Annotated in this window: 395 protein-coding genes, 4 tRNA genes and 4 pseudogenes (1 of these 403 cut by a window edge); 199 read left to right on the top strand and 204 right to left on the bottom strand. The window is 58.3% G+C overall.

Going from position 1 to position 461,373, the window contains the following annotated elements:
* A protein-coding gene (locus M017_RS0110335; protein ID WP_162179882.1) for an ACT domain-containing protein crosses the window boundary here: on the bottom strand, window positions 1-1,018 show its start. The gene continues 1,298 nt to the left of window position 1, outside the view; 1,018 of the gene's 2,316 nt are visible here — the first part of the coding sequence; its start codon is at window positions 1,016-1,018; its stop codon lies beyond the left edge, outside the window.
* Between the two features lie 45 nt (window positions 1,019-1,063).
* Here M017_RS0110335 and M017_RS0110330 point away from each other — a divergent pair, with 45 nt between their 5' ends.
* From M017_RS0110330 to wecB, 3 genes are read left to right on the top strand one after another with little or no spacing between them, the layout of a single operon-like run.
* On the top strand, window positions 1,064-2,254 hold the full coding sequence (locus M017_RS0110330; RefSeq protein WP_080508003.1) for a PQQ-dependent sugar dehydrogenase: 1,191 nt from the start codon (window positions 1,064-1,066) through the stop codon (window positions 2,252-2,254).
* The gene (locus M017_RS0110325) at window positions 2,230-2,805 is read left to right on the top strand and encodes a hypothetical protein (protein ID WP_031497776.1); all 576 of its coding nucleotides are present in this window, start codon (window positions 2,230-2,232) and stop codon (window positions 2,803-2,805) included. Before M017_RS0110330 ends, M017_RS0110325 begins: the two co-directional genes overlap by 25 nt.
* Before the next feature lie 4 nt (window positions 2,806-2,809).
* A complete protein-coding gene (gene wecB, locus M017_RS0110320) occupies window positions 2,810-3,916 on the top strand; it encodes a non-hydrolyzing UDP-N-acetylglucosamine 2-epimerase (protein WP_031497775.1) in 1,107 nt (368 codons plus the stop codon).
* Here wecB and M017_RS0110315 read toward each other — a convergent pair.
* Window positions 3,898-5,037 carry a DegT/DnrJ/EryC1/StrS family aminotransferase gene (locus M017_RS0110315; protein WP_031497774.1) on the bottom strand — a complete coding sequence of 380 codons (1,140 nt, stop codon included), beginning with the start codon at window positions 5,035-5,037 and terminating at the stop codon, window positions 3,898-3,900. The two genes, wecB and M017_RS0110315, sit on opposite strands and share 19 nt — an antisense overlap.
* A 27-nt stretch (window positions 5,038-5,064) precedes the next feature.
* Here M017_RS0110315 and xseA point away from each other — a divergent pair, with 27 nt between their 5' ends.
* Window positions 5,065-6,456, top strand: a complete 1,392-nt coding sequence (gene xseA / locus M017_RS0110310; protein WP_031497773.1) for an exodeoxyribonuclease VII large subunit — start codon at window positions 5,065-5,067, stop codon at window positions 6,454-6,456.
* 3 nt (window positions 6,457-6,459) lie between these two features.
* Here xseA and guaB read toward each other — a convergent pair whose 3' ends face one another.
* The gene (gene guaB / locus M017_RS0110305; protein WP_031497772.1) at window positions 6,460-7,914 is read right to left on the bottom strand and encodes an IMP dehydrogenase; all 1,455 of its coding nucleotides are present in this window, start codon (window positions 7,912-7,914) and stop codon (window positions 6,460-6,462) included.
* Window positions 7,915-7,997: 83 nt separating this feature from the next.
* Here guaB and efp point away from each other — a divergent pair, with 83 nt between their 5' ends.
* A complete protein-coding gene (gene efp / locus M017_RS0110300) occupies window positions 7,998-8,555 on the top strand; it encodes an elongation factor P (RefSeq protein WP_031497771.1) in 558 nt (185 codons plus the stop codon).
* Between the two features lie 72 nt (window positions 8,556-8,627).
* Here efp and M017_RS0110295 read toward each other — a convergent pair whose 3' ends face one another.
* From M017_RS0110295 to wsfD, 3 genes are read right to left on the bottom strand one after another with little or no spacing between them, the layout of a single operon-like run.
* A complete protein-coding gene (locus tag M017_RS0110295; RefSeq protein WP_031497770.1) occupies window positions 8,628-9,482 on the bottom strand; it encodes a PIG-L deacetylase family protein in 855 nt (284 codons plus the stop codon).
* A gap of 6 nt (window positions 9,483-9,488) precedes the next feature.
* Window positions 9,489-10,487 (bottom strand): lysylphosphatidylglycerol synthase transmembrane domain-containing protein, encoded by a 999-nt coding sequence (locus tag M017_RS0110290; protein ID WP_031497769.1) that lies wholly within the window; start codon window positions 10,485-10,487, stop codon window positions 9,489-9,491.
* Window positions 10,488-10,493: 6 nt separating this feature from the next.
* Window positions 10,494-11,777: a glycan biosynthesis hexose transferase WsfD gene (wsfD, locus tag M017_RS0110285; protein WP_051669819.1), complete on the bottom strand. Its 1,284-nt coding sequence runs from the start codon at window positions 11,775-11,777 to the stop codon at window positions 10,494-10,496.
* Between the two features lie 19 nt (window positions 11,778-11,796).
* Between wsfD and M017_RS26530 the strand changes: the two genes are divergently transcribed.
* Window positions 11,797-12,243, top strand: a complete 447-nt coding sequence (locus M017_RS26530) for an AAA family ATPase (RefSeq protein ID WP_080507628.1) — start codon at window positions 11,797-11,799, stop codon at window positions 12,241-12,243.
* On the opposite strand, the gene M017_RS0110275 is transcribed toward M017_RS26530, so the two are convergent.
* Together M017_RS0110275 and trpS are read right to left on the bottom strand one after the other, a co-directional pair.
* Window positions 12,215-13,492, bottom strand: coding sequence for an MFS transporter (locus M017_RS0110275; protein WP_031497767.1), 1,278 nt, complete (start codon window positions 13,490-13,492; stop codon window positions 12,215-12,217). The genes M017_RS26530 and M017_RS0110275 overlap by 29 nt on opposite strands.
* The gene (gene trpS, locus M017_RS0110270; protein ID WP_031497766.1) at window positions 13,492-14,478 is read right to left on the bottom strand and encodes a tryptophan--tRNA ligase; all 987 of its coding nucleotides are present in this window, start codon (window positions 14,476-14,478) and stop codon (window positions 13,492-13,494) included. Before trpS ends, M017_RS0110275 begins: the two co-directional genes overlap by 1 nt.
* Between trpS and M017_RS0110265 the strand changes: the two genes are divergently transcribed.
* Window positions 14,477-15,703, top strand: coding sequence for a class I SAM-dependent RNA methyltransferase (locus M017_RS0110265; protein ID WP_051669816.1), 1,227 nt, complete (start codon window positions 14,477-14,479; stop codon window positions 15,701-15,703). The genes trpS and M017_RS0110265 overlap by 2 nt on opposite strands.
* Here M017_RS0110265 and M017_RS29255 read toward each other — a convergent pair.
* The 5 genes from M017_RS29255 to M017_RS0110240 form a co-directional block, all read right to left on the bottom strand.
* A complete protein-coding gene (locus M017_RS29255; protein WP_155121344.1) occupies window positions 15,681-19,919 on the bottom strand; it encodes a VWA domain-containing protein in 4,239 nt (1,412 codons plus the stop codon). The two genes, M017_RS0110265 and M017_RS29255, sit on opposite strands and share 23 nt — an antisense overlap.
* Window positions 19,920-20,801 carry a DUF58 domain-containing protein gene (locus M017_RS0110255; protein WP_238325856.1) on the bottom strand — a complete coding sequence of 294 codons (882 nt, stop codon included), beginning with the start codon at window positions 20,799-20,801 and terminating at the stop codon, window positions 19,920-19,922.
* Between the two features lie 23 nt (window positions 20,802-20,824).
* The gene (locus M017_RS0110250) at window positions 20,825-21,814 is read right to left on the bottom strand and encodes an AAA family ATPase (protein ID WP_031497762.1); all 990 of its coding nucleotides are present in this window, start codon (window positions 21,812-21,814) and stop codon (window positions 20,825-20,827) included.
* Between the two features lie 91 nt (window positions 21,815-21,905).
* Window positions 21,906-22,352 (bottom strand): hypothetical protein, encoded by a 447-nt coding sequence (locus tag M017_RS0110245; RefSeq protein ID WP_031497761.1) that lies wholly within the window; start codon window positions 22,350-22,352, stop codon window positions 21,906-21,908.
* A 98-nt stretch (window positions 22,353-22,450) separates the two neighbouring features.
* Entirely contained in the window at window positions 22,451-23,029 is a 579-nt protein-coding gene (locus M017_RS0110240) for a class IV adenylate cyclase (RefSeq protein ID WP_035957763.1), read from the bottom strand.
* Between the two features lie 18 nt (window positions 23,030-23,047).
* Between M017_RS0110240 and M017_RS0110235 the strand changes: the two genes are divergently transcribed.
* A complete protein-coding gene (locus tag M017_RS0110235) occupies window positions 23,048-23,500 on the top strand; it encodes a DUF2071 domain-containing protein (RefSeq protein ID WP_051669814.1) in 453 nt (150 codons plus the stop codon).
* Here M017_RS0110235 and M017_RS0110230 read toward each other — a convergent pair.
* The 3 genes from M017_RS0110230 to lepA are packed head-to-tail and all read right to left on the bottom strand — an operon-like array spanning window position 23,497 to window position 27,178.
* Complete coding sequence (locus M017_RS0110230; protein ID WP_035957762.1) at window positions 23,497-24,282, bottom strand: M48 family metallopeptidase; 786 nt, start codon at window positions 24,280-24,282, stop codon at window positions 23,497-23,499. The two genes, M017_RS0110235 and M017_RS0110230, sit on opposite strands and share 4 nt — an antisense overlap.
* A gap of 4 nt (window positions 24,283-24,286) precedes the next feature.
* Window positions 24,287-25,348, bottom strand: coding sequence for a YjgN family protein (locus tag M017_RS0110225; protein ID WP_080507625.1), 1,062 nt, complete (start codon window positions 25,346-25,348; stop codon window positions 24,287-24,289).
* A gap of 15 nt (window positions 25,349-25,363) precedes the next feature.
* On the bottom strand, window positions 25,364-27,178 hold the full coding sequence (gene lepA, locus M017_RS0110220) for a translation elongation factor 4 (protein WP_031497756.1): 1,815 nt from the start codon (window positions 27,176-27,178) through the stop codon (window positions 25,364-25,366).
* A 34-nt stretch (window positions 27,179-27,212) separates the two neighbouring features.
* Here lepA and ribH point away from each other — a divergent pair, with 34 nt between their 5' ends.
* Window positions 27,213-27,716 (top strand): 6,7-dimethyl-8-ribityllumazine synthase, encoded by a 504-nt coding sequence (ribH, locus tag M017_RS0110215; protein ID WP_051669812.1) that lies wholly within the window; start codon window positions 27,213-27,215, stop codon window positions 27,714-27,716.
* 5 nt (window positions 27,717-27,721) lie between these two features.
* A complete protein-coding gene (nusB, locus tag M017_RS0110210; RefSeq protein ID WP_031497754.1) occupies window positions 27,722-28,180 on the top strand; it encodes a transcription antitermination factor NusB in 459 nt (152 codons plus the stop codon).
* Here nusB and mnmE read toward each other — a convergent pair.
* From mnmE to rpmH, 6 genes are all read right to left on the bottom strand, one after another.
* The gene (mnmE, locus tag M017_RS0110205; protein ID WP_031497753.1) at window positions 28,157-29,488 is read right to left on the bottom strand and encodes a tRNA uridine-5-carboxymethylaminomethyl(34) synthesis GTPase MnmE; all 1,332 of its coding nucleotides are present in this window, start codon (window positions 29,486-29,488) and stop codon (window positions 28,157-28,159) included. The genes nusB and mnmE overlap by 24 nt on opposite strands.
* A 12-nt stretch (window positions 29,489-29,500) precedes the next feature.
* Complete coding sequence (locus tag M017_RS27590; protein WP_051669809.1) at window positions 29,501-30,340, bottom strand: R3H domain-containing nucleic acid-binding protein; 840 nt, start codon at window positions 30,338-30,340, stop codon at window positions 29,501-29,503.
* Between the two features lie 30 nt (window positions 30,341-30,370).
* The gene (gene yidC / locus M017_RS27585; RefSeq protein ID WP_162179881.1) at window positions 30,371-32,035 is read right to left on the bottom strand and encodes a membrane protein insertase YidC; all 1,665 of its coding nucleotides are present in this window, start codon (window positions 32,033-32,035) and stop codon (window positions 30,371-30,373) included.
* Between the two features lie 77 nt (window positions 32,036-32,112).
* Window positions 32,113-32,322 carry a membrane protein insertion efficiency factor YidD gene (gene yidD / locus M017_RS28640; RefSeq protein ID WP_080507624.1) on the bottom strand — a complete coding sequence of 70 codons (210 nt, stop codon included), beginning with the start codon at window positions 32,320-32,322 and terminating at the stop codon, window positions 32,113-32,115.
* The gene (gene rnpA, locus M017_RS30675; RefSeq protein ID WP_080507623.1) at window positions 32,295-32,663 is read right to left on the bottom strand and encodes a ribonuclease P protein component; all 369 of its coding nucleotides are present in this window, start codon (window positions 32,661-32,663) and stop codon (window positions 32,295-32,297) included. The genes yidD and rnpA overlap by 28 nt, the downstream gene beginning before the upstream one ends.
* A gap of 78 nt (window positions 32,664-32,741) precedes the next feature.
* Complete coding sequence (gene rpmH, locus M017_RS28630; protein ID WP_080507622.1) at window positions 32,742-32,915, bottom strand: 50S ribosomal protein L34; 174 nt, start codon at window positions 32,913-32,915, stop codon at window positions 32,742-32,744.
* Between the two features lie 103 nt (window positions 32,916-33,018).
* Here rpmH and M017_RS0110180 point away from each other — a divergent pair, with 103 nt between their 5' ends.
* The 3 genes from M017_RS0110180 to M017_RS0110170 all read left to right on the top strand — a co-directional run bounded on the left by M017_RS0110180 (window position 33,019) and on the right by M017_RS0110170 (window position 35,200).
* Entirely contained in the window at window positions 33,019-34,080 is a 1,062-nt protein-coding gene (locus tag M017_RS0110180) for a sugar phosphate isomerase/epimerase family protein (RefSeq protein WP_031497749.1), read from the top strand.
* A 15-nt stretch (window positions 34,081-34,095) separates the two neighbouring features.
* Window positions 34,096-35,064 carry a tetratricopeptide repeat protein gene (locus M017_RS0110175; protein WP_155121342.1) on the top strand — a complete coding sequence of 323 codons (969 nt, stop codon included), beginning with the start codon at window positions 34,096-34,098 and terminating at the stop codon, window positions 35,062-35,064.
* A 59-nt stretch (window positions 35,065-35,123) separates the two neighbouring features.
* A tRNA-Arg gene (locus M017_RS0110170) sits at window positions 35,124-35,200 on the top strand.
* Between the two features lie 130 nt (window positions 35,201-35,330).
* On the opposite strand, the gene M017_RS0110165 is transcribed toward M017_RS0110170, so the two are convergent.
* Window positions 35,331-37,469, bottom strand: coding sequence for a putative bifunctional diguanylate cyclase/phosphodiesterase (locus tag M017_RS0110165; RefSeq protein ID WP_051669805.1), 2,139 nt, complete (start codon window positions 37,467-37,469; stop codon window positions 35,331-35,333).
* Between the two features lie 94 nt (window positions 37,470-37,563).
* Here M017_RS0110165 and M017_RS0110160 point away from each other — a divergent pair, with 94 nt between their 5' ends.
* The 3 genes from M017_RS0110160 to M017_RS27580 are packed head-to-tail and all read left to right on the top strand — an operon-like array spanning window position 37,564 to window position 41,261.
* Window positions 37,564-38,487: a VWA domain-containing protein gene (locus M017_RS0110160; protein WP_031497746.1), complete on the top strand. Its 924-nt coding sequence runs from the start codon at window positions 37,564-37,566 to the stop codon at window positions 38,485-38,487.
* The gene (locus tag M017_RS0110155; RefSeq protein WP_031497745.1) at window positions 38,487-40,037 is read left to right on the top strand and encodes an acyl-CoA carboxylase subunit beta; all 1,551 of its coding nucleotides are present in this window, start codon (window positions 38,487-38,489) and stop codon (window positions 40,035-40,037) included. The genes M017_RS0110160 and M017_RS0110155 overlap by 1 nt, the downstream gene beginning before the upstream one ends.
* A 36-nt stretch (window positions 40,038-40,073) precedes the next feature.
* Complete coding sequence (locus M017_RS27580) at window positions 40,074-41,261, top strand: tetratricopeptide repeat protein (RefSeq protein WP_080507621.1); 1,188 nt, start codon at window positions 40,074-40,076, stop codon at window positions 41,259-41,261.
* Window positions 41,262-41,312: 51 nt separating this feature from the next.
* On the opposite strand, the gene M017_RS0110145 is transcribed toward M017_RS27580, so the two are convergent.
* Genes M017_RS0110145 through M017_RS0110125 form a run of 5 tightly spaced genes read right to left on the bottom strand, consistent with a single transcriptional unit; the run spans window position 41,313 to window position 47,939 of the window.
* Window positions 41,313-42,218 (bottom strand): hypothetical protein, encoded by a 906-nt coding sequence (locus M017_RS0110145; protein ID WP_031497743.1) that lies wholly within the window; start codon window positions 42,216-42,218, stop codon window positions 41,313-41,315.
* An 11-nt stretch (window positions 42,219-42,229) separates the two neighbouring features.
* Window positions 42,230-43,033 (bottom strand): thiamine-phosphate kinase, encoded by an 804-nt coding sequence (locus tag M017_RS26515; RefSeq protein ID WP_035957761.1) that lies wholly within the window; start codon window positions 43,031-43,033, stop codon window positions 42,230-42,232.
* Window positions 43,030-45,648, bottom strand: a complete 2,619-nt coding sequence (locus M017_RS0110135; RefSeq protein ID WP_031497741.1) for a hsp70 family protein — start codon at window positions 45,646-45,648, stop codon at window positions 43,030-43,032. The genes M017_RS26515 and M017_RS0110135 overlap by 4 nt, the downstream gene beginning before the upstream one ends.
* Entirely contained in the window at window positions 45,645-47,390 is a 1,746-nt protein-coding gene (locus tag M017_RS0110130; RefSeq protein ID WP_031497740.1) for an Hsp70 family protein, read from the bottom strand. The genes M017_RS0110135 and M017_RS0110130 overlap by 4 nt, the downstream gene beginning before the upstream one ends.
* A gap of 6 nt (window positions 47,391-47,396) precedes the next feature.
* A complete protein-coding gene (locus tag M017_RS0110125) occupies window positions 47,397-47,939 on the bottom strand; it encodes a DUF2760 domain-containing protein (protein WP_051669800.1) in 543 nt (180 codons plus the stop codon).
* A gap of 92 nt (window positions 47,940-48,031) precedes the next feature.
* On the opposite strand from M017_RS0110125, the gene M017_RS0110120 reads away from it, so the two are divergent.
* Together M017_RS0110120 and M017_RS27575 are read left to right on the top strand one after the other, a co-directional pair.
* Window positions 48,032-48,358 carry a MerR family transcriptional regulator gene (locus tag M017_RS0110120; protein WP_051669798.1) on the top strand — a complete coding sequence of 109 codons (327 nt, stop codon included), beginning with the start codon at window positions 48,032-48,034 and terminating at the stop codon, window positions 48,356-48,358.
* 132 nt (window positions 48,359-48,490) lie between these two features.
* On the top strand, window positions 48,491-51,172 hold the full coding sequence (locus tag M017_RS27575; protein ID WP_051669796.1) for a serine/threonine protein kinase: 2,682 nt from the start codon (window positions 48,491-48,493) through the stop codon (window positions 51,170-51,172).
* Here M017_RS27575 and M017_RS0110110 read toward each other — a convergent pair.
* The 6 genes from M017_RS0110110 to dnaE form a co-directional block, all read right to left on the bottom strand.
* Window positions 51,153-51,962, bottom strand: coding sequence for a hypothetical protein (locus tag M017_RS0110110; RefSeq protein WP_031497736.1), 810 nt, complete (start codon window positions 51,960-51,962; stop codon window positions 51,153-51,155). The genes M017_RS27575 and M017_RS0110110 overlap by 20 nt on opposite strands.
* Window positions 51,946-52,686, bottom strand: a complete 741-nt coding sequence (locus M017_RS0110105) for an ABC transporter ATP-binding protein (protein ID WP_031497735.1) — start codon at window positions 52,684-52,686, stop codon at window positions 51,946-51,948. Before M017_RS0110105 ends, M017_RS0110110 begins: the two co-directional genes overlap by 17 nt.
* 3 nt (window positions 52,687-52,689) lie before the next feature.
* Window positions 52,690-54,111, bottom strand: a complete 1,422-nt coding sequence (locus M017_RS0110100) for an efflux RND transporter periplasmic adaptor subunit (protein WP_031497734.1) — start codon at window positions 54,109-54,111, stop codon at window positions 52,690-52,692.
* 110 nt (window positions 54,112-54,221) lie between these two features.
* Window positions 54,222-54,500 carry a hypothetical protein gene (locus M017_RS0110095; protein ID WP_031497733.1) on the bottom strand — a complete coding sequence of 93 codons (279 nt, stop codon included), beginning with the start codon at window positions 54,498-54,500 and terminating at the stop codon, window positions 54,222-54,224.
* 9 nt (window positions 54,501-54,509) lie between these two features.
* Window positions 54,510-55,385 (bottom strand): acetyl-CoA carboxylase carboxyltransferase subunit alpha, encoded by an 876-nt coding sequence (locus M017_RS0110090; RefSeq protein ID WP_031497732.1) that lies wholly within the window; start codon window positions 55,383-55,385, stop codon window positions 54,510-54,512.
* A 7-nt stretch (window positions 55,386-55,392) separates the two neighbouring features.
* Window positions 55,393-58,863 (bottom strand): DNA polymerase III subunit alpha, encoded by a 3,471-nt coding sequence (gene dnaE / locus M017_RS0110085; RefSeq protein ID WP_035957760.1) that lies wholly within the window; start codon window positions 58,861-58,863, stop codon window positions 55,393-55,395.
* A 45-nt stretch (window positions 58,864-58,908) separates the two neighbouring features.
* On the opposite strand from dnaE, the gene M017_RS0110080 reads away from it, so the two are divergent.
* Window positions 58,909-59,670, top strand: coding sequence for a hypothetical protein (locus M017_RS0110080; RefSeq protein WP_035957759.1), 762 nt, complete (start codon window positions 58,909-58,911; stop codon window positions 59,668-59,670).
* Between the two features lie 5 nt (window positions 59,671-59,675).
* The gene (locus M017_RS0110075) at window positions 59,676-60,599 is read left to right on the top strand and encodes a vWA domain-containing protein (RefSeq protein WP_031497729.1); all 924 of its coding nucleotides are present in this window, start codon (window positions 59,676-59,678) and stop codon (window positions 60,597-60,599) included.
* Here M017_RS0110075 and M017_RS0110070 read toward each other — a convergent pair.
* Window positions 60,596-61,381 (bottom strand): hypothetical protein, encoded by a 786-nt coding sequence (locus tag M017_RS0110070; protein ID WP_155121341.1) that lies wholly within the window; start codon window positions 61,379-61,381, stop codon window positions 60,596-60,598. The two genes, M017_RS0110075 and M017_RS0110070, sit on opposite strands and share 4 nt — an antisense overlap.
* 17 nt (window positions 61,382-61,398) lie before the next feature.
* Here M017_RS0110070 and M017_RS0110065 point away from each other — a divergent pair, with 17 nt between their 5' ends.
* Both M017_RS0110065 and yaeI read left to right on the top strand, forming a co-directional pair.
* The gene (locus M017_RS0110065) at window positions 61,399-61,668 is read left to right on the top strand and encodes a helix-hairpin-helix domain-containing protein (RefSeq protein WP_031497727.1); all 270 of its coding nucleotides are present in this window, start codon (window positions 61,399-61,401) and stop codon (window positions 61,666-61,668) included.
* Window positions 61,623-62,516 (top strand): phosphodiesterase YaeI, encoded by an 894-nt coding sequence (gene yaeI, locus M017_RS0110060; protein WP_080507620.1) that lies wholly within the window; start codon window positions 61,623-61,625, stop codon window positions 62,514-62,516. Before M017_RS0110065 ends, yaeI begins: the two co-directional genes overlap by 46 nt.
* Here the strand turns inward: yaeI and M017_RS26510 are convergent.
* The 7 genes from M017_RS26510 to M017_RS0110025 are packed head-to-tail and all read right to left on the bottom strand — an operon-like array spanning window position 62,513 to window position 68,265.
* Window positions 62,513-63,373 carry a hypothetical protein gene (locus M017_RS26510; protein ID WP_051669794.1) on the bottom strand — a complete coding sequence of 287 codons (861 nt, stop codon included), beginning with the start codon at window positions 63,371-63,373 and terminating at the stop codon, window positions 62,513-62,515. The two genes, yaeI and M017_RS26510, sit on opposite strands and share 4 nt — an antisense overlap.
* A 7-nt stretch (window positions 63,374-63,380) precedes the next feature.
* On the bottom strand, window positions 63,381-64,280 hold the full coding sequence (locus M017_RS0110050; protein ID WP_031497725.1) for a tetratricopeptide repeat protein: 900 nt from the start codon (window positions 64,278-64,280) through the stop codon (window positions 63,381-63,383).
* A gap of 20 nt (window positions 64,281-64,300) precedes the next feature.
* Complete coding sequence (locus M017_RS0110045) at window positions 64,301-65,077, bottom strand: OmpA family protein (protein ID WP_031497724.1); 777 nt, start codon at window positions 65,075-65,077, stop codon at window positions 64,301-64,303.
* A 44-nt stretch (window positions 65,078-65,121) separates the two neighbouring features.
* Entirely contained in the window at window positions 65,122-66,459 is a 1,338-nt protein-coding gene (locus M017_RS0110040; RefSeq protein WP_031497723.1) for a PD40 domain-containing protein, read from the bottom strand.
* Window positions 66,456-67,232 carry a TonB family protein gene (locus tag M017_RS0110035; protein ID WP_080507619.1) on the bottom strand — a complete coding sequence of 259 codons (777 nt, stop codon included), beginning with the start codon at window positions 67,230-67,232 and terminating at the stop codon, window positions 66,456-66,458. The genes M017_RS0110040 and M017_RS0110035 overlap by 4 nt, the downstream gene beginning before the upstream one ends.
* Window positions 67,207-67,656, bottom strand: coding sequence for an ExbD/TolR family protein (locus M017_RS0110030; RefSeq protein ID WP_031497721.1), 450 nt, complete (start codon window positions 67,654-67,656; stop codon window positions 67,207-67,209). Before M017_RS0110030 ends, M017_RS0110035 begins: the two co-directional genes overlap by 26 nt.
* A gap of 6 nt (window positions 67,657-67,662) precedes the next feature.
* A complete protein-coding gene (locus tag M017_RS0110025) occupies window positions 67,663-68,265 on the bottom strand; it encodes a MotA/TolQ/ExbB proton channel family protein (RefSeq protein ID WP_238325855.1) in 603 nt (200 codons plus the stop codon).
* Between the two features lie 124 nt (window positions 68,266-68,389).
* Between M017_RS0110025 and recN the strand changes: the two genes are divergently transcribed.
* The 3 genes from recN (at window position 68,390) to M017_RS0110010 (ending at window position 71,112) form a co-directional block, all read left to right on the top strand.
* Window positions 68,390-70,054 (top strand): DNA repair protein RecN, encoded by a 1,665-nt coding sequence (recN, locus tag M017_RS0110020; RefSeq protein WP_031497719.1) that lies wholly within the window; start codon window positions 68,390-68,392, stop codon window positions 70,052-70,054.
* Window positions 70,055-70,212: 158 nt separating this feature from the next.
* Window positions 70,213-70,998, top strand: coding sequence for a ferritin-like domain-containing protein (locus M017_RS0110015; protein ID WP_162179879.1), 786 nt, complete (start codon window positions 70,213-70,215; stop codon window positions 70,996-70,998).
* Between the two features lie 24 nt (window positions 70,999-71,022).
* Window positions 71,023-71,112: transfer RNA gene (locus tag M017_RS0110010), tRNA-Ser, on the top strand.
* A gap of 74 nt (window positions 71,113-71,186) precedes the next feature.
* Here M017_RS0110010 and M017_RS0110005 read toward each other — a convergent pair.
* Both M017_RS0110005 and M017_RS0109990 read right to left on the bottom strand, forming a co-directional pair.
* Window positions 71,187-74,606, bottom strand: a complete 3,420-nt coding sequence (locus M017_RS0110005; protein ID WP_031497717.1) for a TonB-dependent receptor — start codon at window positions 74,604-74,606, stop codon at window positions 71,187-71,189.
* 1,503 nt (window positions 74,607-76,109) lie between these two features.
* Entirely contained in the window at window positions 76,110-77,231 is a 1,122-nt protein-coding gene (locus M017_RS0109990; protein ID WP_051669437.1) for an IS630 family transposase, read from the bottom strand.
* 108 nt (window positions 77,232-77,339) lie between these two features.
* On the opposite strand from M017_RS0109990, the gene M017_RS28625 reads away from it, so the two are divergent.
* The 3 genes from M017_RS28625 (at window position 77,340) to M017_RS0109965 (ending at window position 81,172) form a co-directional block, all read left to right on the top strand.
* Window positions 77,340-78,118 (top strand): IS5 family transposase gene (locus M017_RS28625; protein ID WP_202901636.1). Its coding sequence is split into 2 segments (ribosomal slippage): window positions 77,340-77,691 and window positions 77,691-78,118, totalling 780 coding nucleotides; the frame shifts between segments, so codons are not numbered across the junction.
* A 407-nt stretch (window positions 78,119-78,525) separates the two neighbouring features.
* Entirely contained in the window at window positions 78,526-78,825 is a 300-nt protein-coding gene (locus M017_RS30670; RefSeq protein WP_080507618.1) for a hypothetical protein, read from the top strand.
* Window positions 78,826-79,327: 502 nt separating this feature from the next.
* Window positions 79,328-81,172: a hypothetical protein gene (locus M017_RS0109965; RefSeq protein ID WP_031497712.1), complete on the top strand. Its 1,845-nt coding sequence runs from the start codon at window positions 79,328-79,330 to the stop codon at window positions 81,170-81,172.
* Window positions 81,173-81,661: 489 nt separating this feature from the next.
* Here the strand turns inward: M017_RS0109965 and M017_RS0109960 are convergent, their stop codons facing one another.
* Entirely contained in the window at window positions 81,662-81,892 is a 231-nt protein-coding gene (locus M017_RS0109960; RefSeq protein ID WP_035957757.1) for a hypothetical protein, read from the bottom strand.
* Between the two features lie 384 nt (window positions 81,893-82,276).
* Here M017_RS0109960 and M017_RS0109955 point away from each other — a divergent pair, with 384 nt between their 5' ends.
* The 3 genes and pseudogenes from M017_RS0109955 (at window position 82,277) to M017_RS0109950 (ending at window position 85,445) form a co-directional block, all read left to right on the top strand.
* On the top strand, window positions 82,277-84,718 hold the full coding sequence (locus M017_RS0109955; RefSeq protein WP_238325854.1) for an ABC transporter permease: 2,442 nt from the start codon (window positions 82,277-82,279) through the stop codon (window positions 84,716-84,718).
* Window positions 84,719-84,821: 103 nt separating this feature from the next.
* A pseudogene (locus tag M017_RS30665) lies at window positions 84,822-85,001 on the top strand (transposase); the annotation flags it as partial.
* 12 nt (window positions 85,002-85,013) lie between these two features.
* Window positions 85,014-85,445: an IS5 family transposase gene (locus M017_RS0109950; RefSeq protein ID WP_420313858.1), complete on the top strand. Its 432-nt coding sequence runs from the start codon at window positions 85,014-85,016 to the stop codon at window positions 85,443-85,445.
* 524 nt (window positions 85,446-85,969) lie between these two features.
* On the opposite strand, the gene M017_RS0109940 is transcribed toward M017_RS0109950, so the two are convergent.
* Window positions 85,970-86,929 (bottom strand): helix-turn-helix transcriptional regulator, encoded by a 960-nt coding sequence (locus M017_RS0109940; protein ID WP_035957756.1) that lies wholly within the window; start codon window positions 86,927-86,929, stop codon window positions 85,970-85,972.
* Window positions 86,930-87,006: 77 nt separating this feature from the next.
* On the opposite strand from M017_RS0109940, the gene M017_RS0109935 reads away from it, so the two are divergent.
* The 3 genes from M017_RS0109935 to ilvA all read left to right on the top strand — a co-directional run bounded on the left by M017_RS0109935 (window position 87,007) and on the right by ilvA (window position 89,237).
* Window positions 87,007-87,474 carry a DinB family protein gene (locus M017_RS0109935; RefSeq protein ID WP_031497706.1) on the top strand — a complete coding sequence of 156 codons (468 nt, stop codon included), beginning with the start codon at window positions 87,007-87,009 and terminating at the stop codon, window positions 87,472-87,474.
* 239 nt (window positions 87,475-87,713) lie between these two features.
* Window positions 87,714-87,989: a YegP family protein gene (locus M017_RS0109930; RefSeq protein WP_031497705.1), complete on the top strand. Its 276-nt coding sequence runs from the start codon at window positions 87,714-87,716 to the stop codon at window positions 87,987-87,989.
* A gap of 39 nt (window positions 87,990-88,028) precedes the next feature.
* Window positions 88,029-89,237, top strand: coding sequence for a threonine ammonia-lyase (gene ilvA / locus M017_RS0109925; protein ID WP_035957755.1), 1,209 nt, complete (start codon window positions 88,029-88,031; stop codon window positions 89,235-89,237).
* Here ilvA and M017_RS30205 read toward each other — a convergent pair.
* Window positions 89,234-89,395: a hypothetical protein gene (locus M017_RS30205; RefSeq protein WP_155121340.1), complete on the bottom strand. Its 162-nt coding sequence runs from the start codon at window positions 89,393-89,395 to the stop codon at window positions 89,234-89,236. The genes ilvA and M017_RS30205 overlap by 4 nt on opposite strands.
* A 401-nt stretch (window positions 89,396-89,796) precedes the next feature.
* Between M017_RS30205 and M017_RS29245 the strand changes: the two genes are divergently transcribed.
* Window positions 89,797-90,015, top strand: coding sequence for a hypothetical protein (locus M017_RS29245; RefSeq protein WP_155121339.1), 219 nt, complete (start codon window positions 89,797-89,799; stop codon window positions 90,013-90,015).
* Window positions 90,016-90,146: 131 nt separating this feature from the next.
* On the top strand, window positions 90,147-90,419 hold the full coding sequence (locus M017_RS0109910; RefSeq protein ID WP_238325853.1) for a hypothetical protein: 273 nt from the start codon (window positions 90,147-90,149) through the stop codon (window positions 90,417-90,419).
* A gap of 483 nt (window positions 90,420-90,902) precedes the next feature.
* Here M017_RS0109910 and M017_RS0109895 read toward each other — a convergent pair whose 3' ends face one another.
* The 5 genes from M017_RS0109895 to M017_RS0109875 form a co-directional block, all read right to left on the bottom strand.
* The gene (locus tag M017_RS0109895; protein WP_031497700.1) at window positions 90,903-92,303 is read right to left on the bottom strand and encodes a DUF1501 domain-containing protein; all 1,401 of its coding nucleotides are present in this window, start codon (window positions 92,301-92,303) and stop codon (window positions 90,903-90,905) included.
* A gap of 4 nt (window positions 92,304-92,307) precedes the next feature.
* Window positions 92,308-95,403 (bottom strand): PSD1 and planctomycete cytochrome C domain-containing protein, encoded by a 3,096-nt coding sequence (locus M017_RS0109890; RefSeq protein ID WP_031497699.1) that lies wholly within the window; start codon window positions 95,401-95,403, stop codon window positions 92,308-92,310.
* Between the two features lie 71 nt (window positions 95,404-95,474).
* Window positions 95,475-95,550: transfer RNA gene (locus tag M017_RS0109885), tRNA-Ala, on the bottom strand.
* Window positions 95,551-95,589: 39 nt separating this feature from the next.
* Window positions 95,590-96,045 carry a DUF4920 domain-containing protein gene (locus M017_RS0109880; RefSeq protein ID WP_155121337.1) on the bottom strand — a complete coding sequence of 152 codons (456 nt, stop codon included), beginning with the start codon at window positions 96,043-96,045 and terminating at the stop codon, window positions 95,590-95,592.
* A 13-nt stretch (window positions 96,046-96,058) separates the two neighbouring features.
* Entirely contained in the window at window positions 96,059-97,942 is a 1,884-nt protein-coding gene (locus M017_RS0109875; protein WP_238325852.1) for a tetratricopeptide repeat protein, read from the bottom strand.
* Between the two features lie 218 nt (window positions 97,943-98,160).
* Here M017_RS0109875 and miaA point away from each other — a divergent pair, with 218 nt between their 5' ends.
* The 3 genes from miaA to M017_RS0109860 all read left to right on the top strand — a co-directional run bounded on the left by miaA (window position 98,161) and on the right by M017_RS0109860 (window position 100,836).
* The gene (gene miaA / locus M017_RS0109870; RefSeq protein WP_238325851.1) at window positions 98,161-99,138 is read left to right on the top strand and encodes a tRNA (adenosine(37)-N6)-dimethylallyltransferase MiaA; all 978 of its coding nucleotides are present in this window, start codon (window positions 98,161-98,163) and stop codon (window positions 99,136-99,138) included.
* A 102-nt stretch (window positions 99,139-99,240) separates the two neighbouring features.
* Window positions 99,241-99,576 carry a hypothetical protein gene (locus M017_RS0109865; protein ID WP_031497695.1) on the top strand — a complete coding sequence of 112 codons (336 nt, stop codon included), beginning with the start codon at window positions 99,241-99,243 and terminating at the stop codon, window positions 99,574-99,576.
* A 78-nt stretch (window positions 99,577-99,654) separates the two neighbouring features.
* Entirely contained in the window at window positions 99,655-100,836 is a 1,182-nt protein-coding gene (locus M017_RS0109860; RefSeq protein WP_080507615.1) for a tetratricopeptide repeat protein, read from the top strand.
* Between the two features lie 37 nt (window positions 100,837-100,873).
* Here the strand turns inward: M017_RS0109860 and ahcY are convergent, their stop codons facing one another.
* Window positions 100,874-102,301, bottom strand: a complete 1,428-nt coding sequence (ahcY, locus tag M017_RS0109855) for an adenosylhomocysteinase (protein WP_031497693.1) — start codon at window positions 102,299-102,301, stop codon at window positions 100,874-100,876.
* Window positions 102,302-102,363: 62 nt separating this feature from the next.
* Here ahcY and M017_RS0109850 point away from each other — a divergent pair, with 62 nt between their 5' ends.
* Window positions 102,364-103,284 (top strand): metalloregulator ArsR/SmtB family transcription factor, encoded by a 921-nt coding sequence (locus M017_RS0109850; protein ID WP_031497692.1) that lies wholly within the window; start codon window positions 102,364-102,366, stop codon window positions 103,282-103,284.
* Here M017_RS0109850 and M017_RS27570 read toward each other — a convergent pair.
* A complete protein-coding gene (locus M017_RS27570) occupies window positions 103,281-103,751 on the bottom strand; it encodes a ComEA family DNA-binding protein (RefSeq protein WP_162179876.1) in 471 nt (156 codons plus the stop codon). The two genes, M017_RS0109850 and M017_RS27570, sit on opposite strands and share 4 nt — an antisense overlap.
* A 79-nt stretch (window positions 103,752-103,830) precedes the next feature.
* On the opposite strand from M017_RS27570, the gene M017_RS0109840 reads away from it, so the two are divergent.
* From M017_RS0109840 to M017_RS0109825, 4 genes are all read left to right on the top strand, one after another.
* On the top strand, window positions 103,831-104,280 hold the full coding sequence (locus tag M017_RS0109840) for a tetratricopeptide repeat protein (RefSeq protein ID WP_162179875.1): 450 nt from the start codon (window positions 103,831-103,833) through the stop codon (window positions 104,278-104,280).
* A 67-nt stretch (window positions 104,281-104,347) separates the two neighbouring features.
* A complete protein-coding gene (locus M017_RS0109835) occupies window positions 104,348-105,271 on the top strand; it encodes a cytochrome-c peroxidase (RefSeq protein ID WP_202901635.1) in 924 nt (307 codons plus the stop codon).
* Window positions 105,268-106,026 carry a carboxypeptidase regulatory-like domain-containing protein gene (locus M017_RS0109830; protein WP_051669784.1) on the top strand — a complete coding sequence of 253 codons (759 nt, stop codon included), beginning with the start codon at window positions 105,268-105,270 and terminating at the stop codon, window positions 106,024-106,026. The genes M017_RS0109835 and M017_RS0109830 overlap by 4 nt, the downstream gene beginning before the upstream one ends.
* A gap of 1 nt (window position 106,027) precedes the next feature.
* The gene (locus M017_RS0109825; protein ID WP_051669781.1) at window positions 106,028-107,059 is read left to right on the top strand and encodes a YVTN family beta-propeller repeat protein; all 1,032 of its coding nucleotides are present in this window, start codon (window positions 106,028-106,030) and stop codon (window positions 107,057-107,059) included.
* A 52-nt stretch (window positions 107,060-107,111) separates the two neighbouring features.
* On the opposite strand, the gene M017_RS0109820 is transcribed toward M017_RS0109825, so the two are convergent.
* Window positions 107,112-108,554, bottom strand: coding sequence for a PQQ-binding-like beta-propeller repeat protein (locus M017_RS0109820; protein WP_031497686.1), 1,443 nt, complete (start codon window positions 108,552-108,554; stop codon window positions 107,112-107,114).
* Window positions 108,555-108,581: 27 nt separating this feature from the next.
* Window positions 108,582-110,129: an outer membrane protein assembly factor BamB family protein gene (locus M017_RS0109815; protein WP_031497685.1), complete on the bottom strand. Its 1,548-nt coding sequence runs from the start codon at window positions 110,127-110,129 to the stop codon at window positions 108,582-108,584.
* Between the two features lie 66 nt (window positions 110,130-110,195).
* Between M017_RS0109815 and M017_RS0109810 the strand changes: the two genes are divergently transcribed.
* From M017_RS0109810 to M017_RS0109790, 5 genes are all read left to right on the top strand, one after another.
* Window positions 110,196-111,395 carry a beta-ketoacyl-[acyl-carrier-protein] synthase family protein gene (locus M017_RS0109810; RefSeq protein WP_031497684.1) on the top strand — a complete coding sequence of 400 codons (1,200 nt, stop codon included), beginning with the start codon at window positions 110,196-110,198 and terminating at the stop codon, window positions 111,393-111,395.
* Window positions 111,396-111,400: 5 nt separating this feature from the next.
* Complete coding sequence (locus tag M017_RS0109805) at window positions 111,401-113,428, top strand: sigma 54-interacting transcriptional regulator (RefSeq protein ID WP_031497683.1); 2,028 nt, start codon at window positions 111,401-111,403, stop codon at window positions 113,426-113,428.
* 96 nt (window positions 113,429-113,524) lie between these two features.
* Window positions 113,525-115,036 (top strand): TolC family protein, encoded by a 1,512-nt coding sequence (locus M017_RS0109800; RefSeq protein WP_155121336.1) that lies wholly within the window; start codon window positions 113,525-113,527, stop codon window positions 115,034-115,036.
* A gap of 13 nt (window positions 115,037-115,049) precedes the next feature.
* Window positions 115,050-116,246: an HlyD family secretion protein gene (locus M017_RS0109795; RefSeq protein WP_051669779.1), complete on the top strand. Its 1,197-nt coding sequence runs from the start codon at window positions 115,050-115,052 to the stop codon at window positions 116,244-116,246.
* 9 nt (window positions 116,247-116,255) lie between these two features.
* Window positions 116,256-117,812 carry a DHA2 family efflux MFS transporter permease subunit gene (locus M017_RS0109790; protein ID WP_031497680.1) on the top strand — a complete coding sequence of 519 codons (1,557 nt, stop codon included), beginning with the start codon at window positions 116,256-116,258 and terminating at the stop codon, window positions 117,810-117,812.
* 124 nt (window positions 117,813-117,936) lie between these two features.
* On the opposite strand, the gene smc is transcribed toward M017_RS0109790, so the two are convergent.
* Complete coding sequence (gene smc, locus M017_RS0109785; RefSeq protein WP_080507613.1) at window positions 117,937-121,635, bottom strand: chromosome segregation protein SMC; 3,699 nt, start codon at window positions 121,633-121,635, stop codon at window positions 117,937-117,939.
* A 229-nt stretch (window positions 121,636-121,864) separates the two neighbouring features.
* Here smc and M017_RS0109780 point away from each other — a divergent pair, with 229 nt between their 5' ends.
* Window positions 121,865-125,302 (top strand): outer membrane beta-barrel protein, encoded by a 3,438-nt coding sequence (locus tag M017_RS0109780; protein WP_080507612.1) that lies wholly within the window; start codon window positions 121,865-121,867, stop codon window positions 125,300-125,302.
* Window positions 125,303-125,313: 11 nt separating this feature from the next.
* Here the strand turns inward: M017_RS0109780 and M017_RS0109775 are convergent, their stop codons facing one another.
* The gene (locus tag M017_RS0109775; protein ID WP_031497677.1) at window positions 125,314-126,687 is read right to left on the bottom strand and encodes a glycosyltransferase family 39 protein; all 1,374 of its coding nucleotides are present in this window, start codon (window positions 126,685-126,687) and stop codon (window positions 125,314-125,316) included.
* Window positions 126,688-126,801: 114 nt separating this feature from the next.
* Between M017_RS0109775 and M017_RS0109770 the strand changes: the two genes are divergently transcribed.
* From M017_RS0109770 to M017_RS0109760, 3 genes are read left to right on the top strand one after another with little or no spacing between them, the layout of a single operon-like run.
* Window positions 126,802-128,184, top strand: a complete 1,383-nt coding sequence (locus tag M017_RS0109770; RefSeq protein ID WP_051669777.1) for a putative oxidoreductase C-terminal domain-containing protein — start codon at window positions 126,802-126,804, stop codon at window positions 128,182-128,184.
* A gap of 40 nt (window positions 128,185-128,224) precedes the next feature.
* A complete protein-coding gene (locus tag M017_RS0109765) occupies window positions 128,225-129,832 on the top strand; it encodes a carboxypeptidase regulatory-like domain-containing protein (protein ID WP_031497675.1) in 1,608 nt (535 codons plus the stop codon).
* 20 nt (window positions 129,833-129,852) lie between these two features.
* A complete protein-coding gene (locus M017_RS0109760) occupies window positions 129,853-131,535 on the top strand; it encodes an MSCRAMM family protein (RefSeq protein ID WP_031497674.1) in 1,683 nt (560 codons plus the stop codon).
* A 31-nt stretch (window positions 131,536-131,566) separates the two neighbouring features.
* On the opposite strand, the gene M017_RS0109755 is transcribed toward M017_RS0109760, so the two are convergent.
* Window positions 131,567-132,370: a cysteine peptidase family C39 domain-containing protein gene (locus M017_RS0109755; RefSeq protein ID WP_031497673.1), complete on the bottom strand. Its 804-nt coding sequence runs from the start codon at window positions 132,368-132,370 to the stop codon at window positions 131,567-131,569.
* Window positions 132,371-132,396: 26 nt separating this feature from the next.
* Window positions 132,397-133,038, bottom strand: coding sequence for a DUF2959 family protein (locus M017_RS0109750; RefSeq protein WP_162179873.1), 642 nt, complete (start codon window positions 133,036-133,038; stop codon window positions 132,397-132,399).
* Between the two features lie 192 nt (window positions 133,039-133,230).
* Here M017_RS0109750 and M017_RS0109745 point away from each other — a divergent pair, with 192 nt between their 5' ends.
* Window positions 133,231-135,135, top strand: a complete 1,905-nt coding sequence (locus tag M017_RS0109745; protein WP_031497671.1) for a sensor histidine kinase — start codon at window positions 133,231-133,233, stop codon at window positions 135,133-135,135.
* Window positions 135,132-135,542, top strand: a complete 411-nt coding sequence (locus tag M017_RS0109740; RefSeq protein ID WP_031497670.1) for a response regulator — start codon at window positions 135,132-135,134, stop codon at window positions 135,540-135,542. The genes M017_RS0109745 and M017_RS0109740 overlap by 4 nt, the downstream gene beginning before the upstream one ends.
* On the opposite strand, the gene M017_RS0109735 is transcribed toward M017_RS0109740, so the two are convergent.
* Genes M017_RS0109735 through M017_RS0109725 form a run of 3 tightly spaced genes read right to left on the bottom strand, consistent with a single transcriptional unit; the run spans window position 135,539 to window position 139,492 of the window.
* Window positions 135,539-136,831, bottom strand: a complete 1,293-nt coding sequence (locus tag M017_RS0109735) for an amidohydrolase family protein (RefSeq protein WP_051669774.1) — start codon at window positions 136,829-136,831, stop codon at window positions 135,539-135,541. The two genes, M017_RS0109740 and M017_RS0109735, sit on opposite strands and share 4 nt — an antisense overlap.
* Before the next feature lies 1 nt (window position 136,832).
* Window positions 136,833-138,191 carry an amidohydrolase gene (locus M017_RS0109730; RefSeq protein WP_031497668.1) on the bottom strand — a complete coding sequence of 453 codons (1,359 nt, stop codon included), beginning with the start codon at window positions 138,189-138,191 and terminating at the stop codon, window positions 136,833-136,835.
* Window positions 138,188-139,492, bottom strand: coding sequence for an amidohydrolase family protein (locus M017_RS0109725; protein ID WP_162179872.1), 1,305 nt, complete (start codon window positions 139,490-139,492; stop codon window positions 138,188-138,190). The genes M017_RS0109730 and M017_RS0109725 overlap by 4 nt, the downstream gene beginning before the upstream one ends.
* A gap of 73 nt (window positions 139,493-139,565) precedes the next feature.
* Here M017_RS0109725 and purM point away from each other — a divergent pair, with 73 nt between their 5' ends.
* The 3 genes from purM (at window position 139,566) to M017_RS0109710 (ending at window position 142,264) form a co-directional block, all read left to right on the top strand.
* Complete coding sequence (purM, locus tag M017_RS0109720; protein ID WP_035957752.1) at window positions 139,566-140,600, top strand: phosphoribosylformylglycinamidine cyclo-ligase; 1,035 nt, start codon at window positions 139,566-139,568, stop codon at window positions 140,598-140,600.
* Window positions 140,600-141,178, top strand: a complete 579-nt coding sequence (purN, locus tag M017_RS0109715; RefSeq protein WP_031497665.1) for a phosphoribosylglycinamide formyltransferase — start codon at window positions 140,600-140,602, stop codon at window positions 141,176-141,178. Before purM ends, purN begins: the two co-directional genes overlap by 1 nt.
* Window positions 141,179-141,349: 171 nt before the next feature.
* Window positions 141,350-142,264, top strand: coding sequence for an FkbM family methyltransferase (locus M017_RS0109710; protein ID WP_031497664.1), 915 nt, complete (start codon window positions 141,350-141,352; stop codon window positions 142,262-142,264).
* Between the two features lie 320 nt (window positions 142,265-142,584).
* Here M017_RS0109710 and M017_RS0109700 read toward each other — a convergent pair whose 3' ends face one another.
* The 4 genes from M017_RS0109700 to M017_RS0109685 all read right to left on the bottom strand — a co-directional run bounded on the left by M017_RS0109700 (window position 142,585) and on the right by M017_RS0109685 (window position 146,454).
* A complete protein-coding gene (locus M017_RS0109700) occupies window positions 142,585-142,878 on the bottom strand; it encodes a GIY-YIG nuclease family protein (protein ID WP_031497663.1) in 294 nt (97 codons plus the stop codon).
* Between the two features lie 35 nt (window positions 142,879-142,913).
* On the bottom strand, window positions 142,914-143,582 hold the full coding sequence (locus M017_RS0109695; protein ID WP_155121335.1) for a hypothetical protein: 669 nt from the start codon (window positions 143,580-143,582) through the stop codon (window positions 142,914-142,916).
* Between the two features lie 65 nt (window positions 143,583-143,647).
* The gene (locus tag M017_RS0109690) at window positions 143,648-144,745 is read right to left on the bottom strand and encodes an aminotransferase class V-fold PLP-dependent enzyme (protein ID WP_031497661.1); all 1,098 of its coding nucleotides are present in this window, start codon (window positions 144,743-144,745) and stop codon (window positions 143,648-143,650) included.
* The gene (locus M017_RS0109685; RefSeq protein ID WP_031497660.1) at window positions 144,742-146,454 is read right to left on the bottom strand and encodes a proline--tRNA ligase; all 1,713 of its coding nucleotides are present in this window, start codon (window positions 146,452-146,454) and stop codon (window positions 144,742-144,744) included. Before M017_RS0109685 ends, M017_RS0109690 begins: the two co-directional genes overlap by 4 nt.
* 135 nt (window positions 146,455-146,589) lie before the next feature.
* Here M017_RS0109685 and glyA point away from each other — a divergent pair, with 135 nt between their 5' ends.
* The 3 genes from glyA (at window position 146,590) to M017_RS0109670 (ending at window position 149,966) form a co-directional block, all read left to right on the top strand.
* Window positions 146,590-147,876, top strand: coding sequence for a serine hydroxymethyltransferase (gene glyA / locus M017_RS0109680; RefSeq protein WP_031497659.1), 1,287 nt, complete (start codon window positions 146,590-146,592; stop codon window positions 147,874-147,876).
* A gap of 8 nt (window positions 147,877-147,884) precedes the next feature.
* Window positions 147,885-149,072, top strand: coding sequence for a glycosyltransferase family 4 protein (locus M017_RS0109675; protein ID WP_031497658.1), 1,188 nt, complete (start codon window positions 147,885-147,887; stop codon window positions 149,070-149,072).
* A 204-nt stretch (window positions 149,073-149,276) separates the two neighbouring features.
* Window positions 149,277-149,966, top strand: a complete 690-nt coding sequence (locus M017_RS0109670; RefSeq protein ID WP_031497657.1) for a hypothetical protein — start codon at window positions 149,277-149,279, stop codon at window positions 149,964-149,966.
* Here the strand turns inward: M017_RS0109670 and M017_RS0109665 are convergent.
* The gene (locus M017_RS0109665; RefSeq protein ID WP_051669769.1) at window positions 149,963-151,462 is read right to left on the bottom strand and encodes a M28 family peptidase; all 1,500 of its coding nucleotides are present in this window, start codon (window positions 151,460-151,462) and stop codon (window positions 149,963-149,965) included. The two genes, M017_RS0109670 and M017_RS0109665, sit on opposite strands and share 4 nt — an antisense overlap.
* 27 nt (window positions 151,463-151,489) lie before the next feature.
* On the opposite strand from M017_RS0109665, the gene M017_RS0109660 reads away from it, so the two are divergent.
* From M017_RS0109660 to M017_RS0109645, 4 genes are read left to right on the top strand one after another with little or no spacing between them, the layout of a single operon-like run.
* Window positions 151,490-153,523, top strand: a complete 2,034-nt coding sequence (locus tag M017_RS0109660; RefSeq protein WP_035957750.1) for a S9 family peptidase — start codon at window positions 151,490-151,492, stop codon at window positions 153,521-153,523.
* Between the two features lie 10 nt (window positions 153,524-153,533).
* Window positions 153,534-154,043: a gluconate 2-dehydrogenase subunit 3 family protein gene (locus tag M017_RS27565; protein ID WP_155121334.1), complete on the top strand. Its 510-nt coding sequence runs from the start codon at window positions 153,534-153,536 to the stop codon at window positions 154,041-154,043.
* Complete coding sequence (locus M017_RS0109650) at window positions 154,044-155,294, top strand: bifunctional folylpolyglutamate synthase/dihydrofolate synthase (RefSeq protein WP_031497653.1); 1,251 nt, start codon at window positions 154,044-154,046, stop codon at window positions 155,292-155,294.
* Window positions 155,295-155,303: 9 nt separating this feature from the next.
* Window positions 155,304-156,062, top strand: coding sequence for a lysophospholipid acyltransferase family protein (locus M017_RS0109645; protein WP_051669765.1), 759 nt, complete (start codon window positions 155,304-155,306; stop codon window positions 156,060-156,062).
* On the opposite strand, the gene M017_RS0109640 is transcribed toward M017_RS0109645, so the two are convergent.
* Window positions 156,059-156,406, bottom strand: coding sequence for an STAS domain-containing protein (locus M017_RS0109640; RefSeq protein WP_051669763.1), 348 nt, complete (start codon window positions 156,404-156,406; stop codon window positions 156,059-156,061). The two genes, M017_RS0109645 and M017_RS0109640, sit on opposite strands and share 4 nt — an antisense overlap.
* Before the next feature lie 41 nt (window positions 156,407-156,447).
* A complete protein-coding gene (locus M017_RS0109635) occupies window positions 156,448-157,239 on the bottom strand; it encodes a hypothetical protein (protein ID WP_031497650.1) in 792 nt (263 codons plus the stop codon).
* Window positions 157,240-157,283: 44 nt separating this feature from the next.
* Here M017_RS0109635 and M017_RS0109630 point away from each other — a divergent pair, with 44 nt between their 5' ends.
* Window positions 157,284-158,378 carry a YncE family protein gene (locus M017_RS0109630; RefSeq protein WP_155121333.1) on the top strand — a complete coding sequence of 365 codons (1,095 nt, stop codon included), beginning with the start codon at window positions 157,284-157,286 and terminating at the stop codon, window positions 158,376-158,378.
* On the opposite strand, the gene M017_RS0109625 is transcribed toward M017_RS0109630, so the two are convergent.
* Window positions 158,375-159,073, bottom strand: coding sequence for an RsmE family RNA methyltransferase (locus M017_RS0109625; RefSeq protein WP_031497648.1), 699 nt, complete (start codon window positions 159,071-159,073; stop codon window positions 158,375-158,377). The genes M017_RS0109630 and M017_RS0109625 overlap by 4 nt on opposite strands.
* Before the next feature lie 16 nt (window positions 159,074-159,089).
* Between M017_RS0109625 and ruvA the strand changes: the two genes are divergently transcribed.
* A complete protein-coding gene (gene ruvA / locus M017_RS0109620; protein WP_031497647.1) occupies window positions 159,090-159,692 on the top strand; it encodes a Holliday junction branch migration protein RuvA in 603 nt (200 codons plus the stop codon).
* An 11-nt stretch (window positions 159,693-159,703) separates the two neighbouring features.
* Complete coding sequence (ruvB, locus tag M017_RS0109615; RefSeq protein WP_051669761.1) at window positions 159,704-160,735, top strand: Holliday junction branch migration DNA helicase RuvB; 1,032 nt, start codon at window positions 159,704-159,706, stop codon at window positions 160,733-160,735.
* Here the strand turns inward: ruvB and M017_RS0109610 are convergent.
* Window positions 160,732-161,208, bottom strand: a complete 477-nt coding sequence (locus tag M017_RS0109610; RefSeq protein WP_031497645.1) for a Dps family protein — start codon at window positions 161,206-161,208, stop codon at window positions 160,732-160,734. The genes ruvB and M017_RS0109610 overlap by 4 nt on opposite strands.
* A 95-nt stretch (window positions 161,209-161,303) precedes the next feature.
* Here M017_RS0109610 and M017_RS0109600 point away from each other — a divergent pair, with 95 nt between their 5' ends.
* Window positions 161,304-162,518 carry an anaerobic sulfatase maturase gene (locus tag M017_RS0109600; RefSeq protein WP_051669759.1) on the top strand — a complete coding sequence of 405 codons (1,215 nt, stop codon included), beginning with the start codon at window positions 161,304-161,306 and terminating at the stop codon, window positions 162,516-162,518.
* Window positions 162,519-162,522: 4 nt separating this feature from the next.
* Here M017_RS0109600 and M017_RS27560 read toward each other — a convergent pair whose 3' ends face one another.
* Window positions 162,523-163,719 (bottom strand): alpha/beta fold hydrolase, encoded by a 1,197-nt coding sequence (locus M017_RS27560; RefSeq protein WP_080507609.1) that lies wholly within the window; start codon window positions 163,717-163,719, stop codon window positions 162,523-162,525.
* 80 nt (window positions 163,720-163,799) lie between these two features.
* Here M017_RS27560 and M017_RS0109590 point away from each other — a divergent pair, with 80 nt between their 5' ends.
* On the top strand, window positions 163,800-164,504 hold the full coding sequence (locus M017_RS0109590) for a 3-keto-disaccharide hydrolase (protein WP_031497642.1): 705 nt from the start codon (window positions 163,800-163,802) through the stop codon (window positions 164,502-164,504).
* Here the strand turns inward: M017_RS0109590 and M017_RS0109585 are convergent.
* Window positions 164,501-165,850 (bottom strand): hemolysin family protein, encoded by a 1,350-nt coding sequence (locus tag M017_RS0109585; RefSeq protein ID WP_031497641.1) that lies wholly within the window; start codon window positions 165,848-165,850, stop codon window positions 164,501-164,503. The genes M017_RS0109590 and M017_RS0109585 overlap by 4 nt on opposite strands.
* A 14-nt stretch (window positions 165,851-165,864) precedes the next feature.
* On the opposite strand from M017_RS0109585, the gene M017_RS0109580 reads away from it, so the two are divergent.
* Entirely contained in the window at window positions 165,865-168,096 is a 2,232-nt protein-coding gene (locus M017_RS0109580; RefSeq protein ID WP_031497640.1) for a penicillin acylase family protein, read from the top strand.
* 1 nt (window position 168,097) lies between these two features.
* On the opposite strand, the gene M017_RS0109575 is transcribed toward M017_RS0109580, so the two are convergent.
* Window positions 168,098-168,577 (bottom strand): glutathione peroxidase, encoded by a 480-nt coding sequence (locus tag M017_RS0109575; RefSeq protein ID WP_202901634.1) that lies wholly within the window; start codon window positions 168,575-168,577, stop codon window positions 168,098-168,100.
* A gap of 84 nt (window positions 168,578-168,661) precedes the next feature.
* Here M017_RS0109575 and M017_RS0109570 point away from each other — a divergent pair, with 84 nt between their 5' ends.
* The 8 genes from M017_RS0109570 to M017_RS0109535 are packed head-to-tail and all read left to right on the top strand — an operon-like array spanning window position 168,662 to window position 179,169.
* The gene (locus M017_RS0109570) at window positions 168,662-169,990 is read left to right on the top strand and encodes an MFS transporter (protein ID WP_238325850.1); all 1,329 of its coding nucleotides are present in this window, start codon (window positions 168,662-168,664) and stop codon (window positions 169,988-169,990) included.
* A complete protein-coding gene (locus M017_RS0109565) occupies window positions 169,983-170,993 on the top strand; it encodes a glycosyltransferase family 4 protein (protein WP_080507608.1) in 1,011 nt (336 codons plus the stop codon). Before M017_RS0109570 ends, M017_RS0109565 begins: the two co-directional genes overlap by 8 nt.
* Complete coding sequence (locus tag M017_RS0109560) at window positions 170,974-172,164, top strand: glycosyltransferase family 4 protein (RefSeq protein WP_031497636.1); 1,191 nt, start codon at window positions 170,974-170,976, stop codon at window positions 172,162-172,164. Before M017_RS0109565 ends, M017_RS0109560 begins: the two co-directional genes overlap by 20 nt.
* Before the next feature lie 5 nt (window positions 172,165-172,169).
* Window positions 172,170-173,375, top strand: a complete 1,206-nt coding sequence (locus M017_RS0109555; protein WP_155121332.1) for a glycosyltransferase family 4 protein — start codon at window positions 172,170-172,172, stop codon at window positions 173,373-173,375.
* Window positions 173,372-174,043, top strand: a complete 672-nt coding sequence (locus M017_RS0109550; RefSeq protein ID WP_031497634.1) for a DUF3108 domain-containing protein — start codon at window positions 173,372-173,374, stop codon at window positions 174,041-174,043. The genes M017_RS0109555 and M017_RS0109550 overlap by 4 nt, the downstream gene beginning before the upstream one ends.
* On the top strand, window positions 174,044-176,020 hold the full coding sequence (locus tag M017_RS0109545) for a glycosyltransferase (RefSeq protein ID WP_031497633.1): 1,977 nt from the start codon (window positions 174,044-174,046) through the stop codon (window positions 176,018-176,020).
* A complete protein-coding gene (locus M017_RS0109540; protein WP_031497632.1) occupies window positions 176,013-177,185 on the top strand; it encodes an ABC transporter permease in 1,173 nt (390 codons plus the stop codon). The genes M017_RS0109545 and M017_RS0109540 overlap by 8 nt, the downstream gene beginning before the upstream one ends.
* The gene (locus tag M017_RS0109535) at window positions 177,175-179,169 is read left to right on the top strand and encodes a bifunctional acetate--CoA ligase family protein/GNAT family N-acetyltransferase (protein WP_031497631.1); all 1,995 of its coding nucleotides are present in this window, start codon (window positions 177,175-177,177) and stop codon (window positions 179,167-179,169) included. Before M017_RS0109540 ends, M017_RS0109535 begins: the two co-directional genes overlap by 11 nt.
* Here the strand turns inward: M017_RS0109535 and purH are convergent.
* Window positions 179,166-180,698, bottom strand: coding sequence for a bifunctional phosphoribosylaminoimidazolecarboxamide formyltransferase/IMP cyclohydrolase (purH, locus tag M017_RS0109530; RefSeq protein WP_031497630.1), 1,533 nt, complete (start codon window positions 180,696-180,698; stop codon window positions 179,166-179,168). The two genes, M017_RS0109535 and purH, sit on opposite strands and share 4 nt — an antisense overlap.
* A 54-nt stretch (window positions 180,699-180,752) precedes the next feature.
* On the opposite strand from purH, the gene M017_RS0109525 reads away from it, so the two are divergent.
* Window positions 180,753-181,763: an isocitrate dehydrogenase (NAD(+)) gene (locus M017_RS0109525; RefSeq protein ID WP_031497629.1), complete on the top strand. Its 1,011-nt coding sequence runs from the start codon at window positions 180,753-180,755 to the stop codon at window positions 181,761-181,763.
* A 51-nt stretch (window positions 181,764-181,814) separates the two neighbouring features.
* Here M017_RS0109525 and gap read toward each other — a convergent pair whose 3' ends face one another.
* The 5 genes from gap to M017_RS29680 are packed head-to-tail and all read right to left on the bottom strand — an operon-like array spanning window position 181,815 to window position 185,970.
* Complete coding sequence (gene gap, locus M017_RS0109520) at window positions 181,815-182,813, bottom strand: type I glyceraldehyde-3-phosphate dehydrogenase (protein WP_031497628.1); 999 nt, start codon at window positions 182,811-182,813, stop codon at window positions 181,815-181,817.
* Window positions 182,814-182,869: 56 nt separating this feature from the next.
* Window positions 182,870-183,658, bottom strand: a complete 789-nt coding sequence (locus tag M017_RS0109515; RefSeq protein ID WP_238325849.1) for a DUF2845 domain-containing protein — start codon at window positions 183,656-183,658, stop codon at window positions 182,870-182,872.
* A complete protein-coding gene (locus M017_RS27555) occupies window positions 183,658-184,494 on the bottom strand; it encodes a CPBP family intramembrane glutamic endopeptidase (RefSeq protein ID WP_051669753.1) in 837 nt (278 codons plus the stop codon). Before M017_RS27555 ends, M017_RS0109515 begins: the two co-directional genes overlap by 1 nt.
* Complete coding sequence (locus M017_RS0109505; protein ID WP_031497625.1) at window positions 184,487-185,494, bottom strand: GHMP family kinase ATP-binding protein; 1,008 nt, start codon at window positions 185,492-185,494, stop codon at window positions 184,487-184,489. Before M017_RS0109505 ends, M017_RS27555 begins: the two co-directional genes overlap by 8 nt.
* A complete protein-coding gene (locus M017_RS29680; RefSeq protein WP_031497624.1) occupies window positions 185,491-185,970 on the bottom strand; it encodes a hypothetical protein in 480 nt (159 codons plus the stop codon). Before M017_RS29680 ends, M017_RS0109505 begins: the two co-directional genes overlap by 4 nt.
* Before the next feature lie 14 nt (window positions 185,971-185,984).
* Between M017_RS29680 and M017_RS29675 the strand changes: the two genes are divergently transcribed.
* Entirely contained in the window at window positions 185,985-186,509 is a 525-nt protein-coding gene (locus tag M017_RS29675; RefSeq protein WP_031497623.1) for a peptide deformylase, read from the top strand.
* Between the two features lie 82 nt (window positions 186,510-186,591).
* Window positions 186,592-186,969 (top strand): PilZ domain-containing protein, encoded by a 378-nt coding sequence (locus M017_RS0109490; RefSeq protein ID WP_080507604.1) that lies wholly within the window; start codon window positions 186,592-186,594, stop codon window positions 186,967-186,969.
* Here the strand turns inward: M017_RS0109490 and M017_RS27550 are convergent.
* Both M017_RS27550 and M017_RS0109480 read right to left on the bottom strand, forming a co-directional pair.
* The gene (locus tag M017_RS27550; RefSeq protein WP_031497621.1) at window positions 186,945-187,550 is read right to left on the bottom strand and encodes an ADP-ribosylglycohydrolase family protein; all 606 of its coding nucleotides are present in this window, start codon (window positions 187,548-187,550) and stop codon (window positions 186,945-186,947) included. The two genes, M017_RS0109490 and M017_RS27550, sit on opposite strands and share 25 nt — an antisense overlap.
* 1 nt (window position 187,551) lies before the next feature.
* Complete coding sequence (locus tag M017_RS0109480) at window positions 187,552-188,817, bottom strand: Gfo/Idh/MocA family protein (RefSeq protein ID WP_031497620.1); 1,266 nt, start codon at window positions 188,815-188,817, stop codon at window positions 187,552-187,554.
* Between M017_RS0109480 and M017_RS0109475 the strand changes: the two genes are divergently transcribed.
* Window positions 188,816-189,727 carry a dihydrodipicolinate synthase family protein gene (locus M017_RS0109475; protein ID WP_031497619.1) on the top strand — a complete coding sequence of 304 codons (912 nt, stop codon included), beginning with the start codon at window positions 188,816-188,818 and terminating at the stop codon, window positions 189,725-189,727. The genes M017_RS0109480 and M017_RS0109475 overlap by 2 nt on opposite strands.
* Complete coding sequence (locus tag M017_RS0109470; RefSeq protein WP_051669749.1) at window positions 189,724-191,163, top strand: pyridoxal phosphate-dependent decarboxylase family protein; 1,440 nt, start codon at window positions 189,724-189,726, stop codon at window positions 191,161-191,163. Before M017_RS0109475 ends, M017_RS0109470 begins: the two co-directional genes overlap by 4 nt.
* A 360-nt stretch (window positions 191,164-191,523) precedes the next feature.
* On the opposite strand, the pseudogene M017_RS30865 reads toward M017_RS0109470, so the two are convergent.
* Window positions 191,524-191,959 (bottom strand): annotated as a pseudogene (locus M017_RS30865) (transposase family protein); the annotation flags it as partial.
* A 513-nt stretch (window positions 191,960-192,472) separates the two neighbouring features.
* On the bottom strand, window positions 192,473-194,491 hold the full coding sequence (locus M017_RS0109460; protein WP_155121330.1) for an ATP-binding protein: 2,019 nt from the start codon (window positions 194,489-194,491) through the stop codon (window positions 192,473-192,475).
* A gap of 151 nt (window positions 194,492-194,642) precedes the next feature.
* On the opposite strand from M017_RS0109460, the gene M017_RS0109455 reads away from it, so the two are divergent.
* The gene (locus M017_RS0109455; protein ID WP_031497616.1) at window positions 194,643-195,563 is read left to right on the top strand and encodes a dihydroorotate dehydrogenase; all 921 of its coding nucleotides are present in this window, start codon (window positions 194,643-194,645) and stop codon (window positions 195,561-195,563) included.
* 10 nt (window positions 195,564-195,573) lie between these two features.
* Window positions 195,574-195,954: a RidA family protein gene (locus M017_RS0109450; RefSeq protein WP_031497615.1), complete on the top strand. Its 381-nt coding sequence runs from the start codon at window positions 195,574-195,576 to the stop codon at window positions 195,952-195,954.
* A gap of 9 nt (window positions 195,955-195,963) precedes the next feature.
* Here the strand turns inward: M017_RS0109450 and M017_RS0109445 are convergent, their stop codons facing one another.
* The 7 genes from M017_RS0109445 to rlmN all read right to left on the bottom strand — a co-directional run bounded on the left by M017_RS0109445 (window position 195,964) and on the right by rlmN (window position 204,221).
* The gene (locus tag M017_RS0109445; RefSeq protein ID WP_031497614.1) at window positions 195,964-196,689 is read right to left on the bottom strand and encodes a Crp/Fnr family transcriptional regulator; all 726 of its coding nucleotides are present in this window, start codon (window positions 196,687-196,689) and stop codon (window positions 195,964-195,966) included.
* A gap of 321 nt (window positions 196,690-197,010) precedes the next feature.
* A complete protein-coding gene (locus M017_RS0109440; protein ID WP_035957749.1) occupies window positions 197,011-200,211 on the bottom strand; it encodes a TonB-dependent receptor in 3,201 nt (1,066 codons plus the stop codon).
* Entirely contained in the window at window positions 200,208-200,825 is a 618-nt protein-coding gene (locus M017_RS27545) for a class D sortase (protein ID WP_051669743.1), read from the bottom strand. Before M017_RS27545 ends, M017_RS0109440 begins: the two co-directional genes overlap by 4 nt.
* A 10-nt stretch (window positions 200,826-200,835) precedes the next feature.
* Window positions 200,836-201,498 (bottom strand): hypothetical protein, encoded by a 663-nt coding sequence (locus tag M017_RS29930; protein WP_202901632.1) that lies wholly within the window; start codon window positions 201,496-201,498, stop codon window positions 200,836-200,838.
* A gap of 153 nt (window positions 201,499-201,651) precedes the next feature.
* Window positions 201,652-202,248, bottom strand: coding sequence for a hypothetical protein (locus M017_RS0109425; protein WP_155121328.1), 597 nt, complete (start codon window positions 202,246-202,248; stop codon window positions 201,652-201,654).
* 71 nt (window positions 202,249-202,319) lie between these two features.
* A complete protein-coding gene (locus M017_RS27540) occupies window positions 202,320-203,153 on the bottom strand; it encodes a GNAT family N-acetyltransferase (protein ID WP_031497609.1) in 834 nt (277 codons plus the stop codon).
* A gap of 3 nt (window positions 203,154-203,156) precedes the next feature.
* Window positions 203,157-204,221: a dual-specificity RNA methyltransferase RlmN gene (gene rlmN, locus M017_RS0109415; RefSeq protein WP_238325848.1), complete on the bottom strand. Its 1,065-nt coding sequence runs from the start codon at window positions 204,219-204,221 to the stop codon at window positions 203,157-203,159.
* 35 nt (window positions 204,222-204,256) lie between these two features.
* Between rlmN and M017_RS0109410 the strand changes: the two genes are divergently transcribed.
* From M017_RS0109410 to M017_RS0109385, 6 genes are read left to right on the top strand one after another with little or no spacing between them, the layout of a single operon-like run.
* Window positions 204,257-205,534 (top strand): M16 family metallopeptidase, encoded by a 1,278-nt coding sequence (locus M017_RS0109410; protein ID WP_031497607.1) that lies wholly within the window; start codon window positions 204,257-204,259, stop codon window positions 205,532-205,534.
* A gap of 13 nt (window positions 205,535-205,547) precedes the next feature.
* On the top strand, window positions 205,548-206,312 hold the full coding sequence (locus M017_RS0109405) for a TPM domain-containing protein (RefSeq protein WP_031497606.1): 765 nt from the start codon (window positions 205,548-205,550) through the stop codon (window positions 206,310-206,312).
* Window positions 206,303-207,013: a hypothetical protein gene (locus M017_RS0109400; protein ID WP_031497605.1), complete on the top strand. Its 711-nt coding sequence runs from the start codon at window positions 206,303-206,305 to the stop codon at window positions 207,011-207,013. The genes M017_RS0109405 and M017_RS0109400 overlap by 10 nt, the downstream gene beginning before the upstream one ends.
* Window positions 207,014-207,025: 12 nt before the next feature.
* Window positions 207,026-207,598 carry a LemA family protein gene (locus M017_RS0109395; protein ID WP_031497604.1) on the top strand — a complete coding sequence of 191 codons (573 nt, stop codon included), beginning with the start codon at window positions 207,026-207,028 and terminating at the stop codon, window positions 207,596-207,598.
* Window positions 207,599-207,620: 22 nt separating this feature from the next.
* Window positions 207,621-209,063, top strand: a complete 1,443-nt coding sequence (locus M017_RS0109390) for an aldehyde dehydrogenase family protein (protein WP_031497603.1) — start codon at window positions 207,621-207,623, stop codon at window positions 209,061-209,063.
* Between the two features lie 21 nt (window positions 209,064-209,084).
* A complete protein-coding gene (locus M017_RS0109385) occupies window positions 209,085-209,930 on the top strand; it encodes a fumarylacetoacetate hydrolase family protein (RefSeq protein WP_031497602.1) in 846 nt (281 codons plus the stop codon).
* Here the strand turns inward: M017_RS0109385 and M017_RS0109380 are convergent.
* Window positions 209,927-212,425, bottom strand: coding sequence for an ABC transporter permease (locus tag M017_RS0109380; RefSeq protein WP_080508000.1), 2,499 nt, complete (start codon window positions 212,423-212,425; stop codon window positions 209,927-209,929). The two genes, M017_RS0109385 and M017_RS0109380, sit on opposite strands and share 4 nt — an antisense overlap.
* A gap of 52 nt (window positions 212,426-212,477) precedes the next feature.
* Between M017_RS0109380 and M017_RS0109375 the strand changes: the two genes are divergently transcribed.
* Window positions 212,478-212,867, top strand: a complete 390-nt coding sequence (locus M017_RS0109375) for a VOC family protein (protein ID WP_031497600.1) — start codon at window positions 212,478-212,480, stop codon at window positions 212,865-212,867.
* On the opposite strand, the gene M017_RS26460 is transcribed toward M017_RS0109375, so the two are convergent.
* Window positions 212,864-214,357, bottom strand: coding sequence for a RecQ family ATP-dependent DNA helicase (locus M017_RS26460; protein WP_031497599.1), 1,494 nt, complete (start codon window positions 214,355-214,357; stop codon window positions 212,864-212,866). The two genes, M017_RS0109375 and M017_RS26460, sit on opposite strands and share 4 nt — an antisense overlap.
* A gap of 11 nt (window positions 214,358-214,368) precedes the next feature.
* Complete coding sequence (locus tag M017_RS0109365; protein WP_031497598.1) at window positions 214,369-214,659, bottom strand: MliC family protein; 291 nt, start codon at window positions 214,657-214,659, stop codon at window positions 214,369-214,371.
* A gap of 20 nt (window positions 214,660-214,679) precedes the next feature.
* Between M017_RS0109365 and M017_RS0109360 the strand changes: the two genes are divergently transcribed.
* The 4 genes from M017_RS0109360 (at window position 214,680) to M017_RS0109345 (ending at window position 218,196) form a co-directional block, all read left to right on the top strand.
* Entirely contained in the window at window positions 214,680-215,846 is a 1,167-nt protein-coding gene (locus tag M017_RS0109360; protein WP_080507603.1) for a DUF362 domain-containing protein, read from the top strand.
* Window positions 215,847-215,907: 61 nt separating this feature from the next.
* Window positions 215,908-217,161, top strand: a complete 1,254-nt coding sequence (locus M017_RS0109355; RefSeq protein ID WP_051669736.1) for a mandelate racemase/muconate lactonizing enzyme family protein — start codon at window positions 215,908-215,910, stop codon at window positions 217,159-217,161.
* Window positions 217,145-217,900, top strand: a complete 756-nt coding sequence (locus M017_RS27535; RefSeq protein WP_051669734.1) for a polysaccharide deacetylase family protein — start codon at window positions 217,145-217,147, stop codon at window positions 217,898-217,900. The genes M017_RS0109355 and M017_RS27535 overlap by 17 nt, the downstream gene beginning before the upstream one ends.
* Entirely contained in the window at window positions 217,897-218,196 is a 300-nt protein-coding gene (locus M017_RS0109345; RefSeq protein ID WP_051669732.1) for a phosphopantetheine-binding protein, read from the top strand. Before M017_RS27535 ends, M017_RS0109345 begins: the two co-directional genes overlap by 4 nt.
* On the opposite strand, the gene M017_RS0109340 is transcribed toward M017_RS0109345, so the two are convergent.
* A complete protein-coding gene (locus M017_RS0109340; RefSeq protein ID WP_031497593.1) occupies window positions 218,193-219,362 on the bottom strand; it encodes a glycosyltransferase in 1,170 nt (389 codons plus the stop codon). The two genes, M017_RS0109345 and M017_RS0109340, sit on opposite strands and share 4 nt — an antisense overlap.
* Window positions 219,363-220,007: 645 nt before the next feature.
* Here M017_RS0109340 and M017_RS0109335 point away from each other — a divergent pair.
* Together M017_RS0109335 and M017_RS0109330 are read left to right on the top strand one after the other, a co-directional pair.
* Window positions 220,008-220,271 carry a hypothetical protein gene (locus M017_RS0109335; RefSeq protein WP_031497592.1) on the top strand — a complete coding sequence of 88 codons (264 nt, stop codon included), beginning with the start codon at window positions 220,008-220,010 and terminating at the stop codon, window positions 220,269-220,271.
* Between the two features lie 63 nt (window positions 220,272-220,334).
* Window positions 220,335-220,892: a ferritin-like domain-containing protein gene (locus M017_RS0109330; RefSeq protein WP_080507602.1), complete on the top strand. Its 558-nt coding sequence runs from the start codon at window positions 220,335-220,337 to the stop codon at window positions 220,890-220,892.
* 56 nt (window positions 220,893-220,948) lie between these two features.
* On the opposite strand, the gene M017_RS0109325 is transcribed toward M017_RS0109330, so the two are convergent.
* Genes M017_RS0109325 through M017_RS0109310 form a run of 4 tightly spaced genes read right to left on the bottom strand, consistent with a single transcriptional unit; the run spans window position 220,949 to window position 226,365 of the window.
* Window positions 220,949-222,670: an amidohydrolase gene (locus M017_RS0109325; RefSeq protein ID WP_080507601.1), complete on the bottom strand. Its 1,722-nt coding sequence runs from the start codon at window positions 222,668-222,670 to the stop codon at window positions 220,949-220,951.
* A 29-nt stretch (window positions 222,671-222,699) separates the two neighbouring features.
* A complete protein-coding gene (locus tag M017_RS0109320) occupies window positions 222,700-223,767 on the bottom strand; it encodes an NADH:flavin oxidoreductase/NADH oxidase (RefSeq protein WP_031497589.1) in 1,068 nt (355 codons plus the stop codon).
* 43 nt (window positions 223,768-223,810) lie between these two features.
* The gene (locus M017_RS0109315) at window positions 223,811-224,623 is read right to left on the bottom strand and encodes a polyphosphate kinase 2 family protein (protein WP_031497588.1); all 813 of its coding nucleotides are present in this window, start codon (window positions 224,621-224,623) and stop codon (window positions 223,811-223,813) included.
* The gene (locus M017_RS0109310; protein ID WP_031497587.1) at window positions 224,623-226,365 is read right to left on the bottom strand and encodes an AMP-dependent synthetase/ligase; all 1,743 of its coding nucleotides are present in this window, start codon (window positions 226,363-226,365) and stop codon (window positions 224,623-224,625) included. Before M017_RS0109310 ends, M017_RS0109315 begins: the two co-directional genes overlap by 1 nt.
* A gap of 27 nt (window positions 226,366-226,392) precedes the next feature.
* Between M017_RS0109310 and M017_RS0109305 the strand changes: the two genes are divergently transcribed.
* Window positions 226,393-227,157, top strand: a complete 765-nt coding sequence (locus M017_RS0109305; RefSeq protein ID WP_051669728.1) for an inositol monophosphatase family protein — start codon at window positions 226,393-226,395, stop codon at window positions 227,155-227,157.
* A gap of 9 nt (window positions 227,158-227,166) precedes the next feature.
* On the top strand, window positions 227,167-228,879 hold the full coding sequence (locus M017_RS0109300) for a DUF885 domain-containing protein (RefSeq protein ID WP_031497584.1): 1,713 nt from the start codon (window positions 227,167-227,169) through the stop codon (window positions 228,877-228,879).
* Here M017_RS0109300 and M017_RS0109295 read toward each other — a convergent pair.
* Window positions 228,876-229,025 (bottom strand): hypothetical protein, encoded by a 150-nt coding sequence (locus tag M017_RS0109295; protein ID WP_155121327.1) that lies wholly within the window; start codon window positions 229,023-229,025, stop codon window positions 228,876-228,878. The genes M017_RS0109300 and M017_RS0109295 overlap by 4 nt on opposite strands.
* A 328-nt stretch (window positions 229,026-229,353) precedes the next feature.
* Here M017_RS0109295 and M017_RS0109290 point away from each other — a divergent pair, with 328 nt between their 5' ends.
* Complete coding sequence (locus tag M017_RS0109290; RefSeq protein ID WP_031497580.1) at window positions 229,354-229,611, top strand: CopG family ribbon-helix-helix protein; 258 nt, start codon at window positions 229,354-229,356, stop codon at window positions 229,609-229,611.
* Window positions 229,608-229,898 carry a type II toxin-antitoxin system RelE/ParE family toxin gene (locus M017_RS30660; RefSeq protein ID WP_035957746.1) on the top strand — a complete coding sequence of 97 codons (291 nt, stop codon included), beginning with the start codon at window positions 229,608-229,610 and terminating at the stop codon, window positions 229,896-229,898. Before M017_RS0109290 ends, M017_RS30660 begins: the two co-directional genes overlap by 4 nt.
* A gap of 22 nt (window positions 229,899-229,920) precedes the next feature.
* Here M017_RS30660 and M017_RS0109285 read toward each other — a convergent pair whose 3' ends face one another.
* The 4 genes from M017_RS0109285 to M017_RS0109260 form a co-directional block, all read right to left on the bottom strand.
* Window positions 229,921-230,700, bottom strand: coding sequence for an SDR family NAD(P)-dependent oxidoreductase (locus M017_RS0109285; protein WP_031497578.1), 780 nt, complete (start codon window positions 230,698-230,700; stop codon window positions 229,921-229,923).
* A 176-nt stretch (window positions 230,701-230,876) separates the two neighbouring features.
* The gene (locus M017_RS0109280; RefSeq protein ID WP_031497577.1) at window positions 230,877-232,679 is read right to left on the bottom strand and encodes a hypothetical protein; all 1,803 of its coding nucleotides are present in this window, start codon (window positions 232,677-232,679) and stop codon (window positions 230,877-230,879) included.
* A 554-nt stretch (window positions 232,680-233,233) separates the two neighbouring features.
* A complete protein-coding gene (locus tag M017_RS0109270; protein WP_031497574.1) occupies window positions 233,234-233,446 on the bottom strand; it encodes a hypothetical protein in 213 nt (70 codons plus the stop codon).
* Between the two features lie 412 nt (window positions 233,447-233,858).
* On the bottom strand, window positions 233,859-236,006 hold the full coding sequence (locus M017_RS0109260) for a winged helix-turn-helix domain-containing protein (protein WP_031497572.1): 2,148 nt from the start codon (window positions 236,004-236,006) through the stop codon (window positions 233,859-233,861).
* A 138-nt stretch (window positions 236,007-236,144) separates the two neighbouring features.
* On the opposite strand from M017_RS0109260, the gene M017_RS0109255 reads away from it, so the two are divergent.
* The 3 genes from M017_RS0109255 to M017_RS0109245 all read left to right on the top strand — a co-directional run bounded on the left by M017_RS0109255 (window position 236,145) and on the right by M017_RS0109245 (window position 241,133).
* Window positions 236,145-240,080 carry an InlB B-repeat-containing protein gene (locus M017_RS0109255; RefSeq protein ID WP_031497571.1) on the top strand — a complete coding sequence of 1,312 codons (3,936 nt, stop codon included), beginning with the start codon at window positions 236,145-236,147 and terminating at the stop codon, window positions 240,078-240,080.
* A 15-nt stretch (window positions 240,081-240,095) separates the two neighbouring features.
* Window positions 240,096-240,677, top strand: a complete 582-nt coding sequence (locus tag M017_RS0109250) for a PEP-CTERM sorting domain-containing protein (RefSeq protein ID WP_031497569.1) — start codon at window positions 240,096-240,098, stop codon at window positions 240,675-240,677.
* Between the two features lie 99 nt (window positions 240,678-240,776).
* Window positions 240,777-241,133 (top strand): integrase core domain-containing protein, encoded by a 357-nt coding sequence (locus M017_RS0109245; protein ID WP_031497567.1) that lies wholly within the window; start codon window positions 240,777-240,779, stop codon window positions 241,131-241,133.
* A 74-nt stretch (window positions 241,134-241,207) separates the two neighbouring features.
* Here M017_RS0109245 and M017_RS0109240 read toward each other — a convergent pair whose 3' ends face one another.
* The 9 genes from M017_RS0109240 to M017_RS0109195 form a co-directional block, all read right to left on the bottom strand.
* Complete coding sequence (locus tag M017_RS0109240; protein ID WP_155121325.1) at window positions 241,208-242,185, bottom strand: hypothetical protein; 978 nt, start codon at window positions 242,183-242,185, stop codon at window positions 241,208-241,210.
* An 89-nt stretch (window positions 242,186-242,274) separates the two neighbouring features.
* Window positions 242,275-243,078, bottom strand: coding sequence for a hypothetical protein (locus M017_RS0109235; RefSeq protein WP_155121324.1), 804 nt, complete (start codon window positions 243,076-243,078; stop codon window positions 242,275-242,277).
* Window positions 243,079-243,311: 233 nt separating this feature from the next.
* Window positions 243,312-243,836: a hypothetical protein gene (locus M017_RS0109230; protein ID WP_031497563.1), complete on the bottom strand. Its 525-nt coding sequence runs from the start codon at window positions 243,834-243,836 to the stop codon at window positions 243,312-243,314.
* A 220-nt stretch (window positions 243,837-244,056) separates the two neighbouring features.
* Complete coding sequence (locus tag M017_RS0109225) at window positions 244,057-244,419, bottom strand: IS66 family transposase (protein WP_031497561.1); 363 nt, start codon at window positions 244,417-244,419, stop codon at window positions 244,057-244,059.
* A 65-nt stretch (window positions 244,420-244,484) separates the two neighbouring features.
* Window positions 244,485-244,844, bottom strand: a complete 360-nt coding sequence (gene tnpB / locus M017_RS0109220; protein ID WP_031497560.1) for an IS66 family insertion sequence element accessory protein TnpB — start codon at window positions 244,842-244,844, stop codon at window positions 244,485-244,487.
* A gap of 3 nt (window positions 244,845-244,847) precedes the next feature.
* Window positions 244,848-245,150 (bottom strand): IS66 family insertion sequence element accessory protein TnpA, encoded by a 303-nt coding sequence (gene tnpA / locus M017_RS0109215; protein ID WP_031497558.1) that lies wholly within the window; start codon window positions 245,148-245,150, stop codon window positions 244,848-244,850.
* Between the two features lie 200 nt (window positions 245,151-245,350).
* Window positions 245,351-245,770: a hypothetical protein gene (locus tag M017_RS29670; protein ID WP_031497556.1), complete on the bottom strand. Its 420-nt coding sequence runs from the start codon at window positions 245,768-245,770 to the stop codon at window positions 245,351-245,353.
* A 12-nt stretch (window positions 245,771-245,782) separates the two neighbouring features.
* Window positions 245,783-247,849, bottom strand: a complete 2,067-nt coding sequence (locus M017_RS0109205) for an RHS repeat domain-containing protein (RefSeq protein WP_155121323.1) — start codon at window positions 247,847-247,849, stop codon at window positions 245,783-245,785.
* A 1,187-nt stretch (window positions 247,850-249,036) separates the two neighbouring features.
* On the bottom strand, window positions 249,037-249,312 hold the full coding sequence (locus tag M017_RS0109195) for a hypothetical protein (protein WP_031497552.1): 276 nt from the start codon (window positions 249,310-249,312) through the stop codon (window positions 249,037-249,039).
* 104 nt (window positions 249,313-249,416) lie between these two features.
* On the opposite strand from M017_RS0109195, the gene M017_RS0109190 reads away from it, so the two are divergent.
* The gene (locus tag M017_RS0109190; RefSeq protein ID WP_051669437.1) at window positions 249,417-250,538 is read left to right on the top strand and encodes an IS630 family transposase; all 1,122 of its coding nucleotides are present in this window, start codon (window positions 249,417-249,419) and stop codon (window positions 250,536-250,538) included.
* A 21-nt stretch (window positions 250,539-250,559) separates the two neighbouring features.
* Here the strand turns inward: M017_RS0109190 and M017_RS28605 are convergent.
* Window positions 250,560-251,334: pseudogene (locus M017_RS28605) on the bottom strand (IS5 family transposase).
* Between the two features lie 563 nt (window positions 251,335-251,897).
* On the bottom strand, window positions 251,898-252,845 hold the full coding sequence (locus M017_RS0109180; RefSeq protein ID WP_031497549.1) for a Vgb family protein: 948 nt from the start codon (window positions 252,843-252,845) through the stop codon (window positions 251,898-251,900).
* A gap of 58 nt (window positions 252,846-252,903) precedes the next feature.
* Here M017_RS0109180 and M017_RS0109175 point away from each other — a divergent pair, with 58 nt between their 5' ends.
* Window positions 252,904-254,745: a hypothetical protein gene (locus M017_RS0109175; RefSeq protein ID WP_155121322.1), complete on the top strand. Its 1,842-nt coding sequence runs from the start codon at window positions 252,904-252,906 to the stop codon at window positions 254,743-254,745.
* A 62-nt stretch (window positions 254,746-254,807) separates the two neighbouring features.
* Here the strand turns inward: M017_RS0109175 and M017_RS30415 are convergent, their stop codons facing one another.
* Window positions 254,808-254,942: a hypothetical protein gene (locus M017_RS30415; RefSeq protein ID WP_272945386.1), complete on the bottom strand. Its 135-nt coding sequence runs from the start codon at window positions 254,940-254,942 to the stop codon at window positions 254,808-254,810.
* A 128-nt stretch (window positions 254,943-255,070) separates the two neighbouring features.
* Window positions 255,071-256,699, bottom strand: coding sequence for an ABC transporter ATP-binding protein (locus tag M017_RS0109165; protein WP_031497545.1), 1,629 nt, complete (start codon window positions 256,697-256,699; stop codon window positions 255,071-255,073).
* 306 nt (window positions 256,700-257,005) lie between these two features.
* Between M017_RS0109165 and M017_RS0109155 the strand changes: the two genes are divergently transcribed.
* From M017_RS0109155 to M017_RS0109140, 4 genes are read left to right on the top strand one after another with little or no spacing between them, the layout of a single operon-like run.
* Window positions 257,006-258,145, top strand: coding sequence for a mandelate racemase/muconate lactonizing enzyme family protein (locus M017_RS0109155; RefSeq protein WP_202901631.1), 1,140 nt, complete (start codon window positions 257,006-257,008; stop codon window positions 258,143-258,145).
* 2 nt (window positions 258,146-258,147) lie between these two features.
* Window positions 258,148-259,167 (top strand): S66 peptidase family protein, encoded by a 1,020-nt coding sequence (locus M017_RS0109150; protein WP_031497540.1) that lies wholly within the window; start codon window positions 258,148-258,150, stop codon window positions 259,165-259,167.
* Complete coding sequence (locus M017_RS0109145; RefSeq protein WP_031497538.1) at window positions 259,160-259,348, top strand: zf-HC2 domain-containing protein; 189 nt, start codon at window positions 259,160-259,162, stop codon at window positions 259,346-259,348. The genes M017_RS0109150 and M017_RS0109145 overlap by 8 nt, the downstream gene beginning before the upstream one ends.
* Before the next feature lie 19 nt (window positions 259,349-259,367).
* Window positions 259,368-260,411 (top strand): NHL repeat-containing protein, encoded by a 1,044-nt coding sequence (locus M017_RS0109140; RefSeq protein WP_051669726.1) that lies wholly within the window; start codon window positions 259,368-259,370, stop codon window positions 260,409-260,411.
* On the opposite strand, the gene M017_RS0109135 is transcribed toward M017_RS0109140, so the two are convergent.
* The 3 genes from M017_RS0109135 to M017_RS0109125 are packed head-to-tail and all read right to left on the bottom strand — an operon-like array spanning window position 260,386 to window position 262,443.
* On the bottom strand, window positions 260,386-260,958 hold the full coding sequence (locus M017_RS0109135; protein WP_031497534.1) for an HD domain-containing protein: 573 nt from the start codon (window positions 260,956-260,958) through the stop codon (window positions 260,386-260,388). The genes M017_RS0109140 and M017_RS0109135 overlap by 26 nt on opposite strands.
* Window positions 260,955-261,791: a PHP domain-containing protein gene (locus tag M017_RS0109130; RefSeq protein ID WP_031497533.1), complete on the bottom strand. Its 837-nt coding sequence runs from the start codon at window positions 261,789-261,791 to the stop codon at window positions 260,955-260,957. The genes M017_RS0109135 and M017_RS0109130 overlap by 4 nt, the downstream gene beginning before the upstream one ends.
* A gap of 19 nt (window positions 261,792-261,810) precedes the next feature.
* The gene (locus M017_RS0109125) at window positions 261,811-262,443 is read right to left on the bottom strand and encodes a hypothetical protein (protein WP_238325846.1); all 633 of its coding nucleotides are present in this window, start codon (window positions 262,441-262,443) and stop codon (window positions 261,811-261,813) included.
* A gap of 39 nt (window positions 262,444-262,482) precedes the next feature.
* On the opposite strand from M017_RS0109125, the gene pckA reads away from it, so the two are divergent.
* Window positions 262,483-264,045, top strand: coding sequence for a phosphoenolpyruvate carboxykinase (ATP) (gene pckA / locus M017_RS0109120; RefSeq protein WP_031497530.1), 1,563 nt, complete (start codon window positions 262,483-262,485; stop codon window positions 264,043-264,045).
* A gap of 114 nt (window positions 264,046-264,159) precedes the next feature.
* The gene (locus M017_RS0109115) at window positions 264,160-264,615 is read left to right on the top strand and encodes a hypothetical protein (RefSeq protein WP_031497528.1); all 456 of its coding nucleotides are present in this window, start codon (window positions 264,160-264,162) and stop codon (window positions 264,613-264,615) included.
* Here M017_RS0109115 and M017_RS0109110 read toward each other — a convergent pair.
* Genes M017_RS0109110 through M017_RS0109100 form a run of 3 tightly spaced genes read right to left on the bottom strand, consistent with a single transcriptional unit; the run spans window position 264,599 to window position 268,359 of the window.
* The gene (locus M017_RS0109110) at window positions 264,599-265,414 is read right to left on the bottom strand and encodes a hypothetical protein (protein WP_155121321.1); all 816 of its coding nucleotides are present in this window, start codon (window positions 265,412-265,414) and stop codon (window positions 264,599-264,601) included. The two genes, M017_RS0109115 and M017_RS0109110, sit on opposite strands and share 17 nt — an antisense overlap.
* Window positions 265,407-267,893, bottom strand: a complete 2,487-nt coding sequence (locus M017_RS0109105; RefSeq protein ID WP_051669721.1) for a [protein-PII] uridylyltransferase family protein — start codon at window positions 267,891-267,893, stop codon at window positions 265,407-265,409. Before M017_RS0109105 ends, M017_RS0109110 begins: the two co-directional genes overlap by 8 nt.
* Window positions 267,886-268,359 (bottom strand): MOSC domain-containing protein, encoded by a 474-nt coding sequence (locus M017_RS0109100; protein WP_031497524.1) that lies wholly within the window; start codon window positions 268,357-268,359, stop codon window positions 267,886-267,888. The genes M017_RS0109105 and M017_RS0109100 overlap by 8 nt, the downstream gene beginning before the upstream one ends.
* 238 nt (window positions 268,360-268,597) lie before the next feature.
* On the opposite strand from M017_RS0109100, the gene M017_RS0109095 reads away from it, so the two are divergent.
* Complete coding sequence (locus M017_RS0109095; RefSeq protein ID WP_031497522.1) at window positions 268,598-270,028, top strand: glutamine synthetase family protein; 1,431 nt, start codon at window positions 268,598-268,600, stop codon at window positions 270,026-270,028.
* A 223-nt stretch (window positions 270,029-270,251) separates the two neighbouring features.
* On the opposite strand, the gene M017_RS0109090 is transcribed toward M017_RS0109095, so the two are convergent.
* On the bottom strand, window positions 270,252-270,590 hold the full coding sequence (locus M017_RS0109090) for a P-II family nitrogen regulator (RefSeq protein WP_031497520.1): 339 nt from the start codon (window positions 270,588-270,590) through the stop codon (window positions 270,252-270,254).
* A 21-nt stretch (window positions 270,591-270,611) separates the two neighbouring features.
* Window positions 270,612-271,985 (bottom strand): ammonium transporter, encoded by a 1,374-nt coding sequence (locus M017_RS0109085; RefSeq protein WP_035958159.1) that lies wholly within the window; start codon window positions 271,983-271,985, stop codon window positions 270,612-270,614.
* Window positions 271,986-272,222: 237 nt separating this feature from the next.
* Here M017_RS0109085 and M017_RS0109080 point away from each other — a divergent pair, with 237 nt between their 5' ends.
* On the top strand, window positions 272,223-273,347 hold the full coding sequence (locus tag M017_RS0109080) for a porin (protein WP_051669719.1): 1,125 nt from the start codon (window positions 272,223-272,225) through the stop codon (window positions 273,345-273,347).
* On the opposite strand, the gene glnA is transcribed toward M017_RS0109080, so the two are convergent.
* Together glnA and M017_RS0109070 are read right to left on the bottom strand one after the other, a co-directional pair.
* On the bottom strand, window positions 273,344-274,753 hold the full coding sequence (gene glnA, locus M017_RS0109075) for a type I glutamate--ammonia ligase (RefSeq protein WP_031497516.1): 1,410 nt from the start codon (window positions 274,751-274,753) through the stop codon (window positions 273,344-273,346). The two genes, M017_RS0109080 and glnA, sit on opposite strands and share 4 nt — an antisense overlap.
* A gap of 40 nt (window positions 274,754-274,793) precedes the next feature.
* The gene (locus tag M017_RS0109070; RefSeq protein ID WP_031497514.1) at window positions 274,794-275,273 is read right to left on the bottom strand and encodes a single-stranded DNA-binding protein; all 480 of its coding nucleotides are present in this window, start codon (window positions 275,271-275,273) and stop codon (window positions 274,794-274,796) included.
* A 22-nt stretch (window positions 275,274-275,295) separates the two neighbouring features.
* On the opposite strand from M017_RS0109070, the gene M017_RS0109065 reads away from it, so the two are divergent.
* From M017_RS0109065 to hemG, 6 genes are all read left to right on the top strand, one after another.
* Window positions 275,296-275,613 (top strand): EthD family reductase, encoded by a 318-nt coding sequence (locus M017_RS0109065; RefSeq protein ID WP_031497513.1) that lies wholly within the window; start codon window positions 275,296-275,298, stop codon window positions 275,611-275,613.
* A gap of 11 nt (window positions 275,614-275,624) precedes the next feature.
* Window positions 275,625-276,776, top strand: coding sequence for an ankyrin repeat domain-containing protein (locus M017_RS0109060; RefSeq protein WP_051669717.1), 1,152 nt, complete (start codon window positions 275,625-275,627; stop codon window positions 276,774-276,776).
* A gap of 51 nt (window positions 276,777-276,827) precedes the next feature.
* Window positions 276,828-277,184: a 30S ribosome-binding factor RbfA gene (gene rbfA, locus M017_RS0109055; RefSeq protein WP_031497510.1), complete on the top strand. Its 357-nt coding sequence runs from the start codon at window positions 276,828-276,830 to the stop codon at window positions 277,182-277,184.
* A gap of 147 nt (window positions 277,185-277,331) precedes the next feature.
* Complete coding sequence (locus tag M017_RS0109050; protein WP_080507599.1) at window positions 277,332-278,225, top strand: FAD:protein FMN transferase; 894 nt, start codon at window positions 277,332-277,334, stop codon at window positions 278,223-278,225.
* Window positions 278,213-279,244 (top strand): uroporphyrinogen decarboxylase, encoded by a 1,032-nt coding sequence (hemE, locus tag M017_RS0109045; RefSeq protein WP_031497506.1) that lies wholly within the window; start codon window positions 278,213-278,215, stop codon window positions 279,242-279,244. Before M017_RS0109050 ends, hemE begins: the two co-directional genes overlap by 13 nt.
* On the top strand, window positions 279,228-280,583 hold the full coding sequence (hemG, locus tag M017_RS0109040) for a protoporphyrinogen oxidase (RefSeq protein ID WP_162179870.1): 1,356 nt from the start codon (window positions 279,228-279,230) through the stop codon (window positions 280,581-280,583). The genes hemE and hemG overlap by 17 nt, the downstream gene beginning before the upstream one ends.
* On the opposite strand, the gene M017_RS0109035 is transcribed toward hemG, so the two are convergent.
* From M017_RS0109035 to M017_RS0109025, 3 genes are read right to left on the bottom strand one after another with little or no spacing between them, the layout of a single operon-like run.
* A complete protein-coding gene (locus M017_RS0109035; RefSeq protein ID WP_035957745.1) occupies window positions 280,580-282,673 on the bottom strand; it encodes a glycoside hydrolase family 57 protein in 2,094 nt (697 codons plus the stop codon). The genes hemG and M017_RS0109035 overlap by 4 nt on opposite strands.
* A 6-nt stretch (window positions 282,674-282,679) precedes the next feature.
* The gene (locus M017_RS0109030; protein ID WP_051669712.1) at window positions 282,680-284,833 is read right to left on the bottom strand and encodes a bifunctional YncE family protein/alkaline phosphatase family protein; all 2,154 of its coding nucleotides are present in this window, start codon (window positions 284,831-284,833) and stop codon (window positions 282,680-282,682) included.
* 4 nt (window positions 284,834-284,837) lie between these two features.
* Window positions 284,838-286,499 carry an NAD+ synthase gene (locus M017_RS0109025; RefSeq protein ID WP_238325844.1) on the bottom strand — a complete coding sequence of 554 codons (1,662 nt, stop codon included), beginning with the start codon at window positions 286,497-286,499 and terminating at the stop codon, window positions 284,838-284,840.
* A 168-nt stretch (window positions 286,500-286,667) separates the two neighbouring features.
* Here M017_RS0109025 and M017_RS0109020 point away from each other — a divergent pair, with 168 nt between their 5' ends.
* On the top strand, window positions 286,668-287,348 hold the full coding sequence (locus tag M017_RS0109020; protein ID WP_031497497.1) for an adenylate kinase family protein: 681 nt from the start codon (window positions 286,668-286,670) through the stop codon (window positions 287,346-287,348).
* A gap of 415 nt (window positions 287,349-287,763) precedes the next feature.
* On the opposite strand, the gene M017_RS0109015 is transcribed toward M017_RS0109020, so the two are convergent.
* The 3 genes from M017_RS0109015 to M017_RS0109005 are packed head-to-tail and all read right to left on the bottom strand — an operon-like array spanning window position 287,764 to window position 290,539.
* Window positions 287,764-288,828, bottom strand: coding sequence for an aldose epimerase family protein (locus tag M017_RS0109015; protein ID WP_080507596.1), 1,065 nt, complete (start codon window positions 288,826-288,828; stop codon window positions 287,764-287,766).
* 22 nt (window positions 288,829-288,850) lie between these two features.
* Window positions 288,851-289,339 carry a DinB family protein gene (locus tag M017_RS0109010; RefSeq protein WP_031497493.1) on the bottom strand — a complete coding sequence of 163 codons (489 nt, stop codon included), beginning with the start codon at window positions 289,337-289,339 and terminating at the stop codon, window positions 288,851-288,853.
* A gap of 9 nt (window positions 289,340-289,348) precedes the next feature.
* Window positions 289,349-290,539, bottom strand: coding sequence for a Gfo/Idh/MocA family protein (locus M017_RS0109005; protein WP_051669710.1), 1,191 nt, complete (start codon window positions 290,537-290,539; stop codon window positions 289,349-289,351).
* A gap of 65 nt (window positions 290,540-290,604) precedes the next feature.
* Between M017_RS0109005 and trmFO the strand changes: the two genes are divergently transcribed.
* Together trmFO and M017_RS0108995 are read left to right on the top strand one after the other, a co-directional pair.
* Window positions 290,605-291,927, top strand: coding sequence for a methylenetetrahydrofolate--tRNA-(uracil(54)-C(5))-methyltransferase (FADH(2)-oxidizing) TrmFO (gene trmFO / locus M017_RS0109000; RefSeq protein ID WP_031497490.1), 1,323 nt, complete (start codon window positions 290,605-290,607; stop codon window positions 291,925-291,927).
* Window positions 291,902-292,843, top strand: coding sequence for a tyrosine-type recombinase/integrase (locus M017_RS0108995; RefSeq protein ID WP_080507595.1), 942 nt, complete (start codon window positions 291,902-291,904; stop codon window positions 292,841-292,843). Before trmFO ends, M017_RS0108995 begins: the two co-directional genes overlap by 26 nt.
* Here the strand turns inward: M017_RS0108995 and M017_RS0108990 are convergent.
* From M017_RS0108990 to M017_RS0108980, 3 genes are all read right to left on the bottom strand, one after another.
* Complete coding sequence (locus M017_RS0108990) at window positions 292,840-293,856, bottom strand: acyl-CoA thioester hydrolase/BAAT C-terminal domain-containing protein (RefSeq protein WP_031497486.1); 1,017 nt, start codon at window positions 293,854-293,856, stop codon at window positions 292,840-292,842. The genes M017_RS0108995 and M017_RS0108990 overlap by 4 nt on opposite strands.
* Window positions 293,849-294,361 carry a hypothetical protein gene (locus M017_RS0108985; protein ID WP_031497485.1) on the bottom strand — a complete coding sequence of 171 codons (513 nt, stop codon included), beginning with the start codon at window positions 294,359-294,361 and terminating at the stop codon, window positions 293,849-293,851. The genes M017_RS0108990 and M017_RS0108985 overlap by 8 nt, the downstream gene beginning before the upstream one ends.
* A gap of 59 nt (window positions 294,362-294,420) precedes the next feature.
* Window positions 294,421-294,509: transfer RNA gene (locus M017_RS0108980), tRNA-Leu, on the bottom strand.
* 56 nt (window positions 294,510-294,565) lie between these two features.
* On the opposite strand from M017_RS0108980, the gene M017_RS29235 reads away from it, so the two are divergent.
* The gene (locus tag M017_RS29235) at window positions 294,566-294,721 is read left to right on the top strand and encodes a hypothetical protein (protein WP_155121319.1); all 156 of its coding nucleotides are present in this window, start codon (window positions 294,566-294,568) and stop codon (window positions 294,719-294,721) included.
* Here the strand turns inward: M017_RS29235 and dgt are convergent.
* Genes dgt through M017_RS0108960 form a run of 3 tightly spaced genes read right to left on the bottom strand, consistent with a single transcriptional unit; the run spans window position 294,699 to window position 298,303 of the window.
* A complete protein-coding gene (gene dgt, locus M017_RS0108970; RefSeq protein WP_051669708.1) occupies window positions 294,699-295,832 on the bottom strand; it encodes a dGTP triphosphohydrolase in 1,134 nt (377 codons plus the stop codon). The genes M017_RS29235 and dgt overlap by 23 nt on opposite strands.
* A gap of 12 nt (window positions 295,833-295,844) precedes the next feature.
* On the bottom strand, window positions 295,845-296,531 hold the full coding sequence (locus M017_RS0108965) for a tetratricopeptide repeat protein (RefSeq protein WP_031497482.1): 687 nt from the start codon (window positions 296,529-296,531) through the stop codon (window positions 295,845-295,847).
* 56 nt (window positions 296,532-296,587) lie between these two features.
* Window positions 296,588-298,303, bottom strand: coding sequence for a hypothetical protein (locus tag M017_RS0108960; RefSeq protein ID WP_162179869.1), 1,716 nt, complete (start codon window positions 298,301-298,303; stop codon window positions 296,588-296,590).
* 177 nt (window positions 298,304-298,480) lie between these two features.
* Between M017_RS0108960 and M017_RS0108955 the strand changes: the two genes are divergently transcribed.
* The gene (locus M017_RS0108955; RefSeq protein ID WP_031497479.1) at window positions 298,481-299,254 is read left to right on the top strand and encodes a FecR family protein; all 774 of its coding nucleotides are present in this window, start codon (window positions 298,481-298,483) and stop codon (window positions 299,252-299,254) included.
* Window positions 299,254-299,847, top strand: coding sequence for a hypothetical protein (locus tag M017_RS0108950; protein ID WP_031497477.1), 594 nt, complete (start codon window positions 299,254-299,256; stop codon window positions 299,845-299,847). Before M017_RS0108955 ends, M017_RS0108950 begins: the two co-directional genes overlap by 1 nt.
* Before the next feature lie 175 nt (window positions 299,848-300,022).
* Here M017_RS0108950 and M017_RS0108945 read toward each other — a convergent pair whose 3' ends face one another.
* Both M017_RS0108945 and M017_RS0108940 read right to left on the bottom strand, forming a co-directional pair.
* Window positions 300,023-300,919 carry a sugar phosphate isomerase/epimerase family protein gene (locus tag M017_RS0108945; protein ID WP_031497476.1) on the bottom strand — a complete coding sequence of 299 codons (897 nt, stop codon included), beginning with the start codon at window positions 300,917-300,919 and terminating at the stop codon, window positions 300,023-300,025.
* A complete protein-coding gene (locus M017_RS0108940; RefSeq protein ID WP_080507593.1) occupies window positions 300,916-302,256 on the bottom strand; it encodes a Gfo/Idh/MocA family protein in 1,341 nt (446 codons plus the stop codon). The genes M017_RS0108945 and M017_RS0108940 overlap by 4 nt, the downstream gene beginning before the upstream one ends.
* A 54-nt stretch (window positions 302,257-302,310) precedes the next feature.
* Between M017_RS0108940 and M017_RS0108935 the strand changes: the two genes are divergently transcribed.
* Both M017_RS0108935 and M017_RS0108930 read left to right on the top strand, forming a co-directional pair.
* Window positions 302,311-303,162, top strand: coding sequence for a glycerophosphodiester phosphodiesterase (locus M017_RS0108935; RefSeq protein ID WP_031497473.1), 852 nt, complete (start codon window positions 302,311-302,313; stop codon window positions 303,160-303,162).
* An 89-nt stretch (window positions 303,163-303,251) separates the two neighbouring features.
* Entirely contained in the window at window positions 303,252-304,109 is an 858-nt protein-coding gene (locus M017_RS0108930; RefSeq protein WP_051669706.1) for a DUF2306 domain-containing protein, read from the top strand.
* A 3-nt stretch (window positions 304,110-304,112) separates the two neighbouring features.
* Here the strand turns inward: M017_RS0108930 and M017_RS0108925 are convergent, their stop codons facing one another.
* Window positions 304,113-305,120, bottom strand: a complete 1,008-nt coding sequence (locus M017_RS0108925) for a HEAT repeat domain-containing protein (protein WP_031497469.1) — start codon at window positions 305,118-305,120, stop codon at window positions 304,113-304,115.
* A gap of 18 nt (window positions 305,121-305,138) precedes the next feature.
* Window positions 305,139-306,260, bottom strand: coding sequence for an MFS transporter (locus M017_RS0108920; protein WP_031497468.1), 1,122 nt, complete (start codon window positions 306,258-306,260; stop codon window positions 305,139-305,141).
* On the opposite strand from M017_RS0108920, the gene M017_RS0108915 reads away from it, so the two are divergent.
* The 4 genes from M017_RS0108915 to M017_RS0108900 all read left to right on the top strand — a co-directional run bounded on the left by M017_RS0108915 (window position 306,232) and on the right by M017_RS0108900 (window position 309,236).
* Window positions 306,232-306,648: a hypothetical protein gene (locus M017_RS0108915; protein WP_155121316.1), complete on the top strand. Its 417-nt coding sequence runs from the start codon at window positions 306,232-306,234 to the stop codon at window positions 306,646-306,648. The two genes, M017_RS0108920 and M017_RS0108915, sit on opposite strands and share 29 nt — an antisense overlap.
* Window positions 306,649-307,137: 489 nt before the next feature.
* On the top strand, window positions 307,138-307,686 hold the full coding sequence (locus M017_RS0108910) for a PEP-CTERM sorting domain-containing protein (protein ID WP_031497465.1): 549 nt from the start codon (window positions 307,138-307,140) through the stop codon (window positions 307,684-307,686).
* A gap of 321 nt (window positions 307,687-308,007) precedes the next feature.
* Entirely contained in the window at window positions 308,008-308,532 is a 525-nt protein-coding gene (locus M017_RS0108905; RefSeq protein WP_051669705.1) for a PEP-CTERM sorting domain-containing protein, read from the top strand.
* Between the two features lie 164 nt (window positions 308,533-308,696).
* The gene (locus M017_RS0108900; protein WP_080507589.1) at window positions 308,697-309,236 is read left to right on the top strand and encodes a PEP-CTERM sorting domain-containing protein; all 540 of its coding nucleotides are present in this window, start codon (window positions 308,697-308,699) and stop codon (window positions 309,234-309,236) included.
* 71 nt (window positions 309,237-309,307) lie between these two features.
* On the opposite strand, the gene M017_RS0108895 is transcribed toward M017_RS0108900, so the two are convergent.
* The 3 genes from M017_RS0108895 to metK all read right to left on the bottom strand — a co-directional run bounded on the left by M017_RS0108895 (window position 309,308) and on the right by metK (window position 313,201).
* Complete coding sequence (locus M017_RS0108895) at window positions 309,308-310,636, bottom strand: Gfo/Idh/MocA family protein (protein WP_031497461.1); 1,329 nt, start codon at window positions 310,634-310,636, stop codon at window positions 309,308-309,310.
* 12 nt (window positions 310,637-310,648) lie between these two features.
* Window positions 310,649-311,968 (bottom strand): trigger factor, encoded by a 1,320-nt coding sequence (gene tig / locus M017_RS0108890; RefSeq protein WP_080507588.1) that lies wholly within the window; start codon window positions 311,966-311,968, stop codon window positions 310,649-310,651.
* Between the two features lie 96 nt (window positions 311,969-312,064).
* Window positions 312,065-313,201 carry a methionine adenosyltransferase gene (metK, locus tag M017_RS0108885; protein WP_202901677.1) on the bottom strand — a complete coding sequence of 379 codons (1,137 nt, stop codon included), beginning with the start codon at window positions 313,199-313,201 and terminating at the stop codon, window positions 312,065-312,067.
* A gap of 179 nt (window positions 313,202-313,380) precedes the next feature.
* Between metK and M017_RS0108880 the strand changes: the two genes are divergently transcribed.
* On the top strand, window positions 313,381-314,994 hold the full coding sequence (locus M017_RS0108880) for a DUF885 family protein (RefSeq protein ID WP_031497456.1): 1,614 nt from the start codon (window positions 313,381-313,383) through the stop codon (window positions 314,992-314,994).
* A gap of 217 nt (window positions 314,995-315,211) precedes the next feature.
* Entirely contained in the window at window positions 315,212-315,538 is a 327-nt protein-coding gene (locus M017_RS0108875; RefSeq protein ID WP_031497455.1) for a hypothetical protein, read from the top strand.
* 180 nt (window positions 315,539-315,718) lie between these two features.
* On the opposite strand, the gene M017_RS27530 is transcribed toward M017_RS0108875, so the two are convergent.
* A complete protein-coding gene (locus M017_RS27530; protein ID WP_051669701.1) occupies window positions 315,719-318,022 on the bottom strand; it encodes an outer membrane protein assembly factor BamB family protein in 2,304 nt (767 codons plus the stop codon).
* A gap of 288 nt (window positions 318,023-318,310) precedes the next feature.
* Between M017_RS27530 and M017_RS0108865 the strand changes: the two genes are divergently transcribed.
* Genes M017_RS0108865 through M017_RS0108855 form a run of 3 tightly spaced genes read left to right on the top strand, consistent with a single transcriptional unit; the run spans window position 318,311 to window position 320,248 of the window.
* Window positions 318,311-319,273, top strand: a complete 963-nt coding sequence (locus tag M017_RS0108865) for a sigma-70 family RNA polymerase sigma factor (RefSeq protein ID WP_035957744.1) — start codon at window positions 318,311-318,313, stop codon at window positions 319,271-319,273.
* Between the two features lie 60 nt (window positions 319,274-319,333).
* Complete coding sequence (locus tag M017_RS0108860; protein WP_031497451.1) at window positions 319,334-319,753, top strand: VOC family protein; 420 nt, start codon at window positions 319,334-319,336, stop codon at window positions 319,751-319,753.
* A gap of 12 nt (window positions 319,754-319,765) precedes the next feature.
* Complete coding sequence (locus tag M017_RS0108855) at window positions 319,766-320,248, top strand: SRPBCC family protein (RefSeq protein WP_031497450.1); 483 nt, start codon at window positions 319,766-319,768, stop codon at window positions 320,246-320,248.
* A 22-nt stretch (window positions 320,249-320,270) separates the two neighbouring features.
* Here the strand turns inward: M017_RS0108855 and lptB are convergent, their stop codons facing one another.
* Both lptB and M017_RS0108845 read right to left on the bottom strand, forming a co-directional pair.
* On the bottom strand, window positions 320,271-321,017 hold the full coding sequence (gene lptB / locus M017_RS0108850) for an LPS export ABC transporter ATP-binding protein (protein WP_031497448.1): 747 nt from the start codon (window positions 321,015-321,017) through the stop codon (window positions 320,271-320,273).
* A 26-nt stretch (window positions 321,018-321,043) separates the two neighbouring features.
* Window positions 321,044-323,329, bottom strand: coding sequence for an LptA/OstA family protein (locus M017_RS0108845; protein ID WP_031497447.1), 2,286 nt, complete (start codon window positions 323,327-323,329; stop codon window positions 321,044-321,046).
* A 367-nt stretch (window positions 323,330-323,696) separates the two neighbouring features.
* Between M017_RS0108845 and M017_RS0108840 the strand changes: the two genes are divergently transcribed.
* Genes M017_RS0108840 through M017_RS0108830 form a run of 3 tightly spaced genes read left to right on the top strand, consistent with a single transcriptional unit; the run spans window position 323,697 to window position 327,449 of the window.
* The gene (locus tag M017_RS0108840; protein ID WP_031497446.1) at window positions 323,697-326,159 is read left to right on the top strand and encodes a CHAT domain-containing protein; all 2,463 of its coding nucleotides are present in this window, start codon (window positions 323,697-323,699) and stop codon (window positions 326,157-326,159) included.
* Window positions 326,160-326,162: 3 nt separating this feature from the next.
* On the top strand, window positions 326,163-326,867 hold the full coding sequence (locus M017_RS0108835) for an RNA polymerase sigma factor (RefSeq protein WP_051669699.1): 705 nt from the start codon (window positions 326,163-326,165) through the stop codon (window positions 326,865-326,867).
* A gap of 39 nt (window positions 326,868-326,906) precedes the next feature.
* A complete protein-coding gene (locus M017_RS0108830) occupies window positions 326,907-327,449 on the top strand; it encodes an anti-sigma factor (RefSeq protein ID WP_031497443.1) in 543 nt (180 codons plus the stop codon).
* Here the strand turns inward: M017_RS0108830 and M017_RS0108825 are convergent.
* The gene (locus M017_RS0108825) at window positions 327,430-328,506 is read right to left on the bottom strand and encodes a radical SAM/SPASM domain-containing protein (protein WP_031497441.1); all 1,077 of its coding nucleotides are present in this window, start codon (window positions 328,504-328,506) and stop codon (window positions 327,430-327,432) included. The two genes, M017_RS0108830 and M017_RS0108825, sit on opposite strands and share 20 nt — an antisense overlap.
* A 74-nt stretch (window positions 328,507-328,580) precedes the next feature.
* Here M017_RS0108825 and M017_RS0108820 point away from each other — a divergent pair, with 74 nt between their 5' ends.
* The 3 genes from M017_RS0108820 to M017_RS0108810 are packed head-to-tail and all read left to right on the top strand — an operon-like array spanning window position 328,581 to window position 331,081.
* Window positions 328,581-329,966, top strand: a complete 1,386-nt coding sequence (locus tag M017_RS0108820) for a deoxyribodipyrimidine photo-lyase (RefSeq protein WP_051669697.1) — start codon at window positions 328,581-328,583, stop codon at window positions 329,964-329,966.
* Window positions 329,967-329,973: 7 nt separating this feature from the next.
* Window positions 329,974-330,864: a TIGR01777 family oxidoreductase gene (locus M017_RS0108815; RefSeq protein WP_031497438.1), complete on the top strand. Its 891-nt coding sequence runs from the start codon at window positions 329,974-329,976 to the stop codon at window positions 330,862-330,864.
* A 7-nt stretch (window positions 330,865-330,871) separates the two neighbouring features.
* Window positions 330,872-331,081 carry a hypothetical protein gene (locus M017_RS0108810; protein ID WP_031497437.1) on the top strand — a complete coding sequence of 70 codons (210 nt, stop codon included), beginning with the start codon at window positions 330,872-330,874 and terminating at the stop codon, window positions 331,079-331,081.
* A gap of 6 nt (window positions 331,082-331,087) precedes the next feature.
* Here M017_RS0108810 and M017_RS0108805 read toward each other — a convergent pair whose 3' ends face one another.
* The 4 genes from M017_RS0108805 to M017_RS0108790 are packed head-to-tail and all read right to left on the bottom strand — an operon-like array spanning window position 331,088 to window position 334,744.
* Window positions 331,088-332,371, bottom strand: coding sequence for a HEAT repeat domain-containing protein (locus M017_RS0108805; RefSeq protein ID WP_155121315.1), 1,284 nt, complete (start codon window positions 332,369-332,371; stop codon window positions 331,088-331,090).
* Entirely contained in the window at window positions 332,346-333,191 is an 846-nt protein-coding gene (locus M017_RS0108800; RefSeq protein WP_031497434.1) for an MqnA/MqnD/SBP family protein, read from the bottom strand. Before M017_RS0108800 ends, M017_RS0108805 begins: the two co-directional genes overlap by 26 nt.
* A gap of 57 nt (window positions 333,192-333,248) precedes the next feature.
* Window positions 333,249-333,596, bottom strand: a complete 348-nt coding sequence (locus M017_RS26440; protein WP_080507586.1) for an Hpt domain-containing protein — start codon at window positions 333,594-333,596, stop codon at window positions 333,249-333,251.
* A gap of 59 nt (window positions 333,597-333,655) precedes the next feature.
* The gene (locus M017_RS0108790) at window positions 333,656-334,744 is read right to left on the bottom strand and encodes a hybrid sensor histidine kinase/response regulator (RefSeq protein WP_051669695.1); all 1,089 of its coding nucleotides are present in this window, start codon (window positions 334,742-334,744) and stop codon (window positions 333,656-333,658) included.
* A gap of 149 nt (window positions 334,745-334,893) precedes the next feature.
* Here M017_RS0108790 and M017_RS0108780 point away from each other — a divergent pair, with 149 nt between their 5' ends.
* Together M017_RS0108780 and M017_RS0108775 are read left to right on the top strand one after the other, a co-directional pair.
* A complete protein-coding gene (locus M017_RS0108780) occupies window positions 334,894-335,679 on the top strand; it encodes a ComF family protein (RefSeq protein WP_155121314.1) in 786 nt (261 codons plus the stop codon).
* Entirely contained in the window at window positions 335,676-336,239 is a 564-nt protein-coding gene (locus M017_RS0108775) for an HNH endonuclease (RefSeq protein ID WP_051669690.1), read from the top strand. Before M017_RS0108780 ends, M017_RS0108775 begins: the two co-directional genes overlap by 4 nt.
* A 101-nt stretch (window positions 336,240-336,340) precedes the next feature.
* On the opposite strand, the gene M017_RS0108770 is transcribed toward M017_RS0108775, so the two are convergent.
* The gene (locus M017_RS0108770) at window positions 336,341-337,003 is read right to left on the bottom strand and encodes a PEP-CTERM sorting domain-containing protein (protein WP_080507585.1); all 663 of its coding nucleotides are present in this window, start codon (window positions 337,001-337,003) and stop codon (window positions 336,341-336,343) included.
* 237 nt (window positions 337,004-337,240) lie between these two features.
* The gene (gene infC, locus M017_RS0108765; RefSeq protein ID WP_051669689.1) at window positions 337,241-337,849 is read right to left on the bottom strand and encodes a translation initiation factor IF-3; all 609 of its coding nucleotides are present in this window, start codon (window positions 337,847-337,849) and stop codon (window positions 337,241-337,243) included.
* A gap of 403 nt (window positions 337,850-338,252) precedes the next feature.
* Between infC and M017_RS0108760 the strand changes: the two genes are divergently transcribed.
* The 5 genes from M017_RS0108760 to M017_RS0108740 are packed head-to-tail and all read left to right on the top strand — an operon-like array spanning window position 338,253 to window position 346,168.
* Window positions 338,253-342,353 carry a PAS domain S-box protein gene (locus tag M017_RS0108760; RefSeq protein WP_031497420.1) on the top strand — a complete coding sequence of 1,367 codons (4,101 nt, stop codon included), beginning with the start codon at window positions 338,253-338,255 and terminating at the stop codon, window positions 342,351-342,353.
* Window positions 342,354-342,369: 16 nt separating this feature from the next.
* Complete coding sequence (locus tag M017_RS28600; protein WP_080507583.1) at window positions 342,370-342,540, top strand: Trm112 family protein; 171 nt, start codon at window positions 342,370-342,372, stop codon at window positions 342,538-342,540.
* 3 nt (window positions 342,541-342,543) lie between these two features.
* Window positions 342,544-343,455 carry a glycosyltransferase family 9 protein gene (locus M017_RS0108750; protein ID WP_031497418.1) on the top strand — a complete coding sequence of 304 codons (912 nt, stop codon included), beginning with the start codon at window positions 342,544-342,546 and terminating at the stop codon, window positions 343,453-343,455.
* Complete coding sequence (locus tag M017_RS0108745; protein WP_031497415.1) at window positions 343,452-345,269, top strand: ABC transporter ATP-binding protein; 1,818 nt, start codon at window positions 343,452-343,454, stop codon at window positions 345,267-345,269. The genes M017_RS0108750 and M017_RS0108745 overlap by 4 nt, the downstream gene beginning before the upstream one ends.
* A gap of 5 nt (window positions 345,270-345,274) precedes the next feature.
* Window positions 345,275-346,168: a YicC/YloC family endoribonuclease gene (locus M017_RS0108740; RefSeq protein ID WP_051669686.1), complete on the top strand. Its 894-nt coding sequence runs from the start codon at window positions 345,275-345,277 to the stop codon at window positions 346,166-346,168.
* On the opposite strand, the gene M017_RS0108735 is transcribed toward M017_RS0108740, so the two are convergent.
* A complete protein-coding gene (locus M017_RS0108735; protein ID WP_051669684.1) occupies window positions 346,169-348,016 on the bottom strand; it encodes an ABC transporter ATP-binding protein in 1,848 nt (615 codons plus the stop codon).
* A 30-nt stretch (window positions 348,017-348,046) separates the two neighbouring features.
* Window positions 348,047-348,415 (bottom strand): response regulator, encoded by a 369-nt coding sequence (locus M017_RS0108730; RefSeq protein WP_031497409.1) that lies wholly within the window; start codon window positions 348,413-348,415, stop codon window positions 348,047-348,049.
* 90 nt (window positions 348,416-348,505) lie between these two features.
* Here M017_RS0108730 and M017_RS0108725 point away from each other — a divergent pair, with 90 nt between their 5' ends.
* A complete protein-coding gene (locus M017_RS0108725; protein WP_031497407.1) occupies window positions 348,506-348,997 on the top strand; it encodes a pyridoxamine 5'-phosphate oxidase family protein in 492 nt (163 codons plus the stop codon).
* A gap of 15 nt (window positions 348,998-349,012) precedes the next feature.
* Here the strand turns inward: M017_RS0108725 and M017_RS0108720 are convergent, their stop codons facing one another.
* Entirely contained in the window at window positions 349,013-358,150 is a 9,138-nt protein-coding gene (locus M017_RS0108720; protein ID WP_162179865.1) for a GH36-type glycosyl hydrolase domain-containing protein, read from the bottom strand.
* 146 nt (window positions 358,151-358,296) lie between these two features.
* On the opposite strand from M017_RS0108720, the gene rpoZ reads away from it, so the two are divergent.
* Genes rpoZ through M017_RS30200 form a run of 6 tightly spaced genes read left to right on the top strand, consistent with a single transcriptional unit; the run spans window position 358,297 to window position 362,677 of the window.
* Window positions 358,297-358,545, top strand: coding sequence for a DNA-directed RNA polymerase subunit omega (gene rpoZ / locus M017_RS0108715; protein WP_051670591.1), 249 nt, complete (start codon window positions 358,297-358,299; stop codon window positions 358,543-358,545).
* A 6-nt stretch (window positions 358,546-358,551) separates the two neighbouring features.
* The gene (gene coaBC, locus M017_RS0108710) at window positions 358,552-359,793 is read left to right on the top strand and encodes a bifunctional phosphopantothenoylcysteine decarboxylase/phosphopantothenate--cysteine ligase CoaBC (RefSeq protein WP_031497402.1); all 1,242 of its coding nucleotides are present in this window, start codon (window positions 358,552-358,554) and stop codon (window positions 359,791-359,793) included.
* Window positions 359,790-360,623, top strand: a complete 834-nt coding sequence (locus M017_RS0108705) for a uracil-DNA glycosylase (protein WP_051669680.1) — start codon at window positions 359,790-359,792, stop codon at window positions 360,621-360,623. The genes coaBC and M017_RS0108705 overlap by 4 nt, the downstream gene beginning before the upstream one ends.
* 4 nt (window positions 360,624-360,627) lie before the next feature.
* Window positions 360,628-361,254 (top strand): dTMP kinase, encoded by a 627-nt coding sequence (tmk, locus tag M017_RS0108700; protein ID WP_031497399.1) that lies wholly within the window; start codon window positions 360,628-360,630, stop codon window positions 361,252-361,254.
* Entirely contained in the window at window positions 361,247-362,296 is a 1,050-nt protein-coding gene (locus M017_RS0108695; RefSeq protein WP_031497397.1) for an AAA family ATPase, read from the top strand. Before tmk ends, M017_RS0108695 begins: the two co-directional genes overlap by 8 nt.
* A gap of 54 nt (window positions 362,297-362,350) precedes the next feature.
* On the top strand, window positions 362,351-362,677 hold the full coding sequence (locus tag M017_RS30200) for an RNA chaperone Hfq (protein ID WP_031497395.1): 327 nt from the start codon (window positions 362,351-362,353) through the stop codon (window positions 362,675-362,677).
* Here M017_RS30200 and M017_RS0108685 read toward each other — a convergent pair.
* The gene (locus M017_RS0108685) at window positions 362,674-363,198 is read right to left on the bottom strand and encodes an acyl-CoA thioesterase (RefSeq protein ID WP_051669678.1); all 525 of its coding nucleotides are present in this window, start codon (window positions 363,196-363,198) and stop codon (window positions 362,674-362,676) included. The two genes, M017_RS30200 and M017_RS0108685, sit on opposite strands and share 4 nt — an antisense overlap.
* Before the next feature lie 17 nt (window positions 363,199-363,215).
* On the opposite strand from M017_RS0108685, the gene M017_RS0108680 reads away from it, so the two are divergent.
* On the top strand, window positions 363,216-363,536 hold the full coding sequence (locus M017_RS0108680; protein WP_031497391.1) for a tetratricopeptide repeat protein: 321 nt from the start codon (window positions 363,216-363,218) through the stop codon (window positions 363,534-363,536).
* Window positions 363,537-363,629: 93 nt separating this feature from the next.
* On the opposite strand, the pseudogene M017_RS0108675 reads toward M017_RS0108680, so the two are convergent.
* Together M017_RS0108675 and recA are read right to left on the bottom strand one after the other, a co-directional pair.
* Window positions 363,630-363,862: pseudogene (locus tag M017_RS0108675) on the bottom strand (IS5/IS1182 family transposase); the annotation flags it as partial.
* Between the two features lie 236 nt (window positions 363,863-364,098).
* The gene (gene recA, locus M017_RS0108670; protein ID WP_080507581.1) at window positions 364,099-365,178 is read right to left on the bottom strand and encodes a recombinase RecA; all 1,080 of its coding nucleotides are present in this window, start codon (window positions 365,176-365,178) and stop codon (window positions 364,099-364,101) included.
* Between the two features lie 90 nt (window positions 365,179-365,268).
* Here recA and fliD point away from each other — a divergent pair, with 90 nt between their 5' ends.
* A complete protein-coding gene (gene fliD / locus M017_RS0108665; protein ID WP_031497384.1) occupies window positions 365,269-366,624 on the top strand; it encodes a flagellar filament capping protein FliD in 1,356 nt (451 codons plus the stop codon).
* Window positions 366,624-366,956: a hypothetical protein gene (locus M017_RS0108660; RefSeq protein WP_031497382.1), complete on the top strand. Its 333-nt coding sequence runs from the start codon at window positions 366,624-366,626 to the stop codon at window positions 366,954-366,956. Before fliD ends, M017_RS0108660 begins: the two co-directional genes overlap by 1 nt.
* Before the next feature lie 1,073 nt (window positions 366,957-368,029).
* Here the strand turns inward: M017_RS0108660 and M017_RS0108645 are convergent.
* The 6 genes from M017_RS0108645 to prfB form a co-directional block, all read right to left on the bottom strand.
* Complete coding sequence (locus M017_RS0108645; RefSeq protein ID WP_051669676.1) at window positions 368,030-369,748, bottom strand: tetratricopeptide repeat protein; 1,719 nt, start codon at window positions 369,746-369,748, stop codon at window positions 368,030-368,032.
* 111 nt (window positions 369,749-369,859) lie between these two features.
* Window positions 369,860-372,244, bottom strand: a complete 2,385-nt coding sequence (locus tag M017_RS0108640) for a flagellin N-terminal helical domain-containing protein (RefSeq protein WP_031497370.1) — start codon at window positions 372,242-372,244, stop codon at window positions 369,860-369,862.
* A 137-nt stretch (window positions 372,245-372,381) separates the two neighbouring features.
* Window positions 372,382-372,630 (bottom strand): carbon storage regulator, encoded by a 249-nt coding sequence (locus M017_RS0108630; RefSeq protein WP_031497369.1) that lies wholly within the window; start codon window positions 372,628-372,630, stop codon window positions 372,382-372,384.
* On the bottom strand, window positions 372,621-373,079 hold the full coding sequence (gene fliW, locus M017_RS0108625; RefSeq protein ID WP_080507580.1) for a flagellar assembly protein FliW: 459 nt from the start codon (window positions 373,077-373,079) through the stop codon (window positions 372,621-372,623). Before fliW ends, M017_RS0108630 begins: the two co-directional genes overlap by 10 nt.
* A 51-nt stretch (window positions 373,080-373,130) precedes the next feature.
* Complete coding sequence (locus M017_RS0108620; protein ID WP_238325843.1) at window positions 373,131-374,087, bottom strand: L-threonylcarbamoyladenylate synthase; 957 nt, start codon at window positions 374,085-374,087, stop codon at window positions 373,131-373,133.
* Window positions 374,062-375,196, bottom strand: a protein-coding gene (prfB, locus tag M017_RS0108615; protein WP_202901630.1) for a peptide chain release factor 2 whose coding sequence is annotated in 2 segments (ribosomal slippage) — window positions 374,062-375,123 and window positions 375,125-375,196 — 1,134 coding nt in all. Because the reading frame shifts where the segments join, the coding sequence is not laid out codon by codon here. Before prfB ends, M017_RS0108620 begins: the two co-directional genes overlap by 26 nt.
* A gap of 88 nt (window positions 375,197-375,284) precedes the next feature.
* Here prfB and M017_RS0108610 point away from each other — a divergent pair.
* The gene (locus tag M017_RS0108610) at window positions 375,285-375,962 is read left to right on the top strand and encodes a lipid-binding SYLF domain-containing protein (protein WP_035957740.1); all 678 of its coding nucleotides are present in this window, start codon (window positions 375,285-375,287) and stop codon (window positions 375,960-375,962) included.
* A 95-nt stretch (window positions 375,963-376,057) separates the two neighbouring features.
* The gene (locus M017_RS0108605) at window positions 376,058-377,896 is read left to right on the top strand and encodes a M1 family metallopeptidase (protein ID WP_031497360.1); all 1,839 of its coding nucleotides are present in this window, start codon (window positions 376,058-376,060) and stop codon (window positions 377,894-377,896) included.
* Here M017_RS0108605 and M017_RS0108600 read toward each other — a convergent pair.
* Genes M017_RS0108600 through M017_RS0108580 form a run of 5 tightly spaced genes read right to left on the bottom strand, consistent with a single transcriptional unit; the run spans window position 377,882 to window position 382,906 of the window.
* Window positions 377,882-379,444, bottom strand: a complete 1,563-nt coding sequence (locus tag M017_RS0108600) for a carbamoyltransferase C-terminal domain-containing protein (RefSeq protein WP_031497358.1) — start codon at window positions 379,442-379,444, stop codon at window positions 377,882-377,884. The two genes, M017_RS0108605 and M017_RS0108600, sit on opposite strands and share 15 nt — an antisense overlap.
* On the bottom strand, window positions 379,441-380,865 hold the full coding sequence (gltX, locus tag M017_RS0108595) for a glutamate--tRNA ligase (protein ID WP_031497356.1): 1,425 nt from the start codon (window positions 380,863-380,865) through the stop codon (window positions 379,441-379,443). Before gltX ends, M017_RS0108600 begins: the two co-directional genes overlap by 4 nt.
* Before the next feature lie 4 nt (window positions 380,866-380,869).
* Window positions 380,870-381,631: a 16S rRNA (adenine(1518)-N(6)/adenine(1519)-N(6))-dimethyltransferase RsmA gene (gene rsmA / locus M017_RS0108590; protein ID WP_031497355.1), complete on the bottom strand. Its 762-nt coding sequence runs from the start codon at window positions 381,629-381,631 to the stop codon at window positions 380,870-380,872.
* A gap of 1 nt (window position 381,632) precedes the next feature.
* Window positions 381,633-382,220 carry an energy transducer TonB gene (locus M017_RS0108585; RefSeq protein ID WP_031497354.1) on the bottom strand — a complete coding sequence of 196 codons (588 nt, stop codon included), beginning with the start codon at window positions 382,218-382,220 and terminating at the stop codon, window positions 381,633-381,635.
* Window positions 382,221-382,231: 11 nt separating this feature from the next.
* Window positions 382,232-382,906, bottom strand: a complete 675-nt coding sequence (locus M017_RS0108580) for a sigma-70 family RNA polymerase sigma factor (protein WP_051669674.1) — start codon at window positions 382,904-382,906, stop codon at window positions 382,232-382,234.
* Between the two features lie 83 nt (window positions 382,907-382,989).
* Here M017_RS0108580 and M017_RS0108575 point away from each other — a divergent pair, with 83 nt between their 5' ends.
* Together M017_RS0108575 and M017_RS0108570 are read left to right on the top strand one after the other, a co-directional pair.
* Complete coding sequence (locus M017_RS0108575; RefSeq protein ID WP_035957739.1) at window positions 382,990-383,955, top strand: small ribosomal subunit Rsm22 family protein; 966 nt, start codon at window positions 382,990-382,992, stop codon at window positions 383,953-383,955.
* Complete coding sequence (locus M017_RS0108570; RefSeq protein WP_162179864.1) at window positions 383,945-384,805, top strand: glycosyltransferase family 2 protein; 861 nt, start codon at window positions 383,945-383,947, stop codon at window positions 384,803-384,805. The genes M017_RS0108575 and M017_RS0108570 overlap by 11 nt, the downstream gene beginning before the upstream one ends.
* On the opposite strand, the gene M017_RS0108565 is transcribed toward M017_RS0108570, so the two are convergent.
* Window positions 384,772-386,052, bottom strand: a complete 1,281-nt coding sequence (locus M017_RS0108565; protein WP_080507579.1) for a Gfo/Idh/MocA family protein — start codon at window positions 386,050-386,052, stop codon at window positions 384,772-384,774. The genes M017_RS0108570 and M017_RS0108565 overlap by 34 nt on opposite strands.
* Window positions 386,053-386,069: 17 nt before the next feature.
* Here M017_RS0108565 and garD point away from each other — a divergent pair, with 17 nt between their 5' ends.
* Window positions 386,070-387,581: a galactarate dehydratase gene (garD, locus tag M017_RS0108560; RefSeq protein ID WP_031497348.1), complete on the top strand. Its 1,512-nt coding sequence runs from the start codon at window positions 386,070-386,072 to the stop codon at window positions 387,579-387,581.
* Window positions 387,582-387,642: 61 nt separating this feature from the next.
* The gene (locus M017_RS0108555; RefSeq protein ID WP_051669666.1) at window positions 387,643-389,409 is read left to right on the top strand and encodes a di-heme-cytochrome C peroxidase; all 1,767 of its coding nucleotides are present in this window, start codon (window positions 387,643-387,645) and stop codon (window positions 389,407-389,409) included.
* Here M017_RS0108555 and M017_RS0108550 read toward each other — a convergent pair.
* From M017_RS0108550 to M017_RS26430, 8 genes are all read right to left on the bottom strand, one after another.
* Window positions 389,406-390,101 (bottom strand): DUF2520 domain-containing protein, encoded by a 696-nt coding sequence (locus M017_RS0108550; RefSeq protein ID WP_238325842.1) that lies wholly within the window; start codon window positions 390,099-390,101, stop codon window positions 389,406-389,408. The genes M017_RS0108555 and M017_RS0108550 overlap by 4 nt on opposite strands.
* Window positions 390,102-390,186: 85 nt before the next feature.
* Window positions 390,187-392,226 carry an excinuclease ABC subunit UvrB gene (gene uvrB, locus M017_RS0108545; RefSeq protein ID WP_051669664.1) on the bottom strand — a complete coding sequence of 680 codons (2,040 nt, stop codon included), beginning with the start codon at window positions 392,224-392,226 and terminating at the stop codon, window positions 390,187-390,189.
* Window positions 392,227-392,394 carry a hypothetical protein gene (locus tag M017_RS29225; protein ID WP_155121313.1) on the bottom strand — a complete coding sequence of 56 codons (168 nt, stop codon included), beginning with the start codon at window positions 392,392-392,394 and terminating at the stop codon, window positions 392,227-392,229.
* Window positions 392,391-393,251 carry a YihY/virulence factor BrkB family protein gene (locus M017_RS0108535; RefSeq protein WP_031497340.1) on the bottom strand — a complete coding sequence of 287 codons (861 nt, stop codon included), beginning with the start codon at window positions 393,249-393,251 and terminating at the stop codon, window positions 392,391-392,393. The genes M017_RS29225 and M017_RS0108535 overlap by 4 nt, the downstream gene beginning before the upstream one ends.
* Window positions 393,242-394,549 carry a glycerol-3-phosphate dehydrogenase/oxidase gene (locus M017_RS0108530; protein ID WP_051669662.1) on the bottom strand — a complete coding sequence of 436 codons (1,308 nt, stop codon included), beginning with the start codon at window positions 394,547-394,549 and terminating at the stop codon, window positions 393,242-393,244. The genes M017_RS0108535 and M017_RS0108530 overlap by 10 nt, the downstream gene beginning before the upstream one ends.
* A 4-nt stretch (window positions 394,550-394,553) precedes the next feature.
* A complete protein-coding gene (locus tag M017_RS0108525; RefSeq protein ID WP_031497338.1) occupies window positions 394,554-396,533 on the bottom strand; it encodes a glycosyltransferase family protein in 1,980 nt (659 codons plus the stop codon).
* A 3-nt stretch (window positions 396,534-396,536) separates the two neighbouring features.
* On the bottom strand, window positions 396,537-397,286 hold the full coding sequence (locus M017_RS0108520; RefSeq protein WP_051669660.1) for a glycosyltransferase family 2 protein: 750 nt from the start codon (window positions 397,284-397,286) through the stop codon (window positions 396,537-396,539).
* Between the two features lie 2 nt (window positions 397,287-397,288).
* A complete protein-coding gene (locus M017_RS26430) occupies window positions 397,289-397,951 on the bottom strand; it encodes a class I SAM-dependent methyltransferase (protein ID WP_080507993.1) in 663 nt (220 codons plus the stop codon).
* A 16-nt stretch (window positions 397,952-397,967) separates the two neighbouring features.
* On the opposite strand from M017_RS26430, the gene M017_RS0108510 reads away from it, so the two are divergent.
* From M017_RS0108510 to yut, 9 genes are all read left to right on the top strand, one after another.
* Window positions 397,968-398,378 (top strand): BrxA/BrxB family bacilliredoxin, encoded by a 411-nt coding sequence (locus M017_RS0108510; protein ID WP_031497334.1) that lies wholly within the window; start codon window positions 397,968-397,970, stop codon window positions 398,376-398,378.
* Entirely contained in the window at window positions 398,378-399,406 is a 1,029-nt protein-coding gene (locus M017_RS0108505) for a M20/M25/M40 family metallo-hydrolase (RefSeq protein ID WP_031497332.1), read from the top strand. Before M017_RS0108510 ends, M017_RS0108505 begins: the two co-directional genes overlap by 1 nt.
* The gene (gene asd / locus M017_RS0108500) at window positions 399,385-400,431 is read left to right on the top strand and encodes an aspartate-semialdehyde dehydrogenase (protein WP_031497330.1); all 1,047 of its coding nucleotides are present in this window, start codon (window positions 399,385-399,387) and stop codon (window positions 400,429-400,431) included. Before M017_RS0108505 ends, asd begins: the two co-directional genes overlap by 22 nt.
* Window positions 400,432-400,435: 4 nt before the next feature.
* Complete coding sequence (lysC, locus tag M017_RS0108495) at window positions 400,436-401,758, top strand: lysine-sensitive aspartokinase 3 (RefSeq protein WP_031497328.1); 1,323 nt, start codon at window positions 400,436-400,438, stop codon at window positions 401,756-401,758.
* Window positions 401,755-402,447, top strand: a complete 693-nt coding sequence (locus M017_RS0108490) for a 4-hydroxy-tetrahydrodipicolinate reductase (RefSeq protein WP_031497326.1) — start codon at window positions 401,755-401,757, stop codon at window positions 402,445-402,447. Before lysC ends, M017_RS0108490 begins: the two co-directional genes overlap by 4 nt.
* Before the next feature lie 3 nt (window positions 402,448-402,450).
* The gene (dapA, locus tag M017_RS0108485; RefSeq protein ID WP_031497324.1) at window positions 402,451-403,329 is read left to right on the top strand and encodes a 4-hydroxy-tetrahydrodipicolinate synthase; all 879 of its coding nucleotides are present in this window, start codon (window positions 402,451-402,453) and stop codon (window positions 403,327-403,329) included.
* A complete protein-coding gene (locus M017_RS0108480; protein WP_031497321.1) occupies window positions 403,329-404,165 on the top strand; it encodes a 2,3,4,5-tetrahydropyridine-2,6-dicarboxylate N-succinyltransferase in 837 nt (278 codons plus the stop codon). The genes dapA and M017_RS0108480 overlap by 1 nt, the downstream gene beginning before the upstream one ends.
* Window positions 404,166-404,167: 2 nt before the next feature.
* A complete protein-coding gene (locus M017_RS0108475) occupies window positions 404,168-405,202 on the top strand; it encodes a TolB family protein (protein ID WP_031497319.1) in 1,035 nt (344 codons plus the stop codon).
* A 180-nt stretch (window positions 405,203-405,382) separates the two neighbouring features.
* Window positions 405,383-406,321, top strand: a complete 939-nt coding sequence (gene yut, locus M017_RS0108470) for an urea transporter (protein ID WP_202901629.1) — start codon at window positions 405,383-405,385, stop codon at window positions 406,319-406,321.
* On the opposite strand, the gene M017_RS0108465 is transcribed toward yut, so the two are convergent.
* Complete coding sequence (locus tag M017_RS0108465) at window positions 406,318-406,830, bottom strand: hypothetical protein (protein ID WP_031497315.1); 513 nt, start codon at window positions 406,828-406,830, stop codon at window positions 406,318-406,320. The two genes, yut and M017_RS0108465, sit on opposite strands and share 4 nt — an antisense overlap.
* 198 nt (window positions 406,831-407,028) lie before the next feature.
* On the opposite strand from M017_RS0108465, the gene M017_RS0108460 reads away from it, so the two are divergent.
* Window positions 407,029-407,829, top strand: a complete 801-nt coding sequence (locus M017_RS0108460) for a hypothetical protein (protein ID WP_031497312.1) — start codon at window positions 407,029-407,031, stop codon at window positions 407,827-407,829.
* A gap of 50 nt (window positions 407,830-407,879) precedes the next feature.
* Entirely contained in the window at window positions 407,880-408,263 is a 384-nt protein-coding gene (locus M017_RS0108455) for a hypothetical protein (protein WP_031497310.1), read from the top strand.
* A gap of 11 nt (window positions 408,264-408,274) precedes the next feature.
* Here the strand turns inward: M017_RS0108455 and M017_RS0108450 are convergent, their stop codons facing one another.
* The 11 genes from M017_RS0108450 to rpoN form a co-directional block, all read right to left on the bottom strand.
* Window positions 408,275-409,189, bottom strand: coding sequence for a hypothetical protein (locus M017_RS0108450; RefSeq protein ID WP_031497308.1), 915 nt, complete (start codon window positions 409,187-409,189; stop codon window positions 408,275-408,277).
* Between the two features lie 976 nt (window positions 409,190-410,165).
* Complete coding sequence (locus tag M017_RS0108440; RefSeq protein WP_035957734.1) at window positions 410,166-413,456, bottom strand: TonB-dependent receptor; 3,291 nt, start codon at window positions 413,454-413,456, stop codon at window positions 410,166-410,168.
* 160 nt (window positions 413,457-413,616) lie between these two features.
* The gene (locus tag M017_RS30655) at window positions 413,617-413,772 is read right to left on the bottom strand and encodes a PEP-CTERM sorting domain-containing protein (protein WP_162179862.1); all 156 of its coding nucleotides are present in this window, start codon (window positions 413,770-413,772) and stop codon (window positions 413,617-413,619) included.
* A complete protein-coding gene (locus M017_RS29665) occupies window positions 413,738-413,992 on the bottom strand; it encodes a hypothetical protein (RefSeq protein ID WP_031497305.1) in 255 nt (84 codons plus the stop codon). Before M017_RS29665 ends, M017_RS30655 begins: the two co-directional genes overlap by 35 nt.
* Window positions 413,993-414,135: 143 nt before the next feature.
* Window positions 414,136-414,675: a PEP-CTERM sorting domain-containing protein gene (locus tag M017_RS0108430; RefSeq protein WP_031497303.1), complete on the bottom strand. Its 540-nt coding sequence runs from the start codon at window positions 414,673-414,675 to the stop codon at window positions 414,136-414,138.
* 380 nt (window positions 414,676-415,055) lie between these two features.
* Window positions 415,056-415,568: a PEP-CTERM sorting domain-containing protein gene (locus M017_RS0108425; protein WP_080507577.1), complete on the bottom strand. Its 513-nt coding sequence runs from the start codon at window positions 415,566-415,568 to the stop codon at window positions 415,056-415,058.
* A gap of 262 nt (window positions 415,569-415,830) precedes the next feature.
* The gene (locus tag M017_RS0108420; protein WP_031497299.1) at window positions 415,831-416,358 is read right to left on the bottom strand and encodes a PEP-CTERM sorting domain-containing protein; all 528 of its coding nucleotides are present in this window, start codon (window positions 416,356-416,358) and stop codon (window positions 415,831-415,833) included.
* A gap of 217 nt (window positions 416,359-416,575) precedes the next feature.
* The gene (locus M017_RS0108415; protein ID WP_031497297.1) at window positions 416,576-417,931 is read right to left on the bottom strand and encodes an ArnT family glycosyltransferase; all 1,356 of its coding nucleotides are present in this window, start codon (window positions 417,929-417,931) and stop codon (window positions 416,576-416,578) included.
* Complete coding sequence (rapZ, locus tag M017_RS0108410; protein ID WP_238325841.1) at window positions 417,924-418,814, bottom strand: RNase adapter RapZ; 891 nt, start codon at window positions 418,812-418,814, stop codon at window positions 417,924-417,926. Before rapZ ends, M017_RS0108415 begins: the two co-directional genes overlap by 8 nt.
* Window positions 418,815-418,816: 2 nt before the next feature.
* The gene (locus tag M017_RS0108405; RefSeq protein ID WP_031497293.1) at window positions 418,817-419,380 is read right to left on the bottom strand and encodes an HPF/RaiA family ribosome-associated protein; all 564 of its coding nucleotides are present in this window, start codon (window positions 419,378-419,380) and stop codon (window positions 418,817-418,819) included.
* 12 nt (window positions 419,381-419,392) lie between these two features.
* Window positions 419,393-420,937: an RNA polymerase factor sigma-54 gene (rpoN, locus tag M017_RS0108400; RefSeq protein ID WP_031497291.1), complete on the bottom strand. Its 1,545-nt coding sequence runs from the start codon at window positions 420,935-420,937 to the stop codon at window positions 419,393-419,395.
* Between the two features lie 191 nt (window positions 420,938-421,128).
* Here rpoN and M017_RS0108395 point away from each other — a divergent pair, with 191 nt between their 5' ends.
* Genes M017_RS0108395 through M017_RS0108360 form a run of 8 tightly spaced genes read left to right on the top strand, consistent with a single transcriptional unit; the run spans window position 421,129 to window position 434,759 of the window.
* Window positions 421,129-422,295 (top strand): HlyD family secretion protein, encoded by a 1,167-nt coding sequence (locus M017_RS0108395; protein WP_031497289.1) that lies wholly within the window; start codon window positions 421,129-421,131, stop codon window positions 422,293-422,295.
* Window positions 422,292-424,877 carry an ATP-binding cassette domain-containing protein gene (locus M017_RS0108390; protein ID WP_051669654.1) on the top strand — a complete coding sequence of 862 codons (2,586 nt, stop codon included), beginning with the start codon at window positions 422,292-422,294 and terminating at the stop codon, window positions 424,875-424,877. Before M017_RS0108395 ends, M017_RS0108390 begins: the two co-directional genes overlap by 4 nt.
* Entirely contained in the window at window positions 424,862-426,520 is a 1,659-nt protein-coding gene (locus tag M017_RS0108385; protein WP_155121311.1) for an ATP-binding cassette domain-containing protein, read from the top strand. Before M017_RS0108390 ends, M017_RS0108385 begins: the two co-directional genes overlap by 16 nt.
* Entirely contained in the window at window positions 426,517-427,638 is a 1,122-nt protein-coding gene (locus M017_RS0108380) for a tetratricopeptide repeat protein (protein ID WP_031497283.1), read from the top strand. Before M017_RS0108385 ends, M017_RS0108380 begins: the two co-directional genes overlap by 4 nt.
* A gap of 36 nt (window positions 427,639-427,674) precedes the next feature.
* Window positions 427,675-429,054, top strand: a complete 1,380-nt coding sequence (locus tag M017_RS0108375; protein ID WP_031497281.1) for a DUF1501 domain-containing protein — start codon at window positions 427,675-427,677, stop codon at window positions 429,052-429,054.
* A 10-nt stretch (window positions 429,055-429,064) separates the two neighbouring features.
* Window positions 429,065-431,506, top strand: coding sequence for a DUF1549 domain-containing protein (locus M017_RS0108370; RefSeq protein ID WP_051669650.1), 2,442 nt, complete (start codon window positions 429,065-429,067; stop codon window positions 431,504-431,506).
* Entirely contained in the window at window positions 431,503-432,429 is a 927-nt protein-coding gene (locus tag M017_RS0108365; protein WP_031497277.1) for a WD40 repeat domain-containing protein, read from the top strand. The genes M017_RS0108370 and M017_RS0108365 overlap by 4 nt, the downstream gene beginning before the upstream one ends.
* A complete protein-coding gene (locus M017_RS0108360; protein WP_155121310.1) occupies window positions 432,426-434,759 on the top strand; it encodes a hypothetical protein in 2,334 nt (777 codons plus the stop codon). Before M017_RS0108365 ends, M017_RS0108360 begins: the two co-directional genes overlap by 4 nt.
* Window positions 434,760-434,801: 42 nt before the next feature.
* Here M017_RS0108360 and M017_RS0108355 read toward each other — a convergent pair whose 3' ends face one another.
* The 5 genes from M017_RS0108355 to M017_RS27525 form a co-directional block, all read right to left on the bottom strand.
* Window positions 434,802-435,647 carry a molybdopterin-binding domain-containing protein gene (locus M017_RS0108355; RefSeq protein WP_238325839.1) on the bottom strand — a complete coding sequence of 282 codons (846 nt, stop codon included), beginning with the start codon at window positions 435,645-435,647 and terminating at the stop codon, window positions 434,802-434,804.
* Window positions 435,648-435,862: 215 nt separating this feature from the next.
* Entirely contained in the window at window positions 435,863-436,426 is a 564-nt protein-coding gene (locus tag M017_RS0108350; protein WP_051669648.1) for an N-acetyltransferase, read from the bottom strand.
* The gene (argB, locus tag M017_RS0108345; protein WP_031497270.1) at window positions 436,404-437,174 is read right to left on the bottom strand and encodes an acetylglutamate kinase; all 771 of its coding nucleotides are present in this window, start codon (window positions 437,172-437,174) and stop codon (window positions 436,404-436,406) included. Before argB ends, M017_RS0108350 begins: the two co-directional genes overlap by 23 nt.
* A 4-nt stretch (window positions 437,175-437,178) precedes the next feature.
* On the bottom strand, window positions 437,179-438,159 hold the full coding sequence (argC, locus tag M017_RS0108340; RefSeq protein WP_031497269.1) for an N-acetyl-gamma-glutamyl-phosphate reductase: 981 nt from the start codon (window positions 438,157-438,159) through the stop codon (window positions 437,179-437,181).
* A gap of 40 nt (window positions 438,160-438,199) precedes the next feature.
* Window positions 438,200-438,688 (bottom strand): zinc-ribbon domain-containing protein, encoded by a 489-nt coding sequence (locus M017_RS27525; protein ID WP_051669644.1) that lies wholly within the window; start codon window positions 438,686-438,688, stop codon window positions 438,200-438,202.
* A 65-nt stretch (window positions 438,689-438,753) separates the two neighbouring features.
* Here M017_RS27525 and M017_RS0108330 point away from each other — a divergent pair, with 65 nt between their 5' ends.
* The 6 genes from M017_RS0108330 (at window position 438,754) to M017_RS27520 (ending at window position 448,470) form a co-directional block, all read left to right on the top strand.
* Window positions 438,754-439,761 (top strand): ComEC/Rec2 family competence protein, encoded by a 1,008-nt coding sequence (locus M017_RS0108330; protein ID WP_031497265.1) that lies wholly within the window; start codon window positions 438,754-438,756, stop codon window positions 439,759-439,761.
* A complete protein-coding gene (locus M017_RS0108325; protein ID WP_031497264.1) occupies window positions 439,762-441,126 on the top strand; it encodes an MBOAT family O-acyltransferase in 1,365 nt (454 codons plus the stop codon).
* A 35-nt stretch (window positions 441,127-441,161) separates the two neighbouring features.
* A complete protein-coding gene (locus M017_RS0108320; protein WP_238325965.1) occupies window positions 441,162-442,508 on the top strand; it encodes a GDSL-type esterase/lipase family protein in 1,347 nt (448 codons plus the stop codon).
* Between the two features lie 49 nt (window positions 442,509-442,557).
* The gene (locus M017_RS0108315) at window positions 442,558-443,994 is read left to right on the top strand and encodes a VWA domain-containing protein (protein ID WP_031497261.1); all 1,437 of its coding nucleotides are present in this window, start codon (window positions 442,558-442,560) and stop codon (window positions 443,992-443,994) included.
* A gap of 84 nt (window positions 443,995-444,078) precedes the next feature.
* Window positions 444,079-447,849: a multifunctional oxoglutarate decarboxylase/oxoglutarate dehydrogenase thiamine pyrophosphate-binding subunit/dihydrolipoyllysine-residue succinyltransferase subunit gene (locus M017_RS0108310; protein WP_031497260.1), complete on the top strand. Its 3,771-nt coding sequence runs from the start codon at window positions 444,079-444,081 to the stop codon at window positions 447,847-447,849.
* A 24-nt stretch (window positions 447,850-447,873) separates the two neighbouring features.
* Window positions 447,874-448,470: a hypothetical protein gene (locus M017_RS27520; RefSeq protein ID WP_051669640.1), complete on the top strand. Its 597-nt coding sequence runs from the start codon at window positions 447,874-447,876 to the stop codon at window positions 448,468-448,470.
* Here the strand turns inward: M017_RS27520 and M017_RS0108300 are convergent.
* Genes M017_RS0108300 through M017_RS27515 form a run of 3 tightly spaced genes read right to left on the bottom strand, consistent with a single transcriptional unit; the run spans window position 448,467 to window position 452,685 of the window.
* Window positions 448,467-449,069, bottom strand: a complete 603-nt coding sequence (locus tag M017_RS0108300) for a cob(I)yrinic acid a,c-diamide adenosyltransferase (RefSeq protein WP_031497259.1) — start codon at window positions 449,067-449,069, stop codon at window positions 448,467-448,469. The two genes, M017_RS27520 and M017_RS0108300, sit on opposite strands and share 4 nt — an antisense overlap.
* A 14-nt stretch (window positions 449,070-449,083) precedes the next feature.
* Window positions 449,084-451,027, bottom strand: a complete 1,944-nt coding sequence (locus tag M017_RS0108295) for an OmpA family protein (RefSeq protein WP_031497258.1) — start codon at window positions 451,025-451,027, stop codon at window positions 449,084-449,086.
* 23 nt (window positions 451,028-451,050) lie between these two features.
* Window positions 451,051-452,685 (bottom strand): sialidase family protein, encoded by a 1,635-nt coding sequence (locus M017_RS27515; protein ID WP_162179788.1) that lies wholly within the window; start codon window positions 452,683-452,685, stop codon window positions 451,051-451,053.
* 79 nt (window positions 452,686-452,764) lie between these two features.
* On the opposite strand from M017_RS27515, the gene M017_RS0108285 reads away from it, so the two are divergent.
* From M017_RS0108285 to M017_RS0108255, 6 genes are all read left to right on the top strand, one after another.
* Window positions 452,765-453,163, top strand: a complete 399-nt coding sequence (locus M017_RS0108285; protein WP_031497254.1) for a cobalamin B12-binding domain-containing protein — start codon at window positions 452,765-452,767, stop codon at window positions 453,161-453,163.
* 26 nt (window positions 453,164-453,189) lie between these two features.
* Window positions 453,190-454,872 (top strand): PIN domain-containing protein, encoded by a 1,683-nt coding sequence (locus tag M017_RS28590; RefSeq protein ID WP_080507573.1) that lies wholly within the window; start codon window positions 453,190-453,192, stop codon window positions 454,870-454,872.
* A gap of 1 nt (window position 454,873) precedes the next feature.
* On the top strand, window positions 454,874-455,257 hold the full coding sequence (locus tag M017_RS0108270) for a RidA family protein (protein ID WP_031497252.1): 384 nt from the start codon (window positions 454,874-454,876) through the stop codon (window positions 455,255-455,257).
* 169 nt (window positions 455,258-455,426) lie between these two features.
* Window positions 455,427-458,822 (top strand): putative Ig domain-containing protein, encoded by a 3,396-nt coding sequence (locus M017_RS0108265; RefSeq protein WP_031497251.1) that lies wholly within the window; start codon window positions 455,427-455,429, stop codon window positions 458,820-458,822.
* A gap of 123 nt (window positions 458,823-458,945) precedes the next feature.
* Window positions 458,946-460,292: a D-arabinono-1,4-lactone oxidase gene (locus tag M017_RS0108260; RefSeq protein WP_031497250.1), complete on the top strand. Its 1,347-nt coding sequence runs from the start codon at window positions 458,946-458,948 to the stop codon at window positions 460,290-460,292.
* 18 nt (window positions 460,293-460,310) lie between these two features.
* On the top strand, window positions 460,311-460,748 hold the full coding sequence (locus M017_RS0108255) for a hypothetical protein (RefSeq protein WP_031497248.1): 438 nt from the start codon (window positions 460,311-460,313) through the stop codon (window positions 460,746-460,748).
* A 117-nt stretch (window positions 460,749-460,865) separates the two neighbouring features.
* Here M017_RS0108255 and M017_RS0108250 read toward each other — a convergent pair whose 3' ends face one another.
* Window positions 460,866-461,279 (bottom strand): hypothetical protein, encoded by a 414-nt coding sequence (locus M017_RS0108250; RefSeq protein WP_080507572.1) that lies wholly within the window; start codon window positions 461,277-461,279, stop codon window positions 460,866-460,868.
* Between the last annotated feature and the right edge of the window lie 94 nt (window positions 461,280-461,373).

The following is a 461,373-nucleotide window of genomic DNA, read 5'->3' as shown; positions in this document are numbered from 1 at the left end:
CGATGGCAGCGTGCGGAAGCTCCAGCAGCGTGCGCCATTCCTGCCAGGTCCACTGAGGAGTGGCGGTAATGCGCTTCTGCGTATCGCGGGCCAAGCGGAGTCCATGACGAGCCTGAAATACGAAGAGCCGGTGGGTCGCCCCAGGATCAGTCTGAAAGGCCGCGGGATGACGCAGCAGAATCTGCTCACGCGAAACCGTAAATTCACTATTCGAGAGCTTTGAGCGCGACTCAAAGAAAGTTCCCACCAAGCCGGGACGCCGGTCGAGCACACGTTCTTTCAATTCCCGGCAACAAGCGTAGATCCGGCGCGCCTGCCGGAAATAAATACGCATCCAGCTTTCCGGAGTGTCAGAGAGCGCATCCTGTTCCTCAAAGCGAAGAACATTCTGATCCCGGCCAGCATGGACATGCAGCGCCCAGCGAATGGCGAATAGCACTTCGCTCTCGGCCTCGAGATCAGGCGCCGCCTCCACGCCAAGCTTCGCAAACCAACGGATGGTGTTCAGATCGCGCAAGCCCCCGCAAGTGTCCTTCATATCGGGCTCGAGGTGTTGGATCGTATGCTGGAAGCGCTCGTGCCGGCGATCGGTCATCCGCGCCAGTTCGGCGGCCAGATCATTAGGAGGCTTGCGGCAGACATCCTCACAACTCTTGGCCAATGCGGTATTTCCGGTGAGAAAACGGCGATCGAGCAGGCTGATACTGAACTCGACATTCCCCGGACTGATGCGCTTGCAGTCTGCAACCGTGTGGACGCTGTGGCTTGCCCGGAAGCCGCCATCCCACAGTACGCGGAGGAACTCGCTCAGTTCTCCAGCAACAAAAGTGTTCGGCTCCTCGAGAATCAGAAGGTCAATATCGGAGTAAGGAAAAAGCTCCTGGCGGCCATAGCCCCCAACAGCAAAAACACAACTTCTCAAGCGCTGCGCTGGTACAACGGACTGCTCCCAGGCCGCGAGAACAAAACGGTCAACTTCACTCGAACGCGCCAGCATTCTGGCTGCGGTTGGACCCATATCCAAATGTACCCGAGACGCCGTTAGAATTGGAGACGAAAGACTATGACTCAAAAGCTGCTTATAGCAATCGCCGCTGCATCGTTGTGTAGCCTGGGCCTTGTGGCCTGGCAGGCTCAAGTAAAACTGCCGCCCCCCTTCCAAACCCCATCCGCCAATAACCGTCCGCAGGTTGTCGAAAAGCCGACTGGCGCCAAGCTCACGCTGCCTGCCGGTTTTACAGTCGAAGAATTCGCAACCGGATTCCAGAAGCCGCGCTACATGATGCTGGGTCCGTCCAACGAGATTCTGTTGAGCGATTCGATGAACAACGGCTCGGTCTTTGTTCTGCTCGATACCAACAAGGATGGCAAGATCGATGACCGCAAGGAGATCCTGAAAGGTCTCGATCGTCCCTATGGCCTGCTGCTCTGGAAGGACTATCTTTATGTCGGCGAAACCACTTCCCTGAAGCGCTATAAATACAACACCAAGGCCTTCAGCGTCGGCCCCGGAGAAGAAGTTCTCAACATGAAAGACTTTGGCGCCGGCCATTGGACGCGTAGTTTGAGCCTGGATAAAAAGGGCGAGAACATCCTGGTAGGCATCGGCTCACGCAGCAACGTCGACGCGGGGGAACCGGAAATGCGCGCGGCAATCGTCAGGATCAGCCCTGACGGCAAGACCAAGGACATCTACGCTTCCGGAACGCGCAACCCCATCGGGCTGCACCTGCAACCTGGCACCGGTGAAGTCTGGGCCGCCGTCCAGGAACGGGACGGACTCGGCGATGACCTGGTCCCCGATTACTTCACCAGCATCAAGCAGGGCGGCTTTTACGGCTGGCCTTATTCCTACATCGGTCAGAATGAAGACCCCCGCCGAAAAGGGGAGAAGCCGGAACTGGTGGCAAAGACGATCACTCCTGACCTCCCGCTCGGCGCACACGTTGCCGTGCTCGACTTCCTGTTCTACACCGGCAAGCAATTCCCGAAGGACTACCAGGGCGGCGCATTCATTGCCCAGCATGGTTCCTGGAACCGGTCCAAGCGCGTTGGCTACAACGTGATGTTCGTTCCGTTTAAGAATGGCAAGCCAGCCGGTCAGCCCAAAGAGTTTCTGCAGGGCTGGATGCTGGCGCCCGACCAGCGTGAAGTCTGGGGCCGCCCCGTGGGACTTCTGCAATTGCCGGACGGCAGCCTTCTAATCAGCGATGACGGTGGGAACAAAGTTTGGCGCGTCAGCTACAAGGGCTAGTCCTACTCCTTGCGCCGCTGCTTCTGCAGGCGCAGTTTTCTCACAAGGAGGCACTCGACAAGAAAGTCGAGTGCCTCACTTGCCATGCCCCACAGAAGAACTCAACCAGTCTGAGTGACAAGCATCGGGGCAAGATCCTCAAAGACTTCAATCACGCCCGCCATCTCAGTTTTGGCAATCTGGCGCCGATCCTTGCTGGCGCCATCGATCGCAAGGAATATATCGGTTCCCCGAATCACATTGACATTCTCAGGTTGCGGGCGGACTTGGTTACGGACAATGCCTGCAGCGCCTGCCATCGCGGCGTAGCGAATGCCACCGGTCCCTTGACCAAGGCGAACTTCCCGAACATGGAAGATTGTCTGGTCTGCCACAACAAGATCGACGCACCCTTCAGTTGCAGTAAATGCCACGCCGACACGATGAACTTGCGGCCTCCCAACCATACGCCGGACTTTCTCGACCGGCACACCACCGGCAAGATGAATCTCGACAAGACCACCTGCGCCTCCTGCCATGGCAAGCGCTTCACCTGTCAGGGCTGCCACTAAGCCCATGAAGACGCTGCTCTTCATTCTTGGCACCCGGCCTGAGGCGATCAAGCTGAGTCCGGTCATTCTGCACTTTCAGAAACTGCCCGCGGAGTTTCTCGTATGCGTGTGCACCACCGGACAACACCGCGAAATGGCGCGCCAGGCGCTGGCAGTGTTTGGCATTGTTCCGGACATCGATCTCGATTTGATGCTGCCCGGACAAACGCTCTTCCAATCGACATCCCGAATTCTCAGCGCGCTGGAGGGTGTGTTTTTCTCCCTCCAGCCTGACCTGGTATTGGTTCAGGGAGACACCACCACGACGCTCTGCGGCGCGCTGGGGGCCTTCTATGCAGGGGTGCCCGTCGCTCACATTGAGGCTGGCCTGCGCACCTGGGATCTCGCGCGGCCGTTTCCCGAAGAGGCAAATCGCCAACTCGCCTGCAAGCTCGCCAACCTGCATCTGGCGGCCACCCCATGGGCGGCAGAAAATCTGCGCCGCGAAGGAGTACCCGAGAGTACGATCTCCGTCACAGGCAATACGGGAATCGATGCGCTACTGCTCACGATGCAGAGCCTGCCCGCTTTTGATTGGCCTTTTCTCGATGCAAGCAAGCGGCTCATTTTGGTGACCGGGCACCGGCGGGAGAATTTTGGCGACGGCCTAGAACGTCTTTGCCGTGCCCTCGCCCGCTTGGCCGCACGGCCAGATGTGGAACTCGTCTACCCCGTGCATCCCAACCCCAAGGTGCGCGGCCCAGTGGAAGAACTGCTCCGCGGAAAGACGAATGTCCATCTGATTGCGCCCCAGGACTATCTGCCCTTCCTCGACCTGATGCACCGCAGCTTCTTCATCGTGACTGATTCCGGCGGCGTGCAAGAAGAAGGGCCTTCGCTTGGCAAACCGATCCTAGTGACCCGCGAGGTCACCGAGCGGCCGGAAGCAGTCGCGGCCGGAACCGTGCGCCTGGTAGGCACCGACGAAGAGAAAATCGTTCACGAGGCAAGCCTGCTTCTCGACGATCCAGTGGAATATGAGCGCCGCAGCCACATCCACAATCCTTATGGCGATGGACGGGCCTGTCCCCGGATCGAAACGGCCGTTCGCGCTTACTTCGAATCGCGATAGAAGCCGGCCACCGTCTCAACGACATAGGCTTGATCGTCCGGCGTCAGTTCCGGATAGATGGGAAGGCTCAGCGCCTCAGCAGCCAGCAATTCACTCACCGGCAAATCTCCCCGCTGATAGCCCAGGTCGGCATAGCATTCCTGCAGGTGCAGAGGCAGTGGATAGTAGATTTCGCAACCCACGCCGTGCGCCTGCAGATGCGCTTTCAATGCATCGCGGCGCTGGCAGCGGAGGGTGAACTGGTTGAAGACGTGGCGGGTCTGGTAGGGTGCAATCGACGGCAGGACGATGGGGAGATCGAAGGCGGCAAAGAGTTCGACATAGCGGGCAGCATTCTCCTGGCGACGCCGGGTCCAGGCATCGAGATGGCGCATCTTCACATTGAGGACAGCGGCCTGCATCGTATCGATGCGCGAATTGATGCCGACCAGTTCGTGCATGTACTTGTCGCGGCCACCATGTTGGCGCAGCTTCACCAGCGTTTCCGCCAGGGTCGGGTCATTGGTGGTGACGATGCCACTGTCGCCATAGCCGCCCAGATTCTTGCCCGGATAAAAGCTAAAGCAGCCTATAGCGCCGATCGAGCCGCAGCGGCGCCCCTTGTACTCGGCACCAATGGCCTGCGCCGCGTCCTCGACAACCACCGCACCGTACTGGGCGCCCAGTGCAAGCAGCGGGTCCATGTCGGCAGCAGCCCCATAGAGATGCACAGGCTGGATCGCCCAGACTCCCGAAGTCTTCTTCAGCACGTCTTCAACCTGATTCGGATCGAGATTGAAGGTGACCGGGTCGATATCGACAAAAACCGGCTCGATGCCGAGGATAGAAAGCGACCCAGCCGTTGCAAAGAACGAAAAAGGCGTCGTAATCACCTTGTCGCCCGGGCCAAGTTCAAGTGCCATCCAGGCCAGCAGCAGAGCATCGCTGCCGCTTGCGCAGCCAATCGCGTACTTTGACTGCGTGTAGCCGGCAATCTGGTGTTCCAGTTCGGCCACCGCCGGCCCCATGATGAAGCGCTGTGAATCGATGAGTGGAATCAATTCCGCGAGGATCTCTTCACGGATCTGCGCGTGTTGCGCAACGAGGTCGAGGAGCGGAACTTGCCGGGTCAGAGTAGACATGCTGCTACTTCCGATAGTATCGAGTGAGTGGAACAGATTGGGTTGGAGTGGAAGCCCTGGACGCCAGAAAAGTTCAGCGTAAAGCAAATCACCGCGCAGTTGAAGCGCTTATTGCGGGAGAAGTATTCGAACATTTCGGTATCGGGCGAGATTTCAGCGCTTAAGGTTGCCGCAAGCGGTCACCTCTACTTCAATCTCAAGGAAGAGGATACCGTCCTCTCCTGTGCGATGTACAAGCAGAATGCGCGCCTCTTAAAGACGGCGCTGCGCGATGGCATGCAAGTGCAGGCGCGCGGTTCGATCGACATTTATGAACCGCGCGGAGCCTATCAATTTCTGGTGGAACACGTGGAATTGCAGGGCGCCGGAGCCTTACAGCAGGCCTTTGAGGCATTAAAGCGGCGGCTCCAGGAGGAAGGCCTTTTTGAGGCCGCGCGCAAGCGTCCGCTGCCCAAGTACCCACGCCGGATTGGCATCGTCACCTCGCCTACCGGCGCCGTCATCCAGGACATGCTGCACGTCTTTGCGCGCCGCTCCCCTGGCCTCGAGATTCGCATCTATCCGGCGCTCGTCCAGGGCGCGGGCAGTGCGGAGCAACTTTGCGACGGGCTGCGCTACTTTACCGAAAGTGGCTGGCCGGATGTGATTGTCGTCGCCCGCGGCGGCGGCTCGATCGAAGACCTCTGGAGCTTCAACGAAGAAAGCGTCGCCCGCGCCATTGCTGCGAGCGCCATGCCCGTGGTTTCCGCAGTCGGCCACGAAACCGACTTCACCATCGCCGACTTTGTCGCCGACCTTCGCGCCCCCACGCCGTCTGCCGCGGCCGAAATCATCGCCCCCGATGTCACAGCGCTGATCGAGCGCATCGAAGGCCTCGAGCGGAGCATGGCGCGCAGTGTACGGCATAGCATCGCTACGCGGCGCGAGATGTTTTTCCGGCAAGGCGTCGAACGAGCACGTACGCTGCTGGTGCGGCGCTTGAATCGCTTAAGCCAGACCATCGACGAGAAGGATGCCCGTATGAACGGATTGCTCAAGAACCGGCTCTGGAATCTTCAGCTCCGCTACCAGAAGTGGACCTTCGATCTGATGCTGAAGGACCAGCGCATCCGCTTCATGATGCTGCGCGAGCGCCTTTGGAGCATGCAGGCCAAGCTCGATCGCCGCGTGACAGCGATCCTCAGTGAAAAGGCCCTCCGGCAGAAATCGCTGGAAGGCCAATTGTCGAATCTCAACCCCACCCGCATCCTCGATCGCGGCTTCGCGCTGGTTTTCGATGCAGACCGCAAAGTGATTCGCGATGCGAAGGCCGTTAGCGACGGACAAGCACTGCAGGTGCGCGTTGCCAGCGGCGAGTTCGGGGTGGTTGTCGGAACAGGAAAGACGCCGGCACGCCGAAAAACAAAAGCACCGGCCTAACACTTATTCCAAGCGATAGTTCGGTGCTTCCTTGGTGATGATCACGTCGTGCACATGGCTCTCCCGCAGGCCAGCCGGACTGACACGCAGGAACTTTGCCTTGTCTTGCAGTTCCCGAATCGTCCCCGCGCCGCAATAGCCCATCCCGGCGCGCAGGCCGCCCACCAACTGGAACACCAGTTCGCCCAGCGGACCCTTGCTCGCCACACGGCCTTCAATGCCTTCCGGCACCAGCTTGCCAACGCCTTCTTGTCCGTAGCGTTCGCTCGAACCCTGCGACATTGCGCCCTGCGAACCCATCCCGCGATAGCTCTTGAAGGTGCGGCCCTGGAACAGAATCGTCTCGCCCGGGCTCTCGTCGGTGCCGGCAAACAGGCTGCCAATCATGACGCAATCGGCGCCCGCGGCAATCGCCTTCGTCACGTCGCCGGAGAACTTGATGCCGCCATCGCTGATCAACGGAATTCCCGCCGGACGCGTTGCTTTGGCACATTCGGCAATCGCGGTAATCTGCGGCACACCGGCGCCGCTCACCACACGCGTCGTACAGATAGAACCGGGCCCAATGCCCACCTTGATCCCATCCGCGCCCAGATCAATGAGGTCTTTCGCGCCCTCATAGGTGGCAACGTTGCCCACCACCACCTGGACGCCCGAAAGCTTTTCCTTGATCGTCTTCAAGGCATGCAACACTCCTTCAGAATGTCCGTGTGCGCTATCGATCACCAACACATCGGCCTTTGCGGCAACCAGAGCGGTGGCGCGCTCCAGAAAATCTTTGCCCGCCCCAATCGCAGCCGCAACGCGCAGACGGCCTTGCAGATCCTTCGCGCTGTGCGGATACTTGATCTTCTTCTGGATGTCCTTGACGGTGATCAGGCCCTTGAGCGTGTAATCGTCATCCACCACCAGCAGCTTCTCGACGCGATGCTTGTGCAGAATCAGTTCCGCCTCTTCGAGCGTCGTGCCGACCGGGACGGTAATCAAATTCTCTTTCGTCATCAGGTCGCTGATCGGAAGATCGTAGCGAGTCTCAAAACGCAGATCGCGATTGGTGAGAATTCCCACCAATTTGCCGTTCTTGGTCACCGGAACGCCGCTGATCCGGTAGCGGCGCATCAGCGCCAGAGCGTCCTGGATGCGCTGATCGGGGTCGATTGTCACCGGATCGACAATCATCCCGCTTTCACTGCGCTTCACTTTATCGACTTCTTCCGCCTGCCGGTCGATGGAGAGATTTTTGTGGATGACTCCAATGCCTCCCTGCTGTGCGAGGGCGATGGCGAGGCCGCTTTCGGTGACGGTATCCATCGCCGAACTGATCAAAGGGATGTTGACACCAATCGACTTTGTGAAATTGGTTCTGGGGTCGACTTGCGCGGGCAACACGGCACTTCGCGCCGGAACGAGCAGTACGTCATCGAACGTGAGCCCTTCCGCTATGAACTCAGGAATCATTTTGTTCATGGTACGACAATGCGCGGGTGCACCCAAGCCCAATGAATACAGCACAAAATGCTAAAATGTATGGCTGGACAGATATGATTGCAGCAACACAAATTCGCCCGGGCATGGTCATCAAGTTCAATGGCGAACTCTATTCCGTATTTACGATGACTCACCGTACTCCGGGGAACCTGCGTGGCTTCGTTCAAGTCAAGATGCGCAACCTCCGCAGCGGCTCCATGAATGAACACCGCTTCGCCTCCGAAGACAAAGTCGAAAAGGCGCAGATGGATGAACACAAAATGGAGTACATGTACAACGACTCTGAGTTCTACTACTTCATGAACACAGAGACTTACGAACAGGTACAGCTCGCGGGCGAGTTCCTGGGCGATTCTGTCAACTACCTGATCGACAACCTTCCCGTCGTCGTCACCTACTATGACGGCCGTCCCATCAGCGTGGAGCCTCCCCCCACCGTCGACCTGCGCATTGTCGAAACCGAACCCAGCATCAAGGGCGCCAGCGTCTCCAACGTCGGCAAGCAGGCCAAGCTCGAGACCGGCATGATGGTCACTGTTCCGCAGTTCATCGAGCAGGGCGAGAAGATCCGCATCAACACCGCCGAAGGCACCTACATGGAACGCGCATAACTCTCCGCTATTGCAAAAGAAATCGCGCCCCAAGCTCATGCTGGCGGCGCGATTTTCTTTTGGGAGGCGAAGCTATTTGCCGACCATCGGGAACAGCTTGCGCAACAGCGCCTCATCCGGCTGCGTGCCATACTCGGAGACCTCGAACGCCTCCGCATGCTCCACACGGGCTGCACGCTCCTTGCCGTACCACTTCTCCAGAGAGGCCCGGATCGCAGGCGTAATCGTTCTCGTCCGCGACTTCTTTAACCAGGCGCGGCGCTCTGCCGGATTCGTGGGCACCTCACCCGGCATCTGCCCCACCCACGGCAACCATTCATACACCTGGCTCACATGCGCATCAAGAGCATCAATCTTCTTGTCAAAGGTATCGGTGATGTCGATGGCAATATCGGGGTGAAACGGCTCGGGCTTCTGGAAGCGATCCTGATAGTGCAGAAAAACCGGATTCTTCTTGAGCGGCGGAGTGTCGGGCGCCACATTCGGAACCATCACCATGAACGCCGCATCCTGCACCACCAGGCCGGTGTTGCGATGGTCCGGATGATAGTCATTTGAACGCGGCGACAGAACGATGTCGGCATTCCAGTCTCGAATGCGCCGGATCACCTGGAGGCGCACATCGAGCGTCGGGAACAATTCGCCATCGTGATTGTCGAGCACTTCATATTCGATCCCCAACCGCCGGCCGCTCTCCTGCGCCTCCAAGCGCCTGCGCTTGGCGAGCGCGCCACCTCCCGTGGTTTGGTGTCCGGCGTCGCCATTCGTCAAGGCGACAAACTTCACCTTATGCCCCATCGCAGCAAACTTCGCCGCAAGACCGGCAGAACCAATATCGCAATCGTCAGGATGAGCCCCGAACGCGATCACTCGAATCTGAGCGGACATCGCGAGGGTAGAGAGCAGAAGAAAACATAGAAGACGCATGGAACACTATTTTAGGTGTTCATCAGCCTTCACGGCGGTGGCAGTTTTCTGGAGTTCCCGCAGATTGAAGCCGGTGACGGACAAGGCCACAACTCCGGCAATCAGAAGCGGCAACGTGACAATCGCCCAGACGATCAGGCTAAAACGTTTGGCCACATCCGCATCGATGCCAAAAAACATCAGCGCAAACACGATCAACCCCTGATAAACACCCAGATTCCCCGGAGCCCCAGGAACAATCGTTCCAAGCCGGACGATCACGTTGACCACCGCCGCATCCCAGAGCGTAAAGCCAGTCAACCCATAAGCCCGCATCACACAATAGATCGGCACGGCCATCAGAAGCAGGTGCGGCAAGCTGGCCAGCCAGGATAAAAAGAAACTGCGCGAAGCGCCCATCGCCTGCAAGTCATCCACAAAGATGCGCGCCTTGTCGCCCCAACGCCAATGCTTTGCCAGTTCCTTCGCCTTGGTCTGGAAAGCAATGATAAAGGCAAGAGCGGCTGCCAGCAGCCCCACCACCAGAATCAGCACATAGCCGCCATCGCGGATGCGGCGCGGCAGGTCGACAAACTGCACCACAATGCTCAGGTACAGAACGAGCCAAATGCCATCGAAGATCCGCTCGATCGCAATGCTCGAAAGCACAACGCTAAACGGCAGGTGCCCCCAGCGCGACTGGAGATAACTGCGAATAATTTCGCCACTGCGGAAGGGCAGCACCTCGTTTGCGTAGAGGCCGACATAGATCGCGCGCACGCTGCGCATCACAGGAATGCGGGAGACCGGGCGCAACAGAATACTCCAACGCCAACCCTGAATCACGTAAACCAGAATGTCCGTAACCGCGGCAATAGCCACCCAGCCCCATTGCATTTGCTGGATCTCCGGCCATAACTCCGAAAGGTGGACGTCCTGGAGAACCCAGAACAGGATCCCCAACGAGGCAAGATTCGTTAGCACCAGCAGGAGAATGCTCTGCCAGCTTAGCTTGATGCGCTCCAAGTTCCATCATAGCGATGAAGGCCGTTTCGATTGGGTAACAAGCCATGCCGTCAAGGCAAGAAAGAGCAGAAGGTCGTAGGAGACATGAAACAGCAGGAGATGCCGGTAGGTTTCGCAGGCATCGGCCAGAGAGGCGACTGCAAATTCATAACTCCCCACCAGCAGCACTCCGGCGAGCGGCCAGCGCAAAGCCGCCACGCGCCAGACAAGCCAGGCAGCAGTTGGAACCAGTAGAAAAAGATGCCAAGGCGCCGCGGTAAAAAACCAGCTCTTCGCTTCGCTATACCAGCCGAAGCTCTTGGACCTGGAGCCATAAGCTTTGCCCGTAGAAGGCTCGTAGTTCCCCAGATTCTGGGCCCGAATCTGCGGTGCCTCGGTCGCCAGATCGGCATACAGAATCTTCACCGCCGTCCATGGATGCGTCAGATAGTACTTGGCGGCATTGCCATAGCCACCCGCCGGAAAAAAGCTGCGCAACCAGACCTCACTCTGCGCCGGGCTCTCGGGCATAAAGGCATGGGTGCCGATCCATCGCCTGTTGGCGGGGGCAACCTTCAAATCCTCCAGCGAGGACGGATCGACAACGCCAAGCTTGAAGAACGCCAGATTGTAATAGGCGGTCGCCTTGTATTCATCGCGAGTCTGGCTCAGCAGATAGCCACCGCCCACCAGAAGAGCGAGCGCGGCAGGCAGAAAACTCCGGCGCCCCTGCGCAAGCAGAATGAGCCCCAGCAGAACGGCAACAGGCGCGTGCGGCCCTTTCGATAAGGAGAAGCCCACTGCCCCCAAAGCGAGCGCCACCGGTTGCCCGGCAATCCAACTGGCAAAGAACACCAACAGAAAGATCAGGCTCGCCGCATCGAAATAGAAACTCTGGAAGTAAGTGACATAGGCCGCATCCGTGAACGCGACAATCGCAAACAGATTTGGAATGGCGCGCTGGCTCAGAAAGAACCACGCAGCCACGGAAAAGATCGCGGTATGCAACAGCCCCAGCCAACGCATGTCAAACGGCGCCGTACCGCCGATCCAGATCGCAAACCGCGTCAGCCAGACCTCAACACCCCAATAAGGACTCAGCCAGAACGCAGCCGGCGAAACTTCCCAGATGCGATTGAAGTAGTAAAACGTCTGCTGCGGCCCGGGTGCGGTCGGAGCGAGAGAATATCGACCCACCACCTTGGCAAAGTCCCCGTTGTCGGCCAGCCCTGTATAGGGAGGCACCCAAAGCTGCCACACAATGGGGCAGAGGAAGAGAAGAAGCCAAAGAAATTTGCTGCGCTTGCTCAACTTGTTCTAACTTCAAAGAGTGACACAGGCTCGGGTGATTGTGCTCGTTGGATTACCGGGGTCTGGCAAATCCACGTGGGCCCGCACACAGGCCATGCAGACCCTCAGTTCGGATGAGATCCGCAAGCTGCTGAGCGGAGACGAAACCAATCAGAGCATCCATGGCCCGGTCTTTGCGACCATGCGGCATCTGCTGCGGACGCGGCTGCAGACGGATCCCGCGCCCACCATTGTTGACGCCACCAATCTGCGGCGGCGCGACCGTCGCCCCTGGCTCCAGATCGCCAAGCAATTCGGCGTCACAGCCGAGGCAGTTTATTTTGACGTACCGCTCGAGTTGGCCCTAGCCCGCAATGCCAAACGGGACAGAGTCGTGCCCGCCGATGTCATTCAAATGCTGCAAGAGCGCCTGCAGCCACCCACCCAAGAGGAAGGCTTCAGCGCAATTCGGACCATTTCTTCGTAGTCCACAGCCAAAAGACAATCGGAAGCATCATCAGACAACCCACCACAAATGCGACCGATTGCGCAGCATAGCCCCGATCAATCGCCACGCCCGAGGCATAGCTGGAGATCGAGATGGAGGTCATCATCAGCGCGAACTCCGCGCTCGTCACCCGGCCGCGAAATCGATCTTCACTGAGAGTCTGCACCAATGTCGAAGAGAAGACATAGTTCATTGAGGTGCCGCAATGCCCCACCAGCACAGCGAAGGCGGCCACGGGCAGTGAACTGGCCAATCCCAGGCCGAGATAGCCCACACTGGCGATGGAGAAGCCAATCGTGATCGACCAGCGCAGCCGCGAGAGCTGCGTGGAGAGAAAAGGACTCCCCAGCATCGGCCCAATAAAACTGCCTACCCCTCGGGCTCCCATCAGGGCACTCATGCTCAACATACCCGCCTGGCTCTCAGTCAGGCCATAGCCTGCCATGCGAAAAGTCCCTTCGCCCAGCACCGGTAACAACACCCAATTGGCGCCAATCAAGCCCACCCCGCCCTTGATCAGCAGAATCGGCTTTAAGTTCTGATGTTCGCGAATGTAGCGCCACCCTTCGGTCAGCGGTGAAAAATTGAAGAGCTCGCGCCAGCGCAGCGGCCCCTGCCCTTCCAGATGAGGCTCCTCAAAGCTCGTACGTGTAATCATCCAGGCGGACAACAGAAAACTGCACGCGTTCACGACAAACACCACATTGCGTCCAAACAGCGCGGCCACCAGCCCGCCCAAGGCCGAGCCCAGAAAAAAGTTCACCGCCCAGGTGGTAGCGCCCAACCCGTTTGCCACCAGAACCTCCTGCGGATTGCGGCAAAGATTCGGCATCACGCTTGAACGGCCCGGCTCGAAGAAGGCCCACATCATGGTCTCGAAAGTCATCAGCAGATAGACCATCCAGATGCGGTCTGCACTTTGCGCAAACAGCATCGCACCCACGATGAAGAAGCGAGCCAGGTCCGCTGCAATCATCACTTGCTTGCGGCGCAACCGATCGTTGATCACTCCGGCCATCGGCGAAACCAGCACCTGCGGAAACACCATTGCAACGGTGGCCGCCGCCACACTGCGGGCCGAACCCGTCAGTTCTAGGAGCAGGCTATAAATTGCAACCGCATAGAACCAATCCCCCAACTCGCTCACCACCTGAGCAAGCCACATCAGCCGCACATTCCGGTTGCTGCGAATGAGCTGGGAGTAGGAGCGGATGGAAGCCCCGGCCATTAGCTCGTAAAGACGCCCATCCGTTGCTTCGTCAGACGAACGGTCGATTCAGCAATTGGAGCCACACGGTCCCGTCCGGCAGTGAGGATCGAAAGCAGATACGCAGGGTCAGCGGTGATCTCGCGATAGCGCTGCTGGATCGGCTCCAGGTGACTGACAATCATTTCGGTCACGTTCTTCTTGAGGTCGCCATAACGCATGCCGGCAAACTTCGCCTTCATGTCGTCCTCGCTCACACTTCCAAAGGCCTGATAGATGCCCAGTAGATTTTGCACGCCGGGGCCCATCGTATCGAAATCGACATGAGGATTCGAGTCCGTGGTGGCGCGGCTCAGCTTTTTCTTAATCAACTCTGGCGGATCGAGGATTCCAATCGCATGGTTGCTGCCCGGAGCAGACTTGCTCATCTTCTTGTCCGGCTCATCCAAGCCCATGACGCGCGCCCCCACCGTTGGCAGCTTCGTCTCCGGCATGACAAAGGTTTCGCCATATAGCGAATTGAAGCGTTGCGCAATGTCCCGCGTCAGCTCGAGATGCTGGCTCTGATCGTCCCCCACCGGCACAACCCCAGCCTGATACAGCAGAATGTCGGCAGCCATCAACACCGGATATTGCATCAGCCCGGAGCCAATCGTCTCCTGCAGCGCCGACTTCGCTTTGTACTGCGTCATGCGCTCCAGCCAACCCACCGGGGTGACGCAAGTCAACAACCACGACAACTCGGCATGCCCCGCCACGGACGACTGCACCATCACTGTCGAATGGGCCGGATCGATGCCCGCGGCCAGGAACAAGGCGGCAATCTCGAGGATCTTCGCTTTCAGCTCCTCCGGCGACTGGTAGACTGTAATCGCGTGTAGGTCGACGATGCAGAAGATGCTCTCGTAGTCATACTGCACCTTCGTCCAATTTTTTAACGCGCCCAAATAGTTGCCGATGTGCAGATTTCCTGTCGGCTGCACACCGGAGAAGACTCTCTTTTTCATGTCGAATTCCAATTCTCTCACTGATATTTCCACCGAGACCCTGAACGTCGAAAAGCTTGTTTACGGCGGCAATGGTCTTGCCCGTCACGAGGGCCGCGTCTATATGCTGCCCAAGGTTGCCCCTGGCGACACCGTGGAAGCCGTGGCCATGAAGACGAAATCGAACATGGTGCAGGCCGCTGTCACTCGCGTCGTGACGCCCTCGCCCGATCGCGTCCCGGCGCCTTGTCCCCACTTTGAGCGCTGCGGCGGTTGCGACTACCAGCAACTGCCCTATGAGCTGCAACTCCACTGGAAGCGCGAGATCCTGCGCGAACTCTTCCAGCGCGCCAAGCTCGATCTCGATGTCGAAATCCAAACGGTCAGCGCCGAACCCTTCGGCTATCGCAATCGAACCCAATTCCATTTCCACGACGGCATGGTTGGCTTCCGCGAAGAGTCCAGCCACAAGCTGGTGCCGATTACGCAGTGCCCCGTGTCGTCGCCGAAGATCAACGAAATCCTCGGCGTGCTACTGAAGATGGCCAAAGACCATCGCTTCCCCAAGTTCCTGAAATCGCTCGAGATCTTCACCAACGAGACGGACGTGCAGTTCAACGTCACCGAGACCAACGCCCCGATCGCGAAGCATTTCTTCGACTGGCTCGGTCACGAAGTAGAAGGAGTCAAGTCCGGCGCGATCAGCTATCCGGCCGTGGGCTATGACTGGAAGGTCAGCTATCGCAGCTTCTTCCAGGTCAACCGCTTCCTCGTCGATGCGCTCACCAATCTCGCCATCGAAGGCCTGAGCGGCGCACATGTCCTCGATCTCTACGCCGGAGTCGGCCTCTTCAGCATCCCCCTCTCCAAAAGCTTTGAGCGCGTCACTGCGGTCGAAAGCGGCAAGGTGGCGATGTACGATCTCGAGGCGAATTCAAAGACCTACAAGATCGACAACGTCCGCATCGTCCAAGCGAATGTCGATGCCTATTTGACTGACCTGCAGGAAACGCCGGAAGTCATCATTGCAGACCCGCCCCGTTCCGGCTGCGGCAAGATCTCCACCGAACAACTGGCCCGCGTAAAGGCCCCCGAAATCCGCTTGGTTTCCTGCGATCCCTCGACGCTCGTCCGCGACCTCGGCATCTTAATCGCAGCCGGCTACAAGATCGAAGGGCTGACCCTGATCGATCTGTTCCCGCAGACCTTTCACATCGAAACGGTTACGAAGCTTCGGCTGGGCTAAGCTCGCCACGGCGGAAGTATTCTTTCGCACCCTTGCGAAGGAATAGCTCGATCAGATTCAGCAGAATCGCCAATCCCAACAGTAAGGGCCAAAGGGCGAGCGCGGTTTCAATCTGCCGCCCACCACTCCGGAAAACATCGCTCGCCTTGGGGTCCACCCGCCCGTTGCTGAAGCTGGCAATCTGCTGCAGCAACGCTGGGTTGTTGCCATACTCCACCATCTCGGTCTCTTGGCGGTAATAGCCAACCTCCGGGAAGAGCCGGGTAGTTTCCGCAGGGCGCACGCGGAATAAGCCGGTGCGATCGCCAATCCCGATGCGGCCGCGATAGACACCTGCCGCAACCTTCTGCACAACAACCGGAAGCTGGAAGCCATTGGGCCCAAAGATGAACAGCGCCGGTGGCTTCGTTTTTGCATCTTCGCTCGAAGGCAGGCGATAGATCACTTCCAGTTCGCGATTGGTCGGATCAAAGGTCAGCGACGCATCCTCGGTTGCCGAATGCGGCAGTAGGTCGCGAAACACATTGCCCCAGAAGCGGTCGAAACCCGGCCAGGAAACCCAGTTCTCGGCCCAGCGGCTTTTCGCGTCCGAAGTAAACACGGAAACGCGGCCCAGGCCATACTGCCAGCGGGCCAGCAGCGGATCCTTCGTGTTCGCCTTCTCACCCGGCACCATCAGCAGCATATCGGCAGACGGTTTTGGATCGTACTTCACATAGCCCTTCAGCGCGGGCGCCTTCTCAATGCCGGTGCCTTCCAGAATCTCGGCGGCCCGCATCAGAATCGGCTGCGTCGGCTTCTCCACCGCGGTCGATCCGGTGAACTCCATGACGTCGCGCAACAGAATCTGTTCAAGTCCTGCCGGGTCTGTCAGGAAGTAGCTCTTGCCTTTGGAGAACTGCGCCACCTTTTCGAGATAGCCCTTGTTCACATCCTGCCCCAAGCCCACCGTCGAAATCGTCACATGCTGCGCGCCTGCCTCGCGCGCCAGATTGATCGAATCGCCTTCTTCGGAAATCCCGTCCGTCAACAGCACAATGTGCTTGAAGGTCGCCTTCACCGGCACAATCTTCTTGTACGCCTCGTTCAAGGCAGGCGCAATCTGCGTGCCGCCGTCCGGCGTGATTCCCGCCACCAGTCGCTTGATGAGCGTCTTATCTTCGGCCTTGCGAATGGGCACCGCCCACTGGTGCGAGTTGTCGAAAATCAAAACGCCGATTAGATCGATATGCCGCAGGTTATCGATCACGCCGATGGAGGCGATGCGCGCCAATTCCATCTTGCGGCCTTCCATCGAAGAGCTTTTGTCGATAATCAACACAACGCAGGTGCCTTCCGGACTGCGCGGCGGCGCCAGCTTCGCCGGCAGCGTCCGCTCGAGCGCATCCTCCGGCGTACCGGGCTTCTTCTCGACATATTGATTGCGTTCGCCGCCAATGGTCAGCAGCCCGCCGCCCCGCTTCACATAAGTTTCGATTGCGCCCTTCAGCGCAGGCGAATAGCCTTCAAGATCCTGATTATTCAGCACCACCACTTCGTACTTGCTCAGCGCGTCGATCGGCGCCTCGCTCACCTTGGTGACATCGAACTGGTAGGATTCGACGGCCCGCATCAGGTTGCTATCCGTACCGGCCGGATCCTGCGAAACATAGAGCATCCGCGGCTTCTGGATGTAGACGGCCTGATCGAAAGTCGCCTCGCCCAGATCGGCCGTTGAAACGCTTCCCGACAAATGGATCACTCCGGATGTGGTGACCGAAGAAGTCACCGTCAACTCATTGGTCCCCGGCTTCAGCTTCACTTCCCCTGCGCCAATAGTCTTGCCTTCAGCCTTCAATTCCAGCTTCGCGCTCGTGTCGCGCGGCGCCTTGAGGCTGATCTCCACCGGAAACTTTTCCCCGGCAAAGGCCTGGGGCGGCATCTTCACCGATTCGATCGAGAGTTGCGGCTTCTGCCGTCCCTTCAGCGCATAGGTGTCAATAGGAATATGCAACTGCTGCGCCTGCCACAGGCCCTGCATCGCATTGCCTTCGGTCTCCATCCCGTCGCTGATCAATACAAGGTGCGGCACCAGATCGGCAGGCGTCGAGGCAATGGCATCGCGAATCGCCGATTCGATATTGGTCCCCCGCCCCTGGTCCCCCGCGCTCAGCTTCAGCCGGCCCGTTGCCTCGTCTGGCGAGATCGCACGCACACCGCGTGCAAAGGGCAGCACACGCACCAGATGCCGGCCCCGTGCCGATTGGATCTGGCCAATGCGGTCGCCCATCGCTTCCACATCCTGCGGCGTCAGGCTCTGCGAGGTATCGGCCAGAATCGTCACCGCGATCTTGGTCTCAAACAAGGACATCGCCGGTCCAAACAATGCAATGGCGATGGCGGCAAGTGCCGCCACCTTCCACCACAGTCGCTGCCGCTTGGCATACAGCCACCACTCGAGCAACAGAATCAGGCCGCCAGCTACCGCAAGCCAACGCCAAAGATCCTTCGCCTCGGGAGATGATACGCCCTCTGGCGGAATGCCGCTTGCAATCGTCGACGGCGCATCCCAGCTCTTGTCCGGAAGGTCGGGCAGCGTGAGCGAGTACACCACTTCGCGGGAGCCATCGAGCACACGCAGCGTACCCGGATAGGGCATGAAGCTGCGCAGCATGCCATTCTCCACCGAGAAAGGCAGCGCCTTGCCATCGCCGGTCAAAACCTGCAACTTCTTCCCATCCACGTTCCCGACCGGCAATTGGATCGCACCCGGGCTGGCCGCCACACTTTCCCATTGCTTGTAGCTGTCGGGCGCGAGATAGCGCAGGATGTTGGCAATCAAAAGCGGCCCGGTGACTTCCTGGCGCATCGCCGTCTTAGCAGGCTGAAAGCCCAGACGAACGATTCCCTTCCCGGCCACCAGCACCGGCCCGGCGTCAGATTCCAAGACAGAAACCTCACCTGGCTTCGCCGTCAACACGCGCGCCCCGTTCAGACGGAAGTCGCGGCTGCGGATGCCGGCGGAAATCGGATGATCCCCCCGCCAGCTCTTCAGGGTGAGAGTCTTATCGCCAGGCAACAAATAAAGAGCTGCGCTCTTTTCCGGCGCCGGCGGCTCAAAGCCATCGAAAATCAGCAGCGAAGCGTCTTCCTTACCGGCGGCATACTGGTCGGGAGCCGCATAGCTCGCCTCCACCACTGAATTCGCCTGCAGCAAGGGCCGCCAGATCTGCGGCTCTTTGGTGAACACCTTCACTCGTACGCTCGGAAGCTCGGGGAGCTCGAGCGACACATGGTCGTCGAGCGCGATGTCGTCCTTCCCAAGCAGCCGCACATCGAGTAGGCCCGCCGATTTCGTGCGATGGGTGAGCGTAATGGTTTGCTCAGAGCCCGCAGGCAGCATCGCATTCGTACTGCCCACCGGAACGCCGCCATAGGACAGCCCGATCGCGAGCGGCTTCGGCTGTGCCGCATAATTCTTGACCGTCACCAGAACGTCCCAGACACCCAGATCGTCCAGACTCCGCCGCACGCCCGCCCGGCGAATTCCAATATTGTTTAGCGACGCATCGGTCACCAACAAGCGGAGATTCGACGGCACCTTCGCCACTTCAGAATCGCCATTCGCCAGCCGGGCCGGGCCAGCGTAGACAATCTCACCAGCAACACCACCAGCGCGGCGTTGCAGATTCTCTGCAAAATCGAAAGCCTCTCCGATGCGTGTGCCACCGGAAGTCGATTGCAGCACCTGGATGGCGCGGATCGTTTGCGCCCGATTCGTTTCCAGTGAGGTCCGCGGCGTCAACAGAGGCCCAGCCTCAACCACACTTACTTTGTCCTGCGACGGCACCGTCTTGAGCCAGGCGAGCGCCTTGCGCTTCGAGGCGGTCAACACATCGGTTTGCCCATCGGCCCGGGACGGCGCGGCGCTTGCCGCCGAAACGTCGACGACCAGCACGTGATTGCGCGGCGCATACTTCTCACCACCCCAGCGAAGCTGCGAAGCCGCCAGCAACAACAGCGCCAGCGCTAAAAGCTGCAGCAGCAAGCTCCACGGTTGTTGGATCTTGCGGCGGCGCTGCTGGCTGACTGGCGCAAGCGCGGCTTGCCAGAATCGCAGCGTCGCGGCCCGGATCTTCACCCGGGAGCGATCCAGCAAATACAGTGTGGTGACAACCAGTCCCAGCACCGTAAACAGTGCGGAGAACTCAAAAAAACTGAGATTGAGAAATTCCACTTAGCGCAGCCCCTGCGCAGCAATGAGCGAGCCAAAAACCGCATCTTCGACACTGGTGCTCGTCGGCAGGCCGCTATAGCGGCCCTCGTTCCGCAATGCCAGGCGGCGTAGCTCTTCTGAATAGGCATCAAAGCTGGCCGTGTACTGCGCTCTCGCCTTTTCATCGAAGCTGATCTTGACCTGCTTGCCCGATTCGACTTCGGTCACTTCGAGATCCCCCACGGCAGAGGGAGAGCGGTCCTCGTCATCCCAAACCTGAATCAACGTCAGTTCATGCCCAAAGTCGGCCATGAATTGCAACGGACGCAGCCAATCGTCCTCGCCCAGGAAGTCCGAAACGATGATCACCAGGCCGCGCTGCCGGCTGGCAGAAAGAAATTCACGCGACACGCGGGCAAAATCTGTTTTCCCCCCAGGCTTCAGATCGCGCAGATAATCGGCCACCGGCGAAAAGCGATGCCGGCCGCCCCCGCAGGACAGACCTTCTTCCATCTCCTCGCGAAAGGGAATCAGCTGCATAGCATCCAGACGTACGAGACCGACATAGGTAATCGCAGCCACGAGCCGGCGTGCATAATCCCACTTATTGCCCAACCCCATGCTCTCACTCGCATCCAGAAAGATACGGATCGGCACCCGGGGCTCGATCTGGAACATTTTCAGGAACAGCTTCTCGAGACGCATGTAGGCACGCCAATTGACGGCCCGCAGATCATCGCCCGTGGTGAAGTTCCGATGGTCGAGAAACTCCTGCCCGGGCCCCGAAAAACGGCTGCTATTGTGACCACCCACGATTCCGGGAAACGACTTCTGCCAATGAATGGTGAGCCGTTCCAGCCTTTCCAGAAAGGCCTTCTCGATCTTGAATTCGCTTTGCGCCACGTTGGATGACTTAGACGGAAAACTTAACGAGACGCAGTGGCCTGGGCGGCAACACCTTTGAGGATCTCGGGAAGAATCGTTTCCGTAGTATGGCCGTCCGCATGAGCATCAAAATTGAGGATGACACGATGGCGCAGAACGGCAGGCGCGACAGAGACAATATCCTCCACACTCAGATGCGTTCGGCCGCGCATCAGCGCCAGTACACGCCCGCATTCCACCAGGGACTGCGCCCCACGCGGAGAGCTGCCATAGCGGATGTACTTCTTCGCCAGCGGATGGGCATGGCCCTGATCCGGCTGCGTCGCCATCACCAGATCGACGGCAAAATCCTGCACATGCGGCGCGATCAGAACCTCGCGGCACAGCTTGCGCAGCGATAGGATGCCCTCGACATCCAGCTTGGGCTCGAGAATGGGTTCGTCTTTCGTAATCGTGCGCTCGACGATGGTCGCCAAATCAGCGCGATTCGGATAACGCACCAGAATTTTCATCAAAAAGCGATCGAGTTGCGCCTCCGGCAGCGGATAGGTGCCTTCCATTTCGATCGGATTCTGCGTCGCCATCACCAGAAAAGGACTCTCCAATTGATGCGTCGTCGTGCCGCTGGTGACCGTGCGCTCCTGCATCGCCTCGAGCAATGCACTCTGGGTCTTGGGCGTGGCGCGGTTGATTTCGTCGGCCAGAACCAGATTGGAGAAAATCGGTCCAGCCTGGAAGCGAAAGGATTTTGAACCACGATCATCGGTATCCATGATCATGCTGCCGACGATATCAGCGGGCATCAGATCGGGAGTGAACTGGATCCGGCTGTAGCGCAGATGCAGAACGCGGGAAAGCGTGCGCAGCAGTGTCGTTTTGCCGAGGCCAGGAACTCCCTCGAGAAGAACATGGCCACCGCCAAGGAGGCAAATGAGCACACCCTCAACGACTTCATTCTGACCGACAATAATCTTGCCGATCTCGTCCTGTACGGATTTAATGCGCCGTGTGGCGGATGAGAGATCACTCACAATGTCATCTTAAGCAAAATGGAGAGGCCCTTGCCTCTCCATTTTGTCCGGTATGCAACCGATTCGTAAATTTGATAAAAGCAAAGGAGCGTTAGGCGCGGGATGAGACGGCGCTGAACTCTCCAAAGCTGTTGGCAAAATGGTTCACAGTATCGGCCATCTCTTCGAGAGCATTGACCGACGCGCGCAGGCCGAGGCAACGGCTCACGCGAAACCATGCTTGCGTCACGCGGAAATTTGCGCGAAGAAGCTTGTTCTGTAGAATATTGTCTTCAAAAGATCCACCAGGAGCCTGATCAAGCAACTGGGTCACCACACGATAATCGCTCTCCAGTGACCGATACAAAGCGTCAACGTTGAGAGTTGCATTACTTTCCAGTTGATTGCGCACCAAATGGAAGCTGAGGCCGTTGGCACGACCGACTTCCGAGGCGAAGTCTTCTGCCGTCTGGGTTCGCAAGATCAAAATGCAGGTATAGCGAAACCAGTAGGCGAAGAGCGCCAACGAGAGACCGATGAGTAGGAGGCTGAAACTCATTTGTTCTTCAACGAGAGAATATCATCCTGCCTGGCCCGCGCCAACGGAAATAGAGTAGTAGGTGTAGTTTCTCAAAGTACTATGTCCAGTCATTTGTACTAGTCGGCTTTCCCGATGGCAATCGGTCCTTCAAACACCATATTTCCAGGCACCAGCGCCTGCGCCTCGCACCAGCGCAAGTAGAGAGCACCGTAGCTCGCAGTGATATATTCTGTATCGGCAATTTTCAGAATTTTTGCAGTGGCGTCGATCCAATCTTCCGGCCCTTCCAGTTCGGCATACAAGCCAATCGGTGTCTCATCGAGAGTCACGATCCCGCCAGCGCTGTCGATATATTCCGTCCGGTATTTTTCGTATACGAAGCGCGGCAGATAGCCCAGGCGCTGCAATAAGGTGGAGGCCGCTGCGGCATCGGAGACCTCAAACTCAATCTCTTCCCGCGACTTGTGCTTGGCCACCGTCGCCTTTCCTTTATAGGTGACCGTGAACCTGCCCCCCGCCTCGCGCAAGCGCAAGATGCAGCCATTGGGCCGCAGGCTGGCTGGCTCCGTTTCGAGAATTGTATTTCTCTCAAACACCCGCCGCCGTTTCAGACGAAATCCAGCTTCGCGCAACTGCCGCCGGAACGGTCGAAACGCAGGAACAACAATTTTGACTTCGGTTTCTTTTCCCGTCACTAGAGATAGCCTACTATTGTGCCGCTCCGGGATGTTCTCCTCACGATAGACCACCGGCCCTGGGAACTTCCCACTCGCCCCTGGGGAATCACCCAGTGGTGGCGCCACCTGCTCTTTGCCCATTGGCCCATTGAGCCGGAAAAACTCATCCCGCTCCTCCCCGAGCCCGTCACGCTCGATCTTTTCGAGGGGATGGCCTGGGTGGCGGTCGTTCCATTCAGGATGGCTGGGGTCAGGCCCCGCTTCGCACCCGCGCTCCCCTGGATCTCTGACTTTATCGAGCTGAACCTGCGCACCTATGTCCTGCCGAAGCAGGGGCGGCAGCAGCCGGGCGTTCACTTCTGGAGTCTGGAGGCCTCACAGCCGTTCGAGGGCCGCTACCGGCCCACAAAACCAGCCACGCCCTCACCGCTGCTGCACTTCTCAGAAGCACTCGAGGTTGCCATCTGGCCGCTCCAGCGCTTGGTTTAAGGCAAACAGGTGCGCGGCATCGAAACCCCAATCGGCCGCGCTTGTCCCTGCCATTCCATGCTGGCCTGGCGAACGCGCTCGATCCGGTCTGCAAGAGGAGGGTGCGTCGAGAGATAGCTCAGCGCGGAGCCGCTCTCCCCGCCCCCGGACTTCGCCAGATTCTCAAAGGCCTTCTGCATCTCAACCGGTGCAATTCCGGCGCGCATCAATACTTGAATTGCCGCATCGTCGGCACTCTCCTCGTCACTGCGCATGAAGTGAAGCACACCCAGATTGCCAGCCAGGTCCCCCAGAACTCCCGGATCGCCAACAACAATCGTCAGAAAGGTCTGGATGCCCAGCGCCCGCAGGATGCCCTTCACCGAATGCCGCTGCACCACATGCTGCATCTCATGGGCGAGCACGGCAGCAACCTGTTCCGGGTTGTCCATGCGGTCGACCAAGCCACTGAAGACCGCAATGTGGCCCCCTGGAGCGGCCATCGCGTTCACCTGTGGGCTCCGCAGCACCTGGATATCGAATCGGTAGGGCGATGCGTCCATGGCGGCGCTGAGCCGCGTGGCAATCGCCTGCATCATCGCGGTGAGTTCGGGATTCTCACAAGGCCGGTGCTCGCGTACCAGCCCGGCCAGCACCATGCTGCCGAGCTTGTCTTCAAGACTGATCGGAACCAGCCTCGCCACGCCACCCAGCGCGTAGGGAAGAGCGGCATAGGCAGTGCTCAGCACCAGACCAACCAAGAGGAGAGTCCCGACAATCAGGGCGCCAATCTTCCAGCGCATGAAACTAGAGCCCGAAGCCTGCGTCAATTCCGGCATCGGTACCCAGGGCAAGGCCAAGTTCGTCGCCAAACGCAGTGCCTGCGGCGTCATCCCCCGCAGTCAGCGTCACCGCCGGCAGGCGATCGAGGGACAGGTTCGCGGTCAGATATCGCATCTGGCGGCAGATTGCCCACGGGTATCCGATCCCGAAGGTGAAGACCGTAAGGAGGAGGTTCGTGATCTTAACAAGGGTCAACTCGCTCACCGAGATCGTCGAGCGGAAGGGCACGCTAGCGAAGCTGGTCCGAGCCCAGTAATACTCAGTTTGCTTGGCCGCATACCAGAAGCGCGCCAGACTCAGGGTGGGAAGGTAGAGAAGCAGGTGCAGGGCAAAAGGCCAGAACAGGTCTTTGCCTCGTCCGGAGAAGTCGAAGCGTTGCCCGGCAAACCAGATGTTCTCCACGACGTACCCGCGCAGATCAGCCAGAAAGTAGGGTAAGGCCAAACCCAGCGTAACAACCGTCATCAAGGCGCCAATCCAGAAACTGAGCGCAAGCTTCCACAGATTGCCACGATAGGAGAAGCGGCGGCCATTCCAGGAAGTGCGGCTCAGCCGGTAGCGCAATGCGCCATGAATGGCCAGCGGCATCAGCAAAAAGATCGTGCCGTAAAGGATAGCGGCGGCCAGGAGCGAACCCCGCTCGCCCATCGCAATGGCAGCCCAGCCCACTCCCGCATACAGCACAATGAGACCACCGAAAAACTTCAGCCAGCCAAGAAATAGTTCCTTCCCCGTGCCGTGATAGAAAAAAGGCTGTCCGGCAAATTGGACACTCCCCCACAGGTAGCTCCGAATTTCGGTCCGGCCCCAAAAGCTATAGATGCCCAGGGTCGGGATGCTGAACAGGATGAGCTGCACGTACAGCTTAAAAAGCTCCGCCCCATCCCCGGTAAACGCAAAGCGCGCCTCGGGCGACGGCGCTACTGGAGCCGTCTGGGCAGCGGGTCCCGAGCCAAAGAGATACCCGCACTGGCAACGGAGTGGTAGCGATTCATACTGTGTACCGCAATTCGGGCAGAATACCATCGCGCCCAGTCTAGCCTAGTCGTCGTCAGAAGAGGAGGTCACCTTCAACACCGCCAGGAACGCCTCTTGCGGAATCTCCACCCGGCCGACGCGCTTCATGCGCTTCTTGCCTTCCTTCTGCTTGTCGAGCAGTTTCCGTTTGCGGCTGATGTCGCCGCCGTAGCACTTGGCGATCACGTTCTTGCGAATCGCCGAAATGTTTTCGCGGGCAATCACCTTCGCGCCAATGGCCGCCTGTAAGGCAATCTCGAACATTTGCCGCGGAATCAGCTTGCGCAGGCGCTCGATCAGAACCCGTCCGCGCTCATAGGCAAAGTCCTTATGGACGATCATCGACAGCGCATCCACCACTTCGCCTGCCACCATCACATCCAGCTTCACCATCGGTGAGATGCGATGCCCGGACAAATGGTAGTCCAAAGACGCGTAACCGCGCGAACAGCTCTTCAGCCGGTCATAGAAGTCGAGCACTACTTCATTCAGTGGCAACTCATAAACCAGCATCACGCGCTTGTCGCCGATGAACTCAAACTTCTTCTGCTGGCCGCGCTTCTCTTCTACCAGCGCCAGGATCTCGCCGATATAGTCTTCGCGCGTGATGATGGTCGCGTCGATAATCGGCTCTTCGATGTGATCGATCTCGGTGGGGTCCGGGAAGTTCTGCGGATTCTCGACATGAATGACCTTGCCGTTCATCAGCGTGATCAGATAGCGCACACCCGGCGCCGTCGTGATCAGGTCAATATTGAATTCGCGCTCCAGACGCTCCTGCACGATTTCAAGATGCAGCAACCCGAGGAAGCCGCAACGGAATCCGAAGCCCAGCGCCGCCGAGCTTTCAGCCTCATAGGTGAGCGCACTATCGTTCAACCGCAGTTTTTCGAGCGCCTCGCGCAGGAGGTTGTGCTCGCTGCTCTCCACCGGGTAGAGGCCGGCAAACACCATCGGCTTGATTTCCATGAAGCCGGGCAGCGGCTCGACAGCCCGCCGCGCTTCTTCCATGATCGTGTCGCCGATCTGTGCATCAGCCACGGTCTTGATATTTCCAAAGAGAAAACCGACTTCGCCCGCGCTCAATTCCTCACAAGGAATCGGCTTGGGTGATTGGTAGCCGAGGCCATCCACTTCAAACACTTTGCCCGTCGCGTTCAGACGCACCTTCATGCCCTTGCGGACACGGCCATCGATAACACGCATCAGAATGATGACGCCGCGATAGGAGTCAAACCAGCTATCGAAAATCAGGGCGCGGAGCGGATCCTCCGGGTTGCCTTTGGGCGGCGGCACCTTATGGACAATGGCCTCGAGAATATCCTCAATGCCAATGCCGTTCTTGGCGCTAGCCATCACCGCATCGGAGGCGTCGAGCCCGATGACGGTCTCGATCTGTTCTTTGACCCGGTCTGGCTCGGCACTCGGCAGATCGATCTTATTGATCACCGGAATGATTTCGAGGTTCTGGCCCAAAGCCAGATAAGTATTGGCGAGTGTCTGGGCTTCGACACCTTGCGACGCATCGACAATCAGCAAAGCGCCTTCGCACGCTTGTAAGCTACGAGACACCTCGTAACTAAAATCGACGTGCCCGGGCGTGTCAATCAGATTGAGCTGATACTCGTGGCCATCTTTGGCGAGATAGTTCAAGCGCACTGCGTGAGCTTTGATGGTGATTCCACGTTCCCGCTCGAGGTCCATCGAGTCGAGAACTTGGGCCATCATCTCCCGCTGACTCAAGGCGCCTGTCACTTCCAGCAGACGGTCAGCTAGTGTGGATTTGCCATGGTCAATGTGCGCAATGATCGAGAAGTTCCGAATAAATGCTGGATCCATGCGCTAAACTGAGGTTACCCCGTTAGTATCCCATATGTCCTCTTTTCACCCCAATGAAATCAAGGTGCGCGAAGGTCTTGGCACCGCTCGAGGACTTCGTGTCGCAATCGTGGTCAGCCGTTTTAATAGCCTCGTGACCGATCGTCTGCTCGACGGCGCCCTTGGAGCACTCGCCCGCGCCGGAGCGGAAGCCAAAGATGTCGAAGTCATCAAAGTCCCTGGTGCCTGGGAAATGCCCGTTGTCGTGGGGGAACTGGCAAGACTAGGGAAAACGGACGCTGTTGTTTGTCTCGGTTGTGTTGTGCGTGGCGATACGCCGCACTTTGACTATGTCGCTGGCGAAAATGCCAAAGGGATTGGAGCAGTCGCAAAAGAAAGCGGCATGCCGGTGGCCAATGGCGTGCTCACCACCAACACCATGGAACAGGCTCTCGACCGGGCAGGCGGCAAAATGGGGAACAAAGGCGCAGATGCCGCAATGGGTGCCATCGAGATGGCAAACCTGTTGCGCGAAATCAAAAGCGCGAAGGGTGTATAAGATTCATGGCTAGCCGGAGGAAATCGCGCGAACGAGCGCTACAGGTGCTCTATGTGTGCGACTTGCGCAAGCAAGACCCCGACGCCGCAATCGAAGCTTACTATCAAACGCTCCACAGTGAGGACGACGATTTTTCGCGTCTGCTGCGAGACCGTTTCATGGAAGAGCTCGTACGTGGTGCGATTGCAAAGAAAGATATTCTCGACGAGCAGATTGGCAAGGCCAGTGAACACTGGCGGCTCGATCGCATGCCTTCCGTCGACCGGAACATTCTGCGGCTTGCCGCCTTTGAACTCTACGAGGGCAAGCTGCCCTACGCAGTGATCATCGACGAGGCCCTCGAACTGGCCCGCCGCTACAGTGGCGACGAGAGCGTAAAGTTCGTCAACGGCGTGCTCGATTCCATCAAGGCCAGCAGCGAAAAGCCTGCGGCGAAGACTTCACTTACCAATACAAAAAGTTGAGAAGATCCGGTTCAGGATGTCGTCGGCAGTGGTAGCGCCGCTGACGCCATCCATCGAGCGCAGCGCAGCGTAGAGATCGAGCAATAACATCTCATGTGGGATGTGATTTTCAATCGCCACCCGCGCGCGGTCCAGATCGATGAGGCAATCGCTCAGCAGATTCTTCTGGCGCAGGCTGGTCAAAAATCCATCCCCGGCTTCGAGCGTGCCTTCTGGCGAGATCGCCGTGACAATGGCGTGGCGCAACACCTCGAGCCCTTCTCCACTCTGCGCCGAGACACGAATCGCATCTGCCGGAATCTCTTGCGCCGTAAGATCGCATTTGTTCGCCACCAGCAGATGGGTTGTCAGCGGGCGAAGGCGCTGATCTTCTTCAGTCCAGCCCACGCTGGCATCAAACACCAGCACCGTCAGATCCGCATCGGCACTCGCCTGATGGCTGCGCTCAATCCCCAGGCTTTCCACCGGGTCACTCGACTCCCGAATCCCCGCCGTATCGATCAAACGAACCGGAATTCCGGCAATCGCCGCAGATTCGCTCACCGTATCGCGCGTGGTGCCCGGAATATCGGTCACGATCGCGCGGTCCTGCTCTAAGAGGGCATTGAATAAGCTCGACTTGCCGACATTCGGCCGGCCGATGATGGCAAGCGAAAAGCCCTCGTGGACTATGCGTCCAAAGGCGAAGCTTGATTCCAGGCGCGCAATTCCGGCCCGGATCGGCGCCAGGCGCGCCAGGAGTTCCGAATCGGGAGCCACCGAGATATCGTCTTCGGCAAAATCAATTCCGGCTTCGAGCAACGAGATCAGGTCGATAAACTGCTTCTTTAGCGGCGCCATACGACGGCTCAAAGAGCCGCCCAATTGTTGGGCCGCAACCTTGGCTTGGTAGAGCGTGGTCGATTCGATCAGGTCGCGAATCGCTTCGGCCTGTGGCAGATCAATCCGGCCGCGAAGATACGCACGCAGGGTGAATTCGCCCGGCTCGGCCAATCGCGCCCCCAGACGGGTGGCCCGCTCAACACAATGACGCAAGATAACAGGCGAGCCATGGCAGGAAATCTCCACCACATCTTCCGCAGTAAAACTGCGCGGGCGTTGGAACCAGGTGACCACCACCTCATCAATGCGTTCCCCGGCATCATCGAGCAGATAGGTGAGAGAGGCGAAGCGCGGCTCGAAGCTTTCCAAAGGTGCCACTAAGCGGCGCGCCACAGCAACAGCATCGTCGCCCGAGATGCGCACCACGCCAATCCCTCCACGGCCCGGAGGGGTGGAGATGGCAACGATCGTATCTTTGAGGTTCAAGAGAAGCGGATGCTAGCGGTTGCCGTTCGGCTCGCCACCAGAATTGCCACTGCTGGGAGGTCCTTCGCGGCGCGGTCCACGATATCCACCGCCGCTCGGACGAGGTCCACGATCTCCGGCTGGGCGTGGGGGGCGATCGCCAAAGGGACGTCCACCGCCGAATCCACCACCAGAAGGACGCGGTCCACGATCTCCGCCGGGGCGAGGAGGACGGTCGCCGAAAGGACGGCCACCACCACCGGAGCGGCCACCGAAGCCACCACCGCCGGGTCTGCCACCACGGCTATCGCGGCGTCCACGATCTCCACCCGGACCACGACGGTCGCGAGGTGGAGTTGCCGGCGCAGCCGGAGTAGGCATGCCCGCAGGGATAATCACCACTTGCCTGCCCCCGCCGACACCCACCGATTCGCTACGCACTTCGGTTTCAGGACGTAGGGTCATATGGATGATCCGGCGTTCACGGCTGGTCATCGGAGCAAAGAAAAACGGCTGCAGGCTCTGCTTCACACGCTCAGCGGCGGTCTGCGCCGAGAGCCGCAGTTCCTCAATGCGCAGCAGGCGATAATCATTCGCGTCAAAGACGATCAGCGAATGATCCTCATGGGGCAGCCGAAGCATCTCCATGGTCAAATGTTCCAGGGCGAGCAATAACTCCGCCTTGTTCTGGAGCAGAAGCTCAGTCTCGGGCCCACTGAACTTAACAACGATATCCGGGTTTTCGATTTCCGGGTAGGTGGATGCACCTTCCTGGAATTCGTAGTCGATGTCGATGTCGATGCCATCGAGCAGCAGGTCGAGAAAATCGCCGATTTTGTCTTCGTATTGTTCGATTGGGTATTTACGAGTCATGAGTTCCGCACCGCCCGGTTCCTGGCTAGATCACTTCTTCTTCTTTACAGTGACGACCGCTTGCGAGGGCGGCGTTACTGGACCCGGTTTGACTTTGCTAAAGACATATTGCTGAAGCATGGCAAACACGTTGCCAGTGAGCCAGTATAACACCAGTCCAGAGGACGCCCCGTAGAACATAAAGGCGAACATCAGCGGCATGAACAGCATGATTTTCTGCTGCTGCGGGTCCATTCCAGACGATGGCGTCATCTTCTGTAGAAGAAATTGTGTCGCCACCATCAATACCGGAAGGATGCGAATCGGCAGATTTTCCGGCTGCGAAAGATCCGTCACCCAGAACCACTGCGCCTGACGCATTTCAATGGCGACACTCAAAACGGAGTAGAAGCCAATCAGGAAGGGCATCTGCAACATCAGCGGCAAACAACCTCCCGCCGGGTTGATGCCATGCTTCTTATAAAGCTCCATCACCTCTTCGTTCTTCTTGGCCGCCCGGGGGTCGGTCATCGAGATGCCCTTATACTTCTCGTTGATCCGTTGCAGTTCCGGCTGCACCAGTTGCGTCTTCTGCATCGACTTCATGCTCGAGAGCTTCAGTGGCAAGGTCAGCAGATTGATGATGATCGTAACGACAATGATCGACCAGCCATAGTTATGGATGAAATTCGTATTGACGTAATTCAGCGCGTAGAACAAAGGCTTGGCGACAATGCCGAACCAGGTGCCAAAGTCGACCATCTGTTCCAAACGAGGATCGACGGTCTTCAGGATGTCAAGATCCTTCGGCCCGATATAGAACGAGAGCTGGTTCTCGGCCGAACCACCCACCGCCATTCCAATATTCGGTTCTTCCTTCTGATCGGTCGACGAATAAGGAACAAAGGTGTCCGAGGTCGTTTGCAACTCCACCGGACCGCGCCCGCCGCGATTGATCGCCACGGCGGCAAAGAACTGATCCTGAATTCCCGCAAAGACAAAGTTGCCCGTGTCAGTCGACCAGCCGTTAGAAGCATCTTTGACTGTTTTCGTCTCGAGCTTGTTCACCGTCTTATCGAAGCGGACCGTGGTTCCCAGCGAATGCCCATTGAAGGCAAAATGGTCGCCAAAACCACCGCGCCAGGCGAGATCATGCGGCGTCGGAACTCCGTTCAAAATCAAGTCGGACTGTATATCCACCACGTACTTCGAGCGATCGAAGCGGAAGGACTTGTGCGCCCGGGTATTGCCGTTTGAGTAGTTGAAATCGATGCCCAGCCCATCTGCGGCCGGTGAGGCAGCAAACAGATACCAGTTCAGATTCGGGTTCATCTCGCGGCCATTCAATTGAATGGAGAAGGGGTTGCCCGCTTTGGCGCGCGCCGGCCCATGAACGAGTTCGAGCGGTTGGCCCTTGGAATCCTTGTATTTCTTGAGGATCCAGGACGTCACCACGCCACCCTTGTTCGAGAACTCGACCTTGTAGAGATCGGTTTCAATCCGGTAGCTTTCTTCTTTTGTTCCAGCGACAGCGCTTCCGGGCGGTTGGGCGGCGACAGCCGCATTCGCGGGCTGGGGAGCCGGCGCTGCGGGGGGAGCGGCCTGCTGGGTCACCTCCTTTTTCGCCGGGGTGGGCGGAGCCTGTGGCATGAAGTATTGCGTACCGAAGATCACAACACCCATCAGCAGAAAGGCGATGAGCAGATTTTTTTCCATGCCAGGCCCTTGTTCAGGGGAGCCTGGGAGCTTGAGTTCTTGAGCCATTGCGAGTGTTAGAAAATTCCAGAAGAGTATTAAGGGACAGGGTCAAAGCCACCCGCATGAAACGGATGGCACTTTAAAATTCGAGTGGTAGCGAGGAGTAGCCCCCGCCAGGAACCATGACGTTCGATCGCCTCCATGGCATAGACCGAGCAGGTGGGATGAAAACGGCAGGCAGATGGGAGCAAAGGAGAGAGCCAGCGCTTGTAGAGCTTCAAGAGGGCGATGAGGATGGGACGCACTGTTGTTCAAGACGCAGGAGCAGTTTCTCGACGTGTCGCTCAACTTCGGACCAAGGTGCGTCCAGAAGGGCCTTACGGGGGTTGAAAACAAGGTCCATACCCAGCGGGAAACGTTCTCTCTTTAGTCTCACACATTCACGCAAACGCCGTTTGATGCGGTTTCGCACCACCGCCTTGCCCAAGGCGCGCGGGCAGGTGAAACCAAAGCGTGCAGGGGCAGACGTGTCGGTCTTCCGGTAGAAGCAGGCAAAGATGGGGCAGGAATGCTTCACGCCTCCGTCATAAGTTTGTCGAAACTCGGAGGGGCGAAGCAGTCGGACGGATTTGGGATAGTCCGGCATGGGGGCAATGAAAAACCGGAAGTAGCAGTTGTGCTACCTCCGGCAATTTTTGTAAATCCGAAAGTGAATGACCGAGGCTTAAACCGAGTGGGCTTGGCGTACCGGACGCTCGTCCGAAACGGTCAACTTCCAACGGCCACGGGCGCGGCGTCTGGCAAGGACGTCACGGCCGTCCTTTGATTTCATGCGTTTGCGAAAACCGTGCGTCTTAGCGCGCTTCCGGTTGTTCGGCTGAAATGTTCTTTTGGGCATTGAAGACTAAATCCTTCGGCGGGCAGCATTCTGCTTACGCGCAACTTTCCTAATATACCAATCTCGACAGGGCGTTGTCCACAGCATACGATGGTTGTCGAATATGGCACAGACTTTCGAGACACAGATCAAAGGCCCGGGCATCTTCCTTGCCCAATTCATGGGAGACGAAGCTCCTTACAATACGCTCCCGAACATCACCGCCTGGGTGAAGGGACTGGGTTACAAAGGAATCCAGGTTCCGGCCTGGGACCTCCGGCTTCTCGACCTCAAGAAGGCCGCTGAGTCCAAGACCTATTGCGATGAAATCAAAGGCCAGACCAACGGCCTCGAGATTGCCGAACTCGCCTCCCACATCCTCGGCCAATTGGTTGCCTCGCACCCAGCCTATGACGAGCTCTATGACGCCTTCGCCGCGCCCGAAGTGCGCGGCAACCCCAAGGCTCGCAGCGAGTGGGCGATTGAGCAGTTGAAGTATGTCATCCGGGCCACCCAGAACATGGGGCTCACCGTCACCCCATCCTTTACCGGCGCCCTGCTCTGGCCCTACATGTACCCCTGGCCGCAGCGTCCCGCCGGCTTTGTCGAAGAAGGCTTCAAGGAACTCGCCAAGCGCTGGCTGCCGATCCTGAACTTCGCCGACGAGCATGGTGTCGATTTCGCCTATGAACTACACCCCGGCGAAGACGTCTACGATGGCGCCAGCTTTGAGATGTTCCTCGAGGCCACCGGCAATCATCCCCGCGTCAACATCAACTACGACCCGTCGCACTTCATCCTGCAGTGCATGGACTATGTCGGCTTCATCGACGTCTACGCTTCGCGCATCAAGGCTTTCCACGTCAAGGACGCTGAGTTCCGTCCGAGCGCGAAGGCTGGCGTTTACGGCGGCTATCTCGGCTGGACCGAGCGTCCCGGGCGTTTCCGCTCCTTGGGCGACGGACAAGTCGACTTCAAGCAGGTCTTCTCACGCATGACCGCGGCCGGCTACAAGGGCTGGGCCGTTCTCGAATGGGAATGCTGCTTCAAGGACAGTGTCCAGGGCGCAGCAGAAGGCGCTCCGTTCATCGCATCGCACCTGATCAGCACGCCAACCAAAGCCTTCGACGACTTTGCCGGCGCAGCAACAGACGCAGCGCGCAACCGGCGCATTCTGGGGCTTTAAACACAATAAAAGCGCGTGTTAAACTCGCTTGCAGTTGTGGCGGCAAAGCCTCTGAAGAAAATTCAGTCGAAAAACGAGTCCTGGACGAGGGCTCAGGTGATCCGCCAGTTTGAGCTGGAAGCTCGGCAACTGGCCGCCTGGGAGCGCCAGGGACTTCTCGAAGCAAAAGAAGAATACGCGTTTGAGGACCTGCTGGAATTGCGGGTCCTCACCCGTTTGAAAGAACTGGGCGTAGGGCCCCGGAAGCTTCGCGAAGTATTTGAAAGCGTGCGGGCAAAACTCGTCCACGTCAAAAATCCCCTCACAGAACTGCGTGTCTTCGTCGAAGGCAAGCGTGTCAATGTCCAAACTGCAGGCAAGAAGATGGACGCGATGTCCGGACAATTGCTGCTCGACTTCGACCAGGCCGAACTGCGGAGGCTGCTCACCTTCCCCGGCAAACAGAAGGACGATGCGGAAAAAGCGCAGCGGACAATTGCCGACGCCGAGGCGTGGTTCCAGAAGGGCCTTGATCTTGAGCAGCGAGGCGCCGATAAGCGGGAAGCCATTGCCGCCTACGAGAAGGCCATCGCGCTAAATCCACAGTTGGCAGGCGCACTGGTCAACATCGGCACCATTTATTTCAATGCCCGCAAGTGGCGCGAGGCGGAGAAGTATTATCAGGATGCAATCAGTGCCGATGCCAGCTATGCGCTTGGGCACTTCAATCTGGCGAATCTGCACGAGGAGTTGGGGCGTACCTCGCTCGCGATCCAACACTACAAGAAGGCGCTGGAACTCCACGAGGGCTACGCCGACGCGCACTACAATTTGGCTTTGCTCTTTCAAACCCGCGGCCGCGCGATGGAAGCCTTACGGCACTGGAAGCAGTATCTGAAGCTCGATCCAAGCAGCCACTGGGCCTCAATTGCGAAGCGCGAGATGACAAAATTGAAAGAAGTTGCACTCGTTCATGGACGTAAGGGTGCAGAACCCATTGCCTGAGGGCGGATCGATTTGCTATCCTTTCAGAGGAGCGGCGATGTTCGGCCGCTCATTATTGTGCGCCCGTAGCTCAGCTGGATAGAGCGTCTGGCTACGAACCAGAAGGCCGGGTGTTCGAATCACTCCGGGCGCACCATACAAATCCCTCCTTCGCTGATCTTCCCTCAGGCTTTTTCCAACCCCACATCTACTTTTCGCAGCTTGAAAAAAACTGTCGACAGAATGATCCACAACTGGACTTAGCGCAGAACGTCAGCAGCATCCCCTTACGGAGCACGCCGCACCAGACTGGCCTGTACCACCAGCATTCTCCGGGCGGCCTCCTGGGTCAGCGGCGGTGCAAACAGATAACCCTGCGCATAGCCACAGCCCAGATCGCGCAACGCTTCTGCCTGGGCGCGCGTTTCCACCCCTTCAGCAATCACTTGCAAGCCTAGACTTTGCGCCAACGAGATGATCGCCCGGACAATCTCATAGGCCGTATGATCCTGGCCCATCGTACAGATAAAGGATCGATCGATCTTGACCGTATCGAAGGGCAATCGATGCAGATAGCTCAACGACGAGTAGCCCGTGCCAAAGTCGTCAATCTTCAGCCCCACCCCAATGCGGCGCAGCTGTTCGACAATCGCCAGTGCCTGGTCCGGATCATCCACCAACACGCTTTCGGTGACCTCAAACTGCAGCGTCGCCGGGGGAATCTCCGTCTCTGCGAGAATCGTTCGGATCTCATCGATCAGATTCCGGTCCTGGAACTGGCGCACGCTGAGGTTGACGCTCACCTCCAGTTGCGGATCCTGCGGAAACTCCTGCTGCCATCTTCGAATCGTCGCGCAGGCCTCGCGCACCGTGCGCATCCCGATCGGCAAAATCAGCCCCGTCTCCTCGGCCAGCGGAATGAAGCAGGAGGGGGGGACAATGCCCTTGGCGGGATGGCGCCAGCGCAGCAACGCTTCAAAGCCAATGATCTTCTCCCCGTTCAGCGTCACTTTCGGCTGGTAATAGATCTCGAATTCCCAAACTTCGATCGCCCGCTTCAGATCGTTTTCAAACTCCATCCGTTCAATCACATTCGCCCGCATCGTGTGATCGAAGGAAACCACACGGTTGCCCCCGGCGGCTTTCGCCGAATGCATGGCAATCTCCGCATCGCGCCAGACTTCGGCATAGCTGCTGCGATCGCCTCGCAGAACGAAGCCAACGCTGGTCGACATCACCAATTGCTTACCATCGAGCCAGATACCACGGGAAAGACTCTGCCGTAGTTCCTCGGCAAAAGCAATTGCCGCCTGCTCATCGAATCCGCCGGCAATTGCCACCCCGAACTCATCGCCACTCAAGCGGGCCACCAACCCATCTCCATATTGTTCCTTGATCTCATCCAGGCGCTCGCCCGTCAGGCGCAGCAACTGGTCGCTCAACGATTGCCCAAGCGAATCCCGAATCAGTTCATAGCGGTCGATCCCCGCCAGAAACACGCACACCGGCGACTCCGTCGCCAGATGGCCCTGGAGCCAGTCTTCAAAATAGAAGCGATTGGCCATCCCGGTGATCGAATCGGTGGTCTTTGCCTGTGTGATGTCGGTATGGGAACCGATCACGCTCCCCGGCTGTCCGCTCTCGTCCAACTCCAAGCGCCCGCGCATCAGAACCCAACGCCAGCTTCCTGTGCGGTGCCGCAGCCGGAACTCGAAAGTCAGATCTTCCGGCGCCGCAGACCAGTCCGTGTCGCTCAAGGATTCGCTGAGCCGCTGCAAATCGCTCGGATGCACCAGACCGAGCCAATCATCGAGCCCCGTCCCCATCTCGCGCGGATGAAAGCCAATGAGATCGCTGCAGGCAGAACTGAACTCAATGGTCCGCGTCGCAAGGTCGAGCCGCCAAAGATCCTGATTGGCTTTGGCATGCTGGAGTTGCGCCAGTTGCGCTACCGCATGATCCCGTTCGGTTTTCAAAGTCCAGCAGCGCCGCGCCCGGGAGAGCTCCTGGCGAATCTGCAACTCGCTCTGCTCCCAGTCCCAGGGCATCGAGAAAGTGGCGCTCACCCCACACTGCATCGCTTCAAGCAGTTCCTGGCGCTCCCAGGCCACACAGGCGACCACAATTGGAAGTTCCGTGTCGGGATGCCACCTCCGGATTCGTTGTACGGATTGGCAAGCCGCCCCCTCCCAGCCCAAACCCACCAGCACAATGAGCCCAACAGGAGTTCCCAGCTTCTCGCACTCGGAGAGAATCACCTGGGCCTCGCTTGCGTCTTCTGCGGTGAAAAGATAGTCCTGGATTCGTCTGAGCTGCGTCTGCCAAAGGGATCGCTGCTCACGATCAAATCCGATCAGTATCATCGGCGGGTCTGGAATGTCGAAAGGCGTTGCCGTGAGATAAAGCTTATTTAGGTCCGCACACATTCCTCACCCTCTCTTCACTCATCGGAGGGGAATCGCATTTTTTCAGTTTGGTTTCAATCCAGATCAGAATCGCGCCACAGAGATAATGTGAGGAATGCGGCTTTTGGCGATCTTCTGTTGCTTGCTCTTCCTGGCGGAAGCCCAGGACCCTGAACCGGGCGTATTCCGCGGCGGCGTCACACAGGTCCGAGTCGACGTGATGGTCAGCAACGCGAAGGGCGCGCTGACCAACCTCCGGGCGGAAGACTTCGTGATTGAAGACGAAGGTCAAACAATGGCGATCAACTACCTGGGCCGCGAGGATGAGGCACTGAACCTTCTCCTCCTGCTCGACGTCTCCGGCAGCATGCGCGACTACCTGGAGCAAATCGGCAGAAAGGCAAGAAGCCTGCTCCATGCCGTGCGGCCTGCCGACAAGGTTGGGGTGATGGGCTTTGCCAAGGAGTCTGACTACCTGATGGCCTTCACCAATAATATGGACCGGGCCGCCAACGCCATCGACCAGACGCTCCGCCCCGGGCTTCTCCCCGCAGGCACCTCGATCAACGCTGCGCTCATTGATGCCGCACAAGCCTTTCTCGATAACCCCAAGCTCAGCGGCCACCGGGCGATCTTCATCCTCACCGACAACAAGGCACTGAACTACCGCGTCTCTGACGATCAGACCCTCGAAAAACTCTTCGCCGCCGATGCCGTCTTAAATGCAATCGTCACCAAGAATGCGGAAGCGCCCAAGCCCTATAAAGACGCCTCCCAGCGCAATCCCGATTTCTCCTGGGCCGATGTGTTTAAGCTTTCTGCCGAAACCGGAGGCGAAGTCATCCGCACCGACCGGGCCGATGAAGCCTTCGGCAAACTGCTCGCCAATCTGCGCGAGCGTTACCTGCTCACCTACAACGCCCCGGCCGCCCCGGCCCGGCAGTTTCGGCGCATCCGCGTCACGTTGAGCAAAGAAGCGCAGAAGCGCTACGGCAAAGTCAGCATCCGGGCCCGCGCAGGCTACTACACTGGTGCGTGATGTCTGAAAACAATCTCGCGGCAGAGCTCGAACGCCGCCGCGCCAACGCTCGCCTCGGAGGCGGCCAGGATCGCATCGATCGCCAACATCGTGACGGCAAGCTGACGGCCCGCGAGCGCGTCGAATTTCTCCTCGACGAAGGCAGTTTCGAGGAGCTCGATCCCTTTGTCCGCCACCGTTCCACCGACTTCGGCATGGGCAGCCAAGTCTATGACGGCGACGGCTTTGTCACCGGCTGGGGCTACATCCACGGCCGCCTGGTCTATGTTTTCGGGCAGGATTTTACGGTGCTTGGCGGCTCGCTCTCTGAGACCAACGCGCAAAAAATCTGCAAGGTGATGGACCATGCGATGAAGAATGGCGCGCCACTGATCGGGCTGAACGATTCCGGCGGCGCGCGCATCCAGGAAGGCGTCATGTCGCTGGCCGGCTATGCCGACATCTTCCTGCGCAATACGCTCGCCTCGGGTGTGGTGCCGCAGATCTCGGCGATCCTCGGCCCCTGCGCTGGCGGCGCGGTCTACTCGCCCGCGCTCACCGATTTCATCTTCATGGTGGATGGCACCTCGCACATGTTTGTCACCGGCCCGGACGTCATCCGCACCGTCACCCACGAAGAGGTGACCAAGGAAGCACTGGGCGGTGGCCTCACGCACAATGCAACCTCCGGCGTCGCTCATTTTCTGGCCGCCAACGACAAGGAATGCCTGAAGCAGATCCGCCGCCTGCTTAGCTATCTGCCGCAGAACAATCGCGACGGGGTGCCGCGCGCCACAACCGACGACCCCATCGACCGTATGGACCCGCAACTCGACACCGTGATCCCCGCCGCGTCCAACCAGCCCTACGACATCAAGGACATCATCACCCGGGTGGTCGACGATGGCGACTTCTTTGAGGTGCACGAACACTTTGCCCGCAACATCGTCATCGGGTTTGCGCGCATGGACGGGCAATCGGTTGGCATTGTCGCCAATCAGCCCGCCGTGCTGGCCGGCTGTCTCGATATCGATTCAAGCGTCAAGGCCGCCCGCTTCGTCCGCTTCTGCGATGCCTTTGAGATTCCGATCCTCACCTTTGAGGACGTGCCCGGCTTCCTGCCCGGCACCGCCCAGGAGTTTGGCGGCATCATCCGCCATGGCGCGAAGTTACTCTATGCCTATGCCGAGGCAACGGTTCCCAAGATCACGATCATCACCCGCAAGGCTTATGGCGGCGCCTATTGCGTCATGGGGTCGAAACACCTGCGCACGGACGTGAATCTCGCCTATATCACCGCCGAAATCGCGGTGATGGGCGCTGAAGGCGCCGTCAATATCGTGTACCGGAACGAAATCTCAAGCGCGTCCAACCCGCAGGAGCGTCGAGACCAGAAAATCCAGGAGTTCAAAGAGAAATTTGCCAATCCTTTCGTTGCTGCCGAGAGGGGTTTTATTGATGACGTGATCCTGCCCCGGGAGACGCGTCCTCGGGTGATTCGCGCCTTGCGGATGCTCGAAAACAAGGTCGACCAGATGCCGCGCAAGAAGCACGGCAATATCCCTCTGTAGTATTCTCATTGAGGAACCACAATCGGAGCGCAACTCATGAAAAATCTCGTTCGGAACGCTATAAGCTTGAGCGCAACGCTCGCTTTGTTCCTCGGCCTAGCAGCCGCCCCCGCTTTTTCTCAGACTGGATCATTGGAAGGCAAAGTCATCGGTGCTGATGGCAAGCCAGTCGGCAAGGACGCAGCCCTCATCCGCATCGTCCGCACCGACATCAAGGGCAACTACCAAGTAAAGACCAACAAAAAAGGCGAATATTTCCACGCCGGCCTCCCGCTCGGCACCTACGATGTCACCTGCGAAGTCGATGGCAAGCCCGTCGACAGCATGAAGGGCGTTCGGATGCGCCTCGGTGATCCTCTCCCCATCAACTTTGACCTCTCCGTCATCGCCAAAAAGCAGGCCGACGCCCAGAAGGCTGTGGAAACCGGTGAAATCACCAAGGAAATGGCTCGTGACATGTCTCCGGAACAGAAGGCCGCTCTTGAGAAGCGCGCCAAAGAGCAGTCCGAGACGATGAAGAAGAACAAAGAGCTGAATGACGCCTTCAACGGCGGCATGGAAGCCATGAAGGCCAACAACTTCCAGGGTGCGGTCGATTCGCTCGAGAAGGCCGCCACCATGGACCAGAAGCAGCACGTGATCTACGGTCAGCTCGCCGAAGCCTACGCTGGCGTTGCCAAGTCCAAGACCGGCGCGGAAAAGGATGCCGCCAACTTGAAGTCGATTGAGAACTTCCAGAAGGCGATCGAACTGAAGCCCGATGACGCCTCCTACTACAACAACTATGGCCTCGCTCTTGCCCGTGGCGGCAAGTTTGCCGAAGCCCAGGAAGCCCTGAACAAGGCCGCTGCCCTCGACCCCGCCGGCGCCGGCCGTTACTACTACAATCTCGGCGCGCTGATGGTCAACGCCGGACAGAACGAAGCCGCTGGCGAAGTGTTCAAGAAGGCGATTGCAGCCGACCCGAACTACGCCGACGCCCACTACCAGTACGGCATCTACCTGACCGGAAAGGCCATCGTCGACAACAAGACCGGCAAGATGACCTTCCCCGAAGGCACGCGTGAAGCCTTTGAGAAGTACATGGAACTGAAGCCAGACGGGCAGTTCGCCGCCAGCGCCAAGGGCATGATCGAGACCATGGGTGGCACGGTACAGACGAACTACGTCAACCCGGACGCGAAGAAAACCGCGGCTCCTGCCAACAAGAAAAAGAAGAACTAGTTCTTCTCCCACCAACGAAAAGGGCGGCCTCCCGGGGCCGCCCTTTTCTATTTACTGCAACAACGGTAATAACACCGCATCGATCTCTTCATCGCGCCAGTGCTCGATGTGAACATCCCGGTGCAGGCTCCAGTTCTCGATCAATTCGACGCCCTGGCCCGGTTGTAGCTTCGTCATCGGACCAAAGGTTTCAAGCTCGAGGAAATCGGCATTCGTAAAGGCCTGGAAGCTGCAGAAGAACTCCGGATAGGTCTTGTCCGGCTCGGCGCGGTACTGCTTCAGGAACAGCTCATTGCGCAGCAGATACGCACCAAAGGTATGCGGGTTAAACAAGCCCACCTTCTGTGGCGCCGTTGCATTCGAGTCCTGGCGCAGCCCGAGGTATTTCGAGGTGAAGATCCAGCGCGGGTCGGAAAAATCGGTGTAGCCCCACATCACCAGCGGATTGGTGGGAGCGAGCATTTCAGGATGCGTGCCGCGAGGGGGATAGCCGGTGATGCCAATGCCACCCTGCGCCATCACGGTCGGCGCCCAGGGGGCAAACTCAACCGGCAGCAGATTGCGATTGATCACCCGGTGCACCACGCCCACCTTGCTGCCCGTCGGCGCCAGATGGATCTCCATGATCTTCTGCAGCCCGGTTTCTTTCTCGACCGGCTGTGTGGCGCGCACCCCATACTCGGTCACTTCCACCTGCACCGGAGCATTGTCCAGGCCATAGGTGTACTTCGCGTCTTCGGGACCAATCCACAAGCGGTGTCCGCCACGAATCTGCCAGCTGTCTTCGCCCGATTTGCCCATCTGATCGGCAAACTCTTTGAACAGGTTCTGGCTGCCGACAAAGCCGTAACGAATGATTCTCGGACCGATGTCGGAGGTGAGAATCAGCTCCACTTCACCGTTCGTAATCTTGTAGCAATTGGGCCAGCCGCCGTAGGAAACTTTCTCTACACTCATCAAGGCTTAGCTTATCGGAAATGGTCCCATCCTTTGGGAGGAATCGGTGATCCTGGTCGCCCTTTTCGCACAATTCCAATCTCGTGGAAGGGTTTTCCCAGGCGCTTCGGGCTGGCCACCAACAGCTCATAATCTTCGCCATGGTGCCAGGCATCCTCAAGCGTCGCTCCACGCCTCACGGGCGGCGGCGTAGTCAGCTCGCAAGTGACTCGAGAGGCGCGCAGCAGCCGGTCCAGATCCATCGACAGGCCATCGGTGATATCCATGCAGGCGCTCGCATCGCGACGCACACGCTCGGCCAGATCAAGGCGCGGCACCGGCTTCTTCTTCCAGGTGCCCAGCGGCCCGCTCACATACAGGTAGTCCCCGGGCCGGGCGCCGCTGCGCAAGACGGCCTTGCCGGCCGGCAGACTTCCGGCCACTACAATGTCGCAATGCACCCGATCGCTTTTGGACAAATCGCCGCCCGCAATCGTCACCTGGTACTTGCGCGCCAACCCAAACAAGCCCGCATAGAAGGGCTTCACGAAGGCAACTTCAGGAATCGCCAGCGAAACCAGCGCAAAGCGTGGCGTTGCACCCATCGCTGCAATGTCCGATAGCCCTCGGGCCAGCGCCTGATAGCCGGCGTCCTGTGGCGAATAGGCGGGTTGCGTAAAGTGCCGGCCCTCGATCAGAAAGTCGGTGGTAAACACCAGTTCTTCGCCGGCAGTGGGCCGGTACACGGCGCAATCGTCACCGATCCCCACCCGCACGCCGTTTCCGAAATTCGGAGCGCGCTTCTGGATCCAATCGATGACTTCGCGCTCGTTCATTCCTTGGGGGGAGCGATCACCAGCCCGCTCGGCAGCTCTTCTCCAAACACCCGGCCTTGCGCGGCCAAGTCGTCCTGGCCTTCGCCTTCGAGAATCGCCCGCAATTGGCTTTGTTTCGGATGATTCGCCCAGGCGCGCTCGATCAGATCGATCGTCGCCGGGGGGAGATCGCGGGCCGAATCGCCCGTTTTCCGTGCCAGAATCGCGATCGCTTCCGCCGCCTCGGGCAGGCTCAACACCTGATCGATCCAGCGGGCCACGGTGCTGGCGGGCACCACCAGATTGTTCGGTCCATAGAGCAGCTTGCGCGCGCCCAGGCGGCCCAGACACCACATATCGGTAGTCGAATAATCCTTCGCGCGGATGCGCTTCAACAGGTTGTTGCCCAGCTCTGTCTTGGTGCCCACCGGGAGCAGTTCGAGAGAACTCGCACAACGCCACATCTCGCGCTGCAGCGAGGGGTTCAGACGCTTGCCCTTGGCGCCCTTCGGGATCAGCGCGCCCGAGAGCCGCTGGTACAGGTCCTGCTGCTGGTTGCGATTCAAGCCACCGGCAATGCGGCCCGAGAAGATCCACCAATCGATCTCGTTCTGGATCTGGTTGGCAAAGACAAGGCCGCTGGAAAACACGCGCCGGGCCTGCTCAATGCGCAAGTCGTCGCCAGAGGCGCCAAAGCCGGGCCGCAGACACAAGCCCGTCAGATTCAGCCAACGCACCTCATGCGCCGGAGACGCCTTGCGGCCCTCGGCACACTCCAGAAACACGTCGGCCAGCTTGCGGATCGCCTGCAAGGGCCAGGAACTCCGCCCCAGGCTCAACACTTGTTCCAGGCGCTGCGGCAGTTCTTCAGGCAGAATCTCCGTCCCGGCAAAAGTACTGCGCACCAGAGCGCAAGCCTGCACCAGCGCCGCCTCAGGCACCGAGGCCTGCGGCCGGGCCACCATCGTTTGCGCGGTCTGCCGGCGCAGCTCAAACTGCAAGCGCCAGGAATGCTCGCTCAGCTTCGAATCGGCAAAGATCTCAAGCGTGCCCACTTCGGTCAGATGCGCCCGCAAGCGCACGGGGACATTGCGCTCGACATTCGGGTTGCCAAAGCGAATCACCGCATTCAGCGGCGCATGCAGATGGAAGCTCTCATCCACCTCAATGGCCTGCCCCGCCACATCTTCGGTGCGTGTCAGCGAACTGAACAAGCGGAAGCTCACCGGCTTATTGGCGAGCAATTGCAAGCCAGGAACATCGAGCTCGAGCGTCGAACCTTCTTCCGAACCACGAGGCACCAGGCACAGGCTCTGCTTCTCGCCGGTCCCGATGAAATAGGCGCGCGGCAAGCCGCCACGCACCAGCACGCCTTCGCCACCACCGCGTACATGCGAATAGTAAGCCGCGCCTTGGGCCACGGCGAGGTCCAGGTCCTGATTCTCAAAAACCAGCGGCGTATGGCCAAACCATTGCGAGACGACATCGCGCACGCGATCGCGCAGCATGTCGGGGATGAAGAAGCCGCCGTTGAACAGAATCGCGTCCGGCCGCACGCCGCCGCTCTCTTTGAGGAACTGCGCCAGATGCTTCGTAATCGCCGGGTCCGACACATAAGGCAAACCCAGCTCACGGAAGGCGCTCTTCTTATCGAGGTTCGGCGCCTCATCGAGCCCACAGACGGGCAAAAAGCCATCCAGCGCCAACTCGCGTGCCTCGTTGCGTGTGATCTCGGTGCGCAGCGTACCGCCAATCAGAGAACTGCCCGCGCCGAGCACGGTGATCTCCACCGACTCCGGGCCATCATTCGCCAGCAGACGCTCTTTCGCCGCCGCGCACTGGCGCCGCAAGGCGCTGCGCTGGCGCAGCGAAAGCTGCGTGTTCAACTTCGTTTCAACCAGCCAGCTCAAGGTCAGATCGAGGTTGTCGCCGCCCAACAGCAGATGCTTGCCCACGGCGCTACGCGTGAACTGCACATGGTCGCCACTGCGATTCACCTGGATCAGCGTAAAGTCTGAGGTGCCGCCGCCCACGTCGACAATCAGCACATTCATGCCATCGGTGAGATTCTTCTGCGATTGCGACAGATGCCTTGCGATCCAGGAGTAGAAGGCCGCGGCCGGCTCTTCGATCAGCGTCAGCTTGTCGAGCCCGGCAGCCCGCGCCGCCTGAACCGTCAGCTCTCGCGCTTCTTCATCGAAGCTCGCCGGAACAGTAAGCACCACATCCTGGTCGCTGATCGAGGTGCCGGTGGCGTCCTTCCAGGCCTGCGCAATGTGCGCCATGTACTTGGTGGAAGCCTCCACCGGCGAATAGATGCGCCCGGCCTCTTGCGCGTCCCAGGGCAGGATCTTCGCATTGCGATCCACCTCGGCATTGCTCAGCCAAGACTTCGCCGCATAGACGCTCTTGGTGGGCACCAGCGCGCCTTGTTCGCGCGCATAGACGCCGACATACTCTTGCTGGTCGAGATAGAGAAAGCTCGGCAAAGTGCGGCGCTTCTCTTCCCGGCCCTGCGCCACGTATTGCCGAATCTCGAGCACATGGATTGGAGTGAAGTCCGCTTCAGCCGCCTCGGCCGGGTCCACCCAGGCCAGCGCGCAATTCGTCGTTCCTAAGTCGATCCCGATCTTCATGCCTTGCGTTCCCGCACGTTAAACTCCAGCTTCCAGCGGTCGCCATTGGCAGCAACGCAATACAACTCCAACACCCCGGTCTCGGTCACCACCGATTCCAGCGTAACCGGCACCAGACCGCGCGCGGTGGTTGCCGTCGGCTCGAGCGTCAACTCCATCGCCGGAAGCTCGGTGAGCCCCTCGGGCATCGGGTCGAGCAAGAGTCCGGCATTGTCGTTCTGCCGTTCCGTCGAACTGAAGATGCGGAACTCCACAGGTTCGCCGACATAGAGGCCAAACTTGCGATTCGGGAAGCGATGCGCGCTGCCCTCTTCCATCCCAAACGGAACCACGGTGAGCACCTTCATCGGCGCGGGCACCCCGGGCACAGCCGGCATCGCGTCTTCGATTCCGACATAGTAGGTGCGACCCACGCCGCCCCGGATGCGGATCCCCTTGCCTTGCCGCGCCAGGCCATAATAGGCAGCCCCGCGCGCCACAGCCAGCATCAAATCCTCGCCGTCGAGAACCCGCACCGGCTTGGGCAACCAGGAATTCAAAGTCCGCAGGATGCGCTCGCGCACCAGGCCGGCCCGCAGCACGCCGCCGTTGAACAGCACATGCGTGGGCAGGGCTCCTGCCTGATGCAGGAAGTGAGCGAGATGCGCCGTCACGCGGGCATCGCTCGCATAAGGCAAAGCAAGCTCCTGCAAGGCAGCGCGGCGCGCGCGTTGCGGCTCTTCGTTCAAGCTGCAAGGCGGCAGAAAACCATCCACCAGAATCTGCTCAACTTCCGCCCGGGTCAGCATCGTCTTGATCGTGCCACCGATCAGGCTCGACCCACGGCCGAGGATCGTCACCGGGTGTTCGGTTGCCGTCGCGCCCGGCTCGAGCAGCGCTTCTTTCGCCGCGCGGCACTGCTGCCACAGGGCCTGCAATTGCTGCGTGTCGAGCTTGACATTCCTGGCCACCAGACTCGCTTCCACATGCCGGGCCAGCGCCAGATCCATATTGTCGCCGCCGAGCAGAATGTGGTCGCCCACCGCCACGCGCTCAAGGGTGAGATTGCCGCCTTCGTCCTTGACGTCAATGAGCGTGAAGTCTGTGGTACCGCCACCGATATCGATGATCAGAATGCGATCGCCCGGCCCGGTGATCTCGCGCCACTCGGGATGCTTGGCCAGCCAGGCATAGAAGGCCGCCTGCGGTTCTTCAAGCAACACGATGTTCTTGAGACCCGCCTCGCGGGCCGCCTTCTCAGTCAATTGCCGCGCCACCGCATCAAAGCTAGCCGGTACAGTAAGTACGACATCGTACTCGGCAAGCGGCGCATTGCCCGCATGCTTCCAGGCGGCGTTCAAATGCTGGAGATAAGCGCGCGAGGCAGACAGCGGGGAGATCTTCGAGACACCCTCAGGCGCCTGCACCGGCAGGAAGGCATCGGTGCGATCCACTCCCGAATAGCTCAGCCAAGACTTTGCGCTTGAGACCAGGCGTCCGGCATTCTCAGCGCCACGGCGCCGGGCGAGCGCGCCAACGAGCAAGCGCGGAGCAGGGTCCCAGGGCAAGGCGGTTGCGCCTTCGGCAAAGTCTTTTGGGCCGGGCAGATAAGTGAAGCTGGGCAGCAGTTCTTCCGAACGTACTTCTCCCGGCTGCACTACCTGCTCGACGGCAAAGGGATGAACGTCTTCGCCTTCACTGAAGGCAAGGGCACTGTTGGTAGTGCCAAGGTCGATTCCGACAGAGATACGATGTGTCGACAAGGCCTGCTACTCGACTTCTATTTCGGCGGGCGCCAGAATCTTCAGATTCGCTTTTGCGGGAAGGTGCGGCAAATCGATCTTATCCACCTTCCAACCCTTGTGGCGAAGCACGCCAGCTTTCACATTGCCGTCGGCAGGCACATTGCCCAGAAGCTTGATGGCCGAGACATCGTTCTTCAGCGCACCGGCCGCACTCAATTGGGTGGTGGCCCCTTCGACGCCATCGATAATCGGCTGCAGCGACAGATAACGCAGCAGGCTGGCGCGCGAATTCTCATGAATACTGCGGACAGCGGCTCCGATCTGTTCATCCGCATAGGGAGAGATATCTTCCATCAGGAAGTCAAGCAATCGCGCGTCGCGTTGCAAAACGCTCAGCAATTGCAGCGCGCCGTCGCTGGTGGCAACCGTTGCCACAGGCGCAGGCTTTGCCTCGGCGCGACTCGCCGTACGGCGCGACAGGCCAAGGGCGGCGATTACGGAATCAGGCAGTTGTCCGCCAAACAGCAGACCGAAGAAAGACGAAAATGCGAGCGAGATACGGCTCAAGTTCAGCTCGAGCCTCCGTTTCTATTGGGGATTTCGGCCAGATCGGCCACAACTTACATTCTAGCGCCCGTTTCCAGCTAGGATAAGCACAGATGTCAGACCCGGCCCCGAAGCTGAAGCGTGGCGAACTCGCGGAATCGACCGGAGTGAACAGTGAAACCCTGCGTTTTTACGAGAAGGCAGGCCTGCTCCACCCGGAACGCGGCGCCAATGGCTACCGGCTCTACGATCCCGAAGACGCCAAGCGCATCCGTCTGGCCCAACGCGCCGTCGGCGTCGGCTTCAGTTTGAACGAGATCAAGCAATGGCTGGAGAATGACACCCAAGCCCTCGAAAACGCGCTCGGCCAGATTGAAACCAAGATCGGCGAGATGGAAAAACTCCGCAAAAGCCTGAAAAAGCGCTTGAAAAAACTTTGACCCGAAACAAAGCAGCCCGCCGCCTTCTCTATTGACAAGTAAAAAGCAAGCAGGCGGGTGGGTGGCGGCGATCTCCGGGGGGTTATGAGAGTCGCCACCCGCAACTGATTCTGGCATGATGCTAGTCAGTCTATGGAGGAACGCTTCCAACGGATCCAGGCTCTATTCCATGCCGCGCTCGACCTTCCGTCCTCCAGGCGGCAGGCCTTTTTGCTCGAACAAACCGGCGCTGACGATGCGTTGATCGCTGAGATCAACGCATTACTTGCCGCCGACGAGAATCATCCGCCGGAACAAAGCGCCTCCGCCGCATCACCGCTCCAACGCTACGGCATCTACCAGACCATCTCCATCCTCGGACGCGGCGGCATGGGCAGCGTCTATCTTGCCGAGCGATCCGATGGGCAGTACAACCAGAAAGTCGCCGTCAAAGTACTGGCTCATCATCTGGGCGGCGAAGACTTCGAGGCGCGCTTCCGCGTCGAGCGGCAACTGCTTGCCCAGATGAATCACCCGAACATCGTGCGCCTGCTCGATGGCGGCATCACCGCCTCCGGCGAACCCTATCTGGTCACCGAGTTCGTCGCGGGCATCTCGCTCGACCGCTACTGCGACGAGCGCAAGCTCAGCATCACCGATCGGGTGAAGCTCTTTCTCCAGGTCTGCTCTGCCGTCGACCACGCACACCAGAATCTGATCGTGCACCGCGACCTCAAACCCTCGAACATCCTCGTCACCGAAGAGGGCGTCGCAAAGCTGCTCGACTTTGGCACGGCCAAGCTGCTAAAAGGTCCCAATGAGCAGACCGTCACCGAGGTGATGCTGCTCACACCGCGCTACGCAAGCCCCGAGCAACTGCGCAAGGACGCGATCACGACACGCAGCGACGTCTACTCGCTGGGCATGATTCTTTATGAACTGCTCGGCGGCCAGCGCCCCTTCGGCGACACTGGCGAAGTTGTCCAGGAACTCGCCCGCGCCTATCAATATTCAGAAGCCGCCCCGCTCGGCAAAACCACCAACGCCGAGGATGCGGCCAAGCGGGGCAGCAGCCTGGGCGATTTGCGCCGCCAACTGGCCGGAGACCTGCGCGTGGTCACAGCCAAGGCTCTCGAGCACGATCCGCTCCGCCGCTATGCGAGCCCGCGCGAGTTGGGCGACGATCTGCAGGCCTGGCTCGATTCCCGCCCGGTCAAGGCGCAGCCCGCCACCATCTGGTATCGCTCGCGCAAGTTCCTCTACCGCCAGCGCTTCGCCGTCGCGGCCACGCTGCTGATTGTCGCCGCCGGCGCCTCGGGCGTGGTGAGCACGCTGCGGGAGAAAGCGCTCGCCGAGCGCCGCTTCAACGACGTCCGCAAGCTGGCGCACTATCAGCTCTTCGATCTCTACGACGAAACTCTCGATGTAGACGGCACAACCAAGCTACGGGCCGGCATGTCCGACCGCGCCTTGCAATATCTGGATTCGCTCGCCGCCGATGCGGCCTCGGACGAATCGCTCGCAGTCGAAGTAGCGCTCGGCTTTCTGCGTGTTGGCGATGTGACGGGCAACTATGCCATGCAGTCGATGGGGCGCTGGCAGGAAGCGCTCGCGGCCTATCGCCGCGGGCTCCAGCTTGTCGAGAAGTACAACTCCTTTGCCGCCCGGCGCGCCCGTTTGCTGCTGCAAACCAGCATTACGAACACGGAGCTCTCGGTCGACCGGCGTCCGGAACATGCCCAAAAGATCCTCGCGCAGGTCAAAGAGTACGAAGACTTGGCCGCGCAGGAACCGAAGAACATCGAGAATCATCTGCGGCTCGGCAAGGCCTATCAGAACGCCGCCCGCGCCGTGCAACAACCGAGTGGCGTGGGCGGCTTCACAGACCTCAGCGAGGACTGGACCAGAAAAGCGAAGGCCGCCTACGAGAAGGGCCTCGAGATCGATCCCGATTCGCAAGCGCTGCTGCGTGCGCTATACCAGCTCTCGAATGAACGGGCTGGCTGGATCGCACAAACCAAGCCACAGGAGGCCCTGCGCTGGGCCAGCGATGGTGAGTTGTGGCGCATGCGCATGCCCGCCGCCGCACGGCGCTCCCCGGTGGTGCGCCGCGAAGAGGCCGCGGCCCTCTCCTCCCGCGCCACTGCGGCCAGCAGCCTCGGGGAAAGCACACAGGCTCTCGCCGACATGGACGGTGCCATCGCCATTTTCGAGAGCCTGGTACAGGCCGACCCCGACAATCTCGCCGCACAGATGGATCTGATCGTCGTCAGCAACAATCGCGGCCTGCTCTGCTACGATCTGGGCCGCAAGCAGGACTACGCGAAGGCCTATGAGAGGTCGCTCGAGCTGGCAGACCGGCTCTATGCGATCCGCCCCATTCCGCGAGCCGCCGAGTTCCGCATCAAATGCTTTTACAACTTGAGCTACGCCTACTCCGAGTTGAAAGACCCACGCGCCGACGCGATGCTCGAAAAGACCGTCGCCATTCTCAAAAAACGGGCCGCCGAGATGCCGGACGATCTGCTGAGCCGGGTGGAATATGCCGACCTGGTGCTGAATCTGAAGCATCCCGGCTACGACAATCCCGCCGATGCTCTGCCCTATGTGGAACAGATCACCAAGATCGCACCGGGAGAGCTGAATGGCTGGGAGTTGCTGGCCGCCGCCCAGTTCCAGTTGTTGAACTACGAAGGCGCAATCGCCTCCTTAGAGAAATCGCTGACCACCATCGCCGCGCCCAAAGCAGGAGAAGAGCCATCCCGCATCTACAAGGGGCTCCTCGAACGCCTGGAGAAGGTGCGGGCAACCGCCGCTAAGGCCGCGAAAAATTAGCGAGAGCAGCCTTCCAATAGGGCGACAGTTCGCGCTCGGCAAAGGCCGCAAAGCCCATCGTGTTCAGCTCGCGCAGGGTCTGGCCATAGTGTTCGAGCAGAGGGTCGGCCAGCATCCGCCGTCCGCAACGCAAGGTGTTCAGCGCCACCGCCGTCGAGACATCCATCAGAGACTTGCTCTGAGTCTGCGCGGTTTGCTGCAGCAAGCGCCAGTCGGCCTCAACTCGCGCCTTCTCGGGCGGCTTAGTCATGGTTTTCTTCAGCGCCTCCCACTCTGCGGTCAGCGCTTCCCGGTTCAAGGGTGGGGTGTTGAAGGTTTCGGCCAGACGGCCGCTCCCCCGCTCGAGGGCGTCGAGAAGATCGGTCATCGTCCGCACAGACCCGGCCCCCGTCAGCCAGCCTTCCTGTTCGAGAGTGCCGGCGATTTCGGCCATCAGCTTGCCACCAGCGCCCGACAAATCGGCCATCGCGGCCAGCACCCAAACCGGAGAAGCATGAAAGACAGCCAGCGACACCCATTCGATGCCATTGCCCGCCGTGCGGCGCACCATGAAGTCTTCGGGTAGCGATTCGTCCGTGCCGTAGGTGCCTTCGACGCGCCCCACCTTCTCGATCAGAAAACGCAGTGTCTGTTCGACCAGCGATTGGTAGAGCCGGGTACGCCGGAGAGCGGGCGGCAAGGTGATCTCGCTGCCTTCGCGCAGCAAGCCCGCCGCCAAAGCGGTGAGGGCGCGGAGGCTGCGCTCCGGCAAACTGAGCAGATAGCGTCCCGCCTTAGCGGACTTTTTCATCCTTTTCGACTTTTCCGTCGCGAATGTGGATGATGCGATGCGCGTGCATGGCAACGTCCAGTTCGTGGGTGACGAGGATGATCGTATTGCCTTGAGCGTAAAGCCGCTCAAACAAAGCCATGATTTCCACGCTCGTCGTCGAGTCGAGGTTGCCGGTGGGTTCGTCGGCCAGCAGAATCGAGGGGTTGTTCACCAGGGCCCGCGCAATGGCGACACGCTGCCGTTGTCCACCCGAAAGCTCGTTCGGCTTGTGATACATGCGCTTGGCAAGATCCACCTGTTCCAGACAGGTCTTGGCCCGCTCGAGGCGCTGCGCCTGCGTGAAGCCCGCATAGATTAGCGGCAATTCGACATTGTGCAGGGCAGTGGCGCGCGGCAACAGGTTGAAGCTCTGGAAAACGAAGCCAATTTCCTTGTTCCGGATGCGCGCCAGATCGTCGTCCGACATCGAACTGACCAGGCTGCCATTGATGTAGTATTCACCACCGGTCGGGGTATCGAGACAGCCGATCAGGTTCATCAAGGTCGACTTGCCGGAACCCGAAGGTCCCATGATCGCGACATATTCGCCGCGCCGGATCTCAATCTCCGTACCGTTGACGGCATTGATCACCTGATCGCCCATGACATAGGTTTTCTTCAGGTCATAGGTGCGGATGACGATGCCATCGCGTTTGAGTTGCTCGCCACGGAGCTTCGGGTCCGTAGCAACGGCAGTAGACATGGATTAAGATTCCGCCTTCGTTATGGTCTTATTGTCTACTTTAACCTTTGCGTCGTTGCGTAGGGTACGAATCACCTTATAGGAACCTGTAATGATCTCCTGCCCCTCCGTCAAACCGCTGGTCACTTCGATATCCGTTGTGCCGGTGATGCCGGTTTCCACCTTCTGGAAGACGGCCTGGCCATTCTTCACCACAAAGACACCCTGTACTTCTTCCTTGGCTGCCTTCACTTGGGCCGGATTCATCGTCTGATCCTTCTTGTCACCCTCCTTGACAGCAGCGAGATCGCCCTTCTGCCGCACGGTGAGCGCCTGGATCGGGATCGCCAGCGTCTTCGGACGCGTCGCCGTGGTCACCCGCGAGGTACAGGACAGGCCGGGACGGATTTCCTCCGGAGGATTCTCGAGAGCAATCACCACCTTGAAATCTTTTGCTTCCTGCGAGGAGATGGCGCTTTGCGAGGCCGCAAGGCCGGTGGAACGCAGAATCGCCGTGTTTCCGATCTCAATCACCTTGCCGGTGAACTTCTTGCCCGGAATGGCGTCAATCGTAATCTCGGCCCGCTGGTCAAGCGCGACATTGACGATATCGGTTTCGTCCACCTTCACCTCCGCGGTGATGATCGACATGTCGGCAATCGTCATGATCAGGCTGGCGGCGGAATTCTGGATCCCCGGCACCACTGTTTCGCCCACCCGCACCGGCAGGTTGGTCACCACGCCGTCAATCGGGCTGGTGGCCATCGTGCGCTGCAGGACGTCGGCAGCAGAACGGAGATTCGCCTGCGACGCCGTCACCCGGCGCTGGGCAGCGGAGAGCGTGGCGGCCTGCTGGGCCTTCGCGGCACGCAATTGGAGAACACGGGCCTGCGCTTCGCGAACCGCGGCTGCATTGGACTCGTAAGCACTCTTCTTGAGTTCGTAATCCTGACGGGCGATCAGCTTCTCTTTGTACAACTGCTCGGCGCGATCGTAATCGAGCTTTGCCCGGCTGGCATCGGCTTCAGCGCGCTCAATCGAGGCTTGCGCCGATCGAATATTCTCGTCAGCGGCCTTCAAACCGGCTTCGGTCGCGGTCGACTCGGCCTCCGAACTGGCAACATTCGCTCGCTGCGCTGCCAGTTGCGCTTCCGGTTGCACCGATTCGAGCTTAGCGAGCAGCTGCCCTTTCTTGACGCGCTGGCCTTCCACAACCAGAATGTCGGTAATCCGCGACGGCGCATTCGCGTTCGAGCCGATGTTGATGTAATTCCTTGGCTTGATCTCGCCGGATGCAGTGACCAACGAGACGAGATCCTGACGCGTAACCACCGCCGATGTCACGGCAATGATGGCATTCTGCTTCATCTTGTAATTGGCAAATGCGGCGACGCCGCCAATTGCCAACACGCCAATTCCGATGGCGACTTTCCACTTAGTTTTCAACGATCGACTCCCGAATGATTCAGACGACAGATGGCCCAAAAAAGTTCAAAAAACAACACTTTCGAGTTCAGGGACGCTGAAACCGTCTTTTTCTTACAACGTCGCAAAGTTTATTTGCGGTTCAACCATTTCACACTCACCGGTTGGGAGCCGGTGCAAGCCATACTGTCGGTCATCCCGGAAGCGATCATCGCACAGGCATTGTCGGTGGCGGCACGCACGGCCAACTCTTCGCTGGCCCCCAGCGCGGTACGGCAATTCTTGCGGCCCTGATACTCCATGCAGACTTCCACACGATATTGGCTGTAGGACATCGTGTTGTAGATGAGGGCTCCCAGAAATGCAATGGCGCCCACAATGATTCCAACAACGAGTTTGGGATTCTTCATGTCCGTTCCTTAGCCCGTGAAGAAGGGAGCCATCTTGCGGAATTTCTGGTAGCGCTGGTCCACCAGTTGGCCCGGACTCAGCGTGGACAAGTCTGCCAGAGCCCGGCGGATTGCCACGCCCAGCAGTTCGCCCGCCTGATCGAGATTTTCGTGTGCCCCGCCGGCCGGTTCCGGAACAATTTCATCAATGATGCCGCGCTCGAGCAGATCGGGCGCCGTCAGCTTCAGCGCCGCGGCGGCGAGTTCAGCCTTCGCCGAATCGCGCCAGATGATCGCGGCGCAACTCTCGGGCGAGATCACGCTGTAATACGCGTTCTCCAGCATCAGAATCCGGTTGCCGACGCCCATGCCGAGCGCGCCCCCGGAACCGCCTTCTCCAATCACCACAACGATGACCGGCACCCCCAGACGCGACATCTCGCGCAGGTTGTAGGCAATCGCTTCCGCCTGGCCGCGTTCTTCGGCGTCCATTCCTGGGTAGGCGCCCGGCGTATCGATCAGCGTCACAATCGGACGTTGGAACTTGTCAGCCAGCTTCATCAGCCGCATCGCTTTGCGGTAGCCTTCCGGCTTGGGCATGCCGAAGTTGCGGGCCAGCTTCTGCTTAGTGTCACGCCCCTTCTGCTGCCCGATCACCATCACCGGCTTGCCGTCGAGGAAGGCATAGCCTCCCAGAATGGCCTGATCGTCGCCAAAGTGACGATCACCGTGCAACTCAGCGAAATCGGTGAAGATCCGCTGGATGTAATCGGATGCGTGCGGGCGTTTCGGATGACGGGCCAATTGCACCTTCTGGTATGCGGGGTTTGGACCTGCCGGTACTGGCGCGGGCGTACTATCGGGATGAAGCGCGTGGATGCGCGCTGTAATGTCTTTCTCGGACATTCTGTGTCTAGGCTTCGCCTGTTGCCTCAAAGGAGTTCGCTCCGAACAACTTTGCCAACTCGCCTTTGAATTCTCTGTCTGCTCTCACTTTAGAAGCCAGATCTAATGTTAGCGAAAAGTCGCGGCTCTTTTCGAGAACAATGCGAATCCCTGCTGGTCCCGGCTTTCTTTGGATCAGATCATCAAGCGCCTTCGCCCGTTCCGCCTCCTCACCATTCAGCTTGATTTTTAACTGCACCATTGATGGAAGTTTGACACGAGCGTTGTCGAGCGCCACCAGATCCTGGATCGACAAGCGCGGTGGCGCCGCCTCATCCACCAATACTTTTGCCGTAATAATCACCGCCTTGTCTTCTTCGAGGTACTTCGAAAGTCCTTCAAACTTCGAGGCAAACACCATGCAATCCACGGTTCCATGGAGATCTTCCAATTGCATCGCCGCCCACATTTCCTGCTTCTGATTCCGCTTCCGCTGGATCGCGTTTAAAATGCCACAAACCTTCACCTCGACGCCGCGCTCCACACCCACCAGCGTCGCCGTGGTGTGCGTGCCCAGGTCTGTCACCTTGTCGAGGTATTGGTCGAGCGGGTGCCCGGTGACATAAAAGCCGAGCAGTTCTTTCTCTCCAGTCAGCTTCTGCGGGGCCTCCCAATCGGGCACATTCGGTAGCTCTTCTGCGACTTGCTTGTCCGGGCCTCCACCAAACATGTCGCCAAAGAGCCCGGACTGGCCGGAGTTGCGATCCTTCGATGCCCGGATGCCGGTCTCAATCGCCGCATCAAGAATCGCCATCTTCTGCGAACGGGTGCCCTTCAATTCGTCCATCGCGCCGCAACGGATCAGCGATTCGATCACGCGCCGGTTGACCGCCTGCATGTCGACGTTCTCGCAGAACTCATAGAGCGAGTTGAACTTGCCCTTCTCCGCGCGGACCTTGACGATCGCCTCCACCGCATTGGCCCCGACGTTCTTAATCGCACCGAGTCCAAAACGGATCGCATCGCCGCTGGGGGTAAAGTTCAGATCGGAAATGTTGACGCTCGGCGGCAGCACCTGGATCTGCCGTTCGCGGCACTCATTGATGTAGCGCACCACCTTTGCGGTGTTCCCCGTTTCCGAGGTGAGCAGCGCGCTCATGAACTCCACTTTGTAGTTTGCCTTCAGATAGGCGGTGACGTAGGCCAGGTAGGCGTAGGCGGCCGAGTGGCTCTTGTTGAAGCCGTAACCCGCAAACTTCTCCATGTGGTCGAAGACTTTTTCGATCTTCTTCGGATGGAAGCCCTGCTTGAGTGCGCCTTCGAGAAAGCGCTGGCGCTGCGCCACCATCTCCTCGAGCTTCTTCTTCCCCATCGCGCGGCGCAGCAGGTCGGCGTCTCCGAGCGAATAGCCGGCCAGCGTATTCGCCATCTGCATCACCTGCTCCTGGTAGACCATGACGCCGTAGGTCTCCTCCAGGATTGGCTTCATTTCGGCGATTTCGTAGGTCACCGGCTTGCGGCCATGCTTGCGATCGATGAAGTCATCGATCATGTCCATCGGGCCCGGGCGATACAGCGCGTTCAGCGCGATCAGGTCCTCCAGGCGATCGGGCTGGTAGCGAATCAGAATGTCCCGCATGCCGTCGGATTCAAACTGGAAGATGCCCGAGGTTTGCCCGTCGCAGAAAATCTTGTAAGCCGCCTCGTCGGTGAGCGGAATGTCCTCCACCACCAGCGCCTCGTTGCGGTGCTTTTGGATCAGCTTCTGCGTGTCGGCGATGATGGTCAGCGTCGTCAGGCCGAGGAAATCCATCTTCAGCAAGCCGAGCTTTTCGAGACCCACCATGTCGTACTGGGTCACGATTTCGTCCTTGTTCGTGCGGTACAGCGGAACAAGTTCTTTGAGTGGCCGCGGAGAAATGACGACGCCGGCGGCGTGGATGGAGGCGTTGCGGGCCATGCCTTCAAGGCGCACGGCAATGTCGAGCAGTTCTTTCACCTTCGGGTTGGCCCGGGCCATTTCGCCGATATTCGGCTCCATCTCCATGGCCTGCTTCAGCTTGATGTTCAGCGGCTGGGTGGGAATGAGCTTGGTGAGCTTTTCCACGTCGGCATAAGGCATGTCCATGACACGGCCAACGTCCTTGATCGCCGCCCGCGCGCCCAAGGTACCGAAGGTGATGATCTGCGCCACCTGTTCGCGGCCGTACTTCTCGGTGACGTACTTGATCACGTCGCCCCGGCCACGCGTGCAGAAATCGATATCGATATCAGGCATGGAGATGCGTTCGGGGTTGAGGAAGCGCTCAAAGAGCAGGTTGTACTCGAGCGGATCGATATCGGTGATATCCATCGCATAGGCCACCAGCGAACCCGCCGCCGAACCACGGCCCGGCCCGACTGGAATGCCCGTCTCCTTGGCATGGCGAATGAAGTCCCAGACGATCAGGAAGTAGCCGGGGAACTTCATCTGCTGGATGATGCGAATCTCGCGCGTCAGGCGCTCTTCATACACCTCCATCGGGTAGCGCAGCTTACCGGCGCGGAGCAGCATTTCGAGCCGCGCCTTGCGCTTCTCGAAGCCATTGCGGGCCACCCATTCGAAGTAGCTGTCGACCGTCTGGTTCTCCGGCATCTGGAAGACCGGGAAGGGATCGGCAATGGCCGGAAGCTTCAGATGGCAACGCTGGGCGATGTCCCAGGTGGCATCCAGCGCCTTCGGGTAATCGCCAAACAGCTTCTCCATTTCGGCACGCGTTTTGAGATAGAACTCGGGCGTATCGAAACGCATGTGGTTCGGGTCAGACAGCGTGCGGCCGGTCTGGATGCAGAGCATCGCCTCGTGGGCATTGGGGTCGTTGGCCCGCAGGTAGTGGGCGTCGTTAGTGACAACCAGCGGGATGCCGGTCTCGCGGGACAGGCGGCTGACCCCAGGCACGACAATGCGGTCCTGATCGAGACCGTGATCCTGCATCTCCAGATAGAAATTGCCCTTGCCGAACATGTCCTGGTATTCGTTCGCAAAGCGGAGGGCGTCGTCGTACTTGTCCTCGATCAGCATCTCCTGCACGTCGCCGCGCAGGCAGGCCGAAAGACAGATCAGCCCCTTGGTGTGCTGGGCAAGCAAGCCCTTGTCGATGCGCGGCTTCTGGTAGAAGCCATCGATATAGCCGGTGGAAACCAGCGAGATCAGGTTGCGGTAGCCCTCTTCGTTCTCACAGAGCAGCACCAGATGGTGATAGCGATTGCCCGCATTTTTGACCGAAGCCGCCTCGCGGGTGACGTACATCTCGCAACCCAGAATGCCGTTGATGCCTTGGCCTTTTGCCGCGTTGTAGAACTCGAGACCGCCAAAGAGATTGCCATGGTCGGTCATCGCGATCGCCGGGGACTTCTGTTCCGCCACTACCTGCATCATCTGACTGATCTCGCAAGCGCCGTCGAGCAGCGAATAGTCGGTGTGCGTGTGGAGGTGGATAAACGGTGCTTTGTCGCCCATGAGGAACCTCCATTTTACCGGGCGGGTGCCAAAATAAACTCCAGTATGCTCACCGTGATTCTGGTATGCTGGCACGCCGAAGAAGCCGCGCCGCGCATCGCAGGGCTGGAGAAGCTGGGTTGCGAGGTCCGATGGCTGGGCCCGTCGTCCAGCTTTTCGATGAAGAACGCCGGCGCGGACGGGGTGTCGGCGATTGTGATCGACCTCGGCCGCCTGCCCTCCCACGGAGTCTATTGCGCCGAGCACTTTCGCAAGATGAAGCGCTTTCGCAGCACGCCGATTCTCTTTATTTTGGGCGATCCGGCCAAGATGGATGCCATCCGGGCCGCCTATACGCTGGACACCTTCACCACCTGGCCGCGCCTGGCTGGGGCGCTCAAGAAGGCGATCGCCGCCGGAGAAGTGCGTTATGAGCGGCCGCCCAAGGTGGCGCGCCCCGAGCGCAGCCTCGCACAGAAGCTAAACCTGAAGGCCGGCTCACGCGTCTACCTCAAAGATGCCCCGCGCGAGTTCTTTACGGCGCTGCGTGAGCTTCCCGATTCGCTCGAATGGCTCGAAGAACAGGCCGGCTCCAACCAGGCGCTGCTGTTCTTTGACGATCCCGACCAGTTGTATCGCCAGTGGGATCTGCTATCCGAAATCGCGGCCCGCCATAGCTTTTGGCTGGTTTATCGCAAAGGAGTCTTCAAGCTGCCGGAGTTGAACGAGGCGATTCGCGATTCCGGGCTTGCCAGCTTCAAGATTTGCGCCATCAACGCGAATTGGACGGGGATCCAGATCCACCACTCCCGGAAAGAGAGAACATAGAGAGTATGCGAGTCCTGCTGTATTCGGCTCTGGTTTTTGGTTCTACGCTCCAAGCACAGACCCCCACCTGCCCCGACAAGTCCGTTTTGATGCCCGTGACGGTGGAGGTGCGTGAGAGAAATGTTCTCGAGCCGATTCCTGGACTCAACACCAGCCACTTCCTCCTCTCCGGCAAGGGAATTGAGGAGAGAGCCGCCAGTCTCGAGCATCGCTTGCCCGCCGATATCGTTGTGCTGATCGAAGACCGTCCGCGGGGCGGGCTGCTGGCCGGTGCGGCAGCTCTTTTTGTGAAATCGCTGCTGCCCGGCGACCGGGTTGCGGTGATGACCTATGGAGTTTCGACCAAGCGGCAGTTGGCCTTCTCGCAGGATCCGGAAGCGATCCGGCTGGCCATTGAGAAGGGCGCCGACGGCATGCACGTGCAGGTGGCCCGACCGCTCTACGGCGTGGTGGATGCGTTGAAGCTGTTTGGCGACGCGACGCCAGGGCGGCAGCGGGCGATTTTCATGCTGGGCGACGATCTCGACAACGGATCGCAGATCCGCGTCGAACAACTCGCCGCCAACCTGATCGCAGAACGGGTGAGTCTTGATCTGGCGATCGACCCGGCGCCTTCGCGCAAGATTCCCCGCGTCAATCTCCCCACCCCAACCCTCGGCAACGAGGCGCCCGGCCAGAGACCGGCTGTTGTCGGGCAGCAATCCGTTGTCGGCCTGGCAAACAGCAGCGGAGGCGATTCGAACAAGTTCCTCGACGCCCACTATCTCGAGATCATGCGGGAACGCTTGAAGAACCGGGTCACCCTGAACTACTGCGTGCAGAAGAAGCATTCCGGCAAGCTGCCGCGTGTCGAGCTGACGCCCGAGGCCGCGCAGAAATGGCCCGGAGCAGAACTGCGCGCCCCGGGCATTGATCTGAATCGGAACTAAGCTGGGTCGAGCAGCAGTTGCGACTCGCTGGTGAAGCGCCGGAACTCACTGAAGGTCAACGTCGAACGATATTCCTTTGCTTCGATGAGCTGGAAGCGCGGCACCCACAAGCCATCCGCGGTCAAACGCAGCCCGAAGCTGAGCTTCGCCCGTGACGGCAGATTCGCCCGGTTGATCAGACCCACCGAATAGGGCAGCGACAGCCGGCCGTAGAGCAACTGGAACATGGCGTAGCGGGTGTGGCCGTATATCTCGAATTCGGCGCTGAGCCAATGCCCGGTCTCCTGATCAATGGCCAGCTTGCCATGCGCCGTCGCGAGATAGGCCAGGTCGCCCGCATATTCGCCTCCTGGCTTCGTTTCGACCAAAATTGCGTCGCGGCCCTCGATCCGCTTGCGGCCTGTCGTACGAAAACGATGTGCGGCCACCCAGCGGCTAAGCACATCCCGCTCCTCGCGCCATTTCGCCTGCGTCTGACTCGAAGCCGTGCGGAGATGCGCCCGCAGCCGCGTCTGCTCCGCTGCCGCCAGTTCTGCGTTGAGTGGCTGGCCATTCTCGGTGAGCCGCCGCCAATACATGCCGCCCCTGATCAGATTGACCTCATAGCTCTGCGAGATCATGGGTTCATGGATCGACCGGAACACGTCGTTCACCCCAAACACATAGGAGCGCATGCGTTCGAGGTTCGCGTCATCATGCGCAATCGCACGTTGCAGCAACGCCATCGTAGCCGCATCCGCCGCCCAAAGTGGCGCAGTCGCGAGGAAGCCTCTTCGTGTCATGCTGCGTCAAGAATAATATGCCGGAACGTCGATTGAAAGAGCTCCGCGGCATTGGCAAAAGTATGCTGCTCGATTTTGAACTGCTCGGAGTGGCAAACGTAGCCGATCTGGCCCGCCGCGATGGCTTCGTTCTGTACAAAGAGCTGGAAGAGAAGACCGGCAAGCGGCAAGACCCCTGCGTGCTCGACACCTTCCGTTGCGCCATTGCCCAGGCACGCAACCCGCAACTGCCCCGGGAGCAATGCGACTGGTGGTGGTGGAGCCGCGAGCGTCTGGCCGGGCGATGACCAGTCGCCGGAAATTTTTCTTTGCCGCAGCCGGAGCTTCTGCCGTCGCCGCTGCCGATTTTGTCCTGTACGAACCCATTTCGCCGCTGGTAGAAACCAAGCGCGTGCCGGTCTTCGGCGGCCTTGGCAGGCAGCCCGTGCGCCTGGTCCAATTGACCGACCTGCACTTGTCCTGGAGCGTGACACCAGAAATGATCCGTCATGCCTTTGAGCTCGCTCTTGCGGCCCGGCCCGATCTGGTGTGCCTCACCGGCGACTTTGTCACCCGCTTGCGCGGCACCGATGTGAGTTGCTATCCGGAGCTGTTCCGGATGCTCAGCAGCCGCGTGCCAACCTACGCCGTCAAAGGCAATCACGACGGCGGCCGCTGGTACCGGGAGCACATTGGAGAGTCGCAGACGCACCAGCTCGAATCGGCAATCGAGGCGGGCGGCGTGCAGATGCTGCACAACCGCGCGGAACTGCTGCGCATCCATGGCCTCGAGTTCTGGCTGAGCGGTGTTGGAGACCTTTGGAATCAGGAGATCGATGCGGCGCGCACTTGGGCGCCGATCCCGCCACGGGAGATGACAGTGGTCATGGCTCACAACCCCGACTCCAAGGATGTGTTGTCACAGCAGGAATGGAAGCTGATGCTCAGCGGCCACACGCACGGCAGCCAGACTTCGCTGCCCTTTGTGCGGCAGGCCCTTGCGCCCGTCGAGGACAATCGCTTCATTGCCGGGCTGGTGCCCTGGCCGGAGGCGCCGGGCGGCGCGCGCTGGATTCATACGAGCCGAGGCGTCGGCAATCTCTGGGGCGTACGTATCCTCTGCCGGCCAGAGGTTTCTGTCTTGGAGCTGGTCTAGGGGCGCTTCGCGCGCAGCCAGAGCTTGGCAAAATTGTTCAGATTGGTGCGGGTCTTGGGGCCACCGGACAGCCACTCTTCGTGGTGGAAATTACCGAAATTCCCTTCCCCAGCTTCAGGAGTATCAAGATCGCCAAGCGCGATGTTGATACCGACTTCACGGTCGCCGAGACTAGGCGACCAGAAGACGCCGGGCTCCACTTCAACACAAGGGTGCATCGCAATCGACCATTCGATCACATAGCCCTTGCCGCCCCGGCGCACGCGGGTGGCCGCCTGCATCGCACCACTGTCGATCCACTTCGAATAAGTGGCAAAGGCCTTTGGGTCACGGCGCGGTTCACCTTCAAGCAGCCCGCCTTTGCCGACACCGCCCAGACGGCTCTTGGTCAGATTGACCACCATCTGCCAGGAACGCCCACTGCCTTCGACCGACTCATCACCCTTCCATTGGTTCGAGGGGTTCAGCAGAATCTCCATCTCGTCACCAAACCAGGGAAAGGCCGCGCGCGTTGGTTTGCCATCGATGAACTCATGCGCCTGCGGGTTTTCCTTCGGCAGCCAGCGCGGGGTGTCGATGCCGTAGAGAATGTCGTCATCGATATCGAAGGCAAAATACAGGCGTTTGCCATCGTGTTTGACCCAGCCTTGCAGCTTCAGATCCTTCGGGTCTGTGGTGGGGGAAAAGGTGTGGGTCCAATCAAGGACACCGGAAATGGGAGTAGCGTCCGCCCATTCGCCCGGACTGAGGATACCGTCAATTTTGGGAGTTTTGCCAGGAAAGGCGTTGAGGACTTGCGGGGGTTGCCCCACACAGGAGGCTGCGATCAGGAACGAGATTGCGGCAGCAAGTCTCAATTTTTTCCTAACGTTTCTTCTTCGGCGCGGGGGCGGCAGGAGCCGCGTAAGGCATGCCGAGCGCCTTCAGTTCCTGCTTGGCAAGAAAGGCCTGCTCGCTATTCTCTTTCTTCTTGATTAGATTGCGGAACTCGTTCACCGCATCGGTTCTGCGGCCGGCATTCAGAAGAGCTTTTCCCTTCTTCAGTTGCGCATCCGGAGCTTTCGGAAAATCAGGATGCTGCTCAAGAATGGCATCGAAGTATTGGACGGCCTCGTCGAAACGCCCCTGCGTCATGAGCACGTCTCCGAGATTCAATTGTGCGTTCGGGACGTAGGTGGCATCTGGAAAGAACTTCAGATACTGCTGAAACTGCTCAATCGCAAAATCAAGCTGGCCCGCGTTCTTCGCCTGCACCGCATTCGTGTAGAGAGTTTCCGAAGAAATGCCGGGTGGCGGACCGGAAGAACTCGCGGTGGGGGCAGAAGGCGTGGGCGGCGGCGTATTGATGATGCGCACCGCATTGTTCATCTCGACAAGCTGGCCCTGGAGTTTCTTGATCAACTCCGAGAGTTCTGAAACCGACTCTTTGACCAGAGCCAGTTCGGTGGTCATCTGGTCGACCTTCGCGTTCACCCCGGCCACCGGAGCGTTCAACGAAGTCTGCTGCTCGCGCAGCTTGTCGCCTAGCGACTTGTCCAAAATCGCCAAAGAGGTTGTGGACTTGTTTGCCGTATCGAGCGATTGCTGTACGAGCACACTCAAGCCGGCAAATTTTTCGTCCATCGCGCTCTTCATGCTTCGAACGTCGTTCTGCAGGAGAGCCAGGTCGCGTTGGATTTCAAGGATCTTATCCTTTTGAGCCAACACTGGCACGGCCAAAGCCGTCAGAAGAACGGGAAGCGTAAAAAGCGCGATGGAACGCATAGTAAAAACCTCTGGACTGTTTAGTTGGCGCTGAAGTGAGCGCGGCGATTCTTCTGGTAGCAACTTTCGTTGGCTTCCGAGCAGGCCGGCTTTTCATTCCCGTAGCTGATGACCTTCAACTTATCGCCGGGGACGCCCAGATTCACCAGGTAGTCTTTTACCGACGAGGAGCGGCGGTCGCCCAAGCCCAGGTTGTATTCTGCCGAGCCACGCTCGTCGCAGTGACCCTCGATCGTAACGATGCCATCCGGATGCGCCGCGAAGATCTGCCGCAGAGCTTCTGCATTCTTCGTCAACTGGCCACGACCATCTTCACGAACATCGCTCTTATCGTAGTCGAAGTAGATATCGGAGAGAAGACTCCCCACCATCTCCGTCAGGGAGCGGCTGGAACTGGCAGGCGGAGCCGGACGGTCGGCAGGAGGCGCAGAGCTGACATTCAGCGTGACGCTCCGCTCGGTGGTGCCACCAGGGCCAGAAGCGCTAAGACGATAGGTGGTGGTGGACGACGGGCTCACCGAGCGGTTGCCAGAGGCCTGCACCGTACCGACACCAGCAGAGATGCTGACGGAATCGGCATTTTCAACAGCCCAGCGCAACGTCGCGCTCTGTCCAGCAGTGATCGAGGTCGGCTCGACACTAAAGGAACGAATGCTTGGGGCAGGTTTTGCCTCCGGGGGGGGCGCCGGGGTCGTAACGGGCGTTGGCGTAGAAACGGTCGGCTTCGTTTTGCAGCCAACAGCAAAGATCGAAAGGGTGAGCGCTAGGATTCCTACGCTAAATCTGGTTCGCAACATGGTCAGAGAGTCCTCCAAAGTTCAACAGCAGCAATTGAAACTTCTTAATGGGTCCAAACGGGCATTTCGTTGCGACCGGCCGAAGTGAGTTGCCTCACCTGCGTACCATCCGCAAGCATTGTCCAAATTTGTGGGCTGCCGCTTCTGTTTGAACAAAACACAATGTGCACGCCGTCCGGAGCCCACACTGGGTTCGTATTCCGACCTGCACCGTGCGTCAACTGTGTCAGTTCGCGCTTGGCGACATCCATCATGAAGATATTAAAATTTCCGGGCTCGAAGCCACGGTTCCAACTGAAAGCAATAATTTTTCCGAGTGGGTTCCACGACGGGTTCGCCGCTTGGCCCGACCCGTCGGTCAAGCGCTCAATATTCGCGCCATCAATATTCATTCTATAGACTTGTCCCGGCCCGGATCTACCTGAAACGAAAACTACTTCCGAAGAATTTTTCGGATTGATCTTCGGTTCGGTCTCGACAGCCCTCGCCGTCGTGATCCGGTTGAGCCCAGAACCATCCGGATTGGCACTAAAAATGTTCTGATAGCCACCACCGATCTTTGTCGCCAAAAGAATTAATTTTCCATCAGGAGAGAATTCTGGCGACGCCACAATACTCGAGATCGGATTCATAAATGTTAACCTACGCGAGCCCTCCGCGGTCATCATTGTGATCCCGGGATTGCCTTGCAGGTAGCTGGTGAAGGCAAGTTTTGAATTGTCGGCACTCAATGCAGGCGTTGTACAGATGCTGTTATAGCGGGTGACCTGCTTTTGTCCGGTCCCGTCATAGTCCATTGACCAGATCTCTTTAGCGCCGGTTCGATTGGAGACAAAATAAATCTTTGAGCCGGCCAGCGATTTCGCGCCGAACCTGGCCAGGATGTCAGCCGCAAATTCGCGGGCAATCTTCTTGGTCCCGGCCTCGTCGATCGAACCGAAGTACAGCTTCCCGAACATCTGGGCGTTGGTGAGATCGCGCTGGGTGACGTCGTAAAGCCAGCCAAAGAGCACCAGCTGACCGTTCTGGATTGCGGTGTAGCCGATTGCGACATAGTTCGCATTGGTCGGATTTCCCGTCCAGTCGCTGAACCAGGGTCCGGCACTGCGGCCGCCGATGGGCTCTTTCCAATCCTGAGGTTGCTGCGGAACGGCCAGCGGATAGAAGCTGCGGGGGGCAATCTTGAAGATGGCAGCCCCATTGATTTCGTCGAACAGAGTCTGGTTCCACAATTGCATCCAGGGCTCAGCAGCCCCGTTGCCCCGAAAGTTGGGGAGAGCAATCACAGGCTGAGAACTCCCCGTGATCTTCACGAGAATATCTGTCGCCTGGCCACGCAGCGCGGGAGCGAGACAAGTTAGAAGTGCTGTTCGTCTTTTCATCGTTTCAACTCAAACCAAAACTCTATGTTCGCAATGTTGCGTTCAAAACCGGTAGGCAAAGGCGGCAAAGGGTTTGCATCCAAAACAGCCCTTTGTGCCGAGAGATCAACGCCATAAACCCCAGACGTCTGTGCGATCTTGACTGCCGAGACCGTACCATCCCGCGCAATGCTGAAGGTGACAATACAGGGCTTGGAATTCCGGATGCGGGGATCGACATCATCGGTGTGCCATTTCTGCGACACACGTTCCCGGATCAATTTCTCATACCAGCCAAAGCGATTGCCGAAGGGCGAACTGCTGCTCGTCCCCACCCCACCCGAACCCTGCACCCCAATCATCGGGGAAACCGCAGCCTGCCCCAGATTGGAAGGCACCTGGTTGGGCACCACCGGATCTTCCCGATACTTCTGCGTGGAGGCAATCTGCTCCTGTTTTGATTTTTTCTCCTTCAGTTTTTCCTTTTTCTTGATTGGAATCGCGTCAGGCTGTTCTGGTTTCGGCGAAGATTTCGGCTGCGGCTTGACCGGCGTCGGAATCTGGGTGTCCGTATCGTTAGCAACCTTATTGACGCGGCCGTCCCGGCGGGGAATCGGAATCTGCGAGACCGAACTGATGCCGGCGCTCGCGCCGAGCGAATCCTTCTCCCCAAAATGATCCCGCTCCTGATGCATCCACCATTCGTACCCCACGAGTGCGGCAATAACACCGACATGGAGCAGCAGGGAATTCCGAAACCCGTGCGGACTAGCGGCGGTTGGAACGGCTGTCATCAGTCTGCGTCACCATCCGGACGCCGATCTTAGCGTCGGTCAGTTCAGAAACAACTTTGGCGATGGGGTCCCACGGCGTGGCTTTGTCGGCGCGGATATAGACGACATTCTCTTTTACCTTCTTGTTCGCCTTGATGATTTCCGAGAGCTCGTTGAAGTTCACCGGCTTCTCGTTGAAGTAGAGCTCGCCAGTTTTGGTGATATTCACCACATTGAGGTCCTGCGCTGAGGCCCGCTCGGTGCTTACCTTGGGCACTTCGATCTCCAGGCCAAACTGCATCGCCTGTGCCGTCAGCATAAAAATGATCAACAGAACAAGAACCACGTCGACGAGCGGAACGACGTTCATCTCAGAGAGAGTCGAGCCGCCATAGCGGCGCCCTCGCCGTCCCCCGCCCCCCGAATTGTCGATTGAAAAACCCATACTGCCCTAGCCCTCGAAGGTGCGTTCCACCAGATTCAGGAATTCGAGACCGAAGTCTTCCATCCGCGCGCCCATGTCCTTGATGAGACTCCCCAAATAGTTGTAGGCAATCGCAGCAGGAATCGCGGCGGCAAGACCGGCGCCGGTGGCAATCAGCGCATCCGCAATGCCCGGGCCTACAGTACGCAAACTCACAGAAGCGGACATCGACAAGGCCTCAAAGGCATCGATGATGCCCCAGACCGTACCAAAGAGTCCGATGAAGGGGGTGACAGAGGCAATCGTCGCCAGCCAGGTCATGCTCCGCTCCAGTTTCTGGATCTCTTCGCTGATTCCTAATTGCAGATTGCGTTCAATCATGAGCTTGTTCCTGATTTGACCCCGATTCCGGGCCTGCCGTTCCACTTCGGCGTAACCAAAGTCAAAAACGGCAACCAGGGGCGCCTGCGCATTCTGTTCTGCAATCAACGCAATCGCATCGAGTGCATTGGCCTTGCGAAAGGCCCGCAGGAACTTTCGATTGGCGTCCGCCGCCTTGCGCAGCACCCCCCATTTGGCGAAGATGATCGACCAACTGAGAAGGGAGGCTCCGATCAAAATGAGCAGCACCGCAAACGGGATCGGCTTAGATGGGTTGAATAACTCGCTCAGTTTGAGCTGAAGGAGAAAGGCAATCAGTATCAAACTACATTATGAACGCGCAAGGTGCCGCACTGCCAGTAAAATCAAGCTGATGCTCGTCGAATTGCTGGTCGAGAATTTTGCGGTCGCTGATCGTGTGCGGATTCGCTTACACGCTGGCCTGAATGTTCTATCTGGGGAAACAGGCAGTGGAAAGAGCCTGCTCGTCGATTCACTCGGGCTTCTCTTTGGAGGCCGCGCCAGCACCGAGGTGATCCGCAGCGGGGCCGACCGGGCCCGGATTGCCGGCATTTTCGAGGCTCCCAAGAAGAAAGCGCTGTCGGCGCTCCTTGATGAAGCCGGTATTGAACTCGAAGACGGCGAATTACTCATCGAGCGCGAGATCCTCGCCAACGGGAAGAGCCGCGCCTTCATCGGATCAAAGCCTGTCTCCGCCAGCTTTCTGAAGCAGCTCCAGCCCTGGCTGGGTGATATCCATGGCCAGCACGACCAGCAACGGCTCTTCAACATGATCGAGCAGCGGCTGATGCTGGACGAGTATGCCGGTAATGAGACGCTGCTGGAGCGCATTGCCACGCTCTTCACCGCATTGCGCGCCGCCGAAAGCGAACTCGCGCAGATCGATGCCCGCGAACAGGAATTGCTCCGGCAACGCGATATCTGGTCCTTCCAGAAAACCGAGATCGAATCCGCCAATCTCAAGCCAGGCGAAGACACGGGACTGGATCAGGAGTTGCGGATCCTCGCCAATGTCGTCAAGTTGAAGGAACAAGCGGGCGGCGCGTATGAGGCGCTGCAAGAAGGGCCAGAGTCGGCGATGTCGATGCTGATTGTCGCCACCAAGCGGATTGCTGAACTGAAGCGGATTGACGAAAATCTGCACAGTGTCCTCGAGAACCTTCGCACGGCGGAAGCCTCGATCGATGAAGCATCTCGCGAACTAAGCAGCTATGTGGAGAATCTCGAAGCCGACCCGGGCCGGCTTGCTTTTGTCGAGGCGCGCATCGCCGAGATCGACAAGCTGCGGCGCAAGTATGGAAGCAGCGTCGAGGAAATTCTCTCGTTCTATGCAAAGGTCAGTGCGGATCTGGCCCTCATTGAAGGCGCCGATGAACGGCGGGATCATCTCCGCAGCGAGATCAAGAAGTTGCAGATAGCTTATGGCACGGCGGCCGCCGAGTTGACAGTCCGCCGCCGCAAAGCAGCCGAGAAGCTGGAGAAGAAGGTCGAAGGCGAGCTGAAAGATCTGAATATGGAGCGCAGCCGCTTTGTGATCGCGGTGCAGGAAAGCAGTTGGAGCGCGACGGGAGCGGACGAGGTCGCCTTCCTGATCTCCACCAATCTCGGTGAAGAACCGAAGCCACTGGAGAAGGTGGCGAGCGGCGGCGAACTTTCGCGTCTGGCGCTGGCGCTAAAAGTCTCACTGGCCGCAAGCGGGCAGCGCACGATGGTGTTCGACGAGGTGGATGCTGGGATTGGGGGCAGCGCAGCCGAACAAGTGGGCAAGAAATTGAAAGCGCTGGCAGCGTCCAATCAACTGCTTTGCGTCACCCATTTGGCGCAAATTGCGGCTTTTGCAGATCATCACTTTCTGGTGGAGAAGAGAGAAGCCAAAGGCCGGACGCATAGCGTCATCGAAGAACTGGAAGGACCGGCCCGCGTGAAAGAAATCGCCCGCATGATTGGCGGCCAGCGCCTGACCGATGAGGCCGTACGCTATGCCGACCAGCTACTTCAGATGGGCGCAACAGCCTGAAGATTTTGTTTTTTATTCCACATCCAAAAGATTGTACGCCTACGTTCCTTGGGGTGAACTGGCGGTAACGCCCATCCCACACAGGACCTCATAAGCGTATGAACTCGAACCCCCTTCTTGAAAGTGTCATCGAACAGGCGCCGGATCGACGTAGATTCATGACAAAGATTAGCGCGTACACAGCCATGCTGAGCGCCTCTGCGGCGATCTCAACGCAATCGGTCGAAGCACAGACCGCGACCATTACAGACGTCGATATTCTGCAGTTTGCCTTGAACCTGGAATATCTCGAAGCTGAGTTCTATACTTATGCGGCGTCGGGCAGAGGCATTGTTGCCCACGGCATTGGAGTTGATGGCGATGGCACCGAGGGGGTGACCACCGGCGGAGATAGAGTCAATTTCAACAGCAATGTCCTCCCCTTGCAACGGATTGTGGAAGAACTTGCCTTTGACGAACGCGCTCATGTCACCTTGCTTCGCGGCGCCCTGACAGCAGCAGGCGTGAAGCCGGTGGCGAAACCCGCACTGAATCTGGGGGGACTTGGCTTCGGATTTGGTGGCCAGGCGGACTTCTTCACGGTTGCCCGGATTCTCGAAGACATTGGCGTAACGGCTTACGGTGGCGCAGCGCCCCTGATTTCAAACAAGGACTATCTGGGCGTGGCAGCACGCATTCTCGCCGTAGAGGCCTTCCATTCGGGCAACATCCGGCTGGTGATCGCCGAGAATCGCTATAACAGCGTGAAGGTCGACGGTGTCGATATTGTGCCGCCTCCAACGGGAACCCGCTACTTTGCCACCGATGACAATGCGCTATCCGCTGTGCGGACTCCGGCGCAGGTACTGTACCTGGCCTACGGTATGAAGGCGAATGCGACCAGCGGAGGCTTTTATCCAGCGGGATTCAACGGAAAGTTAGCAACTTCAGGCACCGCTGCCTAGCCTCGGTACGTTATAATCGTGGGCGGTGAGGTGCGAGAGTGGTTGAATCGAGCAGTCTCGAAAACTGCCGTACCTTCACGGGTACCGTGGGTTCGAATCCCACCCTCACCGCCAGTTCTTATCCCCGAACACAATTCAGGCGCCCAGTCTCTGGGCGCCTGATCCGTTTTTAGACTTTCAAGAGTTACCTAGAAGGTAATCCGAGCGCTCACCTGTCCTGTCCGGCTTCCACCAAAGTCCGAATCGCGAGCCGCGGTAATCTTGCCGAAGCTGCTGCTGGTGACATTCAGATTCGGATCGGCCAGATTCGTGTGGTTCAGAACGTTCGTAAACGACCCTTCCAGACGGATGTTGATCCGCTCCGTAAGAAAGAATGCCTTACTGAGACCCGTATTCAGGTTGACGGTTCCCGGTCCGCGAATGACGCCCACTCCGGCATTGCCAAAGCGGCCGATCGGCGCCAGGTCAGAAGATGGATTCACGCCAATCGTGCACGGTTTGCCAATCGACCAGACGGCGGTGCCCGGGCAAGCAAAGGCCGTTGGATCGGCCCACATGTCGCGAGTGGGATTGCTGAGATTCCCGTCCTTCACACGATCGGGATGTCCGCCCGTCTTGCCCGTACCCGACGGATCGCCGGTGCTGAAGGTGGGCGACATCATCGCACCACTCTGCAGGAGCAACGACGAACTCAGACGCCAGCCGCCGAACACACCATCGACCAGACGGTTCACGTGACTGCCAAACTGACGTCCCCGGCCAAAGGGCAGCGCATAAGTCCCAGTCGTAATCCAGCGATGCCGGCGCGGGCCGTACATCGGACCGTATTCGGATCGGCGGTTGTAAAGGTCAGCCGAGCGGCTCGTTGTTTCGCCAGCCAGCCCTGTGGGAGACGGCCCGTTGTTATCGGCCATGCTGTTCGCCCAGGTGTAGGTGCTGTCAAACTGCGCGCCAGCCAGGAGACGGCGCGTCACCTGTACCTGTGCCGCGTTGTAGAAGGCGTTGCCTCCGGTTGCCCGCGTATTCACCGTGCCCCAGTTCGGGAACGGACGGCGGCTCAAGGGCTGCGCCCGATAGAACTCCTTCGAATAGTAGGACTGGTTCAGGTTCGGAGACCAGACCAGATCCAAGGTGCGCATCCCGATATAGGACAGACGCAAGCCGGTGGAGAAACCGAGGTCGCGATCAAAGGAGAGATTCCACTGCTGGGAGTAGGGATCCTTGAAGTTGATCGAATTTGCAGTGCCAAAGTAGGCATTGCCGAAACTGTCGGCAACGACGCCGTCACCACCCGCGCTGATATTGGGCCAGGCGAAAGTGGGATTACCTTTCGCATCGGGATTAGTGAAGTTGCGTGCGTCCGATTGCAGGGTGCCGGTGAGCGAATAGAAAACGTTACCGAGAACCGTCACGTTGTAGACGCCGTAGCCGCCGCGGATGACGGTCTTGTCGCCAGCAAAGGGCCGATAGGCAAAACCGAAGCGAGGCAGGAAGCGTAGCTTGGGAACAAAGCGAAGCCCTTCGGGGATTCCAGCCTGTTGCGCGGAGAGCACCGGCGTGCAAGGCGCACCATTGGCCGAAGGCCCTTCCCGGCTCCCCAGCTTGGGGCAGGCATTGAAGGAAAGCAGATAGCCGGGTGCGAGATTGGCCTCGGCCCCAGTGGGATAGATGACCGCGCCGGACTTGGCAACGCTGGGATCAAAGTTGCCGATGTTCCCTCCGCTGTCCTTGTAAGAAGGATGATACTCATAGCGCAAACCCAACTCGAGAGTCAGCTTATTGGTCACTCGCCAACTGTCCTGCGCAAAGAAGGCGTAGTGCGTCGTGTTCCCATCGTTGTCGTTCTTCACCTTCGCATAGGCGCTGGTGACGGGGAGGCCAAGGAGGAAGTCAGCCATGCCCGAGCGAGAGAAGGAACCATCGAAGTTAAAGTTTCCGTAGTTATCGCCAGACAGGAAGCCCAGTGCCGAACCCGCTCTCATCTTGCGGATGTCCAGACCATACTTCATCGTATGGCGGCCCTTGGTCCAGGTCAGATTGTTGTTGACCTGATAGGTATGCGCCTTGCCAAAACCATCGGCGCGATCGACGTCGAGAGACTGGATGTTGTTGATGTCCAGATGGGACAGACCGTTGAAAGGGAAGGTGTTGCCCAGACCTTGCAAGCCCAGGCCGTTGGTGAAAGCCCGTCCATCGAGAGGCATTGCGTTGGAATTGTCAAAGCGAGTGAAACCAAAACGAAACTCGTTCAGCACCGTCGGACTGATCGTGTAGTTGTGCGACACCACAAGCATCTTGCTGTTCTCAGACCGGGTTCCTGAGGGTACCGACAGCGTCTTCGGCGTTTTGGTCAAAGTATCGAGCCAGGTCCAACGTGCAAAGATCGATTGCTTTGCGGTCAGGTAGTGATCCCCACGAGCATCGTATTGGTTGGAGTTGTATCCGCTGTCGCGATTGTCTATGTAGTTTGCATCATGAGAGACGGTGAGATCGCCAGCATTCGGGAGGGGATAGAGCGTCAGAAACTTCTGGGCCACGGAACTGATGCGTGTGGCAGGAACCAGATTCCCGGCAAAGGGCTGCCCGGTGAGCGGATCGCGAACGATAACGCCCTCTTTGCTGAAATCCCCGGCGCGCATCAAAGCAGTGGGCACGCGGTTCTGAATCGTCTGACCTCTGGGGAAGGTGAAGCGCTCAAAGTCGGCAAAGAAGAATGTTTTGTTCCGGCCGTTATACAGTTTGGGGATCATCACCGGACCGCCGATGCTGCCACCCACGTCGTTTGCCACCTTTTGCGGTTTGACCAGCGCGCCGTAGCGTGTCGCATCGAGTGCGCGGTTCTGGTGATACCAGAATCCGGCGCCATGAAACTCGTTGGTGCCGCTTTTCGAGATGGTCGTCACATCGCCCGATTGGCCATACTCGGCCGTGTTCCCCACCGCCTGCACGCGGATTTCAGCAATCGCTTCGACCGAGGTGAAGGATTTCCGCAAAGGCCCATTCCCACCCACGTCGACGGTAGAAATGCCGTCGACCGAATACTGGGTCTGCGACGGGAGACTGCCCTGGATCATGAAGTTGCCGCTATTGTCGGGCTGGACGCCTGGCAATAGAGCAATCAGATTGTAAGGGCTGGTGTCGTTTGCCGCGCGAACGTTGCCGGGCATCGCAAGCAGCTTGTCGGAATTGAAGCTTGAGGAGATGGTCTGCGTGTCGGTTGTGATCACGCCAGCGGAGGATTCCACCGTCACAACGTCGGCGCTCTTGCCAATCTGCATCGCAATATCGACGCGAAGCGACTGGCGGGCGACCAGCAGCAGTCCGGTGGTGCTGAAACTTTGAAAACCGCCCATCGTCGCAGCAACGCTATAGTGGCCCGGCTTGATGTTGACTGCCTGGTAGTTGCCGTTCTCGTCGGTAGTGAGTTCCCGCGTTGTATTTTCGTCGGTGTTTGTGATCCGGACTGCCGCCTTTGGGATCACCGCGTTTGAGCCATCGGTGACCGTTCCCAAAATGGTGCCGAATGTGGATTGCCCCGGCAGTTGCGTGGCAAAGGCCAAGCAACTGGTAAGAGCCACCGTTCTCCAGAGAAGATTTCTGATCGACATTCCGCTTCCTCCAATGAAACTTCTGCCTCTCCATGAGCGAGGCATCTCAACGAGTGTAAGTGAGTTTTTTTAGAACTGTTAGTGGCTGAACCGTTAAGAATTGCCAACCTTTATTAAAGTCAATCACTTCGGCGGCGAGGACGAATCAACTGTAACTGATACGTCACGAATGGTTCACCTTTTTCAAACATCATAAGATTTTGTATGGTTTCATTTGTTTGTAAGATGCAGCTGCTAAGACGGTCCGTTGAAGCGTCGAGATCCAGCGCGAGGAGGATTCATTGCGCTTGCGTCATGTGACAAAAGCACCGTTTCTGCGTCATTTTTTCGCCTTCTAAGCGATTGGAAGCAATGGAGTTGAGTGCTCGGTAGGTTCGTTCCTTCGTTTTTGCTGTTTGTACGCTATTTCTGCTTCGTTGCGCTGGAGGGAGAAGGTGCGCTGCAAGTCATGGGCGAAGCGGGGTTCGGGTCTCGGCTTCGATTTTTTTGAAGGTACGGACATTGAGATCGACGATGGACTGCCCGGCTTGGGGCGACAACCTGTTCGATGGCTTTGTCCATCCGCTGGTTGAGGAGTTCGAATTTGGTGGCGGATCCCGGTGGATGCCGACGATGAGGTAGCTGGCAAAGAAGACCTCGGCATTTTCGGTACCAATGAAGTAGTTGTGGGAGTCAGCTCCGTGGCGGAGGGCATTGAGAGAGGAGCCGAACTGGCCCTCGCTGCTTCTGGGCTTCGGTTGGCATGGCGAAAACCTCTGGAGGAATTGAAAAAGCCCGAGACTTGGAACCTCAGGCTTTCGGGAAGGACACAATTACTCCTTCGGGAATATAGAAACAGGTGGTTTTGGATGGGAAACACGAAAGCTAACCTAAGATATTGATACTTAGGAACAAATAATTTTTGGAAAGCGAGGACTATCTTGACGCGAGACGATCGGATAGTGGGGCCAGTTATGGGAGTGGAGTTCTATACCTTGGCTTGTGAGACGCCGCGAGGCACCTGTATGTTGTCCGCGAGTCTGGCAAAGAGGGCGGAGTTGCCTGCTATTTGGGGCGGAAATGCGAAGTCCTTGATGCGGGCTGTCGCCCTTTCGGTGCCCTTTCCGACGGCGGCAGTCGAGTCTGGCCATGGTTAGACGGCAATCTGGATCACCGCCTAACCATAGACCCCTAACACCGTGGACCTCTTAAGGCCGTGGAGTTACGAACTTCTCAAATTTCAAGGCTTTCGACCTCGACCAGTGGACGGCACCGGCCGCATTGGTGATCATCAGTGTACCCTCAGGCGAAATGATGATCTTCGCTTTCGGATCTTGATTCGGCGTTGATTGCCACGTTACGCCATACCCTATCTGCCACAACTTGCAACATGCCGTTGACGAACCGGACCTGGAAGTGAGAAGAGGCTTGGTATGCGCCGTCGCCACACATCAGTGACGGGCAAGATTCTGTCCTTCTTTCTTCTTCACGCAGAGACCATCTTGAGCGTACTAGTCTCCTGAGTCATTGATTTCTAGCAGAAGTGTTCGGTTGATGGGCGGCAAGGGTGGTTGAAGCAAAGCGGGCGATGGACTCAAGAATTTGAGAGGCAGATTTGGTCCAGAGGAATGGTTTGGGTTGCTCGTTGTGCACGGCAATGAACTTCCGAATAGCGTCCTCTAGTTCCGAGACGCTTCGATGAGAGCCACGCTTGATTTGCCGTTGTGTCAACAACGCAAACCAGCGTTCGACTTGGTTCAACCAAGAGGCATGTGTGGGAGTAAAGTGCAGATGATACCGGGGCCTCTTTTGGAGCCACTGTCGAACCTTGGCGGTCTTGTGCGTTCCGTAGTTATCCAGCACCAGATGGACATCCAGGTCGGCAGGGGCGGCCGCATCGATTTTTTTCAAGAAATCGAGGAACTCTACAGAGCGATGACGGCGATAGCATTTGCCCAATACCCGGCCGGTGGCGATATCCAGAGCCGCAAACAGACTGGTCACTCCATGTCGTTGATAGTCGTGCGTGCGGCGCTCAAGTTGACCGCTTCGTAGCGGCAACACGGGTTGGTTCCGGCTTAGCGCCTGGATCTGACTTTTCTCATCCACGCACAGCACCAACGCATGATGCGGGGGCGACAGATAGAGCCCAATAATGTCCCGCACTTTGTCAACCAGCAACGGATCGTTCGACAACTGGAAGGTTTCGCTTCGATGTGGCTTCAGACCAAAGGCACGCCAGATGCGGCTGATGGTGGATTGACTCAGTCCTGTTCTCGTCGCCAGCATTCGGCTGGACCAATGGGTTGCTCCCTTGGGGGCCTTCTCCAGTGTGAGCCGGACGACCTGCTCAATCTTGTCGTCGCCGATTTCTCGTGGCGCCCCGGGCCGAGGCTCATCTCCCAAAGTTGAGATCCCGCCCACAATGAAACGATTACGCCAGAATCCAACAGTAAACCCAGTTGTCCTCAGCTTCGCCGCAACTGCGGCGTTACTCAATCCGCCGTCGCATTCCAGGATGATTCGTGCCCGAAACGCTGTTGCTCGGGACTTTCTTGGCTGCCGCACCAACCGTTCCAACTCTTCCCGTTGCTGCTCGGTTACCACCAACTCCTGCTTCTTGGGTCGTCCTCGCTTCGCTTCCATGCTTCAACCATAGAACAAGCGGTTATATTATGCCAGCCACTTAGGACTCAGGAGACTAGAAGCCATCTCATAAACCAAGACAGCAATATTCGATAATGTTGTGGAAAGATGAATTCGGCACGCGAACTCAGCGATGCCCAGTGGGCAATCTTAGATCCATTGATACCGGAGCCTCCCCGTCGCAAGGATGGCCTTGGCCGGCCGTGGCGTGCTCGACGGGAAGTACTGGGTGGGATTCTCTATATCTTGCGCACCGGAGCAGCCTGGGCCGATCTGCCCGAGAGGTATCCACCTTACCAGACCTGCCACCGCAGATTCCAGCAATGGGTCAAGTCTGGGGTGATGAGAGGCATACTGGAAGCGTTAGCCGAAGACCTTCGCACTCGAGGTGGATTCGATGTCCGGGAGGCCTTCATCGACGGAAGCTTTGCTTCCGCTAAAAAAGGGGGCCTGGAGTCGAAAAAACCAAGCGGGGCAAGGGGACCAAGATCATGGCAGTGGCAGACAGCAACGGTCTTCCTATCGCCGTTTGCACGGAAAGTGCTACTCCACATGAAGTGATTTTGGTCCAGAAAACTCTGGCCGAAATCTTCGTCGCTGAACCCATACAACGGCTGATTGGTGACAAAGCTTATGACTCTGAAAAACTGGATCACGAGCTTGCCGAAACCGGAGTCGAGATGATTGCGCCACACCGGCGCACTTGCAAGGCTCGTACGCAGGATGGCCGGTCTCTTCGTTGCTATCGACGCCGCTGGAAAGTCGAACGGCTCTTTGCCTGGCTTCAGAACTTCCGCCGCCTCGTCACTCGCTACGAATACTCTCTCGATAACTTCACAGGTATGCTTCACCTTGCCTGCTCTATGATCATTCTTCGCTGTTTATGAGATGAGCTCTACTCTACGCCGTAACCGTCTTGTGCGATGGGCACCATCCAGTGTCGTCAGTGATCGCCAACGTGCCCTCCAGCGAAATAAAGATCTTCGCTTTCGGATCTTAGTTGTGAAACGGCGGCAGCGGCAATTGCCAAATCACTTTGCCCGCACCATCCAGGGCCTGTAATGACCCCTGCGCGTACTCATATAAGTGGACCTTGCTTCATCGCTGACACACCAGCGATGGGTAAGACTCTGACGGTCCTTCCTCTTCAGGCAGAGATTGTAGTCCTGCTGGAAGATGAGGAGGTGACCGTTCATACTCACGGCATATGCATCAAGCGAGCCTGGGAGTGTCTGCTTCAAGTCCATGTTATTGAGAAGAATTGTCCCCTGATAATTTTTAAGATTGTAATAGCGTGGATCATAGTCTTGTGCAACCAGCGAAGATCATCACTCTCGCCGCTGGTAACAGTCCTCCTGTCGCCGTTGCTGTCGACAGCACTTCGCTGGCCGGGTGTCAGCTTGTGGAAGACGTTCTGGCCGGAAGCTTCCTCAACGAAGTGCCCAAGCGACTCATCGGAAACAAAGCCTACAACTCGAACAAGCTCGACGAAACGCTTGCCGAAGAGTACGGCATCGAAATGATCGCGCCGAACCGGGGCAAGACTCAAGATGGGCGCCCACTGCGCCGTTACCGCCGCTGGCGCGCCGAGTAGCCCTTCGCCTGGCTTCATCACTTTCGCCGCCTCGTGACTCGCTGGGAATATCGCGTCGAAAACTTCCTCATCTTCGTTCGTCTCGGCTGCCTACAACTCTTACTTAGATATTGATGAGATCATTTCTAGCCTCATCGAAATTATCACGATCACGCCAGTAGGCTGGCTGGCGCGACGCGTATCGTTGTTCACCGAATTCATGATTTGAACGTTCACCATGGTACTTGTGACATGTACCCGTAGTGCACAGCACGTTATAAGCGATGGAAAATCATTAGCACTTATGTGGGACTAAGGAAGGAAAAATATTTTGGCCGTTTTGAGCACTGCTAAGTGACTTCCATATTATACTATCTTGATGAACTTTAATTTCAGCCTCCTGGGGCGTTGTTTGTCTTTCGGAAGGGTTTCGCTGTTTCTTGCAATCCTAGGTGCGAGCGTCCAGGCTCAGACGGCTGAAGATCCATTCGCTGCTCCCCAATCGCCTGGATTCGTCGCCCTCATGCGCAGCGATAAGAAGTATTTCTCGCCATCCGGCAAGCACTACCTGCGGTTCCAGCCGGATGGCAACTTTTTAGTTGCCACAGCCGGAAACCAATATCTGTGGGGAATCGACCGTCTCACGAGCAATTACGGCCGCTCCTATGATGTGCTCCTGGGCGGCGGGAACATCGTAATCAAAGACAATAGGCGTTTCACAGTCTGGCAGGCGCTGGACCGCGTCGTCGACCCGAGCGCGCGGCCTGTTTTGACGCCGGAGGGCGTACTGCAATTGGTCAGCGCCGCCGGGGCCATTACCTGGGCGAGCGATGGAAAACTCGGCGCCACAACGGCGCCCGCAAATGGCGCCAATCAGAATGGCGCTGCAAGCGTCCCGGCGCAGACGGCTCAAGATCCATTCGTTGTTTCCCAATCGCCGGCAGGCGTCGTCCTCGCGCGCAGCGATAGGAAGTATCTCTCGCCATCCGGCAGGCACTACCTGCGATTCCAGCCGGACGGTAACTTTTTAGTGGCCACAACCGGGAACCAATATCTGTGGGGAATCGACCGTCTCACGAGCAATTACGGCCGCTCCGCTTCGGCGACCCTGGGCGGCGGGAATATTGTGATCCGCGACGCAAGGAATTTGGTCATCTGGCAGGCGCTCGACCGCGTCGCCGACCCGAGCGCGCGGCCCGTTTTGACGCCGGAGGGCGTATTGCAATTGGTCACCCCCACTGGATCTGTTACCTGGGCAAGCGACGGAAAACTCGCCGCAGCAGCCCCAGCAGTTGCTCCCGCGAATGCCGCCAATCCGAACGCCTCTGCGAACGTCCCGGCTGGCACCCTCCCGTTTGCCACCAAGCTACCCATGGCCGCTGGAACGTCGCTCAAGCGGGGTTTCAAGTACTCCTCGCCGTCGGGCCAGCACCAGCTCTTCTTCGCCGACGACGGCAACGTGGTCCTTACCGGAGACAACGGCAGCTATATGTGGGGTTTCGATCAGGTAGCGAAAGATCTCCGCCGCATCGACCGTGTCGAGCTGCGCACCGACGGCTCATTTGCGGCCTATGACGCCAAGGGCGCCGCTGTGTGGACCGCACCCGTGAAGCGCCGTGACCCATCCGCCCAACTGACGGTGAGTTTCGATGGCGCTCTGCGGCTCGTCACCCCTGGCGGCGAAGTGCTGTGGGCCAGCGACAACAACCTTTCCGAAACCATCAACGTTTTCACCAAACCGAACGCTACGACATGTCAGCCCGAACCGGGTTGGGCAACGTGCATCGTGCTCGCAGACCCCAAAATCACGATCCAGGCCGTGGCCCTGGCGAGCCAGTCAGCGATCTTTGCCGTAGCGAACATCTATACGGAGCTGACCAAACGCTTCAAGCCGGAGTATCCACGCAACAAGTTCGACGGGTACAAGATCTATCTGACCAACGGCCAGCCGTGGTCCGCGCTCGCAAAACTGGAGCCAGTTGGCTCCATGTGGCCCAACCAGACCGGCCCGCAGAGCGGCGACGTTCTGCGTGGTGGCGCGTCCACGAACTACCTATGGATCGACGAGCAGATGATCTGCAAGCGCGGTGTCAAGACCCGTACCGACGCTGGCGCGAAAGACGACTCGCTCCGTACATTTGACCAGGTGGTGCATGAGTTCGGCCACGCGATCGACATGAGGTATAACCTGCGCAGCCGTCTCCCCCGAGTCTATTCGAACAATCCGGGCTTTGTAGAAATGTTTCCCCAGAGCATACAGTCCTGGTTTGGAACGCCCCGTAAGGCGGAAACGGGCGCTCCCATCGCGCTGATGAACGAGATCTTCAACTCTCAGGTGTCGTTCTCCTGCGAGGGGTACCGGCCTTAACTTGTAACAACATGAGGGGAGGTGGCCATTTGTACCGCCGCCCCTCGTATTGATCCAGAAACTCTCTGTCCAGACGCCTCGGCGGCACGGTCTGGAGTACGGCCAGAATGCCGCAAGCTGCCAGTTGGGGCAGCGATAGGTCTTCTTGCCAGGGATGTAAATGTCAGCTTCTTTTGCGAGGGAGAATGCGCAGGATCAAGCTGGCCTAGAGCCTCCATCAGTAAAACGTCCGGGACGCCTTAGGCCCAGCGGCGGTGTAATGGCCAGTGCCTCCTCTCTAGCCGAGAGAACAGAGAGCCAAGAGGGACAGCCTCACTCGTCACAATGCATTTTCTCCTGACGCCCTAGCTCGCTCAACCACCAGGTTTCTCCGTTCGTCTCCATCGCCTACCGCCAGAACGTTGCGATCGCAGCTTGGCGCGGGATGTACTTCCAATTGTGTATTGCGAACGATCCAGTCTCTTTCATGCAGACGATCCGCAGAACGGTTTATGAAACAGCGCCGAATGCTCCGGTCGCGAGTTTGATGAGGCAGATGCAGCGCATCGACCACTCGATCGGACAAGAGCGCACATTTACATAACGTTGTTCGCGGTTCTGGCGCTCGCCATTGCCTGTGTGGGCTTGTATGGCCTCCACGGCCACTGTGGCCTTCAGCGCTGGTGGGTGGGTCTTGCGGGTCTTGGGCATCGGGTCTCCTTCATTTTCAATGCCGACCACCACTTAAGAGAAGCTCAATCTGCTGTCCAATTTCGGGGCCCACTACAACAGTCGAGACTGACTGATCTTCCAGATCGCGGTACCCAATGCAATTGCGCTGTCAGATGGCCGTTTCCTCATACATTCCCCAAATGAAGCTCTTCAGGCGCTGTTGGGAAGTAACCGGTTTGGCTCAGCCTCCGAGTAGCGTGTCACCGCTCGGAACCTGGCCTCCCCGTTCTTCTACGGATGCTCTCCGACATTTTTTTCGCTAAGCTGTCGAAAATGCCGATCGCGAAACGACTGTATTGTGATTGAACCGCAGAATGGGAGGCATGGATCATGGCTGGAAGCAGCTCGGAACAAATCGGTGTAGGCGAGTTTATTGGAGTCTTTTGGCGAGATGTGAAGTACGCTCTCCGCTCGCTCGCCGGAGCTAAGGGCGTCACGATCACCGTGGTGCTCACACTCGCGCTCGGCATCGGAGCCAACGCCGCGATTTTCACACTGGTCCGTGGCGTACTGCTGCGGCCGCTGGTAAATCGTGACGAAGACAGGCTGATCTACATCCGCCAGAGCGCCAACGGCCTAGGCACAGAGAATGCTGTGTTTTCGGTTCCTGAGATACAGGATCTGCGGCAGCGGATCCAATCGTTGGATGCGATCGGCGATTTTTCCACAGTCGGCTTCACGATGAACGGACTAGGCGATCCGCGCGAGGTGCGTGCCGGAGTTGTCGGCGGCTCTTACTTCGATGTGATGGGTCTGCGTCCGGTACTCGGACGGCTCATCGACGCGAAGGACGACGGCCCAAACGCGGACGGTGTCATCGTTCTGACCTATCAGTTCTGGACGGCGACTTTGCACAAAGATCCCTCGGTGCTCGGAAAAACGGTAAGGCTGGGGTCTTTCGGATCACGCACAGCGACCATCATAGGCGTGCTGGAACCATGTGTCCCCTATCCATCGGAAACCGAGATCATCGCCAACTTGGTGACCAGTCCGCACCACATGTCGGCCACGATGGTGACGGGCCGCGTCCATCGCATGACCGAGCTGTTTGGACGCTTGGCCCCTGGGGCAACGCTGGAGCAGGCTCACGCCGAGCTCAAGGTGGCGCACCACGCCATCATGAAGGAGCATCCCGAAGCGTATCCAGTAAAGGCGGACTTTCGGATTGACGCAAAGCTTCTGCGCGACGAGATTACGTCCAAAGCGCGTACCGTGCTTTGGGTGCTGCTGGCCGCCTCTGGCTTGGTCTTTGTCATCGCCTGTTCAAACGCCGCCAACCTGATTCTGGCACGTACGAGCAGGCGCGAGGATGAGTTGGTGGTCCGCACCGCCCTTGGTGCAAGCACCGCTGCGCTGCGGCGCGTTCTGCTGGCGGAAAGCCTACTACTCTGCGGCACCGGAGCAGCCATCGGTATGCTGATTGCAAGGCCGCTGGTAGCCATCCTCGCACGCTATGCTTCGCGGTTCTCCGTCCGTGCGATCGATCTGACCGTGGACTCCAGCATGTTGTGGATCGGCGCCGGACTGGCGATCGCCGCCTCCATAGTCCTGGCGTTTGCGCCGCGCTTGCCCTCGGGCGACCGCCCGGGGATGAGTCTGGCTGCGGGAGGCGCTCGCATGACCGGTGGAGCGTCGCGCCGTCTGCGAGTCTTCGCAGTGACACAGATCGCTGCGTCCTTTGTCCTGTTGGCTGGCGCCGCCATGTTAGTCCAAACACTGCTGTCGATTCAGGCGATTGACCCCGGCATCGACACACGTCGAGTGCTCGCGATCAACGTACCTGTGATGTCCCATGGCCGGACAGACGAGCAGGTCGTCAGCTTTTACCAGGAAGCGATGCGTCGCGTACGCGAATTGCCCGGTGTGGACGGCGTCGCGCTAGGTACCCTCACGCCTTGGCGCGAAGGGGGCGCGTTCGGTCCGGGTATGCAGTTCACCGCCGAAGGCTATTCCCGCGGGACTGCGGAGGACGATCCGCGAGGCCAGTTCCGCATCGTGTCGCCCGGGTTCTTCGCCGCGCTCGGCGTGCCGATGATCACCGGTCGTGATTTTAACGAGCTCGACCGCAAGGATAGCGAGCCTGTCGCAATTATCAGCCGTAGCGTTGCACAGCAAATGTTTCCCGACCAGAATGTGCTGAACAGGCACGTCCGCTGGACGGATCCTGTGATCCAATTTATCGGCATGAAGCCGACACCGATGCGGATCATCGGAGTTGCCGCCGATATCGACGACGAGCACCTGGTTCCCGGTCCGATGCTGACCGTGTACACCCCGTTCGGGCAGGGGCCGCTGTTCGGCGGCCGGCTCTTCGTCCACGTCCGATCGGATCCGTACGCCCTGGTCAGCCCGATCTCGCGGACCATCCGCGATCTCTCGGTGGACCAGCCGGTGGAGCGCGCTGCAACGCTCGAAGATATTCGAGCGGAGGTATTAACGCCCGACCGTTTGAATGCAGTGGTCTTTGGCGTTTTCGCCATTGTGGCGCTGGCAATTGCAGTGGTCGGAGTCGCAGGCGTGCTGGCCTTTTCCGTGAGCGCGCGGACGCGTGAGTTTGGCATCCGTCTGGCAATCGGGTCGCAACCGCGGCATCTGCTCGGGCGCGTGATTGCCGAGGGCGCCGTGATTGCCGCTTTGGGGATTGGCGCCGGATTGGCGTGTGGATTCGGGCTGCAACGGCTGGCCAGCAGTTACTTCGAGCAAGTGCAAGCGCCGGGGGCCTGGGTTGTAGTTGGGGCAGCCTGTACCTTGCTCGCAGCAGCGGTGATCGCTTCCGCGTGGCCCGCGATGCGCGCAGCGCGCATTGATGTGATCCAAGCCATACGCGCAGACTAGAGGCAGTCTCATAAACCCATAGAGAGCGGAATATGGGATTCTGGAAGAGCTCTGGTGAATTGCGCGGAAGTGTCTGCGTGGACGATAGGACTTAAGGGACGACCAATGGGAAGTCGTAGAGCCGGTGTTGCGTCCGCAGCGCCGGGCGGATCAGCGTGGCAGGCCGTGGCACGATACTCGATGCGTATGGAACGGGGTGCTGTGGGTTTTAGGGAGTGGGGCGCAGTGGCGTGAACTGCCGGAAAGATATCCCCATACCAGACCTGTCACCGGCGTTTTCAACCGTGGGTGCGAAATTGGCCCCACCCGTCGCGGCAAGGGCACGAAGATCATCGCTCTCGCCGCTGGTAACAGTCTTCCTGTCGCCGTTGCTGTCGACAGCGCTTCGCCGGCCGGGTGTCAGCTTGTGGAAGACGTTCTGGCCGGAAGCTTCCTCGATGCAATGCCCAAGCGACTCATCGGAGACAAAGCTTACGACTCGGACAAGCTCGACGAAAAGCTTGCCGAAGAGTACAGCATCGAGATGATCGCGCCGAACCGGCGCAACCGGAGCAAGACTCAGGATGGACGACCATTGCGCCGTTACCGCCGCCGCTGGCGCGTCGAGCGGCTCTTTGCCTGGCTTCATCACTTTCGACGATTGGTCAATCGTTGGGAAGACCACGTCGAAAACTTCCTCGGATTTGTTCGCCTCGGTTGCTTGCAACTCTTACTCAGACGTCTATGAGACCGCTTCTAAAGGGGTATTCGGTTCGCTGCCAGCGTTGACCTCCAGCCAAGCCACCGACTCCCATAGCGATCATTTATCTATTTTTGAAACACAACGAGATTTGTACCGTTTCATTTACCTGTAAAACACGTTTGCTAGGGTGGATTCTAAAGTCCTGTTGCCACCTACTACCCATCCTGCGATCAACCCGCAAAGCTCTGAATATTGCCATGCTATCGAGGTCGAAGTCCTGGCGATTCTGAAAAGCCCGGCCTTTCGTTCCAGCCGCCGGAGTTGTGAGTTTCTTCTTTATGTAGTCGAGGCCGTACTTCAAGGCCGGAGCGGCTCCCTGAAGGAACGAACGATCGGGACCGAGGTGTTGGGGCGCGAAGCCTCCTACGATACCGGCTCCGATGCGGGCGTGCGGGTGCGCGCCAACGATGTTCGTAAGAGATTGAACACTTACTACCAGCAGGCCCAACCACGCAGCGGCTATCGGATCGAATTGCCTCCTGGCTCCTATGCGCCGCGCTTTGTGGAACTCAGTGCTTGCACTCTGCAGCGGCAAGCCCCGCCCGCCTGGCCAGATTCGCAAAGGCTTCCTTCATCGCCGCAGGTTCGTGCACCACAATCCGGCAACCCAGGCTGAGCAGCATGGCGGCGAAAGGCTCCAACTGGTCCCGGTGACAACGCAACAGAGTGCCACCCTCGGAGACCTCCATTGAAACCCGGTAGAGCGCGAAGTGGGAAGAAGCCGTCTCAATCGGCATCTCGATCCAAATCTGCAAGGCAAAGGCCGTCTGGACGAAGGGCATGGATTGGTGCAGGTAAGTCTTTGTATCGAAGTCCTTCGGCCGCTCAAAAGAAACTTCGCCAGCCTCAAGATTCGTCACCCGATCCAAGCGGAAGGTGCGGAGAGCTTTGCGCAGGAGACAGCGCCCCACCATGTACCAGCGGCCGTCCGCATGCATGACGCCATAGGGTTCGATCTCCCTGCACGAAGACACGCCTTGATAGTTCGCATAGTCGAAGCAAACGGAATGCCGGGAGCGAATCGCATGCGAGACCAGGATGAGATCAATCGCCGAAGTCGAAATCACCCACGGGCCGGGCTCAAGTGCAACAACCTCCTCGACGGTCTGCAGACTGTGGCGTAGCGGGTCCGGCAAGACCCGCCCAAGCTTGGCCGCTGCCCCCTCTGTCGCCGGAGCAAAGGCCGACAAACCGAGATGCCGCAAACCGCGCAAACCCAGCATCAGCGCGAAGGCTTCCTCATCGGTGAACATCAGCGGTGGCAGGCGAAAGCCGGGCTTGAGCCGGTAGTAGCCTCCGACTCCGCGCACCGCTTCCACCGGAATCGTCAGGTCCTGCAAGCGGGCGATGTAGCGTTGCACCGTTCGCAGGTTCACTTCAAGCCTTTCCGCCAACTCGGTACCGCTCACCCGTTCCCTTGCCTGCAGGATCTCCAATACTGTCAGGACACGCATGATCGGGTCGTACATGATTTTTATGCTGCCATGGAATTACGACAGGCTCTGTCGGGAATCGCTTTTAACCTGGATTGCAGAGGAACCTGAACATGACAACCACCGTTCTGACACCCGATCAAGTTCTGGAACATTGGCAAGGCCAACGCCGCCTGACAAGGCGCGTGATCGACGCTTTTCCGGAAGACAAACTCTTTCATTACTCCGTAGGCAGCATGCGTCCATTTGCCCAGATGGTACATGAGTTTCTGAAGATGGCCGTGCCGATTGCCCGCGGCGTGGCAACCGGCAAGTGGGAGGAGAACCCCGTCGCACTGCCCGCCACCAAGAGTGAATTGCTTCGTCTTTGGGATGAGGCAAGCGAGCAACTCACACAGATCTGGCCCACCATTCCGCCTGCCCGTTTTGCAGAAATCGATCGTGCGTTTGGCCAATGGGAGAACCCGGGCTTCAAGACGATTCTCTACGCCATTGACAATGAGACGCACCATCGCGGCCAAGCCTACGTGTATCTTCGCGGGCTAGGCATCGAACCACCTCCTTTCTACGAAAGAAATTAGAGCGCTGGCGTTTCGAGGCACTTGCCGTAGAACAGTCGAAACCGTAGTGCCGTCCTCAAGGCGGCGCTACGGTCCTGAAAACTTGTCGCAGCAGGAGATGCAGGTTGGACTGTCCTGAGCAAACGATGTCGTTTCCTCTTGGGAATACCTTCGCCTGCAAGTGGCAAGTCGTCCCTGGAGAAATTTGCAATGGTTGAGCGGAAATCACTCCAGAACACGCATGTATCAATAACAGTGCTGTGAAATTTCTGATCCATGTAGATGCAACACAAGGCTGGCATTGGATGCTCCGCGCCAGGGACGGCCAGATCCTCGCCGATTCTGAGTCCGGCTTTGCGACGAAAGAACTGTGCCTGAGCTCGATTGCGATGTTCCAGAATCGATACCGGACTTCGGCCATTCTCCAGGCAACCCTGCTAGAGGATGAGAGCGTACAGCGTCTGGAACCACCCGGCGAAGGAGTCGCGATGCTACCACCCAAGCAGCGCTCCAACCTCTTGCACTTCTCTCGTTAGCGCCGCAGCCAGCAGCGGAACTGGCACAATAGATTCCGGATGGTCACACTCCCCGATATCGAGGCAGCGCACCAGCGCATCCGCCCCACAATCCACGTCACGCCCTGCGAGTTTTCAGAAACCTTCACCGCCCTATCGGGTAACCCGGTTTATTTCAAACTCGAAAACTTGCATATGACCGGAAGCTTTAAGGAGCGTGGGGCGCTCAATAAGCTGCTGCTCATGAGTCCCGAGGAGCGAGCGAAGGGCGTGATCTGCGCCTCTGCCGGCAACCATGCCCAGGGCGTCGCCTATCATGCTACTCGCCTGGGCGTGCGGGCGATCATCTACATGCCCGAACATGCCCCCATCACGAAGGTCAACGCGACGGCGCGTTTTGGCGGCGAGGTTGTCCTCTATGGCAAGAGCTTTGATGAGGCACTGGCCGAGGCGAAGCGTCGCGGGATTGCCGACGGCTTGACCTTCATCCACGCCTTTGACGACCCCGCCGTCATCGCCGGCCAGGGCACGATTGGACTTGAAATCCTCGGCCAGAATCCGTTTGTGGAAGCGATCCTGGTGCCGGTGGGCGGAGGCGGCCTCATCGGCGGCGTGGCTTGCGCCATCAAAGAAACGAACCCAAAGATCAAGATCGTTGGCGTGCAGACGAGCCGGATTCCGTCGATGCTCGCGGCCGTGGCCCATCATGCAACGGTCGAACTCCCCGCCGCCACCAGCATCGCCGACGGAATCGCGGTCCGGAGAGCTGGCGAACAGACGCTCCCGCTGGTGGAGAAGTATGTCGACGACTTAGTGACCGTCGAAGAAGAAGAAATCGCGAGCGCCATCCTTTATCTTCTCGAGCGGGAGAAAACAGTAGCGGAAGGCGCAGGCGCCACCGCAGTGGCCGCACTGCTCCACAACAAGACCAACCTCAAGGGAAAGAAGACCGTTGCCTTGGTTTGCGGCGGCAATATCGATCCGTTGTTCCTGAGCCACATCATCGAGCGGGGCATGGTGAAGGATGGCCGGCTGGTCAAGTTGCGGGTGATGGTGCCAGACCGTCCAGGTGCACTCCATTCTCTGACCGGCGTCCTGGCCGACATGCGCGTCAATGTCGTCACCATCCAACATGACCGTGCCTATCATGGTGTCGCGCTGGGCCATACGGCGGTGGAAGCGACCATCGAGACGCGGGGCAGCGATCACCTCGATGCGCTCTTCACGGCCTTAGGCAATCTGAATTATCCGTTTGAGCGCATCCGCTAGAGCAGGGCCAGATTGGACTGTCCTCCGGATAGGTCGATGGAATGATGGACAAGCTGCGACGCATCAGTCGCGTCCACTGTCCGGCGCCCCCACGCACCTGCCCTGCGTTGATAGGCACGCAAGACGAAGTTGTAGGTCGTGGACCCAGGTTCGCTCATAAGCCCTCTGATCCTCCTCGCTGAGTCCGGCTGTCCGCGCCTGCTCGGCACTCACTTTGATATCCTCCAACTCGCTGGTCCTTGCCTTGAGGCACTTCGATTGGAGAAGTATGGGCGGCGCTTCAGCAGGTCCTGCGCTTCGGCGCGGCGCTCGGCGTAGCAGGCTGCGTTGGTCTGTTTGGTGGCTTGTGATGAACAAGCAAGAGCAGCTTTCCAATCAGGTGTCCAGCGACCGGCAGCTCGCGCTGGACTTACTTCGCAGATCACTTAGACGCGTAGCCGACTGATCATCTTATTGACGCTTGCTGAATATAGCGGATGCAGCTACATCGCCGCAGGCCCGGATTTGTTCGCGATGAAGATTCCTGGGCATCCTCTATATTCGGCGGACCTCAATAGATGTGAAGGCTTTGACTCGTGAGAGGGAACACCGGTTCTTCCATGCGGTCGCTTGGCTGCTTGCTGGTTTGGTATTTCTTGGATTCGCTCGCACCTATTACCTGAAATCGTTCTTCGGCGCACCGGCGTTGCCATTGCTGCTGCATGCTCACGGCATCGTGGACGCTGTGGTTTGGCTTGTTCATCGTTCAGATTGCGCTCGTGAACTCGCGGCGCATTGATCTTCATCGGCGGCTCGGGTCCGCCGGACTGCTGCTCGGACTGCAACTGTTCGCTGTGCTCAGCGTCTTCGTCCTCCTCATGGTGCTGGGGGTATCGCTATCGCCGCCGCCCGGACGTTCACAAACGCCTAATGACGATGGGGATACTTTGCGTGCTCGGCCCCGCGCTCACACGCCTTTCGTTTCTGCCGAATCATGGCATCGGCGTGGCGATCACTTTCAACGTCGGCTTGATCCTGGCGGTTGTGCTGGCAGATGCTTTCCTCTACCGCCGTTTGCACCCCGCTTTTGCCGGGGGGGCCGTACTCGTGATCGGGTCGATGTTCGCCGTCGCTCCATTCGCCCAAACCGTTTTTTGGGTCAGATGGGTGCGACGCAATCTCCTCGAATCAGTTCAGATGTAGGTTGCCCGCAAGCGCCAGGCCGGGACCATGCCCGGCTGGGAGATGCCGCCCTCGCAGTCTGATGGTGTCCTTGTACCCAGGGTGTGATTTGCTTTGAGTCAAACCTCTCGACGTTTCAAACAGAGCGGGGCCTAGATTGGAAGGCAACAGGCCCAGACTAGCCTATGGCCTGCGCCAGTTTTCGACCAAGCCTGCAATGCCCAGCAGGCGAAAACGATGGACCCATTTTGCCGTCAATCCGGCATTCTGGTGGTAATCCATCTGATCTCCTCGGCCGTCGATGTATTTGCAAACTCGCTTCCGGCTCTTGATCAGAGGACAACCGATTGAGACATCACATCTGAATATTGAAACCGCTTGGCGTCCGCGGACGATGCGATGGATTGATAGCGGGCGCCAGCAATGGCGAGCAGCAACAGCAGCACTGAGGCGGATGCGAAGATCCTGAGCGACCAAAACTTCGCACGGCGAGGCGTCATTGCTCTAGAGCAGAATCGGCTTCACCACCTCGCCGGAGACACCGGTGAGCCGCACGTCGAGGCCTTGGTACTTCACGGTCATCCGCAAGTGATTCACACCGAGCAAGTGGAGCATCGTCGCGTGGAAATCGTGAACGCTCACCGGGTTCTCCACCGCCGCATAGCCCAGGTCGTCCGTCGCTCCGTAGCTGATGCCGGGCTTCACGCCACCGCCAGCCAGAAAGTACGAAAAGCCCTTGATGTGGTGATCGCGGCCCGTGCCGCTCTGGGACATCGGCGTTCTCCCGAATTCCCCGCCCCAGACGACCAGCGTGTCGTCCAGCATCCCGCGTTGCTTCAGGTCACGAATGAGCGCGGCGCTCGCTTTGTCCACTTCCTGCGCCTTGTTCGCAATGCCGTCCTTGACGCCGCCGTGATGGTCCCAATCGCGATGATAGAGCTGGATGAAGCGGACGCCTTTTTCCGCCAGTCGGCGCGCGAGCAGGCAGTTGGAAGCAAAGCTTCCATCGCCTGGCTTGGCTCCGTACATCTCGAGGACACTGGCCGGTTCCTTCGACATATCCATCAGGTCGGGCACGCTTGCTTGCATCCGGAAGGCCATCTCGTACTGCGCGATGCGCGTCTGGATCTCCGGGTCTTCGACGTTTGTGTAGGCGCGCTGGTTCAGGCGATTGACCGCATCGATCGAATCCTTCTGCATGTCCTTGGAGACCCCGGGAGGATTGCGGACATACAGCACCGGATCGCCCACGGAATTGAACTTCACGCCCTGGAACTTCGAGGGCAACATGCCCGCGCTCCATTGCCGGGCCGCGATCGGCTGATTCTGGCCACCGCGCCCGCTCGACATCATCACGACAAAGCCGGGCAGATCTTCCGATTCTGACCCCAGCCCATAAGTCATCCACGAACCCATACTGGGCCGCCCGGTAATGATCGATCCGGTATTCATGATCGTGTGCGCCGGATCGTGGTTGATCTGCTCGGTCCACATCGAACGGATGATGCAGATTTCGTCAGAGACGCCGCCGATCTCAGGAAACAGTTCGCACATCTCCTGCCCGCTTTTGCCAAACTTCTTGAAGCCGTGTTGCGGCCCGTAGCAAATGAGCGGACGCCCCTGAAGCTGGGCAATCTGCTGGCCCTTGGTAAAGCTCTCAGGCATGCCCTTGCCGTCCATCTCGGCCAGCTTCGGCTTCCAATCGAAGGTCTCCAGGTGAGACGGACCGCCCGCCTGATAGAGGAAGATCACCCGCTTCGCCTTCGCCGCATGGTGCAGCGGATTGACGACGCCTTTGGAGTTCAGCGTGGCTGCCTGCCCAATCAACGAATTCAGTGCGGCCATCCCGAACCCAGCACAAGATCGACCGAGGAATGCCCGCCGTTTCAGATTTACTTCCAGCATGTTCTTAGTTCCTTGTAATCGTCTCGTGTAAGTTCAGGATGGCCCGCGTGACGGTCATCGCGGCAGCCAGTTCTTCTGGCTTCACTTTTACCGCAAGCGGCGCATCGCCCACCGTCAACAATTGCTTGGCGGCCAGGCTGTCGGCTTGGAAGCGCTTGAGATTGGCAGCATAGAGTTCCGTCAGAATCTGCTTTTCTTCCGGAGCAGCCTGACGGCCCAGAGCACGCGCGAAGGCCCAGTCGAGCCGGTCGCCCAAGCTCTTGCCGCCTTCGCTGAGCATTTTCTGTGCAAAGACACGGGCGGCTTCGACATAGATCGGATCATTCAACAAGACCAGCGCCTGGAGCGGCGTGTTTGAGTTCACACGATTGACCGTGCACTCCTCGCGGGAGGGGGCATCGAAGGCCATCAGGCTCGGATGCAGGAAGGTCCGCTGCCATTGCGTGTAGAGACCGCGGGCGTAGAGGTCTTTCCCAATACTGGCCGCGTAGTCCCGCTTGGGGAAGTTCAAGGCGCCCAGATAACCCTCCGGCTGATAGGGCCGCACACTGGGGCCTCCAAAGCGCTCCGTCAGCAGTCCAGAGGCAGAGAGCGCAATATCGTGCACCGCCTCCGCATCAACACGAATCCGATTCTGTCTGGCAAAAAGCCGGTTCTCCGGATCCTTTTCAGCCGCCTCTTTGCTGGGGATCGAGGACTGGCGATAGGTCTCGCTCATCACGATGGTCTTCACCGCACGCTTCACATCCCAATGGCTTTGGAAGTCTGCAGCAAGCCAATCCAGCAAATCGAGATTGGAAGGCAATTCGCCCTGGGAACCAAGATCGTCCAGCACCTTCGTCAGGCCAGCTCCAAAGAATTGACGCCAGAGCCGATTGACGAAGACGCGGGCAGTGAGCGGGTTGTCTTGGGATACGATCCAATTCGCCAGATCGAGGCGCGTGGCGCGGCGTCCCCCGGTCTCGAGTGTGCCGAACTTCACTGGAATCGCGGGCTCCACCACTGGCCCGGTCTCATCGAGAAAATTTCCACGCGGCAGGATGCGCGTCTCCACTGGAGGCACTTGCTCCACCGCCAACACTCTCGGGATGGCCGCATTCAGATAGTAACGGTCATGCTCGAGACGGGCGATCTCTTCCCAGGTGGAAAGCAGTGCAGGGTCCGCCCAGGCCCGATAGCTGAGCAGCGCTTTCTTCTGCGCGTCGCTTCGTTTTGCAGGCTCGGTGCGCAAAGCCTTGAGCACCTCATCGGAAAGGCCACCTTTCGGCAACTCTTTGGCGAGATCGCTCCCCTGCGGCCAGGATTGGGTCCCGGCGCTAAGGGCCAAACGGAAGCGTCCAATCGTCGCCTTCCGGGTGTCCGAGTCGTGCCGGAGAGTCACGGTGATGGTCTCCGATCCGTTGGTGCGCAGCGGCTGCTTCAGGCGCAGAGCCAACATCAGATTCTTGTTTTCCCCATAGGTCACCACACCCCAGCCAGTCTTGGGATCTCCATCGATTGCCGCCAGCGGCGGCTGCTCCCAGCCCGGATCAGAGACGTTTGAGGTGGCTAGCGAGAAGGCGATCGGCTCCTTGGAGGCGCTGCTTTTCGCTTCAATCTCAGAGATCACCAGTCGATCGCTCCCACGGGCAACCGCGTTGCTCAGCAGCGAATCATCCTGCACCACCTCAAGCCCCAGAGCCGTCCAGGAGCCAGCTTTCGGTTGGAAGGTCACGGTGTAAGTTTCCCGGTCCGGATTCGCACCGCTCGCCACTATCAACCCCTTACCGGGCGCGCGGAAGGACTGGATGATGCCACCGATATAGGGCATCATGTCGAGCTCTTCTTCGTTATAGATCTTGAGCGTGGCGCCGTTCTTCGAGCTCGCGGTGAGAGGGCGTTGCACCTGCCAGGCGAGCTTGCCAGCATCGTAGTCCGCCAGCAGCCGCTGTTCCCAGGCCGCATCGGTTGGAGATTGCAACTTCGCGCGCGCCGCCTCGAGTCGAGCCACAATCGCGTCGAGCTTCTGCTTCTGATCCGGCTGCGGCATCGTCATCACCGCGCCCCAGGCAGCCGTGCCGCGATCGGGCACCAGCCCGGTCTCTTTGATGTCAGCAAAGAACGCCTTCATCGCATAGAAGTCTTTGGCGAGCAGCGGATCGAATTTATGATCGTGGCATTCGGCGCATCCAAGCGTCGCGCCCAACCAGACCGCCGAGACGGTGCGCACCCGGTCTGCGCCATACTTCGCCAGATACTCCTTCGGTTGCAGACCACCTTCGGCAGAAACACGATTCAAACGATTGAAGGCGGCAGCCACCTTTTGATCGACCGTCGCATTCGGAATCAGGTCGCCGGCCAGTTGCTCCCGCGTGAAGGCATCGAAAGGCTTATTGTTCAGAAAGGAATTCAGCACATAGTCGCGATAGGGCCAGGCAGGAAACAGGTTGTCGCCGTGGAAGCCTGCGGTGTCGGCATAGCGCACCGCATCGAGCCAGTGCATGGTCATCTTTTCGGCGTAGGCCTTGGAGGCGAGCAGCCGGTCGACGGCCTTTTCATAAGCATTCGCACTCGAGTCGGCGAGGAATTGATTGATCTCTGCCGGAGTAGGCGGCAACCCGGTGAGATCGAGCGTAACGCGGCGCAGCAGGGTTCTGCGATCGGCTTCCGCCGCAGGCTTCAGACCCTCTTCGAGCAGGCGGGCGCGGACAAAACGGTCGATGCTGCCGTTCTCGCTTTTGTGAATTGGTTGATAGGCCCAATGTCCTTCATACACGGCGCCCTCATTGATCCAGCGGCGGATGACGTCCTTCTGCTTGTCTGTCAGTTCCTTATGAATCGACACCGGCGGCATCACTTTGGCAGAACTGGTTGCAAAGATGCGGTCCATGATCAGCGACTTGCTCGCATCACCTGGCACCACAGGCACACGGCCGGCTCGATTCGCCTTGGTCGCCTCTTCGCGCAGGTCCAGACGCAGCCCAGCCATGCGGGAAGACTTGTCGGGGCCATGGCAGCGAAAGCAGGTGTCGGCCATGATGGGGCGGATGTCGCGATTAAAGCTGACTGGCTGTTGAGCCAACGAAAGCGAGCCAAAAGCGAGTACAACCAGGAGCTTCATGCCCCAATTATATAGATGGAAGTGGGAAAGACGGAATATTTACAGAAAGGAAAAGAAGGAAGGAAAAGATTTGGTGGACCTGAAGGGATTCGAACCCTTGACCTCTTCCATGCCATGGAAGCGCGCTCCCAACTGCGCCACAGGCCCACTCGAAACGAACTCTTTCAGTATACAACAGACAGGCGGTTAGTCGAGTACAACTGCACCAATCCCTTTAATTTGATAACGAGTGACTGGCCCTTTCACCGACTTGGGGTCAAAACTACGGCCCATCTCATCTGCTTCATGCTTCGCCTCGGCAATCGCACGCTCTTTGCTCAACTCGATCTTGGTGAGCGTACCTTCCGCAATCGCCTGCTTGCCTGCTCCGTTCTTTGGAAACTCGATTTCGCCATCGTTGACCTTGATGCGAATCATCTTTCCGCTCGCGCTGTCCACCAGATTCATCCAGCAGCCCATCATCTGGCAGACTTCGACAATCTTGCCCTTAACGGCAACGGTTTTCCCCACGTACTTGTCGGGTTCGGCGTAGATTCTCTCCACGGAAACCGGCTCTTTTGTGGTGAGCGGTTTGCCGAGCTTCAATTCCGCTGCGCTCAGACCGGCAGCGCAAAGTGTCATGACAAAGAGGATATGTTTCACGAGTTCCCGTTCCCTACTGCTTTGGCTTGCGGGCGGCGGAAGAGCCTCCCTCTTTCGCTAAGCGGACCTTGGCATTATCAAGCTTCTTCTGGACCTTCGCGATTTCCTTTTCGTCTTTTTCGCTCGGGGCCACAATCGCCCATTCCGACACACTGCGCTCCCAGGCGGCGACCGCTTCTTTGATCTTTCCCTGCTTGAAATAGACATCAGCAAGGTGATCATGCACTGTCGGGTCCTTGCCCGTTTTCTCGACGGCCAGTTGCAGATACTTCAACGCATCATCCAGCTTGTCCAGCCGATAGTAGGCCCAGCCAATGCTATCGAGATAAGCACCATTTTGCGGGTCCTGATCGAGCGCCTTCTGGATCATGGCAAACCCCTCGGCCACCCGGACATTGCGATCCACCAGCATGTAGCCCAGGTAGTTGAGCGCCCCGGCATTGGTGGGGTCCGATTTTAGAATCTTCTGGAACTCCGCCTCTGCCGCATCGTGGTTCTTCTGCTTTTCATACATTGCGCCGCGCAGGAAGTACACTGCTTCTTTTTCTTCCGGTGCAACCGAAAGCTTTTCAGCGCTATCAAGCGCCTTCGCCATCTCTGGGTAATTCTTGCCCTTCTCCCAAACATTGGCGATAGAGAGATAAGTCTCGCGGTCCTGCTTACCATCGAGCAACTTGGTGAGCGATTCGACTCCCTGGTGCGCCTTGCCCATCTCGCCGAGCAAATTGGCACGCAACACGCGCAGGGTGCGGTCGTTCGGATTCTTTTTCAAATACTCTTCCACCGTTGCGTCGGCTTTGGCGTATTCCTTTGCCTGGTGGTAGGTTTCGACAATCTGAGCCTGCATGCGGCTCACCGTTCGCTCATCGCCAATGGCGAAATTCGCCGCTTCTTCAAAGGACTTCACCGCGTCGGGATACTGTTCATAGCTCCGCTGCATGACGCCGAGGCGCTCGAGCAGCGAGAGGCGATTTCCCTTCTCCTGGGGGAGATAGGTTTTGCGCGTCGTCGCGTCGACCATCTGCTTGAGCAGCGCGATGGCCTCGGCCGATTTGCCTTCCGCCTCCAGCAGAATCACTTCGTTATATTGCACATCGAGATTCGTCCCATCGAGGTCGGAGGCCTTCTTTGCATAGAAGCGTGCCTTTTCAAAGTTCCGCTTCTGGCGATAGATCTGCGAGAGGCGCAGGATGCTGCCGATGTCTTTGGGTTCGTCTTCGACCAGTTCCTCATACACCCGAATCGCCTCATCCAACTGGTCACTCAGCAATAAATTGTTCGCAAGCTGGCGCTTGACCTCAGGATTGCCACCACTCGCGTCGAGCGCTTTCTGCCATGCCTTTGCAGCGCTCTTGTAATCCTTCATCTGTTCATAGGTCTCGGCCAGTTGCGAAAGGCCGCGCGGATTGGGGCTCTTGGCGTTGGCCTTCTCGAGCATCGCCGCGGCGCCGGAGACATCGCCCTGCTCAGCAGCGACCATGGCCATGCCGGTGAGTGCATCCTCATTGTCCGGGTCGAGTTCAAGAACCTTCTTATAGGCTTTTTCGCTCTGGGCATTATCGTTGACAACCTTATTCAGGCGGCCCAGCATTACCCAGGAATCGACATCGGTGGGGTCCTGTTCCGTCACCTTACCGTACTGCTCGAGGGCCTTGCGCACCATGTCTTCGCGAATGCGGTTTGCTTGTGGATCGCCGATGAGGCGGGCATAAATGCGGCCGAGAATGCGGCGGGCGCCGAGATCATTCGGATTGGCTTTCAATGCCGCTTCAGACTCGGTCACCGCACGATTGCCAAGTCCGGCCTGCACATAAAGATCGCTGAGCTCTGTACTCATGAAACCGGCCTTAGGGTCAGCTTTGATCGCAGCCTTGTAATATTCAATCGCTGGATTCAAATATTCGGACTTGTTTCCGGACGAAGCTGCTAAATCCGCGAAGATGTGTGCCATCGAATAGTTAAAATAGGCACCAGACTTGTCTGTCTTCGCCGCACTGGCGGGGCTGGCCTGTTGAGCCCACGACGCGTGGGCGAATATTACGGCTAGGCTTGCAGCCCACAAGATTCGCATTGACTTCTGCATGAAATGGTCCTTCGCTGGAGGCGCTCCCCGATTTGACTAACAGTATATCCCCGCTGCTGGCGGTCGTCGGTCCTACGGCCAGCGGCAAGTCTGCGCTAGCCCTGCACCTCGCATGTCAGTTTGACGGCGAAATCGTCAATTGTGATTCATTGCAAATCTACAAAGGGATGGATATTGGCACGGCGAAGCCGGCTTTGGACGAAAGATCGGTTGTCCCTCATCACCTCTTTGATATTCGAACGCCCTCGGAAGTATTTACAGCCGGAGAGTACTCACGCCTGACCCGGCTGGTTCTGCGTGAAATTACAGAGCGCCAACATCTCCCGATTGTGACAGGAGGCGCAGGCTTTTACCTGAAAGCCCTGCTGGAAGGCCTCTTCCCTGGTCCTGAAAGATCGAGTGTCTTACGGGATCGTCTGGCAGCGCTGGAGGCGCGGCGGGCTGGGTCCTTGCATCGAATCCTGCACTGCTGGGATCCCCCCAGCGCGGCGCGGATTCATGCCAATGACACCAATAAATTAATCCGGGCGCTGGAAGTGACGATCCACGAAAACCAGCCCTTGACGCAAGCACACCAACGGCAACGAGGCCAGCTTGAGGGATTTCGTGTCTTAAAACTAGGGCTCTGGCCCGACCGGACCCAACTACGGGCGCAGATTGCGAAACGAAGCCAATTGATGTTTGATCAAGGGCTTTTGAGCGAGGTCGGACAATTGCGCGAGCTCGGCTACGGCCCTGAGGCCAAGGCCATGGAATCGGTTGGTTACAAGCAGGCACAAGCTGTTTTGGATGGGCGGATGGGACTCCAGGCCGCAATTGAAGAGACAACCATCCGGACCTCGCAGTATGCCAAGCGGCAAATGACCTGGTTCCGCCGCGATCCCGAGATCATTTGGCTCTCTGGCTTTGGCAATGAGCCCGCCATCCAGCAACGCGCGGCATCCGCCTTGGCCCATTTCCTTTCGATGGCCATCGAAAAATCTTCTACTCCACGGAACGAATTGAGCTGAGCTTCGTATGGATAGATGTGCGATGAGTGAGCAGCTTCACAAGCCCTCCTCACACATGGCATTGACCTGGGGACAGATCAGAAATAGGAGTATTGCAAGCAAATGACCAAGAAGTTCATTCTGAGTTTCGCCGCTGCCGCATTGATGGTAGTGAGTGCAGCAGAAAAGCACAACATCACGCTTTTCCAGCCCTCAGTGGTAAACGGGACCGAATTGGCTCCCGGCGATTACCGGATGGAAGTGGCAAATGACAAAGTTGTGATTACCAAGGGCAAGCAGAAGGTCGAAGCCAACGTTAAAGTGGAAACAGCCGATTCAAAATTTGGTTCCACCTCCGTGCGTTACAACAGCGCCGATGGCAAGTATCAGGTGCAGGAAATCCGTCTCGGTGGCACCAACCGGAAACTCATTTTCGGCTCCGTTCAAAACGGACTCTAAGTAAACGGCCGGCGAGCCGGAAATAACATCTCTTTCCAATTTCAAGGCCGGTATCCCTGCTTTGCTACGCTGATAGCGATGCATAGGATACCGGCCACTTTCTTTTTGCTGGCCGCGCTTACAACCGCCGCCTACGCGGACACTTGGCTCGTCGTTCCTCTCTCGAATCTGACTGCAAAGCCCAATATGAACTGGATTGGGGAATCCGCAGCCGAATCCATCACGGAAGCACTCACCCGGGAAGGCATTCTGGTTGTCGACCGTGAGGATCGCAAAGAGGGAGAGCGCCGGCTTGCGCTCAAGCCGAATACGCGATGGACCCGTGCGAGCATTCTGAAGCTGGCTGAGTCGCTTGATGCCGATCGAGTGGTATTTGGCTCCTTCGAGATGGCTGCAAGCGAAGGCGCGGGCATGGGGACGCTCAAACTGGCGGCACAGACGATCAACGTGCGCGACCTTCGCAAGGGAGGCACCTTTTCTGAAACCGGACCCCTTGAGGATCTGGCCACCCTGCAATCCCATCTGGCCTGGCAGGTGCTCAAATACTCCGCGCCGCAATCCGCGCCCAGCGAAGAGCAGTTTCGCCTCACCCGCACCAGTATTCGTGTGGACGCGCTCGAGAACTATGTCCGCGGCCTGTTGGCCGAGGACCCCGATGCCCAGGAGCGGTACTTTCAGCAGGCGCTGAAGCTCGATGGACGCTACAGCCAGGCCGCCTATCAGTACGGCCGGCTGCTCTTTCTCCGGAATAATAATCCCAGCGCCGCTCTCCAGCTCGAGAAGGTGAAGAACTGGGACCCGCACTACCGCTCCGCCACCTTCATGCTGGGAATCGCAAAGTTCCGCATGAATGAATTCCGAGCAGCCGAAGCTGCTTTTCTACGGGTAAGCAAAGAAGTTCCGCTCAGCGAGGTGCTGAATAATCTAGGCGTCACGCAGTTCCGGCTGAACCAGCCGGAGGCAGTGGAGAATCTTCGCCGCGCGCTCGAAGGCGACGATAAGGACCCGGTCTATCACTTCAATCTGGGTGTTGCGCTGTTATCGCGCGGGGCCAATGCCGAGGCTGCAGAACAATTCCGCGCCACTCTCGATCGAGATCCCAAGGACCAGGAAGCCACCAAGCTTCTGGGACGAAGTCTGCGCCCTCCTACCACAGGAATCTCCCGCGAGGAACTCGCAGGACTCGAGCGCTTGAAGCTCGACTATGAGGATGCCGCTTACCAGCAATTGAAAGTGCTGATGAGTCCGAAAAAGAAATGAGCCGGTCACGAGGACCGGCTCCAGGGGTTGAATTGATTTAGTAGCGGTAGTGGTCGGCCTTGTAGGGGCCATTCACCGGCACGCCGATGTAGTCGGCCTGCTGCTGGGTGAGAGTGGTGAGCTTGACGCCGATCTTCTCGAGGTGCAGACGGGCCACTTCTTCGTCCAGGTGCTTCGGCAGGGTGTAGACACCGACCGCATACTCGTCCTTCTTCTTCCACAGGTCGAGCTGGGCAAGAGTCTGGTTCGCAAAGCTGTTGGACATCACGAAGCTCGGATGGCCGGTGGCGCAGCCGAGATTCACGAGACGGCCTTCCGCCAGCATGTAGATGCTGTTTCCGGTCGCAAAGGTGTACTTGTCCACCTGGGGCTTGATGTTGAGGCGGGTAACACCCTTCTCGGCATTCAACTTGTCCACCTGGATCTCGTTATCGAAATGGCCGATGTTGCAGACGATGGCCTGATCCTTCATCTGCCGCATGTGGTCGAGAGTGATCACGTCCACGTTGCCGGTGGTGGTGACGTAGATGTCGCCAAGGCCCAGGGTCTCCTCAATCGTGGTGACCTGATAGCCTTCCATCGCAGCCTGCAGCGCGTTAATCGGATCGATCTCGGTGACGATCACACGAGCGCCCATGCCACGCAGAGACTGCGCCGAACCCTTGCCCACGTCGCCGTAACCGCAGATCACGGCGACCTTACCAGCAAGCATCACGTCGGTGGCGCGCTTGATTCCGTCAGCCAGGCTCTCGCGGCAACCGTAAAGGTTATCGAACTTCGACTTGGTCACCGAATCGTTCACATTGATGGCGGGGACCAGCAGCTTGCCGTCCTGCTGCATCTTGTACAGACGATGCACACCGGTGGTGGTCTCTTCGCTGACGCCCTTCCATTCGGCGACGATCGGAGCCCAGAAATTCTTGTTCTCGGCATGAACCTTCTTGAGCAGGTCCTTGATGACCTTCTCTTCGTGTGAGCCGGAAGGCGTGTTCACCCAATCGGAACCGTTCTCGAGCTCATAGCCTTTGTGGATGAGGAGCGTCACATCGCCACCGTCATCGATCACCAACTGCGGCCCCTTGCCCCCCGGATGAGCTACAGCTTTGAGGGTGCAGTCCCAGTATTCTTCGAGAGTTTCGCCCTTCCAGGCGAAGACAGGCACGCCAGCAGCGGCGATGGCGGCCGCAGCGTGGTCCTGCGTGGAGAAAATATTGCAGCTTGCCCAGCGCACGTCAGCGCCGAGATCGACCATCGTTTCGATCAGAACTGCGGTCTGGATCGTCATGTGCAGCGAACCCGTGACGCGGACGCCAGCAAGCGGCTTCTCCTTGGCATACTTGCCACGGATCGACATGAGGCCCGGCATCTCGTGCTCGGCAATGGAAATTTCCTTACGGCCCCAGTCGGCGAGGCCAAGATCGGCGACCTTGTATTCGGACGCAAGTGTGGTTGCGGTAGCTGACATGCCCGAATCATAGCATAGGAAAACACGCTCATCATGATTCATTGATAGACTGAGAGCACGCCATGGCCGATCTGCTCAAATCGCTCAAGCTTCTCGGTGACGAATCGCGTCTCCGCCTGCTGCGGCTGCTGGCCCAGGAAGAACTGAGCGTCGCCGAGCTCCAGGAAGTGCTGGGGATGGGCCAGAGCCGCATCTCCATGTCGCTCTCTCAGCTCAAACAGGCCGAATTGGTGGATTTACGCAAGAGCGGACAGAAGCATCTCTACCGCTTCACCGGCGACCGGACCATTACGAATCTTGTTGAGCAGGCCGGTGCGCAAGTGCCGGAAGCGTCTTCTGACGACATCGGATTGAAGCTGGTGCTGAAGAAACGCAAAGACCGGATGCGCGCCTATTTTGATGGGCTGGCCGGGCGCTTTGGCCGGGACTATGTGCCGGGACGCTCCTGGCAAGCGCTGGCGGAGATGACCTTCAAACTGCTGCCGCCAATGCGGATTGTCGACGTGGGAGCGGGTGAAGGCACCATCTCCTTATTGCTCGCACAACGCGCCGAGCGGGTTGTCGCGATTGACAACTCCGAACAGATGATCGCCTATGGGCAGGAGGCGGCGGCAAAGGCGGGAGTCAAGAATCTGGAGTACCGCCTGGGGGATCTTGAAGAGATTCCACTGGAAGATGGATCGATGGATCTGGCAGTCTTCAGCCAGAGCCTGCACCATGCGATTCACCCGCATGCCGCGCTGAAAGAAGCATATCGGGTACTGCGGCCGGGCGGCAAACTCATGATCCTCGACCTCAACCGTCACGGCTATGAAGAAGCCCGCGAGCTCTATGCCGATGTCTGGCTCGGCTTCTCGCAAGTGGAACTGGCGGAGATGCTGAAGAAGGCTCGTTTCAAGAACCTCGATCTGGCTGTTGTCCATCGCGAAGCCGAAGCCCCGTTCTTTGAAACCATTCTTGTCACTGCGGACAAGCCGAACTAGTAGTCGATCTTTTCCTTCTGTTTTTCGAGCGCGGCAGCATTGATGCCGGGCACTTTCAGGACATCCTCAAGGCTGTTGAACTTGCCGTTGGCCACGCGATACTTCACGATCGCAGTGGCATCCGCTTCCGGAATGCCCAGAGCGCTCACCATCGCTTTTGCGCTGCCCTGGTTGACGTTCACCTTGCCGCCGGGAGTGGACTTCGAGAGAAACTGCGTGAGGTAATCGGACACCTCGCCAAACTCTTCATCCTCGCCCTTCATCCCGCGATGAATCATGTCCTCAATGATGCCGTTCCAGCCTTCGCGGCTCTCCCGGCGATTGACGAAAATTCCAACGCCATGACAAGAGCCACACACTTTCTCCGTTGTCGCCTTTCCCGGGCCCTCGGGGAGCTTCGGCTTATCGTCAGCGAGAACGGGAACCAGCGAAAGGGCGGCAGCGAAAATAGGGCGGAAAAACTTCATCTCTCTCTTCATTCTCTATCAAGTCTCCCGCTCACTGGAGACGCAAGGCGGGTAGATAATGTTTACAGGATTCCAGCCTATGAAAAGCCTCTCTTTGTTGGTGCTAGCCATGTCGTTGCTCCATGCCCAGGAAGGCCCTCCTCCGGGCAGGCCCCCGCTGCGGGAGCGTGCGGCCAAAGGCGACGCCGACGCGCAGTTTACGCTGGGGAAAAACTACGAGGCAGGCCGTAGCGGACTGAAGAAGGACTTTACCGAAGCCAGTCACTGGTATCGTCTCTCGGCTGAACAAGGCGATCCCTTTGCCCAGGCCAGCCTGGGGCTGCTCTACCGCTTTGGGAAGGGGGTGCCACAGGATCTAGTACAGGCTTATTTCTGGCTTTCGCTGGCCACCAACAGAGCCACTGGCGCCGATTCCGAATCGATTGCGGAATACCGGGACGCCGCTGCTACCCACATGACCCCCGCGCAGCTCAAGGAAGCGAAACAGTTGGCACAAACCTGGAAACCGAAGCCCGCATCCCAACAATAGGATGACGAGATTCACGTTACTGGCTACCAGTCTCTTACTGCTATCGTGCGGTGAAAGAAGTGCCCAGGTGCCCGGCCCGCTTGGCCTCCCGCCCGTTGAGGCGCCGGCCAACCCGGCCCTGGTAGAACTGGGGAAGAAAATCTTTTTTGACACGCGTCTGTCGGCAGACAATACGCTCTCCTGTGCGTCCTGCCACAATCCGTCACTTGGCTTTGCCGATGGGCGGCGTTTGTCGCTGGGCGTCAATCAAAAGACCGGCACCCGCAATGCACCCTCCCTTCTCAACTCTGCTTATGGGCGGCTGCATTTTTGGGATGGACGCGCCAACAGCCTGGAAGAACAAGCCGGGGGACCAATGTCCAACACGGTAGAGATGAATCAGAGCCACGATGTGAGTGTCCGGAAGCTCAGCGCCGATCCCGCGCTGGCCAGCGCCTTCGAGCAAGCTTTCGGCAGCAAAGCCATCGATATCGACCGGATACGCCGCGCGCTTGCCGCCTATGAGCGGACCCTCCTGAGCGGCGCTTCGCCCTTCGATCGCTATCGCTATGGGGGTGACAAGTCCGCAATGAGTGCAGCCGCCATCCGGGGGCTCGCGTTGTTTGAAAACCCCAACAAGGGCAATTGCGCAGCCTGCCATTTGATCGGCCCCAAAGATGCGCTGTTTACCGATCATCTCTTCCACAATCTTGGCGTTGGTCTCGATGAGGACGGAGAACCGAAAGATCTGGGCCGCTATGAAGTGACCAAACGCGATGCCGATCGCGGAGCCTTTAAGACACCCTCCCTACGCAACGTCGCGCTCACCGCGCCTTATATGCATGATGGAAGCATCAAGAGCTTGCGTGCCGTAGTCGATTTCTATAACGGCGGCGGCAGTTCCAGTCCGCATCTCGATCCACGAATCAAGCCGCTGGGACTGAGCAGCGCCGAAGTCGATGACCTCGTCCAGTTCCTCGAAGCCCTCAATGGAGACCTACCGAGCAAATGAAGATTCTCGCCACTGCAGCCACGGCTGGTCTGTTGCTATCCTGCAGCCCCGCCCCAACTCCCAAGACCGCAGCGCCATCGAGGCCCAATTACTTCGCCGTGGACAAAGCAACAGCGGCAACCTTGACAGGCAGGATAGAGTTCAGCGGCAAGCGCCCTGCCGCCACTCCCATCCAGATGGATCAGGATCAGGATTGCGCCCGCATGAATGCCGCACATCCCAAGACCAACGAGGTGATCGCCGTCGATAAAAAAGGGGGGCTCTCGAACACCTTCGTCTATCTGAAAACCGGCCTGGAAGGCAAGATCTTTGCACCGCCAGCAACACCGGCAGTGATGGACCAGAAGGGTTGCTGGTTTGGCCCCAGGGTCCTTGGCATCCAGGCCAAACAACCTCTCCGCATCACGAACTCAGACCCCGTCACACACAACATCCATCCAATGGCGCAAGTGAACCGGGAATGGAACCAGAGCCAGGGGCCAGGCGACGAACCCATCGTGCGGCGCTTTGCCAGACAAGAGGTGGTGATCCCGGTGAAGTGCAATATTCATAAGTGGATGCATGCCTCGATCGCGGTGGTGGATCATCCTTACTTTGCCATCAGCAGCAGCGACGGAAACTTCGAGATTCTGAATGTGCCACCGGGAGAATATACAGTGGCGGCCTGGCATGAAAAACTAGGGTGGCAAGAACAGAAGGTAACAGTCGCGCCATCCGTTAAGATGAGCGTGAACTTTAAGTTCAAGGGAGAGTGAAATGAATCGTCGATCCACCATTGCGATGGGATTCGGGTTCCTGCTGGCGAGTTGTAGCAAGGAAGTGAAGGGGCCTGCGGCCTATCGCATCTATGTCACCAATGAAGTCTCGGGCGACTTGAGTGTGATTGACTCCGCGACGATGGCAGTGATCGCGACCGTGCCATTAGGCAAGCGGCCACGCGGCATCCACGCAAGCCCGGACGGCAAGTTCATCTATGTCGCGCTGAGCGGGTCGCCCATCGCAGGACCGGGCGTCGACGAGAGTACGCTGCCCCCTCCTGATAAGAGTGCCGATGGCATTGGCGTCTTCGATGTCGCACAGAACAAGTTGCTGCGGGTGATCCATAGCGGATCAGACCCGGAGAACTTTGACATCAGCCATGACGGCAAGTACCTCTATGTCTCAAATGAGGATGTGGGCGGCGCCTCGATGCTCGACCTGAGCACGGAGAAGGTGCTTGCTACCTTCAAGACCGGAGACGAGCCGGAGGGTGTGCAGATGACGCCTGACGGCAAGTTCGTCTGGGTGACCTCAGAGGATGCCGGCACGGTGGCCGTCATCGACACAGCGGCACGCACCGTCGTGAAGACGATTCCAGTGGGCCGCCGTCCGCGTTCCATTGCGTTTACGCCCGACAGTACACAGGCCTGGGTCAATGCCGAGAACGACGGGACGGTCACGCTTGTCGATGCGGCGAAGGGAGCTATTGTCGAGACGATTGAACTCGGCAAGCCTGGAGTGATCAAGCCGATGGCCGTGCTGCTCTCGCGAGACGCGCAGAAGCTCTATGTCAGCACGGGACGCGGCGGGCAGGTCATCATCCTCGATACGGCGACACGGAAAGTGGACGCAACGATTGAAGTGGGCAAGCGGCCCTGGGGTATCGCGCTTTCGCCGGACGGCAAAACCCTGTTCTCCGCCAACGGTCCGTCGAATGACCTCTCTGTGGTGGATCTTGCCACGAAAACCGTCACCAACAAAATCAAGCTCGCGGGTTCCCCGTGGGGTGTGATTACACTGCAACCCTAAAAACAAAAAGGGGGCTGCAGCGATTGCCGCAGCCCCCTTTTAAGACCGGCGCTTAGATCTCCAGGAAGATTCCGAAGCCGTAGAGAGTATTGTCGGTAGTCGTAAAGAAGACGCGCCCATTGGCGAGAGTCAGTCCCGTCAAACTCCCGGGCGCAGTCACCTGTGCCCCACTCGAGTACAGCTCTTTGCCGGTCGCCCAATCAAAGCCATACAGCACGGCGCGCCCTGCCGTCGACAAAGCAAAGAGGTTGCCGCTGGTGACCACCGGGGCCACAGGCGCCTTGAGATCGCGAGAAACCCAGGCAGGCACGAGTTCCGGCTTGCCACCTTTGTCTTCGATCCGAAAAGCCACGATGGAACCATTGGGAGCGGCGCCATTGCTGGCCGCAGCCTTCAGTTCCGTACTGACCGCCCCATGCACAGGAGCGGCAATCCAACGAACTCCGTCTCCATCCTCCCAAGTGCTCAGCCCGGCACCAATGTTGCCCACCTGCGCTGAAGTTGCAATGGGAGCATCTGGCGCTTCGGAATCGATCAGGTAGATTTTGCCATCCCGCGCGGCAGCGACCAGATCTTTGCCCTTGTATTCGAACACTGTAGGCGCCGTCACCGTGGCAGTGGCTTTTGCGCTGCCGAGCGTCAGGGCGGCCTTCCGCTGCAGATCCTTGCCGCTCAGCGCATAGAGCTGTGTGCTGGTCTGGACAAACACCATACCGTTGTTCCCGACCGCGAACTCAGAAATTGCATCGCCCGCGGGCAGCGGGAAGCTGACAGGCTTTGTTTCCTCCTGGGCCAGATCAATCGCGTAGAGCGCGTTCGGCGTACCACCGCAATTGCCGCTCGATGCAGCAAACACGGTGTTGTCCGTCATCACCAGATTGCTGACCTTGGAGCCTGCGGGCATGAAATCGAGAGAAGGAAAACGGTCGCTGCCATCCGAGGTATTCACCTGCCGCAGCTTGCCGTCCCCGGCAACAAAGTAGATCGGCCGTGGACCACCAAAGCCGCCACCGCCCAGACGAGCCGGCAACTGGGCCGGGCGCACCGCCCCCGCTGCAGGACGGCGTCCACCGAATACGGCAGGAGGCACAAGAGACGGCGCCGAGGCCAAGCCGGCGCAAAGCGCCGAACCGCCCTTGGCCACCGGATAACGCTGGTGCCAGAACTCCTTGTTTGTGTCGACGTCGATCGACCAGAGGTCGCCGGAATTTCCAGCAACGAAGCCAAGCTCCTTGAAGCCTTTATAAGAGATGAGCAAGCCGATGACGACCGGTGGCGTGAGGGCGCGAGCCCCAGCCGTGGGGCCCTCCAGCTTGCGCTTCAGCACCAGTTTGAAGTCTTTTGCATTGTCCTTGGTGATGCGGATGTCGCTCTTCTCCCAACCGCTGCGGCGCGCATCGCCGCCAATCGAGGGCCAGTCTACAGGACGGCCTTGCGGGGTAGCCACGGCGGCACAAGCGAGGGTAATCGAGAGCAGTGAGGCAGTATGTTTCATGTTCGGTCTCCAGGATTATCGAAGCGTCTATTTGCCGGGCAGGCCGAAGCAATAGAGGGTACTGCCAAAGTCGCCAATGTACACACGGCCATTGGCAACAGAAAGGGCGCCGAAGTGGACGAAGTTATCGATTTCCTTCCCACTGTTATAAAGTTCTTTGCCGGTCTCGGCGTCGAGCGCATAGAGCGTGGCGTGCTTGGATGCGGCAATGCGCAGCGGGCTGAAGTCAGCGAGACCTTTGTCCGGATAGGCCTGCCGCGTGTTCTCCCCGCTTGCGTAAGCGTAGACCACACCATTGGCAATCACCGGCGGCTCTGCCTGATCCATGTCGCGCGAGATCCAGGCGGGGTTCAGTTCGTACTTGCCACCCTTTTCGTTCACCTTGAAGGCGACAACGGCGCCGTGTTGCACCGGGCCATGATTGATCGGAGGCTTAAAATCAGGATGCACCGGCCCCCAGAAAGGCGTCAGCGCCCAGCGCGTGCCCTTGCTGTCCTGCCAGCTCGCCATGCTGCCCCAGATCCCCGCCGATTGGAAGTCGACCTCTTCATTGCACATCAGTGGAGTGCGTACGAGCGGGGTGAGATGATCCTTGCCCCCGGCAGATTTCGTATCGAGCAAATAGACCCGGCATTCCTTGCTCCCGGTCACCATTAGTTCTTTGTCTTTAAAGGGGAAGATGGCAGGCGTCACCTGAAAATCCAGGTCGCGCTTTTGCAGCCAGATCCAGTTGGAGGGCTCAAACCAGTCACGCAGCTTCAGTTCGTTGCCTTCGACGCCCGCGCCGATCAGGCCATTGCCGTACACCTTGTTGTCGGGGTCATAGCGGCCATCGCCGGTGGGCGCCCAGGCAGTGCCACTCGAATCGATCGCCGCGCCGCTGCGGCCCCACAGACCACCGCTCTTCGGATTGAAGGTCATGATCTTCTTTGCCGGATCTTTGAGGTTTACGGCCCAGATCTGGTTCGGGTTGCCGGCGCAGCCCTGCGCAGTAGTGGTGAACAGCGTATCCTTCCAGAGATTCAGCGAATAATGCTTGCCGTTCGGGTAGCCAAACGGGAAGGGCGGCGCCACCACTTCTCCATCAGCAACGTTCAGGGAGTGCAGCTTGCCATCGCCCGCGAGCATGTAGACGATGCGATCGCCACTGGTGGTGGGCTCGTTGATCACAGGAGCGGCGGTTGCTCCCGGCGGGCAGAGCGGGTCGCCTTCGCGCCCACGCCGCGCGGGCGTCGGATACTCGAAATGCTTCTTCCAAATCAGCTTGCCGGTCTCGACATCGATCGCATAGAGGTTGTCGGAAATTCCCGACACTACGGCGATCTGTTTCTTGCCAGCCTTGGTGGGCACGTTCTCGACAATCAGCGGCGCAAATAACGAATGCATCTCTTGCGGCACGTTGTCGAGCTTGATCTTCCAAAGAAGCTTCATGCCCTTTACGTTGTCTTTGTTGAGAATTTTCTCGTTCTGTTGCCAGGCGGTGCGTTGCGGATTGCCGCCATCGGTGCGCCATTCCGCGCCCCACATGAGCGTGCAGCCGAGAAGGCCGAAGGTAAGAACATTTCGTATTTGCATAGTGATCGAATCCAACGTCGTCGTTCATGAATTTTATATCAAGCCCCTAGCCGCTACAGTAGGGAAATGCGTCGCGTGGTGGTAACGGGGCTCGGTGCGGTTTCTGCGTTTGGGATCGGCGTCGACCTTCTGTGGAGTAACTTCACTCGAAATGCCTGCGGCATTCTTCCGCTGCAAAGTCTCGATACCAGTCAGTTGAAGATCACCACAGGCGCAGAATTCAGCAGTTTTCAGCCCGAAGCCCACATGAAAAAGGAGCATCTGCTCCTGGCGGACCGCAACGCGCAGTTCGCGCTGCTGGCCGCACAGGAGGCAATCGACCAGGCGCAATTGCCCTTGCCACCGGATGCGGCGATCGTCACCGGTTGCTGTGTGGGCGGCAAGCACATGGAAGATGCCGGCTACTGGGACGTTTATCGCGAAAGCAAATCGCGCGTTCACCCGATGACCATCCCGAAAGTGATGGCGAATGCGGCAGCCAGCCTGATCGCCATGGAGCACGGTGTTCTAGGGCCCGTGTTCACCCTTTCCACCGCCTGCTCGTCCGCAAACCACGCCATCGGACAGGCCATGTGGCTGGTGCGCAATGGAGTGGTGGAGGTTGCACTCACCGGAGGAAGCGAGTCGCCCTTTGTGTTTGGGCTGCTGAAGGCCTGGGAAGCCATGCGGGTGGTGTCGCCTGATGTCTGCCGCCCCTTCTCCAAAGACCGTAGGGGCATGAGTCTTGGCGAGGGCGCAGGCATGCTGCTGCTCGAGAGCGAAGAGCACGCGCGCGCACGAGGAGCTAAAATCCTCGGTGAGGTGGCAGGCTTCGGCATGTCGGCCGACGCACACCACATCACGCAGCCCAAGCCGGAAGGCGCAGCGGCAGCCATGCGCATGGCGCTTCGCGATGCGCAGATGGATGCTGAAACCATTGGCTATGTCAATGCCCACGGCACCGGAACCCAGGCAAACGATCCTGCAGAATGCGCCGCCTTAGGGATGGTTTTTGCCACGCACCTGCATAAACTCCCGGTCTCTTCCACCAAATCGATGCACGGCCATGCGCTCGGCGCGGCAGGCGCACTGGAGGCCGTCGCAACCATTGAGGCCCTGCGGCGCGGCATGCTGCCTCCAACGCTTGGCTTTGAAAGCAAAGATGCGGAGTGTGACATCGACATGATTCCCAACCTGGCCCGGCCTTGTTCCGCCGAGGCCGCACTTTCCAACTCTTTCGCCTTCGGAGGACTCAACGCCGTGCTTGCCTTTCGAGCTCGCGCCTGACCACCATGGACCCGCTCGCACGATACGAGGCATTGACGGAGCTCAGCAGGGCGGTTGCTGAGCGCAGTGAGCTCATTCGCCTGTTCCAAGATCTCCGTCTCATCCTGCGCCGCATGGTCTGGACCGAGTACGTCATGCTGACGATCTATGACGAGGCAAACGACACCGTGCATCTTCGTTTGATCGATACCGAGGAGGCGCATCATGTGCCGATCGGTGAGACCTTTCCCCTTTCGCTCAGCCCGGGCCGGGCGGTGATCGAAACACGCCGGGCCGTCTATTGGCCTTGCCGTTCCGATGTGCCTCCCTCACGCATGCGCGATGTGCTGGAGGCAGACCGGATTGAGTCTACCCTGCTGCTGCCCCTGATTACCGAGCGCGGAGTCATCGGCGCTCTGGGCCTGGGCCAGCGCATCCCCAATGCCTTCAGTGAAGAGGACCGGGAGTTTCTGGAACTCGCCGCTCGTCCCATTGCCGTAGCCGTCGAGAACGCGCTGGCCCATGAGAAGTTGCAGATGGAGCGCAATCGATTGCGGATGGTGCTCGACCTCAATAACGCAATCGCCAGCCAGCTCGAATTGGCCCCGCTCCTCAATGCGATTGCAACGATCATGCGGCCTCATCTCGAGCAAAGCTACTTCTGCCTCACCCTCTGGAACCAAGAGCAACAGGCACTCATTCCAACCGTCATTGATTATCCGGAATCCGCCGGAGAACTGGCACAGGCAACAGGTAGCAGGATTCCGCTGATTGGTTCCGCCGCGGGCGAGGCCTTTACCAGTGGTGAAATGAAGCTCTATACCGGAGAGCAGATCCGCACGCTGACAAGCCCCAGCACCCAAGTGCTCACCCGTGAGGGCTTTGAAACCGTATGCGTGATTCCGCTCACTACCGGTCACGGCAAGATTGGCACGATTAATCTGGGCAGCCGGAAACCCAAAGCATTCCAGGCGGAAGCCTTAGATTTACTCGTGGCGGCCGCCGGGCAAATCGCGATTGCGGTTGAGAACGCGCTCGCCTATGCGCGCATCGCCGAATGGAATGCAAAACTCGAACGGGAGAAGCTTTATCTCGCCGAGGAGATCAAAACAGCGCATCCTTTTGACGAGATTATCGGCCAAAGTCCAGCAATTCGCCATGTTCTGCAGAAAGTGGAGATCGTGGCCCCTACCGATTCCACGGTCCTGATTCTTGGTGAGTCCGGAACCGGGAAGGAACTCATTGCTCGCGCCATCCATGATCGCAGCCAGCGGGCGTCCCGCACCTTCGTCAAGCTCAACTGCGCCGCGATGCCGGCAGGACTCATTGAAAGCGAACTGTTTGGACATGAGCGAGGATCCTTCACCGGCGCGATCCAGACCAAGGTGGGCCGCTTTGAGTTGGCCGATGGTGGCACCATATTCCTCGACGAGATCGGAGAAGTGAGCCTCGAAGTACAACCGAAACTCCTGCGCGTCCTCCAGGAGAAGGAGTACGAACGGCTGGGTTCAGCCAGGACCCTGCGCAGCGATGTCCGTCTGGTGGCGGCAACGAATCGCGATCTCAAAGCCATGGTCGATGCGAAACAATTCCGGCTCGATCTGTTTTACCGCCTGAACATCTTCCCCATTGAGGTTCCGCCCTTACGAGAGCGCGCCGCGGACATTCCGCTGCTGGTTCGTCACTTCGTTCGTGAATATAGCCGCAGACTGTCCAAAGCGATTACGACCATCCCCTCGCACACGATGGAAGCCTTAGAGCGCTACACCTGGCCTGGCAATATCCGGGAACTGCAGAACCTCATCGAGCGCAGTGTACTGCTGAGCCGTGCCGACACACTCCGCGTCAATCTAGACGATCTGCGGGAAGTTACGCTGCTGAATGGCCTGGCAAAGACCTTGGACGATCTGGAGCGGGAAGCAATTCTGGCAGCCCTCGAACGCTGTGGCGGACGGGTGGGCGGCAAGGCCGGGGCGGCCGAAATCCTCGGACTGAAACGCACCACCCTGATCTCGCGGATGGACAAGCTCGGCATCCATCGCACCCGGCAATAGTCGATATTTCGACTTTCGTCGATATTTCGACACTTCATTCTCGACACATTCTCGCTATCGTGCTGATTGCAAACGTTTTTGGGATCGGTGTTTGGATTGCCCATTGTCCTAGTGATGATGAAGATCGAGATCGAACACGGTCCTGACGGGACAAAGTTGGAGTTGATCGGAAAACTCAGCGGACCCTGGGTGGAAGAACTGGAATCCGTCGCCAGCCGGGAATCGCCACCGCTCGAGATTCGCACCGGACAGTTGCAGTACATCGATCTGGCCGGGCGATACCTCTTGGAGCTATTGAAGTCGAGAGGCGCTCGGGTGCTGCTGGCGTTGCTCGCGATCCGAATGACGCTTCCGGCCGAGCCGCTCAAACTCACGCTTGAGGAAGCCGTCCGCATCGCTCTGAAGCAGAACCCAGGCGTACAGGTGGCGAACTTGAATCGCGCTGTTGCCGAACAGGATGCGCGGATTGGCAAGAGCGCGCTACTGCCGCAAGTGAGCATGGATCTCAGCCATCTGGTGCAGCGGGGTAGTGTTGAGGCGAGCATCGGCTTCTCGCTCCCCGGTTTGCCAGGCCACATCGGCCCCTTCCAAGTGATCAATGTCGGACCGCGCTTCGGGATGCCGATTTTCGATCTCACCCTGTTGAATCGCTGGAAAGCGGCAAAGCAGGGTCGCGAAACTTCGGCAATGAATGAGTTGGGAGTCCGTGAGCAAACCACCGCGCTGGTGGTGGGACAGTATCTGTCCGCACTGCGCCAAGCGGCTGCGGTCGATGCCGCTGTCTCGCGCAGAGACCTTGCCGACGCACTGTACAAGCAGGCCCAGAACCTGCAGCAGGCAGGCGTCGGCACCGGACTCGACACCTTGCGCGCCAACCAGAAGCTGCAAGTGGAAAAGCAAAACCTGATCGTGCAACAAACGCAGTTGCGAGTCACCCTCTTTGGCCTGGCAAAGCTGCTAAGCATTGAGGAAGGCAACTCCGTGGAGCTGGCCGACGCGCAGAGCTTCTTCAACTCGCGCCAGGACAAGACGGAAGAAGCCGAGGTGAGCCTCGCCTGGTCGCAACGGCCAGAGTTGAAATCCCTGGCCAGCCGCATCAAGGCCCAACAGTTGGAAGAGACGGCGGCGAAGCGCGAACGGCTGCCGACAGTGCGTTTCGACGGCACCTATGGCCAGCAGGGCACCGCCTACAACCGCATGATTCCGGCATACCAGATTGGCGGCACCGTGAGCGTGCCGATCTACACCGGCGGCAGGATCGGGGCGGAGATTGCGAAAGCCAAAATCGAAACCGAAAAGCTGGAGCGGAACGTGGTGGAGATGAAGAACCAGGTGGCATATGAAGTGAAGACGGCGCGGGAGCAATATCGCGCCGCACAAGACGAGGTGGATGTCGCCAATCTTGGACTCACGCTCGCCCGGCAAGAAGTGGAGCAATCGCGAGACCGGTTTCAGGCTGGGGTCACTAACAACATTGAAGTGGTCACAGCGCAGGATTCGCTCGCCCGTGCGACCGAAAGCCAGATTGAAGCGCTCTACCGCGTAGGCGTCGCGCGCGCTGATATTGCACGAGCGATGGGCCGCATGGAAGCGGCGTTTACCAAATAGGAGCGAATTGAGAATGGAAAAGAAAACTTTGATCGTCTCGGGCGTGTTGCTGGTAGCAGCTGTAACAGCAGGGGCGGTTTATCTGAACGGCCAAGGGAAAGAGAAGACAGACGACGCCCAGATCGACGGGCGCCTGGTGAATATCGCTCCGAAAATCAGTGGCTATCTGACCGATGTCCTGGTACGCGACAACCAGCAGGTCAAGAAAGGCGACGTGATTGCACGTATTGAAAGCAGCGATCAGCGCGTGAAAGTAGAGCAGGCCCGCGCCGCGCTGTTGCAGGCCGAGAGTCAACTGCGGGGTGCGCAAGCGAATGTTCCCCTCACCGCGGAAACCACCGCCAGCCAGTTGGCCAACGCACAGGCCGCACTCGCGAGCAATCAGGCTGATTTTGAACGCGCCAAGGCCGGCCTTGAGCAGGCCAGACAAGCCGAGATCAGCTTTGCCCGGGCCAATGCCGAAACCAAACGCGCCGCCCAGGAGCGGGCGCAGGCGGATCTGCGCCGCATGAAGGAACTCGTCGACAAGGAAGAGATCTCCCGCCTGCAATATGACAGCTATGTCGCCGCCGCCCGGATGGCCGAAAGCGACTTGAAGGCGGCCCTTGATCGCGTCGAAAGCGCACAGAAGGGGGCGGACATCGCCCACAGCCAACTGGCCGCCACGCAGGCCCGCATTGAGCAAGCCAAGGCGCAAGTGCAGCAGGCCAAGGCAGGCGAGCGGCAAGTGGCCGTCCGCATTGCCGATAGCGGAGCCAGCCAAGCCAATGTCGCGGCCGCCCGGGCGAATCTTGCGGCGATGGAGTTGCAGCTCAGCTATGCCGAGATCGTCGCCCCGGCGGACGGCGTGGTCACCAAGAAGAACATCGAAGTCGGAATGTTTGTCAGCCCGGGCCAAACGATGTTGACGCTGATCCCGATGAATGAAATCTGGGTCACGGCGAATTATAAGGAAAGCCAACTGCGCGATATCAAGCCCGGGCAACGCGCCGAGATCGAGCTCGACGTGAACGGCAAGAAGTATGAGGGCAAGGTGGATTCGATCGCGGGAGCCACCGGCGCACGAACCAGCTTGCTGCCTCCTGAGAATGCCACCGGCAACTTTGTCAAAGTAGTGCAGCGCGTCCCGGTCAAGATCCTCATTGATGGGGCGCAGGCGGGCACCTTCCCCGTGGGCACCAACGTCGTCGCAACGGTGTTCACACGTTAAAGAGACCCCATGCACGAAGCCCCGAAAGTCAATCCCTGGTTGATCGCCCTGACGGTCTCGATGGTGACCTTCATGGAAATTCTGGATGGCACCATCGTCAACGTCGCATTGCGGCACATTGCCGGCGACCTCTCCGCCGGTGTCGATGAAAGCACCTGGGTGCTCACCTCCTATCTGGTCTCAAACGCGATCGTCCTGCCGCTCGCCGGATGGTTCTACATGCTGATGGGCCGCAAGAACTTTTACCTGATGGGTGCGGCCATCTTTACCGTCAGTTCCCTGCTCTGCGGCTTTGCGCCCAGCCTCACGGTGCTGATCATCATGAGAATCATTCAAGGCCTCGGCGGTGGCGGCCTGCAGCCCAGCTCACAAGCGATTCTGCAGGATAGCTTCCCGCCCGAAAAACGCAATATGGCAATGGCCTTCTATGGCATGACCGTCGTTTGCGCCCCTGCGCTGGGGCCCTCCCTCGGTGGCATCATCACCGATAACTGGAGCTGGCGCTGGATCTTCTTCATCAATGTGCCGGTCGGTGTTCTTGCCTCCTACATGACCTGGAAACTAGTGGAAGATCCTCCGACCATGGTGCGCAAGAAGTTGAGCGAGATGAAGATCGACGGTTGGGGTTTGGGGTTGCTCGCGGTGGGCATCGGCTTCCTGCAAGTGGTGTTGGATAAGGGACAGAACGAAGGCTGGTTCCAGTCCTCCTTTATTTTCTGGATGAGCTTTGTCAGCGTCGTCGCCATCATCCTGTTCTTTGTCGTCGAATGGTTCCATGTGAACCCGGTGGTGGACATCTCGCTTCTGCGCAATCGATCTTTCTTCATGGCCAATCTCGCGATGTTCGCCCTTGGCTTCGTTCTGTACGGCAGCAGCGTGCTGCTGCCGATGTACACACAGCAACTGATGGGCTACACGGCCACCCTGGCGGGCTATCTGCTTTCGCCGGGCGCGTTGATCGTCATCGTGATCATTCCGATTGTGGGCAAGGTGATGGGAGTGGTGCAGCCGAAGTATCTGGCCATGGTCGGCATGATGGTGAACGCCGCGGCAATGTACAAGATGTCGCAATTGAACCTCGGCGCCGACATGGGCACCCTGGTCAAACTGCGCCTGTTACAAGGCGTGGGCCTCGCCATGCTCTTTGTTCCAATCAATGCGATGGCCTTCGGGCAAGTGGATCGGGACAAGGTGAACTCTGCCACAGGCTTGGTGAATCTCAGCCGCAACCTGGGGGCCAGCTTTGGCATTTCGCTCGTCACCGCGATGCTGTCGAATCGCTCTCAAGTGCACCAGACTCAACTGGTGAGCCACCTCACGCCCTCTGACCCGCAGTACATCAGTTGGTTGGAGCAAGCCAAACAGTTGCTGGTCTTAAAAGGCTACACACCGGCCGATGCCGTGGAGAAGGCGCGAGGCCTCATTGGCAATCTGCTCGGTCAGCAAGCCAGCCTGCTTTCGTTCAGTGAAACCTTCTTTGCACTGGGCGTAATCAGCTTGCTGACAATTCCGATCCTGTTATCGACCAAGAAGATCAAGGGCGCCGTTTCCACCTCCGCGCACTAAACAGCTTCGGCCTTTGAGGGCATCTTTTGCAAGATGCCTTCAAAGGCCGTTTGAAACTGCTTAAGCTGCTCCGAAAGGAGACCAGGGATGTCGTTACTGGGGCAGTGTGTCTCCGCCCGACAAACTACGCCGTAACGGCCATGTCCTGGCTGGGGGGTGGAATCGGGGTGGACGGACGGTCCGCACCACCGTTAAACTTGACGCTCACCAGCTTCGAGACGCCGGGCTCCTGCATGGTCACTCCGTACATGCTGGACGAAGCCTCCATGGTGCGCTTGGCGTGGGTGATGAAGATGAACTGGGTGTTGTTCGACATCTCCTTGACCAGCTTGGTGAGGCGAATGATGTTCGCCTCGTCGAGCGGCGCATCGACTTCGTCGAGGACGCAGAACGGACTGGGCTGGAACTTGAAGATGGCCATCAGCAGGGCCATGGCGGTCATGGCGCGCTCGCCACCGCTCAGCAGCAGCACGTTCTGCAGCCGCTTGCCCGGGGGCGAGGCGATGATGTCGATACCGCTCTCATTGACGTTCGTTGGGTCGGTGAGACGCATCTCACCAGAGCCGCCGCTGAACAGAATCTGGTAGGTGCCACGGAAATACTCGTTGATCTTGTCGAAGGCTTCCTGGAAGCGCTTCTTTGATTCCGTGTCGATTTCCTGGATCGCCTTTTCGGTATCGCGGATCGAATCGAGAAGATCCTGCCGCTGCGCGTTCAAGAAGTCATAGCGCTGCTGGGACTCTTCGAATTCGGCGAGTGCATCCGGGTTGACCGGGCCCAGCGCTTCGATCTTGCGGCGCACTTCGGTGTACTTTTCTTCGGCTTCCGCGAGCTGCGTTTCATCGAGCACCGCTTCGTCACCGGCAGCAAGTTCGGCGACGGCCATGCCCAGTTCCTTCTGGCACATCTCCTCGAGATGCTTCATGTCGCTCTGCTTGCGCACGAGTTCAACTTCGGCCTGCTGCCGCTTGTCGGAAAGAACGGCTGCGTTCTGCCGCAACCCGCGCAAGTCCTCTTCCAAGGCAGCAAGCTGGGCGCGAATCTCTTCTTCTGACTTGGTCAGATTCGTCACTTCGACACCAGCGGTTTCAATGCTGGCGGCAAGAGAAGTCGCCTTCGCATCGAGCTCGATGTTGTCGTTCAACAACTGCGCTCGATTGACGCCGAGGCGCTCCATCTCAGAAGACAGGTACTCGCGGCGGCGGCCCTGTTCGATCAACGAATTATTCAGACGTTGTACGGCGCCGTTCGCGCTGCGCAGACGCTCGTCGACGCTGGCCAGTTGGGCACGGAGCGTCGAGTGCTCTTCGTTCATGCTGTTGAACTGCTGCTGCAATTCCACAAGCGCACCGCGTTCTGCTTCCAGAGCAGCTTCGAGGGCCACCCGTGCGGCATCCTTTTCGGCGCTGCCGGTTTCAAGAGTCTCGCGCAACGCGGCTAGGCGCTTGGCCTCATTGGCCAAGCGGTCCAGTTCGACGCGGGCATTGGACAGGAAGCGGGCTGAGCGTTGCAGATCGGTCGCCAACTGGCGCTGTTCCTGATCGAGAACGAGCGCGCCCTTCTCTTCCTGCTGTTGCTCCTGCCTCAGCTTTTCGAGATCGGCGGCAAGAGCCGTCTGCTCGCCTTCCAACTGCTGCAGGCGCGTGTTGCTCTGCTCGAGCTCCAGTTGCTTCACATGATGCTGGGCGTTGAGCTCCTTCAATTCGCGCTTCAGCGCGAGCGGACCACTGGAGCTCTTCTTACCACCCGTCACCGCATAGCCGTGATAGCAAACGCCATCGGGCAGCAGGAAATAGACATCCGGATATTGCAGCGCCAGGCGCTGTGCGGCCTGATGATCCTGCGCGAGGAAGCAGCGGGTAACGCGGGGCAGCAACTCCGCAGGCGCGTACTTGAAGCCGTTAGTCATCTTGAGCACATCGCTCAGACGGCCGACGATGCCAGTCTCAGGACCGACGGGCGGCTCCTGCACACGGCCGCGGCTGAAGTTCGCTTCGGGAGCGGGATGCACAAGGAAAGTTGCGCGGCCTTCGAGGTCCTGCTTCATCAGCGTGATGCCGCGCTGGGCGTCATTCCACTGCTCGACCACCACGTATTCCAGCTCTTCGACCAGAAACTCTTCGGCCGCCTTTTCATAGGAAGCATCCACTTCGATGAAGTCGGCGAGTACGCCCATCGGCTTCAAGCCAGTGGCCTGTCCCTTACCAATGGCGGTGAAGAGTTTCTTCACCGAATCGGTGGTGTAGCTGCGATGGTTGATGATGTCTTCGAGCGAATCGCGGCGGGCCTTCAGACGGGAAGTCTCGGTGCGCAGAATGTCCTGCTGGCGACGCGTGTCGTTCACTTCCTGCCGGCGCGTGTTCAATTCGGTTTCGATGTACTTGCGCCGGTCGGCCAGCCCTTCGAGGGTCATCTGGCGGGCGTTCAGCTTCTCGCTGAGTTCGGCGCGCACCAGTTCGAGACGTTCCGATTCTGCCTGCGCTTCGGTTTCTTCGCGAGTGGAGCGCTCAGTGTTCTTCGTCACGCCCTGCTGCTGCGTTTCCACCTGCGTCAGCTGGTTCCGCAGACGATTCACTTCGCCCAGAAGGCTGAACACCTGCTGGCGATTGCGTTCCAACTGGCTCGAGCGTTCGCGGAGCTGTTGCGACATCGTGTCGCGCTGGCTGGTCTTTTCCGCAACCTGGGCGCGAAGCTGGACAGCCTGCTGCTCGAGCTCGGCGCTCTCTTTCTGCGCCGCTTCAAACTCGGTTTTCAGCTCCGTCAGGCGGGCTTCGAGCGAAGTCACTTCGCCTTCGTTCTGGGTCAGGCGCTGGTCAATATTGGCGATCTGCTGCGACTGGCTTCCCAACCGCCCACGCGTACGCTCGGCTTCAAGACGCAGTTCGGCAAGCTGCTTACGCGAGGCCGTGAGAGCAGATTCGATCTCATAAAAACGAGCCTGCAACTTCTGCTGGTCCGCATCTTTGGTCGATAGATTGGTTGCCAGTTCGGTGTAGGCGTTGGTCGATTCGTTTAGCTCGAGAGCGACCTTGGTCGCCTCGCGCTCAAGGTAACGGAATCGATTGGAGAGCACGAGCTTGATGTGCGTATCGAGCTCAGTCTTCAACTCGTCATAGCGCTTTGCTTTGGCGGCCTGGCGCTTCAAGCTGTTCACCTGCCGGCCCACTTCTTCGAGAATGTCGAAAACGCGATTCAGATTCTGACGGGCGCTCTCCAAACGGCTCTCGGCCAAACGGCGACGGGTCTTAAATTTCGTAATGCCGGCGGCTTCTTCAATGATCGAACGCCGGTCCATCGGTTTATTCGAGAGAATTTGCCCGATGCGGCCCTGCTCGATGATCGCGTAGCTTTCTGGTCCCAGACCGGAGCCCATGAAGACATCCTGGATGTCGCGCAGGCGGGCCAGCTTGCCATCGATCAAGTATTCGCTGTCGCCCGAACGGTAAAGACGGCGAGTGATGGTGATTTCACGTGAAGTTTTGGGCTTGGGAGGAGCTTCCGGATCGACATTCTCCGGCTTCTCGCTGGGCAGAACTTTCTCGAGATAGGAACCATCGGGGTCCACCATGGTCATGGTGACACTGGCCATGCCGAGCGGTTTGCGGTCCCTGGTGCCCGCGAAGATGACGTCTTCCATGCGGCCACCGCGCAAGCTTTTGGCCGATTGCTCGCCCAATACCCAGCTGATGGCGTCACTCAGATTCGATTTGCCGCAGCCATTTGGACCCACGATCGCAGCTACGCCTTCGCCGGGGAAGCGCATCTCCGTTCGATCGCAGAAGGACTTGAAGCCCTGCAATTCGAGCCGTTTCAGTTTGAGCAATGGAGTAGTCTCCTCGCAAGAATAGGAAGTCAAGGACCGTAATCTTCAGGAAGAAGAGTGCGATCCAAGTCGGGGGAGACAATTGAAGTCTAGAACAAGATGAGCAAGAAGTAAAGGAGGCATCCATATGTCGCGGCATGAAAGCTGACACCCCAATCTGTTGTGGCACAAAAAATGTTTCGCATTTAGCTGGAACTATTTTTGACAAGTTGATATAAGATGCCGACCTATGTTGCGCTTTGTTGCGTTGTCCCTCCTTTTCTGCCTATCGCTAGCGGCCCAGGAGTTCCGCTCTACGTTGTCCGGCCGCGTTACCGATCCCTCCGGCGCTTCCATTCCAGGGGCCAAAGTCGTGGCGATAGAAACCAATACCGGGGCAAAGTCAGAAGCAACGACCAGCCAGGAAGGCGAGTACAGTCTTCCCTTCCTCGCCCCCGGCCCTTACCGGTTAAGTGTGGACGCAGATGGATTCAAGAAGTACAGCCAAAGCGGGATCCAGATCAGCACCAACCAGCGCCTCTCCCAGGATGTAGTGTTGCAGGTGGGGAGCCAGGGCGAATCCGTCACCATCACTGCCGATGTCAGCTTGTTGTCCACGGCAACAGCGAGCGTCGGCCAGGTGATCTCCTCGAATCAGATTGAGACCATGCCAATGAATGGCCGCACCGCGCTCACCTTGGCCCAGCTTGCCTATGGGGTCACGCCCGCAAGCGACCCACGCTTTACGCGCCCTTTTGACAATGGCGGGCCCGCCGGAATCTCAATGGGCGGCGGCCAGGCACAGTCGAATGAGCTCTTGCTCGACGGTGCGCCCGATATGACCCGCAACCGGCGCGTCGCCTACAACCCTCCGGTGGACGCGGTCTCCGAGGTGAAGGTGGAAGCCTTCCAGCCCGACGCCGCTTACGGCAATACGGGAGGCGGTACCGTGAACGTCGTCATGAAAGGCGGCACGAATACCTTCCATGGCACGCTTTACGAGTTCAACCAGGTCTCCGCCCTGAAAGCGACTCCATTCTTTACCAACGCGGCAAACCAGAAGAAGCCGACGACGCGCTTTAACCAGTACGGCGGATCCATCGGCGGCCCCATCTGGATTCCAAAAATCGTGAATGGCCGCAACCGGCTGTTCTTCTTCTTTACCTACGAGGGAATCAAGCAGAGCGAGCCCGAGCCCACTTTTTCCACCGTCGCGACCGATGCGCAGAAGAAGGGCGACTTCAGCGCGCTACTGCCCCAGGGCATCACGATCTACGATCCGAATACCGGCGTTCTCAATGGTTCCGTCATCACCCGGCAGCCCTTCCCAGGCAATCTCATCCCGACAGACCGCATCAGTCCCATTGCAACCAAGATTCTGAGCTACTCCCCCACGCCCAACGCCGCGGGGAGCAATATTGGCGAAAACAACCGCTTTGACAACGCAGTGCGCAGCGATAACTTCACCAGCTACCTGGGCCGCTTCGACTGGAACATCAGCGACCGGCACAAGCTGTTCTTCAACATGAGGAACAATGACCGCATCGAGAACCGCGGCAATCGCTACAACAACATCATCAGTGGCAACTACCTGGCGCGTATCAACTGGGGTGCGCTGCTCGACGATGTCTACACCGCCACACCCACGCTGCTATTCAACACGCGCATGAACTGGAATCGCTTTAATGAAGGCAACAGCAAGCCAAGTGCCGGTTTCGACCCCACCACACTCGGCCTGCCTGCTTACATCAAAGCCAACAGTACGAAGCTCGTCTTCCCGAATATCAGCTTCGCCAACTTCACAAGCTATGGAACGAATGGTGGCGACGTCACGCCCTTTGACACCTATCAGATCTTCGAGAATGTCACCAAGATCCTCAACACACATACGGTCAAGTTCGGCGGCGATATCCGGAAGCAGATCGAGAGTTCCAACAGCTTTGGAAACTCGAGCGGCAACTTTGTATTCAATGCCGATTGGACCAAGCAGGCCTCCAACGCTGCCGCCGCAAAGATCGGTCAGGACATGGCAGCCTTACTGCTCGGCCTCCCCACAGGGGGAAACTATCAAGTCAATGCGAGCCGCACAAACCAGGCCTACTACTATGCTTTCTTCGTCCAGGACGATTGGCGGGCCCGCAAGAACCTGACCTTCAACATCGGTCTTCGTTACGAAGCAGAGACAGGCACAACCGAGCGATTCAATCGCACCATCGCTGGCTTTGATCCGAATGCCAAGAACAGCGTCACGGATGCCGCAGTCGCCAACTACGCAGCCAGTCCGAGTGCACTCTTGCCCCCATCCGCCTTTACCGCACGGGGCGGAGTCTATTTCGCCCAGCCAGGCAAGAACACAATCTACGATCCCTATCGATACGGATTCTCCCCCCGCTTTGGCTTCAGCTGGCAACCGGGCAGCCTGAAAGGGTTGGTTGTGCGCGGAGGAGTTGGCCTCTATATCGGTACCTTCGGCACCTTCGGAATCCAGCAGCCCGGCTTCAGCCGCCAAACCGATCTCGTCTCTGCCTCAGGGGGTGTCTACCTGAATCCCATCGCCACCTTGGCCGATCCCTTCCCCAGCGGCATCCTACAGCCGGTCGGCAATCGCCAAGGCCTTGATACTTTCTTAGGCCAGAGCATCCAGTATGTGGAGAGGAAGCTCGGCAATCCACAAACCTGGCGCTGGAGCTTCAATGTGCAAAAGAGTGTCGGCCAGAACTCGGTCTTTGAAATCGGATACATGGGCAGCTCGGCCATTCGCATCGCGGAAAACCGATTGGCCAGCTCGAATGCGCCCTATCTGAACTTCGTGCCCAACCAGTACCTCAGCACAAGTCCGCTGCGCGATCCGGCGCGAATCACCTTACTCACAACGCCCATCGCAAACCCGTTCCGGAATCTGTTGCCCAATACTTCACTCAACGGCAGCACGATCAATCAGGAAAACATTCTGCGCGCCTATCCCCAATACAGCGGAGATGGCGGCGTTGCTCTCGATGGAAGACTGAGCGGCTACTCCAACTTCCACATGCTGCAAACTCGCTATGAGAAACGCTTCTCGAGCGGCCTACAGTTCCTCGCCAATTACCAATGGTCAAAGTTTATGGAAGCAACTTCACGCCTGAACTTTGGCGACTCGAAGATGGCATATCGCGTTGCCAATGAAGACCGGCCGCATCGCTTCGTCTTCAGCGGCAGTTACGAGCTTCCCTTCGGCAAAGGCAAAACATTTGCCAGTAGTGTAAATGGCTTCGTCGATCGTGTCATCAGCGGTTGGCAGTTCAATACGATCTACAGCATCCAGAGCGGCTCACCAGTTGAATTTGGAAATGTGATTCATTACGGCGGCGACCTGCAGTGGAATGCTCGTGGCCTCAGCAAAGCCTTTGACACGACACGCTTTGAAACAGCCGCAGCAGCGCAGTTGGATCGCAACATCCGCACTTTCCCGCAATCGTTTCCAGCCTACCGTGCCGACAAGGTCAACAACATCGACCTCAGCATGATCAAGAACATCCGCATCGTCGAGCGCTTCACCGTGCAATTGCGAGTGGAGTCCTTCAATGCCTTCAATCACACCATCTTCAATGGTCCAGAGCTTTCCCCCACCAGCGGAAACTTCGGCAAGATTACGAGTGCATCCAATCTGCCCAGAGCCTACCAGCTCGCACTGCGGCTCCGCTGGTAGAGCCGTAGAACTTAGCGGAATACCTGGATCGTACTCATGCCAGTAGTGTGGGTGGAAACAACTCGCTTTCCGCTCAGCATCGGCTGCACATTCTTCTTGTCTGTCTCCGACGCATAAGGTGATGTGGCCAGGACCACATTCCCAGCCGGTACGCGGTCTGGCGTGCAAGCGCGCTCCAACAGGCTCGCCTCAAAGAGAGCATAGACGGGAAGTGTGGTGGCTGGAACCGCCACCGTACAAGCAGCATGCTCCACTTGCGATTGGTGCATGGTTGCGGCGGCGAGCGCCCAATTCTCTCGCGGCTTTCGAAGCCATTGGACATTGGCAATCATAAAGATCAGAAGCAGCAGACCCAACAACGCCAGACCCAACTTACGCCTCGGCGACTGGAGAATTCCGCTCAGGCCTTCTGCTGCCAGCAAGACCAGCGGCGGAAGAATGAAGCTCATCTGCCGGATCGCGAGAAAATAGCTGAACGTCGCATCGACACTCACCACACAGAAGATTGGCAGGATTGAGGATACAAGCAGGAGCCGCCGGAACTCAAGCCGCATCGCGCCTTGCCTGAGGCCATAGCCTGCCAGTCCAATCAGACACAGCGCGCCCAGATAGCCAGCACCGGTCAACTCCCGCAGAATCATCAACGGGATCTTCGCCGACACCGACAGATGAAACCCTTCCGCCTGGATCACTTTCTGCCACATTGGCGAGGCATACAAGTACCAGGGCAGAAAGGAGAGGAGCGCGAGGAGAACAGCGCCACCGATCTGCACCAGCAGCTTCGGATTCCGACACCACAGCAAAAGCCAGGCCACATGGGAGCACGCAGTGAAGATGGTGAAGGGCTGCGAATAGAGGCCGGCGATCAAGACCAGGAGATATGCAAAGTACCAAGAAAGAGATGCCGATCTCAGGATCCGCAAGAAAAGGTAGCTGGCGAGCGCACTAAGAAACAGCGCTTGCAGATACGGGCGGGCCTCGATGGCATAACGGAACTGAAGGGGAAGCAATAAGAGGATCGAGGTGGCGAGGAGTGGGTAGCGTATCCGCAGCTCTCTCGCCGTCAGATACACGGTGAAGCCAAGCGCCACACTAAAAAGCACCGATGGCAGGCGAGCCACCTCCACCGAGTAGCCCAGGATGCGAATCGCCAGCAACTGCGGCATCCAGCCCAGCGGCACGCTGGCCACTCCGGTCCGGGTAATCACATCCACATGCTCAAAGGTACCGGAATGAGTCCCAAGCAACTGCAGCAGTTCATCCAGCCACAAGGTCTGCAAGTCCAGTAAGCAGAACAGCACCGCAAAGTAGGCAAGCAAGCCACCGTAAACTTGCAGGGGAACTTGCGCAATCCAAGACCGCGACTCATCGTTCGTTTCGCTCATGGGCGTAGCTATTGCCCTGCAATGCTATCAAGATTCTTCTGTTCGGCACTATGGCCACGGGGTAAGTTCCAAAAGAACAGGGACGACATCACAAAATAGCGCCACCAATGGGCCATGATCAAATTGATGCATGATGCTCCGCGACTTTCCCGTTTTCTGCTGGTGGCGCTGATGGCTGTACAGAATCTCTCCAGCCAATCGCCTGCGCGTCTGATCGTTCTCGATCCCGGACACTTTCACGCGAGCCTCTTACAGAAGGAGATGTATCCGGAGCTGCATCCGCAGGTCAGCGTCTATGCGCCGCTTGGTCCCGAGTTGCTGGACTATCTCAACCGGATCTCGCTGTTCAACAACAGACCTGTAAACCCAACCACGTGGCAGCTCGACATCCACACAGCGGCCGATTCCTTCGGCGCCATGTTACGCGACAAGGCCGGCGATCTGGTTGTCTTCTCTGGTAAGAATCGAGCGAAAATTGGCCGCGTTCTCGATTCGCTCTCTGCTGGTCTCCATGTGCTGGCCGACAAGCCCTGGATCATCGATGCCAGCCAGATGCCGCAGTTGGAGCAGGCTCTCGACCGCGCCAGCCAGAAGGGTCTCGCCGCCTACGACATCATGACGGAACGCTACGAGGTCACCTCACAACTCCAGCGAGTGCTCGTCAATCTTCCTGCAGTCTTCGGCCGGCAAGTGCCAGGCGACGCCGAAAACCCCGGCGTGAAGGCATTCAGCGTGCATCACATCATGAAAACAGTGGCGGGACTTCCTCTCCGGCGTCCCACCTGGTTCTTTGATGTTGAAGAGTATGGCGAAGGTCTCGCCGATGTCGGCACCCATCCCGTCGACCTCATCCAGTGGACTTTGTTTCCCGATCAGGTTCTCGACTACAAGCAAGACATCAAGATGCTGTCCGGCAAGAGGGAAGCAGTACCCATCACGAAAGCGCAGTTTGAACAGGTCACCGGCGCAAAAGAATTTCCAGCCTCACTTGCAGAACAAACCCAAAACGGCGTCCTCCATTATTACTGCAACAACTACATTGCGTACACGTTACGCGGTGTCCATGTGAAGCTCGACGTCTTGTGGAAGTGGGAAGCAGCACCCGGAACCGGCGATGTCTATGAAGCCATCTTCCGCGGCACGAAGGCGAATGTAGAACTCCGCCAGAGGGCGACAGAGCATTCAATTCCGGAACTCTATGTCGTCCCCGTTGCAGCCCATCGAGCCGAAGTGTTTGCGGCTCTTGACCGCGCAGTTGCCGGCCTCCAATCCCGCTGGCCCGGCCTCCGAGCGTCACACAATGAGAAGGAAGCCCGGATCGAGATTCCGGCTGTATTCCGGGTTGGGCATGAAGACCACTTCGCTCAAGTAGCCCGTCATTTTTTCTCTTACATGAAAGACGCAACTACGATGCCCGCCTGGGAGCGCGGCTATATGTTGGCGAAGTACTTTGTCACGACAAAAGGTGTGGAGCTCGGGCGGCAACACAACCCATAAGCGCCTCGCCTTGAGTAAGTCAAAGCATTATACTGTTGCAATGACATCGGCCCAGATTGCAGGTGTTTTGGTTCTTTTCAGTTGGTCTCAGGTTGCCGCGCAACTGGTGGGCACCGGGGAAATCAGTGGGAAAGTCGTCGATGTACAGAACGGCAATCCCATCCCCAAAGCCGCCCTCACCTTGAACCTCGAAGGACCAAGGCCCGCCACTGCCATCGCGATCACGGACTCCGAGGGAGCATTCCGATTTGAGGCTCTTCCCGCTGGCGTCTATCAACTGCAGGCGGAGAGGCGTGGCTACCAGACTCTCGCCTATGGCACAAGAGTGGCGGGGGCCAAAGGAACTTATCTCAAGCTCGCCGAGGGGTCCAAGCGAGAAGACCTTATCATCCCCCTCCCAATGAGTTCTTTGATTGAAGGAAACATACAGGGCTCGGATGGCTCCCCAAGTCACGATATCCCCATTACCCTCTATCGCATGATCCATCGAGACGGTAAGTTGCAGGCCCTCCAGGAAGGCATGGTGCAATCAGACGCAATCGGCAGTTTCCGGATTCCGGTTTCCCAGCCAGGAAGATTTTGTCTCGTCGCCAATCAGAGTCCGATGCAGAGCTACGGAATGGTTTTTATGAACTCGAAACAGGTGATGCTCAACCTGCCTGCCGTCTATCCGCCGGGTTGTGGCGACGAACAAGGCGAGAGGGTAGAACTGGCTGCAGGCGCCAGACGAAGCAATGTGAACCTCACACTCGTCAGCGCCTTGGCAGGCCAAGTGAAGGGGAAAGTGATCCTGGCCGATCGTCCCGTAGGGACTTCCCAAATTCAAGTGAGATTTCGCTCCCTATCTCCATGGCCCCTCGCCTTTCAGTTCAGCGCGAGAGCCAGTTCGACCGGGGAGCTCATGCCGTTTAACCTCGGTCCTGGTTCCTATCTTGTTTCTGCTCACTATGAGAACGGGGGCGAGAAGCAGATGAGTTTCACGCAGATCGAAGTCGCTCCCGGGGAAAGCAAAGAAATCAACCTGACGCCGCAGCCGATGTTGCAGCTCTCTTGTCAGGTGAAAGTAGAAGGCCCAAAGCCAGAGCGATTCCGGCAGATCGCCATCCGCATCCACGCGGAGTCCCGGCCCGACTTATTCTCGATTCGCGCCACTTGGAGCGAAGGCGGCGCCTGTCTTCTGGCAGAGCTGCCCGGGGGCCTGATGCGCCTCAGCTTCCCCGATCTCCCACCGGAGCTCTATGTAAAGTCAGCTCAGTTGGGGAACCGCAATGTACTCGACACTGCATTTGAGTTACATGGCAATCCCAGCCAAGATCTCCAGATTGTCCTGAGTAGTGCGGGCGCAAGTGTATCGGGTGAAATGGAGAAGCCGGAGAGCGGCGACCAGACCCCGGCCACCGTCGTCGTAGCACGGATCGACCCGCCCGCTCAGACAACTCCCATCAGCACAAAGACCGATGCCGAGGGGAAATTCCGAGTCACAAGCTTGGCGCCCGGCGCCTACCGGGTGTACGCCTTCGACCAACTGGAACCGGAAGCATTCGAGAACGGATTCTCCCTGCAGCAGTACCTCGACTCCTCACAACTGATTCGCGTGAAGGATGGGGACCAGGCAGCACTCAAGCTGAGCTTGATCCGAAGGAACTGAAGATTGGAAAGAGATGCCGAATGCGAAGATTCGTACTTTTCCTGGCTCTGAGTCTAGTTGCCCTGGGGCAACAAGCGAACTCTACCCCTCCGAGCGGGGTCCTCACCGGCAGAGTGGTGAACGCGCTCACTGGTGAGGGAGTGAATCGAGCCAGCGTCACACTCAGCGGCATGATGGGATCGCCCCCCGGAATGCCTCCCAACAGCGCCGTCATCCTTACAGATGCGAGCGGTTACTTTCGAGCCACAGAACTTGCCGACGGACGCTATCAAGTCTCCGCGAGACACCAAGCTTACCCGACGGGGTACAGTCAGATGGACACGAACGAACCCAAAATGATTGTGGTCGGCGGGGCGAATCCAACAAAGGACATCGTGATCTCCTTATCGCCGGGGGCGAGCCTTGCCGGAAGAGTCATGGATGCTGACGGCGAGCCACTCGTGAGTATCGTGGAACTGATTGAAAAGCGCTTCCTCGGAGCAGCGGCCTCGTTCTTAACTGTCAGCGCTAGACGGACGGACGAATCCGGGGAGTTCCAGTTCCATGCGGTTGCGCCCGGGCGATACTACGTACGCGCCCGGCCGAGCTCTGGCTATAAACACCCGCAGCCCCTCATCGGCAAAGAGGATTTGGCAAAGCTCCCCAAGCTGGACTATGTTCCAACCTATTTCGGCGGAGGACAGGGCGTCGAGACGGCCACAAGAGTCCTTCTGAAGGCTGGGGACAAAGTAGGGGGCGTCGAGATTCTGGTAAAGCCCGTACAAACAGTACAAATCAGCGGAAAGCTCAGGCTGACCAGCGGCTCCGATCTTCCGCCCCAAGTTTCCATTCGTCTGATGCAAAAAGGCGAAGGCACACTCATCGCGTCCACAATGGTCCAGCCCAACGGCAAATTCAGCCTGCCTACGCTCGCGGCCGGATCCTACGTCCTCCACGCCATGATGAGCTCGCCTCAGAAGGCGATCTATGGAACGCTGGAGCTTGAGGTCGGAGAGAAACCAATTGATGACCTGGATTTCGTCGCCCATCAGTCCGTCGATATCCCAGTCCATGTCACCGTAGAAACTCCAACCAAACAAGACAACCGTCCTGGCCAATCGACGCCTGCCAATGTGGTGGGTCAAATTTTTCTTCAACCCGTTTCCTTTAGTCCAACCACCATCCCACCACAGATCAAGAAGATTGAGGATGGCAAGTTTGTCATTCAGGGTCTGGTGCCGGGAAGCTATCGATTCCAGACCGGCACCGGCTATGTGAAGTCCATACGCTGGCTCGACAAGGAATCGACGGGCCAGATCTTGAAAGTAGCGAGCGGAGAGAGCGGGCAAATGGAAGTGGTGTTGAGCCAGGACTATGCGCAGCTGGGAGGCACGGTGCAGGATCTTCCCAAAGAGAGCAGAATGCTTGTTGTGTTGCTTCCAGAAGCCGAAGAAATTGCTGACATCGGATCCTTCGTCATGGCCCAGGTCACACCGGAGGGACAGATTCAAGGACGTGGACAACCCGGCTCCTACCGCGCAGCCTGCATCCCCGGAGTAGGCTTGCAATACCTGCAGAACCCCGCAGTGGCGCGATGGATGAAAGACCAGGGAACGAAGGTGAAGCTCGAAGCAGGCAGTACGGTATCGCTCCAATTGAAGGCCATCAGCAAAGAGGCATTCGAGAATTTACTCCGCGAAATGCAAGAAAAGGACGGGAGATGACGAAGCGGAGCGATCACGGTACCTGCTGAGCCTAAGAAGAGGGCAGCAGATGCAGGAAGAATCCCGTAAAGCGATACTTGCGCTTGAGGGCTTCTTTCTCGTAAATGATCTTGCCATGCAGCGGATCGACAATGGTGACATGCGTCGGGGTTTGATCCAGAATGGCGATGAAATGCCCGGAGTTGCCACCGATCTTCACCCCTGCGATCGATGGACTCAGAATGGCCTCATTCGCGGCACTCAGAATCTTCACTTGTGCGGGAACCCCTCGCTTGCGCAAGGCGCGTGCCAGATACCAGTTCTCGGTTCCTGTTGTGGAAGTCAGACTTTCGCGAGCGAGTTCCCGCTCCGAAGCCATCTGGCCGCGATTACGGAGCAAGCTGGCGGCGCTGGCAGGCCCACAACTGGAAGGAGTGCTTTGCAGGCAGACGTCGCCGATGCAGTCATTCTGCATTCCAAGCAGATTCACCGGACTCAGGATCGGCTTCAGATGGGGAAGCAGGAGGAGAGCGAGCAGTGCAAATGGAATCGCCAGCCGCTCGCCCCACGTTTCCGGTTGAAACCACTCATGAATCACTCCCACCAGCACCCCCAACAGTGCAGCAGCCAACTCCGTATAGGCAAGCGCGCGAAAGTTGTAGAACCAAGCCAAGCCATCGAAGAGATGGAGAGAATAAGTGGCATAGAGCAACGCGGGAACGGACAGAAGCAGCGACGCCGCAACAAGCACCAAGCGATGGGCCGTGGAAGCAGTTTTCCGCTGCAGGAACATGCCGAACCCATAGCAAGGAATGGCAAGCAAGAGCGTCGGGATCAGAAGAGGATTCAGAAGCATCACTCCTCCAGTCCGGCGCTCATCGTTTAGGCACCCATTGGCAGCGAGGCAATGAAGTTATCTGCTTCTTTGGTGGCCGCCTCAATATCGCGGATGAGCCCCTGCACCTCTGCGTCCATCTTGGCCACATTGGTCTTGAGAGAACTGATCGCTTCCGCATTGAGAGTGTGTTTAATAAACAAAACCTGATCCTCAAAGGCTTTCATCACCGGCTTCGCCTTCGCCTCGATCGCCTTCATCCGCCGAAGCAAGTCGGAGTAGCGCTGGCGTGTGTCGCGCAACAAAACTCGGCTCTTGCTCCGGAGATCTGCATTCTGCACCATGGAGATTTCTTTCTCCCACTCCTTGAACATATCGCCCGATACCTGTTCAATCGACGCAATCCGTTCACTTACCTTCTTTGTGCGTTCCGCCGCTTCATCATATTCCTTCTTTAACTTCTTATAGACATCCTCGGTCTTACCGCCTTGAAAACCAGTGGCAGCCTGAAAAGCTTCAAGTGTCGTCCGATATTGTTCCTTCGCCTTCTCCTGATCTTCCCGTTCCTTTTTGATGCGACTCACCAGGATGTCGCGTTTTTCATTCCCGAGCTTCTCTTGCGCCTTATAGTACAGCTGTGTACACGACGAGAGGGCAACCATCACTAAAATGAAAAAAAGACGGGGCATCGCCTCAATCATAGCCGAGGCCGCCGCCATCGAACGCGCGATGGACTCACTTATTAAGGAAGAAAGGGAGAGAATCGTTCATACTAAGTGAGAACGGTATCATCCTATGTTGCTCTTGATACACGCCCCCCACCAACTCAGGCAGTCGTCTCGATTGAGAGTACAGATGGCTCTCCAATTTGGGTCTCCAAGATGAGTCACTCCCCCGGTGCGCCAGAGCACCAGCAGCTCCAAGAAGAAAATGCGGCCCTTCGAAAAAGCATCAGGCAACTGCAGCAGCGGCTCCACCATGCGGAGCAACAACTCGAGCTGCATGAGACGGCTCTCGCTTCGAATCAGGAGTTTTCGTTCCTGCTGGACCGGAACAACCGTTTTCTCCATCTCAGCCGAGGGCTGCTGGATCTCCTCCAAACGACTCCGGAAGCGGCCCATGCCCAGGACTTCGCAGACCAGGTCCAGCAACAAGTAGCCCTGGTCTTCGCAACGGGCGAAAGACTTCCGCTCGCCAGCTTCAGCCAGCCAGTGAATGGCATCCTGAGGGACTTTGAGTACAGTCTGGCTCCGGTCTGTGGCCAAGACGGATCCGTGGAGTTTGTCGCGGGAGCGGGCAGAGAAATTGTGGCGCGCAAGAAAACAGCGGCCCAGGAAGAAGAGAACTTCGGTCTGGCAGCTCTCCAAGCGCCCATCGGCATCGTCCTGGTTTCGCAGCATGGGAAGTTCCTCGATGCGAATCAGGCATATCTGAACATGGTGGGATATCGCCGCGAGGAGTTGATTGAACGCGGGTCCGAGCACTTCACCCATCCTGAGGACATTCCGAAAACTCTCGCTTTTACCCATGCTCTGCGGCAAGGTGGCAGAAAGCCGGAGATCCTCGAGAAGCGTTACGTCAGAAAGGATGGTTCCCTGCTGTGGGTCCGGGTATCAGGAATGGTACGGCAATATCAGGACGGCGTACCAACCATGTTCATCGCTGTCGTCGAAGACATCACCCATCGCAAGCGCGTGGAACAAGAACTGCGAGACAGCCAGGCGCGCCTCGAACAGGTGTTCTCACAGGCGCCTGTCGCCATTGTCGTATTGGTGGGCACGGATTTCGTTGTCGAGTTAGCGAATCCATTCGCAGAGGCGCTGATGAATGGCCGGGAAATCAGGAACAAACGCCTGCCGGAAGTGTTGCCAGAGTTGGGTCCCAACGTCTGGCAAGTGCTCGGACAGGTGATGAACACAGGCCAACCCCATCGAGCCTCTGAGTGGCACATTCCGTACGATTACGACAGAGACGGCACCTTAGAAGATCATTGGTTCAATGTGGTCTTCCACCCCGTGCTCGAAATGGATGGGCGCGTTTCAGGGATCGTCGTCGTTTGTAGCGAAGTGACGGTGCAGGTACGTGCCAGGCAGGAAATGGAACGCGTCCATCGGGAACTCGAAGAGTTTTCGTATGTGGCAAGTCACGATCTGCAAGAGCCCTTGCGGATGGTCGGGATCTATACCCAGTTGCTCTTGCGGCGTTTTGTTGGCGACCATCCGGAAGCGGCGCAATACGGCCAGTTTATTCGTCAGGGAGTGGACCGGATGGAGGCGCTCATCCGTGACCTGCTGAACTACTCAAAAACCATCCAAAGAGACGAAGCGCCCGTGGGTCTTGCGGACTTGCCCGTATCACTCGCCGATGCGATCGCAGTGCTCAACAATCACATTGAGGAAGTGGGCGCCATCGTACATTCCACTGCTCTCCCTGTCGTCCGGGGCGATACGCGGCAGTTCAGCCATGTATTTCAGAACTTGATTTCGAACGCGATCAAATACGGCAGAGCCGGCGTCCCGACCGAAATCGAAATTTCCGCAATCCGGCGGGCAGAAGACTGGCTCATCACGGTAGAAGACAATGGCATCGGCTTTGACCCGATCTATGCAGAGCGCATCTTTGGCCTGTTCAAACGTCTCCACAAAGACGAATATCCCGGTACCGGGCTCGGACTGGCAATCTGCCAACGCATCGTCGAAAGGTATGGGGGCAAGATGTGGGCAGATGGAAAACTGGGAGCAGGAGCACAGTTCTATATTTCTCTTCCCCACGTAGGGACACCATGAAAAAGCTCCAGATCCTGTTGGCAGAAGACAATCCAGGCGATGTGGTTCTCATTCAGGAGGCGCTGGATTGCCACCATATTGAGAGTGACCTTCATATCGTCCGCGATGGAGAAGCAGCACTGCAATATGTCAGCACCATGGGCCACCCCAACTGTATTCCGTGCCCGGACGCACTCATCCTCGACATCAATTTAACCAAGGTAGATGGTCTGTCCGTCTTGATCGAGTTCCGTAAACATCCGGAATGCGCGCACACCCCGGTGATCATCGTAACCTCGTCGGACACCATTCGCGACCGCGAGACGATCTCAGCGCTGGGCGTCCTGCACTACTTCCGAAAACCCTCCGACTTCGACGAATATATGAAGCTCGGCGAGTTGGTGAAGGACGCCCTCAAGCAGAACTAGTTGGGCCGTGCCCTGTACTTCTCGTACAAGCGGGTGTGCTTGGATTCAAGACTCTGCGGACGCCCCTGAATAAAGAGCATCTTGATCTCGGTCTTCACCTCCAGCGGATCTCCATTCGTGACCAGCAGATCGGCATACTTGCCTTTCTCAAGCGAGCCATACTTGTCTCCCACGCCAAAGATCTCCGCTGCGTTCAGCGTCAGCGCCTTCAGCGCCTCTGGATAGGGCAGGCCGTAGGCACTCGCACTGGCGGCTTCAAACATGATGTTGCGCGCAAACTGATTCTGGAAGCTGCCGAAAGCAAACTTCACCCCAGCCTTGTGGAGTTGGGCGGGCAGGGCGTAGTTGTAGTCATAGGTCATGTCCGCTTCGGGTGGAAGCTGCGTGACCGGACCGAGAATACAAGGAATCTTCTTCGCGGCGATCAGTTCAACAGCCTTCCCCGGCTCGCGGACATCGGCCAGAATGATCTTGATCTTCTCGGCTTCAGCGAAAGCGATCGCAGCACGAATCTCACGCTCCTTGCCAGCCGCAATCATCACAGGAGCCTTGCCTTCGAGCACCGGAATCATCGCATCGTACTTCAAGTTGACGCGCAACCCGGGAGTTTTTGCATTCTTCGCCAGCATATAGGCACGGGCTTCAGAGAAGAAATGCTTGACCTCCTGCATCTGCGCTTCATAGCGCCGTTTGGCGTCGGCAAAAGACCCATTTGCCTGCTGGAAAGTATCGAAATCGAAGGCCCGCGACTGCATCGACGGAAAGCGCATCTGATACGCTGCGCTTCGATTGATCTCCATCTCCTCGAAGGTGTACCCATCAAGATGAATCAGGGCCGCCTGCCCTTGAATGATGCCGCTCGCTCCACCGCCAGAGCCGCCTGTTCCAGGCAAAGTCAGCACCGTGGTGATGCCGTTGGCGCGCACCACCGGAATGTGTTCTGTCTCTGGATTGATGGCAACAATGGCCCGCAACTGCGGATTGAAATCCCCCAGTTCACCGGTATCATTGGTCTCTCGAATCGAAGAGATCTCAGATAGACCAATATTCGTCGCGGAATTGATCAGTCCGGGATAGGCCTGCAAGCCTTTCCCGTCGATCACACGGACACCCTTCGGAGCAATCTTTGCACCGATTTCGGCGATCTTTCCGTCCACCACCAGCAGCGTCGTATTCTCGACCTTCGGTCCGGAGACAGGAAAAACGGTGATTCCTTTGAGAAAGAAACTATCCTTCTCGCTGGCGAAAACGCTTGCCGCCAGCAGGCAAAGAGGAAGTGCGAATCTCATGCTATTGGGGCCTCCGGGTGACCGCGCCCGCTGGCGGAGCCTGGCGGCGTTGTTCCTGTTTCAATTTCTCTTCCAGCGCCTTCTTGGCTGCTGCTAGCCTGAGGTGGTCGCTCGCATCCTGATCCCGATCGAAGTACTTGACCCCATCGATATAGACCTGCTGCGCCCGCGCATAGCTCGACAACGGATGCTTGTCCCAAATGACAAAGTCCGCGTCTTTCCCTGGTTCGATCGAGCCCACCCACTTGTCGACCTTGATCTGCATCGCCGGGTTGATGGTGATGAGACGAAGCGCCTCTTCTTCCGTCAGGCCGCCATACTTCATTGCCTTGGCCGCTTCGGTATTCAGGCGGCGGATCGTGTCGGCAGAGTCGGAATTGACTCCGGCCAGCACGCCCTTGCGCGTCATGAGAGCCATGTTGTAGGGGATCGCATCGTAAGCCTCAATCTTGTAGGCCCACCAGTCGCTAAAGCCTGCTCCGGCCACCCCATGCTGCACCATTTCCTTGGCCACTTTGTAGCCTTCAAGAATGTGCTGGAAGGTGGTGATCTGGAAGCCCACCCGCTCGGCAACGCGAATCATCATGAGGATTTCATCGGAGCGATAGGCGTGGATATGGACCAGCCGTTTGCCTTCGAGAATTTCCACTAGCGGCTCCAGTTGCAGGTCGCGGCGCGGCGGCATCGCCACTTCACCCTTCGCCTTCTTGGCTTCATAGTCTTTCCAGGTCTGCTGGTATTCCTTGGCCCGGGTGAAGGCTTCGACATAGACATCTTCGATGCCCATCCGCGTGGCGGGATAGCGAAGATTTGCCGTGTTACCGGCGCCTACGCGGCCGCCGGTCGGATTGCCTTGGCGCTTCGGATTCTCACCAAGCGCAAACTTGATGCTGGGCGGAGCCTTGTCGAATGGCATCTCTTCCGCAGGCTTGCCCCAGCGGAGCTTGATCACGCTGCTCTGCCCGCCAATTGCATTGGCGCTGCCATGCAGAATGTTGGCCATCGTCACGCCGCCCGCCAGAGCACGGTAGATCGCAACGTCTTCGGGATTCAGTACATCTTCAATACGCACCATCGACGAGACGGAGATGGAGCCTTCGTTGATGGAGTCAGCCGCAATGTGCGAGTGGCTATCAATGATCCCAGGCAGCACAAACTGGCCGGAGGCATCGACAATCTTCGCATTTGCCGGGATGCTGACCTTCTCACCCACTTCTTTGATCTTGCCGTTTTCCACCACGATCGAACCCTTGATGGTGCCCTTGGTCACAGTGAGGATATTGGCATTCTGCACGACAATCGGCTGGTCTGCCGCAAGCGCCAGGAGCGGTAGGCAGAGGGAAAAGAAAAACGATTTCATCGGGTGGCCTCCAGACGGGCGGGCGCGGCTTCTTCGGGAAGCGGATCGTACTTCACTCCATCAATGACGACAAACTGCACCTTAGAGGCATCCTGGAACAGATCGCCACTGGTGACCGTGAGGTTGCCGATCTTACCTTTCTCGAGAGAGCCAAGTTGCTGGCTCACCCCATAAATCTCGGCGGCGGAAAGCGTCATCGCCCGGAGCGCATCGGCGGGAGCGAGTCCCGCATCAATGGCCCGTTTGATGGCGCGCATGACGTTCGCAGAAGTCTCGACGCCAGCAGAAGAGAAGGTGAACTTCGCCCCAGCCTTGGCCAACACAGCAGGCGTGGACGGAGCCCGGTCGCGCAGCTCAAGCACACGCAGGTCTTCATGATCTTCCGGGTCCTGGTCCCGAGGCGCCACCGGCCAGTTCAGGTTCACAATCGAAGCGACTCCTGACTTAGCCAGTTCGTCCCCCCGCCGAAAGCCTTCATGCAGCCCGTAAATGGCGGCTTTGGTTCCGAACTCTTTGCTGAGCCGGATCACGCGATCAATCTCATGGGCGCGTGTCGCGGGAAATAGCGTAAGCGGCGCCTCGACAATGCCCTCCAGCGCCCGGTCGTAGGTGGGCCGTTGCAGAGTCGGATTCTTTTCATAGAGGGCAAGAGCGCTCTTGTAGTAGTTTGCGTCCAGATAGGTTTGGCGCAAGTATGCGATCGTACCCATCAGGGACGCCGGAAAACCGCCACCACGGTTGCTGGCCATCGTCGTATACATGCCGACCGAAGGGTTCACCACCATGTTGCTGGGCTTGACGCCAGCCAGGTTGATCACCGCCCCTTGGCCCGCAAAAATCCCTGTGGTCGGGAACACAACCGCCGAGGTGAACCCGGCAGCACGCGCGAGCGGCAACCGCCGATCCGTCGGCTTCACCTGATCGGCCGCCTTCACCCAAGGAGTGGTGAGGGGACGATCTTCCGGACCGCGCGACAGGGCCACCGGAGCTGTTCCGGGGGACGGACTCGCAAGGGCCGCCCCGGCCCGGTTCGCTCCCAGAATTGCCGTGGCAAGCGGTACATCAAAACCAAGTGTAGAGAGGCCGTCGATGAGGCCTGGATAAACAGTAAGTCCTTCCCCTTCAATGATCTGTGCGCCACTGGGAGCACTGATGGATTCACCGACCGCGACAATGAGGCCGTCCTGGACGAGGATAGATCCTTTGGGCAAAATGGAGCCACTGACAGGAACGATTTTTGCGTTCCGGATGAACAGTGGCGGAAGGCCTTGCGCCAGTTGCGAGGGTACTGCACTAGCCAAAGCGGCGAATTTCAAAAAGTTTCGGCGCCGGATCATCATATGGGATTGCTAAAGTATAGAAGATTTCAGATTCATGCCAATTACTTACAGTCAGGCCGGCGTCAGCATCGAAGAAGGCGAGAAAACCGTCGATTCCATCAAGGACGCCGCCCGGCGGACTTTCTCAAAGAATGTCTTAACGGGCATTGGTAGTTTTGGCGCTGCCTTCCGCATCAAAGGTTACAAGCAGCCGGTTCTCATCTCGAGCGCCGACGGCATCGGAACCAAGCTCAAGGTGGCCATCCTGGCTGGCAAGCACGACACGGTCGGCGAATGCCTGGTGAACCACTGCGTCAACGACATCATGGTGCAGGGCGCCGATCCGCTCTTCTTTCTCGACTATTTCGCCATGGGTGAGCTCGATTCCGAGATCGCCGGCAGCGTCATCCGTGGCATTGCCCGCGGCTGCGAGCGCAATGGCTGCGCCCTCATTGGCGGCGAAACGGCAGAGATGCCAGGCCTTTACCAGAAGGGCGAGTACGACGTCGCTGGCTTTATCGTCGGCGCTTGCGAAGAGAAAGGCCTCATCACCGGCGCAAAAATCGCTCCTGGCGATGTATTGATCGGTCTCAAGAGCGACGGACTCCACACGAACGGCTATTCCCTGGCCCGCAAGCTGCTCTTTGAAGTCGCCAAGTACGATGTGCATCACGTGGTTCCGGAGCTCGGCGAAAGCGTCGGCGACGCGCTGCTGCACGTCCATCTCAGCTATGCGCCGGCTATGCGCGCGCTACGCAAGGGCAAGCTGCTAAAAGGCGCCGCGCACATCACCGGCGGCGGCATCACCGACAACACCCCACGCATGCTGCCCCCCGGCACCAACGCCAAGATCTCGACCAAGGCCTGGGAAGTGCCTGTGCTGTTTGAACTGATGCGTGAGATCGGCAAGGTGCCCGAAGACGATTGGCGGCGTACTTTCAACCTCGGCATCGGCATGATCGTCTGCGTTCCCGCAGCCGATGCGCCCAAAGCGCTCAAAATCCTCGCCAAAACCGGCTTCCCGGGAGTCGAGCTCGGCAAGGTGGTCAAAGGCAAGAAGAGCGAGAAGCCGAAGGTTCTCTACATCTGATGCGCCTCGGGATCTTGCTGAGTGGTCGCGGATCGAACTTTCAGGCCATCTACCGGGCTGTCGAAAGCGGCAGCCTCCAGGCAGAGATCGCCTGTGTCATCTCGAATGTTCCGGACGCCCCTGGGCTCACCTTTGCGGTCTCAAAAGGGCTGCAAATTTTTGCGCTCGATTCAAAGGGCGTAAAGCGAGTGGACTTCGACCGCCGCGTCCTCGAGATCCTGCGAACGAATAAAGTCGATCTGGTTTGTCTGGCGGGCTACATGCGCCTGCTCAGCCCCGAGTTTGTCGACGCCTATCGCAACCGTATCGTCAACATCCACCCGTCGCTGCTGCCCGCCTTCCCGGGCCTTGATGCGCAAACTCAAGCCTTCGATTACGGCGTCAAAATCGCGGGCTGCACCGTGCACTACGTCGATGAAGGGCTCGACAGCGGCAAGATCATCGCCCAAGCATCTGTAGAAGTTCTCCCAGAGGACACAGCTCAGACGCTCAGCGCGAAGATTCTCGAGCAGGAACATCTTCTTTATCCCAAGGCCATCGCGATGGCGCTAGCCACTCTCTCAAAGTCAGAGTCATAGCATCTTCTTGCGTCACCTGGCATGCATCACAAGAATCGCGGGGAGCACAAGGGACAGAAACTAGCAAGAAGTAGTTCCTGGCGAAACATCCTCTCAGCATTCCCGGGTCTGCGCTGGCTGCACGAGGGGCTATTCGAGAGTCCTGGATCCTGGCTCTTTAAGAGAGATACCTTGGCCTGGCTCCAGCGGCCGGACTACGTTCGGCAACTCCCCACTCCCTATCAATTCTTTGCTCGATTTTGCATTGCCCAAGATTGCGAGCCCGTGGGCGCACAGTTGCTCCTGAACACCATCACCGCCGGCTGGAGAGTCACGGAACTATGGCCTCTTTCCATCGACGACAGGGTGGTCTATCTTGACCTCCAGGATCCTCGATTCCTGGTCATCCCCTCAGAACTGCATCGATGGACAAAGCTCTTTGCGAGCTTCATCGGTCCAGGCGATAGCTTCCTCGATATCGGGGCGAATCATGGAACCTGCTCTGTCGCGGCCGCCTCACTCATCGGCTCTAGCGGCAAGTTGATTGCAGTCGAGCCCCAACCCCGCCTTGCAGCGGCCGTACGCCTTTCCCTCGAGAAGAGCGGGACGTCTTTCGAAGTCCATCAACTCGCATTCGGAGACAACGAGTCGGAGGCCGACTTATTCATTCCACTCGCGAGCAGCGGCTCGGCCGGGCTCTTCGAAGGCGCCTCAGCGATCTCGAGACACAAGTCCGAGAGAGTGCCAATCCGCCGGGCCGATGACGTGCTGAAAGATCGCGTCCTACCTGGCCGCGTCCTGATGAAACTCGACATTGAGGGCAGCGAACTCCGCTTCCTGAGAGGTGCCCGCAACTTCGTCCGGCAACACCAGCCCTCGATCCTGCTCGAATTGAATCCACGCTCGATGCATGCAGCCGGAGTCCGTCACTGCGACCTGATTGAGACACTGATCGAACTCGGATATGAGCAATTCTTGCCCGCTGAAAAACTGCATCCGCCAGGCTTACTTCGCAATCAACTCGATCGCCCGGCAACCAAACAAGAGGACTGGATCATTCTCGGCCGGGATTATGCAACACGGACTTTGCAAGCGAGCCTAGACTAGCGGAATGCAGAACGCCGCTTCGCTCACAATCGAGGGCAAACTCAAGACGTCTGCAATGAGTGCTCTCAGAATTGCGAGTAATCTTTGGCGCTCGACGAAAGCAATATTTTTTCATTGCTGTGATGGCGGCAGTCGAGATTCCCAAACACTTCCAAACGGCGAAGAACAACAACTCGCTCCATCTCTTCGTATGACCAGCCCCTGGATCGCTGGTGCGTCTTCTTCATCTGATCATGCCCATGTTTTCGCTTCTCGGCTCTCCATTGCGCCAAAGTAGATCGAAGCCCCGAACTGGGTTGGTCGCTTGATCTAGGAATCGGTCAGGTCCCACCATCCCTGCTCGCCTTCGGCCATCTGTTGTAGCCAACCGTCGGCTCATTTGCGCGCAATAGCCGAATGAAGTGAACCTCCATCGCACTCACCTCCGCGTTGCTGGCGCTCTCCGATTCCCAAAGAATCTCCCGGCGCACAGTAAAGCCGCGACGCTCTTCTCTCGTGAAGTCCGCCGCGACAAGTGCATGATTCGCACTCCCAAAGTAGTTGATGCTGTCGGTCAGATCCTTGCCGACATAGATTTTCCCGTTCGGGTAGCTGATCTTGTAAATCACTTTCATTTCACGGCGAGGACTCAAAGCCTGCGAATGCCAGGCTACCGCTTCATCGCCTTCGTGGTTGCGACCCGGCTTCCTCCATAGGTGATGCCGAGATCGGTACCTTCGATGAGAATCCGGTCCCGGCCATCCGCGGTGCCGGTGAGTTCGCGCGTCACCAGCCAATTCTTACCATCCGCTCCGGCCTCAAGGAGGATCGTAGTTCCGAGTTTGTCGTAACCATACTTCAGGTCGGCGCTCATGGCGTCGCGCCAGCGCCCATGGATCGTCTTTTTGCTATCGATGATCCACTCGTAAGTGCCGTCGGCTTGGATCGCAATGGGTGGAGCCCCAGCCACATCCAATCCGATCACTTTCCAACTCCCGGTAATCGCATTCTTCGCATAAGCGCCACCGCCACCGCTGAAGAGCTGCCAGACGCCGACAAACCAGCCCCGTGCCACCGGCGCAATCGCGGGAGCATGACAAGTTTTGAGAGATTTGGGGGCGAGCCACTCGATTTCGCCCTTGTAACCGGTGACATACTGCACTTTGTAAAGACCCTTGGCCGCATCAAACTCCAGAATCTTCGCATCGTAGTTGAGCGCCCCGGCGCGCACCACCATGCCGATCTGACAGGGAGGGTTCTGCGCACAAAGCATAAGAGGCAGCAAGAACAACAAGAACCGGAAGCCCATGCCACCAGCCAGCAAAAGCGGATTTCTCATCATTTCTGCAATCAAAGTAGCAGAAGCAAACCAATTCGTGACAAAGGCGCGTTCAAAACAGACGATCAGGCCGGCAACAACTCGCGCATGACGCGCAGAAAGTGCTCGATGTCGTCTTCGTTGTTATAGAGATGAATGCTCACCCGCAACATCCCCTGGCGCGCCGCCACCACAATCTTCTGCGCCGCAAGAGCCTGCACCAGATCGCTGGCATCGCGCCCCGGAAAGCGGCAAGCCAGCAATGGCGTGTTCTCATGGGCGACGCTCCCACCGAGCGCGATCACCCCAGCCCGCAACCTCTCCGACAATGCCAGCACTCGCTGCTCGATCGCCCCAGGTCCCAGTTCCAGCATCAGGTTAAGGCTCTGCTCCATGGCGTAATACAACGGCAAGGCAGGCATGCCCCCCTCATAGCGTTCAGCGGCAGCAGACAACTGCGGTACGCCCTCATGCAGCTTCGCAAAATCGCGCCAGCCCACATGCGAGCGCCACCCGATGATATTCGGCGGCAGCCACTCCCGCGTACTCGGGCGCACATAGACAAAGCCGGCTCCGGTAGGCGACAGCATCCACTTGTAGCCGTGCACCGCCAGCAAATCGGGCTGAAACTCCCGAACATCGAGCGAAAGGGCGCCGCAGCCTTGCGTGCCATCAACATAGAGCAGCGCACCTACGGCATCCAGCTTGACGCGCAACGCTACCAGCGGCGCACGCAGACCACTCGTATAGTTCAGCGCGCTGATCATCACCAATCGCACACGCGCATCCAGATGCGCATCCAAATCACCGATAGGAATTTTGACAAACTCGACACCCTGAGCTGCCAGCCAGCTTGCACCATATAGCAGGTCTGGGAACTCATTGTCGAAGCTGATCACGCGATCGCCGGGCTTCCAGTCGATGCCCCTCAGCAGCAGCGACAAGCCATGTGCCGTACTGGGACAAAACGCAATGTCATCAGCCGAGGCACCCAGCAACGCGGCAATCTTGCCACGCACCCGGTCCAAATCGGCAAACGATTCGAGCAACGGCCCGATCCGCTGCAGATGCCGCAGCACCGCATCCATCGAAGCAGAGGACTGCAATCCGAAGGTCGCCGTATTCAAATACGTTTGCCCCTCCGTCAGAGGAAAGCGCGCCCGGACTGCAGCCCAGTCGATCACACCAACTTCGCTTGGATCCAGGCCGGCACTTCGGTAAGTGCCACTTCGCTTGTCGTTCTCGTGCGGCGTTCCACCACTTCGAGAATGCCCTGCGACAGCTTCTTGCCCACGGTCACGCGCCAAGGAATACCGATCAGTTCGGCGTCCTTGAACTTCACGCCCGGACGCTCGTCGCGGTCATCAAGCAACACGTCGACGCCCAGCGCCTTCAACTGGTTGTAGATGTCGACAGCGGCCTGCTTCTGCGCTTCGTCGCTGACGTTGACCGGCGTCACGACGACTTCAAACGGAGCAATGGCGGCAGGCATCGAGATGCCGTTCTCATCGTTATAGAGTTCTACGGCGCCGCAGAGCACACGCTCGACGCCAATGCCATAGGAACCCATGATGACCTTCACTTCTTTGCCCTCGGAGTTCAGCACCGTCAGCCCCATGGCGTCCGAGTACTTGTAGCCGAGCTTGAAGATGTGTCCGATCTCCATCGTCTTGACGATCTCGAGCGGCGCTCCGGTCTCCACTTCCGTGTCGCCGGCGGCCACCTGGCGCAGGTCCACAAACTTCGCGGTGAAGTCGCGGCCCGGCGTCACGTTTGACAGATGATAGTCGTCCTTGTTGGCGCCCACCACCATGTTCTGGCGGCCTTCGAGCGAGGAGTCCGCATAGATCGGCAGCTTCGGCGCATTCACCGGACCAAGCGACCCAGGATCGGCGCCAAACAGCCCACGAATCTCGTCCGGCGTCGCCGCACGGTATTCCTTGCAACCCACCGCCGCGACAAACTTTGTCTCGCTCATCTGGTGGTCGCCGCGCAACAACGCCAGCACCGGCTTCTGCTGCTTGCCGAAATCGGCAATCACCACCACGCTCTTGATCAGCGAGGTGGCAGGCAACTGCAGAAAGGCGCTCACTTCATCGATCGTCTTAAAGCCCGGCGTGTGGATCTCAGTCGGGGCCACGTCGCTTGTGTCATCGGGAGCAGCCAGCGGCGCGGGACGCGACACGGCCTTCTCGAGATTCGCCGCATAGCCGGTCTGCCTGCAGCGCACGACATAGTCTTCGCCCGCATCGGTTGCGACCATGAACTCCTGGCTCGCCGAACCACCCATCGCACCCGAATCGGCATCCACCACCAGAAACTCGATGCCGCAACGCTCAAAGATCCGGCAATAGGCCTGGCGATGCTTCTCGTAGCTCAGATCGAGGCCTGCGGCGTCGATATCAAAGGAGTAGCTGTCCTTCATGAAGAACTGGCGCACACGTAGCAGGCCACTCTTCGGACGCGGCTCGTCGCGGAACTTCGTCTGGATCTGGTACCAGATCTGCGGCAGTTGCTTATAGCTGCGCAGTTCGCCGCGCGCGATGGAGGTCATGACTTCTTCGTGCGTCATGCCGAGGCAAAGGTCGCGATTGAAGCGATCCTTCAGACGGAACATGTTCTGTCCCATCCCGGTCCAACGGCCGCTCTCCTGCCACACTTCAGCAGGGTTCAGCGCAGCCAGATGAAACTCCTGCGCGCCGATCGCTTCCATCTCCTCGCGGATGATGCGCATAATCTTCGCGATGCTGCGCTGGGCGAGGAAAAGGTAGTTGTAGATGCCCGCGCCAAGCGGCCGGATATAACCAGCACGGAGAAGAAGGCGGTGGCTGGCAACCTCTGCGTCGGCAGGGACCTCCCGCAAGGTGGGGATGAAAAGATGACTCCAATACATGGGGAACTCGCTTCTGGAAGGGGTAAGTTTACGAGTCTAGCATGCTAAACTGTGGGTTCTTTGCCCCTTCCAGAGTGGAGAGCAGCTTTGCGGAAAAGCCGGGCCCACATTGCCTAGAAAGGTGAGTTCAAAATCATGAATGACGCAGTACGTATGGAGCGGAGCCTTCAGCAGGTGGATCCCGAGGTAGCAGAAGCACTGCGCCACGAAACCGAACGCCAGCAGGACTTCCTCGAACTGATCGCGAGCGAGAACTTCACCTCTGAGGCGATTCTCGAAGCCACCGGCAGCATCTTCACCAACAAATACGCCGAAGGCTATCCCGGCCGCCGCTATTACGGTGGTTGCGAACACTCGGACGTGGTTGAAAATCTGGCCCGCGAGCGCGCCAAAAAGCTCTTCGGCGCCCAGTACGCAAACGTGCAGCCGCACTCCGGCTCCCAGGCGAACCAGGCCGCGTATGCGGCGGTCATCAATCCGGGCGACACGATTCTCGGCATGAATCTGTCCCATGGCGGCCATCTCACCCACGGCCACCACCTGAATTTCTCCGGCAAAACCTACAAGATCGTCCCCTACGGCGTGCGCCAGGACACCGAGTTGATCGATTACGATGAGCTTGCCCGTCTGGCCGATGAGCACAAGCCGAAGATGCTGATTGGCGGCGCCAGCGCCTACCCCCGCATCATCGATTTCAAGCGGATGCGTGAGATTGCCGATTCAGTCGGTGCCATCTTCCTCGTCGACATGGCGCATTACTCCGGTCTCGTCGCCGGCGGCGGCTACCCGAACCCCTGCGAACACGCCCACATCGTCACCTCCACCACGCACAAGACCCTGCGCGGGCCCCGCAGCGGCCTGATCCTCGCGGAAGAGCGCTTTGCCAAGGATATTGACCGTACTGTCTTCCCGGGTACCCAGGGCGGCCCGCTCATGCACGTTGTTGCGGCCAAGGCCGTCTGCTTCCTGGAAGCGATGCAGCCCGATTTCGCTGTCTACGTGCAGAACATCCTGAGCAATGCCAAGGTGCTGGCCAGCGCATTGGCCAAGCACGGCTACCGTATCATTTCCGGTGGCACAGACTCTCACCTTGTCCTGATGGATGTATTCTCCAAAGGCTTGAAGGGCAAGGAAGCCGAAGCAGCACTCGACCGCGCGCACATCACGGTCAACAAGAACGCGATCCCCTTTGATACGAACCCGCCGCTGAACCCCAGCGGCATTCGTCTCGGCACTGCGGCCTTAACCACCCGTGGCTTTGGAAACGCGGAATTCGAACAAGTTGCGGCATTGATTGCCGAGGTGCTCGCCGAGCCTGCGAGCGAAGAGCGCAGCGCCGAAGTTCGTAAAAAAGTGCATGCGTTGACGGAAGGATTTCCGCTATACGCATGGAGACAAGCCACCACCCCCACCGCCGTCTAGGCGCGCCGATGCGCATCGCGATTGACGTCCGTCATGCCAGAGATTTCGGCATCGGCACGTACATTCGCAACATGGTGCACGCCCTCTCACGCATCGACGAGGAAAATCGATATATTCTCGCCGGGCGCAAAGAGGACTTGCGGGAATTTGGCGAACTGCCCTGCAATTTCAAAAGGGCAGTTTTCCCAAGATCGGACGCAGGCTTTCTCAACCAGATCAGCTTTCCGCTCTTTCTCCGGCGGCTGGAGCCCGATCTCTGCCACGTCCCGCTGAATGCGGCTCCGCTCTTCATGCCAAAGCCTTATATCGTCACGATCCACGACATGAGCAGCCTGCTCTTTCCAGAGCAGCAACAGCAGGACGGCAACTCGATGCGGCATCAGTACCGGCTCTTTCGCTTCCGGCGCAGCCTGCTGCGCGCCAATCGCATCATTGCCGTATCAAAATCGACGCAGCGCGACGTCGAAGATCTCCTGCGGGTGCCCCAAGGCCGCATTCGCCAGATCTACTCGGCGCCAGACCCCAATTTCCTCGAACACGCCCATCTGGCCACCTCAGGCAGTCCCGCCTTTGAAGTGGAGCGCAAAAAGACGCTCGAGCGTTATCAGATCTCTTACCCCTTCCTTCTCTACGCTGGCAACGTGCGCCCCCAGAAGAATGTCCCGCGGCTGGTGGAGGCCTTTGCCGTCCTGCGCAACGAACTTGAAGGCCACCCCCTCTACAAGGACCTTCGCCTGATTATCATCGGCGACGAGATGTGGAAGCACCCGCAAGTGCGGCGCATGGTGATTCAAACGCGCATGGAGCCCTATGTGCGCTTTTTTGGCTTCGTTCCGTTTGATACTCTGCGCATCTTTTATTCCGCCGCGCGAGTCTTTGTTTTCCCTTCCCTCTATGAGGGCTTCGGCATGCCGCCCCTGGAGGCGATGGCCTCCGGAACACCCGTGGTCTGCTCGGGCACCAGTTCTCTGCCCGAAGTGGTGGGCGACGCAGCCGTTCTGGTGAACCCGGAGAATGTCTTCGACATCGCCCGCGGCATCCGCGACGTCCTACTCGACGAGAAGCTGCGCACGGAGTTGATCGCCAGAGGCCACATCCAGTCGCGCAGCTTCCATTGGGAACAGACCGCCCACAGCGTGCTCGAAGTCTACCGGGACGCCGCACAGGATAAGCTCAGGCAGCAACGTAAATCCTAAAATCCATAAAATAAGTCGAATAAAAATATCAAATAACTAGCAAATCGTTTTACATCAATCAGATGCAAGGACCTCTAGATAAATCAAGGAGTTTTAAGGAAAATTACCATTGAATTATCACGTAAATGGGATAATTATAGTCATACACCGCTTAGAGAAGAGGCACCTGCCGCTTCGTACTCTCAGAATTAAGGACTGAATCCCATGGAATGGACACGTAGTGAAACAATCGGTTTAGCCAGTGCATCGTGCGTATTCTGCCGAGGCTTAGGACTCCGAAAGACTCGAATTCGAGGACTGGATAAGCCATGCGGCTGCGTATTTCGGGCGATCTTTCGTTCGTGTTATGCCCGTTACCGGCATTGCCTGGAGAAAGCCGGGAGAACCAGCGCCGCAACAATCGAGCGCACCGATGGCCCGAGCGGCAATCGGCTCTTTGGGCGGCGCAACGAAGAGTTCATCGCGGATTTCGAGCTCACCTGCAAGCGTGCACTCGACCAGGAGGAGTATCAGCTCTTCCGCTACCATTTCCTGCTGGGAGCCGACTGGAAACTCTGCACAACCAAGCTGAATCTCGATCGCGGTACTTTCTTCCATCTCGTCTATAAGTTGCAAGAGCAGTTAGGACGAGTCTTCCGCGAACTGGAGCCCTATGCCCTGTTCCCTCTCGATCAGTACTTTGGCGGCATGAACATCCGCCGCGTCCACGCCTCACAGTTGTGCACCCTTGAGCCACTCTCGGAAGGAACGGAGGAGGAGGAAGAAGAGGAGCTCGAACTGGAGGAAGACCATGCCCCCACCACAAAACTGATTGAGCTTCCCCGCCGGAGCAATACGGTTTCACGGCACTTCCCCATTCGCCAGCAGCTGAGCCAGGAAGAAGACGCCGCCTAAGGCAACGAAGCTGCATTCACCCCCAGCAGCAAGGCCAGATTCGCGAGAATCTGATTCGACGTCATGTCCCAATCGGGTGAGTATTCGTCCGAGGGCTGGTGGTAGTGTTTGGCGCCATAGTTCATTGAAAATGCGCCCGGCACTCCCACCGGTACGAGTGAATACGCGGCCACTCCGGCGCGGACGAAACTGAAGTGATCGCTGCGGAACTCGCTGCCGCTCTCCGGCCGGGGGTCTTCCCGCAGCGGCACTCCATAGCGCTTGGAAGCCCCTTCCACCAGACTCCACAACTGGGGAGTGCCCTTACCATGCACCATCAGCCCTTCCGGTTTTCCACCAGGAACGATGGCGTCGATGTTGATGTTCAAACGAGTGGCAGACAGCGGCACCAGCGGATGCCGGACATAGTATTCTGACCCGCGCAGTCCGCTCTCCTCCGCCGTCACAAAGACAAACAACGCACTGCGTCGCGGACGCGGGCTGAGCGACGCCCAGGAGCGGGCAATCTCGATCAGCGCCGCACAGCCAGTGGCATTGTCCACCGCTCCGTTGAAGATGCGGTCGGCGCCCGCTGCCGCTTCCCCCAGATGGTCCCAATGGGAGGAGTAGAGAATCGTCTCCGCCGCCACATCCGGATCGGAACCCTCCACCCGGGCCACCACATTCTGCGACTCGATCTGCCGGATCGTCGCGCGCAACGATACTGCCATCGTCTGCCCGAACGGCTCCGCCCGGAAGCCCTTGGTGTCGGCCCGCGCCAACAGAGCAGGAACATCGAAACCCAACTCCTGTGCGGCTCCTGCCTGCATCCAGGCAGCGAGCCGGAGTGCGGGTTGCCCGGCCTCACGCCGGAGCTGGATGTCTTCACGGCCCCAGGAATTCTCAACCACGCTCCAGGCATAGCTCGCCGTCTCGGGCGTGTGGATGATGATCGCGCCTGCCGCACCTTGCCGCGCGGCCTCCTCAAACTTGTAGGTCCAGCGGCCGTAATATGTGAGCGCCTTGCCGCCAAAGAAGGCGGGATCGTTGCTGGGCGGCTCGCCAGTAAACAGCACGACGATCTTGCCCTTCACATCAACACCCTCGTAGTCATTCCACTGGAACTCCGGGGCATGGATCCCATGGCCCACAAAGACCAAAGGAGCATTGAAATCAAGATGCGCCTCCTGGGTTTGCGTCGTTCCCACAAAGTGAGTGCGCCAGTGGATCTGCTTGGTTCCCACACGGAGCTTGGCGCCGGAATCCACCAGAATCCCGGTGAGCGGCACATTCTGAAAGAAGCTCTGGTGGTCGCCAGCGGGCTTGGCGCCTGCCGCTTCCAAGGCGGAGGCAATGTATTGGGTCGCCAGTTGTCCGCCTCGCACACCGACGCTCCGGCCTTCGAGCAAGTCGCTGGCAAGGAAGCGGATATGGGCGCGTAACCGGTTACTCTCCACCGGAATCGGCTGTCCCCAGGCAGCAAGTGTCGCGAAAAGCACACAGCAGGCTCGAATCATAAACAGAGTTTAGCTAGGCTTGAGGGGATGCAAAGTTTTGAGGCGCCGCGTGCGCGCAAGGGTTCTACCGCGCACGAGCTCCATGGTTTGAGTTGGACGGACGAGTATGCGTGGCTTCGCGAGAAGGCAAATCCAGAATTGTTGGCTCATCTGGAGGCGGAGAACGAGTTCACCCGCCGGGCGATGCAATCGACAGAAAGCTTGCGATCCACCCTCTATGAAGAGATCCTCGGGCGCATCCAGGAAACGGACCTCACCGTGCCGATCAAAGAGGGCCCCTATCTTTACTACACCCGTACAGAGAAAGGCCGCCAGTATCCGCTTTATTGCCGCAAAGCCGATGAGCCGGACGCCGCGGAAGCGATCTATCTCGATTCCAATACGCTGGCTGAAGGCCACGACTACTTTCGTCTCGGGGTGATCGAGCCGAGCCCGGACCATCGTCTGCTCGCCTATTCCACCGACATCGAAGGCGACGAAGACTATACGATCTCCGTCAAGGATCTCGCCACTGGGGAGTTGCAAAGCGACCGCATTGAGCGCACCTATGACTCGCTGGCCTGGGCGGCAGACAACCAAAGCTTCTACTACAGCGTGCTCGATGAAGCCCGGCGTCCTTACCGCATCTTCCACCATCTCCTAGGCAAGGCGGCCAGCGAAGACACGCTCGTCTTTGAGGAAAGCGACGAACGCTTCCGCGTCGAGCTTTTCAAAACGCGCAGCAAGCGCTTCTTCATTCTGGAAGTTGCCTCCTCGACAACGACAGAAATCTGGCTTTCGGAGGACGGCGAGTTTCGCCTCTTCCGGCCCCGGCAACAGGACATCGAATACAGCCTGACCCATCAGGGCGACTACTTCTATATCCGGATCAACGATCAAGGCCGCAACTTCCGCTTGCTGCGCACTCCGGTCAACCAATGGCAGGAGAGCGCCTGGGAAGAAGTGCTGCCGCACCGGCAGGACGTCTATCTGGAAAATGCAACGGCGTTTGCAAACTACCTGGTGGTGACTGAGCGGAGTGGCGGGCTCCGGCGCTTCCGCTTCCAGCGGAACGGCGAAAGCACTTGGAAAAGCATCGAATTTCCTGAAGCCGCCTATGCCGTGGGCCTGAGCGGAAATGCAGAATACGAAGCCAATTCGTTGCGCTACCAGTACCAATCGCCGGTCACACCGCCCAGTGTCTTCGATTACAACCTCGAAACCGGCATCGCCGAACTGAAGAAGCAGCTCGAGGTGCCAGGTGGCTTTGACGCCTCACTCTATTGCGTCGAGCGCATGGTCGCGCTCAGTCACGACAAGACCGCGGTGCCCATCGTCCTGTTCTACCGGAAAGGCCTCAACCGCGACCTCCCACATCCCACCTTGCTCTACGGCTATGGCGCCTATGGCTCCAATAGTGACGCGGGCTTTAGCGGCTCCCGCCTCAGCTTGGTGGACCGGGGCGTCGTTTATGCGATTGCCCAAGTGCGCGGTGGCGCGGAAATGGGCCAGCCCTGGCACGACGCCGGACGCATGCAGAACAAACGCAATAGCTTCCTCGACTTCGTTGCCTGCGCCGAGACCCTCATCGCCGAAGGCTGGACCGAACGCTCCAAGCTCATCATTGAAGGCGGCAGCGCCGGAGGCTTGCTGGTGGGCGCGGCAGTCACCATGCGGCCCGAGCTCTTTGGCGGCGTGCTCGCCCATGTCCCCTTTGTCGACGTCGTCCACACCATGCTCGATGCCACCTTGCCGCTCACGGTTGGCGAATACGAAGAGTGGGGCAATCCGGCCGACCCCGAAGCCTTCGAGTACATCCGTTCCTATTCTCCTTATGAGAATGTGCGCCAGGCCGAGTATCCGCCGATGCTGGTGACTGCGGGCCTGAATGACCCGCGGGTCTCCTATTGGGAGCCCTCCAAATGGGTGGCACGGCTGCGTGAAAATAATCTCGCCCAAAGCGAAATTCTGCTCAAGATCAATATGGGCGCCGGGCATTTTGGAGCCTCCGGCCGCTACGATCGCATTCGCGAAGTCGCCTTTGAGTTTGCCTGGCTATTGAAAACCTGGCGGCTGATATAGAGTGGAATTTATGAGCGATTTCGTTCTCCCCCGCCGCGAGGCCCTGAAGGCAAGCGCAGGACTGGTTTCCGTAGCAGCCGTAGGGCTGCCCGCTGCGGAACCCTGGAAAGCACAGACTCTCGACGATCATCAGCTTCGGACCGTGGAAGCGTTGGGCGAATTGATCATTCCCGCCACCGACACTCCGGGCGCCAAAGCTGCTGGCGTCCATCGCTATGTCGATCTCTTTCTCGCCGACGGCCCGGACGGCGAGCGGGCCCGCTTTCTCGACGGACTCGGCTGGCTGGACGGCTACACGAACAACAAGTACAAAAAGACCTTCCTCAATCTTGGCGCGGACGACCAGATCAAAGTCCTCCAACTGCTCGATAGCGACAACGAAGCCGGTGTGGCTGAAGGCCATCGCTTCTTCCGGATGGTGAAGAGCATGGTCTCGCGCATCTACTACAACACCGAGATCGGCTACAAAGAGCTGAACAAGGGAGGACGGGTGCCGGCGAGTTACGGCTGCAAGCCGTAGATGGACTTCTCATCCTCGGTCCGGTACCTTTACTCGCTCGGCAACGAAGTCAAGACGATCAAGCTCGGCCTGGAGCGCATTCGCCGCCTGCTGCTGGCAATGGGCGATCCGCAATTCGCCTGCCCCGTCATCCACGTTGCCGGAACCAATGGCAAAGGCAGCGTTTGCTCGATGATTGAAGCGGGTCTGCGCGAGGCAGGCTACAAGACTGGCTTCTATACAAGCCCTCATCTGGTCAGTCCCACCGAACGGGTGCGCATTGACGGCGTCCCCGTCAGCGAGGCAGACTTCACCCGCGCCTTCGACGCCGTGCATGCCATCTCCAATCAACTGGTTGAGCAAGGCGAGATTGATTGCCACCCCACTTATTTTGAGACCGTCACCGCCATGGCCTTCTGGCTGTTCCGAGAGGCCCGTGTCGACCGCATGGTGATTGAAGTGGGGCTGGGCGGCCGGCTCGACGCCACCAATGTCGTCATGCCCGCGCTCAGCGTCATCACACCGGTTGATGTCGACCACCAGCAGTTCCTGGGCGAGACGCTGCGCGAGATTGCACCCGAAAAAGCCGGCATCATCAAGCCCGGCAGGCCTGTCGTCTTAGGCCAGCAGCACGAGGAAGTTCGCGATTTGTTCGTCGCCGACGATCTTGAGGATGTCACCACCTGGCAGATCTCGAATCTCGAGCTGCGGGTCGACGGTTGTAGCTATGTGGCATCAAAAGGCAGCGTCTCGCTCCAGGTGGACTGTCCGCTGGCCGGGGGCCATCAAGTGGGCAACAGCCTCATTGCGGCCGTCGCACTCACCAAACTCGGCATCGCGCCCGAGCGCATCCATGCCGGAATCGCGAAAGCTTTCTGGCCGGGGCGGCTCGAACTGATCCGCCGTAACCCAATGATTTACCTCGACGGGGCGCACAATCCGGCTGCCGCGCGGCGCCTCCGCGAGTTCATCGAACGGCATTTTCTGGGCCGGGAGATCTGGCTGGTGTTTGGCGTCATGCGCGACAAAGTATTGTCCGAAATCACCAACGAACTCTTCCCGCTCGCGCACAAGGTTTTTCTCACCCGGGCCGACCAGCAGCGCTCGCTCGAACCGGAAACCATCCGCGATCTTGCGCCACACCCCGACACCACCATTTGCCCCAGCGTCGCTTCCGCCGTCCAAGCCATTGAAAATGCACCTAGCGACACAATTGTTTTCATCACCGGCTCGCTGTTCGTAGTGGGAGAAGCCCGTCCGCTTCTACAATAGAGGTTGGATATGTTGGCTAAATTGCGGGCGCTGTTTATCATCGACCCCCTCATCATCATTTGCACCATCGCCTACGGATCGGTGAATCTCGTGGTCTCGCTGTTTGAAACGACAGGAAGATTGCAGGTCGCCATCGCTCGTGCCTGGGCCCGGATGTTGTTGCGGGTCAGCTTTGTGGGAATGAAGGTGGAGGGGCTCGAGAAAATCGATCCCAACGGTAGCTACGTCTTTGTCGCCAACCACTTGAGCTATATGGATACGCCCTGCATCCTGGCCGCGATTCCGGTACAGTTCCGCTTTATGGCGAAAAAAGGACTTTTTAGCATTCCTTTCCTCGGCTACCACTTGAGCCGGGCCGGCCATATTGCCGTGCCACGCGACAACCCACGGGAAGCAATCAAGGCGATGGTGGAGGCCGGCAAAATGATCCGTGAGCGGGGCATCAGCGTTCTGATCTTCCCGGAGGGCGGCCGGGCGCCAGATGCGAAGCTGCAAGCCTTCCGGGAGGGCGCCTTCTACATCGCAATCAATTCCGGAGTTCCGGTGGTCCCTGTCGCGTTGGCGGGTACAGAGAAAGTGCTTCCGTTTGGCTCTGGTACAGTGAGTCCGGGACGCGTGGTCATGCGCATTGGCGATCCGATTCCGACGGAAGGAATGACCACCAAGGATCGTGGTGCGCTCGCCCTCCAAATGCACGAAGCTGTTTACGAATTGCTGAAAGACACCGATCTGGTGGACGCAAAGGAAGCGGTCGCAGCCGGAGTTTAGGCTGGAATCGCGTCCATCGCTTCGACCACCGTATCGTAAAACTTGAAAACAGTGTCGAGCCTGGTGACACGGAAGCTCTGCCGCACAACGGTCGGGGCGGCAGCCATGCCGAGTGTCCCCTCCACCTGCATCAAACGGTTGTAGCTGGAAATGAAGCGGCCAATGCCGGTCGAGTCAATTTGCTTGACCCCCGCCAGGTTAAAAACCAGATGACGAGCTCCGGAATCGAGCCTGCCATTCACAATCGCTTCAAGCGATGCAGCTTCCGGACCCATCACCAGCTTTCCCGCCAGATGAATCAGGACGACGCCGGGCCGGGGGTCTTCGGTAAGAATGTCCAACATGCCAAGCCTCAGGATAGCGGACCGGGACCGGCCGCCTCAAATTAATTAGGCACTGGAAGCTGCACCAGCCGGTAAACAGCCTCTTTGGAAAGCTGCAAGGCCGCTTCATAGTCGCTCTTGTCGAGACTCAGACGCCCGTCCAGCCGCTCCAGCAGTTCAATCGCAATCGCTTCTGCTTCGGGATCCTGCCCCGCCAGCAGATTGAGATAGTCCTCCCGCCCTGGAAACTCATGCGGCGCAAATCCCGAGCGGACATCGACAATCAGGCTCAGACGTTGTGCCCGGTAGCAGGCATCCCCCAACTGATTCGGGGACTGGTCACGGCGCAGCGATTCATAGGCAGCTTCGTAGTCGCGGGCATAGGGGCCGCGCCATTCCACGCCGCGACGGTCGCTCTCCTCACGGATCAGCATATGCTGCACGATGTCACCGAAATGTACAGCAAGACACGCTTGCGGGCCAGCTACAAACTCCGGTGGGATCAGGCCGAGCGATGCAAGCCAGATATGGCCGAGTTCATGAGAGATCAGCGCGGCAGGCGTGTTGCTGGTTTGCGCAATCCGCTGCTGGTTCAGCAGAATCAGACTCCGCGAGCGCCCTTCGATCTCGTAACGGAAGGTGAGCGCCTGGGAGCGAGAGAAGGATTCGACAAACTCTGGCCGCCGGAAGTAAGAACCGAGCACGGCACGGTCCTCCATGGGCACGGGATCGCCCGGAAGCCGAACGATCGCGACCCGGCTGTTGTTGCGAGCCTCGATTTCTGATTTCCACTCTTCGAGGACACCAGGAAGCCCTACCGAGAGCTGGATCGCGAGCAAAAACGCGGAAAACATCCTACAAGGTTCATAATACGATTGTGCTGTCGCGAAGAACGTTATTGTCTGGAAGTCTGACGGGTGCTTTGGTGGGTTGTGGGGGGAGGACCAAGAATACCTTTGTCGGTTCGGTCTTTGTGGCAACTCGCGATTCTGGCGATATCGCCGTAGTGAATCTGGCCGCATTCGCCTTGGAGAAAAGCCGCATCAAGCCCAGCGGCAGGCCGGTACAGCTCCTAGATGTTCCGGGTTCCGATACGATGCTGAGCATCGCCGAAAACGGCATTCTGGAAGAGATCAAGGTCAGTGAGGCAGCCATTTCGCGCAAGCTGAAGACGCATGTGCTGCCCAATCAGGTTTGGCTCAGTTTCGACCGCAAAACGATTTGGGCGCTGACACCGGACGGGCATAAGCTTCTGGCAATCGACCTTGCAGGGCTGCAGGTACGCCGCGAATGGAGCCTGCCCGAACCCGCCTCCGGCCTCGCGGTATCCCCGGAAACAGCTCATGTCGCCGTCTCGCTCCCCGGCTCGCTCCGTGTCGGGATCCTCTCCCCAGACGAAGAAAAGGGGTTGAACTACTCTTCAGTAGGGAAAGTGCCCGGAATCATCCGCTACTTGAAGAACGGAAGCATCTTGCTGGTGGCGCAAAAAGAGGATCGGGAACTCACACTGGTGGACACAAAGACCGGCAAGGTGGTGGTTCATCTGCCGTTGCCCATCCGGCCAGAGAACCTTTGTTTCAGCGAAGACGGCGGACAGTTGTTCATCACCGGCGAAGGGCTCGATGGCGTAGTGGTGGTGTATCCCTATTTGTCGCAAGTGGCAGCGACTTTGTTGAGTGGCAAGGCGCCGGGGCCCATGGCCGTCTCCATTTCTCCGGCCTTCCTGTTTGTGACGAGTCCTTCCACCGACACGGTTTCTGTCCTGGACATCCGCTCGCAAAAGCTAGCGGCGGTGGTGGCAGTCGGCAACGATCCGCGCTGCGTTGTACTCACGCCCGACAGCCAGATGGCGCTGGTGTTGAATGAGCGATCGGGCGATTTGGCAATCATCCGATTGGCCAATATCGTCTCCAAGCGCCACAAGACCGCACCGCTGTTTACGATGATCCCCGTGGGCGCGGCTCCCGTTGCCGCCGTGGTGCGCAGCGCCTAAGCACGCAAAATTGCAAGAGTGGCCAGCCAGGCCGTCTCCGCGCGCAGGACACGGGGTCCCAGACTCGCAGAAACCCAGTTTTGCGTCGCGGCCAGGCTCCGTTCGTCTTCTGTCCAGCCGCCTTCCGGACCAATCAGAACGCTAATGGCATCCTCCGCCTTGGCGAGCTTGCCAATGGTGAGTCCGGCGCGATTCTCGTCGAGAAAGATCCGCTGCCCCTCCGCTTTTGCGGCTACATCCCGAAAACGCATCACTTCGCTGAGTTCTGGAATAAATGCGCGCCGGCATTGCTGGCTGCTCTCCAGCGCAATGCGCCGCCAACGCTCCAGGCGCTTGGTCACCGCGCGTTCGAGGCCAGGTTCCGACCGCGCCGTCTGCACTGGAATGATGCGATCGACACCGAGTTCTGTTGCCTTCTCGATGCCCCATTCAAAGTGTTCGAACTTGATAATCGCGGCGTAAAGATGAATGACCGGAAGCTCCCGGTGTGCCGAAAGTTTTTCTAAAATCTCAAAACGAACCAGTTCTTTGTGCGCATCGGCAACCTTGGCCAGATACTTCTGCTGGTTGTCGGAAATCTCGAAAACTTGCCCAACTTCCACGCGAAGAACTCGCGAAAGGTGTTTTGCCTCGTCGCCACGAAGTTCTGCCTGGCCACTGTGCACCTGAGGAACAAAAAAGAGTCGCCGTGCCATACGCTATGGTGTCTTTATGATTGCGTATCTCAGGGGAACGGTGCTGGAAAAAGCAGGCGGCACGGTCATCGTGATGGCGGGCGGGGTCGGCTACAAGGTGGAGGTCCCGATTAGCAGCTATGCGGGCTTGCCAGCAGCCGGCCAGGAAGTGAATCTCCGCATCTACACGAAAGTGAGCGAAGATTCCATTGCGTTATTTGGCTTTCTCACCGCCATTGAGAAGCGTGCCTTCGAACGGCTGATCTCGGTGAGCGGCATCGGGCCGGCGCTGGGCGTGAAGGTACTAAGCGGGATTGCCGTCGAAAATCTGGTGTCCTGCATCCGTGGCGGGGACATTGTGGGGCTAACGCGGGTTCCGGGGATCGGCAAAAAGACCGCAGAACGCATCATCCTCGAGCTGAAAGATAAGCTGGATGACCTGCCGCTCGGCGCCCCCACCCGGCTACCCGGGACGACGGCAGAACACTTCTCGGCACTCGAAGCCGATGTCCTGTCGGCGCTGATCAATCTCGGCTCGCCCGCCGCAGCCGCCGAACAGGCCGTCGCCAAAGCGAAGGGAATGGTGAATAGCGGAGACTTTGAGGCGCTCTTCCGCAAGAGTTTAGAGCTCGTACGTTAAGCTGAGGTGGAATGATCGAACGCGGCATAGCGGACGCCCAGGCCAATGACGAGGAGCGTCTCTTTGAGGCCTCTTTGCGTCCGCGCAGTCTTGCTGATTTCACGGGCCAGCCAAAGCTGAAAGAGAATCTGAAGATCGCCATCGAAGCGGCCAAAATGCGCGGCGAGGCGATGGACCATGTGCTGCTCTACGGCCCTCCGGGCCTGGGCAAAACCACCATCGCAACCCTGATCGCCAATGAGCTGGGTTCTTCTTTTGAGCAAACCTCTGCACCAGTACTGCAGAAGAAACTCGACCTCACCGGCCTGCTGAGCAACATCCGCGCCAAGCAGGTCTTTTTCATCGATGAAATTCACCGGCTGGCGCCCGATGTGGAAGAAATGCTTTATTCGGCGCTCGAAGACTTCCGGGTCGATATTCTCGTCGGCACCGGCCCCGGAGCGCGTACGCACTCTCTTCCAGTGCCGAAGTTCACTGCAGTGGGAGCCACCACGCGCCTGGGCAACATCAGCGCCCCGCTGCGCGGACGTTTTGGGCTCATGCTACGGCTGGATGTCTACCAACCAGATGAGCTGGCAGGCATTGTACGCCGCTCGGCAAAAATTCTCGATTTGAAAATGGACGAACTCGCCTCGACCGAGATTGCTCGCCGGAGCCGGGGCACGCCCCGCATCGCCAACCGGCTGCTGCGCCGCGTCCGGGACTATGCACAGGTGAAGGCCTCGGGCGAGATGTCGAAGCAGATTGCTATCGATGCGCTGGAACTGCTCGAAGTGGATCCGCTCGGGCTGGACGAAGTGGATCGCCGCATCATGGATGCGATTCTCGTGAAGTTCGATGGCGGTCCGGTGGGCCTCAGCACGCTATCGAGCGCAATTGACGAAGAGGCAGGAACCATTGAGGACGTCTATGAGCCCTATCTCATCCAGCAGGGTTTTGTCGACCGCACCCCTCGTGGCCGGATTGCAACCGACCGTGCCTATGAATACTTTGGTTTGAGCCGCCGGCGTTCTGCCAGCGGCCCACCAAACGTACTTCCCTAGCGCAACATCGAGCGCAGCATCCAGGCCATCTTCTCGTGGCTCTTCAACAAGCCGGTCAGAAAATCGGCGTTCCCATCGTCATCGAATTCCGACGATGCGCGCTTGATGTCAATGCGAAGATCGCGAATGATGGCTTCCTGATCGTTCAACAGATTCTCGATCATCTGCATGGCGCTGATCTGCCCATTGGAATCTTCCTTGATCCGGGCATCTTCGAGAAATTCCTTGAAGCTTCCGGTACTGTAGACACCGAGAGCACGGATGCGTTCGGCAATCTCGTCAATGGCAGTATCCAATTCTTCATACTGCGACTCGAAGAATTTATGAAGGTCATGAAAGTCCGTACCCTCTACATTCCAGTGGTACTTGCGAGTCTTGGTGTACAACACATACACGTCGGCCAGCGCGGCTTTCAGCAATCCCGCTGAGCCCGCTCGCTGATCGTCAGTCAATCCAATTTGAATGGCGCCCATGGCAGTTCTCCTCACCTTCTTTTGGATGCTAACAGAAGTGCATTGGCTGCTGGAATTGGCGATTGCCGGAATGCCGATTGATAGACTCGTATCAGATGGACGGTGAGCAGTTTCATATCCTCGGCCAGGCCTCCGGGCCTGACATTCCCCTCCATGCGGAGCGGCAGGGTCCGGCGCCACGCATCTCCTCGATTCTGATCAAGCCGGCCTCGGCCCTTTGCAATCTCGATTGCAGCTATTGCTTCTATCTCGATCGCGATCTCGACCCCTACGCCGAGCTTCCCAAGCGGCGGATGTCGGAGGATACGCTCCAGCGGCTGGTTGATAGTTTTCTCTTCTATTCCTACCCGAACTCAACCTTTGCCTTCCAGGGTGGGGAGCCGACCCTGGCCGGGCTTCCCTTCTTCGAAAAGCTTGTCGAATTCCAGCAACGCTCGGGCCGCAACGGACAAAACGTATCGAATGCGCTGCAAACCAACGGCGTGTTGCTCGACAAGAACTGGGCGCAGTTTTTCAAGCAGTACAACTGGTTGATCGGGCTCTCGCTCGATGGACCGGAAGGGGTCAACGACAAGTACCGCTACAACAAAGAGGGCCATGGCACCCATAGCTGGGTTCTACGGGGCCTGGAGGCTCTGCAGCGCGAAGGCGTGGACTTCAACATCCTCTGCGTCGTCAGCCAGGCGAATGTCGGGCGCGCCCGCGAGCTGTACAAATACTACAAGAGCCTGGGCGTCGATAATGTGCAGTACATTCCGCTCGCCGAGTTTGCCGGTGGCGGCAAGGGCCTGCCCTATACGGTGAGCGCGCGGGAGTACGGCCAGTTCCTGGTGGAGACCTTCGAGATGTGGTGGCCCGACCGGCGCAAGATGCGGATTCGCTTCTTCGACAATATTGCCGAAGCAATTGCCGGACAGAAGCCAGGCAACTGCACCATGCACGACAGTTGCGACAGCTATTGCGTTGTCGAATACAACGGCGATGTTTTCCCCTGCGACTTCTTTGTCGAAGGCGGCTGGAAGCTGGGCAACATCCACGAGGATTCCTGGGCAAAGATTGCCCGCCGCAATCGCCGTCAGAGCTTTGCGGAGAAGAAGTCGATCCAGCACCCGGAATGCCAGGTTTGCGACTACAAGGAGATCTGCCACGGCGGATGTCCGAAGTTCCGCCACGGGCCCAATGGGAATTTCTCCGATCTCGACTACTTCTGCGAGTCCTACAAGATGATCTTCAACCGGGCCGTCGCGCCGCTTGAGGCGGACTTGAGCAAACTGCTTGGCCAGAAGATTGTCATGCCGGGACGCAAGTAAGCACCTACTTCTGCAGCTCTTCGAGCATCTTCTTTCCATTCCCATTGCCGGGATTCAGTTGCACGGACTTCTCATAATTCTCGATTGCCAGCTTTCGCTGGCCGGCAGCCAGATATGCCTCCCCAAGACTGTCGTAGACATTCCAATCGCTGGGGAACTCTGACACGTTGCGCTGAAAGAGCTGGATCGCAGCCTCGACCTTTCCGGCACGCAGGAAGCGATAGGCAATGCTATTGAGCTGGTTCGGCTTAAAGGCTGCGGCGGGATAGCTGGCACGGAGCTGGCGATACAGAGCCAGGATTCCTTTGGCGCCTTGATCGTGCGGGATGCGAGCCAGACGCCGCCCAATCTCCGGGAAGAGAGCCTTCCGAATCCCCCACACCACAAGCTCCGGTTCCGTGTCCTGGATGTAGTGACTACTGTTGGGCGTCACCACCAGCCAGCCTTCTGAGACTTCGCTCGTCCACTGGTGCGCGTGCTCGACGGCCTGGCGCAGGCGTTCTGCGGCGAAGGACTTCCAGTCCATTCCGGATGGTCCAGGCAGAGCGATGGCCCCCAAGAGCACCACAAGCGGAAGATCAGGCATCGGCGGGAGCTGCCGGAACAAAGCGAAGCCGCTGCGCTCCGCCTTTCGCGCCTCACGATACTCGGCCTGTTCGCTCGCGCTCCGGTTGGCATAGGATTGGTCTCGCAGGCGGTTCACCATGTCGCTCCCCTCCTGCCCGGGCTTTTCCGCAGCGCCGGAGAAGTCGCCCGGATCGACATACACCAGCCCCGCAACCTCATTGGGATAAGTGGCGACGAACAAGCGGCTGATCGGCCCACCGAGCGAATGTCCCACCAGCAAGTAAGGCGGTTTCATGCCGCTTGCCTGCAAAAGCGAATGCAACTCACTGACGATATGCGGGAAAGTAGGCGCCTCGGTGCCTGGCTCAGATCCGCCAATCCCCGCCCGGTCATAGGAGAAGGTTGCGGTTTGCTTTGCAATCTCCGCTTGAATGGCGCCCCATCGTTCAAGAGGCGTGCCGATTCCACTTTCAAAGACGACCGTGGGCAGGAAGCCCTGCGCAGCGCCAGCGATCCGAACCTTGAGCCGGTGCCCGTCCACGGCAACCATTTTGGTGACAGCGGCCGGCGTTTGAGCGTCCAGGCGCAGAAGGGTCAGAGAGAGGGCGATCGCCACAGGCATCAGGCATTGCATAGCAATCGAGATACGGACGGCAGCACAAAAGATTACAGCAATTGCGTCATCGCGGCGAGGGCCCTTGATACCCTACCTCCATGCGTCCCGTGCTTTTTCTGCTCGCCTGCTCCGTGGCCTTTGCCCAACCCAATACGCTCTCTCCAGCGGAACGCAAAGCAGGCTGGCAATTGCTCTTTGATGGCCATTCCCTCGCCGGCTGGCGCTGGTCTGGAAAGACGCCTGCCCCGACACCCTCCTGGGCGGTTGCTGACCAGGCACTGGTGACCACTCCGGGCCATGGCGCCGAAGTCTACTTGCTCACAGAAAGCTCTTTTACCGATTTTGAGTTGGCCTTCTCCTGGCGCGCCGAGGCAAAGGCAAACTCCGGCATCAAATACCGCATCCAGAGCATGACCGAGAAGACTCGCATCGAACCGACGGGACTCGAGTATCAGATCACCGACGATCTGGCGAACCCCGATTCACTCTCGAATCTCCGGCATTCGACAGGGGCTCTCTACGATTACGTGGCGCCCCAGAGGTCGAAACCAGCAGCGCCAGATCGTTGGCACCACTCGAGGATCATCGCGTCCGGTCTGCATATCGAACACTGGCTCGACGGAGAAAAAGTAGTCAATATCGATCTCGATACACCCGCCGCCGAGGCGGCTTTTGCCCAAAGCCAGCGCGCCAGCAAGCTCCTGCTCCGCCAGCAGGCCCAACGGAGTTCGCCGCTGGCGCTGCAGATTCACGATGGGGTGGTCGCGTTCCGCGACATCAAGATCCGGCCGATCCGGCCCTAAACCGGATCGGTATGGCGGATGCGCTCGACGCGCACGCGGCCAATCCGATTGCGTTCCATCTCGACGACCGTATAGCGGCGGTCGCCCTCTTCCACCACTTCGCCGGACTTCGGAATAAAACCGAGCCGGAAGAGGATGAATCCGGCCAGCGTCTCAAAACCAGCGTCGTTTGGCAATTCGATTCCGAATTTCAGCTCGAGATCGCGAGCGGTCGTTGAGCCATCGAGTTCGAGGTCATCGGCTTCGGTTTCCACTTCGGCCACCACCAGATCATGCTCGTCATTGATTTCGCCAAAGACCTGCTCGAAGACGTCTTCAAGCGTCAGTACGCCGCTGACGGCGCCGAACTCATTGACCACAAGCGACATATGCGCGCGATTCTGCCGGAACTCATCGATCAGATCGCTGAGTGATTTTGTTTCCGGAATCACCGGAAGCTTGCGGATATAGTTTTCGAGCCGAAAAGGACGGACAGGCCGCCGCCGCTCCGTCGAGAGCCTGCGCTCCTGCCAAACCACCAGCAGGTCTCGAAAATGCACGATCCCCATGATGTTGTCCGGATTGTCCTTGTACACGGGAACGCGCGAGAAGTGGTGATCGCTCATCACCTTCAACAGATTGTCGAGCGAGGCGTTGATCGGCAGACAGATCAGGCTGTTGCGCGGCGTCATCACTTCGCGAGCCACCAGTTCGCGCAGTTCCAGCAGGCGGTCGATTGCGTGCGCCTCAAACGGTGTCACCGTCGAGTGCTCCTTGCTCGATTCGACAATGTGCCGGATCTCTTCCGGCGAATGGACTCCATGCGCCGTGCCACGAGGCAAGCCCAGAATGCGCGAAAAGAAATTGGCCAGACTCTCAACCAGGAAGACCAGTGGCGACAGAGCCCGGTTCACCAAGAGCAGCACCGGCGCGCCCAACAGGCTCACACGTTCCGAGGCAATGATGCCCAGATTCTTCGGCACCACTTCGCCCACCACCACCAGCAGCAGCGTCAGACAAACAAAACTAACCATCAGGCAGAAGATCTCAACCACCTTGGCGTAACCGGCAGGCGCCAGCGGGACCAGTTGCAACTTGAGCCAGTGGTTGATGGCCTCTTCGCCAGCCACACCCATGGCCAGGCTTGTGATTCCGATCCCAACCTGGACAACGCTGAGCAGGCGTTCCATGTTCGCCAGCAGCTTTAAGGCAGCGATAGCGCCCAGGTTTCCGTCAGCTGCCAGTTGCTTCAGGCGGGGCCGGCGCGCGCTCAGAAGTGCGATTTCAGAGGCGGCAAAGAAGCCGTTAATCGCGGTGAGGGCGGCAAGCAGCAAGAGCCGCAACCCGATATTACTGTTGGCTTCCATTAGAATTCGATTAGGTGCGACGCGTTTTCAAATATACCAACGCTATTGCTGCAATCGCTTTGATTGCTGCGTTGGGCTTGTTCTACAAGTACATCTGGCTCAGCATGCCACAAACCGCGGGCGAGTTGGCCCTCGACCTGAGCAAGCCGGCCACGGTGACTCGTGACGATCGGGGCATCCCTCACATCCAGGCGGCCAGCATCGAAGATGCGCTGTATTTGCAGGGATATGTACATGCCCAGGATCGTTTCTGGCAGATGGATGCCACCCGGCGAATTGCCGCTGGAGAGATGGCAGAAATCGTGGGGCAAGCTGCGCTCGAAAGCGATATCGATTCGCGCCGCATGCGTCTGCGCCGGCTTGCCGAATCCATGCAGGCCCAGATGGAGCCGGAGGATCGCAAGTGGCTGGCCGCCTATGCCCGCGGCGTCAACGATTGGTTAAACACGCACCTCGATACGCTGCCTCTGGAGATCCGCGCGCTGAACTATACTCCCCGCCAATGGAGCATCAACGATTCGCTGCTGCTTGGCCTTCACATGCACCGCCAGCTCTCCACGAGTTGGACCACCGAAGCCGACCAGTTCCTGATGCTCGCGCAAGGAGGCGACCCAGCCAAGGTGAAGATGCTCTTCCCCACCCGCAACGGGGCGGAAATCATGATGGGCTCCAATGCCTGGGCCATCAGTGGCACGCGCAGCAGCACCGGTAAGCCGATCCTTGCCGGCGACCCGCACTTGCAACAGAGCTGGCCCAGCACCTTCTACATCAACCATCTGAAGGCTGGCGATCTCGATGTCATTGGCGGCTCCATCCCCGGCTCTCCCGGGGTGATCATTGGCCACAACCAGAAGATCGCCTGGTCGATGACCACGCTGCAGTTCGATGTCCAGGATCTGTACATCAATGAATCGCGGCTGGTGGGCATCGAGAAGGAAACCATCCGCATCAAGGGCGGTGGCGTCGTCGAGTTCAATAATCAGATCACGCCGCATGGGCCGATCGTCGAACGCAACGGAATCAAGTATGCGCTGCAGTGGACGCCCTTTGACGGCAAGTTTTCTTTTGCCTTCCTAGATATCAATCGAGCGCAGGATTGGACGCAATTCCGCAAGGCACTCTCGCGCTTTCCGGGGCCGAATCATAACTTCCTCTATGCCGATCAGGCCGGAAATATTGGCTACCAGGCAGCAGGCCGATTTCCGATTCGAAAGACGGCAGAGAGCGGGTTGCCTCTCGATGCGCGTAACCCGGACCACGAATGGCTCGGCTTCATTCCCTTTGAGGAACTGCCGACAGCCTTCAATCCGAAGAGCGGCTATCTGGTGAGTTCCAATCAGAACCCTTTTCCCAAGGACTATAAGTATCCGGTGGCCGGCATCTTTACGCCGCCTTACCGGCAGCGCCAGATCGTGAACCGGCTCGGTGAGAAAGCGCAATGGCTTCCTGTCGAAATGGCCAGCATCCAAAAGGACGTCTACTCCGCCTTCCATCATTACCTGGCCCAGGAGTTGGTGAAAGCAGGCCGCAAGCGCAAGTCGTCCCGGGAGGAGTTTAGCGCGGCGCTGGAGGTGTTGGAATCCTGGAACGGGCAGATGGAAATTGGCATGGCCGCCCCGCTCCTGGCCACTCTCGCCTACGAGCAACTCAAAACCGCGGTGTTGCACCGGGCCTCACCGCGGGCGCCGGGCACGCCGTCTCATTTTGCGCCGTCGGTGGTGGAAGATCTGCTGCGCAGCCGCCCCAAAGATTGGTTCGCCGACTACGACCAGTTGCTCATCCAGGCATTGCTCGACGCGCTCGAGATTGGGGTGAAGCAACAAGGGAAGAATCCGAAATTCTGGGATTATGGCCGTTACAATCGCATCTACATTCCGAATCAGGTGTTGGCGGAGGCGGTGACGGTGGGGAAATTTGTCAGCAAGCCATGGATGCCGATGGCAGACGTGATTCGTGCGCTCAAACTACCGCTTGTCGATAGCTACGTGCAAGCAGGGCCGGCGGCCTTGAGCGGCTCCGCACTCACCGTGAAGCAGGTGAGCCCGCGAGTGGGTCCGGCGTTCCGTTTCATTGCCGATCCCTCGAATTGGGAGAAGAGCTATTTCACGCTGACACTCGGCGAAAGCGGCCATGTTTTCGCCAAGCATAGTAAGGATTATTGGGAGAGCTGGTACAACGGTGAACCGGTGCTGCTTCCGTATCAGGAAGTGCGGGCGGACGAGGTTCTGCGCATCCGCCCGCGATAGCTTATTTGATCGCGGCTTCGATCGCCGCAACCAAGGCCGCATCGTCCGGTTTGACTTTCGATTCGTAACGAGCGATCACTTTACCGTCCTTGCCCACCAGAAACTTCGTGAAGTTCCACTTGACGTCGCCGCCAGTCTGGGTCAGGTACTGATACAGCGGGGTGATGTTTGGCCCCACGACATCTACCTTGGACAGAATCGGGAAGGTGACATCGTAGGTACGCTTGCAGAAGGTGGCGATCTCCTCATTCGTACCGGGCTCCTGCGAGCCGAAGTTATTGGCCGGAATCCCGACAATTGTGAAGCCCTTCGCCTTGTATTTGCGATAGAGCGCTTCCAGCCCTTCATATTGGGGCGTGTAGCCACACTTGCTGGCCACATTCACAAAAAGAACGGGCTTGCCCTCGAACTGCTTCAGCGCTACAGGCTGACCCGTGATCGAGTTCATCGTGAAGTCATAGGCGGAATCGGCGGCGGACATAGCGAGAAGCCCTCCTAAGAAAAGCGATACTAGAAATTTCATACATGGAGTGATGCTCCAGATTCGAAAAAGGTTAGGAACTTTTTGTTGAATATCGCTGCGATTTCAAAACCTGCCGGCGTCTGGGAACAACGAGCCTGGTATAGCTACGACTTTGGAAATTCCGCCTTTTCTTCGACGGTCGTCACTCTCTTCCTGGGTCCTTATCTCACCTCGCTGGCCAAGGCAGCGGCGGGTCCGGATGGGGACATTCATCCGTTTGGGATCTCTGTGGACCCCCGCGCCCTCTGGAGCTATCTGATCGCCCTCTCCGTCGTACTGCAAGTTCTATTCTTGCCCTTGGTTGGAGCGCTGGCCGACTATGGCAGCAGGAAGCGCGAAATGCTAGGCGCGCTCGCCATTGCAGGCGCCACGGCAACGGCGCTGATGTTCTTTCTCGAAGGCGACAACTATCTCTTCGGCGCAGCCTTGTTTCTGCTGTCCAACCTGGCCTTTGGCGCTTCCATCGTGATCTACAACTCCTTCCTGCCCGAAATTGCCGCGCCAGACGAGCGCGACTCGGTGTCGTCCAAGGGCTGGGGAATTGGGTATCTCGGCGGCGGCCTGCTGCTGGCGCTCAATCTCTATCTGTTTGGCAACGCGAAGGATTTCGGCATATCTGAAGGCATGGCCGTTCGCATCAGCCTCTGCTCGGCGGGCCTCTGGTGGGGCATCTTTACCGTACCTGCCCTGCTCGGGCTGAAGAACCGCAACATCGGCCATACACTGCCCCCCGGCGAAAACTATCTGGGCGTTGGACTGCGCCAGGTGAAGAAGCTCTTGCGCGAGATTACCGGTTACCGGCAAGCCCTGCTGTTCCTGATCGCCTTTCTGCTCTATAACGACGGCATCCAGACCGTGATCGCGCTGGCCAGCCAATTCGGCAGCGACCAATTGCAGATGTCGATGGCTTCCCTGACACAAGCGATTCTGATGGTGCAGTTTGTCGCGTTCTTTGGGGCGATGGGCTTCAACTATTTATCGAAATGGCTGGGAGCCAAGCGCAGCATTGCCGTCAGCCTGGTGATCTGGACCCTCACGCTGTTCTACATCTGGCTCTCGGTGAAGACCGAGCGGGAGTTCTTCATCCTCGCCTTCATCATCGGAATCGTGATGGGCGGCAGCCAGGCTTTGAGCCGTTCGCTCTTTTCACAATTGATCCCGAAAGGGCGCGAAGCGGAGTATTTCTCGCTCTATGAGATCTCCGACAAAGGCACCAGTTGGATTAGCCCTCTCGTCTTCGGCCTCGCCCTGCAGTGGACCGGCAACTATCGCGTCGCGATTCTCTCGCTGATTCTGTTCTTTATCGGCGGTCTGATTGTCCTGATGCGCGTCCAGGTGAACGAGGGCATGCGCGAAGCGGGGAATGCCTGAAACGATGCGCGTGGCTCTCGATGGAACACCGCTCATGGGGCCGCTCGGCGGCATCCGACGCTTTACAGACCAGTTGCTGCTCGCCTTGCGCGCAGAGTTCCCCACAGACAATTTCACCCCGCTCTCCGATCAATTTGCGCCGCTCCCGAAAGGAATCGAGAAGCGCTGGTGGATGTTTGGCTTGAACCGTGCGATGGCTCGCGTCGAGGCAGACCTTTTTCACGGCACTGATTTTGCGGTCCCCTATGTGAAGCAGCGGCCTTGTGTGATGACAGTTCACGACCTGTCGCCCTGGCGGGAGCCAGGAGCGGCAAGCGCAAGGGTGCAGTCGCGTTGCGCGATGCTGCTGCGCTTGCGCATTCCAGACTTTGTCCATACCCCTTCGGAGGCGGTTCGCGAAGAGCTGATCGAGCGCTTTCGCTTTCCGGCAGACCGGGTGGTGACGATTCCCCTGGCCGCCGCCGCTCATTTCGAAGCAGGCACCCAGGATGAGGGGGGACCTTATTTCCTTTGTCTCGGAACTCTCGAGGATCGCAAGAATCTCGGAGTCCTGGTGAAAGCAATGGCGATTTTGCAGGCTCGAGGCCTGCACTGCAAGTTGGTGCTGGCAGGACAGGCGCGAGACGGCTACGCCGTGCCGCAAGGCGAAGGCATCACCTGGATTGGCAAGCAGGAAGAAGGCTTGCTCCCTGCCCTCTATCGCAATGCAACTGCAGTGTTGTATCCGTCGCGCTATGAAGGCTTTGGTCTTCCCGTTGTGGAAGCAATGCAATGCGGGGCGATTGTCGTGGCATCCGACATTCCGGTGCTGCGGGAAGTGGGCGGTGACGCGGCGCTTTACGCCCACCCCGAATCTCCCGAGGCCTGGGCAGACACAATGAGCGAGCTCTGGACTCATCCCGATCCCCAGCGGCAAGCCCGAAGCCTCGAGCAGGCCCAACACTTCTCCTGGCAGCGCACCGCCGCCGCCTTCCGGCAACTTTATGAGCGTTGTGCCGGCTAAGCGCCGGGCGCTCGCCGTCCTCCCCGAGGCCCCCTATCCAGTGATCGGAGGAGGGCCACTCCGCAGTGCTTCGATCCTCGAATTCCTTGCCAGCGAATTCGAACTGCACGCGATCCACTTCCGCCTCATAGGAGATCCCGACCCGGCCGGGCAATACCCGGCAGGGATGTTGCACGCCGCACATACCATTGACCTGCCGCATCACACCAAAGACTTCTGGCCGCGGCTGCGGCGCAACCTCGGGCGGGGACTGCGCGGCGTTCCTCCCCTGGTGGACCGCTTTGCGGGCTTTGACCACCACCTCGCCAAAATTTTGCAGGGCCAGCACTTCGATCTCGCCTGGATCGAACATTTCTGGGCCGCCCAGTACGTCTCCACCCTCCAGCCTCATGCGGCCAAGCTGGTGCTCGACCTCCATAATGTCGAATCGGCTTATTTTGATTCCATGAAAGCCGATTCCCCGCTCGTGCAGCGCCCTCTCATCGGACATTTTGCCCGTTGCGCGCGGGCACTGGAGGCGTCGTTGCTGCCTCGCTTCGACTGGATTGTCACCAGTTCGGAAGCCGATCGATGCAGAATCGTCAAAAATGCAAAAGCCAGCGCCGTGGTTGCCAATACAATCCCCTGGCACGAGCGCCCCAAGCAGCCGGGATCGAATTCCATCGTCTTTAGCGGGAACTTTGCCTACCAGCCAAACCAAAGCGCCCTGGCATGGTTCCTGGCCTCCTGCTGGCCCGCTATCCGCCAAGCTCATCCGGGTTGTACTCTTCGCTTGGTGGGCAAAGAAATTCAATACGCCAAGCAAATTGGGCAATCCGCGGCCGGCATCGACTTCGTAGGACCGGTATCGGATGCGATCGAAGAAATCGCAAAGTCCCGGCTGGCCATTGTGCCGCTGCTCTCCGGCTCCGGCACCCGGCTGAAAATTCTGGAAGCCTGGGCTGCAGGAACTCCGGTGGTTTCCACGACTCTTGGGGCGGAAGGGTTGGAGGCTATTCCCGGGCAACACCTTCGAATTTCGGACTCGGCCACGGCCTTCCGTCAAAGCGTGATCGAATTGTTCGATGATAGAGAGTTGGGTTCCCACCTCGCACAAGCGGCGCGTCTCCTTTATGAGGAACACTACACTTGGCAATCCGCTCGCGCCCAATTGAAGGAACTGGAGCTGTAACACTCTTGCCTAGAAGCACTTCCAAGCCATTGAATTATACTGGGGGGACCTTCATGCGCTTTGCGATCGACGCGCATACCATTGGCCGACATCTCACGGGGAACGAAGTTTATGTCCGGAATCTCCTGGAGAACTACGCCCGGTTAGACCGCGACTCTCAGTTCTACGCCTATGTCTGCTCCGAGTACGCGGAGTCGGAAGTCCCCAACCGTTTCGAAAAACGGAGTGTTTCGACCAATCCGTTTCTCCGCCTGGGCTTTGATCTCACGCGCCGGGTTTTCGCCGATAAACCGAATCTCCTCCACGTCCAGTACACCGCGCCGCTCTATTGCCCGGTACCCGTTGTCGTGAGCGTGCACGATGTCAGCTACCTCGAGCGGCCCGAATATTTCACCATCCCACGGCGGCTGCAGTTGCAGACCACCGTCGCTCACACCGTCAAGCGGGCAGCCCGCGTGCTGACGGTCAGCGAATTTTCGCGCCAGCGCATCATGGCGGCCTATCAGGTGGACCCGGCGCGGATCGAAGTGATTTATAACGCCGTTTCGCCGCACTTCCGCTCTGTAAGTCCCAAGGCTGCGTTCAATTGCGTCTCTGAGAATTTTGGCGTCCAGTGGCCCTATATTTTGTCGGTCGGCGATTTGCAGCCGCGCAAGAACCAGGTGGGTCTGATTGAAGCCTATGCTGAGCTGATCCGCAACCACCCGCAATTGCCCCATCACCTGGTACTGGTGGGGAAACCCACCTGGTTTGCCCCTCGCGTCTATGAGGCCGCCCGCACTTCCACCGTCGCCGACCGGATCCATTTCACCGATTTTGTCAATGACGAAGATCTGCTGCATCTCTACAATGCCGCCGAACTCTTTGTTTTCCCCAGCTTTTATGAAGGATTTGGCCTTCCGATTCTGGAGGCACAGGCTTGCGGGCGCGCCGTCGCCTGCTCCAATACCTCAGCCATGCCAGAAGTAGCCGATTCTGCCGCACTGCTCTTTGATCCGAATTCGAGAACCGAGATCGTCAAGGCCATGCGGGATCTCTTGCTGGACAATGAACTCCGCCAGCGCATGGAGCGTCTGGGCCAAAAGAACGCGGCGCGCTTCAGTTGGGAGAAGGCGGCACAGCAGACCCTGGACGTTTATTATGATGTCGTGGGCCGCCGCCGACGCAGCAAAGGCAACGTTCGGGTGGCGCAAACCGTCCAATCTTCATGAGCCGCTACCTTTTTGCTGTGATCCTCTCCTGCCTGAATCTGGGAGCGGCTTCAGAAACCTTGCGCTACAACGTGAACTGGCCTAGCGGCTTATCGCTGGGCGAAGCAACCCTCATTGCAGATAATCTCGATGCGTCCGCCGCCGGCCGCCGTTTTGAGCTTCGCCTTGATGCTTCGGTGCCCGGCTTTGCCGTTGCCGATGAGATCATCTCGCAGGCCAAGCCGGATTACTGCTCCATCCTGCTTGAAAAAAAGCTGAAGCATGGCTCGCGGAAAAACAACGAGAAGTTAGAGTTCAAACCCGACGAATCCATCGTCGAGCGCACGACCGATAAGGGTGGCAAGTCGCAGATGAATATCGGAAACTGTGGCCGCGATGCACTGGCCATGGTCTATTTTCTCCGTTCCGAGTTGCAACAGGGCCGGGTGCCGTCCGCCCAGACCGTCTTCTTCGGATCTGCCTACCAACTCACCTTCAAATACCTGGGAGCCACTTCCGTCACGATCGGAAGTGTCGCGGAGCAAGCCGACAAAATGCAAATCTCGATACAGGGCCCCGCGTCCAAGAATTCGCTCGAAATTTTCTTCGGACGCGATCCGATGCGTACGCCTCTCCTCTTCCGGGTCCCACTCGTACTCGGAAGCTTCGCGATGGAGTTGCAGCGCTAGATGCGGATTGCCTTCTTCTCTCCTCTGCCCCCGGTGCGGAGCGGAATCGCAGACTACTCCGCGGCCATTCTCGAACCCCTGAAACACTTGGCGGAAATCGAAACCTTTGAAACGCCCCCACCTGCGGCGCAATTGAAAAATTTCGACGTTTTGCTCTACCAGATGGGCAATAACGAATACCATTCGTCGATCTATGAATGCGCCCTTGAGCATCCCGGCGTCATCGTCCTGCACGAAGGAAATCTCCACCACCTCCATGCCGAGCGGACCATCAAGCAAGGCAACTGGGACGCCTACATGGAAGGGGTCGCATTCGATGGCGGCCCGGCGGCCGCAGCCTTTGCGCAAAGAGTGAGAAGGCTGGAAGTCGGACCGGACTATGAAGGCGTACCGATGCTGCGCCGTCTGCTCGCCAACGCCCGCGGTGTGATCGTCCACTCGGACTGTGTCGCGCAATCGGTGCGAGAGGCAGGCTATACGGGGCCGGTCACCAAAATCTGGCATGGCGCCTGGATCGATCGCGACCCAACCCAACCATCGCAGCGCGAAGAGTATCGCAGCCGTCTTGGCCTCACCCCCTCCTCCCCGCTGGTGGGCATCTTTGGCTTTCTCAAGCCCTATAAGCGCATTGCCGAATCGCTCCGCGCCTTCCGGCGCCTGCTGCGCTTGCAGCCCGATGCACGCATGATCCTGTGCGGCGACCCGCACCCCGATCTGGACCTCGAAAACCTGCTCCGCAGCTTGCAGCTCGAAGAGTCCGTACGCGTGCTCGGCTATCTGACGGCTGAGGACTTCCACAGCTACCTCGAAGCAACCGATATCGTATTGAACCTCCGCTACCCGACAGTGGGCGAGAGTTCCGGTACCCTGCTGCGCGCGTTTTCTCTCGGCAAGCCCGTACTGGTGACAGACATCGGGAGTTTCTCGGAATACCCCGATGAGATCTGCCTCAAGGTACCCTCGCCGCCGAATACCGCTGAAGAAGATACGATCTTTGAATTCCTGAATCTGCTCTGCGCCCGTGCCTCCTATCGCAAAGCGTTGGGAAACCGGGCACGCCGTTGGGTGGAGCAGGAATGCCCCTGGGATGTGGTTGCCCATCGCTATGTCGATTTTCTCGATCGCGTGCAGTCCGGCAAGTCCGGGGGAAGCGTCGCCCGGGCGCCCGTAGTTGAAGTCTCTAGCGTGGAGGTTCCTGCGCCCTATATCCTGTCCTGGGCGCAGGACGAGGGCGGCAAACAGTACACCGCAACGCACATCACCCGTTTCACCAAGACGCTCGCCTTGACGCCGCCCGGGGACGCCTCGAAATCGATCCTCGAGATGGGCGCCTACATGCAGATCACTCCGGCGCTGAAGCACCAGTTGGGCTACGGCACCGTGCGCGGCTGCTATTACGGGCCTTCCGGCAAGACCGATCACCACGAGATCGTCTCCGAAAATGGTGAAAAGTTCGAGTGCGATGTCGATCTTTTCGACGCGGAAAAAGACCACTTCCCCTACCCGGACGCGAGCTTTGACACCGTCCTGTGTTGCGAGTTGCTGGAGCATCTCACCGCCGACCCGATGCACATGATGAGCGAGATCCATCGGATTCTGAAGCCGGGTGGCTCGCTGCTGATCACGACACCGAATATCGCCTCATTGCGCGCGTTGAACGCGATTCTGCAGGGTTATCATCCGAGCTTTTTCCCGGCCTACATTCTGCCGCGCAAGCCCGGTGAAGACGCCGAGGCCCGGCACAACCGCGAGTACACCGCCAAGGAAGTGCATTTGCTGTTCTGGGAGAGCGGCTTTGAAGTGACCAAGCTGGAGACCGGAGAGTTCCTTGAGACGCCCCATCCCGAGCACCACTACATTTCGCATCTGCTGGAGCAGTACAATCTGACCAGCGAACTGCGCGGAGACGGCATCTATTGCGTGGGCCGCAAGGTGGGTCCGATTCGAAACCGTTATCCTGGCTGGCTCTATGCCTAAGTTCACTGATTTCGCTGTCCAAGCGGATCAGTTTCAGTTGCGCATCGATTGTTCGCTCGACGCAGACGCGGTAGTTGGTTGCCACTGGGTCGATCCGGACTCAGGACGCTTTCTCCGTGAGAGTCCCTGGGTGGAAACCAACCGGCAACACCAAGCCACATTCGATCTCACGCTGCCGATCGCGGCAGGCCGCTACCGTTTCTATATCTCCCCGCGCGAAAGCGGCAAGGACTGGGGCTATCTCCGTGGCGAGCAGTTTCTCGCGATCGATGCGGAAGTCTGCCCGGACGGGGTGCGTGTCGAACGCAAGCTGCTCACCAACACGCAGAGTTTGCGGCGGGAGCGCTGGCCAGCAATCTTTCGCGAAATTTTTCTGGGCCCTTTCACCTCGGTCTGGCTGAATCGACATCTGATGTACTCGATGGTGCGCCGCGACATCCTGTCGCGCTATCGCGGCAGCTTTGCAGACTCGTTCTGGGCGATCCTCAACCCGCTGCTGCTGATGCTGACCTACTACTTTGTCTTTGGTCTGTTCCTGCAGACGAAGTTCCCCGGAGACCCTTCAAAATCTGGCTTCGTTTTGTTCTTTATCTCGGGCATGCTGCCCTGGCTCGCGATGAACGAGAGCCTTGCCCGCGCCGCCAACACGACGCTCGAACACCGCAACCTGATCACGAAGGTGATCTTCCCGGTGGAGGTGCTGCCGGTGAATCTCACCCTCTCGGGCATGGTCACCGGACTCACCGCGTCCGTGCTGTTTCTCTTCGTGCTTCTGGCGACGCGGGGCTCGATTCCGATCACGGTGCTGTGGTTGCCGGTGCTGTGGATTCCGCAGTTCTTTCTCACCGCAGGCCTTTGCTATCTGCTCGCCGCAGCCGGCGCATTTGTGCGCGATCTCATTTATGTGATGGGATTGCTGTTGACAATGTGGTTCTTCCTCACGCCCATTTGCTACCCGGAGACCTCTCTGCCCGCTGCGGTGCTGCCGGTGCTGGGCAAGAACCCGCTCTACATTCTGGTGCGCGCCTATCGAGCGATTTTTATTGGCGGCACGAGTCCGGAATGGATCGCATTGGGGAAGCTGAGCGCCGCGTCGCTGTTGGTCTTTTATGCCGGCTTTGCAGTGTTTCGCCGTGCTCGCAAGGGCTTTGCCGATGTCCTCTGAGGACTCGCCACGCAGCGTCCAGGACCACTTCTCGGCAGCGAGAAAGGCAGGTGGCTGGGTCTCGTTCGCGCCGGAGTCCTATGTCGTGGTGCCGCCGCGCGACGGCGTACGCTTCCCCTTGAGCCGCTTTCCGGTAATGCCGGGCCGGGTAGCCTTCATCACTCAAAGCAATTCGCTTGGGGCCTCGATTCTCGATTGGGCGCAACAAAGCCAGGCGGGCTTCAGCGCTTTCATCGCACTCGGCAGATCGCCAGACATCGACTTTGCCAACTGCATCGACTATCTCTCGGAAGACCCCAGCACGCAGTCGATCTTGCTCTATCTTGAGGGCGTGCGGGATGCGAGCCGCTTTCTTTCTGCGGCGCGCGAATGCGCCTTGCGCAAGCCGGTGATCGTGCTCAAGCCAGGCAAGCGTGACCCGCATCGCGATGCGGTTTTCGATGCCGCCTTTCGCCGCTGCGGCATGCTGCGCGTCAACCGCATTGCCGATCTCTTCCATCTGGCGGATGTGCTGGAGCGGCAGCCGCGTCCGCGCGGTTCCCGCCTCAGCATCCTTACCAACGCAAACGCGCCCGGTCTGCTGGCCGCCGATGCGCTCAGTCTGGCGGGAGGAGAACTGGCCGCTCTGATCGATCTGGGCGGCAGCGCGACGACAGCCGACTATCGCCAGGCAATCAACGCCCACCTTAAAGATCCGAACTGCCACGGCATTCTCACCATCGTCACCCCGCAGCCGGACACACAGATCGAGGAGGCAGCGCGCAGCCTGGCCGAGGCGGCGGCCACGTCTCACAAGACCTTGCTCGCCAGTTTCATGGGGGGCGAATCGATGCGCGAGGCGCGCTCGATTCTGGCCGCCGCCGACATTCCAAACTTTCCCTATGCCGACACCGCGGCGCGCGCCTTCCAAACGCTCTGGCAATACTCTTCCAGCTTGAATGGCTTGTACGAGACGCCCATGTTCGCCGCTGAAGCAGGCGACGTCACCGGGCTGGCGGCACAACTCGAAGAGCAGCGCCCCGATTGGCCCGCGAGCCTGCTCCACCGTATTCTCGAGGCCTACCGGCTTCCAGTACACGAGGCCGAATCTCCCAGCGCGACGCGCTTCACTTGCCGCAGCGAGATCGACCCTACCTTTGGACCGGTCATCTTTCTGAGCGCCCACGGACTCGGGGAATCGATCTATGGCGATTCGATCGCCGCGCTGCCTCCGCTCACTTCAACACTGGCCCGCCGCCGCATTGAGCACCTCCGCTTGCATCGTACCTGCACTCCCGAAGCGCTACTAGCTCTTGAGGCGGCGCTAGTGCGCTTTGCCCGGCTGGTGAGCGAAGTCCCTGTGATCCGGGAACTCCGGCTCGATCTGGCGGTCGACCCAAGCGGAGCGGCCTGGGTTTCCTCTGTCCGCGCCACTTCTCAGCCAGCCGGCCTTGCTCCCGAACATTGGCCCCGCTGCGTGATTCGCCCTTATCCCCGCCAATACGAGCACCCCGTTGTGTTGCGCGATGGCAGTGCGGCCACCATTCGGCCCATCCGTCCTGAAGATGAAAGCCGCCTTGTGGACTTCCACAACGATCTTTCGGAGCGCAGCGTCTATCTGCGCTACCTGCAGTTCCTCAAGTTTGAGGAACGCATCTCGCACGAGCGCCTGGCACGGGTGGTTTTTAACGATTACGCGCGCGAGCTGGCGCTGGTGGTGGAGCAGAATTCGCGCATCCTCGGAGTGGGCCGCATGCAGCGCAATCCGTTGCGCATGGAGGAGGCCGAAGTCGCCTTCCTCGTGCGGGATTCCGCACAGGGCCAGGGCATTGGCAGTGCGCTGGTGACAAATCTGATCGATGCCGCACGCCGCGAAGGGCTGCGGCATCTCATTGCCGAGCTCTTATCGGACAACCAGCCCATGCGCCGGCTGCTCGAACGAGCAGGCTTTCGGATGCGGCTCGGCAGTGACGGCCGCACCCTGCTTGCTTCGCTGAGCCTTTAGTGGCGGAAGTGGCGGAAGCCAGTCATCACCATCGCGATGCCCAGGCGATCGGCGGCGGCAATTACGTCCGGGTCCTTCACGCTGCCACCGGGCTGAATGAAAGCAACCGCACCCCTGGCGGCAGCTGCTTCGAGACCATCGGGAAAGGGGAAGAACGCATCGCTTGCCACGACACAACCGGCAAGCGGCAGCACGGCCTTATCGGCTCCAAACTTCACACTGTCCACGCGGCTCATCTGCCCGGCGCCGGCTGCGATCAACTGGCCCTCCTGCGCATACACGATCGCGTTTGACTTCACATGCTTCACCACGCGCCAGGCGAATTCAAGCGCATTCCACTGCGCCTCGGTGGGCTGTACTTTCGTCACAACACGCGCCTCGGCCCGCACCAGAGCCTTGCGATCGGCGGACTGCACCAGATAGCCACCCGTGATCGTTTTCACGACCGGTTCCTCGAGCCCGCCCGCAGCCACACGCAACAAGCGAAGATTCTTTTTTGCGGCCAGCACCGCGAGCGCTCCCGCATCATAGCTAGGCGCGGCAATCGCCTCGATAAAGGTCTTGGCGATCTCGGCCGCCGTCTCCGCGTCCACTTCCCGATTGAAGGCAAGCACGCCGCCAAAGGCGCTGATCGGATCGGCCGCAAAGGCCTTGCGGTAACTCTCCGCAAGAGTTGTCGCAGTAGCGCAGCCGCACGGGTTGGTGTGCTTGATGATTGCGCTGGCAGGCTGGCCAAACTCACAGATCAGTTGCCAGGCCGCATCGAGATCAACGAGATTGTTGTAGCTCAGCTCCTTGCCTTGCAATTGCTCGGCATTCGCGATGCCCACGGTGCCGCTCGCGTAGAGCGCCGCACTCTGGTGCGGATTCTCGCCGTAGCGCAGGCTGGCCTTCAACGGCACATTGATCACCAGACGATCCGGCATCTCCACTGCTTGCGGAAGATTCGTCAACACCTGCGTGATCGCCGAATCGTAGGCAGCCGTCATCGAGAAAGCCTTCTTCGCGAGATCCCAATGGGTGGCCGCCGACAGGGACGCGTCACTTGCCTGGAGCTCTTGCAGCAGCGCGGCGTAGTCTTCCGGACGAGTGACCACCGCGACATCCTGATAGTTCTTGGCAGCGGCGCGAATCATCGTCGGGCCGCCGATGTCGATATTCTCGATCAACTCTTCGAGCGAAACACCGGGCTTGGCCGCCGTCTTCTCAAAGGCATAGAGATTCACTACCACCATGTCAATCAGCTCGATCTTGTGCTCGGCGATCGCGGCCATATGATCGGCCTTCTCGCGGATCGCAAGCACTCCGGCGGCAATGCGCGGGTGAATCGTCTTGACGCGGCCATCCAGCATTTCAGGGAATTCCGTCACTTCGCTGACGTCGCGAGCGGCGAGACCCGCTTCGCGCAACAGCTTCGCAGTACCGCCCGTTGAGATCAGTTCCACACCCAGATCCGTCAGGCCTTTTGCAAAATCCACCAACCCCGTTTTGTCTGTAACGCTCAGAAGAGCGCGTCGTATTTTTGCCATTCCATACCAGTATCCCAAGCCGACCCGCCCAGCTCGCTATGCCACCCTAGAGTTATGCCCCATTTGGTGACATTAATTCCCGGCGACGGCATCGGACCCGAGGTCGCCGCCGCTACAGAACGAGTGCTGGCCGCTACAGGCGTTGCAATCGAATGGGATCGTGTCGAGCTCTCGGCTGACCGGATCCGCAGCACAGGGGAATCCCTCCCTGCCGACGTCCTGGCCTCTCTCGAACGAACCAAAGTTGGTTTGAAAGGCCCCGTCACAACTCCCGTTGCCGGTGGCTTCCAAAGCGTCAATGTCGCGCTGCGTAAGAAGCTCGACTTGTATGCCAATGTCCGCCCAGTGAAGTCGATGCCCGGCATCCACACCCGCTTTGACGATGTCGATCTCGACATGGTGATCTTCCGCGAAAACACAGAGGACCTGTACTCGGGTCTGGAACATGAAGTGGTCACCGACGTGATTACCTCAATCAAGGTCATCACCCGCACGGCCTCGGCCCGCATCGCCCGCGCGGCCTTCCGCTTCGGTTCGCGCCACCTGCGCAAGAAGGTCACCGCGATCCACAAGGCGAATATCATGAAGCTCGCCGACGGGCTGTTTCTGCGCTGTTGCCGCGAGGTGGCGGCCGATTATCCGCATCTCATCTACAACGAGCTGATCGTCGACAATGCGTCGATGCAACTGGTCTCGCGGCCCGAACAGTTCGACATCCTGGTGATGCCGAATCTCTATGGCGACATCTTGTCCGACTTGGCCGCAGGCCTGGTGGGCGGTCTTGGCGTCGTGCCCGGAGCGAATCTCGGCGACAATCACGCGATCTTTGAGAGCGTCCATGGCAGCGCCCCTGATATCGCGGGCAAGAACCTCGCCAACCCGACCGCGCTGATCTTGTCGAGCGTCATGATGCTCGAGTACCTCAAGGAGTTTGAGGCGGCCAAGCGGCTACAAGCCGCCATTCGCCTCACCTACAAGGAAGGCGACTCGCTCACCGGCGACGTCAAAGGAACAGCCACCACCACGCAGTTCACCGATGCCATCATTCGCCACTTGACGAAGTAAATAGAAAAAGGGCGCCCCATGGGCGCCCTTTTCCGGAACTTGCGTTCGAAACTACTTCAGCAGGAACGAGACAAGGTCGACCACGCGGTTCGAATAGCCCCACTCGTTGTCGTACCAGCTCACAACCTTCAACAGGTTGCCATCCAGAACCTTCGTCAACTGCGCGTCGACGATGCTGGAATTGGCGTTGCCCTTCATGTCGGTAGACACGATGGGATCTTCCGTGTAGGCCAGGATGCCCTTCAACGGGCCTTCAGCGGCAGCCTTCAGCGCTGCATTCACTTCTTCCGTGGTCGTGTTCTTCTCGAGCACGGCAACGAAGTCAACAACGCTGACGTTCGGGGTCGGAACGCGCATCGCATAGCCGTCCAGCTTGCCCTTCAGCATCGGCATGACAAGACCAATCGCCTTGGCCGCACCGGTCGAGGTCGGGATCATGTTGATCGCGGCTGCACGCGCGCGACGCAGATCGGAATGATTGAAGTCGAGCACAACCTGATCGTTCGTGTAGCTGTGGATCGTGGTCATGCTGCCCTTGAGAATGCCGAACTTCTCATGCAGCACCTTGGTGACAGGGCCCAAGCAATTCGTCGTGCAGCTCGCGTTCGAGACAACATGGTGCTTGGAGGCGTCGTACATCTCGTTGTTCACGCCGAGTACGATCGTCACGTCTTCGTTCTTCGCGGGAGCGGAGATGATGACCTTCTTGACGGTGCCTTGCAAATGCTTAGCCGCGTCTGCCCGATCGGTAAAGCGGCCGGTGGATTCCACCACCACTTCAGCGCCGGTGCTCGACCAGTCGATCTGGGCAGGGTCCTTGGTTTCAAACACACGGATGCGCTTACCAGCCACCGTGATGCTCTCATCGTCATGCGTCACTTCAAGGCCAAGCGGACCGAGGATCGAGTCGTACTTGAGCAGGTGCGCCAGCGTTTTGTTGTCGGTGAGATCGTTCGTCGCGACGATGTCGATGTTGGGGTTGTTCAGCGCCGCGCGAAACACATTGCGCCCAATACGGCCAAAGCCGTTGATCGCTACTTTAATTGCCACAGAGGAAATTGCTCCTTGAAATTGGAAAGTTCTGCTCTAGGATACCAAGGCGCTCCCTACGGAATCACCGGCTTGGGCCCCGAAACCGTCTGTCCGCCCAGTCCGGCATAGCTTTCGCGGATCTTGATGACCTTACTGCTCTGAAAAGTCAGGAATGTGATCTTCCCTGGCGCCTGCCCATAGACCCAGTCTTCGGTCTCCACCCCATCGTTACTCTCGCGGCTCTTCAGACGCGGCTTTCCGATGGCGAGCAGCACTTGATCCTTATCCATCCCCTCGATCACCCGCTTCTCGGTGATTGCCTTCTTCGTCTCGGGAGGCAGCGAATCGACATAAGCCTCGGTGGCAGAATGCTGATCGAAATCAAAAAGAGGTTTCAGCAGCTTCTTCATCTCTGCGGTGTCGACGGCGGGCACGCCCTTGGGGAATTTCACCACCAGCGTGGTGCCCAGCGTGGCCGTTCCGGAAGGACCATTCGCCACAGGCCGCCCGTTGGTCCCACTCATGCCGACACTGACGTTGTCGTACCATTTGCGCCCGCTTTTGAGACCACCGTTGATCTCAAAGGTGATTTTGTCGTTGTCGAGATCCACCTTGGTGATCTGCACCAAATCGCCGGCTCGCGCGGCGGGCCCACGCTCCCGCGCAGCCTCGTCCCATTGGTCCTTGTGGCTCTTGCCATTCAAGTCGTATTCGAGCGCTTTCTTCGAGCGCGGCAGCATCAGCTTCACCGTCGCATACTCCGCACTGAGGCCGCGGATCAATTCCATGCGCTGCTCGGGGGTGAGTTTCTCATTCGCGCCAAAGGCCAGCGCGGGAATCAGGAGCAAACTGAGATGCCGCATCACTCCTCCTCTTGGAACATCTGCGGACGTTCGGTTTCAATCGGCGCTTTGAACAGACACCAACCCAAAACCGGGAGCACCAGGGTGGTCAACAGGCCGGCTTCCGGCCCATATTCTCCCCCGCTCCACAACGGACCGGCATTCCAGTTCATCACCAGCCCCGTCGTCACCATTTTAAATCCGCTGACGTTGCTCCCCAGAAGGGGCAACGCCCAGTTCCATCCAAAGTGTACGCCGATTGGAAGCCAGAGGTCGCCACTACGCAGAAAGCAGAGTCCAAGAAAGACACCCCAGAGGAAGGTGTTGAAGAAGGACATCCAGTTTGCATTTAGATTATTGGCGTGCGCGGCGGCAAACAAAACGCCCACCGGCAGCAGCGTCGAAAAGGCGCCCATCTTCCGCAACAGCAACTGAAAGGCGTAACCGTGAAAGAGGAGTTCTTCCCCCACCGCCCCAAAAATCATCACCATCGAGACAAACAGCAGACTGGAGGCGGAGAAGCCGTGCTCCGGATCATTGCTCACGCTGGCCATGCCCACCAGAACCGGCAAGCCGGTCACGGCGAGCGCACTCACCATGCCCCCGGCCACGCCGAAACTCAGATTCTTCAGCGATCCGATCCGCCAACCCAAACCAATATCGCTGATGCCGCCCCGTTCAAAAATTTTCAGCGTGAGAGCGTTGGCCACAGCCGCCGAAGCGAAAACCGCCATCGCCGCCTGCACTAGGATTCCAGCCCAGTTCAGCGCCCAGGACACCAGTTGCAGCGTCAGAATACCCGTAATCGCGAAAATTCCAACCCGCAGGGCAAGCCCGATTTTGCCGACTTCAGGCACTCACTTTGACCTGCACACCTTTAGGCGCTACCTCAAAATCAAGCACCGTCGCGCCCAACTCGCGCACCACATCGCAGACCTTTTCTTTGGCATCCGGCTCCACCAGCAGGAACATACAGCCTCCACCGCCGGCACCACACACCTTAGAACCCTTTGCGCCGGCCTTCTTAGCGCGCGCGGTGAGTTCATCGATCAACTCGGTTGAAATCGTCGGCGCATTCGTCCGGCGGAACGACCATTCTTCCCGCAGCATCCGGCCCACTTCGTTCCAGTCCGCCTTCTCCAAAGCGGCACGCATGCCATTGGCGATGGCCGAGATCTTGCCGAAGTTGCGCCGCACCTGCTTATCGCCGTCGATGTACGCCTTTGTCACTTCCCAGTTGTTGATGCCGGAATTGCGCGGTTTGCCTGTGTAGACCAAGACGCCGCGATTCACGATCTCTTCGTGCGCCACCGCAATCTCTTTGCGCTGGATGCCATCGCACCCAAGTTCGATGGCGCTCACCCGGCCATACATGGCAGGATAGTAATCCTGGCAACCGGTCGGCACCTGGATGATCTGCGCTTCTACATTCTGCGCAACTTCACGGATCTTCTCGAGGGTGTAGCCACGTTTGGTCAGTTTATTGAGCGCCGCACCAAGCGTCACGAGCAGCGACGAACTGCCACTGATGCCAGCACCGGCGGGAGCTTCGCTCGTCGTCGTCAGATTCAACCCCATCTCTGGGCGATACCAGCGCAAGGCGTGAGCAAGCAGGGGAAGCTTGAACTTCTTTGCAGCAAGCAGGGCATCGATGCTCTCGAACTCTTCCTTACCGCCAAGGTCCAGCGTCTCGAGGACAATCTTCCGATCGGAACGCGTCTCGATCGTGGCATGTGTATACAGGTTGACGGCAAAGTTGACCGTCTCGGCATGGTCATGGTTCAGATAGAGCGGCCAGATGTCCAGGGTTCCGCCAGCTAAGTCAACACGGCACGGGGATTTCGCAACGATCTTCATCTTCTCAAACGCCATGTTCCCACAAACACGCTTCCACACACGCCGCCAAAGATCATTAAGTCCTGATCCGTCGTATGTTCGGCAATCCAGATCTTCCAGGACTCAGGCAGATTTGCATTGAAATAGACAAAAATCACGAAGCAAGCAAACACCGCTCTCGCTACATTGGGCCGCAAGCGCTGGGCAAGCAATGCACCGGTCCCCCCCAGCCAGGCATTCACCAGAACAATGCCCCAGGGAGGCAGCACCCAGGCGGGAGCGCCGCCCAGCAGATTCACCACCAGCAGCGCCACCCAGCTGGTTCCCAGCGTCGCGGCAATCGCCCACAGCGGCTCCCGCACCACCCCGCCCACCCATAATCCAAGGAATCCATAGCCAACAATCACCAATGGATTCAGGAACGCGTAGCCCATTTGATAGGGCAGATAGCCGCACAGCACGGAAACCCAGACGACGATCCAAGGAAGTTGCGGCATGTTTATTCTCAAGTATGCCGATCCGGCGCATCCACGAACTCGGCGACCCGCTGCTCCGCAAGGTCTCCCGCGAAGTGACGCACCCGGCGGAGGCGTTTACGACCCTTATCGACCTGCGCGACACCTTGCACGAGTTCCAGCGCACCCACGGCTTTGGGCGTGGCATCGCCGCCATCCAAATCGGTATTCCGCAACGCGTGATCTACATCGAAATCGCCGGGCAATCTTACGAAATTCTCAATCCCGTCATTCTGTCGCGGAGCGAAGAACACTTCCAAATGTGGGACGACTGTTTCAGCTTTCCCAATCTGATGGTCCATCTGGAGCGAAGCAAGTCCCTGCACCTGCGCTACCAGTGTCCGGATGCTTCAACAAGCGAGCTTGTGGCAACGGACGATTTCGCGGAATTGCTCCAACATGAGATCGATCATCTGGATGGGATTCTTGCGATCGATCGTGCCCTGGATCCGAAACACTCCCTGATGACCCGGACTCAATACCTTAGACTAAAAGCCTCAGAACTACCTAAATCCATCTAGGGCATTTTTTGAAACTTCGTTCATAATTTAGGGCCACCGTCTGACCGATAGAATCAGTACAAAGGGAAAAGGCACTCTAGAAATGCAAGATCGGCGAGTCAACCCGCGCATGTTGTGTGCGGATCTAGTGAAAATTGAATGGCGGGATAAAGCCGGCGAAGAGCATGTGGCCGTGGCCAACCTGGAGGATATCTCCCTGTCTGGCGCCTGTTTGCAGATGGAAGAAGATGTTCCGCTGCAGAGCATGGTGAAGATCACCCATGAAAAAGGGACTCTGCAGGGGCGGGTTCGCTATTGCGTATTTAAAGATATTGGATATTTTTTAGGCGTTGAATTTGACCCCGGTTATCGCTGGACAGCCAAGCAGTTCAAACCCATGCATTTGCTGGATCCACGCCGCCTGTCGGATGCCAAAGAGGACGCCTCCCCTACCGATCAGGTGGCCCGCACCAGATCGTAGATCCGATCCGCGATTCCAATGATCTCCGCCGCGCGATAACAGCGCTCGCGCCACTCCGGAGGGATCGCTCTGATCCCCAGAGAGACTCCAGCCATCTGGCCCGCCGAGGCCCCCTGTCCTGCAATAGCTTCGACGAATGTGATGCCGGCATCGAAAGGCTCTGCCACTGTGAGCCGCTTCCAAAACTCTTTTGCGATGTCCGGTGACGCCCCTAGCGCCGCAACCCCCACCAAGGCCGCATCCCGATCCGCGGCGTAACGCAAAACAACAGGCGCAACCAACCATTGCAGGGACGGTAAGGCCTCGATCTCCCCCGTCCTCTCAAAACGCTCCAGCGCTTCTTTCTGCCCCTCGTCAATCCCAAAGCAATAGCCCCGGCTGGACCAATACCCGCGCCGGTACCAGCGCAGGTAGCGATCCATCAGATCCCGCAAATCGACGCCGCGGCAGGCGATCACACTTTCCGCCATGCAGAGCGCCAGTGAAGTATCGGCGCCCCAACGTCCATCCGCCTCAGAATCCGCAGCCGCAATGCCCATCAATGCGCCACGAAAGCGGCCCCGGTCCAGATCCAAGGCCATGCTAGAGAAATTTGTACTGGCCCGGTACGGGAAGAGGAGGCACGCTCATTTTCACGTCATAGCCAAACTCTTTGGGGCTCAAATCGAGTTGGGAATTCATGATTTGCTCCCAGCTCAGCGCTTCGCCGCTATAGGCGCTCTCGCGCGCCATGATGCAGGTCATCGTGCTTTCCGCTACAGCAGTCGCATGATTGATATAGGGCCCATCGCCACGAATGCTCTTCGCCAATGCCACGTGCTCGGCAACATAGGGATTGATATCTTTCGCGCCCATGTCGCGGCAATTGCTCTTGCCCTTGGCGCCGATGATCAATTCACTGACATTCGTGTAGAGTCCCTTGGGAAACTGGCGGCAATAGCTGGAAAGGCGAACGCCATTGGGATATTCAAAATCGGCAGCAATGTGGTCGTAAATGTTGCCATAAACATCATCTTTCGGACGCCAGGCCGCGCCACCGGTGGCCACCACCCGCACGGGATGCGTGCCCATCACCCAGTTGATGACATCGATGTTGTGGATGTGCTGTTCGACAATTTGATCGCCACCGATCCAGACATAGCTGTACCAGTTGCGCTGCTGCCAGCTCATGTCGCCCCACTTGGGCTCGCGGCCCTTCGGCATCTGGATGACCGGTGTCCCCACCCAGTAGGCGTAGGCGGCACGAATCTCGCCAATGCCACCGCTCTGGATCTTCTCCACCGTTTCGACGTATTCGCGCTGGAAGCGCCGCTGCGCTCCGCTCACGACAGTCAGCTTCTTTTCTTCGCTTTTTTTGGCTGCTGCAAGAAAGCGCCGCACCCCGACCGGATCGGTGCCAAAGGGCTTCTCGCAGAACACATGCTTGCCCGCTTCCACAGCCGCCTCAAAGTGCATCGGCCGATAGCCGGGAGGCGTGCAAAGCATCACAACATCGACCCCACTCCCAATCACCTTCTGGTAGGCATCGAAACCGGTAAAACGGTGTTCGGCATCCACTTTGACCCGGTCATGCGTCTTTGGAAAACGATTCTGATCCTTCAGCCAGGCCAGATTCGACTCGAGCTTATCCTCGAAGACATCCCCCATCGCAATCAGTTCGATATTGGGGTCGGCATTGAGCATGTCTGCAACCGCTTGCCGTCCACGCCCACCGACACCCACGAGACCAGCCTTGAGTTTTTCGGGCCCGGACCCGCGGATCAATTCGGGCCGCACAATCGTGAATGCGCCGGCGGTGAGAAAAGCACGCCGGTCCTTCAGCGACTGCGATAAATTGGGATACTCCATGTCTCGGTCTTTCGCTCATCATCATACCCCGCCTAGCGGCGTCTTCGCTGCGGCCATCACTCCCTACCGCGAGCGTACAAACAATATCGATCTCGGCGCAGCCCTTGAAATGATTGACTTCCTGAACGCCTCCCAGGCCCAGGGGATCACCCTTTTGGGCACCACTGGCAATTTCCTCCATTTCGACATTGAAGAGCGCGAGAAATTAATCAGTTTCGGCATCAAACGCAGCAGTAAACCCGTGGCAGTGGGCGTTTCTCACTCCACTCTCGACGTCACCATTCACCTCTGCGAGCACGCCGCGGCCTCTGGCGCCGCCCTTGCGCTCGTGTTGCCACCTTATTATTTCCGCTACACCCCGGCACAACTCGAAGCATTCTTTCTCCGCGTCGGTGAGAAGGCTGCCCAGCACTTGCCGCTCTATTTGTACAACATTCCCTTCTTTACAGCTGAAATTCCGGTAGAAGTCTCAGAGCGCCTCCTGAAAAGCGGCCTCTACTCTGGCATCAAAGATTCCTCGGGCAAACCCGAGTATCTCCGCGCCCTCAAGGACACTGGCGCCACCCGCCTGGTGGGCAATGACAACGCGCTCTGCATCTCCCGCAAGGAAGGCAGCGCCGGCGTCGTCAGCGGCTGTGCCGCTGCGGTTCCGGAACTGATCTGCGCGCTCGACGCAGCCGTCAGCAGTGGCAATACCGCACGCGAAGCCATCCTCGCCCAACGGCTCAGCGAACTCATCTCCTGGCTGGACCAGTTCCCCACCCCAGTTGGAATCGAAGAAGCGGCCCGGCTCCGCAAGCTCCCGGCCCGCCCCGATTTGAGCTGGCTCGGCGACTCGCCGCTCGATGCCTACCGCGGCTGGTTCCTCGACTGGCTCCCTCAAGTTTTGAGCGATGCTAAGGGAGAATGAGTCCCGACGAGTTCCGCACTTACGGCTACGCGGCAATCGATTGGATTGCGCACTATCTTCAAAACACACGAGACTACCCGGTTCTGCCTGACACAGAACCGGGTTCTCTGATTGACGCCCTCCCCGCCTCCGGCCCCGAAGATCCCGAACCTTTCGAAAACATTCTCGATGACTTTGAGCGCGAAATCGTCCCGCGCAACACCCAGTGGAACCATCCTCGCTTCCTGGGTTATTTCGCAAATTCTTCCCCCCCGGAAGGTATTCTTGCCGAACTCCTCGCCGCCGCACTCAACCCGAACGCCATGCTCTGGAAGTCCTCGCCTGCCGCGACAGAGCTCGAACAGGTTACGCTCGACTGGCTCCGCCAATGGCTTGGTCTCTCGCCCATGTGGTTTGGGCAAATCCTCGATACGGCGTCGACAAGCACCTTCCACGCCATCGTTGCCGCCCGGGTACGCAAGGGCCACGCAAGCGCAAACGATTCACTGACGCTTTATGCCAGCAAGCATGCGCATAGTTCTATCGAGAAAGGAGCACTCGCTGCCGGTATTGCCCGAGAAAACATCCGGCTGATCGAGGTGGACGAAAACTTTAGCCTCCGCCCCGATCTGCTCGCCGCGGCGATTCGCGCCGATCTGGCAAACGGGAAAGTGCCCTTTTGCGTGATTCCGACCGTGGGAACGACAAGCGTCGCCAGCATTGATCCGGTGCGCACGGTGCTTGCCATCGCCCGCGAGCACGAGATGTGGGTCCATGTCGATTGCGCCTATGGCGGCAGCACGGCGATCCATGAAAACTATCGCTGGGTGCTCGACGGCGCGGACGAAGCCGATTCCATCGTCATCAACCCACACAAGTGGCTGTTTGTCCCGATGGACCTCAGCGTCTTCTATTGCCGCAATCGGGAATGGCTTCGCGATGCCTTCTCGTTGGTTCCCGAATACCTCCGCACCGAAGAGAACCCGCGTGCGCTCAATTTCAATGAGTATGGATTGCCGCTTGGCCGGCGCTTCCGTTCCTTAAAGCTCTGGTTCACCATGCGCAGCTATGGACGCAAGCGCCTGGCAGACCTGATTCACCAACAGATCGAGAACGCCAAGCGCCTGGCGGCGGCAATCGCCGCCCATCCGGACTACGAAGTCTCCGCGCCTGTTCACTTTTCGTTGGTCGTCTTTCGCCACCGTCACTCTGACGCGCTGAATCTGGAGCTGCTTCAGCGCCTGAATCAAAGCGGCAAAGTGCTACTGTCTCCGAACCTGCTCAACGGCAAGCAGGTGATCCGTCTCGCCGTTGGCAACATCCAGACCAACTGGAGCGATCTTGAGGAGGTCTGGACGATGATCCAGACAACCGCAAGTGAAATGGCGGCAGCGAAGACGCCTGAAACGTCAAAGGGACGCTGCTGCCATTCCGCCAGGAGAACGCTCGATCTGTGATACCAACGCCTGCATTGAAGTGACAAAATGTTGCTGGGAAGCGGGTGATCTTGCGGTCGGTCACCTCCAAACAGGCTGGAAAGATTTTGAGCGGGTCTGGACGGTCTATAAGACAGCAGTAGGTATCAAAGGGACGCTGTTGCCGTTCCTTTCCATCACATGCCAGAAAAGACACTGGATTTGCGCGATTCCAACGCCCCAGCGCGGCAAAATGCTGTAGCAAGCAGGTGGGCCTCCTACGGCCAGCAACATCCAGGCCAACTGAAATGATCTTGACGGAGCCGCGGGGTGGGGTCTCAACAGGTGATTCCTCTCAAATAGGGACTGCTGATGGGGGCGACAGGGTGCAAGAGCCCGGAATCGGTCCGCGGAATCTTGGTAAGACCGTACATCAGCCCATTCTCTGAGAGCTGTTTGAAGGAAGCCTTCGGCCTTGGGTGTCGGGTTTTGTGAAGCGATGCTTGATCCCAAGATCGCGACAGGCAATGGCAAAGGACTTGGATCGATAGGCGGCTCCGTTGTCGGTGAGGATGGTCGGGAACTGGATTCCGAATTGCGCATAGTAGGCCAGAGCCGCATGCAGGAACCCGATGGCGGAAAAGGCAATTCGTGAATGATCGTCGATGGCGACGGGAACGTACTCCCAACCTGCGCCATTCCCCGAGTCGCAGCGATTCCCGGTGACTCGATGGGACGGTCTGACAATGCGGCCAAGCTTCTTGATGTCCAAGTGGAGTAAGTCCCCAAGCCGATCGTGCTCATAGCGCTGGACCGGAACCGGGGGATCCAGATGCTTCCGGCGGTTCAGCCTGAGATGACGCAGAATGCGGCTGACCGCGGCCCGGCTCAGTTGGGTGTGGCGAGCGATCCGACAACCCGACCAGCGTTGGCGGCGTAATGCTTCTACTTTTGCGATCAGTTCAAGTGGCGTCTGGCAGTGGAATCGATGAGGTCGTGAACTGCGATTGCTTTCGCCTGCAGGGCCCAGCAGGCGAAAGCAATGGGCCCATTTTTCTGCGGGCTTGGCGCTACGGCAAGCATGTGATCCGTCTTGCTGCAGCAACATCCAGGCAGAGTGGAAAGATCTTGAGCCGGTCTGGACGATGTCCAGACAGCCGCGAGCGAGTAGCGAAGGCGAAGATGTCTGAAGCTCCCAAGGCACGCTGCTGCCGTTCCCTCCACCGCATGCCGGGGAGAAGTGCTGGAGCTATGTGGTGCCAACGTCAAGCGGCAAAGTCCTGCGGCAGGTGGGAAAGATTTTGAGCGGGTCTAGATGATCATCTAAACGACCCCGAGCGAGTAGAAGCAGCTAGGACGCCTTAAGCTCCAAAGGCACGCTACTGTCGTTTCCCTCCACCGCATGCCGGGAAAGACGCTGGATTTGCGATTCCAGCGCCAACAGGCTCGATTGCACTTCCTCGTGATGCGCCGATTGCACCGCCTCCATCAGACGCATGGCACTCTCGGCAACACTGACTGCGGCGATGCGTTCCGCCGCGCCCCGAATCTTCCGCACTTCGCGCTCCACCGCCACGCGATCCTGCCGCGAGATCGCCGTCTGGATTTTCTCCAGCCGTTCCGGAGCCATCTGTAAAAACAACAGCAACATTCCCTGGAACAAGCCGCTGTCGTTGTCGGTCAAATGCGCCGCAAGCCGTCGATCAATAGCCTGCAAGGGTGCGACATCCGGAATCGGAGCGACAGCAATCTTTGCCGGAATCGGCACGGCCGCCGTTCCAGGCTCAAAGGCAGCATCGATATAACGCGTGATAGTGTGCACCAGCGTCGTCGGATTCACAGGCTTCGACACATAATCATTCATCCCCGCTTCGAGACAGCGTTCCCGGTCTCCAGTCATGGCGTGAGCCGTCATCGCAATGATCGGCAACCTCCGGAAGGCGAGTTCTTCGCGAATCTTCCGGGTTGCCTCAATGCCATCGAGATAGGGCATCTGGACATCCATGAGCACCAGATCGAAGCGATTCCGCTGCACCGCTGCCAGCGCTTCGAGTCCATTGCTCGCCACCTGGACCTGAAAACCACGCTTGGTGAGGATCGCGAGCACCACCTTCTGGTTCACTGCGTTGTCCTCAACCAGCAAAATCTGAGGCGCTCTCCCGTCTACAGACACAACCTCGCCGCCGCTCGCCTTCGTATCGACGTCTCTCCGCCTGGGGTTGGCCGCCACTTCAAAGGGCAGGCGAACGAAGAACTTGCTGCCCTTGCCCTCCACACTCTCCACCCAGATCCGGCCACCGAACATCTCCACCAGCCGTCTGGTGATCGTCAGCCCTAAACCAGTCCCGCCAAAACGGCGAGTAATGCTCCCGTCGGCCTGGGTGAATTTGTCGAAGATTTTGTCCAGCTTGTCTACCGGAATGCCGACCCCGGTGTCCTCGACAATCAGATCGAACTCCGTTTTGCCGTCTTTGCCATCTTTGCTGCCGGGCACCACCCGCAGCACCACCTTCACATAGCCGTTTTCTGTAAATTTGATTGCGTTGCTCAGAAGATTGCCCAGCACCTGCCGCAGCCGCATCGGATCGCCATAAACCGTATCCGGAACCTCAAAACTGACTTCAGCCGTCAAATCCACACGCTTCTGCCGCGCGCGGCCCTGGTGCGTCTTAATCGCTTCCTGAATCACCGACTTCAGTTGGAACGGAATCTTTTCGAGCCCCATCTTCCCGCTCTCAATCTTGGAGAGGTCAAGAATGTCATTGAGGAGCGCCAGCAAGGAGTGGGCGCAACGTTGCGCGGTTTCCAATTCTTCCCGTTGCTCACCGCTCAAGGAGCTCTCGAGCACGACGTCAAGCATGCCTAAAATGCCATTCATCGGCGTGCGCAACTCATGCGACATATTGGCGAGAAACTCACTCTTGGCCTGACTGGCGGCCAGTGCCCGCTCCATCGCCTCGCGGAGCGCTTCGGTGCGCTGCTGGATCCGCGCCTCCAGCATCTCGCGATGCTCAGCAATCTGCAGATCCCGCTCTTTTAAGGCCTGGATTGTCTCGTTGAAGACTTCACCGACAAACTGGATTTCGTCGCCAGTCCGGCTCACTATAATCTTTTCGAGCTGCCCGTTCTGCACCCGCTTCATGCCGTTTGCCAGATTCTCGAGCGGTTTGGCCATGAGGGTGACCGTAAATCGTCCGATTGTGAGGGCCACCATCAATAAAATGGTGCACATGAGCAGACCTTTGCCCAAATCGAACATGTTATTGTGTACGTCGTAGCCGACGTTCACCAGCAGGATCCAACCCACCAAAAACGATGTGAACATCGAGAACTTGGTGGCCAGCGACCGGAATTTCGGACTTTTACGCACGGTTTGCGGGACCGGAACCACTCTTCCCGGCCTTCTAAGGTATTTCGGCAGTTTTAGTCTGGCACGTTATGCCCTGAAGTCCCATGAGTCAAAAACCTTACGCCAGAGACACCCGAAGGCTCAATTCGTCCCTCTGCTAGACTGCCTTCAGATGGCTTCTTTCTCCCGCCTTGCCACTGAGTTGTGCGGGATTCCACTCGAAAACCCCATTCTCGCCGCCTCCGGCACCTTCGCCTACGGCATCGAGTTCGCTACAATCGTCGACCTCAATCGCATTGGCGGAATCGTTGTCAAAGGACTCAGCCGCGAGCCCATTGCCGGAAACCGACCTCCGCGCCTCTGGGAAACGGCCAGCGGCATGATGAACTCGATTGGACTCCAAAACATTGGTGTGCATGAGTTTATCCGCGAAAAGCTCCCCCCGCTGGCGCGCTACCGTACCAAAATCTTCGCCAACGTCTTCGGTTATGCCCCCGAAGACTATGCCGAGGTCATCCGCGCTCTTGAGGATGCTCCCGGAATCGCGGCCTATGAGCTGAATGTCTCTTGTCCGAATACAAAACACGGCGGAATCTTCTTCTCGGCCGATCCGGTATTGCTTGCGACCCTGGTTGGAGACCTGCGGAAACTGACGCGCCGCCCGCTCATCGTGAAACTTTCTCCGAATGTCGCGAAAATCGAACCCATTGCCCGCGCCGCGGAGGAGGCCGGAGCCGACGCCCTCTCGCTGGTCAATACGGTCATCTCCTTGGCGATCGATGCCCGAAGCCGTCGGCCCCGGATTGGAGCCGGTTTCGCCGGCCTCAGTGGACCTGCCATCAAGCCCATCGCCTTGCGGCTGGTCCATGAGGCCGCAAAGGCAGTGAAAATCCCCGTAATTGGCCTCGGTGGCATTGCCAGCGGCGAGGATGCAGCGGAATTCCTCATTGCCGGAGCGAGCGCCGTCGAGGTGGGCACCGCCACGTTCTGGGATCCGCAAGCTCCGGCGCGCATCGCGGCAGAATTGGAACAATTCTGTGCCGAAGAAAAGATTGCCCACGTTCGCGATCTTGTCGGTACCCTACAGTTTTAGGAGCCGATCGATGAGAACAGTCATTTCCACAGACAAGGCGCCCAAAGCAATTGGGCCTTACTCCCAGGCCATTGTCCACAACGGGGTGGCCTACCTCAGCGGACAGATTCCTCTCGACCCCAGCAGCGGGCAAATCGTGGAGGGCGGCATTGAGGAACAAACCGTTCGCGTTCTTGAAAACCTCGGCGCAGTTCTCCAAGCCAGCGGCGCCAGCTTTGGGACCGTGCTCAAGGTCGGTATTTTCGTTCGCGACATGAACGACTTCGCAAAAGTAAACGAGATCTACGCCCGTTACTTTCCCATCGACGCCCCCGCAAGAGCCACCATCCAGGCGGCTAAGCTGCCCCGGGACGTCATGGTTGAAATCGACTGCATTGCCGCGCTGGTCTAGGCCGGTTCGCTAAGCAACTTCCTGGTGGTCGACATGCCGTTCGCGATGCTCTTCACTGTGAAGATAGGCGCGGAGCGCATTGATGTCGATATCCATGAACTTTCGGGAATAGGTAATCAGTTGCTGGCGCCGGAAGAAGTTCAGCGAGTGGGTGATAATTTCTCGCGAAGTGCCGACATAGCGGGCCAGGAGGCGATGCGGGATGCAATCGATTCGTCCCGGACGCTCGACCATCATCTTCTCGTTGCTGGCGAAATCGAGTAGGGCAATCGCGATCCGGCTGCGAATCGAGCGATTCGCCATATCCAGAATGCGAGTCTTCAACTCCATGGAACGCCGCACAGAATCCTGAATCAGGCCGATTCCGAACTTGGGATTCGAGTTGAGCAACCGGAAGACAACGGGGAGAGGCCAGCTCATCACGCGGACCCGGTCTAAGGCTTCGGCCCGTTCCCCGCTTAAATTCGCCAGCAATTGTTCGCCAAAGAAGTCCTCTTCGCAACAGATCCGCGAGATGAGCACGGAGGAACCTTCCACACGGGACAGAGCAATCCGTCCGGCTTCGAGCACATATAGTCGGGGAGGCGGGCTGTGAGCGTCATAAATAATGCTGCCACTCGGAAAACTTTCCGAATGGCTCCGTGGCAAGTGGGCAAGTAAATCCTCTTGACCGGGAAACAGCTCTTCCGGGAGATTGGGGTCTTGTGAGTCGATCACCGTCGATCGTTCTTCCATTTTGGATCCATCATTAAAATCAGGTGAAGTCACTCGGTAGCCCTCGAGCTGACGCAGTCTAGATGCTTCTGGAGAAAATCGTCCTAGGCTCATGCCCATAAAGGGTCTGCCGGACACAAATTTGTTGCATGAAGGAAATAGTCGGTTTCGCGAGAAGTAGCGTACTCCCCCCTCTGGGGAGAGTTCCAGTACCAGCAACCGCAGGCCAGCGAAATCAGCATGGCACGCAGCAAACAGCCGGCCTGGGAAGCATGACTCCCCATCGCCAGCTGTAAAATTCAGGGGCCCGAGGAATCCTCGCGCCCCCAGAATGGATTATTTCTAGAACAGAATCCGGGCGCCCACTTGGAATTGACGTCCGCCCAGACCACCGAGCGTCTGCAGCGTCCGTCCAAAGGCCGGGCTGGAGAAGTTCGCGATCGGGTTGGCATAATTCGTTGTGTTCGTCACGTTATAAGCCTCTGCCCGCAATTCAATCTTGTAGTTGTCCCGAACCGGGAAGCTCCGGAAGAGTGATGCGTCATAGGTAAACATGTCAGGCCCACGGAAAACGTTGCGTCCCTGAACGCCGTATGTCGCCGCAGTGACATTTGAGAAGAGCGTAGGGTCAAAGCTGGCCTGCCCGTTGATCTGGACCGGACCGATGACATTGGCCCGCGCGGAGGAAAGTCCAACGCAATTGCAGCCGGTCGGGTCCGAGGTGACTGAATACGGAGTTCCCGTCGCCCAGCGCAGAATTCCGTTCAGTTCCCAGCTACCGAGAACCTGAGCGGCCCAACCACTCTTGGCAAAGGTGGAACCAGGCCCGAAGGGCAGTTGCCAATTGTGGCTGACCGACAGGATATGCTTCCGATCGTAGTCCGCAGGACCATAGTTGTTCTTTGTATAGAACGGATTCGATTGGATAAACCCGGTATCGAGAACCTTTCCGAAGGCATAAGCGCCGGCCATCGAGAGCCCTGCGCCGAAGCGTTTCGTCATGTTCACCTGCGCCGCGTTGTAGTTGCTATTCATCCCGGTGCTGGCATAGGTCACGCCGGCAGTCCGGTTAAATGGGGAGAAAGGAAGTCCCGCCAGGCCCGTTCCCGGCAGCGAAACATTCAGATCCCGATAGAACGGAAGCTGCCGTCCGAGATTGCCGACATAGCCCAGATCGAGGAGGAAGCCGTTGCCGAGATCGCCCTGGATCGTGAAGTTGTAGGTCTGCATATATGGGGTTTGTAGATTTCTGGACTGGGAGAAGTACGGCTGATTGGGTGCTGGCATCAGTCCGCCCGCCAGATTTGGCAGCGTGACTGCCGGAATGGTGAAGCTGGTGCTTGCAAAACTTCCGATGACGCCGTTCTGCGCTGCAATCGATGTCTGATTCACACCGGCAAGAGCAAAAGGCGTCGGGAAGTAATGAATCCCATAGCCCGCGCGGAAGGCCAGCCGGGACATGGGACGAACGATGATGCCGATCCGGGGAGCGACATTATTCAGGTCGTACTTCTGGTTCCGGGCAGAATCGATCCGGCCGATTCCGGTGTAGGCGATCTGATTCGTCACCGGATCATAGACCGTTCCGCCACCGGCACTACGAGTCTCTACCGGAGAATAGACGTCGTAACGAACGCCCAGTTCGAGGTGGACAATCTTCCAGAGATTGATGCTGTCGGTGAGATAGGCCGCTGTGCGCAACTGCCGGTAGCTCGGAGTTTGGATAAAACTTGATACTCCAGCCACGGTCGGGGCACCGGTCAGGAAGCCGGCCAATCCATTGAAGGACTGAGCTCCGAATCCGGCAATACCGGCCGCATTCGATGTCGCACCGGGACCAAAATAGAAGCTGCCTCGGGGGGAGAAGAAGCCGGGATCAAAGCCATCCGCACGCACCTGAACGGCTTGAGCGCCGAACTTCAGATTGTGCATGCCATTGTGCCAGGTCCAGTTTGTGGAGGCATCGTAGGTGTTGTTTACCGGCCGCGAAGGATAGTTCCCCGAGAGGCCTAAGGTGTCAAAACCAGCGATGGTGATCTGCGGCAAGCCGCCGCCAAAACCAAAGCGGGCAAGATCGGCAGCCAAGTTGGGAGACAGATTCACCGGGCTGATTGCATTGCGATAGCGAGAATAGCCAAGCCGCAATTCCCCCGCAAGATTGGTGGTGACACTGTGGGTGTAGCTGATCACCGCATTATGATTGCGAAGTGCGGCATCTGCGGCGTCACCAAGGGCGCCCAGTTGAGAACCGCGATTCACATCTCCCTGCGTAAAGCCATAGCGCAAAAATCCCGTCGAACGCTCCGAGAAACGATGGTCGATCTTTCCGTCCATGCGATGCTGATCCTCGCGCAGTCCGGCGCCTCCAATCAGATTGTTGGCAAAGCCGGGCTGATTGGAAGCTGGAAGATAACCATAAATGGTGCGAGCGAATGGACTGAGGCTGGAAGGCGGAATTCGATTCCCGGGGAATGGAACACGGCCCACGCCAGAACTGTTTCCCGAGGTGGGGTCATAGATGGTCACACCGGTTAGGCCATTGAAGTTTCCATTCAGAAAGTCGGGAGTGGGGATGCTGTTAATCTGCAGCACCGATCCCCGCCGCATATAGCCTTCATAGGAGAGGAAGAAGAAAGTCTTGTCCTTGATGATGGGCCCTCCGATGGAACCGCCAAACTGGTTCAGATTGAAGCCAGGGTCCGAGGTGCTGGTATTCAGCGGATTCCGCGTCTGAAAGAAACGGTTCGTATTCATCGCAAAAACGCTGCCATGGATACCGTTGGTACCCGGACGAGTGGTCAGATTGATGGCAGCACCACCGGCAAAACCTTCTTCCGCATTAAAATTGCTCGTGCGGACGGCCATCTGCTGGACGCTTTCGTTGGGAGCAATGCGCGAAGGCCGGGCGCTATAAGCTTCCGTCTGGTAGGCGCCATCCTGATAGTAGGCATTGGCGTAATCGGGCGTGCCGTTGACGTTATAGATTCTCGTCCGCTGCGGATCGAGAACGCGATCTCGCACCACCCGAGGAGGAGTAATGCCCGGCATCAGGCTGATCAGGTCCTGATATTGGCGGTCGAGGAGAGGCAGCGTGCGCACCATTCTTGTGTCATAGGCACGCGATACTTCTGCTGAATCTGTCTGTAAGATGGGCGAGGAGGCCCGGAGTTCCAGCTCCCCAACGCCACTGCTCGTCGAAACAGTCTCACTTTGTTGGAAGACCAGTTCGATCGATGTACTGCCCGTCGCTGGGATATCGAGCGGCTGGCGCGCCGTCTGCGAGGTTCCGCCAGTTTCGACATCCACTTGATAGGAACCCTCCGCCAAGTTGGAAAAGGTAAAACGGCCATCCGCATCTGTTGTTGCCCGCTGGACATCCGCGGCCCCGGACCGGAGCCGCACCACAGCGTTGGGCACGCCATTGCCACTATCGTTAGTAACACGGCCAATTAATTTTCCGATGGATTGTGCCGCATTGGCTTGCATAATAAAAATCGTGCAGATGACGAGACAAACTCGCCACAGCATTGCGATATGTTTCATTGAGATTCTCCTGGACTAACCTTTACAGGTGAAATAATACTGGCCCGGTTCCTGTTATCCTTGATGAGCTCTGCCCTCACAATGAAGCGCTTGGGGGCGCTCCCTAAGTAATAAAATGGATAACAGGTAATGAGCGTCAAGACCCCGCCTTCATGAGGCGCAAGTAGATTCCGATTTTTCGGGTCCACAATGTGAAGACCGCTTACCCGATAGCGAAAGCGGCCTGACTTACTATCAACCTCAAAAATGTCCCCCACCCGGACATCTTTGAGAAATCGAAAATGTGTGTCGCGGTGGGCCGCGACCACAAAGTTTCCGGCACTGCCCGGCGGAGCTGTCACCGTCAACCAAACCGGGCCCCGGAGCAGATTTTCGCCAGCATCCGAGAAAATGACCCGGTTGGCGCGCAGCCGTTCGCAGCTCAAAAAAGCTGTCGCATCCGAATCTTTCCAGACTGGAACTGGACCGCCAGAAGAAATCAGGCTCGATCGGACCTCAAGCGGAGGAAGCGCTTCCGACTGCCCATATTGGGCGAGCCCAAGAAGAGTCAAACCCGCCGTCAGCGAAAGACAGCCCGCAATGAACAGAATTCGGGACAGGACTTTGAAAGACACTCCTCAACTCCTATTGGCGGCGCAGTTTCGAAACAAGTCCGCTGGCGGCCAGCATTCCTGCACCTGCGGCCACAAGGCTCGCCCAGTTGAGAGAAGTCTTGGGCATCGGAGGAGTTACGGTCTGAACAGGCTCGGGAGCAGGGGCTGGTACTGGAGCAGGCTCGGGAGGAGCAGGAGCAGGCTCAGGAACCGGTTCTGGCGCTGGAGGAGGGGGCTCTACCCGCGCAACCTGTACCGGCTCTGGAGCTGTATAGTCACCAGTCAATTTCATCGTGCGGGTTGTGGTCATGGCCATCGAGGTTGGACTGATTGTGACCGGCAACTCATACCCATAAGTTTTGCCCTTGATCCAAATCTTATGCAAATAAGACTCGCCGCCACTTTGTTTCAAAATGACGGAAGTATCTTTATTGTTGTTATTGTCAATGGCAGCAATCGTAGTAACGGTCGTTTGCAAGTGCGTTCCGTTGTCGGTACTAAACTCGAGAAGGCGAGGCTGGCTGCCAGTAGATAACTGACGAATTGTGTATTCTCCTGCAGGAAGCACGCGGCTCCCCACATGAACAGGAGAAGTGAAATTAACAGTCACGGTATCATTCACTGGTACCTGAGCATGCAGTCCAAATGCTGCAAATGCAAATAGTAAAAGCGAAGTTAAACTGCGGTACTTCATTTTTGAAACTCCAAGACCCAGAGGTAAATTCTAGAAGCGACAAAGCTTCATTCTTGTGACATTTACCCTGTATGTAACGTTCCAAGCTCCTCCTTCTTCTTGTACGTTAAAACACAGTTACAACCCATTACTAATTGTCCCGAAATACTAGTTCTATCCAAGGCCGCTCCAAGGATTCAGATTCTCAGTCCAACCAGGCGTAGTCTTCTGTTGCCTCAGGCTGGAGTGGTCCGGTTCTCGAATGAGATCAGCCAGCAAGCTTGCCGTATACCTTGCGACCCCCTCAAAGCAAAAGCGGATCACAGGCGAGATCAGATTTGCCGGAAATCCCAGAGGCTCCTCTTGCGGTAAGTGAGCGCGCCAGTTTCGATAGAACACCGCATTCGGCACTCGGATCACGAGAAGACCATGAGGAGCCAGTGGCTTTCTCGCACTCCGGAGTGCCGCTTGCGGGCCCTCCAATTGCTCAAAGCAGTTCCCCGGGAAGATCGCCTCAGGCGCTCCACCGATCTGCCTCCAGTTCCATTCTTCAGCCACTTGAAGGAAAGCACCGGCAGAAGACCCAACTTCCAGGGCTTCCAGCAGTCGGTCTCGATACAAACTTTCTTTCTCATCGGAGCGTTCCACGTCGTGCGCATCGTTTGCGGGTGCAGCGCCGAAGCGTTGGGAGGGCTGCTGGCGGACAAAGTCCGAGCGTCTGCCACTCTCGAGCTTGAATTGCGAGCCGTTGCAGACCAGACAGCATCTCATCGAATCGCTGCTCACTCTTAGGAGAGGATTCGCTTTGCCGCCCTGTTTCGAGAGAGATCGAAAATCCCTGGCTAGCCGAGGGAGTACGCGCCCTGTCCGTACATCTTTGCCCGCTGCTGTACGGGAGCCGTGCCGTGATAGAGATAGCGTGACACTCGAACCGGGACAAAGCCCAGGCGGAGCAATGCCGTCTCGCCGGCGGCGTGCCCATCTGGGAGCAAAACCCGCGGCATGGCTTCAAAGGGAAGATCCAAGGCTGCGTCCAGCAGCGCCAGTGCGATCTCCGGCGTCGCCGCCGCCATGGGCCCAATGACACCAGATTGCGCTATCGCAAACCCGGCGCATTGTCCGGCCGCATCCCGCACCAGCAAGCCTCTCCCTGGAAACTCAAGCAAGAGCGCACGGAACAGGCGCTGCCGGTCGCCGCCAAAGATCGCGGCGTCAAAGCCGGCCACCTCCGCGGCCTCTTCCCAACGCTCCACCCGGATGCGGCAATCCCAGCGATTCCGGCGGCGCAACTGCCATTCCGGACTCAGCCCAGCCCATCGGAATCCATGGCGCAAATAAAAACCTAACCCGGCATCTGTGGAGTACAGCGTGATCGAGCGAAAACCGCGTGCTTCCATCTGCCCAAGCGCAAAAGACAGCAAACGCGACCCTGCCCCGTGAGACTGCCGTGAGGGCAGAATGGCCATGAGTCCGATGTGAGCAAAGCTCCCGAAATCGGTATACCCGACGACGCCGATCGGGCGGCCGTCCTCTTCGAGAACCCAATAGGAGTCTGGTGTCAGCGCATGATTCCGCCGCAACAGCGGAGTGAAGCTCGTGCTGACTTGATGAGCCGCCTGGAGAATCGCGTTCGTTGCCGGAAGGTCCTCTTGCAGCATCGGACGGATCGATTCCATAGCCTACTCGTGAATGCTGTACAGCCCGGAATGCTCCGTCATCTGCTTCAATTGTCCGCAGGCCGCATAGATGTCGAGGCCCCGCGGCTTCCGGATAAAGCACGGAACGCCGGCGCGGACAATCTCCTGGAAGCTCAGCACCCGCTCGGGATCAGGCGTCTCGAACGGAATTCCCGGCCCCGGATTCAGCGCAATCAGATTCACCTTGCACTTGATGTTCGCCACCAGCTTGCGCACCCGGCGCGCGTCGGCGTCACTGTCGTTCACCCCGCGCAACAGAACATACTCGAAGGTCAGCGTCTCCCAGCTCCGCAGCGGGTAGGCCTGGCAAACGGCAATCAGATCCTTCAAATGCCACTTCTTTGTGATTGGCATCAGCTCGACGCGCTGCTCCTCGGTGGAAGCATTCAAACTGATCGCCAGCTTCGGCCGAATCGGCGATTGCCCCAACTCTTCGATCTTCGGAATCAGTCCTGAGGTGGAGACTGTGATGCGCTTCTCGGTCATCCCGATCCCTGCCGGATCGACCAACAGCCGCGTCGCCTTGAGCACCGCATCGAGATTCATCAGCGGCTCGCCCTGGCCCATCATGACGATGTTCATTTGCCGGTCATGCGGATCGAGATGATGCTTGGCTGCGATGTGCAGCACCTGCCCGACAATCTCGCCTGCAGTCAGATTTCGCTCCAGCCCCATCAGGGCAGTGAGACAGAACTTGCAGTCGACCGGGCAACCCACTTGCGAAGAGATGCAGAGCGTATCGCGGCCCCGCTCGGGCATAAAGACCGACTCCACCGTCTTTCCATCTTCGAGACTCAACAGGTAGCGAACCGTACCGTCTTCGCTATCGAATCGCGAATGCTCGGTCAAGGCTCCGGTTGGAAACTCTTTGCGCAAGGCCGCAGGCAGGGCGCTGGCCTCTTTCAGATCCAATTGCCGCTTGGCATACAGCGCATCGAAAATCTGCTTCGCGCGAAACTTTGGATAGCGTCCCTCGATCGCCGCTTCCATGTCGCTCAGTTCCATACCCATCAAAGGCGCTGTTCGCGGGCTCGCTTGCTCTGTCACAATAAGATTATCCGTCCTCTGCCTCTTTTCCACCAATGAATTCGAATCCTCCTCGCGAAATCCAAAGCTCTACTCTGTCCAATGGACTCATCGTTGTGACAGAGCGGATGCCCCATGTCCGCAGCGTATCGATCGGCACATGGATCCCCTCGGGATCCCGCCTCGAACGCGGAGAAGAGCGCGGCATTGCTCATTTTCTCGAACACATGCTGTTCAAAGGCACACACACGCGCTCGGCGGAAGACATCGCCCGCGCCGTCGATTCGGTCGGCGGTCACCTCGATGCCTTCACCAGCAAGGAACTTGTGTCTTACAACACAAAAGTGCTCGATGAGCATCTCCCGATCGCCTGGGACATTCTCTCCGATCTGATCCTCAACCCTACTTTTGACGCTACTGAGCTGGAAAAAGAGAAGAGCGTGATCCTCGAAGAACTCAAGATGGAGCTCGATAACCCCGAGTATCTGGTCCACGAACTCTTCGTCAAGAATCTGTGGAAGGGGCATGGCCTCGGGCAGCCCATCATCGGCACCAAGCAGACCATTGCCGATTTCAATCGCGAAATGCTCGTCGATTACCACCAGCGCATCTACCATCCCGGCAATATCGTTGTCACCGCCGCGGGCAATCTCGAGCATGACGCGATCGTGAATCTGGTGGGCGCCTCCTTCGCAAATCGGTCGGCTGGGGCGAAGCTGCCCACGCCCGCCAAGCCGAAACTGCAGGCTCCCTTCATCCTGAAGCAGAAACGAACCCAACAAGCGCATCTCTACATCGGTGCGCCGTCACATCCCATTGCGCACGAAACCCGCTTTATCTCCTACGTGCTCAACACGATTCTCGGCGGCGGCATGTCGTCCCGGCTCTTCCAGAACATCCGGGAGCGCCAAGGACTGGTCTATGCCGTCATGTCCGATCTTCTGCTCTATCGCGACTCCGGCGCGATCGCAATCTATGCCGGAGCCTCGGCGGAAGCCCTGCCCAAGGTGATCTCCTCAGTAATGGAAGAATTCCGTGATCTCAAGGCGAATCCGGTACCGGCAGAAGAACTCCATCGTGCCAAAGAACACCTCAAAGGCTCGCTGATGCTCTCCCTCGAATCCACCAATTCGCGCATGACCAATCTGGCCCGCCAGCAGGTCTTCTTCGGCCGCTTCTTCTCGATGGACGAGATGATTGAAAATATCGAAGCCGTCACAGCCGCACAGGTGCAGTCGCTTGCAAACGAATCGTTTCTCTCAGAGAAACTGGCACTTACGGTACTCGGAAAGGTCGATGGATTGGCGCTCGACCGCGCCCTGTTGAACTGTTAACGTAGGCACGAAGATGATCCGCCTCCTCCTCAGCCTCGGGTTGGCCTGGTCATGCCTCGCGGTAGACTACCGCACGCTCAAGCCTGAAGGCTATGTATCTGACTTCGCCCATGTCATCGACCCGTCGTCGAGGCAGATTCTCAATCGTTACCTGGCCGCCGTCGAAACCGCGACCGGTGCGCAGATCGCGCTGGTCACCGTCGATACCCTCGATGGCGATGAAATCACGGACGTCGCCAACAAACTTTACATCCAGTGGGGGATCGGGAAGAAGGCGACCAATGAGGGCGCGCTATTCCTATTCGCCATCAAAGATCGCAAGTCTCGCCTTGAGGTTGGGTACGGACTGGAGCCCATTCTTCCAGATGGCTCGGCAGGCGATTTGCTCCGCGCCATGCGGCCTGCCCTGCGCGCCAACGAGTACGGCGCCGCGATGGTGGAGGCGGCGCGCGGGCTTGGCACCAGAATCGCCACGGCAAAGAATGTCACGATTCAGGAAACACTTCCTCGCCCGCTGCATCAAGCCCAGGATGATCGTGACGATCTGAATCTGGCCATCACGCTCATTTTCGTCATTCTGATTGTTGGTTTGATGGCGGGAAGCCGTGGTGGTGGCAGGCGCGGGGGCGGTCCCTGGGGCTATGCCGGCGGTGGTTTTGGCGGCGGAGGAGGTGGCTTCGGCGGTGGAGGCGGCGGATCGAGTTGGGGAGGTTTCGGCGGAGGCTCCTCGGGGGGTGGCGGGGCTTCCAGTGATTGGAGAGTGATGCTTTGCAGCTAGAAAAGTTAATCCAGGAATTTGTCAAACGCGTTGTCACCGCGCTCGGCTTGCATCTGGAATCCGTTGTCCTCTATGGCTCCGCTGCCGGCCAGGAGTTTGACAGCGGCCATTCCGACGTCAACATCCTTTTATTGACCCGGGATCTCGACCTCAGCACGCTGCGGTTGGCGGCGCCCGTCCTCGATTGGTGGCGCAATCAGCGCCAGCCCCAGGCGCTGCTCTTTACACTCGATGAATTCCGGCGCTCGACAGACGCATTCCCCATCGAGATCCACGACATCCGGACCAACCATCGCATCCTGCACGGCACAGACCCATTTCCGTCCCTTGCGATCGACAGCTCCCAGCACCGTGTCCAACTGGAGTATGAACTCCGCACCAAGCTGCTCCGCTTGCGTCAAAAAGCGATTCCGGTGCTGCAGGATCGCGCCGCTCTCCTGAAGCTCATGGCAGACTCTGTGTCGACATTTCTGGTGCTCTTGCGGCATGCGATGCTGTTAAAAGGAGTCACCGTACCATCGGCCCGTCGAGAACTCTTAAGCGCGGCGAACGACGCCTCGCTGATCAAGCCCGTTTGCTTCGCTCAACTGATTGATCTACGTGAGGGCAAAATCAGCCCAAAAACCGTAGACTCTGTACAATTGTTCGAAGATTACCTGAAACAGATTGAAACCCTTGTTGCGTCCGTTGACGCCTTGTAGAGGATACTCCGTATGCGTTCCGCACTGATTGTTGTTGGTGTTCTATTGGTTGGCGGCCTATTGCTTGGCGGCAAGCTGGTGAGCAGCCGTAATGAGCTGGTCGTCAAACGGGAGGCGATTGACGCTTCCTGGGCCCAGGTCGATGTTGCACTGCAGCGCCGCGCAGACCTGATCCCCAACCTTGTCTCCACGGTCAAGGGCTATGCCACTCAGGAAAAGGATGTCTTTACCAACATTGCCAACGCCCGCGCGCAACTCGGGGGCGCCCGCACACCGGCAGACAAGATTGCCGCGAATGGTGCGCTGGACAGTGCACTCTCCCGTCTTCTTGTCGTCGTCGAAAACTATCCCCAACTGAAGTCGAACGAGAATTTTATCCGGCTCCAGGATGAACTGGCTGGTACGGAAAACCGCATTGCCGTCGAGCGCCGCAAGTACAACGAAGTGGTGCAGGACTACAATACGACGCGCGGCCTGTTTCCTACCAACATCGCAGCATCGATCTTTGACTTCCCCCGCAACGACGCGTACTTCAAAACAGACCCCGGCTCCCGCACTGCGCCCAAGGTCGACTTTTCTAAATAACTTCTGAGGTTTTTTCACTTTCATGCAAACTTTTGGCAATTACATCAACGGCGAATGGATCACGAAGGGCGATACCTTCGAAGACCGCAATCCCGCCAATACCGATGAAGTCGTTGGCCTCTTCGTCAAGGGCAGCGCCGCGGACATGGATGCCGCCGCCGCTGCTGCTGCAGAAGCCTTCCCCAAGTGGGCCGCGATGCCCGCCCCCAACCGCGCCAACATCCTGTTCAAGGCCGCGGAGATTCTTGAAAGCCGCTTCGACTCCATTGCCGCCGAAATGACGCGCGAAGAAGGCAAGACCCTGCCTGAAGCAAAGGGCGAAACTCGCCGCGCCATCAACATCCTGAAGTACTTTGCCGGCGAAGGCGCCCGCATGGGGGGTCATCTGGTCCCGAGCGAACGGGATCGTGTGCACATGTTTGCCATCCGCAAGCCGATCGGCGTGATCGGCCTGGTGACCCCGTGGAACTTCCCGATCGCCATTCCCTGCTGGAAGCTGGCCCCGGCTCTGATCTGCGGCAACACAGTCGTCCTCAAGCCCGCCAGCGCTTCGCCCCTCTCCGCCTGGCGCCTGGTGGAAGCCCTGCACGACGCTGGCATCCCCAAGGGTGTCGTGAACTTTGTCGCAGGCTCGGGTGGCACGCTCGGCAAGGCACTGGTCGAAGCCAAGCCCCTCAAGGCGATCTCCTTCACCGGCTCTGAGACGATCGGTAAGTGGATCCACACCGAAGCCTCCAAGCGCATGCTGCGCATCCAGTTGGAGATGGGTGGCAAGAATCCCACCATCGTCCTCAAGGATTGCGATTTCAATGCCGCCGTCGAGAACGTCGTCAACGCTGCCTTCTTCTCCACCGGTCAGAAGTGCACGGCCACCTCGCGCGCCATTGTCGAAGACGAGATCTATGACAAGTTTGTCGCCGCCGTCGTCGAGCGCACCAAGAAGCTGAAGGTTGGCAATGGCATGGAAGCCGGTATCGACATCGGCCCCGCCGTCGACGAAGCAGCCCTGAAAACCATCCTCGACTACATCGAGATCGGCAAGAAGGAAGCGGGCGCACCGCTCGTTGGCGGCAACCGTCTCACGGGCGGCGCCTTCGACAAAGGTTACTTTGTCGAACCCACGGTCTTTGCGAATGTCACGGAAGAGATGCGCATCGGCCAGGAAGAGATCTTCGGACCGGTGCTCGCCATCATGCGCGCCAAGGATTTTGAAGACGCCATGCGCATCGCCAACGCGACCCCCTTTGGTCTCTCGGCCAGCATCCAAACCTCCAATGTCTCCCGCGTCTTCGATTTTGTCTACGGCGCCGAAGCAGGCCTCCTCACGGTCAATCTGCCTTCTGCCGGAGTCGAGTATCAACTTCCCTTCGGTGGCACGAAGGATTCGTCGTTTGGTCCGAAAGAACAAGGCCCGGCGGCCTTTGACTTCTACAGCGACTACAAGACCATCTATCTCAAGTACTAGAAAGCACGCTCAAACCATCCGATGAAACTAGGACAAATCAAAAGCAACGGCTCCGTTGTCGCCGCGATTTTTGAAGATACGACCCACGCCCGGCCGATTCCCGACTACTCGATGTTCGATCTGGTCGAGCGCCTCGGTGTCGAAGGCGGAGACTTGAAAACTCTGGCTTCCCGTCTCGCCACGGCTCATGTCGTCGAAACGACGCCGCTGATCCCCATCTCTCCCCGCGAAGTGTGGGGAGCCGGCTGCACTTACGAGATCAGCTCCAGCTTCCGCGATGCCGAGCATGGCACGCGCGAAGGCTTCTATCGCGCGGTCTTCGAGGGTGGCCGTCCGGAGCTTTTCTTCAAGGGCACCGCACGCATCGCCGTCGGCCCGGGACAGCCGATTGGAATCCGTGAAGACTCCACCTTCACCGCACCCGAGCCGGAACTCGCCGTGCTGATTGGCGCCAAAGGCCAGATCCTCGGCTACACCGTCTCAAACGACGTCTCGGCCTGGGACATCGAGAAGGAGAATCCTCTCTATCTCCCCCAGTCCAAGACCTTCACAGGTTGCGCGGCGATCGGCCCCTATTTCGTCACTCCGGACGAACTCGGCGATGTCTACAATCTCGAGATGACCTGCACGATCAAGCGCGGTGATGTCACCACTTTCGAGGGCAGCACCAACACTTCGAAGCTGGGCCGCAAGATTGAAGACTTGATCGGCTACCTGCTCCGCTCCAATCAGGTCCCCAGCGGCACCGTGCTGCAGACCGGTACCGGCATCATTGTCACCCAGGAAAGCGCTCTCGCTGCTGGCGACATCGTGTCGATCACCGTTCCGCAGATCGGCACCCTCTCCAACCCCGCCGCAATCGTCTAGTCGGGGCGTAACATTGCAACTGGGTCGATGCGAACGGCCCGGATCACCGCCGGGAGCATGGCCAACGAGGACGCTGTCACTAAGATCAGCGACGGAATCAGCAGCATGCCCACGCCGGTGCCCTTCACTTCATAGAGCAGCGTTTCGATATATCGAAGCGCTGCTACACCAAGAACAATCCCCGCCACCGCTCCCACCATCACCATTGCCATTGCTTCCCCTGTCACACGGCGCACGATGTCACTCGCCTGCGCTCCAATCGCCAGACGAATGCCAATCTCTCGCCGCCGTTGGAGGACTCCATAATCCAGCACTCCATAGAGTCCGATGCCCGCCAGCAGCATCGCCAGAACCGCAAAGAACATCCCTAACAGGGCCAGGAGTCTTTCGCGGACCGTGCGCGCCAGATTGATCTCCACCTGGGCACGGATGTCGCTGACGTAAATTGCTGCTCCTGTCCCGGACACTTCCTGCCGCAGGATGGGCGCCAGATTCATCGGGTTTGCCGCTTGGGTACGAACCACAAAGGTGCCGCGCCCCATGGGCATAAACGAACCTGCAGTATCGACCGTATGGAGCGGGAAATAGGCCGTTGGCCGGATCGGACGGCGCAGGTCATCTCGCGATCGTGCATCCTGGACAAAGCCCACAATCTGAAAGCGCCGGTGTTCGTTCTCAAACCATTTCCCGGTCGGGTTCTCCCCATTGAAGAACTGTTTTGCAAACGACTGGTTCACAATCGCGACCGGAGGATTCGTGTCAGCCGGACTGAAGTCTCTACCCTCGATCAGGGAAATCCGCATGGTGCTGAACCAGCCGGGCGAGATCTTGAGAAAATCCGCGGGAGTCTCGCTAGGAGGAGCACCGTTGACCACAATCGTGCCGACAGCGCTCTGCCCGCTCATCAAAGGCCAAACGGTCTGTGCCACCGCCTCCACGCCAGGGACTGATCGCAAACGATCCGCCACTTGATCCCAATAGGCCGGCGACTGGGGTTGGAGCGCGATCGCTTGCAGGTTGAGGATCCGTTCCGCCGAGAAGCCGGTGGGTTGGCGAGTCAGCTTGTCAAAGCTCGCGGCAAACAAGGCGGCGACAAAAAGGATGACAAAACAGAAGCTGACCTGCAACACGATCAATGCGTGCATCATGCGGCGCCGCGCGTGCGGGTCTGAACCGCCTTTCAGCGCATGGACCGGCTGCACGGCCGAGGCGCGTAGCGCCGGCGCCAGACCGAACAGGAAAGTCACACCGCAGGCCAGCGCCAGACTGAAAGCCGCCACACGCCAGTCCCCTGGAAGCACGAGGCGTGCCGGGTTGTCTGGCGAATGGATCAGCCCCACAAGAAACGGTGCACTCCACCAGGCAAAGAATCCACCGATGACCGTAGCCAGCAAAGCGATCCAGGCGCATTCCACCAGAACCAGTTGCAACAGCCGCCATCGTCCCGCGCCGATCGAGACGCGCAACGCCATTTCCCGGGCCCGCGCGGTTGCCTGTGCGGTCATCAGATTGGCAACGTTGGCACACGCAATCAGTAGCACCAGCAGGACCAGGATGCCCAAGGCCAGCAGCGTCCGGCCATAGTCCCGCTGCAGGTTCGAGCGTCCGGAAGCGGCGGGGTCGAGTAAGAGTTTCTCCTGGAAGAATTGCTCCAAACGCCGCGGGGACATGCCCGTAAGGCCTTTCGCTCTCTCCTGCTGGATGCTACGAAACGTCGCGCGCAATCGCTCACGAACAGGTTCGGCAGCAGCGCCGGGTTGGAGCACAACCAGAGTCCGGAGCCAAAAGGTTGAGTCACTGGTGAGAATGCGCGGCGTTCTCATCATCATCGGCAGGAAGACGTCGGTCACCGTACCGGTTTCCGTGCCGGTGAAACGCTCTTCGGCAACGCCGATCACCTGATAGAGCTCATCCCCCATGCGGAAGCGCCGCCCGATCATGTTCGGATCCTGCGCAAAGCGCCGCGTCCAATAGTCGTGCGACAGGATCGCGACGGGATGTGCACCCGGCGTGGCGTCGTCCGAGGCGGACAGAAGCCTCCCACGCGCGGGCCGCAGTCCGAAAGTCTCGAAGATCGCCCCCGAGACGTATTGCCGGTAGGCCTTCTCCATCTCCTCGTCCCGTCCGTAGCTGAGATCGATGCGTTCGGCATAGGAAACTGCCACGGACTCGGCTTGCTCCTGTATCGCAGTCCGCAGTTGGCGGAACATCGGATAGGAGCAACTGTCGTAGGTGGAGACGCGGCCATCCGCGCCAATCCCTTCAAAGGCTACGCTGTACAGGCGTTCCGGATGAGATATGGGCAAAGGGCGCAGCAGCAGGGCATCGATCAGCCGGAAGGCCGCAGTGCAGGCGCCGGTCGCCAGAGCAAGCGACAGAATGGCCGCCCCGGAAGTCACTTTCCTGCTTTTGAGCTGCCGCCAGCCGAAAACGGCATCGGCTCGAAACGAATCCAGCCATGCCGCAAACCCACTCCACCGATATCCTTTTGCCATCCGTGCATCCTCCGAATCGCTATACTGCGGAGCGTCAGCAAGGTTACGCAAAATGTCCGATCTCAAAACTTCAATCGCCCCGATGCTCTCCGTTCGTCACGGAGCGAGGGCCGTTGCGTTTTACCGGCTTGCCTTTGGCGCGCAAGAACTCTTCCGGATGGACGATGCCAGCGGGGCCGTCGTTGCGCAACTGGCGGTCGGTGATGCCCAGTTCTGGGTGGCGGACGAATCTCCCCAGCACGCGAACTTCAGCCCGGAATCGCTGCACGGCAGCACCACCCGCATGATCCTGACGGTTGAGGACCCCGCTGCTGTTTTCGAGCAGGCGGTTGCCGCGGGAGCCACGGTCGTTTCTCCCGTCCAAAAGGGACATGGCTGGCTCCTGGGGCGCTGCCTCGATCCCTTTGGCCACCACTGGGAAATCGGCAAACCGCTCGATTAAAACTCCTCCAGCACCTCTAAGATCCCCAGACCAAATGCGCTGAGGGTCTTTGGCCCAATCCCTCTGATCTTCTCCAACTGCTCGAGATCCCGCGGCATGCGTTCGGCCAGCTCGAGCAAGGTGGAATCGGGAAACACCTGATAGGCCCGCAGGGAGTTGGTGTCGGCCTGAGTCTTCCGCCAGCGCCGCAACGCCGTATGGACTTCGGAATCGGTACTCGGCTTGGCCTTTAAGGTTACGCTCTTCCGCTCTGCCGCCAGCTTCGGCTTTTTATCGATCAGCCAGGGAATCTCACCGGCACATACATCGCATTTGCCACAGACCTCCCACTTCGGCCTCTCGCCAAAGTGCTCGCAAAGCGCACGGGCCCGGCAATCCTCGCCCTCAGCAAAGCCCTTGATCTCGCGGTAGCGCTGCCAGGCGCGCCGTTGCTCCTGCGCGTCTTCCATCTCCCCGATAAAGTGCGCAATCAAAGCCAAATCCCGCTTGCGCCACAACAAAATGCAATCCGCTTCCTCGCCGTCGCGGCCTGCGCGCCCGGCCTCCTGGTAATACTGCTCAATGCTCTTCGGCAGCGACAGATGGACCACGGCGCGCGTCGAAGGCTTGTTGATGCCCAGCCCGAAGGCGAGGGTGCCCACCATAACGGGAGCCTCGTCGCTCATCCATTTTTCCTGGTTCTTTTGCCGCTTCTCGCTGTCCATCTTGCCGTGATAGCTCACCGCACGCACGCCGCGCGCGCGCAAGTTGATTGCCGTCTCTTCCACACCTTTCGTGGTGCCTTCGTAGACGATCACACTCTGGCCTTCATAGTGCCGCAAGACCGCCAGCAACAACTGAAACTGATCCTTGCGGCTCGCATCCACCGCGACATAGCGCAGGTTGGATCGGTGAAAGCTGACGATGAACTTGCCCGGGTCGCGCAGTTTGAGCTGCGTCAGGATGTCCTGTCGCACTCGCGGCGTCGCGCTGGCCGTAAAGGCGGCAATTGCCGCATCGGGAAACTTGTCGCGAATCTGGCCAAGCAGACGATAATCCTTGCGGAACTCGTGACCCCACTCGCTGATGCAGTGCGCTTCGTCAATCGCAAAGGAGTGAATCGAAGCCTTCTGCAGCATGTTCACGGTGTCGTCCTTCGCCATGCGCTCTGGCGATAGATAGAGCAATCGCAACTGCCCGCGCAGCAGCTTGCGCCAGATCTCTTTTTGCTCTTCCCACTCGATGCCGCTATGCAGACAAGCGGCCGGAATCCCCTTCGCCTCAAGCCCTGCCGCCTGGTCCTGCATCAAAGAGATCAGCGGCGAAATCACGACGCAAGTCTTGCCCGAGGCAACCGCGGGCAGTTGATAACAAAGGCTTTTCCCTCCGCCGGTGGGCATCACAACCGCTACGTCCCGCCCGGCCAGCAGGCACTCCACAATTTCAAGTTGCTTGGGCCGGAACTCCTGGTGACCCCAGTAACGCTGAAGTTCAGCCCTTAAATCAGACATCTCTTTCTAATCTACTTGCTCGCGACACAATCCTTGTAGGAAATGTCCGCAACGTTGAGCAGCGCAGAAGATCCTTTGCTCCAGTAACTGATCACGCCGTCGCTGAACTTGGCGCCGGTAGCCGCCTCCACCAGCTTGAGCGTGTGTTTCTGCCCGCCGAGCGTCAGCTCCGCCTCGCTCCCTTTCAGCTCCACCACAAACTGATATCCGCCCTCGCAGGTGTAGCGCAACACGGCGGGCGAATCCGGCTTTTCGCAACTCAGACAAGCAGTTGCGAAAAGCAGAGCCAATTTCCGATTCATGCAAACAATATAATCGCTGTATGACCGACCGAACTCAAGCTGGGCCATTCCGCGAGAGCCGCCGTTCCTGGATGGAGAGGATGCTCGCTCTCGGAGCCATCGCCCCCATCTTCCCCTACCAAGCCGCGCTGGCTTCGTCAACGACCAGTGCCACCCCAAAAACTAAATGGTCCATGCCTGGCCTCTTCCCCGGACGTGTGGTGGAAGTGGAGCATAACGGGTCGATTGTCAACGGCGCCTTCCAGCGCGAACCCGTGCGCGAGATGCTACGCCGTGGCATGGTGGAACTCACCGGCGCGCCCGATTGGATTGCCGCCTGGCGCATGTTTGTCCAGCCCGGTGAAGTGATTGGCCTCAAGCTGAACCCCGTCTCGCGCCCCTACGTCATCTCCTCCCCCGAAACCGTGCAGGAGATCATCGCCTGTCTCGAAGCGGCGGGCACCAAGCGTAAGGACATCGTCGTCTACGATCGCTACAAGCAGGAATTCTTCGAAGCCGGTTTCGATAAGTGGCTGCCCGAAGGCGTCCGCATCTCCTGGGCGGCCGACTATTACGACGACACACAGCAAAAGATCGAAGGCTACAACCCCGATCACTACATGGACATGCAGCTCACCTTGCCCGGTTATGATTTCTCGAACGATACCGCCCGGCGCAGCTACGCTTCGAACTTCATTACCAAGCAGGTGGATAAGCTGATCAACCTGCCACTGCTCAAGCACCACCAGTCCGCTGGCCTCACCATCGCTCTGAAGAATCTGTCCCACGGCCTGGTCAACAATGTGAACCGCAGCCACTCCTCACCGGAGCTCAATTCCTGCGGCCAGTTCATTCCCACGTCGGTCTCCATCGCAGCCATCCGCAACAAGACAGTGCTGAACATCTGCGATGCGGTGAAAGCGCTGTACCACGGGGGCCCGGGCTTGAACCCGAAGAAGGTGAAGTATGTCTGGGAACACAAGCGTATGTTGTTCTCCACCGACCCGGTGGCCATGGATCGCATTGGCTGGGACCAACTCGACGCGAAGCGAGTCGCCATGGGCATGGATCCGCTGGCCATTGCCCGCCGCGATGCCGATTCCAATTTCGTGCGCATGCAGCCCGAACATGTGGACATCGCTGGAGCCCTTGGCCTGGGCGTAGCGGATCGCAAGAAAATCGAGTTGAAGCAAGTGAAATTGGCCTAAGGCGTCTGAGCGAGATCGATCAAGCCGAGATCTCTTCTCCAAATTGATATACGCTGGCAGCATGTCGCGGATCGCTCGTGTCGAGCCCCACCTGCTGAGTTACCCTTTTCCTGAACCGCTGCACCTGGATTATTACGGGGGCCACCGTATCATCTACAAGCGCGATGCGATGCTCATCCGCGTTGTTACCGATACAGGTGAAGTTGGATTTGCGCCCGGACAAGGAAGCGAGTCTGCTCAGAAGCTGATTCGGGAGACCATCGGCCCCTGGCTCGAAGGCAAGGCCTTCGCCGACCCGGATGCTCTCCGCATTCGTTTCCTCGATGGTCCAGGGCGCGACCCGCATACTGCCAAGATCTACTCCACCGTCGAGGTTGCGCTCTACGATCTGGCGGCAAAAGCCGCGGGCGTCCCCATCTCCGAACTCCTTGGCGGCCGTGTGCGCGACAAGATTCGCCTCTATGGCTCTGCCGGAATGTACATGTCCCCCGAAGGCTATGCGGACGAAGCCGCAGAGGTCGTCAAACTTGGTTTCAAAGCCTACAAGATGCGTCCCGGCATCGGGCCCGAGGCGGACCTCAGGGCAATCCAGCTCATCCGCGACCGTCTGGGGCCAGGCATCGACCTCATGGTGGATGCGCACACCTGGTGGCGCATGGGCGATAAGAGTTACTCCCCAGAAACGGTCAAGCGATTGGCCCAGTCCATGTCAGAGCAAAACCTTTGCTGGCTCGAAGAACCCATGTCCCCACACAAGCACGAGCTCTACCGTGCGCTTCATGCCGAAGACATCATCCCGCTCGCCTCTGGAGAACACGAGACCACCGAAGAGGGCTTTCTCGATTTGATCCACGGCCCTTGTGTCGACTTCGTGCAAGCCGACATCGTCTGCCAAGGGGGCTACGCCTGGGGCCGCCGCCTCTTTGCCGCCTTGCAGGAGGCAGAGCTCCGCTTTGCCTTCCATAGTTGGGGCAGCTACCTCGAAATCATTGCCGCCGCACAACTCGGCATTTGCTGGCCGGAGCACGTGGTGGAGTGGCTCGAGTATCCGCTGTATCGCAAGCCGGGGCAAAATATCATGTACCCCTTCCCATTGGCCGAAGAGATTTTGAAGGAGCCACTCCAGATCGTCGATGGCGAGTTGATTGTGCCGCGAAGCCCTGGCCTGGGAGTGGAGATCAATGAGGGCGTCATCGAGAAGTATCCTTGGAAGCCTGGGCCATGGAGTACCTTTACGCTGCATTCGCCGGCAGGGACTTGGGCTGTTTACAACGACCACAGCGTACAGTGGGTAGAAGATGGTGGAAGTTCTTAGTAATCCGCTGACGCCGCTGGCGATTGTTGCTGGCGGTCTGGGCTGCGCTGTCCGGGCCCCTTGGTGCGACTGGCTCGCACCGAGTGTTTATCGTGGCGACCCAAGGCGCAAGACGCTCGCGCTCACCTTCGACGATGGTCCTAGTGAATCGACGCCCGAATTACTCGACCTGCTTGACCGCTTCGGGGTGCGCGCCACGTTCTTCATGTGCGGCGCGAATGTCCGGCGCCTGCCGGCCATCGCACAGGAAGTTTTCTGCCGTGGCCATGAGATTGGAAACCATACCGATAGCCACAGCCCTCTCTACCTCAAGAGTGCGAGCTTCATTGAGCATGAGATCGCGACCGCGCAACAGACCTTTGAGGATGTCCTTTACTTCCGGCCCAAGTACTTTCGCGCACCTTTTGGTTGCCGTTGGTTTGGCCTCAGCGCCGCCCAGCATCGCCACGATCTTTTGGGCGTTATGTGGACCGTCATCGGACTCGACTGGAAGTATCTGGCCGATCAGGTGGCCCGCCGCATCGCCGACCGGGCCCGCCCCGGCGGCATCATCTGCCTCCATGACGGGCGCGGACTCACCGTCAACCCCGACATCCAAAACACTCTCGACGCCCTCACCTGGGCACTGCCTGTCCTGCAGAATCAGGGCTACCAATTTGAAACCATCAGTGAGTTGCTATGTCAGACCAACCAACCGGCCCAATCGCTGATCACCGACGAGACCTCGTCGATCGAGTGATCCGAGTCATCGCAGAAACTCAGAAAATTCCTGCCGACACCATCGGACGGGAGGCTAGCTTCGAAGAGTTGAAATTTGATTCGCTCGACGGCATCAATATCCTGTTTGCGCTCGAGAACGAGTTTGATATCAACATCCCCGACGAATCAGCGCGCCACATTAAAAGCATTCCCCAGATGGTGGATGGAATTGCAGCTATGCTGCAGTCAAAGGCGACGCTCACGGCATCTGAGATCAGAAGCCAATCTCCAGAAGGCGTAGCGTTGTTGCCCCACAAAGCACCCGAGGGGCGCTAAGCCGCACTCAGCCCGGCGACGCTCGAGGTCAGAACAGCAGCTTCCGGCCGTTGGGGCATTGCCACCTCTTGCTTCTCCTTCAGCTTGCGATGCAGATGCGCTTCCAGGAAAGACACCGTCTGATCCCAGGAAGTATTGGCCACGATCTGATTTCCATCCAGGATCCGAATCGATTCCTGCGCATAAGAATCGGCAAGCGCGGACTTACAGGCACGCAGAAACTCCTCTGGCGAATCTGCAAGATGAACCACGTGGCCATAGGGCTCCACAACATCCCGGATCGGTGTACTGACAATCGGCTTGCCCGCCGCCATATATTCCAGCACCTGCACCGGACTGAGGAGCTTCGTCGCCTCATTCATTGCACAGGGCATCAGACACACATTCCACCCCTTCACAAACGAAGGCAACCGGTGATAGTCCTGCTGTCCCATGTAGTGGATGTTGTCCGCCTGAGGCAGAATGCCCGGATCAATCTTCACCACCGGTCCGACCAGCACGATCTGCCAGTCTGGCCGCGCGGCGGCGAGCCCGCGAATCAGGTCGACCTCCATCCGCTCATCAATCACACCGAAATAGCCAAAGCGCGGATACGGAATCTTTGCTTGCACTGCATCCTCTTCCTGCGTGCGCACTCCCTCTCGAAAATGCGCCACATCCACGCTACTGGGAACACAATGCACCTCAGGATGACGGCCCCGCTTGGCGCGAAACAGGCTTGGCCCGCCCGCAAATACAAGGTCGGCGACATGTAGCAATTGCTCTTCCTGCTCCCGCAACCCGTGCAGAGCATCCATGCAATCGTAGACCGTCATTGCCGGCTTTGCTTCTTCCAGCAGACGAACAGCCGACGGAGTGTCAGTCCAGACAATTGGCTTCGTACAACCCGCTGCCGCCAGTCCAGTCCGAATCATGCGTTTGAGCTTCGGATGGCCGAAGCCCGGCACAAACTTCCCCGCCGGCAAGCGGGGCACCATGACCGTTACATTCGACACAGGGGAACTCAGATCCCAGCGAGCTTCGATTCCGGACGATTCCTCTTTCGGTTCTTCAATAAAGAACACCCGGCGATTTCGGGCCAGCCGGGACAAAATCTGCTGCGGCCGCTGGTAGACGCAATTCCAGCGCAAGTGTGAAAAGACCACCAAAGCTTGGCCTGTATTCATTGGATAACTCCTCGAAAGATTGGGATCAAGATCAGAACAGAGTGCAGAGCTGGCGCCAAAGGATTCTTCACCAAACGAAGCCATTTCAAGTGGGAATGATCCTGCTGCGCTCCCATCTGCCCGATCGGGCGCCCAAGGGACTCGCGAGTAGAACGTCTACTTCCACGCCCTCGGACGATGCAAAGGCAGCCCATTCCAGCCCCCTCTGCAACACCGGCTCCGGAGAGACAGAATGGCAGCAAGGATCTCGCGGGACAGAGTACGCCCCAACCATGGCTCGTGCTAGTTGCCGCTTGAGATCCATATCGTGTCCTTCTGCAAAAAGATGAATGAATTCGTAGCTCGCCGTCCAAACAGGGCATGAAATCTCATTCATCGGTCCGGACACAGCAATGTAGACTTGCGAATCTCGTCACCGAAAAGGAATGGTTTTCATGCGCCGGGGAGAGGAGAGCCATTCCCTCCATTGAGACGATCCAGCCTTCTGTTGTTTCAAGACAAACGTAAAATTCAGCGAATAAAAAGCCGGTGCAGGCGGCCGCCCCCCCTGCGCCCACCGGTGTCCTGCCGCACAGGATTTCAAACCAGTGACGAAATGCTCGTAACGTGCCACCCAGCCCGAACTCTAGCGAATGGAGGTGAGGGATGGACTATCTGACAGAACCGTGCATCGATCTACAGCAGACCGGGTACGAAGACCCACGCTGCACGGTGCTCCCTGGCGAAGACGAGGACGAGCCGGACGACGACGCCTTTGACGAAGAGGATGAACTCGATGACGACGAGTTTGAAGAAGAGGAACTGGATGACGATCTCGATGAAGATGAAGGGTTGGATGAGCAGTTCGCTGAAGAAGAGGAAGAAGAGACGGTGATGTCGAACGAAGAGTATTCCCCTTCTATCGCGTAACAGTTCGAAGTCTCAGTTCATCCACAGACCGAGAAGCGGAACCGCAAAGACAAGGAGATCAGCATGGAAACCCTGGAAGATCTGTTGGTAGAAGAACTCAAAGATTTGTACAGCGCCGAGAAGCAACTGGTGAAGGCTCTCCCGAAAATGGTACGCGGGGCTCAGGATCGTGATTTGAAGTATGTCTTCAACGAACACCTGGAGGTGACCAAAGAACAGGTGACCCGGCTGGAGGAAGTGTTCCAACTTCTTGGGCAGAAAGCCAAAGCAAAACATTGCAAGGCCATGGAAGGTCTCATTGCGGAAGGCAGTGAATGCCTGGAAGAATCAAAAGCCGGCCATCTTCGTGACCTTCAACTCATTGGTTGCGCCCAACGCATCGAACATTACGAGATCGCCGCCTATCTCACGGCCCGCACCATCGCCGAACAATGCGGCTGGACCGAACCCGCGGAGCTCCTCAGCCAGACCGAAGCTGAAGAAGAAATGGCAGACCAGAGCTTGAGCGAAGTTGCAGACGGCATTTACGCACAGTTTTCGGGGGATGAAGCCTTTGAAGAATTCGACATTGCGGTGATCTCGCCCCGCACCCGCTCTGGCGCCAGCAGCCGATTGCACTAATTGGATCTCTCTTTGTGGCGAGCACTCCTTAGGTCCGGTGAAAACCGGACCTTTTTTTATTGCCGGTAGACCTGCCGTCCCCCCAGATAGGTAGACTCCACACGAATCTGCGGAATCGTGTCCACCGGAACCGTCAGAATGTCTCGATTGAGAACGATCAGATCTGCCAGTTTCCCAACCTCGAGCGAACCCTTCTCTTTTTCTTCGAAACTCAGAAACGCATTGTTGATCGTATAGAGACGAATCGCCTGCTCTCTGGTGATCCGTTCCTGGGGGTGCAACACCTGGTCGGTCCAACGCGGCTGGCGGGCAATCGCGATCCACATCCCCCAGAAGGGATGATACGGGTTCACCGCGCGCATCGCGCCGATCCGCTGCATATGATCGCTCCCGCCGCCCACGGTGACGCCGCTCTTGAACAGCGTCGCGTAAGGCTGGAAGTAGCGCATCCGGGGCAAGCCAAACTGCGACACCAAGGTGGCGCCGTCCAACTCCAACCAGGCCGGCTGCAAGTCCGCCACGACGCCCAGCTTGGCCATTTTCTCGACAGCCTCAGGCGACATGAAATTCGCATGGGTCAAATTCGGGCGGCTCGCACGCACCGGGAACTCCTCATTGACGCGCTCATAAGCGTTCAACAAGGCATGAATCGCGCCGTCACCGACGGTGTGCGCCGTAAACTGCAATTCCCGCTTCAGGCTGGCACGCGCCAACAGGTACAGGCGTTCTGAATCGATGTAGCGCATGCCTCGATACTCGGGATCGGTGATCGAATAGATCTTGCTCTTCCCCCATGGCTCGCGCATCAACGCCGAGCCGGTCAACATCCCGCCGTCGAGGAAGACCTTGATCCCGCGCATCCAAAGCATGTTGTCGTATTTGTGCAGCGGATCGGCAGCCACGCCAGCAATTTCGGCCTCCACGTCCTTCCAGTCCCGATTCGGAAACGCTACATGATAGTCGAGAAACACGCGGCAACTCAGCCCGCCTTCTGCGCGCAGCTTGCGATAAATCTCCACATGCCCCGCGGCGGCGGCACGATCGGTGATGCTGGTGATTCCGAGCGAATTGTAGTCTGCCATCAGCAATTTCAAGCGGGCCATCCGCTCGGCGTCCGTCGGCTGCCGCTCTGTCGGAACAGACTTCACAAATGCGGCATAAGTGCGTAAGATTCCGGTGGGCTCGCCCGTCACGGCATCGAGTTCTACCTTGCCCGGCTGGCCTTCCGGCGATTTGGTGGCCTTGGTGATGCCATTGCGCTGCAGGCCGAGCGAATTCAAGGAGGCATCTGGCCCGGTACTGAAAATGACTGGATGCCGCGGCGCCGCTTCATCCAGTTCCTGCCGCGTCGGATAACGCTGCTCCTTCAAGCGAGTGATAAAGACTTGGCGCAAAATGATCCATTCGCCCTCCGGCACGATCTTCGTCCGTTCTTTCACATGGGCCAGAACGGCCGCGATGTCGGGCATCGCCGGAATCTCATGGTCGAACTCATGGAGGGAAGCATCGAGCGCGTGCGTGTGGCTATCGATCAGACCCGGTAGCACCGTCTTGCCTCCAAGATCAATCACCTGCGTCTTGGGCCCGCGCAGCCGCAAGACGCTGGCATCTGTGCCCACGGCTGCGATGCGGTCTCCCCGCACCGCAATGGCCTGCGCAATCCGAAACTTCGGGTCAACCGTCACAACCTTGGCATTGCGGAAAATCAGGTCGGCAGGCTGGGCCTGGAGCGTCACGGCAACGATCCAGGCAACGGACAAGAGGCGGAAAACAGTCATTTCTGCGAGTATACGACCGGCAGGCCGCATTAGATCGCGCGCAGATACTGATTCGGCACCTTTGGCGGTACACCAAGCGCCTGCGCCGCATGGATGGGCCAGTAGGGATCGCGCAAGATTTCCCGTCCCAGCAGAACCAGATCTGCCTGCCCGGCGCGAATGACCTCTTCGGCTTGCTGGGCCGTGTGAATCAGACCCACGGCGGCACTGGCGATTCCACCCTCGCGCCGGATCTGCTCCGCAAAGGGCACCTGGTAGCCCGGTCCCAATTCGATCTTTGCCTTCGGCGAATTTCCGCCCGAAGAGCAATCGATCAGATCGACACCCAAGGGCTGCACCATCTTGGCCAGTGCAACCGAATCCTCAATCGTCCAGCCACCCTCAACCCAATCTGACGACGAGATTCGCAGAAACAGCGGCAGCCGTTCCGGCCACTCCGCTCGCACCGCTGCGATGGTCTCGCGCAGGAAACGGGAACGATTCTCAAAGCTCCCGCCATAGGCATCCGTACGGTGATTCGACAACGGGGACAGGAACTCATGCTGCAGATACCCGTGCGCCCCATGCAGTTCAATCACTGCAAAGCCCGCCTGCAGCGCGCGCTTCGCGGCAAGCCCAAAAGCGGCGGCGAGGGCGGCAATCTCTGCCACGCTTAGCTCATGCGGCACATGCCAGCCCTCATCAAACGGAATCGCGCTCGGCCCCACCGTTTGCCAGGCTCCATCGCCCACACGGAGCGGGGCGCCCCCCTCCCACGGAATTGCACAACTGGCCTTGCGGCCCGCATGGGCCAACTGAATCCCCGGCACACTCCCTTGTGACTTCACGAACTTGGCTATTCCTGCGAGGGGTGCAATGTGAGCGTCACTCCAGATGCCCGTGCAACCTGGCGTGATGCGGCCTTCCGGCACCACCGCCGTCGCCTCCACGATCACAAGCCCGGCCCCACCCGTGGCCCGTGCCCCCAAATGAGTGAGATGCCAATCGTTCACAAAGCCGTCAAGCGCCGAATACTGGCACATGGGCGACACCCCAATCCGGTTAGGAAAAACAAGCTCCCGCAAACCCAAGGGAGAAAACAACAGAGATTCGGACATACCTATCAGGATGCCGGAACCAGCCACAAAGCTGCGGCAAACTCTATTCGAACTGAATGTTGCTCAGATCCGCCGTCGGCTTGGGCAGTTTCATGTCCATCTCCTCGAGTGTCTCTTTGACAATCTCAGATACCGCAAGATCCCGATACCATTTCCGGTTTGCCGGAATCACATACCAGGGGGCGTGCTTCTTACTGCACTTCCCGATCGCTTCCTCAAAGGCCGCCGTGTAATCGTCCCAATAATTGCGTTCCTCGAGATCGGCCTTCGAGAACTTCCAGTTCTTCTCGGGATTGTTCAGCCGCTCTTCAAAGCGCTTCTTCTGCTCTTCCTTGGAAATGTAGAGGAAGAACTTCATGATCTTCACGCCGTTATCGGCCAGCATTTCCTCAAAGCTGTTGATCTGCTCATAGCGCTTGCTCCAAACAGCCTTAGGAACAGTGTTATGCACCCGCACCACCAGGACATCCTCATAGTGGCTGCGATTGAAGATCCCCATCTGCCCCCACTTCGGAATCGCCTTGTGTACCCGCCACAGATAGTCGTGTTCCTTCTCTTCCCCGGCCGGCACCTTGAAACTGGTCACCTGCACGCCCTGCGGATTCAGCCCGGTCATCACCTTCTGGATGGTGCCGTCCTTGCCGCCGGCATCGATCCCCTGCAACACCGCGAGTACGGCGCGCTTGCCCTCCGCATATAGCAAATACTGCAGCACCCGCATGCGATCAATGTTCTTCAGATAGCGGGCAATCCCATCTTCTTTGTTGTCGCAACCCGGGGTGCCTGAGGGATCGATCTCCGACAACTTCAGGATCTTCCCGGGTTCTGCCAGCAGCTTCTCGCGAATCTTGCTCATTACTGCATTTCCTCTTTGCCCGCGTACATTTCATTGATCTCAGCTTCGAAATGTTCGGCCACAATGCTCTTGCGAATCTTCATCGTGGGCGTCATCTCGCCTTGTTCAATCGTGAATTCACGCGGCAGAATCTTGTACTTCCGAATCTGCTCGTGCGCCTCCACTGTCTTGTTCACTTGCTGTACCAGTGATTTGAGCTTTTCCTCTAGCGGCTCTGTTACAGCCGGATTGCGAGTAAATAACGCCGTCACAAAGGGCCGCTTGTCTCCCAGCAACACCACCTGGCTGATGCCGGGCTCGCCCTTGAACATCCCCTCAATGCGGTTCGGATAGATTTTCTTCCCGTTTGAGGCAACGAGAATCTCTTTTTTGCGCCCGGTGATGTACCAGTAGCCGTCCGGGTCGACGCTGGCGATGTCGCCGGTCAACAGCCAGCCGTCGTCGGTAAATACCTTCTTGTTCGCCTCAGGGTCCTGGTAATAGCCGCTGAACAAAGTGTCGCCACTGAGCGCCATCTCCCCATCGGGCATCAGCTTGCACTTCACCCCCGGCAGCAGCGGGCCGATCGAACCGATCTTTGGCTTCTCGAGCGGATTCACATGCGTCACGCCGCCTTCGGTGAGGCCATAGCCCTCGAGAATCGGAACGCCCACCGCGCCAAAGAAGGCAGCCAGCTCTTTGCCCAGCGGCGCCGAACCTGAAATTGCAAAGCGGATGCGCCCGCCCAGCTTTTCCCGAATCTTCGAAAACACCAGACGATCCACCAGCGAGAGCGGCATCGAGATCCAAAACGGTACCGTCTCGCCGCGCGACTTGTACTCCATGGCCTTCAGCCCAAGCCCTAGGCCACCATGGAACAGCTTCTGGATTGCCGCCGGCTTCTTCTTCATCTCCGTCACGATATTCGTGTGGATGCGTTCCCAGAGCCGCGGCGGGGCAAGCAGGAAGGTAGGCTTCACCGCGGCGATCTCTTTCGGCAGCCGCGACAGGCTCTCGCTGAAATACACCGACATGCCGTATTCCATGGGCAGCATCTGCAACACCAGGCGTTGGGTGATGTGCGCACTTGGCAAAAAGGCAATTGCCGTATCAGTGGGCCCGAGCTTGAGCACCTTTGGAGCCATTGCGATATTCGAAACAATCGCGTGATGCGTCACCAGACCCATCTTCGGCTCACCGGTGGAGCCGGAGGTGAGATAGATAATTGCCGGGTCCTGCGGCTTGGTTTCGATGTAGATCCGCGCGAACATCTGCGCATCTTGCGCCATCGCCTCGCGTCCCAGCTCCCGCAAGCCCGCCAGCGTTTGCACGCCTTCGGCCTCGCCCGTCATCAACACCCACTGCAAATCGAGTGGCTCTGCCGACGAGAGGCTGGCAGCCAGTGTCGCCAACATCTTCGGATTCTCGACAAAAACCAGCTTCGCGTTGCAATTGCGCAGCTTATGAATGGCTTCGCCCTGCGGATAGCTCGTATACATCGCCGCCGCAATCGATCCGTTACAGATGATTCCCATATCGGCGAAATAAAATTCCGCGCGGGTCTCGCTTTGGATGGCGACGACATCCCCATATTGGATCCCCAAACTCCGCAGCCCACAGGCCACTTCCTTGACGATCTGCATGTACTGATTCCACGAATAGCTCGTGGTCTTGCCACCGGGCTCCGGCTGCACCAGCGCCGTAGCGTCGCCGTACCGGGCGGCCGCCTCTTCCAGGGCTGTAAAGACGGTCCTCGAACTCATTTCGACGATGTTATCATCCCGGTTTGAATGAGTTACGATAGCGAACTGTTTTTTGCCCAATCTGCTGCCCGTAAGGCGGGCGAGGCTTGCATCCGGATTTTGAACCAGGGAGTGGAGGCCGAAACTAAGTCTGACGAGTCACCCGTCACCCGCGCCGACAAGGAAAGTGAACGTCTCATTGTGAGCATTCTGTCCCAGGCCTTCCCCGAAGACGGCTTTCTCGGCGAAGAAGGAGCTAGCCGCGAAGGCAGCAGTGGCCGCCGCTGGATTATCGACCCCATCGACGGAACTCGCGATTTTGTGCGCAATAACCGCCTCTGGGCCATCCTCATCGGCCTGGAAGAAAACGGCGTCCCCGTCGTTGGCGTCTGCTACCTGCCGATGCTCGGCGAAATTTATTACGCCGCCAAGGGTCACGGCGCGTTTTGGGACGGCAATCCGATCCAGGCCAGCAAAATCGATACGGCCAAGCAGGCCGTCGTCTGCGTCAACAAGCTGAATGCAGTCACCCAGGCGCCTTTTGGCCCGCCGCTCCTTGATTGGATGTCAAAATTCTGGTGCGTCCGGGTCTTTGGTGGCATCTATGACGCCATGCTGGTGGCCAGCGGCCGCATGGAGATCTGGCTCGAACCGAGCGTTGCCCCCTGGGACCTCTGCGCGCCCACCTGCATCCTGCGCGAGGCTGGCGCGAAGTTCATGGCCCTCAATGGGAAAGACTCCATCTACGAAGGCACCGGCGTCGCCTTTGCACCCGGTATGGAGTCCGAGGTGCGCGGCTTCCTGGGGCTATAAACTAGGGCCATGCGCCCAACGGCCCTCCTTTGCATCGTTCTTCTTACGGGCTGCTCCACGCAGCCCGTGGACAGCTTCTCCGGCTTTGTAGACGACTACTTTAAGGCGGCCTTTGCAGCCTCCCCCTCCTTTGCCACTGCTACTGGCATCCACGACTATGACGGGCAGATCGAAGATCTCTCGGCAGCCGCCGTACAGAAACGCATCGCCGTCCTCGAAGCCCAGCAGTCCCGCCTGGACACGATTCTCAAGAACCAGAAGCTAAACGCCGAGGACGCGATGGACGCGGAGATCCTGAAGTCGCAGATCCTCGCCGAACTGCACGAAACCAAGGTCCTCGAGACCTGGCGCAAGAACCCGATGAACTATGTCGGAGGCCCGGGCGGCTCGATCGATCTGCTCATGAAGCGCAGCTTCGCCCCTGCCAAGGACCGTCTGAAGCTTGTCACCTCGCGGCTGCGCGGCGTGCCGCCGATGATCACCGCGCTCCAGGCGAATGTCCAGAATCCGCCGCGCGAGTTCACAGACCTCGCCATCCGCATCGCTGGGGGGTCGGTTGGCTTCTTCCGCGACACGGTTGCCACCTGGGCCAAGGACGCCGCGGCCGGCGACGCTGCGCTGCTCGCCGAATTCAAGACCGCCAACGACGCGGCGGCCAAGTCCTTTGAGGACGCTACCAAATGGCTGAAGGAAGACCTGCTGCCTCGCTCGAAAGGCAGCTATGCGATCGGCGCCGAGGCCTTCTCAAAAAAGCTGCTCTATGAAGAGATGGTCGACATCCCGCTCGACAAACTGCTCGCCATCGGCGAGGCGAATCTGGCCAAGGACTATGCAGACTTCGTCGCCACCGCCAAGTTGATCGCTCCGAACAAGAAGCCAGCCGAGGTCATGACGCTCCTTGAGGCAGACCATCCGACGGAAGCCGACCTCATTCCTTCCTCAAAACGCACCATCGAGAGCATCCGCAACTTCATCATCGAGAAGAAAATCATCTCGCTGCCGAGTGACGTCCTGCCGCACATCGAAGAGACGCCACCCTATGCCCGCAACGGCGGCTTCGCCTCGATGGATACGCCGGGTGCTTATGAGACCAAGGCGACCGAAGCCTTCTACTACATCACTCCGCCTGAGAAGGAATGGCCGGCTAAGCAGAAGCTTGAGCACCTGAAGCTGTTCAACCGCTCTGTCATGGATGTCATCACGATCCACGAAGCCTACCCCGGCCACTACACGCAGTTCCTCTACGCGAAGCAATACCCGACGAAGACGCGCAAGATTGTCGGAGTCGCCTCAAATGCGGAAGGCTGGGCGCATTATGCCGAACAGATGATGCTCGAACAAGGCTTCGGCAAAGACGATCCGAAGATCAAGCTCGCCCAACTCCACGAAGCGCTGCTACGCGACTGCCGTTACCTTGCCGGCATCAAGCTGCATACCCAGGGGATGAGTGTCGAGGACGCAACCAGGATCTTCGAGGAGCGCGGCATGCAACTCCACGCGAACGCTTACGAGGAAGCGCGCCGGGGTTCCTACAACCCGACTTACTTGTACTACACGCTCGGCAAGCTCATGATCTACAAGCTACGTGGCGACCTGCAGCAAGCGCAAGGCGCCAGCTTCAACCTCGAGAGCTTCCACAACCAGTACGTGAAGCAGGGTGCGATCCCGATTCCGTTGGTCCGCCGCATTTTGCTGCCGGGGAACACCGCGTCCAGCCTTTAGAGAGGCGCAAAAACAAATTCTTTCGTCTTCCAACCCAGCGTGGCCTCATAGCTGGGGCACTTCGCGCTCTCCCCATAGGTCAAGAGTAGATGCTTGCCGGGAAGGACCTCAAAGAACGCAAAGGACCAATCGGCTGTGGTTTTCAACGACCGTTGCTCCTCCGGCGCTGCCGCTGCAATCAATGTAATCCAGCGACAGATCGAGCGTGCTCCAGAAACATGGATGATAAGTTGGTATTCCCCATATCACAAGGAATCATCGCTTCGAAGCTTTCCGGTTCCCCAAAGGTGCCGTCGGACTGCACCCGAGCGAGTTCGCAACGCCACCCCGTTCGTCACAGCCGACAACGGGCTCGCCCAAACTCGCAACCTCCTCGCATCCCAATATGGCCGCCGGCGTGATCTCGAGAAGCAAAGGCCTACACCAACACAACTACCTACATCGTGGGACAGTGTATACAAGTGAGCACAAGTGATGACAGAGACTCTTTCCATCCGAATTGACTCAGCAATAAAACAGCGGCTCGATGCTCTTGCCAAGCGCTCGAACCGGTCGAAATCCTTTCTCGCAGCTGAAGCGATTGCGGCCTATGTGGAGTCCGAGGAATGGCAGCTTGGTGAGCTTAATACCGGGATTGCCGAGCTGGATGCTCGCCAGAGTATCAGCCATGACAAGGTTTCGAAATGGCTCAACACCTGGGGCAAGCCGGGTGAAACCAAAGCCCCACGATGAAGGTGCTTTGGTCCCGCCGCGCAATTCGACACCTCATTCACTTGCGCGAGTACATTGGGAAAGACTCGCAGCAGAATGCGGCTCTCGTCGCTCGGCGGATTCTCGATGCAGTGAATCTGCTACCCTCCCAACCACACCTGGGCCGGCCGGGTCGGGTTCTCGGCACTCGTGAGCGTGTAGTACCCGAAACTCCCTATGTCATTCCTTACCGCGTTCGACGAGATCAGCTGGAATTGATTGCGGTTTTCCACGGTAGACAAAAATGGCCCACGAAACTTCAGAGCTAGTTCTACGTCTGGTCCCCTTCTCTTACGCAATCGAACGCAACAAGCCGCCTTCCACTCGCAGCGCCGCCCCGTTCGTCGCCGCCGATAACGGACTCGCCAAGTACGCTACCAAACTCGCCACTTCCTCACCACGAATCAGACGTTGCAACAGCGAGGTGGAGCGATGCTTCTCGAAAAATTCTCTCTCTGCCGCCTCATCGCTCGCCCCCGGAACACTCGACAAGCTCTGGATGAAATCGACAATTCCTTCCGATCGCGTCGGGCCAGGCAGTACGGAATTCACAGTGACTTCAGTGCCCTTGGTCAACTCAGCCAGCCCTCGCGAAATGGCAAGCTGCGAAGACTTCGTTACGCCGTAATGGATCATCTCCGGCGGCGTCATCACGCCAGACTCACTCGACACAAAGATCACCCGGCCCCAATTCTTCGCCAGCATCTTCGGGAAATAGTGGCGCGACAAACGAACCCCGCTCAGTACATTCACTTCAAAGAAACGAAGCCAATCGGCATCGCTGATCGCGGCAAAGTCCTGCACCTGATAGATGCCGAGATTGTTGACAAGGATATCGATCTCGTCCACCTGATCGATCAATGAAGCAGCGCCCTCAGCTGTCGCCACATCCGCAACGACCGTCTGCACAAGCTTCGTCCCGTTAGGGAAAGCCTGTTTCAACTTCTCCCGGCTCCGTCCTGGCACGACAACCCGAACCCCTTCCGCCACCAGACTTTCAACAATCGAAAACCCAATCCCAGCCGACCCGCCCGTGACAATCGCAGTTTTCCCAGCAAGCTTGAAATCCAAGTTCATCTCCTGGTTGCTCGGATGCACGCATCGCTACGTTCGATTCGCGCAGTCCCAACCTCAATCCGCTCTTGTCGAGCAGATTTCTAGGAAACGGACCCGTTGAATCGATGCCACGACGAAGCGCGCAAAACCTGCTTCCTCATCGAGCCGCACTGGTAGGGGACACAATGCCTTTACTTCCACAACAAGCGATCCTCGTTTGTCATCGTCCCAAGTGGGTCAAAGATCAGCTTCAGGAACTCCAGATTGAGACGTGTGCCCATGAGAACACTGAAAGCGATATCGTAGTCCAAGCGCAGAATCGGTCCGTCGCTCTTTTTGGTCAGAACAAAGACGTGGGCCTCTACCCCCTGCAGCGCGGAGAGCAGCCTGTCAAGCCCAAGCTTAAACAGCTGATTGACTTCTCCAGAAATGCGTTCATAGTCTGAAACTAACTTGCGGGCGTATACTTCATTCGATCGATTGGAGGTCAGCGCTTCGAGCAGTTTCCGGTCTACGGCACAATCCAATAGCGTCACAAATGCCTTCTTCAGAGGATAGATCAGTAGTTCCAACCGATCCGGCCGGTTGTAATCCGTCAAGGCCAACTCGCAGAAGTTATTGGAGCAATTGATGAAATAAGTCAAAGCATTGCCAAAGAGGAGCTCATTCTCTTTATTGCTTGGCTTATCGAAACCTTTCGTCACAACTTCGGACGACTTTCCATGAAGCTTTTCCGCAATGCTCGAGGATCGAGAAACCATCTGCAAACTGGAGCACGCCTGCTTCAACAGCCGCAAGTACCCGCCCAGAAGACAATGCGCAACCGGAGACGAATCAGAAAGCTTGATTTTTAACGTTTGCTTGCACTCCATTCGATACAAGCTAAGACTGGCGTGAACATCGTTGAAGAGATGATTGCCTTGGTTGGGGAGCGTAACACGCTCACGCGCCTCTTCAAGCGTGTCGTTGGTGACAAACTGCTCGAACGTGATCTGGAGAGGAATGACCCTTTCAAAGAAACTGGACAACAGAATGGGCTGTACATCCTGCGTCTGGCGGCGCTCGGCGAAAGGGTCGTCTCCCTTGCAGAACAATCGCTCAATCTGGAAGCTGCTCGTCTTCCTATTGAAGACGCAGACCAGTGAGAAGCCAGAGTGAGTGAGAGCGCTTTGAACGCTATTGTAGACACAGAAGTTGATCTTCCGGTTCCCCATGCGAAGGCGAAACTGCCGAGCGAATTTCAATAGCTTCAGCAACCTCAAGTGGATATCGGTCAGCTCCACCGTCTGCGCGTTTGCATAGGTCGTGATCCCCAAGGCTTGCGCCCAACAGAAGCGAGTCTGGTCGACAATCGTGACGTCAACATCGCTACTCACATCAAAGGTCCACCCTTTTCCTTCTTTCTTCTTGCCGCGCAATCCATCCACGGAGCTGCCATGAATGACGATGATGGCCGGTGCTTCCTCCGTCAGTTGAGTAAATTGATTCAGGTGCAATACGGAAACATGCGAGGGACGGGTGACCAGGTAGTTCAGGGTATTTGAGAACTCTTCCTCACTTCGAAAAGCCAAGGAATAATTCTTTTCTGCCGCCAGGAACAGGAGCTTCACATCGGACTCTTTCAAGCCCTGCTTCCTCTCCAGGTATTGAATCAGGACCGGCCGAAACTCTTCGCGCACGAGCTTGAACAAGCCAACCAACTCCATGCTCAGGCACCAGGGTTTTGGAAGACCATAAGAGCGGTCCACTTCGCTGGAACTGACATTGTTGGAGTTTGAGGTGGTCACCGCCTTCATCGACTTCCAATTGAGAGAGGCAGAATTTCCCTTATATGTAACCTCGATCTCGACGTCCATCTCGCCCATCATCGGCGGTTGAAAATTCAGGTAGGACTTTGCGCGTGAATCAATTTCTACTGTTTCTTCCTGCTTTGTTTTCGTATTTTTGAACCTGACGTAGAATCGATTGCCAACCCGATAATATTTCGCGCGCATCTCTTTGTCCTTGTCTTTGCGGGATAGAGTAGCACGTAACTCCAGTAGCTTTGCAACTGTAGATGGAGGCACTCGGCCGGTGCTGACGCTCCTTCGCACGAATCACTAGCATCTACTTCTCGTCAATAGGTGACGTAAGTGCAACCATGCAACTCTGGCTCTTTTCTTCCACACATGACTTGAAAAAGAGCGGGGCCAGATCCTCCAACGCGCGCCGCCTGCCCGGAGTTCCGGAATGAGCCGCATCCTCCCGCAAGGCCCTGATGGCAGCTGCTGGATCATCAAGAGAGATCAGGAAAAGCGCGTGAACTCCATTTCGCAACGCCAAAGACCCAAGCTTGCTCTCCCTCAACACTGCCCGCAGTAAGGACTTCACCAACTCCGATGCCCAGAAGCATCCTTCACTGCAACCGCACGAATCCGCATTTTGCTTCCTGGCAATAGACTGCTCGGACTCTAAGATCAAAGCTGCGTCAGACCAACAAGAGCAAACTCCTTCGTCTTCCAATCGAGCGTTGTCTCATAGCTGGGACACCCCGCACGTTCCCCATAGGTCAAGAGCAGATACTTCCTGGAAGGAGATCGAAGAAGCCAAAGACCCCATCAGCGGTAGTCTTCAGCGACCATTGATCCTCCGGGGTTGCCACGGCAATCAGCGTGATCCAGCGGCAGCCAAGATTGCGAGCCTGCAAGGGCAACCGCCCGGCCACACTCTCTAGCGTGAAAGGCTTTGTCGACTCCATCATCCGATAGACAGGGGACACCATGAGGATCCGAAAGCGCGAATCGATCGTCAGGCCCGTATGATCGTGCGTGCCCCAGGAATATGGAGCGTGAGTTGGTATTCTCCGCAAGACAGAGAATCACCACTGCGGAACTTCTCCGCTTCACCCAGGGTGCCGTCGGGCCTCACCCGAGCAGGTTTCGAATCCTCCGGCCCAAGGTCTGGAGTGACTTTCCCATAGAAATCCACAGCGACTTCGAGTGATCCGGGGATACCTCGGGCGTCCCTTGAGCCCATACAGACAGGCCAAAGCTAAAAACAAGCAACAATCGCAACATCGAGACTCTCCGTATCTATGCAATCGAGCGGAACAAGCCACCTCGCACTCGTAGCGCCGCTCGTTCTTAATTTAATTTCGATCCTTTTGCATCGGTCTTGCTCTAAATCTTCCGCAGCTACCGGCGAGTGGGTACTGTGCGTTCGAGATCGGCGAACCAGTTTGATATGAGCTCGACATGGCTGCGGGATTCCTGGGGACCCGATCGGAGGGTATAAAGCTTGCCGTCTTTTGTCAGGTCGTAGCTGCGGGTCCAGATATCCGGTTGGATGTGGGACACGCCTTGGTATTTGTGGATCGCTGGGCCGAGAGGCTTTCCATTTTGGATCGGGACTTCGAAGAGTCCGTCTTGGCCAAAGCTCATGAACCAGAGACGATCTCCATTGCCGCTCCAGACGGGGCCACGCCCTGCCAATGGGGAAACCCGAACCCCAGGGCCATCCTGGCCGAAGGGCTTGACGTAGACATAGGTGCCCGACTTGGTTTCGCTCGCATAAGCGAGCCAGCGGCCATCGAAAGAGACTTTGGCATCTATGTCCCATCCCTCGGTCTGCACCAGTGTTTTGACCTCCCGGCTATCCAGCGATAACTGGTGCAGGTCGCTCTTGGTTACCAAGTGGACACCTTCCGCATAGAGGATGGCATTCGGTCTTGCGATCCAGTCCGTCGGGAATTGCCCATAGGTCGAACGCGCAGACAGGCGTTCAACTTTCGAGGGGTCACTCACATTGACGCGATGCAGGTTCACAAACTCCGCTTCGCCCTCGAGAAGCCCAACCGCAAGCCACTCCCCATCAGGACTCCAGACGAGGCGCGGCGAGGGCAGTATGGTCTCGGCACAAGTCCGCCAGATCTTTGTCTGCATGTCGTAGATCCAGACGGTCCACTTGACTCCGGAATCTTTCCGCACCACAGCCAGCATCTTCTCGTCCGGTGAGACACGCACCTGCTCATACTCTCCGGTGGGCAGGTCGATTGGGGTCGATGTCCCACGTTCGTCCGAGATGGTGATCTGGCGCTGATCCAGAGGGGGCTGGGGCAGATAGATGAGGGTTCCGGTTTCAGAGACATCGGCTGCGGCACCGCGCCATCCGTCGGAGCGTACGCGGTCGATCACCTTCAGCGGAGTGCCGAGCAACTGCTTCTGGTCCACGTCCCAACCGGTGGCGAAGAGAGCATTTGCCCAGTAGTACAGAAAGTGGCCACTTGTCAGAATTTGTCCGCCCATTCCTGGCCGAATCAGTTCGCTCTCCGCTCCGTCTGCCGCGCGCAACAGAACACTACGATTCTGGGGGGAGAGCGCCCGGCTGAGTAACATGGCGCCATCCGTGCCCAAAATCTGCTGAACCAAGGGGAACTCCAGACGCCCCATATTTTGCTTACCGTTCACCACCTTGAGCGGCGTTCCGCCGGTGGCAGGCACACGATAGATTGCGGGCTGCGCACCATCGCCCTCGTCATCGGAGTAGTAGAGGTCGCCGCCCGTGCTCCAGGCAGCAGCTCGAACTTCGCCGATGTGGTTGAATTTAACGATCTGCTTGAGGATGTCGCCGGACTGAACATAAATTCCGTCCTGCTTGAAGACGGCAAGGGCCGATCCGTCTGGGGAGTACTCGAGGTTGATGACACGGTCGCTTCCATCCAGCTCGATCGATTCGTCACGATTTAATTGACGCTGGTAGACCTTCCCGCCGGAGGCATAGGCTAAGCGGTCTCCCTTCGGGGAGATGCGGATGGTCCAGGGAATATGGCCAACCGGGAGCAGAATGGTGGAGCGCAGGCTGGCGGAGGGGGATTCTCGCGCCCCGAAAGTTCGGGCTGGAGCTCCACTGCGCCACCACCAGAGGCCGGTTGCAGCCAGAGCGAGGGCAGCTACCAGAGCAGTCCAGCGCTTCCAGTGGGCGGGATGGACGCTTGGGGCAACCTCTTCGATGCCCTCGTCGATCCGTTCGCAGGGAGCCACAAACCGGTAACCGCTGCGAGGGACAGTTTCGACGAAACGGGGGTTTCGGGCCGAATCGTCGAGGAGCCTTCGGATCCGATTGATGGCGGTGTTGAGCCCGAAGTCAAACTCCACATGGGTGCCCTCAGGCCAGATACGAGCCCGCATTTGTTCGCGCGTGACGATCTCGCCTGGGCTGTCCAGCAGCATCGCCAGCAACAAGGCGGACTGCTGCGGGAGTTTCAATAGATAACCGCTCTTCCGCAGTTCGAGTTTGGCGAAGTGGAAGGTATATGGGCCAAACCGAATGGCAGCGGGCGGCATCTTCCACAGTTTATAACATCTCTTAACTTACCTAGAATGAATGGATTATGACGTTATAGAGAAATTGGATGCTCGTTATGTGCTTGTGAGATTGCCTGCTGGAGGCTTGCTGCTATGTTGCAGCCTGAGCCAACAACGATGTCACGAATTTTCCTGCGCGTCCTTCTTCCTTTCAGCCTCGGCCTCCTTTCGCTGCAAGCTCAAGACCCTTACGACTGCGGCAGCCTGAACCAACGCGCTTGTACCACCAGCGATTTTGAGCGGACGAACATGGCCATTGGCCAGAGCCGCAAATGCGAACTGGACCTGAAGGAAGTAGATGGTTATTGCCGGAACGATAAGCGCGATACAACCTTCGTGCGCAACTCGACCTGGACAGGTTGGGCCTCCGAGAATCAGCTCCTGAGCATTTCGAAAGACACCCCGATCAACTTCATTACCTGGCCGGCAACGCACAATGCCTTTGCGAATACGATTCAGGGTTTTAACTCGGACAAGTACACCAATCAAGCGCTTTCGATCACCGATCAGTTGAACCGTGGCTCGCGGCATCTCGAACTGGATCCGAAGATCTTCAACCAGTTCCTCGGCAACTTTCCTCTCGCAGACCCCGCGCTGCGGGTTTGTCACAGCAAATACACGGCCCTCTGCTATTTGCCTTTTTATGGCAACCGTCTGTTCGGATTCGTTCTTAAGGAGGTCGCGGACTGGGTCGATGCGAATCCCGGGCAAGTGGTCTATCTCAAGATCGATAACATGGCAGACTCCGGAGACATGGCGGCGATTGAGACCGATGTCCAACGCTATCTAGGGAATCGTGTGGTTCCTGCTCCCAATGCGTTCGTCCGCTGGCCCACCATCCAGGAGATTCGAAATGCGGGCAAATCGATCATGGTGGTGCATCACAATGCCAGCAACAATACCTCCGTTTCGAGCCGGATCTGGAACGCAACCGGACTCGTGCAGACAAGTAATCGTCCCGCGGACCAGAATTTTGATACCTGCACTGCAAACGATGGCTATAACCCAAACACCCGCTCCCAGCAAGCACCAACCACTTGGTGGGACACCGCTGAGGGCCGGGCCAAGACAAATTCCGGAGACAGTGCAACAGGGCTGTTTTGGGAATCCGAGGTGGAAAAGGCAGCGAACTGCGGCGTGTCCGTGATTGGCTTGGACTTCTTCTGGGCACTCGACAGTGATCTCAACATCAGTCCTCGAAGCGGGGCGGACAACCGCCTCAAGGAGACCATCTGGAGTTGGAGTGAGAATGATTTCGGTCGCAATGGCCCGGCCTACCAGGAGCCCACAACGGGCACTTGGGTATCTTTTAACGCAGCCTCCGTTCTCCCCGTAGCCTGCGCCCTGAAGCGGCCCTATGGCAGCCCACTGCAGGACCGGGGGTGGAAGATCACGTCCTCCAGCATCCCGTGGAATCTTGGGGTGGGCAATGCACGCTGCGCCGAGGAGTTTAACAACGGGACCGAGGAGTATGGATTCGCCTATCCGGCAAATGGCTGGCAGAACCGCAAACTGCGCGAGGTGGCTGCGGGCCGGAAGGTATGGCTTGCCTATTCTGTGCTGCCCATCGCGAACGGATCTTATAGCACCAGCAAGCTGGTGTATCGAATGAATCCAGGAGGGCAGCTCCCTGCCGCTCAGACGCTTCGGATCGGGGCCGCGCCCGGCACCACGATCGAGGCAAAGACCGTTGGCAATGTCCCGATCGTTTACAGCATCCCGAGTTCCCCGTTTGCCACGGGAGAGTTTGCTCTGGACATCGCAATTGGCGCTAGCGCCGCAAACCTGCCTGCCGGAGAGTATGTTGGCAGTCTCGATCTCTCGCTGCGCGCTCCCTTTGCCGCAAATCCTGAGATCTTTTCGTTGGCGCTCCGGCTGGTCATCCGCCGGCAGACGACACTGCATGCGTTTCCGAGTGTCTCCACCGCCGTGCAAGGACAGCCCATCGAGTTGAATGCCCAGATCCTGAATGGTGTGAATCCAACGGGTTCCATCAAGTTCTATCGGATCTTCAATGCGAATGGCATTTCGACGGGACAGGAGACCGTTGCCTTTAGCGAAGTGGTGGCCGTCTCCAATGCGGTGAAGCCAACGGTGTCCAATCTTCCTCTTGGTCTGAATACTTATCTTGCCGCCTATACCGGGGATGGATCGAATCTCGAAAGCGAATCGGACCCCTTCACGGTGAATGTGACCACTCGCATTGTCGCAACGCCTCCAGCACTCACCATCAATACCGTCCCCAACACGCCACAGCCGAACCAGGTGATCACATTCACCGGGCTCGGAGCCTCGCCAGTGGTTGAGAATCCAAGTTGTTCCAGTTGGCTCCGCGCCGACCTGGTTGGATCGAGCCTCACGGTTGGCTTACGTCCTGGCGCGGTGACCTTCGCGCAGGGAACTTATGTGTGCACGCTTACGGTGAAGGATGCACTCTCGGCACAAGGTGGCGGGCAGACGAATATTGTCGTCACCTTCAACATGCAGACGCCTCTCAGCGCGACACCTGGCAGCATATCCCTCTATGGGGCCACCCCAAGCGCAACAAACGTCACTGTCACGGCGGGAGGCAATGCAAACATTGCGCTAACATCGATCACTTCTCCGCAGCCTTGGATCTTGGGCGAAGCATTGGAGAGCATGACGACACCGTCGACGGTCGCAATCTACATCGACCCCGCAAAGCTACCTATCGGCATCAGCACAGGCCAGCTTGTGATCACCTCGCAACTAGCGCCGACGCTGACCATTCCTGTCACCTTCAATAAGGTGAATCCCAGCGTGGTGACCAGTGTGCCTGTCGGCCGGTTGGTGAGTGTAGACGGAGCTATCTATACAACGCCTGCCAACTTCATTTGGCAGCCGGGATCCACTCATACGATCTCGGCCCTGTCACCGCAACTTGACGGGGGTAGCCGCTTCAAGCTGAGTGGCTGGAAGAATGGCAATACACCGGCACCGAGCCAGCCATTCTCCTACACAGCTGTTGCCGAGGGCACAGTCTTGATGGCGAGCTTTGATACCGACTATCTGCTCAGTACAGACGTTGCACCGTCCAATTCCGGAACTCTTGTGCGGAACCCCAGTTCTGCCGATTCGTACTACGCACCAGGAGCGCTCGTCCAACTTGTTGCGACCCCGGCGGCAAATTACACCTTCTCCGGCTTCCTCGGGGACCTGACGGGAACCAATCCGACGGGCACGGTCAGCATGAATGGGCCGCGGAGCGTCGCTGCCACATTCAGCCAGATTCAACCCATTTCGGTGACAATCACTTCGGCGACACCGGGCGCGCAAGTGTCGGTCAATGGCACAAGCTATCCTCTGCCTGCCAGCTTGTTATGGACACCAGGAACGGCTTATCAGCTGTCGGCAGCAGCGATTGTCAACGGCGGAAGCGGCACGCAGTATGTTTATGCCAGTTGGTCCAACAGCGGCGCACAACACCAGACGATTACGGCCCCTGGCACGCCCTTAAATCTTGTCATCAGCTATCAGCGTCAGTTCCTGCTGTCCGCATCGGCTTCTCCGCAACTCGGAGGAAGCCTCAACGGCGGCGGCTGGTACAACGAGGGGGCGATGGCGACCTTGAGTGTATCGGCTTCAAACGGCTATTCCTTCTCGGGCTTCTCCGGGGACCTGAGCGGAACTGCCACTCCGGCGAGTGTCCTGATGAGTGCGCCTCGAACTGCCGTCGCAAACTTTGCGGTGAGCGGGACTCCCACGCTTTCGGCGACCACCGGCGGTGCGCGGATCGACGGGCCAAATGCGAATCAGCGAGTGGTACCGATCCAGCTTTCCAATACCGGGAGCGGGGTGGCGCTCCATCCGCGGATTACAGGCATTACGGGGATAACAACTGTCACTGGCACAGGAACGGTCACGCTACTCTCTCTGACCCCGGTCCTGTTTGATGATCTGATTCCGGGAGCTCTTGGGATCCAACCCCTGCTCTTCGATTGGCCGGCCACAGCGCAGCGTGTGCGGATCACGGTTAACTATTCCAGCGACAACGGAGTCCCCGGCGCTACAACACTCACGATCATTCGGTAACTCAAGAAAGCTTTTATGAAGATCATCCAGAAACTCTCGCTTCTCTTCCTGATGAGTACTGCTGTCCACGCAGCGATTCTCCTCCAAATCTCACCCAGCCCTGTGTTGGGTGGGAGCGCGGGTACGACCGTAGGCTGGGGCTTCTCCCTTACTTCCGATCCGCAGTTCTATATTTCGGTCATCGGATCGGAACTGCTGCAAGAGACGAATCCAACGCTTGGGTCCTACGTCGATTGGATTGGGGTACAAGGCGGACCCGTAAACTTCTCGCTTGCTCCCAACACGGCCCCCTGGATACAGGACTTTGATTTCTCACTCGGTACTGGGATTGGTGCTTATACCTTCGATCCAGCAGCGCCGGCTAGCGCGACTAACTCGGGCCAGATTCGCATTCTGTTTGAGTATTATTCTGACGATCCGCTGAGCTGTGGAAGTTGCTTTGTCGGGTCCGCTTCGGCGACGGCAGCATTTCAACTTGTCGTAACCGATCCGCCACAGGTGCCGGAACCAAGTACGGTTGTACTTTCAGCGTTAGGCTTGGGTGTTGGATTCGCGCTGAGAAGAACAGGACTACATCGTTCTACCCTGCTATTTTGAAGTGACTTCTTTGCTTCCTTTCGATACATCTCTGATTGCATCGTATCCGTCAGACGAGCCCATCTTTCTTCCTGCTTCGCGTCGTGATTGTCTGAAGGAATGAAGCGTGGGCAGGTAGGATATGCGGGCTTGGGTGGCGCGGAAGTACCGAGACAGTATCCCTTCGAGATCTATCTGGCGATTAACCAGATCCGCCACAAGAGAACGCAGATCGCTTCCCCTCAATCCAACGGCTTCTGTGAGCGCTTCCATCGCACGATCAAGGAGGAGTTTTACAGCATCAAGTTCCGGCAAAAGATCTATCAGTCTGTGGCTGAATTACAAGATGATCTGGACGCCTATCTGAGCTTCTACAATCGCCAGCGACCCCATCACGGATATCGGACTCAAGGCCGAACGCCATACCAGGCTTTCCTCGATGGGAAAATCGCCCAGGCGCAACCTATGGCAGCATGAAGTAACCGAATCTCACCCGAGGCCCGCAAGCCCTCGTGTCCGGAGATCCTCAGCTAAATACACGTAATGTATTATTATTTACGAGCTGCTGCCACTATCTCTAAAGCAGAAGCCACTTCCTTCTCCAGGGGGGCATTCGCGACCGATTTCATCGTCGCGACTGCTGAGGTGACACAGGAAGTAACAATCGTCTGGACTTCAATACATTTTTGGAGCTGTGCTCGTGCCCGTAGCAGGAAAGGACTGACTGCTGGTATTCGCCCGGACTCTGCGAGTGCTTTCAACCCAATTAGATAATCAGTGATTATCTCTTTCATGCTCGCCTCAGGAGCAAAGCGAGGACCGATGACGAGCGAGGATCTCCAAATCTCCCTCATCTTCATAACTGGAACCAATTGCTGTGCCACTTCCAATGGCAATGGGCTAGCTGTGGCTAGGGGCTCGCCGCCGACGAAGTACGCAGTGGTGAAGCCCGGGAGAAACTTCGCCTCGAGTGTAAAGTCACCCTCCGTCATCCCTGGTCCAATTGCGACCGAACCCACTTTTTCTTTATCAGATCCCCAATAAGCGCCATCACTTGCCGGTGCCATCGGGTGTGCTGCTTGTTCCATTGCCGCATCCCTTAACCGAATTTTCCCCCACGTCAAGTGAGATGGCTCTATGAGCTGATCAGGCTTTGGAATCAATAGAATCCATGTGTTAATTGATTGGCGGGCGTATGCCCCGTTCGTAACGGAATAGGAATATTGATAAACATGATCAGCCTTGGGGTTGATGCGCGATATCACCGTGGGTTCTACTTGATTTTGCAAGCGCCAACGAATAATCGACCTCGGTCCCGACGGAAAAGAAGAGTCCTCGGGGATAGTGATTACCACTTCCGCCGTGTTGGGATCTCTAAACACATACTTTTCAGAAAGGGCTCCCGAAACAATCCCATTTGGGGGCCAGAGAGGTAGTTTACTGAATGCGGAGGAGTCAGACTGAGCTAAGACCTCAGTCGCCGCACACGCGATAGCCACGAACACTGAAACTGGATACAGAAGGCTCAAGTCAAATCTCCTAAAACAATAGCGAACTAAAATTGAAAGTGAGGGCATCCTCTCGGCCTCACTTTCTCTTAATATTGTCTGTGAGTGTACTATTGTAAGCTCAGACGAATTGCATTTGCGATCTCACTCTCGAATCCGGATGCAGCAGAATCAAGAAAAGAGAGCTGCAATGAAGACGGTTCTGGAGCGGACATATATGATGTCAGCGCGGCCAACGCACCGACGATAAAGGAAGACCGTCCATTACCGGGACCGACAGCAGCTAGTAGGCTGAGCTGTTTGTGAAAATCAAATGCAATTAGGGACTTTGGGTCGTCAACGCGGAACTTCGGACCGATAGTCATTACTTGCGAGCTATTCCACGTCGGGCTCATGACTACGGCCATTTGACGCTGCACATCGATCGGCAGCCGTTTGGCGATGTCCTTATTATATTCGCGTTCGACCACTACATAGCTGACCGTCCCATTCTCCGGATTCGTCGCGGAGAGGAGACGGCTCTGGGTCGTGGTGTCGTAGGTAAAGCTACGCGTCTGCGTGACCCCGTCGCGCGGCATGCTGACGCCGATCAGCTTCTCGGTGATGTTGTAGCTATAAGTGGTCGTGTAGGTGCCGCTCCCCGGACGCGGCTCGGTCACCTGTGTCATCCGGCCCACGGCATCCATCTCATACTTTTTCCACTTCCCGCTCGGCGACGTCACCTTCACCGTGTTTCCTTCGTAGAGATAAGTCGTTGTGCCAGAGCTGCTCGGCTGCACGACACTCAAGGTTCGCCCCAGACCATCGTAAGTATAAGTGGTCCAGTAGGCGGTGCCGCCTGGCGCATAGGGTAGTGAACTACGCTTCAGCTTGCCCATTGGGGAGCAGGCACAAGAGTCACCACGGCCTGCCACGCTTATCCTCGCGCCGCTGCGGGCGCAGCACCGGCTCCACGACTTCCCATTGGTCGTCCCTTAAGTCCCATCGTCCGCGCAGACACTTCCGCGCCAATCACCAGAGCGCTCCCAGAATCCCATTCCGCTCTTTATGGGTTTATGAGACCGCTTCTAACGGCTTAAGCGACTCGACGACACCCACCGAAACGCATTGATGATAAGCGAGTTAGCAGGAACATCGCTGGGGCGAGTTAGGCTGTCCCGGTTCCATACTGAACATAAATCTTGTGTTTCTTCAATTGAAAGAGGAACTCACTCTGTCCTACGTGATAGTTCGTATGTGCCATTGTGGTACCTTCGCTACCCACAACCAGGACCTCGCGCAGTACTGGATCATAACTCGCCGCTGCGCCTTCCCAAGCAATCCTCCGCTTCTTCAGACCGAACCAGAACGTCTGGACCAAGCCCTCGGGAGTGACGAAGATTTCTCCAGGCTCCATCAATATGCATGCCAGTCCCAGGAACGCAACAAGCAGCGAAACGCCAATATTGAATGGCGTCGTGGCCGTCTCGTCCATCTTATAGCCTATAAACATGCCGAACAACCCGCCAAAACGAAGAGTCATTCTTGTTCCAAATCCAGCTGGAAATCGGAACCCCGAGGCAGTTCGTTTCGCGCGTTGGAATGCGGCCTCCACCGCGCCCAGTCGGACCGCCAGTATTGCCATTGCGATTGCGATGGAGCTGCCCACGCTCTCCGAATTCTGTACGTTCATTTAAGGTCCTCCTTCTTCCTGCTGTTCTGGTTTGCTTCTCGATGCCGATTCCCTGCATCAACCGCAGCGCCTACGGATGCGTTGGCGACTTCTCGCTGCGTGGCTAGCTGGGCTTGTCTCGCTGGCAGGCTTGGCGAGGCTTTTACACCCCGGGCCAATTTTGCTTCTCCAACAGAAACGGCTTTGCCTGCCGTCGTAATCGCCTTGACAGAAGAGTTCACTAAAGTATTACCGACACCAGCGGTACCACCACCAATAAGGGCGGCCGCCCCGAGAGCTGGAAGTGACTCAGTCGCCTTCTTGAAATCGCCGCCTGAGACCGTGGCTTCTCGACAGGCATCTCGGATGGCATGGCCTCTCGTATAGACTCTGCCAGAACCTCGTCCTGGCTTACGCCGGGCTCGCCTTCAAGCAACAGCAACTGCGCATCGTTCAGCTTCTCGCTGGAGGGGCCGTACTTGAGGATGCGCGCCAGTCGCAGCTTCTCTTCGAGTTGCTCAATCTTCAGTTCCGCCCACCGCAGACGCCTACGGAGTTCGAGAACTTCCTGACTTTCCACCGCTCCTGTCGCTAACTGAGACATGTGCTCTTGTGTAAGTAACAGAATACTGCGAAGCGTTCCTTCTTGTCCTCCTTTTATCCTGTGATTTAAGCGACAAGTGGCTTTGATAACCAGCCTCGGCGAGACTTGGATCGGGTGAGGTCGATACCGTTCAGCAACATCGTCAGTTGTTCCTGGCGCATCGTGACACTGGCTCCTGCGGAGGCCTCTGGCCAGTGGAAACGTCCCTTCTCCAGGCGCTTGGCGCACACCCAGAGTCCGCTCCCATCCCAGAACAGAATCTTGAGCCGGGTTCGCATCTTGTTGGCGAATAGAAACACATGTCCGCTCAATGGATCACGATCCAACTCGTCCCGCACCAGACCATGGAGCCCCTCGAAACCTTTGCGCATGTCGGTTGCTCCGGTCGCAACATAGACCTTCGTTGCAGGTCCCAAGCCGAACACGGATCAGCACCGTTCCAGAAGCGCCAGCAGACGTTCGAGGCCAGCTTCGTCAAAGTTCGCGCCGATCTCCAATCGGCGACCCTTCGCCAATACCAGGACGAAATCGCTTGCGGCTGCCTTGTCCTCGGAGATCACTTGCACCGCGACCAGTTCTTGCTTCGGCTTAGCGCGATCGCGCCGCAGATAGTAGTCGAGGATCGTCAGCGGTATCCCATGTTCCCGGCAAAACTCCGCTCGGGACTGGCCACTGTCTCGGTACTTCCGCGCCACGCCCAAACCCGCATATCCTAACTGCCCACTCTTCATTCCTCCAGACAATCACGACGCGAAGCAGGAAGAAAGATGGGTTCGTCTGACGGATACATTCAAACGACTTCCAGAAACTGTCGCCGGCATGCACCTCCTCGCATTCGCTCGCCTTTTCCTCAGGCGCGCTATCCCTGCATTGAGTCAAAGTTAATTACAGGCTCTAGTGGTGGAGCGTTCATCGTCCCCCCGTCCCCAGACTACCGTGGGCTATCCTTCGGTGTCGTCCGATCAAGAAACTCCTTCAGCTGTTCGAAACGAGACTCAGGGAGCAGTATTCTTCCATTCTCAAGGCACACCCAGTCTGGGCCGACTGCTGCGGCATACTTTGGAATCCTAAGGTCTGAGAATTCTATCGTCGGCCCTTGATCATAGGGCAAAAAAATCTCATCGTAAAGCAACTCGCCCTTCCAGTTAAAAATTTGACAGCGGTTCTTACCGGTCGCGGATGCGACGTTGCACTTTTGCCAAACTCCCCCTTTAGCAAGTTGCACAAGCACAGCGTCAGTCGGCACATTTTGGGGACGCCGATATTCCAGAAACATAGGCTGGTCGAACCAAGAGCACCCGGTGGATTGAAGCACCAGCAGGGCTAAAATAACAAGAAGAGCGCATCTCATTGGCTGGATCTCCTAGCAACCAGGCTGGCCCGCAAAACAAATTTTGCTCTTGACGTCCGGAGTCGGGTTCTTGCTGGGTTTCCTGGTGGTTTTCTCGCCGCCCGCGTAGGACGAATCCGCTATCTCGGATAACATTCCAATGATCCAGTTGGGGGGGATGTTGGCATTTGAAGAATGTCCGTGATCAACTCCGGCAGTCCGCAACCCCATCAGACAGAAGTCACGACAATCATGGAAACCAACCGCGTAAAATGGGGAACTCCCTTTTAGTTGTCTTTGCCGGGCGGTGTCCAGGTAGGCATCCAGTGCGACCGTCTCCCATTCGGCTGTTTTGAAATGTGCGAACGAAATTGAGTCTTTCGGTTGCCCTTCATCCCTCGATATTTCGTCGAGTAGCCCTTCGAATGAACCCTTGGTTGGAGTACCATCGGCCCCGAACAAGAGCTTGGCCTGCAACGGACGGATCGTATACTGGCCCGGGAAAAATGGCTTTCCACCTCCGCGTGGACCGAACTCCCCGAAAGTCGCTGTCCCGTCCCTGTGAACGGAGATGATCCCGCTATGTCCGAAGCCTCCGGCAAGCTTACTAAAGTTCACTGCAATTGCGTCTCGCCCGTCCGGGTCCGTAAAGGCCAGAGGATTGTTTACGCCGTAAACGTACATGTTCCATCGCTGAGGATTGATGACTCGTAAGATGTTGACATTGATTGGATCCGGACTCGTAAACCGTCCCTGCCCAGAACTCAGATACCGCGCACCAAAGTAATCCAGCCCCGTCTCGGCATCTCGTTCTTTGCCGGTAAACTTCTGCTTCGGACCCAGCCCTCCATACCCGCTCACCAGGTGGCGATCATTGTACGTCGCGTTCCCTTCCACCTCCTCTCCGAACGGCCAGTAGTCATAGCGCGCCACAACAGCCCGGCTCGCATTCGTCGTCATCCGCGTCGAACCCAGTGCATCCACCGTCAGATACTGCAGCCCTGCCGCTCCATCGCTTGCTCCATACTCCGCAGCAAGCTCTCCACCAGCCCCATATACATAGTAGGTCGTCCCACTCGTGTGCGTCTTCTTCACCCGCTTGCCTTCGCCGTCGTAGGTATAAACAGCTCCACCCGCGCTCGTCAGCCGGCCTTCGACGTCATAGCTCAGGCCTCCACTCACCTGCGGGTGCGTCGTCATGTGGCCGGCATTGTCGTAGCCCACCGCACCAGTTCCGGCTCCCACCTTTGCCAGCAGCAGCCGGTTGTTCGATGCGTTGATCCAGTTCTGCGCCGACACCGCCCAGTCACTTTGCGTCACACCCACCGGCACGCTCCAACGGTTGCCGTAGCGGTCATACCCGTTCGTCTGCCCCCAGCTTCCTCCGCCATCCTTGGTCTCTGTGAAGCTCGTCAGCCGGTTGCGCGTGTCATATCCATAAGCAGCCGATACCTTTAACTGCCCACCGCCCGTCTTCTTCATCCACTGCCGGCTGTCCATCACGTTGCCGTTGTTAGTCGATGTTCCATAGCCCCATTCGAGACACAGTTCATCATTCGCATTGACATCACAACTCCACTCGCCCGCAGCAGTTCCGGCTCGTAACCGCGTCATCTGCAAACGATCGTTGTAGCTCATCCGCTCCAACAATCCATTGCCATAGCTCAACTCCTCGACGCCTCCATGCGGCGCGTAGGAGTTTACTTTCAAATACGCATCCGCGGCATCCACCGTCGCAGCTCCCGTGCAATCCTGGGCCGTCTTCACGCTACTGCCCCAACGGAAGCGCATCCGCGCATCCAGGCATTCCACCACCACTCGCCCACTCGGATAGCGGGTCTGCTTCACTGCATCGCTGGCCCAATATTCGTACTCGAGATACGGTACAGTTCCGGCTAGCCCTTCCGTAGTCTGCGTCCGGCGAACCAGACGGCCCACCAGATCGTGGGTCATATCGGTGCGGCTATCCACTGTACCCACTGCAGTCAACATTCCACGCTCCACAACCACATCGCTACCGGAACAGCTCACCCAGGGGCTCCCCCCACTACTCCGGCTCACCGTCTGCCCGTCATAGCAATACACCACTCGCTCAGTCACCGACGCCCCACCAGCTACCTTGTAGCTCTTTAAGGTCGGACGGCCCAGCGCATCGACTCCGCTGCCATCGCAACGATCGGCGCCATTTAAGATACCGAAAAGGACTGTGGCTGTTGGTCACATCATGGCCGCAGATCAGGGACTCTGCCGCCGGTAGGCAAGGCGGGCGAACCGGAACACGAGCACTCGCCTGCAATGCAAGAACGGTCATCAGTATCAGCCACTGCGTTATGCGGATTATGCTCGCCTGTTACATTGCGCGACTACCTGCCCGTGATAGGAATCGTCCCGGGAATCTGTGGCACAAACTCCTCAAGGGTGGCCAGAAGCGCATCGCGTCGCTCCGAAGTTGTAGCCACCTCAATCGCACAAGGGTATTCGGGGGTGGCGTAGAGCACCAAACACTGGTTCTGACTGCCAGACGCCGGTCTAAACTCGATTGCAGCCGCCGAATCGAGAGGGCCTTGCACGGTCAGGCCCCTGCCTCGATCCTCTGGATCAAAGAAGTATCGAACCGATCTTTGTCCTAGCCAGACTCCCGCTTGTCCAGCCTCCCTCCAGCTTGCCAATAGATCCTCGTCTTCCCAACCAGCCTTACCCTCAGGCCTGGTCCACCGCTGGGCTGGATCAAAATCTGTTGCGGTCAACAAAAGCGCCTCAGTCCGATCCGGAAGGTCAAAAGCAGCGCCGGTCAGACGTATTGTCGCATCGCTCGATGAAAGCACGACATCCAAGAAGAAACCTCGAACATCTCCCATCTGCAGTACGGCACGTCTTAGGAAATCGACAAGATCTCTGGCTTTCATTTTGTTGCGCCTCATGGTTGCTTGAGTTTATCGGGATCATTGAAATGTACGGTTTCATGCTTGGGCCTATTCGTTGACTTCGGAACGTCGACACGAGCAATACCGTCCGGGTTAAGCCGGAGTCGCGTCCCGTCGGCGGCTACTCGATGCCCGCTCTTCGGATCAACTACAGTCTTCTGTCCCTTGGTCAGTTCTCCGAACTTGTCTGTGGCAGCCTTGTGCCCACCTGCCAAATCCGTGTTGGTCTTCCTTTGCCTTCTCTCGGGTTGCTGCCAACAAGTGGTTCACTGCCACCAGGTGCATCATCCGAGGCCTACATGAAATCGGCCGCAGCAGTACCAAACTGCGCCGCTCCCGACAGGCAAAGGGCGCCGCCACCGGTTACTGCCTCAATTCTTCGTCCGACTCATGCCTGAAACTTCCCCAATCAATGAGCGCGTACCATTTCCCTCTGACCATGTCGAAGTGAATCACGCCTTCAAAGAGTAAATTATCATCGTCGCGCTTGTCCGTCCCGTCAAAGTCGTAAAATGCGACTCGCTTACCTTCCACAAGCTTCAGGCCTGTGCGTTCAATATCCCTGACTGTTCCTACGCTCTCAAGGTAGTGCGGTTCTCCTTCACCAAGCCCTGGATATAGATATATTCTGTTTGTCATGGCTGACCTGACTTTGCGGGATTCGGGTTGACTTTCATAATTTCGCTAGTGTCCTGAGTCCTAAGTGGCTGGCATAATATAACCGCTTGTTCTATGGTTGAAGCATGGAAGCGAAGCGAGGACGACCCAAGAAGCAGGAGTTGGTGGTAACCGAGCAGCAACGGGAAGAGTTGGAACGGTTGGTGCGGCAGCCAAGAAAGTCCCGAGCAACAGCGTTTCGGGCACGAATCATCCTGGAATGCGACGGCGGATTGAGTAACGCCGCAGTTGCGGCGAAGCTGAGGACAACTGGGTTTACTGTTGGATTCTGGCGTAATCGTTTCATTGTGGGCGGGATCTCAACTTTGGGAGATGAGCCTCGGCCCGGGGCGCCACGAGAAATCGGCGACGACAAGATTGAGCAGGTCGTCCGGCTCACACTGGAGAAGGCCCCCAAGGGAGCAACCCATTGGTCCAGCCGAATGCTGGCGACGAGAACAGGACTGAGTCAATCCACCATCAGCCGCATCTGGCGTGCCTTTGGTCTGAAGCCACATCGAAGCGAAACCTTCCAGTTGTCGAACGATCCGTTGCTGGTTGACAAAGTGCGGGACATTATTGGGCTCTATCTGTCGCCCCCGCATCATGCGTTGGTGCTGTGCGTGGATGAGAAAAGTCAGATCCAGGCGCTAAGCCGGAACCAACCCGTGTTGCCGCTACGAAGCGGTCAACTTGAGCGCCGCACGCACGACTATCAACGACATGGAGTGACCAGTCTGTTTGCGGCTCTGGATATCGCCACCGGCCGGGTATTGGGCAAATGCTATCGCCGTCATCGCTCTGTAGAGTTCCTCGATTTCTTGAAAAAAATCGATGCGGCCGCCCCTGCCGACCTGGATGTCCATCTGGTGCTGGATAACTACGGAACGCACAAGACCGCCAAGGTTCGACAGTGGCTCCAAAAGAGGCCCCGGTATCATCTGCACTTTACTCCCACACATGCCTCTTGGTTGAACCAAGTCGAACGCTGGTTTGCGTTGTTGACACAACGGCAAATCAAGCGTGGCTCTCATCGAAGCGTCTCGGAACTAGAGGACGCTATTCGGAAGTTCATTGCCGTGCACAACGAGCAACCCAAACCATTCCTCTGGACCAAATCTGCCTCTCAAATTCTTGAGTCCATCGCCCGCTTTGCTTCAACCACCCTTGCCGCCCATCAACCGAACACTTCTGCTAGAAATCAATGACTCAGGAGACTAGAAGCGGTCTCATAAATATCTGCGTAAGAGTTGCAAGCAACCGAGGCGAACAAATCCGAGGAAGTTTTCGACGTGGTACTCCCAATGAGTGACCAGACGACGAAAGTGATGAAGTCATGTGAAGAGCCGTTCGACGCGCCAGCGGCGGCGGTAACGGCGCAATGGTCGTCCATCCTGAGTCTTGCCCCGGTTGCGCCGGTTCGGCGCGATCATTTCGATGCCGTACTCTTGGGCAAGCTTTTCGTCGAGCTTGTCCGAGTCGTAAGCTTTGTCTCCGATGAGCCGCCTGGGCAGTTCATCGAGGAAGCTTCCGGCCGGAACGTCTTCCACAAGCTGACACTCGGCCGGCGAAGCGCTGTCGACAGCAACGGGGAGAGGAAGACTGTCACCAGTGGCGAGAGCGATGATCTTCGTGCCCTTGCCGCGACGGGTGGGGCCAACGGCGAGGCCCCTTTTTTGCGCTCGCGAATGTGGCATCAACAAACGCTTCTTCCAGATTCAACTGGCCTCGCTCATGTAAGTAGCGGGCCAACACTCTCAGCGTCTCTTCCAGCTTTCCGCTTCGCACCCATTGTTGAAAACGTCGGTGACAGGTCTGGTACGGCGGATATCTTTCCGGCAGTTCACGCCACTGCGCCCCACTCCCTAAAACCCACAGCACCCCGTTCCATACGCATCGAGTATCGTGCCACGGCCTGCCACGCTGATCCGCCCGGCGCTGCGGACGCAACACCGGCTCCACGACTTCCCATTGGTCGTCCTTTAAGTCCCATCGTCCACGCATACTCTTCCGCGCAATTCACCAGAGCTCTTTCAAATTCCCATATTCCGCTCTCTATGGGTTTATGAGTCCGCTTCTAGCCCAAACAGCAGCAGGATTGTTTTGCGGAGCGGACGATCGCCGAGCTCATAAACACGAGATAAATCGACTGAAAGAATGCTCTCCGATTGCCTTGCTCGCCGAGTCTAGCCGAATAAGCTCCAGGCCTTCGAGAGCGTCTTCATGAGGAAGGCGTACCTTCGCCACACTACAACCGCAACCCAGTCACCGATTTTCTAAAATATTTTCTGCTGATTCCAAAAGACTTAACCCGCACAATCCTCAAAACCCATACACAGCTCATGCATACTCAATCCAGGCCGGTATTACCAACGTCGGCCCAGTTCTTCGACAACTGAATCATCCAACAGACTACAGCCGCCCGGCGGCAGTCCATCCGATCCACAAAGGGCGAAAACCAGCCGAAAGCATCAAAACAAAGGAACGAACCTACCGAGGCCTTATCTCTATTGCTTTCAATCGGATGGCCTGCCGGTTTCAGCCCCCAAAATGCCGCAAACCGTGTATTACTGCACCCACGCCATCCCATCCGGACCCGCTCCCGGCCGGAATCGCTTCGTTACTTCCAGCGTCTTCAGATCCAGCACCGCAATCTCGTTCTCACCGGTCACAGCAATGTACGCCCGCGCCCCACCGGGCTCCAACAGAATCCCTTCCGGCGACTTCCCGATTGCCATCCGCTTGATCACTTTGTGTGTGGCTGCATCGACAACAAGCAGCTCATTTCCGGAAAGATCCGAGATCAGCGCCAGTTTCCCATCCAGCGTCAACTTGATCCGGTTGGAGCGCTTCGTCCCCACATCAAAAACCTCCGTCACCCGCTTTGTCGCCAGATCTACGATCGACACCCCACCATCCCGCGAGTGCGCCGTCCAAACCGAGCGTCCATCGGGACTCACATCCAACCCCTCTGGTCCCTTCCCCACAGGCACCACCGTCTGATTCCAGTTCGCGCCTTCTAACGTGAAAATGGACAAGCTATCCCCACCCATATTCGAAGTAATCATCTTTGTCCGGTCCTGGTTGAACATCACCATATGTGTCTGGTTCTGGCCCGTACCCACAATCGAATCCACGCGATTGGTTGCCGGGTCATAGCGGCCCACCACTTTGTTGGCTTCTGCAGTGAACCAGATCTTGCCGTCCGCCACAGCAATGCCGTGCGGCTTTGAGAGCGGAAGAAGTTCCACCCGTTGCGCCTCCGTCAGTTTTCCCAGATCGATAACAGAAAGTGAATGCCCTGGCGTCTTCGAGCCATAGTTCGTCACAAAAGCAAACTTGCCGTCCGCAGAGACCACAACCTCATGCGGACTCTCCCCAGTCTGGACAGGACGGCTCACCTTGCCGGTCTTCACGTCCACCACAACGAGCGTGGCATCTTCCTTATTGAGCACCACCAGGCTCTGGGCGCCAACAACTCCCACCAGCAGGGACAACAAACAGAGTATTCGCATGCAGTCATCATACGCCGCTTGCGCAATGCCACAGAGGCGCTAAGATCAGGGCGTGGGCTTGATCAAATTCGTACTTCTCACCCTTCTGGCCTTGGCCACCCTCTCCGCACAGACAGCGCCCCCCTGGGACAACTCAGGAAACAATCAACTGCAGGGAAGCTACTACTTTCGCCAAGTCATTTGGGTTATGACCTCGGAGAATGGCAGCGTCGGGCAAGCCATCGCTGTCTACGGCAACATCGTCTTTGATGGCAATGGCAAATACACGCTCAGCGGTGCACAGATCAATGACAGCGGAGACACCGCGGTACGAAACCTTAGCGGCTCTGGCACCTATTCCATTTCCGCGAGCGGCTTCGGTTTCATCAGTCCGCTCTTCACCAATGCGGGCACCATCTATGGACTCGTCTCACGCGGCATTTTCGTCGGAAGCAGTACGGAGTCCCAATACAACGATCTTTTCATCGCCGCAAAACTAGCCTCGCCCCTGCCGACCCTCTCCTCCTTCAAGGGCAACTACACGATGTTGTCCGTTGATACCCCCACAGGCAATGTTTACGATGTCCGCGATAGTGCCTTCCAGCTCAACCCGGACGGCAATGGCAACATCGGTAGCGTCAATGCCAGCGGTCTCATTGCAGCCAATGGCTCGCGTGTTGTCAACCAAAGCCTCACTGGCGTCCAATACCGTTTCAGCAACGGGGGCATCAACTTGAGCCTCGGCGGCTCCCTGTCCAACACCAACCTCATCGCCGGGACCAAGTATCTTTACCTGTCCGAGAATGGCGACTTCGTCTTCGGCGGCTCACCCACCGCCTGGGACATGATTGTGGGCGTCCGCACTGGAACCAACTCGCCGAACTTCAATGGTCTTTACTACCAGGCAGGACTCGACCAGGACAACACCCAGTTGCTCACCAATGGCTATGCCGACATCTACTCGTTCTATGGCTCACTCAAGGCAAGTTCTGGCGTCCTGCTCAACCACCAACGCCTGATTTCGGGCTACGATCTGGTGCCTTACGAATACACCGATTCCGGCACCTTCACCATCAAGCCGGATGGTACCTATGAGGACCCCGCCAATCGTTATTTCTTTAGCCCTGGCGCGGCTGTTCGCATCGGTCTTGGCATCGGTTCCTCGCTCGGCGTCAATGTTGCCGTGCAGGCTCCCAGCTTCACTCCGTCCGGGGTCTTCATCGATCCAACAGGCATTCTGAATGCAGCCAGTTCTGCGCTCTTCACTGCTGGCGTTGCCCCCGGTGAATTGCTTTCGATCTACGGTTCCGGCCTGGCATCTGTTCCCGTCGCCGACAGCAGCTTTCCCTTTGAACTCGGGGGCGTCAAGGTCTTGATCAACGACCGGCCTGCTCCCATCTATGCCGTCAGCCCCACGCAGATCTCCGCAGTTGTTCCCTTTGGCACCAGTGAGAACATTGCGGCGATTCAAGTCGTCAATCAAGGAGTTGCTTCGAACAAAGTCACTTCCTACGTCAACCGCACTGCGCCGGGAGTCTTCACCCAGCCCCCAGGCGGCATCGGCACCGCAGCAGCGCTCCATCCGGACTACTCGCTGATCACCACTGATAAGCCTGCGCTCATCGGCGAAGCGATTGCGATCTATGTCACAGGTCTCGGGACGATGAGTCCGGCCGTTGGCGATGGGCAACCTGGTCCGGTCAACCCGCTCAGCGTAGCGACGAATCCGATCTCCGTTAGGATCGGCGGCCTCCCGGCCACCATCACCTTCGTTGGCTTGGCGCCGCAACTGGTCGGCTTAAACCAGATCAATGTCATCATCCCCGCCGGTGTGACGGCCGGCAACGCCCGGCTTGAGATCAGCGGCCCGGACTTTATCGGTGCCGGTGCAGTGCTGCCGGTTGGCGCGGCGCAGCCATAGACACCAATCCACCAGCAGCAATGCGGCCTCACGGACATTCGTGGGGCCTTTCTATTTCCTGGTCAGGATCCGGTCAGATTCGCCACAGTAAAACGGATTCGATCCCCGCTCACATCCCGCATTTCCCACAGATCAGGGCTCGCCACTTGCCGGCAGGCATCGCGTTCGAGCGCCACATCGATCTCCACGCCAATCACACCCTCGATGTTTGTCCCGTTTCCGGCACATACGAATGGACGACTCCAGCCACCACGGTACTGACTTCACCCCATGGACATGAGGATGTCCCGCGTGGATTCTGCTATCGAGAATCGCGATCAGCGGCCTAATCCAGCTCCAGCACCGTATCTGCAATCTCGCGCAACTTCGTCCGGTGCGTGATCAAAATGAGCGTCGCATTGGGCAGATGGCGGCGAAGCCCGTCGGTCACCAGCCGCTCACTCGCCTCGTCTAGCGCAGCGGTCGGCTCATCAAGCACCAGCACCCGCGGCTTGCGCAGCAGTGCCCGCGCGATTGCCAAGCGTTGCCGTTGTCCGGCACTAATTGCAAGACCCCGTTCGCCCACAGTGGCATGCAGATCCCGAAAGATCTCTCCAAGGCCCACGCTATCGAGTGCCGCACGCAGCTCTGCATCGCTCGCTTTCTCATCGCCATAACGGAGGTTTTCCCCAATGCTCGCCGGGAAGAGCCAGGGCGATTGTTCCACAACGCAAACGGCACGGCGCAGCTCTTTGATGTCGATCGTCTTCAAGTCCTGTCCATCGAGCAGAACCGATCCCTCCATCGGATCGTAGAAGCGCAGCAGCAGATCGGCCAGCGTGCTCTTCCCTCGGCCGCTCGGGCCCAGCACCAGACCAATCTGACCTGCGCCCACATGCCAATTCACATGCTCCAGCACCGCACGTGCGTCCTTGTACCGGAAGCCCACATCGCGCAACTCAATCTCCCCACGCACCCCTCCCAGCAATCGGCCATTCACCGGAGGAAGCACCTCGGGCGCAATCGAGAACAATGCCTCAACTCGCTCAAGCGATACCTGCGCTGTCACCAGATTCGTGTACATGCCCATCAGGCTCTGCACCGGAGTGAGCAAGCGCATGTGATACGCCAGAAAGGCCAGCAGCGTGCCCACCGTCATGGTGCCTGCAATCACTTCCGAGCCGCCCACCCAGAACACCGCAGCCGTCGCGAGCGCAAGCAACATGGACGGCAAACCAGCGCCACTATAAGAGATAAGCTGCATCTTCAGCAGTGCTGCGACATAACCCTGATTTTGATTAGAAAACTGTGCACCCTCGCGCCCCGTCGCATCGAACGCCGTCACCACCCGATGGCCCAGCAGCGTGTTCAACAAGAAGCTCCCCATCTCCGCCGACTTCTCGCGCACCTCTCGCACTCGCTCCACCAGCAGCCCACGGAACCACCAGGCAACGCCCACAGCCAGCGGAAGCACCGCAACGCCCACCAGAAAAAGCCGCGGGTTCATCCCCCAGAGAATCACAATGCTGCCAATCAAAAAGCCAATGTTGCCCAACACGCTCAGCAAGGCTTCCGCCACCACGCGCTGCACTTCGCTGATGTCATTATTGAGCCGCGAGAGGATGTCGCCGGTCTTCCACTCCGAGTAGAAACGAGGCGACAACCGGTGCAGATGCCGCAGCAGATCGGCGCGCATCGCAAATAATACCTGGGTCGAGATCTGCGTATACCAGTAACCCACGCCCACATTAATCGCAAAGGCCAGAACACTGGTGAACACCATCACTCCGGACACCTGGATCAGCGCCTGGAAATCCTTCTTCAACAGTGCTTCATCAATGAGCAGTTTCGTCAGATAGGGCTGCACCAGGCTGAGTCCGGTGGACAGAAGACTGATCGTCATGACAAAGCTCAACCCGAGGATGTGTGGTTTGAGATAGGGGAGGCAGAAGGAGAACTTTTTCAGACCCTTCACGCGCCAACCTTGCAATAAAACATATAGCCAGCATCACAATGCACCAGTTCAGCGCGCAAGGCTCGCGCTTGTTCCATCACAATAAATTTTTCTTGCTGCAGCCTCACCCGGCTCACGATATCATGAGCCATTTTGCCGCTGAGCCAGTGCTGGAGCGATTGGTCCTGCTGGCACACAAGCTCCCGCATTGTCGATCAGATATAACATAAAGGCCAAACCCGTATGCAATTCACTCGTAGAAACTTTCTCCAGTCCGCTGTCCTTGCTCTCCCACTTGTAGAAAGGGCGAACGCGGAGTTAAAGCGAATGAAGATCACCCGCATCCGCTACTACGAGTCGCCGATCACGCGTCCGATGGTCAACCAGAGCTTCCATGTCGTCACCATTGAGACAGACGCCGGCATCACAGGCATCGGAGAAGGAGGCTCGCCCGATCTGGTGAAGCAACTGGCTGCACAGTTGATTGGACAGGACCCAACCAAGATCGATCATCTCTGGCAGTTGATGTTCCGCGGCTTGTTCTATCCCGCGGGACGCGAGAAGACGCATTCGATCGGCGCGCTCGACCTGGCGCTCTGGGATCTCCGCGGCAAGGCGCTCGGCGTGCCTGTACATCAGCTCCTCGGCGGGCTCTCCCGCGACTACATCGAATGCTATTGCACCGGTTTTCCGAATCCGAAAAAGCTCTCCACGGCCGAGACCGCGCGCGCTTGCATCGAAGCTGGTTTCCGGGCCTTCCGCACCTCAGTGAGCGACCCGGGCAGCCGTCCTTTCCAGAACCGCGAGATGGTGCTGGCAACCCACCAGCATTGCAAGGAAGTGCGCGAGGGCGTTGGCAAGGCAGGTGACTGGGCCATCGATTTCCACACCCGCCTCGACTTCCCCGATGCCGTGAAGCTGGCCAACCTGATTGAGCCACTGGAGCCTTATTTTGTCGAAGATCTGATTCGCAGCGAGAACAACAATGTGTACCGGCAACTGCGGCCAATGGTGAAGGTGCCCATCGCAGTGGGCGAGCAGCACAGCCATCGTTGGGACATCAATGAACTGATCGAAGGCCGGCTGATTGACTACAACCGCGTGTCTATCCCCAACTGCGGCGGCATCACCGAATATACGAAGCTGGCGGCGATCTGTGAGACGCACTATGTCGGACAGACGCCGCACTTCACAGGCCCCATCGGCGAGGCCGCGCTGGTCCATTGCAACAGCACCTTCTCCGGTCCGGTGCTGATGGAGATGACCGGCGCCTCGATCGATTCGCCGCATCGCAGCTATCTGCCGGAGTGCTACGACTACAAGGCGGGCAAACTCTATGCGAATAGCCGCGTGGGACTGGGCGTGAGCTTTGATGCCACAAAGATTCCGATGTTCTGGGAAGTGACCAAACACGACCAGCCCATCCCGCTGTACCGCAGACCGGATGGCAGCCTGACAAACTGGTAAGCATGAAACGCCGCGCCTTTGTCTCCACAATGCCAGCCGCACTCGCGGCGCAAAGCACTGCATCGCCGGGCCCGTTGAAGCCGAAAGCTTTGCCGCCTGGAGCGACTGTCGGGCTGATTACCCCCAGCACATATGTCGCAGACCCGAATCAATTGCTCACCATGCAGTTGACGGCGCAGATGTTTGGTTGGAAGACAAAGATTGGCAAGCAGGTGGGGCATCGCGAGTCACGCGTGGGTGAGGACATTCCAGCTCGTATTGCCGACCTGCACGCGATGTTTGCAGACCCCGAAGTGGATGGCATCCTCTGCATTCGCGGTGGCTACGGCACCCCGCAGTTGCTGGATGGATTGGACTACGATCTGATCCGCCGCAACCCGAAGATCCTGCTCGGCTACAGCGACATCACCGGGCTGCATCTGGCCATCCATCAGAAGACCGGGCTGGTGACCTTTCATGGCCCCACAGGGCTATCGCCCTTCACTGAGTTTTCGCAGCACTGGTTCAAGCGAGCCACCGATCCTAAGCCTATGGGCTTGTTGACCAATCCGGTGGAGCGCAACGCGTTCCGGCCTGCGCATCCCTTGCGAACCATTCGTGGCGGCAAGGCGCAAGGCCGGCTCATCGGTGGCAATCTCACTTTGGTCAGTTGTCTGATGGGCACGCCTTATGAGCCTGATGTACGCGGCAAGATCTTCTTCCTCGAAGATGTCGGCGAGGAGCCTTACCGGATCGATCGCATGCTGCAACAGCTTGCCCTCGCTGGCAAGTTCGAGCAATGCGCGGGGGTGGTGATCGGAGAATGCGTGGACTGCGGCCCAAAGCAATTTGAGCCGAGCAGCACCTTCAACTACACGCTGGGAGAGGTGCTCGATCGAGTCTTCACAAAGGTGAAGGTGCCGGTGTTTCATGGTTTGCTCTTCGGACACACCGCAGACCAGATCACGCTGCCCTTGGGCGTGATGGCCTCGATCGATGCCGACCGCAAGGAGTTGAAGATCGAGGAGGCCGCCGTTGCCTGAAGAGCAGCACATTCCCTATGAGGCGCTGGGCCGCTATCTGTCCGGCAAGATCGACAGCGACGAGAAGGCAAGCGTCGAACGGCATCTGAAGGATTGCCCCTACTGCCGGCAGGACATCGCCGATGCGTCGAGCTGGAAAGAAACGCTCCCCGCAGAGAAAGCCTGGTGGAAGTTCTGGTAGCTCGTTTCATAATGAGTTCATGCAAAGACGGGCCTTGCTTGCCAGCCTTCCTTATCTCGTAACAGCTGCCCGTGGGCAGCAGAAGCTTCCGGTCATGGGAAGCGGTGCGCACACCTATGAAGTCCACCACGATTGGGCGCAGTTGCCGCCACAGATTCGTTTTGGCAACACGCACGGCATTGTCGTCACCGAAGACCGCCGCGTCATTGTCGCCCATACGGTTCACAAAGACAGCGAGAGTCCTGATGCAATCTGCATCTTCGATGACAAGGGCAAGTTCATCAAGAGCTGGGGGGCAGATCTGCGGGGTGGCGCGCACGGGCTGGTCCTGCGCAAAGAAGGCTCCACCGAGTTCCTCTACCACTGCGATAACGTCAAGGGCTTTGTCCGCAAGACGACCCTCGACGGCGAAGTGGTCTGGGTGATGCATGCTCCCATTGCCAGCGGAGTCTATGCAAAGGCTAGCGAGTACAAGCCTTCCATTTTGGCCATCGCGCCCAATGGCCATCTCTATGTCGCCGATGGTTACGGCAAGTTCTATATCCATCACTACGACGAGAAGCTACGCTGGGTCTCCACCTTCGGCGGCTCACGCGAGTTGATGGACAAGGATAAGAATGTCGAGACGGCAGCGGGAACGACAATCTGGCCCCACGCCATCGCGATTGATCCACGCGGCTCCAAACCGCTGCTGGTAGTGGGCGAACGAGGCGCCAACAGCCGGGTGCAGTACTTCGATCTCGACGGCAAGCCGCTCCACAGCCTGAAGGACGGAGTGCGCTGGCCGAGTACTTTCGAGTTTCAGAATGGGCTGATGCTAATGCCCGACCTGAAGGCAGTCGTCACCTTGTTCGATCGCAACAACAAGCCGCTCGTACAACTGGGCGATGGAAGACAAACCGATGGCAAAACCTATGAAGGCATCCGCACCCTGGGCCGCGAGTCCTTCACAGCCGGACAATTCATTGCTCCGCATGGCGCCAGCTTCGACTCCGACGGCAATATCTATGTCGCCGAATGGGTAGAAGTCGGCCGCGTTACGAAGCTTCGTAAGATCCTCTAATCCCCAGCTCGTCCGCCTTTGCCTTCATCGCGTCAATGCAGAACTGGATGTGAGTCTCAAGATCCACGCCCAGTTCTGCAGCGCCCTTGGTGATGTCATCGCGATTCACCGCGCGGGCAAAGCCCTTGTCCTTCATCTTCTTCAGTACCCCTTTGGGTTCCACCTCAAAGATACTTTTGCTCGGCTTCACATAGGAGGCGGCGGTGAGAAAGCCGGACAATTCGTCACAAGCAAAGAGAGCTTTCTCCAGCAAGGAATCTCTTGGGATGCCCGTAAAATCAGCATGCGAGAGAATTGCCCGGCGGATCTCCTCGCTCACACCGCGTGCTTCAAGGATGGCTTCGCCCTTGGTTGGGTGGTCTGGCAGATTCGGATGGATCTCCCAATCGAAGTCATGCAGCATTCCAACTACCGCCCACTTCTCTTCGTCCTCACCGTACTTCCGCGCATAGGCCTCCATGCAGGCCGCCACCCCAAGCATGTGACGGCGCAAGCCGTCGCTCTGTACGTGTTCGGTGACAATCGCCCAAGCTTCTTCTCGAGTCATAACGATGACAGTTTATCGAGCCAGCTCTGAGGAACACTGACATTGCCCTCGATGCCTCGCCCCAGATGAATCTGCGGCTTGACACTGCCGTGATAATCGGAGCCTCCTGTCGGAGACAGATTGTACCGTTCAACCAGTGCCAGGTAGCGTGCACGAGCAAGCTCGTCGTGATCTGAGTGCATCACTTCCAGCCCCAGCAGGCCAGCATCCGCTTGCTCCCGAATGAACTCTTCTTCCACCTGCGGGTCGCTCATCCCCAGCCGGATCGGATGCGCGAGCACAGGCACACCACCATGCTCCCGGACTTTGCGAATGGCATCGGGAGTCTTCGGATCGTCCATCAGAATGAAACCGGGTGCATCTTCGCCAATGTAGCGGTCAAAGGCTTCGGGCACGGTCTTCACGTAGCCCTTTGCGATTAACAACTTCGCGAAATGAACGCGGCCAGTAACAGTGCGGCCGAGGGCTTCCGCCTCTTCGAGCTCAATCGGAATCCCGAGTTCGCGGAGCCGTGCCGCCAGACGGCGATTGCGTTCACGGCGGTACTCCAGCATCGCCGCGAGCCAGTCTTCAAAAGCTTGCGGCGCTGCGCCATGGAACCAGTAAGACAACAGATGCACGCTGCGGCCACGCGCCTTAGTACTCACTTCCACACCGCGCACCAGCCTGATGCCGTGTGCATCGGCAAGCGGCTGAGCCGTCGCATGGGCACTAAAAGTGTCATGATCTGTGATTGCGATCGCCGTGAGCCCAGCGCGCGCGGCGTTCTCGATCAAACCGGCAGGCGAGTCGGTTCCATCGCTCTCGTAGGTGTGGGTGTGAAGATCAATCAACCTAACAGCATACCGGCTACTAGGGACTTTGGTGGTGGGAGAGTAACGGCGTCATGGGGTCAAACTCAAAAAGCTCTCCAGCGATTTTCACGGTCAGTCTGCCGAGCCCCATGGCTTTGCTCTCGACGTTGAAGAAGATCGCCCCATCTGTCGCCTCACCGGCCACCACTTTGTTGCGCACCAGCGCAATCGCGCTTGCGGCGGCTGCGGCCTTCAACTTGTTGCCGCCAATTTCTCCAATCGCCGTCTGCCGGCGCTGTTCGTAACCGTTTGTGCTTTGCATGCGCTGTAAGCCATAGAGGCCGAGTTCGTAGGCGCCCACCAGCTTGATCACATCATCGCGATTTGCTTTCTCCAGCATCCGGCGCACAATCTGCCGCGCAGGTTGCGCCCGCAGAGTCGAGCCGTCTTCACGCCGGAAGAAGAAGTCCTCGGGGTCCACAGTGCAGATGTACTTCGAACCGTTGTTCACGGCCACCTGGAATACGGTATAGCCGCGGATCTGCGACGGGATGCTCGCAAACATGACGGTAAGCCCGGATTTTGTCAGGGTTTGATACTTCAGTCCGTTCGACTCAAACTCGATCACCTGCGCCTGGAGGCGGGTGAAGGCGAGGAGGCAGACCATCGCACACTGAAGCAACAATTTCACACCCTCATGATATTCTGTAGACTCTCATAAACAACACTTATGGACGTATCCAATATTACTTCGAGCCGGCTGGAAGCCCTCAAACGGGCCGGAATTTCAAATCCGGGGCCTGTATTTTGGAATCTTTCGACACCCGCGCTGATTGAGGCGGCCATCTCGCGAGAGGAGGGGCAGCTTTCGGCAAACGGCGCTTTTGTCGTACGGACAGGCCAGTTTACGGGCAGGTCGCCGAAGGATAAGTTCATTGTGCGCGATGCGATCACAGAGAACACCGTGAACTGGGGCCCGGTGAATCAGGCCCTTGATTCCGAGCAGTTTGCGAGGATTTTTGAGAAGCTGACCAAGCATCTGGAAGGCCGTGAGCTCTTTGTCAAAGACGGGTTTGGCGGCGCCGACCCGGCCACCCGTCTGCCCATCCGCTTCATCACCGAGAAAGCTTGGCACTGTCTATTCGGCACGCAACTCTTCTTGCGGCCCACCGCGAATGAAGAGCTGCACCATCAGCCAGAATTTACGCTGTACTTTGCTCCAAGTTTTGAGACCGACCCAACTGTTGATGGCACCAGGAGCAGCACCTGTATCGCGATCGATTTTACAAAGCGCATCGTGCTGATCTGCGGCACCTACTATGCAGGAGAACTCAAAAAGAGCGTCTTCACGATTCTCAACTTTCTCCTCACAGACCGAAACATTCTCCCCATGCACTGTTCGGCCAATGCAGCCAAGGGCGGCGCGGTAGCCCTGTTCTTCGGCTTGAGTGGCACGGGCAAGACCACGCTCTCGGCAGACCCGGTGCGCGACTTGATCGGCGATGACGAGCACGGCTGGAGCAACAATGGCGTGTTCAATTTCGAGGGGGGCTGCTATGCAAAGTGCATCCGCCTCACGCGCAAGAACGAACCGGAAATCTGGGATGCGATCAAATTCGGCACCGTGCTTGAGAACGTCGTCATGGACCCGGAGACACGCACACTCGACTACAACAGCGAAGAGTACACCGAGAACACACGAGCCGCTTATCCCATCGAATACATCACGAATGCGCGCATCCCTGGCGTGGCCGGACATCCTACACATGTGCTGTTCCTCACAGCCGATGCGTTTGGCGTGTTGCCGCCGATCAGCCGATTGACACCGGAACAGGCAATGTTCCACTTCCTGAGCGGGTATACGGCAAAGCTTGCCGGTACGGAACGTGGCTTGGGCAAGGAGCCCGCCGCCACCTTTAGTGCCTGCTTCGGCGAGCCCTTCCTGCCCCGGCACCCGAAGGTCTACGCCACCATGCTCGGCGACAAGTTACGGAGGCACGGCGTCAAGACTTATCTCGTCAACACGGGCTGGGTGGGTGGAGCCTATGGCGTGGGCCATCGCATGGAGCTGCAGTACACCCGCGCGATGGTGGAGGCCGCGATTGCCGGCGAACTCGATACTGTAGAGACACGTCCGCACCCGGTATTCGGTGTCCATGTGCCGGTCACTTGTCCTGGCGTGCCCGCGAGCAGTCTCGATCCGAAGGCCCAGTGGAGAGATGGCGACGCCTACGACAAGGCGGCAACGAATCTCAAAAAACTGTTTGACGAGAACTTCAAGAAATTCGAATAGAGCGGCGAAACTCACGGATGAGCCGTCTCTCGCGGATGGCTTGCGCCTTGATCTTCGGCTTGCCCTTTTTACTCCTCGCAAGATGTTACGAGTCCGCTCCCCTTAGAGCTGCCCGTGTTGCGGAACCCCCTTGGCCATCAGGCCGTCTTTGCCGCGAAATCAGGATTCATCGTGTTCCGGGTTCCGCTTATGAATCTGCTACATGGCGGGATGGCGGCGCTGATGCTCGCACGTGCTGCGGACTTTAAAAACGAAGAGCGACGTGCCGCCTTCGCAGGCGTCTTCAAGACCTTAGTCTTCGCCATTGGATTGAAAATGGACTTTGAAGCGGTAGGAATCTGCCTGCTGGCAGAGCCAGCCCTGAATGCAGTTTATGGAGGTTGGTGTGCCGCGGCCACATTGCTGTCGATCACACTGGGGCTCGGCCTTGCCTTGCTGCGAAGCCGCCAGGCACCCCTCCCCTGGCCCGAACTTCACCTTCGCACTGGCGACAAGATTGCCCTCGCCGCGTTGTTCGGCGTCTATCTTCTCGTCGTGATCTGGACCTGGATTCTTATTTCGTTCCTTTGAGCGTGGGCCGGAGCTTTTGCAGTTCCTTTTGGAAGAGTGGATTCTCCGGAAATTCACGGCTCAGCTCGGAGAGCAAGATTTCCGCACTTTGTGGCCGTTTCTCGCGAAGATGGACAATCACCAACAGGATTTTCGCAAAGGGGCCGAGATACTTTCCTTTTTTGACAACCAACTTGAGGCGATCCACAGCAACCGCCTTGCTCCCCTGCACCTCATCAAAATGGAGAAACCAACGCACAAAGAAGGGAACACTCCCGAGTAAATACTCCGTGACGCCGGTCGTCAGATAAGCATCAGCATAGTCTGGATCCAGTTTCAGCAAACGGACGGCGTAGGCTTGCGATTCCCTCGCATCGCTCAGGCTCCCGAGTTGCCTCTTCTCAATGAGTGCCGTGTAGTCACTGGTGAGCCCGGCATCGAGACAGAGCGCGAAGAGTGCGTTCCGGTGGTTCGGATCGCTGTTGAGTAAGCTTTGTGCTTTTTGGCGGGAAAGGTCGAGCGACTCCCGAAAGCGGAGCTTCAATGCCAGATCGGGAGCAGGCTTCTTCTTATCGAGAAATTTTTTATCGCTTGCAAAGAACTCTCCTTCGAGGATCGCCAGACGATCGAGCTCCCGAAACAGATAGGCCGCAGAACGGAATGTGTAGCCGAGGGGATCCTCGGGCTTTTCTGCGATGTAGCGATCCATTTCACGATCAGCCGCATTGAAATCGAAGTTGTACATGCGATTCAAGGCGAACTCGATCGTTGCTGCTTGGGCGAGGAGAGGAAGCAGCAACAGAATGGAGAGCTTAGGCAAAAAGGCGATCAAAGGTTTCGCGAGTCTGGTCCTGGATACTGCGGAGATCTGCTTCAAAACTTTCCCGGCGCAGCCGGTCAGGCACCCAGCGCTCGAGCATGGCATGCAGCGCATCGAGAGTGGCACGGGAGTGAGGAAGATTCCCGGCTGGTTGTCCGGTGTAGAGGCGCAATCCGTGATCAATGGCGCGAAAGAGCGTCGCCGCATCCATGAGGAAGCGGGCATCGTCACGTTCCAGATGACCCATCTTTTCGAGTACATCGATCCGCTCGGGAGTGTTGAGCACTTTAAAAAAGATTCCCGCGCCGCGCAAGCGTAGATACATCAAGATGAAATCGATGTCGTAATAGCCACCATGGCCCGCCTTGAGCGCGTTGCTCTTTCCCTGCTCTTTCTCAAGACGTACACGCATATCACTCAGTTGCCTGCGAGACCGATGCGATTGTCCATAGCGGCGCCAATCCACTTGCTGGAGTTCACTTAAGAAGGCAGTGGCCCGCTCCACGTTACCGGCAACGGCGCGAGCTTTCATGTAAGCAATGCCTTCCCAGGCCTCGGCATGCTGGGTGAAGTAATCGATGTAGGTCTCTTCAAACTGCACCAGGTCGCCTTCCCGTCCGTAGGGACGGAGCCGCGCGTCCACGGTAAAGATCACGCCATCGCCAGTGTAGGCCGTCAACAGCTCGATCATGCGGGCGGCCACACGGGTCCAGAACTCAAGATCCTCAGCCGCATCATTCGGAAGAATGAAAACCAGATCGGCATCACTTGCCAGATCGAATTCCCGCATGCCCAGCCGGCCCAAGGCAACCACCATCATGTCGCGGTCAATCTGCGTGCGCCCTTTTGAAACATCATTCAGCGCCAGCCGATACGCTTGGGCAATGACGGCATCCGCCAGATCACTGGTGGCCGAGAGCGTTTCAAAAACAGGGCGGCGCAGACAGAGGCTTTCGCACTGGATGCGGAAATTGCGGCGGCGGAAAGCCCGGCGCATGCCCCCTTCTGCCTCCCATTGCACCGGATGATTCGCACTGACGCGCATGCGGCGCACCTCTTCCACCCAGAGCGGCTGGCGCACCAGTTCTTCCGTGAGATAGGGGCTCAGCGCCGCAATATCCAGAAGATCACGGGTGAGCGCAGCGTCGTGCTTGGCGGCGTCGAGCAACCGATCGAGCTTGGAACCCGCATTCAGCGGTGATCGATCCGGCTGACTCGGCGCCCATGCCGCCGCACGCCCGTAAATAAACTTGGCGTAGATCGATTCCACAGCAGCAAGATGCCGCTTGAGGCGCGCCACCAGACGCGGCCCCGTGTTCTCATGGCCAAGATCAATCGGAGGCATACGCCGGGCGAGGTGATCGATCTCTTCCGGATTCTCGGGCATGCTATGCGTCTGCCGGTCTTCCATCACCTGCAGGCGATGTTCGAGATGACGAAGGAATTCATAAGCTTCGCTGAGCTCGAGAAACTCGGCGTTCGAGATCAGCGATTTGTCGTTGAGCCGGGCGAGCGCGAGCATTGTGCCACCGTGGCGCAACCAGGGCTCACGTCCTCCATGCAGACGCTGGAGGCACTGCACCAGAAACTCAATATCGCGAATGCCACCGCCCGTGAGCTTGATGTCGAGTGCATCACCGCTCAACTTGCGGGTGGAAAGTTTTTCGTCCAGCCGGACCCGGCTTGCGCTGACCGCTTCAATCGCCGAAAAATCGGTGGTGGTGCGATAGGTGAGAGGTTCGACGAATTCGATGAGCGCCAGTCCGGGGGCAGGGTCGCCAGCAGAAACCCGGGCCTTGATCATCATCTGAAGTTCCCAGTCGCGCGCGCGGACTCGGTAATACTCGCGCGCCGCCTCCAGAGAAACAGCAATCTCGCCGAGGCTACCTTCGGGACGAAGACGCAAGTCGACGCGATAACAAATGCCTTCGGCGGTATAAGCACCAAGAAACTGCGTTTGCCGTTGCGCAACTTTCTCAAAAAACTCTTTGTTACTGAGAACCATCGGACCGCTGGTTTCGCCAACACCGTCGTAGACATACATCAAGTCAATGTCGGAGCTGTAATTCAGTTCCTGCCCACCCAGTTTGCCGAGAGCGAGGATGGAGCAGCCGCAGCGCGTGCCGTCCTCCAGCCGGGGGGTGCCATAAACCGCCTCGGCCTCATGACGAATCTGTTGGTAGGACCAGTCCAGAATCGCGTCGGCAAGAGCGGAGATCTCAGAAACAGTCTGGGAAAGCGAGGCATGCCCCAGAATGTCGCGCAGGAGAATGCGCAGGATACAACGGCGGCGGAAGGCCGCAAGGGCGAGATTTTGAAAAGGAATTTCGGCCAGAAGTTCGCGGAAGCGATCGACGGCAAAATCACGTTCCAGTTGCAGTCCCTCAAGCCATTCGGGATGTTGCCGCAATTCCTCAGCCAGCACGCGGCTATGATTCTTGAGAATCCCTTCGAGAGAGTTGAGGATGAGATCAGACAACTTGGTCTACCAAGCTGATCCTATCACCCGGAAAGAGCAGCCCACCTTTCTGAACGCGGGCATACCAGCCACCGCGCCCCTTCTGCGTCAGCAGTTTCTGGATTTTTTCAAGACCAGGCTGGTTATATAGATCAAGGGTGCGGCAGGGTTTGCGCAATTTCGTCAGCTCGATCAGACCTTGCGCTCCCAAACGAAAGCGTTGGCCCAGCGCAAGTTGCTGATAATCCAGTCCGGTCGTGGTGAGATTTTCGCCCAGCGCGCCCGGAAACAGCGTGTAGCCGAGGGCATTGAGTTCGTCGAGAACTTCCTGCCCAATCAGCAGCAGAGCCTGATTGGGACCACCGTGGACTTGGGGGTGAGCCCAGTCATCTCCCTCTAAACCGAGTGGCGTGAGTTGAGCCTGCGGCAGAGGACGCTTGGGAAGTCCACCCCGTGAAATATTCAGCTGACTTATATTACCGTCCATATGCTATCTCTCCATTATCCGAATCGATAGCCTCAATAAAAATAACCATGGGTACTCAAGCCTCTCCGATCTTGGATTCAAAGGAGTCCAAGGATTATAATCGGGCAACGGCCTTCGTGCCGGATTTGGTCTTTGTTGGGTACGATCCCGTCCCGCCCGTCTCCGTTGACAGCCCTGGAACGATTCGCTACTGCTCCGCTCAATAGCCCGTACCCTATCTACTCAATCGAGGGAATGAATGTCTAACGATTTGCGCAATTTTTTAACGCTTTCCTATGGAGAGCTGGAAGAACTGAACCTGGCAGCCAAGGAGCAGCGCAAGAATCGCGTTCCCGCTCACGTGATCCAGGAAGAACGCCTGAAGTATCTCACTGACGCAAAAGGGATCAAGGCGATCACCGTCATGTTCAGCGACCTCGAAGGCCGCCTGCATATGCTCGACTATGACAAGAAGTTTTTGATCAATAGTTTCGACAATCTGACTTTTGATGGTTCTTCGATTCGTGGCTTTACCGCGCAGCGCGAGAGCGATCTTCGCCTGGCAATCGACTGGAGTGCGTTCTATTGGGGTCCGGCAGATGTCTTCGGATCGGGCAAGGCACTGGTCTTCGGTGAAGTCGTCGACAAGGACGGCTCGGCCTACCGTGGCGACCTGCGTGCCGTGCTGAAAGAATTCTCGAACGAGCAGTTCTCGAAGAACGGCTACACCCTGAACGCTGCGAACGAAATCGAAGGATTCCTGTTCAAGGGCACCGATGCAGAACGTCATTATCATGAGCTCGGTAAGTTTGAGTATGTGAACACCGGCGGCTACTATCACTCTCTGCCTGGCGACCTGCTCCGCACCTTCATCGACACCACGGCCGAAGTGCAGCGCTCGATGGGCTTTGAAAACGAAAAGGACCATCCGGAAGTGGCTCCTTCGCAGTTTGAAATCAACTACTCCTACGGCGAAGTGGTCGCGGCGGCGGACCAGATTCAGCTCTACAAGCTGATCTGCCGTCAAGTGGCCACCCGCATGGGCCTCACCGCCAGCTTCCTGCCCAAGCCGGTTGTCGGCGTCAACGGCAGCGGCATGCATACCAACGTTTCGATCACCAAGGGTGGCAAGAACGTGTTCTGGGATCCGAAGGGCGAAGAGAAGATCAGCAAGTTTGCCTGGCAGTTCATCGATCGCATCCTCACTCATGGCAACGACATCTGCCTGATGCTGAATGCGAGCGTGAACGCCTACCGCCGTCTCGATCCACACTTCGAAGCGCCGAACCAGATCAAGGCCTCGGCCACGGATCGTGGTTCGATGGTTCGCATTCCGATCGGCAACGAGAAGAGTTCGCGTGTGGAGGTTCGCTCGGTGGGACCGGACGCCAACCCCTACATGGTGCTGTATTCGGTCTTCAAGACTGGCCTCGACGGCGAGATCTCGAAGATCAAGAATCTGCGCCAGGCAGAGCGCTACCTTCCGGACAACGTCTACACGGCAATGGAAAACTTCCGGGCCTCCGATTGGTCCACCAAGCTGCTGGGAGACGACGTCAAGGGCCGCTATGCGGATCTGAAGCAAGCTTCCGCCGATCGCTGCCCCCGTCTTCTCGGCACCTTCGTCAAGGCGCCAGAAGTGCAGTATCACCACGAGGTTTACAACCAGTTCCTCTGGAACCAGTTCTAAGAGAGCTCCACAACAAGACAAAGGCCCCGGTCGCAAGACTGGGGCCTTTTTTGATGGCAGTCAGGCGACAGAAGTGATCTACCCCAAGGCCGTGGAGGCAAGCTTCGACCGGGCACAACCCATTTCGCCACGATTACCGGAAGAAGGAATGACCGTCTTTCGCGAAAAAGAGGTCCCCAGCCTTGCGGCCGGGGACCTCTTCATTTGTTTTGTGCGGAGTCGGCTAGATAGCGCTCTCGCCCCGGTCTCCGTTACGGATCCGGATTGCATCTGCGACATCGTAGACAAAGATCTTGCCATCGCCGATCTTGCCCGTACGGGCGGCCTTCATGAGCGTGTCGAGCACCTCTTCCAGCCGTGCGCTGGGAATCACGATCTCGATCTTGATCTTGGCCAGCAGGTCGACCTTATACTCTTGCCCACGATAGACCTCGGTGTGGCCTTTCTGCCGTCCGTGACCACGAACTTCAGTGACGGTCATGCCATCGACCCCAATGCCCTTGAGGGCTTCCTTCACTTCTTCCAGCTTGAACGGTTGGATGACTGCTTCGAGTTTTTTCATTGTGTGATTGCCTCTCTATCCTCAGCCTTCCAGCGAGTAGCCTTCTTCGCCATGTTGTGACAGGTCCAGACCTTCGATTTCATCCTGCTGGCTCACTCGGACGCCGCCACAGACCAGATCGCAGATCTTTAGAATCAACAGTGTGCCAACAATCGCGATCCCCCATGCGATCGCAACGCCAATGCCCTGGCTCAGAACCTGACCACCGTTGCCTTCGAGCATACCCGCTTTTCCTGCCGGAATGCCGGAGTTGACGGCCGTGCTGGCAAAGACACCCGTGAGCAGCGCACCCAGAGTGCCGCCTGCGCCGTGGACACCAAATGCGTCGAGCGAATCGTCATAGCCGAGCATGGCCTTCACCTTCACCACCATGTAGTAGCAGAAGATGCCGCCAACAAAACCCATGATCAGGGCCGCACTCGGAGAAACGAAGCCAGCCGCTGGAGTAATCACAACCAATCCGGCCACCGCGCCCGAGATTGCGCCCAGCACCGTCGCCTTCGAGTGGAGCCATTCCATCAGGGTCCAGCCCAGCGCGGCAGTAGCAGCGGCAAAGTGCGTGGTGACAAAGGCGCTTGAGGCGAGAGAACCGGCGCTCAGAGCGCTTCCGGCGTTAAAGCCAAACCAGCCCATCCACAGCATGCAAGCCCCGATAAAACTCAGCACCAGCGAATGTGGCTTCATCGGCTCCGTGCCATAACCATGCCGCTTGCCCATGTAGATGGCACAGACCAGCGCGGAAACACCCGAGGTGATGTGCACCACCGTGCCGCCAGCGAAATCGAAACAAGGCACAGCGTTTGGACTGCCACTAAACGCATTCAGGAAGCCGCCCTTGCCCCAAACCATGTGCGCCATCGGGTAATACACCAGGAACGACCACAAAATCATGAACAACACCATCGCATTGAACTTCATGCGCTCTGCAAAGGCGCCAGTAATGAGTGCCGGAGTAATAATCGCGAACATCAACTGGAACATCATCCAGGTTTGCTGCGGAATGGTCGCAGCGTAGTCGGTATTGGGATCTGCCCCAACGCCGTTCAACATGAAATAGCGAAGATCGCCAATAAAAGGTTGGCCTTCTCCAAAGCACAAGCTGTAGCCGACAACGGCCCACAGGACGGTTGCCAGGGCCATGAGCGTAAAGCTCTGCATCATGGTTGCGAGAACGTTTTTCTTACGTACCAAGCCTCCATAAAAGAGGGCGAGGCCAGGGCCCGTCATCATGAGCACCAGCGCGCAACTGGTCATCATCCATGCGTTGTCGCCTGCAGACTGTGCGGCCTTGACGCTTGCCTCAAGGGAGGCGAGGGTCGGCGGTGGGGTTGCCTGCGCGAAAAGCGCAGCGGCACTGCCAAGTGCGAGTGGGACTGCAAATGCGGTTCTTTTCATGACTGTCCAGTTCAGTGGGATTCCCGTGGACGACAGGGGCGGGATAGACATCGCGCGTGACTTGGCGGATTGATTCATCATGCTACTTCAAAACGAAAGTGGGAAACAGATTATTTTGATTCGCCTAATTGAAATGTTTGATTGGCGATCTTTTGTACAGACCCCATACACTCGTTGAAACGAGATGGCCGGCTCTCAGTCGAGTGATGCCAAATATAAGGATCGCTAATAGGAGCCATGATGCAGTATTCGCGCTTTTACCTCAAGACCGCAATTTGCCCATTCTTTGTTTTTTGTCTTTTTGCCCAAGGTCCGGCTGACCCAACCACGCCGGCGGCCCCCGCAAACTGGTCGGCGGGCCCCATCAACTTCAGTGGGCTTGTCGACGGATACTTCAGCTACGCCCCCAATCATCCGGCCTCGAGGACCAATATCTATCGCAACTTCGATGTGCGAGCAAACAGCTTCAGCCTGAACATGGCCAAGCTCACACTGGAGCACGACGCAGATCCAGTGGGTTTCAAATTGGATCTCGGATTCGGGAGGGCAATGGATATCTTCAACTTCCAAGACACCGCGAATGGCTTCGATAACCTGCGCTATGTGCCCCAGGCCTACATCAGCTTCAAGCCGAAACAGGCCAAGGGCTTGCAATTGGATTTCGGAAAGTTCTACACCAGCGCTGGTGCGGAACCAACGGAAACTCACCTCAATTGGAACTATTCGCGCTCGCTTCTCTATGCGAACGGCCCGTATTACCATTTCGGGTTGCGCACCTCCATCCCGATCAACCAACACTTCACCGCTGGCTTCCAGTTGGTGAACGGGTGGAATAACGTCGAAGATAACAATTCCGGTAAGACACTGGGCTTCACCACAGCACTCACTCTCGGTAAGTTCGCCTGGATGAATACTTACTATACAGGTCCCGAGAAAACGGACACGAATCGTGGATTCCGAAACTTCTATGACACCGTAGTCACGCTGAACCCAACCAGTAAAATCAGCACCTATGTGAACTTCGACTACGGTACAGAAAAGTTTGCTGTCGGCAAAGGATCAAATGATTGGATTGCGGTCGCAGGGGCGGCGAAGTTTCAACTCACCAATGAAATTTCGATCAGTCCTCGCATCGAACACTACTACGACAAGGATGGTTTCATCACTGGAACCGCCCAAAAGCTCAACGAGTTCACGCTGACCGGCGAGTACAAGTGGGCAGAAGGTCTCTTGACGCGGCTCGAGTATCGCCGTGATTGGTCCAACAGACAGGTTTTTGAGCGCGGCGGCACCCCAAACGCGACCAAGGGCCAGAATACAGTTCTGATCGGCTTGGTCGCTTACTTCGGACCCAAGCGTTAGATGTCGTAGTACAGGTGAAATTCGTAAGGATGAGGCCGCAGCCGGATGGCGTCGGCCTCATTTTTACGTTTATAGGCGATATAAGTTTCAATCAGCTCGGCGGTGAACACATCGCCCTTGAGCAGGAACTCGTAATCAGATTCGAGACAGTCGAGCGCTTCGTCAAGCGAAGCAGGCATCGATGGCACAGCCTTCAACTCTTCGGGAGAGAGATCGTAGATGTCTTTGTCGAGCGACTCGCCCGGATCGATGCGATTAATAATGCCATCGATCCCAGCCATCAACATCGCGGAAAACGAAAGATAAGGATTTGCGCTGGGATCGGGCGGACGGAACTCCACACGCTTTGATTTCGGAGCCGAAGAATACATCGGAATGCGAACCGCTGCGGAGCGATTCCGGCGGCTGTAGGCCAGATTGACCGGCGCCTCATAACCAGGAGCCAGGCGCTTGTAGCTATTGGTGGTGGGGGCAATAATCGCGCTGAGGGCGCGGGCATGCTTCAAGAGTCCACCGATGTACCAGAGCGCAGTCTGGCTCAAACCGGCGTACAGTTCCCCCGCAAACAGTGGCTTGCCATCGCGCCAGAGACTCTGGTGAACGTGCATGCCGCTCCCGGCGTCCCCAAAGAGCGGCTTGGGCATAAAGGTGACGGTCTTCCCATTACGCTGCGCGACATTCCGCACAACGTACTTATAGAGCATCATGTTGTCGGCGCTCTTCACCATCGTGTTGTAGCGCTGGTCGATTTCCGACTGGCCCGCGGTGGCAACCTCATGGTGGTGGCACTCGATCTCGAGCCCGCAAGCCTGCATCACTTCCACCATCTCCGAGCGGAGATCGTGATAGTGATCGGTGGGAGGAACCGGGAAATAACCTTCTTTGACGCGCGGCCGGTACCCGAGATTGTTCTCACGCCGGCCGGAACTCCAATGGCCCTCATCGCTATCGATCTGATAGTGAGCCGAGTGCATATTCTGGTCGAAGCTGACGTTCTCAAAAATAAAGAACTCTGCCTCAGCCCCCACAAAGATGGTGTCCGCGATGCCGGTGGTTTTCAGATAGTTTTCGGCCTTGATCGCAATCCAGCGCGGGTCGCGCTCATAGTGCTGGCGAGTGATCGGGTCGATCACGGTACCGTTCATCACCAGTGTTTTGACGCGCGTGAAGGGATCGAGAAAGGCCGTGCCTGGATCAGGCACCAGCAGCATATCGCTTTCGTTGATCGCTGCCCAACCACGGATGGAAGAGCCATCAATGCCGAAACCGGACTCGAAACTGTCGAGACTGACCTCGGAGATCGGGTAGGTAATGTGGTGGGACAGGCCTGGGATATCGGCAAAACGAATATCGACCTGCTGGACAGCATTCGCCTTGGCAAAATCCAGGACTTCTTGAGGAGTCATTTTAACTCAGCCTATCACCAGATGAGCCAAGAGACGCGCTCTAGAAAGGAACGTCGTCGTCGCTGATCCCCGGATCGAAGTCGTCGAAGTTGCCACCGGACGGGCGGCCGCCACCGCCGCCTTGGGCAGGACGCTGAGAAGCGCTACGCGGAGCACTCTGCATGCCGCCACCGCTGCCTTCGCCTTCCCCACGGCCACCAAGCAGCATCACTTCTTCAGCAATCACTTCAGTGGAGTACTTTTTATTGCCGTCTTTGTCTTCGTAGCTACGCGTCTGCAGACGGCCTTCGATATAGACTTGCTTGCCCTTGGTCAGATACTGGGCCAGATTTTCGTTGCGCCAGAGGACGACGTTGTTCCAATCGGTCTCGTCCTTCCAGTCGCCAGAACCGGAATCCTTGATGCGGCGCGTGGTCGCAATGGAGAAGCGGCTCACCGCGATCCCCTGTGGGGTGAACTTGGTTTCGGCATCACGGCCGAGATTCCCAATCAAAATTACCTTGTTGACGCTACGTGCCATACAGCGTTAAGTTAACACAGCTATGATCTGCGTAACCGCGTTTTACCCAGCGGCTGGTGAGGGCCGTTTCGACACTGTTTATTACTACGACCGGCACTTGCCGATGGTGAGCCGGCTCCTGCAGCCCTTTGGTTTGCAGAAGATCGAAGTGGATGAAGGTGTTTCCGGCTTCGCGGCTGGCATGCCGCCGAATTATCGCTTCATTTGCCGCCTCTACTTTGATCGCCTGGAGGGCTTTCAGGCCGGAATCGCCGCAGTCGGCAATCAAATCCTGGGCGATGTCGGCAACTATACGGATATCCCCGTGGAATTGCAGGTCAGCCAAACCCGGACATTGTGATAGAAGGAGTCATGGCGCTGCAGCCGCTGTCCTTCGACTCCACACTCGCAGCTTACCGCCAGCAGGCAGCCGCACTGCTGTTGGCGCAGCAAGACGGTCAGCACTGGGCGATCGAGCTGTTCCACCAGAATCACCCTCGCTTTCTCGACGAGAAAGTCGTCTGGCTGCCGAAACGGATTTCCGATGACGAGATCCAAGCAGCGGCCTTGAGCCAGGACGATGCCGAACTGGCCATCGCCCGTTGGTACAACTTTCGCGACTGGGCCGCCTTGTCAGAGTGGGTGCACGCGATGGCCGATCGGGATTCTGCGGTATTTCATTTCGAATCTGCAGTCGAGGCAGTCATCGCCGGCGATCTGGACCGCCTTCGAGTCCTGCTGGAGAAGCACCCGGAACTGATCCAGGCGCGCTCGACGCGGGTGACTAATTTCGATCCCCCCATTCACCGCGCCACACTGCTGCACTACCTGGGCGCAAACGGCGTCGAGAGCTACCGGCAAAAGAGTCCGGCCAACGCTGTCGAGGTCGCGCGTCTGCTGCTCGAGGCCGGTGCCGAGCCAGACGCAGTTGCCGACATGTACGGCGGCCACTGCACGACAATGAGCATGTTGGTTTCGAGCACGCCACCGGCGGAATCAGGCGTCCAGCAGGGCTTGATTCATACGCTCGTCGACTTCGGCACTTCCGTAGAAGCCCAAGGCGAAGGAGCCTGGACTTCGCCCCTGGTCACCGCCCTGGTCTTTGGATTTGAAAACGCAGCAGAAACGCTGGTCCAGCGGGGCGCGAGGGTGGATCAGCTACCCGTAGCAGCCGGATTGGGACGGATCGAGGACCTAAAACGGCTGCTGCCAGCTGCCGGCGTGGAAGAGCGGCATCGGGCCTTGGCCCTTGCGGCGCAACTCGGCAAGGTCGAGATTGTGAAGCTGCTGCTCGATGCAGGCGAAGACCCCAATCGCTACAACCCGGCGCATCTCCACTCCCATGCCACACCGCTGCACCAGGCCGCTCTCGCCGGTCATTTTGCGGTGGTCGCGCTGCTGGTGGATCGAGGCGCGCAATTGGATCTCAAGGACAAACTTTGGCAGGCCACACCGCTCGGCTGGGCCCAGCACGGAGGTAAGACAGAGGTCGCCGGGTACCTCAGCAGACACGGCGCCAGCTAGCAGCCAAAGAAATTCTTCCTTGTTTGGGCTGACAGGCCGGATAATAGAGTTGTGGAAGGCCGCCGTTTTGAACGAGTCGCGGAAGCGATTCGCCTGGAGATCACCGAAATGATCGCTTACGATCTGGAGGACCCGCGCTTGGCGGGCCTTGAGGTGACCGACGTGCAGGTTTCCCCTGACATGAAGAAGGTGGCCGTGAGCGTCCACATTCCGGCTCAAGGCGAAGAAGCAGAGAAGATTCTGGAAGTACTGAAGACCACCAAAGCTTACTTTCGAAAAGAACTCGCGCAACGCATTGATCTGTTTTACACTCCTGAGATTTACTTCAACTCTGCAATGAATCTCGGTCCTCGGGCCCGGGTGACCGATTTGCTCAAACGCATCCAAAAAGGGCGTCCAAAGGACTAAAAACGAGTGGCTTCTGTAAAGTGTACGAAGGTAAGGCGAAACTCCTCGAAAATCGTACCTGCTGTGCTACTTTTAGTTCTAGTTGTTTTGGGTTGGAGCCAAACTGAGGGCCACGAAGTCCTTCGGTATGAGGCAAGCGTAGACTGCATGGGCGGGGTATTTACAGTTACCGCCTACGGCAAAAATCGCAGCCAGCTCGAGGCTGCCGTGACGGAATCTCTCGAAGAGGCACGCCGTCTCGATTCACTGTTGTCCAACTACAAGCCGACCAGCGAGTGGTCGAAAGTGAATGCGGGAGCGGGAAAAGGGCCTGTCGAAATTTCGGCTGAACTGTTCCAGTTGCTCGAAGCGTGCTTGCAATATAGCCGTCAGAGTGAAGGAACCTTCGATATTACTGTAGGGCCGCTGATGCGGCGCTGGGGCTTCTTCAAGGGGTCAGGGCGTTTTCCGCACCGGTCAGAAATTCGCACCGCCATGTCCGCCGTTGGTTACCAGCACATCATCCTCGACCGCGACACGCAGACCGTTCGCTTTGACAATCCGCAAACGGAAATCGATCCCGGTGGGATCGGCAAGGGTTATGCCGTGGACCGGATGGTGGCGATTCTACGGGAATCCGGGATTACCAGTGCCTTTGTCTCCGCATCGGGGTCGAGCCTTTATGGCCTGGGAACCCCTCCGGGTGAGCCAGGTTGGAAGGTGAGTATCCGGCATCCTGCCTACAAAGACCGCAGTGTCGCCGAACTGATGCTCCGGGATCAAGCGATGGCGACCTCGGGCAGTTCGGAAAAGTACTTCATGGCTGGCGGCAATATCTATAGCCACATCATGGACCCCCGCACCGGCTTTCCCGCGCAGGGAACTTTGTCTGTTTCACTGGTTGGATCCAAGGCGATTGACACAGAAGCCTGGGCGAAACCACTCTATATACTTGGCCGCGATTGGGCGGCCCGCCACAAACCGAAAGGAATGCGTGTTCTCATCTGCCCCGAAGGTACCCGGAGCCAGAAGTGGGAAACGACATGCGAATGGCTCCAATGAACTCCCGTTTCCTCGACGCCTGCCGGCGCCGCAACACCGATGTCCGTCCTGTCTGGTTCATGCGCCAGGCTGGCCGTTACATGAAGCAATATCGCGACATCCGGGCCAAGACCGGAATCCTCGAGATTTGCAAGCGCCCGGACTTAGCGGCCGCGGTCACCCTCCAACCGATCGAAATTCTCGACGTAGACGCAGCTATCATCTTTGCCGATCTTCTGCTGCCCGTCGAACCGATGGGATTGAAGCTGAAGTTTCTTGCGGGTGAAGGGCCGCATATCGATAACCCGGTGGAAACCTCCACGGATGTCGATTCGCTGTCCACCTCCAACACGGACGATCTCGGCTATGTCGGAGAAAGCATCCAACTGGTCACCCGTACTCTCGCAGGCAAGGTTCCGGTGATCGGCTTTGTGGGCGCCCCGTTCACCCTGGCCAGCTATATGATCGAGGGCGGCCCGTCCAAGACCTTCCTCAAAACAAAGAAGATGATGTACCACGACGAGACGCTGTGGCGCCGTCTGATGGGCAAGATCGTCGACGTGTTGGGCACCTTTGCGCTCATGCAGGTTTCAAGCGGCGCCCGCTGCATCCAGGTTTTTGATTCCTGGGTTGGCGCTCTCGCCTCTGACGACTATGTCCGCTATGTCCAGCCCTATTCGCGCGCGCTGATTGAGCGCATTCGCACCTCAAGTGTCCCGGTGATCCACTTCGGTACCGGCTGCGCGGGCTTCTTCCGCGAACTGCATGCCGCGGGCGGCGATGTGATGGGCGTCGATTGGCGCATGAACATCGACCAGGCCTGGATGGACATCTCCTATCGCTCTGCTGTCCAGGGCAACCTCGACCCGACCGCGTTGTTTGCGCCACTGCCGGAACTGAAGTCGAAGGTGCACGAGATCCTGAAGCGCACCGGCACTCGTCCAGGCCATATCTTCAATCTGGGCCATGGCATTCTCCCCGAAACTCCGGTCGAGAACGTCAAGGCCGTGGTGCAGATGGTACGTGAGTTCCGCCCCTAGCCTGGAACCCGTCATGATTATCGGCGGAGGGATCAGTGGTCTCTCCGCCGCTTATTACCTTGCCAGACGGCAACAAGCGTCCATCCTGATCGAGCCCTCAGCTCGCCTGGGCGGCGTGATCCAAACCAATACCATCGCAGACTGTGTCCTCGAGGCAGGGCCCGATAGCTTTCTTTCGGCCAAGCCCGAGGCTTTGTCATTAATCGGCGAGCTTGGTTTGTCCGATGAGGTGATCGGCTCAAACGACCACCAGCGGGCCACCTGGATCGTGCGCGACGGCCGCATGATTCCCTTGCCCGAAGGATTGATGATGATGGTGCCTACCCGGGTGATGCCGATGGTGAAGAGCCCGCTGCTCTCCTGGCGCACGAAGATCCGGATGGGGCTCGAACTCTTCCGCTCGCCCACCCCAGGGCACCCCGACCGTTCTGTCGGCGACTTCATTGAGGATCACTACGGCCGCGAAGCGGTGGAATATCTGGCCGAGCCGCTGCTCGCCGGAGTCTATGGTGGCGATCCGTACAAGCTTTCCGTTCTCAGTGTGCTGCCACGCTTTGCCGAAATGGAAGAAAAGTATGGCAGTCTCACGAAAGGAACTCTCGCTGGCATCGCCAACGCCCCCAAACGGGAAGGCGGCACCCTGTTTCGAACCCTGAAGCGCGGATTGGGTTCGCTTGTCGAGGCAATCGAGCAATCGATTGCTCCCTACTGCCGCATCATCCGGGAACCGGCACAGAAAATTACCCACCATGGAGCGGAGTACAAGGTTCAGATTGGCGGCGAAACTTTGAGCAGCAGCCAACTGATTGTCGCCACTCCCGCCTGGGCCGCATCGACCTTGCTGCAATCGTTCGACCCGCATCTGGCGAGCCTCCTCAGCCGCATCGACTACTCCAGTTCGATGACCATTGGCGTGATCTACGACCGCGCCGATGTGCCGCAGAAGTTCGCCGCATTTGGCTTTCTGGTTCCGAAAAAAGAGCGAGAGTTGTTGCTCGCCTGTACCTTCGTCGATCAAAAATTCAACTACCGCGTTCCGGAAAATCGCTTGCTGCTGCGCTGTTTTGTCGCAGGATCAGGGCCGGGCGCTGATCTCGAGAAGGCGGTCCTGTCGGACATTGCGCGCCTCACCGGAATCACCGCGAAACCGCTCGCTTTCCACCTCTCTCGCTGGCCCCGCGCGATGGCGCAGTACGAAGTGGGCCATGCGGCGCTTCTCGAAGAAATCGATAGCCTGGTGGCGAAGCACCCGGGCCTGCGGCTCGCCGGCAACGGCTACCGCGGCATTGGAATTCCCGATTGCATCCGTTCGGGCCGGATCGCGGCGCTCGGCAGCTAGCCGAGCCACTCGTTCAGTTCGTGGCTGAGCAGTTCGATCGAGCCCTGTTGGGGCAGCGCATCGAGCGGAAGACCATCCTTCCAGACCGAAACCTGAAAACGAATCGGGTGCGCCTTGGCAACCGCTCGTTGTGAGATCCGCAGCTCAAAAATCTGGTCATAGGCCGCGCGGAGCAGTAAAGGATCGTGAGGAGGAGTCTCGTAGAGCGGAACCAGCGGCACCGTCACTTCGGTTCCCTGAAACTGGAAGCGCAATTCCGCGCCACGCAGCGACTCTTCCATACCCTTCACAAAATCGATGCGGATAAAGAGCCAAGCCCCGTCCGATCCATAGTGCAGTTCCTGAATCAGGAAACGCTGGCCATGCATCGCACCCTGGCGCTGGTCGATCGAATAGCTGCCGGAGCCCATCCACTCGAAGTAGCTGGAGATCTGGCCATCGATGTCCGGACGGAGCGGACCACGCGGACTCTGGTGCGTCACCTGGATATCAACCTTCAGGATCGGGCGGGAAAGCTCCTCGGGCGGCAACAGTCCGAGAGCCCGATAAACATTGGCCAGGTGCTCGCGATAGAGGCGGTCAAAATCAGTCCGGTTGGCGGAGGAGTGTTCCGGGCCGTACCACCAATTCCAATCGCTGCCCTCGGCAATCAGCAGTTCTTCGAAGGCCAGACAACGCGCCTCTTCGCTGACGTGGTCCTTCACCTTGTCATAAGTCTCGCGGGCGCGGAGCAGATACTCCCAGGCCTTGTTGTCTTCTTCAGCACCAATCCAGATGTCGAAATTTGTGCTGATCCAGGAGGCGGGAAAGATGTGCCCGATCGGCTCGGCGGGCACCTTGGCAATCGCCTCAGACACGGTCAGCGCCTCCATCTTCGGGTCTTCTTCAATCTGCCGGTATAGCTCCCGCAGGAAGGGGCGGCCGGAGAGATCGAAATACTCCCAGGCATTCTCTCCATCGAGAATGATCGGAACCAGCGCATCCCGGCCCGCACGCAGGATCGGAGCGCAGTTGGCGCGGATGGCAGCCAGAAAGTGGTCGGCCGCCTCCTTGGCCCCCATGCGCGAATAAACGAAGCCAATCAGATCGCTCAAGGTGTGATCGCGAAACAGGCCATGCATCTCATACTTGCCCTGCTTCCAGAGATAAGGCCGGTAGGTGACATCGGGCGTACCGGCGTGATCGATGGTGCGAGCCAGAACGCCGTTGTCAGTGGCAAACCAGCGGAAGCCCGTCTCGTGAGCAAGACACAGCGCCTCGTCGGAAACAGAACCTTCACTCGGCCAGAGTCCCTTGGGGGCCTGGCCAAACTGCTGCTGCATGTAGTCGCGCGATCGCTCCAACTGGACACGCGCATCCTGCGGATAGCGAAAGCGCGGCGGAAGCGCGACATAGGGATGCGAGATTTCGGCAATTTGCGAATCGCAGATCAGAGGCAGAATCGGATGGTAGAAGGGAGTCGCCGACACTTCGATCTGGCCGCGTTTGGAAAAATCGCGATAGACATCGAGCACCAGCCCAAGCTTCTCCAACTGTTTGGCGGCCAGCAACGACTGATCGGCGGACGAGTAGCCTCGCCCCTTGCTCACCAGCGCCTTTACATCGCTATCGTGGGTGAGAAACTCTTCGTCAAACCAGGCGAGTTGCGAGAGAACTTGCAAATCGCGAAAAGCCGTATCGTTGAAGGTATTGAGCGCGCGGCTGGTGTTTTCGTTCACCGCCAGAAAGGCTTCATAGAGTTCGCCATAGCGCGGATAGCGATAGATCATGCGCTGGACATTGGCCTGGAAGAAGTAGCGCAGGATAAACTCACGCTCGCCGTCAGTCAGGCTGGCGCTATCCTTGTTCGCACACCGGAGAAAGGGGTCCACCGCGACGCCGCGAGCATACTCATCCAGTTGAACCAGCATCGACGGCACCAGATTGAAGGTCTGGTGCACCTGGGGAAAATCCTCCAGCACCTTGACCATGCCGTAATAGTCCTTGAGGGCGTGGAGACGAGTCCAGGGCAGCTTGTATTCGTTGGAGACCAGATCCTTATAGAAGGGCTGGTGCATGTGCCAGACGAAGGAGAGGTAGATTTTGGGCATCGATTCCTAGTGCCCCCCGGCGGCTGGAAGTGCCGTGTAGGGCGTAGTCTTCGCGGTGGTTGCGAAAACGCGTGTCATCGGTGTTGCACTGGCGTCATAAACAGTCATCGGCCGCAAGCCGAGCAACAACTCGATCGTACGCAGCACGCTTGTTGTGTTGTACATCGTCGAATCGATACTCCCCATCTGTGTGTAGGGGCTGATGACGAAAGCGGGAGTCCGGTGAGAGTCGACATGGTCAGCACCCTTTTGCCCATTCGCTTCCATGACGAAGATCGCTGTCTTGGCCCAGAACCTGGACTTTGATACCGCTTCGACAATCCTCCCCAGGGCTTCATCATTGTCATCCATCTGGGTGCTGCTGAGACGCATTGCCATCAGGTTGGGCAGGTTACCGTTCGCTTCGTACTGCTTCAGTTCCGCGAGAAAGGCCTTCGCGCGCTCGGTATCCGGATACTCTCGATCGGCGCCGCGGAAAGTCATTGCAGTGTGCGCGGCAAGCTGCGGATCGCGAAGCTTCGCGATCTGCCGGTCGCCTTGCGGCTTCGGGAGATTTTCGACTGACCATCCGTAGTTGCGGATCCGCAGTCCGGCAGCCAACGCATTGCTCCAGATGCGTCCGGCCGGAGCATTGGCGGCAACTTCACCGCCATCAAAACCCGAGGAAAGGAAGCGGCCCAGGCGCTGGACATAAGCAGGTACGATCGCGGCAGAGGACCAGTTGGAGCCGTCGGCCTCACCCTCGCCATTTGCATAGAAATTGTCCAGCAAAACAAAATCTTCGGCAAGCTTGTGATGGTTGGGAGCCACTGCACGCGGAAACGTGGTGCGCGCGGCCTCGCCATTGCCCTTCCCCAGATCCCCGAGAACCTGATCGTAGCTGCGGCCTGCTTTGACGATATAAAGGACATGCTCAATGGCGGAGCTGCGAGTGCCCACCTGCGCGGGAACAATCGCGGAGGAAAGCGGATTGTCGGTCATTTGCGTGTCGCGATAAGGCGTCTGTTGCCGCACCCCATCGGTATAGCTCCCAAGCTTTGCCAGATCGGGACCGGGGATCTCCGAGATGCTGCCCTTCTGAAAAACAAGCAGACGATCCTCGGGCATCGAGCGCACTGCAACCGGATAGGCCCCGCTCGGGATCAAGCCGAGCATCTGCGAGCGCTTGCCTTCGACAGCGACAGTGGCAACAGCATTGAGATCAGAACAGACCACAAAGAGCCGCGACTCATCAGGACTCAACGCGAGCGCGCTCGGCGTGGCCCCCAGTGGCTGCAACGGCGTGAGCGAAACATTGATGGTCTCGACAAATTGGATGTCCTTTGATTCCGCAACCGAGAGAACATGGACGGAATTTGTATTCGAGCTGGCGACAAAGATCCGCGCCAACCAGGGCTGCGGACCCTTTTCTTCGTCCTCATCAAGGCGAGTCTTCGCGCCTCGCCAAACCATGTCCATTGGTGTCGAACCCACACGCACCCGCTGCAGGATCATGCCGTCTGACGCGCGATGGAAGTAGACCGTTGCATCACCCATGGCAGAGACGAAGAAGGTCTGATTGTCGGGGTGCATGAGGATGCGATAGGGACGGCGGCCAGTATCAAAACGCTCGATCACCCGGCCCGACTGGGGATTGATGACTGCAATCTTGTTGCGATGCAGCATTGCGATATAGAGTAGCCGGCCATCGGGAGAAACCTGCACATCGCCCGTGAAATCTTCGGGAACCGGTGCGCCTTCCGTCAGCCGCCAGTCGGCGGCGCGGGTGAGTTGCCCGTCGCCTGCGACACTGAGCGCGTAGACCATCGCCCGCGAGCCGCCCCCCACATAGAGACTCTTCCCATTCGGCGAGAAGCTGAGCCCCAGCCAGGCATCGGGCAGCTCGACACGGGAAATCTGTTGGAGCGTCTTCGCATCGAGAAGCACAACCGCAGCCGGGTTGGCGCCACCATGCAGCACAGCAAGAAAACGCTTGTCTGGAGAAAGCGCGCTCGCCATGGGGAAGGAATCGGTCTCCTTTTGCGTACCGGCAGGCCGGATGCTCCAGCCCGTCGGCAACAGAGTGCTGCCATCCGGCTGCGGACCGAGTGTCCGGGGTTGGGACAACAAGGCACAGGCAGCAATCAAGCCAAGCCCGAGAACGGGGAAGAAGCGGTTCATGAGTTTACTCTCGATATCGTTGTGCGATGGGGATGCGGCGTCCCATGCCAAAGGCCTTGGAGGTGACCTTCAGTCCTGGGGCGGCTTGTTGGCGCTTGTATTCATTGAGATCGACCTTACGGGCAATCTCACGGACGAGGGAAATCGGAAGCTGCAGTTCATCCGCAATCTGTTGCGGCGATTCAAAGCGTTCAATATATCCCTTGAGAATGGCATCGAGCACGTCATAAGGAGGCAAGGAATCCTGATCCGTTTGATCGGGACGCAGTTCCGCCGAAGGAGGCTTCACAAAGACGTTCTCAGGGATGGCATTGTTGAGGCGGCGATTTGCCACCCGGCAGAGCTCATAAACCAACGTCTTGGGAATATCGGAAATCACCGCAAGCCCGCCGCACATGTCGCCATAGAGAGTGCAATAGCCCACCGCGAGTTCCGACTTGTTTCCCGTCGTCAACACCATTGCGCCGAACTTGTTGGACAGCGCCATCAAGGTGACCCCGCGCAGGCGGGCTTGCAGGTTCTCTTCAGTGACATCGGGCGCCAGTCCCGCAAACAGGGGGCTGAGCGTCTCGACCACCGTGTGATAGGCGGCCTGGATCGGCGAGATCTCAAAGCGGATGCCCAAGCGCTCCGCCATCGCGCGGGCATCAGTAACGGAATGCTCGGAGGAATAAGGGCCAGGCATAGCGACGCCCATCACATTCTCAGGCCCAAAGGCTTCAACGGCCAGACAGGCGACGATCGACGAATCGATGCCGCCGGAAAGACCGAGCAGCACTTTTTGGAAGCCGCACTTGGCGACATAGTCGCGCGTGCCCAGAACCAGCGCCTCGTACACCGCGTCCGGTTCGGTGAGGTGCGAAGCCTTGTGCTCTCCGGTGCCGAGACTCACGTCGCACAGCGTCAGACTTTCCGAAAAACTCGGAGCTTCGGCAATCAGGCCGCCCGACGCATTCATCGCAAAGCTGGAACCGTCAAAGACCAGATGGTCGTTGCCGCCAATTGAATTGACATAGACGCAAGGTAACGACTGCTCCTTGGCAATGCCCTCGAAGAGGTCACGGCGGCGCTGGCGTTTGCCGATCTCGAAAGGGCTCGCGTTGATGCTCAGCAGCAGCCGGGCCCCTTGTGCGCGCAACTCGCTGATCGGATCGCGGCGGTACAGATGCGGAGCGTGCAGACTCTTCGCATTCCAGGCGTCCTCGCAGATCGTGAGGGCCACCGGAATGCCGTCGATTTCGAGCAGCGTCTGTTCCGAGGCCGACTCAAAGTAGCGTCCTTCGTCAAAAACGTCGTAGGTAGGCAGCAGCATCTTGGTCTGCCGGAAGATTTCCCGGCCCCGGTAGAGGACCGAAGCCGTATTCAAAACCTTTTTGCCTGCCCCCTGTTGGGAAGCGGCCACACTACCGATTACGATATGCAGCGGCAAGGATTCTGTTTCCTGTGCAAAAATCTCCAGTTCCATCGCGGCACGAGCGAGGAACGAGGGGCGCTCGACGAGGTCTCGTGGAGGGTATCCTGTCAGGCTAAGTTCAGGGAACAGAACCACTTGCGCGTTTTTTTCGGCGGCTTGGCGGGCAAAGTGCAGCATCTTGCTGCGATTCCCCGGGAAGTCGCCAACAGTGGTATTAATTTGCGCGAGAGCGATGCGCATGAGATGTCCCATTGTAGCGGTAGACCTGTTTCCATCCGCTTGGGCAATCGGGGCTCCTAGACACTGGTTCAGAAAAAGGCGGATTGACGCCGAGCGTTTCGCCGTCTACTCTTTTGGAATATCCTCCCGTATCGAGGCTAACCAGCCGACCGGATACGGGGGAACGAACGGAGGAAGAACGTGGTCCTTCTGCTATTCGGTCCGCCAGGTTGCGGCAAGGGAACGCAGGCGCCCCTCATTCAGGAACGCCTGGGCATTCCCGCGATCTCCACAGGCGACATGTTGCGCCGGGAGAGCGAAAGGCAGTCCAGTATGGGGAAACTGATCGACGGCTTGCTGGCCGACGGTCGCCTTGTGCCTGACGCAATCGTCAATCGCCTGCTGGAGGCGCGTCTGGCCGAGCCGGACTGCGCCGACGGTTTTCTGATCGATGGCTATCCGCGAACCGTCGATCAAGCCACGCATCTCAGCGACGTGCTCGAATCGCTGGCCTATCCCAAACCGCTGCTGGTGCACATGGATGTTCCCGAGCCATTGCTCATCGGCCGGCTCAGCGCGCGTTGGAATTGTCCAGGCTGTGGCGCCATCTACAACGTGCTCTCAAAACCACCTATTGAAAGCGGCCTTTGCGACGTCGATCGTACGCGGCTCACGCAGCGCCGGGACGACACCGTCGCCACCGCCCACCGTCGACTGAAAGCCTATCGCGAGGTGACCGACCCGGTCCTCGGCTTCTACGATGCTGCCGGAGGGGGAAAAGTGGTGCACATAGACGGCAACCAGACGCCGGATCTGGTTTTCGAGGAGATCAAGCAGGCGCTCGAGGTGCATGTGCGGGTTCCGGTGCGGAAGCGGCGCTAGCTCAGGTTGGATATGCGCGACAAGCGTGCGATTCCGCCCCGCCGATTCGGAATCAGGGCGCTGTACTTCTGCGGACACCAACCTGTGGAACTGAAACTCAGGCGAAAAGAAGGCTTAACAGAACAAGGGCAGAGGTTTTGACCTCTGCCCTTGACATTTCTTTACCTCCGAGGATATGCCTTGCGGCAGGGAAGTCCTTCGAGATAAACTCTCTTCTACGCAGCACTGTCTTCCGAAGTGAGTACCTTTACAAATGTGCCGATTGGACTTGTACTGACACCGCCCATTGGTTGAAAACGCGATTCCGCTATTAAGACGCGCAACGAATCTTGTCAACCGTCCGCTCGATTGGTGTATGCCTTTAGTCCATTGCACGGGAATACGTGACAACTCCCGAACACGGCGAAATGCGGGGCTACCGCACCGAAAAGCGAAACACCGTAGTCGACTTGTAGGTCTGGCCCGGCTTTAGCGTCGTGGTGGGGAAAGCTGGGTGGTTCGGCGAGTCCGGGTAATGCTGGGTTTCGAGGCAGAAGGCCATCCGCTTTGTATACGCCTTGCCTCCTTTGCCCTGGAAAGTGCCGTCCAGGAAGTTGCCGGTATAGAACTGCACACCCGGCTCCGTCGTCGAAACGGTCAGCACGCGGCCTGAAATGGGGTCATACACTTCCGCTGCCTGCTGCGGCCCCGCAGCGCCGCTCTTGTCGAGCACGAAGTTGTGATCGTAGCCGCCACCGTGCTGGATCTGCTGCTCCTTCTGATCCATGCGAGCACCAATGGCAGTGGGCTTCAGGAAGTCAAAGGGCGTGCCCGCGACAGGCCGCAGCTCGCCGGTGGGGATCAGAGTTGCATCGACAGGCGTGAACTTGCTGGCATTCAGCTTCAGGATGTGGCCGAGGATGTCTTTGCCGGAGGGTCCTGTCAGGTTGAAGTAGCTGTGATTGGTGACATTCAATACGGTTGTCTTATTGGTGTTGGCCGTGTAGTCGATCTGCAGCGCATTGTCGTCCGTCAAGCGATAGACCACGCGCACCTTGAGTTCGCCAGGATAGCCTTCTTCCATGTCAGCACTAGTGTAGTCGAGCGTGAGCGTGTTGCCAGAAAGAGCTGGCTTCCAGAAGCGCTTACTGAAGCCCTGCAGACCGCCGTGCAGCGCGTTCGGACCATTGTTGGTGGCGAGTTGATACTCCTTGCCCTCGAGCGTGAACTTGCCTTTCGCAATGCGATTGCCATAACGCCCGACCACCGCACCGAAATAGGGATTGGCCGGTTTTGCGATGTACTCTTCGGCCTTGTCAAAGCCCAGCACGACGTCTTCGAGTTTGCCGTTCTTATCCGGCACCCGCATTGAGGTCACAATCGCGCCGTAATTGGTGATGGTCACCTCCATGCCCGCCTTGTTCTTGAGCGTAAAGACCTGGGGTGATTCTGCGAGTAAAGACATCGTCATGGTGAGGAGAGAGAAGAGGGCAAGCTTCATCAGGGAACCATCCGGAAGTTTATCAGAGCCGGCGCAATAGCTTGGTGAGGCTTGTGATTTGCCCCAGATGCCGCTGCGTGTGTTCGGCGATGTGTGCGAGCAGCGTCCCCAGAGGCACCTCGATCCGCGCACGCCCGATATAACGCGTCTCTGCCAGCTCTTCCAGGTGGAGAGCTTCCACACGGAGCCTTGCCTGGGCGAGTGCCGTATCCAGCCGCGAAACCAGTTCCGCCAATGGATGCTGCGCAGAGAGTTCGTTCTTGAGGGCCTGGAGTTGCAACTCGTCAAGATTGCGACCTTCGGCATAAGTGAGCAGCCGGTCGATCGACCCGGGAATGTGACTCAAATGGAAGCCAAGCGGACTCAGCCCGTAGGGACGCAGCCAAGTCTGTTCGTCGCTCAGGCCGCGCGTAGCCTCCGCCACCTCTTCCTGCGTCTGCTGCAGGGTGCAGCAGAGCAGGTGGCGCAGCGGGTCGAGCTTTACCGGCAATTGGCGGAGCCAGACTTCCATGGAAAGCTCCTAGAGCGGCAGAATCTCTTCGCGCTGCGGGTCAAACTTCAGACGCCGCTGCTGGACATAGGCGATGTTGCCGAGATGGCTGGCCTGCGCCGAACGATGGCCGATTAAGACATCGCCGTTCGGACGCTTGCGCGAGCGCATGCAATCGAGAAAGTTCTGGACATGCTCAACGGTCTGATCGCCGGGGCTCTTGGTGATGATCGGTTGCGGGTTCTTCTCATTCGGCCAGAACTGCGATTCGGCGCGCGTGATGTAGAGACGCCCATCGGTGCCACACATCTCGACCGCCGCGCCTTTGATGCCGGGGGCGAGGGTCGCTTCAAAGGTAGCGGTCCATTTCTTTGGATACTCAAGCAGCACGGAAATCGTGTCCGGCGCCGTGCGGCCATCGTTGTAGTGATAGACCCCACCGGCGGCAACGGCGCTGATCGGGTCGTCCTGCTCCATGAACATGTGCACGACGTCGATCCAGTGCGTAAACAGATCGGTCACCTGACCGCCGCCGAAGTCAAGATAGGCGCGGAAGTTGTAATACTGCTGCGGATCCCAATCGCGCCACTTTACCGGACCGAGGAAGCGAGCCCAATCGAGATTTGTCGGCTGTCGATCGAGGCTGGCCGGGGCCTTCTGCAGATGCGCCCCATTGCCATGCCACCAGGTGCGGGCAAGCGTAATCTTGCCGAGCTTGCCGGAATCGATATAGTCCTTCTTCGCCTGCAAATAGTGGCTGCCGGAACGCTGCTGCATGCCCACCTGGCAGATGCGATTGTTGACCCGTGCGGCCTTGACGATCGGCGGGCCTTCCTCGATCTTCAGCGTCAGGGGTTTCTCGACATAGACGTCTTTGCCGGCGTTCAGAGCGTCGATCGCGCAGCCGGCGTGCCAATGGTCGGGAGTCGCGATCAGCACGGCGTCGAGCGTCTTGGTTTCGAGCAGCTTGCGATGGTCGTTGAAGCCCTTTGCGCCCGGATAGGTGGTGAGCGTCTTGTCGAGACGTTCGCCCCAGACCTCGGCGACCGCAGCAACATTCACCTGCTTGGTGTCGTTGAAAACCTTCGTGACATAGGTCCCGCGCCCCCCGGCGCCGATGAGACCGAGGTTGATCTTGTCGTTGGCGCCGAGAATGCGCGAATAAGAAGCAGCCGAAAAAGCGGCGCTCCACTTCAGAAGCTCACGTCTACTGGCTGGCATGGTGGGATTTTATCACTTGCTAGAATGGAAGCAGTCGCGTGGAAAGCAATAAAACAAGGGGTTCTGTGCAAAAAGTAGTCGTCATCGGGGCGGGTCTCGCCGGTACTGAAGCAGCTTGGCAACTGGCGCGCCGTGGCGTCGAGGTGACGCTTTACGAAATGCGGCCACTCGCGACAACGCCCGCGCACAAGACCGCCGACATGGCCGAGTTGGTTTGCAGCAACTCGCTGAAGAGCGAGAGCGAGAATTCTGCGCCCTGGTTGTTGAAACAGGAACTGCGCCGGGGTGGCAGCCTGCTGCTCGACATCGCCAAGGAAACGCGAGTGCCCGCCGGGCATGCGCTCACCGTCGACCGCGTCGAGTTTGCCCGCGAGGTGTCCAAGCGCATCGAGGCCGAACCGAAGATCACCGTCGTACGCGAGGAGATCCAGAGGATTCCGTCGGAAGGCACGGTCATCATTGCCTCCGGCCCTCTCACCAGTAATGCCCTCGCCGCCTCGATCAGCGAACTGGGCGGTTCGGGACGCCTCTTCTTCTACGACAGCATCAGCCCGATTGTCGAAGCGGACAGCATCAACACCGACATTGCCTTTGCCGCCTCGCGCTGGGGCAAGAGTATCGACGGGACCGACGACTATCTGAATTGCCCACTGAACCAGGAAGAGTACGAGCGATTTGTCGACGAGTTGCTGGCCGGGGAAAGCGTGCCCTTCCACATCGAAGAAGACAACCCGAAGACGCCCTTCTTTGAGGCCTGCCTGCCAGTGGAAGAACTTGCCCGCCGGGGCCGCGAGACGCTGCGCTTTGGTCCGATGAAGCCCACCGGGCTGGACGATCCGCGCACTGGCCGCTGGGCCTATGCGATCGTCCAACTGCGCAAGGAAAACTGTCGCAGCGACAGCTACAACCTGGTCGGCTTCCAAAACCATCTGCGCTTTGGCGAACAGAAGCGCATCTTCCGGCTGATTCCGGGCCTCGAGAATGCAGAGTTCCTGCGCTACGGCCAGATCCACCGCAACACCTATGTGAACGGGCCGGAATTGCTGAACGACATGCTGCAGTTGAAAAGCGACCCGCGCATCTCCTTTGCCGGGCAGATCTCGGGCGTCGAAGGCTATGTCGAAAGCATCGCCACCGGCTTTGCGGCGGCGCAGTTTGTTCTCGATCCACGGCCGATGCCCCGCGAATCTGCCATTGGCAGCCTTTGTGCCTATATTTCCGGCGCCGACCCGAAGCACTACCAACCGGCGAACATCACCTTCGATCTGCTGCCCAAGCTCGACGAGCAGACCGCCAAGCGTCTGCGCAAAGACAAGAAGGCGCGGCATGCCGAGGTATGCCGCCGGGCTCTCGAGAAGTTCGATGAGTATCTCAGCGTCTCCGTCTGAGCGCTTCGCGCATTTCCCTCCCGGGCCGCTCCGCGATGCGGTGCTCGCCTTTCTCGAAGACCGCTCGCGCCTATCAGCCAGCGCGCATACCTTGCGCAATTACGCGATCGATCTCGAGCAGCTTGTCGAGTTCTTCTCGCCGCCCGGCGCCGAGGTTCCGGCCCCGGCAGCTCTGGGCGTAAACGAACTCCGCGAATGGATGGCGGCGCTTTATGATCGCAAGCTATCGGCGATTTCAATCCGCCGCAAGGTGAGTTCGCTACGCAGTTTCTTCCACCACTGCCACGCCCACGGCATTACGACCAAGAATCCTGCGAAGTATCTCCGGCTGCCCAAAGCGCCGCGCAAGATCCCAAAGGTGCTCGAGCCGGATGCGGTCAATTATCTGGTCGACAACATCGGAAAGACCGAGTTGAAGCGCCCCTTCCCTGTGCGGGACCGGGCGATCTTCGAAGTGCTCTATGGGAGTGGTCTGCGTGTGAGCGAACTGACCGGACTGAGCATGGAAGACGTTGATCTCAACGAACGTTGGCTGCGGGTGCTGGGCAAGGGCAGCAAGGAGCGGATGACCCCGCTCGGCGTCACTGGCGCGCAGGCCCTGATGGCCTATCTTGAAGAACGTGTGCCTGCAGTTGGCGAAACCGCAGTCTTTCTCAACTACAAAGGCCGGCGGATGAGCACGCGCGCTGTCCACCAGATCACAAAATTTTACGCGATGATGCTACTCGGCGACCCGAGCGTCCACCCGCACGAGTTCCGGCATAGCTTCGCAACCCATCTGCTCAATGCCGGCGCCGACCTGCGGGCCATCCAGGAACTACTCGGCCATTCGCAGCTCTCAACGACGCAGATGTACACAAAGGTTGCCATCGAGGATTTGGAACGCGTCTACCAGCAATCGCACCCGAAGGCCTAGCGGCGCGCGAGGTGTTGCAGGAAGAATTCCTGCCAGAACGAATCAAAGAGTGGCGAGCTGGCGACATGCCCCGAATCCGTGATGCGGAGTTGTAGGTTGTCTGCCTTGCCGAGCTTTGCGTAGGACTGGCGCGCCTGATCCACCAGGGGCTGCGTGGTTGCGGCTTTGTCGGAATCGGCTCCACCATTGCCACCAATGATCAGCAGCGGTTTCGGTGCAGCGAGAGCAAGAATCTCGTCGTGATCGTGCCTCCTGCCGGTGCGTCCCGCAAGCAGACTGCGGACCGTGTGCTCCGGTGTGCGGATCTCATCAAACTTACGATCCCAATCCATGTACCAGGGTGCATGGTAATTGGTTGTGCCGTAAAGAGGCACATAGGGATCGATGGAGACGGCAGCAGCAACTTCAGGAGCAAAGGCAGCGGCGTAGAGTGCAGTCTTTGCACTCAGCGAGCTGCCTATAAAGCCAATACGCTTTGAATCGATGTTCTGTTGCTGCGCGAGCCACTGGGCCTGCTGGCGGACGTCCCAGACCATGCGCCCAAGCCCCGACCAGCGGCCAAAGCGCTCATAGACTTTCTCGCTGACGCCATTTTTGTAACTGGCGCCATCGCGATAGTTGCGAATGTGCGCCCAGCCGGTGAGAACGATGAAACCCTTGGAAGCCAGCCAGGCACCCCAGTTCTTCTCTGGCTGCCGCCAATCCGGGCTGGTGGAAGTCCAGGCAATGACCGCAGGACGGCGCTCGCCTTTCGCGATATTCTTCGGAGTCAGCAATAGACTTGGTTGGTAGAAATCCACCTCGAGCGGTAACTCCAGATGCTGGCGGGTATAGCCAGGTGCATCGCTTGCCTCCATCAGCCGCGCCTGCATCTTCCGATGGAAGTGGCGGCGATCCACCGCATTGGGTTCGACCTTCCCGAGAATCTCAATCCAGTCCGCCAGCAGTTGCTTGCGAGACGGTGCTTTGGGGAAAGCAATCGAGGTGAGGAGAAAGTCGCGGCGATTAAACATGAGCGTGGTTCCTGCGAATCAGCCAGCCCAAGACCAGACCAGCAAGCCAGAAGCCAATGGTCGCATCAAGAAAGCCCATCAGGATCAACTTGGGGGAAAAGTGATACCAGTTCCAGTAGGAGACTTCGATCGACACCCAGGCCAGCAAGCCAATCAGCATCGCATACCAGCCATACTGCAAGGTGTTCCGCGCCGGCAGGCGCAGCAAGACCAGGAGAAGTAGAAAGGCCTGGACGAGATTTGTCAGGAACTCGACCCCAAGCAGCGGCCCCATTTGCTGGGTTTGATCCGATCGGTCCGGAAGCAGTCCCACGATCACCATCACACCTCGTGGATCCATGTAGGCGCCATTGGCTGGCGCATTCTTGTCCACAAAATCCGTAACGGCTTTCGGATCGGGCAATGTGGTCAGCGGATCCGGAATCACCATGTGCGAAATCGCGCCCCAAAAGAAAATCGTCAAACCGGCGAGCAGAGTGCCCACAACCGCAAGTCGAATGTTCATGAAAGGAGAATCCCCTGAGGCTGGATGGTATCGAATCCAGGGGAAGAAAGGAAGGTCTATGGTACAGGAGGTGGGGGTCGAACCCACATATCCAGTGAAGGATGCGGGATTTTGAGTCCCGTGCGTCTGCCAGTTCCGCCACTCCTGCGCTTTTTAACTGACCTCTGCTAGTTTAGCAAAGCGCGTGGTCTAACCTGAAGAGGTATGCGGAAGAAGTGGAATTTCTATGTGAAGGTTCTCGTGATCGAGGAAGAAGAAGGCGATGTATCGGCCGAACGGCTCAGCCGTGAGATCACGCGCTCCATCGAGAAGATTTATGGCGTGCGCGCCGCTGAGGTTACGAGCGTAACGACGGAGTAAAGTCTGCCGCCCGCTCCTGGTAGACGCGGCGGAAATAGCTGTCTGTCATCGAAGCGATGTAATCGGAGATGCGCCGCTCTAAGCGGCCTTCTCCAGCAGGGAGATGCTCGGGATGCGCGAGAAGATAGGCAAAGAGTTGCCCGATTGCCCTCATGGATTGGCGGCGCTCCTCCCGCAGACTCTCGGTGTGATAGACCCGTGCATGAAGAAAGCGCTTGAGCGCAGCCGAGGTGTCCGCAGATTGCGGAGTGAAGCGCACCAGGCGTGATGGATGTTGCCGGATCTCCTCGATCGTCCGCACACCGCTCGCCTCGGTGGCAACAATGGTGCCTTCCATCAATCCCCGCATCAAGTGATCGATGAGGCGGCGCTGCATCTCATGCAATTGGATGCGTTCCTCAGCAGCCGGAAACTGCATTTCGATTTCTTCCAGCAGTTCCCCCGCAAAGGGGACTGCGGCGCCCAGTTCCTGCAGCCGGAAGAAGCCCGCTTCCTGTGCATCGTCGACATCCGCCGTGTTGTAGGCGATCTCATCCACCAGATCGATCAATTGCGCTTCGAGCGGTGGCCGCAAGCCAGGGAGATATTCCTCGAGAGGGCCCGTGTAACCGGCAGGCAGGTCGCGCGAGTGTTTGACAATGCCTTCGCGCACCTCAAAGCTGAGATTCAAACCCGGATACATCGCATAGCGATGCTCGTAGGATTCGACGATCCGTAACGCGTGGAGATTGTGCTCAAAGCGCTCGCCAAAGGGCTTCAGCGCCTCGTTGAGTGCTTCTTCGCCGGAATGGGCAAAGGGCGGATGGCCGATGTCATGCGCCAGGGCCAAGGCTTCGGTAAAGTCTTCATCCAGACCAAGCACCCGGGCCGCCGTGCGCGCCAGTTGCGCCACCTCGAGAGTATGGGTCAGACGGTTGCGGAAGTGATCAGAGATCCCTGCCGGGAAGACCTGCGTCTTGGCCTCTAAACGACGAAAAGCGCGAGAGTGAACGATTCGGTCACGGTCGCGCTGAAAGTCATTTCGAAAGGAAGGGAGCGACTCCGGATAGCGTCGGCCCATGCTCCGTTCCACCGGGAACTTCAGGTGGGCTAGAGCAGCAGTACGGATCATTGCCGTGCCGCTTTACTTCTTGGTCGGGGTGCCAACTGCAGGGGGCAGAGTGCCGAGCACTTCAATCGCTGGAGTGCTGATCGGCGCACGGGCGGTGCGCAACGGTTCCAGCAACTTGCGGGCTTCTTCCGGCTTCGTCTTTGCAATATAACGAGCCAACTGGAGAATGGCCTGTTCTTTCGGCATCAGATGCGTTGGGCTGGCCATCAGGTCGCGCAACAACGCTTCGGCTTCCGCAGTCTTGCCTTGGCCCTGGTAGATCTCCGCCTGGGTGTACTTGGCAAGAGAGGCAGCTTCCTTGTCCCCACCCATGACGTCCTTCAGCTTTTTCTCGCCTGCGGCAGTATCGCCACGCTCGAGGTCGATCATCGCCAGCATGTACAGAGCAAGGTTGCCTTCATGAGAACCGGCGTACTCGGTGGACACCTTCGTGAAGGCATCCACGACTTTCTTCTCATCGGCAGCACTGCGGCTGGTGGTCGCCTGTGCAACACCCATGGCTTCCCCGAGTGCAAGTTGCCGCGCTGTTTTCTTGCCTTGCATGTACGACCATCCGCCATAACCGAGCACGGCAACTACTGCGGCAATCACGATGTAGACGACGAATTGTTTCTTATGGCCCGAGACGAACTCGGAAGCCTCGCCGACCGTTTCTACAAACTGGTCGTGCTTGATGACGTTTTGAAGTGCTTTATCCACTAGGAAATCCTACGGGGGGAAATTAGAGTTTAACATGCGGGTGCCGAAGCTGCCGGCTACTCGAAAGCAGTCCGGATCAGAATCGTGTTCGAGCTTCGCCCGCCCGCCTCAACTGTCAGCGGCAGTACTGTATTGTCAAGGACGGGAGGCAGGCGCGTCTCCACCGCATAAAAGCCAACATAGCCGCTCGCCAACTCGGCTTTTGAAACCTCCAACGTCTTGCCATCGAGCCAGACCCGCACCGGAGCGACAACACGGGGCGGATTCGAGGACGGAGCTGCCACACCGGCGGGCCACTCGGGTTCTACCCGTCCCAAACCAGAAAGCAGAATCTGCACCCGCATCCCGGCACGCAGCGGAGTGGAAGGATCGATCAGTTCCCCAGTCTCCGCATCCAGCACCAGCGGCGCTCCATCGCGATCGGTAAAGATCACCGGCGCCGTCTCCGTCAGATCGAGATCGAGGCGCAGGGCGCCGTTGCCATTGCTCAAATCGAGGGTCGCTGATGGAACCGCGGTGTCATAAGGAATCTGGACCTGCGTCTCATCGGTGGTGGCAGAAAGAATGGGCAACGCTTTGCCGGCAATCTGCGCCTGTGTCAGCTTCATTCCCACCAACGACATCAGCGCTCCGGGAGAAGCAGTTCGCGATTCCAGATTGGCCGCACTAATCAACAGGGGGTTCCGGCGGCGGTGAGGAGCATAGGTCAGAAAAACGCCATTGCCAGCAAGCGAGGTATAGAGGAAATTAGCTCCCTCATCGAGAAGTACATCAAGCGCCGGATCTTTCGGAAGATTGCCGCCCAGCCGGATCCAACTCGTCGGGTTTGCTGCGATTTCGAGATTGTTCAAGGTGTAGTAGACGCCGCGTTCTGTCGCCAGATAGATCGCGCCACTCCCTCGATCCGCCGCCACCCCGAAAATCTGATTCGCGGCCAGGTCGCTGGTTAAATCGTCCCATCGCCTTCCTCCGTCCAGCGTACGCAGAATCCGCGCGCGCTCGCCCGGCTTTACAACAAGACTGATTTCCGGCTTCAACGCATCTGTCCAGCGCAGCGTGTCCCGGGTTGGCGAGGCCGCCGCTTCCGCCGCCCACATGCCCTTAACACCCGGAAGCCATTCGACGGTCTGTCCCTCCCGCCACTCGGCAATCAATCCGCGGCCCCCACGCGGAGTCGCCAGGAGCTTCCGCAGTTGCAGGTTCGGCAGCCCGGGATTGAGGCTCGTCCAGCTCTGTCCACCGTCGGAACTCAACCACACACCTTCATCGCTCACGGCAGCCAGGCGATCCGGATCATTCGGCGCAACCGACACCGCACGGATATTCTCGCCAATCAGCCGGAGCTCTCCACGCGCAATCAGATTCGTCCAATGCCTGCCAGAGTCGTCACTGCGCCAGAGAAACCGTCCATAGGCAAAAACACGATAGGGATTGCCGGGAGCAGACACCGCGTTCGCCGAGGGCTCGGGCAAGCTATCGACAATCGGAACGCTTGGAGCCACTCGCAAGCCTGCTTTCGCGGCCGGGGACCAGGTCTCGAAATCCACGGTTTGAAACAGGCGGTTCTTGCTCAGCTGCACTTCCAACGAGTTGCCGTCAGGGGAGAACCACACGCCCTCCACCGGCGAGCCGGAGAGACCTGCGCGACCGTTATATACAACAGTGGTGCCGATCGGGCGCCAGCTCAACCGGAACTCAAAGTCCTGCGCTGTCTGAGCGTCCAGCGACGCACTGAAAAGGCAAAGCCCGACTGTGGCAAATATTACTCGCATTGTTGTGTCCATCTGACACATCGCCAAATCTATTGTAGCCACCTATTTTGACTGAATATCGGACAGTCTTCTGCCGAACTGTTGATAAGACGGGGCAATTCCGCCCAGGTTTCTCTGAAGCACGTTAAGGATGTTGAATTGCTCTGCAATTTTGGTGTTAGCATTGGAAACTAAGTAGTGCTGCGTACTGGATTACAATCCGCTCTGTGGACGGTGGCTCTGACCCTCGTTTGCGGCGTCGTGTCTTCTGCACAGATGTTGCCGATCGCTCCCGGTTCCACGGGCAAAGTACTGCACGTGCAGGGCCAGGTTCAGGTGCTTCGAGACGAAATCCCCTGGGCGATCAATGTCGGGGACACCATCAACCCGAAGCAGGAGATCATCACCGGTTTTGATGGCTATGCCAAGATCCAGGTTCCGGATGGCAGCGTATTTGAAATTTTTCCGGGTTCGCGAGCGACCTTCCGCAGCAACCAGGGCAACCTGCGTGAATTGCTCGATCTTTGGATCGGCCGCGTCAAGGTTCATATTGAGAAGCTGAATGGCAAGCCCAACCCCAATCGGATCCAGACGCCCTCGGCGGTGATCTCCGTCCGCGGCACCACCTTCGATGTCACCGTGGAAGACGGCGATGAAACGCTGGTGCTGGTGGAGGAAGGTCAAGTGGCCGTGCAACATGCGCTGATGCCTTTTAGCTCTGCCAAAATTCTGAATGGTGGCGACTATCTGCGGGTGTATAAGAACCAGCCGATCGCCGACAAGAGCTTTGATCGTGGCCAGGTACTCCTGAAAGTGCTCCGTATGATGCAGGACATCTGGATTACCCAGCCCCATGTCGGTGGAGCAGCGGGACCGGGTGCTGGTCCGTCCAGCGTTCCGGGTGGCTTGCCCGGCGATACGGGCGCCCCGCCACCACCACCTTCTGCCCCTCCGCCACCTCCTGGAGTGTAATGCGCCGGCGTAGTTTCATTCTGGCTCCTGCCCCCAGTCTCTTGTTGTCCCCTTCGCTTTCTGCGGCACAAGCGGTACCGGAAGGACAGGGCTTGGCTCCCGAGTGGGAAGCCCGTAGACAACTGGACGATCTGAAGGCAAAACTCAACGCGATTCTGCCCGAACTCGATCGGCTGAACTTGAATCAGTGGCGTGCCTCCGGAGCGGCTGAGGCTTATTTTTCTCAGCTCGATTCGCTGAAGCGGCAACTGCACTCTGTCCTGGCGGCGATCGGGGATCTGCGCCAGACTCCCGAAAAACTGGCCGTCGCCCTCGAAGTCTTTCTCCGCTTCGATTCGCTCGATCAAACCCAACGCATGGTGCTGGAGGCAGTTCGGCGATACGAACCTTCGGCAAGCGCCGATCAGGTGGAAGCGAAGATCTTCGAGAGCACACCGGCGCGCGATCACTTCCGGCGCTACATGATCGACCTTGCCGCCGAACGCGACCGGCAGCTCGAAATTCTAGCGCGAGAAGCGCAGCGTTGCCGTACGGAGGCCAATCTCCCCGGGAGCAATCGACCGCCTGCATCCAGGCCGGCCACGAAAAAATGACCCCCACCCCACTTCCCCCGCCGCCCAAGTTCATCTTCAGTTGCTACATCTGCAAAGAGCCCTCCACACAGATCTGCGCCAACTGCACACGCGATGTCTGTGCGCTTCATCTTTGCGAGCGCTGCCGCCGCTGCACCGATTGCTGCACCTGCCGTCTGGACCAGCAACAACGCCGCTAGGCTTTGCCGTAGGCGTCGTCCACCAGCTTCTTCATCACCGCAAAATCATCCGCCACCGCCTTCAGCTCGTTTGGCGTCTCATACTCGACGTGGAGCGTCACCGGGCCATTGAATTTGGCGAGCGCCAGACGGCTCATCACCTTCGGCCAATCCACCATTCCCTGGCCGAGCGGACACCAGCGCATCTTCCACTTCCCCTTGTCCTTTTCCCAATAGAAATCCTTCACCGCCAGCATCTTCATGCGCTTGAGGGCGATTTCAAGAGAGCTATGCCAGGTCCATTCGCCCCCCTCTGCGGTGGCATGGGCCGCATCGAAATAGAAACCAATATGGTTCGCGTCCAGCAGGGAGATCAGGTTCCAGGTGTCCCAAACCGGCGCGCCGACATAGCTGCCGGAATGGTTATGAAAACCAGCGCAGATATTATGAATCCGGGACAGGAGCGCAAAACCACCGAGAGCAATCTGCACCTCGGCCAGCTTGCGATCGATGTCGACAACACCCTCCCGGCTTGTCTCATAGCGGAAATAGCCCGGCTTCCAGAATGGAATCTTTAGTTCGCCCGCCTTGCGGAGCGTAGCGCTTGTCTCCGGGGCCTTCGGGTTGGTTAGTCCGGTGGTAATCATCGGCACCTTCAGGCCGCTACTCTCGAGAATCGCGACCGCCACAGGCAGATCGTCCGTTACCTTCTCGGGCAATACATGCCCCCCGGGGCGCACGGTCAGATCGACACCATCAAAGCCAGTTTGCTTCGAGAACTTGGCCAGATCTTTGTAATCGAGCTTTCCGGCATGCTTCGAAAACAGGCACAGCGAGGGGCGCGCGGAAGGAGGAGCCTGCGCATCCAGATGCAGCGCGGCGGTGGTGGTGGTGAGGAAAGTACGACGGTTCATGGCAGATGATAAGGGGCTCGGTATTTGTAGCTCAACATGCGGTTCGCAGCAGCGTTGTTTGAAAAGCGCTCCGCCTTGCTATCCCATTCCAGATAGCTCTTGGTGTGATACGAGATATTTGCGATCAGAGTCGCCGAAGTGGACAAGTGTCCTGTCAGGACATCGCAGTTGCACTTGGCGCGTGACTTCATGCAATCAAGAAAATTGCGCGCGTGCGGCTGGGCCGTGGGGTAACCGGTCATCTTACGTGCTTCAATCACCGGCTTGCGCGACGGATGATACGACTTCTCGCTGGTGCGGTCCACTGGCGTGCGTTGTGGCAGGGGCAGATCGGTCACTCCCTCCGGCACCACTTCCCAACGGTCCAGATTCAAGTACATGGTGCCCTTGGTGCCGCGAATCATCATCTCCGTCTTCTGCGCATTGCCGGGGGCGGCATTCGCATTGATCTGCGTGAACACCATCATGACGCCGTCATAGTCCCAGGTGGCTTGGAGCGTATCGGGAATCTCGCGATTGTCCTTGATCGCATAGTTGCCGCCCATCACCGTCACCGCCTTCGGCGCATCCTTACCCAGACACCAGCGCAGCATGTCGACGTAATGCACGCCGAAGTTCGTCACCTGCCCGCCGGAATAGTTGTAAAACCAGCGGAAGTTGTAATACATGCGGTTCCGGTTGTAGGGCACCTTGGGAGCGGGCCCAAGCCAGGCTTCCCATTCCGCTTCACTCGGGGGCGGGCCTTCCGGCGCCGCGCCCAGGCCTGTCGGCCACTCATTGGTCAGATGCCAGCCTTGGGCGAGGGTAATCGTACCCAGCTCGCCAGACTGCACATAGGCAGCGGCTTCCTGTAAAAACTTCGCACTGCGCCGATGAATGCCAACCTGCACCACGCGCTTGTTGCGCTCGGCGGCTTCCACCATCTTGCGGCCTTCATAGACGGTGAGGCTCAAGGGTTTTTCGCAGTAAACGTCCTTGCCCGCGTTGCAGGCTTCGATCATCTGGAGCGCATGCCAATGGTCTGGGGTGGCGATCACCACCGCATCAAGCGTCTTATCCTCGATCAGCTTGCGCCAGTCCGCATGGCGCTTGGGGGTGTCGTGACCTCGATCCTTCGCCTTCTTCTCAGCCAGATCCATGTAGGAACTTTTGAGATCGCACAGCGCCGCCGTGCGGGCATCGCCATATTCGAGGAACCCATCGTGTACCTGATCGCCACGATTGCCGACCCCGATATAGCCCAGCATCACGCGATCATTCGCGCCCTGGATTTGCGAATAACTCAGCGCGGTCATCGCGCTCGCCTTGGCAAAATTTCTGCGATTGAGAACTGACACCTACAGCCTCCGATTCAACCTGTTGAAACAGTTTGAAGTATATCCTGTGGACAGATGAAAATTGCGCTGCTGCTACTCTCCTTATTGTTGAGCCTCGAAGCTAAAATTCTGGTGCATGGACATCGCGGCGCCCGTGCAGCAAGACCAGAGAATTCCATCGCTGCCTTTGAATACGCGATTGCGCAGGGAGCCGATTTTCTCGAACTCGACCTGGCCGTCACCAAGGACAATGTCCTGGTGGTCAGTCACGATCCGCAGTTGAATCCAGCCATCTGTATGGCACCCGCAGGCTTGCCGCTGGTGATTCGCGAATCGACGCTCGCACAGATCAAGCAATGGGACTGCGGCTCAAAGCGGAACCCTGAGTTCCCCCAGCAACAGACCATCCCCGGCACTCGCATCCCGACCTTCGACGAAGTGCTTGCACTGGCGCCCAAAGGGAACTTCGGCTTCAACGTCGAGACCAAGAGCTCAGCCTCGAAGCCCCAACTCACACCGCCCCCGGCCGAGTTTGCACGCATGGTGCTCGATGCCGTTCAGAAGCACAAGCTGGAATCGCGCGTAATCATCCAGAGCTTCGACTGGCGTACCCTCACCGAGTTGCGGAAGCTTTCGCCAACCTTGCATCTTTCCGCCTTGCACCCCACCGGCATGGCAGAAGCAGTCGTGAAGTTGGACTATGTGCAGGCCGCGAAAGATCTGGGCATCGATATGGTGAGCCCACACTACCGCCTGACAACCAAGGCCCGGGTGGACGAAGCACATGCCGCCGGAATGAAGGTGGTTCCTTGGACGGCAAATGATGTCAAAATCTGGGATCAGCTCATTGCAGACGGTGTCGATGCAATCATCACTGACGACCCGGCCGCGCTGATCGCCCATCTGAAGGCAAAGGGGCTGCGCTAGGCACGCGTCCAGCCAATTCTCTTCGGAACTTTTCTCCCGCAGCCTTCGTTGCTAACAGCGTATCGAGTGAGACTTGCTGGAGGCTGGCCGTGATCCATCGTTCCGAGGAGTTCGCCCTTTCCGGCGCAGCAGAAGCATTCCCGTCACCAACATGGGGCCGGACCGCCCAACACGCCCTGCGATTCGCCGCCGGATTCTGGTTCCTCACCGCTGTCCTCGGACAGTTGATTTTTGCCTTCTACATCGCGTTGTTCTATGGCCGGGCCACGGTACAGGGGGATCTCGCTCGCTGGAACCAGGGGATGCCGCACGGGTATCTGGCCGGTGATCCAGTAGGGAATTTCGCAGTCGGCCTGCACTTGTTCCTGGCGATCCTGATCATTCTCAGCGGAGCGCTCCAACTGATCCCGCAGGTCCGGAAATATGCCCCGTCCCTGCACCGATGGAATGGCCGGATTTACTTGCTAACAGCCTTCCTAATCAGCATCGGCGGACTCTTTATGGTGTGGGTGCGAGGTTCCGTGGGCGACTTATCCCAGCACGTCAGCATTAGCATCAATGCGCTGCTCATCATGACATGCGCCGCTTTCGCCCTGCATTATGCCCGGGCCAGACAATTCGGAGCCCATCGCCGCTGGGCGTTGCGATTATTTCTTGTGGCCGCAGGAGTTTGGTTCTTCCGGATCGGATTGATGCTGTGGCTCTTCGTCAACAAGGGACCAGTAGGCTTCGATCCACAGCGCTTTGAGGGCCCGTTCCTGACCTTCCTCGCCTTTGCACAGTATCTGCTGCCACTTGCGATTCTGGAGCTTTATCTCCGGGCCAAAGACCGGGGTGGGCCAGGCAGCAGACTGGCGATGGCCGGTGGGCTGACCATGCTTACCCTCGCGATGGGCGTCGGCATCGCCATCGCCACAATGGGCATGTGGCTCCCACGGCTTCGTTAAAAACTAAGCCTTCAGCTTCTTCCGAATCTTCTTGATGGTGTCTTCGCGCTGATTCGCGCTCCAGGTGTCCTGAATCTCTTGTTCGCTCAGATCGGCCACCCGCCCTAGCAGGATGTACGCAGGCAGAGCGTGCGGCAGGTGCTTCCACTGTGCCATCTCCGCCAGAGCCGGAATCCCGCGCTCCTTCATATGGCGAATCAGCTTCTCGTCCCGCTCTGCCGTCAGCTCGATCAGCAGATTCATCGCATTCATGCGATCTTTCCAGGCGACGCTATTCAGCATCTCGACAAACCAGGTTGTGAGAACGCGAATTTCGGCTTCTGGATGCTTGCGCGCGTAGGATGCCAGGGGAGCCAGACTGCGCAGCGCAGCCGCACGGACTTCTTGATCGGGATCGCGCAGCGCCAGTTGCAGATCTTCGATGATCGCCTGTGACTTGGGGCCATAGCCGAGGACTGTTGCCGCAACCCGGCGGTCATCAGGGTCTGCGCCTTCACGGAGAATCTCGCGCAAAATCTTCTGCTGGTCTTCTGCCATCGCCGGCAGGCGCATCTGCACCAGACGGGCTTCCAGGTTCTGCATCAATGCATAGCCCTGGCTCCAGTCCTCGCTAGTTTCGCCCACCCGCGTCGCTTCGGCGATCGCGGCAATCAGCCGGTTGTACATCGCCGTAACGTCCTCGGGCATCACGAGGGTCTCGTTCTTCGGTTCTTCGCGAATATCGAGGTGCGGACGTCCGCGCTCCTCGACGCCAATGTAGAAGATGGCTTTCCCCTGCTCACAGCAGATGGCTTCTACATTGGCCCGGGCGATGCCCTTGATGCCAATGAGAAGCTCTTCGAGATCGCCCTTCGAAGGAGGGAGGGGATCTCCCTCAGCGACTTTCAATTCTTTTCGCAACTTCTCGGTCGAAAAGCTATGCGCGCCATAGGAATCGATGATGCCGATACGCGGACCAACCGGATCGGCCGCGTACAGGCACGCGAGTCCTGTCAGAAGGAAATACTTCACTCCCCCATTCTGACGTGTTTAGAGCGCCAGGGTTACGAGGAACATCAGGACGCCTGCGCAAGGCAGCAGCAGCAGCGCCTTCTTGAGGCCAGTTGCTTCCCCGCCCGCCACGCCGCCAATGATCGGCGAACTGGTCACCAGACCCAGCCAGCCGCAGGTGACTGCGACGCCGATTGCGGTAGCCGTACCGGTGGTGAAGGTTGCGCCCACCATCGACAGTGCTGTCGGAAACACAGGAGCCATCGCCACACCGGCAGCAAAGACCATGGCCCAGGCCATGTTCGCATCCTTAAACTGCAGCATCAGATACGTGGTGACTGCGATACCGATCGAGGCGCCCATCAAAATCTGTGCGTTCGTAAAGCTGGCGAAGATTCCGGTGGCCACCACCAGGCGTCCTGCCAGCAGGCCGAGGGCGAAGCCGAAGGAAAGAATGTTCAGTGCCTTCTTCTCGTTGATGCCCTGTGCGATCAGATGGCGTACCACCCAGTTCCAGACGCCCACTTCGCAGGCGACATACAGAAACAGCAACAAGGCGGGGAGAAAGAGGCCGGGGTTCATCAACAGCGCGGGGACGTCGGAGAAGTGGAACTGCACCACGCCGGTGGGCACCGGCATGTCGGTCACCGAGTGCAAGCCCAGCGTGATCACCGTCAGCACTGCCGTCAGGTTGCAAAGCTTGAAGGAGTTGCCACCCAACAGGTTGGCCGCAATAAACGGAGTGGCAATGCCGCCCAGCCCAAAGAAGGTATTGAAGCCATTGAACAGCGCCGTGGGGTTGTCTGTCTTTACATCGTTGACCAGCGCATTAGCGCCCGCGACAATAATGCCGCCGCCGATTCCCAACACCAACATATAAATGCGAATCGTACTGAAGCCCTTCGACTTCGGCAGTAGGAACAACGCCAGGGCAATCAAACCAAGTCCCAATACCAAGCCAACTTTTTTGCCCTGCAGATCGATCAGTGGACCTTGGAGTAGCGAGCCAATCACAAGTCCGATCGCCTGCATCGTCGCGATCGCGCCATTTTGCGAAGGGGTGAGACTGAAGCGTTTGGAAAGATCGGGCAGAATACTGCCGAGCATCGCTGCAATCATTCCGTAGACAAAGATGGCCATCACGGCCGCAACAATGAGCATGTTGGAGGATTCCATAAACGCCTTAGGCTATCACAGCAAGGGTGGCAAAGAACTAGCCCTCAGATCTCTCCCTTGGGATTTTTATTTAGCATGCCTAATCGTTGAGAAAGATTCCGTCGATACAGCGCTGAAGATCCTTCTTTCTCTTCCCGTCCTCTATCTGGCCTTGGCCTGCCAGTTCGACGGCACCACAAGCGACGCGCCCACTGAAAAGCAGCAGTTTGAACTCGTCACCTATGTAGAATCCTTCCAGGTGAGGTTTCATGTCTTGGAGTTCTCTGTTTCCGAAAGCGGATCTTATTCTTTCGAAGAGACTCCCACTTGGGACAATTACACCTTTCTCTACCAGAGCAGTTTTGACCCAAGCGCCCCCTCACAAATTTCGTGATCGGCAATGACGATTCTGATATTGCGCCCACAGGTTCTGGATTGAACCAATCTTGAGTCGCCGGGGTCAACTACTTTTTTATATCGACAGGCTTGACCATGACCCACTATGGCGCTTTCAGCCTCACGATTCACGGCCCGGAGATATTCTCCTCGCCGTCCCCGAACCTCCACCTTCATCAGGGGCGCCGCCTGCGCCGGGCTTCTCTTCTTTTTACGCCGCAAGCGTTAAAACGCAAAAAGCGGACAACGCCATTTGACGCCGTCCGCTTTTCCATCTGCGGGAATCCCTGAAGCAATCTTCCCCTGATTCGCCTTCCCGTCCCAGAACACGGCTCTCCTTCTGCCGGTAGCGCTGGTCACTATGGCAGCATCGCTCGATCCGCAAAGCGAGCTTAGCCTACCGGAATATCCCGTACAAAGTCGAATCGTGCGGGTACGGATAGACCAAAGTATTCAAAATCAGTCCGCCCTACGCTCAGGGACAGATATGAGATACCTCACTTTTCCTGTCCTCTGCTTCGCCTTCGCCTGCCAACTGGCCAGCGCGGCTACCCTCACGATCAATGGATCTACCCTTGGCGACCCCAGATGGAATCGCCCACGGGAAGACGGCTCCTCTCTGTCAAACGTCGGCACAAACGTGCGATTTGATGTGATTAGTTTCTCCGTTTCCCAGAGTGGAAACTATAGCTTCCTGGAGGTTGTCACCGGCTCAGACTGGGATAACTATATCTTTCTCTACCGGACCTCGTTCCACTCCTCAACACCCTTGGTCAACTTCATTCGCGGGAATGATGACATCTCCGGGCCGGGCCATCGTTCCGGGTTTACGGAGAACTTGACGGCAGGTACGCTCTACTTTTTGGTGTCTACCGGTTACGACAATTCAGATGCGGGTAATTTTACCCTCACCATCAACGGGCCCGGCTCGATTAACGCCTTCACCCCGGCAGCAGTTCCCGAACCATCCACACTCACGATGGGTGCCGTAGGCATCGGACTCGTGCTCTTCCGCCTGCGCAAAAGAAAGAGTTAAGCACCGGCCAAGAGGCGGCAGTGAAGAAGTATGGTTGCAAACAAAGAAGGGCGGCGCCGATGGCGCCGCCCTTCTTCAACGATGTAGCACGGAATCGAGCTGATCTTCAGCGTGTGCGCCTTGGCATCCCAGAATGCGGCCTCCTGGCGATAATGTGACCCGGGATCGCGGCAATTTGTCCCGCACGCGCCAGAACGATGACCTTCGCCTTCCCCTGTCTCGCTTCAAGATCGTCCGAACGCCCTCAGATACCGTCCCTAGATTTCTATTAAGCAAACCTAATGCCTGGAAGGCATTCTGCCGAGTTATATACACATCTTTATGCGATATCTTTCCTTGCCCATCCTCTACCTGGCCTTGGCCTGCCAGTTGGCCAGCGCCGGAACGCTTGTCATCAATGACACCACAACCGGCGCGCCCACTTGGAAGCGGCCGTTTGAACTTGGCACCTATGTAGAATCCTTCCAGGTGAGATTTCATGTACTGGAGTTCTCCGTTTCGCAAAGCGGCTCTTACTCCTTCAACGAGACTGCAACTTGGGACAATTACACCTTTCTCTACCAGAACAGCTTTGACCCAAGCGCCCCCCTCACGAATTTCATGATCGGCAATGACGATTCTAATATTGCTTCCGAAGGATCCGGGTTTAACCAATCTCTAGTCGCCGGAGTGAACTACTTTTTCATATCGACAGGCTTCAACGTTAACCACTACGGCGCCTTCACCCTCACGATTGACGGCCCGGGAGAGATCTCCCTCAGCCCGGCAGCCGTTCCCGAACCCTCCACCTTCGCCATGGGCGCGGTCGGCGCCGGACTCCTCGTCTGGCTGCGCCGCAGGCGATAGAACGAAGTCTGCGTTGGTGAATCGATTCCGGGCAGATCCGTTTTGCCGCCAAAAAGCTCACTTGCAACTTCTTGATGACATTTCCGGGCTAGCCCGGTGGGACTGACCGGCTAAGCACAAGCTTCGGGACCTGTAGGGTAGATCCACCCTACACTCCAGAAGCGATGAGACATTTTACTTTCCCTATCCTTTGTCTGGCCTTTGTTTGCCAACTGGCCAGCGCCGGAACCCTTAGCTTCGACGGCACCACAGCCGGCGGTCCCACTTGGAATCGACCAGATGCATACGGCTTGTATCTTCCATCTGCAGGAACCGACGTGAGATTTCATGTCTTAGAGTTCTCCGTTTCCGAAAGCGGACTTTACTCCTTCCTCGAGACGACTGCAGGTTGGGACAATTTCACCGTTCTTTACCAGAACAGTTTTGACCCCGGCGCCCCCCTCACGAATTTCATGATCGGCAATGACGACTACCTTGGATCCAACGGAGATTCGGGATTTGACCACGTCCTCGAGAGCGGCATCCATTACTTTTTCGTATCGACAGCCTTCAGTGAGAATTCATCGGGCGCCTTCGCCCTCACAATCACCGGCCCGGGAGAGATCTACCTCGGTGACCCGGCTGCGGACGTGCCGGAACCCGCCACCTTCGCCCTCAGCGCGGCTGGCGCCGGGCTCCTCGTCTGGCTGCGCCGCAAGCGCTAACTCTCCCGAAAACGCAAAAAGCGGACAGCGCCCTCTGGCACTGTCCGCTTCTCCATTTACAGGAAAACTGCTTAGCCGATCTTCAGCTTGTTCGCCTTGGCATCCCAGAACACAGCCTTCTTCTGGCGGTAGCTCTGGGTCGCCATATGACCCGGAATCGCCGCAATCTGGCCTGCGCGCGCCGGAGCAATGGCCTTCGCCTTGCCCTGCACCGCTTCGAGGAAGTTCTTGACGTGGTCTGCGGTCGCGTCCGGCTGGTTGAAGTCCTTCAGGTAGTTCATCGTCAGTGGAGCATGCGGCGAGAACGGCTTGATGTTCCTGATGAACTTCGGCTGCGGATTGAAGTACAGATTCTGACGGTCCATCACTTCGATGGTGCCCTTCTGCCCCATGAACTGTTCGCCGTAACCATACTGGTCGTTGCCAAAGAAGCACGAATAGTTCAAGTGGAACTTATTCGGATAGTCATACAGCGCGCTCATCGTATCGGGCACTTCGCGATCGTCCGGAGCGCCCCACTGGTAGATGCCGCCCGAGGCCATGCAGCTATTGGGCAGTTCTGCCTTCACCAGCCCGCCGACCACAAAATTCGTGATGTCGGTCTGGTGCACCAGAAGATCAGTGGAGATACCGCCCGAGTAGTCCCAATAGTTGCGCCACTGGAAGTAGCGGCCCTTGTGGAACGGAATGTTCTTATGTTCGGCCGCCTCAAGGAAGCGCCGCCAATCGGTGTTCTCGGGAGAAGCGTCTGCCGGCACAATGTAGCGCCAGGCCGCCGGAACACCCTTCGCCGGATCCACCGTCTGATCGAAGTTGCGATACCAGAAAGCGCGCGTGTAGTGGATTTCGCCGATGTAGCCGTCTTCCACCATCTTCTTCGCCTGGATGTACAGCTTGTTCGAGCGATTCTGCGTACCCACCTGGACAACAACATTGGTCTTCTCGGCGAGCGCGACAATCTCAAAGCCTTCTTCGATCGTGTGTGCGATCGGCTTTTCGAGATAGATGTGCTTCTTCGCCTTCAGCGCCGCCATCGCCATCGGATAGTGCCAATGCTCGGGCGAGGCGATGAAGATCACATCCACATTCGGGTCATTGATAACATCGCGGTAATCCACCGAGGTCTTCGGCGTGTTCTTACCCTCGGTCTGCACGATGTCCTTCGCCTTGGCTAGATTGCCCTGGTAGGTGTCGCAGACATGCGTCACCTCGACCATGTCCTTGGAAAGCAGGTACATCTGCTTCATGACATGCTGGCCGCGCATTCCGGCCGCGATCCAGCCGACGCGCAATCGATCATTCTTCTGCGCGCTTGAGGTGAGTACAGCCGGGCCCGCGCTGACAGCGGCGGCCACAGCAGATTGCTTCAGTAAATTGCGGCGTGACAGGTCTTCAGACATGGAATTCTCCTCTTAGCTCTCGCTCTCGGTCTTCTCTGGCTCGGTCGCTTCGATTGCAGGCGCGGGGACAGGGGTCACCTTGCGGGCAGCGTCGAACAACAACGCGATCGTCTTTTCGGTGCGAATGCGATTCGCGATCCGATCGAGTCCGCCATCTTTTTCGAGCTTCGCACGAACAGCAGCCACCGGCTCGCGCTGCTGGCGGGCGGCCCGCTGCACTTCGCGGTCCACATCGTCCTGGGCCACCGTGACATTCTCGACTTCAGAAATCTTGTCCAGTAGCAGGGTCGCCTTCACGTCGCGGATCGCGCGGTCTTTCTGGCTCTCCTTGAACTTGTTGATGTCCAGATTCAACTGGCGCGGATCGATACCCTGCATCTGCAACGAGCGCGCATAGCTCTCGAGTTGGATCTGCAACTGGCGATCGACATAAGTCTCCGGCACCGCGAACTCGTGGCTGTCGGCCAACTTTTCGATCAGCTTGTTTTTCGCGTCGTCCTGAGCGCGGAACTGGCGCTCGGTAAAAATGCTGGCCTTCACCTGCTCCTTGAATTCGTCGAAGGTACGGAAGTCACCCATCGACTGCGCAAACTCGTCATCCAAGGCCGGAACATCCTTGCGGCGGATGAACTTCAATTCCACTTCAAAAGTGACGGTTTTGCCGGCCAGACGCTCCTGGCCATAATCCTCACCGTAGCTCACCTGGATGTCTTTGCTCTCGCCCGGGCTCATGCCGACAATCCCTTCGGTAAAGGCGGGGATCGTATCGGGATTGCCCAGTTGCAGCGTCATCTCGGGGTTGCGCATCGGCTCGCCTTCGAGGCCATCGCCGCTCTCAATCCCGACAACGACATAGTCGTCCAACTGCGCCGGACGTGGGTCGATGTTCACGTAGTCGGCCTTGGAGTCGCGAATCTGCTCCAGGCGTTCCGCAATCTCTTCTTCCGTCACCTGCGGGTCTTCGTACTCCACCTCAAGGCCCTTGTATTCCTTGAGATCGAATTCCGGATGAACATCGAACTGAGCCTTGAACACCATCGGTTCGTTCGGTTCAAACTTCAATTCGGTGATACTGGGCTGACCAACGACAGCAAGCTTCTCTGCGGCGAAACGGTCGCTCAGAGCCTTCGGAATCACTTCCTCAATGACGTCCTGCTGGATCTCGTTCTGGAATTGGCTGCGGATGACGCTCATCGGCGCCTTGCCCGGCCGGAACCCTTTCAGTTGGGCTTTCTTCTGGATCTTGGCGAGTACCGTTTCGGTGGCCTTGGCGATCTCCTCAACCGGGACCGTCAACTCTAATTCATGCCGGCAACCTTCAATCAATGCCATATCGATGAGCGCTCTTTCTTCGCGTAATACTGACTACAAAATAATGGGGCGATGCTGGTGTTTCCCCGCATCGCCCCCTATGTTCATCCGGGATGCCTAAACCGCAGCGGCTTTCAGCGCCGCTGCCTTATCGGTCTTCTCCCACGTGAAGGTATCTTCCGTGCGGCCGAAGTGGCCAAACGCTGCGGTATCGCGATAGATCGGACGGCGCAGGTCGAGAGACTCGATAATGCCCTTGGGGGTGAGCTTGAAATTCGCGCGAACGATTTCGGTCAACTTCTCGCTCGAAACAGTGCCGGTGCCGAAGGTGTCCACGAGAACACTCACCGGCTCGGCCACGCCGATGGCGTAGGCAAGCTGCACTTCGCAGCGGTCGGCAAGGCCGGCAGCCACGATGTTCTTTGCAATGTAGCGGGCCATGTAGCAAGCGGAACGGTCTACCTTTGTCGGATCCTTACCCGAGAAAGCGCCGCCACCGTGACGGCCCATGCCACCGTAGGTGTCGACGATGATTTTGCGGCCGGTCAAGCCGGTATCGCCATTGGGACCACCGATCACGAAGCGGCCGGTCGGGTTGATGTGGATTTTCGTGTCGCCGTCCACCATGTCGGCGGGCAGAACCGCGTCGATGATCAGCTTCTTCACGTCCGCGCGGAGCTGTTCGGTGCTGACGTCGTCGCCGTGCTGCGTGGAAATGACCACCGCATCAATGCGCACTGGCTGGTCGCCGTTGTACTCGACGCTCACCTGGCTCTTGCCGTCGGGACGCAGATAGCTCAGCGTGCCGGCGCGGCGCACTTCGCTCAACTTGCGCACCAGCTTGTGCGACAGGATGATCGGCAGCGGCATCAGTTCCGGAGTCTCATTGCAGGCATAGCCGAACATGAGGCCCTGGTCACCGGCGCCACCCGTATCCACGCCCATCGCAATGTGCGGACTCTGGCGCTGGATGACGTTCAGAACGCCACAAGTGTTGCCGTCATAGCCAAAGGCGGCATCGTCAAACCCAATCTCTTTGATTACTTTGCGAGCCAAATCCGGAACGTCGACATAGGTCGTCGTCGTGATTTCGCCAGCCACTACGCAGATGCCGGTTGTCACCAGTACTTCGCAAGCCACTCGCCCCGTCGGATCTTCGGCCAATACAGCATCAAGTACCGCATCCGAGATCTGATCCGCCATCTTGTCGGGGTGACCTTCAGTCACCGATTCCGACGTGAAAATTCGCTTTATTGCCTCAGCCACTGAATTGATTCGACTCCTGCTCTTTGGAAATTAGCCACCCGCTGAATCATGCCCGTCTGGGCCTCAAGAGGGTTGCCATGTTCATACACGGCAATTTGACGAGGGACCAATCCTCTATTCTAGACCCTTGGCGAGAAGATGGTCAATTCTGTCACTATGAAGGACACATGCGTCTCTCGGTTCTTTTCATCGTTGTGTTGCTGTGCCCCCTCGCCGACGCCGCCCCCCTCACCCACGGAGATTTGCTCCGATTCTTCTCGGAATGGCGAGAATTCCAACAGCCGAAAGTCAAGAAAAACGTCCCCGATTACACCGCTCCGGCCATGCGCCGCCAGCAGGGAGAATTAAAACACTGGCAGGAGCGCCTCGAAGCCTTCGACATCAGCAGTTGGACCGTCACCCAGAAAGTGGACTACAACCTGGTCCGCGCAGAGATGAACGGCCTCGATTTTGACCACCGCGTCCTCCGGCCCTGGTCTCGCAATCCCCTCTTCTACCGAATTATTTTCGACAGGGAATCGGATACCCCGCTTCCCGAGGGTCCCTCCATGTACGGCACCCTCGAACTGTGGTCCCTCAAAATGCCCCTGTCCCCAATGGACGAGGCATATGTTCTGGGTAAGTTGCAGGCGATTCCCGCCATCCTCAAGCAGGCCAAGTCCAATCTGACCGAAGACGCCAAAGACCTTTACACCATCGCCATCCACGCCAAAAAGCAGGAGAGTTACGTACTCGCTACCGTGGGACGCCGCTTTGGTGAGACGAATTTCAAACTGGTGCCCGCTATTCTGCAGGCCCAGGCCGCCGTCGACGACTTCATCAAGTGGATGGAGGGCAGGGTCAAAACCATGAAGACAGGATCTGGGGTGGGTGTAGTGAACTACAACTGGTATCTCAAGAATGTCCACTTGAACCCCTATACCTGGCAGCAGCTCCTCCAAATCATGGAGCTGGAGCTGGAGCGCAGTCTCGCCGCCTGGAAACTGGAAGAACACCGCAATCGGAATCTCCCCGTCCTTGCCCTGCCGGCAACAGCCCAGGAATATGACCGCCGTAACACCGAAGCAATCGACGGATTTATGAAGTTTCTACGGGAAAACGAGATCTTTACCGTCCCGGCGTACATGAATCTCGATCGCCTGCGGGGCAAAACCACCCTGCTTCCCAAGGCGGCTCTCGACATCTTTACAAACGTCGATTATCGCGATTCCATGCCCATGAAGAGCCACATGATCCACTGGCTGGAAAAGCAACGTCTGGAGATTGAACCGCACTACAGCCCAATTCGTACGCGATTGCTTTACAACATCTGGGATGGTCGGTCCGAGGGCCTTGCCACTGCCTGGGAGGAGGCCACCATGGATCTTGGGATTCTCGACCAGCGCCCCCGCGCCCGCGAGCTCGTCCACATCCTGGCGGTCGTCCGCGCCATCCGCGGCATCGCGGACCTAAAGTTCCATAGCGGCGAATTCACCCTGGAACAGGCGATGAAATACATTGTCGACCACACACCGAATGGCTGGTTCCAGCCCAATGGCGACACGATTTGGACGGACATGAGCATTTACGCCACCCAGCCCAGCTACGGCACCACCTACATTGCAGGAAAGGTCGCCTTCAACAAGCTGATCGCCGACTCCGCGCGCCAGAACCCCCAATCGTTTCAGTTCAAGGACTTCATGGATCGCTTCTTTGCCTCCGGCATCATCCCGATGTCTATGATTCGATGGGAGATGACCGGAATCGAAGACGAGCTCAAGCAGCTCGAAGCTCGCCACTGAGGCCAGGGAGCAAACTCCTTGGCCCTGCCAAGCGATTCATGAAGGGAAAAAGGGAATTCGTGCTACACTTCCGCAGGTTCTCCGATGTTCCCTTCTGCGCTTCCCGATCCAACCGCAGCGGAGATCCGGACGCAGCTTGATCGCATTCTGAGCAGTCCGGAGTTTTCGAGGGACTCGTGCCTGCTCCGTTTTCTGTCGTTGGTCGTCGAAACGGCCCTTGCCGAAGGCTTGCCGCCAGTCTTCGATCCTGACATCGACCTCGAAGTCTGGCTACTGGCGGCCCCTTCCCGACGGCATCGTTTATCTCGACCCTATCAGCGCCGGTACCCCGACCGATGACCGCAATACTCCACGCAGTATTCTGTTCTACGACTTCAAGACCAAGCGCTCCACTTCCCTCGGCGAAATCTCGGGTGCCTTCAATTTGAACTCACCCGGTATAAACCCCAAACAGCGGCGCATCATCTTCGCCCGTCTCGACGTCTCAGAATCCGATATCGAAGCCTTCGACTGGTCCTACTCACTAGCTGCGATGTCTCAATAAGCGACCCAAGGAAACCAGGGGGGATTCCCGGCTGACGATTCATCGTCGACAGCAACAAACAGCGCTCAAAGAATCGCTGATACCCAGTCTGATCAAGATGCCACGGATGAACTTCGGGCTCTCTCCTGTCGCTACCCATCAGCAGATCCCTACTTAAAGGAGCTGCTGAGACTCTACATTCTAGTCGAGTGTAAAGGCCAGAATGTTGCCCCCTGCCGCAATCGCGACATGCTGCTTACCCTTCACCAGATAGGTCATTGGCGACGCTTTCCAGACCTGCCCCGTATTGAAATGCCACAGCGTCTTGCCCGTTTTCGCGTCGGCAGCCGCAAAATCGCCGCCGGACTGGCCATAGAACAACAAGCCACCCGCCGTCGAAAGCACTCCCGAGTAGTTGCTCTCCGGAGCCCCCACCTGCGGCACTTCCCACACCACCTTGCCGGTCTCAATATCGAGCGCCCGCAGGAGCTTCACCGCCGGATTGGCTGGGTCGCTATATGGGACAAACCAGCTCCCGCTCTGCCGATAAATATTGCAGTCCTCTACAGCCATCACGTAGAACAACTTCGTCGCCGGGTTATAGGCGGTGGAATACCAGTTTGTTGCCCCACGCACAGCTGGACAGGTGAGAATGCCGCCAATCGTCGGTTTGCTGTTGGGTGCAAGCATTGGTCGTCCCTTTGTATCCACCCCTGTAGCCCAGGTCAACCTTTTCACAAACGGTGTGCCTAAAAGGAACTCCCCCGTCGTGCGATCCAACACATAAAAGAAGCCATTCCGGTTTGCCTGCAATAACAGCTTGCGATCACGGCCCTGAAACTTTGCGTCCACCAATACCAGCGGCTCCGTCGCATCCCAATCCCACAGATCGTGCGGGGTGAACTGGAAGTGCCACTTCAGCTTGCCAGTCTTCGGATCGAGCGCCAGCACGCAGTTGGTATAGAGGTTATCGCCAATGCGTTCATCGCCATCCGTATCGGGATAAGGGTTCCCTGTAGGCCAGTACAAGGTATCAGTCGCCGGATCATAGGAACCTGTCAGCCAAGTAGCGCCACCGCCCGTTTCGATCGCTTTTCCCTTCCAGGTCTCAGAAGCAGGCTCGCCGCGCTTTGGGATCGTATAGAAGCGCCAAACCTCTTCGCCAGTCGTCGCCTGGTAGGCGGCAAGGAATCCTCGCAGCGGCGCATCGCCGCCACCAATTCCGGCCACCACCAGATCGCCCACCACCAGCGGGGCGGCGGTGGCTCCAAAGGCACCCGGCCCCTTCGGCATATAGTTCTGCCACATGAGCGCACCAGTATGCCGGTTCAGGGCAATCAGATGGGCATCGTCTGTCGAGAAGAACACCCGATCTCCGAGGATGGCCGCGCCACGCTGCGCGCCTTTGGCCGCATCGCCCGAAATCTTCGTCGCATCCCCACGCGGCCGCACATAGCACCAGATTTCGCGGCCCGTACTGCTGTCGAGCGCACACACCTGATTCGGCCCCGTAACGTACATGATGCCGTCTACCACCAGCGGCGTCGTCTGCAGACTCATGTGCGGCAGCGAATAGCTCCAGGCCGGCTTCAGCTTCGCAGCATTTAAAGTCGTAATTTGAGCCAGTTCGCTGTGCCGGTTGCCGCTCGGCAGGCCATGATAGCCGGGCCACTCGCCCGCGGCGGGCTTCTGTACGCGATCCCGATCCGCACGCGACACCGGCGCGGACTCCTGCGGCAGCGGTCCTTCCGGAATCCCGTTCAAGCGGCTCAGATAAGCGACCAGATTCCGCTTCTCGCTGTCATGGCCGCGATAGGCGGGCATGTAGGAGCCCTTTTCCTTGTCGACGCGTGTGTAATCTTTCTCCGTCAACAGCGTGATCTTGCCGTTGAAGTCCTGCAACTGCAGATCATGCGCTCCCTGGCTGCGTGCAAAGCCGCGCAGGCTCTTGCCGCTCTTCAATTGCACCGTGACGACGCCCCAGGGATCATCGGCACAGAAGGCCCAGCTCGGGCACGAAGCGCCATTGCGCTTCCCTTTGCGGGAGCTGGGGTTGCTGAGCGTTTCTTCGATCTCGCGCACGGTCATCTCGTTGCCCAGATTCGATAGATCGGGGCCATTCGAGGCGCCAACGCCGCGCACCATATGGCAGCTCAGACACTGGCCCGCAAAGATCTTCTGCCCCGCCTCCAGATCACCTGCGGGGTTTGCATCAAAGGCCGATGCATTCCAGGATCGGATCACCTTCGAGAGCGTATCGAGATCGGCGGCAGGCAGAGGGAAGGCGGGCATCCCACCGCGCGTGCCGTTGCGAATGATGTCACGAATCTGCGCCTCGCTCCTCGAACGCAGGGAGCGCGTGTCGATCAAATTGGGTCCGCGATCCGTGCCGCGCGCATTGTCGCCATGACAGGCCGCACACATCTTGCGATACGAGTCTGGAAGTTCTTGCGACGAGGAAGCAACAATCCCCAACAGCGCCAACCCAAGGATGCGAGAAAGCATAGACCCACGATCCTAACGCAATGCGTTGCACACAGCAGCGGAAAATGGAAGAATTCCACCACGCGCGCCGCGCTGCTGCTTCTCCCGCTTGTCTTGTTGGCTCCGAAGCTCCAGGCCTGTTCGTGCGACTCCTCGGGCAAACTTGCGACAAATATCTGCACTCCCAGGGACAGAGCCTCTCAAGCTCGAGATGCGAGTCACCGAGCCAGACCGTCTCATCGACGAGGAGCTTCGCCGTCGTGAATCGCGACAACCATCTCATCCCACCAGTGCTACCGTGCAAACAAGATGGAAGCCGCTCAACTCGAAGCTCACCGTGCCGCCCTCACCGGCCACTGCTACCGCATGCTTGGCTCGGCGGTCGATGCGGAAGACGCGGTGCAGGACACCATGCTCCGCGCCTGGAAGAATCTGGACAGTTTCGACGGTAGGGCCTCCCTCCGCACCTGGCTTTATAAGATTGCGACCAACGTTTGCCTCGACTCCCTAGCCAACACTTCCCGTCGCTATCGCCCCATAGAAGAGGGCCCTTGCGGAACTGTCCACGACACGCTCAGCGCCCGCCCACGCACCCATTGGCTCGAACCCGTTGCCGATCTCCGCGCCCTTCCCTCCGATGCCAACCCGTCCGAACTCGCCATCCTGCGCCAAAGCATCCGTCTCGCCTTCGTCTCGGCACTGCAACAACTCCCGCCCAAGCAGCGCGCGGCCCTGCTTTTAACAGAAGTATTGGGCTGGTCTGCCAGCGAAGCCGCCGCGAGCCTGGACACCTCCATCCCGGCAATCCACAGTGCGCTGCAACGCGCGCGAGCGACCTTGGCAAGCAACAAGAACGCTGCGCCGCAACCTCTCTCCGGAGATCAAAACACACTACTCAACCGCTATCTCACTGCTTTTGAGAATTACGACATCGATTCACTGGTCGCGCTACTCCATGAGGACGCAACGCTCTCCATGCCGCCCTACGACCTCTGGCTCCAGGGTCACGACACCATCCGCACCTGGCTGCTCGGCCGTGGCGCGGGCTGCCGCGGCTCCATCCTGCGGCCAACTTCCGCCAGCGCCTCCCCGGCTTTTGCCCAGTACCGCCCCCACCCTGCCGGGGGCCACACCGCCTTCGCGCTCATCGTGCTCGAGATCGAGAACGATCGAGTCCGGGCCATGAACTCTTTCCTGGACACCGAGACCTTGTTCCCCCTCTTCGGCTTTCCTCTTCAAATTTCCAACTCATTTTTTGCCGGGCACCGATGATTTCGAGTGCGGCTTCCGGTCTATCTCTATGCAGACGGAATTTCCAAAGGAGAGAACACCATGCCTAACCCCCGGCAGATCTACTTGAACCTGCCCACCCGGAACCTCGTCAAGGCCAAAGCCTTTTTTGAAAACTTAGGCTTCCACTTCAACCTGACCTTCACCGACGACAAGGCCGCTTGTATGATCATCAGTGATCAGGCCTACGTCATGCTCCTGCTCGAGCCCTTCTTCAAGACCTTCACCAAGAACGAAATCTGCGTCACAGCAACCCACACCGAAGCGCTGATCGCCATCTCTTGCGACACCCGGCGGGCCGTCGACGAAATGGTGCAAAAGGCGCTCGCCAGCGGTGGTAAAGCCGCCATGGAATCAAAGGACCACGGCTGGATGTACACCCACAGCTTCTACGATCTCGATGGTCACCATTGGGAATTGCTCTGGATGGACCCAGCGGGAATGCCGGCCGAAAAACAATAAGGAAGAAAGAACATGTCAAACTCTACACAAGCTCCCCCAGCAGGCAACCGCGAGTTACAACTCACCCGCCTGATCCCAGCCACCCCAGAAAAGGTATTCCGCGCCTGGACCGAACCGGAACTGCTCAAGCAATGGTTCGCCCCCCTCCCCTACACCACGCCGCACGCCGAAATCGACCTCCGTCCCGGCGGCTCCAGCTTTATCATCATGAAGAGTCCTGAGGGTGTCGAGCTTCCTAATCGCGGCGTCTATCTCGAAGTCGTTCCCAACCGGCGCATCGTCGCCACCGACGCCTACACCTCAGCCTGGGAACCCTCCCAAAAGCCCTTCATAACCCTGATCCTCAGCTTTGAGCCAGAAGGCGAGCACACCCGCTACACCGCCCGCGTCCTCCACTGGAGCGTCGAGGATTGCGAAGCGCATGAGAAAATGGGGTTCCACCAGGGATGGGGCCAAGCCACCGATCAGCTCGAAGCAGTTGTAGCCAAGCTCTAAGACAAAAGGCAGCGCGGATGAGTCAGTTCGGCCGAACCGGCTCATCCGGCAAATAGAAATTCTCGCCGAGATACACGCGCTTCACTTCCGGATCGCGGCCCAGGGATTCCGGGCTCCCCGCCCGGAAGATCTTCCCGTTATTGATGATGTAGGCCCGGTCGGTCACCGCCAGCGTTTCCCGCACATTGTGGTCTGTCATCAGAATCCCAATGCCCTGCCGTTTCAGGTCGCTGATAATCTTCTGCAACTCCAGCACCTGAATCGGATCGATACCGCTGAAGGGCTCGTCGAGCAGCAAAAAACTCGGCTCAATCACCAGGCTGCGGGCAATCTCCACGCGCCGCCGCTCGCCGCCGCTCAACATGTAGCCCTTGCTCTTGGCCACCTTCTCCAGGCCCAGTTGCTCGATCAGATCGCGCATCCGCTCCCGCCGCTTGCGCCCATCGAGGGGCAAGGTTTCGAGAATCGCGAGCAGGTTCTCCTCGACACTCAGCTTGCGAAAGACACTCGGTTCCTGCGGCAAATAGCTGATGCCCTGGCGCGCCCGCTGGTACATCGCCAGATCGGTGACATCTTCCTGATCGAGCATCACCCGGCCGCTGTCCGGACTCACCAGACCCACGATCATATAGAAGGAAGTCGTCTTGCCAGCTCCATTGGGGCCCAGCAATCCCACCACTTCTCCCTGCTCCACCGAGACTGACACCCCATCCACGACACGGCGTCCGCCATAGGCTTTAATCAGTTCGGTTGTCTTCAATGTGCGCAAGGGTTTGGTTCGCCTAATTTTCCAGCTTAGCGCTTCCGTTGCAGATTACTGACGGCAGGTTTTTTCTCTTCGCCATCGACAATCAATTTGTCGTTATTCGCAAACCAGGTCAGTTGTTTTCCGGTGGTGCGGCGCTGTTCAACACCCTTCACCACATCGAACATTTCCGGCTTGCCGCCTTCGAGCACCAGCTTGCCATCCGCCGTATAGTACTCGCCCGTTTCGCCATGCCCCTTCCGGACCCGAGTAGTTCCGGTCTCGACAATCTTCACGTCGCCATAGGCAAAGGTCTTCTCCACACCACCCGATGGCTGTTCATTGAACTTCTCGCTGTCGTCGTTATCGAGATAGGCCCGCAGGCGATGCGATTTCACTTCGAGCCCGGGCCGGTCCATCAGGACATTGCCCCGGTATTCCACCATCTTTTCCAAATCGGCATAGAACATCTCGCTCGCCTTCACGTGAGTGAGAATCACGCCGCCATTCTTCTTTGCGGCCGCGGACTTCTCATCCACCATCTGGTGCACGATGCCCCCATCGGCGCGCAGTTGGCTCAGCTTGCGATCGATATCGATGCGCGGCGCACGCAGGCGATTCTCGCCTTGCCACATCACAGCATTGCCTTCGTAGTGGATCTTCGTATTTTTGTCACGCATCTCCATACGCTCCGCCGTGGCCTGCGTCACCTCGCCACTCTTGCCGGTCTTTGCATCCTTTTCCCCCTCGCGAATGCTGCGCACATTACCAATCGCGATAAACTCGCCGGTCTTCTGATTCAGAATGATCTCTTTGGCATCCGTCGAACCGGTGGAATCCCAGGTCCGCGCGTTTCCGGTCATGGTGATGCGATCTTGCGCCGTTTCCTGTACTGCCCGGTCGGACTTTGCGCGCCGCTCGCCTTCCTGATACCGGAAGTCGCCGCTTTGCTCCAGACGCACCATCTCGCCCGATTTCGGATCAAAGCGCGCCTCGAGTTCCTTGCTCCAGGTGAGCGTTGGCGCTCCGTTCTTCTTCGCAGGCGTGATTTCGGGTTCCGTCCGCGTGGTCACGTTCGTACTTTTGAAGAGTTCCAACTGATTGTTTGCCGCATAGACGATGCTCATGCGCTCACCCTCCATGTGCCGCTTGCGTTGCCCGGGGCGGTTCGGCAGAAAATCGAGAGTCCCTGGAGCGAGCACTTCCACCCGCTGGATCTCTTCCCCGCCAGGCCTCATCTTCATCTCAATGCTCTCGCTGCGCAGCACCTTGGTCTCACCCGCTGGGGCGCCCGCCTTCACCGCAGGTGTCGATTCCACCACAGCCTTCCCATTGGCAAGCGCCCGCTCGAGCAGCGACTCTTTCTGCGTCACCAAAAAGAAAAGGTCGATGCGCTTGGCGGTGGTATTCGTTTTGCCGCTCTCGCCGGTGGTCACCAGCTTCGCCTCGTCTTCGGCAATCACTTTCTCGACATGCCCTTCGGCAGAGAAATCCACGTTCAACGTTTTGGCGGCATAATCCACCTGGCGTTTCGGCGTCAGGTCCTTGCCACGAGCATCGGCGGCAGCCACATGCCGGATCACGCCCTTCTGCAAGCTCACTTCACTAGCCGCCGCTTCCATCGAAAACTTGGCCTTGCGCATCTTCGACCACGGCATCAGATAGACCTTCGACTCCAGTTCCTTATAACGAACCTCGTCGCTCTCCACCTCAATGGCTTCCACCTTCGGGTCCTTGGGCTGCCACCTCAGATAGGAAGCGCGAATCAGATGCAATTCGTGGGTTTGTGGATCATACTCCGCCCCCATCGCATGGCCAGTTCCTTCGCCACCTTCCTGATGGAAGCGGAACTCCACCGCACCCTGACTAAACATCTTGCCGGTCTTGATTTCCAGGCTCGCGCCCTTGGCCTTGATTCCCAGAACTTTTCCGTTGCTCTCCTCGCCGGGGAGCGGCACGGCCATCTGCACCTCGACATCGCTGTCGCTGGCCAGCCGGCCTTCGTTCGGGTAGTAGTTCCCCTTCTCGGCCTTCACCAGGTCGAAGGTCTTCCCATCCTCATGAAAGAGGCGGAGCTCCATCTGGTCGAGCTCCATATGGGCAGGATCCTTGACCTCACGGTAGTCTTTCGCCCGCAACTCGGCGACAGTCCGGTTGCCCTCTGAGGTGGCGTAGACAAACTCCTGCGCTTTGGAATTCAGCGTGCTTGGAAGAGGTTGAGGAGGAGCAGCCGTGTTCCGTTTTTGGACGGCCATCTGACGCTGGTAGGTATACCAGACGTAGCCCGCGATCCCAAGAATCACGGCAACCAGAAGATAGGGTCCAACGCGGCGCATCCAGCCACCCCTAGCTTAGCAGGTCAAAATTCCGTCCAAAAACGCAGTCACAAGATTTTGAAATTTCTTTCCACCTTACTTTCAGTTACTTACAAGCCCGGTTGCACGCGGATGCCCAGCTTGTTTTCCAGCGATGTCTACCCTGAATACGCTGATCGAGTGTCATGCAACTACCAATTCACTTCACAAGGTATGACCATAATGGAACCCATTATTATTATCCCCCCCTGCTTCTAGTTTCATGTGCTAGTTCAATTTCGCACGATTCTGCAAAAACTGTGGAAAACCTGTCGAAATTTTTTAACTAAGCAAAATCTCTGATATATTCCTAGGAGTACTAAGCATTGGTACTCCTAGGTCTAACCAGATGCCGAACTCCGCTTCGCTCCTCAAACTCCTGCTTCTGGTCTGTCTTTCCGCCCGCATTTCACGCACAGATCCGAATCAAAATTTGGCGCAGACAGCATTTCCAGGCTCTTTGCAAATGTCACAACTGCGCGCCCAAGCGTATGAATTTGTACGGAATCAAGAGTTTACAAAGGCGATTCGAAGCTATCAAAAGGCCAGAGACCTGGCCTTGCAGCAGGACTGGCAAGAGCTGGCCATCCAGTTTCTAAATAACATTGCTGGCTGTTACTACTCTCTATATGCCTACCAGGATGCGATCCGTTCCTATCGCCAATCCTTTTTAGAAGCACGCAAGATTAGCAACCTTCAACTGGAAACTCTTGCTGCATTAAACATGGCAAGCCTGTATCTTGCCATTGGAGAAACCAAGAACGCAGCTGATATTCTGAATGAATATCCATTGGATGGCTCTACAGTAGCAGCGAATTCCCGCCTCGAAGTCTTTCTCATTCAGGCCAGTGTTTTTACAAAACTCAACAATACCGAAGCCGCTGATGCTGCTTTTGCGCGTGCCATGCGGGAGGCCGAACTCGATCCGCCGTCCGCCCCGATCCCGGTTTCCCACCGCAACGCCGATCGCTGGTCCGAAGGTCCCCGCGAGCTCCGCCGGGCTTGGGTTTATGCCGTCATTGGCGAATGCCTGAACTGGCGCGGCGACTCCCACCGCGCCGAGCCCTATATCCTCGAAGCCTTTCGGCTCCGTTCCACTTATCGCGAAGGTTCCAGCTTCCGCAGCATCCTGCAACTCGCCATGGTCCATCGCGAGAGACGCGATTTTCAGGCCGCGCTCCGCCTGCTCTCCGTATCCCGGCACGTCGACCCACCCAATCGGACCGTGATGCATGATTTTCTGCTCGATCGTGAAGTGGCCCGGGTCCATCTCGCCGCTGGCAACTTTGAAGCCGCCTTTCCCTACTTGCGTTCTGCCCTCTCGCAAGCGCGGCGCTGGCGGCTCTCGGTACTCCCCACCGACTCCGCATTCCTCAACTTCGAAGCCCATCTCAATACAGAGATCTATCGCAGCTTTCTCGATACCCTCTGTGCTGGAAAGATCGCCCTCAATCAGAAGTCCTTGGCCGAGGAGTCGTTCTGGGTAGCAGAAGAAGCGCGCTTTGCTAGCATGCGGGCCGCACAGCTCCCGGCGGCGGCTTTCGCCGCTCGCATGCCGGGTGGTTATTGGGCCAAATTCGCGGAATTGCAAAAGCTGCAAACAGCGGCCATTCGAGGGGATAAGAACGCTTCTGCGGCGCTCGGCCAGACGGAGCGGGCCCTAAACCGCATCGAAATGGAATCGGGTCTCTCCATTCCTCAATCCTCTTCCCAAGGCACTCCCGCCATCGCCGACTGGAAGCGCAATCTCCCCGCCGATGAGGTGGTCTTCTCCTACTATCTGGCCGAACCCTTCTCCCTGGCCTGGGTGGCCGATTCTCGTGGAATTCACGTCCGCCGCATCGCTGGCCGCGCCCAGCTCGCCAAAATTATTGAACAATTTCGCGCAGAGATCTTGAATTCATCCCAAATCGGAACAAACAATACCGCTTTGGAACTAACTAGACAATTGTTTGGAGATTATTTGTACTCCCACCACACTATCCAGTACTGGACTATGGTGGTAGACCAAGAGCTTGCGGCTCTCCCGATCGCGGCCCTCCCTTCTGGGATGCCGCGTTCCCGTTTTCTAGTGGAAGATCATACCCTCCGCATTGTCCCGTCCGCCATTGCCCTCCAAAAACCAGCCGCGAGCCCCTGGCGCCGCCAGGCCGTCGGCATTGCCGATGCGGTATACAACCGGGCGGACACCCGGCTGGCGAGTCACCAGCAAAAACCCGCCGACCTTTTAGAACTCAGCCGGCTGCCAGCCTCGGCCCGTGAATTGCAGAAGAGCATGACCGTGATGCAGAGCAATCAATGGGCGACTCAAAGCTGGATGGGCACCGACGCCACCGGGCAACGCCTGCGCAATGCTCTGCTCGAATCGCCGGATATCATTCATCTCTCCACCCACTTCGTTTCCGATACGGCACATCCCCAGTTGCTGTCCATCGCGCTGACACCCTCTGCCGGGCGTCACTCGCTGTTTAGCTCTCTGGACTTGAATGGCTTGCGTACCAATACGAAGTTGATGGTGCTTTCCGGTTGTAGTTCCTCTTCCGGCGCTGCTGTTTCCGGCATCGCTATTAATGGCCTCGCTCGTGCCTGCCTCATCTCTGGCGCCAGCACAGTCCTCGCAACGCTTTGGCCCACGGTTGATTCCGATGGACCAATTTTTCCCGTCTTCTACGGTCATCTCCTTCAAAAGTCCTGGAACCAGCGCTCTGCTGCCGAGTCTTTACGCGCTGCCCAGCTTGAAATGATCCGCCGCGGAGGATGGTCATCCCGGCCAGCCTACTGGGCTGCCTATCTCGCAATCTCGAAGGGTTGAATCATGCTTGCCATTCACACCATCGACGAATCTACGGCCTTCACCACCGCCCACGTTCCCATGCTGGAACCCGAGCTGTCACCGACCGCCGTCGAGTCTGACCCAATCGCCCAGGACCGTATCGATTGGGCTGCTCTCGTCATCCGAATCCAGCTAAACGAGGACGCTGCGCTCGAAGAGCTTTACGCGCTGTTTTCTCGTGGCATTAAATTCCTGATCGTCCGCCAACTGGGGCGGCAGGACATTGAAGACCGTGTGCACGACACCTTTGTCACTGTCGTGCAGTCCATCCAGCGCGGCGACCTGCGAGACCCTGCCCGCCTCATGGGTTTTGTTCGCACTATCGTTCGCCGCCATATCGCCAATTTCATTGGAAAGAACTACACGCGCCGCCGTGACGAGTTGTTGAGCGAGAATCAGTCCCAGTTTCCCGACACCCAACTCACACCGGAAGAAGTGGCGATCCAAACCCAGAACGCGAAGATCATGGAGGAGGTTCTCCGCACGGTCTCCCGTCGAGACCGGGAGATACTCACCCGCTTCTATCTGCTCGAGCAGTCCCAGGAACAGATCTGCGCCGAGATGGAGTTGAACGAAACGCAGTTTCGCTTGCTCAAATCGCGAGCCAAGCAACGTTTTAGCGAAGAAGGACGGCGCCGGATGGCGAAGAATAAATTAAGATCACTATTCTTGAGAAAAAGTTCTTAACCCCCGCACTATCCGGAGACAACAAATTGGAGTCGGACCATGGAAGAGCAACACATCAGCGAGGAAACCCTCGAGTTATACTCGCTCGGTCGCCTGACTTCCCCGGAGGAAGTCGAGGCATTGGAAGATCACCTCTTCCTTTGTAAGCATTGCCTTTCCAGGCAGGAAGAAATGGATGAGTATGTCCACGCGATCCGCGCGGCAATAAAACCCGCTGCCCGCCCTCCGAAAAAGGCAAACTCAAAAGGTTATTTACCCATGGCGATCGCGGCCAGCGCGGTCCTGATCCTCTTTGTTTTCAACAATCGGGCACCTACTATAGTGGAATTGACGGCGCTGCGAGGCGGCACGGAACTGGCTGCTCCAGCGGCCACCCCCCTTTCGGTGAAAGTCGACAGGACGGGGCTCGACTCCAGCGCAGCCGTGCAATGGGAATTGGCCGATAGCGCACTCCAGGGCACCCTGGTGCAAAGCGAAGCCAATTTGCAGTTGCCGGCGCTGGCGAAGGGGCAGTACTGGCTTCGTTTGCGCGATCCCAAGTCTGGAGAGTTACTGCGCGAGTTCAGTCTCGCTGTTCGCTGATCTGCACCAGATCGCTTGCGGCAACCGGCTTCTGTTGCGGCTTCAAAAGCTGCACGGGCAACTTGCGCCAATAGGCAAGCTTTTCAACCCAGGGCAGCAGCTTCCGCACGGTCTTGCCATGAAAAATCAGGCTGCCCGCCACCAAAAGCGGGTGTGGAATCGCCGTGCGGCACTTGCTGCAGATTTCGATCTCGCCAGCCCGGCCGCTTGTATGGAAGGCGCGCATGCGTTCCATCTCGGCGGAATTCCAGATCTCCCGCAGTGGCGCCTCGCCAATGCGGCCAACCGGTTTGCCGTCGAGCATATAGCTCTGGCAACACGGATAGACATCCCCGTTCTGCTTCACATACATCGGCCCACGCCAGAGATAGTGGCAAGGATGGGTAAAATCCCCCGGCGCGTGCCCCCCGTCCGGGCTCATCAAGTCGGTCTCATCGGCCTTGACACGTGTCTGATCGACGCCAGGAACCGTCTGCCAGAACTGCTCAAAGGCTCCCACCTCGTCCCAGTTGCGCTCCATCCGCACCATCTGGACCACTACCTGGAGTTTCGATTTCATCGCGGCCTTCATCTTGGCGAAACGGACAAAGTTGTCTCGCACCCGGTCGAACTTAGCCCCCTTGCGATAGAACTCGAAGCTCTCCTGGGTTGCGCCGTCAAAGCTTAAGGTGATGTGTTCAAGAGGCGTCTTGAGCAGACGCTCGGCGGCCTTTTCGTCGAGAAGAGTGCCGTTGGTCGACAGCAAAGTTGAAATCTGATGCTTCTCGCAAAACTCGATGCGATCGAAAATCTTGTTATCGAGCAAGGGTTCCCCCAGCCCAATCAACATCATGTGCTCCGCGCTCTGGCCGCTCTCCACCACCAAACGCTCGAAGACTTCGTCACTCATGTCTTCTTTGGGCTGCTTGTGGGTCTCGCGCGGACACATCGGGCAGTAGATGTTGCACTTGGCCGTCGTCTCGACAATGTACTCGACCGGCAAGGCGTTCAACTTCGACTTGCGTCGCAGATAACCCCAGAGCAGGCGAGCGCGATTCAGCGCGCGCATCGGAATCATTCATTGTACCGTTTCGATGCGACGCGTCATCATTACCGTGATTGACTTCTCCTGCCTTTGAACGAATCCGTCCGTTGAACGACGCCCCCCTCCGGCGCAACGCGCAGTATGTCCTGTACTGGTCTCAAATGAATCGCCGCACCACCGCGAACCATGCGCTGGCTCATGCGATCCACCTGGCCAATCAACTCAAGCTCCCGGTCCTGTTCTATGAAGGACTCACCTACAGCTACCGGCAAGCCAATGACCGCATCCATCGCTTTGTGCTCGAAGGGGTTCCCGATACCGCGGCCGCGCTCGAAACGATGGGTATCGGCTACGTCTTCTATCTGCGGCAGACTCCGCAGCAGCCCAACGATATCCTCTACCGCCTAGCCAGCAAGGCGGCAGCGCTGGTCACCGACGACTACCCCACCTTCATCGCCGCTGCACACAATGCCCGGGTCCCGCAGAAACTCGACATTCCTTATCTGGCTGTCGACTCGAGTTGTGTCATTCCGATGAGCAAGTTCGAGAAGCGCGAATATGCGGCCTACACGATTCGTCCCAAGATCCAGCGCCTGCTCCCCAGCTACCTGAAGCCCTTCGAGATGCCGCGGCCTCATTTTCGTTGGAAGGCGCCGATTCCGGAGTTCCACGTCCCCGTGCACGCGGACCAGTTTGCGGCACTCGTCGCAGCTTGTGCGATCGATCACAGCGTTCCGGCCTCCACTACTTTCCGGGGTGGCGCCACAGAAGCCAGGCGGCGCTTGCGATCTTTTCTCACCCGCAATCTGAAGCGCTATGCGAAGGAGCGCAATCAGCCCGCCGCGCATGCCACTTCCAATCTGAGCCCTTACCTGCACTTCGGAATGATTGGAGCGCTGGAGGTGGCCGTCGAGGTGCAATCCTGGGCGGCAGAACACGATCTCTCCAGCGTCGAATACCTCGAGGAGATGATCGTCCGGCGGGAGCTGGCCTTCAACTTTGCCCGCTATGCGGGCGAGCAGGTGGAATCGCTCTCCTGCCTCCCGGATTGGGTGCGCCACACACTCGCCGCGCACGCGGGTGATGAGCGGGATCCGCAATACACCAGGGCCCAACTCGAGGCCGCAGCCACCTACGACGACATCTGGAATGCCACGCAGAAGGAGTTGCTGCTGCGTGGCAAGATCCACGGCTACTACCGCATGTACTGGGGCAAGAAGATCATCGAGTGGTCCCCCACCTACCAGGAAGCACTCGACACGATGATTTTCCTACACGATCGCTATGCGCTCGACGGGCGCGACCCCAATACCTACACAGGGATTCTCTGGTGTTTTGGCTTGCATGACCGGCCCTGGGTCGAGCGTCCCATCTTTGGCATGCTGCGCTACATGAGCTATGACGGAATCAAACGCAAAACCGACGTCGCCTCTTATCTGCGCGAGATTGCCTACATTGAGCAGACCGGAAAAGATCCGTTTGCCCTAGAATAGGCTTTTCATGCGGATCACACTGACTGGCGCCACGGGCTTTCTGGGTCAGAGACTGGTACAGCGTCTGAGCGCAGATGGTCACTCGCTGCAGCTCCTCACGCGCAAGCCCCTCACCGGCCTGCCAGCACAGGTGGAGAGCTTTCTGTGGGATCCGCCGCGCGTGGAGGCCCCGGCCGAAGCGCTCCAGGATTCGGACGCGATCATCCATCTGGCAGGCGCCCCAGTCAACCAGCGCTGGACCGAGGAAGCGAAGAGAGTGCTCCGCTCGAGCCGCATCGATACCACCCGTTCGCTGGTGCACAGCTTATCGACCATGGCCCGCCGGCCGCAGGTCCTGCTCAGTGCTTCGGCCATTGGCTTTTATGGAGAACGCGGTGATGAAATTCTCAGGGAAGACTCCAGTGCCGGGAGTGGATTTCTCGCCAGCCTCTGCGAGGACTGGGAGAAGCAGGCGGGCCTGGCGCGATCACTTGGAATGCGGGTGCGATGCCTCCGCACCGGAATCGTTCTCGGCAAGGAAGGCGGAGCGCTCCCCAGTCTGTTACCCGCCTTTCGCTTCGGGTTGGGAGGCAAGCTGGGAAGCGGAGAGCAATGGATGAGCTGGATCCATATCGAAGACTGGATCACGGCCGTGCTCCATTTGCTCGATCCGAGCCTCACCACCTCAGGCCCCGTGAATCTGACCACACCAAACCCGGTGCGCAATGCAGACTTTACAGCGACGCTTGGCCGGGTGCTCCATCGGCCTGCTCTTTTGAGTGTGCCCGTCTTTGCGCTGCGGCTGCTTTTGGGCGAAATGAGCTCGGTGCTTGTGGCGAGCCAACGCGTCTTACCCGATGCCTCGCTCGAGTTCCGATACCCGGCCCTCGAGCCTGCCCTCCGCGCCCTGCTACAATAAATTCGTTATGTCTATCCCGAATGTAAAGCGCTATCGGATCCAAAACGCCGATGGCACGCAGACAGCCACCATCATGGCTGTGCTTCCTAAGGATGCCGACGTGACTGCTTATCTTTCGGATGCTGCAAAGCGTTTCGATTGGAAGGCTTATGCCGATGCTCAAGCCAAGCAGTTCAAAGTCCGCGTCGGTCAGCAGAAACAGAAGAAAGCCAAATAGGCTTTTTCAGGGCAGCCTTGCACCTAGCGTGCGGGCTGCCTTGATTCCTTCTTGGGCAACGGCCGGGTCCCGGTCGTGTGCCAGTGCATCCACAACCTCTTTATCCTCCGCAGTTCCCTCCGCGGCCAAAATCCGGGCCAAACCAATCTTTTCTGCTTTTGTCGCTGCCGCTACCTTGAGGCGGAGCTCTTTGCGTACAGCCTCAGACCGGCAAAGTTCCCCGAGATAGGTCTTTGCGTAGTCGTTCCATGCCGCTGAATTCAACTGGTTGAACAAGTAGGTCAGCGGGCTGAAATCGCCCTGCCCCAGTTGCCCAAACTTCACCAGCGCAAAAGCCTGGCCGAGACGCGCGCGGGCGCTGTCGTCCCCCTGGAAGAGGGTCTGAATTCGGGATTCGGTGTCCGTTGCACCGATTCGTCCCAGGCCTTCGGCTGCAAAGCCACGCAGCGAGCCGTCGCGGTTGTCGAGGTTCTGCTCGAAAATGCCTTTGCTCTCCGGCGAACCGATCATCGCAATGGCTTCCAACGCTGCCGCTTTGCTCTTTGCCGAGCGTCCCCGCGAGAAGACTTCGGCCAAGTCCGGGAGCGCACCTTCGTTTTTGAAAATACCGTTGATGGAGATGGCGCGGCTCTGGATCTTGTCGTTCAGATCGCGCACGAGGAATACGGTTTCCTGCGCCGCGGCCTTGTCCCCGCTGGTCTCGATCGCACGCAACGCCGCCAGCATCATCCCATCGTCTTTTGTCTTGAGAAGAGGATAGAGATCGGGCAACGCGCTCTTGGCGCGAAGCGTGCCGAGCGCCTGGGCGGCATCGAGCTTGGCCTCGCGGCTGGCACCTTCCATCAGGACCTTGCGAATGGCATTGATGTCTTCCGGACGGGCAATGACAAAGGAATCGATCACGGGCTCTTCGTTCGAACGCAGAATCTTATCCCCAACCGCGCCCACCTTCGCCTTGATGCCCTGCTTGACGTAGCCCGGTTTGTAGAAATTGACGATCCCGGCAATGGAGAGGCGCTGGATGGCAGCCGAGCCATCCTGGCAACTCGTCCGGAGCGCGTCAGCCGCCTGTACGCCTCCTGCCTGGATCAAAGCTTCCGCCGCTGCGTAGCGGACCGAAACATCCGGATCCCGCTGGTAGGCTGCAATCGCAGGGACGGCATTTTGCCCCTGCTTGGCGAGCGATTCAATGTTCTTGATCTTGTCCTTCGGACGATCCTGCGCGGTCAACCCGCTGCAGAGGAGGACGACAGTGACAAGAGGTTTAACGTACAAATTCGAGTTGAACACGGTTTGGAATCAATCCTAGCTCATGCCCCATGTCGAGCATCATCTGAGCGGCCTTGGGGATCAATTCCCCGCAGTCCTCGGTATAGTGATTGACGTACATCCCCACGAACTTCTCGGCGAGCGGCTGCTCCATGTCACGAGCAAACTGCATCGCGTAGTTCAGGGCTTCTTCCTGGTTATCGAGCGAGTAGCGGATGCTCTCACGCATCAGGCGGCAGCACTCACTCTTGATCTCAGGGGGCAGATCGCGCAGGATCGCATTGGCTCCAAGCGGAAGCGGCAGGTTGAACTTCTTCTTCCACCACACCCCCAGGTCGAGAACCTTATGAAAACCACCCTTGCCGTAAGTCAACTGCGCTTCGTGGATCACCAAACCCGCGTCGGCATGCTTCTGCGAGACGGCATCGAGGATCTGATCGAAAGGAACAACAACAGCCTCAAAGTCAGGCTGTGCAATCCGCATCGTGAGATAGGCAGTGGTCATCTTGCCCGGAACCGCGATGCGCTTTCCTTTCAGATCGTCCGGAGACATTGGAGATTGGGCGACGACAACCGGGCCGTAACCATCACCAACACTCGAACCGGAGGCCATCAGTTGGTACTTGTCGGCGACGTAGGGGTAGGCATGATAGGAAATGGCCGTCAGGTCATATTCACCGAGCATCGCCTTCTGATTCAAGACTTGAATGTCAGAGAGTTGATGGACGAAATGGACCAGCGGACTGCGCAATTTCCGGGTTGCCAGCGCATAAAACATGTAGGCATCGTCTGAATCGGGGCTATGAGCGCAGACGATTTCCCGGGCTGAAGATTCTTCCATATGGGGCTGTGTCCAGTCTAACAAACAGGGCCACAAAAGTAGATTTTCGTTCGGGGATTAGGAGGCTTGCGCGATCGGACGCATCTCATCGTCCAACTGGCGAATGGCCTCATGCAAGCGCCGGAGACTCTCATTCGCATGGGACAAATCGCCCATTCGTCCCTGGCATTCCAGTTCAAAGGCCTCGCGCACCACGGCATCGGCGCCAAAGTTCGCAACCGCACCTTTTAGAGTATGGGCAGCCTGTTCCAAATGATGGGAATCCCCCTTCGTCACGGCCTCATTGATCGCCGTCAGACTGTTGGGATAGTCATCAAGGAAAATACGCACCAATTCCACGAGGAGTTCTTCGTCATCTCCCACGCGGGCTAAGGCTGCTTGTCGGTCAAATAACTGTGCTGGCACTGCGGCTTCTCACTTACCTAATCGCCAAATGCACGCTTATTCTTTACAGTGAACGCGCTTCAGGCGGTTTTTAGCAAGCCCTGTACGGCTAGTACCAGAGTATTCGGAGAGAAAGGCTTTTGCAAGGTGAGAGCTCCCTCCCCCCCTGCCTCGTTGACATAGCCCGAAATGAATACCACCTTGATGCCGGGATGGATGACTCGCACCAAACTCGCCAGATTCCGGCCTTCTCCGCGTTTTAGGTCTAGGTCTGTCACCAGTAAATCGATTTTGCGGCGCCCACGGGCCAGTTCGAGCCCACCTTCTTCAGTGGCTGCTTCCAGTACTTCGTAATGTCGTTGCTCCAGTACCCGTCGGATCAACGAACGCACTCCATCTTCATCTTCCACCAGCAAAATCGTGCCAAGCTTCGGTTTTGGTTGCACCAGTTCCTGTTTTGCCAGGCTTGGATCGTCGAATGTTGCCAACTCAATATGAAAACTCGTGCCTTCATTGGGGCGGCTATTGGCCTCAATGGTGCCCCCCCATTCCCGAACAATCTCATGGACCAGGGCAAGACCAATGCCTGTGCCCTTTGAGGCCTCTTTCGTGGTGAAGAAGGGTTCAAAGATGCGGGGCAATAACTCCGGGGGAATCCCGGTGCCGGTATCCTCCACCACCAGCCGGACCCGGCCAGCCGCTACCAGCGTGCGCACCAGAATCCGGCCTCCGACCGGCATCGCATCGCGTGCATTGACGATCAGATTCAACAGCACCTGCTCCATCTGGCTATGATTGGCGTAGATGAGGCAAGGCTCCGCGCTGAGCTCGTACTCGAGACGAACCGTCTCCCCCAATAAGCGGGTGAGCATATTGCGCATCTGCGTCAATTGCGCGTTGATATCGACACCTTTGCGCTCCACACTTTTCTTGCGTGAGAAGGCCAGCAACTGGCGGGTGAGGGCGGAGGCGCGTTCGGAGGCACGAAGAATCTCTTGTGCACTTTCCTGAGCGTTCTCACTCAGATTTGGTTCTTCGAGAAGCATACGGGTGTAGCCTTCGATCACCATCAGCAGGTTATTGAAGTCGTGAACGACGTTCCCCGCCAGGCGCCCTAAGGTTTCCAGCTTCCGGCGCTGTTGTTCGAGCTCGAGATTTTCAGAACTCATCTTGCGTTATCATAATAGCTTCAGGCTCAACCCCAAGGAGGTGGATCTTCGCGATCAACCTTGTTCGCGACCTCATACCTGCGACTCAGCCTCTGAAGAAACCGCTCCAAGCGGGCTCTCGAGGCAAACTGACGGCGGCGCATCAATTTGTGACAAGAGCCGCTGCGGGTGTCCTTGCGCTCACGTTTCCCGACGATTGTCGCATCTGTGGCATCCGCTTGACCGGCTTCCCCCCTTACCCCTTCTGTTCTTCCTGCCTCGCTTTTCCTGATTTCTCCCCTCCAGACTTCTTCTGCCTCCAGTGCTATTCCCCGTTCTATACGGAAGCCGCACTCGATCCCGATGGCCATTGCCGGCTTTGCCGCGGAGGCTTGACGCAGTTCGACGCCCTGTTTTGTGTCGGGCCCTATGAGGGCCGCTTGCGCGAACTGATCCATCACTTCAAGTACACTCCCATGGAACGCCTGCGGCAGCCGCTCGGCGCCTTTTTGCGCAATGGGCTCCCCCGCGATCTGGTTTTCGATTGCCTCAGCTTCATGCCGCTCCATCGCAAGCGGCAACGCGAGCGAGGCTTCAATCAGGCCCAGCTCCTGGCACTGGAAGTCGCAAAATCTTCTTCCCTGCCGGTTCTCGACCTCCTCAGCCGCACTCGCCACACCGAACGCCAGGCTGGCCTGAGTGGCAAGCAGCGCCGCGGCAATGTCCGTGGAGCGTTCGCCGCCAAAGACCCTGCACAAATCCAGGGCAAACGAATTCTTCTTGTGGACGACGTGGTCACCACCGGCGCGTCCGCCAATGCATGCGCTCTCACCCTTAAAGGGGCAGGAGCGTCGTTTGTCGCCATATTAGCTCTGGCTCGCGCCGATCGCAGAATCGGTATGGGACCAGAGGCTGCAATCGCTACGAAGCAGTTTGTGCAAGGAGCCGCCCGATGACCGAGAGATTTCCTGAACGACACAGTCCGGAGAGAAATGGAGCCGACCGGCTCCATAAGCCGGTACTGGTTTTGAACGCCAGCTTTGAACCGATTAACGTCTGCGCAGCCCGCCGCGCGCTCGTTCTGATTCTCAAGGGTGTTGCCATTGCCGAAGAACACAGCCAGATGCAGGTTCACTCCACGCGCAACGCTGTGCGATTGCCCAGCGTGATCCGCCTCCACGACTACCGCCGCATCCCGCAGCAAACCAGGTCGCTGTCGCGGAAGAACATCCTGATGCGGGATAAGTATACCTGCCAGTATTGCCTCAAAGTGACACCGGCCGGAGAGTTGACCCTCGACCACGTGCTCCCGCGCTCGCGAGGCGGCCCCAGCACCTGGGAGAATCTCGTGGCCTGCTGCCATCCCTGCAATAACCGGAAAGGCAATCGGACGCCGGACGAAGCGAACTTCCGGCTGCTGCGGCCTCCAAAGCCCTTCAGCCTGCACACCTCGCGGCATCTGATGCGCCTTCTCGCGCGCAGCGATGAGCAGTGGCGCAAGTATCTGTTTTATTGACAGGTGGCCATCAGAGCTCATCAGAAGGGCCACCCGCGGGTGGCCCTTTTCGCAATATGTGTCTCACGACTGGAGCGAGTCACCACCTTGCCCAGCGATCCCTAGCGGCGCCGGCGAAGCCAGCCAAGGGAAACGAGCCCAGTGGCCAGAAAGGCGAGCGTCGAAGGTTCCGGAACCGGATCGACGATGAGAATGTCGCTCACAATGGCGCCCGCATAGCCAGCCGACCCACTCTGATCCGTAAAACTCAGCTTCGCGCTGGTCGGACTCGCAACCGTAAAATAGCGCACGATCGGAGCATAGGGATTGTTCGCGCCATCGACGGTAAAAGTCTCATCGAAGAGCCCGGCAATCTGGACACGAATGGTGGCCGACTGCGTATTCAACAACGGCGATTGCTCCGTGCCGTCATTATGACTCCAACCACTGAGATTGAATGAAAAAGTATAGGATCCGGGAGTAAATAGGATGGCATTGATGGTTTCGAGCATCCCACGTCCATTTCCCCCGCCCCCGGTTGTATCTATGCAGCTTCCAGAAGGGCCGCAAAGATCCAGATAAGGATCCCCGGCGCCGATCAAATCCACTGCACTATTGGCCCCAACTACTTGAAACTGCGTCCCCGTCAACACCGTGGGCGCGTTTGGATCTAAGTGACTGTAATACCCCACCACTCCACCGCTAAAGTCTTCTGAAAAGGTGGTGGCCAGAACAGGCAACCCAGCCAGTACCAACATTCCCAGGACAGTTCCTATGTTACGCATAATCCTCCTGGGTAGAAGTATAGGGAAAACTAGTAGATCTACAAGTCCTGAATTCGAGTACTTTATCTTAGTACGTACTGCGATTTCCCAAGGAAAATAGTAACAATTAAGTAAGGATTACAAGCCACGTACTGAGTGGCGGTAGCCAGGAAGAAGGCTACTTTGCCATAAAAAACCGGTGAGCCCGCCATGTAGCGGGCTCACCGGTTTCTTTACAAAACTTGGATTGGATTCGACTTAGGCGTCGAGCTTAGGACTCGGAGCCCCAGCGGGCTTCTCTTTGGCCTTGGCCGGCGGGGCCTGGACCTTAATCGGACTCATGATGATGTGCGCATTCCGGCCTTCGAGCTTCGGCTGCCCCTCGACCGTTCCGACATCCTTCAGGTCTTCCGCAAAACGGAGCAATAACTTCTTGCCCAGATCGACGTGGGCGATTTCGCGGCCACGGAACTGCACGACCGCCTTCACGCGATTGCCTTCTTTGAGAAAGCGCAGAGCATGATTCTTCTTGAAGTCGTAGTCATGGTCGTCGGTGTTCGGTCGGAACTTGACTTCTTTGACCTGAATGACGTGCTGCTTCTTCTTCGCGTCGTGCGTCTTTTTCTTCTGCTCGTACTGCCATTGGCCGTAATCCATCGCCTTGGCGACGGGCGGCTCCGCTGTCGGAGAGACGAGAATCAGGTCGAGGCCCAGCTCCTGGGCGCGGCGAATCGCAGCCGGGGTGGCCATGACTTCCACTTGGCCATCTGGAAATACCGCACGTACTTCCTTGACACGAATGGCTTCGTTAACATTTTCTCGAATCTTGGGTAAGCGCCGGAAGGGGGGTCTGTTGTTTGGAAACATGCGCTTAGCGGGTGGGGCAGGGTAGTCCCTGCGACAGAATACAATTCAGCACTATACGCAATCTTAGCAGATTTCCCAGAAAAGAGTGCGCTCAAATGAAAGGACTTCTGTCCACCAGCCGGTGAGAGCCTGGTTGATCTCCGTCATGCCGGGGCAGAAGTGTCCCGAATTCGTTTGCCAGACTACCGCCAACAGAGATCCCGTAGTTGAATCTCGCGTGGCGTTGCAAGAATGAACTAAGGCCGGACTCTAGTACCTAACCGGAAGTACCGGAAAATTCTCACGCGAGTACTATATCGATAGAACTAAATCTCCATGGTTCTAACTCGTCCAGGACCCTTACAATCAACTCTGACCGGATCCTCACATGAATACAAAAGTCAGTCCTGGAGTATGGATTTTGATGGCCGCCGTCCTTGTCACCACGATCGGCGCCAGTTATTTTGCTTCGGCTTCGTTGCGGCATAACGAATCGAGGCGGGCAGAGAAACTCCTCGCAAGCGCCTCGGAAACACTACAGGACCGGGTGCAGACGGAGCTCGATGGAGAATCGACCGCCGTACAGCGATTGGCTTCCAAGTGGCAGATCCGGCCCGATATGCCCCGTCAGGAATGGGATTTCGACGCCAAGCAGATCCTCGAAGATCACCCCAGCCTACTCGCGCTGGGCTGGATCGAGAATCAGAATGCAAACAACGAAAACATGCAACCCGATGAAATGGTGCGGGATTGGAAGATCAGTTGGGCGCTGCCGCGCGTGTACGAACCGGCCGTGATCAAGCTCCACGGGCTGGTTGAGCAGAACCGGCTCGCACTGCTCGGCGAGGTGGTCAAGGACCGCCGCATGAAGATTACCGAGCCCATCTATGTTGCCGATCGAGGTAAGGTGTTTGCCGCTTATGCGCCCAGCCTTGTCGACGGCAAGATCAAAGGCGCCGTCGTCGGTGTCTTTCACATGCAAGTGCTGATGGACTCGATCTTTGATCGCATCCTGGCCAATGACTATTCCATCCAGTTGCTCGATGGCTATCAGGTGATCTACTCACGAGGCGAAGCAAAGAACCACGCCGCCGACCTTGAACATGACGGCAACATGAAAATCTTTGGCGCCGCCTGGCAGATGCGCCTGTGGCCCAACCCGGAGATCCGCAGAGCGAATGAGAGCATGGCCTGGCAGATTCTCTATGGCGGAGGAGTGCTGAGCTTTTTCCTGGCAGGGCTGGTTTGGTTTGTTGCGCGCCGGGGAGAAGTCTCCGCCATCTCCGTGATTCCTGAGAAGCGCGGGGAAACCGGCGATGTCCGCCGCAAAATCGAAGATCGCTTGCGCATCTGGGAGGCAGCTATTGCAAACGTGGATGACGCCATCTTTGTCGCCGAAAGCGAAAAGGTGATCGGGACTGGAACGCCGATCCTGTTTGCCAATGAGGCGTTTACCCAACTCACTGGTTTTCAAGCGGGAGAAGTCATCGGCAAGACCCCCAAGATGTTGTTGCAGGATGCCGGAGCCTCACATGTCGGCGCGACGCTGCACGAAGCGATGTTGAAGAATCAGCCAGTGGCCTCCAAGTTTCCGTTGTCTCCCAAGCAGGGTAGCCCGGTTGAGGTCGAGATGCGGGTGAAGCCGGTGCAGGATCCGCAGAACCGGACCACCCATTGCATTGTGCTGTTGAAGAAAGTAGAAAGAGCCCAGGAAGCAGTCACGGTGACGGAAACGGCGCCTCAGATGCACACCGCAGCACTGCTGGCATCGCTCCTGGCCGAGACGCCGCTTCCGGTGCAGGTGCTCGATGGAGCTGGCGCCGTGTTGGGCTGGAATCGCCTGGCCGCCGAGGTCACGGGCTGGAGCCACGAAGAGGTTCTGGGACAACTCACCCCAATCCCGGTGACCGTACCCCAAGCCGGCTTCTGGCATCGCCAGGATCTGAAGGCCACCCGCAAGGATGGGACACGCCTCGACTTGAGTGTCTGGACCGCTCCCCTGCGGGACCCGGCACAGGAATCGGCACCTGTCACCTGCTGGATGAGCTTCATGGCCGATGTCACAAGCGAACATCTGGCTCAGGAAGAACTGGCGCTGCGCGAATCAAGGTTCCGCGCGCTGGTCGAGAATGCTTCCGATATTCTAGCGGTGCTCGATCTCGATTCGACGCTGCAATATATCAACCCTGCCGTGCAGCAGGTCTTAGGCTATGAATCGACGGAACTCCTGGGCGCAAAGGCGCTCGAGTTGATCCAGGCCTCCGATGTTCCCGCCGCACAAAAATCCTTGGAAGAGGCCAGCCGTGGTCTTGGACCATCGCGTCCCCGTACGCTGCATGTGCGTCACCAGGACGGCAGTCTGCGCGAGATTGAAAGCGTCATCAGTCTGATCAAGGGCAGTTCGCTGGCGGTCATGAGCGCTCGCGATGTGACGGGCCGCTCCCGCTCCGACGTTCCGGAAGTCTCGCCAGCCTGGTTCCTCAATGCCGTGCAGGATGCGATTATCACCTACGATACGGAGTCGCGGGTGATCTGGATGAATCGCGCCGCCGAGGATCTCTACAATCTCAGTTCCGCTTTTGCGCAAGGCAAGACACTCGGAGAACTGCTACCCGATTGGCTACAGGTGCCGAGCCGCGACCAGATTCGCGAGGCACTCGATACAGAGGGCTTCTGGAAGGGCGAAGTCTCGAACTTCACGCCCAGTGGCCGCGAGGTGGTGCAGGACGTCTCGGTCACCGCCACCTACGATGCTGAACAACGGCGCATTGGCGCGGTCGCGATCCATCGGGATATCACCGAGAAGAAGTCGGCGATGGATGCGCTGCAAGTGGATGAAAAGACCAAGACGCTGAATGCGCTCGGCAACAGCGATGGACTCTGGGACTGGAATTTGCGCACCGACGAAGTATATTTTTCGCCCCGTTGGAAGCAGATGCTCGGATACGCCGATGAAGAGATCGCCGGGGATCTGGGCGAATGGTATCTGATGGTGCATCCCGATGATCTGACGCTGCTGAAGAACAAGGTCGCGATGCATCTGAAGGGGCAGACGGAGCACCTGGAGGCGGAATACCGGATTCGCACCAAGGACGGGCAGTACCGCTGGATGATGACCCGCGCCATGGCCATGCGCAACGCCGAAGGCGAGGCAACGCGGCTGGTGGGTTTGCAGATGGATGTCCACGAGCAGAAGGAAATGGACGAGCAACTGCTGTTTGAGGCTTTCCATGATTCGATCACGGGCCTGGCGAACCGGGCGCTGTTCCTCGATCGGGTGAATGGAGCGCTCGCCCGCAACGGCGCGGCCCAGCCCTTCAGCATTGCCTTTGTCGACCTGGAGCACTTTGCGCAAGTCAATGAGACGCTCGGGACCCGCGGCGGCGATAAGGCGCTGGCAGAAGCCGGACGGCGCATCGTCGAATCCTTACCCAAGGACAGTTTTGTCGCCCGCCATGGCAGCGATGAATTCGTGGCATTGGTCCACAACGCGGATCAGAAGAAGTTACAGGATCTGAGCGAGCTGCTGCGCTACCAACTCGCCAAACCCTTCGAGTATCAGGGTAAGACCGTGAGCTTCAAGCTGAATGCCGGGTTTGCCACAAGCCAGAGCCGCAGCTACTCCAATGGCGAAGAGATGTTGCAGGATGCTTCGCGGGCAATGGCGGCAAGCCGAACGGGCAAAACCGCTTCGCCTATCTTCACCCCAGAGTTGTCCGCACCGGCAGAGGCTCCTGCGGCACTGGAGGGCAGCAGTAATCTCGAGGCAGAGATGCGGCATGGCATCGAAAATGGCGAGTTCCGCGTCTTCTATCACCCGATCATCACGCTCGATACCGGCGAGATTGCCGGTGTCGAAGCGCTGATTCGCTGGCAGCACCCCGAGCGGGGTCTGATGACGCCGGGAGAGTTTCTGCATGTGGCCGAAGCCTCCGGTTTGATCCTCGACCTGGACCGCTGGATGATGCAGGAAGCCGTTGCCAAGGCCGCGGAACTGAATCACCGGGTGCGGCGCGCAGAACCACTTGTATTGACCGTCAATCTGTCGAGCCTGCACTTTGCGGAGGAAGATTTCACGGTCCAACTGGAAGCGATTCTGCTGGATTCCGACGTGAATCCTCGCTACCTGCGCATCGAGCTCAGTGAGCGCGTGGCGCTGCAGGGAGCAGATTCCGAAGTGATGTTGCGCAATCTGGGACGGCTGCGGGTGCAGTTGAATGTCGATGACTATCACAACAACGCGGACGGGCTGGCGCAGTTTGCCCGCCTGCCGATCGATCGAGTGAAGCTGGATTCGAGTCTGGTGCGGGGTCTTGCAACCGGCCGCAATCTGGAGAAGGTGCGGGCGATCATCGGTGCGGCACAGAGCCAGAATATGCAGGTGGTGGCCGAGGGAGTGGAAACGCTGGAACAACTGGCGGTTCTGCGGGAGTTGAAGTGCCATCTGGCACAGGGTTTCTACTTTACAAAGCCCGCTTCGGCGCACGATACCGAACGTTTGCTTGCCCGGAGCCCGCGCTGGTAAGCCATACTAGGGTTGGATGGCCATTAGTCAGGAACTCCTTGAAATTTTGATCTGCCCCGCGTGCCGGGGCGAACTCGAGCTGAAGCAAGACGGCTCGGGGCTCAAGTGCATTGCTTGCAAGCGCGTTTATCCAATCCGCGATGACATTCCAGTGATGCTCGTGGACGAAGCGAAAATCGAAGAATAGTCGATGTCCAGTCTGCTCGAGCGCCTGCCGGAACGCTCGCGCGTGGCGATCATTCGCCTGCGCTCCCTCGGAGACTGCGTCCTGGCAACACCGGCGATTCATTTGTTGAAATCATACCGGCCCGACCTGAAACTCTCTGTCGTCGCAGAGCCTCGCTTTGTGCCGGTGTTTGAAGAAAACCCGGATATCGATGACATCATCATGCCGAGTGCTCCGCTGCTGCGGCGCTGGCGTCCGAATCTGAGCATCAATCTGCACGGCGGCACGCGCAGTCTCTTTTTAACCACTGCATCTCTCGCACGCTACCGGGCAGGCTTTGCCCACTATCGCTATGCCCTGGCCTACAACATCCGCATCCCGCGTGCCCAGGAGATTCTGGGCGAAGAGCGCGTGGTCCATACGGCCGAGCACGCAGCGGCCGCGATGTTTCACCTCGGTGTGCCGAAGCAAGCTGTCCCACGGGCACGCTTGTTTAGCGCGAAACGCTGGCGCGATTCCGGGTATGCGGTGATTCATCCCTATGCCTCGGCGCCCGAGAAGACCTGGTCACCCCAGCGCTTTCTCGATGTCGCGGAGTTCATGCGCCGGGCTCTGCATCTGGAACCGATTTTCATTGGAGGGCCGGGCGACGATCCCGCCCCCTTCCGTCCCTGGCCGGTCGAGATCTCAACCGACCTCCGCAAGACAAAGTCACTGCTCGCCTCGGCCTCGCTCTTCTTTGGCAATGACAGTGGGCCGGCCCATATGGCCGCTGCGTTTGGACTGCCTGTGGCGGTGTTGTACGGACCTTCAAATCCCGACATCTGGGCTCCCTGGCGCACGGAATCGCAAGTGCTGCATTCCAGCGCCGGCATGGATGGCATCACTTCGGCACAGGCGGTAGAAGCCGTGTCGAGGCTCAAAGTGATTGCATGAAGCGAGTCATCCGCCTTGGCTTACATTACTGGCCGGCCCTGCTTGCCTCGGTGTTCTTCATGGCATTGGTGGGCCTTTGCCAAGCTTCGATGGCACTGCTGATCAAGCCGCTGTTTGACCGCGTGCTGAATCCCACGGCGGCCAAAGCCCCGATCCTCATCACAACAATTCCAATCTGGAAGCAGCCGATCTATCTCGACTGGTTTGTTCCCCCGCAGATCGAACAGGTCTGGACGATGGTAGCGTTTGCGATTCTGGCGGTCTTTGCACTCAAAGGGGTGAGCGATTATATCGGCAATTACCTTGTGAATTATGTCGGCTTCCGTTCGGTGACCGATCTGCGCCAACGCGTCTTTGAACATGTGTTGCGTCAGGATGCGAGCTTCTTTGAGGTGCATTCAACGGGCCGCTTGATGTCCTCGATCATGAACGACATCGAGAAGATCCAAGTGGCCGTCTCGCAGATGATGGCAGACTGGCTGCGGCAAAGCTTCACGGCCATCGGCCTGCTCACCGTGCTGATCGGCCACGATTGGAAACTCGCGCTCTTCTCGCTGACCGTGCTTCCGTTTGTGCTGATTCCAACCGCACGCCTGGGCAAAAGAATCCGCCGCACCACGCGCAGCGCGCAGGATGACGCCGCCCAACTGAATCACATTCTGCAGGAAGCCATCAGCGGGCAGCAGGTGGTTCGCAGTTTCAATGGAGAAGCGGTTGAGGCCGCACGCTTTGCGACCGCCGCAGCGGCGCTGCGCAAATCGAATCTGCGCTATGTCGCCCAACAGGCCATGCCGTCGCCGATCATCGAGTTTCTCGGAGCGCTGACGATTGTCGGTTTGCTGAGCTACGCGCGCACGCAAATCCAGGCCGGCGTCATGACCTCTGGCGAGTTCACCAGCTTTGTGATCGCATTGATGATGTTGTATGAACCGGTCAAGCGCCTGACTGGCATCCACAATATTTTCCAGCAAGCTACGGGTTCTGCCCAACGCGTGTTTGAGTATCTCGATCTCCCGCCCGGCGTTGCCGATCGTGCGAATGCAAAGGCACTGGCTCCCTTGCGGGAAGCGATTCGCTTTGAGGGCGTACATTTCCGCTATCCCACCTCTACCGAAGGACAGCCGGATATTCTGAAGGGCATCAATTTAACGGTGGCAGCCGGACAGATTGTAGCGCTGGCCGGCCCGAGTGGAGCCGGCAAGACCACCCTCGCCTCCCTGGTGCCACGCCTTTACGACCCCACAGCGGGCCGCATCACAGTAGACGGGCACGATTTGCGCGACGTCACGATGAACAGTCTGCGGAGCCAGATTGCGACCGTCGCCCAGGACACCTTCTTGTTTGACGATACCGTCGCCAACAACATCCGCTACGGACGACCGGATGCACCGATGGCCGATGTCGAGTCTGCCGCTAGAACAGCGCTTGCAGATGAGTTCATTGCGCGCATGCCCAATGGGTATGAGACGCGCATCGGCGAGCGGGGCGTGAAGTTAAGCGGCGGGCAGCGGCAAAGGCTGGCGATCGCCCGGGCGGTGCTGCGCAATGCGCCGATCCTGATTCTCGATGAGGCCACCTCGCATCTCGACGCTGAGTCTGAAGTCCTGGTGCAGCAGGCACTCGCCAACCTGATGGCACAGCGCACCGTCATCGTGATCGCCCATCGCTTATCGACCATTCGCCGCGCCAACTGCATCGTCGTCTTCGACCAGGGAAAGGTTGTCCAGAGCGGCACCCATGAGGAATTATTAGCGCAAGGTGGATTGTACGCACGTCTGCACGAGCTTCAGTTCCAGGAATCCGCTACGCTATAAAGCTCATGAGTATTCGCAGCATGACCGGTTACGCCCGCGTTCGGCGGAGCCTTCCGATCGGAGAATTGACCCTCTCGATCAAGACAGTAAATCACAGGGCACTCGACCTTCACTTCCACATGAGCAGCTTCTTCGACCCCCTCGAAGCAACGATGCGCAGCGCCACGCGGGCGTCCGTATCCCGTGGACACATTGATGTTCGCTGCTCGCTCCAGCGGGAAGCCTCGCAACAAGGGCTGGAAGTGAATCGGAAACTTCTGGCCGCTTATTGCGAGTTGTTCCAGGCCGTTGAGAAAGACTACGGTTCGATGGGAACACCGAACCTGAACGAGGCCTTGCGCTTGCCCGGCATGCTGGTCGAGTCACGCGAGGATGAGATTTCAGAAGAGTTGCAGGCCGCAATTGTGGAGGCACTCGACGCCGCACTCGTCGAGCTGAACCGGCAGCGCGAGCGGGAAGGCGCAGCACTGGTCCAGCAGATGCTGGCCTATAACGCAGGGATTCGCAAACATGCGGAGAGCGTGCGTGGGATGCGTGCGCAGATTCTGCCCCTGCTCAAGCAAAAAATTGAGACCAAGATTGCCGACCTGCTCGGCGGACAGACGATTGAACCCTCCAGGCTGGCCCAGGAAGCAGCCTTCCTGGCCGACCGCGGCGATGTGGAAGAAGAAGTCACCCGCCTGCTGACGCACTGCACACACCTCGACAGCCTGCTCGTCAAGAACGGGGAAGTGGGAAAGAAGATCGACTTCCTGCTGCAGGAGATGAACCGCGAGACGAATACGATTCTGTCCAAATCCAACAATGCCGGCGACTTTGGCCTGCAGATTACCGAGATTGGACTGGCGGTGAAAACCGAGATCGAACGCATTCGCGAACAGTCGCTCAACCTCGAATAACTACTGGTAGCTGGCGGCCTGGAGTTGGAAGAGCTGGTGGTATTGGCCACCAGCGGCGACTAGAGACTCATGCGAGCCCTCCTCGGCAACCTGGCCGTCGGCCAGCACCAGAATGCGATCTGCCATCCGGACCGTCGAGAAGCGATGCGAGATCAGCAGCGCCATGCGGCCCGCACTGAGGTTCGCCAGCCGCTCAAAGACTTCAAGTTCCGAGCGGGCATCGAGAGCCGCAGTCGGTTCATCCATCACAAGAACCTGGGAATCCCGCAGATAGGCGCGGGCCAGGGCGATCTTCTGCCACTCGCCGCCCGATAGATCGACACCGGCTTCAAAGCGCCGCCCCAGCATCTGGTTCAGACGCCCCTCCAACTTGTCGATTACGGGCAGGGCCAGGCTCTGCTCCGCAGCTTGGAGGATTCGTGGCTCATCTTCGAGACTTCCCCGATGGTTCACCTGCCCCATGGCGATGTTCTCGCGCACGGTCATGTCGTACTTCATGAAGTCTTGAAAGATCACCGCGATATTGCGTGTGATGTCCGCGGGGTCGTACTCGCGCAGGTCCACGCCATCCAGAAGAATGCGGCCTTCGGTGGGGTCATAGAGCCGCGCCAGCAGTTTGACGATGGTTGTCTTTCCCTGCCCGTTTTCCCCCACCAGCGCCACTCGTTCGCCTGGCGCCAGATGGAAATTGATGCCGTTCAGAATCAGACGGTCACTGCCCGGATAGCGATAGGAAACGTTCTCGAAAGAGAAGCCTTTCCGGATGGGTTTCGGAAATCGCTTGGGACGCGGAGGTGCCTGGATCTGCGGCTTTTCCTCGAAGAAAAGAATCAGGTCCGTAAGGAAGAGTGCTTCGTCAGCGGCGCCTGAGAATGTGGCAAAGAGTCCTTGTAGATTGTTTGAAGCTCCGGCGATGGCGCCTGCCAGAAACACCATCGTGCCCACGGTGATATTGCGTTCCAACGCCTGCCACATCACCCAGACATAGGCGCTGTAGTAGCCGCCAGCCGACACCAAGGCGAGCAAGCCTCCGGCAATCATCCGCTTGCGGGCCAGAATCCGGTTCTGGCGATAGATCATGTTCGAGAGGCGTTCAAAGCGCGTGGTGAAGAGGGCAGCCAGACCAAAAAGCTTCAGCTCTTTTGCAGACTCCTTACTTGCGCCCAACATCCGGAGATAGTCGATCTCGCGGCGGGCCCGGGTCTGGCGGAAGTTGAGAGAGTATCCAAGAAACGCAAAATGGCTCTCACCGGTGAAGGCAGGCAGAATGCAAAGCACCAGCAACAGCAGAAGAATCGGGGAATAGTAGGCAACGCTCAGACAAAAGCTGGTAGCGTGGATCGCTTGTTGAACGATGTCGCCCGCCACGCGGACCAACCGCACCCGATCTGTCGCCTGGGACCGGGCACGCTCCAGCCGGTCATAAAACTCGGAGTTCTCATAAGCAACCAGGTCGAGCTTGGAGGCATGTTCCATCACCCTCACGCTCAAGTAGCGGGTGAAGCGATCCGCGAGCAAGGATTCAAAGTATCCACTCGATCGCCCGGTAATGGCCGCCAGACAGGCGAGACCAAACTCAGCTCCGACCCACCACCAAAAGGCGTCTGGAACCGGGGCTCCATGGCTCGCCGCCGAGATGGCATCGATAATCCAACGCGACACGCCGAGCATGGCGATGGGAATCAGAGCCGAAACGGTGCGCGCCAGAACGCTCGCGATGCAAAGTGTTTTTCCTGCCTCCCACACCATAAAAAGGACCGGGGGCAGGTTTCGCACCGCCTGGAGGCGTGTCGCCCACTGCTGGCGCGTATCTTTAAAAGTGGCCTGGGCGGCTTCTTGTTGCGTCACTCCCCATCGCGTAGTGCAATTCAACCGCCATCAGGGGCGATTCAGCATTTGAGCAACGTAGGTACGAAGCATGGAGAGGTCAATTGGTTTCGGAAGAAAGCCATTAAAACCCGCTCCGAGCGCACGATCCCGCTCTGCTTTGAGGACGTGGGCAGTCACGGCAACGACAGGCAAATTCAGGAATCTGGGATGACTTCGCAGAGCCTGCAAGGCGCCGTAACCATCTAAGCCGGGCATCTGGATATCCATTAAGACAAGATCGGGATCAAATGCTTCGGCAGCTGCAACGGCCTGGTCCCCATCGGCCGCAGTTTTCAGCTCATACTTGGGCCCCGACAGCGCTTCCACCAGAAGCTCCCGGCTGAGGCTGCTATCGTCCACCACGAGAATGCGTTTCATACGCGTCATCCCTTCTATTGTCTTGGATGGCGGCCACCCGGTTGACGTTATGAAAAAAAACGTTGGCCTTCCACTTGCACCAGAACTGGTATGCAGAAAACGAACGAAGAAGCTTTGCAAAAAGTGCAAGAACTGGTCAAAGACATCAAGATTGCCATGCTGACGACGGTGTCAGAAAAAGGCACTCTCCATAGCCGCCCCATGGCCACCCGGGCCTTTGTTGGTTCCACCATCTGGTTCTTTGTCAGAGACGAGTCGGGCAAGGTCCACGAAATCTATAGCGATCCGCGCGTGAATATCTCTTATGCGGGCGCCGACACCTGGGTCTCGTTGTCCGGCACAGGAAGTATGATTCATGACAAGGAGCAGATCGAGCGGCTCTGGCATGACTCCCTCAAAATCTGGTTCCCGAAAGGCAAAAGCGACCCGGAAATCGCTCTCCTGCGAGTGAACGTGGAAACGGCGGAGTATTGGGATGTGCATTCCAGTGCCATGGTTTTGCTCTATGGTTTTTTGAAATCAAAATTGACTGGAGATGATCCGGGACCACAATCCGGTGAACACCAATCCGTGTCGATTTGATGTTTCGAGAAGAATTTACACGGTCAACTGTTCTCGATCGACGCTGAGAAGCTCTCCCACTTCCGGCGTCGACTGTTTCATTTCCGGCAGCCAGACCTCAATTCGATGTTCGCCAGTTTTCTCCAGGGGAATCGACGATCCATCGACTGGCCGCCCGTCGAGATGACAGCCAATTGTGCCGCGCATCACTTCCACCGTATAGTTTGCCGCGCCGTGGCGGAAGCTCATCGTAAAGCCCGGCCAGGTGGCAGGAATCACCGGACGGATTGCACAATGTTCCCCAAGGATCTTCAGGCCCAGAATTTCTTCCACCCACACACGATAGGTCCAGGAGGCCGAACCGGTATACCAGGTCCAACCACTCCTGCCCTCGAGTCCTTTGGCGTGATAGACATCTGCAGCGACGGAATAAGGCTCTCCTTTATAGACTTTGACTAAAGACTCTGTCCGCGTACTCTCCACAGGATTCAAGAGCTGCATGAGCCTCACCGCATTGTCACCATCGCCGAGCCGGGCGGCGGCCATCGCAACCCAAAGCGAGGCGTGCGTATATTGGCCACCGTTCTCACGCAGGCCGGGAGGATAGCCCATGATGTAGCCAGGATGGGGCTCAGAATGGTCGAAGGGAGGATCGAACAGAAGCACCAGGCGTTCCTTCTCCAGCACCAGATACTGATAGACCGCATGCATCGCGATGCGTTGCCGCTCCGGCAATCCCTCCCCGCTGATCACTGACCAGGACTGGGCAATCGAATCGATCCGCGCCTCTTCATTGAGATGCGATCCGATGGTTTCACCAGTATCGAAGAAGGCTCGCAGATACCACTGTCCATCCCAGGCATTCTCATTGAGATTTGCCGCCAGCACCGCAGCCGTCGCGCGGCCGGCCGAGGCCGCATCGGGGTTGCCGCGCTGCTCCTGCAGATCGGCAAAGCGCTTCAGCGAATCGATCAGGAACCAGCCCAGCCAGACGCTTTCACCTTTCCCCTTGGCACCCACATGATTGAGAGCATCGTTCCAGTCGCCGGTACCAATCAACGGCAGACCATGCGGGCCGCGGGAACGGGAGTGATCTAACGCACGCTGGCAATGCTCTTCGAGCGATGCCGTCTCGACCGATACCTCAGGCGTGTAATAGATTTCCAACTCGTCCTCACGCAGTTGCCGGCCATCAAGGAAGGAGACCTGCTCGTCGAGAATGCTGAAATCGCCGGTGGTCTGCACATAATGACAGGTCGCCTGGACCAGCCATAAGAAATCGTCAGAGCAACGCGTCCGCACGCCGGCGCCAGACTGCGCATGCCACCAGTGCTGGACATCGCCTTCTACAAACTGCCGCGAAGCAGAGAGCAGAATCTGGTTCCGCGCCATCTGCGGCGCCGCAATGCAAAGCGCCATGACATCTTGCAGTTGATCGCGGAAGCCAAACGCGCCGCCGGATTGGTACAACGCCGTGCGGCCCCACAAGCGGCAACTGGTCACCTGATACAGCAGCCAGCCATTGATCATGTAATTGACAGAAGCCACTGGCGTCTTCACCTGCACCGCCCCCAGATGCTGGTTCCAGAACTCCCGCGTCAGCCGATTGCACTGTTCCACCCGCTGTGGATCGCGGAGAATCTGCGCCACCTTGCGGACCTCATCGACAGAGCTCGCCTCTCCTAGTGCAACAGTCAGATCCTGGCTTTGCCCCGGATCGAGGGTGATCTCGATCTGCAAGGCACCGCACGGGTCGAGCCCACTGCCCACAACACGGTCGAGACGCTTGCGCCGCAACCCGGCAGGGTTCTCCGTGGACCCGTTGCGCCCGAGGAAACTGCCACGATCGCCAGAGTAACTGGCCGGGCTCTGATCACTCATCATGTAGCTGACATTCTGCGGATCCATCGCCCGGAATGAATTGCGAGCCATTAACACTTCGCTGCTCTCATCCCAGAAGCTCACAATGTGAGACTGCATCTCTTCGCGATTCGTGCCGAGCACCCACTCCACATACCAGTTCACCGTGAGCTTGCGCGCGATCCCACTGCCATTGCGCAGGCGTAGCTTTGCAATGCGCGCCGAGGGCAGCTCGGTATTCTCGCTCGGCACAAACACCTCCAGCCGATGCTCGATTCCTTTGCAGTTGTGCTCGTAGACCGTATAGCCATGCCCGTGGCGGATGCGATAGTGTTCCTCATCGCGGATCGGCTGGGGTGTCACGGTCCACACCTCTCCGGAATCTTCATCGCGAATGTAGAGGATGTCCGAAAGCGGTCCGCTCACAGGGTCGTTGTTCCACGGTGTCAGCCGGTTCATCTGGCTGTTGCGCGACCAGCAAGTGCCGAAGCCAGCTTCGGACACAAAGGTTCCGAAGTTCCGGTTCGCCATCACATTGATCCAGGGCAGCGGCGTGTGTTCGCCATCTTTTAAGAAGATGGTGTACTCTTTGCCGTCGGCGCTAAAGCCCCCGCGGCTGTTGAAGTAAGCGAGCTCTTCAAAACCCAGCCCTGGCGTATCGAGCTTGGCGGCCCGCGAGAAGACAGGAGCCACGGCACGCTGCCCGGAGGGCTCGAGTGCTTTGCCAAGCTGCTGGATCAGCAATCCGCCGCCCGCGCGAATGACAATCCGTGCGGCGCTCAAAATCAGATCGAGTTCCTCCTGTTGGAGTTCCGCCCAGGCCCGTACGAAGACACCGCCCGGCTGGTCCATGCCCGTCAGGATCGACTGCGCGCTCACCAGAGTTCGAATGCGTTCGGCGAGCGGACGATCATAGCTGGGCGACTCCTGATTCAGGATGATGAGATCGACCTTCAATCCGCGCATCCGCCAGAAATTGTGCGCCGTCAATAGCTCACGTAAATTGCCCAAGCCCTGGATGTCGGCAATGGTGATCACCGCGATGGGCAGGTCGCCGGAGATGCCGTACTTCCACAGACCAGACTGCCCCCCGGTGGTACGCTCCATCCGGTCTTTTGGCGCCCGGATGCGAGCGTTCGGATAAAGCAGATGACTGGCCAGTTCCTGGAAGCGATGTGCGGCATCGCTCTGGATGCCCAGATAGCGAAGCTCGAGTTGCGCATGTGTCCAAGCCAGTTCAAAAGCACGAGTTGCCGCATCGAGCACTTTATATTTGTCGATCAGCCGCAGCAGCAAGTCGCGCGACGAAGCCACCACCAGCACGGAACTAATGATCACCCGGGAGCGCGGCTTCAAAACAATGCGGCAACGCTGCGCAAAGATCGGGTCCAGCACGATCCCCGTCTTGCCGTTGAGCGGACGGGAGACGGCAGCCGGCGCAGAGGTAGTGCCATCGCGACCAAGGAAGCTGGCGCGATCGGTCTCATACTCCACATCCACATCGGGTCCCAATCCGGCCAAGACGCAGGCGGCAAACAGCGGCGGATCTTCATCGGAACGGGTGCGGCGGCTGGCGATCAGGGCACGCCTGTCCTTCAGCACTTCTGTCGTGACAAACATCTTGCTGAAGGCGGGGTGTGTACGATCGGCAGCATGCGGCGCCATGGCCAGCTCCGTGTAGGTGGTGAGATCGATCGTCAACTCCCGCAGAGTACGGTTGGTCAGCATGTAGCGACGGATCTCCGCATCATCTTCCGCAGAAACCGTGACTTCTGTCAGCACTTCGAGATCGTCATCACGGCGCGAGAACTCCACACGGTCGGCCGAGAACACCGCGGAATAGGACTCGTCATCGGTGCGAGTCGGCTGATACGTAGCCGAGAAGGTTTCGCCCGTGCGCACCTTGCGGATGTAGCAGTAGGTTCCCATCGCATCGAGTGTCGTGTCGGCACTCCAGCGCGTGACATCGAAATCATTCCAGTGGCAATAACCGGATCCGGCATTGGTCACCATGAGCGCCATGCGCCCATTGGCCAGCAAGTGCGCGCGAGGAATGCTCGTGTCCTCGCGGGTGACGCGGTGCGTGGGCTCTGCCGCATCCACCATCACACGCACCGCGGGCTGTTCGGGCTCCGGCAGCACCAGACGGGACTTCTCCGCCGGGATGCGTTCATAGAGCAAGGTCTCAACGGCACGGATGCGCGGGTCTGCATGGAAGCGCCGCTGCATGATGCCGCGATGGAGCACATTGTCAATCGCCATCAACGACATGCCCTGGTGATGGGCCATGTAGGATTGCACCACAACGCCCGCGCCCAGGCCACGGCCTTTTTCGCGCGTAAAATCGATTGCTTCAAAGAAGCCCATGCGTCCAAACATGCCGCGGCTTTGGAGATCTTTCAGATTCGCCAACGCTTCTGGTGCATCGATCTGCAGCGCGAGTACCGACGAATATGGCGACACCACCACCTCTTGCTCCACACGCGCCTTCAGGCTCAAACCCGGAATGCCAAACGCGTAGTATTGATACGTTTGATTCGCATCGACCGCGCTGTGCCCTGATTCTGAAAGCCCCCAGGGCACGCCTGCTTTTTCCCCAAATTCAATCTGCTTCCGGACCGCCTGGCGGCAGGCATTGTCAAGCAGCGAGTTGTCGACATTCCGCATGAACAACGCGGGCATCAGGTACTCGAACATCGTTCCCGACCAGGACAAGAGCACCTGGCCATCGGCAGAAGACGTATAGGGACGCCCAAGCGCCACCCAGTGCTCCGCGGGAAGATCGCCCTTGGCAATCCCGATGAAGCTGGCCAGCCGCGCCTCGCTGGCGAGCAGATCATAATGATTGTCAGACTGGACAGGCATGTCGATCGCAAGACCGATCTTCATGAGCTTCTTCTGCGGATCGTAGAGCGCGGAGAGATCGGTCTGCTCGATCAGTTGCTCGAGGCTATCGGTGCAATGCCGGGCCAGTTGGATGGTTTTCATCGCCGCATCGTGCGCGCGGTTATACTCAGCCTCCACCTCTTCCAGCCAGAGCCAGGCCTGCCGGGGTGCAGAGACCACCTCCTGCGTGCGCAGCGCAATCAATTGGCGCAGCGCATCAGAACCGGCCGCAATCTCGTTCAAGGAGGGAGAAGTATCTGCCACCTCTTTGCGCAAGGCCACAGCATTGGCCCCCAACTGCGCCACAAAATCGTCGGGTGGAGCCACCAGCAGATCGCGCCAGCGCAGATAGCGCGTGCATTGGTTGTGCCAATCTTCCGCCTGCGTGTGTAGTTTGGCAATCCAATAGCCGCGCTGGTCATTGGGAGACACAGACCAGCGTGTGCTCTCGAGCAACTGCCCGATCGGACTGTCTACCAGCTTCCAATACGTCGTATATTCGCGGCTGGCAAGGCCACCGCGCACCAGGCGGGCAAGAGCCTTGAGAGAAGCGAGAGCCATTGTGTCGCCGGCAGAGAGTTCCTGCACAATCCGCAAATGATCTTCGAGCGCCCGCAGACTTTCTGCTCCGGCAATCGGAGCTTGCATCAGCCGCTTCACTCCCGCGACTGCCACCAACAGACTGGCCAGCAGATTGCCGCTATCGGCAGTGGAAACATAACGGGGTAGCAGCGGAGCCAGCGTCTCAGTGTCATACCAATTCAGCAGATGGCCACGATACTTTTCGAGGCTCTTCATCGTTTTGAGAGTGGCGGCCAGCCGGTTGAGCAGTGTATCGGGAGTGAGATGCCCGAGGTCCGAGGCGGTAAACAGACTCGTGATCCACAACCCGATATTCGTCGGCGAGGTGCGGTGCGCAAGCTGCGCGTTCGGGTACTCCTGGTAGTTATCCGGTGGGAGCCAGTTATCTCCTGGCCCCACCAGATCGTCGAAAAAACGCCAGGTGCTGCGCGCTATCAGCCGCAGATAGGACTGATCGACTTTACTGATCTGGTGCTCCGCACTCGGCTCATCCTGCTGTCCGAGTGCGCGAATCGTCTCCGTAGTCAGCAACCACAGGATGAGGATCGGTAGAATCCAGAGTGCCCGTTGCGTCAGCAGCACAAAAATCAGCAGCGTCATCGCAGTGCCGGTGACCAGAGCGCCTTGCGCCATCGAGCGATTGAGATGTAAGGCTGGATCGGCCTGCGTGGCTTCTGCGGTTTCCCACTCCAGCATGTGCTTCCTCGAGGTCGTCATGCGATAGCAGGCGCGCAGAATCGCATCGACAGAAATCAGGGCCTGATGCGGCAGCAGGATGAGTGTGATGAGAATCCGCTTCAGCTCGGTCAACAAGCGCTGCCAGTTGCCGTGGTCTCCGGTTACGCCGGAAGAAACCTGGGCCAACAGCCCAAGCAGAAAGGGAACAGTCAGATAGCCGCCGATCACTGCGACCGAGATGCCAACTCCCGCTCCGAACACCCAGGTGGAAGCCACGAGCAGCGTCGCGGCAGGAGCCACCAGGCTGCGGCGCAGATTGTCGAAGATCTTCCAGCGCGAAATCGGCGTCAAAGGATTGTGCACCATCTGACCGGTTGCATCGGGCACCATGCTCCGAATCCACGGCGCAATCTGCCAGTCGCCGCGAATCCAGCGGTGCTGGCGCTTGCAGAACGCCGGGTAGTCGGGCGGGAAGCTCTCAAAGATCTCGATATCACTAGCCAGGCCGACACGCACATGCTCCCCTTCGATCAGGTCGTGACTCAGAATGTGGTCTTCTGGAAAACGGCCCATCGTCAGGTGGTGAAAAGCCTCGACATCATAGATCGCTTTGCCATGGAAGATGCCATGCGAGAAGAGATCCTGATAGGCGTCAGAGACTGGCCGGGCATAAGGATCGGAGCCCGAGATATCGCTGAAGAGACGCGTAAAACGAGTCGCCAGCGCCTCTGGCAAACCGATGCTGACACGAGGTTGGATGATCGTATAGCCGCGCTGCGCCAACTGCCGCTCCCCCACCTTCAACCGGTTGAGCGGATGCGCGATCGTCTCGATCAAGGCTCGTCCGGTGGAGACCGGAAGCAGCGTGTCCGCATCGAGCGTGATGACGAACTGGATCTTCTTGGCGATCCGGCCAAGGATCTGGATGCTGTGATGAGGCAGGCTGCGGCCGAGAAGATAGGCGTTCAGCTCTTCGAGCTTGCCGCGCTTCCGTTCCCAGCCGATCCATTTGCCCTCTGTCTTCGACCATTTGCGTTCGCGATAAAAGAACACGAAGCGATCTGTTTTATGCCGCGTGTTGAGGCGTTCGATCGCCTGGCGGGCATAGTCCAGAAGCAGGCTATCCTCCTCCTTGACATGCGTGTCGGCATCGACAAAGTCCCCGAGCAGCGCAAAGAAAAGATTGGCGTCCCGGTTGGCCAGATAACGGATCTCGAGCTTCAACAACTCCCGATCGATCACCCGCTCGCTCTGCATCATCATCGGAACCGCTACCAGCGTTGCGAACTCGTCCGGAATCCCGTACTCGAGCGACAGGCGCGGCAGGCGGTTCACCGGCATCCACTTGACCACCAAGGCCTGCATCAACTGCGTTGCAATCTCGCTCAAGGGAAGCAGCAGGAGCAATGCGAAGCTGAGCAGCACAAAGATCGAATTCATCCCGCCCATCGACACCGCAGCGGAGAAGGCCGCAATCAGCAGCAGCGCGGTCAGCGTACTGAGTGCGCTGAGGTAGAAAATCGTCGGACGCCGCCGCAACCCTCGCAGAATGCGGTCGCGCAGCCGGGGACGGGACCCGGTGCAAGCCTCCAGAATCGGCCTGCCGCTATCGATCAGGTAATAGCCAACCTCTCCGGCCACCTCCCGCGGAGGGTGGGCCCGGGCCAGTTCCAGCGCCTTCTCAGCTACCTGCAACTCGGTAAAGTACTCGGACTGCCGCGCGAGTTCCTCGATCGCCATGCGGTATTGGTCGCGCGTGGCAAAGTTGCTCGCCGCATAGGTGCCGGTCGGGTCCTGCTTGAGCAGCGCCTCCACCTGGTTCACCGCTTCAAAGATCTCGATGAAGTCAATCGAAGAGAGCTTGCGCAGACTGACTACGATGTTGGAGATCGAGATCCGGTCCAAGGCCTCCCGCTTGTGAAACTCCGGCAGATCGTCGGCGAGCGAATAATTATGCTTTGCATGGAGCCAGGCCTGGACCTTGCTCAGACTCTGATCCTCGTCCTGGAGTTGTTTGGCCAGCAAGCCGAACGAGCGAAGATCGCATCCCATGCGCGTGAAGTAGAGATCGAGAAACTCTTCCACTTGCGCGGAGCCACGGCGGCTGGCCGCAATGATGCGGTCGGCAAAGAAATAGGCAAGCTCCTGTTGGTGCTGTGACCGCACAACGCGCAAAGAAAGCAAATGCAGGCGATCGACGAGCACCAGCCGGAGGAACTGCGGAAAGGCCCAGATCTCGCCGATGTTCAGATGCTTCACCCGGTCGGCGGCAGCGAGCACGGCCAGCACGTTTTCCTGATTGATCACTCCATCGGTGTTGATGACAAGCGCGCTGGCCAGTTCCTGCACGCGAACCTGATCGGAGCGCGAGCCCGGCATGTTCTCAAGAAAAGGCGGGGTGAGGCCACGGCGAACCTCCGCCACCTGACTCCTCACCAGATGTGCGTTGTCGAGTAACCACTCAGCAGCCGGCGAAACGCTGTGCTCCAGGCGCAGACCAATGTTGAGTTCTTCGATGCTCTGGTCGAGAGTGGATTCCGATTCCGCCAGAATGTTCGCGATCACCTTCGACCGGGAAGCGCGCACCGGCATACTTGGCATTTCCGCGTCTGCGGCCGCCGTTCGAACGTCGGTCAGTTGCTGCAACTCCTCGGGAGCCAGTTGCAGTCCCTGCCCTTTCACCGGGTCGTTGTGATTCTTTAGATTTTCGATGTCCGACACCACGAAAATCGCCGGCGGATCGGAACTTCGCAGTTTCCGCGTAATGGACTGGAAACGATCAGGCGCCACTTCAACGGCAACCAGGGTTTCTCCACTCAGGATCGTGCGGCCATATCGTTGCCGGATGGCATTCGCCAGCGTAGCGTTCTGGACAAAGTAGATCGCTGCCGCAGCCATCACACAGGCAAGACCGGCGGCGGCAAACCAGAACCCGAGCCCCCAGAACAGGCTGCCGAGAAACACGGCCAACCCCAGCAACCCGGCGAGGAAGAGCCGCGGGTCGCGCTTTCGATAGAGTTGCGGCGGCGCAGCACTGTCCGCGCCCGGCTCCACCAGGAAGGCCGCATAGGATCCACCATCGAGGAGTTGGAAGGCCTCCCACGCCTGGTCACGGTTTCCGAAGTAAGCGAGTACGAAGCGGTTTGCAGATTTCTTGGCAGATTTCATGGATTTAAGAGTTCGAGACACGAGAAGCGTGGGCAAAGATTCCCACATGCTTCCTTTCCTCAGACGATCCAATGCCTAATCACTGTTTCTTCATCTGGAATTCCTGCGGTTCGACAAAGCTCGACCGAGTGCGCGACAATAGTGGGATGGCTGAAGTTAAGATGGCTCCCCGGATCAACCCGAATTTCATCATTCCTGACGATCCAGATTCTTCCACTTACCGCTTCATCATCGTCGCCGCAAAACGCGCTCGTCAGTTGCAAGGCGGGCAGCGCTCGTTTTTGCCCACGATGTCGCGAAAATCAACTGTGGTCGCAATGGAAGAGACTCGGCGTGGGTTGGTGCAATACTACATCCCCGGCGAGACCGAGCTGAAGCCAGAAGAAGAATCCTAGGGCTCTATGCTGCGGAACGGCTCTCCTCCGCGTGTCATCCTGGGCATCGGCGGTGGAATCGCCGCCTACAAATCAGCCGAACTCGCCCGAATTCTGATCCAGCGTGGATACAAAGTTCAGCCGGTGATGACGGCTGCAGCGATGCAGTTTATTACCCCGCTCACCCTGTCGACCCTCACGCATGCGAAGGTCATCACCCATTTGTTTAGCGAGCGCGGGGATGCGAACGCGATCTTGTCCAGCGCCGTCGAGCACATCGACGTCGCTCTTGAGAACGATCTGTTGTTGGTCGCTCCCGCAACAGCGAACCTTTTGGCTCAATTCGCGCACGGCTTAGCTGGCGATTTCCTGACCACAATGCATCTCGCTTTCACCGGACCCGTACTACTTGCCCCGGCAATGAATACTAACATGTGGAACCACGCAGCCACACAAGCCAATCTTCGTTTGCTGCGCGAGCGGGGTTATCACGTGGTTGGACCGGATGCGGGAGATCTCGCCTGTGGGATGGTGGGCGCAGGACGCTTGGCCGAACCGCTTGAGATTGCCGACGCCGCCACAGCCCTGCTCGACGGGCAAAACGATTTGGCCGGCGAAACCATTCTGATCACAGCCGGCCCCACCCAGGAAGCAATCGACCCTGTCCGCGTCATCACAAACCGCAGTTCAGGAAAAATGGGCTATGCCCTCGCGGCAAATGCTGCCCAGCGCGGGGCAAAAGTAATTCTCGTCAGTGGCCCGGTGGCCCTGGCAGCCCCCGCTCAGGTAGAAATGGTGCGCGTCGAATCGGCAGAACAAATGAAGAATGCCGTATTGCACCGCCTCCCCGAAGCTTCTGTCTTCATCGGGGTTGCCGCTGTCGCCGACTATCGCCCGGCCAATCCAGCAGATCAGAAGATGAAGAAAACCGCATCCCGGCTCTCGATCGAGCTGGAGCCGACCGCAGATATCCTTGCCGAAGTCGGGCGGCTCAAAGGCGATCGCATCGTCATTGGCTTTGCCGCAGAAACCCAGAATTTAATCGCCGAAGCCAGCCGGAAGCTGAATGCCAAGAATTGCGACATGGTGGTGGCAAATCTGGTCGGTGGAAACGGCACCGGCTTTGAAGGCGACGAAAATGAGGTTCTTCTGGTGACACGGGATGCCGAACCCCAGGCCGTTTCACGCGCCGCCAAGTCCGTGGTGGCGGCAAAAATTCTCGATCGCATCCCTGGCCTGCGATTGGCCGCTCACGCAGAAGCAAGATGAACGCCGAACAACTCCGCCAATATCTCGAATACTTTCGTGATTTGGGGATCACCCACATCACGGCGCCGGATGCGAGCCAGTTAGCGGCGATTTCCGCTGCTCCGCCCGTACCGGAAGCGGTGCGCCCTGCGGCCGCACCAGTAGCTCCCATCGCCACTCCGCCGCCGATTGTCGCGGCCCCCGTACCCATGAAAACTCCCGTCAACGATCTGGTTCTGCCGACATTGGCCCCTGAGGGCGATACCCTCGCGCGCATCCGCGAAGAAATCGGCGATTGCAAGCGCTGCCGCCTTTGCGAGGCGCGCAAGTCAATTGTCTTCGGCTCTGGCAACGAAAAGGCGCGTCTGGTATTTGTTGGCGAAGGCCCGGGAGCCGACGAGGACGCGCAGGGGGTTCCGTTTGTTGGTCGAGCCGGACAATTGCTCACTGCGATGATTGACGGCACCGCCGCAAAAGATTCTCTTCCCCTGCGCCGCGAGGATTGCTATATCTGCAACGTCGTCAAGTGCCGGCCACCGGACAACCGCACGCCGCTGCCTGACGAGATGGAGATCTGTGGCCAGTTCCTCTATCGCCAATTGATGACGCTCCAGCCCAAGGCAATCTGCGCTCTGGGCTCCACGGCGGCTCGTGCGCTGTTGAACACCAAAGAAGGCGTCACCAAGATGCGTGGCCGTTGGCAGCGCTGGAACGGCATTCCCCTGATGGTCACTTATCATCCGTCCTACCTGCTGCGCGCCTACAATGTCGAGGCCAAAAAAGAGGCCTGGACCGACCTGCGCAAGCTCTTCCACTTTGTTCTCGACGACTCTAAGGTCCACCCGGAATAAACACATGCCCAACGGACTCTTTTTGAGCATCGAAGGCATTGACGGCAGCGGAAAATCGACACAACTCGATCTGCTCACCGCCCGTCTGGAAGCGGCCGGAATCCCCTTTCTGATCAATCGGGAACCGGGCGGCTCCACCGTCGGACGCCAGATTCGCGAGATTCTGCTCAACCCGGAGAATCCGGTCTCACCCGTCGCCGAACTGCTGCTCTATTTCGCCAATCGCGCCCAGAATGTGGATGAACAGATTCGCCCCGCTTTAGCGGCCGGCACGCTTGTCATTTCTGATCGCTATACCGATTCCACGCTCGCCTACCAGGGCGCCGCACGCGGCCTGGGACAGGCGCTGGTGCGCAACCTCCACGAGATTGCCTGCCGCGGCACGGAACCAGCCTTGACGGTCTATCTCCGCGTCTCGCCTGCCGTGAGCGCAGAGCGTCTGAGCGCCCAGAAGAAGGATCGTCTGGAGGCGGAGGGCCCTGGCTTCCACGCCCGCGTCTACGAAGCCTATGAGGCTCTTGCCGCCGCGTACCCCACACGCATGGTCGCCATTGATGGAGACCGGGAGGCAAGCCTCATCGCCGGCGACATCTGGCGCATCGTCAACGAAAGGTGGTCTGCCCGTGATTGAAAACTTTTTCGGCAACACCGAAGCGGTGGCGACTCTCACCGAGATGCTCGCCAATCAGCGGATTCCGCAGACCATCCTGCTCTCCGGCCCCACAGGCGTCGGCAAGGCGACACTGGTGCGGCGCTTTGCGAGTGTGATTCTCCAGGCCAATGCGGCCGACCTGGCCAAGATCGAGCAGGATGACCTGTTCCTGCCCCACAACATCGAGATGATGGCCGAGCGGGAAAAATTGGCAAGCGACAAGCGCTCGGAGGACCCGCTCAGCCTCTCCTCGCATCCCGATTTTGTCACCTTCGCCCCGGATGGCCCGCTGCGGCAGGTCTCCATCCAGCAGATCCGCCTGCTCAAGGACCAGGCCCGGCTGCAACCTTCGCGCGGCAAGCGCCGCGTCTTTCTGATCGATCAGATCGATCGCGCCAATGAGCAGGCTGCCAATTCGCTGCTGAAGGTGCTCGAGGAGCCGCCCCCGCATCTGCTGATCTTCATGACCGCAGAGAATCCTTACGATCTGCTGCCAACCATCCGCTCCCGTTCGGTGAACATTCGCATGCACCAGGTGCTTGAAACGGAGATCACAAACTTTCTGTCTTCCCGCGGACTCGAGCAAAGCGAGCGCCGCGCCCGCCTGGCCAATGGCTCGCCTGGCGTAGCCGCTTCACTCGATATTGCCGCCTTCGACAAACGCCGCGCCGCGATGCTGAACCTGCTCGAGGTGGCCAGCCGCCGCGCTCCCTTTGGCTCTTGGATCAAGAACGTGGAATCGATTTCGGCCTCAAAATCCGAAAAGTTGGAGCCCTATCTTCAGGTTTTATTTCTGTTGCTCGAAGATATTCTCTTACTGGCCCACGGCTTCGATCAGATCCGCAACCCCGACATCGCCCGGGAGCTCAAAGCCATCGCCGATGCAGTGAGTTTTGCCTGGCTCAAGCGTGCAGTGCAGCTCACCGATGAGATGATCCGACTCCTGCGCCGGAATATCCAGAAAGGCATTGCGCTCGACGCCTTTGCCGTCGAGTTGCGGGATATGGTGGCCGCCGCCTAATCCCATTTTTGGAATTCCGCTTATAATTCAAGTAATTCGTAAGGAGTCATCATTTTGGACACACCGATCCGCCGTAGCTTGCGTGCCCCAATCTCTGAGTCGAGAGAAAAGCCCAATTCTTCGGTCAAATCCGCTTCGACCGCCGCTCCCAAAAAGCAGATCCCACCGGATCAGACGAATGCGGAAAATTTCTACTACATCAAGCAGATGAACACCAAGACTCCCATGGTGATTGTCCTCAACGATGGGGAAGAGTTGCATGGCGTGATCGAGTGGTACGACAAGGGTTCGCTCAAGGTAAATCGCGATGGCGAACCAAATCTGCTCGTCTATAAATCGAGTATCAAGTACATGTATAAGGATGAAGACGACGAGGATTAATAATTTCCAGCCTCGAGTTTTTTCTTCATTTCAAGACGATACGCGCGGCGGGCTCCCGCCTGTTCGTATCGTCTTTTCTCTTCTTCGCTCTCGGTGACAATCGGCGGCACGGTGAGCTTGCCGCCTTTGCCGTCTACGGCGACAAAGGTCAGATAGGCAGAAGTCGTGTGCTTCACCTCCCCGCTCATGAGATCTTCGACAAAGACCTTCACGCCCACCTCCATCGAGGTGTTCCAGGCCCGGTTGACGGCGCTGCGCACGGTCACCAGTTGCCCAATCTGGATGGGGTGCAAGAAGTTCATGTAATCGACTGATGCGGTCACCACGGGCGCGCGGGCATGGCGGCTGGCCGCAATGGCGCCCGCGATATCCACCAGATGCATCACCCGGCCGCCAATCAGATAGCCGAGGGGATTGGCGTCATTGGCGAGCGCGAGTTCCGAGATCTCCGAGAGGCTCTCCCGCACCGTCCGCCCTGCACTCGGGGCGTTGTGGTTGGCATTGAACTTCCAAGCTGACATTTCTCTTCGACGCTACCATGAGTACAGTGTCCAATCGCATCGAAACTCTAGAGAACCTGCTCGCCCAGGCACCCACCGACAGCCGCCTCCGTTACATGCTGGCCAGTGAGTATAAGAATGGCGGCCAGCTCGAGTTGGCCGTCCGCGAATTCCGCTCGATTCTGACTCACGACACCAGCTATGGCCCCGCTTATTATCACGGCGGACAGACGCTTGAGCAATTGAACCGGATCGAGGAAGCGCGCGCGATGTACGCCGCCGGGATCGAAGCGACAACGCGCTCGGGCGACAGCCACACCCGTGGCGAACTCGAAGTCGCGCTCTCGATTCTCGGCTAAGCCGCTACGCCCGTGTAGAGACAGAGGACGCAGTCCGGCATCAGCTGCCCCTAGAGTCTAACGTTTCAAATCGCGAACGAGTCGGCGGAATCAAGGGGCCCTCCCAAAGCTTCTCTCAACGACCCATCGTCGAGGGAGCAAGACAAGATCCTTCTTGGCCGTCGAGAGCTTGACTACATCCAGTTGAATTCCGCGCTGGCTGGCGGATCCGGTGCGGCCTTGGTCAACCAGGCCAATTCAATACTGTCTCTGGTCACCTCTTGCACCTGTTCCGCCAGAATATCGAGCTGCGCGCGATCCTGTTCCTCAGCAGGAGTGACGTGAACCATGGCTTCAAACACCTGCCCAGCGTTGTGTTTGTGGATCGACCACGGTGGCAAGTCGGGAGTCAGGGCGCTCCGCATCGCGCTGCGGGACGTCTTCCTCCATCAACGTCAGATAGGGCGCTGCAAACGCCCATTCTTCGTCACTGAGCTCGGTCTGGTGTCACTTTTGGAGCCGGGGAGGCCATCCCTTCAGCGCCTCACCTGCCGGAGCTTCTCCGAGGACCTCCTACGGCCGGCTAGCTGGCTGCGGCGGCCACCCGCACCGGCTCCGGAATTGCAGGTGCCTCTTGCGGGCGCACCCGCTGCTGCTTGGTGCCTGCATCGAGATAGTCGAGACCAAGTTTGCGCAGCACCGCATCTTCAATCGCGCCGCGCATCACCGGTGCGCCCTCCAGCGCCTCGCGAGCTTGCTCCCGCCCCTGCCCCAGACGCTGGTCGCCATAGCTGAACCAGGAGCCGGACTTCTGCAGCACCGCGGTCTCCACCGAGGCGTCCACCAGTTCGCCCAGGCGATCGATTCCGCGGCCGAATCGAATCTCAAACTCCACCTCCCGGAAGGGAGCAGCCATCTTGTTCTTGACCACCTTCACCTTCACCCGGTTCCCTCGGATCTCTTCGCCGTCCTTCACCACCGACAACTTGCGCACATCCAGCCGGACCGAGGCAAAGAACTTCAGCGCCCGCCCGCCGGTGGTGGTCTCCGGACTCCCGAACATCACGCCGATCTTCTCGCGAATCTGATTGATAAAAAGAATCGTGCAGCCGGTTGTCGCTGCCAGACCCGTCAATTTGCGCAAGGCCTGCGACATCAACCGCGCATGGACGCCGACAAAAGCATCGCCCATTTCCCCGTCGAGTTCCGCCTTCGGCACCAGCGCCGCCACACTATCCAGCACGATCAGATCGATCTGCCCTGTCGCCACCATCGATTGCACGATGTCGAGCGCCTGCTCACCGTAGTCCGGCTGCGAAAGTAAGACCCGCTCCGGGTCTACGCCCAAACGGGCCGCATACACCGCATCGAGCGCATGCTCCACATCGACAAAGGCGGCATAGCCGCCGAGCTTCTGCACCTCAGCAATCGCGTGCAGCGCCAGCGTCGTCTTGCCTGAGGATTCTGGCCCGTAGATCTCAATGATGCGGCCACGCGGCAAGCCCCCACAGCCCAACGCATGATCGAGTTGCAGCGACCCGGTCGGAATCACCGGCACAGACTCGGCCGCCCGCGAGCCCAGCACCACCACCGAGCCGCTACCGTTCTTCTTCTCGAGTTGCTGTGCAATCTGCGCCAGCGGCGAAAGGGCACGTCCATTCATGCTGCTTCAGTGTGCCAGAGCAAAACTTTCTCTCAAGATTCTTCAAACCATACCGAAAAGGAGAGAGGAGAAGAGCGGAGCTTTCCTTTTATGAGCCTGACCCCATTGACCTTTTCTGGAATTAGCGAATACTCTGCCGATTTCCAGACCATCCTCACGCGCATCACCAATATCGCCTCCTACCCGCTCAACCAGTTGAAGAATGAGCAAATCGACGTCGCCTCCCGGCGGCAGCTCACCAACGAGTTGAATGCCTCGATGATGCTGTTCGGGCAAAAGTTGAGTGCGCTCAAAGAGGTCGCCGGCAATCGTGCCATTGCTGCTTCCACCTCGAACGCGGCCAAGGTCAGCATCGATACCGTCAACAGCGACACCGCCACCACCTACACCCTCTCGAATATCACTTCGCTGGCCCGGGCGGCATCGGAGACCTCGAAGCTGGCCTATGCGAATTCCGGCGCCACGCCAGTCTCCGCCAGTGGCAATCTGCAGCTCAGCGTCGGCGATACCAACTACAGCTTCACCCTCGGCAACGATCAGAATAATCTGGTCGGGCTCCGCGACAAGATCAACAGTTTGGGCGCCGGGGTCACGGCCTCGATTCTGACGGTCAGCGGCACAGAGAATTATCTGAGCATCTCGGCCAATAGTCCGGGAGCCAAGACCCTCACCCTGACCGAGGATCCCGAGGGAGCAAACACGAATCTGCTCACCCAGGCCAATCAGGGCAGTGACCTGAACTTCGTGTTGAACGGGGTCGCCGTCTCCCGCAAAACCAACCAGGTGAATGACCTGATTCCGGGTGTCAGCTTCAGCGTGAAGGACACCAGTGCCGCTGGCGAATCGATCACCCTCCGCTTGGGTACGGACCGCTCGAAGCTCTCCGCAGCGATCGCAGACTTTGCCGACGCCTACAATGCCTTGCAATCGAAGGTGGGCGCGCAGATTGGCCAGTCGGCCGGGCTGCTCAGTGGAGATTTCCTCGTCCGCGAGGCGTCTGAGATTCTACGCCGCATCTCGAGCTTCAGCATCGCCTCCGGAACGGTGAAAAACTGGTCGGACCTCGGCGTCCGCTTTGATTCCACCGGCACCATTAGCTTTGACACCTCTACCTTCCAGGCGCTGAGCGACAGCTCGATCAGCGATGCGTTTTCCTTCTTCAAAGACACCACCGGCCTCGGCGCGCTGACCTCGCGCACCGACAGCTTTACCGACGCGGTCAAGGGTCTGGCGAAAATGCAACTCGACCAATACGACAAGACCGATACCCGGCTCAACTCCCAAATCTCGGCGATGGAAGACCGCGTGCGGCTGCTCACCACCAGCTACCAAGCCAAGTTGCAGGCCGCCGATGCGCTCCTCGGCAACCTTGCCTCACAAAAGAACATTGTCAGCGCCTCCATCCAGAGTCTGAATCTCGTCCTCTACGGAAAGAACCAGGGTTAGTGCCTCCCAAACAACAGATTTCCTTCCTCCTCGATCAGATTGCATCCCTCGACGGAGGCTGGCAACAGGACCCGTCGCGTTCGATCTTCGCCCGGGAGCCCCTGCTCAGAAAGCTCGCGCATGTCTGTTCTCTTGCCCCTCAGGATTCTCTCGAGTTTCTCCCTGCGCTTGAAGGCCTGGCCCGGACAACCCAGGCCATCTTCGAGCAAGTGGAAGCAGAAAGGGCGGCCAGCACGGCCCGCTACCGGGAAGAAGTGGCGCGGCTCCGCCAGCTCCAACTCTTTGAAGAGCGGGGAGGCGATCCGCAGGGACTGCTCGACCGGCTGGGCTAAGGATCCTCCGGCAAACGGTGTGAGCCGTTTCAAGCGGCGATGCAAGGTTGCGAATGTAGCCCCATATTCACGATTGGGCCGGCTTCCGCAGTATCCGCGGCCAGAAATCCGGGCTCACGACCTGCGCAACTCGTACGGCGGCGGAATCACAATCCGCACCAGATGCCCTTCCTCAATTCAGCTCTCATGCTGCGAGCTTCCGGAACACTTTCCCCAAATGCCGCCGCAGCCCCACGGATCGCTTCCTTCACCGGCGTTTGGGAAGGAAGGTGGCTTAGCGGCTCACGTTCTGCAATTTCCCCGAAGGACTCCCAGATGGGTCAAACGGCTGCTGCTCCCCGATGCCTGCTGGAATGTTCTGGGGCGTGACGATAGAGAGGGCCTCAAACAGGCTCTGTTCCAGAAAGAACAGGGAACGGGCATTGGCCGCGCACACCGTCCACCTTGTGAGCACTCAGATTGTCCACCACCACTCCGTCTCCGGGTTGCAGTTGCGGGCACAACACTGATCCAGATACGGTAGGAAGTTCTCTCCGTCGGTGGCCGCTTCAATCGTCATCAAGGCCACCCACCCAGAACTGCGGATCGCGCCTGACACGGTCAACCTCCAACAGTGCCCTCCAGGCGTACCTTCCCGGGCCCGCGCCAAGCGCGTCTCTAGCGACATATCCTCTCCGTCGCCACGCCACTTTCGTCCAGAAAGATCAGCTTCTCCGGGTCGACTGGGCGGACTTGTTCCCTCCATTGGAGCCGCCGGATTGACCTTCGACGCTATTCTGCCCGACGGCTCCGTCTCTTGCAGCACCGCTCCCAGCCGCGCCACGCTTGCGTCCACAGGAGCCGTTGGATTTCGGCTAGCGTCCAGTCAGACTGTTCACCCATCCACCCGTCTGCTCGCAGAGCCGCGCTGGCCTCCCCAGCCGTCCGGGTTCACTTCTCGGCCCAACTACGGCTCACGCCGAAACGTTGTGCCAGCTTTTCCAGACTCCCTCGCCTCACTCGTAGGCTCCGTCGAATTTAGGCCGCAAGTCGTCCGAGTATGGGCTAGCCATTTTAGGATCTCAAGAAATGCGCTAGTCGCTTCCCCCATCGAGCAGTGCCCGCCGCAGTTCCCGCACGACACTCCGCCAGTCCCCGGCAATGGGCTGCCGGAACAGCCGCATTGACGGATACCACGGGGAATCGTCCCGATGCAGCAGCCAGCGCCAATCCGGCGCATAGGGTAACAGTGTCCACACCTGCTTGCCCATCGCACCGGCCAGGTGGGCCACCGAAGTATCGACCGCAATCACCAGATCGAGCGACTCCATCGCTGCCGCCGTCTCCCCAAAATCGAGGAGCAGACTCGAAAGATCGACGAGTTCCTCGGGAACCGATGCCTTCGGCACCCCCTTCTGCAAGCTGAGGAACTGCTGGCCGGGCAGCTCAAAGAGCGGCCGGAGCAACTCAACAGGAATCGAGCGGTTGCGATCATTCTGATGTTTCGGGTTGCCTTGCCAGGCCACGCCGATCCGCCGCCCGGCAGCCGGGAGCGCGGCAAAGAGCTTGCGCCACTCGGCCACCCGCTCCGGATCAGCAAGCAGATAGGGCAGCGTCGCCGGAATGTTTTCCAGCCGCGTCCGGAAATGATAGGGCAGGCTGGGGAAAGGCACCTGCCAGTCCCCGCTCCCACACTCTTCGGCATTCGAGGTACAGTGGCGTACCCCCGGCATTTGCGACAGGAGACTTACCAGTGGCGGCTGGCAAAGCACCTGCACCCACATGCCCCCTTCATCGAGCAGCCGTAAATAACGGGCGAACTGGATCGTATCGCCAAGCCCTTGCTCGGCATGCACCAGAATCTTCTGCCCGCGCAGGAGCTGCCCATTCCAGCGCGGCGCGTCCCATTGCCGCCGTGTGATCTCGTGCTGCACCAGACGGTGTTCATATCCGGCCCAGCCACGCTGCCAGTCGCCACTCAAGAGCGAGGCAAAGCCCAGATTCCAGGGAGCTTCTTTGTGCGTCGCCTGGATGGCGAGCGTCTCGAGATACTGGTTTTTCGCCTCCGCCAGCCGGTTCATCTTCAAATAGCAGTTCCCAAGATTATTGTGCGCCTCACTGAACGAGGCTTCGGCAGAGAGCAATCGCTCATAGATCGACACCGCTTCCGGCAAGCGCTCCTGCTCTTGCAGCAGCACCGCAAAGTTATAGAGCGCATCCCGGTAATCGGGCCGCACCAATAGCGCCCGGCGATAGCAAGCCTCAGCGGCGCTGTAGTTTCCGTCCAGGCGTTCGAGCAGCGCAAGATTGTTCCAGGCTTCGGCATAGACAGGTCTTGCGCCCACCGCGTTCTCATAGGCATGCTTCGCCTCGCCGGGCCGTTGCTGGAAGGTGCGCGTCACACCCAGATTGAACCAGGCTTCCGCATGCGCCGGCGATTGCGCCACCAGAATCTCGTAATGCTTGCCGGCGCCCGCATGGTCACCCTCGAGATGCAGCAGGTTGGCATAAGCCATCCGGAGTTCGGCGTTGGCCGGCTCGCCTAGCACCGCCTCGCCTAAGCAGGCAGAGGCCCGGCCATAGTCGCCCAGGCGGGCAAAAGCCTCACCCAGATGCGCACAGTAGCGGGGTTCCGGGCCTTCCAACTGGATCGCCCGGTGGAACAGATCGATCGCCTCAGGGACCGAGGCGTGTTCGAGCGCAAAAACGCCCATGGCGTCGTAGGCCGCCCCGTCTCTTGGATTCGCCTCGAGCCGGCGCAGGAGCTGCTCGCCGTAGACCAGATCGGGCGTCGTGTTTGCCGCGCTTGCCAAGTGCTTCCTCCTCTCTTTCCACAACAAATGCTCCCGCACGGCCAGACCATAGGCTGGCCGCCGGGAGCGTAGTGTCGCAATCCGTACTACTGGAGCAGCAATCCCTCAGGATTAGCCGCGGAGGAGACTCAGCACCTGCTGCGGAGCGGAGTTGGCTTGGGCCAGCGCGGCGATGCCGGCCTGCAATTGGATCTGCGCCTTGGACAGATTCGCGGCTTCCTGCGCCAGATCGGCATCGCGGATGCGGCTCTCACTGGCAGCCAGATTCGTCAACTGGCTCTGGGCCAGGTTCACGGCAAAGCCGAACTGATTCTGGCCGCGGCCGACAACGGCTTGGGCCTGGCCCAGCTTATCCACCGCATCGGCCAGTGCCGTAACGGCAGCCTGCGCATTCTCTTGGGTCGAGATGTCCGAGGTCGAACCGCCAGCAGCGGAAGCACTTGTCACCACCGTTCCCTGCCCGGTCGTGATTCCGGAACTCCCGGAACTGTTCGATCCGATGCTCACCTTAAAGCTGGAGAGCGTGCTCAGGAAGCGGATCTTTTCCGTGCCACCGTCATTCTCCTTCACCGCCACCACCTTCTTCAGCGTGTCGTTGTTGGATTGAGTGAGCGCCGTATTGATCGCGTCGATGGCATCGTCAATCGTGACCGCATTCTTCACCGTCGTATCGTTGCGCAGCACCACCGACAGATTCTGCTGCGAGCCCCCGGAATCGGTCGCGCTCAAGCTGATCGTCTGTGCGTCATTCGCATAATTGATGCCGCTGAAGCTCAGCAGCGCCGTCTGTTGTGCGCCCCCCGAGTTAAAGGTGCTTGAAGTCGAGCCGAGCGACGAACTCGTACTCGTCGTGCCCACTGCCGCCGCGCCGCGTGCGACCGAACTGAATCCAAAGTTAGTCGTCGCGCTGTAGGCCTCATCGAGGCGGAAATCGGTGCCATATTGGGAACGGATCTGCACCTGGCCCCCGGAGACGGTCGCATAGAGCCCTGCTTTCGCCGCGCTTGCATTGGCCGCAAAAGCGGCGTTCAAATTCGCTACACCCGCCGCGATTGTCGCGCCCGTGTTCGCCGTGATATCGAAGTTCGAACCATCGGACAACGCCACCCGGATCGTCGAGTTGCCCGGCGTGCCAGTCTGGTAGTTGCTGCCGGTGATGTTGTTCGACGAGAAGGTGGTCTGCGAAGCCTGCCGGTAGGAGGTTCCGAAGCCCAGCGCATTCTCCGCGTCCCCGAGCGTCTCCACCGTCAGCACCTCTCCACGGCCGTCCGTTAAGCTCAGCGTCTGTCCGCCCGCGAAGTTACTCCCCAGCTTGATGCCCGCCGCCTGCAGCGTCGAGTTGTTCTGGATCTGCGAACTCAGATCCGCGACAACATTCGCATACGTGGAACTGCCGCCGGTGACCTTCAGCGTGATATCGACCGGATCGGACAATCCACTTCCCTTGATCCGGACAATGATGTTGCTGGCCGTTGCCACCGAGACGCCCGTCAACGAAATCGCTGCGCCCGAAACACTTTGCGCCAGATCGACGCCGGTGGTGCCCGAGGAGAAATTCCCGAGCAGTGCATTGGCCGTGCGATCGCCAGCAGCCACCTGGAAGGCGGTATTCGCGCTGGTGAAGGCCATGCTCTGCTTGCCGGTGGCGCTATCCGTCACCACACTCGCCTTGATGCCCGCATTCTTGAAGGCCGTTGCATATTGCGAAGCGCCATTGCCGGCCGCGTCGATCGCCGCATTCACTGCCGTGGCGAGCGTCGCCGCATCCGTGACGCCACTCAGATTGACCGCCACCTTCACCGCATTGTCGTCCGAGAAGCCGGAGCCACGGAAGTAGAAATCCGTAAAGCCCGCTGCGCCCTGCGAACCGGTGTTCGTCGCATTGGTCAGGATATTCGCCACCGAGGTGGACGATCCGGTGCCGATGTCGGTGCCGGAAATGCCCTTGGCCTGCACGCCTTTCAAGCCCAGGCTCTTGGCATCCACCGTCGAGGTGCTCAGATCCACCGCAACGCTGCCATTGGAGATCGCCGAGATGCCGCTCGAAGTCTTACCGCCGCCAATGAAGACGCTCAAGGACTTTGCCAGCGAGCCGCCCGTATTCAGGCCAATGGCCTGCGACTGGCGGTCGATTTCCTCAATCACGCTCTTGAATTCGCTGTTCAGCACCGAGCGCGAACCGGTAAAGGTGCCCGAGGCCGACTGGGTTGCGAGCGTCCGCGCCCGGTCGAGCAGTTTCGAGATGTTGTTGATGCCGCCGTCGACAATCTGCAGCTGGCTCAAGCCATCGTTCGCATTGCGGACGCCCTGGGTCAGGACGGCCTGGTCGCTGCGCAGTCCGTTGGCAATCGCCAAACCCGCCGCGTCGTCGCCCGAGTTGACAATGCGCAAACCGCTCGTGACACGGTTGATCGTCTTCGACTGGAAATCACTTGTGTTGTTGATATAGCTTTGCGCCTGCAGTGAGGCGATGTTTGTGTTTGCGGAAAATGCCATGATTCACTCCTTTGCGTTCCAACTCCTGAAAATCCTTTCCAGGAGAGCGGCCTTTCACCACCTCGGCAGAATTGCTGACAAAGGCCTTATCGTCACAGCCTGCCGCGCATGAGGAAAAATGACTTTAGTTCGATCGCTTACTCCAGCGGCAGCTTGGGGGATAGGCGCAAACGCTTCAGCGTCTCCTCCACCACCGCTTCTTCCGCTTGCTGGGCCGAAGCAAGATTCACGTCCCGGGTGGCCGCAATCTCTTTGCGCAGGATCGTCGTCTCGCGCGGGGCCCGGATGCCAATCTTCACCTGATTGCCATCAATCTCGAGGATGTCCACCTCGATGGAGGCCCCGATGACAAAGCCCTCGCCCTCCCGGCGCCGGATTACGAGCATAGCGCCGGCTCCGCCGCAAATAAGGGCTGCCGGGCCGAATAGCGGCTGTCCTCGCGAATCGATTGCACACCGAGCCCGACATCACGACGGATCACCAGCGGTCCCAATAAGTTCGCAGTCGGCAACTCCGGGCACCCAAAGCAGAGAATCACCAGCCACTCAAGCCGCGTTCCGGGCGCAATGCCTTCCCCTGGCATGGCCAACAACTCCCGGTCCGCACGGGGTAGCACGCCCTCATAGTCCGGATCCACCAGACTCAACGGCGCGCAGACAAAGGACAAGCCCGGCTTTCCGACACATTGCAGAAACTTCAGCGGCACGCTCTCCTCGGCTTCGATCAGCAGAAACTGGTGCTGCTCTTCAAAGCCCGGCAGTCCGGCCGGAAATTCAATGATCTCGCGATCCTCAAAGCGGATCATGCCGAAACGAGCCGACTCAATAGACCTCATCCCTCTGCTTATCGGATCTGTCAGGAAGAATGAGAAGAGGGCCGAGGAGATTTATTGCATGCGGGCCCGGCGCAGGCGGTCGTTGACCCCCGCCCAGGCTGGCTCTTCGCTGGGCTGCTCCACCGCAATCCAGTCCCAGCTCCCATCGTCATAGCGATGCAGCGTCTCGTACAATTGCGCGGCATAGGCTTCTGCCTCCGCCGGCATCGCAACACAAGTGACCCCGAGCGCGGGCCGCGTCAAAAATAAGTAGACTCCGCGGCCAGCCGCAGCCAAATCCGCAGGCCCGCGGACCAGATACAACGGAGTGCGCGGAGAATAATGGCGATCCTGCATCCCCGGCGACGGATGCGCCCCCTCCATCGCTCCGGCGACCTCCACCGGACCGATCACTTCTTCAATCTGCACCCGGCTGATCATCCCCGGCCGCAGCAACAACGGAACACCACCCACCAGACTCAAGACCGTCGACTCGATCCCAACCCGGGTCGCTCCGCCATCGAGAATCAAATCCACTGCCGCGCCCAAAGCAGCCTCGACATGCGCCGCCGTCGTGGGCGACAACTGCATGAAACGGTTCGCACTTGGCGCTGCCACCGGGACACCCGCCAACTCGAGCAGCCGCAAGGCCACCGGATGGGCTGGAATCCGGATCCCGACTGTTCCCAAGCCCGCCGTCAACTCCACCGGAACCACTTCATGCTTCGGCAGCACAAGGGTCAGCGGACCTGGCCAGAAGCGGCGAGCCAGCCGCTCTGCCGTCTCCGGCCATTCCGTCACCAGTTCGCGCGCCTTCTCGATGGTGGCGACATGCACGATCAACGGCGAGGTTCGCGGCCGGCCTTTGATCTCGTAAATCCGCGCGATCGCCGCCGGGTCCAAGGCATTCGCGCCCAGGCCATAGACGGTCTCGGTCGGAAAGGCCACCACGCCGCCCCGGCGCAGCAACTCTGCGGCTTGCAGCATCCGGTCTTCGTTCCCCTTAGTCTGGAAGCTCGTCCTTGCCATCACCCGCCGTCTTCCCGGTCTTCTTATAAACAAGCCAGGCATGCATGAAGCCATCCAGATCGCCGTCCAGCACCCGGTCCACATCGCCCACCGACATCTTCGTGCGATGGTCTTTGATCATCCGGTACGGAGCGAGCACATAACTGCGGATCTGGCTGCCGAAGTTAATGTCGAGCTTGGAATCCTCGCTCTTCTGGTCTTCCGCTTTGCGCTTCTCCAACTCATGCTCGAACAAACGCGCCTTGAGCTGTTTCAACGCACTGGCCCGGTTCTTATGCTGCGACCGCTCGTTCTGGCATTGCACCACAATTCCCGTTGGAATGTGGGTCATCCGCACAGCGCTCTCCGTGCGGTTGACGTGCTGGCCCCCGGCGCCCGAGGCACGAAAGACATCGGTACGGACATCCTCCGGCTTGATCTCGATCTTGATCTCATCGTCAATCATCGGATACACGTAGACGCTGGCAAAGCTGGTGTGGCGGCGGGCATTTGCATCAAAGGGCGAAATCCGCACCAGGCGGTGGACACCAATCTCGCTCGACATCAAACCATAGGCGTTTTCGCCTTCGATCTCGATCGTGACGCTCTTGATGCCCGCGCCATCACCGGCCAATTCGTCGGTGATCACGGCTTTAAAATCCTTGCGTTCCGCCCAGCGCAGATACATGCGCATCAGCATCTCGGCCCAGTCCTGGCTTTCGGTGCCACCCGCTCCGGGATGGATATTCAGGATGGCCGAACGATGATCGTGTTCCCCGGAGAGCAGCATCCCGGTCTCGAGCTTCTGCAACTCAGCACGGAAGACCTCCAACTCGCCGGAGAGCATGGCGGCAACATCTTCTCCCTCCCGGCCGAGTTCGAGCAACGCGGCGACATCCGAACTCATCGTGCCAATGCGGGTATCCTGCGCCAGCGACTCTTCCAGCCGTTTGCGCTTCTGCATCACTTCTTGGCTCTTCTCGGGATGATTCCAGAAATCAGGGTCCGAGATCACCTGTTCCAGTTCATTCAGTTGCTTTTTTTTCTTAGGCGAGTCAAAGATAGCTCCGCACAGAATCTGCTTGCTGGCGGAGCTGATCATATTCCCGCTCGATTTCTTCGAGGGTCATAAACCCTTATTTTCCCATGCCCTCGCGCGAAATGGTGATTTACCGAAACGCTTGCCGCTTCGCGATATTCTTATTGGAAAGGATCCTCATGAAACCCCTGTGCGCACTGCTCGCGCTCGGCCTCACGGCCAGCCTGTTTGCCCAAAGCAACGAAGAGAAGAGATTGAAAGCCGCTGGCGATACGCTGCACGAAGTAATGCAGATGAAAGACAAGGCTATTCCCCAGGATTTACTCGATAAGAGTTACTGCGCGGTGATCATTCCCGGTCTGAAGAAAGGTGCCTTCATTTTTGGGGGCAAGTACGGAAAAGGCTTCTTTGTCTGCCGTCATGAAAATGGCTCGGGATGGGGCTCGCCCGCCGGAGTGCGGGTCGAGGGTGGCAGCGTGGGCTTCCAGATTGGCGGCAGCGAGCAGGACGTAATCCTGCTGGTGATGAACGCCAAGGGTGCGCAGCGCCTGCTCTCCAGCCAGTTCAAGCTGGGCGGCGAGGCCAGTGTAGCGGCAGGTCCGGTGGGCCGCACCTCGAGCGCGCAGACCGATGCCTATCTCACCGCCGAAATCCTGAGCTACTCGCGCAGCCGTGGCGTCTTCGCCGGCATCTCGCTTGAAGGCTCGACACTCCGCCAGGATCTCGACGTCAACAAGGAACTGTACGGCAAGACGATGACGAACAAAGAGATCATCTCTGAAAATCCGAAGCCGCCAGCAGCCGCAGGCGTCATGATTGCGGACCTCAACAAGTACTCCCCGCGCCGCTCCAATTAAAGCAATTCTGTCCTTCTCTCTCGGCCCCCGCCTCAAAACGGGGGCCTTGTTGCTTTGGGGCAGGATTTCTGCTTTTGGGGATAGATAATGGTCAGATGCGTTTGTTCCAGTATGGCTGCGTCTGGGTCACGATCTCGCTCCTGTCCTCCTGCGCACCCAAGCTCGACCAGGAGAAGCCTAGCATGCCGATTCCCAAAGATGAGCATTCTTATGCTGTTCCAGCCGAAGCCATCTCTACTCATCTCGATCTTTATGCGCGCGTCGATTTCGAAAGAAAAGTGATTTCTGGCACCGCCACCCACCGCGTGAAAGGCAAGGGGAAGATCACCCTCGATACCAAGGACCTGAAGATCTTCAAGACTGAAAGCTCCATCGACGGCGTGAACTTCCATGTAGCTGAATACAAACTTGGCCCAAGCGACAAGATCTTAGGCGCTCCTCTTGAAATTAACCTGAGTGAGGGCACAAAATTTGTCCGAGTTTCTTATGAAACAAGCCCGAGTGCCGTCGCGCTGCAGTGGCTTAGCGAGCAACAAACCGCTGGCAAACAGTCGCCTTATCTCTATACCCAGGGCCAGCCGATCTACACCCGGAGCTGGATTCCGCTCCAGGATTCGCCCGGCATCCGCATCACCTACAAAGCCAAGGTGGAAACCGAGCCGAACTTCTTTGCCGTCATGAGCGCGCCGAACGACCAGCGCACCTCTGCCCCCACCGGCTCCTACAGCTTTGACATGACGCAGCGGATTCCGCCCTATCTGATCGCCCTGGCAGTGGGAGAAATCCAATTCCGCCTCATGGGCGGACGCACCGGCATCTATGCCGAAAAGCAATTGCTCGATGCCGCCACAAAAGAGTTTGAGGATCTCGATGCGATGGTGCGCGCCGCCGAGCAACTCTTCGGTTCTTACCGTTGGGACCGCTATGATGTGCTCATTCTGCCGCCCAGCTTCCCCATCGGCGGCATGGAGAACCCGCGGCTCACCTTTGTAACGCCCACCATCCTGGCAGGCGACAAGAGCCTGGTCTCGCTTATCTCTCATGAGCTGGCCCACAGCTGGAGTGGCAATCTCGTCACCAACGCCACCTGGAGTGATTTCTGGCTCAATGAAGGGGTCACCACTTACGTGGAACGCCGCATCCAGGAAGCACTCTTCGGCAAACAACGCAGCGATATGGAGTTTGCCATCGAGATCGGCGAGTTGAAGACCGAAATGGCAAAGCTCCAGCCCAAAGACCAGATTCTCCACATCGACCTCAAGGGCCGCGATCCCGAAGACGGCGTCACCCTCGTCCCTTACGTCAAAGGAGCCCTGCTGCTGCGCGCCATCGAAGATGCCGTCGGCCGCGACAAATTCGATGCCATGCTGCGCAGCTACTTCGAGAGCTTCGCCTTCCAAAGCATCACGACAGAGAATTTCGAGCAGTTCCTCGCCCAGAAGCTGCCCGAGCTGAAGCTGAATCTCAAGGAATGGATCTACGAGCCCGGCCTCCCGGCAAGCGCACCCAAAATCGATTCGTTCCTGCTTGCCGAAGTGGAAGACCAGGTGGCAAGATTCCAGCAGGGCCAAACCATGCGGGTGGATGATTGGGGGCCGCAGCAGTGGCTCCATTTTCTCCGCAGTCTTCCGTCCACACTCACCGCGGAGAAAATGGCAGCGCTCGACAAGAGCTTCAAACTCACCGCCTCGACCAACAATGAGATCCTCGACGCCTGGCTGATTCTGGCCATCCGGCACAACTACACGCCGGCACAGCCTGCGGTGGAAGAGTTCCTGAAGTCCGTCGGCCGGCAGAAGTTCATCAAGCCTCTCTACGAGGAGATGGCGAAAACCCCTGCAGGCAAAACCCGGGCCAAGGCACTCTTCGCGCGGAACAAGGCCTCGTACCACCCCATCGCGGCAGGCGCAGTGGAAGCGCTACTTGCGAAGTAGGAAGTGGCCGACGTAGAGCACGTCAATGCCACTTGAATAGAAGCTCCTCACGGCGTCGCGCGGGTTGCACACCAGTGCGTCGCCAAAGAGGTTAAAGCTGGTGTTGTACAGCACAGGTAAGCCGGTGGCCGCTCCGGCAGCCTTCAGCAGACGATGGAACAGCGGATTCTCATCAGCCTCCACCACATGCAGACGAATGCTGTCAGCGCCCAGAAGCGCAGGAGCAAAGCGCTCGCGATACTCCGGACGCACTGTTGCAATGCTCGCCAGATTCTTCGCGTTCGGCCCAAACTCAAAGTATTGCGCCGCATCTTCAGCAGGCACAGAGGCGGCAAACTTCCGGAACGCCTCCCGATGCTTGATGAAACTGTTCAGGTTCTCGGTCGCATAGGGGTCCAGAGGAGAGGCAAGAATACTGCGATTGCCCAGCGCCCGGGGACCAAACTCCATCCGGTCCTGGAACCAGGCCACAATCCGCTGCTCTTTCAACTCCGAGAGAACCGATTGGATCAGCTCATCGGTGGTCAGCAGAAACTTCGGACTCAGCTTGCAGTTCTCAAGAATCTGCTTCGTCTCTTCGGCTTGGAAAGAAGGGCCGAGTGCGAGACTCGACATCGGCTGCCGTTTCCCCTCGCTGCCCAGATAGGCCGCACCAATCGCCGTACCCGCATTGCCGGCGGCCGGCTGCACATAGACATTCTGAAATTGTCCGGACGCTTCGAGGGAACGCACCAGCAAAGTATTGAAGGCAACGCCACCGGCCAGACACAGATTGCCACCCCGCCCCGCCATCGACAAAGCGCAATTCTCAATCGCACGCTGTAAGCCGGCCGCGAGATGAGGCTGCAGCTTGGGCAAAGGCGATTCTCCGTCCGCCAAACCGAGAGCCTGATAGAAACGCGCGCTAAACCCACCGGAACCAAGCCGGTCCCGATCGAAAAAGCTCCGCTCCAGCGCAGGCCAACCCGTGGCCCGAAACCCGAGAATCTCCTCGAACAGCGCAACAAAACGCGTATCGCCACCAGCCGACATCCACTGCACCTTGTGTTCATCGGCGCGAGCGGTAAAACCAAGAAACTCCGTCACCCGCCCATAAAGATCGCCCAGCGAATCGGGAAAGTAGGATTCCTGTTCCAGTTCGAAGCGGTCACCGCGCGCCTTCCAACGGGAAGAACAACGCAGATCCCCCGCACGATCAAGACACAACACAGAGGCCTCGTCAAAGCCGGAGGCGAAATAAGCACTCGCCGCATGAGCCGTATGATGATCTACCACCAGCAGCCGGGCCTTGGGGAAGATCTGCTTCACCCGCAGGCTCAACAAGCTATCCGGCGTGGCGCTGAGAGGCCGTGCAATGGCCACCACATCCACATCGGAGGCATCCACCCGTGCCAGGCTCAACGTTGCGTCAATCGCCTCGAGCGGCAAACTCCAGGCCACATGCCGGCGTGCCACTTTCTTCTGTTCGACGGCAGCAACAATCTTGCCGGCAACAGCCAGGGCACAGGCTGCATCGTCAAGCAATCCACCGAGTCCAATCACCTTCATACGCGCTTCAACCTCTCGATGGACCGCGTTCTTCCCATTGCCGTAAACACAGCAAAAGCGCTCGGTCCCACCGGCTGTCCGGTGATTGCCGCACGGGAGCCGTTGATCAGCACCCCCGCTTTCAACCCTCGCTCCTCAGCGAGCTTCCGCAACTCCGCCTCGATGAAGGCTTCGCTGAAGTCGTCGCTCTGCTCGAGCCGGGCGCCAAGTTCCCGCAGCGCCTCGCGGGCTCCAGGCGCATCCAGGCGCTCAAGAGCCGTCGGGTTCATCTCGTAGTCGTCGGTGAAGTAGGCCTTTGCCAGTGTCGCAAAATCGTTCAGCGTCGCCAGACGCGTGCGCAGAATATCCACCACCGTCGGGAATTCCTCATCGCGATACGGAATCGGCAGGCCGGAGCGCAGCACACGCTCCTTCACCATCGGGGTCAGCTCGGCAATCGGCATGCTACGCAGATGCTGCGAATTCAGCCAATGCGCCTTCGGATCGATCGGATCGGCCTCGGTAAAGTTCACCACTGCGTTCGAACGGTTGACGCCTTCAAACGAGAAGACATCCACCAGTTCCTGCCGCGACATCTGTTCGCGATTGTCCTTCGGGCTCCAGCCCAGCAGGCACAGGAAATTGATATAAGCCTGCGGCAAAAATCCAGCGGCCTCGTAGGTCATCACGCTGACGACTGGACCATGCTTGCGCTTGGATAGCTTCGCCCCATCGGGCGCCACCAGCAAGGGCAGATGCGCAAAAATCGGCACCGGTGCACCGAGCGCTTCAAAAATCAGAATGTGTTTGAAGGTATTCGAGAGATGATCCTGGCCCCGAATGACGTGTGAGATCCGGATGTCGATATCGTCGGCGCAGGAGGCCATGTGGTAGGTTGGCATCCCATTCGAGCGGAGCAGCGCAAAGTCTTCAATATCGTTCACGCTCTTCGATTGGGTGGCATAGACGGCGTCCGGAAACTTGATGTAGCGAGCCACATCCCGGGGCACTTTAAAGCGCAGCACAAACGGCTCTCCGGCATCGGCGCGGCGCTGCGATTCCTCAGCACTCATCGCCCGCGCTTCTGCATTGAACAGCCACGGACCGGCCCCAGCGCCTTTATCCTCATCGCCCTGATGCGCCGGCGTAAAGTCGCGATACGCATGTCCGGCGGCAAAGATGTCCCAGGCCAGCTTCTGGTGCAGTTCCAGACGCTCACTCTGGCGATAGAATTCATCCCATTCCAGACCCAGCCATTTCAGGCCGTCATAGATGGAATTCAGCGAAGCTTCTGTATTGCGCTCAACGTCGGTGTCATCGATACGCAGGATCATCGTCCCTTGATTTCGACGGGCGTAAAGCCAGTTGAAAATGAAGGTTCGCGCGCTGCCGATATGAAGATAACCCGTCGGCGACGGGGCGAAACGTACTCGAGGTGCCAAACGCTCAGGATAACATCGGGCCCAGCGACGAAAGACGCGCGAACAGGGCCTCAAGCTGTGCAATCGACAATTGCTCCGCACGCAAAGTCGCCTCCGGCTGCGCTTCTAAATTCGCCTTGCCATAGAACGCCGACAGGTTATTGCGCAACATCTTGCGCTTGTGTAAAAAGCTCCGGCTGGCAAACTGCAGAAAACGCCGGGCATACTCGGCATCCACAACCTTCGGTTCCAGCAGGATCACAGCCGAGTCGACTTTGGGCGGGGGCGAAAAGGCAGACGGCGGCACGGTGAACAGAATCGTCGCTGTTGCATGCACCTGCGTCATCACGCTGAGATAGCCGTAATCCCGCGAACCCTGCTGGGCCGCCATCCTCATGGCGACTTCTTTCTGCACCAGAAACACCGCCCGCTTCCAGGCCCCAGCCGCTGCAAACACCAACGACGCAATCGGCGAACTGATGTAGTAGGGTAAGTTGCCTGCGATCACGCAAGGCGCGAATTCCCGCAGATCAACCTTCAGGACATCCTGATGGCGCACCGAGAATCGTTCCTCGCCTGCCATTTGGCGTTCGAGATGAAGCACCATCTCGGGATCCACTTCAATCGCAATGAGCTTCTCGCAACGGCTGAGCAAGGGACGGGTGAGAGCCCCCCGGCCCGGCCCGATTTCAATCACGAGCGGCTCGGTTTCCGGACACGCAGCCGCCGCAATCCGCTGCAGCACGGCCTGGTCTCTGAGAAAATGCTGTCCGAACTTACGAGGCAAATTAGCCCTTGACCGTAATGGCGGAGGCGCCACGGCGCAAACTGATGCGCAGCTTCGAAGGCACCGCCTGGCCAAAGCTGGTTGCCGGAATAAATTGCGTAAAGAGCAGCGTGCGCTCCACACTCAACCGCACTTCAATATCCATTTCGGGATTTCCCGCCACCACACGATAATCGGCAATCCGCCCCTGATCGTCGATCGAAACTTCAATTTCAGCATCGGCAGTCGGAGGTTCAAAAGGAGCCAAAGTCTTGGCCGCAGGTTCCGTATAGAGCGCCGTCGGACGGTCCCCGGTTAATGTATTTGCGCGTACTGGATAAGTTTGTACAAACATCGTGAAGACAAGCAGCGCCGCAGCCAAGCCACCGGCGCACGGCACCGCGAAGGGCCGCATCATGTTTGCCTTCCAAAGTTCAAAGTGATTTTTCATCCGAACAACAAAAGCCGGCGCCGAAGCCCACTTCTTCCGGCGCGAAGCCTCTTTGCTCGCTGAAATCTTCAACTGCATCCGCAAATCATCGGGAAGCCGTCTGCGCGGGAGAGTATGCAGCAAATCCCGCACTTCCTGATGTAGATTTTCCTGTTTCATGCAATTGCCCCTTAAGACTGCCCTGCTGCCGTTTGCGCCGACCATGCGAAGCCGTGGCTCGGCTCGAGGCTTGCCTCCAACTCGTGCCGCAATGCTTCACGCCCACGAAGAATGCGAGACTTCACCGTGCCGAGTGAGATCTGCAGTACTTCCGCGATCTCCTCGTAACTCAAGTCCTCGATATCGCGCAGCACGACCGCAGACCGGAAGACGGGATTGATCTTCGTGAGCGCTTCTTCGATCAGCGCCCGGGTCTCGTGGTCTGCCGCCAGGTCGAAGGGAGAGCGGCAGCGGTCTGGCAAAACATCTGCCAGTCCCCGGCTATGCTCCTCATCGGCCGCGAGGCCAACCTCATTCTTCTTGTGCCGGCCAAACCAACGCCGTTGATTGTAGGCTTCGTTGACCGCAATGCGATAGATCCACGTCTTCAGGGTAGATTTGCCCTGAAAGTGGTTCAGATTGCGATAAACCTTGAGAAATACTTCCTGGACGACATCGGGCGCATCCGACTGCTGGTTCAGCAGGCGGAACACCAGACCGTAGACCGGGTCCTCATACACACGCAGAAGTTCTTCGAATGCCTCGTCTTCACCCTGACGAAGCCGCTCCACAAGAAGAGCGTCCTTGAACACTTGCGCCGACGCATCGCCGCTCTCGTTATTAAAACCCAAACTGTTCTCGGCCATCCCGGGGCCTCCTAACAGCAATTTTACCGCTCTCTTGGTATGGACACCGGTCCCCCCGGTTTAGTTCCTGCTAACTTCGTCCTATGTTCGATTGGCAACACGAGGCCGAACGCCTTGTCACTCAGCTCGGCAGCGAGCGAATCCGCGATGCGGTAAACACCTTAAGCAACGCCTACCGGGAGGGCCGCAACACCCGCGCGGCTCGTCTCGATGATGAAGCGCTGATTGCCGCATACCTTTCCGTACGCTTTCCTGCCACGCGAGCCGCCAATCTGTCCGTGGCTAAAGCCATTGTCCAAACTCTCGCCTCGCGCCTCCCCGATTCGCAATGGACCCCGGCTTCTCTCCTGGACCTTGGCGCCGGATGTGGCGCAGGAGCCCTGGCCTTCTCTGAAATCTGGCCCGGCCTCGCCAGGATCACTGCCCTCGAGCGCTTGCCCGCGATGGTCGAACTGGGCAAGCAGATTCTCCCCGAGGCCACCTGGCAAACCGGCAACTTCGACACCCCGGCAACCTTTGCGCCCCACGACGTCGTTCTTCTGAGCTATTCGCTTGGGGAGAGCGACAAGTTCCCGCTGGCTGCAGCCTGGCAGGCCGCCACACAGCTGCTAGTCATTGTGGAAGCGGGTACGCCCAAGGGCTTTGAAACCATCCTCCGCGCCCGCAAGGAACTGCTCTCGGCCGGCGCCTCTCTGCTGGCCCCTTGTCCAGCCGACGAGAAATGCCCCGCAGCTGGCGTCGACTGGTGTCATTTTTCGGCGCGCCTCAACCGCAGTGCGCTCCACCGCCGTCTCAAAGGGGGCACGCTCGGCTATGAAGACGAAAAATTCAGCTACCTTGCCGCATGGCGCGGCGCGCTCCCGGTGGGTGCGCCACGGATCATTCGCCACCCGGTCACTCATCCCGGACGCATCGATCTCGAACTCTGCGAAGCTCCGGCACGCGGCGTTTTGACGGTCACCAAGCGCTACCCTAAGCTATTTAAGATCGCCCGGAAACTCGACTGGGGCGATGGATATATCCTGGAAAAGAATTCCGGTGGAAGCTAGCCTCATCATCCCGACCTATAACCGGCCCAACCGCCTGGCCCGCTGCCTTGCCTCGCTGGTACAGCAGGACTTCACGTCTTTTGAAGTCATCATCGTCGATGATGAAGGAGAAACGCCGCTCGAGGAGGTCGTGGCCCCCTTCCGCAGCCAGTTCCACCTGACGCTGCTCCGTGTTCCGCACGGTGGCCCGGCGAAGGCCCGCAATGCGGGCGCGCGCCAGGCGGTCAGCAAAGTATTGCTCTTTACCGATGATGATTGTGAGGCGGACCCGTCCTGGATCCGTCTCCTCGTCACGAAAGTGCACGAGGCTCCGGGCGTCATGGCCGGTGGAAAAGTCCTAAACCGGCTGAGCAACAATCCCTACTCCGCCGCGGCACAATCCATCGTCGACATCGTTTACGCTCACTACAATTCCGTGCCCGGTAAGGCCCGCTTTTTCGCCTCCAATAACATCGCGATGGCGGCCGAAACCTTCCACCGCATGAACGGATTCGACGAGACCTATCCTCTTGCCGCCGCCGAAGACCGCGACCTCTGCGAACGCTGGTACTCCGCCGGTCTTCCGCTGCTTTATGTCCCGGAGGCGATCATTCATCACTCCCACCCAATGACCCTCCGCCGCTTCTGCCGCGTTCATTTCAACTATGGACGCGGCGCCGCCATGTTCCACCGCCGCAATGATCACCGCGACATCGGGATGCACACCAGCGCGTGGGAATGGCTCTCGGCGCCATTCCGGGAAATGCCCTTCTTGTCTGCCGTCCACCGCATGCTGTTGCTTGGGGCCTGGCAGTTATCGAATCTTGCCGGTTTTCTCTATGAACGGACGCGGGAAGCCACCGGATCGTAGGTCACCCGCGTTCCCTTGCGAAACGCAATGTTACACAGATGTGCCGCAGCAGCCGCATGATGCCCTTCTTCGGCGTTCTCACGGCTGGGTTTTGAATTCACAATCGAATCGATAAAGAACGAATTATGCGACGGCCCTCGCTCGACGGCAATCTCCTGCGGCGCCACCCGTTCCGGCCTGGTCTCGTTGGCAAACTGGGCCAGATACTCGTCCCGCAGCTTTTTGGGAAAGTTCGCACTGCCGTAAAACTGGGCTTCGGTCGGCTTCGAATCCTGGGTCAGCGTGATGCGCGAATTCTCCAGTTGCAGCGTACCCTTGTCGCCCATGACGAGAATCCCGCGCGGCTGGAAGGAATTCGCCTGGGTCACATAGACGTCCACCAGAAAGCCTTCGGGATACTCGAGCAGGCTGTTCATGATATCGGGCACAGTTCGCCCATCGTTCCAACGGAAAATGCCGCCTTGGGACACCGCCGACTTCGGCGCGCGCACGCCCATGTACTCGTGCATCTGCGTCAACTGGTGCACAAACAGATCGCCTGCCACGCCGCTGCCGAATTCCCACCAGCAACGCCACCGGAAGAACTGTTTTGCATCAAAGGGGCGCTTTGAAACCCTACCCAGGTACTTCGGCCAATCGATCGTCTTCTCAGAGGCATCGGGCGGAATCGGATACTCCCAGGCCCCCTCGGCGTTGTTCCGGTGATTGCCCATCCGGATCATGTTCACCTTACCGATGGCGCCGCCAGCGATCAACTCCTTCGCCTTGGCCGTCAAGGTGGACGTCTTCGCCTGGCTACCCACCTGCAACACTTTCCCGCTCCGCTTCACGGCCTCGATAATCCGCGGCCCTTCGGAGATCGACCAGGTCATCGGCTTCTCGACATAGACATGCTTGCCCGCCGATAAAGCATCGAGAGTGATGCGCTCATGCCAATGATCGGGCGTCGCAATCACCACGGCGTCCACGTCTTTGTTGTCCAGCACGGTGCGGTAATCTTTCGAGGTCACCAGCTTGTTTTCAAACTGCTCCTGGGCGCGCACCAGGCAGCCGTCATAGAGGTCCGCAACCGCGACACCCCGCATTCCCGGCACTGCCTTAAACTCGTCAATCAATTGCTTGCCCCGAATTCCGCTTCCGATGAATCCGACATTGACTGTGTCTTTGATACTGGCTGCTGGAGCTGCCCCCTGAAGAGCAAACACCATCGTGGAAGAACTCAAAATGCTGCGTCGGGTGATAGACATGGGTCTAGACTAACGGATTGACGCCCCGTTTTGTCAAAGTACACCCCCGCGACAACGTCGCCGTGATTGTGAACCCCGAAGGGCTTGCCGCTGGCGCCCGCTTCGCCGATGGCTTCGTTTTGCGCGAAGCCATCCCGCAGGCCCATAAGGTATCGCTTCTAGACCTTGCCCAGGGCCAGCCGATTCTCCGCTATGGCCAGATCATTGGCCACCTCAAGCGGGATCTCCCCGCAGGATCCTGGGTCCGAGAGGATATTGTCGACATGCCAGCGGCCCCTGATCTTGATTCATTGCCGCTGGCCACAGAAGTGCCTGCACCACTCGCGCCACTCGAGGGTTATACCTTTGCGGGCTACCGCAACGCCGACGGCAGCGCCGGCACCAGAAATATTCTCGGCATCACCACCACCGTGCAATGTGTCGCGCCTACCGTCGACTATGCGATCCAGCGGATTCGCGCCGAATTGCTGCCCCGCTTTCCGAATGTCGACGATGCCGTCGCCATCACCCACAACTACGGCTGTGGCGTTGCCATTGAAGCACCGGGCGCCAGGATTCCCATCGCCACCCTCGGCCACATCAGCCGCCACGCGAACATGGCCGGTGCTCCGCTGGTGGTCAGCCTCGGTTGTGAGAAGCTCCAGCCCATCCGGCTGTTGCCCACCTACGATGTCCAGCCCAACCTGATTCGTTTGCAAGACCAGCAGGGCTTCGGCGCAAGCGTCTCAACCCTCATGGAGGCAGCCGAGCGACGCCTTGCCGAGCTCAACCGCCGCCAACGCACCACGCTTCCTGCCTCCGATCTGATTGTCGGCCTCCAGTGCGGCGGCAGCGACGCCTTCTCGGGAGTCACCTGCAATCCCGCCGTCGGCTATGCCGCGGATTTGCTCGTGCGCGCCGGAGCCACAGTGCTCTTCAGCGAAGTCACCGAGGTACGCGACGCCATCCACCTGCTGACGCCGCGCTGTGCCACTCCTGCTGTCGCCCGCGAGCTGATTGAGGAGATGCGCTGGTACGACGAATACCTTGCCCGTGGCGGCGCCGACCGCAGCGCCAACACGACGCCCGGCAACAAACGCGGCGGCCTGGTCAACATTGTCGAAAAGAGCCTGGGCAGCATTGCGAAGTCCGGTTCGGGAGCGATCCATGCAGTGGCCTCACATGGCCAGAAGGTCACGGCGAAGGGCCTTGTCTTTGCCGCTACTCCCGCCAGCGACTTCATCTGCGGCACCCAGCAATTGGCGTCGATGAATCTGCATGTCTTCACCACCGGCGAAGGCACCCCCTATGGCCTCGCACTGGTGCCGGTCTTGAAGGTTTCTTCGCGTACCGCGCTTGCGGAACGTTGGCCGGATCTCATCGATTTCGATGCCGGTCCCATTGCCTCCGGCGAGGCCACCATCGAATCCGCAGGCTGGAGCCTGTTTCATCTCATCCTCGAGATGGCCAGCGGGCGGAAGAAGTCCTGGGCTGAGCACTGGGGGCTGCAGAATGCCCTCGCACCTTTTACCCCCGGACCCGTCACTTAGCCTGATCCGTTTTGCCCCACTTTCTCGCACGTACAACAGACGGCTAAGATAGGGAGGATTTATGTGGAAAAAGTTAGGCTGGCTCCTACTGGCAATCGGAATTGTCTTGGCTGTGTTCGCTTATCCGCAACTCAAGCGGCTTCGCGTCGTCGCACCCGCCTACCAGGCTCCCGGTGAGATCGTCCATCTCGAACAAGGCTGGAGCCCAGACCAGCAACAGCAGTTCCACCACATCAGTCAGGGCACACGACTCGTCCCCTACGCCTGGTTCCTTGCGCTCGAACAGCCCTGCCTGTCTCCCTTTGGCTGCGACTTGCTAGCAACCCAGAGCTATCTCGGCCGCTTTGGTTTTCTCCCCAGCCCGAAGGACAGCAAGTACAATCCGGACGGCCTGCCCATTGGCTTCGCTCGTGATGTAAACTTCCACGATCCCGACTCCGGTAAGAACTATACGGTTGTCGGCCTCAACTGCGCCGCCTGCCACACCGGCGAGTTACACTACAACACCCACGCCGTGCGCATTGAGGGCGGCGTCGCGATGATCCAGCCGACCGAGTTCCAAAAAGCTCTCGGCATTGCGCTCCTCCTCACGGAATCCTATCCCGGCCGCTACGGGCGTTTTGAGAGACGGGTCCTTGGCGATCATCCGAGCGATACGGCAAAACAGGAACTGCGCACTGGCTTCGAAGCCTTCCTCAAGCGGGCCAAGGCGGAACTCTCTGCGGTCACTCGCGGCAATGTCTATCCGCACGACGCGGGTTTCGGCCGCACAGACGCGCTCACGCGCATCGGCAATCAGGTCTTCGCCATGGACATGCAGAACGAAAAGAACTTCGCCCAGGGCAACTCGCCCGTGCGCTTCCCGCAGGTCTGGGACGCCTCCTGGTTCACCTGGGTCCAGTACAATTCCAGCATTGCCGACCCGCTGGTACGCAACATCGGAGAAGCGCTTGGCGTCCGCGCGGTTGCCAAACTCTACGGTCCCACCGCAACGAGTTTCGATAGCAGTATCGACATGCCGGGCCTGAAGGCGCTCGAAGATCTCCTCTCCGGACCTGCCCCATTGACAGGCTTGAAATCACCGCAGTGGCCTGCGATCTTTCCGCCTCTCGACCCAGCCAAGGTCACCCGTGGCGAAGCACTCTATCGCGAACACTGCCAAGGCTGCCATCTCCCTCCGCGGCAGGAGCTCGAACGGGACCTTCGCGAGCCAAAGCCCCAATACTGGGTGGTCAACCCCGCGGGCAAGCGCTTTCTCAATCTCAGAGACATCCCGCTCCCGGTCATCGGCACAGACCCGCAACAAGCCACGCTCTTCATGAACCGCACCGCCGACACCGGAGCCCTCAACAAAGGAATCGTCTCCGCCGGTGCTGGCCTGGAACTGGTCACCAAGGGCATCCGCGACCAATACTTCGCCAAGATGAACTTCAGCCCGGAGCAACGCGCGGAATGGTCTGGTTATCGCTCGGACAACACCCCGGCCGTGCGTGCGCAACTCATCTACAAAGCCAGACCTTTGAATGGCATCTGGGCCTGTGCGCCCTACCTCCACAACGGCTCGGTTCCCAACCTCTATTCGCTATTGACAGGCCGACAGCAGCGCGGAAAACCGGAGTTCTGGCTTGGCAATAAGAACTACGATCCAATCAAAGTTGGTTATGAAACCGGCGAGTTTCCTGGCGGCTACAAGTTCGAATACACCCACCCCGGCAACAGCAATGAAGGTCATTGGTTTGAGGATGGGCCGCGGGGCAATGGAGTTGTAGGCCCCAATCTCCCGGAGAGTGACCGCTGGGCGCTGATCGAATACTTGAAATCGATTTAATACTCCTGAGGCTTTTGGCGACGGCGTTTTACAGTTGGCACTCTCTCCACCAGATAGTCCAACGCGATCTTCAGATACATCTCCGCCAATACGGGCTCCACGTCAAACAGCCCTTGGTATTGCTTTCGCATTGCGACGCGGTCTCCCATCGCAATGGGACCAGTCCATCCGCGCTTGCCCGCGCGCAGATAGGACCGCACCGCTCCGAGTACTGCCGTTTCCACCACTCCTTCGGCGATCTTCGAGTGCAAGCCAGCGGCCCGCATCGTATCCACCGCAGCAGCGATCATTGGAAAGGTCATCCCTGAGGCAAAGGTCAGTCCGGCTTCATACACGGCGCGCATGCCATCGTTCAAGGGCACAATCCGTGCCGCTCCCGTCTTCTCGACAAGACGCCGTAACCGATGCAGGGCTACTTTGGAACCCTCGAAGAGATAGCGTTTCCCTTCGAAAAGGTCTATCTTGTCCAGCGACGCCGTCGAGGCGCCGCAGTTGCGCAGTGCTTTCAGTGAAGTACTATCTCGAGCCCCGGAACAGACGACGAAACTCACGCCGGCCCAATCGATCTTACTCTCACAGATTTGCGCCACCCAGCCATCCAGTTGTGTTTCTGGAATTGCCAGGAGAACCAGTTCTACCTTCCGAATTGTCTCTAACGAGTCGGTCGCAACACCAGCCTTGATTGCGTTCACAAGCCGGCTCGCAACTCTCAATGAGGTTGATTTCACCGGCCCCAGATTCTGCTGCAATCCGGGGAGCTTCGCTACCCAAGACTGGCTAACTGGTCCCACTCCGATCAGTGCCGTCCGCGGCGCTTTGGGCATCGATTAGCTTACTCCTCAGAGCCTTCAGGCGATCTCTCAACTGCGCAGCCTTCTCGAATTCGAAACTCTTGGCGGCATCCCGCATCTTCTGTTCCATTTCGGCAAGGTACTTCACAAGCTGCTCTGCGCTGAGCGAATCCACTTCATCTGGCTTTTCGTCTTCCAACGGAATGGTAATGTAATCCGCCTCAGCCATGTGCACCAGGTTCATGTCGATCGGCTTGATGATCGACTGCGGCGTAATTCCGTTCCGCTCATTGTAGTCCTTCTGTATCTCGCGACGGCGGTTTGTTTCATCAATGGCACGGCGCATCGAATCCGTCATGACATCGGCATAGAGAATCGCCCGTCCATTTGCATTTCGGGCCGCCCGGCCGATCGTTTGGATCAGGGATCCGGTGGAGCGCAGGAAGCCTTCCTTGTCCGCATCGAGGATCGCCACCAGCGAAACTTCAGGCAGATCCAGCCCTTCGCGCAACAGATTGACACCAATCAGGCAATCATAGATGCCCTTGCGCAGATCCCGCAGGATTTTTACCCGGTCCAGCGTAGTTACTTCGGAGTGCAGATACTGCACTTTGACCCCAACCTCGGAGTAGTACTGGCTCAGATCCTCCGACATCCGCTTGGTCAGCGTCGTGATCAACACCCGCTCGCCCTTCTCTGCGCGAATGCGAATCTCCTGCAACAGGTCGTCCACCTGCCCCTTGATCGGACGGACTTCGATCACTGGATCGATCAGCCCGGTGGGTCGGATCACCTGTTCAACGATCACGCCACCGCTCTTGGTCAGTTCATAGGGCCCTGGGGTTGCCGAGACGAAGATCGCCTGGTTGACGCGGTTCTCAAACTCTTCAAAGGTCAGCGGCCGGTTGTCGAGAGCACTGGGCAGGCGGAAGCCAAACTTCACCAGATTTTCCTTGCGCGAGCGGTCACCGCCCCACATTCCCTGCAACTGCGGCATCGTTACATGCGATTCGTCGATAAACAGCACGGCGTCTGCCGGCAGATAGTCCAGCAGCGTCGGTGGCGCCTCGCCCGGCAGCCGTCCCGTAAAGTGCCGCGAGTAGTTCTCGATCCCGTGGCAATAGCCGATGGTCTTGATCATCTCCAGGTCAAACTGCGTGCGCTGCCAGATGCGCTGTGCCTCAATCAGCTTGCCCTCGCGCTCCATTTGCGCGTTCCACGACAAGAGTTCCTGCTCGATGGTCACCTGCGCCTGCTCCTTGGTGACGGGGGTCAGTACATAGTGGCTCTTTGGATAGATCGGTAGCCGTTCATAGGTCTGCTTGACGGTGCCCAGCAAGGGATCGATCTGCGAGAGCCCTTCAATCTCGTCGCCCCACAGTTCGATGCGGAAGGCATTGTCGTCATAGGTGGGGAACACCTCGATCACATCACCGCGCACCCGGAAGGTGCCGCGCGTGAAGTCTTGATCATTGCGCTGATACAGGATCTCCACCAGCTTGGCGATGATGTCGGCCCGCTTCATCGTCTTGCCCTTCTCGAGCATCAGCAACATCCCGTAATACGCCTCGGGCGAGCCCAGGCCGTAGATGCAGCTCACGCTGGAGATGATCACGACATCGCGCCGCTCAAACAGAGAACGCGTCGCCGCCAGACGCAGCTTGTCCAGCTCATCGTTGACCGTCGATTCCTTCTCGATATAGGTGTCGCTATTGGGAATATACGCCTCAGGCTGGTAGTAGTCGTAGTAGCTTACGAAATACTCAACTGCATTGTTCGGAAAGAACTGCTTGAATTCCTGGTAAAGTTGCGCGGCTAGCGTTTTATTGTGGGCCAGGATCAGACTGGGACGATTGATCGTCTCGATGATCTTGGCCATCGTAAAGGTCTTGCCGCTGCCGGTGACACCGAGCAGCGTCTGATAGGGTTCCTGCTCGGCAAGGCCCCGCACAAGCTCAGCAATCGCAGTCTCTTGATCGCCGCGGGGACGGTAGTCTCCCGCGAGCTTAAATTTTTGAGTGGACAACTAAATTCCTTGGTCTTTGAGAACAGCGCGCGTCTTTGCGGCTCTGGTGCCCATGCGCTTGGGCCCATCCGCAATCGTCTGCGCCTTCTGGTTAAGGACGCGGGCGGCATGGTTCCGCTTCTTCGGTGCCTTGGCGAGGATCACGGTTGTTGTTTTTTTACTCTTCACGTGAGGAGGCCTTCCTTCTTCAGTTTCTCCGCCTCAGCGTTGTAAGCGCAACCGAAGAGCGCGATCAGGCTCAACAAGTACATCCAGACCAACAGGGCAATCGCCGCCCCAATACTGCCGTACATGATGTTGTAGGTGGCGATGTTACGAACATACCAGCCAAAGCCTAAGGTCGCCAAACTCCACAGCACGGTCGTCACAATCGCCCCAGGCCAGACACGGCTCCAGCGCTGCGGCAGACTCGGTGCGAAGCGATACAGCCAACTCGTCGTCACCACAAGAATAAAGACCGCGAGCAGCAAGGAAATGCTGCGCGTGAGGAACCACGCCAACCCGTGCAGCGCTTCTCCCGGCGCCAGAATGCCCATCCACGACAATGCGGTCGTGACAATGTTTTCCCCAAAAACCAGCAACAACGAGGCCCCAATCGTCGGCAACAGAGTCGAGAATACCAGCAGAATTGCAACCCGGCGCTGTTGCCAGAAGCCGCGCGCATTTGGCGTTCGATAGGCCGCCTGAAAGCCGGACATCAGGCTCACCACCACATCGGAGGCGCTCCACACCGACAACAGCGCCGCACCCGCAATCAGGTAATTCGGCCTCGCCCCGCGCAAGGTGAAGGCATACTGCACAACGTCTTCCGTGCCCGGCGGCACCACTTCAAACAGGAACTTCGCGATCGATTGCGATACCCGCTCGGCATTCGCCTGCACCAGCACCGTCGCCAGCGTCGTCAGCACCGGAAAGAAGCTCAGCAATGCCGAGAAAGCAGCCCCTTTCGCGATGTCGATCAGTCCATTTCGATAGGTAGCGATGGCCGCTCTCTTCAGAATGAGACCGATCTGGCTCAATCGCATGGGGCATACCGCTCCAGAAACGCGTCCACTCCTCCAGAGAACTCCCTGGCGATCGACTCCAGTTCTTCCGCCGTCCACCGCTTCTGCCAGGCCCAATTTGTCGAACAGGTCAGAAAGTCTTCGAGAGTCTCGCAGCCCTCTTCCTGCTTGGCCCAGGCGATCCGTTCCGGAATCCCTCCCGGACGTTCTGTCGGCACGGCGAAGGGCGTACTGCGGGTGGGATGCGACGGCACGAGGTTGGGTGCAATCCGGCCACACACCAGATCCGCCGCCTCTTCCGCCATCGAGCGGTAGGTGGTGTACTTGCCGCCAATGATCTCGAGCACCTGATCTTCCCGGAAGGCAATGTGATGCTCGCGGCTGGTTGCGCTCGCGCTCTTGCCCGGAGCCGCTAGCAAAGGCCGCAGTGAACTGAAACAGCCCAGAGTCTCCATGTCCGCCGAGGCAGGAAACAGTTGTTTTGCGATGCCTCGCAGATAGTCGATCTCACCCCGTGAAATCTGGACCTGATCCGCCGAACCACTATGGTCCACATCGGTCGTCCCGATCAAAGTAACGGGATTCAGATCACCCCAGGGGATGAAGAAGATGATGCGGCCATCGTGGTGAAAGTGAGCCACCGCGTCCTCGCCCGGGAACAGCCGCGGCAGAATGAGATGCGACCCACGCACCAGCCGCGTCGTTTCGCCCCGGTTCCAAGGCCCGCGCGCGTCAATCACCGCCGCGCCGTTCACTCGAACTCCATTGTCGAGTTCGATCCCATCCCCCCAAAGCCGCTTCACGGCCCGGCCAGTGATACAGGTGGCGCCATAGAAGCGGGCATCGCGGACGTTGTCGATCACCAAGGCAGCTGAATCGCTCGCCGCGTCCCAGTACGCCTGATTGGGGCCAAAGTAAGTGCTCTTGCCAATCCGGTGCGACCCCGCCAGCAGGTCGTAAAGAATGATCCCGACCCCATAGAACAGGTTGTCGAAAACGCCGTTCGTCGACAAGCGAAAGCGCAGCGGCCTCACGGTATGGGGGGCTAACTGCAAGAGGGTAGCCCGTTCCCGCAACGCCTCACGCACCAGCGCGAAATCGAAATACTTCAGGTAGCGCAAGCCACCATGGATGAGATGGGAGTTCCGGCCGCTTGTGCCCGCCCCCCAGAAACGCTTCTCCAGCAGCAGTACCCGCATGGGGTGCTGCGCCATGTGCGCACGCAACGCCAAGTCTCGCGCCAGGCCGGCTCCGTTAATCCCACCGCCTACGATAATGGCGTCGAAGTGCTGGCCGGCCAGCTCCTCGATCGAATGCATAGGGCTATGCTACCAATCGGGTGCGCCTGCGGTCTCTCCAGAGCAGACCGAGCGATCCGAGAAGGGTCACGAAGAATAGCCATTCTCCGATGCGTTTCTCGAGCGGCTTCTCAAAGACCAGCCGGATCTGCGTCACCCCGGGCGGAGTATCAATGCGAACAAAACCCAGACGATCCTCCGTCACCGGCAAGAGCCCGAGATTCGATTCGGCGCGCCAGGAGGGGTCGTAGGTGGTTTGCAGAATGACACTTTGCCCCGCCTCCGTACGCCCTTCAAAATTGAGTTCGTCAGTCCCCTTCCAGGCAGTTGCCGCAGTGGCCCCTGGCCCTTGCTCATAGACAGCCACGTACTTCTCCAGACCTTCGAGGTCGACCTGATCGCGAATCTTCGGCAAAGCGTCGAGCGAGGCACGATCGAGAATCCTGGCCAGCGACCGGTCCCGCCGTGGCACCTCATAGATGTGATCGTCCTTGACCGAATAGACTTCTTTCAAATGCCCATCGAACTTCTTCGGATGGGTAAAGTCTTTATACGCTTCTTCGGAATCAGGCCCATGCACCGCGACGAGATCGACGCCCATCAACTGCAGCCAGGCGGTCGCGAGACGCGGATCGCGTCCGAGGATGATTTCCCACTGGAGCGGCACAATATTCGGATTCTGCAAGCCCTGCTCGGAGCTTCCCCCCAACTGATACAGATCGTGCCAGGTGTTGTACCAAAAGCGGACTGCGCCCGTCACGTAGGTGCGCGAATTCGGATAATGCGCAGCCACCCATTCGGGGATCCGCCAGTAGACGGTTGCCTTCGGGTCCACGCCCGGAGGAGCCACCGCACGCGGGTGCCGCAGGAACTCACTATGTACGGTAAGAGTCACCAGTAGCACCGCTCCGACCGCAATCTGGCCCCGGCGGCCATGCCGCCACAACCACAGCAAGCCAAGGAGAATCGCGTAGATCCAGAGCAGGTCCAGTTCCGGCACCAGCCGCATTGGTTCTCCGATCACCCGGAAATTGAAGTAGTAGTTGCCAATGACATTGACAGTAAAGAACAACAGGCTTCCAAACAGGAAGATGTGCCAGGTGCGTTCGGGCTGATCGCGATACTTCACATAGCTCACACCCAGATAAGCGGCCAGCATGACCGCGGCAAGACCAGCCGACCACTCGCTGCCGGCAGACGAAACATACTGCATGTTGTGGAGCGTGATCTTCAGATAACTCGGAGTGAGCCAGAAAGCCGAGAGTCCATAGGCAAGCAGAGGCACAAGGGCGGGATAGCGGAGCAGCCGCCAATCGCGCTCCGTTACCCAAAGCGCCCACACCAATACCGGGAACAGCATCGCCAAAGCAGTGGCCCCATAGAAGTTATTGGCCACCACAAAGGTCGCGGCAAAACCGGCCGCCACCGACCAGGACCAGCTCCGTCTGCGCCAGGCCAGCCATGTAAAAGCAAGGACAAAAGGAATCCAGGCCAGGGCCGTCATATGCGGGCCCTCGCCATAGCGGATCAGCACATTCAGCCGGGCAGGTCCGTTCCAGAACATGTCCCGCGCCACCTTGGGCAAGACCAGATAGCTGGGCGAAACGACAAGTGTCGCGAGAGCTGCCGCGAGAGCCGCCCCCCGATGCCGGAGACCAACCCGGGCCAGAAAATAGACGCCCGCGATCCCTAACCCGTAAAAGAAACTGACATAGATGTGATAGGACTTCGCCGGATCGAGGCCAGTGTATTTGGCAATCGCAGCCGTGCCATAGCGCAGCGCCGGCGGATAGATGTAGTCAAAGCGCGTGCCGACATACCAGTAGGGCTGCCACAACGGGCGGGGCCAATGGTCGCGCAACATGCGGGCATCCGCAATGAAGGTCGATTCAATCGACGACCAGTTCTCGTTGTACTTAACCTTCCAATAGGGACGGAGCAGGTATGTCGTGAGGAGAAAGAGGAGTGCGAGATCGAGAACCCAACTCCAGCGGCCGTTGCGCATCGGCTATCGGCTGGCAGCCATCACGCGGCTGTAGCGGCGCTGGAGGGAGATGAACTGCTTCTGCTTCACAAGCCCCATGCGATGCAACAAAAGACGGGCCAGCAACCACAGGATCGACAAACCGTAGATGGAACTCTGCACCAGACTGGCGCTCGAGGCTTGCGGAAAGTAGCGCGTCGGCACAGGAACTTCATCCACCCGCGCCCCGACTTCCACAAATTGCGCCATGATCTCCTGATCGAAGATGAAGTTGTCGGAATTCATCTCGACATTCACCGATTCGAGCGCTTCCCGCGTATAGGCACGGTAGCCGGTATGATATTCCGCGAGCGAAAGCCCAAACACTGTATTCTCGGCCCAGGTGAGGAAACGATTCGAGATGTACTTCCACCAGGGCATGCCGCCGCTCATCGGATCGCCATTTAACAAGCGCGAACCCAGCACCACATCGGCCTTGCCTTCCTGGATCGGGCGAATGATCTGCGGCAATAGTGTTGGATCGTATTGATAATCCGGATGGACCATCACGATAATGCCGGCGCCGGCGCGTAAGGCTTCGCGGTAGCAGGTTTTCTGATTGGCGCCATAGCCGTAGTTGCGGTTGTGGACAAAGAGCTCAAGCCCAAGTTCGCGCGCGATCCGGATGGTCTCGTCTTTCGACCCGTCATCGACCACAATCACCAGATCCACCACGTCATGCGGCAACTCTGCATAGGTCATATGCAGAGTTTTTGCCGCGTTATACGCGGGCATGACTACGACGACTTTCGCCTCGCTATCACCAGAAACTGGTAAGCGAACAGGGTTTTCCATGCTCTTGCGCAATAGTAACAGACCACCTCAAGCCACTGTAAGGCCGGCATTGCCAAACCAACCGGGATACCGCTCACCTCAGCCACCTCACATTGAAAACCGGATCGGGAGAGAAGGTTGCGCCAATTCTCCAACATCCAGAAGTGGAGGTGGGTGCGGTCGAAAAGTCCCTTATCATCCTCGGGAAAACGTCCCAGCAGGATCTGTAGCCGGAAATACAGGTTGCCGCTGTTGGGGAGCGACCCGACAAGCACTCCATGCTGCGACAGATAGGGCCACAGACCTTTTAATAAATCCTCGGGACGGCGCAGGTGCTCAAGAACGTCGGCGATCAGGATGACGTCGAAGGGTCCCGGCAGTTCCGGAAGCGGTTGTTCCAGGTCGTGGGGAATGAGAGGGATGTGCGACGGGAAGGAGGCATCAAAACCAGCAGGGTGTTCGAGACAGGTGACCTCGAAGCCTTTTTCTGCCAAAAGCCCCGATAAATAACCATTGCCGCAGCCAACATCGAGCAAGCGACGGCCCAATTGGGCAGGGTCGAGCAACTGCATCAAGAGCATGTGGCTCGAGTAGGGGGAGTGCTTCAAACTATAGACGCTCGGCATGGGCGAAACTAGAAGTATGGCCTATCCCGAACAATTCCTGATGCCGATGCGTCAGGACCTTACCAAGTATGGTGTCGAAGAGACCCGCACGCCTGAGGCTGTGGACGAAGCGCTGAAGTCAGAAACCGTTCTGATGGTGGTGAATTCGATCTGTGGCTGCGCTGCCGGTAAGGCGCGCCCCGCGATTGGCGCCGCCCTGCAGAATCAGAAGAAGCCCGCCAAGATCTCCACCGTGTTTGCCGGTGGCGACGAAGCAGCCACCGCGCACCTTCGTGGAATCCTGAGCGAATTCCCGCCCTCGAGCCCCTCGATGTTCCTGTTTAAGAATGGCAAGCCGGTCTTTGCGCTGCACCGCCGCGATATCGAGTCGAGCGACCAGTTCTCGCTCTCCTTGCGTCTGAAGGCCGCCTTCGAAGAACACTGCTAATGCTCGACCCGATTGCATTGACGCGCCGGTTGGTGGACATCGAGTCCATTACCGGCAATGAGATGGGGGTCTCGATTGAGATCGAGAAGATCCTCACCGATCTGGCGAAGCGCTTTAACGGCACCGTCGAACGCATTCCGGTGGAGCCGGAGCGGGACAATCTGTTCTGTTACTTCGGCGAGTCCCTGGTGACCCTGTCGACCCACATGGATACGGTGCCGCCGTTCTTCCCTTCGCGCGAGGATGAGGAGTTCATCTGGGGACGTGGAGCTTGCGATGTCAAAGGCATCATCGCCGCCATGATTTGCGCGGGCGAGAAGCTGCTCGAGGCGGGCGGGCGCAATTTTGGCTTTCTGTTCGTCGTCGGAGAAGAGCGCAACAGTGTGGGCGCCTACCATGCGGGACGGAATCCGCGCGGGTCGAAGTTTATTGTCAATGGCGAGCCTACGGAGAATCGACTGGCGCTCGGCTCCAAGGGTGCACTGCGTCTGGAATTGACCGCAACCGGGAAGATGGCGCACTCCGCGTATCCGGAACTCGGCGAATCGGCAATCGAGAAGCTGCTCGATGCTCTCGAACGGATCCGCAAGATCGACCTGCCCTGGGACGACGTGCTTGGCCCTTCGACGCTGAATATCGGTGTTCTGAGCGGGGGCCGCGCGCCGAACGTCATCCCCGATGCCGCGCGCGCGGAGTTGTTGATCCGCCTGGTGGACAACGGCGACGCGATCGTCACCGCGATTCGAGGAGCCTGCACAAACCTATGCGAGGTGAATGAAGTGCTGCGCATCCCTGCAGTGCGTCTGGGGGCGATCGATGGTTTTGATACGATGGTAGCTTCCTATACCACTGACATCCCAGCGTTTCAAGGCGCTTGGGGGCAACCTTACCTACTCGGCCCGGGCACGATTCACGTTGCGCACACGAGCGAAGAGCGAATCCCCAAACGGCAACTGCTGGATGCGGTGGAAATTTATCAGCAGATGCTAAGGACGCTCCTCGAAAGATGTCACCCCGTATTGAAGTAGGTGTACTTGGCGCCACCGGCATGGTGGGTCAACAGTTTGCACGGTTATTAGCGAACCATCCGTGGTTCGATTTGACTTGGGTCGGTGCTTCCGACCGCTCGGCAGGCAAGCGATACAAAGACGCAACTTCATGGCGCCTCGATGGCGCCATGCCCGAGTCTGTCGCCAACCTGACGGTAAACGAGTGCAAACCCGGCAATGCGCCGAAGCTCGTGTTCTCTTCGATGGATGCGAATGTCGCCACCGAAATCGAACAGGCTTTTGCCGAAGCGGGCCACATTGTGGTGTCGAACTCAAAGAACTTCCGGATGGAAGACGATGTGCCGCTTCTGGTGCCGGAGGTCAACGCCGACCACCTGGCACTCCTGCGCTTGCAACGGGAGAATCGCGGTTGGAAGGGTGGCATTGTCACCAATCCGAACTGCGTTGCTGTCCCGCTTGCCGTCGCCCTCGCTCCGTTCAAGAAGTACGGCATCCTCAAATTCATCACCACCAGCATGCAGGCCGTCAGCGGCGCCGGATATCCGGGTGTGCCGTCGATGGACATCCTGGGCAATGTGATCCCCTACATTAGCGGCGAAGAGCCCAAGGTGGAAATCGAACCCTTGAAGATCCTGGGCGAGCTGAAAGGCAACCGGGTTGAGAACCTGGCAGCCAAAGTGAGCGCGCACTGCAATCGCGTCGGAGTCATTGACGGACACACGCTGACGGTGAGTGTCGAACTCGAGCAGAAGCCGACCTTTGAACAGCTGCTGGACGACATCCAGAACTTCCGCGGCCTGCCGCAGGAACGCAATCTTCCGAGCGCTCCTCCCGTTCCCCTGCTCTACTTGCACGAGAACAATCGTCCACAACCGCGCCGCGATGGACCACGCGACAACGGCATGACCGTGACGATGGGACGTCTGCGTCCCTGCTCGATCTTTGATTGGAAGTTTGTTTGCCTCGGACACAACACGGTGCGCGGCGCTGCCGGCGCGGCGGTGTTGAACGCCGAATTGATGCATAGCGAAGGCCTTCTTTAATCCCATGATTGTCATGAAGTTCGGCGGCACGAGCGTAGAATCGGCCGCCGCGATGGAACGTTTGGCGGGCATTGTCCGGTCGCGGATTGCCCAGCGGCCGATTGTTGTCGTTTCGGCCATGGGCAAGACAACCAACCGGCTGCTTGAGGCTGCGCAACTGGCCGTGAATGGGCAGCGCAACGAGGCGCTGGAAAAAGTAGAAACGCTGCGGGCCTATCACCACGCAGAAGCCGACAGATTTGGCGCATCTGAGCTGATTGAAGAACATTTCCAGGAACTCACCGAACTGGTTCGGGGTTTAGCCATCTTGGGAGAACTCACGCCACGCAGCATTGATGCGATTTCGAGCTTTGGCGAACGCTTGTCCAGCCGCATCGTTGCGTTAGTCTTGGGTGCAAAGCATATCGATAGCCGCACGGTGGTGGTAACCGATGAACGGCACACGCAGGCGGCTCCCTTCTATGCAGAGACCAATGAACGGCTGCAGAAGATTGAATGGGGCGAGATCAGCGTGATGGGCGGATTTATTGGCGCAACCCTAAACGGCGTCACGAGTACACTCGGCCGTGGTGGCAGCGACTTTACGGCGAGCATTGTCGGCGCGGGCGTGGGCGCGGAAGAGATTCAGATCTGGACCGATGTCGACGGCATGTTGACCTGCGACCCCACCGTATTGCCGGGAGGACGCCGCGTCAAGTCGATCAGCTTTGCCGAAGCAGCCGAACTGGCGTACTTTGGCGCAAAAGTACTGCATCCTTCCACAGTAGTGCCTGCGATTGAGAAGAACATTCCGGTGTTGATTCTGAATTCGCGGCGGCCTGAGGTGGCCGGGACTCGCATTACGGCGGAAGGCCCGAAGTCGAAGGCGGTCGCTAAGTCGATTGCCTGCAAGAAGAGCATTACGCTGGTGAACATCCAGTCTACGCGCATGCTGATGGCGCATGGCTTTTTGAAGCGCATCTTTGAGATCTTCGATCGCTACGAGACCTCAGTGGATATGATTGCCACCAGCGAAGTGAGTGTGTCGCTGACGATCGACAATGCCAGCCGCCTCGATACGATTCGCCGTGAGCTGGAAGAGTTTGCGGAAGTGGAAAGCGAGCAGGACAAGGCGATCGTGTGTCTGGTGGGTGACAACATCCGCTGGCAGTCGGGCGTGGCGCACCGGGTGTTCCGCGCGCTGGAGAACGTCAATGTACGGATGATCAGCCAGGGCGCGAGCCTGCGAAACTTGAGTGTAGTTGTGGCGCAGAGCGATCTGCGTGAAGCCGTGGAATGTCTGCATCGGGAGTTCTTTACCGATGTGGATCCGGAGGTGTTCGGATGAAAATCGCGATGGTTGGATACGGCAAGATGGGCAAGATGATTGAGAGTCTTGCCGGCGAGTATGGCGGCGAGGTGGTGTTGAAGCTCGATGAGTTCAACAATGCCGGCCAGGCGCTAATGACGCCCGAGCATTTTCAGGGAATCGATGTCGCCATTGAGTTCACGACGCCGCATACGGCAGTACCGAACATCCTGAAACTCCAGGAACTCGGTGTGCCGACTGTGGTGGGTTCGACGGGTTGGCTCGAGGAGCTGCCCAGCGTGACCGAAGCCGTACAAGCAAAGAAGGGTGCGCTGGTTTGGAGCCCGAACTTTTCGATTGGCGTGAACCTGTTCTTTGCCGCCGTCAAGCAGTTGAGCGCACAGATGGAAGAGTTTCCGGAGTATGGCGCCTGGGCCTGGGAAATTCACCACTCTGCAAAGAAGGATGCGCCAAGCGGTACCTTGAAGATGGCTGTCGAACAGATGCGCCGGGGCGGCTATACGCGTGAGGTGAGTGAAAGCTCCAATCGCGCCGGGAGTGTTCCGGGGACGCACGAGATTGGCTTCGATTCGGCGGCAGATACGATTACACTGCGCCATACGGCGCGGAGCCGGGAAGGATTCGCACGCGGTGCGTTGAAGGCAGCGCAGTGGATCCAGGGTCGGACGGGTGTTTACGAGTTTGGGGAAATCCTGTTTCAGAAGTAGGTCATGAGCATATTTACAGGTTGTGGCACGGCGTTAATTACGCCCTTTCAGAAGAACGGTAGTCTCGACGAGCCCACGCTGAAAAAGCTTGTGCGCCGTCAAATTGAAGCTGGCATCCACTTTCTGGTGCCGTGCGGCACGACGGGCGAAAGTCCGACGCTGACACATGAAGAGCATCTGCGTGTGGTGGAACTGACCGTGGCCGAGGCCAAAGGACAGGTTCCAGTGCTGGCGGGAGCAGGTGGATACAACACGGCAGACGTCATCTCGCTCGCCAAGGAACTCGAAGCCCTGGGCGTCGATGGTCTGTTGAGCGTAACGCCTTACTACAACAAGCCGACGCAGGAAGGCCTGTACCAGCACTACAAGGCACTGGCCAAGGCCGTTAAAATTCCGATCATTGTTTATAGCGTCAAGGGCCGCACGGGCGTGAATGTCGAGCCGTCAACGCTCAAGCGATTGGCTGCGATCAAGAACATTGTGGGCGTGAAGGAAGCCTCGGGCGACATTGCGCAGATCGCGCGTGTCATTCATGAGGTGCCAGAGAGCTTTGATGTGCTCAGTGGCGATGACATCGCAACCATTCCGCTGATGGCGCTCGGCGGCAAGGGCATCATCTCAGTGGCGGGCAATCAGATTCCGGGCGAGATGGCGAATCTGGCCGAGGCTTGCCTGAACCAGGACTTTGCCACAGCGCGGGCGATCCAGGGACGCTTTGCGGATCTGATGGACATCAACTTTGTCGAGTCGAATCCGATTCCGGTAAAGGCAATGATGGCCGATATGGGGCTTTGCAAGGCGATCTGGCGATTGCCGCTGGTGCCTCCGTCGGACGGTGCGCTCGAAAAGATTCGTCAGGTGAGAACACAGGTGGGGATTTAATGCAGGAAGCAATCGAGGCAGCATTTGCGCTGCCAGTGAGTGAACTCCGCGAGGAACACCAGTCGCTGTTCCGGAAGTTCAAAGAAGGTTTGAACGATGGCCGCTATCGTGCGGCACAGCCGGATGCGAATTCGGCGACCGGCTGGTCTGTCAATGCCTGGGTGAAGAAGGGCATTTTGCTCGGCTTCCGTCTGGGACAGATGGTGGACATGAGCATCGACCTGCAACGCCAGCCTTATTTCGATAAGGCGACCTATCCGGTGAAGCAGTTCAGCATCGAGAGCGGCGTGCGGCTGGTGCCGGGTGGCTCGAGTGTGCGCGATGGCGCATTTGTGGGTGCAGGTGTGATCTGTATGCCGCCGATGTTCATCAATGCCGGAGCGTATGTCGATGCCGGGACCATGGTGGACAGCCATGCCCTGGTCGGCAGTTGCGCGCAGGTGGGCAAGAACTGCCATCTGTCTGCTGCCGCACAAATTGGCGGTGTGTTGGAACCCGTTGGCGCCTCGCCCGTCATTATTGAAGATGAAGTGATGGTCGGCGGCAATTGTGGCGTCTACGAAGGCACGGTGGTGAAGAAGCGCGCGGTACTCGGGACAGGCGTGATTCTGAATCGCTCGACACCTGTTTATGACCTGGTGAAGGAACGCGTGTTGGTGGCGACCGAGGAACAACCGCTGGTGATTCCGGAAGAAGCCGTCGTGGTAGCCGGTGCGCGTCAGATTGCCCGGGGGATTGGCAAGGAGTGGGGAGTCTCGCTCTACACACCAGTGATCGTTAAGTATCGCGACCAAAAGACCGAAGGCAAATTGCAGTTAGAAGATCTTTTGAGGTAACCATGCGCTTTGCGATTTGGATGTTGGCGTTGGGAACGGCTGCTGTCGCCCAGCAGTCGGCGCGCTTTGGCGCGCAGATTCCTATACAGACGGAATTTCTAGGCAATGTGCAACCGTTGACCACGGATGGCGTGAGCCGTAAGCCGCACTGGTCCACCGACGGCCAGCGTTTGTTGATCGTGTCTACCGAAGCGGGCAAGTGTCCGCAAGCGTATTGGATTGAGCAGGGAACCAAAGAGCGCAAGCTCGCCTCAAGCGGCAAGGGCAGCGTGCGCAGCGCAGCCCCCATTCTGCGAAGCCGGATCTGGATTTTCGATTCGACGCAAGATGCGGGAGAGGCCTGTGCAGAAACCAAACTGGGCAGCGTGCCGGCGAGCTTCAACATTTTCCTCAACACCGATAAGGGCAAGATGCAACGCTTGGCCAGTGCCACCGGGTACGACGGCGAAGTGGATGTCAGCCCGAGCGAGAAGCTGATCGTTTACACCAGCCAGGCGAGCGGCGATCTGGAGATCTGGACGATGGAATTCGACGGGATGAACAAGCGGCAGTTGACGCACTCTCCCGGCTACGATGGCGATCCGAATTTTTCCAACGACGGCAAACGGATCGTCTTCCGCAGTCATCGCGCACGCAGTCTGGAATTGCAGAAGCTGGTGAAGGAAGAACTGAGCTATGGACGCGCGTATCTGGCGCCGAGCGAGATTTTTGTCATGGACCGCAAAGGTTCGGACGAGAAGCAGATCACGAGCTTCGGGTGCACCGTATTGCATCCGACCTGGGCACCGGACAACCGGCGCATTGTGTTCGCATCAAATCTGCCCAATTGTGCCGGGGAGCACTTTGAACTGTTTCTGGTGAACCTGGACGGGTCTGGTCTGGTGCAGCTCACAACCGGAAGCAAGTCTGCCGGCGATGCGAGCTTCTCCCCAGACGGCCGTTTCATTGCCTACACACGCGATGGAAATGTCTACATTGCAGATTGGATGGCGCCTGCGCCGCCGCCCGATACGCTGTCTCCGCTCTCCAAGCCGTAAAGCGCAGTCCATTCCGTTTTTCTCTAATCCAGCACCATCGGTGCTGGATTTTTGCTTCGTTTCGTATTGTGAGTCTCCTCGCAGACAAAGATAAAGTAGAAAGCGTCGCCCACCGCGCACCTGCAACCAGGCTTTCTGGTTGGTCGTCCAGAACACACAGACAAAGGATGGAACAGCATAGTGAACAAGGTTTGGGACGATCTGGTAGCTAGAAATCAGGTGGCCGGCTACCTCGACGCAAATCTGCGTGGGGCGAGCCAAGTGTTCCTACAGGACAATCCATGGACAGGCCTGATGATTCTTGCCGCCATTTTCTGGGGCGCCCATGCTGCCGGGAATTTGGAAGTGGCGTTTGGAGCCGCCGCCGGGCTCGTCATTTCCACGTTCGTAGCGATTCTGCTGCGCGCCGATCCTGCCTCGATCCAACAAGGACTCTTCGGTTTCAACGGAATTCTGGTGGGCGCCGCGATTCCCACTTATCTGGTTAGCCACCCGGCCATGTGGGTCTTTCTCGTCATCGGTGCGGCCGTCTCCACTATCCTCACGCTAGCGATTTCAAACATCACCCAGACCTGGGGTGTATCGGGATCAACGGCGCCCTTTATCTTCACGACACAGCTTTTGTTGCTGGCAGCCTCTGCGTTCGCCAATGTCCCGCTGGTCCCCATGCAAGGCGCGGCGAACGCACCGGCAATCTGGCCGTCGGACGGATTCGACATCGTCGCCAGGAGCATCTCCCAGGTCCACCTGATTGGGAATGTCGTCACTGGAGTCCTGTTCCTCATTGCGATCGCCATCAACTCGTTCCGCAGCGCTGTGTTTGCGGTGCTAGGAGCGATTGTGAGCTTAGTTGTCGCTGTTGGATTCGGTGCAAACAGCGGCGCCATCAGCGCCGGGCTTTACGGCTACAGCGCGGTATTGACGGCTATCGCAGTGGGGGCTGTTCTCAATCGGCCCTCAACCGGCGTGACCTTCTATGCGATCTTCGCAATGATTTTCACCGTCATCGTACAGGCGGCGCTGAACACGGCAATGGCTCCCATCGGCATTCCGGCCCTCACCTTACCTTATGTCCTGACGATGTGGCTCTTCCAACTCCCCAAGGCGGAACGTCGCTAGTATTTGTTCTTGACCACACCCAGTTCATCTGAAGTCAGAGTCAGGACAATGCGTAAAGTGCGATGCCCGAGGTCCAGAAAATAACCGCCCATCCAGGGATCGGGCGGGGCGAGACAGGCCTCGGTCTTATCGCCACAAGCTCCCTTCCCTTTTGCAGACACGACGGGAAACTCAGGGGATTCCGCCGCTGCGGGAGCAAAAACCTCCGTGACGTTGAGACCCTCTACAATCATCAGAGTGTTGGCCTCATCGGCGAGCGCACTCATCATGGGCACAGAACTGAGAAAGTTGACCGGCGTTCCGGTGTTGGTCAAACACAAATTCCGGGTGAGATCCTGAGGCTGGCAGCCATTCGGAGGCGAAGCCGATGTGAGTGCGGCAGGCTCAAACCATTCGCCTGAGGTGATCGAAGTCGCAAAGGCAATGGATTCGCCAGCACGGAGCAGGATCAGAACAGAGAGTACTCGAGTTAAGACGAAAAAAGAGAAAGAGGTGGTGATGCAAGTCATACGGCTCAGGATTGGGTTCTCATCGCTTCCGATCGAATTGAATGGACAGGACTAGGTCCTCAACTCGGTAGGGGCTAAGTATAAGAAAGATACCCCCAACAAGCGTTACGGGGATAGAACTGAAATTCATTCGATTCTGCTGGCCCAGTTTTCGGGTGCTGGCCGCTATCAGAGCAATAGAAGATTCGAGGAGAGCAGATGGCTATCGCAATTGTTCCCAATTCGGCGGAGGTCGTGGTGAAGACCCGGCCCGGGGTGGGTGTCCCTGTTGTCAACGCAACGAGTGTGAACTTTCCAGGACGGATCATCGAGTGCACCGGCAAAGTGCAAATCTCGGGATTGCCAACAGACGCGCGGGCAGGCTGGTTTGTCGGATGGATCCAGGCGCAATGGATCGAGACGAACTGGGGATACTTTCGCGGTCAAACCAATGGCGATGGCAGCGCTTTTCACCAACGGGCGAGGCCACCCGCGCGTCCGGCCCAGGCCTGCCGCGATACGGTCGGCCCGGTCAATGACATTTTCTATTCAATGAGCGCAGACCTCCGGAAACCTGTGGGGGCCGGTCCCTTTCCCCAGACGATCTCGGTGGTCTTTCGAGACACGCCGAGCGAGACTTACCCGATCTCCGTCACCAATAGTCTGACCGGAAAGCCAAACTTTCTGCGGGAAGTGCAACTCGAGTTTCATTTCTGCACAATTTTTCTGGTGCGCGATCCGGCAGGCAAGTTCCATCAGCTCAAGCATCTGTACTGGAACATGCATTGGCAGTACCGTTTTTCACCGACCGCCGCCGGATCTCTGACGGCGACCGCCATACCAGGAGGAGTGAGCGCGAACGTGAGCCGCGTGTTCACCGGCCCCTCCACCGACCACCGTTTTGCGAATGTCCTCACCTCACCGCAGGCCAACAGTTGTAACCAAGTGGCCGCACAAGCATCTACTAATCCGAATGTGAGGGAGTCACGGGTATGGGACAATTTCGACGTTCGACGCTGAACTGCCTCGTGAGTCCGTTGTTGCTGTTGACGGCCTGTGTTGGAGTTTCCATGAGTACAGATGTAGTGGTGAAGAACCTGAGCCAGCCGGGCGCGGTGTCGGTGACGAATCACGGACCAGACCTTGCGCTGCGCCGCGCGGTATTGGTGGAAAAGCACGAGAGCGGAAGTTGGGCGGCCACCGACGCCGACGTGCGCCTGATCGCAAGTTGCGAGGAGGTGGAAAAGGGAAAGAGCCGGGTGCTGAAGCAGGGCGAGACCTTGCTGGTGAAGTCGTGGAACGGCTGGAGTTGCAACGGGCAATGTCCGCGCTCCTGCCGGGCGAATCTTTACCTCGGACCTGGAGAATTCCGCTTTGTGGTGCTGTCAGAGGATGGGAAAAAGCGCTTTGAAGGGGCAGCTTTTTCGTTGGGAGCAGAGAAGTCAAGCCGCTGACCGGAGCCAGATCAGACTACGATTCGTCCTGTCTTGGCGGTCGGCCAGAACTGTTCTACGTTGACCACCATCCATTGGAATCCGAGTTGCGTCGGCACTCCATGGATATCGATATGAAGATAACGCAGGAGGGCCCGGCGCTGGACATAGAATTTCCATTCTCCCGAGCCGATGTTGCGCTCGCCAAAGATCGTGCCTTGCTGCGCCATCAATTCGAAACCATCCACGCTCTGGCCCATCATGACGGTGGGTGCTCTGTTGGCATGCTGCAGTGCTGCCAGGTTCAGCCCAAGGTCCCCCATGTAGTCATGATTCTCGATCTTGGTCGGCGGCGGTAGTGTTCCGGGTAGAGCGTTCATGACGGATTTCGCAATGTTCCCTTCCGTCTTAAAACGATGGTCCATTTTCGCGTACTTCGCCCGCCAGTCCGCTCGCCGCTTCCGGGCGTCGGACCAATAGAATTGCTTCCAACTGGTTCGCCGCTGCGTACTGACGGCATTGATGTGATAAGCGGTGGGGGCTGTGCGCGAGCCTTCGATATAGACAGAACAGCCGTCGACAAACTCTGTGATGAAGAAGTTTACGTTGCCGACACCCTGGCGATCCACGAGCGTTACGCGAAAATTCTGGTCGTTGTTATAGGGGAGATGGAAAATCGGAACCCCTGGCGCAACGGTGGACAAAGTCAGGCTCACGGCTTTGCGGCTCATGGTGGTGTGGGCCAGATTCAAGCCCATGTAATTGATGACCGGATTGACATTGGCCCACAGGATACGGCAGGCGGAATCGACACTGGCCAGGCCCGTTGCTCCATTGCCTTTGATGGTCCGGGGAACACCACCACCACCGTAATGCAGAGCCACAACAGGATGCAGACGCATAAAATCACGGCCACCTAAGAGAGTGAGTTTGTTATTGTCAACCATTCGTCAATCTCCATAATATAGTTTCACTGCAGTCAATCCTGGACCAGAAGCATACCAGGAGACAAGGCATTCCGGTGATTCGGGTTCTTGTCGCCTCGATACGCCTTTCAAGTTTTATTGTCGCCTTCTGAGACCATTCGGTCTGCAGAGACGAAAGAGTGTTTGCTGTCAGACCAGAGCAATCTCTCATAGTGCGGGAATCTTGGCGGGCTATTGGATTGAACATTCCGCTGCATGCGTGAAAACATGCCCTCTCGATCCTGCTCTGAAATTGTTCTTCCCAAGTAGGGAGCGACAGAACCATTTCATTCGGGAGATAGCGATCTTCCAAGGTGTGCAAGGTGAGAGACAGTCGAGGGTCATGCACCGCATCTATGACGTCCTTGCAGATCTCGGCATGCACCAATGACGAGAGCAACAGCAACATCCCAACACAGCTTGAAAAACGATACATATCGACTCCACTAGTTTCCAGACAGTAAATTCGATGCAATCAGGTTCCGGACTGAGGACAAACTCATACTGGGATCTTGGCAAAATTCCAACCCATTTTTCATTTCTTCCCCATCCGTAGCGATATTGCATTGGGACTCGACATAGCGGAAGGAAGGGCGAACCCGTGGATGTCGTTTGTTGCATCACCAGAACTAGATGCTATGGGTGTAGTATGGCGGCGCCTCATTATTTGCTCATGCACCCCAACCGGGTTGTTCGTCTTGGCACTTGAGCCTTTGGTGGCATCAGTTGCCACCAGAGAGCTGGGCGGAAGCTGGAACCTGAAGGGTTCGGAGATCTTCAGCTAAATACACATGGATGTTCCTTCTTCGCTACCGAGTCTGGCTTCAAAGAGGATTCGTACTCGACGCCATCCGAGGATGAGCCTTCGAAGGACGGCCATGAGGGTATGCATGGCGGACACCAGGGTCACAGGAGGAAACAGTTTCCCTCACCGGGCAACACAAGTCTCCCCCAGACCTTAGAAGCTGAGTCGCAACGCGAAGCGGAATTGTCTTTCCCCGGTTGCCGTCGTGATTTCTCCGAAGCCGTTGAGCGCGCGGATGGAGCCATCAGCGTTGCGGTTGAGGTTCGAAACGTTTAACCCAGGGTTGCCGAACTGCGGCGTATTGGTCGCGCCGAAACATTCCGCTCGGAATTGGAGGGCGACACGCTCGGTGATCGTGAACTTGCGGAAGAGCCCGCTATCGAGATTGAAGACGCCGGGTCCTCGGATCGAATTGCGGCCGACATTGCCGAAGCGGACATCCGTCACCGGCGCGAAGGCGTTGGGGTTGAAGTAGGCTTGCCCGACTCCATGGCCGCCCAAGATCTGGACATTGCCCAGAATCTGATCGGCCACCTGTGTGTTGCCGGGGGCATTGAGTGAAGTGCCACTCGCGAGGACGGTGAGCGGCACGCCGCTGGTGCGGCTCAAGATCCAGTTCAACTGCCAACCTCCGGCAAGCTTGCTGCCAATGCCAGTGCTCAGCAGGGATTTGCCTTTGCCGAAAGGCAGTTCGTAGTTTCCGTAGAGTTGCAGGTTGTGGGTCCGGTCATAGCCCTGCACTCCTTTGTTGCGATAGAGCAGTGGGACATAGTTGAAGTTCAGACCACCATCCTGATCGTCGGCGTAACCAATGGCTCGAGACCAAGTGTAGGAAGCACCGACAACACTGCTCGAGAAGCGCCGTGTGACAGAGGTCAGTAGCCCGTTGTATTGCGAGGTGTTGAAGGGCGTAAAGTAGCGAATGTCCGAGATGCGTTGGAAGGACGGATACAGTGCGCGGCCTGGATTGCCCCCACCGGGTCCTGCGGCGTTGATGTTCTGTAGGACCGTTTGCCGGATGCCTCGGGAACCGACATAACTCGCCGTAAGATTGAGCGCCTTGCCGAGATCACGCTGGAGGGTGAGGTTCCAGGATTCGATGTAGCCGCGATTGAACTTTTGCGGGAAGGTAGTGGTGCCGATATTGGGCGCGAGCGTAAACACCGATTGAGTCAGGTCTGGACCGATGACAGGTGGAAGGCCGGTGCGGAGCGAACCGGCAGGGACATACGAGGTGGAGCCACTGGTCTGATACGAAAGAGTGGCCGGATAAGCATCGCGCAGGTAACGGAAGGTATTGGGATCAACGCTGATGCCACCGCCGAGGCGGATCACCGTGCGGTCATTCATGCGGTAAGCGATGCCGAGCCGGGGAGCAAATTGGCCGTGGCCAGTATCGTAGCCACCGCGATAGACCTTGTCGGTATTGGGATCGTAGCGTTCGCCGTCCCAATGGTCGCGACGAGGCGCGGGATAAATTTCATATCGAATGCCATAGTCGATGGTGAGTTTTCGCGTCACCTGCCAGACGTCCCGGATGTACATGCCGTAGGAAGGCATGCGCACAGTGGCGGGGTTCAGATATTGCACATCTTTCCCCATGCCGGAGGGAAGACCAAGCATGAAATCGGCATAGCTGTTGTAAGCGGTGCTGGATGCCCCTCCATTGCGGCTGGTGATGCCACCGGCAAAATTGAAGCCGCCGCGCGGGCCGTAGTTCGCCTGCGGCTGGAAGTGGTTGATGTCGAATCGGCTGAACTCAAAGCCCATGCGGATGGAGTGGACGCCTTTGACCCAGCCAAGATTCCAGTTGGTGACGTATTGGTTATCGCGGAAGAGGAAGGGGTTCGACACGTTTGGGTTGCCGAGGCTGGCGAAGCCGGTGATGGTGAAGCGGGGATAGCCGCCCTGGAGCGGGTCGCTACCGTTGGTGCCGGGGATCTTCAGAACGTCCAGGCCATAATTCTTATCGATGTCGACATTCTTGGCGGAGAGACGGAGCCGGGTGTAGCCAACCACTGCATCCAGAATCAGTCGCGGCGAAATCGTGTAAGTGCCACCGATTGCAGCAGATTGGATCCTGCCGGGAGCATTGCCGGGCTGGCCGCCATTGGTAGCATCCCCACCGGCTCCACCGAGTGAGGGGGGATCGAAGATATCGCTTGGGGAGAAGCTATAGCGGGTGAAAAACTGGAGTTTCTCGGTGGGCGTGTAATTGACCTTGAAATCGACGTTGTCGCGCTGGAACTGATAGCCACCGACAGCGAGGTAGTTATTGGGGAAGATGTTCCCCTGGTTCGGCTGCGGAATCAGGTCGGTCATGTACTTCGCCGCCGGGTCGATGCGGCTGGTGGGGATGACGTTGTTGGGAAAGGCGACGCGATTGGTGCCGTCGGCGTTGCCGGTCGTAGGGTCATAAATGGTGGTGCCGGTGGCGCTGTAGTCGCCACTGCGCATAGGAAGGGTGGGCACGGTGCGCAGGACGGTGGCAATCTGGCGGCGGGTGGTGCGTTCCCAGTCGGCAAAGAAAAAGAGTTTGTTTTTGACGATGGGGCCACCAATCATGGCACCGAATTGATTCTGCACATTCTTGGGGGCGCGGTTCGGATCGCCAGTGCAGGAGTAGAGGCAATAGAAATAATTCCGCGCCTTCAGTTTGCTGTTGGTGAGGAATTCCCAACCCGCGCCGTGGAACTGGTTGGTGCCGGACTTGATGATGACATTGGTGGCGGCGCCGCCGGCCATGCCTTGCTCGGCGTCGAAGGAGTTGGAAACAATGTTGACCGTTTCGATGGCTTCCACCGGCGGGACATAGGCGACCAGACGGGGCAGCCAGGGGTGACTGATGGTCGCCCCATCGAGCTTGGTCGCGTTGCTCGATTGGGGCATGCCGTTGGCCTGGGTGACCATCGAGCGCTGGGGGTTGCCGGAATCCGAATGGGCTTCGACGGGCGGAGTGAAACCGGGGAGGATCTTATAGAGGACCTGGAAGTTGCGTCCCTGGGAGTTGATCAGCGGGAGGTCGGCGATCTGTCCGGTGCTGAGCTGGTTATTGACGTCGGCACGATCGGACTGGAGCATGACCGCATTTGCACCAATCGTAATGCTCTCGGCCATCTGAGAGACGGAGACGGAAACATCGAGGCGGAGGGTATTGTTGACGATGATCCTGACGTCGTTGAAGATACGGGTGGTAAACGAAGGCGCGGTGACGGTGATCCGGTAGATGCCAGGCAGGAGATCGCTCATCAGAAAGCCGCCTCGATCGTCGGTCAGGATCGACTTGGTAATGCCAGTAGCGATGTTGAGGGTTTCGACCTTGGAGTTGGGAACAGCCGCGTCGGTGGGGTCGGTGACGTTTCCAGTCAGTGATCCATAGAGCGTCTGCGCCTGAGCGGGGAGAGCAGCGATCCAGATGAGAAGAAGTTTCCTGAGAACGCGCATAGACACCTCGGAAGGACATTATGGAGCAACTGCTGAGGAGCCTAACAGAGGCAGATTATAGATTCAAGGTGAATCGTTTGTAGTTAATGATGTTTCATTGGGAGTGTAGGCGCCCGATCTGTCATAAGCGACCGCGGATCGAACACCTACAGCAGAAGGACTAGCGGCGGCGGAGGCGGTAAAGAATTCCGCCTACGCCGAGAGCGACGAATGCGACGGTGGAGGGTTCGGGGACTGCGGAAGTATCGTAGGGAGTAACATCGGTGAGGATGACGGGCTGATCAATCGGTAATGTCCGGGAAGGCCGTGAACACACGAAGACCTCCGCTGAAATCTGTAGCAAATGTCAATCCGTAGCTGTAGCCCGGCTGAGGGCCTGGGATGAACATCTCGATGATGTTGTAGTGGATCGAATCTGCGCCGAGAACGGGGCCATTCGTCGTATTTCCGTAGAAACTTCCGGCTAGCGATGAGGCCGAAGACTGTTGGGGCAGGAATGTAGCCAGCGCAAGAGCGGCAAGTAAAAGATATCTCATAGAGATTGACGTCTTTCGGGATGAGTGTGGGCGATCCGGCTCCATTGCGGGTCAGAGCGAATGAGAGCCATCACAGCGGCGAGGTCCAGAATTGCTCGAGACCCAACACCTGAGGTTCAGCGGCAGGAAAGCGTTGAGGATGTCTAGCGGCGGCGGTAGAGAATTCCACCGATTCCGAGGGCGACGAGGGCGACAGTACCAGGTTCGGGGACAGCAGCAGGATCGCTGGCTGGTTCGAAACGGTGTTCGGCAATGATTAGTGGGTTAGAACCGTAGAATTTCATCGAGAACGAGTCCGTCTGGTCCGGCACGCTTGGGAGAAATAAGAAGTAAATTGGCACGCCTGAAAGGAATCCGTAGGGGTCGTTGCCCGTGTCAGCGTCGGCTAGCGATATTTCGTATTGGTAGTTGATCGAAAGATCCGAGGAGTCAGGCATATCGTTATACACTCGCACGCCGACCACTGAATCGATTCGATAGCTGTAATCGTAGTCGTATGAGCCTTCTGGACCTTCGGCCAGGACCGAGAACAATCGGTACTGAACCTCTCCGAAGGTCTCGGGATTGACGAAAGTGGAGGCTCCGGTGAAGCTACCTTTCATTTCGCCCGCCAAAATCTTGGCTGAAGCGGTTTGGGGGATGAGGGTAAACAGTGCCAGTACTATCGATAGTAGATATTTCATGATTTGTGTCTCTTGTGTGTTTGATGGGACTCAGTATTTTTACGTAGTCCGACCGATCTCATACCATCGGACGCACGGCTTGATTCCCCTAGGTCGGCGACCAACTTCACATATTAACTTGTAATGTAACCGCTCAATGATCAGGAGAATTTGATTCATCGGCGTCGCGGCCGGGATTTGGCGGAGGAGAATCGCACTCATGCTGTCTACCGGATGTGAAGGGCTGCTATTTTTGGCGCAACAGAATAGCTTTCACATCTGCTCTGGCATATCTGAGCTGAGTCTTCTTATCGATTTGTATTCTATTGCTTTGGGATGGTTCAGAACCCGTGGAGCGTGTTCCAAGACGCTAGCAGATGCGTCTTGGAACACTGTGAGCTTTAGCGACGGCGGAAGCGATAAAGGATACTGCCGATTCCGAGAGCGACCAATGCAGCGGTGGAGGGCTCGGGAACTGCGGAAGTATCGTAGGGAGTGACGTCGGTGAGGAAGACAGGCTGCTCGCCGGCGAACTCAAAGCTATAGTTCCCGAAATCGCCAGTTGAGACACCGCTGACCAAAAAATAGAGAGGAGTATTGGAAGAGAGCCCCCAGATTTCTGTCACCGGAGCGGAGCTAAAGAAATGATTTATCGACAGATCCGTAAGGTCTGGGAATGCGGTGTACACACGTAGAACTCCGATGAAATCTACAGCAAATGTAACTTCGTGAATGTAGAACGCATCAGGGCCTGGGATGAACAATTTGATCACGTTGAAGTGGATCGAATCTGAGCCGAAAACGGGTCCATTCTCCGTATTTCCGTCGAAGCTTCCGGCAAGCAACGTCTCAGCTGGAGACTGTTGGGGCAGGAATGTAGCCAGGGCGAAGGCGGCAAGCAAAAGAGATCTCATGAGTAGGGATTAAAGCCTTTCGGGGATTGGGGTGTGTGAGGCAGCTCTGTCGATGGTCAGAGTAAGTGAGAGCCGCAGCGGCAAGATCTGGAATTTCTATCGATCAAACGCCTGATATCCATCGGCATGGAATTTTAATACTTTAGGAGGCGAGATAATAAGACTTTCCCTTCTACTTTTTGAGTAGAAGCACCGCGTCGATCTGAGCTGATCCTGGCATTAGGGTTGGGGCTAGCTTGGTCTAGCCCTACCTGGTGAGAGATTAACGACGCCGGAAGCGATAAAGGACTCCGCCGATTCCGAGAGCGACCAATGCAGCGGTGGAGGGCTCGGGGACTGCGGAAGTATCGTAGGGAGTCACGTCGGTGATGGAAAGCGGCTGGCTGCCAGTGAACTCCAAACCGTAGGCTCCATATTCTTCATTAAGAAAACCAGAAATCAAGAAGTAAAGATCAACACCAGGATTCATAGTTCCATTTTGATAAATACCGGTATTTACCACAGTCAATAAACCCTGCAAAGGGTTATTCATATCTGGAAGCGACAAATAGAAAAATGCATATGCGTCAAAGTTGGCCGTGAACTCCCAGTCGTATACGTATTCGGGGTCTGATCCGCTGACGCTCACACGGAGGATATTGAACGGAACGGCATTTCCACCCGGGTCATTGGCACTCCAGACTGGGCCATTCGTAGTGTCTCCGTAGAAAGAACCCGCGAGTGGCGTAGCAGAAGAATGCTGGGGCAAGAGAGCGAGCAGAGTGAGTACAGGGAGAATGAAATATTTCATGATTTATGGTTCAGATTTTTTTTATGGAACTGCCAATACGGCAGCAGAGGCTTTAGCCCAGGCTTTCCATCTAGCCCAGACGCCAAAGTACCGGTACTCACAATACCATCCTTTGGGTCAAATTTCAGTGCTGGAGCGGCGGTAAGTTGGGAGTTGAGAAAATTGACGGGTGAAGAGTGCTTGGACAGGCCGATTGCAGCGATTCGCGAAATTGTCTCTAGGGAGAAATACGGACAGCGGCGTCGAGCTGCTGGTCGCGGGGGATGACGAGGTGATAGAGATAGGCGCTCGGGGTGCGGGTGCTGAGTTCATAGCCGCGGAGGGAGTAGTAGGATTCGACACGGAAGCGGGGGTTTGAAGGGCCTAACCCATCGACGATCCAGGTGGGCTGGTAGCGGTCGAGCTCGCGGACCCGGGCTTCACAACCAAGATTCTGCATCGGTTTGAATTCGCGGAGGTGGCGGTCAGCGAAGATGCAGGTGAGGGGTTGGCTTTCAAGAAAGGGTGTGCCGCCCTTGAGACGGGAGAGTGCGTCGATATCGGGACGATAGCCCCAGACAAAGAGGGTATCTTCGGGCTTGGCCCGGTCGCGAATGACCTGGGCGATCTCCTGGCTATCGTGGAAAAGGGCAAGATCGCCCCAATGCTCATCGCCGCGCGCAAGCTGGATGTCGCGGGGGGCGAAGCGAAGGATGGGGATCAGAAGCAGGGCAAGGCTCGCGATGCGCCAGGCTTTAGGCAGTTGTTCCAGGCTGCGTCCGGCAAGAACGACAATCGGGACCAGCAGGAAGAAGTAGTAGCGCGGAAAGAAGCGCAGACCGGTGCAGACGCTGACCAGCGCAATCGCAAGCCAGGCCCAATTGCGCCAGTCCAGGCGACGGTAGTCGAGAAAGGTCGCAAGGACAGCCGCGCTCTGAAAGCCGATCCAGTTGCCGGTACGGCGTACAAACTCGAGGACAGGTTTGGTGACAAAAGTATGGGACGAGTAAACGTTCCCCCACCACCAGACCTGTTGCCAGTAGGCGGCTCCGAAGACGGCGTGGATGGGCAGGAGGGCAGCAAAGCCGGCGAGAGTACGCCAGTTTGGCGACCAGAGCAAAGCCGCGAGGAGCACGAAGACCCCTTTGGTGTGGATCAAAAGCGCAAGGCCACAGCTGAGCCCGGCCAGCCAGGGCCGTCCCGTCTGGGCGAGCCAGATGGCGGCAAGATGGGGGGCGACAAGCAGCAGGTCTGGGGCCAGAGCCATCACCGCCGAGGGGATACCGAAACTAAGGTAGACGGCCAGCAGCCAGGCTGCGTAGCGGCCACCCAACTGGTAGGCAAGCGCCGCACAACCAGTGACATAAACAGAGCCGGCGAAGCGAAGCAGCCAGCCGGGTAGAGCGCCCCAAAGCAGATAAAAGACGGCGCTGAGAGGCGGCTTGTCGAACCAGAAATCGAGATAAGGAAGACGGCCGTGCAGCATCTGGATGGCAGCGGTCATCGGATAAGCTTCTTCGATCCAGAGGATGCGGAAGTTGGTCAGCCGCACCGCAAAGACCAGAAGGAAGATGAGGCTGAGTTGTCTAGACACTCTTTTTGCCGGACTTCGAGGGGCTATCGCGGTGCTGGACTTTGATGGGGTAGCCTTCCCGCTTGAGGCGCTTGGAGACTTCCTCGGCAATCATGACACTCCGATGCTGGCCGCCGGTGCAGCCAAAAGCAATGGTGAGATAGCTTTTACCTTCTTTGATGTAGTGCGGCAACAGGTAGGACAGCATGTCGCAGACCTTGGTGAGGAATTCCTGGGTTTGCGGGAAGCTGCGAATATAACGGGCGACGCTAGGGTGCCTGCCGGTGAAGGGTTTGAATTCGGGGATGTAGTTGGGATTGGGCAGAAAACGGACGTCGAAAACAAGATCCGCATCCTGCTGGATGCCGTGGCGAAAACCGAAGCTCGAAACATGAATCGCGAGGCGCGGTTCGGAATCAGAGTTGAGAAACTGCTCCTCAATGAGGGCGCGCAACTCATGGCCGTTGAATTTACTGGTGTTGAGGGCGATGGTGGAAAGAGAGCGCAGTTCCTCGAGCAGGGCGCGTTCGGCCTGTACATTTTTGAGGACTGAGCGGCTCTTGCCGAGCGGGTGGGGACGGCGGGTCTCTGAGAAGCGGCGGACGAGCGTGCTGTCGTCGGCATCCAGAAAGATGAGCTTGGTGGGGACCTTGGCAGAGACTTCCTGATAAAGAGCAGGAAAACGTTTGAGCGTTTCGCCTTCACGGATATCCACCACCAAGGCGGCGCGCCGGATGTTCGGCGCGTCCTTGGTGAGTTCTGCAAACTTCGGGAACAGATCGAGCGGCAGATTGTCGACCGCGTAATAGCCCATATCCTCAAAGCATTTGAGGACAGTGCCTTTGCCCGATCCGCTCAGGCCGGTAATGATAACGAGTTCAGACTGCCGGGAACCGGGATGCACAGCTATCTGGCTTCAATGAGGTCCAGGCCGCCGTCGGCACGGCGAGCAATGATGTAGACCTGGCCGGAAGAAGTTTCTTCAAACAGAAGATAGGTGGAAGAGGCCTTCAGCGCAAGCGGGGCTTCTTCCAGAGTAAGGGGCTTTGCGCTGCGCTGGATCTTGGCCGGGCCGTAGCTGGTGGCGGCCCCGTTGGTCTTCTTCGCCTTCGGTTCAGGAGCCGCAGGCGCGCTGGGAACGGGACTCTTTTTGCCGTTCATGCCGTCACCGTGGCGCTTGGCGTCGGACCACTTACTGTGCAGCTTCTGCATCTGGATCTCCAGCTTGCTGATCGCAGCCAGGAGAGCCAGGAACTGATCTTTATGCGTGGCCGTGCCGCAAGCCTGCTTGCCGTAGTAGTTCATCGTGACTTCGGCTTTTTTACTGAAGCGGACACTGGTGAGCACGATGTGCGCTTCGCGTTCTCCCTTTCGGTCGACAAGCTTGCCAATTTTGGCGAAGTGAGTGTCGAGATTCTTCTGCTGCTCCTTCGTGAGCGGCTCGAGTTTTCCGGTGTAGTGAGTCTTCATACTGGGCTGTCTCTATTTCTTAACGCGCCGATGGTGCGTTGAAGGGATCTTGAGATCTTCGCGGTATTTGGCCACGGTACGGCGTGTGACCTGGATACCTTCGTCGTTGAGACGTGCGGTGATCTGGTCGTCGGTGAGGGGGTGCGCGGAGTCTTCGTCCTCGATCATCTTCTTCACCTTTCTTTTGAGAACGAGCAACGCGGTGCCAGCGCCCGCAGGGCCCTGGACGGCTTCTGAGAAGAAAAATCGGAGTTCGAAGACACCTTGCGGCGTGTGGACGTACTTGCCGGCGACAGCGCGGCTAACGGTGGACGGATGAACGCCAATCTCTTCAGCAAGATCTTTGATCATCATCGGCTGGATGAAATCCAGACCATCCTCGAGAAAGTCCCGCTGGCGTTCAACGACACACTGGCAGACCTTGAGAATGGTCTGACGCCGCTGCTCAATGTTCTTCATGAGCATGAGCGCGCTCGAATAACGTTCGCGGATGTAGTTGCGAACGTCTTTCTCCGGCGCCTGATCCTTGTCGAGCATCCGGCGATAGCCCGGATTCAGGCGGATCTGCGGCATGTCCTCGTCGTTGAGCTGGATCAGGTAGTCTTCGCCTTCCTTAAAGATGTAGACGTCGGGCTCGACGGTTTGGGGTGCCTGGCTGGAATAACGAAGGCCAGGGTGCGGGTCGAGCTTGCGGATCACCTGGAGCGCAATGTCGATATGCTCCTGCGGACGTCCCAGAAGCTTTGCAATCTCTTTGAACTCACGGCGCTCAAGCAGGCGCATATGGTCGCTGACAATCTGCCAGGCAACGCCGCCCTTGGCTCCATTGCTCTTGAGCTGCAGCATGAGGCATTCGCGCATGTCGCGCGCACCGATGCCTGCCGGGTCGAGGCTCTGGACAATCTCGAGACCATCTTCCATGTCGTCGAAAGTCAGACCTTCGGAGCGGCCGATTTCTTCGAGCGGCTCGAGCAGATAGCCGTTCTCGTCGAGGTTGCCGATGATTGCCTCGGCAGCTTCGCGCTCCGAGTCGTTCATCAGAATCAGGCTCAGTTGCGAAGTCAGATGGCTCGCCAAAGTGACGGGAGAACTCAGGAAAGTCTCAAAAGAGGCCTTCTCAGAAACTTCGCCCGCGGGTGTTTTGTGGCCGGGGTCGAGATACTCGTCAAAGTAAGAGCCGAAATCGATTTCATCGAAAGGATCGGCGGCTTTGGGGGCTTCTTCGACCGCATTCGGGTTGTCCTGGGCGGCTTCAGCAGCCCGGCTTTCGTACTCGCCTTCCGCTTCATAGGAAGCAGCGGGCGGCGTTTCGAGCATTTCCATGACCGCTTGATCGCTCGGGTCGCTGATGCGTTCGGCTTCGAGGAGAGTCTGGATTTCCTGGGGGGTGAGCTCTTCGCCTTCGGTCTCATCAAGAAACGGATTGGCCACCAGTTCCTGCGTGATCATGTCGCGCAGCTCCAGCCGATTCAGTTGGAGGACTGTCACCAACTGGACCAGGCCAGGGGTCAGTGTCTGCTTTTGCGAGACTCGGACATCTAATCGGGGCGAAAGCATCTTTCCGATTCAAGAATAGCAAGGGAATGAGTTTTTCCCGGGAGCGATCCTCGATTGGAGACTGGATTGCTGTAGGCCGAAAGAACGGTGTAAGTGATTCGTCTGATTGGGGATAGACGAGCTTTCGCACAAAAACCCGAGAGGCGATGATCGATTTCTTTCTCAAATCGCGCATGTCCTTTTGAGAATCCATGACGGCCTTCAGCAAAACCTATCTCGCACTCCTGCAGGAACGCAGCGGGGGGAGCGTGCTGGCGATTGCGACAGGACTGGCGTTGCTCGGGGGATGGATGTGGTGGGCGACACAAATTCCGGTGTCGCTCTATGAAGTGAGCAGCGAGGCGCGTCTCGAGCTCGATGCCTCCACCTATCCTGTGCAAGCTCCCTTTGCCGGCCGGGTGGTCAAGACCAGCCTGCGCGCCGGGCAGTTGGTGAAGCAGGGCGAGGTGATGGTGGAAATCGATGCCGCGCCGGACCAATTGCAAATGCGGCAGGAACAGGTACGAGCAATTGGGCTTGCCCCGGAGATCGCGCGGCTGCGCAACCAGTTGCAGGCCGAAGAGGCCGCGCGCGAGGCAGAACAGCGGAGCGCGAAATCGCTCGGAGTGGAGGCGCAGAGCCGCATTCGGGAGGCCGAGGCCGCAATGCAGTTTGCCGAAGACGAATGGAAGCGGACGCAGAAGCTGAGCGTGGCTGGGCTGGTGGCGGCACGGGATCTGGACCGGAGCGCAGCGGAGTTGCGGCGCTTACGGGCCAGCGTCGTCACACTCGAAGCGGCGCCGGGCAGGCTGGCCCAGGAGCAGGCGACAAAAGATCGCGAGCGCGATGTGCGCATCGAGAGGATTCGCTCCGAGATCGTCAAACTCGAGAGCGAGCGAAGCACAATCGGCGCGGCGATCGAGAAGCTGGGCTATGAGATCGAACGCAAGAAGGTACGCGCGCCAATCGGAGGGAGGCTCGCCGAGAGCCTGCTCCTGCGAGTGGGCGCGGTGGTGCAGGAGGGCGAAAAACTGGGGTCGATTCTCCCGAGCGGGGCTCTGATGATTGCCGGAGTTTATCCCGCACCCGCAGCGTTCGGACGCATCCGCGCGGGACAGAAAGCGCGGATGCGTCTGCAGGGGTTTCCCTGGGCCGAGTTTGGTGCGGTGCAGGCAACAGTATCGCGGGTGGCGCAGGAGATTCGCGATCAGCAGGTACGCGTCGAGTTGTATATCGATGCGGACCAGACACTGCGTATGCCTCTCGAACATGGAATGCCCGGCGCGGTGGAGATTGAAGTAGAGCGCATTGCACCGGCCGCTTTGTTGTTGCGCAGTGCCGGGCAGGCGCTGAGCGCACCGCAGTTGGGAAGGCCATGAGCCGCCGGTGGTTTGTGCCCGAGGTGATCCAGAGCTCTTCAATGGATTGCGGGCCCGCATCGCTGAAGGCTCTCTTTGGGGGCTACCATCGCTATCTCTCTTATGGCCGCCTGCGCGAGGCCTGCCAAACCGATGTCGATGGCACGTCGATCGACACGATGGAAGAGACCGCGCAGCGGCTCGGGATGGAAGTGACGCAGATGATGATGCCGCCCGATCTTCTGCTGCTGCCGGAGAGTGCTTGCCTGCCTGCGATCGTGGTCACCCGGCTGGCGGGAGGCTCGACGCACTTTGTGGTGCTATGGCGGGTACACGGCCCTTATGTCCAGTTGATGGACCCATCGGTGGGGCGCCTGTGGATGAAGCGGGAACATTTTCTTGCTTCCTTGTTTCTGCATGAGCAGGCGATTCCACGGGAGGCATGGCTGGGCTGGGCGGAGTCTGAAACCTATCAGAAAACGCTGGCGCGGAGATGCCGGGCGTTGGGAGTGCCGCAGCCGCAGTGGGAAGACCTTGCCGCACTCGATGCGGCCTTGCGCCTGACCGAAGCGCTGGTCGCCGAGCGCAAGATTGCCCATCGCGAAGTAGCGGCGACGCTGGCAGCATTGCGCCAGGAGCCGGGAGAGATTCCCGATCGCTACTGGTCGATTTGTCCCGTGGAAGGAGACGAATCGCAGGTGCGGTTGCGGGGCGCGGTGCTTTTGCAAGCAGCCGGGTGTGGGGAGGCGGACATCACAGCATTGCCGGAGGCACTGCGCTTGAGTCTGACAGAAGCTCCGCCGCAACCGGGCTTGCACTTGTGGCGCACGCTGCGGGAGGCGGGCTGGGCAATCGCGGCCCTGTTGCTGCTCGCGCTGTTTGCCGCAGCGGCGGGAACAGTCGTAGAAGCGCTCTTGTTTCGCAGCCTGTTCGACCTGGCGAAACATTTGACGTTGAGCGGCCAGAGGATCGCGGCACTTGGCCTTGTTGCGGGATTCCTTTGCGGGTTGCTGTTGCTGGAGTGGCCGGCGGAATTGAGTTTACTGCGTCTCGGGCGACAACTGGAGAGTCGCTTGCGCATGCAGTTTCTCTCGAAAATTCCGCTGCTCGGGGATCGCTACTTCCAGTCGCGTCTGGTGTCGGATATGGCCTATCGGGCGCATTCGATCCAGATGCTGCGGCAGTTGCCCGAACTCGCCGCGCAATTGGCAAAGCTTGTGTTTGCACTGGGCTTCACCGTACTGGGAATTGGCTACTTCTTTCCGCAGGCCTGGCTGCCCGCTGGTCTTGCCGCCATCGCTGCGGTAGGCGTTCCGTTGTTCTGCCAGGCGGGGATGCAGGAGCGGGACATGCGGGTGCGGGAGTTGACAGGATCGCTGAGCCGCTTCTATCTGGATGCACTGCTCGGTGTGACTGCGATCCAGGCACATGCGGCCGAAGGAACACTCCGCCGGGCGCAAGCGCGGCAGTTGGCGCAGTGGAGCCGGGCAGGAATCCGGCAGCTCCGCTTTCTGGTGCAGGCCGAAGCGCTGCAGTTGTGGAGCGTCTTTTCCTTGGTGATCTGGTTGCTTTGGACCCAGGCCTCCGCAGCGAGCGAGCCCGCCGGATTGCTGTTGCTCGTCTATTGGGCGCTCGCGATTCCGGCGCTGGGACAGCAGATCGCCAACCTCGCCAGAAACTATCCGGAGCTGCGCAATACGATGCTGCGCTTTCTCGAACCGCTCGGTTCCCCAGAAGAAGTAGTAACGGCGCCAGAGGCGGGAGAGTGCAAGACCACCGGTGTCGCAATCGAACTGGAAGAGGTGCGCGTCGCAGCCGCGGGGCATCCGATTCTGAATGGCGTGTCGTTGCAGGTGGCGCCGGGGGAACAGGTCGCCGTGGTGGGATTGTCGGGCGCAGGAAAGAGTTCTCTCGTTGGATTGCTGCTCGGCTGGCATCAGCCGGTGGCAGGGCGAGTGCTGGTGGATGGCGAAGTTCTCGATGCGAAGCGGCTGTCGCGCTTGCGCCGTGAGACGGCGTGGATCGATCCGCAAGTCCAGCTCTTTGAGGACAGCCTGTTTGCCAATCTTAGTTATGGCAATGATGCCTCGGCGGGCGAGAGAATCGGTCGCTCGGTTGAGGATGCGGAACTGTCGAGCGTATTGCAGCGCTTGCCCGAGGGCTTGCAAACCAGGCTCGGAGAAGGCGGACGTCTGGTGTCGGGTGGCGAGGGACAACGGGTACGCATGGGACGGGCGATGGCTCGGGACGGAGTTCGTCTGGCGATTCTCGATGAGCCGGCGCGCGGCCTCGATCGCAGACAACGTCAGGACTTTGTCGGGCGGGTGCGGAATCGATTCCCCCAGGCGACGATGTTTTGCATCACACACGATGTCGTGGACACGATGGCCTTCTCGCGCGTGCTGGTGATGGAAGAAGGCAGGATTCTCGAAGACGGGAATCCACGGGTGCTGTTTGAGCAGGCGGGCTCACGCTACCGGGCGCTTTATGACCAGGAGGAGATGCTGCGCCGCCATCTGTGGAATCACAAGATGTGGCGCCGCTTGCGTCTGGAGAAGGGTCGCTTGCAAGAAGAGGGGGCCAAACAGTGGAGCCACGTCTAAAGGCGGCGATCGCCGCATTGCCTGCTCCAACTGGCAGGGTGGATCAGGAAGTGGAGGGGGCCGCGCGTCCGCCGGGTGGCTGCTTCTGGAAGCAGATGCGAGAGACCGGGCTGTTGCGCCGCTTTCTCAGCCTGTTGCTCTGCCACATTGCGGCAACCGGAATGCTGTTGCTTGCCTGGGCCGCGATTGGACAAGGTGCCTTGAGCGGCCGTCTCGATCGTGGGTGGGTGCTGGCCTGGGCCCTATGTCTGGCAACAACGCTGCCTTTGCGATCGCTCAGCACCTGGCTGGAAGGAACCTTCGCCGTGGGCCTGGGAGGCTTGCTGAAGCAGCGCCTGTTGGCAGGAGCGATGACGATCGACGCAGACCTGATGAAGCGGATGGGCGCCGGACAACTGCTGAGCCAATCGATGGAGGCGGAGTCCATTGAACGAAGTGCAGTGGGCGGTGGGATGTTGACGGTGCTCGCGCTCTTGGAGCTGTTGTTTGCAGCAGGCATTCTGTCGCAGGGCGTCACACCCTGGCTGACGGTCGCAGGATTCGGGATCTGGGTGGCAGCGAACTTGTTGGTAGCGGCCTGGAACACACGGCAGCGGGCAGCCTGGACCAGCGAGCGGCTGCGGCTGACGCACCGCTTGGTGGAGAAGATGACAGGGCACCGGACACGGCTGGCCCAGCAGCCGCCAGCAGATTGGCATGTCGAGGAAGATACCGAGAATGTGGGCTATCTGAACTTGTCACGGCGGATGGACCAGACAACGGCGTGGCTGTCGAGCGTCATGCCACGCGGCTATCTGCTGGTGGGAATAGCCAGCTTGGTCCCGGCTTTTCTGAGTGCGGAGTTATCAACCACCCAATTGGCCCTGAGCCTGGGAGGCATCCTGTTTGCCTATGCGGCATTGTCGCGATTCGCATTTGGAATGGCACGCCTGGGCGCGGCCTGGGTCTCCTGGACGTTGGTGAAGCCGATCTTTACAGCGGCAGGCCGTGTGCCAGAAGAAGGAATCCTACGAGCGACAATGGGCGCGACAGATACCGTGCTGGATGTGCAGGAGCTTATGTTCACCCATGCCGGACGCCGGGAACCAACGCTGCAGGGGTGCAGCTTGACGATCCGGCGGGGAGACTTCCTGTTATTGGAGGGGGGCTCAGGAGGCGGGAAATCGACACTGGCAGCGATTCTGGCCGGGTTACGGCCACCCCAGGCTGGGCTGCTGCTTGCCTCGGGCCTCGACCGGCAGACTCTCGGCGATGCCGGATGGAGGCAGCGAATTGTGACAGTGCCGCAGTTTCACGAGAATCATCTGATGGCAGCAAGCTTCTGCTTCAATCTGTTGCTGGGCCGGGCTGATCCGCATACGGAACAAGACAAGAAAGAGGCCTGGGAGCTGTGCCAGGAATTGGGCCTCGGCCCGCTGCTCGCCCGGATGCCCTCGGGAATGGAAACGATGGTGGGAGAGACAGGCTGGCAGCTGTCACAGGGAGAACGCAGCCGGCTCTTTCTCGGACGGGCCCTGCTCCAGGGAGGCGATCTGGTGCTGCTCGATGAAAGCTTCGCGGCCCTCGACCCGGACAACATGCGCCAATGTTTAGAATGCGTCTTTCAACGTGCCAAGACGCTGCTGGTGATTGCCCACCCATGACCCTGAGCGACGCGATTGCTATGCAGGAAAAGGCCTGGGTGCTGGTATCGAAATGCCGCTTTGCAGAGGCGCTGACCGCATTGCTGCGGGCACTGGCTAGCTTTGAGATGTTGGAAGGCGGGGCCTCCCCCGACGTCGCGAATCTGCTGAACGACGTCGCGGAGCTAGAGAACAAGCTGCAACGCTATGCGGAAGCGCTTGCCCACGCAAGACGGAGCATGGCGATTACAGATGGACTTGGGCGACGCTTTCGGGGAGAAGACGCGGTGCGGATTCGCGCCCGCTCGCGCAGCATTCTAGGAACGGTCTATCGCGAGCTGGGGGATTACAGGAATGCGGAGAAGTATCTGAAGGAGGCGCTGCGGCGGAATCGCAGTCACTTTGGCGAGCAGCATCCGGAAACGGCCACCTCGCAGAATAACTTAGCCGTTGTTTACAAATATGCCGGGCGCTTTACCGCCGGGCTCGCTTTATATCGCAGCGCGTTGCAAAACATGCGGGAGACCTATGGAGAAGAGGCGCTGGAGCTGAGCTCGATCTATCACAACATTGGTGGGATTCTCCATGCCGCCGGCCGCTATGAAGAAGCACTGGAACCAGGGTACAGGGCCTGGGAAATCTCCATCGCCCATCTGGGAAAAGAGCACCCACAGAGCGTTGCCGACGGCGCGGCGTATGCCGGAATTCTCGATGGACTGAGGCGCTACGACGAATCCGAACCCATTTACCGGCATGCCTTACGTGTGTTCACCACACTGTATGGCCCGGACCATTCCGAGGTAGCGATCAACCTGAACAACCTGGCGGCCTTGCTGGCGGCGCAAGGCAAGAATCGGGAGGCAGAGGAGCATTACCGGCGCTCGATTGCGATTCAGAAGAAGCTGCTTGGCAAATCGCATCCGGATGTGGCGCTGGCATTGAATAACTTGGGAAGCTTGTTGCTCGATGAGGGCCGCCAGGATGAGGCGATCCGGCTGTACCGGCGGGCGCTGTCGATTTTTGAGAAGACACTGCGGGCGCGGCATCCGAAACTTTTGTCCGTCAGAAAAAATCTGGAAACAGCGCTCCGCAGCCGCGCACAAGGGGATACCGTAGCGTTCGTTCTCCAAGAACGATAGAATCTGGACAAATCTTTCGCTTGGAGACGCTACGCCATGTTCCGATTCGACGCTGACAAATCTGTGGAGTTCTGCGATGGATCGCGACGGAGAGACTTTCTCCATGCCGGATCCCTATCGATGCTTGGACTTGGGATGACGCAGTTCACCGCACTGAAGGCGATGGGCGCAGTTGACCAGACCAAATCCGACGTGAACTGCATCTTTCTGATGTTGGTGGGCGCGCCAAGCCAGCTCGATACCTGGGATATGAAGCCCAACGCGCCGAGCGAGATTCGCGGGCCGTTCCAGGCGATCAAGACGAATGTTCCGGGAATTGAGATCAGCGAGAACTTTCCGCGCATGGCCAAGCATGCGGATAAGTACTCCATCATTCGCGGCATGAACCATACCGCAGCCGCTGTGCACGATACCGGCCATCAGATGATGCAGACGGGCCGGCTTTTTCAAGGCGGCGTCGAGCATCCGCACATCGGGTGTGTGCTGAGCAAGTTGAAGGGCCCCAAGGGCGATGTGCCGGCGCATGTGCTGTTGCCGCGGCCAATCGGGAACACGGGCGGCAATATGCCACATGGACAGAGCGCCGGGTTTCTGGGCAAGACTTTTGATCCCTTTGTGTTGAACGCAGACCCGAGCGACCCAAACTTCCGCGTTCCCGATATGTTGCCTCCGGACTATCTGAGCGCCATGCGCGTCGATCGCCGCCGCAATTGGCGCGAAGCTGTCGACCATGCGGTGAATCGATTTGAGACCTCGCAGGACGCCCGTCTGATGGACAGTACCTTCCACCAGGCCTACACGCTGATGTCGAGCCAGAAGGCGCGCGAAGCGTTTGAGCTGCATCGCGAACCAGAGGCGGTGCGCGAGAAGTATGGGCTGAATCGCTTTGGACAGAGTTGTCTGCTGGCGCGCCGCATGGTGGAGGCCGGAGTTCGCTTTGTCACGGTGAATATGTTCGAGACGGTGTTTGATGAGATCACCTGGGACATTCATGGTTCGAAGCCCTTCTCCCCGATCAGTTGCTACAAAGATCTGGTTGGCCCGATGTTCGATCATGCTTATGCCTCGTTGCTCGAAGACTTGAGCGAGCGTGGCTTGCTGAAAAACACGATGGTGGTGGCTTGCGGCGAGTTTGGCCGGACGCCAAAGATCAATCCGGCTGGTGGCCGCGATCATTGGCCCTTGTGCTGGAGCATTCTGATGGGCGGCGGGCCGTTAAAAGGCGGCACGATCGTGGGCGCCTCGGACGAGATTGGCGCTTATCCCAAGGACCGGCCCACTACTCCGGCGGAAGTGGCCGCAACGATTTACAAAGGGCTTGGCGTGGATCTGTCACTCGAACTCCCCGGTTCGCAAGGCCGTCCGATTCCGCTGGTGGACCGCGGAGTCGAGCCGATCCACGAAGTGCTCAGTTAAGGCGACAGTGATGAAACGATTTCTTTGTGGCGTGTTGGTCTCGGCCGGTCTTTGGGCCGCGCCAGCACAGTTGAAGCTCTATCCCGAGAAGATTACCCTCCACTCGAAAGAAAGCCGTCAGCAGATGCTGGCGGAGGCGACAGTGGGTGCATTGCAAGAGGACTGGACCCGGACGGCCCAGTGGTCGTCCTCCAATCCGGCTGTAGCAGAAGTAGACGCAGCCGGAATGCTGACCCCTAAGTCGGACGGTGTCGCGACCATCACGGCGAAGTCTGGGGACGTGGTGGCGACAACGCAGGTGAACGTCAAAAACTACGGTGCGAATTTTGCCTGGGGTTTCCGCGAGCATGTGATTCCAGTGCTGAGCAAGCGCGGTTGCAACCAGGGTGCTTGCCATGGAGCGCTCGCCGGCAAGAATGGCTTTAAGCTGACCCTGCGCGGCTACGATCCGGAAGTAGATTACGACACCTTGACTCACCAGAGCCAGGGCCGCCGGGTGGTGCTTTCCGATCCGGAGAAGAGTCTGCTGTTGCAGAAGGCGTCCTTTGCGATTCCGCATGGGGGCGGCCGTTTGTTGAAGAAGGATTCGCTCGAGTACCGGGTGATTCGCGAGTGGATTGAAGCCGGGGCAGTGGCTCCTTCCGCCAAGGATGCGGAAGTCGTGGGCCTCGAAGTCTATCCGAAGAGCGCAGCGCTCAAGCCAGGTTCCGAGCAGCAACTGGTAGTGCGCGCCCGCTATAGCGATGGACGTTTTGAAGATGTGACGCGCTGGGCCAAGTACAGCTCGAACGACGAGGGTGTCGCGCAAGTGGATGATGCCACCGGCCGGGTGAAGATGACCGGCCAGGGCGAGGCAGCGATTACGCTGTGGTACTCGAGCAAAGTGCTCTATGCGCGAGTTGCCGTGCCGAGTGCGAATGCGGTGGCGCCGGAGAAGTATGAACGCTTCTCGCAGAACAACTACATTGACAAGCTGGTTCTGGCAAAGCTGAAGGCCATCAATCTGGAACCGTCCGCGCCTGCACCCGATGACATGTTCATCCGCCGGGCCTATCTGGACGCAGCGGGCATTCTGCCGAGTGCCGAAGAGGTGGAGAATTTTCTGGCCGACAAGAGCCCCGATAAGCGCGCGAAGCTGATCGAGACGATTCTGGCAAAGGACGAGTTCACCGACTACTGGGCCTACAAGTGGAGCGACCTGATGCTGGTGAGCTCGCGCAAGCTCGGCGCGGTGGGCACGCAGAGTTTCTACAACTGGATTCGCGAGAGCGTCAAAGAGAACAAGCCCTGGGACAAGTTTGCGACCGAGCTTCTGACTTCAAGCGGCAGCACCCGGCAGAACGGCGCGCTGAACTACTTTGTGCTGCACAAGGATCCGATTGATCTCACCGAGAATGTGACGCAGGCCTTCCTCGGCCAGCGTCTCACCTGCGCCCGTTGCCACAATCATCCGCTCGAGAAGTGGACGCAGAAGCAGTATTACCAGATGGCAAATCTGTTTGCGCGGGTTGGCCTGAAGAATGGCGACAGTGCAGGCGAGACGGTCGTGTTTGCCCGCACGAGCGGCGACGTGATGCATCCGCGCTTGCTGCGGCCGCTGAATCCGACACCGCTCGATGGCGCGGAGATGAGCCTGGACAGCACGGAGGATCGCCGGGTTCACTTTGCGAAGTGGCTGACGTCTCCGAAGAATCAGTTCTTCGCACGCAACCTCGTCAACCGCGTATTTGGGAACTTCATGGGCCGCGGCCTGACCGATCCGATCGACGATGTCCGCGCGACGAACCCGGCATCGAACGAAGAACTCTTCGACGCGCTGGTGCAAGACTTCACGAAGGACTTCGATGTGAAGCGGTTGATCCGCACGATCATGAATTCCGGCACCTATCAACTCTCCAGCGAGCCGAATGCCTCGAATCAGAATGACGGCAAGTATTACTCGCATTACCTGCTGAAGCGCTTGCCTGCCGAGGTGCTGCTCGATTCGATGAGCCAGGTGACAGGCGTTGCGACCAGCTTTGATGGCTTCCCTGCCGGCACCCGCGCGTTGCAGTTGCCGGATGTACAGGTGAAGAGCGAGTTTCTGACGGTGTTCGGGCGTCCGAAGCGGGTGATCTGCGATGCGGGTGAGCGATCGAGTGACCCGAGCATTGCACAGGCCCTGCATGTGATCAATGGCGAGACACTGAACCGGAAGTTGATGGCGAAGGATGGGTCCGTGAGCCTGTTTCTGAAGCTCGGCATCAGCGACCAGCGGATGATTGAGCAGGTGTATCTGTCGGCCTTTGGACGCTACCCGAAGGACAGCGAGAAGCAGCGCGCGGCCGAGTTGCTGCGGTCTTCGCGGCTCGCCAAGGGCACGACCGAAGCGTTGTTGCAATCGCGGCGGCAGAGTGCGGAAGACCTGATGTGGGCGCTGCTGACGAGCAAGGAGTTTCTGTTTAACCAATGAGACGGCAATTTCTGGCACTCGTGTTTGGATTGCCGCTGGTGGGTGCTTCGCCCGCACTGCGGCAGATCTATACGCTCGCCTGGCGGCCGGATGGCAAGGCGATCGCAGTTGGCGGCTATCAGGAAGTGCGGCTCCTCGATGCGACGGGAAAGATCGAGACCGCCAAGCTGATCGGCCATGCCGATGCGGTGCGCGCGCTGGCCTGGAGCCCCGATGGCAAGTATCTTGCCGCGGCGGGGGGAGCCCCCGGCCGCAAGGGCGAGGTGAAAATCTGGAATGCGGATGGGACGCTGAAGGCAACGATCAACGGCCACTCTGATTGCATTTATGGCCTTTCAATCTCACCCGATGGCAAGACCATCGCGACGTCGAGCTATGACAAGCTGATCCAGCTTTGGGATGCCGAGACAGGCAAAGCGATTCGCACGCTGAAGGACCATATCGATGCGATCTACTCGATCGCCTTCACACCCGATGGGAAGCGTCTGGTGAGCGGAGCGGCCGACCGCAGTATCAAGGTGTGGAACCCCGAGACGGGCGAGCGCCTGTTCACGATGAGCGAGCCGACCGACGGCGTTAATAGCGTCGCAGTGTCGCCCGACGGAAAGAGCATTGTGGCCGCCGGACAGGATAAGACGATCCGTGTTTGGTCTCTCGAGGAAAAAGGCGCGACGCTGCGCAATTCGATGATTGCGCATGAAGACGCGATCTTGCGGGTGGTGTGGAGCCGCGATGGAAAGTATCTGCTCTCGAGTTCGGCGGACCGCAGTGTGAAGTTGTTCCGCGCCTCGGATTTGTCGGAGCAAAAGAGCCTTGGCAATCAACCCGATTGGAGCTATGGACTCGAATACTCGCCCGATGGCGCGCGGGTGGCGATTGGCAGAATGAACGGGAGCTTACTCATTACGGAGCTGGTGCCATGAGGAAACGAATTGCAGTTCTATTGTTGAGCGCGAGTTGTGTATTTGCGCAGAAGGCGAGCGATTGGCCGAGCGGAAGCCGCATGACACCGCCGACCCTATCGCGCGTGGCGCCGCTTGGAGTCGCGCGTGGCATGAGCGTGGAGATGGAGATCGAAGGCTTCAATCTGGCGAACGCTTCGGCCATCTACTTCAGCGAAAAGGGTGTCACCGGAAAGATTCTTCGTGTGAAGGAACTGCCGGATCAGGCCGAGCTGCGCCTGGGTGCGAACGGGGGCGTGTCGTCGATTGATCTTGGTCCGATGCCGCCGCGCAATCTGGTGACGGTGGAAGTGGAGATTAGTGGCGAGGCTGTCGTGGGCCCGGTGAACTTCCGCTTGCTGACCCCGCTGGGGACCAGCCCGATGGGGACTTTTCTGGTGGAGCCGTTCTTTGGAGAGGCTGCCGATGTCGAGCCCAACGATAGCGTGGACAATGCGACAGAGGTCTATCTCCCTGCCATCTTTACCGGCGCCATCAGCCGCAATGGAGATGTCGATACGTACAAGATCAAGGTGCGGGCCGGGCAGGAACTGAGCTTTGAGAATGGGGGCATGCTGCTGGGAAGCACGCTGCAGCCGGTGGTGCGGATTCTGAATGAGGATCAAAGTGTGCTCGCAGAATTTGGACAGGATGGGGGGAGTAGCGTCAAGGCCTTTTCTTACCGCTTTGCCAAAGAAGGCAACTATTATCTGCAGATCACCGACTTTCAACAAAGCGGCCGGGCGAGCCACTTCTATCGTTTGAAGGCCGGCGAGTTTCCCTATGTGTCGAGCGTGTATCCGCTGGGTTTGCAGCAAGGGAAGCAGGCCAAGGTGAAGGTGGAGGGTCTGCATGTCGGGAGTGGCGAGTTTGAGGTGCAGGGAGTGCCGAGCGAACGCGATGCCTTTGCGGTGCTCACCCGGCCGAAGCTTTCAACAGGTCTATCGTTCAATGAAGTGCGCTTGGAACTGGGCCAGCATCCCGAAGTAGAGGCCAAGGAAGGGGTGAATTCCCTCAGTTTGCCGGTGACGGTGAATGGCAAGTTGAAGAAGGAGGCGAGCTTCCGCTTTGCAGCGAAGAAGGGCGAGAAGCTGGTGTTTGAAGTGGACGCAAAGCGGGCGGGGAGTGATGTCGACTCCTTCCTCGAAGTGGTGGATGCGCAGGGCCAATCGATTGAGCGCGCGGTGTTGCGTCCGGTGTGGGAAACAACCACGACGCTGCGCGACCATGACAGCGCCTCGCGCGGCATTCGCATCAACTCCTGGAACGCGATCCAGGTGGGTGACTATGTGATGCTCGGCGGCGAAGTCATTCAGGTGAGCGCGATGCCGAAAACGCCGGACGACGACATGATCTTCGAGAATTTCAATGGCCAGCGGATCACCTACCTGGACACGACGGCGGAAGCCCATGCAATCGATAGCAGTATCTATAAGGTGCAGGTACATCCGGCCGGAGCGAAGTTCACCTCGAATGGCTTGCCACTAACCCGGCTCTACTATCGCAATGACGATGGCGGCCCGGGCTATAGCAAGGATTCACTGCTGCACTTCACCGCGCCCGCCGATGGAGAGTACCAACTGCGTTTGCGCGATGTACGGGGAGAGCTCGCCAAGGCGCAGCCCTACCGCTTGACGGCGCGCCATGCGGAACCAGATTTCCGTCTGTCGATGACGCCGCGGAATCCGAATCTGCCCCCCGGAGCGGCTGTACCGATCACCGTGCAGGCCTTCCGGATGGACGGCTTCGATGGACCGATTGAGTTGCGCGTCGAAGGCTTGCCGAAAGGTGTAAGCGCGACTCCCTCCGTGATGCCGCCGGGACAGGTGTTTGCCACGATTCTGCTGAAGAGCGACGCGAGTTTGAGCGTTGCCGGCCAGGCAACACCGATTGAAGTGGTGGGCCGGGCCGGGAAACTGGCGCGCTATGCGAACCAGGAAGACCAGCTGAAGCTGCTTTCCATGATGCCGAAGCCGGATATTACGGTGTCGGCGATCACGAAGGTGGTGGAGATTGAAGCGGGTGGGACGGCGGACGTGAACCTGACCGTCGAGCGGCAGAATGGCTTCAAGGGGCGGATTCCCATTTCGGTGCTGAATCTGCCACCCTCGGTGCGGGTGTTGGATGTTGGTCTCAACGGAGTGCTGGTGAACGAAGAGGAAACCAAGCGTGGCTTTACGTTGGCGGCGCTACCGGGCAGTGCGGCGCTCGAACAGGTGATTTATGTGGCAGGGAATGTCGAAACGCGGAGCCCGCAACAGAATCAGTTTGCGGCACCCGAAGCAATCCTACTCCGAGTGAAGGCGAAATAGAAATTCTCTGGCAGCTTGCTTGGTGGCGTTGAGGAGGGACGCTTAACCAAGCAAGCCGCCGTGACCGAGACAGGCCACTTCCCAGCCGGAGATGCGGTACTTTGCAAGCGCTGGCGGAATGAGAAGGTCGATGACATTGGGCTTCGCGGAGCGATGGCAGCCCGGCGCCGAAATGATCGGAATGTCATCTTTATACGCAAGAAGCAGCAGGTTTCCAGGTTCCACCGGCGCCAGAAAGCGCTCGGTGTGGCAGCCCAGGCGGACAATCGCCCGGCCAATGACGTCTTCCGGACCCGCCGGAGCAGTAGTGGACGCGACCAGGATTGCAGTTGGCTTCGTTCGGATCAAATGGCTCAGTCCACGGGTGACTTCCTCTTCGTCCTCGAGGCAAGCCAAGGCGAAGTTTGCCGACACCCCAAAGCGGCCGAGACGCTGGCGCACGATTCCTTCAAAGAGCATGCGCGCGCGATCCCCGTTAATCGGGTCGGAGTAAAGTACACCCACGGTGGGCTTCCGGATGGGGCGGGCTTGTAAAATGGCCCCGCGTTCCTTGAGGATCGAAGTGATGGTTTCGAGCTGGGACTGGGCTACCGCGAAGGGAGAGCTCTTGATGGTGGCAATCCGCTGATTTGCCGTCGCAAAGCTCAGATTGGGGAGGGTCGCGATGACGACGCTGGAGGTGCAGTTGATCTGCTTCAGCAATTCGTCGTCAACGAGAACACAGCAATCTTCGGTTGCCATCAGGTTCACACGTCCCCCTGGGGCGGGACGCATTTCAAGGGCGCCACTGCCAACCCCCCGGCCCACCGTAAGGACGGCATCATCTTCTGACACCTCCCCATCTTCCAGTTGTGTCACCCAGACCTCTGACATCCCTTCGGTCTGCATGAGCCGGACGTCTTCTTGACTGAGAATATGTCCCTTTGAGAGAAGTTTTTTTCCACAAGGCTTGAAAATTGTGCAGCAAAGGATGCGCCCTGAAGATTCTAAAATGTCGATAGTTTGCGCGCGCATAGCAACGGCTCCTGATTGGAAGCTGCCTTATGGACAACTTCATTCTATCGTTCTAGTACTCTTAGCGCGAAAAAACTCTCAGGTTTTTTTTAATGTCCAGAGGGGCGAGGTAAGGTGATTTGCTGGAGTGTAACCAGTTGGGTGGCTTCCGGGCGGAAGGACGGCATCGGCGTCGATTTCAGCCGTTTGAGGACAGCGATTTCATCGCAAGCCTGGAATTTCGGGCAACGGAGGCAATCTTTCCAAGCCTTTAGCGGGAGCTCGTTGCGATCCACAAGCTCGTAGCCCATTTTCGCAAAGAATTCCGGTACATACGTAAAGGCGAAGAGCGAGTGAAGATCGAAGGCGCGAGCCTCCTCGTCGATCGCCTCCATCAACAGGCGGCCGGCACCCGTTCCCTTCGAGGCTGGAGCAACGGCCAGGGAGCGAAGTTCGGCAATACTTGGACCATAAAAATGCAGTGCCGCACAGCCAATTAGCTCCGAACCTTTATATACAACTGTAAAGTCCCGAATAAATTCGGACAATTCGAATTCCGTGCGGGGCAACATAATCGCCTGTGCGGCGTAGCCATTGATCAGCGCAAGGATGGCCGGAATGTCCGACATGCGCGCTTTGCGGGTGTGGGTGTCAGAGGAGGAAGGCGGTTCCAAGGGCTTCTCCTCCCTGCACTCTCTCGAGGACGTTGGGGGTAGCACCGTCGACGATGCGAACTTCGCCCACCCCATTCTGCAGGGCGAACTCAGCAGCCCGGAGCTTCGCGAGCATACCACCGGTGGCGACTCCCGATTCGATTAAGGCATTGGCTTCGTTTTGGTGCAAGACCGGAATGCGCTGCCCGTCGGCCCCACGCACCCCTTCCACATCGGTGAGAAAGAGCAAACGGTCCACTTTCCAGGCGGCGGCGAGGCTGGTGGCCATTTGGTCTGCATTGACGTTGTAGATGCCCCCCTGTTTGTCGCCACCCACACAGGCGATCACCGGCAGAAAGCGATCGCCAGTGAGGGTGTCCAGAATCCGGGTGTTTGCCCGGACAGGTTTGCCGACCTGGCCGAGGGCGGGATTGACGATTTCGCACTCCGTCAGGGCACAATCGATGCCGGTGAGACCGACAGCGTCGAGCCCCTGTGCGACAAGGGTGGAGACGAGTCCATGGTTGACGCTGCCAGCGAAAACCTTCAGCACTGCATCCATGACTTCCGGGCTCGAGACACGGAGACCTTCTACGAAGATGGACTGGACGCCTTGCGCTTCGAGAAAACGAGTCATCTGCTTGCCGCCACCGTGCACGATGGTGAGAATTGGGTTCGTTTTGTAGAGGGCCGCCAGTTGCTGGGACAGGCTGGTGCGCGAATCTGGGTTGTCGAGGAGGGTTCCGCCCAATTTCACCAGGAGTTTCATGAGCTTAGAGACCTTCCGCTTCTTCGAGACCCAGGATCAGGTTCATATTCTGGATCGCTTGGCCGGCAGCGCCTTTGACCAGATTGTCGATGGCGGCAACGACGACCGTACGCCCGTCGGGTTGCTGGCTGAAGCCGATATCGCAATAGTTGCTGCGCCGGACGGCGTGCAGATCGGGCACCTTGCCGGGGGCGTGGATGCGGATGAAGCGTTCTCCAGCGTAAGCGTCTTTGTAGAGCTGATAGAGATGGTCTGGAGTAAAGTCCGGGGTGGAGCGCCGGAAGTAGATCGTTTCGAGGATACCCCGGTCAATCGGGATCAATTGTGCGGTGAAGCTGAACTGGCTTTCGAGGAGGCCGGAGTTCTGGAGCACTTCCGGAACATGCCGGTGGTCGAGCAGCGAATAGGCGGAGAAGTTCTCCGTGACCTCACAGAAGGAGGTCTTCAGGCTCGCCTTGCGGCCCGCGCCAGAGACTCCGCTTTTTGCGTCACAGATGACGCCCGCCTGCAAATCGATCGCACCCGCTTGCACTAGTGGCCGCAGGGCGAGATTCGCCGCCGTCGGATAGCAGCCGGGATTGGACACAAAACGAGCCGGACGAATCGTATTGCGATAGAACTCGGGCAGACCGTAGGCGGCTTCGGCAAGAAGCGACTCGGCGTGATGGGGTTCTTTATACCAACGGGTGTAGTCTGCTACAGACTTGAAGCGGAAGGCACCAGACAGGTCGACAACTTTCGCGCCACCGGCCAGAAAAGTGGGGGCCAGCTCCATTGAAGCCTCGGGAGGCGTGGCCAGGAGGACAACATCGAGCTTCTCGCGCGCGATGGTATCGGCGGAAAGAGGGAGCGCATCGGCGCCGGTACGGTGTTCGAGGGGAACCGCTTCGACGTGCCGGTGGCGATGGAGGATCTGGACGAGTTCGGCGCCGGAGTAACCACGAAATCCGACGATGCCCGCGCGAAGCGACTTGGTGCTGGACATAGTATAATTATTCACTGACTATGAATAATTATAACATCGCCTAGCGCTGCTCGGCGACGCTCTTGTCGGCTAGTTCGCCGATGAAGGGAATCCGCACCACTTGGCGTTGGCTGGTTTTGTAAATGAGGAAGATCCAAGCGGCTGTGAGCCCCAGTTTGACGGCGCGGGTGATAAGGTAAGCGCGGGGCATGATGTCGTAGAGCAGGCCAGCGATCACCCAGTCGTAAATGAGCCAGGCGACAAACATATAGAGGCCTTGGAAGGCGTGGAAGCGCACGGTATTGTTGCGCCGGAAGCGTTCCGAGGACAGGACGATGATGGAAAAAAGCCAACCGACAAAGGGGATGTAGCAGAGAACAGCGGCTGTGTTCTCATCGAGATCACCCAGGAAATCAGAGCGGTTGCCGGGAACAGGCCGGGTGTAATGAGGTTTTGCCGCGCCGGCCCCTACATGTTGCGCTGCACCACAAGCGCCACAATAGGCGTCTCCTGATTGGACCTCGGCACCGCATTTGTTGCAAAAAGGCATATTTTTTCAGACCCGGTACGTTCTCAACAGTGTATACGGGTTTCGCGGAGTGATAGTTTAGGGAAATGCGACGGCTTTGTGGCTGGATGATGATATTTGTGGCGTTCACGGCGATGGCCGCCTCGGCGAAGGATCTGAAGATCTTTTTCATCGATGTGGAAGGAGGGCAAGCCACGCTGCTGATCACACCGAAGGGTGAAAGTCTGTTGATTGATACGGGCTGGCCCGGCAACAACAGCCGCGATGCGGAACGGATTGCCGCCGTGGCCAAGAAAAACAAGATCAAGAAGATCGACTGGCTGCTGATCACCCACTTTCACACCGACCATGTGGGCGGCATTACCACGCTGATGGACCGGCTGCCTGTCGTGAATCTGGTGAGCCATGGCAAGAATGTCGAAAGCGGCAAAGGCGCCGATCAATTGAACAAGATGTATGAAGAGGCAAAGGCGAAGTCCAAGGAGACCATTGTCAAGGCTGGGGACAAGCTTCCGATTGCCGGCCTTGAGGTGGAAGTGATCACCGCCGACGGCGAGACGATCCGGGGCGCTTCTGCCCTGGCCCGTGGCGCCGGCGACAACAATCTTTGCGGCGCCGCCACCAAGAAGGCCGTTGACCCGAGCGAGAATGCACGCAGTGTCGGGATTCTGGTGAAGTATGGCGAATTCCGCTTTCTCGACATGGGCGACCTGACCTGGAATAAGGAAATGGAAGTCGCCTGCCCGGTGAACAAAGTGGGGAAGGTGGATCTGTATCTATCCACACACCACGGTCTCTGGGCGAGCAACAACCCGGCGCTGGTGCATGCCCTGGGCGCGAAGGCCATTGTCATGAACAACGGCGAGAAAAAGGGCGGCGAGGCTCCGGCGATCGACAGTATGCGCGCGGCCCCGGGCCTTGCCGGTTTCTGGCAGTTGCACTACTCCGTCCCGGCAGGCAAAGAGCACAATGTCGAGGACCCCTATATCGCGAACCTGACCTCGCCCGGTGGCTTCCACATTGAAGTGACCGCGAAGTCGGACGGCCATTTCACGGTGGTCAACCAGCGGAACAAGTTCACCAAGTCTTACTAAATGCTCAATACCTCGTCCGCGTATTTCGTATTTCTCGCGGCAGTGTTCTTTCTGTATTGGATGGTGGCGCGGTGGCGGACGCCGGTATTGGCCGTTGTCCTGGCCGCCAACTATTTCTTCTATGCGCGTTGGGACCTGTTTTATCTCGCGCTGATTCCAGCGGCGAGCCTGGTGGATTATCTCTGCGGCCTGGGGATGCAGGCGAGCCAGCGGGTGTGGTGGCGGCGCACGCTCCTCGGGCTGAGCCTGGCGACAAATCTGGGCATTCTGATCTCGTTGAAGTACATGCCGGCCTGGGATAAGAACTGGAAGTGGGTTCTGCCTCTGGGTTTGAGCTTCTACTGCTTCCAGGCGCTGAGCTACACGATCGATGTCTACCGCCGCGATGCGAAGGCGACACCGAGTTTGCTCGCGCACTTTACGGCCGTCAGCTTTTTTCCAGCAATCCTCGCCGGGCCGATCACCCGGGTGACGAATCTAATTCCGCAACTCGAAAAGCCGAAGAAGCTGGCCGCCTCCGATGGGGGCCGCGCTCTGTTTCTGATCGGCTTGGGCGCGATGAAGAAGCTGCTGGTGGCGGACTATCTGGCAGAGAATCTGGTGAACCGGGTTTTCGACTTTCCGAAGCTCTATAGCGGGTTGGAGGTGCTGGCGGGGGTCTATGGATATGCGCTGCAACTGTATTTCGACTTTTCGGGTTACAGCGATATCGCGATCGGAAGCGCCTTGCTGCTGGGCTTGAAATTGCCGCAGAACTTCAACATGCCCTATGCGTCGGTCAATATTTCGGATTTCTGGCGGCGCTGGCACATCAGCTTGTCCAGTTGGCTGCGCGATTACGTCTATTTCTCCTTCCCTGGCTTGCGGGGCAAGCTCATGCCGTATGTCGCGCTGATCTTTACGATGGTGATTGGCGGCTTTTGGCATGGGCCCACCTGGAATTTTGTGCTCTGGGGCACCCTGCACGGCGTGGGACTGGCAGCTTGCCGCGGCTGGCAGGCCTGGCGTGGCGCACAGAAATGGGACTCCGCGCTGAGCCGGGCGCTGGCGACCTTCTGGACGGTGCAGTTTGTGTGTTTCTGCTGGATCTTCTTCCGGGCCTCGAGCTTTGAGAACGCAGTCGACATTCTGACCCAGATCGGTAGCCTGACGATGTCGACCGCGAATCTAACGGGTGCGCTGCTCACCATCGGGGCGATCGCGATTGCGGGACATTATGCACCGAAGAAGTGGCTGGAGGAGAGCGAGGTGTTGTTCGGGCGCGCACCATTTGTAGTACAGGCTGCATTACTCGCTATGCTGGCGATGAGTATCAAGTATGTGGCAGCCACCGGCAATGCCCCCTTTGTGTACTCGCAGTTCTAGAGGCCATGGATTTTCCAATCAAAACTTTCTTGAGTGTGCTGTCTCTGGCGGCCAGCGTGGCTGCGCTCGAGTACATTCCGCAGTTGAAAAACTACCGGCTGATGGATTGGGATGCCGTGCAACAAGTGGTGGACTTCAAGCCGAGTATCGTCACGAAATCAGATCCTATAGTGGAAGCAGAGGTGAGGCTGAAGCCAGGAAGGGCACTGGAGAAAACGGGCGCGCGGGCCGCAGTGGAGCCGCTCAGCGATCCGAAGGGCAGTCTCCATGCGTTTTACGAGGCGATTGAGCGCGTCGAGGCAGGGGAACCGGGCGCAGTCGTACGGCTGGCGCATTATGGCGATTCGCCAACCACCGCCGACTTGATCACCGCCGATGTGCGCGCGCTGTTACAGAAGCGCTTTGGCGATGCCGGACACGGCTTCTACCTGATCGCCAAGCCCTGGGCCTGGTATGGGCATCGAGGAGTGGACAGCGATTCGAGCGGCTGGGACACGGAGGCTTCCAATCTAACGCGGGTCCGGGACGGGTATTACGGCTATGGCGGAGTCAGTTTCAAGGGCGCAGCAGGAGCGCGGGCACGCTTTCGCTTGAAAGAACCGGGTTATGTGCGTGTCGAGGTGGCGTATTGGCAGCAGTTGAATGGCGGAAGTTTCACGGTGGAGGCTTGCGGGGATCGTCTGGGCGAACAGGCGACGGCAGGCGAGCCAAGTGAGGGATTTACCGCATATACACTGCCTGCAGACTGCAAGGACATCGCGGTCAGCGTACAAAGCGGGCCGGTGCGGTTGTTTGGAGTGCAGTTTCTACGGGGTTCCAATGGTGTCGTCTATGACAGTCTCGGTTTGAATGGCGCCTATATCAGTGTTCTTGCGAAGTTTTTGCGGGAAGACCATTGGGCCAAGGAACTGCAGCATTATGCCCCCGATGTGGTGGTGATCAATTACGGCACCAACGAGAGCGTCTATGCGGCGTTTGTGGACAAGGTGTTTGAGAAGGAATTGCGCGAATCAATCCGCCGGATTCGCGCCGCACTGCCGGATAAGAGCATTCTGGTGATGAGTCCGATGGACCGGGGAGAGCGGAATGCGGCAGGCCAGATTGAGACGGTCCCTGCGTTGCAGCGCCTGGTGGAGCTGGAGCGGAAGGTAGCCGCCGACGAGGGTGTGGCGTTTTTCAATACTTTCGAGGCGATGGGCGGCAATGGAACCATGGCGAAGTGGTATGCCGCCGAGCCCCGATTGGTGGGCGCGGACTTCATTCATCCGATGCCCGGCGGGGCAAAGATTATTGGGAATCTTTTATATCAAGCGATGGTGGACGGCTACAACCGGTACAAAACGGCCAAAACAACAGCTCAATTCGCCAAAACTGGCCTTTGATGGGCTCGGGCCGAAACTTGTTGGGCTCGGTGGGCGTTTTAATGGGTGAATGCCGCGCACAGTCTGTTCCGTTTCCGCTCTCGCTGCCCTGGCGTTCAGTCTCTCGCCAATCCTGACGCCAGCGCTGAACGCGTACCAAGATCCGCCAGTTGTCTTTAAGAGCGATGTATCGCTGGTCCGGGTGGATGTACAAGTTGCGGACCGGAGCAATCGCTCTATTTCTGCGCTGCACCGCGAGGATTTTCAGCTTCGCGAAGGCGGGCAGGTGCGCGAGATCGTGAATTTTGCGCGCGAGAATCTGCCTCTCGATCTGGTGCTGCTGCTCGATGTCAGCGGGAGCATGAGGCCGCATGTGGAGCGCATTGCCGAGGCGGCGCGCCAGGCGCTGTTGCAATTGGGGAATGAAGATCGGGTGGCAATTCTAGTCTTTGACCGGTCGACACGGGTGAGCATGAGCTTCAAATCGAACCACGACGAGATCATGCGTGGCTTCCAACAGTTGCTCGATCGCGAGAATTTCAATGGCGGCACCGATATTACCCGGGGCATGCTCGATGCTACCGACTATATGCGCAAGCATGCGCGGCGGGACGCACGGCGGGCTGTAGTGATTCTCACCGACGACATGACCGAACGCGACCGGGATGAATATCGGGTCGAGCGGGCACTCGAAGAGGCAGGAACGGTGATGAGCGCCTTGATTGCGCCCGATGCGATGGGCAACCGCGCGCAGACTCCTGGCACCTTCCCGGGCCGTGGGCGGAGCCGCGGAGGCGGAGGCGGTTGGCCTTCCGGTGGCGGGGGCGGACTGGGCGGAATCATTTTCGGAGGTGGCGGCTATCCGGGCGGCGGTGGGGGCAGGCGCATGCCGGGTGGGAACGGGCCAGTCACGATGGGAAATGGACGGCTGAAATCGGCAGGAACCAGCGAAATCGCCCGCGCCTCCGGTGGGGATAGCATGCCTGTCGACGATGCCTCGGCGCTCGAAACGACCTTGGAGCGCATTCGGCAGAGCTACGCGCTGTATTTCAACGCACCAGAAGGCGTCAAACAAGGCGAGCAGCGAAATGTCGAGATTGCGCTGGCTGGGGCCGTGGTGCGCCGTTATCCGGACGCAGAATTGCGCTATCGCCAGACCTACATCGTGACTGAGGGCGGGACGACCAACGGTCCGGGTGCGGGGAACGACACGCCGACGGTCACTCACCGCAATCCTTCCACAGACAGCGGCAGTATTTTTGAGCCTGTGAACTCCAGCACCTCAACGAGCGAAGCTCCGCGCATGAAACGGCGGCCGGCTGTGGACGACCCGAGCAGCGCCGGCGGCTGGCGCAAGGCAGATAATACACCGGCAGAAAAGCCAGCCGACACGGTAGCGGCCCCGGCCAATCCGGTTCCGGTAGCCCCGGCTGCAGACGATAAGACGGACGCGGATCCGAAAACAAGTGGCGGTTTTCGCAAACTGAAGCCCGGCGAGAAGCCATAAACGCTCGAATCCGAAGCGCTCCTTTCGCTATCATATTGGACAGTAGGCACTCGTTTTGAAACATGTGTCTTCCCGCCAATACCCATGTCCGAATCAATAAATGATTGGCTCGCCGAAGAGCTGTACCAGGAATACCTGAATAATCGTGGCGCCGTTGACACGGCGTGGAAAGGCGTCTTCGACGTGGACGAAAGCGCCGCAAACGGCACTCCCAATGGAGCGGCGATACCCACTCCCCCTCCCGTAACCACAACCGCGAGCGCTCCTGCAGAATTGGCGCCCCCGGTGAAGGCACCCGCAGTGAAAGCTGCCCCGGCGGCACCAGCCACTTCGAGCGATTTGATCGCCAGAGCTTCGGCCCCGCCGAAGGAACTCGGCCCTGCCGAACAACTGGTTCCGCTGCGCGGCACGGCCGCACGCATTGCAGAGAACATGAACCTGTCGCTGGCCGTGCCTACCGCAACCAGCGTGCGTTCCATTCCGGTGAAGGTAATTGACGAGAATCGGACACTCATCAATCAAAGCCGTACGATGGCGGGCAAGAGCAAGATCTCGTACACGCACATCATTGCCTATGCGATTTCGAAAGCAGTGGAGAAATTTCCCAACCTGAATTCTGCCTATGCGGAAAGCGACGGACAGCCCTTTCGCTGGGTGAAGCAGCAGGTGAATCTTGGCCTGGCGATCGATGTGGCCGGCAAGGACGGCCAGCGTTCCCTCGTGGTGCCGAGCATCAAGAACACCGGCATCATGAACTTCCAGCAGTTCCTCAATGGCTTTGACGACCTGGTGAAGAAGGGCCGTAACGGCAAACTGGGTTTGGCAGATTTCCAGGGCACGACGATTTCGTTAACCAATCCGGGGACTGTCGGCACCTTGTCCTCAGTCCCGCGGCTGATGCCGGGCCAGGGCGCGATCATCGCGACCGGCGCAATTGACTATCCAGCCGAATACATGGGCGTGCGTCCGGAGACCCGCTCCCTGCTCGGACTGAGCAAGACGATGATGATGAGTTGTACCTACGATCATCGGGTGATCCAAGGAGCCGAAAGCGGTAGTTTTCTCGCTCACCTGCAAGACCTGCTCAACGGCAAACATAATTTTTACGAAGAGATTTTTGCGGCGCTGAAGTTGCCGTATCGCCCGGTGTCCTGGCAGGCCGACCGGGCTGTCGCGATTCCGGGCGTCTCCTCGGGCAAGATCAGCTCCGAGGTTGCCAAAGAAGCGGCTGTTCTGCAGTTGATCCATGCCTATCGCGTGCGCGGACATCTGATCTCCGATCTGAATCCGCTGGGCAGCGAGGCGCAATACCATCCGGAGCTCGATCCGTCGACCTACGGGCTGACGATCTGGGATCTCGATCGCGAATTTATCACCGGTAATCTGGGAGCCTCGACAGGGCTGGGCGATGTGCCAGGCGTCAGCACCTTGCGCGAGACGCTCGAGACGCTGCGCCGCACCTACTGCAACAAGGTGGGTGTGGAGTACATGCACATCCAGTACCCGGACCAGAAGGCCTGGTTGCAGCAGCGCCTGGAACCACCCTCGGCGCATGCCCCGCTCGATGAGGCGACGCGCCGCCGCATTCTCGAACGCTTGCTGCAAGCGGAGATGTTTGAGCAATTCCTCGGCACCCGCTTCATCGGACAGAAGCGCTTTTCGCTCGAAGGCGGCGAATCGGCAATCGCCATGCTCGATGAGATTGTCGAGCGCAGCGCGAACACGAATGTGCATGAAGTGGTGGTGGGCATGGCCCATCGCGGCCGTCTTACCGTGCTGGCGAACGTTATCGGCAAGCGCATGGCGCAGATCTTCAGCGAGTTTGAAGGCAACATTGACCCGAACTCGACACAGGGCTCAGGCGACGTGAAGTATCACCTGGGCGCCTCAAGCGTGCGCACCTCCAGCAAGGGCAAAGAAATTGTCGTCACCCTCGCGCCGAACCCGAGCCATCTCGAAGCCGTGGACCCGGTGGTGGAAGGCATTGTGCGTCCGAAGCAGGAGCGCCTGGGAGACACCAAGCGCGAGCGCGTGATTCCGGTGCTGGTCCATGGCGACGCGGCCTTTGCAGGCCAGGGCGTCGTGATGGAGACCTTCAACCTTTCGCAACTGGAAGGCTACACAACAGGTGGCACGGTGCATCTGGTGATCAATAACCAGATCGGTTTCACGACCAACCCTCAGGAGGCCCGCTCGTCGAGCTATTGCACCGACATTGCACGGATGGTGCAGGCCCCGATCTTCCATGTGAATGGCGATGACCCCGAGGCCTGCTTCCGCGTGATGCAGGCCGCTTTTGACTTCCGCCAGGAATTCAAGCGCGACGTGGTGGTGGACATGGTCTGCTATCGCCGTCATGGGCATAACGAAGGAGACGATCCGTCCTACACCCAGCCGCTGATGTATCGCCTGATCAAGAATCAGCCGTCAGTGGCGACCCAGTATTCCGAGCGCCTGATTCGGGACGGGATGCTGAGCGCGGGCGAACTCGATTCGATCAAGAAGCGGATCACGGCCAAGATGGAAGAGGGTTTTGAGGCTTCGCATACGAATGCCGAGAAGTTTGAAACGGTCGAGATGACGAGCTATGAGCAGTCTGCGCTCCCCTCGTCAAACTCCGGAAGCACGGCCATCGACCGCTCCACCCTCGAGCGGATCATCAAGGGCTATGTGAATTTGCCGGAAGGTTTCACCGTCCATCCGAAGTTGAAGTCGAACACCCTCGACAAGCGCGCCGAAGTTTTGGCCGGAGGCCCGATTGACTGGGCGACCGGCGAAATGCTGGCCTTTGGAAGTCTGGTGCTCGAAGGAACGCCGGTTCGCTTGAGCGGACAGGATTCCCCGCGCGGCACTTTCTCGCAACGGCATCTGGAACTGGTGGATTATGAGACCGGGAAATCGTATTTCCCCCTGCAACATCTCTCCCCCGATCAGGCGAAGTTCGATGCCGTAGACTCCTCGCTGAGCGAGTACGCAGTGATGGGATTTGAGTTTGGCTACAGCGTTGCCGATCCTCTGACCCTGGTGCTTTGGGAAGCGCAGTTTGGCGATTTCGTCAACGGCGCGCAGATCATGATCGACCAGTTCATCAGTTCGGCCGAGGCGAAGTGGGGCCAGCCGAGCGGACTCGTTCTGTTGTTGCCGCATGGTTACGAAGGCCAGGGCCCCGAACACTCGAGCGCCCGCATTGAACGCTTTTTGCAGCAGTGCGCCGAAGAGAACATGATCGTCGCCAATTGCACGACGGCGGCCAACTACTTCCACTTGCTGCGGCGGCAGATGAACGGCGGCGAAGACCGGCGTGGCTTGAGAAAGCCGCTGATTGTCTTCACTCCGAAAGCACATCTGCGCAGCCTGAAGGCCGCCAGCCACATTGAAGACTTTGTCCAGGGCAGCTTCCGGGAAGTAATCGGCGACTCCAACGCCGACGCCGGCAGCACCATCACCCGCGTATTGTTGTGCTCGGGCAAGGTCTACTATGACCTGGTGGCAGCCCGCGAAGAGCGGAACGCCGACCATGTCGCGATCGTGCGGCTGGAGCAGTTGTATCCCTTCCCTGCCGATCAGTTGAGCGATATGCTACAACGCTATTCGCCTTCCGCCGAGTTGATCTGGGTACAGGAAGAGCCGCGGAACATGGGCGCCTGGCGCTTTGTACAAGAGCAGGTGTCCTTCGTCCTCAATGGAAGCCGGCGCTCGGTGCACTATGCCGGACGGCCGGAAGCGGCCTCACCCGCCACCGGATCTTCCAAGCAGCACAGTAAAGAATTGGCGGAGTTGCTCGACGCCGCCTTCTCACAGACCACGCAGCTTCGTCCGCGACGTGTCAGACTCGTCGCTCGCCGTAAAAAATAGAGACCTCCCCGTGCTGCCTCGCTCATGAACGAGTACCCCAGTTGGGTTGAATACGTCAGATATCTCGGGCTCGATCCAATTACAGTTTGGATCGAGTACCGCACTGTACTCTACCTCTCGGTGATTGGCGCCATTTTGATCCTGATCGCCGCCCTCGCCGTGGTGGCTTGGCAGATCAAAGTTTTCTTTGAAAATTACCAGCATCTGTTCGTCGGAAAGATGCCCTTCTACCGGGCTTTTCACGAGATGGAGGGGACCGATCACCCACAGGTGCGCGCCTCGCTCTGGCAAGTGAGAACGGCGCTGGATCATGAGGACTTTGTTTTCGGCTTCCCAGGAATTGCGGTATCCGATGTCGGAAAGTTCCGCAATGCGAAGGGCTTGCTCTTATTGACCCGGACGAGGCTGATCTTTATCGGCAAAGACGGGCAATGTGAATTTGCACTGGATTCTTTCCGCGATGCCAATGTGCGGGAAGGCCTTCGGCATATCGAGCTGAAGCTGATTTTTGAAGATAAGAAACCGCTCTTCTATCTGCTCGGCTTGAATCGCGATCATGCCCAAGAGATCTTCATGCGCATGCATGCTTTCCGGATCGAACTCAAAGAGAAGAAGAGCTAGCGGGCACCCTGATTGGGTTGCCACAAGGCCTCGGGCACTCCGAGTGCAACATTCACCCAACGGCTCCACACAAAGAACGCATCGCTCAGCCGGTTGAGATAGAGCAGCGCTTCGGGTGGCGTTTCTTCCTGCCGCCCCAGGGTGACGAGCAGACGCTCGGCCCGGCGGCAAACGGTGCGGCAAACATGCAGCTCGGCGCAAAGGCGCGAGCCTCCCGGTAAAACAAAACTGCGGAGCGCGGGAAGACCCTCGTTGTAGTGGTCGATCTCGCGTTCCAACTGGTGGATGGTTTCCTGGGTGATGCGCGGCTGATGAGGGTGGAGATCGGCGGGCAAAGTAGCCAGCACCGAGCCGAGATTGAAGAGTTCGTGCTGGATGCGCTCGAAGATCTTCTCCAGTTCGGCCAGCTGCTGGTCGTGAGAAGAAATGCGAACGAGCCCAACAAAAGAGTTGAGCTCGTCCACCGTTCCAAAGACTTCAATCCGGAGTGTATCTTTCGGGACGCGTTGTCCGCCTACCAGCCCCGTCTCGCCGCGGTCCCCGGTTCTGGTATAGATCCGGTTGAGGGCGAGGCGGGGTTCGTTAAAAGTTTCACTCATTGGAATCCGAAGGATTACTTGGGGCAACCCTTGGACTGGATTTCGGCAACCGGACCGTCAGCAATTCCGGCGATACCGTTGGGCATGGGGCCGTTCTTGGGGACGAGCCAGATTTCAACGCGGCGGTTCTTGGCATTGCCATCCTTCGCGTTGATCTTGCCGCTGGCGAGTTCCTTCACAGTGGCTTCGCAGAGCGAGGTCTTGAAGGGGGAGAGCTGTTCGGCACCGACAGTCGCAACCTTAATGCGGTTGCGTTCGAGGCGCTTGCAGGGTTCCACGCCAGCGCTGAGAACAGCGGCGACCTGGAGGACGCGCTCTTCATCGAGCTTGCGGCTCTTCTTCGCCTTGACGTCGCGGACCTTGATATTCTTCTCAACTGCGTCGAAGTGACCGACGAGGAGAACATCGTAGTCGCCCATCGAAGCAGCCTTTTCAAAGGCCTGATCGAGGATGCGCTTGCCGCAATTGTTGACGCGGGCGCCATTCTTACCGAAGACGATGTCATCGAGCTGCATCGGCATAGCCTTCGGCGGAGCCGGAGCGGCAATCGGAGCGGGAGCAGGCGGAGCCATTACGGTGGCAGTGGCGCGCTTGCTGCTGTTGCCCACCGTCGCGGTGACGTCGACCGTGGCCGAAGGACCACCAGGAGTGAGGTTCAGACCAGCGACACTGAGCAGAGCATGATCGGTGGTGTTGCCGGGCTTGACGGTGAACTTATGCGTCAGGGACTTGCCGTCAGAAGAGGCAGTGCCGTGATCGCTCGACAAGGTGCCGGCGCTGGCAGTGTAAGTGAGGGTGACTTCTTCGCCCGCCTCCGGACCTTCATAGCTGAGGACCGAGGTGATGCGCGAGGTACCGCCGGGGTTCAGCGTGGTCGGGTCGAGGGTGAGGCTGACCAGCTCGAGCTTGGGCGCCTTGACGATCAGGCTGGCGTTACGCTCGGAAGCAGGCACCGGAACCTTCTTGAGGAAGTTGCGGGTGCGGCGATCAGTGACCTTGGTGGTGTCGGCTTCGACAACAGCCTTGAGCTGGTGTTCGCCAACCGGAAGATCTTTAACCGCGATCATCGAATCGCCCGCGACGGCATTGCCGTCTACGGTCCAGCGATACTTCGGCGTCACGCCCAAGCAATCGTTGGTGATGGGGAGATTGTAGCTTGCGCTTTCTCCGCGCCATACCGTCTTGGTGGAAGGATCGATCTGACCAACGGTAAAGACGCAAACAGGACCATTGTTGATGGCGCCCAGATAAATGGAGATACCACCAGTGGTCTGCAAGGAGTTGAGCGGCGTGTTGCGGCTGTAAGTAATCGCACCAGCCGGGCCGAAGACGGGGATGCCGTAATCCGGAGAAGCGGTGGCGAAACCACGGATGTCAAAACGGAGACCGACGCGGTCGGTGACCTTCGCCTTGATGCCCCCGCCATAGTTGAAAGCGGGTTTAAATTGCGATTCGAGCGTCACGACCTGCTTGAAAGGAGTGAACTGGCCGGTGCCGACGGCGCGACGGGCATCATCAGTGACGCCAAAGTAATCAAAACCTACGCCCATGGTGAGGAAGGGACGAATCCGCGCTTCGCGGGGCTTGAAATGTAGAACGGGGTTGAAGTGGAACTGGCGCAGACGGGCGCCGAAACCATAGTTCTCATTGGTACCGGGAATGCGGTATTGGACATTTGCGATGCCGTGCACCATGCCGGTCTGTTCGAGACTGACATAATTCCAAATATTTTCGACAATACGGAAACCAGCAATTCCACCGTTGGACAAATCCTGGTTCGGCTGATTATTCTGCCGCTTGACGAAGTTTCCACCGCCAAAAAGGTTAATCTCAAAGAGATCTCCACCACTTGTCGAGCTGCTAGATTTCTGAGAAGACGTCGAAGACGTCTGCGCTGGTAGTGCAAGCCCACACACCACCACAAGGGCTGTCGCTAAAGCGAGTTTGTTCGATTTCATAAAGTAGGGATTCCCTAACTATTTCATTCTAACGGTTTTTGCGGCAAATCCAACACATAAACACCTCGGCTGGCGCTCACTGCAAACAGCAAATTGGGCATTGCAGAGGAAACATGGAGGCGCTGGAAGGCCAAGTGTGCCTCTTCGTGCGCAGGCAACCAGTACCATGTGTCTCCTGAGTCACGTGACCAAAAGACCCGTTGTTGCCTTAGAGCAAAGCAAAGGCCTTTCTGTTTCGGATGAAAAATCACACTTCCAATCCATTCCTGGCCGAGCCCGTTTTCGACCACCCGCCAAGTTTTGCCGGAATCATTGGACTTAGTTAATCCAGATCGTGAAGCTCTTAGCATCTCTTGCGGATTCCATGGATTGGTCGCCGTCTGGAACCAATCTCCACCCGACTCGACCTGAGGAGTTTTTGCAACATCCCAGGTTTGGGCATGATTGTGGCTTTCTAGCCACACCCCTTCGGAGTCGCGCGCGAGGAGCCGGTCTCCGTCTCCGAAGAAGCGGTCAAAATTTTTATTGGATCGAAGGATCTCCCAAGGGGTGTTCAGGGCTTTGAGACGGAAAATTCCCCCTGCACTGCCTTCATAACGGGCGACGGCGAAGAGATTTTCGTTGTCCGAATCGACCGCGAGGAGGCTTCGGCTGGAGAATCCATTGTTGACGGGGGTGAAGGAAGCGCCGTTGTCGGTGGTCCGTAACAGGCCGTGCCGTTCGGTGGAGATATAAAAGGTGGAAGCTTCCTGCGGGTGGAAGGCGATGCTGGTGGCGACGTATTCATTCAACTTCTTCCACTCCTGTCCGGCATTGCGGGAGCTCCACATGCCGGCGCTGGTGCCGGCAAAGAGCAGATTTTGGTCGTGCGGGTCCTGGGCAACGACATAGGTGCGGCGGTTGGTGCCGGGGATCCCTTGTACCCGCCGCCAGGCGGCGCCCGAGTTCAGGGAGCAATAGATGCCACTGCAGGCACTGGCGAAGACCCGGCCGGGAAGCAAGGGGTCCACTGCGATGGAGAAGATGTCGGAATCATCAAACATGCCCGCGGAGATTTTGGTCCAGGTGCTCCCGCCGTTGAGTGTTTTCCAGGGGAGGTGCGGTGTGCCAGCGTAGAGGATGCCCGCTTTATTCGGGTCAAAGGCGACGGAAACAATCGCGGTGAGATCGGCGTTGCTCTTTGGGCTGATGCGACGCCAGGTGTTGGCCCCGTCGTTCGACATCCAGACCCCATCGTTGGTGCCAGCAGCGAGAATATTTTCATCTTTGGGCCAGGCGGTGAGAGCAAAGAAGGAGAGGTGCTCGGTACCGGGCACGGACTTCCAGGTTTCGCCCTCATCGAAGGATCGCCAGAGACCACCGGGTGCAGCGCCAACGAGCCAAACGGGACGGGGATTGTGGAAGATGAGTCCGGTATCGAGACGCGCATTGGGAAGCTCAGGGAAGTTTGTTAATAGGGTCCAGGTCTGGGCAGCGTCGCGGCTGCGGAAAACGCCGGTGCCCCGCATGCTGAGGGACATCAGCGTGGCGGGCTTTTGCGAATCGAGACGAATGATGCGGGCAGCACCGCCCCAAGGACCGATGGCTTTCCAGGAAGGATACGAATCCGCTTGCAGCCATACAAGCAAGCTGAGGAGAAGAACAACGAGACGGCTCACTCGTACCAGTGTAGAGTGGGGGCAGGCGAGGGTGAACCACACTGGCTGGCACAAAGACATATACTGGAGGCGTCTGGCCTTGAACCGCATACGCGTATTAGTGGCAAAGCCTGGACTCGACGGTCATGACCGCGGGGCCAAGGTGATTGCCAGAGCACTTCGCGACGCCGGCATGGAAGTAATCTATACCGGTTTGCGTCAGACGCCGGAAATGATCGTCAACGCGGCGCTGGATGAAGATGTCCAGGTGATCGGGCTGTCGATTCTGTCCGGCGCGCATATGGCAATCGTGCCAAAGGTGCTCAATCTCTTGCGAGAGCGTGAGATGTCAGACGTGCTGGTGGTTGTGGGAGGCATCATCCCTGAAGATGATGCATCGCAGCTCAAGCAGTTGGGAGTGGCGGCGGTTTTCCAGCCGGGAAGTTCACTGGAGTCTGTAGTGAGCTTTATCCGCGGTGCGGCGAACATCCCCGCCTGACGATATTTGAAATCCAGAGGAGCTGAATGCCTCTACTAGATAAACTGAACATTGCGGTGTTCGTCGATTACGACAACATCGAAATTGGTTTGAAGACAACGTTGCGACGCGAATTTGACGTCTCACTTTGTCTAGATGCTTTGAAAGAGCGGGGCGACATCGTTGCAAAATTCGCCTACGCAAACTGGGGACGCCAAGAAGGCGCCGCAAGACAAATGGCGGAAAACGCCGTGCAAATGGTGCAACGACTACCTAGCCCGCGTGGGGACAAGAATGGTGGCGACATCAATCTTGCCTTGGACGCGCTCGAGATGGCCTTTACCCACACCCACGTCAACGCTTTCGCAATTATCAGCGGTGACAGCGACTTCATCCCCCTCGTCAACAAACTGAAGGAATACGGCAAGACGGTCTACGTCGTTGGCGGCAAAGCCTTCACCTCGAATATTCTCCAGAGCAATTGCCACGAATTTGTGGCCTACGAAAATCTGTTGATGGACCGCGCCGCGCGTGTCGATGGCAGCGAGAATGGCCCGACGCTCGAGCGTCTGAAGCTGGAACTCGCCGATTCGATGAAGCGGAGCGACCAGGGCCGGGATCGCGGCCGTGGCGACAGAGATCGCGGCGATCGCGATCGGGGCCGTGGGGACCGGGATCGTGGCGACCGGAATCGGGACGAAGTAGTGGAAGATCGTGTCGCGACAGGTGGCATTGAACGGCTTCCTGGCGAACGTCTGGCCGCCGCCGAGCGCGGGCCCATCGAGAGCCGCCCACCGCTGAATGATCGTGGTCCGATTGAAAGCCGTCCTCCGCTGGGGGATCGGGGTCCGATCGAGAGCCGTGCTCCGCTCGGGGACCGTCCGCAGGGCCGTGAGAGCCGCTGGGAACGGCGGGACCGCCGCCGGGATGAGCGCAATCGGGGAGATCGTCCTGAGGGTGGACTGCGTCCGCAGCAATCGAGCGAACCGAAGGTGGTGCTCGAAGTGAATGCGGCGCTGCCGCTGGTGGAACGTTCGCTGCAAACGCTCGAACGGCGCGGTGTCCAGGCACAGCTTGGTTTGCTGAAGAGCACCATGATGCAACTGGATCCGACCTTCCACGAGCGCGGCTTTGGAGCTTCGAGCTTCAGTGACTTTATCGATAAGCTGGCCAAGCTTGAGCTGATCGATGTCCATGGCTCCGGCGGCAAGCTGACGATCGAACGGCGTGGTGGCGCGAATGCAAAGCCTCTGCCGGAGCCGATCGAAGCAATGCCGCTGTTGCGCGATGCACTCGAAGCACATCGCTACGAGATGGAGATGGGCGACGGCGTCGAGCCGGGTGACCTGGCGCAGTGGATGGTGGCGGAACATCCGAATTTCGATTCGGCTTCGTATGGCTTCCCGGGCTTCAAGGAATTCCTCGAGTTCTCGCAGAACAAGGGTGTCGTGAAGCTGAAGAAGGACGATGAGCGGGGCTTGGTGGTCTACCTGGGCCGCGAGTTCTTCCCGCCGCCAGCGCCGAAGGTGAAGAAGGAAGAAGAGTTCTACAGCGAGTACGACGAGATCCAGCCCTATGTGGAAGGTCAGCCGAGCATTGTGGAGCCGAATCCTCCGCCGGTGAAGGCAAAGAAGGCAACGACGCGCGCGCCGCGCAAGACGGCCGCGAAGAAGGCTGCCAGCAGCACGACGACGGCCACGGGCCGGACTCGCAAGCGGAAGACCGAATAGCATGATCGAACACATCTTTCCTGCAACGATGCCGGTGCCGAAGAATCCGTATTCCCTTGCGACCAAGGCGGGTGGATTCGTATTTGTTTCGGGACAGGCTTCCGTGGATCCGGCGAGCGCCGAATTCAGCTTTGGCGATATTGCACACGAGACTCGGTTGACGCTGCAGAATGTGCAGCGGATTCTTGAGGGTTCGGGCGCGACGCTCGCACAAGTGGTGAAGGTGAATGTCTATCTGGCCAATGAGAACGACTTTGCGGCGATGAACGCCGTCTATGTCGAGTTCTTTGGCAGCGACCGGCCGGCAAGGACAACGATCGGATGCCGGTTTGCAAATCCGACGATGAAAGTGGAGATCGACTGTATTGCCTATGTAGGCGAGTAAGTTTGCTCTAGTTTGAGTGAGGCAGGCGGCGCGCTGAGAGGCGGGTCGCCTGTTTTGCGTTTTGGGGAGATGACGGAGGCGAGCAGGGCTCCAGAAAATCGAGCTCTCATCGATCCATGACTTATATCTGTAGACTAGATGAAATGATTTTCATTGATATATTGACTAGGTGATTGATCTAGCACACGTGCAGTTCCGGCGTTATTTTTTCGTTGTAATTTGCTCCATGTTCGGAACGCTTTGCGCCCATGGGGCCGAACTACGGATCCTCACAGATCGTATGCCCGACGCGAGAGTGGGACAGTACTATTCCGAACAGCTTGCTGTCGAAGGCGGAACGCCGCCCTATAAGTTTCAGATCACATCTGGCTTGGCCACTCCCGGCTACTCGCTGAGTGTTGATGGTCGTTTGAGCGGAACCGGAAGCTACGCCGTCGTTTATACCCAGCTTGGTGTCCGTGTTGAAGACGCTACAAGAGCCAGTGTGACGCGAAGCATCTACTTCCAGGTTCGTGCAGATCAAGTGCGGTTCGATCGTCAGACCTTCCCGGATGGCGTGGTGGGTGTTCCCTACAACGGCGGGGTGAATGGGCAATCCACGCAAGCCCCCCCTTATGAGATCGTGCATCTCAGCGGAAGCGTGCCTGGGCTGTACTTTTCTAGGATCCCGCCAGCAGGCGCTGGCTTCTTTGGCGAACCAACAGTCGCAGGCAGTTATCCGGTCACCCTAAAAGTGTCTGATTCCGATGGAAACGAACACACCCAGCAGTTCACGATCAAGATTTCGCCTCGGAGCCAGCCACAACTTTCGACCCAGTTCTTAGGCAAAGGAGTACGGAATCAACCCTATGAGGGTCAGCTTCAAGGTGTTTACGGTCAAACTCCCTATACGTTCTCAGTGATCGGCGGCAACTTTCCGTCAGGTCTGCAGATGTCGAATAGCGGGTTGGTATCGGGTACCCCACTCACCGCGGGCAGCTTTACCTTTCAAGTGCAGTTGCGGGACGCGCTTGGCGCCACGGCCTCGGGACCAGTCACTCTCAATATCGACGACCTGGGCTTAAAGATGAATCTCTTCCCCTACGGTGGAGCAGCAAAGGGCGAGCCTTTCCGATTTGCGTTCTTCCTTTCGGGAGGCGTGCCATATTACAGTTGCAAGGCGTTGACTGCGTCCCTTCCAAGAGACTTTCTCATCACGCAGGTGCCTCCGAAATTTGAGGTCACCTTCACGCCCGCAACAACCGGAGTTATGGAGGTCCAGATCCAGTGCAGCGATGCAACCTATAGCGATACGGTGAGCCACACGTTTCAGATCAATGTCTTCGAGAAGCCATTTGGATTCAAGAGTACGCAGTTGCCAAAAGCATTTGTCGGGATCCCATATCAATTTCAATTCGAGATCTACGGCGATGTAAGCGCAGCCAGATTCGGGCAGACAGACTCGAGCGTGGCCTTGCTCGCCATGGGACTTCAGATTGATCCCAAAGGACTGATGACCGGAGTGCCACTTCGAGCGGGCAGCCTATCCTTTGTGATCACCGCGTACGACGGCTTTGAAACACAGATCTCACAAGCCTTTAAGTTCGATATCGAAGCGCCGAGCCTGCGGATCGAGACCAGTAGCCTGCCGACCGCATCGCTGGGCCAGGCCTATCAGACGAAGCTAGTAGCGACTGGCGGCCCCGAGCCTTTCGTCTTCGCGCTGCAATCCGGTACTTTGCCGCAAGGCTTGTCGCTCTCGAGCGACGGACAGATTCGCGGTACGCCGACGCAGGGGGGCAGCTTCAACTTTGCCGCCTCAGTCCGCGATGGTTTGCAAAAGAGCGCGCAAGTTGCGCTCACTCTGACGGTAACCGGGACACCGATCACAATCACAACTACGGCGTTGCCCGCGGGCGTGATCGGTGTAGCCTATCAGCAAAGCATCAGCGTGAGTGGAGGCATTTCCCCTTATCAGTATCAATGGATCGGAGCGACTGTACCTGGGCTGAGCTTATCCACTGCAGGTATCTTGTCCGGCACGCCGACGCAGGCGGGAACTTACCCGATTTCCATTCGCGTCACAGATGCCGTGGGCTTGATTGCGAATGCGAGCCTGAGTCTGCAAGTGGGATCGAGACCGCGCGTCAGTGTCTTTGCGCCACCAGATGGATTGTTACAGCATCTGTATCAATTTGCATTCTCCGCCGAGGGTGGCCGGAGCCCCATGCGGTGGAGTGTAAAGTCTGGGACGTTACCGAACGGAACCACACTTGGCAGTGATGGACTGTTGCGAGGAGTGGTGCTGGCGCCGGGGACCTACAAGTTTGTGGTGGAGGTGACCGATGCGGACCAGGGGCGTGGGGACCTGGAGACTCAGATCGAGGTGCTGCCCGCGATCTTACTGCCTCGTGCCACCGTGGGAGGAAGCTATCAGGCTTCGCTGCGGAACTTGTCGGGATTGCAACTGAGTTCCTGTACGAGTAACGCGAACGCGTTGGGACAGTTGCCGACAGGATTGCAGCTCGATGGACAGGGAGAATTCAGTGGGAGACCGGAGAGCTCGGGCCTATACTCCTTCGGAGTACGCTGCGTCATCGCACAGGGAGTGGTGACACGCGCTGTCAGTCTGCGGGTGGATGGGGAGTCGCCCGTATTGCCTTATGGCCTGGCCGGTGCTTCAGTGGGCCGCCCTTATCGGCAGCAATTGAGTTATTTGCCGAATAGTGTCTGGCAAGTAGCAGGTGGACAGCTGCCAGCCGGCTTGCAACTGGATGCTACGGGTCTGCTGCATGGCACTCCGAATGTTGCGGGCAACACGATCATCACCGTGCAGGCGACAAGTGGCGATCGTAGCGTGCGCCATGTCTATCAGCTCAGTATCGATACTGGTGGAGGACCTGCTCTCGATGCGGTTATGAGTTCCGCCAGCTATGAAGCGCGTGGGGTGGCGCCAGGCGAGATCCTCGTCCTTTTTGGCGAGCGCATGGGCGGCAACTTAAAGACCGGCAATCCTGTAAGTCGGTCGATTGAGGGAACTCGAGTGTTGTTCGATGGCGTGGCCGCGCCGCTGCTGTATGCGAGCAAAGGACAAGTGAGCGCGATTGCTCCGTTTGGACTGGCGGGTCGCGACGCGGTTCGGATCGTGGTAGAGCAGGACGGTGTACAAAGTGCTCCTACGGTCGCCGGAGTGGTTGCCGCGAAACCGGGACTGTTCAGTGTGAACGGAAGCGGTGAGGGTGCTGGGGCGATTCTAAATCAGAATGGCAGCGTGAACACGGAGGCGAATCCGGCACGTGCAGGCGAGGTGGTGGTGCTGTATCTGACTGGTGGAGGGACACTCCGTCCGGCGGCGGAGGATGGTTCGATTGCCAGCGCTGCTTCCAGTCTCGAGGGCGCGGTGGAAGTGACGATTGAGGGCCGCAAGTCGCAAGTGCTATATGCCGGCGGAGCTCCGGGACTGGTAGCAGGGGCGGTACAGATCAATGTTCTGCTCGGCCAGGAACTGCCAGCCGGACTGTTGCCCATCGCAGTGAGTGTCGCCGGGGAGAGGTCAGTGGCGCGCATTGGGGTTTGGGTGAGGTGAGGTCCTCAGCGGCGCTCCACAATCGTGCCTTCGAGAGTTCGCGGCACGTTCTGCAGTGTTGACCGGATCTCGTGAGCGATGGTTGACTGCCGTTGGCGATAGTCTGGTAAGCGGATTCTCCCCATGCGCAAACGAACTTTCCTGAAGCTACTATCGAACGGCATTGCGGCTCCTGCGATTCCGGCTTTTTCTGCTCCTCCCGCTGCGGAGAAGATCACGAACTGGGCCGGAAATTTGACCTACAGCACCACTCGCCTGAAGGAGGCCAACTCCGTCGATCAGGTTCGCAGCTTGCTGGCGTCGCAGGAAAAGTGGAAGGTGCTGGGATCTCGTCATTGCTTCAACACGATTGCGGACAGTCGCGATAATTTCCTGTCGCTGCCGGCCACAATGGATCGCATCGCCATTGATGAGCGCGCGCGTACGGTGACGGTCGATGGCTCTTTGAAGTACGGACAGCTCAGCCCCGTGCTCGAGAAGAAGGGCTTCGCGCTGCACAACCTGGCTTCGCTGCCACACATCTCCATCGCCGGCGCCTGCAGCACCGCGACTCATGGCTCGGGCGAAACAAGTGGCAATCTGGCGACGGCGGTGTCGGCCATCGAGTTTGTCAGCGCCTCAGGTGAAGTGGTGCAGTTATCTCGTAAAGTGGATGGCGATACCTTTCCAGGCGCCGTGGTCGGGCTGGGTGCGCTGGGAGTGATCACCCGCGTGACGCTGGACCTGCAACCAAACTACACGGTGAAACAGTATGTTTACCAGAATCTGCCGTTCTCGCAATTGCAGAATCATTTCGATGCGATTGAGGCCAGCGGTTACAGCGTTAGCCTATTCACCGACTGGAAAAACCAGCTCGTCAACGAGGTCTGGATCAAAGATCGATCGGACGCGAAGAAGTCCTTTGCTGCGCCTGCTGAGTTCTATGGGGCGAGGCGGGCCACGCGGAATCTGCATCCGATTGCAGAGTTGTCTGCGGAGAACTGCACGGAACAGATGGGCATCCCCGGCCCCTGGTACGAGCGACTGCCGCACTTCCGGATGGGCTTCACGCCGAGCGCGGGCAAGGAATTGCAGTCCGAATATTTTGTGCCACGAGAGCATGCGGTAGATGCGATTTTGGCGGTGGAACGACTCAAGGATCAGGTGAGTCCGCATCTGATGATTACGGAGATCCGCACGATCGCGGCGGATGATCTATGGATGAGTCCGTGTTACAAACGCGCGAGCGTGGCGATTCATTTCACTTGGAAACAGGATTGGGAGTCGGTACGACGCGTACTGCCGCAGATTGAAAAGGCGTTGTCGCCGTATCAAGTCAGGCCCCACTGGGGCAAGCTCTTCACGATTGCGCCGAAAGAGTTGCAGGCAAAGTACGCCCGGTTGCCGGACTTTGTCCGTCTTGCGAACAAGTACGACCCCAAGGGCAAGTTTCGGAATGATTTCTTGAACGCCAACATCTTCGGATCGTAAGCCGGAACGAGATCGCATGTGTCTTTTATCCAGAAGCGATTCAAAAAACAGAGAACAGAAGACCTGGATCCTTACAGTTTGATTGTGAGGAACTGCCTTAAGCACTGCTCCATCTGCGGTAGCGACGCTTTTGCGGATCATCACTATGCGCAGTTAGCGTCGGTAGTGATTCCTAGCGGAATTGATATCGAGAGCCTGCTTGCGATGGCGGAAAGAGGAGAATGGCAGGAACTGGGCCAGCTTGCGCCTTGGGACGCTACCAGTGACAACTTGACCTGGATGGTCATCCGATGCGGGAGCAGAGGAATGTTCGTGATGACCCTTTTCGATCCATTTGAACCTTATGATGATCTGCGAAGTCTCAGTCAGCGACCTGTTGAGAATACTGAGAAATTGGTCTGGACCGAGCATGCGCTTTTAGAAGTGAGGTGGAACCCCCTCTTTTCACCTTCTTGAGATCACACACGGCCTTTGGCGACAGAGTCCGAACCCCATCTCGTTCCATGTTGCCGACTTTTGCCATCCTCGAGCGATGGAATCGACTGAACGAAAAGCATCGGCCGCAGCCTCTTTTTAGTTCTCCACCTGCACCGTCGCATTAGATCTGGAGCGCTCCCCGCTGATCGTGAACAGAATCGATTGCGCTCCAAGGGAAGAATTGGCGGGATTCGAGCATTGATCTGACAGGCTCCCGCCACCAGGCCAGGGGCGGCTCCGGGCGTAGAGAAGTTCCGCCTGAAGCTTCGCGATTTGTACCGTCGGGCTGGTGGCGCTTGCAGCCGAGCTTGCTGTGGCCGTAGGGTTCGTTTGGCAGCAGCCCGTTAGATAGAGAATCAACATCGAGTTGCGCCGCGCCGGGTTCGCTGCTGTGTTGAGCGTGCCATTCTGATTGATCGCCATAGCGAGTTCGCAGCCTGAGCCGTCCTGCGATAAGCCGCTTATGACGATTTTCCTTTTGCGGTTTCTTATCGCATATTCGTTCGGCATGTGATTAAATTGAGGACCTCGGATGGTCCCGCCGGTAGTAACAAGGTGAGTCACGAGGAAGCCAGCCGTGAAAGCAGGAACTTACCAATCGAGT

Source organism: Bryobacter aggregatus MPL3, assembly GCF_000702445.1.
Taxonomy (GTDB): Bacteria; Acidobacteriota; Terriglobia; order Bryobacterales; family Bryobacteraceae; genus Bryobacter; species Bryobacter aggregatus.
Note: the sequence above shows the minus strand (reverse complement) of the source record. Positions and strands in the feature narration are given on the sequence as shown.

Coding starts and splice junctions, on each gene's coding strand:
- M017_RS0110330 (WP_080508003.1), top strand. CDS start 1,064: ATGACTCAAAAGCTGCTTATAGCAATCGCCGCTGCATCGTTGTGTAGC.
- wecB (WP_031497775.1), top strand. CDS start 2,810: ATGAAGACGCTGCTCTTCATTCTTGGCACCCGGCCTGAGGCGATCAAG.
- M017_RS0110315 (WP_031497774.1), bottom strand. CDS start 5,037: ATGTCTACTCTGACCCGGCAAGTTCCGCTCCTCGACCTCGTTGCGCAA.
- guaB (WP_031497772.1), bottom strand. CDS start 7,914: ATGATTCCTGAGTTCATAGCGGAAGGGCTCACGTTCGATGACGTACTG.
- efp (WP_031497771.1), top strand. CDS start 7,998: ATGATTGCAGCAACACAAATTCGCCCGGGCATGGTCATCAAGTTCAAT.
- M017_RS0110295 (WP_031497770.1), bottom strand. CDS start 9,482: ATGCGTCTTCTATGTTTTCTTCTGCTCTCTACCCTCGCGATGTCCGCT.
- M017_RS0110275 (WP_031497767.1), bottom strand. CDS start 13,492: ATGGCCGGGGCTTCCATCCGCTCCTACTCCCAGCTCATTCGCAGCAAC.
- M017_RS0110265 (WP_051669816.1), top strand. CDS start 14,477: ATGTCGAATTCCAATTCTCTCACTGATATTTCCACCGAGACCCTGAAC.
- trpS (WP_031497766.1), bottom strand. CDS start 14,478: ATGAAAAAGAGAGTCTTCTCCGGTGTGCAGCCGACAGGAAATCTGCAC.
- M017_RS0110245 (WP_031497761.1), bottom strand. CDS start 22,352: ATGAGTTTCAGCCTCCTACTCATCGGTCTCTCGTTGGCGCTCTTCGCC.
- M017_RS0110230 (WP_035957762.1), bottom strand. CDS start 24,282: ATGCGCTGGAAGATTGGCGCCCTGATTGTCGGGACTCTCCTCTTGGTT.
- M017_RS0110225 (WP_080507625.1), bottom strand. CDS start 25,348: ATGGTATTCTGCCCGAATTGCGGTACACAGTATGAATCGCTACCACTC.
- lepA (WP_031497756.1), bottom strand. CDS start 27,178: ATGGATCCAGCATTTATTCGGAACTTCTCGATCATTGCGCACATTGAC.
- ribH (WP_051669812.1), top strand. CDS start 27,213: ATGTCCTCTTTTCACCCCAATGAAATCAAGGTGCGCGAAGGTCTTGGC.
- nusB (WP_031497754.1), top strand. CDS start 27,722: ATGGCTAGCCGGAGGAAATCGCGCGAACGAGCGCTACAGGTGCTCTAT.
- M017_RS27590 (WP_051669809.1), bottom strand. CDS start 30,340: ATGACTCGTAAATACCCAATCGAACAATACGAAGACAAAATCGGCGAT.
- yidC (WP_162179881.1), bottom strand. CDS start 32,035: ATGGAAAAAAATCTGCTCATCGCCTTTCTGCTGATGGGTGTTGTGATC.
- rnpA (WP_080507623.1), bottom strand. CDS start 32,663: ATGCCGGACTATCCCAAATCCGTCCGACTGCTTCGCCCCTCCGAGTTT.
- rpmH (WP_080507622.1), bottom strand. CDS start 32,915: ATGCCCAAAAGAACATTTCAGCCGAACAACCGGAAGCGCGCTAAGACG.
- M017_RS0110180 (WP_031497749.1), top strand. CDS start 33,019: ATGGCACAGACTTTCGAGACACAGATCAAAGGCCCGGGCATCTTCCTT.
- M017_RS0110165 (WP_051669805.1), bottom strand. CDS start 37,469: ATGTGTGCGGACCTAAATAAGCTTTATCTCACGGCAACGCCTTTCGAC.
- M017_RS0110160 (WP_031497746.1), top strand. CDS start 37,564: ATGCGGCTTTTGGCGATCTTCTGTTGCTTGCTCTTCCTGGCGGAAGCC.
- M017_RS0110155 (WP_031497745.1), top strand. CDS start 38,487: ATGTCTGAAAACAATCTCGCGGCAGAGCTCGAACGCCGCCGCGCCAAC.
- M017_RS27580 (WP_080507621.1), top strand. CDS start 40,074: ATGAAAAATCTCGTTCGGAACGCTATAAGCTTGAGCGCAACGCTCGCT.
- M017_RS0110145 (WP_031497743.1), bottom strand. CDS start 42,218: ATGAGTGTAGAGAAAGTTTCCTACGGCGGCTGGCCCAATTGCTACAAG.
- M017_RS26515 (WP_035957761.1), bottom strand. CDS start 43,033: ATGAACGAGCGCGAAGTCATCGATTGGATCCAGAAGCGCGCTCCGAAT.
- M017_RS0110135 (WP_031497741.1), bottom strand. CDS start 45,648: ATGAAGATCGGGATCGACTTAGGAACGACGAATTGCGCGCTGGCCTGG.
- M017_RS0110120 (WP_051669798.1), top strand. CDS start 48,032: ATGTCAGACCCGGCCCCGAAGCTGAAGCGTGGCGAACTCGCGGAATCG.
- M017_RS27575 (WP_051669796.1), top strand. CDS start 48,491: ATGGAGGAACGCTTCCAACGGATCCAGGCTCTATTCCATGCCGCGCTC.
- M017_RS0110110 (WP_031497736.1), bottom strand. CDS start 51,962: ATGAAAAAGTCCGCTAAGGCGGGACGCTATCTGCTCAGTTTGCCGGAG.
- M017_RS0110105 (WP_031497735.1), bottom strand. CDS start 52,686: ATGTCTACTGCCGTTGCTACGGACCCGAAGCTCCGTGGCGAGCAACTC.
- M017_RS0110095 (WP_031497733.1), bottom strand. CDS start 54,500: ATGAAGAATCCCAAACTCGTTGTTGGAATCATTGTGGGCGCCATTGCA.
- M017_RS0110090 (WP_031497732.1), bottom strand. CDS start 55,385: ATGTCCGAGAAAGACATTACAGCGCGCATCCACGCGCTTCATCCCGAT.
- dnaE (WP_035957760.1), bottom strand. CDS start 58,863: ATGGGCGACAAAGCACCGTTTATCCACCTCCACACGCACACCGACTAT.
- M017_RS0110080 (WP_035957759.1), top strand. CDS start 58,909: ATGCTCACCGTGATTCTGGTATGCTGGCACGCCGAAGAAGCCGCGCCG.
- M017_RS0110075 (WP_031497729.1), top strand. CDS start 59,676: ATGCGAGTCCTGCTGTATTCGGCTCTGGTTTTTGGTTCTACGCTCCAA.
- M017_RS0110070 (WP_155121341.1), bottom strand. CDS start 61,381: ATGACACGAAGAGGCTTCCTCGCGACTGCGCCACTTTGGGCGGCGGAT.
- M017_RS0110065 (WP_031497727.1), top strand. CDS start 61,399: ATGCCGGAACGTCGATTGAAAGAGCTCCGCGGCATTGGCAAAAGTATG.
- yaeI (WP_080507620.1), top strand. CDS start 61,623: ATGCGACTGGTGGTGGTGGAGCCGCGAGCGTCTGGCCGGGCGATGACC.
- M017_RS0110050 (WP_031497725.1), bottom strand. CDS start 64,280: ATGCGTTCCATCGCGCTTTTTACGCTTCCCGTTCTTCTGACGGCTTTG.
- M017_RS0110045 (WP_031497724.1), bottom strand. CDS start 65,077: ATGTTGCGAACCAGATTTAGCGTAGGAATCCTAGCGCTCACCCTTTCG.
- M017_RS0110040 (WP_031497723.1), bottom strand. CDS start 66,459: ATGAAAAGACGAACAGCACTTCTAACTTGTCTCGCTCCCGCGCTGCGT.
- M017_RS0110035 (WP_080507619.1), bottom strand. CDS start 67,232: ATGACAGCCGTTCCAACCGCCGCTAGTCCGCACGGGTTTCGGAATTCC.
- M017_RS0110030 (WP_031497721.1), bottom strand. CDS start 67,656: ATGGGTTTTTCAATCGACAATTCGGGGGGCGGGGGACGGCGAGGGCGC.
- recN (WP_031497719.1), top strand. CDS start 68,390: ATGCTCGTCGAATTGCTGGTCGAGAATTTTGCGGTCGCTGATCGTGTG.
- M017_RS0110015 (WP_162179879.1), top strand. CDS start 70,213: ATGACAAAGATTAGCGCGTACACAGCCATGCTGAGCGCCTCTGCGGCG.
- M017_RS0110005 (WP_031497717.1), bottom strand. CDS start 74,606: ATGTCGATCAGAAATCTTCTCTGGAGAACGGTGGCTCTTACCAGTTGC.
- M017_RS0109990 (WP_051669437.1), bottom strand. CDS start 77,231: ATGGAAGCGAAGCGAGGACGACCCAAGAAGCAGGAGTTGGTGGTAACC.
- M017_RS0109965 (WP_031497712.1), top strand. CDS start 79,328: ATGCGCAGCGATAAGAAGTATTTCTCGCCATCCGGCAAGCACTACCTG.
- M017_RS0109940 (WP_035957756.1), bottom strand. CDS start 86,929: ATGTACGACCCGATCATGCGTGTCCTGACAGTATTGGAGATCCTGCAG.
- M017_RS0109935 (WP_031497706.1), top strand. CDS start 87,007: ATGACAACCACCGTTCTGACACCCGATCAAGTTCTGGAACATTGGCAA.
- ilvA (WP_035957755.1), top strand. CDS start 88,029: ATGGTCACACTCCCCGATATCGAGGCAGCGCACCAGCGCATCCGCCCC.
- M017_RS30205 (WP_155121340.1), bottom strand. CDS start 89,395: ATGAGCGAACCTGGGTCCACGACCTACAACTTCGTCTTGCGTGCCTAT.
- M017_RS0109910 (WP_238325853.1), top strand. CDS start 90,147: ATGACGATGGGGATACTTTGCGTGCTCGGCCCCGCGCTCACACGCCTT.
- M017_RS0109895 (WP_031497700.1), bottom strand. CDS start 92,303: ATGCTGGAAGTAAATCTGAAACGGCGGGCATTCCTCGGTCGATCTTGT.
- M017_RS0109890 (WP_031497699.1), bottom strand. CDS start 95,403: ATGAAGCTCCTGGTTGTACTCGCTTTTGGCTCGCTTTCGTTGGCTCAA.
- M017_RS0109865 (WP_031497695.1), top strand. CDS start 99,241: ATGACCAAGAAGTTCATTCTGAGTTTCGCCGCTGCCGCATTGATGGTA.
- M017_RS0109860 (WP_080507615.1), top strand. CDS start 99,655: ATGCATAGGATACCGGCCACTTTCTTTTTGCTGGCCGCGCTTACAACC.
- ahcY (WP_031497693.1), bottom strand. CDS start 102,301: ATGTCAGCTACCGCAACCACACTTGCGTCCGAATACAAGGTCGCCGAT.
- M017_RS0109850 (WP_031497692.1), top strand. CDS start 102,364: ATGGCCGATCTGCTCAAATCGCTCAAGCTTCTCGGTGACGAATCGCGT.
- M017_RS27570 (WP_162179876.1), bottom strand. CDS start 103,751: ATGAAGTTTTTCCGCCCTATTTTCGCTGCCGCCCTTTCGCTGGTTCCC.
- M017_RS0109840 (WP_162179875.1), top strand. CDS start 103,831: ATGAAAAGCCTCTCTTTGTTGGTGCTAGCCATGTCGTTGCTCCATGCC.
- M017_RS0109830 (WP_051669784.1), top strand. CDS start 105,268: ATGAAGATTCTCGCCACTGCAGCCACGGCTGGTCTGTTGCTATCCTGC.
- M017_RS0109825 (WP_051669781.1), top strand. CDS start 106,028: ATGAATCGTCGATCCACCATTGCGATGGGATTCGGGTTCCTGCTGGCG.
- M017_RS0109820 (WP_031497686.1), bottom strand. CDS start 108,554: ATGAAACATACTGCCTCACTGCTCTCGATTACCCTCGCTTGTGCCGCC.
- M017_RS0109815 (WP_031497685.1), bottom strand. CDS start 110,129: ATGCAAATACGAAATGTTCTTACCTTCGGCCTTCTCGGCTGCACGCTC.
- M017_RS0109810 (WP_031497684.1), top strand. CDS start 110,196: ATGCGTCGCGTGGTGGTAACGGGGCTCGGTGCGGTTTCTGCGTTTGGG.
- M017_RS0109805 (WP_031497683.1), top strand. CDS start 111,401: ATGGACCCGCTCGCACGATACGAGGCATTGACGGAGCTCAGCAGGGCG.
- M017_RS0109795 (WP_051669779.1), top strand. CDS start 115,050: ATGGAAAAGAAAACTTTGATCGTCTCGGGCGTGTTGCTGGTAGCAGCT.
- M017_RS0109790 (WP_031497680.1), top strand. CDS start 116,256: ATGCACGAAGCCCCGAAAGTCAATCCCTGGTTGATCGCCCTGACGGTC.
- M017_RS0109780 (WP_080507612.1), top strand. CDS start 121,865: ATGTTGCGCTTTGTTGCGTTGTCCCTCCTTTTCTGCCTATCGCTAGCG.
- M017_RS0109775 (WP_031497677.1), bottom strand. CDS start 126,687: ATGAGCGAAACGAACGATGAGTCGCGGTCTTGGATTGCGCAAGTTCCC.
- M017_RS0109770 (WP_051669777.1), top strand. CDS start 126,802: ATGATCAAATTGATGCATGATGCTCCGCGACTTTCCCGTTTTCTGCTG.
- M017_RS0109765 (WP_031497675.1), top strand. CDS start 128,225: ATGACATCGGCCCAGATTGCAGGTGTTTTGGTTCTTTTCAGTTGGTCT.
- M017_RS0109760 (WP_031497674.1), top strand. CDS start 129,853: ATGCGAAGATTCGTACTTTTCCTGGCTCTGAGTCTAGTTGCCCTGGGG.
- M017_RS0109755 (WP_031497673.1), bottom strand. CDS start 132,370: ATGCTTCTGAATCCTCTTCTGATCCCGACGCTCTTGCTTGCCATTCCT.
- M017_RS0109750 (WP_162179873.1), bottom strand. CDS start 133,038: ATGCCCCGTCTTTTTTTCATTTTAGTGATGGTTGCCCTCTCGTCGTGT.
- M017_RS0109745 (WP_031497671.1), top strand. CDS start 133,231: ATGAGTCACTCCCCCGGTGCGCCAGAGCACCAGCAGCTCCAAGAAGAA.
- M017_RS0109740 (WP_031497670.1), top strand. CDS start 135,132: ATGAAAAAGCTCCAGATCCTGTTGGCAGAAGACAATCCAGGCGATGTG.
- M017_RS0109735 (WP_051669774.1), bottom strand. CDS start 136,831: ATGAGATTCGCACTTCCTCTTTGCCTGCTGGCGGCAAGCGTTTTCGCC.
- M017_RS0109730 (WP_031497668.1), bottom strand. CDS start 138,191: ATGAAATCGTTTTTCTTTTCCCTCTGCCTACCGCTCCTGGCGCTTGCG.
- purM (WP_035957752.1), top strand. CDS start 139,566: ATGCCAATTACTTACAGTCAGGCCGGCGTCAGCATCGAAGAAGGCGAG.
- purN (WP_031497665.1), top strand. CDS start 140,600: ATGCGCCTCGGGATCTTGCTGAGTGGTCGCGGATCGAACTTTCAGGCC.
- M017_RS0109700 (WP_031497663.1), bottom strand. CDS start 142,878: ATGAAAGTGATTTACAAGATCAGCTACCCGAACGGGAAAATCTATGTC.
- M017_RS0109695 (WP_155121335.1), bottom strand. CDS start 143,582: ATGAGAAATCCGCTTTTGCTGGCTGGTGGCATGGGCTTCCGGTTCTTG.
- M017_RS0109685 (WP_031497660.1), bottom strand. CDS start 146,454: ATGTATTGGAGTCATCTTTTCATCCCCACCTTGCGGGAGGTCCCTGCC.
- glyA (WP_031497659.1), top strand. CDS start 146,590: ATGAATGACGCAGTACGTATGGAGCGGAGCCTTCAGCAGGTGGATCCC.
- M017_RS0109675 (WP_031497658.1), top strand. CDS start 147,885: ATGCGCATCGCGATTGACGTCCGTCATGCCAGAGATTTCGGCATCGGC.
- M017_RS0109670 (WP_031497657.1), top strand. CDS start 149,277: ATGGAATGGACACGTAGTGAAACAATCGGTTTAGCCAGTGCATCGTGC.
- M017_RS0109665 (WP_051669769.1), bottom strand. CDS start 151,462: ATGATTCGAGCCTGCTGTGTGCTTTTCGCGACACTTGCTGCCTGGGGA.
- M017_RS0109660 (WP_035957750.1), top strand. CDS start 151,490: ATGCAAAGTTTTGAGGCGCCGCGTGCGCGCAAGGGTTCTACCGCGCAC.
- M017_RS27565 (WP_155121334.1), top strand. CDS start 153,534: ATGAGCGATTTCGTTCTCCCCCGCCGCGAGGCCCTGAAGGCAAGCGCA.
- M017_RS0109650 (WP_031497653.1), top strand. CDS start 154,044: ATGGACTTCTCATCCTCGGTCCGGTACCTTTACTCGCTCGGCAACGAA.
- M017_RS0109645 (WP_051669765.1), top strand. CDS start 155,304: ATGTTGGCTAAATTGCGGGCGCTGTTTATCATCGACCCCCTCATCATC.
- M017_RS0109640 (WP_051669763.1), bottom strand. CDS start 156,406: ATGTTGGACATTCTTACCGAAGACCCCCGGCCCGGCGTCGTCCTGATT.
- M017_RS0109635 (WP_031497650.1), bottom strand. CDS start 157,239: ATGTTTTCCGCGTTTTTGCTCGCGATCCAGCTCTCGGTAGGGCTTCCT.
- M017_RS0109625 (WP_031497648.1), bottom strand. CDS start 159,073: ATGGCACGGCGACTCTTTTTTGTTCCTCAGGTGCACAGTGGCCAGGCA.
- ruvA (WP_031497647.1), top strand. CDS start 159,090: ATGATTGCGTATCTCAGGGGAACGGTGCTGGAAAAAGCAGGCGGCACG.
- ruvB (WP_051669761.1), top strand. CDS start 159,704: ATGATCGAACGCGGCATAGCGGACGCCCAGGCCAATGACGAGGAGCGT.
- M017_RS0109610 (WP_031497645.1), bottom strand. CDS start 161,208: ATGGGCGCCATTCAAATTGGATTGACTGACGATCAGCGAGCGGGCTCA.
- M017_RS0109600 (WP_051669759.1), top strand. CDS start 161,304: ATGGACGGTGAGCAGTTTCATATCCTCGGCCAGGCCTCCGGGCCTGAC.
- M017_RS27560 (WP_080507609.1), bottom strand. CDS start 163,719: ATGCAATGCCTGATGCCTGTGGCGATCGCCCTCTCTCTGACCCTTCTG.
- M017_RS0109590 (WP_031497642.1), top strand. CDS start 163,800: ATGCGTCCCGTGCTTTTTCTGCTCGCCTGCTCCGTGGCCTTTGCCCAA.
- M017_RS0109585 (WP_031497641.1), bottom strand. CDS start 165,850: ATGGAAGCCAACAGTAATATCGGGTTGCGGCTCTTGCTGCTTGCCGCC.
- M017_RS0109575 (WP_202901634.1), bottom strand. CDS start 168,577: ATGTCCGCCGCCGATTCCGCCTATGACTTCACGATGAACTCGATCACG.
- M017_RS0109565 (WP_080507608.1), top strand. CDS start 169,983: ATGCCTGAAACGATGCGCGTGGCTCTCGATGGAACACCGCTCATGGGG.
- M017_RS0109560 (WP_031497636.1), top strand. CDS start 170,974: ATGAGCGTTGTGCCGGCTAAGCGCCGGGCGCTCGCCGTCCTCCCCGAG.
- M017_RS0109550 (WP_031497634.1), top strand. CDS start 173,372: ATGAGCCGCTACCTTTTTGCTGTGATCCTCTCCTGCCTGAATCTGGGA.
- M017_RS0109545 (WP_031497633.1), top strand. CDS start 174,044: ATGCGGATTGCCTTCTTCTCTCCTCTGCCCCCGGTGCGGAGCGGAATC.
- M017_RS0109540 (WP_031497632.1), top strand. CDS start 176,013: ATGCCTAAGTTCACTGATTTCGCTGTCCAAGCGGATCAGTTTCAGTTG.
- M017_RS0109535 (WP_031497631.1), top strand. CDS start 177,175: ATGTCCTCTGAGGACTCGCCACGCAGCGTCCAGGACCACTTCTCGGCA.
- purH (WP_031497630.1), bottom strand. CDS start 180,698: ATGGCAAAAATACGACGCGCTCTTCTGAGCGTTACAGACAAAACGGGG.
- M017_RS0109525 (WP_031497629.1), top strand. CDS start 180,753: ATGCCCCATTTGGTGACATTAATTCCCGGCGACGGCATCGGACCCGAG.
- M017_RS0109515 (WP_238325849.1), bottom strand. CDS start 183,658: ATGCGGCATCTCAGTTTGCTCCTGATTCCCGCGCTGGCCTTTGGCGCG.
- M017_RS0109505 (WP_031497625.1), bottom strand. CDS start 185,494: ATGAAGATCGTTGCGAAATCCCCGTGCCGTGTTGACTTAGCTGGCGGA.
- M017_RS29680 (WP_031497624.1), bottom strand. CDS start 185,970: ATGCCGCAACTTCCTTGGATCGTCGTCTGGGTTTCCGTGCTGTGCGGC.
- M017_RS29675 (WP_031497623.1), top strand. CDS start 185,985: ATGCCGATCCGGCGCATCCACGAACTCGGCGACCCGCTGCTCCGCAAG.
- M017_RS0109490 (WP_080507604.1), top strand. CDS start 186,592: ATGCAAGATCGGCGAGTCAACCCGCGCATGTTGTGTGCGGATCTAGTG.
- M017_RS27550 (WP_031497621.1), bottom strand. CDS start 187,550: ATGGCCTTGGATCTGGACCGGGGCCGCTTTCGTGGCGCATTGATGGGC.
- M017_RS0109475 (WP_031497619.1), top strand. CDS start 188,816: ATGTCTCGGTCTTTCGCTCATCATCATACCCCGCCTAGCGGCGTCTTC.
- M017_RS0109480 (WP_031497620.1), bottom strand. CDS start 188,817: ATGGAGTATCCCAATTTATCGCAGTCGCTGAAGGACCGGCGTGCTTTT.
- M017_RS0109470 (WP_051669749.1), top strand. CDS start 189,724: ATGAGTCCCGACGAGTTCCGCACTTACGGCTACGCGGCAATCGATTGG.
- M017_RS0109455 (WP_031497616.1), top strand. CDS start 194,643: ATGGCTTCTTTCTCCCGCCTTGCCACTGAGTTGTGCGGGATTCCACTC.
- M017_RS0109450 (WP_031497615.1), top strand. CDS start 195,574: ATGAGAACAGTCATTTCCACAGACAAGGCGCCCAAAGCAATTGGGCCT.
- M017_RS0109445 (WP_031497614.1), bottom strand. CDS start 196,689: ATGGAAGAACGATCGACGGTGATCGACTCACAAGACCCCAATCTCCCG.
- M017_RS0109440 (WP_035957749.1), bottom strand. CDS start 200,211: ATGAAACATATCGCAATGCTGTGGCGAGTTTGTCTCGTCATCTGCACG.
- M017_RS29930 (WP_202901632.1), bottom strand. CDS start 201,498: ATGAAGTACCGCAGTTTAACTTCGCTTTTACTATTTGCATTTGCAGCA.
- M017_RS0109425 (WP_155121328.1), bottom strand. CDS start 202,248: ATGAGATGCTGTCTGGTCTGCAACGGCTCGCAATTCAAGCTCGAGAGT.
- M017_RS27540 (WP_031497609.1), bottom strand. CDS start 203,153: ATGGAATCGATCCGTCCGATGCTGCAAGAGGACCTTCCGGCAACGAAC.
- M017_RS0109410 (WP_031497607.1), top strand. CDS start 204,257: ATGAATTCGAATCCTCCTCGCGAAATCCAAAGCTCTACTCTGTCCAAT.
- M017_RS0109405 (WP_031497606.1), top strand. CDS start 205,548: ATGATCCGCCTCCTCCTCAGCCTCGGGTTGGCCTGGTCATGCCTCGCG.
- M017_RS0109395 (WP_031497604.1), top strand. CDS start 207,026: ATGCGTTCCGCACTGATTGTTGTTGGTGTTCTATTGGTTGGCGGCCTA.
- M017_RS0109390 (WP_031497603.1), top strand. CDS start 207,621: ATGCAAACTTTTGGCAATTACATCAACGGCGAATGGATCACGAAGGGC.
- M017_RS0109385 (WP_031497602.1), top strand. CDS start 209,085: ATGAAACTAGGACAAATCAAAAGCAACGGCTCCGTTGTCGCCGCGATT.
- M017_RS0109380 (WP_080508000.1), bottom strand. CDS start 212,425: ATGGCAAAAGGATATCGGTGGAGTGGGTTTGCGGCATGGCTGGATTCG.
- M017_RS0109375 (WP_031497600.1), top strand. CDS start 212,478: ATGTCCGATCTCAAAACTTCAATCGCCCCGATGCTCTCCGTTCGTCAC.
- M017_RS26460 (WP_031497599.1), bottom strand. CDS start 214,357: ATGTCTGATTTAAGGGCTGAACTTCAGCGTTACTGGGGTCACCAGGAG.
- M017_RS0109365 (WP_031497598.1), bottom strand. CDS start 214,659: ATGAATCGGAAATTGGCTCTGCTTTTCGCAACTGCTTGTCTGAGTTGC.
- M017_RS0109360 (WP_080507603.1), top strand. CDS start 214,680: ATGACCGACCGAACTCAAGCTGGGCCATTCCGCGAGAGCCGCCGTTCC.
- M017_RS0109355 (WP_051669736.1), top strand. CDS start 215,908: ATGTCGCGGATCGCTCGTGTCGAGCCCCACCTGCTGAGTTACCCTTTT.
- M017_RS27535 (WP_051669734.1), top strand. CDS start 217,145: ATGGTGGAAGTTCTTAGTAATCCGCTGACGCCGCTGGCGATTGTTGCT.
- M017_RS0109340 (WP_031497593.1), bottom strand. CDS start 219,362: ATGAATACAGGCCAAGCTTTGGTGGTCTTTTCACACTTGCGCTGGAAT.
- M017_RS0109335 (WP_031497592.1), top strand. CDS start 220,008: ATGGACTATCTGACAGAACCGTGCATCGATCTACAGCAGACCGGGTAC.
- M017_RS0109330 (WP_080507602.1), top strand. CDS start 220,335: ATGGAAACCCTGGAAGATCTGTTGGTAGAAGAACTCAAAGATTTGTAC.
- M017_RS0109325 (WP_080507601.1), bottom strand. CDS start 222,670: ATGACTGTTTTCCGCCTCTTGTCCGTTGCCTGGATCGTTGCCGTGACG.
- M017_RS0109320 (WP_031497589.1), bottom strand. CDS start 223,767: ATGTCCGAATCTCTGTTGTTTTCTCCCTTGGGTTTGCGGGAGCTTGTT.
- M017_RS0109315 (WP_031497588.1), bottom strand. CDS start 224,623: ATGAGCAAGATTCGCGAGAAGCTGCTGGCAGAACCCGGGAAGATCCTG.
- M017_RS0109310 (WP_031497587.1), bottom strand. CDS start 226,365: ATGAGTTCGAGGACCGTCTTTACAGCCCTGGAAGAGGCGGCCGCCCGG.
- M017_RS0109305 (WP_051669728.1), top strand. CDS start 226,393: ATGAGTTACGATAGCGAACTGTTTTTTGCCCAATCTGCTGCCCGTAAG.
- M017_RS0109300 (WP_031497584.1), top strand. CDS start 227,167: ATGCGCCCAACGGCCCTCCTTTGCATCGTTCTTCTTACGGGCTGCTCC.
- M017_RS0109290 (WP_031497580.1), top strand. CDS start 229,354: ATGACAGAGACTCTTTCCATCCGAATTGACTCAGCAATAAAACAGCGG.
- M017_RS30660 (WP_035957746.1), top strand. CDS start 229,608: ATGAAGGTGCTTTGGTCCCGCCGCGCAATTCGACACCTCATTCACTTG.
- M017_RS0109280 (WP_031497577.1), bottom strand. CDS start 232,679: ATGCGCGCGAAATATTATCGGGTTGGCAATCGATTCTACGTCAGGTTC.
- M017_RS0109270 (WP_031497574.1), bottom strand. CDS start 233,446: ATGGTGTCCCCTGTCTATCGGATGATGGAGTCGACAAAGCCTTTCACG.
- M017_RS0109260 (WP_031497572.1), bottom strand. CDS start 236,006: ATGCCGCCCGCTGCCATTCGGTTTGGCCCATATACCTTCCACTTCGCC.
- M017_RS0109255 (WP_031497571.1), top strand. CDS start 236,145: ATGTCACGAATTTTCCTGCGCGTCCTTCTTCCTTTCAGCCTCGGCCTC.
- M017_RS0109250 (WP_031497569.1), top strand. CDS start 240,096: ATGAAGATCATCCAGAAACTCTCGCTTCTCTTCCTGATGAGTACTGCT.
- M017_RS0109245 (WP_031497567.1), top strand. CDS start 240,777: ATGAAGCGTGGGCAGGTAGGATATGCGGGCTTGGGTGGCGCGGAAGTA.
- M017_RS0109230 (WP_031497563.1), bottom strand. CDS start 243,836: ATGAACGTACAGAATTCGGAGAGCGTGGGCAGCTCCATCGCAATCGCA.
- M017_RS0109225 (WP_031497561.1), bottom strand. CDS start 244,419: ATGTCTCAGTTAGCGACAGGAGCGGTGGAAAGTCAGGAAGTTCTCGAA.
- tnpA (WP_031497558.1), bottom strand. CDS start 245,150: ATGAAGAGTGGGCAGTTAGGATATGCGGGTTTGGGCGTGGCGCGGAAG.
- M017_RS29670 (WP_031497556.1), bottom strand. CDS start 245,770: ATGAGATGCGCTCTTCTTGTTATTTTAGCCCTGCTGGTGCTTCAATCC.
- M017_RS0109195 (WP_031497552.1), bottom strand. CDS start 249,312: ATGACAAACAGAATATATCTATATCCAGGGCTTGGTGAAGGAGAACCG.
- M017_RS0109190 (WP_051669437.1), top strand. CDS start 249,417: ATGGAAGCGAAGCGAGGACGACCCAAGAAGCAGGAGTTGGTGGTAACC.
- M017_RS0109180 (WP_031497549.1), bottom strand. CDS start 252,845: ATGCGAATACTCTGTTTGTTGTCCCTGCTGGTGGGAGTTGTTGGCGCC.
- M017_RS0109155 (WP_202901631.1), top strand. CDS start 257,006: ATGAAGATCACCCGCATCCGCTACTACGAGTCGCCGATCACGCGTCCG.
- M017_RS0109150 (WP_031497540.1), top strand. CDS start 258,148: ATGAAACGCCGCGCCTTTGTCTCCACAATGCCAGCCGCACTCGCGGCG.
- M017_RS0109140 (WP_051669726.1), top strand. CDS start 259,368: ATGCAAAGACGGGCCTTGCTTGCCAGCCTTCCTTATCTCGTAACAGCT.
- M017_RS0109135 (WP_031497534.1), bottom strand. CDS start 260,958: ATGACTCGAGAAGAAGCTTGGGCGATTGTCACCGAACACGTACAGAGC.
- pckA (WP_031497530.1), top strand. CDS start 262,483: ATGGACGTATCCAATATTACTTCGAGCCGGCTGGAAGCCCTCAAACGG.
- M017_RS0109100 (WP_031497524.1), bottom strand. CDS start 268,359: ATGGACGGTAATATAAGTCAGCTGAATATTTCACGGGGTGGACTTCCC.
- M017_RS0109095 (WP_031497522.1), top strand. CDS start 268,598: ATGTCTAACGATTTGCGCAATTTTTTAACGCTTTCCTATGGAGAGCTG.
- M017_RS0109090 (WP_031497520.1), bottom strand. CDS start 270,590: ATGAAAAAACTCGAAGCAGTCATCCAACCGTTCAAGCTGGAAGAAGTG.
- M017_RS0109085 (WP_035958159.1), bottom strand. CDS start 271,985: ATGAAAAGAACCGCATTTGCAGTCCCACTCGCACTTGGCAGTGCCGCT.
- M017_RS0109080 (WP_051669719.1), top strand. CDS start 272,223: ATGATGCAGTATTCGCGCTTTTACCTCAAGACCGCAATTTGCCCATTC.
- glnA (WP_031497516.1), bottom strand. CDS start 274,753: ATGACTCCTCAAGAAGTCCTGGATTTTGCCAAGGCGAATGCTGTCCAG.
- M017_RS0109070 (WP_031497514.1), bottom strand. CDS start 275,273: ATGGCACGTAGCGTCAACAAGGTAATTTTGATTGGGAATCTCGGCCGT.
- M017_RS0109065 (WP_031497513.1), top strand. CDS start 275,296: ATGATCTGCGTAACCGCGTTTTACCCAGCGGCTGGTGAGGGCCGTTTC.
- M017_RS0109060 (WP_051669717.1), top strand. CDS start 275,625: ATGGCGCTGCAGCCGCTGTCCTTCGACTCCACACTCGCAGCTTACCGC.
- M017_RS0109050 (WP_080507599.1), top strand. CDS start 277,332: ATGGGCGGGGTATTTACAGTTACCGCCTACGGCAAAAATCGCAGCCAG.
- hemE (WP_031497506.1), top strand. CDS start 278,213: ATGGCTCCAATGAACTCCCGTTTCCTCGACGCCTGCCGGCGCCGCAAC.
- M017_RS0109035 (WP_035957745.1), bottom strand. CDS start 282,673: ATGCCCAAAATCTACCTCTCCTTCGTCTGGCACATGCACCAGCCCTTC.
- M017_RS0109030 (WP_051669712.1), bottom strand. CDS start 284,833: ATGAACCGCTTCTTCCCCGTTCTCGGGCTTGGCTTGATTGCTGCCTGT.
- M017_RS0109025 (WP_238325844.1), bottom strand. CDS start 286,499: ATGGGACATCTCATGCGCATCGCTCTCGCGCAAATTAATACCACTGTT.
- M017_RS0109015 (WP_080507596.1), bottom strand. CDS start 288,828: ATGAAGCTTGCCCTCTTCTCTCTCCTCACCATGACGATGTCTTTACTC.
- M017_RS0109010 (WP_031497493.1), bottom strand. CDS start 289,339: ATGGAAGTCTGGCTCCGCCAATTGCCGGTAAAGCTCGACCCGCTGCGC.
- M017_RS0109005 (WP_051669710.1), bottom strand. CDS start 290,539: ATGCCAGCCAGTAGACGTGAGCTTCTGAAGTGGAGCGCCGCTTTTTCG.
- M017_RS0108995 (WP_080507595.1), top strand. CDS start 291,902: ATGAGTATCTCAGCGTCTCCGTCTGAGCGCTTCGCGCATTTCCCTCCC.
- M017_RS0108990 (WP_031497486.1), bottom strand. CDS start 293,856: ATGTTTAATCGCCGCGACTTTCTCCTCACCTCGATTGCTTTCCCCAAA.
- M017_RS0108985 (WP_031497485.1), bottom strand. CDS start 294,361: ATGAACATTCGACTTGCGGTTGTGGGCACTCTGCTCGCCGGTTTGACG.
- M017_RS29235 (WP_155121319.1), top strand. CDS start 294,566: ATGCGGAAGAAGTGGAATTTCTATGTGAAGGTTCTCGTGATCGAGGAA.
- dgt (WP_051669708.1), bottom strand. CDS start 295,832: ATGATCCGTACTGCTGCTCTAGCCCACCTGAAGTTCCCGGTGGAACGG.
- M017_RS0108960 (WP_162179869.1), bottom strand. CDS start 298,303: ATGCGAGTAATATTTGCCACAGTCGGGCTTTGCCTTTTCAGTGCGTCG.
- M017_RS0108950 (WP_031497477.1), top strand. CDS start 299,254: ATGCGCCGGCGTAGTTTCATTCTGGCTCCTGCCCCCAGTCTCTTGTTG.
- M017_RS0108945 (WP_031497476.1), bottom strand. CDS start 300,919: ATGAACCGTCGTACTTTCCTCACCACCACCACCGCCGCGCTGCATCTG.
- M017_RS0108935 (WP_031497473.1), top strand. CDS start 302,311: ATGAAAATTGCGCTGCTGCTACTCTCCTTATTGTTGAGCCTCGAAGCT.
- M017_RS0108915 (WP_155121316.1), top strand. CDS start 306,232: ATGGCCATCACGGCCGCAACAATGAGCATGTTGGAGGATTCCATAAAC.
- M017_RS0108920 (WP_031497468.1), bottom strand. CDS start 306,260: ATGCTCATTGTTGCGGCCGTGATGGCCATCTTTGTCTACGGAATGATT.
- M017_RS0108910 (WP_031497465.1), top strand. CDS start 307,138: ATGAGATACCTCACTTTTCCTGTCCTCTGCTTCGCCTTCGCCTGCCAA.
- M017_RS0108905 (WP_051669705.1), top strand. CDS start 308,008: ATGCGATATCTTTCCTTGCCCATCCTCTACCTGGCCTTGGCCTGCCAG.
- M017_RS0108900 (WP_080507589.1), top strand. CDS start 308,697: ATGAGACATTTTACTTTCCCTATCCTTTGTCTGGCCTTTGTTTGCCAA.
- M017_RS0108895 (WP_031497461.1), bottom strand. CDS start 310,636: ATGTCTGAAGACCTGTCACGCCGCAATTTACTGAAGCAATCTGCTGTG.
- tig (WP_080507588.1), bottom strand. CDS start 311,968: ATGGCATTGATTGAAGGTTGCCGGCATGAATTAGAGTTGACGGTCCCG.
- M017_RS0108880 (WP_031497456.1), top strand. CDS start 313,381: ATGCGTCTCTCGGTTCTTTTCATCGTTGTGTTGCTGTGCCCCCTCGCC.
- M017_RS27530 (WP_051669701.1), bottom strand. CDS start 318,022: ATGCTTTCTCGCATCCTTGGGTTGGCGCTGTTGGGGATTGTTGCTTCC.
- M017_RS0108865 (WP_035957744.1), top strand. CDS start 318,311: ATGGAAGCCGCTCAACTCGAAGCTCACCGTGCCGCCCTCACCGGCCAC.
- M017_RS0108860 (WP_031497451.1), top strand. CDS start 319,334: ATGCCTAACCCCCGGCAGATCTACTTGAACCTGCCCACCCGGAACCTC.
- M017_RS0108855 (WP_031497450.1), top strand. CDS start 319,766: ATGTCAAACTCTACACAAGCTCCCCCAGCAGGCAACCGCGAGTTACAA.
- M017_RS0108845 (WP_031497447.1), bottom strand. CDS start 323,329: ATGCGCCGCGTTGGACCCTATCTTCTGGTTGCCGTGATTCTTGGGATC.
- M017_RS0108840 (WP_031497446.1), top strand. CDS start 323,697: ATGCCGAACTCCGCTTCGCTCCTCAAACTCCTGCTTCTGGTCTGTCTT.
- M017_RS0108835 (WP_051669699.1), top strand. CDS start 326,163: ATGCTTGCCATTCACACCATCGACGAATCTACGGCCTTCACCACCGCC.
- M017_RS0108830 (WP_031497443.1), top strand. CDS start 326,907: ATGGAAGAGCAACACATCAGCGAGGAAACCCTCGAGTTATACTCGCTC.
- M017_RS0108825 (WP_031497441.1), bottom strand. CDS start 328,506: ATGATTCCGATGCGCGCGCTGAATCGCGCTCGCCTGCTCTGGGGTTAT.
- M017_RS0108815 (WP_031497438.1), top strand. CDS start 329,974: ATGCGGATCACACTGACTGGCGCCACGGGCTTTCTGGGTCAGAGACTG.
- M017_RS0108810 (WP_031497437.1), top strand. CDS start 330,872: ATGTCTATCCCGAATGTAAAGCGCTATCGGATCCAAAACGCCGATGGC.
- M017_RS0108800 (WP_031497434.1), bottom strand. CDS start 333,191: ATGGAAGAATCTTCAGCCCGGGAAATCGTCTGCGCTCATAGCCCCGAT.
- M017_RS0108790 (WP_051669695.1), bottom strand. CDS start 334,744: ATGAGTTCTGAAAATCTCGAGCTCGAACAACAGCGCCGGAAGCTGGAA.
- M017_RS0108775 (WP_051669690.1), top strand. CDS start 335,676: ATGACCGAGAGATTTCCTGAACGACACAGTCCGGAGAGAAATGGAGCC.
- M017_RS0108770 (WP_080507585.1), bottom strand. CDS start 337,003: ATGCGTAACATAGGAACTGTCCTGGGAATGTTGGTACTGGCTGGGTTG.
- infC (WP_051669689.1), bottom strand. CDS start 337,849: ATGTTTCCAAACAACAGACCCCCCTTCCGGCGCTTACCCAAGATTCGA.
- M017_RS0108760 (WP_031497420.1), top strand. CDS start 338,253: ATGGCCGCCGTCCTTGTCACCACGATCGGCGCCAGTTATTTTGCTTCG.
- M017_RS28600 (WP_080507583.1), top strand. CDS start 342,370: ATGGCCATTAGTCAGGAACTCCTTGAAATTTTGATCTGCCCCGCGTGC.
- M017_RS0108750 (WP_031497418.1), top strand. CDS start 342,544: ATGTCCAGTCTGCTCGAGCGCCTGCCGGAACGCTCGCGCGTGGCGATC.
- M017_RS0108745 (WP_031497415.1), top strand. CDS start 343,452: ATGAAGCGAGTCATCCGCCTTGGCTTACATTACTGGCCGGCCCTGCTT.
- M017_RS0108740 (WP_051669686.1), top strand. CDS start 345,275: ATGAGTATTCGCAGCATGACCGGTTACGCCCGCGTTCGGCGGAGCCTT.
- M017_RS0108730 (WP_031497409.1), bottom strand. CDS start 348,415: ATGAAACGCATTCTCGTGGTGGACGATAGCAGCCTCAGCCGGGAGCTT.
- M017_RS0108725 (WP_031497407.1), top strand. CDS start 348,506: ATGCAGAAAACGAACGAAGAAGCTTTGCAAAAAGTGCAAGAACTGGTC.
- M017_RS0108720 (WP_162179865.1), bottom strand. CDS start 358,150: ATGAAATCTGCCAAGAAATCTGCAAACCGCTTCGTACTCGCTTACTTC.
- rpoZ (WP_051670591.1), top strand. CDS start 358,297: ATGGCTGAAGTTAAGATGGCTCCCCGGATCAACCCGAATTTCATCATT.
- coaBC (WP_031497402.1), top strand. CDS start 358,552: ATGCTGCGGAACGGCTCTCCTCCGCGTGTCATCCTGGGCATCGGCGGT.
- M017_RS0108705 (WP_051669680.1), top strand. CDS start 359,790: ATGAACGCCGAACAACTCCGCCAATATCTCGAATACTTTCGTGATTTG.
- tmk (WP_031497399.1), top strand. CDS start 360,628: ATGCCCAACGGACTCTTTTTGAGCATCGAAGGCATTGACGGCAGCGGA.
- M017_RS0108685 (WP_051669678.1), bottom strand. CDS start 363,198: ATGTCAGCTTGGAAGTTCAATGCCAACCACAACGCCCCGAGTGCAGGG.
- M017_RS0108680 (WP_031497391.1), top strand. CDS start 363,216: ATGAGTACAGTGTCCAATCGCATCGAAACTCTAGAGAACCTGCTCGCC.
- recA (WP_080507581.1), bottom strand. CDS start 365,178: ATGAATGGACGTGCCCTTTCGCCGCTGGCGCAGATTGCACAGCAACTC.
- fliD (WP_031497384.1), top strand. CDS start 365,269: ATGAGCCTGACCCCATTGACCTTTTCTGGAATTAGCGAATACTCTGCC.
- M017_RS0108640 (WP_031497370.1), bottom strand. CDS start 372,244: ATGGCATTTTCCGCAAACACAAACATCGCCTCACTGCAGGCGCAAAGC.
- M017_RS0108630 (WP_031497369.1), bottom strand. CDS start 372,630: ATGCTCGTAATCCGGCGCCGGGAGGGCGAGGGCTTTGTCATCGGGGCC.
- fliW (WP_080507580.1), bottom strand. CDS start 373,079: ATGAGGTCTATTGAGTCGGCTCGTTTCGGCATGATCCGCTTTGAGGAT.
- M017_RS0108620 (WP_238325843.1), bottom strand. CDS start 374,087: ATGGCAAGGACGAGCTTCCAGACTAAGGGGAACGAAGACCGGATGCTG.
- M017_RS0108610 (WP_035957740.1), top strand. CDS start 375,285: ATGAAACCCCTGTGCGCACTGCTCGCGCTCGGCCTCACGGCCAGCCTG.
- M017_RS0108605 (WP_031497360.1), top strand. CDS start 376,058: ATGCGTTTGTTCCAGTATGGCTGCGTCTGGGTCACGATCTCGCTCCTG.
- M017_RS0108600 (WP_031497358.1), bottom strand. CDS start 379,444: ATGAAGGTGATTGGACTCGGTGGATTGCTTGACGATGCAGCCTGTGCC.
- M017_RS0108585 (WP_031497354.1), bottom strand. CDS start 382,220: ATGAAACAGGAAAATCTACATCAGGAAGTGCGGGATTTGCTGCATACT.
- M017_RS0108580 (WP_051669674.1), bottom strand. CDS start 382,906: ATGGCCGAGAACAGTTTGGGTTTTAATAACGAGAGCGGCGATGCGTCG.
- M017_RS0108575 (WP_035957739.1), top strand. CDS start 382,990: ATGTTCGATTGGCAACACGAGGCCGAACGCCTTGTCACTCAGCTCGGC.
- M017_RS0108565 (WP_080507579.1), bottom strand. CDS start 386,052: ATGTCTATCACCCGACGCAGCATTTTGAGTTCTTCCACGATGGTGTTT.
- M017_RS0108555 (WP_051669666.1), top strand. CDS start 387,643: ATGTGGAAAAAGTTAGGCTGGCTCCTACTGGCAATCGGAATTGTCTTG.
- M017_RS0108535 (WP_031497340.1), bottom strand. CDS start 393,251: ATGCGATTGAGCCAGATCGGTCTCATTCTGAAGAGAGCGGCCATCGCT.
- M017_RS0108530 (WP_051669662.1), bottom strand. CDS start 394,549: ATGCATTCGATCGAGGAGCTGGCCGGCCAGCACTTCGACGCCATTATC.
- M017_RS0108525 (WP_031497338.1), bottom strand. CDS start 396,533: ATGCGCAACGGCCGCTGGAGTTGGGTTCTCGATCTCGCACTCCTCTTT.
- M017_RS0108520 (WP_051669660.1), bottom strand. CDS start 397,286: ATGCCCGCGTATAACGCGGCAAAAACTCTGCATATGACCTATGCAGAG.
- M017_RS26430 (WP_080507993.1), bottom strand. CDS start 397,951: ATGCCGAGCGTCTATAGTTTGAAGCACTCCCCCTACTCGAGCCACATG.
- M017_RS0108510 (WP_031497334.1), top strand. CDS start 397,968: ATGGCCTATCCCGAACAATTCCTGATGCCGATGCGTCAGGACCTTACC.
- M017_RS0108505 (WP_031497332.1), top strand. CDS start 398,378: ATGCTCGACCCGATTGCATTGACGCGCCGGTTGGTGGACATCGAGTCC.
- asd (WP_031497330.1), top strand. CDS start 399,385: ATGTCACCCCGTATTGAAGTAGGTGTACTTGGCGCCACCGGCATGGTG.
- lysC (WP_031497328.1), top strand. CDS start 400,436: ATGATTGTCATGAAGTTCGGCGGCACGAGCGTAGAATCGGCCGCCGCG.
- M017_RS0108490 (WP_031497326.1), top strand. CDS start 401,755: ATGAAAATCGCGATGGTTGGATACGGCAAGATGGGCAAGATGATTGAG.
- dapA (WP_031497324.1), top strand. CDS start 402,451: ATGAGCATATTTACAGGTTGTGGCACGGCGTTAATTACGCCCTTTCAG.
- M017_RS0108480 (WP_031497321.1), top strand. CDS start 403,329: ATGCAGGAAGCAATCGAGGCAGCATTTGCGCTGCCAGTGAGTGAACTC.
- M017_RS0108475 (WP_031497319.1), top strand. CDS start 404,168: ATGCGCTTTGCGATTTGGATGTTGGCGTTGGGAACGGCTGCTGTCGCC.
- M017_RS0108465 (WP_031497315.1), bottom strand. CDS start 406,830: ATGACTTGCATCACCACCTCTTTCTCTTTTTTCGTCTTAACTCGAGTA.
- M017_RS0108460 (WP_031497312.1), top strand. CDS start 407,029: ATGGCTATCGCAATTGTTCCCAATTCGGCGGAGGTCGTGGTGAAGACC.
- M017_RS0108455 (WP_031497310.1), top strand. CDS start 407,880: ATGAGTACAGATGTAGTGGTGAAGAACCTGAGCCAGCCGGGCGCGGTG.
- M017_RS0108450 (WP_031497308.1), bottom strand. CDS start 409,189: ATGGTTGACAATAACAAACTCACTCTCTTAGGTGGCCGTGATTTTATG.
- M017_RS0108440 (WP_035957734.1), bottom strand. CDS start 413,456: ATGCGCGTTCTCAGGAAACTTCTTCTCATCTGGATCGCTGCTCTCCCC.
- M017_RS29665 (WP_031497305.1), bottom strand. CDS start 413,992: ATGAGATATCTTTTACTTGCCGCTCTTGCGCTGGCTACATTCCTGCCC.
- M017_RS0108430 (WP_031497303.1), bottom strand. CDS start 414,675: ATGAAATATCTACTATCGATAGTACTGGCACTGTTTACCCTCATCCCC.
- M017_RS0108425 (WP_080507577.1), bottom strand. CDS start 415,568: ATGAGATCTCTTTTGCTTGCCGCCTTCGCCCTGGCTACATTCCTGCCC.
- M017_RS0108420 (WP_031497299.1), bottom strand. CDS start 416,358: ATGAAATATTTCATTCTCCCTGTACTCACTCTGCTCGCTCTCTTGCCC.
- M017_RS0108405 (WP_031497293.1), bottom strand. CDS start 419,380: ATGAAGACTCACTACACCGGAAAACTCGAGCCGCTCACGAAGGAGCAG.
- rpoN (WP_031497291.1), bottom strand. CDS start 420,937: ATGCTTTCGCCCCGATTAGATGTCCGAGTCTCGCAAAAGCAGACACTG.
- M017_RS0108395 (WP_031497289.1), top strand. CDS start 421,129: ATGACGGCCTTCAGCAAAACCTATCTCGCACTCCTGCAGGAACGCAGC.
- M017_RS0108390 (WP_051669654.1), top strand. CDS start 422,292: ATGAGCCGCCGGTGGTTTGTGCCCGAGGTGATCCAGAGCTCTTCAATG.
- M017_RS0108380 (WP_031497283.1), top strand. CDS start 426,517: ATGACCCTGAGCGACGCGATTGCTATGCAGGAAAAGGCCTGGGTGCTG.
- M017_RS0108375 (WP_031497281.1), top strand. CDS start 427,675: ATGTTCCGATTCGACGCTGACAAATCTGTGGAGTTCTGCGATGGATCG.
- M017_RS0108370 (WP_051669650.1), top strand. CDS start 429,065: ATGAAACGATTTCTTTGTGGCGTGTTGGTCTCGGCCGGTCTTTGGGCC.
- M017_RS0108365 (WP_031497277.1), top strand. CDS start 431,503: ATGAGACGGCAATTTCTGGCACTCGTGTTTGGATTGCCGCTGGTGGGT.
- M017_RS0108360 (WP_155121310.1), top strand. CDS start 432,426: ATGAGGAAACGAATTGCAGTTCTATTGTTGAGCGCGAGTTGTGTATTT.
- M017_RS0108355 (WP_238325839.1), bottom strand. CDS start 435,647: ATGCAGACCGAAGGGATGTCAGAGGTCTGGGTGACACAACTGGAAGAT.
- argB (WP_031497270.1), bottom strand. CDS start 437,174: ATGAAACTCCTGGTGAAATTGGGCGGAACCCTCCTCGACAACCCAGAT.
- argC (WP_031497269.1), bottom strand. CDS start 438,159: ATGTCCAGCACCAAGTCGCTTCGCGCGGGCATCGTCGGATTTCGTGGT.
- M017_RS27525 (WP_051669644.1), bottom strand. CDS start 438,688: ATGCCTTTTTGCAACAAATGCGGTGCCGAGGTCCAATCAGGAGACGCC.
- M017_RS0108330 (WP_031497265.1), top strand. CDS start 438,754: ATGCGACGGCTTTGTGGCTGGATGATGATATTTGTGGCGTTCACGGCG.
- M017_RS0108325 (WP_031497264.1), top strand. CDS start 439,762: ATGCTCAATACCTCGTCCGCGTATTTCGTATTTCTCGCGGCAGTGTTC.
- M017_RS0108315 (WP_031497261.1), top strand. CDS start 442,558: ATGCCGCGCACAGTCTGTTCCGTTTCCGCTCTCGCTGCCCTGGCGTTC.
- M017_RS0108310 (WP_031497260.1), top strand. CDS start 444,079: ATGTCCGAATCAATAAATGATTGGCTCGCCGAAGAGCTGTACCAGGAA.
- M017_RS27520 (WP_051669640.1), top strand. CDS start 447,874: ATGAACGAGTACCCCAGTTGGGTTGAATACGTCAGATATCTCGGGCTC.
- M017_RS0108300 (WP_031497259.1), bottom strand. CDS start 449,069: ATGAGTGAAACTTTTAACGAACCCCGCCTCGCCCTCAACCGGATCTAT.
- M017_RS0108295 (WP_031497258.1), bottom strand. CDS start 451,027: ATGAAATCGAACAAACTCGCTTTAGCGACAGCCCTTGTGGTGGTGTGT.
- M017_RS28590 (WP_080507573.1), top strand. CDS start 453,190: ATGCCTCTACTAGATAAACTGAACATTGCGGTGTTCGTCGATTACGAC.
- M017_RS0108270 (WP_031497252.1), top strand. CDS start 454,874: ATGATCGAACACATCTTTCCTGCAACGATGCCGGTGCCGAAGAATCCG.
- M017_RS0108260 (WP_031497250.1), top strand. CDS start 458,946: ATGCGCAAACGAACTTTCCTGAAGCTACTATCGAACGGCATTGCGGCT.
- M017_RS0108250 (WP_080507572.1), bottom strand. CDS start 461,279: ATGCCGAACGAATATGCGATAAGAAACCGCAAAAGGAAAATCGTCATA.